This window comes from Lysinibacillus parviboronicapiens (assembly GCF_003049605.2).
GTDB lineage: Bacteria > Bacillota > Bacilli > Bacillales_A > Planococcaceae > Lysinibacillus > Lysinibacillus parviboronicapiens.
In genome coordinates this window covers 4,183,700-4,645,072 of sequence record NZ_CP073713.1, presented here as the reverse complement: position 1 = coordinate 4,645,072, position 461,373 = coordinate 4,183,700, and the positions used below count along the sequence as shown (strand labels likewise).

Below are 461,373 nucleotides of genomic sequence, written 5' to 3'. Positions count from 1 at the left end.
TGTAATGTTATAAAGTTCTGGTGCAATTAAATCATTTGTTAGCATATGAACAGTCCTCCCCAAAACGAATTTAATTGAAAATTCTTTAAACTATTTATATTTTAACAATTGAAATAATATACAGCAAGAATAATTAGTACATAAAATAGAAATATTAGATTTAATAGAGAACTATCAGGTCTTTATGAAGTAGAAAACAAAAACTATAAATATAATATGAAAATTTTCATAAAAAGTTATTGCATAATTTACAATCCTTGCTATAATAATAAATGTGCTTAAGAGGTTGTTAAAAACAACTCAATTGAATAGTATTGTTCCGAAGTAGCTCAGTTGGTAGTAGCACCTGACTGTTAATCAGGTTGTCGCAGGTTCGAGTCCTGCCTTCGGAGCCATTTTTTTGCCCAATTTTAAGAAAAAATAAGTTTTTAAAATAAAATATTAAAAAAGGGTTGCGTCACAAAAGAAAAGATGTTAATATAAATCTTGTCTTGTTTGAGACATTAATAAAAGGGCCCCTTGGTCAAGCGGTTAAGACACCGCCCTTTCACGGCGGTAACACGGGTTCGAATCCCGTAGGGGTCACCATTTCCTTAGCGTTGTAGTAAAATGCCGAGGCTTAAAAAGAATAAATAAACTGTGAAGAAATTACACCTGTTTTTATGGAGGATTAGCTCAGCTGGGAGAGCATCTGCCTTACAAGCAGAGGGTCGGCGGTTCGAGCCCGTCATCCTCCACCATATAGTGTTTATTTCGGAGGGGTAGCGAAGTGGCTAAACGCGGCGGACTGTAAATCCGCTCCTTAGGGTTCGGCGGTTCGAATCCGTCCCCCTCCACCAGTTTTATTTTGAATGTTTGGGGTATAGCCAAGCGGTAAGGCAACGGATTTTGATTCCGTCATGCCCTGGTTCGAATCCAGGTACCCCAGCCATTTTCTTTTATGAGCCATTAGCTCAGTTGGTAGAGCATCTGACTTTTAATCAGAGGGTCGAAGGTTCGAGTCCTTCATGGCTCACTTTTCTATAATAAATATTTAAAAGTGTAACATTAACTACATATACTAATCTCTTACTGAAAACAGTAGGAGATTTTTTTTTGCCTTTTAAATTGTATAAAAATACATAAATATGTTGGGTTGAGCCAAAGGTATTGTAGGATTTACAATAGTTATATAACACATAGGGGGTATAAAATAATGAATAAACTTAGTGTTTCAATTATTGGAGTTCCGACAGATTATGGACAAACACGTAGAGGGGTAGATATGGGGCCAAGTGCCATTCGCTATGCGGGCATTGTTGATCGTTTAGAGGCAATCGGTCATGAGGTACAGGATCAGGGAGATATCCGCGTTAATCAAAAGCAAGAAAATGCAATTGTTGATAAACAATTATTGAATTTAGAAGAAGTTGTCGATATAAGTACTACTTTGGCAAATAGAGTATATGAAGCCGTAGAGCTGAAAAAGTTTCCACTTGTATTTGGTGGTGATCACAGCATTGCAATCGGCACACTGGCAGGACTTGGTGAACATTATAAAAACTTAGGTGTTATTTGGTTTGATGCACATGCAGATTTAAACACACCAGATATAACGCCTTCAGGTAATATTCATGGGATGCCACTAGCTGTTAGTATTGGACTAGGACATGAACGACTTGTACAAATTCGAAACTATGCACCAAAAATTAAACCTGAGAATGTTATTATTATCGGAGCTCGTTCAGTAGATCCTGGAGAACGTGAACTGATTCGTCAACAAGGTATAAAAGTTTATACAATGCATGAGGTAGACCGATTAGGTATGACTCGTGTTATGGAGGATGCACTTTCCTATTTAAAGGAACGTAAGGTAGATGGTTTACATTTATCGCTCGATTTAGATGGTCTAGATCCGCTTTATACTCCAGGAGTAGGAACGCCAGTACCTGGTGGGATAACATATCGTGAAAGTCATTTAGCGATGGAGATGTTACAGGAATCAGGTATGCTTACATCGGCGGAGTTTGTAGAGGTTAACCCGATATTAGATGAAAAGAACAAAACTGCAGATGTTGCAGTAGCATTAATGGGTTCATTATTTGGTGAGACCCTAGTATAATTAAAATTGTCAAAAAAATGCCTATTGTCGCATCGAATAAAAATCTTTTGTTATAATTAATTAAAATGAAACTTTTCTTATCGATGGGTCGTATAGTATAAGACAGTTGTAAAGGTGGAGAAATTAACACAATGGATGCGTTAGTAAATAAGAGAATAAAACAAGTGCTTAAAGGCGATCAAAACGCATTTGCCGATATTGTGAGTCTCTATCAGCACAAACTGTACCAAGTATGCTACCGGATGTTAGGCAATAAACAAGAATCAGAGGACATTGCACAAGAAGCGTTCGTACGTGCCTACATGAACCTGCATACATTTGATCAGAAAAGAAAATTTTCGACGTGGCTTTATCGCATAGCTACCAACCTCTGTATAGACCGTATTCGCAAGAAAAAGCCGGATTATTACTTAGATGCGGAGGTAGCTGGTACTGAAGGGCTTGATATGTATTCCCAAATCGCAGCAGATGACCAGTTACCAGAAGAACAGCTAGAGCAGATGGAGTTACAAGATCGTATTCAATATGAGATTGGACGTTTGCCGGATAAATATCGTTCAGTTATAGTGTTGAAATATATTGAAGAATTATCGTTACAGGAAATTAGTGATATTTTGGATATGCCTCTTGGAACGGTGAAAACGAGAATTCACCGCGGACGTGAAGCATTACGAAAGCAATTAAACAATCTGTAGGAGGGGGAGCATCATGAATATTTGTCCAGAGCATATTATAGACTATATGCATGATTATTTAGACGGTGACATTAGTCGTGAGCATGAGCAAGAGTTGAAGCAACATTTGCATTCGTGTGGTGATTGCAAGCAACTGATGCAGGAATTGAGTGAGACGATCGCCTTTGTGAAGAGTGCTTCCCATATTACAGCACCTCCGCATTTTGAAGCTGCAGTGATGGCTCGTTTACCCAAACCTAAAAGTCGTATGGGCATGCAAAAATGGATTCGCCGTCACCCGTTCTTTGTGGCTGCAGCGGTTTTTTGCCTATTTATGAGTGCTACTTTACTTGGAAGTTTCATGGATGACCAACATTTTTCTGTTACTAAACAGCCGAATCTAGTTGTTGAAGGGCAAACAGTCATCGTACCGAAAGGTGAAGTTGTAAATGGGGATATCGTTGTAAAAAATGGTGATTTAATTGTTGAGGGGCAAGTAGATGGTAATGTTACTGTAATTAATGGACAGTACATGGCATCCTCGGCAGTGGTTACAGGCCAAATTGAAGAAATTGACCAAGCATTTGAATGGCTTTGGTATACTATAAAAAATTCATTCAAAGATGCTATGGCATTTGAAGATAAAGAAACTAAATAACACTCTATACGTCCTACATGATAGTGCACGTGAGAGGCTGAAAAGTCTACTCTTATGAGTAGACTTTTTATTTGAAAAAAGTTACATTTGATAAGAATGTGCTATACTTAAATGTGTATGGATTCGCAATGAAAAGTGGGGGATGCCACGTGCAAATTATCGAACAATTCACGGATTTGACGCCAGTGAACATTGTTATTAACTTCATAGATGTACTGCTCGTTTGGTACGTTGTTTATAAAATTTTAACCCTCATTAAAGGAACGAAGGCTGTCCAATTAGTAAAGGGAATTTTCGTAATTATTATTGCGCGCATCGCAACGGACTTTTTAGGGTTAGAAACATTGGGTTGGATGCTAAAACAAGTGATTGAATTTGGTTTCTTGGCGATTATTATCATTTTCCAACCTGAAATCCGACGTGGACTTGAACAAATTGGACGAGGGAAGTTATTCCAACGTTCGACAAGTCAAGAAGAAGAAGAGCAGACAAGGCTCATTGAAGCGATGAAGAAATCCGTAAGTTATATGGCTAAACGTCGTATTGGGGCATTGGTTTCTATTGAAAAAGAAACAGGCTTGAATGAATATATTGAAACTGGAATAGGCCTAAATGCTGAAATTTCATCTGAATTACTTATCAACATTTTTATACCGAATACACCACTTCACGATGGAGCGGTTATTATGCAAAAGGATAAGGTAACGGCAGCCGCATGTTATTTACCTCTTTCTGAAAGCCCATTTATTTCAAAAGAACTTGGAACACGACACCGTGCTGCGCTTGGCTTAAGTGAAGTAACAGACGCCATTACGATAGTCGTATCGGAAGAAACAGGAGCAATTAGTATTACATTAAACGGTAATCTACATCGCAACCTTTCTCTAGAGGAATTCGAAACACTGTTACGTAAAATGTGGTTCGGATCAGTACAAGAATCGAATACAGCCTCTAAGTTGACTTGGAGGGGGAAAAAGAATGGATAAAATGATGGATAGTCCTTGGGTGTTACGAATCATTGCGCTTTTTCTTGCATGTCTACTGTTTTTCTCCGTTCGCACAGAGCTTTCTTCAACGAATAAAACGACGACGAACGAACAGATGGAAGTGATTCGTGATGTACCTGTAGACGTTTTTTATGATGATGATAGTCTTATTGTTACGGGTATACCAAAAACGGTTAATGTCACAATTAAGGGACCGATGCAAATCGTTTTACGAACAAAAGCAGTAAAGGATTTCTCTATATTTGTGGACTTAAACCATTTATTAATGGGTGAGCACAACGTTAAGTTGCAATATGAAAATATATCTGATAAGCTGCAGGTTACTTTAGACCCAGCAACAATCGATGTGAATATCGAGGAAAAAGTGACGCAGGAATTCCGTGTTGATCCGGAAATGAATAATCGTTTGATTGATGAAGGCTATATACTGAAGGGCATGACTGCGAACCCAGCAACAGTGTATGTTACAGGGGCAAAGAGTGCCATAGAGAGCATCAGCTATGTAAAAGCAACTGTAACGGGTGAGCAAGGCTTGAAGCAACCTTTCTCTCAAGAAGCTGCAGTGAAAGTATTAGACCGTGATTTAAATAAACTGGACGTGACCATTGAGCCAGAAAGTGTTAAGGTACATGTGGATATCGGAGAATTCAGTAAAGAACTACCTATTACGATGAATGAGACAGGTAAAGTACAAGATGGTATTACAATCAATAAATTGACGCTTGATACTACAGCATTAAGAGTATATGGTAGAAAATCAATTATTGATGTCTTAACTGAAATATTGGTAGATGTTGATCTGTCAAAAATTACTGAATCAAAAACATATGAATTTGATGTGAAATTACCCGAAGGAGCGACAAAAGTATCTGAACAAAAAATAAAAGTTAAAGCAGATATTACGAAGGTAGAAGAGCAAACTACAACGACTCCAGAGGATACATCGAAGACTCCAGAGGAAACTACGACGACTCCAGAGGAGACCGAACCGACAACGATTACAGAAGAAGATGTTGATTCTTAAACAAGAACTGACTATAATTTTAACTTGATTCAGTACAACCTTGAGCAATCAGTTCCATGTTGGCCGAGTCCCTAGGGCAATGTTAGGGTTTGTTCAAAATGCACAAAGTGTTCTACGCACGAAAGCTCAGGTACAATTACGTAGGAGTGTAAATAATAGTTACTAAAATGAACGAAAATAGACTTTTCCAAAAGTAAGCAGACGAGCCGTCCAATTGTCTACAAGAGACAAGCATGATTTAGGTCGTCTTGCATTGAAGGAGAGAACAATTAGAATGGGTAAATATTTTGGAACAGATGGCGTCCGTGGCGTCGCGAATAGTGAATTAACACCGGAATTTGCATTTAAACTAGGTCGCGTAGGTGGCTATGTTTTAACGAAAGATGCAACACAACGTCCAAAGGTATTAATTGGTCGTGACACACGTATTTCAGGTGAGATGCTTGAAGGTGCACTTGTTGCTGGTCTTTTATCGATTGGTGTAGAGGTGATGCGTCTTGGTGTTATTTCGACACCGGGTGTCGCTTATCTTACTCGTATTATGAGTGCAGATGCAGGCGTCATGATTTCAGCTTCACATAACCCAGTTGCCGACAATGGCATTAAATTTTTCGGTCCTGATGGCTTTAAGCTAACAGATGCGCAAGAAGCCGAAATCGAAGCAATTCTTGATGCTGAAGTGGATACATTGCCACGTCCAATAGGGGCAGACTTGGGCTCTGTAAGTGACTACTTCGAAGGCGGACAAAAATATATCCAATACTTAAAACAAACGGTAGATGAAGAATTTGATGGTATTCATGTGGCATTAGACTGTGCGCATGGTGCAACATCTTCACTTGCAACACACTTGTTTGCAGATTTAGAAGCAGACATTTCAACAATGGGTGCTTCACCAACGGGCTTAAATATAAATGAAGGCGTGGGTTCAACACATCCAGAAGGCTTAGCTGCATTTGTCACTGAAAAGGGTGCTGATGTTGGATTAGCCTTTGATGGTGACGGTGACCGTTTAATTGCAGTCGATGAAAACGGTCATATCGTAGATGGTGACCAAATTATGTTCATCATCGGTAAGCATTTAAATGCAGTAGGTCGCCTTAAAAAGCAAACAATTGTGTCAACGGTTATGAGTAATATGGGCTTCTATAAAGCGGTTGATGAAAATGGCATGCAAAGTGTACAAACAGCTGTAGGAGACCGTTATGTCGTAGAAGAAATGCGTGCTAATGATTATAATTTAGGTGGCGAACAATCAGGTCATATTGTTTTCCTAGACTTTAATACAACTGGTGATGGCTTATTAACAGGCATTCAACTCGTGAATATTATGAAAGCTACTGGTAAAAAGCTTTCTGAGCTTGCATCTGAAATGACCATTTTCCCACAACGTTTAGTAAACGTGCGTGTAACAGACAAGCATGCTGTTACTGACAACGCTAAAGTTGCTACCATTATTGCTGAAGTTGAAGCTGAAATGGCAGGCAACGGTCGAATTTTAGTACGTCCTTCTGGTACAGAACCACTTGTTCGTGTAATGGTGGAAGCTGCTACAGAAGCAGATTGCGAGCGTTATGTAGAGCGCATTGCAGATGTTGTACGCGCTGAAATGGGTTTAACAGAATAAATTAAACATAGAGGCTCGATTTCCGTTAATAGGAAATCGAGTTTTTTCTAATAAATGCTGGAACAGCTCCATGATGCAATTCCAATTTAACAATAACAACGTTTGAAATACAGGACAAAGGGAACAGTAGTAAGGAGTCACAATAACAAGGAGTGTTGTATTGATATGGCTAAAATTGCTACAGTAATTACGGATATGTTCGAAGATAGTGAATATACGAGCCCTAAAGCGGCATTAGAAGCGGCAGGTCATGAGCTCATAACGATTGATATGGAAGCCGGTAAAGAAGTTAAAGGCAAGCACGGAGAAAAGGTGAAAATTGACAAAGGAATTGATGAGGCAAAAGCCTCTGAATTCGATGCATTGTTCATCCCAGGTGGTTTTTCACCTGATATATTACGAGCAGATGATCGCATAGTGGCATTTGTTAAGGAGTTTATGGATGACATGAAGCCAACCTTTGCCATTTGTCATGGACCGCAGTTACTTATTACGGCTAAAACATTAAATGGCCGTGACGCAACAGGCTATAAGTCCATTCGAGTGGATTTAGAAAATGCAGGTGCAATCTTCCACGATGAAGAAGTATTTGTTTGCCAAAAGCAATTAGTAACAAGCCGTACACCAGATGATTTACCTGCCTTTAATCGAGAAATTGTAAAATTACTTGCCAGTAAAGAAAACTAAGTTAAACGAGGTACAAGCAATTTGCTTGTGCCTTTTTCTTGTGGCTGAGAACGAAAGTTATAGAGTTCATTTCTAGCACCGCTTTAGGAAATGCTATTTCTTACTAGATTGCTAAGTGGGCATAGTGGCTTATCTAAAGGAAATCATTGACCAAGTACAGATTTTCAGCGATATATTTTTAATGAGCGTATATAATAATTTCTTTATAGCATAGGGTTTGTCTACATTTTTGTCACGAAAAAAGAACGTGAGTAGGAATTTTTTATAACGAAAATTTGACTGATAGCATATGATTGAGTATTATGGAGAAGTTGAAGATGAGGTCCGACCTTATCATTTAACGAGCGTATAAGGAGGGAAGGAAGCGCAAAATCGGAAAACAATTATAGCGCCTGAGCTGAAGAAATTGGACGGATGCAACTTCAGCAGACGAGGTGGAGGTTTATCGAAAATTCGGCGGATGCCTCCCAATCGACATACCCGATTGTCATTTTTCATTTTGAAAGCATTTGAGTGATTGAATGTACAGAGAATGGAGAAGGTATAGTTAGAGCAGTAGATAAATAGGAAAACTTCACATATCGGAATGGAGCACTATTCAGTTGGCTGAAATAGTACCATAACGTGCACATAGTTGTATGCTTATTTTATAGAAAATTAAGTATAACATTTACGTCCACTAAAAAATCGATAGGTTGAGGTCTAGTTTGTCATTGCGTTAAATTGACAATATCGGAGGAATAATGAATTATGTGTGGAATTGTAGGATATATTGGTGAGACAGATGCAAAGGAAATTTTATTAAAAGGCTTAGAGAAACTAGAATACCGTGGTTATGACTCAGCAGGTATTGCTGTACGCAATGAAGAGGGCGTTACAATCTTCAAGGAAAAAGGACGTATCGCAGACTTGCGTGAAGCAGTAGACGAAGATGTGGCTGCTAAAATTGGTATTGGCCATACACGTTGGGCAACACATGGTGTACCAAATCGTTTAAATGCACACCCTCATCAAAGTGCATCAGGTCGCTTTACACTTGTGCATAACGGCGTAATTGAAAACTATCATCTATTACAAAAAACGTATTTAAAAGGCATTCCGATGAAATCTGATACAGATACAGAGGTTATCGTGCAATTAGTAGAGTTATTTGTGAAAGATGGGCTGGAAACGGCTGAAGCATTCCGTAAAACATTATCTCTATTACACGGCTCTTATGCACTTGCGCTACTAGATGCAGAAGCGGCTGACACAATTTTTGTAGCGAAAAACAAATCACCACTTCTTGTAGGTGTGGGCGAGGGCTTCAATGTTGTGGCATCAGATGCTATGGCAATGCTACAAGTAACGGATCAGTACGTAGAATTACACGATAAAGAAGTCGTGATTGTACACAAAGAAAGTGTTCAAATTACGACTCTAGATGGCACAGTAATAGAGCGTGCACCCTATACAGCAGAGCTTGATATGAGTGATATTGAAAAAGGTACGTATCCTCACTACATGCTAAAGGAAATGGATGAGCAACCAACTGTCATTCGTAAAATCATTCAAGCGTATGAAAGCGAAACTGGGGACTTAACAATTGATGCAGATATTTTACAAGCATTACAAGACGCGGATCGCTTATACATTATTGCAGCTGGCACAAGCTATCATGCAGGATTAATTGGTAAACAATATTTCGAAAAAATGGCAGGCATTCCAGTCGAAGTTCACATTTCAAGTGAATTTGGCTACAATATGCCTTTACTTTCTGAGAAACCATTGTTTATCTTCATTACCCAATCAGGTGAAACAGCAGACAGCCGTCAAGTGCTTGTGAAGATTAAAGAGCTTGGCTACCCAACGTTAACAGTTACCAATGTACCGGGTTCAACATTATCACGTGAAGCAGATCACACTTTGCTACTACACGCAGGCCCAGAAATTGCGGTCGCTTCAACAAAAGCTTACGTAGCACAGGTCGCTGTACTTGCTGTAGCAGCATATGTCACTGCGAAGGCGAATGGCCAAGGAGTAGAATTTGATTTAAAACAAGAGCTTGCGATTGCAGCAAACGGTATCCAAACAATTATTGATTCGAAAGATGTGTTAGAGGATATTGCAGAAGATTACTTAAAAATTGCACGTAATGCTTTCTTCATCGGCCGTAACATTGACTTCTGTGTTAGTCTTGAAGGTGCTTTGAAACTAAAAGAAATCTCCTATATCCAAGCGGAAGGTTTTGCAGGTGGCGAGCTAAAACATGGTACAATTGCTTTGATTGAAGAAGGCACGCCAGTGTTTGCTCTTGTAACGCAAGAAGCGGTATCGCTAAACATTCGTGGGAATGTCAAAGAGGTAGCGGCACGTGGAGCATATCCATGTATTATCGCTATGGCTGGGGTAGCCGAAGACGGTGACCGTTTAGTCATTCCTCAAGTAAATGAATTATTAACACCGCTTGTATCGGTAGTGCCTTTACAACTAATTAGCTATTATGCAGCTTTACACCGTCGTTGTGACGTTGATAAACCTCGTAACTTAGCTAAATCAGTGACTGTGGAATAAGCTTGTAGTGATTAAATAAGCTATGTGTAGGTTTGAAATAAAGTCACGACGTTTATAATAAAGTTTGATTAAAAACCCTGTGTTGATATGCAGGGTTTTTTTGTTCAACAAACGGGCCATTTAATTGAATAAAAATACAAGAATTAAATTGGACGTGGAGATTGTGAAGAAAAGTACTTAAACTAAAGGCGCAGTTTAGTTCAATAAGAAAATAGCTATACAAAAATTTAAAGCGTATTTTAATATCCATATTTAGCAATGTATTTTTTTGGAATTTGAAGATGTTGTTTTAGATTAAAGTTTTATCAAATTAATATTAATAACCTTGATAAATGAACAAACAGAAAGAGGATGCTTTGAAAAAAGATTGATCAAAACACCCTCTTATTTAATACGACCGATGAACTTTTTTATAAAAAATAAGCAGCACCATTAATTAAAAACATTATGCATTATTCGAACTTAACTTCTTTCTCCTTTTAATTCCTTTATATTTCTATTTCTTTTCTTTCATAAATAATTCTCCCTCAATATCTAAATTTGGTAGTAATTTATCTAACCACTTTGGCAAGTACCAAGAAGCTTTTCCCATTAAGATCATTACTGCTGGTACAATAGCCATTCTTACTACAAAAGCATCAAATATAACGCCAAATGTGAGTGAAAAGCCCATTGCTTTAATTATAGGATCTGGAGCTAACATGAATCCAGTAAATACTGAAATCATAATCAACCCAGCAGCTGTTACTACTCCACCACTATCTTTCATTCCGGCTAAAACAGCTTTACGTGCATCACCGGTATGTGTAAATACTTCACGCATTCTACTAACTATAAAAACCTCATAGTCCATTGCTAACCCAAATAAAATCCCTATCACAATGACTGGTAAGAAGCTTAATATAGGATAGGCAATGGGGAATCCAAATAAATCAATTAAATTTCCATCTTGTATAACAAATACAGTGAATCCTAATGTTGCACCTAAAGACAGTACAAATCCTAGTACTGCTTTTAATGGAACTAGAATAGACCTGAATACTAGTACTAATAAGATGAATGAAAATCCAATAATTAACAAGGCGAATATTGGTAATGCATCATTCAGTTTTTGTGATATATCAATGTTTACCGCCGTAGTACCTGTAACCATTAATTTTATATGATTGGATTTTTCCAAGGTCTTTGCCTTTTCTCTAATATCGTTTACAAGATCTTTTGTTTCTGAATCGGCAGCTCCTGTATCTGGAGTTATAGTAATAAGATACAATTCTCCTGAAGATCCAGGAATTGCTGGACTAACATTTTTTACATTTGATAACCCACTTAACTCTTCTATAGTATCACTTAATGCTACTTGTGGATTGGTTGTTTCGCTTGAGGTTTTAGCAGCTACAATTAATGTTGAAAGATGGCCAGGGCCATAAGCTTTGGTAAGTAAGTCATATGCTCTTCTTTCTGTTGTCTCTTCACTTTTCGAACCGTTATCTGGTAATGCGAGTTCCATATGGGAAATAGGGATAGCAATTATAGATAGAAGTGTAATTCCAATAATTGCCACCTTCCATGGGCGTTTTGCTACGAAATTTCCCCATCTACCGGAAGTAGTTTGTTTTTTATCACGTTTAATAATTTTGCTTAAAAAACTATTCTTTCTATCTGGTCCCACTTTATGTCCCATCAGACCTAAAAAAGCTGGAACCACAATTATTGCAATAAATATTGCGAATAATACGCAAAGGGCAGCAGATAGACCCATCATTGTTAAAAATGGTATTTTTGCAACAGATAAACCTAAGAGCGCAATGATGACTGTTATACCAGCAAACACTACAGCACTACCGGCTGTTCCATTTGCAATTGCTACAGACTCTTGGACAGAATATCCTTCTTTCCTTTGTTGTCTAAAACGAGTCATAATAAAGAGAGCATAATCAATGCCTACTGCCAGTCCCAACATTGCTGCTAACGTTATTGAAACTGAGGTAATATCCAAATAATTTGTTCCAATCATAATTAAAAAAATTCCTGTAGCTAGTCCAATAACCGCCGTAATAATTGGCAACCCAGCCGCTAATAAGGAAATAAAAGTAATTGCCAATATAACGAAAGCAACAATTACCCCAATTACTTCTGTTATTCCTCCAATTTCCATTTCAGAAAATGAAACATCACCAGAAAGTTCTGTTTGAATGCCAGCATCACGTATATTTTCGATGTTTTCTATAATATTTTTCTTTGATTTTTCCGATACCTTGTCTGCTGCCACATTATAAGTAACAATTGCATAACCAATATTCTTATCTTTATTTATATTCCCTAACTCTAATGGACTTGCTACAGAAATAATATAACTATCTTTTTCTTTTATCACTTTTAATGTATCCGTAATTACATTATTAATCTCTTCAGAATCTAGGGTTTTATTTTCAGGTGCATTAAATACTAACTGTACTTGACTTGTATTAGAGGGGAATTCCTTTTTAATGAGGTGAAGGGCTTTTTCTGATTCTGATCCAGGTATAGACATGTCCTCAGAGAAATTTGACCCCAGGTTCATTGCAATAGTTGCTATCACAAGGAGAATTAATATTGAGCCTCCAATTATTTTTTTACTATTGTTTGCCGCCAATTTTCCTAATTTATAAAGATACTTTGCCATTAACAGCTTCCTTTCATCCTAATTTTACATACAACACATTAAAACAACTAGTTATTGCTTAAACAAAAAGTTATTAATTGAACACCTTGTTGATTTAATGGCATAGACATAGTATATTAAGGCTAATTGAAGGTAACAATAAGCAAAATAAAAACAGGTGTTATTAAATAATCATTTATTAATGTTTTGTCCATTTAAAAACATATTAAAGTGAATTGGTTACTAAGGGAGGGGAAAAACGTGGTTGGTACACCAGGAAACCGAAGAACACTGTATAGTAAAAAGGTAATTATAGAGGCTTTTTTACTGCTGCTACAAGAAAAAAACTTAAATAAAATTACTGTTACGAATATTTGTAAAGTAGCAGATATTAATCGCGGAACTTTTTATTCTTATTATAATGATCCCTTTGATTTAATGAGAAGTATTGAAGAAGAATTGATAGAGAAAATGATGAGTACTATTAATATTTCGGGAGAAGAAAATATACTAAATGAACTTTTAAAATTGATACTTATAAATAAGGATCTCTGTAAAATCATTTTTAATGAAAAAAATAGCTCTCATGTACTAAATACAGTTTTGAATTCTGCTCATGATATAACAATTGCAGAAATTAAAAAAAAGTTACCAAATGCTAATGAGACTCATTTAGAATATTTTTTCACTTATTCGACAGGTGGGATCATTAAAGTAATTCGAAAATGGATAAATGATGATATGAATATTCCAACTGAAGAAGTTGTACAAATCTTAGAAAGTATGAACGTCATGTCATCTCAATAAACGATTTGTTATTTTGAATAATTATCATTAATATGTTCAGAGGTTTTCTATAAAAAAGTTATAATTTGCGTAAAATTATTCTATATCGAGTTAGCTTAAGAGATGGTAAACTTTTTAAGGGAATGTGAAGAGTTTCACTTAAACTAAACCAGCTAATAGATTGTCAATAAAAATCTTTTAAATTAAAAAACACTTCATGCTATACTAAAAAGCGCAACCCAAATAACCCTCCGAATTCGATTTGGAAGGTTTTTGTTGTATTTGAAAATGCTGTCACTACATGGTTTCTTGGAATGGTGTTTTCGTTTTTAAAATCGCATAAATCCAATGTAAAAGCTTATTTGCACAAGCAATAATGGCTACTTTATATGGCTTTCCTTCCTCACGTTTTAAATCGTAGAAGGCTCGTAATCGCTTATTTCGTGCGATAGTTTCAGGTGTTGTTTTCTTTTTCCGACTATCTCGAATAGAACAACGAACAGCTGTATAAAGCATGTGGCGAAGCATAGCCGAGCCGCGTTTAGTAATGTGATTTTTCGTGCCTTTAAAGCGACCTGATTCAAACACACTGGGATCTAGTCCTGCAAAGGCTACTAACTTTTTCGGATGATTAAACCGATCAATTTCTCCGATTTCTGAAATAATCGTTGCAGCGATTTTTTCACCAATACCGGGAATTGATTGGAGTAATTCATATTCTTCAAGTTGTGCCGCTAACTCATCAATCTCACGCTCCAACGTAGAAAGTTGTTGGTGGTACACTTGAAGTAAATCAATATACATATTCAAACTGACTAGAAGACTTTGATAAAGAGTTGATTGAAATGGATTGCGTTCTGCAGCTCCGATTAATTTTTCCGATCTTTCAAGCGCCCAATTAAACGAACGTGCTTTGCAATGTGTATCAATGAATTGTGCGATCTCTTCTACCCCTGCTTCTTTAACTGATTCAGAAGTAGGGTAAGCTTGTAAAGTTTTTATGGAAATCTCAGCGTATAAATCGCCAAAAACTCCTTTGTACTCAGGGAATATTTGATCTAATACGGCTTGAAATTGAAGCTTTGTTTGAATCATAATTCCCGTCATATTTTCATGTTGCCTTGTTAGATGCCGAAGGTTTAATAACTGTACACCACGCTTTTTCTGAGGCGCTAAATCCTCTTTGTAATACAGTTCGCCTAAGTGATAAGCATCAATGGCATCTGTTTTGGTTTTTCGCAAGCTAGAACTTTTTGCTCGGTAAGATACCAGTGGATTTACGATAATGACAATGTATTCTCTTGCTTCTAAAAACTGTACAACTGGGGCATGATAGTGACCTGTTGATTCCAAAACAACAGGTGGCTTCATTCCTGTTTGACGCTCTAAATCTAATAAATAAGAGTGTAACTCTTCCAATCCATCCACCGTATGATCAACTTTCACGCTGCTTTTATAGGGCATTTTTTTATCCAAGAACATTTGAACCTGACTTTCACCTTTTGCGACATCCAGACCAACTACTGGATTCATAGTTTATCTCCTCCTAAGGTAGTGTATTGACCGGTAACCTCTATCTAGCTTGTTATTCATATCTTCGCTTGTTATACGAGATCGTAATGTCCCAACCAGCCTAATCATGTGTTAACAAGTAGAGGGCGAACAGTTTAGTTGTCGGGATCTAGTCCCACGGGTGCTTCCGTTCGACCCCGGCTACTATCAATCTATAAATTGAATAAAAAATAGTCAACCAGATTACTCTGGCTGACCTTATAATACGAACGGGGTGCTATAGTTCAAAAAGCTAAAGGCAGTAATTATAATCATTATTTTGTTCTTCCGCAATCGGGCGCTTTTCCGCAATCGGGCGCTTTTCCGTAATAGGGAAAGCGTCTTTATTCATGGAAAGGGCCATATTATTGAATAACAACCTTTTATGAACTATTACCAAACGAAGTTTTGGGTACATTTACAAAAAATAAAATGCATCAATTTTTATTTTTCAATTTGTTTTCAATACTTTTAAACAAATAAATTAATACATTAACAGAAAAAATAGTCATCATAAAACCGGTAATTGCTCGCATTAAATATGTATCATTTGGATATCCAAAGACAATGTACCCTAAAGAATATATTGCTGCTATCCATTTAATTATAGTAAAAATGTTTTTCTTCATAAGTTTCTCAACACCTCTTTATTCTTACTACTTAATCTTTCTGAATTTATAAACTTACTTATATCATAAATTATTTTTTTACAAATGAAATTGTTTTAGATAGAAAATATCTAGATAGGTTTATGTGAAGAAATCGAACAACATCCAATTATTGACTTTATTCTATAATGTCATTATAATTTTATTGGTCAACCAACCAAAAAGGAGGAAATGTATGAGTACACAGGACAAAAGAAAACGATTAATCGATGCGGCTTACAAAGTATTTGTAAAAAAAGGATATGTCAACGCTTCAATCAAAGATATCGCAAACGAAGCCGATATGACATCGGGACTTGTTCATTATTATTTTAAAAATAAAGAAGAACTGTTGCTTTCCGTACAAGATGAAATTCAAAAGCATTACCAAAGGCAATATAACGGACAGCCTGATGACTCTGTAAATACAGAGGCAGTTCTACTTGAAATCAAATCCAGAGCGGTAGACAATCCCGACTGGTATCGTTGGCGATATGAAATTTATTCTTTAGGGATAAAAAGCGAAAGTGGTCATCTTGAACAGCAAGTAGCGTCTATTCTCAAGAATGGGAGGGATAGTCTTTCTATACCGTTGCAGCATTTAGTTGGCAATTCCCATAATGCTTCTGCGCTTGCCAGTATACTATTGGCTTGCTTCGACGGGCTAGCACTTCAGAAAATTATTGACGATAAATTTGATATCGACCACTCGTATAGACTATTGATTGAGCTCCTTGAGCTTTATTTATGCAAGTCTCATTCTGTTTAACAGTTTATATGTTCACCTGGATATACAAGTAAATTAACATGAAAGGTAATAATATGAAAAGATTAGTAATATGTTTGTTCGTCTTTCTGCTCATTGCCCCTTCACTTTCTCTAGCTGCTGAAGGTGGTGATACCGCTCAACAAATCGAAACATTTATGAACGAAGCACTAGAAAAATATAATATTCCTGGGGCTTCGCTGGAAGTCGTACATAACGGTCAGACCATCTTTCAGGATAGCTGGGGGACAATGAGTGACGGGTCAGCCGTAACGGAAGACTCGACTTTTCTTATAGGCTCAGTAAGCAAGCCTTTGACTTCACTTGCTATTATGATGTTGGTAGAAGATGGAGAAATCAAATTAGATGAACCGATAGAAACTTACATCCCTTGGTTTACTTATCAAACAGATGGCACAAAATCAATAACCGTACGCCATCTATTAGAACAAACAAGCGGTATTAGCGCTTATGATGGAATGAAAGTAACAGATCAACAAGGTCGTGATAAAGAGAATGGTATAACTCAAGCTGTTAAAGAACTGAACGGAGTACAGTTAAGCCGTATTCCGGGTGAGGCATATGAATATAATTCAGCTAACTATTTGCTCTTAGGAGCTATTATTGAGGCGGTGTCCAACCAGTCATTCTCAGCATTTATGGAAACTCATATTTTCTCTCCTCTTGGCATGAACAATACTACTGTCGATTATGAAAGTGCGGTAGAAAGAGGGTTTGTGCCCGGCTTTCATTCCTGGTTTGGCAAACCTGTTAAAGGTGATGGATTGTATGATCAATCGGGAGCGCCTTATGGTTATATGTCATCAACCGTCAGTGACCTGACTAAATTTATAAAATTCATGCTAAACGGCGGAGAATTATTATCAGAACAAAGTTTGAAACAACTACAAACACCACCAGAAAATGGTGGACGTTATGGTTTGGGTTGGCACTTCCCAAGATCGGGAAATAAGTATCCTTACCATACGGGTGCAACGCCTGAATATAAATCGGAAATATTCTTTATTCCCGAACGAGGTCTAGGTGCCGTTCTTTTAATGAATAAATACCATGAATTAGAAGCTGTTTCGTATTTAAGTATAATGGAGGGAATTCGATCCATTATGAATGGTAAAAATCCGGATTTAGTACAACTAAACGTTAGCACGCAATGGATTACGCTTGGTGTTGTATTACTGCTGGCTTTTATATCTTTAATTAGTTTAATCCGGTTAAAACGTAGAACTACAATAAATAAAAAAGTATGGGTGTCTACGGGAATCCTATCCGCCATTTTGGCTGTTGGACTGATTCCTTTATTCACATATAGTATGGGTATCTCATGGAGGACGGTTGGTCTTTTCCTTCCAGACGTCGAATTTCTTATTCAATGTCTGATCGCAATATTGGCAGTTAACAGTCTCTTAACCTTCCTCTTTATTGCAATGAAACGAAAAAACAATACCTGAATATCGGCCGATGAATGCGCTAAAGGGCAAGTATTGAGAGCAGAACCTTATGAAAGTAGAGCAAGTCATCCACGATCTTCAACAATCGGGCGCGATTGTGGAACAACATAGCTGGAAAATGAACAAACTTTTTTGTAAAAATCTCATAACTCCATTTTGAACAATCTTTTTTCAAAAGGGAGTTTTTGAAGTTACTATTAGATAAGGATAGAGGGATATTTTTTAATCAACCTTTATTCCAAAGCTACAATAAGAACGGTCACTACTGCCTTTTCATTTGAATCACTTTTTATTGTGTATACAAGATTTTATACATCGTTGATTTGACAGCGTTTTAAGGCAGTCTTACTACCTGGAACTTGTATAAAATATTGCATACTATGATACTTGCTCAACTTTATTTACAGTCTGAGCAAACGGACAGGGAGATACAAAATCGCTGTCCGTCAGACTTCATGGAACCGCCGTATACGGAACCGTACGTACGGTGGTCGGGAGTTAATCACTCCCTCCTACTCGAAACTCCTCTTACATATACAGTTCCTGAAACCGTTTGACGACTTTGAGATTCGACAAATATTCGATAAGTTGAATTGGATACCTTAGTGTTCTTTTTGATCCATCTGCAATATCTACAAAAGACGTTTAGCCTCCCTGAGTTGCCATCTGGTCCAATTATGCCAATACGATGAAGATGGCCTAGTAGTAATCATTTCCATTTCATAACTTAGAATATGGTGTAACTGCCAAGTAGAAATGAACACTTTCTTACCTGAAAATGCTGAATAAGACTGAACACTATTTTTCAGTAAAGTGTTCAAAGTTACCTGACGGTTATATATGGTTTATAAAAAAGAAAAAAGGAAGTGACTTTGATGACTTGGCAATATGGTTCTTTTCCTGATGATATAGGCCCATGTCAACAAGAAGGGTCCACAACTTGTGTTGGTGATATGTATTTTGTATGTAGAAATGGTCGTTGGATACCTACCTACGAATATTGTCAGAGTACACCAACATGGCCACAATATGGTTATAGTCCACAGCTATGGCCACAATATGGTTCAGATATGGGCCCATGTCAACGAGAAGGGTCCACAACTTGTATTGGTGATAGAAGGCATTATTGTAGAAATGGTCGTTGGATACCTACCTCCCAATATTGTCAGAGTGATAATACACCAACATGGCCACAATATGGTTCAGATATGGGCCCATGTCAACGAGAAGGGTCCACAACTTGTATTGGTGATATGAGGCATTATTGTAGAAATGGTCGTTGGATACCTACCTACGAATATTGTCAGAGTGATATATATCCCTATGACTAAATGTATATACTTTATTTAAGGAAAAAGTGCCCCCAAAATGGTGTGGGGTTAGGCAGAGCCTAACTTTTTCGTGATATCATGAAAATGAGGAAATATATACAAAATATATACGTATAACTTCTCAGATAAAGAGAAAAACCAACCGTCTAAATCTCTCAATCTGCTTTACAGTAACTCTACCTTAAAAGGTAAATATTTTTCGATTATTACTAACGAGATGCGTTGATCCTAGCAAGGGTCAGCGCTTATTTCCATTTTAGTTATAGGAGAAGCCCTTGAAGTTTAAGGGTTTACTGAAGTGAATAGCTATATGTTTGGTGAGCTAATAGATATCTTCAACAATTGGGCGCTTTCCTTGAATAAGAAGGAGTTTTTTTATGCCCCTCCTCAGAGTGTTTAAGTTTTGTTAAGAAAGAGATTTGAGAGTATTAAACTTAAACAAAAAGGGTCGTAAGATGAAGATTTGCTCTCTGAAATAATCAATCTTTATTAAAAGATAAATAGCAATAAACATAGAAGGTACGTATTTTGATCAAAATTCGAGCTTTTGTTTTTAACCAGAAATTCACTATTGATATTGAAATAAACTTTTTTATAAAAATTAAACAATACTTCACAGAGGAAGAATCCGTTTTGATCAAACTTTTTTCAAAACGGGTTCTATTAATTTAACGTAAGATGTGGATTTAAGAGGTGTTTTTGATCAAACTTTATTTTAAACCTACAGCAGATATAAAAAGAGGTTGATATTACATCAACCTCTTTTTAATGATTTTTAGGATGGAGCGATTACTTCGCAAGATATATCAAAAAAACGAATGAAGAACCTTGATATCATATTTAAAGGAGGTGCCTTCGTTGTATAACCATGAAATTATAATTAAGAAAATTATTTTGTATGTGGAAGAAAACCTACATGAACCACTTAATTTGGAAAATATTGCAGCACAATCAAATTTTTCAAAGTATCACTTTCATCGAATATTCCAATCCACGGTTGGCATGACGGTAACTGAATATATTCGGTTAAGAAGATTGGCTAATGCTTCTTCCGCCTTGCTTTACACAAGTGAACGCATTCTTGATATCGCTTTATATTATCAGTTTGAATCACAAGAATCATTTACAAGAGCATTTAAAGAGATTTATAAGCTACCACCTGGCAAATATCGCAGAATGATGTCAGACGTGAATAAAATTAAGGAGGAAACAAATATGGATACAAAGGTGAAAGGTTGGTTTTTAAGTGGATCAAATCCATTTAATTACGAAATGGGAATTGACCATGAAGTTGTTCATCAGGGGAAAGCATCAGGTTATTTAAAATCCAAAACAGTGTTAGATTCAACTGAATTCGCTACCATGATGCAAACATTTAAGGCTAATCAGTTTGTTGGAAAGCGCATTAGACTCTCTTGTTTCATCCGTACGGAAGAGGTAGATAAGTTCGCTGGGATGTGGATGCGAGTAGACGACACAATGGAAGATGTTCTTCAATTTGATAATATGAGTAATCGCCCCATTAAAGGAACAACAAACTGGAACCATTATTCTATTATTTTAGATGTTCCAACCCAAAGTGCTGTTATTTCGTTTGGTATCATTCTGTCTGGACAAGGAACTGTATGGGCAGATCAATTCACTTTTGAAGAAGTGAATGAAAGTATTCCAACAACTAATTTAGAGGTGCATGGTGAACTGCTGGACGAGCCAGTAAATTTATCGTTTGATGAATGATTTAAGGAAGGGTGATAACATGGCTAATTCCGGTAAAAAGGCTACTGGGGTAGTATTAAGTATTATAGTTATAATTGCAATTATGGCTGTAAAGTTTGTAGGAATTAACACGCTTGTTCATTACTTAAAGTTTTGGTGAAAATATTGCTTAACTATACCGCAATCGGGCGCTTTTCCTAATAAGGAAAGCGTCTTTATTCATGGAAAGGGCCATATAATTGAATAACAATTTTTTAAGATATGTTACCAAACGACGGTTTTGGGACGTTTTTTTCAACTAACTCAATAAAAAAAGTATTTAATAAGGACTTATTAATTTGAATACGTCTTTTTTATTTTAGAAAAGTGCATCTTTTTTTGATGGTTGGCTCTCTAATAGATAGGGTGGTGAAAAGGATGGCGGTTAACGAAAAGAAAATAAAACAATCAATCAGAGGGGACCGAGAAGCACTGCTGTTTTTGCTGAATCAAGAAAAAGAGAAGCTTTACAGGACTGCTTATAGCTATGTTCGAAATGAGGCGGATGCTTTGGATGTTTTCCAGCAAACGGTGTTGCTGGCAATTGAGTCGGTTCATCAGCTACGAGAGCCAAAGTATTTCACGACATGGCTGATGAAAATTTGTATCAATGCATCACTAAGTGTACTCCAAAAACAAAAGAACGTAATTTTAATTGATGAATTTAAATTTAACACTCTCTCCACTGAAATCGCAACATCTGATGAAAAGCTGGATTTATTGGATGCCATTTATGGATTAGATGAAAAATATAAAACAGTCCTACTCTTAAAATATTATGAGGATTTAACTTTCGAACAAATAGCAGAGGTACTTGGCGAACCGATTGGTACAGTCAAATCGAACGGCAAGAGAGCGTTAGCGAAAATCAAAAAGACATTGAAGGGAGCGTACATAGATGAACGAACAAGACCGATTTAAGGAGGCAATGAATGAAATTTCTGTTCCTTCTAAAGAATTAGATGCTATTTTGGCTGACGCTTTTAAGCAGGAGAAGAAGCAACGGAAATTCCCCTTTATACGAATAGTTAAATATACGGCTGCTGTGGGAATTTTATCGATGGGTCTCATTTCATCTGCTTACGTATCACCTGCATTTGCTAACTTTGTAACGAAAATCCCGATTATTGGTCAGGCATTCGACTATTTTATCCAACTGGAAGACTACTATCAAGCATATGAAGAGGTTAGTACAGATATTGGTTTAGTCCAAGAAAGCAACGGAATTGAAATAATTATTGAAAAAGCATTTTACGACGGCAATACAGTAACCCTTTCATATGTTATACGAGCTGAAGAAGATTTAGGCTCATCCCCGACTTTTGAGAATCTGCCAACGAATATAGTGAATGGAGGCTATGAAGGAGGGTATGTGAATGGTGTTGGCTATGTAGGCATGATGACGTTGTCTATGCGTGATAAAACACAAGATAGAGTGAATATAGAATGGAGTCCTCAAGCAATTTATTCGGGGGAAAAAGTAATGAAAGGCGACTGGTATTTTGAATTTTCTTTAAGCAAGCTAGAAGGAAAACAGATCGTAATTAATGAGCAAGTAAACAAAGAGGGTGTAACGGTCGAGCTAATCGATGCAATCAAAACAGATGTTAATTTAACGATTAACTACTTACAAGATATCGATCCTGCTGTTCATGAAAGATGGAATTATGTTGAGGCTGAGTTGAGTGCGATTGATAATTTAGGCAATAAGTATGGAGTTCCATATAACGGTGGATCTGGCACGGTGGATGGCGATTCGAGTGAAGATATTACATGGAATGCAACAATTCATGGACTAGATCCCGAGGCAACATCGATTACATTTTATCCATTCGCTCATGTAAGTAATAGTCAAAGTGATAATAAACGAATTGATTTCGAACCTATTACGATTGAATTAAATTAACTATTTATCCTTATTACATTAACAGGTGCTTTATTGTAACAAGAACTAATATAGTATACAAAATCATATAAAAAAAACGTTCCCAAATGAAAGTTAGGGTAGGCACAAGAACCCAAAATATGTTGTTTTCATAGCAATTTTTGGGTTTTACTTTGAATACTATCTTCAACAATCGGGCGCTTTTCCGTAATAGGGAAAGCGTCTTTATTCATGGAAAGGGCCAGATTGTTGAGGAACATTTTCAATAAAATTGGATATTATTGTTGAATTATAGAGTAATAGGTTGTGAAGTTTCTCGCTTAAACTCCCATGAAAGAACTTAATCATCTTTCATTTTCTGTGGTGAAGTGCTGATTTTTGCGCTTCATGGATGGCTAACGGTGCAGTTTAGTTGAACAAACTAAAGAAATGCAATTAACCTCGGTTAAAAAGGTTTTGTTAAAATTAGAATGTTTTATAAAATTTTTCGCGATTTAAAACTATTCAAACCGTACATTTTCTGAGATTTCTTTAATCTTGTCCCATTCTAAAATTTGAATTTCTTTCTCTTCTCGTTTAATAATCCCTTTCTCTGTCCAGTCCTTTAGTATTCTATTTAGATGTCTTTTTGTAGTACCAATCAATGAGGCAACATCATCTAAAGAATTTGTTTTTATATATTGATTTACATGTGAAGGGGATTCAACCGAGCATAAATAAGCAGCTAGACGTACGCCTACTGGTGAGAGTGCATTTACTTTTGATGAAATGGTGCAAGTTAAAAGCTTATAGGCTAGCTCTTTCAACAATAGTTGATTAAATTTACTATCAAATTTTAAATTTGTTTCATACACTTCTATAGGAATAAATAATACTTCACACGGCTCTGTTGCAATACAGTTTGATGCAACTAAGCAATCTGCAAAGATTTCGATATCGCCCATAATCGCTGGTTGTTGACAGTAGCGTAGTAGTAATTCTTTTCCAGTCACTTCTAAGCTAGACACCATATATCTACCTGAAAGTAAAAAATATAAGCCATCTATCTTGTCCCCTGCTTTTAAAATAATTTCATTAGGTTGAAAAGTACGTACAAAAATGGACGATATTAGTTCTTTTGATATAGTATAGTCATATATAGATTGAAATAGATTTTGACTCATTTTTCCCTCCAGGACATCTGTCCTTTATTGTTTGTTTTTGTTTATTTTAATATAGTTATAGTCAATTAATAAAGAGGTAGGGATTCAAATGAACTTTGTATTCGATTTAGATGGAACACTTTGTTTTAATGGCAAGAGTATTGATAAAGAAATAATTGATGCACTTCAAGAATTACAGTTTGCAGGACATCAAGTGATTTTTGCCTCAGCTAGGCCGATTCGTGATTTATTACCTGTTATACCTAAAAGCTTTCATAAAGGTTTATTAGTTGGAGGAAATGGTACATTTACTTATGATCATGGGCATATTCAAGTGATACATTTCGAACAACAAATATTAAACAAACTCATTGAACTCATTCATCTACATCAATTAGAATTTTTAGCAGATGGTCAGTGGAATTACGCCTTTTCAGGTAATGTTGCACATCCTATTTATCAAAATATCGATAAAACTAATTCAACGAACATTCCATTGGAACAATTACTGCCAGTTTGCAAATTAGTTTTATTCCAACCGAATGAGGAAGTATTAGAAGCTCTTCAAGTAATTCCTGTAACAGTCACACACTATAAAACAGAGCATGCCATCGATATTAGTCCTCTAGGTATTAATAAAGTTAGAGGACTTCATATGTTGGATATTCAACAGTTTATTGCTTTTGGAAACGATAGTAACGATCAATGCTTGTTTGAACATGCAGTACATAGTGTATGCGTAGGCAATAATGACGTGAAACGTTATGCGAAAGAAAACATTGAACGAGCAGATGTAGCAGGAAAAATTCGAGCATTAATTGGAAAGTATTATGTAGATGAAGGAGATACAGATACATCTAAACTTGTTAGAAATTAATAACGCTATAAATAAGGTTTAAACTTTGTAAATACAGTTAGCCAAAAACTTCGAGGTAACTAGGATATATTTTATTGGAAAGGGATAATTGCCGTTAATAGATATTAGTAGCTAACGGCTTTTGGTTACCTAGAATAAAAGTTTGTTATTCAACTAACGGGGGGCTTTACTTTAACAAGCAAAAGACTAATCACCGACTTGATATTCAGCAATCGGGCGCTTTTCCGTAATAGGGAAAGCGTCTTTATTCATGGAAAGGGCCAGATTGTGGAATAACGAATTTAAATAATTTGAGGGAATTATGTTAAAATAGGGGTCATTGTGTTCAACCAATTAATACCTACATAAGAAGGAGTAAGATAATGCGTTCTACGAAATTAATGTTATTTGGTATCTCAATAATGATAATCTCATTATTTATTCAAAATGAAGAAGGAATTAGATTTTATGGTAACGAGATTTTTATATTAGCTTTTGGTTTTATCTTGACACTAATTGGATTCTTTATTAAAGGGAAAAGTAATAACAGTTAAAGTATATATCCTAAAACGAGAATTAAATAATGAACTTCCACAATCGGGCGCGATTGTGGAATAAGCGTTTCTTTTCTTATTCAACTAACAGGGGCTTTAGTAAATAAAAAATTGATTCACGAGATATAAAAACCAAAAAGACAGAAATTAATCTACACGTTTTGTAGATTAAATCTGCTTTTTTCTTTTTTGAGATATCAGCTAGTTTTGTCCCAGCCTCTCGTTTAAACTCTCTTAAATATTTTATTTTCCTCTTAGTTTTTTCTGATTTTCTACGCTTTGATGATTTACAGGGAATTCCATAATAACTTTTAGACCACTATGATTTACACCATTTTCAAGAATAAGGCGACCATGATGTGCCTTCACAATCCTTGCCACCATCGGAAGTCCCAGACCGTGACCTTGCTTGATAGTTCCCGTTCTCTTTGGTGAATAAGGTAACTCAGTAATATCCTTTAATTGTTCTTGTGGAATACCTTTACCATTATCTTTTACGATAAAGCGATACTTGGAGCCGTCCTTAGATAAATTGGTTTCCAGTATAATTTCGCACCCCTCAGAGTTGTGATGTATACTGTTTTGGATAAGATTGTTAACTGCTCTAAATAGCAATTTCTCATCGCCCATGATTTGTGCTACTTCAGTGCCTAGTTTTAAATTAATAGAATAGCGCTCATCTATTCCGCTATTAAAAAAATCAGTGGCAACCTGTCTCGCCAAAACTGATAGTCGGATGTTCTTCAAATGTAAAGGTTGCATTTCATACTCAAGCATCGAGACCAAATTCAGATCACTTACAAGTGAACGTAGCTTCTCGCCTTGACGCCGGATAATGCCAGCTTGATGTCTCTGCACCTCTGGTAAGTCTGAATTTTCCTCCATGTCACTTGCATAGCCGAGAACTAGGGAGAGTGGCGTCCGAATATCATGAGAAATTCCAGCAATCCAGTTGGAGCGTGCTTCATCGCGTACCTTCAAAGCATCCGTGTTATGTTGAAGCATAGTAGACGTAGAATTAATACTCTGTGCCAAATCACCAAAGATTCCTTTAGAGTCCAGCTGAACCGTTTCTTCCTTAGCAAGACTATGAACCCCGTCCACAAGAGGACGCACCTTTCTTATAAGTCTCGTCCCAATCATGATAGAAATTAGCAAAGCAAGTACTACATTAGAAATCAGCAACAGTATAAGCCTCAAAGGGAGAGACTCTACCCATTCTGAAAGATAATCAAATTGATACCTCCAGTGACTTTTCTTTGGATATCCTATCACAATAAGACCATCTTGATGCTCCCAAGTATAAACAGGATAGTCCATAAGATAATAACGTGAAAGCTTGGCTACTTCGACTAGACTATACGATTGCGGAACATCATTAGGTAGATGATAGTCCCATTGCACACGGCCATCTTCACCGATTAACATAGCCCAGGCATTATTTTTTTGTAGAAGCTCAGCGGTATGCGCGTTTAATTGATAGTTCTCGCCCTGCTTATTTATACCTTGACCCACTTGCTTCACAATGTCTTCTGGGGACGGATCTTGATTATTTTCTGTGAACACTAGCCCCCATAACATGACGAAGTTAAAAATAAGCAGAAATATTGAGATTAAAATAGTGGCAGCAACAAATCGTCGTAATATGCGACTAACTCCTTCCACTTATCTTGTCTCCTTCACTAACAGTTTATATCCCAGTCCCCTAACAGTGAGAAGATAAATTGGTTTGGAAGGATCCGTCTCAATTTTTTCACGAACTCTCCTGATATGTACCATCAATGTATTTTCATAACCGTAGCTGTCATCTCCCCAAACTGCCTGGCATAGGGCATCACTTGTAACAATTCTCCCCTGATTTTCATACAATTTCACAAGAATAGCATGCTCCTTTGCAGTCAATGGTAGCTCCTTTTGATTCTTATTTACGACTGCACTTTCTAGATTAATTGTCTGTTCTCCAAGTTGGAAAACAGACAATTTCTCCGAAACAGGAGAGGAGTATACTCTTTTCAGAATTGCCGTAAGCCGTAATACTAGTTCCCGCGGTAAAAACGGCTTCACAATATAATCATCTGCTCCTAGACCTAGTCCTAGTAAACGGTCTTCATCCTCTCCCCGTGCCGAAAGAAAAAGGATTGGCATTTCGGAGAATTGTCTGATGGATGACAAAAGTGAAAATCCGTCGCCATCAGGTAACATGACATCAAGAATTGCTATATCCGGCTTATCTGTTTGGCAGATTGACAGGGCGGAGCTGCAATCAGTTGCGCTATAAATACGAAAAAAACCATCTTTTCTCAAAAAACCTTCAATCATTTTGCTTATCTCCGGTTCATCATCTACAATTAATATTTTTTTGTCTTTTAAATTTCCCACGCTACATCACCTGACTTTTATTATACATGAATAGGAGGATTATCAGCATTTTCCCAATTCCATCCGTTATTCTTTTTATTTATTTTTCATACTTCTGTTGAACTATCACTGGCAATTCCTCATAGGGAACTTCTGCCCAATAAGTAACACCTCGAATACGTGTGTAATACAGCTGAACATAAGCTCCTTTTCTTAATTGTTTTCCTGCTGAAAACTCAAGCTTTTTTTCCTTCCCTTTCTTACTATAAGCAGTCACCTCATAGTCGTAGCGTTTATTATTATCTTGAACACCTGAATCGTTTATCAATGCATAATAGATAGTCTTCCCAGCAGGATTTTCAGGTGTCAACTTCTCTGGGGTAAAAAAGAACAACAACAAGCATGCCCCAAGCACAATGATAAGTCCCAGTATCAGCAATATTTTTCTCACCTAAAATTCCTCCAAATAATTAGGATGAAACAATATCTTTATTCTTCAAGCGGCGAATGGATATCGATGCAAAAATAATGATGAAAGATAAATTCGTCACCCCAAAAAAAATATTCTGTATAGTAGTCAGCTGATCTTGATTCAAGACACTCATGCCAATCGTGAGAAGTGAATACGGAAAAAATATACCTAGATTAGCAGTATACATACCCAAACCGATAAAGACTGCACAAAGACAAATGCCGATTGGTGTTGCAAAGCTACGTATTCGTAACGATATTGCCAATTGTAGAGCACTAATGGATAAAGTGGCATACCAACCACGTACGGACCAGCCAATCGTCTCTACAGGAAAATTGCCAGGTAAGGAGAACAAGGTACCCGCTAACCAGTACAACCCTAGGAAAAATGCTTGTGTGAACAGAATTAATATGCTAACAACAAGCAATTTGGCAAGAAATATACTGGCAACCGATACAGGAGAGGTCAAAATCATATTCCAATTTCGGTTCAAATGCTCCAGTCTACATACATAGGAACAGCAGATGGCAATCAAAATAGGCAGGAAAAACTCCCCGTAAAATATGCAAACTTGATTCCATAAACTGTACCATCCATTTTCTAGAACTCCTTGATTAAGATAAAAATTTGCACATCCAATCATCAGACTTATGCTAGGAAGTACAGCTAGTACAAGACCTATACGAGAATGTCGCAACTTGAGTAATTCAGCAGAAATACTTTGTTTTATCATCTTCTCACCTCAGATTTCCTGCCGGGATACATGGATGCTTCCGGCAATATAAAATAGAACGGTCATCGCTAGTGCAAGCAATATAATACCTGTCCCTACAGACTGTGTTATATAGAGACTCGTAGACTCCGTGTAATGAAAAGTTACCGGGCTGAGGTCCAAATAATACGCCCATATAAAAATATGTCTTATTCCAGCCGGGAATAGTCCCGCTGTCATCCCGATGAAACCTCCTAACATACCTAAGCACAGCGCAAAGGTTTGGTTTTTAATGGCTAGAGAAATCCACTGCTGAAGTGCCGTAATAGCGAGAGTCGTCAGCAAGTTACTCACAATAAACTGAAGTAGAATCTCTATAGGAGGTGTGCCAGGGAAACCTTTCATCAATCCGAATACAATCATCATTACTGCCTGTGTAAGAATGCCAAACAAGAGCAAACTATTCGCGCAAATATACTTCGCTGCGTAGAGATTGCCGCGTCTTACATTAGTGGCAGCAAGCAATTTCCAGGTTGCCCCTTTATGTTCCATATCACAAATACGAGAGACAACAATGGCCGAAATAATTGGCATAAAAAGCCCATTCATAGAGGTTATATTGAAAATGATAGATTCCCACACTGCGTGGTCCGGATTTTTAGCTATGGATCGGGTGATAGACATGAATGCCCATAGCATCTCCACGCCAAGAAATAGTGTAATCATGATCCATATTTTTTTGCGGCGTATTTTGTAATATTCTAGTCCTATTGTTTTAATCACAAGCTTCGCTCCTTCCCTGTAAGCTCCAGGAAAATGTCCTCCAAACTTTTCTTTTGCTCTTCAATTCTAGTGACAGGAATGTAATGTTCTACAAGTAGTCTATTTATTTCTGCAACCTCTCTGTCCGCAAGATTGTCGAATTCAAGACGGCTATCACTTTTTGTTAGACTATAGCCTTGCGTGAGGAGTAACTCCTCTGCTTTAGTGTTGTCTCCGGTTTTAAGAAGGATTGCGCTTCTGCCTTTTTTTCGTAAACTTTCCATACTCCCTTGAAACAGTAGATTCCCATCGCTGATAATGCCTACTGAAGTAGCAATTTGATCAATCTCTGAGAGCATGTGGCTAGAGAGCAATACAGTTATCCCATAGCGTACGGGCAATGATTTAATGAGTTCTCGGATTTCATTAATACCTGCGGGATCAAGACCGTTCGTTGGTTCATCTAGAATCAATAGTTTCGGGAAGGCGAGCAAGGCCATTGCAATACCTAATCGTTGCTTCATGCCTAGCGAATATTGTTCAGCTTTTTTGTCTTTCTGATTTTCCAGACGTACGATACGAAGTGCCTCATGTATGTTTTTATCTGGTACATTTCTAAGTCGTTGCATGACTCTCATATTCTCGAGTCCTGTCAGATGCCCATAATAAGAAGGTGATTCAATTAGGGATCCCGTACGTTGTAAAATGGATGACCGACGTTTGTTTAAACTTTCCCCAAATATATTGATTGTCCCTTCAGAAGGTTTAATGAGTCCTAGCAGCATTTTTAGCGTAGTTGTTTTTCCAGCACCATTCGGGCCCAAAAACCCATAAATCTCTCCTTCCTCAACATAAAGATCAACTTTATTTACTGAATTAATAGATCCATACTTTTTGGTAAGATTTTGTGTTTGCACAATAGCCGATGTATTCATATGAAAAAATCATCTCCGTTCAAGTCTTTTAATTTTTGTTCAACTCAAACATTAATGAATTTACCTTTCTCATATCTAAAGTGAGCCTTACGACAGCCTTAAATTAAAGATTCAATGGCTCTTAAATATGAACTTTTACTTGCCCTATCTCGAATCTTGATTTAAGATTTACAATTTTATAAAATAAGCCAATTCGACCAAAGTGGCTGAGGATTCTTATTGTACTAACGGGGCAGAATAGTTCATCAAGCGTTTGGATTATTTTGGTATAATCTGATTAAATGAGAGTGAGGGGATTGAATAAATGAAAAAAACTTTAGTTGGAATATTTATAGCAGGAATTTTAGGCATTGGGAGTTATTTTCTATTTGGACAAAGTGGAAGTGATGAAAAGCTCACTTATGAAGGGGAAAATGAAAATTGGAAAGTTGAATATACACTCAATAATATAGGTAAAGAAGAAGTGCAACGTTCTATTAACTTAAAATATCAGGGGTCAGATTTAAGCAGTATTGGAGAATTTCAATTCGCGGTACAAACTAAACTTGGTAAATGGGGCCAAAGTACAATTGAATTAGATGAAAACGGGCTGTATACAAGCTCCAGTTCTGTAATACGGAAAGGAACTTTGACTGAAAAGGATAAACCAGTCTTCACAATTAGTTGGAATGATAATGAAGAAGAGATTATCTTAGAAAGTAAATAATGAATAGTTATCTTATAAAAATACCTCAAAATAATTAATATCATATGTAGTTTGAAGAACTTATTAAACTCCCATGAAAGAACTTAATCATCTTTCATTTTCTGTGGTGAAGTGCTGATTTTTGCGCTTCATGGATGGCTAACGGGGGCGTTTATCCAACAAGGATTTACGCTTTTTTGTTGAATTTTATTTACTAAAGGAGCAGTTTAGTTGAATAGAGGATTGATGTAAAGGAGGATAAAATGAATATATATTGTAAGAGCGCATTACATCAAATTAAAGTCGCTGTAACGACAATTGTTGAAATGATAGAAAAGTTAACAGAAAATGACTTGCAAAAAAGGCCCACACCTAATAAGCAGTCCATAGGAGAGCTGTTAGAACATATTGCTATTATTTGTGAAGCGGATTCGCTTATTTCGGACGGGGCATCTCAAGACAAGATGAACAAATTTTATTCAAGTGTTTCATATAAAAGTCTAAATGAGATTAAAGAAGCATTGATAAAAAATCATCAATTTTTAGAAGATAAATTTACGAATTTCACAGAAGTCGAACTTCAAGAGGAAGTTACTTCTTTTTGGGGTGTTACATACTCACGATATGAATGGTTGTTAGAGATTGTAGCTCATATTTATCATCACAGAGGGCAATTACACTCTATGCTTATTCATTGTTATGGAATATACCCAAAAGTTCCATTGTTTGAATAGAACTTTACTATTGCAACTAACTATGCAGTTTAGTTCAAGAATGACAGTAGAAGGTTTCAAGTAAGTTAATGGAGAATATTATTGATATGAGAGTTTAGAAAGGGGAATTTAATAAATGGTTGAAATTAAAGACTCATGGTTTACAGTAAATCAAATAGATAATACAACTTTCGCTATTAGTGAGTATGGACATTGGGAACAAGTTCACTCTTATTTATTAATTGGCGAGGAGAAAGCTGCATTAATTGATACGGGTCTTGGGATTGATAACATAAAGAGGATTACAGACCAGCTTACAAATTTACCGATTATTGTTTTAACAACACACGTCCATTGAGATCATATTGGAAGTCATGGTGAATTTAAGAATATTTATGTACATAAGGATGAAGAAGACTGGCTAGTCAATGGTATTAAGAAACTTTCTATCGAACAAATCAGAAAAGATGTAAGTCGTGATATTACAATACCTACGCCAGAAACGTTTAATCCAGACACCTATAAACCCTTTCAGGGTAATCCTACAGGTTTGTTAAATGATGGTGATGAAATAGAGATAGGCAATAGAAAGTTGACTATCTACCATACTCCAGGACATTCTCCGGGACATATTTCAATTTTAGATAATAGTAAAGGTTATTTATTTACAGGTGATTTGCTTTATGATGGGACTCCAGTGTATGCTTTTTTCCCAACGACCAACCCTGTGGATTTAACGCAATCGTTAAAGAAAATATCCAACATTACCAATGTAACGAAGATTTATGGAGGACATAATACAATAGGTCTTGATGCAAGCCTTTTACAAGAAGTGGGAAATGCAGTTGAAGAACTTAAAGAAAAAGATCAAGTAAGATTCGGAACTGGAATTCATAAATTCAAAGGATTTAGTGTGCAATTTTAATTATGCTTATTAAACTAAACCAGCTAATAGTTTGTCAATAATTTTCTGTTAAAAGTTTAATAGCCACGTGCTATACTAAAAAATGCATGACAAATAACCTTCCTAAAGTTTGCTTTTGGAAGGTTTTGTTTGATTTAGTTGCATCTACTTATCAAGCTAAATCTTGGTACGTAGTTCTGTTTTTTAATAAGGCAAAAATCCAATGTAATAGTTTATTAATACAAGCTATCATCGCTACTTTAAAAGGTTTTCCTTCGTCACGTTTTTTATCATAAAACTCACGTAATTTCTTGTTTCGAGGAATGATTTTATCGTCTGTTCTAGTTTTCCTGCAATCTCGTATTGCGCAACGAACAGCCATGAACAAGGCATGACGAAGTCTACTTGAACCTCGTTTTGTAATTTGATTTTTGGTCGCTGAAAACTTACCTGATTCGAAAACACTTGGGTCAACTCCAGCGAAAGCTACAAGCTTTTTAGGGTTGTTAAATCGATCTATTTCACCAATCTCAGAAATAATCGTTGCAGCGATTTTTTCACCGATACCTGGGATAGATTTGATAATACTATATTCTTCAATTTCTTTAGCGAGGGCATCTATTTCTGACTCTAACTTTGATAGATGCTCTTTGTATTGAAGAAGGATCTTTATATACATATCAAGACTTAAAATATGACTCTGGTAAATTATTTTTTCGAAAGGATTACGAGCTGCAGCGTCTTTAAGCTGTAAAGCTTTTTCATTTGCCCATCTAATGGATCTACTCTTACATAGTTCGTAAATTTTGTCTGTAATGGATTCCTCACTTGCTTTCAAAATATCTTCTGAAGAAGGGAACTCTGAAAGAGTTAATAGTGAAACATTAGAATATAAATCTCCGAAGACCCCTTTATATTCAGGAAATACCTGTTCAAGGACTGCCTGAAATTGTAACTTAGTTTGAATCATTACACCAGTAATATTTTCATGTTGTCTTGTAAGATTACGAAGATTTAATAACTGCACACCACGCTTTTTATATGGCTCTAATTCCTCTTTATAGAACAATTCACAAAGAAGATAGGCATCGATGGCATCCGTTTTTACTTTTCTCAAACTCGTTCCTCTTGCCTTATATGAAATTAACGGATTAATAATAATCAATAAATATCCTCGTTCTTCTAAATAATGTATGACAGGAGCTCCATAATGTCCTGTAGCTTCTAAAATGATTGTAGGCTTCATACAGGCCTCGTTTTTTACATCCTCTAAAAATATAACAAGGTCATTCAGACCTTCTAAAGTATGTGTTACCTTAAAACTTTTACAATATGGTTTGCCTTTATCTAAGAATGCTTGAACCTGGCTTTCTCCTTTGAAATATCCAGACCAACGACTGGATTCATTATTAATCTCCTCCTAGAATCATAGTTTGCCAGTTACCCCTAATCCTCCATGCAGTGTCATAGCTTCGCTTGTTATACGAGATCTAAGTCCCAACCAGCCTCAATCATGTTTCTGCAAGTAGGGGGCGAACGGTTTAGTTGACGGGGTCAAGCCCCACGAGCAGATACGTTCTACCCTGGCTACTGCTATAATAAAATCATATAAAAAATGGTCAACCAGAAATATCTGGCTGACCTTATAATACGAACGAAGCAGATTATGGAGAATATCTCCATTTCGTAGTATTGTGGAGAGATAACTTAATTAATACAATTTAAGGTAAAGAAGGGGATTATGATGAAAATAAATTTAATGATTTTTATATCATCCATAAAAGAACAAAAAGAAAACAATATCGGAGAAATAGTTATAAAAACATTTGAATCTAACATTCGTCCTGTAAAGGGGGACATTTTAGATGATCCAGGATTCCATCCAGGATTTCATAATGGATATGAAGTTGTTAAGGTTACAATGAATTATGCTTTAAATGAATGCTGGGTTTCACTATGTCCCCTTGAGTTAGAAAGGGAAGAAATTGAGATAGAGAACTATATAGAGAGACTTAAAGTAAACGGTTGGCGTGTTGTCTCAAAAGAAGAGATTAGAAAAAAGAATTAAAAATTTAGAAAAGAGTGTGTGAAGATTTGCACTTTAACTAACTTGGGCTTTAGTTGAATAACGATCTTCAACAATCGGGCGCAATTGTGGAACAACATAGCTGGAAAATGATCAAACTTTTTTATAAAAATCTCATTCTTACCTAAAAAGAGTAACTCCATTTTGACCAATCTTTTTTCAAAATGGAGTTGTTGAAGTTGCTATTAGATAAGGATTGAGGGATATTTTTTAATAATCTTTATTCCAAAGCTACACCAGCTTGGCCAGATCAAAGAAGGAATAGACCAAACCCAGCACCTTTTGTGTGTCCGGAATCTTGACTTAGATCCACATAGCACTTTTTACCCCTCATAAGTTCATATTTGATTTGCCACGCCCCATTTGCACATTTCCTCTAATATTGGCATTAAACTCTTTCCTTTTGGTGATAAGGAGTATTCCACTTTTGGAGGGATTTGTGGGTATTCTTTTCTGTGAACAATTCCAGAGTTCTCTAGTTCTCTTAACTGAGAACTTAACATTTTGTGAGTGATAGCTGGAATTTTCCGCTTTAACTCTCCATAACGTAAAATCGTATCGGAAGATAATTCATACATTATTTTCATCTTCCACTTGCCACCGATTAACGATAATGTGAAGTCAAAGGGTCTTTGTTTGTTGTGTCTCATCAAATTATTACTTAATTCTGACAATAACTTCACTCTCCTTTAAGTAGGTACCTAACAAAAAAGTGCATACTAGTTTTATTTGTATTCGAGTTTATAATTTGGGATGGAATTATAAGTATTTCAGAAGTCTATAATAATTCTATTATAGAATCGACATATTACTTAATCAAATATAGTTGAAGGAGAATGAATAGATGTCTAAAGAACAGAAACTCATATTTAATTCAATTGATTTGAGCGAGCATGAGATGTATAAATTGTTAATTGGCTCTGTAATACCAAGACCGATTGCGTGGGTTTCATCAAAAAGTAAGGATGGCATTTTAAATTTAGCGCCATTCAGCTTTTTTACTGTAGCTTCTCGAAATCCACCAACACTTTTGATCTCAATAGGACCGGGCGTTCATGAACGAATGGGAAGCATTAAGGATACGTTAACGAACATTCGTGAAGTAAAGGAATATATAATTAATATGGTACCTGAGCAGCTTGGGGAAGCGATGTATCGTTCATCGGCTAGTGTAGAGCCAGAAAAAAATGAGTTTGAGCTTGCAGGAGTGACTGTCCAGAATGGTAAAGTTTTGAATGTGCCGGCAGTGCTAGAAGCGCCAATCTCAATAGAACTTAAGTTAGACCAGATTATTCCTGTCGGTGGAGATTATCTAGTGCTTGGAAAAGTTGAATGTGTCCAAGTAGATGAAGCAATCTATGCAGGAAACTATAAAATAGCTATCGATAAGTTTAAGCCGCTTGCTAGTTTGGCAGGAGACTTTGCCGGACTGATGCCTTCATTTTCATATGGACAAAAAGGTACATAAATTATTTTGTTAGCTGAGATGGTTGCGAGAATACCATGAGCTGAAGGCCCCGCAGGAGTGTAGCGAAGAGGAGATTGAAGCCATGCCCACGAAAAGCGTCCGCCGTAGCGGAAAGTAACAAAAAGGACTGTAAACAAACCCTATTTTTGGGGTTGTTCACAGTCGGAATCACCTTCGATATTACGAAGGTGATTCTTGCTTTTATTATTTCTCTAAAACAAAATCAGCAATTTCGTCTAAAATCATTTCTTTACCAAGAGGGAAGTATCCTTTATTTACTGCATCATTGTTAATGATAAATACGTGGTTGTTCTTAACAGCATTCATGTTTTTCCAAATTGTTTCTTCTTGGAATTCTTTTAAGCGTTCAGAACCGTCACCTGTTGTAAATACGAATAGGTAATCAGGATTGTAGTCAATTAAAGCTTCTTTTTGTACTTGTACTAATGGTTCATCCATTGGTGTACCTGGGACAGCTGGTAATTTTAAATCTTTGAAGATTACGCTACCGTAACCATAGTCACCGTATACACGGAATGCATTTGGATATGCAGCCATTTTCATGAACGTCGCATCACCAGTTTTAGCAACAATTTTATCGTGTAACTTGCTTGCTTTGTCATCATACTTTTTGAACCATTCTTCTGTTTCTTTTTCTTTATCGAAGATTTTACCTAATTCTTCAAACTTCGGACGCCATTGATCTAATGGTGTCTCTAACATAACGGTAGGTGCAATTTTAGATAGTTGATCATAAATTTTTTCTTGACGATTATTTATAAGAATTAAATCTGGCTTTGCAGCAGCCACTGCTTCGATGTTAATGTTGTCACCCCAAGCAGAGCCGACAGGTTTAACATCTTTTAATTTATCTGCAATATGTGGATCAATTTCTTCTTGAGATGTATTTGCAGTAATGATTGGTTTCATTCCAAAGATTAATAATTCTTCTGTCGAACCACTAAGGTCAGCAATTTTCTTTGGGTTTGCAGGGATTTTAATTTCCCCTTTAGCATGCACGACAGTACGCTCTTCAGCTTTTGCGTCTGCTTTTTCTGTTTGTTCTTTCTTATCTGAAGAACAAGCTGCAAATAGTATAGATGTAACAACTAATACCATTGCTAGTAACGATAGTTTAAATTTCTTCATATTTTTGTTCCTCCCGGATAAATTGTATGTGACCCATTTCATTCTAATGGGTGTTCAACATCTCAGGCTAAAATGAGAAGCTCAACGCCCATTAGAAGGCTCCCTCTCTATCTATTTAACTTCTTTCAGTAAATATTTTTGTACCGAAAGCGTAGTGACGGGTACAGAAGTCTCCTACCTCTATAGGTGGTGAGATTGCAATTATGCAGAGGCATAGTTGCTGAGAGGAAGCTCCTCCCCATATGGTTTTTTCTGTGATTAATTATGAATCATCGTTAAATCGTAAGTTAAACAGATCGGTTTACTGTTTACAGGACATGAAACAATTAGTGCCTCAATTTCAAATACATTGCGAAGCGTCTCACTTGTCATTACTTCGTCTGGCGTTCCTTGGTGAATCAGTTTGCCAGCTTTTAAAGCAACCATATGATCAGAAAAACGAGAGGCATGATTTAAATCATGAATAACCATGACGATTGTTCGGCCTTCTTCCTGATTTAACTTCTTCAATAACTTTAATATTTCTAACTGGTGAGCCATATCTAAGTAAGTTGTCGGCTCGTCTAATACAAGTAAGTCTGTGCCTTGAGCAAGTGCCATTGCAATCCATACTCGTTGACGTTGACCACCTGATAAAGCTTCTGCTGGACGCTTTGCAAACTCTGTCATCCCTGTCACTTCAAGTGCCCAATGAATATAGCGATAATCTTCTTCTTTCAGTGTTCCAAATCCATTTTGGTGTGGAAAACGACCATATGAAACAAGCTCAAACACAGTAAGACCAGTCGGTAATTCTGCAGTCTGGGGTAAAATCGCCATTTTCTTTGCAATTTCTTTTGTTGACTGTTTCTCAATTGCTTTTCCATCAAGATAAACAGTCCCTCGTTTTGCCTTTAGAATACGAGATGCTGTTTTTAACAAGGTAGATTTCCCACAACCATTTGGTCCAATAATTGTTGTAATCTTTCCTTCGGGGATATCCACTGATAATCCATCTATTATTAATCCTTCATTATAGCCAACAGATACCGAATCAACTGCTAAAGTTACCATCAAAAATGACTCCTTTTATTTTGTCTTCATAAGTAAATAAATAAAATATGGTGCACCAATAATAGAAATAACGAAACCGACTGGTATTTCTGAAGTCGTTAGTACACTTCTTGAAATTAAATCTGCAAATAGTAATAGCAAAGTGCCAATTAATGCTGCTGTTGGTAACATAATTTGATGTTTTCCTCCAACAAGGCGTCTTGCCAGATGAGGTGCCATTAAACCGATAAATCCAATACCACCAGCAACAGCTACCGATGCACCTGCCAAGCAAACGGCAATAAATAATAATTTGCGTCTTTCCTTCTCCACATCTACACCAAGGCCAACCGCTGCTGCATCTCCTAAATTCATTACATTCAATACATGTGCTTTGCGAAATGCAATTGGTATAAATATGAGCATCCATGGAAGTGCACTTAATACAAATTTCCAATCTGTTCCCCATAAACTCCCTGCTAACCAAATGGTTGCAAAACGAAAATCATTAGAAGTCATTTTCATCGAGAAAATTAAACTGACAGCACCAAACCCTGCAGCAACTGCAATACCAACAAGAATTAAACGAGTTGATGAAACACCGTTTTTCCAAGCTAGTGTATAAATAATAACTGCCGCCAACAAAGCACCAACTAAAGCGAAAAATGGAAGAATGAATACTGATATTAGCGTACCGGTCCCAACTTTTCCGAAGAAGAAGTAGACGAAAATAACAACCGTCAATCCAGCACCAGCATTAATACCGATAATTCCAGGGTCAGCTAGTGGATTTCGAGATAAACCTTGCATGATTGCCCCTGATATCGCTAGCGCTGAACCAACTAGAATAGCAATAACCATTCGAGGCATACGAAACTCGAATAAGATGACAGATTGCTCTTCAGCGCCTAGCCCAATTAACGATTTCAATACATCTATTGGCGGTATTTTATACGTTCCTGTATTTAAGCTAATTAGGAGTATAAACACAATTAAGCAAACTAAAATGGCTAATACTGACATACTCTTTTTTGTTAAGATATCTTGCCTCATATTTTCCCTCTCCCCTCTTTACGAGCTAAGTAAAGGAAGAATGGAACCCCGATTAAAGCTGTAATTGCACCAATTGGCGTTTCAAATGGAGGATTGATAACGCGAGATAACATATCTGCACATTCAATTAACAATCCACCTAATACCGCTGAACATGGAATAACCCATCTATAATCAGATCCAACGAGAAAACGTGTCATATGTGGGATAACAAGTCCAACAAATCCGACAGAACCTGCCATAGAGACAGCTGAGCCTGTTAAAACAAGCACAAGTACGGTTCCAATAAATTTAATTAAAGTTGTATTTTGCCCAAGCCCAATCGCAATTTCTTCTCCGAAACTTAAGATGGTAATGTATCTCGACATGATAATTGCTATAACAAGACAGAGTAGTCCAATTGGTAGCAACATCTCAATACTTACCCATTTCACACTTGAAACGCCTCCTGCATTCCACATGCTCACTTCTTGAGCAAGATTAAAATAAAGTGCGATACTAGATGAGATGGCCCCAAGTAAAGCACTGATAGCTGCACCAGCTAACGCTAACTTCACGGGGGTCAGCCCTCCTGGTGAGGACGCACCCACACCATATACAATACTTGCACCAAATGCTGCACCCATAAATGAAGCGATAACAAACATTATGTATGGGGAATTAGGGAAAAATGCATAAGTAATGGCAATTCCAAATACCGCACCATCCGTAATCCCCATTAAAGATGGAGAGGCGAGAGGATTTCGTGTCATCCCTTGCATAATTGCTCCGGATACCGCTAGAAATGCACCAGCGACAACTCCTCCAATTGCTCTTGGAATACGAAGTTCCCAAATGACACTATGATATGTAAGTGAATCATCGAATTGAAAAACAGCTTGCCAGACAGTCTTTAAGCTAATATCCGCTGCCCCAAATGAAATGGACATTCCCATACTTAAAGCTAATAAAATCGTACCTGCTATTAAAATAATCGAAGCAATAAGCGGTCTGCTCTTAATCTTTTTCATATTCGTTTCTTGTTGTTCCATACTCTTCGCGCTTGCTTCCATTCGTTAATCATCCTAACTAACAACATATGTTTAATGAAATGAGAGTCATTCTCAATTGATAATAAAAAAATAAGGCTCTGCACCTTAGTTGATAATGATTCTCATAATCACTCGTCCTATTCTACATACCACCCTAAATAGTTGTCAATATTATTTTTTAAAATATATTAATTTTGTTCTTTATTATTTTCTTAAACTTGCAAAAAATGCTTATATCAAGCGATGTTCTAGGAGATAGGGTATGGTGTTTAAATTATTCGAAAATACTAAATTTGAATAGAAGTGGTATAGTTTTATAAAAAAACAGATTTTATAAGAACAGGAAAAATGGATAAATTTTAAATTCGAAAAAAGTGGATTGATATGCTGTGAGAAAGCAATTGTGCTTGTAAAATTGCTTCGATAAAAGAAGTTAAGAATATGAAACACGTTGAAGAGGAACAAGCAGTTGAATTTGTTGGTGAAATGATGAAGGAATTATTTTAGTTATTTATCGATTATACGATAAGACTTTATAAGATTTAGTAAACCGCTAAAGTTATTTCTTCCTCAAATTTTGCTGATTACACTTCTCGTAATTAAACTATAACCAATTTTAAAAGACCATACAGTTTATGACAGTGTATATTAATACGTGTAATTGTAAGAGGTGTTATTATAAAAAGTGACACCAAGATCTTATAAATCGCTTTAAAATACTTATAAATTTATGACAACACTAAATGTAATTCACATTGTAGTTTTAGAAAAAAGATTGATTATTTGAAATAAAGTTTGATAAAAAGATAGCGATTGAAGGGGGCAAGGCCCCCCTTTTTTATGGGTTACCAACTGCGACATACATAATCCAACTTTTTTCTTTTGTACTTTCTGCTCCGATAATTTCCGTATCAAAAATATCGAGGAAATTATAAATTTTAACGATAAGATGTATTTGTAAAGGAGGGAAATGAATGTTACAAGAATTCAATAATTTAATGGATTACATCGAAACACATTTAACGGAAGAAATCTCTGGCAAAGATATATCTAAAATTGTAGGTGTATCTGATTATCATTTTAAAAGAATGTTTTCCTATATGGCTGGTATGTCATTGAATGAGTATATCAAGAATAGGAGATTATCAGTTGCGAATGTTGAATTAATAAATGGAGCAAAGGTAACCGATATTGCCTATAAATATGGTTATCAATCTATAGAAGGATTTTCAAGAGCCTTTCGTGAATGGAGTGGTTTTTTACCATCAGAAGTAAGTAAAAACAAAATTCAAAAATCATTTCCTAAATTTTCATTCTTTATTGATATAAGAGGAGGAATATCCATGGAATTCAAAATTGAAAAAAAAGAGAAGTTTAATATAGTAGGTGTATCAAAAAGGGTGCCAATTCAATTCGAAGGGGTAAATAATGCTATCTTAGAACTAGCCCAGTCAATTACCGAACAACAAAGAAATGAAATGCATCAACTAGCTGATTTATATCCTCATCAAGTCTTGAATGTATCTTATGATTTTGACGATGGGTTCTTGGAAGAAAAAGGATGCTTAACGCATATAATTGGTTTTGCAACTACAAAAGAAAATCCATTTGATGATTTAGAGCAAATTTCTATAGAAGAGAGTTTGTGGGCAATTTTCCCTAATCAAGGACCATTTCCTGCTACAATTCAAGAAACTACGGCAAAAATTTATTCTGTATGGTTGCCTTCTTCAGATTATGAAGTAGTAGATATACCCGGAATTTCTTTTACAAAGCACAATGGTACATCGGAAAATGTATATAGCGAAATTTGGATGCCAGTAAAGAAAAAAAGTTAGCGATAAACTGGATGATTATGATATTTACAGAAGTGTTATTTCGTTAAATCTTCACTTTCCATTTTTGACTAGTCAGTAGATATTGACTGGTCTTTTTGAATTTAACGACTCAACACTTATCGCTAATCCTACTGCGAAATTCAACTTCATTCTTTGTAAGGCTTTACTTTTGCCTGCACACAACTGAATCGTAATGTAAAAAACATATGAAAAAAGAGGTTTTTATTAACGGTAACTCTACAGCAGTAAACCTATTTATTTACATGGGAGAGAAGAAAGTAAGGTGCAAAGCCATGTATAGACTCCTAGGCTCTTTCAATTGCTTAAAACTTTGATTCGGAGACGTAGGAATGTGGAAAATATATTTACACAAATTTAAATAGCATAAAAAATACTAAACATTGTTTTAGTATAATAACTCCTCATTAATTTTATAGTCCACAAATACTACTACTTACCTAGGTGAATTCTCCCGAATACAAATTTCTCATGATATTATCAAACAAAATATAGTACCTTATTCGGTTTATATATAGGAGAAACGCCATCTAAAGATAATTATTAGCATCTATACAGCGTTTGGAGGTTGACTGTTATTTCAGTTCGGCATGTGGCTGGTTTAGAGGTTTCATGAGGTATTAGAAAATTATAGCATTATATTTTTGATCTTATGAAAAGTGACGACAAAATTCCTTAATTTATATTTTATTCAATTAACAAGTAACTTTAGTACTATTTTACATTAAACATTATTAAAGAGTTGTCGATATAAATTTGATGAATCAGTAATTTACATAAAATGGGAAGTGATAGGGTGTTGTAAATAGTATGAAAAGTAGCATGTTATTGTGAGTGAATGGGGCTGTTGTTAAGAAGTAAATAAATATGTATACTCGCACCTTTGATAAAGTAGAAATTATTGTCTTTCATCAAAAGTGCACAAATAATTGAATTTGAAAGGGAGAGTATTAACCTTGCTTCGTAATCTATCCATATTTAAGAAGTTAGTCCTATTAATGTCTATAGCAATTTTAACGATTGCTCTTATCCAAGTAAGTGGATATATCACTATGAAAAAATTGGAGAATAATACAGAGAATATTTTTAAAAATCGTCTAGAACCAAGTATTATTTTGTCAGATTATAGACTTAATAATCGGATTATTGTTTCAGATATGTATCGTTCTTTTCTTTTTACAGATGAAACAACTATTACTCAAATTAAAAATGAAGTAACTGATGCGTTTAAAGATAATGAAAAGTATCTTAAAATACTTGAAGCAGCCAAAATGCAATCGGATGAGGATAAAATAATAAGTGAATTGATTCAGCTATATCCAAATTTTAAAGAAAGCATGGAGCAAGTCTTTCAGTTAAGTCTTGCTAATAAGAATGAGGAAGCAATAAACCTCTTTAATTCAAGTGCCGAGCCTGTGCTTGACGAAATTATTTCAAAAGGTATAGAGCTGACAGAATTGAATAAAAAAAATGCAAGTACTTTGAATATGGAAAGTAAGGCCGAGGCAAGTAAAGGTATCACAAATTCTCTAATTATATCAATTGTATTAGGAATTTTGTTTGTGGCAATCGGTTTTATCGGTGTACGAAAATATCTAATTTCTCCAATTGAAAAGTTAAAAATTGCTGTCCAACGAGCCGAAGCTGGAGAATTTAATTTTAGTGTAGCGTATGATTCAAAGGATGAACTAGGGGTCTTAACGTCCACTTTCAGCCACATGATTGCTCAATTACGAGATCTAATTGGTCAGGTGAAACAATCATCCGAACAGATGGCAGCATTTTCGGTTGAGCTTTCGGCAAGTGCGGAACAAACGAGTGAGGCAAGTGAACATATTGCCTCTGTTACAGTAGAGGTGGCAAACGGCTCCGACGATCAAGTTAGAACGATTGAAGAAACATTAGACGTTGTTAATCATATGGTACAAGATGTCCAAACAATAGCTAGAAATTCTACGAACGTTTCAGGGGCTGCTACACAAGCAAAACAACTTTCTGTAGATGGAAATGATATTATACAAAATGCAGTTCTACAAATGAACTCGATTCAAACATCTATTGGTAGTCTAAGTGATGTTATTAGTGGTTTAGGTGAGCGTTCAGCTGAGATTGGAGATATCGTTGAAGTTATAACAAGTATTGCTACCCAAACCAACCTACTTGCGTTAAATGCAGCGATAGAAGCAGCAAGAGCAGGCGAACATGGGAAAGGTTTTGCGGTCGTTTCGGAAGAAGTGCGAAAATTGGCAGAAGAATCATCTGCATCGGCGCTGAGAATTTCTGAGCTAATTATAAGAATTCAAGGCGAAACGAATAAAGCGGTAGACTCCATGCAGTTCACTACGAATGAAGTGAAAACGGGTATTAATAATGTGAACAGCGCAGGTGAATCATTTGAGAAAATTCAACATGCCATTAACGAGGTATCAGTTCAAATTCATGAAGTGTCTACTTCTGTAGAGCAGATGGTTGGAGGTGCAGATCAAATGTCCAAATCCATGGAACAAATTAATGGAATCGCCCAAAGCTCCGCAGAAGGGACACAAAATATTTCAGCGGCTACGGAAGAACAATTAGCCTCTATGCAGGAAATTTCTGCATCTACTTCGGCACTTTCTAAAATGGCAGAAGACTTACAAGAAAAAACGAATATGTTTAAAGTATAAAGATGACGAATTATATGATTTTAAGAGTAATACTTGGTCAATAAAAAGCAGGCGTACCAGTTATTACTACGCCCATTGCATGAAACTTTCGAGAGAAGCAGGGATAAATAAGCGAGAGAATACGTATAGAAGCTTTGTTATCTTAAAATGGTGGGTTTCAAACTTGGGTAGTGGGTCATCGAACGATATTATGAAAGAAGTACTACTTGATTGGTTCGTCTAGGATATAAAAAAGTTAGTAATTTATCGAGAGACTATTCTTTTAAACGGTAGCCATATCATATTAAAACTACTGTAAATAGAAAAGATAAGGTTCCTACAAGGATAAAAGAATATTTACTTATTGTGCAAAAAGGCAAATAAATTTATTTAATCAATCTTTTTTATAAAATTAATTTTATACTTAAAGACAAACCCACATATTTTGATTAATCTTTGTTCAAAATGTGTGGGTCTTATAGCCGTAAGAGGTTATGTTTTATTTTTCGGTAAACGGAGAGATAGAAATTGAATGACTTTGAATGGTTATATTCAAAGTATAAAAGTGAAGCAAGTGATATTTTTGTCTACAGTCAGAAGCACTCAAAAGAGTGTTTTTTAATTTTTAAAATGTGAACTAACTCTATTACTTTGGAACAAATGTAACTTGAACGTTTTATGAACAATTCATAAAAATCTATACTCTTTTAAATAGTAAATCACCTAATGATAAGATAATTGTTATGTTTAGACTTATTTATTGACATCTTTCGCGAATAAACATAGTCATTTAATACAGCTATTACCATATTAATACATAGTTTGCTTAATTTTATATTCATAGCTATCATACTAGTGTAATTATAATTTCATACTACAAAAAGGTGAGGAGACTACTTATATGAACACTACATTCACAAAATTAAGTAAAAAGGGAATAACTGCTGCCCTATTAGCAGCTGGAATCGTGGGGGTTTCAATGGCACCCAATGCATCTGCCCATGGATTTGTTGAGAAACCAGCTAGCCGTGCTGCTTTATGTAGCCAAAGTTATGGCGCGCTTAACTTGAGTTGTGGAAGGGTTATGTATGAGCCACAGAGCTTAGAGGCCAAAAAAGGATTTCCACAAGGTGGACCAGTTGATGGTAAAATTGCCTCTGCAGGAGGTCAGTTTGATGGCATCCTCGATCAACAAACCGCAAATCGCTGGTTTAAGAATACGATTACAGGGGGATCAAATACCTTTACCTGGAAGTACACTCAGTCGCATTTAACAAGTAAATGGCACTATTATATTACGAAAAAGGGATGGGATTCTAATAAGCCATTAACCCGTGCTGATCTTGAGCTAATTGGAACTGTAGAACATAATGGTACTGAAGCCTCAGCTAATCTAACGCATACAATTAACGTACCAACTGATCGTAGTGGCTACCACGTTATTTTAGCTGTTTGGGATGTAGCAAATACTGCAAATGCTTTCTACAATGTCATTGATGTTAATTTGGTGAATAATGTGGATGTAGATAAGGAAGCTCCATCTCAACCAAATGGATTACAAGCAACGAAAGTTACTTCTAATAGTGCTGAGCTAACATGGAATTCTTCTACAGACAATGTAGGTGTAAAAGAATATCAAGTATTCCGTGATGGTAAGGCAATTGGAACGGTACCGGGAACAACATTCACAGATAAAAATTTACAAGCGAATACAAAATATACATATACAGTAAAGGCAGTGGATGCAGCTGGAAATGTTTCTAAAGAAAGTGAGTCTATAGCTGTAGAGACAATGATTGCAGTTCCAGATACAGAAGCACCAACGCAACCAACTGCACTACACACGATGGGCGTAACATCCTCAAGTGTAGACTTAATGTGGAGTGCATCAGAGGATAATGTAGCAGTTGACCATTATGTTATCTATCGAGGGACATCAGTAGGACAAATGACTGTAGTTGGAACATCGAAAACTACGTCCTTTATGGACAAGAATCTTCAATCAAATACAACTTATAAGTATGCGGTCACTGCCGTTGATGCAGCTGGAAATGAATCTATTAAAAGTTCGATTTTCACTGTAACTACAAAAGAGCAAGGGTCGTCTTATGAGCAATGGAGCCCAATTAAGGCGTACACAAAAGGTGATAAAGTAGAGCACCAAGGTAAAGTATATGAAGCGGTTCAAAGCTATCAAGGATATGGAGATCCAAATTGGATTTTCGCATTGTCATTATGGAAAGAAGTTAAATAAAATAGAGTCTTAAAAAAACCTTATTGTAAGGTTTCAGACTGTCGACAAAAGGCATCAAGAAGCAAACTCTTGATGCCTTTTGTCCTTTTTTATGTTCAGCAAAGGGGATTCTCCTACCAAAGAGCTTGCCATGTCCAAGCTTTAAGAAATGAATACTGTGCATATACCACTCCCGATTTTTCTAGAAGACTTCATTTACTTGTTGCTATCGTATATGATGGGTACTATATCATTTTTCCCAAATGAAAACGTTACAATCATGCAAACCCGTGATGATAGCATGCTGTGCCCTAACATAAAAAAAAATCCATGCTATATAAATTGGAAAATAATAAGTAAGCCAAATTTGTACAGTCATATTTATATGATTTAAAATCGTAATTAGAGCAGTAATTGAGAAACCTAACATAAGTAGGTTAAATTATTTAGTGAAAATAGGATTTTTATGGAATTAATAGAGGGTTAAGTCATCAAAACATTGTGAGTAAAAACAATAAGGAGGGAACGAATATGACAGAGAGCAATAAGGAGTTGTCACTAGAACAACGTGAGGAGCTACTCAGAACTTTAAAAGCCCGTTTTGAGAAAAACATGAACCGCCATAAAGGTCTTGAATGGGCTGAAGTGCAAGCTAAGCTTGAAGCTAATACTGAAAAACTGTGGTCGCTCAATGAAATGGAAGGAACTGGGGGTGAACCGGATGTTGTCGGACATGATGAACAAACGGGCGAATATATTTTTTATGATTGTTCAGCGGAAAGCCCTAAAGGTCGTAGAAGTGTTTGTTATGACCGTGAAGCACTGGAGTCAAGGAAAAAACACAAACCAGAAAATAACGCTATAGATATGGCAATTGCCATGGGCATTGAACTTTTAACGGAAGAACAATACCGGGAGCTGCAGAAATTTGAAAATTTCGATATGAAAACGTCGAGCTGGGTGCAAACCCCTGCAAATATTAGAAATCTCGGCGGGGCCATCTTTTGTGATTGTCGCTACGACACTGTCTTTATGTACCACAATGGAGCAGATTCTTACTATGCTGCAAGAGGCTTCCGTGGCTCGCTAAGGGTTTAAACTTTGCATATAGACAGCTTGGTCAATCTAATTGATGTCGTCCATTTTTTATATTTCTCGTCACCATAAATACATCTATTTGAAAAGAAGGGCTTAAGAATGATTCCTAAGCCCTTTTATTATCAATAAGTGTTTAATTTTATTCTCTCTATTTTTTCCTTAAAGGGCAATTTCCACAATACGGAATTTCTTCTTTTGTATTTACTTGATAGTATCGGCAGCATGTTTTTCGAACCGGTACTTCACTCCATTTTTCTTTGCGCTGAAGAAAAGTTTGAAAAGGATTTTGTTCAATACCTAACCAATTCGTTTCAGTACTAGTAAGTTTATTAAAATTTTCATTTAATTCAGTTACTGCACATGATTTTTCATTTTTGCGAAGAGTTGCATGCAGCCTTACAGCGATGTTTTCCCATAAGGTATTTGGATAAATTTTACATTAATTTGTAATAATATTAATCATTGGCGTTAAATGGCGAGCAAAAATGCGTGTTTTCCAACAGTCTTGAAAAATATTTGTGGGATTTTCTTCAATTTGCAATGTAAATGACGTTACATCCAATCGAGCTGTAGACCACCAATCAACTCTCTCCTTTTGCAGCCCATAATAATCCAGATTCGAAGCTGCCACTAAAATTGCATAACGTTTAATAAATAAAGAACCCGCTATAGCTAAAGAAGAAGTATCTAAATGACTTGCATACTGTTTAATGATTGGGAATAAAGTATCTTTATTCAATAAGTCATGTAAAGGAATACCTTGAGGTGAGGGTTGCTTTTCAACGCATAAGGCTCTAAATTCACTTTACATACCTCCCTTTGCCTTTCGGGATACATAATGGGGTTCCAAAAAAAGGATCTTCCGATACAGCTACTTCCATACCAAATACTTCTTGAACCATTTCTACGGTTACAATATCCTCTGGAGGACCTTGTACAGCCACTGTTTGGTCATGGATTGCAACTAAATGGTCTGCATAGCGACAAGCGAGATTTAAGTCATGTAGAACCATAACGATTGTTCGTTGGTCAGAGCGATTTAATTCAAATAAAAAATCTAATACTTCAATTTGATGAGTCATGTCCAAATAAGTAGTTGGTTCATCTAATAACATAATGGGTGTTTATTATATCTGTTGTACAATAACAACAAAAAAATTTATTTTTATGACAATTCTTTTCATAGACTTTAAATTTAAAAGGTAAAATATATATGCGGGTGCACCGAACCGCTTCGGGGCTATGAAATAAATTCATCTAACTCAGTTATTGTAATAAAACCGATATTATTATTTTTTCCGTACTAAATCATGAACAATATGTAGTTAATGATAAAGGAGAATAGTATGTACACAATTGGACAAGTAGCTAAATTTTTAGGTGTATCTAGAGATACTTTGAAATTTTATGAAGAAAAGGAATTAGTAAAACCTAAGCAAAACATTGAGAATGGGTATAGAAAATATAATCGTTTTGATATATATGACATAACCACAGTAAATTTTTATCGAGAAATGGATATTGAAATAAAAAAAATCCAGGAATTAAGAAAAAGCAAGAGTATAGAGGGGATAAAATCATTAGTAGATGAGAAAGAGCAAGAGGTATTAAAGGAAATAGAATATAAAAAGCTTATTTTAAAAAAGCTTCAGATTGTAAAAGAAGATTGCGAAAAAATTAAACAATTTTTAGGGAAATACACAGTAAAAGAAATGAAACCCTTAGAAATAAGAGGAGAAATAGAGCATTACACTGCATATGAAGAATATGAAACGCTTAAAGAGAACAAGGACAGTCTGAAAAAAGCAGTTACTCTAACTTCTTTAAGAAGGGTCATAAGATTCAATGACGAAGGTATGCTAGAAGATAAGTTTATCATCGTAAGAAAAGTAGAAGACTTTGATAAAGATATTGAAGGAGAAATTGTATCTCATCCAAAATGTATGTATACCGTTATTGAAGATGGAAGGTGGTCAACTGGTGGAAAAAATACTGATCATAACGTGGAAGCTAGTTTAAGAAAAGCAGCAATAGAAAATGGGTATAAACTGTTAGGGCTAGTTTATATAAATCTATTACTTACCACTTATGAAGATGGACTTGAACGTGTATTCTTAGAAATGTATGTACCTATAAAATAATACAGACATATATTGACCTGTGGGTAACCCCTAGGTTTAAGCTGAATGTATTCGTAAATATGAGCGTATGATGTTTACGAAATACTTCGTTTGAAGAGGGGATTATACATGGATAATGAAAAGAAACTAAAAAAACCAGTAGCAAGTTTTATTGTGCTAACCAATATCATTTTTTTTCCACTTTTTTGTCTTGTAGGAGTCATAAAAATGTTAGGGTTTCCTGAATGGGTCTTTCATGTAATGCTCTGTATATCAGCTTGGTCCTCAACCTTTGCTTTTGCAGTGTTATTTAAGAAAATCTATCCTGGGCAGAGTTTTATACAATTTGTAAAAGATAAATTCAAGAATAAACTTAAAGTTTCTGTGATTCTTACTGTAATTATGATTCAAGTCTTCATATTTTTGATGGTAATGTTTTTCGTAGCTACTAACAGTGAAGCAGACACAATTTTTAAGATATCTTCGTGGGGAATGCTGATTTATTTCTTTTTGAAAAATCTTCTGTCGGGGCCACTAGGAGAAGAAATAGGGTGGAGAGGTTTTGCTCTAATGGAGCTCCAAAAGAAACATTCGCCATTAAAAGCTTCGATTATCATCGGATTTTGGTGGGGGATGTGGCATCTACCCATATGGTTTACTACAGGATATGTGGGCATTGATTTAATCAAATATATGCTATTCTTTATGTTTGCAATCCTAGCCACTACAATTATTATGACCACATTTTATAACTTAAATCAAAATTTAATTATTCCAATTACCATCCACCAATTTTTTAATTTTTTTATTGGCATTATAAACGGAAACTTAGTGGATTTAATCATGTATAACGCAATTGTTTATTTAGCAGTAGCAGTCTTAATCATCATTATAAATCCAAAGAAAATATTTTATGGCAAGGAAGCTCCTATTAATGCCAAGCAATACATGATTTAGTGATCGCTAGTATAACTTTCTGTTTAAACTACTGGGAGCGATAAAGAGGCTGTCAAAAATAATTCAAACAATACAGTCCACCTTCCGATCTAGTAAAAATCCGCTTCCCTTTTCACGCGGGAAAGGCATGAGCCACACGAGCAGACGCTCTCTGCTGAAGCTCATGCTCTACTTCCTTCCGCTACGTTGCACACATGCTCTTTGAGCTATGTTCATGATAGAAGTTTATACACGGTATAACAACTTATTATTTTATATCCTTTGTCCAATCAGCAACTTTAGCTTCATTTTCTTTGATCCATTTTTTTGCTGCATCCCTAGGATCAGTGCCTTCCATAATATCATACATAACACTTTCTATATCTTCTGCAGTCCAGTGGAAGTTATCGAGAACACTGTATGCCCCCGGATTATCCTCTTTAAATCCTTTACGTGCAAATGTCCCAATATATTCTTCTGCTCCATATATTCCTTTAGGATCATCTAAGTATTTCAAATCAAATGCGTTAAATTTCCAATGAGGAGACCAACCTGTAACGATGATTTCTTCATTATTCTCAATCGCTTGCTTAAGGGCTGCTGTCATTGCTCCTGCAGATGAGGTAAGTACAGTCCAGCCTTCAAGGTTAGGATAAATCTTATACGCATTTTCTGTAGTAGCTGTCATATTGGCACCTGGCTCAATGCCTGTTATGGTTTTACCAGCTTCATTTGTTAAATCTTCGATAGAGTCTACATCCATATAACTTGGGACGACTAGGCCAATTTTGGCCCCTGTTAGATTTTCACCTAAATCTACTATTCTATCTTTGTACTTCTCAACTTGTGGAGCATGCGTTTGTGGTAGCCAAGCTGACACCATGCCATCAACTTCACCATTGGCAAGAGCCTCCCACATAATGCCATTATCAAGTGGTGTTAGAGTTACATCATATCCTAAATCCTCTAGAACTTGTCCTACTACATTAGTGGACGCTATTTCTGTATCCCATTCTACATACGCTAAATTGACTTTTTTATTTTGGGTGCTTGTATCATCTGAACCACAGGCCGCTAATAGTAAAAGTAATGCAAATGCTAAAACTAGCTTTGATAATCTATCGAATCTCATAAAATCCCCCTCCTTATTGCTTTCTCTATTTTATAAAACGAGCCAAATATACCTAAAAATTAGTAAGTAACAACTTAATGTTATCAAAGGGTTGTTACTTTTGTCAAAAGGCATTGAATAAAGAAGCCGTGCATTTGTTGAGGAAATACAGTTTAAAAAGTGGCATGAGAGTAAGAGAGAAGAAGTTTGCAGATGTTCTAATTTGAGACCTTTTCGTGTTCATATAACAAAACCCGATTTCATCACAAGGAAAAAAGTATAAGATAATATATGAAATGAGAGGCTAGAATTTTTGTAAAGACGTAGCAATATGCCTGTCCAATCATTTGTTAAACTTTCAATCAATAAAGATGAGGAATGGTGTAGCATGCGTATTTTTAGAAAAATTGACATTGAGCAGTTACAAAATGAGAAGAGTGAGCTATTTGACAAACACGTACTTAACATATTGAATGGTCAGGTTATGTATGAAGAGTTTAAAGATAAAAAATTAATGGGTAGTTGTGATTATGCACCATTTAATGAAACGATGTGTATAAACGCGAACTACTAAATTTCGTGTACTGTCGATATATGTATAGTAAGCTACTTTAAAAAGTCAAGGTTTGATGTCTTGAATTTCTTGACCAAGAAGGGTGATATGCGCTTTTGTAAATGCGTCCTGAAGCAAATCCTCAGCTAAAGTATGATTTTTGGTAAGTGAATATAAATAGCGATATATATCATTCATGTAGGTGATATATTGTTTCAAGTTCCATCTTTTCCCACCTTTCACTCTATTCTCGGACAAGGGCCAAAAAAGGTTGCAAAATAATTTAAAAATTATTATAAAGTGTTAAATCCAGGAACTGATGTTGGATTAAAAAACGGCTTAAGCCCAATGGAATAAAGGGCTCAAGCCGTTTTATTTATTTTACAAGAAGAAGGGTATAGAATTTTACTTTGACCGTTTAAAGACGATTTTCCAAAGTGCAAAATTAATGATGAATAGAGCGATTAAGTAAATCATAAATCCATAAGGAAGAGTTGCCATGAAATAGTGTAATCCTGCCAACATACCTAATGGAATGAATAATAGTAAAGATTTCCAACTTTGCGCATCGCCGATTTCATCATAGGGCTTTGTGAAAGGAATTTTACTGCCCAAACCGATATAACATATTACAGTGTATATACAGCTTGCTGCGAAAACTGACAATAAATCCGGGATGATTCTTGTGCCATAAATAAAGCAGAAGATTATGCTGAGAACAATATTTAAAGGAAAATACAATTTAATCAAAAATGCTTTTAAGCTGCCTTTTTGTAAGTCTGTATAGTCCTTGATAGGAAAGATTTTATATATCCAAGCTGCTTTAAACTTTCCTGAATGTCCTAGCATGAGCACAGCAGACGGAATAATAAGCATGCTAAAATATATATTCAAATAGCCCATGCTAACAGAATAATCAACCTCATCGGACCTCATCGTAAACATAAAAATAAATGGGATAATAAAAGAAAAGCCTAAGGAAGGATATACTTTCAATTTAAACTCTCGCTCTTGCTTCATCATCAGGGATGCGAAGCGGTAGAAAGCTCTTTCCTCATTTGTTCGGCAAATGAACTTTAATAAAAACTCCTTCAGCTGATTTTTCTTGGCCTTTTTGGACTTACTTGTGTTTAATAATTTTTGTAGATTGCGCTCAAAGGTCGGCACCAGCTTTACATAAAGTCCTATCGACACAATTGGTATGACAATAGCAAAAATACAGTATAGCACTGTAAATAAAGAGTTATCACCATTAAGCAGTAGCTCATAAGGAGCGGCAAACCACATGGGAATTAGGAAAATACTCCACCAATGAAACGCAACGACAACATCAAAATTGACAAATTCAAAGGACCTAATAAGAACTTGATAGCCAATCATCAACACCAATGACAAACCGATTTGTACATAATTGATGAGATCCTTCAGCTTTTCTCCATCAAAAAATCTCAAGATAACAATATATAAAATGGCAGTTAGAACAACAATGAAAATATTGATTAGAACGAGTTCGAATGCCGTTAAAATAAAAAATATAATGCCTTGTGTAAACAAGCCGACTAAAAGTGGAATGGTCGTTAAGGCTATAGTTAAATACGCCAAATAGATAAATATATGCATAAATTTGGCTGCATTCACCGTTTTAGTAGCGATGGGCTTAGTTGAGAGGATACTTCTATCACGTACATCCAAAAGTACTGAAGAAAAATCAGAAATCATCGACGTCATAATCAAAAAAATAATCATTGCATAAGCGATACTCATCTGGAAAAGATAGTTTTGGCCAAAGCCTATCAAAGGAATTAGCACAAGTCCGAATAACGTATAAATCCACAAAGATTTGATATAGCCATATTTTTTGTCTTGCTTTTTTTTATTTGCTGCTTGGTTAAATAATGTTGGTACCTTGCGTTCGTCCATTGTTAGTTTAATATGGAGAATTTTTCTCATGATGTCATAATCGATGCCCATTTTCACAAATATAAATTGAAATTTATCCAGTAGTTGTAGGGTTTTGAAATCGTTCATTACATGCCACCTTGTACAACTGAAACAAATTGCTCACCAATTTCTTTATGATCATGGAAGCCTGTCAATTGATTGAAAATCCCTTCCAAAGTTCCCATCGTATTGTCCGCTTGTAGCTGGGCAAATGTTCCATCTGCTGCGATTTTTCCATCGTTCAGCAAGATGATGCGGCTACTGATTTTTTCGACAACATCCATAATATGAGATGAATAGAAAATAGTTTTTCCTTGGGCAGCCAATTGAGTCAAAATCTCTTTAAAAATCATTACACTATTTGCGTCTAACCCATTGATTGGTTCATCTAAAAACAGTAAATCTGGATTATGTATAAGGCTAGCAATTATTAACAGCTTTTGTCGCATTCCTTTTGAATAAGAAGAGATTCTTGCATGATATGCTTCACCAACACCAAACAATTCCATTAAGGTTTTTGATTTATCAGCAGCAACCTCTAATGTTTGGCCATAAAGCTGGCCGATGAAGGTTAAATACTCATACCCTGTTAAATTATCATAAACATCAGCTATTTCAGGTACATAGCCAATTCTTCGTTTATATTCAATACGATCTTGTTCGATAGGCTCACCGAAGAGCTTAATTTCTCCACCATAATCGCCTTCAATCCCCAAAATGATTTTAACAGTTGTGCTTTTACCTGCCCCGTTTGGACCGATATAGCCAATAATTTCGCCTCTTGAGACGTGCAAGTCAATTCCTTTTAATATTTCCTTATTGCCATAGTTCTTCGTCAAATTCGTAATCGTCAAAATTTCTTGCTGATCCATTTTACCGCTCCTTTCGTTTTTTCTGTCTGTCTTATATACGGCTGAATACATAAATGGTTTCGGAAAAATTAACCATATATTGAAAAGCTAATAGTATCTGCAATTGCAATAAGAAAGCAAGAAATTCTACTGTCTGTTTTGTGTATGAGTATACAATTGGAATAAACTAAATGTACTTAAAATTTTGGGCAACCGCTGCTAAAGAAAAATACATATGGCGTGGACCTTTTGGGATAGCTATAGTTATGTAAAAATGATAGTAAGGAGGTCAGAGAGTGTTTAATGATTTTAAGCTTATGAATGATCGTCCAGTTTATATGCAAGTAAGAGATTATTTAAAAGAGATGATTAAAAAAGGCCATCTGTTGGAGCATCAGAAGCTACCTTCAACCCGTGAACTTAGTAAATTATTATCAGTCAGTAGAAATACTGTTCTTACGGCCTATGCAGATTTAGAACAATATGGTCTAATCTACGCAATTAAAGGAAGGGGAAATTTTATCGGAAAAGTCGAAACGTCCAAAATGCCATCCATTGAATTTCATTGGAAAGAGAGGCTCAATGAAGTGACATTACTAGCGGACGAATTGGACTTGATGAAGCAAGATGTCTTGTCGGAAAAAGGCATAATTTCATTCAACAGTATTGCACCAGAAGAAAAGCTTTTTGATGTCGAAAATTTTAAAAGGGCTTTTCTGACTCGAATGTCTATTGAGGGAGATATTGTGTTGAATTACGGCTATGCAAAAGGTTACAAACCCCTTATCGAATATCTTCTTCACTATATGCAATTGAAGGGTGTAGATATTTCCAATAAGGATATTCTTATCACGAACGGCTTTACAGAGGGTTTGGATATTTTATTATCTTCGATAGCTAAAAAATCCGGACGTGTTCTTTGCGAGAATCCTACGCATCATGCCGCTTTAAAGCTTTTTCGCTTACATGGATTTGATATTCACGGAATCGACATGATGGATGATGGCATTGACATCGAGAAGGTTGAGGAAAGCTTGTCACAAGGGACTTTTGATTTTGCCTATCTCATCCCGTCTTATCATAATCCAACGGGAATTGTTACCTCCTCTGAAAAGAGAGCAGAAATTATTAAACTATTTTCAAGCTATCAAATTCCTATTGTAGAGGATGGTTTTAATGAAGAATTACGTTATTCAGGCTCTCATCTAGCCCCGTTAATGACTTTTATTGGCCCTGGTAACCAGGTTATTTATATTAGCAGCTTTTCCAAAATTCTCTTTCCGGGCTTACGTGTTGGTTGGATTTTAGCAGATAAAGAACTAATCCACTGTTTAGAAAGTGTAAAAAGGGCACGTACTATTCATACATCTACACTGGATCAGGCTGTGCTTTATCAATATTTGCATGATGGCTATTTCGAAAGATACTTGAAAAAAGCTAGGTCAGTATATAAGAAAAAATATGAACTTGCTCGACAAGCATGTAATCAATATATACCTTTTAAAAGAATGACAGGGGATGGCGGTCTCCATCTCTTTATAGAATTAGAAGAAAGAATGAATGCTCGTGTACTTTTAAAAAAGTGCTATCAAAAGGGTGTTGTATTTTATCCTGGAGATGTTTTTTACAGCGATGGAGGAGGAAGTAACACATTTCGGTTAGGATTTTCCCGGTTAAAAGAAGAGGATATTGTCCAAGGCATTAAAATCATTGGTGAAACTTTGAAAAATGAAGTGGGGAGTTGAAAAAATGAAAGTTGGCGTTATTATGGGAGGTGTTTCTTCAGAAAGGCAAGTGTCTCTCATGACAGGTGAAGAAATGATTACCCATTTAGATAAGGATAAATACGAAGTTGTCGCTATTAAACTAAATGATAAAATAGAGCTGATTGACAAGGTGAGAGATATTGATATTGCTTTGATAGCGCTTCACGGCAAGTTTGGTGAAGATGGTTCAATTCAAGGTGTACTTGAAACCTTAGATGTACCATATACCGGAAGTGGCATGCTATCAAGCGGTATTTGTATGGATAAAAATATGTCAAAAAAAATTATTCGCTATGAGGGAATTCAAACACCAGATTGGCTTCATATTTCGGATATGAATGAGCTTCAGATGGATAAATTAGATAATATGGGCTATCCATTGGTGGTAAAACCGAATTCAGGCGGTTCCAGTGTAGGAGTAAAAATAGTATACGATAAAGATTCATTATTATCCTCAGTGGCAGACGTATTCAAATGGGATAGTGAAATCATTATTGAAAAGTATATAACAGGCGAAGAGATTACATGTTCTATTGTTGATGGAAAGCTGTTACCGATCATTTCGATTCGTCATACAGCCGCGTTTTTTGACTATCATGCAAAATATGATGATGCCGCTACAATTGAAGAGGTTGTAGAACTTCCAACAGCAATACATGAACGGGTCGCCGAGGCTGCAATGGCCTGCTATAGCGTCTTGAAATGCACGATTTATGCCAGAATTGATATGCTCATAAAGGATGGAATTCCTTACGTCATGGAGGTCAATACATTGCCGGGTATGACAAAAAATAGCTTACTGCCAAAAAGTGCTCTTGCAGCGGGAATCACCTATACTAAGCTGTTGGATAACATTATTGAAAGTTCCTTACAGGTTAGGACAAGTGAAGGATATACTATTGTATAGAACAATAAAAGGAGTTCCTTTTGCCAACAATGAAACTTAGTAGAACATGGATAATCAGAAAAACGCCATTTTGATGAAGATGTTTCAAAATGACGTTTTTTATTTTCTGTTAAATGAGGCTGGGACAAAAGAGAAAAAGTGTTAGATTGACTGATGTCGATCTAACACTTTTTGCTGTGAACGATGATGTCCACTACGGCGGACGCTTTCCGGGGGCGTGGCCTGAGCCTGTAGTCTCAGGCGTCACGCTAATCCCCCAGGAGTCGACGCCTTCGCTACTAGTGCTCTCTTCTAATTTTTATTTATGCCAAAGGAAGAACGTCTAAATTTTTCTTCATTTTAGATAGCAACAATTTAATAATATCTTTGCTCCTCTTTCTTAAAATTTAAAGTTTTGTCCCAGCCTCATCATTTCTTTTCTATTGGATGTTCACACAGAAAGGATAACTCTAATTAGTATTTCAGACAGCTTTGTGTCCTATTAGTTTAAGATTTAGATAATTCTATAAATCCATGTCCAAAGACATCTCTGACATCGTGAATGGCAATAAAGGCATCCTTGTCTATTTCTTTGACAATTTTCTTTAGCTTTACAACTTCCTGTTTACTAATGACAATATATAGGATTTCTTTTTGCTCCTTCGTATAATAGCCATGTCCTGATAGGACCGTCACGCCTCGATTCATAAACGCACTCACTTGACCGGCAATGGCCTCTGGTTTTTTTGAAATAATGGTAACTGCCTTTTTAGGATTCACACCTTCAATAACAAACTCCATTACCTTTGTTCCGACATATAGCATAATGATAGTTAACAACAACGCCTCTGTCCCGATAATAAAATAAGATGAGAAAGCAACAATTAAATCAAAAAATAATAAACCATAACTAATACTCCAGCCAAGATATTTGTTCGTGATTCTAGCTAAGATGGTAGAACCTGCTGTTGTTCCACCAACCCTGATAATTAAGCCAATGCCTACTCCAGCAAATACCCCACCGAAAATGGAATTCACAATGATTTCATTTGAAGAGATGGACCATGTTTCTGTCAAATGTAAAAAAAGTGAATGGAACGTTACGGCAATAATCGTATAAATGGTTGTTTGCCTATTTAAAAATTTATATCCAACCACTAATAAAGCTGCGTTTAGCACGAAGCTCACAATACTTGGCGACCAACCAAACAGATAATAGGCGATGATTGTTAAACCTGTTACGCCACCTTCACCTAAATCATTCGGAATGACAAATAAGTTAACTGCCAGCGCAAAAAGCAGCGACCCGATCATAATCATTAAAATATCCAAAACGTATTTCTTCACACACAACACCACCATAAATTTGATTTCTTCTTAAGTACATACTATATCAAGTTTTTTATATATTTTATACTTTTTGTAATGTTGCTGAAAGTCGAGAGGAGGAAATCATTCCGTCTCGGCTTTTTATAAATAATAAACAAATATGTTGACGTAATTCTCAACACCATGTTATTATTATCTCGAATTCAAGATATTTAAATTCAAGATAAATTAATTCGAAGCATTTACTGTCTAGAAAAATTTATCTTTTACAAAGAAGGAGCTAACAAAATGAATTTTTTAAATAAATTCTTTACTTCAAACAAAGAGGAGGAACATAGAATGGCAGAATTAAACATCGGAATCATTTTAGGATCAACGCGTGAAGGTCGTGTAAGTCCACAGGTAGCACAATGGGTGAAAGAAATCGCAAATCAACGAGGAGATGCTAATTATACAATTATTGATATTGCAGATTACAAATTACCTTTACTAGGTGAAACGGGGCAAGATGCTTCGGGAGCTCAAGCTTGGTCAGAGGCTGTTGCAAAACAAGATGGTTTTGTGTTCATCGTGCAAGAGTACAATCACTCGATTACAGGTGCTCTAAAAAATGCACTAGATTATTTACGTGAAGAATGGAATAACAAAGCTGCGGGTATTGTATCATATGGATCTGTAGGCGGTGCACGAGCAGCGGAGCATTTACGTGGCATTATGGGTGAGTTGTTAATTGCGGATGTACGTGTACACCCAGCACTATCATTATTCACAGATTTCGAAAATGGTACAGACTTTAAACCAAAAGCAGTTCAAGCGGATTCTGTTAACCAAATGTTAGACCAATTAATTCCATGGTCAAAAGCTTTATATACAATCCGTTAATATTGCAGATTGAGGGACAACATAACGGGGCAAAGTATGGGTGAGGAAAAACATTTAATCATGAAAGGGCTTGTTAATATGAAAAAACAGACAGCGGGTATTCACCATATCACAGCTATTGTAGGTCATCCACAAGAAAATATTGATTTTTATGCTGGCGTACTAGGTTTACGTTTAGTAAAACAAACGGTAAATTTTGATGATCCCGGCACCTATCATCTTTACTTTGGTAACAAAGGTGGGAAACCAGGTACCATCATTACGTTCTTCCCATGGACAAATGCTTATCAAGGACGAATTGGTGATGGCCAAGTTGGAGTAACGACTTATGTTGTACCAGAAGGAGCGCTACCATTTTGGATTAATCGTCTTGCGAAATTTGCTATTCCATTCAAAAAAGCTGAACGTTTTAGTGAACAAGTGATACAACTGGATGACCCACACGGACTTCATATTGAAATCGTTGCACGTGCGGAAGGTGAATTAAATGAATGGACTTTTGGTGAAGTAACTCCTGAGGTTGCCATTAAAGGATTTGGTGGTGCAACACTATATTCAAGTCATCCTGATGAAACAGCAAAAATACTAACAGGTGTTATGGGGCTTGAAAAAGTGGCGACAGAAGGCGAGTATACGCGCTATAAATCCAGTGCTGATATAGGGAATATCGTGGATTTAAAAGTAGTTCCTGGCCAACGCGGTCAAATGGGCGTAGGGACAGTACATCATATTGCATGGAGAGCACAAGATAATGAGGATCATTTAGATTGGCAACAGCAAGTAATGAGTCATGGACAACATGTAACAGAAGTAAAAGACCGTAATTACTTTAATGCTATTTATTTCCGTGAACCCGGGGAAATTCTATTTGAAATTGCGACAGATCCACCAGGATTCGCGCACGACGAAACACCTGAGACAATGGGGAGTCAATTAATGTTACCAACACAGTATGAGGAACATCGTGAACGGTTAGAAAGAACATTGATCCCAATCAGCGTTCGCTCAGTTGATTAAAAAGGGGGCAAATGTTTTGATATCGATTGAACCTAAGAACAATACAGAGCGTGAAAACTATAAATTATTAATTGGTAGCATTATTCCGAGACCTATTGCTTTTGTTACAACGAAGTCAGAGCAAGGGATTATCAATGGCGCACCTTTCAGTTATTTTAATATTGTGTCGTCAAACCCACCGATGATTTCTTTAGCCATTCAAAGACCAAATGGGCGCTTAAAAGATACAGCTCGTCATATTCATTATCAACAACAGTTTGTTGTGCATATTGTAGATGAGGATAATGTAAAACAGGTGAATGAAACTGCGGCTTCCTTGCCTGTAACTGAGAGTGAAATCGACAGAGCACAATTTACTCTTATTGACAGTCAGCGTATCAAGATACCAGGTATTCAAGAGGCAAAGGTCCGCATGGAGTGTCGTCTAGTACAAACGATTCCTTTGATGAATGGTGAGGAACAGACGGGTGATTTGTTTATTGGAGAAGTTGTTCAATTTCATATAGATGAGGCGATTTATCATGAAGGTCGCATTGATCCAAGGAAGCTACAAGCGGTTAGTAGGCTAGCGGGTTCTAATTACGCAAAAATTGGTGATATTTTTGCATTAGAGCGACCATAATTAAGCCATGTTGATGTGCAGTGTTCCAAGATAAAAGGCGGAAATGTTGATTTAACAGCATTTCCGCTTTTTTTGTTATAAAATTCTTGCTATATTCACGAAATCTTCAGTCGTTAGAAGGACATCAGTTGCTTCTACATTGGCAGCCACTTGACTTTTATGTTTTCCTCCAGGAATAACAGCATCAATACCTTCTTGCGCTAATAACCAAGCAAGCGCTAAATTTGATAATGTTGTTTGATGTTTCTGTGCAATTCCCTTTAATGCCTCTATTTTTGCTAATGTTTGTTCAAATAGCTCACCATGGAATAAAGGATTTGAAATTCGCCAGTCGCCTGCATCCAATCTGAAGTCTTTTGTATATTTACCACCAAGTAGCCCATATGCGAGTGGACCGTATGGAATAAATGAAATATCATGTTGAATACAGTAAGGCAATAAATCTTGCTCTGCTGAACGGTTTAACATATTGTAAGGAGATTGTAAAACTGAAATATCATTATGGCCATTGGCTTCTTTTAGTTGATCTACTGTTACATTGGAAATCCCTATTGCTCGGATTTTTCCTTCTTCTTTTAGACGTGATAATTCACCAATAGACTCAGCTAGTGGCGTATCGTTATCTGGAAAGTGTAAGTAATAAAGATCTACATAATCCATTTGAAGGCGCTGCAAGCTATTCTCAAGTGCTTGGCGTAAATATTGAGGATTATTATCTACTGTGACAGATCCATCTTCAAACCAATGTTTAGCACCCTTTGTCGCTAACACGAAATCGTCTCTTCGATAATTTTTCAGTACTTCCCCGACAATTTCCTCGGAACGCCCTTTGCCGTAAATGTCTGCTGTATCAATAAAAGTTATTCCTAAATCAAGTGCAGTGGAGACTAGTTCCTTACCATCTTGTTCATTTAAGTTTTCAAATAAGTTATGTCCACCTACAGCATTTGTACCAAGACCAATTTCTGAAATATTGATCGCTGTTTTCTTTAACGTATGAAATTTCATCATCCTACCTCCTCGTGTTTTCTATTATCAGCATAGGGCAAAAAGAATTTTTTACCAACACACCTACATATTGTTTCAAATATAGAAACAAAAGCATTTTAATTGTAACAGAAGGAAATTTGCAAATGGAAATATTAGTCTAATAGATAATTAATTTCTACCGTCATTTGTTGACTTGCCTCCACTAATTTTTTTACATACGAACGAATGGCGTTTTTTTTAATTTGTTCAGTCGTACCATGGAAAGCAATTGCTCCGATTGCTTCTTTATTCAGATAAATTGGAACGGCAATGCAGCATTTACCTAAATTGGTTTCCTCGTTATCAACCGCATATCCTTGTGCTTTAATGACCTGTAAATGAGGAATCAATAATCCATAATCATAAAAAGTTTCCGTTGTATATGTATGAAGCTCCATATTATTTAACATTGCTTGCTGTCTGTCAGGTGAGAGGTGAGCTAATACTACTTTGCCAAGGGCACTTGAATGCATAGGTGTTCGAGAATCGATGGCATGAAAAGCAGGCTGCTCAAAAGGCTCCCTAATGACATTTTTTATGACCATTTCGCAATCTTCTAAAATACCAATATAAGTTGTTATTTGTTCTTGCCTTGCTAGGTGATAGGGCGCTATGAGAGAAGCCCATTGGATATCATGATGCCAATATAAATGTTCATTCCTAAAAATATGGGAATTTAAGTGATAATACTTATTATGTTTCGTAACATAATTCATTTTTTCTAATGTATAAAGCATGCGAAAAACAGAAGTCTTATTCATTGATAATTCTTCCATAATTTCAGTTAAAGTAAGCGCATGCTTTTCACGTAGTAAATCCAAAATTAAAAAGCCCTTTTTTAAAGTTGATACCTCATAGGAATTCAATTCAACCTCTCCTTCACTAGTAAGTGAGTAATTCTATTGGTAGGTGTTTGTGTTAATTGTAATTGGGGGTATCTCTATTCTAATCATGCTTGGTCAAGGAATTATCGAAGGTATGCGTTGGCAAATGTTATTCGATGTCCTTGCATGCCCAAGCATCGATTTCAACTTTAAAGGATGGTGCAGCTAATGCCACTACATAAATCATTGTCGTACACGGTAGATGATCACCAAGAAAATCCTTTACGATCTGTCGTCTCCGATTAGCGTCATTTTCTCCGACAAAGTAAAAAACCAGTTTGGTCAAATCTTGAATCCCCATGTTCGCAGATGTAAGATTTTTTAGGATATTGTCTAGTGCGATTTCAAGTTGTTCTAAGGTATCTTCAGGTACTGTTCCATCTACGCTCATCCCTAATTGTCCAGATAATGTCAGCCATCTAGTTGGTCCAGTTACTTCAATTTGGTGGACATAAGGAGCCACTGGAGGGTGAATGTCCTTTGGATTTCTTGAGGTTTTCATAGAATCATCCTTTGCTGATTAGACTTTTTATAAAATATCATTCACATTCGAAGAAGAATAACGTCATTTCGATTAATCCTTTGTCAAACAGCGTTTTTAGCTATATAGTTAAAATAGGTCTGTTTTTACTTATTCTTTTGGATTATGTGAATATTCTTCTAATTATGGATTTTTTAGCTGTTAAGCTCAATGATTTATCATTTTTTGAAAGTGTATAGCATAAAAAATATTTGTTTAGATATCAAAATATATTTTCTACTTTCCTATTATATATGTTAATGTATCTCACGATAAATGAACAAATCAAACCGTAAAGGCAGAGAAGCCGTTTTTTTGAAGGGTGTGAATGCATGGTTGATTTTTTTCGAAGTAATGGATTTAAACGTTTTATTATTCTAATAGGGGTCGCAGTTGCACTATATCTGATGTGGAGTATGATCAATCTTATTCTGCTTACATTCATTATCACCTATCTGATGAATGAACTCTCTACTAGTGTGACGAAAAGGCTCAGACGAATCGCACCGATAAATGAGAAAGCTGTGATTGTTACGCTTTACCTTCTACTTGTAGCGGGTATTGTTGCCGTTATCTATAAGTATTTACCAGTCGTAAGTCAGCAAATTACACAATTGTTTAATCTAATTGCAGCATTTAACCTCAATCCGAATGATAATGAGATAGCGAGGTATTTGGCTCCAACTTTTGAGAAGATTGAGCTAGGTAAATATTTGGAGCAAGGTGTGGACCTCACACTTACAAATCTCACGAATATTGGTAAAGTTATCATGCATGTGTTCATCGCATTGATTTTAAGCTTGTTTATTCTTCTCGAAAAAAAACGCATTACGGAGTTTACAGCGAAATTCAAGGATAGCAAGATTGGTCCACTTTACGATGAACTAACGTATTTCTGCAAAATATTCGTGCGGTCGTTCGGTAAGGTCATCGAAGCACAATTTGTTATTGCAGCTGTGAACTGTGTTGTATCTGTTATTGCGTTGTACTTCATGGGCTTCCCACATTTGATTGCATTAGGAATCATGCTCTTCATACTTGGATTAATCCCTGTCGCAGGCGTTATCATTTCATTGATTCCACTCAGTATTATTGCCTATAGTATCGGTGGATTAATGCACATAGTCTATATTCTAATCATCGTTGTGGTGCTACATGCACTTGAGGCGTATTTCTTAAACCCGAAGCTGATGTCGGCAAAGACGAATCTTCCAATTTTCTATACCTTTATCGTGATCCTCTTCTCGGAACATTTCCTAGGTGTCTGGGGGCTAATCATCGGGATCCCACTGTTCATGTTCCTACTTGATATTCTTGGTGTTACGTCTGTACCAGAGGTAGATTTACAGAAAAAAGTTACAGTTCAAGATAACAAGGAGAAGCCAATTGACTAAGATTGTCTAATCTAATTAAAATGGAAGCATCGCTCTTAAGCGCATGCTTTCATTTTATTTATTTTATTGTGTAATCTTAATTTGCCTATTGATTTATATGAAATGACGCAAATAATACAATATATTGTAAAATTTGAGAATCCAAGTGTATAATAAATATAGAAATGACAATCTTGTCCTATTAATAGAAAGGGGTATTCAATTCATGAAGAAAAAATCACTGAAGCTTTTATCGTTTGGATATGGGTACTCTACTGCTGTTTTTTTCTAGAATCATTTTTTACGGGAGAAGTGTGCCCAAAAATGAGAAAAAGGAAATACAGTAGAAACTATTAAGAGGCGAGGTAAATAATATGAAAAACACTAAAATCATTAGAAAAAATCCACAGGGAATGCCTAATCCAGTAGGGAATTACACGCATATTACGAAAATTCCTAGAAATTCAGAGCTATATGTGACATCGGGGCAAATTGGATTAGATCAAAATGGTCGAATGCCACATAGTATGAATGATCAAATCACCAATACTTTTCATAATATTAAGGTAGTATTGGATTCGGAAGGTTTAACAGCTGAGAACATTATTAAAGTGAACATATGGGCAGTAGAAAAAATTGATTGGGACTACTTGTATGCTGAATGGGAAAAACTATTCGGCAATGACTATCCAGCAATGACGATTGGCTATATTTCGGAGTTAGGTTTACCAGAAATTCAAATAGAAATAGAGATTTGGGCAGCAAAAGCATAGTAACACACCTCATCCAATCCATGGGAACGTATTGTTTCCATGGATTGTTGTAGTTATCGGAGATTTACCAAACTCTAAAGAAAGATTTTAATGGAAGAACATTGTTTTCTTATGAAAAATAAGGAAAATATCTTTAGTATGTGATATATTACATATTACTAGAATGTGTATAAAATGTTTATGGGGGTCGGAAATGTTGGATCAATTACAGGTAAAGAAAACACTCAAGCGTACTTTTGTGCGTAAGGAAGCCTACACGGTTTTAAGAGATTGGATCGTTGATGGAACCCTAAAACCAGCGCAACAATTGCGCGACAAGGAATTAGCAGAATTATTAGGTGTGAGTCGTACGCCTATTAGAGAAGCATTATTACGGTTGGAGGATGAAGGATTTGTACAGACCAAGCCTAATCGTTCAACTACTGTTTCGCCTATTTATGCTCATGAAGTATTACACCTCTATTCGATTGGTTGGACGCTAGATCGATTGGCTATGGAACAGGCCTTTGAGAAAATTGGGGATGAGCATCTGCAAAGGATGGAGAAAATCAATCTTGAACTTAAAAAAGCAATAGAAGAGAAAAATCAATTAGTAGCGGTAGAGTGTGATAATGAATTCCACTCCACTTATATAGAAGTTTCTACAAATGAGGAATTGAAACGAATACTGGAAGGTATTAAGCAAAAGCTCAAACGAGTAGAATTATATTATTTTGATGAGGTAGAGGATGTTCATTTTTCTTACGAGGAACATAATCTGATTATAACTGCACTAAAACAAAGAAACTTACCTTTAGTTCTTGATGAAATAGAAAAGAATTGGAGACAAAGTTTTTCTAGAATTGAACAGCATATATTTTAATACAAGATAAAGAAGATAGATAAGCTCACAAAAGCTTTCAATCAATAATCATAGTTTATTTGGGCCATAGAAATGGAAATTCTGTAGAAAGAGAGCAAAAATTATTTAATGGACAAAATTAAGAGTTACTTAAAAGAATTTCATCCAATTGTTCATATATTAGTATTTGGAACTGTTTTAATTACTTTAACAAGCTCAATGAGTATGCCTTTTTTAGCAATTTTTCTAAGTCAGTCTGCAAATTTAGATTTTGCTACTATCGGGTTTATCATAGGTGTAGGTCCTTTAGCAGGTACTTTCTGTGGATTGATTGGAGGTGTCCTGTCAGATTTCATTGGAAGAAAGAAATTGATGATCCTCTCTTTGATAGGGTTAAGTATTGCTTTTATTGGTTTTATTTCTACCACGAATATTATTTTTTTATTGATTTTTAGTATAATCAGGGGAATTGCGCAAGCTTTCTTTGGAACGGTATCAAAGGCATTAATGGCCGATTTAACACCAGATAATAAAAGATATAAAATGTTCGCTAATCGATATTTAGCTTCTAATCTTGGCTACGCGTTAGGGCCTATGTTAGGTGCCTTTTTAGGAATTGGGGGCAGTACGATAGCATTTATCTTAACATCTTCAATTTATGTCATCTATGCAGTTGTTTTATACTTTATGCTTAGAGCTATCAAGGACTCTAAGCATAACAATGGAGCTGTATCGAAAGATAACATGAATGTGGCTCTCTTATGGCATACCTTACGTAGTGATGTACCCTTAATGTTATTTATTATAGGTGGCATCTTATTAACGACTGTACATGGTCAAATGTCAGTAACACTCTCTCAATACCTACAGGCAAATATTATTGATGGAGTAAAGTTATTTGCGATATTAATGAGTGTCAACGGATTTACCGTACTTATAGTGCAAATTCCGTTAACCAGATGGTCAGAGCGTTTTACTTTAATTCAAAGAATTGCTTATGGCTGCATGCTATTTGCAGTTGGAGAAATCGGATTTGCCTTTTCTACTATTTGGATTGCCTTTATTATTTCGATGTTTGTATTTACTTTAGGTGAAATACTGGTCATTCCTGCTGAATATGCTCAAGTAGATGAGATTACACCACAGCATTTAAGAGGTACTTATTATGGAGCTCAAAGTTTAGGGGAGTTTGGCAATTTCTTGGGTCCCTGGTTCGGAGGGATCTTGTTATCTACGTATGGCGGGACAACCATGTTTTTATTTATGGCTTTCATATCTTTATTAGGGATTTACTTCTTCTATGTAGGGAAGCGAAGCTTTAACAAAAAGATGCAGGTTTAACACGTAGAAAATTACTTTATAGGAATATTTAATATGTATAAAGACTGAAAATTTGATTTACAATGTAGGCAAACTTTGAAAGGAGGAGGTCATTATGACAAACAATACTATTTTTATCCATTTTAAATACTGGGGGATAACGTTTAATTAACAAAAGTATTAGCGTTTCCTCACATTCGAAAGGGGAAAATTTTTGAATAACAATAATGTGAAAATTGTAGAAGTAAATGCAGAAAATTGGTATGAATGTTGTGTACTAGAATTATCAAAAGAACAAACAGCTTTTATAGAACCAAATGCTATCTCAATAGCGCAGTCAAAGTTTGAACCGACATTAAAATCACCCAGAAAATAAGGGTGCCCATCGTTTATATTCTAGTTTAGGGTTTATTGATAATGGGGATAAATTCGGTAAAGAAATGGCAGTCATCAAATATATAAATAAGTAAAAAAGTATTGCAAGAAATAGTGAGGGGAAGGGGCCTGTTTTAGGTCCTTTTTCTACTTTGGAAAGATAGTGATCATTGAAATGCATAGCAGTGGAATATCTAATATGTTATCATTGCATAAGAACTAGTGTTCCTTAAAATGTTAGGTAAGGTGATAATATGTCAAAAATAAAAGTTGAAAAACCAAAACTTTCTCTTCATTTACCTGCTGCGAACTTTCAAGAAATACATGATATGGACGAGCCATATCTGACTAATTGCACAATTACTAATTGCACAATTGAAAGAGAAAATATAGATAAGATAGAATTTTCGCAAGTTACTTTTAAAAATGTGTTATTTAATGATGTGACATTTAGAAATATTGAGTTAACAGATGTTACTTTTGAAAATTGTGATTTATCCAATGCCGATTTTATGGGAGGGATTATACATAGAGTCGAATTTAAAGAATCAAAAATGTTAGGGATTAATCTGTCAGATGCTACTTTAGGCAATGTACTTTTTGAAAACTGTATTATGAATCTAAGTTCGTACGGTTATAGTAGTTTAAAACAAGTACAGTTTGCTAATTGTTCATTACAAAATGCTGATTACTATGAATGCAATTTTAAGAAAGTTGGATTCCAACAATGTGATATAAATGAAGTGAATTTTTCTGGAACATCTCTTAAAGGGATAGATATTAGTAGTTCAACATTTGAAAGGCTAAGTGTAACTTTAGAGGATTTAGATGGATGCGAGGTTTCTTCTGAACAAGCAATTGGTTTTGCTAGAATGTTGGGCTTAAAAGTAAAATAAGCTATTTATTTTGCGTAAAGTTTTACTCACTGTGTCTATCAACGAAAGGGCTGTCTAAAAAGTCCTAAACAATAACGCCTGTGCTCCTATTTGGTAAAAGTCGCTTCGCTTTTCCGCGGGCAAGGTATGAGCTGCATCGCTTGCTAAAGCTCCTTGTTGGTTCTCATACGCTTGCTTTTTACGCGGTCTTTTACCTTTGTATCAGAAAAATAGCCTAATAGGATACTTCTAAGTGTATTGTTTTTACTTTTGGGCCAGCCCTTTAATGTCTACTAGTGTAATCTAAGTTCTTATTTTAGAATTCCTTCATTAAATTATTATTAGTCGTTGAGAAGTTTGTTTTTTATTGATTGTCCCCTATTTCAGCTTCCCATTTGGCTATTTCCTTCCTTACTCGGGGTGCTACCTCAGTTCCTAACAACTCAATGGCTCTCATCACTTCTGCATGTGGCATAGAGCTTAACGGTACATACATCATAAAGCGTGTAATGCCAACATTTTTACGAAGGTGAATAATTTTCTGGGCAACAGTCTCCGGATCGCCAACATATAAAGCACCATCGAAGCTTCGAGCGGCATCGTAACTAGAGCGGTCATAATGTCTCCAGCCTCGCTCCTTGCCAAGCTTATTCATGCCTGCTTGAGTAGAAGGGAAAAAAGTTTCTGCTGCAAGTTCGGCATTATCGGCGACAAATCCGATCGAATGCGACCCAATCTTTAGCTTTGATACGTCGTGACCAGCGTGCGCTGCTGCTTGCTTATAAAGCTTAACTAGTGATTCAAACTGCATTGGATTCCCACCAATAATCGCCAGCATCAGTGGTAATCCTAACAAACCAGCTCGAATAGCAGATTGCTGGTTGCCTCCACTGCCAACCCATATTGGTAAAGGATTCTGAATGGGCCGAGGATATATGCCTAAATTATTAATGGCTGGTCGATGTCGGCCTTCCCAGGTTACTTTTTCGGACTCTCTTATTTTGAGCAGTAATTCCAAATGTTCTTCAAACAACTCATCATAGTCATTCAAATCATAGCCAAACAATGGAAAGGATTCGATAAAAGAACCCCGGCCGGCCATAATCTCTGCACGCCCATTTGAAAGACCATCCAGCATAGCAAAATCCTGAAAGACCCGTACGGGATCAGCTGAAGAAAGTACTGTCACGGCACTAGTCAGCCGAATATGTTTAGTCATGGGTGCAGCAGCAGCCAGCACAATTGCTGGGGAAGATGCTGCATAATCCTCCCTGTGATGCTCACCTACGCCAAACACATCAAGTCCCACCTGATCAGCAAGGACAATTTCTTCCACAACTTCACGCAATCGCTGTGCGTGACTAATCACTTCACCAGTCTTTACATCTGGCTTTGTTTCTACAAATGAAGTAATACCAATCTCCACGAATTATCTCTCCTTTTTTCATTAGCTTTCTCCGTAACTTGCTTTGAAAGCAAAAGTTTTCATATCTTGTTTTTTTATTTTATCTAAAACAAGTTCTTGTGATGTTCAGGCTCATTGTGTAGAAGAACCTGGCTATGATAGGACGTGGCTTATTTTATTGCAGGGGCGCGACTAGTCATTGCCCAAAATAGAAGGGCTACAGCACTAACTGAGGCACCGAGCAAGCATACGCCTTCCCAGCCAAAATGTGCGTATATTTGGGTCGAAGCAAGTGAACCGCTAGCACTGCCAATAGCATAAAACACCATGTACCCAGCGGTAAGACGACTACGCGCCTCCGTACGCAATGGAAGAATCATAGTTTGATTAGTGACGTGTACGGCCTGTACTGCTAAGTCAAGCAGAACGATACCTATAACTAATGCGAATAACGAATGCTCTGTATAACTAATGAACAACCATGAAATCAACAATAGAATTAAAGCAGTGCCAGTTGTTCTCTGACCGTGACCTTGATCAGCTAGCCTTCCTGCACGTGCAGCAGCTAATGCACCAGCTACGCCTACAAGACCAAAAGCTCCAATCGCACTGTGCGAAAGAGATAACGGCTGTGTACTAAGGGGCAATACAAGTGAAGTCCACAAAATACTGAAATCGGCAAAAATCAGTAGGGCTAAAACAGAGCGGATACGTAATATGCGCTCTTGTCTAAACAACATAAACACAGACTTTAGCAACTGGGAATACGACAGGGATTGTACCTTGCGTTCAACATTGGGCAACACCCTCAGAAACATACATACTATAACAAGCAGTAGCATAGCAGATACTAGATATACGGAACGCCAACCCGCAAGATCTGTTAGTACGCCTGCAATAGAACGCGCCAGAAGTATACCGATGACAATCCCGCTTGTTACAATGCCAACGATACGCCCGCGTTCAGCAGGAACAGCCATAGTTGCCGCGAATGCCACAAGTGTTTGAGTTACAACCGCAAGCAGTCCGACCAAAGCCATCCCTGCAAAAAGGACTGTGGTGGTAGATGAAGTTCCAACTATAACCAAAGCAATGATGGATAATGACATTTGACCAATGATCAAACGGCGCTGATTCAGTAAATCACCGAGGGGTACCAGCAGCAGTAATCCCAGACCATAAAAGATTTGTGTAATGGTAATAATAATGCCGATTGTGGCATGGTTAATCCCAAACTCACTAGAAAGCTGATCAAGCAGAGGCTGTGCGAAGTAGATATTCGCAACTGACATACCACATGCAACTGCAAACAATATGGTCACATAGTGTGGCATAGGTGAACGATGGTCAGAAGCTGAGTTAAGCGACCGTAATAGCGATATTCCGGTATTAAATGTTACTTTTTCTTTAACCTCCTTCATTTTGTACACACCTTTTCTATAGATTTAATTACTAAGTGCAATATCATACCGTTCGGTATGGTATTACGCCAAGTAAATATAACTTATAGAAACTGTCTCTGTCAATTAATTTTTGATGGAGCATGTAACGCCCGAAATAGTCATGTTTTATTAGGTTTGTGTAGCACGTGATTGACAATAGAATTAGTAAAATATAAAATTATATTATACTGTTTGGTACATAAATGTATTCACTTACATTGGTGTCATTGAACGAATGAGAAATAAATAAGCGTAACGTGAGGTATTGAGGATGGGACGAAACCGAGAATTTGACGAAGAACAAGCACTAGATGCAGCGATGCAACTATTTTGGGAGAAGGGATATGAGGCTACCTCATTAAGCGATTTAACGTCCAGAATGGGTATTCAACGCCCCAGTATATACTCAGCTTTTGGAGGCAAAAAAGAATTGTTTGAAGCGGCGCTACGTAAATATACGATGGCCCGTGCATCTGAAATACGAACAAAACTCCAAAACAATCCAACTGTAAAACAGGCATTTCGTACTTTTTTTGAAGACTTGGTTGATGAGGAATACACAGAAGGTTTCAGTCGAGGATGTTTTTCCATCAATACAATGGTCGAACTTGCACCTCATGATGAGAAGTTTGAAATTCTTACTCGGGAGCATCAAATGTACTTATCAGTTATATTTCAAGAGGCAATTGAGCGTGGTATGAAATCGGGGGAACTTGAGCAAGGGACAAATGCAAAGGCTTTATCTCAGGCTTTACTCGTATCATTAATAGGTCTAACTGTAATAATGAAATCTCGTCCTGAGCGTTCATTTGTTGATAATTCTGTGGAAGTGATGCTTGCATTGCTCAAGTAAATAACAGGAATCTGCTCGATTTCCGCGGGTAAGCCGTAGGCGTCTTGCAGATTCTTTAATTTAGAGCATCAATTTATGTAATGAGCAGACTCATTAGAATTTGTTCACCTATTTGACCCGTTTTTCGTATTCCTGTATCAACAAATCCAACTTTTTTATATAAATTTTGAGCAGGAATGTTTTTTTTATTTACAACTAGAACGACTTCGTTATATTTAGGAAAAAAATCCTTAATGAAATGTGATAAAGCGAGCATGCCTTCCTTCGCAAACCCCATACCTTGATGTTTGTGATCTACAGTTAATGCTGTTAAAAGGAGTGCTTTTGGGTTGCTAGAGTAGTCTTTCACTCTCTCTGTAGCATGTAAAAGAAAAAAACCTACTGCTTGTTCATCATGAGTTATGACAATACGATATTGCCCATCCGTTGTATTAAGAATTTCTTTTGGGAGTGCAGAAAATTGAATTTGCTGTTGAGGAAGATCAAAGTTCTCTAAATCATGTAGAAATTTTTCAGCAAAGTGCTGTAATTTAACCGAACTGCTACGATTCATGTACATCCCGCCTTTTAGATTTTTCTACGCTTATCATATCATAAAACAGAACGTTTGTACTCTTTTTTCTTTAGGGTAATTTCTGATGAGATAAGGGTCGCTGGGTCGTACCTATTACATAATGATATAAAATTATCCCCCTTCGACACAATACACTGTGAAAGGGGGATAACGTTTTTTCGCTTTTCATGAATTTAATATAGAAGGAATTTCTTTCGCTTTTTCTTTATATACAAGAAAATAAGGAATGCTGTGATGCCTTCAGAGACTGGGAATGTCCACCAAATAGCTTGCACGCCGAATAATTTTGGCAATAATACAAGAGATGGGATAAATAAAATAATACTGCGCAGTAACATAATAGCAGTAGCGAGACGAATTTTTTCAATGGATTGGAAGAATTCCGCAAACACCATATTTATGCCGAGAAATATATATCCAATTGCAAAATGGGCAAAGCCTTGTACGGCCATATTGCGAATTTCGAATGTACTGTCACCAAATAAAGCTATGAGTTGTGAAGGGAATAACGTGGCAACAACTGTCGTACTTAAACCGAAAATAAGAGCTGTCGCAATGCCAATTTTTAAAAGTACTATTAACCGCTTCATCAATCTGGCACCGTGATGGTAGCTGACTAGAGGCTGTAGTGCCATGCCGATGCCTAGGAAAACGGTTAACAGTACTGTATGAATATAGTTAACCATTGCGTAGGCAGTAACGCCATTAGCGCCTAAATAGTGTAAAAATGTTATATTGTATAAAATAATCATGATAGCCATTGAGGCTTCCACTATAAAGCTCGGTAGTCCAATCGCAAATACCTTTTTTAAATCTGACCAGTTAAAAAATTTAGATACGAATTTTAGTTCACATTGATCACGGAAGAAATGTAAACATAGCACCGACATTCCTAAAATAGTGGAAATCGCAGTAGCTAATGCACAGCCAGTTACACCGTAGCCTAAAACAAAAATAAAGAGATAGTTTAAGATTATATTTAAAATCGATGTTGTCATTAAGCCCAACATCGCAAGCTTTGGATTGCCATCATTCCGGATAAAAATACTCAATAAGTTTTCAATCGTATAAAAAACACCAAATAACAAAATAACATGTAAGTACTCTTTTACATAAGGATAGGTAGCATCGCTTGCGCCAAATATATAGGCAATGTCCTTTAAGTTAAATAAAAGAACCATAATCAATGTTACCACTACAGCAAGCATCGTCAAAAATGATAATGTGAAAAGCTGATGTGCACGTACTTTATTGCCCTCACCAAGAGAAATCGAGAACAAAGTGGCGCCACCCATACCGACCCACAGAGAAATCGATAACAAAATAGAAAAAATCGGCACTGCGATATTTACTCCTGCTAAAGCTGTCGGACCAACACCATGACTAACAAAAATACCGTCAACTAAAATATTGACCGACATCAGTAACATCCCAATCATAGCTGGAAATAAATATGATAAAAACAACGGCTTCAGAGGTCTTGTTTCAATAGGGTTAATTGTTGTCATGATTGTGTACCTCCTTTACCATCACTTTTTCACCTTGTTCATCTAGTTCACCATTGAAAACGAATCCGAATTTTTTATATAGCTGAATGGCAACTTTATTATCGTCATAGACACTTAAATATAATTTTTGGCAATGATATTTCCTTGTTAAAAAGTGAATAAGTTGCTGTAGAAAATACTTACCCAATCCTTTATGTTGGTAACGTTCATCGATAAGGTAGCGGTCTAACCAAACACGCTCCGTCTCATCCTCGTGTTGAAAAACGCCATACATTGCAAATCCAACCGCAACGTTTTCCTTATACAGACCAACAGGTATAAAACGTTGATCGTTTTCAGCTTCGTTCAAGCATTGTATTGTCGTTTCAATAAAATTCTGCTGATAGTCAGCGATACGTAAGGCTAAAATTTCTTCTTTGTTTAAAGTAGAGATGTCACGAATTTCCGTGAACATAATGTCAAAACCTTTCTATTTATATTGTGATTAGCTACAATTTAAGGTATATAGTAACTATATAGTCAAGGGAGGAAACTTAAAATGCTCAATAAAAATATAAAGTTTTTTACAACAGGGGAATTTGCTAAGCTATGTAAAGTTAATAAACAAACGTTGATTTACTACGATCAAATAGGGTTATTATCACCAATCATGAAAGACAATAAAGACTATCGCTATTATTCCATTGCACAATATGATTTCTTTAGTGTCATCGAATTATTAAAGGCACTCGGTATGTCGTTAAAGGAAATTCAGCAATATATGGCAGATAAATCACCCGAGAATTTCTTAGAATTGATGCGTCAGCAAAAGGAGATAGTTACAAAAAAACGCCGAGAGCTTGAAATGATTGAAACAATTATTGATGTAAAAATTGAGTCCACAGCGGAAGCCTTATATCTTGATTTTGATAGCATTTCAATTGAACATTTCCCTGAGGAAACATTGTATTTGAGTAAAAATATTGAAGACTCCACAGAGGAACAGTTTGTCAAGGCAGTCTCTGATTTTATCGATGAGTTAGATCGTTCACAATTAGATACAGGCTATCCGATTGGCGGTATTACTAAAAGAGAGCAAGTATTAGCCGGTAACTATGATAATTATTGTTTTCTATATATGGAGCAACCACAACCGCGGGAGGGTCACCCATACTTTAAAGCCATTGAAGGAGAATTTATTATTGGCTACCATGTGGGACCATCCACTACACTTGGGGAAACATACGAACGTTTATTTAATGTCATGCAAGACAAGGGTTACATGCTAGGGCAGTACGTTTATGAGGAATATATTTACGACGCAGTTATTAAAAATCGTGAAGAGGAGTATGTGACGAAAATAATGATGGAACTTGTAAAGATATAAAACCATAGGGAAGACTATAGGATAAATGTGTTAGAAAAAGATTGTTACTCATTCAAAGTTATTGCATTATTAGCTATAATGGTTGTTACTTTCACATAGGAGGAGAATATAAATGAATAAGGTAGATGAAACACGCAATCTTATTATTAAAACTTCCTTAGCCTTATTTAATAAAAAGGGTTATAGTCAAACTTCTATCCAAGATATTATGACAGCAACTGCACTACCTAAAGGTGCTATATATCGAAGATTTGAAAATAAAAACGATATTGCAATTGCTTCGTTCGAATATGCGGGCAGTATTATTTGGCAGTATTATTTTGAAGCAACGAAATTTATGGTTACTGCGACCGATAAATTAATAGCCATGTTTCATATCTATCAAGATGCTGTTAATAGCCCTCCAATCGAAGGTGGTTGTCCTCTACTTAATACAGCTATCGAATCAGATTTTGGTTTTCCTGAGCTGCGAGAGAAAGCTTCAGAGGCCTATAATCGAACTGTGTTTTTTATACAAGGCATCATTGATGAGGGAATTCAGGCCAAGGAATTTCGTCAAGAGATGGATTCCTATGCTGTAGCATCCTTTTTGCTTTCGACTATAGAGGGAGCGGTGATGGCAAGCCGTTTATCTTTAAATAATGAACATATGCAACATAGTGTTGAACAAATGAAAATACTTTTACAGCATTATACAGAAAAGAACCATAGTTAAATCTTAACGAAGGTTCTTTTTTTATTGTCACAATAGATTATTGTTTTGTATAGGAAAATGGAGGACTATCATATATAATGCAAATAAAGGACCGGACCGTCCGGTCCTTTATGATGAAGTGTGAAACTTTCATTCTTTATAAATAATGAAATAAGAAGGAGCGTTTAATATGAAAGTCGCAATTATGCTTTACGATGGAATTACAGCGTTAGATGCAATTGGTCCGTATGAAGTGTTCGCAACAGTAGAGGGCATACAAGTAGAGTTTGTCGCTAAAAAAAAGGGTTTAATAAAATTAGATTCTAAAATGGGCTATTTACATGCAGATTTAAGCTTTTCTGAAGTGCCATCAACCGATATTCTCATCGTTCCTGGTTGTCGTCCTCCTAATTTTAAAGCGCCAATGAATGATGAAGACACATTGCAGTGGATGCAGCAAATTCATGAAACGACTAAGTGGACCACTTCCGTATGCAACGGTTCTTTAATTCTGAGTGCCGCAGGTTTGCTAAAAGGAGCGAAGGCAACTAGTCATTGGGGCTCCTTCGACATTCTAAACTCACTTGGTGCCATTCCAACAGAAGAAAGGGTTGTGCGCCAAGGTAAAATGGTTACGGCAGCTGGTGTCTCATCAGGCATCGATATGGCTCTTCAGCTAGTAGCGTGGGAATGGGGAGAAGATATTAGTCAATCAGTCCAGCTATTGTTAGAATACGATCCTATGCCGCCTTTTGATGCAGGGTCGCCACAGAAAGCACCAGCTCCTATGGTAGAGCAAGTAAAAGTGATGCTGAAAGAACTTGCGAAACAAGAGCCGCATTTATAGCGCATTCAAGGGCAAGAAACTCCTGCTGGCATGAATGAAAGCATTGTCATGGAAAGACGTAGAGGATTATTCTGGATGATAGGTCATTGTTATGAAGGCTGGGATAATGTTTCGATGGATACTTAGAATCATAAAAGGCTAAGGATTCTTTCCTTAGCCTGCTTTTTTCAATAAATAGATGGAGAGACGGATAGAATTTTCAAATCCTTCTACTTTAGATAATTCGGCATACTAACCTTGTCAATCAGAAGGAGTCCATCGTATTGATCGCGTGGCACAAGGCTTTCCTGCATAATTCCCCAACTATAAGATAGACGCGGTTCAAACATCCACGAATTTCCACGTTCATTTTGACGGTTTCGTAAATCTATGAATGTGTAAGGCTTATGTGTCGTTGAAAGAATATCTTCAACTGATCCTTTTACTGGTGGCAAGACCTCCATAGGTTCACGCATATTGTTTGCCGTTTCTCCACCAGCCATATAAAGACCAAGCACATAGCTATATTTTTTATAGATATCGGGTAGGCGTTCACCCATTAATTTTACCGGATAAGGAGAACCCATGACTTCAGATTGGGCTTTGCGAATATGATCATTATGAGCCCAAACAATAAATTTTTCTGCCGGGTAAATTTCTGTTGATAACCAAAGCAAGTTTTCGAGCATTGCTTGATCACGCCATTCCATTGTTTTCAAAAACGGCTCAGGGTTATTTTTTTCGATTTCAATATTTGATTGAATTGTAAGTTCCACATATTCATTTGCTAAATGGATACGATCTGTTAACGTTCTCTCCATAAGTTTTACAATATGAGGTTCATTCGGATAAGCTGATTTTAATTCTGCCTCCTTAAGCTTCACTTGTGATTTTACCTGTGTGTAGATATCAATGATACTAGGCTTTGCTTTTTGGTAGCCTTGTAAATCCTTACTTGAACTCCACTGCGCTAATTGCTCCTCTACGTTACTGAACTGTTTAGCTAAGTCACTGTTTTTTAACCAGTCACCGTTTGTAAATGCTCCTTGTTGCTGAATATCAAATCCTGCTAACACTAGTGGTTTATCTGTTTGTTGAGTCTTTTTCGTATAGTCAAACAACGGTAGTGTTTCCTTTGTCCACCACACGCCAAAAATAGCATCCTTCATCGTTTGTTGTGCGGCTTGCTTGTCAATTTGTCCTTGGGCATTCATGACATTGCCCATACCGCTTTCAAATGCAAGAACGTTGTAGTCCATTTCTTGATGTAAAAATTGAATGATGCGGGTTTTGGCAAGGTTAAATTCAGCCACTCCATGCGAGCTCTCACCTAAAAAGACAATGCGTTTATCATGTAATAATGGCTTTAACATCGCTAAATCATCAAAATTACTAGATGGAATGTGCTGCTTTTCTAGTTTTTCTGGTTGAATGGACGTTAAACTATAGGCATGGTCATTGGTCCAACTTTTCCATTCTTGTAGTGTTTCATTTGATGTGCGAGCTTGCTTAACATCTACATTATTATTTTCCACTGCCGTGTGCTCTGTATGGGCAGGGACAGCAGCTGAGGCATTGGCAACATTGCTGAAGCTTAGTAAACTAGTAATGGCTACGCTTAGTGAAAGCAAAACTATTTTTTTCTTGTTGTTTTGCTGATACGGCTTAATCAAAATTCATCGGCCCCTTTCTTAGATGAGTCCCATTATAATGAATTAAGGTTAAAAATTTGGTGGAACTTGTTTAAATTTAGTTTAAATTCCTGATATTTCTTAGGGGCGGTGTATATTTAAAATATGGAGCGGACAAAAAACACCTCGAGATGGGTACATGAAAAATCAGTACGCATTTTGGAAGGTGTGTTTTTGTCTTACTTGTAATGATATGTGCCTACTCGTGGATTGTTACGCTGGATTTGATTAAACCATGCTTGATCTTTTTTCTCTTGATTTAACGTACTAACGATGGATGATGAACAATTAACACAGATTTTTGCTTGAGTTATATTCCCACATCGCTCACATGGCGCGCCGAGATTCGGGAATATCGACTTTTTTAATTTACCTGCTTTTACCCACTTATAAATCAACTCGGATGAAACACCTGTTAATGCAACAACTTCATCATTTGATAAAATGCGATTATTTTTTCTTAGTAAGAAATGATGTAATTCTGAAAAAACATCTTCTTCTCTCGCATCTATTTTTTTGCCAAATAGCTGCATGCTACTTCACTCCTCCATTACTTCATTTGAGGATTTCTCCTATACTTTCATTCATGCTGATGGAATGCTCATCATATTTATAATTTTCCCAACGATTACGCGCTAGCTTGCGATACTTGTTGGATATACTACGGTCAGAAATTAAGCGAGAGAATCCTTTTTTGGCTTCGGCAATATCACCGAGACGTAAGCTCAGTTCTGCATGTAAAAATTGGATACGTTCCTCGCCCTCTTGGTTGGAAGCAAAGGACTTACTGTAAAAGTCTCTAGCTGCAAAGAGATAGCGCATTTCTGATTCCTGTTCGCTTTTTAAGCGGTAAAGCCATGCTATTTTTAGCGCGAAATTGGCCATTAAAAGGGGCTCTTCCATAGATGCCCTCGATACGAGGTATGCTAATTTGTAGCTTACAATCGCGTCATCAATTGTCCGTTCCTGACAAATATTCATTGGTTTTTGCAGTTCTTTAATATACAATTCATCAATTAGCAGCATGAACGGACCATAAGTTCTCGTCATAGATTTGTGGTACGCATATCCACAATGTGGACAAACAGCTACTTCGTAAAACAGCGGATTTAAACCTTCATAAATGGGCATGAAGTCTGTTTGTTCCTCCATTACTTTATAGCGGTTTGGACGTACCTTATATGTAGTAAAATGTTTTTTGCAAAATTTGCAATCCACATTACTTTCATAGTAGTAAATGTTAAAAGCCATATGATTCAACTCCTTTACTGCGAATGCATAGTTATTTCTTTTGTTCTATTTATAGAATGTATATGTTCGTTCAATAGATTTAATTAATTTACTCTTATATTAACAATTCTATGTTTATTGGTATACTCCTTTAGAATTATTTACACAATATTTGTTCATATTTATGTTATTTTTATGTAAGTTTGAAGTTTCGTAAAATCTACTGGTAATAGCATTTATCGGTGTGTTTGACATAAAGTTAAATGGATTGTCAAATTACAATTCATAGTTGACTTGAAAAACTTTTTTTTGGTGGACAGTGCTGGCTGTTGTATGACTTTTTTTTATTGCTGGTTGTAGGTTAAATTAACTATTGTAGGTTTTCACAAAAAAATTCCTGTCATTGATACTAATTAGATGATATCAATGCAATTAGTATAAAAACGGGCAAGTTGTTTTTCTTTATAATTTAAAAGTACAATATAGTAATAATTGCTAATTAGCATCAAGCAATCAATCAATGAAGGAGCTAATATGAACTGTAAAATTATATTCTTTGATGTTGATGGAACGCTCATTAATTATGAGGATGGGAAGTATCGTAGACAGTACTAAGATAGCTCTACAGATATTGAAAAGCAAAGGGATTCGATTAGTGGCTGCTACTGGAAGACCACTATCAATGTGTCAGGATTTGATGGCTCTAGGTATCGAAACGTTTATTACAGCCAATGGTGCGTATGTGAAGCACCAAGATCAAGTTATTCAAAAAATACCGCTGGCGCAAGCGATAGTGCACACAGTAAAAGATTTTGCTGATGAAAATAACCAAAGTCTTACATTTTTTACAGAACAATTATCAATGAACAGTGTACATAATCCTATAACTTTAAAAGCAATGAGAGAAACTTTATCTTTAATGGATTTCCCGATAATCAATGAAGATATTTTAAATCAAGAGGTCTACTTAATGTGTTTATATGTGGACGAACAGATGGAGAAAAAGTACACGAGGCAATTTCCAAATTTAAAATTTGAAAGATGGCATCCAAATATCGTCAATGTCTTGCAAGACGATGTTTCAAAATCAATTGCAGTAAAAGCTGTGTTAAATTATTTCCAGTTAACTTCCCATGAAGCCATTGCTTTTGGTGATGGAGACAATGATATTGATATGTTGGAGCAAGTTGGATATGGTATTGCGATGGCAAATGGCAGTGAAGCATTAAAAAGAAATGCTGACTTTGTAACGAAGAAATCCAATGAGGGTGGCATTGATTATGCATTACGTAAACTGTGCCTCATCTAAATAGAGTAGCTATTTTATAGCCTGTGTAAGTAAATGCCGTAATTAGGTCTGTTCCAAGGTACCAATAAGTGACCTTGGAACAGGCCCTTTTTAGATGATGTTGAAAGATTTAAGGCAAAATTGCGAATGAACGCACGGGGAAGCCGGATGCTTTTTCAGGTTTTGGCACGATATTGAATATTATTGCTCCTTTAGGTGGTAGCTTGTCCAAATTTGTCATCAGCTCGATTTGGTATGTATCCTGATCGAGTACATAATATTCGCCATCTAACTTACCATTTTTACGAAAATCAGCAGCTGAATCAGTATCAAATGTTTCATGACCTACGGCACTCACTCTTCGTTCTTTAAATAAAAACTGTAATGCTGGTAAGCTCCAACCGGGAATATGATTATGGCCTTCTTCGTCCTTGTTATTAAAGGCATCTTTATCTGGCCAGCGTTTACTCCAATCTGTTCGCAGTGCAACAAATGTCCCTGCTTCTATTTCGCCAAACTCCGCTTCAAAGTCAAGAATATCCTGTACAGATAACGAGAAGTCATGATTTGTTGCAGATTCCTTAGCTTTGTTAATCACAATAAGTGGTAAAACAAGTTCTTTTAATTGTAATTCATCCAAATAGCGCGTGTCTCGGACGAAGTGAACCGGCGGATCGATATGTGTCCCATATTGCCCAGGAAACGTAAATTGTTGTGCAAAAAATCCTTCGTCATGCGAGAATAACGTGTCAAACTTCGCATCCTCAAACATAAAAAAGTGTGGTGAATTGGGACCAAATGTGTGTGTTAAATCAATCCATTCCTTAGATTTTAATAATTGAAGTGCCTGTAAAAGTTCGTTAGTCAATATGAACAGCTCCTTTAGTTAAAATAAAAAGAGAGCCATCTTTTAGAAGAGGGCCCTCGTGCATCACAACTGAAGTCAATCTTCTCATCTTTAAGGCGATATTCGCCATTGGAATTAGCACCATGCTAAGGCTGGTTGCTGAGACTTCATAGGGCCAATCCCTCCGTCTCTCGAGATAAGAAAAAAAGCGTATAAGAATTTTCAGAAAAATAATTATAAGTACTTTAACATATTCAACCATAGTTTACAAGTTTAAGAGATGTGTAATAAAAGCGATTTTATCTACTTCTGCCAATCACCAATTTAAAATTAATGTTAGGCCGCAACAACCGTTTTCAATAAAAAGTACTCGAAGATTATCAGGTGTATATTTAGTGTCGAATTTAATGCTGATGCCTGTGGACGCAATTAATTTATCGACTTCAGTTTTATTTGATAGTTGCGCGGCGTTCATGAGATCGTGTGCAAATTGCTCTGACCCATCAATTTTATCTGTAAGTAGTCGAGCTTGCTGCATAATCGTTTGTACCTGTTTTGCGGATGACTGCAGTTTATGTGTGTTAACTGGTGGGAAGGGGCTAGTGGTTGGTTGATTTGTCGGCATTGCCAAATGGCTAGGGAGTGGGCTAGGTGTGGTATGGTTGGACGTTGCCCATGGGGGATAATGATTGGCATAGACAAAATACGGATAAGGGTTGTAATACAACGGAATTCCTCCTATCCAATTTCTGATACCCTTATCTTATGTAAAATAAAGACGTTAGGTGTTAAAGGTGTCGATCTTCTAAAACCAACCATGAAGTTACTAGTTTATATATACAATCAAGCACATTATTCGGATGATTAGTCCTGCCTTTTAGATGTCTTACCCTAGAACATGTAAGACATCTTCTATTTTTTTGCTGTGGGAAAGTACGCCGTAATTCATCCACGTTAAAAAATCCACTTCATAGACGCAATGATTTTTAACCGCTGAAAGGGCAAGCCATATAGGTGAGGTTAAAATATTTCGTTCCTCTCCTTCAAAAGTAGAATGCTGTTTATCAAATGTTATGAACAGATGATGGGCATCAAGTTTACTAAGTTGATCGTTCGTCAATGCGCATCTTCTTGTGTGATGAGGCATATTCCAGACAAGCGGATGGGGCATCAAACCTAAATCTCGATATAAAATGGGCCCTGTGTAGCCGCATTCTGGGCCAGCATAAAGACTAATACTATTTGCTGAAATACGAAGAAAGGCAACGGTTTGTCCATAAACAGATTTACTTAAGATTGTTCTGGCATCATGGACAGTGTGCTCATATTGCCTAATGACATCTTTCATGATGGCGATTCGGCCTGTTAGATCTGCAATTTTATAGAGTGTTGAACGCCAGTCCTCACCAGGGTGCGAGAAATGACAAATTGGCGCTAACTGATTTAAATGGTGGCAAGTGTCCCAGCGCTCTACACCAGCATTTAACATGATTAAATTTGGCTTATATTGTAAAATCTGTTCCATGCGACCATCGGCTACATCAATATCCGGCACTTCTTGTAAGTCCAAGTATTCTTGTTTCCCCCATTTTGCATGGCTAAATTGGGCAATGGGTGTAATGCCTAATGCAACTAAAAAATCTTCTAAAAAAGGAGCAAAAATACGAATGCTGTTGCTGTGACTTTTACGATATTGTCCCGGAGAGACACCGACATGTTCTTTAAAGCGACGGTTAAAATAATATTCATTATTAAATCCAACGGTTTGACTGATCTCAAATATCCGATCATTAGTTGTGCTAAGTAATTGTTTTGCACGATCAATCCGAATATTGTTTAAATAGTGAAGAGGGATGTGGCCAGTGATTTCTTTAAAGAGACGAGAATAATTCCACCGAGGAACATCTGCAATATGTGATAATTGTTCGACAGTCCAATCCTTTTCATAGTGTTCGTGGATATAGTCAATGGAATGTTCAACAGATTGGCGGTCATTTTTTTGGTGCAATTTAGGGAGATTCTGTTGAAGAATAAATAGCATAAATTCTTGAAATCGAACATGCTGCTCAAATATCGAAAGTTCATCATTCATTAAGCGGTTGCGATAAATAATCTCTAGTTGATTGTTACATTGTGAAACGGGAAGGCAACGTAGTTCACCTATAATTGAAAAGATTTCATGCACTTTAGGTTGCTTTGAATCACCCAAACTTATAGTTGTAAACGACAATTGATAGAAACTAAAACACTCACTTTCAATGCTAATTTCAGTCATGTTATCTGGAGAAATAATAACGCATTTACCTTCAGCAAGTTTAATAGTTTCCCCAGCTACTACTAGTTTTCCATGGCCATTATTAATGATGAATAATGTATAGTCATTGTTATTATTTGTCTGCCATTGCCTTTCTGAGAATTGAGCAAAATACAATATTTCTTGTAATACGTACATAAACGGTTGCTTTCCCATTGCATCCTTCATCCTTTCCATATTTTTTTTGAAAACAACAGAAAGAAAGCCCTTAGAGAGCTTTCCATTTTTCAAGATGATTCAGTTATTTAACAAACCATTTTTCAAGATCATCATATTTTAATAAGTTTGCTGTAATAGCTCCTGTTTGCCAATATGTTCTACTTGCGATATACACATGACCATTTTTTACTGCGGGTACCGATTTCCATAGCGTGCTATCAAGCCATTGAACAGCCTCTTGATTTTCCTTCGATTCCCATGTTCCATCAGAAGGGAAGATGATAATATGGTCCGCATCCAAATTGGGAATAGCCTCTTCAGATAAAACTTCTTGGAATTCCTTCATATCACGCACTAAAGGATGTGGTGTTAAACCTGCTTCTTTGTAAACATTCCCTATGAATCGATTTTCGATGCCAAGTAAAGCTAAAGTTTTATCTGCAACGTTTAAACGTAAAACGGCTACTGTATCGTCACCGACAGAGGCATCTAATTCAGTTTTTAATAAAGTCACTCGCTCTTCATACTGTTTAACAACCTCATCCGCTTTTTCTGATACGTTTAAAACATCTGCAATTGTTTTTACAATTTCTCGAGGATTTTGGAGAATTTCTTCTTTTAATCGATAAGTTGGTGCAATTTTTGAGTACTTTTCATATTTCTCTGAATCGACTGCTCCGTCCACAATGATTAAATCTGGCTTTGCTTCCAATAGAGCCTCTATACTTCCTGTCACATCGAACTTAGGTACATCTAAATTTAAATACTCTTGTATACCCCATATTGGATGATACCACTGGATGACTGGCTTTATATCAAGAGCGCTTAAATAATCTTCTAAGTAGACGGCTGCGACTCTCTGTGGATGGGCAGGGATTTCGACTTTACCAAACTCATCCTCTACAATTCTAGTCTCTGCTGCTGATGTGTTTTCTTGCGATTCAACTTTTTGTTCGTTAGAACTACATGCTCCTAAAATGAACGTCAGCACCAATAAAAGTGCTAACGAAAAAAATGGCCCTCTACGCATAGCTATTCACTCCTATAGTTTTCGTACAGATACACTGTGAAAACATTTGTAATTTAGAATGATAATCATTCTCGTTTGATTCAAGTAAATTATAGGATACATTAATTAAACAAACAATACACATTCTCTAGATGTTTCTTATACAAACTTGAGAGAGTTTTATGGTAAAGAAGTGGGAGACACAAAAAATAGTAAGTGTCGTCTTTGAGTATTTTATATTTGGGACAGTTGATAAAGATAAAGGGGATTTCCGTGTAGAAATAGAATTAAGTAAAGAGACTGTAGAAAAGGGGATTACGAGATGAACCGTTTAAATTTAATAACGTTAGGTGTTAAAGATATGGTAGAGTCACTAACATTTTATCGTGATGGACTTGGGTTTGAAGTATTTGTATATGGAGATGAATCAAGCCCAGATGTAATTTTCTTTAATAATGCAGGCACAAAAATTTCACTGTTTCAAATTGATCGCTTAGTAAAAGATATTAACGAAGAAAACACACCGCAGTTAGGTCATGGCTTTGCAGGAATTACCCTTGCTTATAACGGGAAATCTAAAGAAGAAGTTGATGAAGTATTTTTATTAGCTGAAAGGGCTGGTGCAAAAATCATCAAGAAGCCGGAAACAGTATTTTGGGGTGGATATAGTGGTTATTTCCAAGACCCTAACGGCTATTATTGGGAAGTTGCATATGGCGATAGCTGGGAATTTGATGAAAATGATATGTTAATTATTAGCGAGAACTAGAATATTTCGGCGTGTATTGAAAAATATTTTTCAATACACGCCATTTTTAAAATTCTTGGATATATAGAATTATGATTTGAGTTAGCGTTTTTGTAAATGTATAATACAAAATATGGATTTTCGAGGATACACTTATTTCTATTAAGCCGAAGTCATATATTTGGAGGATATAAATTGTTTCGTATATTGTACATAGAAGATGAAAAAGAAATAGGTCAGTGGGTGACAAGAGATTTAACAGAAAGAGGCTACGAGGTAACTTGGCTAGAATCGGGAGAAGAGCTCGAGAAATACATTGTAGCCGCAGATATAGTTGTATTGGATGTTATGCTGCCCGGATTAGACGGATTTTCTATTGGCAAGAGAATAAAAAAGGAAAATAAGGAATTGCCGATTTTAATGCTGTCAGCACGTACAGCAGTAGAGGATAAAATAGAGGGCCTGAATTTTGCAGATGATTATTTAACAAAGCCATTTCATCCAGACGAGCTTGTCGCACGTCTTGAGGTATTGCTGAGGAGATATCAAAAGAATGATGATGTACTAGAACTTCAGCATCTAAAAATTCATACGAAAGAGATGCGTGTTATCAACCGACAAACTAATGACGAGATTCAATTAACAGGTAAACAGTTTTACTTACTGCAATTTTTTATACGTCATTTAAATCAAATATTAACGAAAGAACAGCTCTATGAAGGCGTTTGGGGTGAAAGCTACATAGAAGGTGATAAAACATTAATGGTCCATATTCGATACTTAAGAGAAAAAATAGAAATAAATCCCGCTAAGCCAATGATTATTGAAACGATACGTGGAATTGGCTACAGGGTGAAATTATGAAATTTTTGCGACCATTTTTTTTTCTGCGATCATTATTAGCTAAATACATGTTGATTATCCTGATTGCCATGTCAATTACTCAGGTGGCTTACTTTGTTATTGCCCTTTTTGCGTTAGAAATCACTAAAACCGGGCAGGATGAAAGTTTAAATGAAGTTAACCAAGAAAGCAATGTTGAGGAAAGATGGCACGATGAAGCGAAGCACATACAAAATTTTACGGATGAAACAATTACGCAACATTTTGAAAGTTGGAAGCAGCGATATCCGAAAGCAGCAATGTTTTGGATAAGCGAGGATGGCACACTACGCTCAAAAGTAAATGTACAGGAGCAGCTACCATCAACATGGACACCTTCCTTTACAACAAAATTTATTAAAGAGCGTTATGGAGGAAATCCCTTTACGGTTATTGCCTTTGTAGGGGAGGATGAAACAAATGGTTTTATTGTTTTAGAAATTCCTAGAGATGTATTTAATCCACCACTGAGGAATATTTATGAACAATATGGTTCCTTGGTGTTTTTGGGTGTTATTGTCATTATCTTATTTTTTATTTGCATATCCTTTTTGTTCTTTAGAGGGATTCGAAAACGCTTATTAAAACTACAGGATGCAATGGAAATTCGGGATGTAGATGGACTACCTATTGAGATACATGTGAAAAAGAAAGATGAAATCGGACAGCTCGAACAAACTTTTAATCACATGGTGGTCGAACTGAGGGAGAGTAAACATCGCGAGAGGAAGGAAGAACAGCTACGGCGACAACTAATCGCTAACCTGTCCCATGATTTACGCACGCCTTTAACAAAAATACGTGCGCAAGCTTACTCCATCAGTAAAGAGAATTTATCAGAAGAAGGCAAACAAGCGATTCAGGCAATGGAAACTTCCATTGTGAATATTGACGGACTAATTGAAAATTTAATGTCTTATACACTGCTTATGGCTAGTACATATATTTTTGAACCAAAGGAAATTAATGTGGTGCGATTTGCACGAGAACAAATGACTACATGGTATCCCGTTTTTGAAAAGGAAGGCTTTGACATTGATATTGAACTACAAGCATTTGACGACAATATGTGGCTGATCGACCCGCTTTGGTTAGGTCGCGTATTTGATAATATTTTTCAAAATGTACTACGACATGCGAATAGTGGGAAATATCTTGGCGTGAAAACAGAATCAACAGCACACTATGATGCATTTATCATTAAGGATTACGGGAAAGGCATGAAAAATGAATCAAATGCAAAAGGTGCCGGCATTGGTTTATCCATTGTGGACCTCATGGTGAAAGGCATGGAACTAGAGTGGGATATTACGTCAAGTGAATCTGGCACCATCATTAAAATAAAAAAACAAAAAGATTTGTCCAAATAACTGGGCAAATCTTTTTTTAAACAAATTTTAACCTTTGTCCTTACCTGCTTTTAAACTTCGTTTTTTATGCTTAATAAAGAGGTGAGGGAAATGGAATATATCGTACAAACAGAAAATCTATCGAAACGTTTTGGTAAAGAGCAAGCTGTAGCAGGTATGGATTTAAAAATACGCAAAGGTGAAATATATGGATTTTTAGGGCCGAATGGAGCAGGGAAAACAACGACGATTCGTATGCTTTTAGGATTGATGAGGCCATCATCCGGGACCATTAAAATCTTTCAGAAGGATATAACGAAAGAAAGAATTAATATTTTAGCGAAAGTCGGTTCATTGGTAGAGAATCCATCCTATTATCCACATCTAACGGCCTATGAAAATTTAGAAGCTTTAAGAAAAATATTAGGTGTTCCGAAATCGCGTATCGATGAAGTATTAGAAATTGTTCGATTAAAGGATGCCGCAAATAAAAAAGTAAAAGGGTTTTCTCTCGGCATGAAACAACGTTTAGGTATTGCTGCGGCCCTTTTACATAATCCAGAACTACTAATATTAGATGAACCAACAAATGGGCTTGATCCATCTGGCATTATTGAAATGCGGAATTTAATTAAACGACTGCCTTCGGAATACGGGATGACAATTATTATTTCAAGTCATTTGCTGTCAGAAATTGATCAAATGGCTACAACAGTGGGCATCGTCACAAAGGGAAAAATAATTTTCCAAGATTCGATCGAAGCCATGCGCACCTATGCACAGCCAAAGGTTTCATTCAAGGTAAGTAATAGCGAGCAAGCATGGCGTTCCCTCGTAGCGAATGGCATTAAGGCAGAATATAAAGAAGGGCAAATCTTAATGGATGAATGCTCGGATGAGAAAGTGGCAAAAATCGTGCAAATCCTTGTGCAAGATGGGGTTTCGATTTATCGAGTCGAAGAGGAAAAAAGATCTTTAGAGGATATTTTCCTTCAAATGACAACAGGAGAACAAGCGATATGATAGGAAAACTGTTGACGGCTGATTTTTTGAAGATTAAACGAAAAGGATTATGGTTTTTAACAGCTTTAGGTCCTATTGGTGTGGTTGCACTTCAGATGGTCAATTACGGGGTCAGGAAAGACTATTTGTTACAGCAAAGCGAAGATGATTGGGGCTATTATTTATTAAATGTCCATTCTTTTACACCGCTTGCCCTTGTACTAGGAATCGCAATTTTAACATCTTTTATAGCAAGCATCGAAAATGAGACAAATGCCTGGAAGCAATTAATAGCCTTACCTGTCTCTAAATTAACTGTGTATTTATCAAAATTTACGGTATTGGCAACATTGTTACTGCTGTCTTCCACGCTATTAATGGTATTTACATGTGCTTATGGCATGTTTTTAGATTTGGGTGAAAGTGTACCCTATACGGAGCTAGCTAAGTATAGTTATTATCCATACTTTGCAGCATTACCGATATTGGCATTACAGCTCTGGATTGCGAGTGTTAGTCATAACCAGGGAATTCCCATAACAGTAGGAATTTTTGGCGTGATTTTTGCATATTCTGCGTACGTTTTGCCAGATTGGATGATTTGGAAGTGGCCGTCATTAATGAATGAATGGGATGAGCCCATCATCAATGTACTGTTCGGTCTTGCTGTAGGAATTATTTTGTACATTATTGGGATGATTGATTTTGCAAGAAGGGACGTGAAATAATGCGCGCTTTACTGCAAGCTGAATGGTATAAATTACGAAAATCAAAAATGGTGCCAATTATTTTGGCGGGGCCGATAATCGGTCTTTTTATAGGATTAACTTCAAACCTTGAAGTTGATAGTCATATAAATGAGTGGTATCTCACTTTATTTTCAATGAATTTAACGTATGCATTATTATTTTTACCGTTGATTACAGGTGTTTTCGCTAGTGTTATATGTAGATATGAACATCAATCGGGCGGTTGGAAACAACTTTTAGCATTACCCGTAACAAGAGGGAAAGTATTCGTAGCAAAATATTTATTAATTATGATGCTGGTCATGGCAATGCAACTGCTATATTTATGTTCTATCTATGCAGTGGGCATGATGAAAGGTTTTACAGATCCTTTTCCAATGGAGATTGTTTGGAAGAGTATCCTTGGCGGATGGGTGGCTACATTACCTTTAGTTGCATTGCAGTTGTGGATGTCTATACTGTTTAAGAGTTTTGCCGCACCATTTGCTGTAAACGTTATTTTTACGTTGCCTGCCATATTTGCAATAAATTCTGAACGATTTGGACCTTACTATCCATGGGCGCAACCCTTTTCAATGATGTATATAGGTGGAAATACAGAGGATGTATTCTTTGTACCTTGGGATCAATTATTAACAATAGTAGGGGGAGGATTCATTGTATTTTTCCTTGGAGGTTATTTGTATTTCCAACGAAAAGCAGTATAACTTTTTCATATTGTAGAGGAGATTAAAATGCTATTTTCTAAAAAGAGTTTTATAGTTACAGCTATTTTTCTATCAGTTTTTTTAGCGGGATGTGATAACGGTGAAGCAATTAAGGATGCTTCACAATATGCTACGGCAATTGTAGATATTGATATTCCGGATGATGTAAAAGTAATTGGATTTGGTGAAGCAACCCATGGAAACATTGAATTTCAGACATTAAAGAAGGATGTATTACAAGCATTAATGGACAATGAAAATGTCCGTGTCTTTGTTTTAGAAGGCGATTTTGGTGGTGCGCAGCAAATAAACCAGTTTATTTTGAATGGTGCTGGAACAGCGGAAGAGGCTGTGAGAGCTCTTGATTATGGCATATATCAAACTGAACAAATGATTGAATTTGTTCAGTGGATGCATGACTATAACAAGACGGCGGATGAAAAAGATAAAGTATATTTTTACGGTAATGATATGCAACGTTATGACTACAGTAAGCAAGGTATTTTACAGTATTATGAAGTGGTTAACAACGATAGGGCAAAGCAATATGCAACACAGCTAGCTCACGTTACGAATGAGACCATGCGAGAGTTATCTAACAGTGAATTGAAGGAGCTAAATGCCATCATTGAGGCTATTATGATAGATTTACAGTCGAATAAGGCATCCTATATCAATCAATCATCTAATGATGCCTTTGCCTTTGCCTTACAATACGCACAAATCATGAAACAACGAACGCAATTGTTTTTAAATGATAGTGATTATATGGACCTGCGGGATGAATATTTAGCAAACAATTTGCAGTGGATTGTTGAATATGAAGCGAGTCGGGGTCATGATAAGGTTCTTATGTCGGCACATAACGGTCACATCGAGAAAACATCCGCATCAATGGCAGGTTACAAATCAATGGGACAGTACTTAAATGAGCTATACGAAAAGGCGTATTTTGCCATTGGTACTGACTTTGTTAACAATACGTTTCAGGCACAAAACGCAGGATCAGGTAAGCGTAAAAACTATACTGTAGAGCATCATAATGAATTAGTGGACGCATTTAGTGAGGTAAAGGACAATATTTTCTATGTAGACTTTGAAAAAGCTAGTGAAATTGCTGCATTATCGGATATTTTTAGGAAAGAACAAGGAATGGGCAATATAGGTGATGATTTCCGCCCTTGGTATAAGTTATCGAAGATGCTGTATACAATTAAAATGACACCATCAGAAGCCTACGATGGCATTATTCTTGTCAAAGAAGCAACAGCAACAACAGTGATGGAATAACAACAATAAGCACCAATTTAGCAAGCACTATCAAAAATTCTTTCACATCATCGATTATGATAATTTGTGAGGTGAGCAATATGGAGTATAGTCGTGCAACACAAAGGGCCATTGCCTATATGGAGGAGCATTTATCGGAGGAAATTCAGTTAGTGAGCCTTCCGAAAATTGTTGGCTATTCGAGGTTTCACTTAAGCCGCATTTTTAAACTCGAAACGGGCTTAACAATTGGCGAGTATATTCGAGTACGCCGATTAGCTACGGCTGCCTCCTATTTGTTGTACTCAGATGAATCTATTTTAACGATCGCATTTGAGCTCCAGTTTCAATCGCAGGAAGCATTCACAAGAGCTTTCAAAGATGTGTATAAGTTGCCACCGGGGAAATACCGCAAATTAATGCAATCATTAAGTATGATGGAGGAGGAACAAGCGATGAACGCACAACAACCAATTAAAGGTTGGCTATTAAGTGGAGCGAACCCTGAGCTATATGGATTTCAAGTGGATGAAGCGGTATTTCACGCAGGAACTAAATCAGGTGTTTTGTATGCTAAGGAAGTTACGAATAATAGAGAGCACTTTGCGACGATGATGCAAGGCTTTCAAGCACATGCGTACAAAGGAAAGCGACTAAAAATGTCGTGTTATTTAAAAACTGCACAAGTAACAAAATGCGGAGCATGGCTTCGTATTGATAACGGCACTGGAGATACCATTCAATTTGATAATATGGATAATCGGTCCATTCAAGGGACAACGGAGTGGAATCATTATTCCATCGTTTTAGATGTACCAGAAGAAAGTGCATCCATTTACTTCGGTGTACTGTTAATTGGTGCGGGAAAGGTATGGGCGGATGGCTTTCGATTTGAGGAAGTGGATAATAAAGTCCCAACGACAAATATGCTTACGCAAGAACAACTACCAAAACAACCTTTTAATCTAGACTTTAGCGAATAAGGTGTGGAAAAGGTTATCTTTGGAATTTCTTTTGTGGTGAAGTATTGATTACCTCTAATTTGTAAAAGATAACAACAGAGGAGGTGTGATACGATGGCACAACAGATTTTATGTGAAGTCAATAACTGCACGTATTGGGACTCTGGAAACAAATGTACCGCAGAAGCTATTTATGTAGTTAGTCAAAAAGGTCAACAGGCTTCCAATAGTGAGGATACAGATTGTAAAACATTTAAACCTGAAACGCATTAAATGGATGAGGGTAATCATTAATATGTTTACCCTCGAACTGTAGATAAACTCAAAAAATTGAGTTTGTTTACAGTTTTTTCTTTTATATAGGAACCCCGTGATTTCTGCTACAGCGGACGCTTTTCGTGGCATGGCTTCAGTTTCTACGTCGCTACGCTTGTGCGGGGCTTTTTAGCTCAGGCTATTCTTTGCAGGAAGCATTGCTCTGTAACGAAGGCGAATGCCGTCAGCTACACTCGCCGCCTGCGTTCCAATTGACTAGTGCACGTCTATAAATTATTGAGATGATACTGTAAAAGCCCGATTGGTTCAACTAACAATCAGTGACTGATTGAAGTTTCACTTTCTTGATGGACATCCACTTTATCTTTCTGGAATAACAAGTAATGAGCATTTTTTACTTTTTCCTCTACATAATCTAACGAATAATTGCCAACAGAATCTGTTAAATCCCCAATTGCGCGGGATAAATTATCGACCACTGGAATTAATGTATCAAAACGCGTCAATTCTTTCCCTGCATTCATCTCATCCATGATTTCATAAGCAAGATGTTGAATTCTTCGAAGGCGCATTTTTTCTTTTTGCATCATATCCTCCTTGTACACCGTTTTATCCTGCCCTAACAGTAGTAAGACGCCCACCTCAAGTTGAATGATGAGAACGAGATAACTAGATGGGTGAACAACTGACAGTAAAGGACCGATTGGTTCAACTAACAATCAGCGAAGGATGATGAAAACTCCCACTGATTGAAGTTTCACTTTTTCCTGTCTAAACATATGCCTAACAATAGGCGTTCATGAGTCGAACATGGTTCGTAAATTCTTACTATTTACAGTGGCAAGTAAGTGGCTATTAACTAAAATAATTATTGGAGTTTGTAAGGGCGAGAGCAATTTCTTTTATGCCCATGTCAATTTTTTGTTCTTCCATATTCGAAACATTTAGTTTTAAAATCCGTTCACGGTAAAATCCATCTAAATAATTGCGTTCAATGCTATCCAAAAAAATATGCTGCTGTGTCAATTGTTGAATTAATAACTTCAAATTGACTTGCTTTGGTAAAATGATATGGCTCTGCATGCAATTATCCGTAGCTGTTTTATACATCGGTAAATGCTTATTTAGGGAATGCTGAAGAGTATTGGCACGCTGCTTATAATCCTCAGCTACGGTTAATTGATAGCGATTGAACATGCCACTTTTCAAATAAAGCTCCAAGGCCGCTTGTGAAATCATGGAGCTATCAATATCGGTAGTATTTTTATATTGCTGAAAAGTGCTAATTAATGCAGGAGGCAGCACTGCCAGTCCAATACGTAAACCTGGAAACATAATTTTAGAAAAACTTTTTAAGTAAATTACACGCTCTTCCAGATCCTCAGTAAATAATGAATCTCTTTTCGAATTTTGCTCAAAGTCAGCCAAATAATCATCTTCCACAATATAAACATCATATTTAACAGCAAGTTTAAGAATACTATCTTTTTCTTTTTTGTTATAAGAACAACCGAGTGGATTATGGAAACGAGGCATTGTATAAAAAAATTTAATAGTATTAGTACTAAAAATTTGTTCTAATTCATCTAAGTCAATGCCTTGAGCCGTTCTTTTAATACCTATTACTGGCAGTCTATAGGTTTTCAAATAATCCATGTATAAATGATAACTTGGCTGTTCTACTAGCACGGTTGTGCGCTGATTTGGAAAAGGCATGATACTGAGCAAGGATAGGGATTGCTGAACACCTGAAGTAATGAAAATATTGTCTTCATGTGTGAATATTTGATATGTTTCTAATAACTTTTTTGCCTCGACAATTAATGATGGTAAGCCTTTGGGTGTGCCATAACGAAATAAGTCCGCTTGATATGTATCAATCGCTTTGTTAATGCAGTGCTGAAAATCTTTGTAAGGGAAAGCATGCCAAGTTGGAGATGATGTCGCAAAATCTATAAAATCATTTGCTGATGGTACATGTGGTAGCTGATGATCCACAACAAAATAGCCGCTTTTAGGGATTGCATAGATCAAATGTTGATTTTCTAGTTTCTTTAAAGCTGTTAGTACTGTACTTTTACTACAAGAAAATTGTTGGGATAAATTTCTAATAGAGGGCAGCTTTGCACCAGCCAAAAGGGTACCTGTTTGAATTTGTTGTATTAATTGATTGTAGATAAAGTCATATTTAAGCATGTTCAACCTCCCTACACATCTGTATCGGTACAGATGTGTTTTTTTGATATCGTGCAATTGTATATTTTTTAATACGATAGCTTTACCGGCCGGAAAGAATATAGAAGGAGTTTATCATATGGCAGAAAAAAGAAAGGCCTATACAGCAGCAATTATTTATGCATTCGTTATTGGGCTTTCGTTTATGTTCGTTAAAATGACACTAGCTGTCGCAAGTTCAATGGATTCACTTGCACATCGTTTTACGATTGCAATGATTGGGGTCAGCATCTTAGTTGTGCTTAAGCGAGAAAAAATGAAAATCGACAAATATGATTTATTGAAAATTTTACCTTTGGCATTATTATACCCAATCGCTTTTTTCACTTTCCAGGTGTTTGGATTGGCCCGTATATCTTCCTCAGAAGCGGGTGTTATTCATGCAACTGTTCCTATTTTTACAGTAGTATTTGCCAGTACGTTATTAAAGGAAAAAGCTACACGCAGACAGCTTATTTTTATTAGTTTATCGGTCATTGGTGTTATATATATGCTCTTTATGAATGGAGAGAGCACTAATACCGCGAATATAATTGGCAGTGGCTTCATTTTACTATCTGCGCTCGCTACATCGTTATATAACGTCTTTGCTAGAAAGTTAATACAACAATACACATTAGTGACATTAACATATGTTATGACATTATGTGGATTTCTTGTGTTTAACGCAATAGCAGTCGGTAATCATGTAGTAAACGGTACTATCAATCAATTCTTCCTACCCTTTATGCATATTGATTTTGTTCTAGCTATTTTATATTTAGGTATTTTATCGTCACTCGGTACATCCTATCTTTCAAACTATGCATTATCTAAAATAGAAGCATCAAAAATGAGTGTTTTTAGTAATTTTGCCACACTCATTACGATAGTTGCTGGCGTTATCTTTTTGCAAGAGGCATTCCATCTATATCATCTAATCGGAGCTATTGTCATTATTATTGGGGTTGTAGGCACTAACTATTTTGGAAATGAGAGAAAAAGCAACGAAAAAATATAGCCTTTTACTTGTTATAAGCTCATTGGGGGCTCCCAATGAGCTATAGACAGGGGAAGAATCGGCTATTGGTTAATATAGAAGATGCATATGATAACAATGCTTTTAAGCAGAAATTGTTAATACCTTTAGGTCCAAATGGCAATCTTTAGCAAAGTTAAACGAGCATAGACCTCAACAAAATGCACATATAGTAATTAATAATAATGAGGTTGAATACCCTTATTTCCAGTAGCGAAAAGGAGGTTTGCATGTGATTTATATTATTAGACATTGTGCAGCTCAGGGGCAATCTTCAGATTGTGAACTAACAGAAAATGGCTTAAAACAGGCTAAGTCTTTAGCTAATTTCTTCAACAATGTCAAAATAGACCGAATAATTTCAAGTCCTTTTTTACGTGCTATTCAATCTATAGAGCCTTTAAGTACAAGAAAGAATGTAAAGATTGAAATAGAGGAGCGACTCACAGAGCGTATTTTAAGTACAAGAGACTTACCTGACTGGTATGAAAAACTAAAAGCTACATTTTATGATATGGAATTAAAATATGACGGTGGAGAGTCTAGTCAAGAAGCAATGAATCGCATCGTACATGTTGTAAATGAAACCTTTACAAGTGGGACAGAAAATACAATTATCGTCAGCCACGGGAATATAATATCTTTACTGTTAAAACATTATCAACGTGATATTAATTTTCAGGTATGGGAAAACCTTCGTAATCCGGATGTTTTTCAATTAAGCAATATTCACAATGAAGTGACAATAAAACGTATTTGGGATGAAGAAAAAGCGTAGCTCCAAACAAGGAGCCTTGCTACATGAAATGTAGTAAGCCCTTGTTTCACTCAATATTTTGGCAAAATATTTAATATGGAAATTTGACTCTAACAGTTGCACTAACGGTCATTTGACCCTGTTCAATAGGAGTTGAAATCGAAGATTCTGCCATTGCCATCGTTTTATATAGGACAGGGCCACTTTCATGTTCTTCGACAATTTCGATTGGCTGAGGATGTAAAGGCAATTGCATCGTTTCGGCAATTGTTTTGGCCTTCATTTGGGCATTCTGAAGAGCTAAACTGAGCGCCTGTTGATAATATACATCAACATTGTCAATTTTAAATTGAATGGACGAGATACGATTTGCACCATTTTGCACAGCCGTATCAATGACCGCCCCAACCTGGTTTGTGTCCGGTATTTTAACCGTAATGGCATTTGACACCTCATAGCCTTTAAATACCTGTTTGCCGTCTACAAAATCATAGATAGGTGCAATATTATATGCCGCAGTTTGTACATTTTCTCTTGGGATATTAAGTGCCAAGATGGATTGAAGTACACGATACATAATATTAGCATTTTCTTGTTGTGCTTCCTGTACATTTTCTCCTTGTGTGCTAACCTCAATTTGAAGCTGGACATAACTAGCTGCAGCAAGGACCTTGCCATTCCCCGTTACGGTGATGATACGCAGTGCAGGTGTTGATTGCGGACTAAAATTTGCATAATACATCGAATACCACCTTCCAAATTGTTCATACTCATTATGCTATGCTCGTTATAGGAATGGTACTATGTTTAGCCGGTAATCTTCAGGTTCCCCTTGACTGCTTTTTTAATAATTTATCATGTAATTTGGTGAATAGGAGTAGTGTCAAGATTGTCCCGATTAGGGCTAAAAACATGTCCCATTGAGCATCCCATTTATCACCTTGCATCCCTAAAAAGTCCTTAGAAACATGTCCTCCCTTAGAAATTTTTGTACTAAGCCATTCTATAATTTCATATAAAGCTGCAATGGCAAGCATGATACTAATGGTAATGCCGGATAACCACGCACCTTTGGCTAATTGCGTTTTATGTAATAAAATTTCTCTTACCACAATTGCCATTAGTCCCTTAAGGAAATGTCCAAAACGATCGTAGTGATTACGTTGTAAATGGAATTCCTCCTTTAACCAGTTAAAAAGAGGGACTTCTGAATAAGTATAATGCCCACCAATGAATGTCAAAATAGATAAAAGAGCGATAATAAAATAGGAAAGTGTTGTGAAGCGGAACTTGTGGTAGATGGCAGTAACTGTAATAATTGCGATTACACCCGGGCTGACCTCTGCCAACCAATCCAAATAAGAAACGGGTTTGATAATAGACCATATAAAAACGCCAATAACAATAAATAATAAAGTTAAATGTATCTTCAAGTGTTTAGCTGTATTCATTATAATCACTCCCTTACTCTATAGTATTAGGTAAAAGTGATTAGCTTATTCAGCCGATGTAAAACACCAGCTGAATAAAATCCAATTTTTATGATTGACGTAATAAATGGTTCTAGTCATATCCGCTGTTGACTAGGTTAAATCATTTTTAATAATGCTTCTACCCCAGTCATTCCTGCAAATATGCCAAGCTGTTCCGCTTCATAGGTAACGGATTCAAGCGGAGCCGTCAATAACTCATCGATAGTTTTAACACCAACTGCTCGACCAGCAACAATTTTACGGTCCACTAAACGACTATTTAAAAGACCCACATCTAATGCACCACACATGATGTAGCCTGTATCATTTGAAATTGTCAGTAATGTTGTTTTTGGTAAATGAACAATTACAGCTGTGAAAAAATGCCCTTTAATCATAATAGGTTCAATTGTCACCATTTAATTCACCCCTTTTCTCTATATACATATGGCAATAGACAAAAAGGTGTTCAAGATATTTCAATTTAAAAAGTATGTAACAGCCGTTCGGTATCCCTATTAAATATCCATAACAACTGTAGGTGCGGAACTGTCCTTTCTTAATCTGAGAGCTTACAAATAAAAGCTGTAGCAGGATTTAGAAGGTTTACGAAAAGGAATTAAAATAAAAAAAGCTACTCCTTTGAGTAGCTTTGTCATTAAATTATTTTGTATAGGAAAGCATTGCAGTTTGCTTAAATTTTTCTAATGCAATTGTAGCCTCGTTTTTAGTGCTGTACTCGAACATACGGAAAGTATCTTTTTCAAAAACTGTAATAACCCACATTATAAAGTCCCCTTTGTCTACGGAATTTGTACTATAACAATCGGGTATTTTATGATATTCATCCTCGGTTGTTATATATCAGTTGTAATACCTATTTTACATCTATATTTTAAAAAAGAAAGTGTTATGTGATTGTTTTCACAAATCGTTCAAAAATAAGCAACCATTTGTGAATATTATATGAAGATCAGTATATGAACGGCCATAATGTGTTGAAATGAAAACATTTCTAACCATTTTATAGGTGTAGTTTTTGAGGGGATGTAGGTGAAATCAGCCAGTCATTCTGAAGTATAATTCATGGTATTACGCAAATAGTAAGTTAACGTAGTTAGGTGAAATTGTGCATGGGAGGTGATGCTATGATGCGTAAGCACATATTGATTTTAACGGCTGGCTTTTTAATCCTCTCGATATTTTATGCAGGCTTGAAAACCTTTGCTGATAAAGGTCGAAGCTATTATGAGGAGACAGGGGAAGTTGTGTGGGATATTAACACTAAAGATAAAATTGTTGCCCTGACCTTTGATGACGGCCCGCATCCCAAGTATACAGCAGGAGTGTTAGATTTATTAGCCAAGTATGAGGCAAAGGCGACCTTTTTTGTTGTTGGAGGAAATGCGGAAAAATATCCTGAGCTTGTTTTACGCACTTATACGGAAGGACATGAATTAGCCAACCATACGTATACGCATCCTTTTAAAATTTCAGTAACTGATTTACAGGAGGAACTGCGGCAGACGAACGAAATGATTTATAGTATTACGGGCTTCTATCCTGTTCTGTTTCGCCCTGTAGGTGGAAATTATAATGACAAAATGATTAACGCTGCGGTGAAGGATGGATACAAAGTAGTGATGTGGTCTTGGCATCAGGATACACAGGATTGGAAACAACCAGGTGTGAGTAAAATTGTTAAAAAAGTACTGAACGGTACAAAGCCAGGGGATGTTATTCTTTTTCATGACGGTGGTGGCAATCGTACACAAACGCTGAAAGCACTTGAAGAAATTTTGCCAACATTAAAGAAGGAAGGATATACTTTTGTTACCGTATCTGAGTTAATTGAAAGCAAGCAACAACAAGAGGCAGTGAAATAAAAAAATGAGCCATCTCGATATATAGTGTGAGATGGCTTATTTTAAATGCGATGGAAGCAGTAAAAACCATTTGCAATTTACTTTTTAGAAAAACAAAATTGGTGCTAGTGCTATGCCAAAAATAGTACCTAGTGCGATACCAAAACCAAATCCTGAACCTCTAAAGCCCCAAAAACCTAGTCCATAGCCACCATATCGTCTATCAGGTAGAATCCATACCTGTTTTCTGTCTACCCTTGTTATTTCCCCCACGTGGACTCTGCCAGATGTATCAGTAATTTTTACGCGTTTACCATGATATTTACAGCAAAGATTATAAGCATCAGCTGGATTCACAAATTTCCCTCCTTTCTATCTTCATTACAAGTTAATATATGCGGTTGTGCACATTCAGCATTAGCCGATTGTCTATCCAAGGCATAAGCTATGAAAAAAGGATGGGAAGATGTCAGTAAGACCTACAAATCAGTGGCTTAACAATTTCAATAATGTACGCAAAGGGCATAATGAAAAAAATTTGGAGGAGATACAGTGCACCTTACTTTGTCATCCCTTAAAGGATGTTTTTATAGATTTGTCACCTGAAGAAATTCAATATAATTTACAGCAAAACGGACTATTTCAAGCACATGAGGAAGTAGCTGTGGATGAATTAGAAAAAGAGCATGTTTGGGAGATTGTGCAGAAAGAATTTGAGCGACTAAAAAAGCAATGGAATGGCCCAGATGTCCCTATCTATATTTTCCCGATAACTCTGGAACAATCACAGACAAGAAAAAATGGTGTTGCTTATCCTAATGCCGTGTTTCTATTTATAGCTAGGGGTCTTGAAAAAGAGGAACTGAAAGCATTACTTGCTCATGAATATAATCATGTTTGTCGCCTGCAGTATGTCAATAAGACTTTAGATGAAATGACGTTGAGGGACTCTCTCATTTTAGAGGGGCTGGCAGAATGTGCGGTAGAAGAACTGTATGGTGACAAATGGTTGGCTCCGTGGTTGAAGCACTACTCAAAAAAAGAGGTATTGAAGATATGGCAGGTCAATTTTTTACCTGTTTTAGATATACAAGGTGTGCAAAATCATATTGAGTTCTTATATGGTGGCAAGCTACCTAAATGGATTGGTTATTGCATCGGCTATGAAATTGTACGAACTTATAAAAAGAATTTCCCTAAAGGTAAGCTCTATTTGAAATCAGCACAGGAAATAGTTGCAGGTTCTGATTTTCCGCTACAATAGAAGAAAGGAGTGATTCTGATGACACATGAACTAAAAAATGTTTTACCACCAGTAATTGATCCGTCAACAAAGGTGCTTATTGTCGGATCAATGCCGGGCAAGCAATCATTAGAGAAACAACAATACTATGGCAACCCACGCAATCATTTTTGGCCAATTATCGGAGAAATCTTAGGAGTAGAGATACCAGAGAATTACACCGAGAGACTTCAATTGTTACAGGAAAATCATATTGGTCTTTGGGATACAATAGAGTCTTGTGAGCGTGAAGGAAGCTTAGATGCCGCAATACGAAATGAAAAACCAAATAATTTTAACACACTTTTTGAGCGTTACCCTGATATTCAACTTGTACTTTTTAATGGTTCAAAAGCGTTCCAAGTATTTAAAAAGCATATTGGGTTCGAGATATTGACAGATAAAAAATATTTAAAAATGCCATCGACAAGTCCTATACCTGGCAAAAATATTAAATCTTTTGAGGAAAAGCTAACGGATTGGCGTGTAATGCAATCTTATTTGTCTTCATAAATGAATGCAGTACCTGAAGGGATTTCTTTATCTAGGTGCAACAACCTTCGGGTGAATAGATTTGCGACTACTTTTAAACCATTGGTAAAAAAGCAAAAAAACAAACCCAATCTCGATAGCATCTCCACCATAATACATAATCATTGCACCTAGTTCTGCTTGCTCGATAGAAACATTGCTAGGAGGATAAGCATATATACGTTTAGATAAAATGGAATGAGCTGCTAGCGCTAATAATAAAATAATAGAGCGATAAATATAGGATGATTGATGTGGAGTTGGATCTATATAAATAAATGCAATGGTAAACAAATAGCCTGCTAAAAAAATATGAATGTGTATAAAAATAAATAAAAATGTGCTTTCGTGCATCATCGTAAAAAGTGGTGTAGTATACAGCAACCATAGTCCACCTACATTAAGAATAGATGCAAAAATAGGGTCACGAAGAACGTTAAAAGGTTTTCTTCGCAGTAACAGCGAGAGGGAACGAGCCATTTTCACGGGAATGGATCTTAATAGTAGGGTCATAGGTGCCGCCAGAGCCATTAGGAGAGGCGCCAGCATTCCTAGTAATAGATGCCCAATCATATGGGCGGAAAAACTAATATGAGTACGCTCAGCAAATGGGCCGATTAAGGTTGCTATGGCACATAGATGTCCAACAATCCATAAAAAGGAGCGATATAAGGGCCATTGTTTCTTATGCCGGTTTGAAAGAAATACAGCAAATATATATATAAATAGTGAGATAATAAATGGTACGGCTAAAATAAGCTGAGCAATGATAGAGATACTATGCGTGTGATTATCATGTACATGCAATGGTCAAAGAACCTCCTTATTGTTTAACTGAATTTTTTGTTTGTAGAAGTAAGACAATGCCAATTAAAATCAGAATAGCAGCTAGTACATTCCAAACTACATCATAAGGAAGAATGTTGACATTATAGCGAATTTGATGAAGTTTCATCAGTTTATGCTGAATAATACCATCATATAGTTGAAAAGCACCTGCCCCTATGAATATTCCACTTAACCATCGTTTCACCCAAAATCCATGTTTTCGATGCAAATCCGCAAGTAAAAAAGCAGACCCGATTGTCGCAAAAAAACTAAAGGCATGAAATAAACCATCTGACACTAATCCAATATTAGCGGTGGATTTATCGTAAAAATGATGCCAATGTAATAATTGATGGAAGATTACCTCGTCTATAAAGGCTATTACACCTAGACCAAATAATAGGCCTGTCCAAAGATTACGTTGCCCATACTTATAACGATTTTCATGTTTAAGTGTTTTCTCTGCTGTGATATTTGAAATAGTCAATGTATTCACCTCATGTAGGAACAATTTTTTTCCGCATTAACGGTCAGTAAGATACCCTTCTCCTGTTGAAAGATGACAACGCGTACATTAGAAGGGCGATTAACTGACCGTAAAAGCCTGATTGGTTTAACTTACAATGAGTGGGGATCAAGGACCCCATTGATTGAAGTTGTACTTTATTAGTTTACCCATGGGATTTTTCATTAAACAATTAAGCAGAACAATATTATTCGAAGGTAATGTGGATGGCTCCTATAAAATGACCTCTGGAAACGATACGTAAAATTTAATCTATTTTCCAACTATTGTAATAAGAACCTGCAGGGTTATACAAGAATTTAAAGTGATGCTTTTCTGCTAACACACGACTCTGCGTTTCCTCGTTAAAGCCGATAGTCATGACTTGTGTACCGAACTTTTCTCGTAGTTGTTTCAATTTATTCATTTTATCTAGTGACCAGTCGTCCTCTCCAACTACATCATATGAAAAATTTTCCCACATGATAAAGTCGATATAGGGTGCTGTGTATTCTGCTAGTGTCTGAAAGCCCCAGTTTTGGGCAACTGACAAACCATTAAATTGCTGTTTAATTTTTTTGATGAAGGCAAGCATCGCTTGATTTTGTTGCCCTTGTTCTTTGGGAGGCAAAAAGGAATCTATATTGCCGACTGTATCTAAAAATACGCCATCTAAGCCTTTATGTACGATTTGTTTTTGAATCTCTTGTAGTAAGAGATTTTGGTAATGTGCGGAAGTCATATCCATTAAATAAGAATCCCACTCAGCAAAATACATCTTCTCGCCATATTCATCTTTGTAAAAATCGATTTCTTGTAATTGTTGATAAAAGGCCTCATTCCATTTGTCTGCCTCCATCGCATTAATATAACCAAAAATTAATGTACCTTTTTCTTGAGCCGCTTCGATATAGGGCTGTTGCATTTCAATTGGTTCGACAATAACCAAATCCATTTTCTGCATCTCTTGGCCAATTGTATTATTTCCTTTATCCAAATAATATTTATAGTCTTCAACCGCTGCTAGTTTTTCCTTAATAGTTGTGGATGGATTTGGTAGTTCGTTGACGTTGTTATTTAACAGTAAGCAGGTACTTATAAATAAGACAGTTAATATAATGATGTATATTTTGCGCATTAGATCTCCTTTATTAAGTAATTTGACTTTGATTGATTATACAGCAATTCTAGACTAGTGAGGGGTAGGCTATTGCTCAAACGGACTTTCGCCCTGTACATATATTGAAATATGTAAAAGGAGGGATTTGTATTGTATTTCAATCCAAATAATCAATTTGGAGACGATTTTAGACGTCCTGGTTGGGGTAGCCCTGATTATTTCGAATCATCACAGTTTGGACCACCGAATTTTGGAACGCCAGTGGGACAAATGCCAATGGGGTCACCCCCTGGATTTTCACCACCAATTCCTGCTTGGCGGGTAGGTTCTAGTGGTATACGTTCTTGCTTATTTACATTTACGTTTATATGGTTGAATAATGGAAGAAGTTTTTGGTTCTTCCCAACGGCCGTTGGGAGAGAATTTGTTGCAGGGTTCCGCTGGAGTAGAAGATATGGGTGGCAATTCCGTACCATTATAAGAAATAACATTCGATCATTTGAATGTTTTAGATAGTATAAAAAACGTCAAGAGCTGTGTATAGGTATAGATAAAAATACACAGCCCTTTTTATATGGATAAAAGAATATGGAGAAATATGCTTCAAGTGACTACTATTACGCTGAAATTTGGCTGCCGATTAAATAATGTTTCGTTTTTAGGAAGTGAATGTTACAATTATTGTAATTATAAATGAAGGGACGATGGGTGACTGATGATTAACTAATCTTATTTTTAGGCATGGAATTTAAAATGAATTTCATTGAATTAAAACATAGGATTAGTCTGCCCGTTTTCCATAAAATAACCTATAACCAGGTACTTTGCATGTCTATTCTTTCCTTTAATGTTGTGTGTATTTTTTGTGTGTTAAAGTAAGAATCTGAACGTGCTAAAGCACAGGTAAACAATGATAAGCTATGAAGTATAGTTTATTTGTGTACGGTTTTTTGCGACTAATCCTTCCAAAAAAATTGGAGGGTTTTTTTGTGCCTCCAAGTAGAGAGGAATGGTTTGATTGAAAGAACTTTTAAAATTACAAGATGTACGTTATGAAGTGATGGATACTCAGATTTTTGACAATGTAACAGCCTCAGTGAAGCAAGGTGAGGTGATTGGTATTATTGGCAGAAATGGAGCGGGTAAATCTACGTTATTACAACTGATACAAGGCTCGTTATTACCAACAACAGGGCAGCTACGATGGTTGCAGTCTGTGGAAATGGCCTATGTTGAACAGGAACGAGCTGAATTTGATACGCAGGAAGTAATACCCCATGAGGCAGATTTGTTAGCTAAATGGCATGTGCCTAACATAGCATTTTCAGCGTTAAGTGGTGGAGAGAAGCTTAAAATGCGATTGGCAAGGGGCTTTTCACAGGATGCGCAGCTTTTATTATTAGATGAACCGACGAACCATTTAGATGAAAAAAGTACAGCTATGCTAATTACTAAAGTGAAAAATTATGGCGGTACAATCGTTGTGGTGTCACATGATCGTTATTTTTTAGACGAGGTAGTAACAAAAATTTGGTCAATTGAAGAGTGCAAACTGATTGAACACAACGGGCATTACTCGAGCTATATGGCAGCGCGAGAACAGCAAAGATTAGCACAACAACGTGCCTATGATAAGCAACAAAAAAATATTGAGCGCATAGAAGCGCAGATGAAGGAGCTAACGTCTTGGTCGCAGAAGGCGCATACACAGTCTACAAAGCAAGAGGGCTTTAAGGAACATTACCGTGTCAAAGCAAAGCGCATGGATGCACAGGTAAAATCCAAGAAGAAGCGTCTTGAAAAAGAGTTGGCAAAGGCAAAGGTGAATCGCGTTGAACCGGATGACGAAATACAATTTGTATTAAAAACTAGTCAACGTGTTGGCAAACATTTTTTAGAGTTGAAACATGTAACTAAGTGTTTTGAAAATCGTCTATTGTTTAAAGATGTTAACCTGACGATTCAATATGGTGAAAAGATTGCGATTATTGGACCGAATGGTAGTGGGAAAACAACCTTGTTAAAGGTGCTATTAGCGCGAGAAAAGGCAGAAGGTGAAATTTGGATGTCGCCAGCTGCCAATATAGGCTACTTAACACAAGAGGTATTTGATTTACCACTCAACCAAACACCTGAGAAATTCTTTTATCGAGAAACCTTTGAAGAGCGAGGAAAAGTCCAAAATTTAATGAAGCATTTAGGGTTTACACCTACCCATTGGACGGCACCGATTGGTAATATGAGTATGGGGGAACGAGTGAAGTGTAAACTAATGGCCTATATTTTAGAGGAAAAGAATGTTCTGATTTTAGATGAACCGACCAATCATCTAGATTTACCTTCACGAGAGCAGCTTGAGCAAACATTAGCGCACTATAAGGGTACATTACTTGTGGTGTCACATGACCGTTATTTTCTTGAAAAAACTACAGATAGTGAGTGGGTAATTGACAATAAATACATCTACAAAAAGTGGAAAGATAGCGTTCCCGCAGCAGTAGATGATTTAAAAAGTCTTCGATTAAAGCTTGAAAATGAAAGACAAGAAATACTTGGCAAGTTGAGTTTCCTAACAGCGAAGGATAAGGATTATGCAACGCTCGATCGAAAATTTAATGCGCTTACAAAACGCATAAATGAACTGTAAACTTAACGTTTAAGAGATCATCAGTTAGGGAAAAAATAATTATACTAACTCTTATAAGAGGGGTGTCTTACATGACAAAGAGATTATTGTTACCGCTACTATTAATTAGTGCAAGCTTAGTGGGCGCATGTACTACGGACAACGATGACAATACAAAAATACAAAATAACCAGCAAGAAGAAAATCAACCAAATGATAAGCCAAACGACACATCTGAAACAAAACCTCAAGAAACGGTATCCACTGTAACCCAGGCAGAGGCTCTTAAAAATGTAAAGGAACAGCTAGAGACTGATTTAGCAGTTGTCTTACCAAAAGAGCTTCCTTTAACAGAGGGTACATTTTTAACTGCAACAACAAAGGTTGTAGATAAAGTGATGGAAATTGTATTTTTTGAAAGCGAAAAGTATATGCCAATTAATGATATAAAACTCAAAAATTCAACCGATGCGACTGTGATTGCAAAATTGCTTGTAACGCAATATGACAGCGTAGCCGAAGCAAGTGAGCAAATTGCCTTTGAGGATTACAGTCAAAATGGTGGGCAGCAAGTTGATCTTGGATTTGATATTACAGGCTATCAGGATGCTGGCGCTGGCTCGTTATGGACCGGTTGGAATGAGGGGAGATGGTCATTAGCAGCGCATACTCGGACGGATAATCCACAAGCAGGTGTAGCGTTAGCTAAACAAGCAGTTCAATATTTAGAAACGCATACGCTACCAATTCCAAACCAAAACGGCTTTGTCCATTTAGATGTTTATAAATCCGGTAATTTAATAGTCTGGCAAGATGAAAAGCTTGTTTATACGCTTGATTCAATCAAAGAACCAATGAATGCACTTGCCATTGCCACAGCATTTAGCCGTTAATAGTAAATCCCCGAGTATATTTTTTACTCGGGGATATTTTAATTGTTCTCTACATGTGCGATAAGTAATTCATACTCCGCAAACCATTTTCGCCATTGCTCCATCGGAAACTCATCGTGAACAATGCCATTTAGTAAATCACACAGAAGTTCTAAGCAGATATGCCAACCTGCCAAATCTTTAGGCGTATGATCCGTTAGCTCACTGATTGTTTCCTGCAACACCAATATTGAACCTTCGCGAGTCATAGAAAGTTCAAAGCGTACGGAATCTTTTCCCCAATCAAATTCGAGCGTTTGTTGTTTTGCATAATCTGTAATGGTGATTTCCTCAAAAGCATCTGTACCATCATTCCTATTAAAGTGCATTTTGCCGTTTTTTTGAAGATCAATCACTTCTAAATTGCTCATCCACTTCTGAAGCTTGTCATTTTCCGTCAGTACTGCCCAAACAGCATCAATTGAATGGGCAAGGGAGCGTGTGAATGTAACGACATAATTGTTCGGTTGCTTTTGAATAGTAGCAAGCATTAGTATCTACCTCTTTTTTTATAATCATTATAACTTATTTGTCACGCCTTCTTTCATATCTTCTTCTTTCGCTGTGAATCTAAAATAATTTGATTGAGTAAGTGTCTTTTTCTCTCTTGTTTCTCTCAAGGTACCCCCAATTAAAATAGTTCTCGGTTCAGCTATGGAGAAAAGGTGTTCCTATGAAATTTAAAATCAGCTAAAATAAGAATAAAAAAGGAGAGATGATTTTGTCATTTAAAAAAGCGTTAGACTGTTATATAGAAGCAACGAACACACATGATTTCAATAACGTTAAAGAATTATTACATCCCGAAGCGGTTTATTGGTTTACTGATAAAACATGCACATCCCTTGAAGAGATTGGAGCTTATTTCAACCATGCATGGGATCTTATAAAGGAAGAGGTTTATAGTGCTACGAATGTTCAATGGCTTACAGTTGATGAAACATCCGCTACCTGTATATATACATACCACTACGAAGGTTATTATAATGAAAAATTTATATCTGGTAGCGGAAGAGCAACAAATGTATTTACTAAAGTGAATAATGAATGGAAATTAGTTCACGAACATTTAAGCAGTTAGCAGGTGATAGTGCGTATGGAAAATTAGAGAGTATCGGAAAGCATCTAGTTACTTTTCTAGCTGAAAGGTTTGATTTTATGGAGTGTTTAAAAACTGAGGGTGGCTTAGCAGCATTAATAAGGGCAGATACCTGGATGATGGACATTTTAAAAACTGTGGAGAAATTACAGTTACCTGATTGTTGGATATGTGCAGGATTTATGCGCTCTAAGGTATGGGATACTCTTCATGAATATAGCAATAGAACCCCAATTGCCGATATTGATGTCATTTATTTCGATACATTGACGACCTCAGAGGCAATTGAAAAACAGTATGAACAACAATTGCGAAAATATTTACCAAATGAGCCTTGGTCTGTGAAAAATCAAGCAAGGATGCATTTGATAAATAATAGTAACCCTTATCAATGTTCTACAGATGGAATCGCACATTTTCCAGAAACGCCAACAGCAATTGGGGTGAGGTTAAATAATAATTTACTCGAAATTACTGCGCCCTATGGAATCAATCATTTAGTCTCTGGAATTGTTTCTCCTACACCATACTTTCAAAAAGATGAGCGACTGTATAAGATTTATCAACAAAGGATACAGAAGAAACAGTGGAAATCAATCTGGCCGAAGTTACAGATTTTTGACTGAAGTAGAGGAGTGGAAGAGCTTGAACCCAGATAAAAAGCAAATACTGGTACATTACGAAAAATCTATAGTGTGGGTAAAGAACTTGGTGAATGTTACAGAAGAACAGTGGCGAACACCAATAGCTCTTGGGAAATGGTCAGTTGCTGAGGTTATTGGACATCTTATTCCTTGGGATGAATTTGTGGTAAGTAAACGTATTCCGTTTTTATTTACGGAGGACAATCTGCCAAAGTCACCGAATGTCAAGGAAATGAACGCACATGCAGCGCATAGCAGCCGTTTACAAAGTAAAGAAGAAACGATTGAGAAGTTTGTGAATGGTAGACAGCAACTAACGAATGCGCTACATCATTTTACAGATAAACAATGGCAGCAAAGTTTACATATTGGTGGATCAAAACTGACACTTTATCGTTATTTTTCAGGCTTGATGGACCATGATCTGCAACATTTTTTACAGATTCAAAAGGTCCTAAAGTGAAGGTGTAGAATGGAAATTACCGTAAACCAAATAATTGATTATTATGCGCACGCATCTGTGACCTTTTTAGATGTTTTTACCAATAAAATAGAAGCAGGAAGAATGGATGCGGGCCGAACAACAGCTCCTGGAAAGTGTGGGTTAGTCATACCTCTTGCTGGCCGTGCTAACTTTAGTTTCAATGGCACTACTTATACGATGGAGCCAGGAATGGTAGTACATGCAGGCCCTCAAATGCCAATAGAAATCAACGTGATTGGTGATAAGGTGTGGGAATATGCAGTTGTGCATTATCACGTTTCGCCAGAAGTGGGCGCACTCTTCCCACTAACCCAGCAGCATTTCTTGATAAATACAGGTGACAACACAAAAATTATTAACTTTGTACAGCAACTTTTAGAAAGCTATTCAATGCCAGGTAGTATGGCAACATTCAAATCCAAGACGTTATTTATGAATCTAGTGGAAGCCATTCTAGTGTCGGCAAAAATGAAGGTTTTAGATACAACCAGTGAAATGATGGAGCAGGTTTTACAATATATACACGAAAACCATGCAAAGCCACTTTCAATCACAAAAATCGCACAGGAATTTGCTGTGGAGCGTCGTCGATTTGCCGATCTCTTTGAACAGCATACAGGGATGAATCCAAGTAGCTATTTAACCGAATACCGTATAAGAAGAGCAAAGGACTTGTTGCAATCTTGCGATAGTACAATTGCGGAAATAGCAGAATGTGTAGGTTATTTAGATTGCTTTTACTTTAGTCGGGTGTTTAAAAAATGTACTGGATTGTCACCAACCATGTATCGAAAAATGATGAATGAGGAAGCGAGATATGTATAAGTGAGTTGTTTCTTGTATAAAAGAAACAGCTCTTTTTTTAGTGAAAATCGGCAAAAATCCATGTGATAAAAAAATATGTCCATTCACAGCCATTTTTCTCTTTGTTAAAATAGCATCCATAAATGATAATCAATATCAATTAAATATATCCATACTATTGACTTATAATTGAAAATGATTATCATTATCGTTATAGATGTTGAAAATGATTAGGAGCGATTAAACATGAATAAATATTTCAAAATGTGTGCACCTGCACTTTTAGCTTTATCTTTAGCTGCATGTGGTGGCGAGAAAGCGGAAGAGTCTACAGTTGCAACGAGCTCGGCTGCGGAATCGAGTTCTACAGAAACTACGGAACAGTCGACAACTCAGAAAATTACCTATTTAGGGGAGACATATGAATTACCAGCGAAGGTAAATAATATCGTCGCGGCAAGCCTAGAGTCTATGGAAGACGCAGCAATGCTTGGTATTAAGCCTGTCGGTGTACTTGAAATTGCTGGGGAAGTCCCATCATACCTTGCTAAGGATTTTGCAGACGCTAAACTGGTAGGTAACAAAATGGAACCGAATGCAGAGGCTATTCTATCTCTGGATCCAGACGTAATTATAGGAACATCAAAATTCCCTGAAGAAACGGCTGAGAAGCTGAAAAAAATCCAAACAATGATTCCTTATTCACATATTTCAACAAACTGGAAGGATAACTTAACAGTACTTGCACAGCTTACTGGAAAAGAGAGTGAGGCAGAAAAAATCATTGCTGATTATGAAGCAAAAGTGGCTGAGTCACAAGTAAAATCAAAAGAGCAGTTAGCAGACAAGTCTGTGTTAATTATTCGTGTACGTGGCGGTGTGATGTATGTCTACCCTGCGGGAGTTTACTTAAACCCAGTGTTATATGAAGATTTAGGAGCGCCAGTACCAGAGATTGTGAATACTGCAAAAGCTCAGGCTGAACTGTCGCTAGAAACATTAGCAGAGGTAAATCCGGATGCTATCTTCCTACAATTTGAGCAATCTGAAAATACGGATGCACCGAAAGCATTAGAGGAACTTCAAAAGAATCCAATATTTGCCAGCTTAAAGGCATCACAAAATGATCAGATTTTTGTTAATGCGATTGAGCCTTTAGCTCAAGGTGGTACTGCCTGGTCTAAAGTAAAATTCTTAGATGTTGCAGCGGAAAAATTACTTAAATAGTTTAAACAGGCTGGTAGTAGATTTGGTGGTGTCACCGGGCTATTACCAGCCTTTTGTAAGAGAGAGTTCAAATAGAAAAAGGTGTGGAAGTTGAAAAAAACAAATATTGTGTCATTTGCTATATTAGCAGCTACCCCATTCTTGATTACAATTGTGGCGTTAATTTCAGTTATGTACGGTACAAAAGATATTAGTGCATTAACGGTGTGGCAGGCAATAATAGCATTTGACCCTTCGAATGTCGACCACCAGATTATTCGTACAGGCCGTATTCCTAGAATAGCGGCGGTATTACTAGTGGGTGCATTTTTGGCAGTAGCTGGCGCAGTTATGCAAGGTATTACACGAAATTATTTAGCATCACCCTCACTGATGGGTGTTAATGATGGTTCAGCATTTGTCATCACGTTAGCAATCGTATTCTTCCCAGGACTTCCTAATTATCAAATGATTTTACTTTCAATGCTTGGTTCGGCATTGGGAGCTGGGATAGTATTTGGCTTTGGCTCCCTCATTCGAAATGGACTATCACCAGTAAGGCTTGCCATTATAGGAACGGTAATAGGTACATTTTTGAGCAGTATAGCTACAGCAATTGCGATGTATTTCCAAGTGTCGCAAACAGTAAGTGTTTGGTATAACACAAAGGTACATACCGTAGATATTGATATGCTTTTGCTAGCCATTCCATTTGGACTCGTTGGTTTAGTTCTAGCTTTATTATCAGCAAGAGCTATCACCATAACTTCATTAGGTGAAGATATTGCCTTAGGTCTCGGTCAAAAAACGAAAGCAGTAAAAATTATTAGCATGTTAGCTGTTGTGTGCTTAACAGGGACGGCAGTGGCGCTTGTCGGAAAAATAGCCTTTGTAGGGCTAGTAATACCCCATATTACACGTTTCCTTGTCGGTGTAGATTATCGCTTTATAATTCCTTGCGCAGCAGCAATCGGTGCATTTTTCTTGGCGCTCTGTGATGTTCTCAGCCGTTATGTTAATTACCCAATGGAAACGCCAATCGGGGTTTTAACGGCAATAGTTGGTGTTCCGTTCTTCTTATACTTAATTCGTAAGCACGGAGGTGAAAAACGTGCATAAAAATACCTCACGTGTATTTGTCTTAACAATCTTTATACTCATGTTATTTATAGTAGGTGCTAGTTATCTACATATTACAAATGGTGTCTTTGATATGTCTGTCATCGATGTAGTAAAAACATTGTTACGTATTGAACCGAACCCTAAATTTGATTTAGTTATTTTTGAATTTCGCTTACCTCGTATCGTTATCGCAGCACTAGTTGGTATCGGACTAGGGATGGCAGGGGTAGTATTACAAGGCATTACCCGTAATGGTTTAGCAGATCCTGGGATTTTAGGTATTAATGCTGGGGCTGGTGCAGCCGTTGTCATTTTCATGTTTTTCTTCCAACTAAATCTCGTAACAGCGGATATGAGTAGCTGGGTATCCATTTTAATGATGCCTATGTTCGGCTTTGTCGGAGGTGCGATGGCAGCTGCACTCATTTTTTCGTTTGCACTTAAAAATGGTCATTTAGATATGCAACGACTGATATTAACAGGTATAGCCATTAACAGTGGCTTTGGGGCATTATCATTGTTTTTATCATTAAAAATGAATGCGCAGGATTATGAATCTGCTGCTGTTTGGATGGCTGGCTCTATTTATAATGCGAACTGGATTTTTGTTGCGGCTATGCTGCCATGGCTGATAATACTAGGTTTTTATGTCTATAGAAAATCGTATTTACTGGATTATTTTCAGCTAGAAGAAGATAGTATTACGAGCTTAGGCATTGCGGTGGAGAAAGAGAAAATCAAGCTGTTATTAGCGAGTGTCGGCTTAGTGAGTGCGTGTGTGTCCGTATCAGGTAGTATTGGCTTTATCGGTTTAATGGCTCCTCATATAGCGAAACAGCTTGTCGGTATTCAGCATCGCTATGTAATGCCAGCGAGTGCACTAATTGGCGCTTGCTTGCTTGTTATCGCAGACTTTATCGGAAAAACGGTATTTGCACCATCTGAGTTAGCGGTTGGTATTGTCGTATCCATTATCGGCATACCGTATTTCTTATATTTATTAGTGAAATCAAAGGCATAGGAGGAAGTAACATGCAAACTGCATTCCGTATGGAAAATTTATCGTCTGGCTATGAGCAGGTTCGTGTGTTTGAAGGCTTAAATTTATCGATTGAAGAAGGAAAAGTAACAACAATCATTGGGCCGAATGGTTGTGGTAAATCAACACTATTGAAAACAATTGGTCGGATTTTAAAGAAACAGCAAGGGACTGTTTATTTACAGGAGCAAAATATGCAAAATTTATCGTCCAAGGATATTGCTAAAAAGCTTGCTATTTTATCGCAAACGCCTGTTGCACCTGGACAGTTAAAAGTTGAGGAACTTGTTGCCTATGGCCGTTATCCACATCGTAACAATGTCAATCGCTTAACGAAGAAGGATGAAGAAATGATTGAGTGGTCACTATCTGTCACGAATACACTTGATTTTCGTAATCGTGAGCTAGCTCAGCTTTCAGGTGGTCAACGCCAGCGTGTGTGGTTAGCTATGGCATTAGCACAAGAGACAAGTATTTTGTTACTAGACGAGCCAACGACCTATTTAGATATGGCCCATCAATTAGAGGTGTTGGATATTGTCAATAGCTTGAATGAACAGCATGGTTGTACAATTGTAATGGTTTTACATGACATCAATCATGCCGCACGTTATTCAGATCATTTAATAGCAATGCGTCAGGGTGTTGTTATCGAAATGGGTACGCCTAACGAAATTTTATGTGCGGATGTGATGCGCAAGGTATTTCATATTAATGCACGTATCATGGAAGACCCAGCAACAAAAACTCCTGTGTGCTATGGTTATGACATATTGAAGGAGCCAACAGATGAGCATTGAGAAATTAGAAGGAACACTGGATTATTCGAGCTATCAAATTAGCTCGAAGTTCACTGATTATAAATATACAGTTTACATTCATGTGCCACAGGGACAGGCACCGGAAGAGGGCTTCCCTATCTATTATGTGTTAGATGGCTCATCTTATTTTCATTTAGTAAAAGAAGCGGTGCGCCTACAGAGTCGCAATGCACTTAAGACGGGTGTAAATCCGGCAATTGTTGTCGGAATTTGCCATGGAGAAGATATGCAAGAACGACGCTTTTATGACTTTACTGCACCCGCAAAAGAATATAGCTACCCAGCAAGATTTAAAGGGAAGGGCTATGATAAGCATGGTGGGGCAGCGGACTTTCACAGATTTTTAACAGAGGAGTTAAAGCCAAGTATTCAGGCTCAATTCCAGGTTGATGTACACCAACAAACACTTTTTGGTCATTCATTAGCAGGTTATTATGTGCTGTGGCAATTATTTCATGAAAGAACAAGCTTCCAGCGTTATATAGCAATCAGCCCATCGATTTGGTGGAATGATCATGAATTATTACCTTGCACTGCAAAGTTTGTGAAAGAGCAAGCAGCTGTCACGGAAAGATTATTTATTGGCGTCGGTGAACTGGAAACATTTATGGTAGATGATGCCCGACAAATTGTCGGTGATCTAGAGAATATAACGGATATCGCTTTTTATGAGGCATTGGATGAAAATCATGCATCAGTCGTGCCTACTGTCATGAGTAGAGCAATACGTTTTGTGAATAAAAATTAACAAGAATGACCGCATTATCTATTGATAATGCGGTTTAATTATGTTTAAATATACGATAAAATGAATATTTAATCTCAAAAGGGCTGTGCGTATCATGGACATAGTACTAGCAGATATAAAGGATGCTTCGATTATTCATAAGTAATGTTACAGGCGTTTAAAGAGTATGAACATGCAACACCGCCATCGAGTGCATTAAGTGAAACGGTGGCTTCTATTGAACAGGCGTTAAATTTGGGAGAACAAGCATTTATTAGCTATATAAAGGAACAGCTAGTTGCAACGGTGCGATTTAAAGAAAATGATGAGGGGGATGTATTTCTTTCCCTTATCTGTTATTCCAGAACAACAGGGTCAAAGATTAGCCAAAGCATTAATCGTAGAACTTGAAAGATATGCACGTACACAAGGGAAAAAATATGTGAATGTAAAGTTCGAGTGAGCGTACCTAGAAATATTGAATTATACTGTTCACTAGGCTATGTTATTACAAAAGAAGAAATTGTGGAAAATTGCAACAACATCGCTATGGCAAAGGAACTTTCCACTTAGGGGGATTTAACTTGAAGAAAAGATTAGCCTGTTTGCATGCCCATTATTCGAATATTGACTACATTGAGCAAGCATTTTGTAATTTTGAAGAGGTAGAGCTTGTACATTTTGTTGATCCTGGGCTTATGCAACGAGTGAGCCAGGGGGCTGAAGGGTTGTCTCCTAAGGTCAAAGAGCAATTGCAGTGGATAGCGGGTTGTGATGTTGATGGTATTTTAATAACGTGTACAAATTACATTGCGCTTATGAAGGATGAACAGTTATCACTATCAGTTCCCATTATTAAAATTGATGAGCCTTATTTTGAAACCATTTGTAATAACGACCAACATCAAACGATCCTCTTTACGAATCCTGCAACTGTAGAGGGCACGATGGCAAGACTTCAGCAGTTTGCCAAGCAACAAGAAAAGTCTATAAAAGTTGAGGCAAAAGTGATAGATCATACATTTGAGCTGATTATGCAGGGGCAAAAAGAAGCATATAATAAGGCGATCTTACGTTTTCTCCATGAAACTTTAAGGCAACCACAGTTAATTTCGGTTGCACAGCTATCTATGGTAGCGGCTGCACAGCAATTTGAAAAAGAAATGGCGATAGCCATTACGCATCCGCTACAAGCCCTTGTGAGCACTGTTTTAGATCAATTAAAAATCGGGTAAACACTCTGTAACAATTTGTACCAATCAATCGTTTCATAAAGAAAGAGGGATTGGGAGTGATGACATGAAGCAATTTCTTATTTTATGTGGCATCTTGTTAGTCGCTGTTGGGTGTGTCCAAAATGAAAAGACAATCGTTTTACCAGAAGATATTCCTGATTTTGTGCAACTAAGAGATGTTGAAAACATTGAGTGGGATAAGAAGGCAGTTGAATTTGGGGATAGGGGTATTATCGGTAATGAAAACAAATCGGGTGTCATTGGTGTTGGCTTAACAACCTATAAATGGATGTGGCATCTTTGGGGCATTGAAAATATTTATGATACAAAGTTAACGATCGTCGGCTTTCATAAGGAGTCTGCAACAGTACAGCCAATTTTAGTGGATGGTTGGACAATAGGAGTAGGAGGCCCCAATAACGGAGCAGATGCACATATGCCATCCGGAGTTATAATTCCCAAGCCAGGTGAATGGGCAATATTGCTTTATGTGAATGAAAAATTATTCGATACGTTGATTTATGAAATTAATGAGTAAATTGACAACAACATCAGATTAAATAAAATTAGTAAAGGTAATAAAAGTTTATGGCAAAAAACTTATGAATCGGTAATATATTGATTAAATAGAAACGAGGGAGAGCTAAATGAACGATTTACGATATCCAATTGGCATATTTCAATTTCCAGAAGTCATAACAGCACAGCAAGTAAGGGTGTGGATTGAGGATATTCGTCTATTGCCAAGACAACTAGCAGAGGCACTAAGTGGTGCAAGTGAACAATCATTAGCAAAATCCTACCGTGAGAAAGGTTGGACAGTATCGCAGCTAGTCCATCATATTGCGGATAGTCATATGAATAGCTATATCCGTTTTAAGCTAGCACTAACTGAAGATACACCGACCATTAAGCCCTACAATGAAGAACATTGGGCACAACTACCAGATTGTGAAATGCCCGTAGCGACATCCTATAAAATGGTTGAAAGTTTGCATGAGCGTTGGGTTTATTTACTGACAAGCTTAACAGAGGAACAATTACAACGCGCCTTTAATCATCCAGATTCAGGATTGATGACTCTTGAAAAAGCGACTGCCTTATATGCATGGCATGGAAAGCATCATCTTGCACATATTCACATTGCTTTAGCAAACTAGTATAGTATGAAATACTAAATAGGCGACTTCTTGTGAAAGAAGTCGCCTATTTTTTTGTTTTTAAATACAAAACTACATTTATAGGATTAGTTTTGTGTATAAGATTTTTCAATTATTAATGTAGTAGGATTTATCAGTTGTTATTCAATAGTAATACCTGCGCTTGCTGTTCCAGTTAATGTTTGGATAACAGTAACACCAGCAGTTGTAATTGAGAAAACCATTAATAAGCGGTCTCCTGTCACGACTGGAACTGGTGGTACAGTTGCAGAAGCGAATGCAGTTTGACCTACAGCGATTATACCAGTAAAGGCTGGTGCTAAGTTTACAGTTGCACTTGTAGCTGTGAACAGAGTGCTTCCAGCAGGAGCGCGGTAAACTGTTGCAGTTACAGTAGTTGTACCGACAAGCGTAACACCAAGTGTTGCTGTAAATGAAGCAGAAATAGCCGTAATATTACCAGGTCGTGGAACTGAAAAAGCTTCTGTTACAACACCCGATAAGTCAATAGTATTACCAAGAATTGTTGGACCAGGAATCGCAGTACCGAATCCAATTAAACTAGGTGCAGTAATTAAACCAGTAGCTAATGATGCCAAAATAACAGTTGTGATACCAGAAGAGAAAGGAATGATAGAGCCAGTTGCTTGAGGCGGAAGAATACATGCAGCATCAATCGCTACAAAAGGTCCAAGTGCACTACATTCATTATTACAACTAGATGAGCAACCACAACCACCATGATTCATAAAATTATTTGCACACATTTTTTTACACCCCCTTTCTTCATTATTCTATTCATTTAAGAATGGGGAGGGAGGGCAAATATCTTCATAGTGGCTACTATATTTGAAAACAGGCTTTATTTAAGAAGGCTCCTATCACTAGATTAGTTCCTTAAACAGCCATAAAAAGGTCCAATACGTATTTTTTGTACATATTGGACGGTTTAAAAAATTAGTGTTGATCTCATGTATTTATGCCCTATACCCCACAACTTATAGTTAACTCCATTTTCTAAAGAAATTGAAAAACGAATTCTTTTCTTTCTTATTTTCCTTATTTTCTTCTACAGTTGGCCCTGCTATAAGGTCAGGTTGCTTGTTTACCTCTTCAAGTGGCAGATGAATTTCGTCGACTTCCCCTGATGTAGCTTCAAAAACTTTAAAATCATGTGCTGCGGTTGCAGAAGAATTATCGGAATAGACAGGTTCATTTAGTTTTTCAAAATTTTTATGGTGACCCGGTTCGTGAACTTGCTGAGCAATGGCATCATTGCTAGAAGCATTCACCTGTTGAGCATTGACATAGTCGTCAGGTTCAATAGCTTGCTGAACACTTACATAGTCGTCAGGTTCAATAGCTTGCTGAACACTTACATAGTCGTCAGGTTCAATAGCTTGCTGAGCACTTACATGGTCGTCAGGTTCAATAGCTTGCTGAGCATTGACATAGTCGTCAGGTTCAATAGCTTGCTGAGCACTTACATGGTCGTCAGGTTCAATAGCTTGCTGAGCATTGACATAGTCGTCAGGTTCAATAGCTTGCTGAGCACTTACATGGTCGTCAGATTCAATAGCTTGCTGAGCACTTACATGGTCGTCAGATTCAATAGCTTGCTGAGCACTCACATGGTCGTCAGGTTCAATAACTTGCTGAGCACTTACATGGTCGCCAGGTTCAATAGCTTGCTGAGTACTCACATGGTCGTCGGGTTCATGTGTTTTTTCAGATGCTACATCATTGACAGATTCATTAACAATAGAAGAATTTAAGACGTTATTATCGATGGATTCGTTGTTAATAGCAGGCAAAACAGTTTTAGGATCGTAAATACTAACGGGTATTTCCTGTGCGTCAGTAGCCTTTTTAAAATGGAAGGTTGATTCTACAGTGGTATTTCTGTATAGGCCATTATAGATTTGGCTTGGGTGCGTATTTATCGATTGAAAGTATTGTTGATTAAAATGACGTTCTTCGGGCTTATTTCCCTGTATGTCATTTCCTGTAGAAGGTATTCCATTGTTTAAAGTTAATTGCATCGTTGTTGCTTTTCCTGCCAAACTCTGGAGCAATTTATAAGATGGCTGTTTTGATGTAATAGTGGATTGGTCTGGTGTCTGTGTGATTCTAGGATGCCTTTGTGAAGTGTTTGTCGTCGTAGGAGAATTTTTTTCAATGGTAGGTGCAGCTAATGTGGCTGGAGCTTCATTAACTTCAATTGTTAGTAATCGGTTTAACACTGTAAAAATTTCTTGATTCATTTCGTCAATGGTTTGATTCAAGGACTCAATTTGTGTCGATAGCAGCTTTATTTGATCCTCATATCCCCTGATGTGTGAATTTTGCTTATCATCTAATGTTTCTGTGAGCCCTTCCAAATGTGCCATTTGCGTTTTTAGTCCATCAAACTCGTTTTTCATAAATAGAAAATCTTCAATTGACGTCCCCATTTTTAATGAAGTTAATGTTTCCCTGTAGGAGTTGATTTTCTGTTTTAATTTTTCAATTTCTTGAGTGGAGTACAATTTAGAGTCTTCCATTGCATTTCACCCCTTTCAGTCCTTTAATATTTTATTAAAAATATTGTCTTTCTGTTACAAATACACCGGTCCTTTTCAACATTTAAGTTCCTCTTTAAAAGGAGTCCTTTGTAAGTAAACATGATGCATAACGATATGTGTGACTTTTAATAAATATCATGCAGAACTATTTATTAGCCCATGCACTTATAGCTAGAATACATATGCTACAAACGAAAGATAAAAAACTTATGGAGGTGTCAAAAGGATGCAAGATATTATGCCATCCCAGGCGCAGGAACTAATTTGTATAAATGTCGATAAGGTATATGACTGGATTGTAAAGGAAATGTCATTTGATATTTCTCCTACAGGACCAATTACTTTCCCAGGCGTAACACCAGGGACTATTTTGACGGGTGCAACAGTTACATGTAGAGTAATTCCAGCAGCTACAAATCCAATTGTTATCTTGAACCGTGAGAATCGCCAATTCTCTATTGATGGATCAACAGTTTGTCTACAGCATTTAAACATCCAAAAGAATTTCATTCTTACGATTGTTGTTACTTTACCTACTGGTACTGTTTTCACAAGCACAGAAATCCCGGTTTCACGCTGTGAGCAAGTTACATTATGTGCACCTAAAGGGACAGATGTAGAAATTTTATATACGGATTTAGATTGCTTCGTATGTACAACTGGAACACTTACAGCTGGAACAGGTACAATCACGTTTTCTGCGTTAACAATTACTGTAGCTGTTTGTCAAAGTATCCAATCTACTTTCCCAGTTACTGTAGAATTCTTAGCAACTTTCTGCGAACCAAGAGCAGATTTACCATTCTCATGCCCAACTGCAGTACGTCCAAAGCAATGCTCTATTATTTTCCCAACTGGCGGTTAATAGTGCTAACGCATAACAAAAAGTCATATCTTGAAGAGAGGGTAATCCTCTCTTTTTTTTCTGTTTAGGGCAGTGCTGGCGGATTAACTAGGGGCAGGCGCCTCGATAGTTGTACTTTAATGTATTTGGTTAAATATCCTATACAAAAAAAGGAGGCCGTAATTGTGAAAACTGGCAGAACGAATGTAGAAGAGAAAATTAATGAAATAAAAGAACAAACAGAATTATACGTCAATGAAATTAAAAAGATGGTTGAGGAACTCATTATTCCTGATACGGTAAACATTATTAGTTATTTCACTTCTTCGTTCAATATTTCTTATGATGCTGAACAGGAGAGCTTATGTTTGGGTTCGTTCCACATTCGAAACATTGGCAATCAGCCACTCACAAATCCATATTTGTGTATAAAATTACCCGAAGATTCTCCTTTTTCCTTCTCAGGACGCTATGTGTATGAACACTTCAAACAAAATTTAAAAGGGCCGACCAGTTGGGAACGAATAAATGATAAATCAAGTAATGAAGAATTTTGGCTTAAGCCATTAGAAAAAACATCTCTTGAGCCTAATGAAACCCTTTCATTTTCAAACTTTCAGATTAAATGGTCACATAATTTATCTTATTCAGGAACAATTATGGGGTTTACATATTGCGATCAGCTAAAAGAGGGGGTTGCTGTTTTAAATCCTATCAATCTCAATGGGATCAGTCGTGGACAGGAGGATGAAAATGAGTGAGTTAGATGACAAGGAGCAAGATGTTGTAATGGAACACATCATCCACCAATTTTTGAAAGAACAGCGTAATAAATCACCAGATAATGGCAAGGTGAATGATAATAGTTTTGCATTTCTAGAAAAAACTACACTGAATTTACTGTTAGCCTATCTGTTATCGGGAGAAAGCCGTGGTAAGAGTGAAATAGCAGATGAAGAATTTGAATTATTGATCTTAAAACAGCTTGACGACATCATGGACACTAACCAAAAGCAATTTGAAGAGATCATTGATTTACTTAGAGAAATTACGTGATAGGAGGTACCAATGTGGATAATGAGAGCGTTAGAAATAATGACCCTATTCAGCTACAACAAATGATTATTTTTTTAAGAGCAGAATTAGCCAAGTATAAGAATGAAGTGGAAAGACTTAGAGATAGCGATTATTATTCACTAGTACTTCGGCTAGAACGAGAGAATGTCCAATTAACAAACCGAGAAAAAGAGCTTACACTGGAGCTCATCAAGTTAAAGAGAGAATTAGAAAAAGAAGCAACGCAATATCAAGAAGATATTCAGATGAGAGAAATTCAACGAAAGAAGCATGTTTCTTCAATTGAGGCTCTCTTGAAGGATAAAAATGATTTGCGCATGGAAAATGACCAATTAATGGGAGCGCTAAAGGCCGCAGAGGACGAATTGATGTCATTTAAAAAGGAGAGGCAGGAAGTCATGGTGGCAGATTATAAAACTGCTATCGAAAATCTAGAAAATAAGCTAATTGATTTTACGGAAATAACAAACAAACAAATGGAAAATATTGTTGAAGAATTGGGAACGACTCGTAGAGAACTGAGTGGGTCCGATAATATCAATTACTATTTAGTAAAAGAGATAGAAGAAAAAAGAATAGAAAATGATAAACTTTTGAACGAAATAGCTGAATTAAATCATCATATTGAACTTCTTTCAAAGAGTAACCCTTCCCTTTTAAGTGGAAAAAACATTCTAAATTCTCAAGTTTTTTCTGACTTAGATGCCCAAGTAAAAAAGATACTAGATCAATCTGTAGGTTTCGAAGGACAGTTAGATGCTAAATTGCGTATTCTTGATGACTTAGAACAGAAGTTGAATCAGCTTGCTATTGAAATAGAAGTCAATAGAACAATGTAATTGGGAAATGTATTATGCTTAGAGAAAATTCTATTACTATAATTTTCATACAACGATTGGACTGTTGCAAAAGTTATGATGGACACTTTTGCAATAGTCCTTTTATATGCATATAATTATAAAATTTTTCCTTCAAAGAGCGGGTAGTAGAGTGATGAGGTGAGTTAACTACCCGTAAGTAACGGTGCAACTGATTTCGATGGGGCACATAATCTGTTTTACTTTATTTTGTTTCTCTGTGTAAGGTAACTTTTTTCAAACGAGGTGAATATTTTTTGAGTTCTAATCGTTCAGGGTTATTTCTTTTGTTTTTTGTAGTGATATAATTTCTATCTCCTGTTTCAGTACAGGCTAGTGTAACTTGTACACGCATAACAACGCCTCCTTTCAAATAGTAATAATTACGCTTTACAAGATATTATTTTTGCTTTTCTTTGTCAATAAAAAATAAAGAATGTTGCATATTAACATTCTTTGTGCTTTAATTACAAAATATAAATAGTAATGATTACGATTTGGGAGTGGTTAAAGAACATGACAAAGAAAATTCCAGTTACAGTTTTAAGTGGTTATTTAGGTTCAGGGAAGACTACCATGATGAACCATGTCCTACAAAATGAGCAAAATTTGCGTGTCGCAGTGATTGTCAATGATATGAGCGAAATCAATATTGACGCTGAGTTAATTGCGAATGGGAGTGGCATTTCACGAACTGAAGAAAAATTTGTAGAGCTATCAAATGGCTGTATTTGCTGTACATTACGTGAAGATTTACTGCAAGAGGTAGAGCGTCTCGCAAGGCTTGGAAATATAGATTATATTTTGATCGAATCGACAGGCATTAGTGAGCCAATTCCAGTTGCACAAACATTTAGCTATTTGGATGAGGAACTTGATATTGACCTCACAAAGTTTTGTCGGCTCGATACAATGGTGACTGTAGTTGATGCCAATCGTTTCTGGCATGATTTTCAATCAGGAGAGAGTCTGTTAGCACGTAAGGAAGCAGTAGGTGAATTAGATGAGCGGGATGTTGCGGATTTACTGATTGACCAAATTGAGTTTTGCGACGTCCTTGTCCTGAACAAATGTGACTTAGTGTCAGAGGTTGAGCTTGCAAGATTAGAAAGAATTCTACGTGCATTACAACCAGAAGCCAAATTAATTCGGACAAAAAATGGTGTTATAGAGCCAGCAGAAATTTTAAATACAGGACGTTTTAACTTCGAACGTGTATCTGAATCTGCTGGTTGGTTAAAAGAATTAGAGCTTGGGCATGAAAATCATACACCAGAGACGGAGGAGTATGGCATCACTTCGTTCACCTATCAGCGTAGAAAGCCATTTCACCCACTGCGCTTTGTGGAATGGTGTGACAATATGCCAGCATCTATTGTCCGTGCTAAAGGAATTATCTGGAGCGCAAAACATCAGGAAGTGGCATTATTACTGTCACAGGCTGGCTCCTCCGCAAAAATCGAGCCTGTTTCCTATTGGGTGGCAGCTTTACCTGAAGCACAACAGCAAGATGTCTTTTTACAAAGCCCGGAAGTATTAAAGGATTGGGATGCGCTATATGGTGATCGTTTGACACAACTCGTCATTATCGGTATTGATTTAGATAAAAAGGCAATTATACAAGAGCTCGACGCTTGTCTCTTGTCTGATAAAGAATTAAATGAACCATGGGAGAATTTAAAAGATCCATTCAATTGGGAATGGAGTTAGAGAAATTAATTAGGTTGTACCATTCCATATTACCATTACTCTTTCTTTTGATCGAAATGGTTATAGATAGGCTTCTACAATATAAAACTACCTCAAATTACTTTTGAGGTAGCTCCTTTTTAAATATCTTGTTATAGTTTGTTGCTTCACGCAAGGCCTTTTCCTCAATAGGTATACGTACGGAAAGCATTGTAATATTTAATAGTGTGAAGCAAAACGCTGTAAAGTAAGCTTGAAACATAATTGGTAGTAATAGAATTTCCAAACATACAACAGCATAATTAGGATGGCGCATAAATGTATATGGCCCCTTTTGTACAACTTCCGCACCGGCTAAAATAATAATTTTTGTATTCCAAAAAGGCCCTAGTGAATGGATGCACCAGATTCGTAATGCTTGCACGGCAATAAATAATAAAAAAAATAATGGGAATAAGGGCGAGAGTCCACTATTATTCGTGCTTACTTCGACAATTAAAAATAGAAAAAAACTGACATGCATGGCCACCATATAGGGATAATGCGATATCCCCACTTCATACGCACCTTGCGAAATCATCCGCTTTTCATTGCGTTTTGCTATAGAGACTTCTGTCAATCTTTGTAGAATGACAAGAATCAAGATAATATAAAAAAACATGCTACTCCCTCCATTTAAGTAATACAGCTTCCGCACAGAAGCCGGGACCGAGAGCGACGAGCAAACCAACATCATCTACTTGACCTTCGTTTAACATAAACTGCTCTAATACATACAACACGGTAGGAGATGACATATTCCCATGACAACGTAATATTTCCCGAGAAATGTCGGTTTTTTGTTCCGCAAGATACAGTGTGTCCTCGTAGGCTTTCAATACTTTTTTGCCACCTGGATGAGCGATGAAATGATTGAGTTGTTCACTGTATAGCTGTTGTTCTACTAAAAATTGTTCGATGAATGGGCCAAGCCATTTCGTAATAATAGAAGGAATACTCTTCTGAAAAATGACATGTAGACCGTTGTTTTTGATATTCCAGCCCATTACATTTTCAGAATCTGGCATCCATTTAGAACCAGTATTAAGTATAGAAGGTGTTGGCTTTTTTGTAGGTATTGTAACGTCATCCCCACAAACGAGAATACATGCGGCACCATCGGCAAATAGAGAGGCACCTATTAAATTACTTTTTGAAAAATCATTTGGCTGAAAGGTTAAGCTGCAAAGTTCGACACAAACAACAAGTACTTTTGCTTGGGGATGTGCCTGACAAAAATCATAGGCTCGACTGACACCCGCTGCTCCACCAGCGCAACCAAGACCCCAAAGTGGAATGCGCTTTAGTCTGTCTGAAAAGGACAGTTGATTCATAACGCGGGCATCAATACTTGGTGTTGAAATGCCCGTACTACTAACAAAAATAATCGCATCAATTTCCTCAGGAGAAATCGGTGTTTCTAAGAAAGCTTCATTTTGTAAACAGGCTTGTATAACTTCAACACTGTATGTTGTTGCCAGTTCAATATATAAGTTGTTACGTTCTTCAAAAGTATGCTCAGTACGATGCCATTCAGCTGGTACACAGAAATGGCGAGACTCAATACCACCGCTGTCAAATACTTTTAAATAACGTTCTAATTTTGGGATTTTTTTATAAAAAAGTTCCTTTGTTAGCTCTTCAGCATTTGCCTGATATAAAGTATAAGGTGGTTGATATGTACTGATGGAAACGATTTTCGACAATCCAACATCTCCTTTGCAAAGTGGTCTTAGTCATTGTATGCATGTGGGGAGTGGTTACATGCTTGATAATTTGGATTTGACAATTTCAAAAGATTTCGATATATTGGAAACAATTAATTGGAAAGTAGGTGATGTGACATGATGAATAGATCTGTTTTTAACGTACTGCAATTCGGTTTGTTCAATTTCACACGCCTAAAATTTACATGTTGACCTTGTTTTGTAGCTAGTTAGACTTCTACAAAAATAAGCATACTTGTACTTTCCCTTGAACGTGCCTGTGAAACCTTGTAACTGCTGAATTGCAGTTACAAGGTTTTTTATTGTTTCAGCGCTAGTAAGGTTTTTTAGACACTGGAAAAATAAAGCTTCGGTTGATGCATAGATGTTTTGTGCACAAATAGGCCGAAGTGTAAATAACATGCATATATCAGGAGGAAAACAAATTGAATTTAACAACTTTAGGATTTTTAACATATTTTGAAGAGCAAATGATTGCATTTAACGAGGAGTCAAAATTAGCTAATTGTGTTCCAGCAAGAGTGACTTTGGAGCATAAGCACGCTTATCGTGTGCTGGCTGAAGAAGGTGAATGGTTAGCAACGATTGCTGGTCATTTAGCTTATAATTCGCTAGCACGAGAAGATTTTCCAGCCGTTGGGGATTGGGTGTTGGTCGAGAAAATGGCAGGCGAGGAAAAAGCGATAATTCATAAACTATTTGAACGAAAGTCTGTCTTTTCGCGCAAGGTTGCAGGTCGAGAAATAACGGAGCAAATTGTAGCATCCAATGTCGATATTGTACTTCTTGTGATGAGCTTAAATGCAGATTTTAATATACGTCGTTTAGAACGTTATTTAATCGCTGCCTGGGATTCAGGTGCGAAGCCAATTATTGTACTGACAAAGGCCGATTTATGTGACGATGTTGAGAATATGTTGCGTGAGGTCGAGTCTGTCGCGTTTGGTGTAGACGTTGTTGTGACTAGTGCATTATCAGGTGAAGGCTTATCAGATATTCATGCCCTTTTTACTGAGGGAGTGACAGGTGCATTACTTGGCTCTTCCGGTGCTGGTAAATCTACATTAACGAATGCACTTTGTGGTAAGCAACTTATGAAGGTTTCGGGTATTCGAGAGGACGATGCAAAAGGTCGCCATACAACGACACATCGTGAGTTAATCGTATTACCTAGTGGCGGGTGTTTAATTGATACGCCTGGAATGCGCGAGCTGCAATTATGGGATCAAGGAGATAGTTTATCTTCAAGTTTTAAAGATATTGAAGAACTATCAGCAACATGTCGCTATCGAGATTGCACGCACCAAGAGGAGCCGCATTGCGCAGTTCAGCAAGCGATTATAGATGGAGTACTCGAAAATTCGCGTCTACGGAGCTACTTTAAATTGCAAAAGGAACTCGCATTTATGGAGCGTAAAACAAATACTCAGGCAAAATTAAATGAGCAGCGTAAATGGAAGCAAATTTCGAAGGGCTTGAAGAAAGGTAAAAAGAAATAATCATGAAGGAACATAGATATCAATGAAAATATCTGTGTTCTTATTTTTTTAAAACGCCTATAAGAAATAGGCGTATAGCATATGTTCATAGCCGCTAGAATGAATATATAGGAGTGACAGCAGGTGCAGATACAAAATATCAATCATTTATTATTTTCAATTTCTAATTTAGATAATTCCATAGCATTTTATAAACATATCTTTGATGCAAAATTATTAGTGAAAGGTAAAAACACAGCTTATTTTGATCTTAACGGGCTATGGCTTGCCCTAAATGTAGAGAAGGATATCCCGCGCAATGAAATTCATCAGTCGTATACACATATAGCATTTTCAATCCATGAACGTGATTTCGATAAAACGTATGATAAGCTTGTCAATTATGATGTCAATATTTTGCAAGGAAGACAGCGAGATGTACGAGATAAAAAATCCATTTACTTTACTGATCCAGATGGTCATAAGTTTGAATTTCATACAGGTACTTTGCAAGATAGATTAGAGTATTATAAAAATGAAAAACAGCATATGGAGTTTTTTGATGAATAATAAAAAATAAGTGTCTCTGACCATTAAGAGACGCTTTTGATTTATAACGAATTTGCGAAGTACAAAAGATTGATGACAACTATATTAAAATGTGGAAATATAAGAAACGAACCTTCCCTAAAATAACAACATTATATGGTTAGATTTATGTAAATACGAAGGAGTGACTTTATGAAAAAAGCAATTATTTTTGATATGGATGGTACTTTATTTCAAACGAATCTCATCTTGGAACCAGCACTTACAGCGACTTTTGATGTGCTTCGAGCAAAGAGCTTGTGGCAAGGTGATACACCAATCGAAACGTATCGTGAAATTATGGGTGTTCCTTTACCAGTTGTATGGGAAACATTATGTCCTGAGCATTCTTTGGAGGTTCGTGAAGAAAGTAATGCACTGTTCCATACAAAACTTATTGAACAGATACGGCAAGGTAAAGGTGCACTGTATCCTAATGCAGAGCAAATTCTTGCGACTTTGGTCGAAGACTATAATTTATACATAGCAAGTAATGGTCAAATCGAGTATTTACAAGCCATTGTTGAAACTTATCAGCTAGATCGTTTTATTAAAGGCACATATAGTATTCAATCCATTTCAAGTGGTCATAAATCACATTTGGTTCGTAAAGTAATCGAAGAAAATAACATTCAACACGGAGCAGTTGTTGGAGATCGTGCTTCGGATATTCAAGCGGCACAAGATAATTACCTTCTCGCAGTTGGTGTACGCTTTGATTTTGCACAGGAATGTGAATTGCAAAAAGCAAATGTGGTCATAGATGATTTAAAGGAACTGCCAACTGTACTAAACTGATTTTAAAAACCTTTAGCATTTATCGCGAACATTTTAAAATTTATCGAGAAATTTCGTCGGTTTATCGACATCTAGCATTTTTATCTTCAAATGTTTGCATTGCAAATTATGAGGGAAAAGAGTAAAATGGTGCCAATCTATAGAAAAGCGTTGAGAAGGAAAAGTAAATTGGATAAGCATTTAATAGAGAGCCTCTGCTGGTGGAAATGAGGTAAATGAACCCATTTGAAAATGACCTTTGAGCTTCGTACCGAAAGCTTTCGCAAGTAGGCTACGACGAGATGGGCACTCGTTACAACAGCAGCAGTATCTCTTATATGTGGATGTACTGATTGAGGCAAATAGTTTGAGCTATTTGTAAATATAGGTGGTAACACGGGTATACTCGTCCTAATCAGTAATGATTAGGGCGTTTTTTTTATCTTTATTTTGCGGCCGTGTCAGATGTTATTTGCGTCAGAGCAATGCACTAGATATGCCAAAGGGAAGTTTATACACAATTTTTGAGGGGAGCAACTTAGGATGACAATTATTATTGGCGGCGCTTGGCCATATGCAAATGGCTCTTTGCATTTAGGTCATATTGCTGCATTATTACCTGGTGATATTTTGGCTAGATATTACCGACAAAAAGGCGAGAAAGTTTTATATGTTTCTGGTAGTGACTGTAATGGTACGCCTATATCAATTCGGGCAGCGCAGGAAAACACCACGACACAGGCTATTGCCAATAGATATCATGATGAATTTACACAATGTTTTCAGGAGCTAGGGTTTACCTATGATCTGTATACAAGAACCGATGCTAAGCACCATCATGAATCCGTGCAGACAATTTTTCTACAATTATTAACGAATAATTATTTATATAAGAAGAAGATTGAGCAGGCATATTGTGACACGGATAAGCAGTTTTTGCCTGATCGTTTTGTAGAAGGAACTTGTCCAAATTGCGGTGCGAAGGCGCGGGGAGATCAGTGCGATAATTGTTCGGAAATTTTAGATCCGCTTGATTTAATCGATAAGCGCTGTAAAATTTGTGGGAATGAGCCAGTAATTCGAGAGACAGAGCATTTTTATTTTACCTTCAGTCAATTTCAGGGAAGGCTTGAGAGTTATTTAGCTGAGGCAAAGCTGGAGAAACGTTGGCGCGATAATGCGTTAGCTTTAACAGAGCGTTATTTGTCCGAAGGTGTACCTGATCGTGCAGTAACAAGGGATTTACCGAATGGAGTAAACGTACCAGTACCTGGTTTTGAAGGAAAGAAAATCTATGTGTGGATAGAAGCTGTGGCTGGTTATTTAACTGCAAGTATTGAATGGGCTCAACAGCACGATGTGGCCATCGAGGACTTATGGAATGAAGATACAATTTCGTACTATATACATGGCAAAGATAATATACCATTCCATACTGTTATTTGGCCCGCTATTTTAATGGGTATAGGGGCAAAGGCATTACCAACACATATTGTTTCGAATGAATATTTAACATTAGAGAAACGAAAACTATCGACCAGTCAAAATTGGGCTGTATGGGTTCCTTATATATTAAGCCGCTATGATGCAGATTCAATCCGCTATTTTTTAACAATGAATGCACCAGAAAATCGTGATACTGATTTTTCTTGGCGCGAATTTATCTATAGTCATAATGGTGAGCTACTTGGCGCATATGGTAATTTTGTCAATCGTACATTGAAATTTTTAGAAAAGTCCTTTAACAGTCAAGTCCCTCAGGCTGAGGTGGATGGAGCTGTAAGAAAGAAGACCATTCACTTGTTTAGTGAGGCCGCAATTGATATTGAAGCGGGGCATTTTAAGCAGGCTTTAGAGGCGATTTTTGAATACGTTCGCGCAGCAAATCGCTATTTTGATGAGCAACAACCGTGGTTGCAAGTCAACGAAGACGTGGAGGCAGGAAATAAAACACTTGCAACATGCGTCTACATTATTGCCAATCTTAGTCAGCTACTGCAACCATTTCTACCGTTTTCGGCTGGGAAAATTCGAGATGTGTTAGGCATACAGGAAGTAATGTGGCATGAGCAAGTGGAACTGCCAACTGACATTAGAGAGGTAACACCACTGTTTGACCGTCTTGATATTGGTTTAATTGAAGAGGAATATCAAAAATTAGTAAATGACAGTCAATAAATAAGAAAAGCAGTATGACCCTTCTCGTCGTACTGCTTTTCTATGTTTAATGATGTTTTCAGCTTTGTGAATAGTGGTTCACTCTTCAAGAGCTAATTCATAACAGGGGTTAATTTTGCCACAACGATACTGTTAATAGCATTGATATAGGCAAGGGCACTTGCTTTTAAAATATCTGTATCCGCTGCCTTGGCGATATACTTTTCACCTTCGTGTTCAATGGTGATTTTTACTTTACCAAGTGCTTCTTTACCACGAGACACACTATTAATATTGTACTCAACTAGCTTCACATCAATTTTTGTAATTTCCGCGATGGCAGAATACAATGCGTCAATTGGACCAGAACCGACTGCACTCGCCTGCAATACATCGCTACCCTTATGAATTTTCACGCTTGCAGATGGGAAGCTGGCATTGCTGACGACTTGCAGATCTGCGAAATCAAAGAATTGATCGCTATAATGAGTAGCATTGGCATGATTGGCATCGTGCTTTTCATAATAGCTTTCAACAATTACATATAAATCATGGTCATATACTTCTTTCTTGGCATCGGCTAATTTTAAGAAGCCTTCAAAGACTCCTTCAAACTCCTCTGCAGAAAGATTTGAGAATCCAAGTTTTTCAAGGGCATTTTTCACAGCATGACGACCTGAACGTGCAGTAAGAACTAGCTCCATGTCGTCTAATCCAACGTCTTCAGGGTGCACAATTTCGTAGGCATCACGAGATTTTAACAGGCCATCTTGGTGAATACCTGATGAATGGGCAAATGCATTGTCTCCAGTAATTGCTTTGTTTACCTGTACATCTAAGCCCATAAAGCTTGATACAAGGCGTGATGTATTCATAATCTCTTTTGTGTTGATGCGTGTTTGAGCATTGTAGACCGTACTGCGTGTTTTTAATGCCATTATTACCTCTTCTAGTGCGGCATTCCCAGCGCGTTCACCAATGCCGTTAATTGTACATTCCACTTTGTCAGCCCCATTTTTAATGGCAGCAAGTGTATTAGCAGTTGCCATACCAAGGTCATTGTGACAGTGGACACTTAGCAGAACACTGTCGTTTAGATTTTTCATGCGGTCATTTAGTTTATAAATCATCGCTCCAAATTCCTCGGGCTCTGCAAAACCAACTGTGTCAGGCACATTAATCATCGTTGCGCCAGCCTTCATGACCGCTTCTATCGTTTTCCACAGGTATTCAAAATCAGAGCGAGATGCATCCTCTGTTGAATATTGGACTTGCGGTAATAGTGTTTTTGCATATTTTACAGCGTCTATACCAATTTGAAGAATTTGCTCTTTGGATTTACTAAATTTCTTTTCAACATGAATGTCAGAAGTGCCAAGCACCATATGAATCATTGGATTTTCAGCGTATTTTACAGCATTATAAACAGCATCTATATCTGCCTGTATGGCACGCGCTAAAGCTGTAATCATAATATCATTTGTGTTACCGACTTTTTGCGCCACGGCTTTCACGGCATCAAAGTCACCTTGTGATGAAGCAGGGAAACCAGCTTCGATAATATCGACGCCTAATTTTTTGAGTTGCTGTGCAATCTCTACTTTCTCGTATAAGTTCAGTTTTGCTCCTGGTACTTGCTCGCCATCACGTAAAGTTGTATCAAACACCCAAATTTTTCTTCCCATTTTCAAACACTCCTTTTGTTTAATTAAAATATTTTAAGCTGAGCAGCCACATCTGAGAGGTTATTTTGATTGCCTCCACCGGTTTTCCTACCTGTCAGTGGCGATGAGATGAAGAAATTCCCACTGATAGAAGTTTCACTCTATCCCGCATTAACGGTCCGTAAGATGCCATACAAAGGCAATCAACTGACCGTAAAAGCCTGATTGGTTCAGCTAACAATTGGTTCAGCTAACAATCAGTGGGAATAAAGAAATTCCCACTGATAGAAGTTTCACTCTATGCCCAGAGGTAGTCGGATATTAATGTGCCTCTCTGCTTTAAAAATAAAAAAACCCGTCTCTATATAAAATATAGAGACGAGTTTTTGCTCGCGGTACCACTCTAATTGACCTTTTCTTTACAGAAAAAGTCCCCTTATCAACAGCTATCACTGTTTATCCCTATAACGGGGGAATCCGACATCCCTTACTTTAGCGACGTCCATTGACGAAGTTATAGTTCAGGGAGTAGCTCATGGACGAGTTCAAAATGTGTGCCTACCGGTTTACACCAACCACCGGCTCTCTACAAGTACACAGGCATTTCTACTATTTCCAATCTAGGCCTACAATGTGTTGTTGAAAGCAATAATACTTGGATATTGTTATTCTGTCAACAATATTCTAAAAATTTTTTGTTTTCTGTTTTAATGGGGTTTAACCAAAACAGTAGTAAGAAATTTAAATTATAATAATGTTTTTGCATGAATTTATATCCCTTGATTACTACCAATAAAGTAATTTTCTATGAGATAATAAAGCCAGATTTTATACATAGAAAGTAGGTGTAACAATGAAATTCGTATTTGATTTGGATGGCACAATTTGTTTTAAAGGACAGCCGTTGACACCAGGTATAACTACTGCGTTGGCGAATTGTATGGCGGATGGCCATGAGGTAATCTTTGCTTCAGCACGTCCAATTCGTGATTTATTGCCCGTATTACCGGAGTCGATGAGAAAACTTCCGATGGTTGGGGGAAATGGGGCATTTGTCGCTAGCAATGGGGATACCATTGAAGTAAGTGCTTTTTCAGTAGAAACCGTGGAGGCTATCTCAAAAATTATTACAGCATTTAAACTCCCATATTTAATCGATGGTGATTGGGATTACGCGTACACAGGTAGTGAAGATCATCCGATTTATCGAAATTTAGATCCACTGAAGCTGGCAAAAAAAGTATTATTTACTGAACTGAAGGACATTGTGAAAATTGTATTATTTCCTGGTGAACAGCAACAAGAAATATTGACAGAGCTCGAAAAACTACCGATTTCGTTATATGAGCATATGTCAGAGAATATTGTCGATATAAGTCCTAGTGGTATTGATAAATGGAATGGCTTAATAAAGTTAGGTGTTCTAGAAGGGGATTTTGTCGCGTTTGGTAATGATGCAAATGATAAAGCAATGTTTGTAAAGGCAAAGGAAAGTGTATGTGTAGGCATGCATGAAGTACGGAAATATGCTAATTTACAGGTTGCTAGCGAAGAAGTAGCAATTATTGCAATGCTACAAAGATTAAGCAAAAAGTATAAATGCTAATGTAGATATGTATAGATTGGAAAGTACTATTTTGAATAAAAGTACTCTGAGATTCCATCAAGAAAAAATCTGCAAATTTCTTAGAGAAAGGTAAACCAGTTTAGCCTCAGTCGTTGCATAAGTGTCGACTGAGGCTTACTTGGTTTTTTTTTGAAGTAGGTAAGATTCCAAAAAACTATTCAGAGTTTAAAAATCCTTATATGCTGGCCTCTTCTTTTTGCACTTTAAAGCGTGAAACTTGCGTTTGTAATTCTTCAGCCATTGTCGAGAGAGTAGCTGCAGAAGCGGCCACTTCTTCAATTGTCGCTAATTGCTCCTCCGAGGAAGAAGCCACATTTTGCAGGTTAGCGGAAGACATTTGTGCGATTGTAGCAATTTCATCGAATGATGCGTATATTTGTTCAGCACTCGATGACATCTCCTCGGAAACAGTAGTTGCTTCTTGGATTTGCATAGATACATGCTCAATGAGTTCCACGATTTTAGAAAAGCCTTCTTCTGCCTCTTTGACAACCTGTATACCAATTTGTACCTCTTGTGTTCCTGTATCCATCACTGTGACTGCACGGTTGGTGTCTTGTTGGATCTCTGAGATGAGCCCTGCAATTTGTTCAGCTGATTTTTTTGATTGTTCAGCTAATTTTTTAACTTCGTCTGCCACGACTGCAAACCCACGACCATGATCGCCAGCTCGTGCTGCTTCGATTGCTGCGTTCAATGCTAATAAGTTGGTCTGTTCTGCGATGTCGGTGATAATGCTAATAATATTTCCAATTTCCAACGAATGGCTCCCTAAATTTTTTACAACTGTCGCAGATTCAAGTACGGCGGTATTGATGGTATCCATCTGTGTAATAACGCGCTGTAAGGAATCATTGCCTTTGTTTGCCTCTGTATTTGTCTCCATTGCGAGTTCAGAAACAGCAGCAGTCGTTGCTGCTAATTGCTGGATACCCTTCGTCATTGTTTTCATTGCTTCAGAGCTCTCAGTAGCATTTTTCCCTTGTGCTTCAGAGCCACTCGCTACTTCTTGAATGGAAGATGTAATTTGCTCTGTTGCTTGAATCGTTTGGTCAGCGCTCGCTGTTAACTCTGCAGCAGAAGCACTAACTTGTACTGTATTTTGACGCACATTTGTAATTAAGTTCTTTAAATTTTGAGCCATTTGATTAAAGGCAAGGGCTAAATCGCCAACCTCATCACGATTCTTGATGCGGATTTGCTCAGCTGTTAAATCACCTTCTGCGATTTTCTTCGCAGCTTTTGCCATACCATTGATTGGTCGGGAAATAATGCTTCCCATTACCATGGCAATTATCAGACTAATGACAACGGCAAATGCCCCAAGTAAAATCATCTGAAACTTAATCGATTGAATTTCATTTGATGTAGCAGTAATTTTTGATTCTACAAATTCTTGTTGATAGTTTGAAAGATTTTCCACCCGTTCATCGAATTGTTTGATAATAAGGCGACCCTGTGTGCTATCCAATTTTTCGTATTGTTCGGTTTGTCCATCGTTTTTTAAAGAAAACATGCGATCTGAGAACTGCTGAACATTTTCTTCACTTTTAATAATGGCCTCTAATAATTCAATAGATTTTTGGGACTCGAGTGATGCCATTAAGTCATCAGATTTTTGTTTGAATTCAGCGCGGGATTCTTTATTACTTTGTAGATTTTGCTTATCTCCTAGTAGTAAATAGCCTCGCATACTTACAATCTCTTGCTTTGCGATAGCTCTGAGCTCTTGAATACTAATAGATTTAGTCGTTTGTTCTTCGAGTAATTCACGGTACGTATTATTTACTGAATTCAGCTGTTTAAAGTTTAAACCTATTGTGCCAACTAAAACGAAAATGACAATTAAAAAACCGAGTAATAATTTCTTATAGATAGTAAATCGCATGTTTGAAAAATCCTTTCTTAGTAGATTAGTAGAAATGTTACAAAAAAATGAAATATGTATATATACCATTTATATCAGATTATATGCAATTTACAAAGTATTATGAGTATTTTCATGTTGAATATTATATAAATAAGAGAAGTAAGTTGTAGAAAAATAGAATTTTAGGGAAAATGAATAAAGTGGATATGAAACTTATTAAGAGTGTGAAACGTAGAGTCAAATAAGGATAAAACAAGGATGTGGGATGATGCATAGACCGATTTTAAAATTACCTAAGACGAAATATGAAAAGATGTGGGACTATATTGGTGGTGGGGTATTTGTTGCGTCTATTTTATACATTGTTATAATGTGGGGACAAATACCTGATGAAATCCCAGCACATTTTAATGGTGCGGGAGAGGTCAATCGCTGGGGGTCTAAAATTGAATTACTTATCCTACCGTTTATGGGGATATTTTTGTGGGTGTTAATGGGGCTACTTGAAAAAGCGCCACATATGCATAACTATCCTGCTCGTTTAAACGATAGTAACGTGGAGGCGTTTTATTTAAATAGTCGTAAAATATTAAATGAAGTAAAGAACTTTTGCTTAATTTTATTCGCCTTCATCTCCTGCGTAATGGTGCTCATAGCTTTAGAGAAAGTGGAGACATTAGGCTGGTGGTTCCTGCCATTTGTGCTGATTGGAACAGCACTGCCGATTGTAAAAGGTTTAATAAATTCTTCAAAAATTAAATAGTAATGTTTTCATAGTGATTTATAATTTTGTGTATGATGTACAGCTTTAGTCACTGAGGTGAGGTGTTTCTATCTTTTGAGACACCTCCCTTTTTTTGTGATAAATTTAGGATACATGAAATCGAAAGAGGTGCGAAAGACATGCAAAAGAAATTTAAACTAAAGGATGGGCTCTCGCTTACTATTTTAAATCAACCGCAGGATATGATATTAGAGGGAATTTCACACTCAGGCGATGCCCCATATGACCGTATCATTTCCTTTGTGTTTTCTGTGGATGACATGGTAACTTATTTAGACAGTACGCTCAAGGCTAATATGCTAGCCGAGCAGGGATATTTATTTTTCGTTTATCCGAAAAAGGGTAATAAAAAATATCAACAGTTTATTCATCGTGATGAAATTTTCCCAGCGATTCAAGTAGATGAAGAAAAATATATTGTCGGTAGTGATATCAAATTTGTAAGTCTGATGTCACTCGATGAGACGTTTTCCATTTTAAGCATGAAGCGAGATAGTAAGGCGCGTGGTAAGAAAAAGACAGCAAATAGTCAATGTGTGAGTGACTATGAAAGCATGATTCCACAATTGCGGAAACAGCTTGCTGATAATACGAATGATTTAGCCTTTTATGATGGGCTAACACCGGGGTATCAAAAGGATTGGGCTCGCTATATTTATAGTGCAAAAAAGGAAGAAACACAGGTAGCCCGTGTGAATGAAATGCGGGAACTTACAAGACAAGGCTTTAAGACGAAGGAATTATACCGAAAAGCCAAAAGTGAAGAGAAAGCATAACTTGCTACAAACGAGCGAAAAAAACAATAATGTATGGGGTAATAGCGATTACTCCCATATTTACTTTTTATGTTGTATGGCAAAGTGTTCATAGCTCCTGAAGAAGTTTTAAAAGGTAAAATTGTATTGTCTAAGGGCTAACGATGCTGTCTGTTGTAGTGCCATGATGACTTTGGGTTTGCACTATAAATTGGTGTAGCCATGATGAAACTTCTGTTGCGAATATTTTGATCGACTCGTACTTCCACATTGTAAAAATAGCTAACAGTGAGTCCATGTTGATTTTAGTCATTCAGGATGTATCAAAACTGCTCAACAACGTTAAATGTTTTGCGCTAATGAATTTGATGTCTATGTTAAAAAGTGAGGGTAAAGTATGAGTACTTATATTGAACAAGTAGATGAAAAATGGCGTGATAGTTTGGCCAAGCTAGTGGAGGTAGTGGAATGTAATTTACCAGATGGCTTTGAACGAACAATGTACTATGACATGATAAGCTATGGTGTACCTTTATCGACATATCCGAAAGGTTATCACGTAACCCCAAATACACCACTCCCCTTTATTAGTCTAGCTGCTCAAAAGCGGCATATAGCTGTATATCATATGGGCATTTATGCAGATAAGGTATTGCTTTCTTGGTTTCAAGATGAATATGCAAAGCGTGTACCAACAAAACTGAATATGGGGAAAAGTTGTATTCGTTTTACGAGTACTAAAAATATTCCATATGATTTGATTGGAGAGCTTGTGTCAAAGATGACACCAGACGAGTGGATTTTGAAATATGAAGGAGAGTTGACCAAATGAAAAGCGCTACAACATTTTTAATGTTTCAAGGACAGGCAAACGATGCAATCGAGCAATATAAACAATGGTTTACGGATTTAACAGTGGAGAGCCTGACTTATATGGAAGATTCTCAGCAAGTTGCAATGGCTGTGCTCGATTTAAAAGGTCTGAAAATTATGGTGAATGATAGTGTCATTACGCACAATTTTACGTTTACACCCTCGACATCCATTTTTGTAGAATGTGAGACGCTAGAAGAAATCGGAAGTCTTGCAGCACAAGTATTGGAGGGTGGAAAAGCATTAATGCCACTTGACAATTATGGCTTTTCCAAACAATTTGCCTGGATTGAGGACCGTTTCGGTGTATCATGGCAATTTACGTATAATTAAATATAAGGAGGAGTATATTTGAATAAGTGGATGGAGCGTGCTATAGGGCTGGCGCTTGCAAACGTTGCACAGGGTGGACAACCATTTGGAGCTATATTAGTTAAAGATGGCGAAATCATTGGCGAAGGCGTCAATGAACTACACCTACGTCCAGATAGCACAGGGCATGCAGAATTATTAGCTTTACGATGTGCTCAGGAAAAACTAGGTACTATAGATTTGCGTGGTACGGTAATGTATGCAAGTGGTGCGCCCTGCCCCATGTGCTTTGGCGCAATGGCCATGGCAGGCGTAGATAAGGCCTATTTTGCCAATTCACTAGCAGATGCACTAGCTGTTGGTTTAGGCCGCTCAAGTGAGGTATATGCTGATTTACAAAAAGCGGAAGCAGAACGAGCATTTCAAATGATACATTTACCAGTAGAGGATGATGAGAAAAATCCGATGCATGTTTGGTATAAAAAAGCGTAATAACGTAAAAGGAGAATAAGGTATGGCAGTAACTTTAGTGAAACACGACATTAAATATGCAGAAGCGATGCATGCATTATCTTCAATGCCACAGGTGAGAGATGCACTTGGGTTACCTGCTGGCAAAGTAGAAGATACCATTAATTTTATTAAACGAGAATGTATAGATGAAGAAGAGGGAAAGACCGTCCCTCGTGTTGTATTGAATGAGGAAGGACAAGTTATTGGTGTGACAGCATTGATGTTTATAGATCATGCGAAAAAGAGCTGTCATATTGGTTCATGGCTTGGCTATGAATTTTGGGGTAAGGGCTATAATCTAGAGGCCAAAAAAGCAATACTAGAAATTGCGTTTTATGAATTAGGGCTAAAGCGTGTTTTTGCAGGAGCGAGAAAGGTCAATATTCGCTCACAAAAGGCGCAAGAAAAGTTACCGTTTATCCGTTTAGGTGTAGAGCAAGATTTTCCACATGAGCACAATTGGTTAGAGGTAAAGGAAAAACAACCATGTGTTCTAAATGTCTTTGAACGTGAGGATTTTGTTCGTTACAGTACTTCTTTAGAGTTAGTAGAAGGATCGCGAGAAAGCTATTTGCCACTGTTATTAATTGCGGATGAAAGTGAAGAAGCTGTTCGCCAATATATGAATGATGGTGATTTATATGAGATTAAATGCGGTGAAAAATTGGCTGGAGTTGCGTTGCTTCTTGCACAGTCAACCACAACGATTGAATTAAAAAATATCGCTATTAAACCAGAGTTTCAAGGTAGAGGTATTGGTAAGGTAGCGTTGCAAAAAATTAGTACTGTTAGTAAATCACAAGGTTATAAAAATGTAATAGTAGGGACTGCAAATTCTAGCATTGATAATATTGCTTTTTATCAAAAGTCTGGTTTTCGTATGGAAACAATTGAAAAGGATTTTTTCAGTAGTTATGCAGAGCCAATCTATGAAAATGGTATACGTGCCTTAGATATGATTATGTTTTCAAAGGCGCTATAGATCGAGATCGAGGCGAAACATTCCTCGATTTTTTATGTTGTCGTGCATACTAGTTCAAGCTGTGAAAAAGACGAGTAAAATCCACAGGGCAAAGGCTATAGTGCGACGATGTCCTAATAACCGTAAGTTAATATTAATAACAGTCAGCAACATAAAAAGAAATACCCGTCCAACTTTTGGTTGAGCGGGTATTTCTATTTGCCTAGCAGTAAAGCCATCAATTTTTCTTTAGAATGTAAAAAATCATCGAGTGAATAGCGATCTAGTACAGCTAAATAAGCTTGTAATGCTTCATATAGGACACCCTTTAACTGACATTCAGGAGCTATTTTACAGAGGTTATTTTCTTTATCGAAGCATTCCACCAAATGAAAATCTTCTTCTGTATGACGAACGATTTCACCGATTGTTAACGTCTTTGGATCGATTGCTAGACGTATACCGCCACCGCGTCCGCGGATTGTTTCAATGTAACCAAGCTGCCCAAGCTGGTGTGTCACCTTCATTAAATGATTTTTTGATATATTATAGGCATCGGAAATTTCTTGAATAGTTGATAGTTGACCGTCTTCCTTCGCTCCTAGATAAATGAGTGTCCGAAGAGAGTAATCTGTGTATAAAGTTAATCGCATTAGAACACCCTACTTTCTAAAGTTCATAAATAATTATAGCATTTTCATCTATTCCATAGTAATCCGAATGCTTGTTGAAAAGATGTATTTAAAATACATTAATTATGTCTATTTTGTTAAAGATGTATTTTATATATTGCTTTAAGAAAATGAAAGCGTTATATTGTAATCACGAAAGGATGGTATGCGATATGTTAAAACAAGAAACAGTACAAATTATTAAAGCGACAGTTCCGGTATTAGAAGTTCATGGTGTGGCAATTACAAAGACGTTTTACAAAAATATGTTTCAGGCTCATCCGGAATTATTAAATATTTTTAATCACACGAACCAAGAACAAGGGCGTCAACAAACAGCATTAGCAAACACGGTGTATGCGGCAGCTGTTCATATTGAAAATTTACAGGCGATTTTACCAGCAGTTATGTTAATTGCTCATAAACACCGTAGTTTAGGTATTCTACCTGAGCATTACCCAATTGTAGGGGAACATTTATTAAAAGCAATTAAAGAAGTCCTTGGAGATGCAGCAACAGACGATATTATTAATGCATGGGCTGAAGCGTACGGCATGATTGCAGATATATTCATTCAAGTTGAAGAAGAGTTATATCAAAAATCAGAAGTAAATGGTGGATGGCGTTTATTCAAACCATTAAAAGTAGCTAAAAAAGAAGTTGAAAGTGACCTAGTAACTTCTCTTTATTTTGTGAATGAGGATGGCTCACCACTACCAGCTTACGAGCCAGGTCAATACATTAGTATCCGAGTGAAAGTACCTGGCGAAGAATATTTAATGAACCGTCAATATACACTTTCACAAGCAACAGCAGAACAGGGTTATCGTATATCTGTAAAACGTGAAAGTGACCATACACCAAATGGCAAAGTATCAAACTTTATTCACGACGTTTTACAAGTGGGTGATTTAGTAGACGTAAGTGTTCCAGCAGGTCTATTTGTTCTAGAAGAAACATCTACACCAATCACATTCGTAAGTGGAGGTATTGGCGTTACACCACTAAATAGTATGCTTCAATCTCTAAAAGATGATGCGGCAAATGAAGTGAACTTTATTCAATGTGCGCGTAATGAGAACGTAATAGCATTTAGTGATGACATTCAAGAAAAAATAAATACCCTTCCTAATGCAACATATACAGCTTTATACTCTGATGAAGACAAGCTCATTACAAAAGAGTTATTGGCTGAAAGCATAGCGAATAATACGGACGTATATGTATGTGGCCCAACTGGATTTATGGAAGCGGTTATTAAAAACTTACATGAAATTGGCATAGCAGACGAAAAAATTCACTATGAATTCTTTGGTCCAGCAATGCAATTAGCAAAATAATAAGGATTTCCCTGTTACGAGCGTTTTTGACGCTTGTAACAGGTTTTTTTATTTTAAAGATCTGTGTTAGAAGCTGAGGCGGATAGAAGTAAGGAAATGACGGATAGAACTCACAAATTAACGGCTAGCTTATATATGCTTGACAATATACCTAATGGGGTATATTATGAATCGTGTAAGCAAGATGCGATTTTGATTTGGAAGGAGGCGTGCACAAGAATGGCGTATGATGCAAAAACAGCAAACCGAGTGAAGCGAATGGAAGGTCAATTGCGTGGGATTTTGCGGATGATGGAACATGGGCAACATTGTAAAGATGTTATTACACAGCTATCTGCCGTACGTTCAGCAGTTGATCGAACTATTGGAGTGATTGTTAGCGAGAATTTGTTGAATTGTGTAGCGACTGCTGAAGGAGATTCAGAAAAAATGAATACTGCTATTCAAGAGGCAATGGATTTAGTCGTGAAAAGTAGGTAAATAATATATACCCTTTATAGTATGTTGTTAGGAGGAATTATCACTTGGAAACATGGATTATCATTGCTATTGTTATTGCGTTTTTAGTATGGAGGATGAAGCCGACGAAAGGTGTTCAGTCAATATCAGCAGCACAATTAAAAAATATGTTGGATGATAAGGATAAAGTATTTGTGGATGTGCGAACGCCAGCTGAATACAAGCGAGGGAATATTCAGCAATTCAAAAATATCCCACTTGGCTCCAGCTTTGACAAACTACCACAAGACAAAGAAATTGTAGTCATATGTCAAAGTGGTATGCGTAGTAGTCAAGCGTGTAAACAACTAAAGAAACAAGGATTCGAGCGTGTAACAAATGTCCGTGGCGGCATGAACGTTTACTAGGAGGGCAATAGAGTGAAAGAAATTGCGGCGAAAGAAGTTCAACAAGCATTAGAGCAAGGGCAAGCTATCAAACTAATTGATGTACGTGAAGTAAATGAAGTGGCGTCTGGGCATATTCCGGGCATCATTCATATTCCTTTGGGTTTATTGGAATTTCGATTACACGAGTTAAAGAAAAATGAACCGTATATTATGGTTTGTCGTTCAAGTGCTCGGAGTGCTCAGGCCACACAATATTTAGCAGATCGAGGTTTTGATGTCACAAATATGCTTGGTGGCATGCTTGCCTGGGAAGGCGAAGTGCAGTAAGCGATTTTATTAGCCTCTGTCTATATTTTTTTACTAAAAATAATACCCTTATAGGTATAAGGAGGAAGTTATGAGTATTAAGGCAGATTTTCAGTTAGATGCTAAAGGGCTTTCGTGCCCCATGCCTATCGTAAAAACAAAAAAGGCAATGGCAGATTTAGTGGATGGTCAGATTCTAGAAGTGCTAGCAACGGATAAAGGTTCTAGGGCGGATATAGCTGCTTGGGCCGAAACTGTAGGTCATCAATACATTGGTACAACGGAAGAAGACGCTGTGTTAAAGCATTATATTCGTAAATGCGAAAATGACACAATAGTTGAAAAAGCGTTTGAACCGACAATTGAGTTGGTTGAAGTGGTTGGAAAAAATGGGCTTATCCTAGATGTGCGTGAAGAGGTGGAGTTCGCCTTCGGTCATATTGATGGTGCTCTGTCTATTCCGTTAGGTGATCTTGAGGCGCGCATCTCTGAGCTTGACAAGGAACAAGAGATATATGTGATTTGTCGTACAGGAAAGCGTAGCGATTTTGCAGCGCAAAGGCTTGTGGCAAATGGTTTTGCAAAGGTTTATAACGTACTTCCAGGTATGACAGTCTGGACGGGCGAACTCATAAAAACTATTTAATTGGAGGAATTTAATATGTCAAACAAAGTAGCAATTATTGCAAGTAATGGTGGTCTTTTCGACGCGTATAAAGTGTTCAATATCGCAACAGCAGCGGCAGCTTCTGACAAAGAGGTTGCAATCTTTTTCACATTCGAAGGGTTAAATTTAATACACAAACAAGGTATGCATGCGCTATCTATGCCTGCTGGAACTGAACATTTTGCTGAAGGCTTTGCAAAAGCAAATGTTCCTGCTATACCGCAATTAGTTGAAATGGCACAAGAGTTAGGTGTGAAGTTTATTGCATGTCAAATGACGATGGATGTAATGGGTTTGACAACAGATGCTTTCGTTGCGGGTATTGAAGTTGGCGGTGCAGTAACGTTCCTGGAATTTGCTAAAGATGCAGCGCCATCATTAACGTTTTAATGTTTAGTAGATAAAAGTAAGTGGAGAGGTTTGTCCTTTCCGCTAAAAAAATCGACGAAATAATACCTGAGGGGGTACTTTGAGTGTCAGTACAACAATGGAGCGCTGCAGATGTAGCGAAAAAAGTAATTAATAATGAGGAATTATTTATTTTAGATGTACGTAATGTGGATGCATTTGAGGATTGGAAAATTGATGGACATAAGTTCGAATACCTTAATATTCCGTATTTTGAGTTACTAGATGGCGTAGAAGGTATTTTAGCGAAAATCCCAACTGACAAAGAGGTCTTAGTCGTTTGTGCGAAAGAGGGCTCGTCAATGATGGTAGCTGATATGTTAGCGGAAGCAGGTCTTAAAGCAGCTTATTTAGCCGGCGGTATGAAAACATGGAGTGAATATTTAGAGCCGATTAAAGTAGGGAATTTAACAGGTGGCGGTGAGCTTTATCAATTCGTGCGTTTAGGAAAAGGCTGTCTGTCTTATATGGTAATTTCTGAGGGTGAGGCAGCAATTATTGACGCAGTTCGTTTTACAGAGGTATTTTTAAATTTTGCAAGTGAGAAAAACGTAAAAATTAAACATGTATTTGATACGCATTTACACGCCGATCATATTTCAGGAGGCCGTCATATAGCAGCTGCAACTGGTGCAACGTATTATCTACCCCCAAAAGATGCGGAGGAAGTTGTATATGATTATGAGCCATTAGTAGATGGTACTACGGTACAAATTGGTGCATCGAACATTGATGTAGGGGCCATTTATTCGCCAGGACATACAATCGGTTCAACATCATTTGTTGTAGATAGCAAATATTTGTTAACTGGGGACATTTTGTTTATCGATTCGATTGGACGTCCGGATTTAGCTGGTCTTGCAGAAGATTGGGTTGAAGATTTACGTGAAACACTTTATAAACGTTACCGCGAACTTTCAGATGATTTAGTTGTGTTACCGGCTCATTTTATGATTATTCATGAGTTAAATGAAGATGGCACTGTGGGCAAGCGTCTAGGTGAATTATTTGCTGAAAACCATGGCTTAAATATTGAAGATGAGGTAACGTTCCGAAGTATTGTAACTGATAATTTACCGCCGCAACCAAATGCCTACCAAGAAATTCGCCAAGTGAATATGGGCAAAATCACACCCGCACAAGATGAACAAACAGAGATGGAAATAGGACCAAATCGCTGTGCCGTAAGATAGTGCCTGGCACGCACGCAATTTGCACACAATTCGGACATGAGAGGAGATTAACATGAATTCAAACTTACAATTAGATGCAAAGGGTTTATCTTGCCCAATGCCCATCGTGAAAACGAAAAAGGCTATGGACACTCTAGTATCGGGTGAAATTTTAGAAGTGCAAGTAACGGATAAAGGTGCTTTAGCGGATATCCCGGCTTGGACTAAAGTAGGGGGCCACGCAATTCTTGGTCAATCCGAAAATGCTGGTGTTATTACATTCTTTATTCAAAAAGCGTAATGTGATTGGTGAGTGTTCGAGCTTGGACACTCACCTTTCTTCTTCGTATTGTAGTTACTGTTTACTGAAGCAATGGAGAATGTAAGTCTATGGCTAAATGAATTTTCTGACGAGGGTTTATTTCGCGAAAGACGTAATTGATAAGAAAGAAGGAAAAATGAATGGATATAACATGGATCATGACAATATTTGTAATCGGTTTTGTAGGTTCCTATGTGTCAGGAATGCTGGGGATTGGTGGCTCGATTATTAAATATCCTATGTTATTATATATACCCCCTTTACTTGGCTTTACAGCGTTTACAGCACATGAGGTATCGGGTATTAGTGCCGTACAAGTGTTTTTTGCTTCAATTGCAGGCGTATGGGCTTACCGTAAAGGTGGCTATTTAAATAAGTCTCTGATTGTCTATATGGGGGCTGCTATTTTAGTTGGGAGCTTTGTCGGTAGTTATGGTTCCCGGTTTTTATCGGAAACAGATGTTAATGTCGTATATGGTATATTAGCGCTAATTGCGGCGGTAATGATGTTTATCCCGAAAAAGCACATTGATGATAAGCCAATGCATGAGGTTAGTTTTAACAAAGGTTTAGCATCAATTTTAGCGTTCATCGTGGGGATTGGTTCAGGGATTGTTGGAGCGGCAGGTGGCTTCCTGCTCGTGCCGATTATGCTTGTTGTATTAGGGATTCCAACGCGTATGACCATTGCAACAAGTTTAGCGATTACTTTTATTTCATCCATCGGTGGTACAATAGGGAAGTTAATGACAGGTCAAGTTGATTATTATCCAGCAGCGATAATGATTGTGGCTAGTCTGATTGCTGCGCCATTAGGAGCGAAGGCAGGGAAAAATATGAATACAAAGGTATTGCAAGGTATTTTGGCGGTACTTATACTCGCAACTGCAGTAAAGATTTGGATGGATATTTTGTAGGAGGTATACAATGAAAATTGAAATATTTTCCGATTTCTCCTGCCCTTTTTGTTATATAGGGGAAAAGGAATTACAACGTGCCATTGAACAGGCTGGATATACTGGACAAGTAGAAATAGAATTTAAAGCGTTCCAAATAAATCCTAAGGCACCAAAAGAGATAGGACAGAACTTTTTGGAATATTTAATGGCCGATCATGGGATGACGATGGAAGAAGCGAAGCAAATGACAGTTGGTATTGAAAAGCGAGCAAGGGAAGTAGGGCTTGCTTATAATTATAATGACATGAAAATTGCGCATACAGAGAAGGCTCATCGCTTAGCAAAATGGACAAAACAATTTAGTAAAGAAGTGGCATATAATGAAGCTTTGATGGCTGCTTATTTTATAGAAGGTAAAGATTTAAATGATGAAGCTGTTTTACTAGCAGTTATCGAAGACTTAGGTTTAAATGTAGTTGATGCACAAGAAGTGCTTTTTTCAAGTGAAGCTTTTATAGAAGAATTGAACATGGATCGTTATGATGCACAGCAAATTGGTGTGAAAAGTGTACCATTCTTTGTATTCGAAAATCGTTATGGCATTAAAGGTGCAGAGCCAAATGAAGTATTTGTACGTACATTGCATCAAACTGCTGAAATGGTCGGTGTGAAGTCTTCGTTGAAGTGGGCTGGGGATGGTGAGTTTGCATGTGCTGACGGAGATTGTAAACTATAATAAAATGGAAGTGACCGAGTACAGTGATGTGCTGACGGAGATTGTAAACTATAATAAAATGGAAGTGACCGAGTACAGTGATGTGCTCGGTTTTTTTCTAGCATAAAATTAAATATACATAAAGGGGTATTAAGTCTAGGTTTTTCTGTTATAGCACAATATTAATTTCAATATTTATCCAACTTTGTTGTATATAAGGTTCAAATATTTAGTGGTGTGAGAAAAATCACATCCAAAAATACATTATTTTGCTAAAGTGAAATTAAAGATACAGAGGGGGGTATGGAAGATGAAAGCTATAGTAACGGGGATAGCAGGAACGGTATTATTAGCTGGTTCACTTTTTGTGGGAGCGGTCATCAGCGATAAAATCTTAGGTGATGCAAATGGAGAGACAGAAGATGCAACGGTACAAACGCAAGTACCGACAACAGCAGCTTCTCAGAAAGTTGTCTACGCACCACCAAGTATCGAAGAGGTACCAGATGGACCTATGAAAGAAGCTATTTTGTATGGCTATGAACTTGTGAATAATACACATGTTGCCGCAGATGAATACGTTGGCAATCAATTATCTTGCACAAGTTGTCATGCAGGAGCAGGTTATGATGAACAAGTTTCTTCTTTGGTAGGCGTTATGGCAAATTATCCGCAATACATTGGTCGTTCGGGAAGTATTGTAACGATAGAAGAACGCATTAATGGCTGTATGATACGAAGTATGAATGGTAAGAAATTCGAAATAAATAGTGACGAGTTGGAAGCGATGGTAGCGTACTTTGCCTATATTTCAGAAGGTGTTCCAATTGGGGCAGAACGTGAATGGGCTGGTGCAAGTAATATGAAGAGTGTACCAATACCGGATGTAGCAAATGGTGAGGAACTATATGCACAGTCTTGTATCGCTTGTCATGCTGCAGATGGCTCGGGTACTGGTGCCAATACAGGTCCAGCATTATGGGGTGAAAATTCCTTTAATGATGGTGCGGGAATGGCTCGTATGTCGAAAATGGCTGGTTACATTCAAAATAACATGCCAATTGGTGCGGATGGTACTTTAACAGATCAAGATGCTTCTGATTTAGCGGCATATATTTTATCGCAGGATCGACCAGAATGGGCAAATCATGATAAAGATTGGCCAAAAGGTGGCCGTCCGAACGATATTATGGACAAAGAGAAACGACAACAAGTAAAGAACAATACGATTGATTGGGAGCAAGTACTTTCTACAAATTAAACCAAAAGGGATGCTGTGATTTGACGGCATCCCTTTCATATTATTTGAAGTTATATGCTGTAACAATTTTTTCTTGATTTGTTGTCATGTCATTAAAGTATTCGTATAAGCAAATGCCTAGGAATGATCCTGCCACATTAAAGACATTGGAGTAGCCGTTATTTTGCAGAGCCATAACGGCATTATAACTGCGCTGACCCGAGCGGCAGTGTACATAAATTGGTACGTCCTTTGGAATTTCATTCATACGTTCACGAAGCTCACTTAATGGAATATTTATCGCATTAATTAAATGTCCAGCCTCATACTCGTTTTTCTCACGCACATCCAAAATATATGCCTTACGTTCAACTAGACCTCGAACCTCATCTACGTTAACTTGCTGGTAATGACCGAATAACTGATTCTGTGCTACTAGTGCTGCTAGATTAACCACATCCCGCGCTGTACTAAACATCGGAGAGTACGATAATTCAAGCTCTTTTAAGTCTGCTAATGTACCGTTCATTGTAATCATTGTCGCAATGACGTCGATTCGTTTGTCTGCATTGCCCTTTCCAATAGCCTGAGCACCAAGAATTTTCCCTGTTGGCACCTCGTAGACAAGTTTAAAATGTAGCGGATTACTATTTGGCATTAAGCCTACTTTGTCGGGTGCTATAATATATACACTTTTTGCTTGGAAGCCATTCGCATGTGCTGTTTTTTCATTTAACCCTGTAGCGGCGCACGTCAGATCAAAAATTTGTACGCTCGCAGATCCGATTACTCCTTTGTTCTGTTGAGGCATATTATACATGTGATTAGCTGCTGCGCGTGCTTGACGCTGTGCAGGACCCGCTAGCGCAAGGCGAGTTGGCTTATGAGTTTGGTGATGAAATACTTCGATTACATCACCAACAGCGTAAATAGATGGGTCGGAAGTGACATAGTTGCCATTTACCTGAATACCACCTAGTTCACCGATTGTAAGCCCTGCCTCTTTGGCTAGAGAAGTTTCTGGACGAACCCCAATCGCTAGTACGACAGCCTGCGCTTTCACTTGTTTCCCAGAATTCAGTTCTACATAGTCAGTCGTTACTTTGGCAAGGCCATCATTCACAATGACATGGACGCCTTTGTCCATCATTTCTTTGTGTAAAATTTGTGCCATATCGTAATCGAAGGGCATCATCATTTGATTACTAAATTCAACGAGTGAGACGTTGAAACCTGCAAGACGTAAATTTTCCGCCACTTCTACACCGATAAAGCCACCACCAATTACGGCAATATCTTCTACATCATCACTTTTAACATAATTGTTTAATCGTTCGATATCTACTACATTACGAACAGTGAATACATGAGGAGAATCGACTCCCTCTAAGTTTGGTACGATGGGGCTTGCGCCAGGAGATAACACCAACGTATCGTAGCTTTCTTCATAGCTAGTGTCGTTTATTAAATTCTTTACAGTTACGGTTTTTGCATCGCGGTTAATGGAAACTACTTCGTGACTAACTCGTGCTTCGATATTGTATTTTGATTGAAAAGTCTGTGGTGTAATTAAAATCAATTTGCTACTGTTTTCAACGATTCCGCTTAAATGAAACGGTAAAGAGCAATTTGAGAATGATACATTGGGTCCTTTTTCAAACATAATAACCTCGGCTTGCTCATCTAAGCGACGAATTCTTGCAGCTGTTGAGGCACCACCTGCGACACCACCAACTATTAAAAACTTTTTACTCATATATACACATCCTTTTCCAATATATACTTATAAGGGTATTGAGAAGGTTAAACGTTGAATTATTAACGATTTATTTGGCTTATAATCTTATAGAGCATTAATATAAATGAATTATATACCTGTATGGGTATATAATCAATGATAATTATTTATTCTTTTCAGCAAACTTGGCGTAATAATTTTATATTGAAATAAAGTATAAGGAACCGAGGGTGGTGAATGCTGCTTCTGTCGCTTTGTTTTCGTCGCAGAGCAAAGTACGAGCAATGAGGATGCTCAGCACAGGCCCGCGAAAAAGCGACCGTCCGCAATGACATGTGTAGTCAAGTACATATTTTGAAAAAGAGCCAAAAAATAACGAATAGGACTTCTAATATTGACAATGGTTGTACGAAATATTTGATGGGATGGTAAAAATAGCTATTAACTTCATTTACAACAGGGGGTTAGTAAAAGAAAGTACATGCATGAATTTGTTATACTAGCAGTATTAGGAAGAAACAATGGGGGCGGTACTGTTGATTTTTGTTAAATTTCTTATTCAAATTATAGTCGTTTCGGGGATCATTTACTTTGTCAGTGGTCGTTTAATAGGTTCGAGTATAAATTTTGTACGAAGAGTGTTATCAGTTGTGATTAGTGTGACACTGACGTCCTTTGTTTACTGGTATTCATACTTGCGTCATACAGATTTTTTATCGGAATCAATGGTGCAAACTATGACAGAGGTAAGTACGCTCATTTGGATAGGCAGTATGCTCCTAATATCCATGCTACTTTACCTCGTGTTTGAACTCTTTGATTCGAGTGGTATTGCTAGTGGAGATCGACGACACGGACAGAAATCTATACTGTTAAGGTTACGTAGTTACTGGCGTCAACAAAAGCGATTGCGCCAGGTATTAAAAATTGCAGTCACTAATGGTGTTGTACAAACAATTAAATATGCAAGACAGCGTGAAAATGAAAAGGAGCTTGCGATTGCACTAAGAAAGACATTAGAGCAGTGTGGTGGGATATTCATCAAATTTGGTCAAGTATTATCTACACGCAAGGAGTTGTTTTCACCCATATTCATAGATGAATTAGAGCGGCTCCAACAAAGTGTGAGGCCGTTGCAACCTGAGCAAGTAACAAAGATATTGGAACATGCCCTTCCTAAACCTGTAGATGAGGTATTCACTACTTTTCATATGGAGCCTTTAGCGGCTGCATCTATTGGACAAGTACATAAGGCACGACTGAAAAATTACGATGAAGTTGTGGTGAAATTACTCCGTCCAGAAGTGAAAGGTATAATGCGTGATGATCTGGATATATTAGAGGAATTTGCGAACTGGCTTACAAGCAAGTCAACGTGGGCAGAATCATTGGGATTTCGAGAGTTGGCTGGTGGATTTGCGGATGGTTTGCGTGAGGAAACTCATTTAGACATTGAGGTCCGTAATACATTGCAGGTGACGAATGCGCTTGCGAAAAGTGATTATAAGGTGCGCATTCCTAAAATTTATACGCAATATAGTGATGAAGATATTATTGTCATGGAGTACGTACGAGGGAAAAGCGTGGCAGAAGGTGCATCAGAGTTTAAACGACTATCAATAGATCGTAGGCAGTTTGCACAGACAATACTGTATTCTTTCTTTGAGCAAATGCTTTTTTCTGGTATATTTCACGCAGATCCGCACCCTGGCAATATTTATATCGATGAGACAGATGGTGCACCAATTTTGCTCGACTTCGGGGCTGTCGGACGTTTAGGAACTACCCAACAAGAAGGTTTAAAGCTATTTTTAATGGGCATTCAGCAAAATGATTCGAGCATCTTATACGACGGCTTAATGCTATTAGTAGAGAAAGCAAATCATGTAGAACGGGCACGAATGGAGCAAGCAATAGATCAAATTTTGTTAAAAATTTCTTATGTCGATCGTATTCCAACCGAAGAATTGATTCATTCGTTATTTACCGTTGTCCGTGATTTTGGCCTTGCATTTTATCCGTCGGTCGGTCTAGCGCTTCGATCGTTAGTGACGTTGGATGGTACGTTGCGAATTATTGAGCCGCAATTTGATATTTTCACAGAAGCAAAGGATTTTTCTTCCGCCTATATGCGCGCAGCATTTTTAAAACCTTTTAAAGAACCAATGGCTACAAAGGAACGTTTGCAAGAAGAACTATCGATGCTAATTCCAACGTTACGAAAGATGCCAAGAAGAGTTGATCAACTCATTCAACGTGTGGAAAGTGGAAAAATCATATTACATCATGATATTTTTTCAGATGAACATAATGCTCGTTTTATTACACAACTGTTTTCACGTTTTGTTCTGTTACTCGTGGGGATTACGTTTGGCATAATTTCAGTAGCTTTATTAGCTATCTCACAATTTATACATGATTCCTATGCCGTATACTTAAATACAGCAGCGTACTTAGGTTTATTCTTATGTGCCATCCTGTTAGTACGGTTATCGATTCAAGCTTTACGTTCAATGAAACAATAGGTAGGGGAAAAATGCCCTTACCTTTTTTAATTCCTGAGAAATATATAATTTGTATATTACAAAACCATTACAAATAATGATGAGTGGTTGGTGGAGTGAAGAGGTAAATAAGTATTAGTGTAGCGTATTATCGGTTATTGTAGAGTAATTGAGCAGTGTTGGTAATATTACAAAAATGTTTCGAGTTTTACTAAACTATTAAAACGACGATAAATAGTATAAAAGTTATGCTTTTAATGCTAAACTTTAAAAGGCTAATAAAAGTATAAAAAATTCGAATATATATAGAAATCGTTCAAGTGATTACATAGAACACCGAGAGCGAAATTGATGGATGAAGGGAAATGAAGTTTAGTGGGTAAGCGCAATAAATGGCGTAAGTCGATGGTGCTAACATTAGCACTTGCTGGCGGCTTATTATTTAATACAGTACAACCAACCGAAGTGCACGCAGAAGAAACTTCTCAACAAATGATTGAGAAAAAAGCTCAAATTGATGCAGAAGTTAAAAAATTAGAGGCAGAATTAACAAGTCTTCAAAACGATATTGATGAAAAAGTTAAAGTATTTAATCAAGTACAGGCAGATATTAAAGAAGTTGATGCTAGTATCGTGGAAACAGAAAAGCGTATCGAGCAACGTTCTGCTATTTTGAGTGAACGTATGGCTGCATACCAAGCGCAGGATAACACTGTGGGTGTTTATTTAAGCGTAGTGCTTGAAGCAAAAAGCTTTGCAGACTTAATGGATCGTGTCGTAGCGGTTAAAACATTAATGGACGCTGACCAAGAATTGGTTAACCAACAAGAGGCAGATAAAGCAAAATTAGAAGAACAAAAAGCAACTCTAGATGAAAAACAAAAAGAATTACAAAAGCAATTCCAAGCGCTTCAACAAAAAGAAAGCGAAATGGAAGTTAAAAAAGCTGAAAACGAAGCAAAATCACTTGCGTTAAAGGCTCAGATTGCCACTAAACAAGAAGAGGAACGCTTAGAGGCGGAGCGTAAAGCAGCTGAAGAAGAAGCGGCTCGTTTACGTGCACTACAATCTGCTACACCTGTAATGCAAGCAACTAGTAATGGCGGTGGGAAACCACAATCAATCGTAGTTGGTTCAGGTACAGGTACAGCTTCTTCAGGCGATGCTATTTCAACAGCTAAGCAATTTTTAGGCCGTGGTTATGTATGGGGCGGTAGCAATCCTTCAACAGGTTTTGACTGTTCTGGTCTTGTACAATGGTCATACAAGCAAGCGGGAGTTTCATTACCACGTACTGCATCTCAACAATATCTAGCAACACAACGCATTTCAGCAAGTGAAGCGCGTGTAGGTGACTTAGTATTCTTTAGTTATGGTTCAGGCGTAGCACATGTTGGTATTTACCTAGGCAACAACACGATGATTGATGCTCAAAACAAAGGTGTTGTCATTGAATCACTTGATTGGTGGAATCAATATTTAGTAGGCTTCGGTCGCATTCAATAATCCTACTATTTATATAGACGATTTAAATAGCAAAAAGGTCATCTTTGTAGAGCAAATTACAGAGATGGCCTTTTTTAAACGTTAAAGAAATATAAATTTTCTTATTCAATTTTAGGTATTCATGCAGCGATAAATTAATGACGCGGCGAAAGCCACTTTATGTGGCATGTGCGCTATACATTCTTTTTCAGCGCTTGTCGCAGCTATATGGCCGCGAGTGCGCTTTTCTTATAAGTTAGTTAAACTTTGAAATTCAACTTGATAATACCTGTTTCTTTTAAAGCAATGAATAAAATAATAAAAAATGGTCCTGTGAGTAAACCAATGATACCAAATAGCTGAAGTCCGATAAACATGGCTATTAATGTTGGCAAGGTAGATAATCCGATATGATCTCCCATCAACTTGGGCTCGACTACTCGACGAATTATGAGTAGAATAACTGCTAAGATGAATAATTGGACAGAAATGGATGTGTTTCCCATTAATAAATGATAAAGCCCCCAAGGTGCTAAAATAATAATTGATCCCAGAAATGGAACGATGTCAATTAGCCAAATGATTAAGGTCATTGTGACAGCATATTTGGGCTGAATAAGGAGAAGTCCAACAAGTGTGACACCTCCAATAATAAAGCTCACGAGTAGATGTGCCTTCATAAAACCAAAAAATGCGTCTTTTAAACGATTAGAAATTATTTTCATTTTTTTCGCAGTAGATGGCTTCAAATATTTGTAAGTAACTTGTTTTAATTTTGGTAAATCTAGCATAAATAGAAATAGAGCAATCATATATACGAGAAGACTAATAAAGAGGCTTGGAATTTCTGAAAAGAATGCAGTAACTTTGGTATAATTAAAGATGTTTAGAAAAGATTCTTCAATTTTCTTAATGAAATCCATTGTTGTACTTTGAAGTGAAGCACTCACTTCAGCGGGGAAGTCTTCCGTATATTTAGAAATGTTATCTTGCATGTTTAACCACATTTCCGATAGTTTAGAAATATAATAGGGGGCTTGCTTTGAAACTACTATAATTTGCGACATGAGCTGTGTAATAGTAAAGTAACAAATAATAGAAATAAAGATAACGCTCATTATGTAAATGAAGGCGACTGCAATTTTCCGAGACATTTTCCATTTTCGTTTAAAAAACATTACAATTGGTTCTAAGAAAAAAGCGGTAATCCCCGCCAATATAATAGGCACGGAGACTGGTATGATAAAATATGCCGCCACTATTAGACATATAATCACAAGCGTTCGTAAAATCAACTTTCGGGTAATAGATTTATTCATAAACTCTCCTTCTTTGTATAAATTAAGTTAAGTGTAACATAAAAAATTTAAAATTTTATAACGTTCTGACAGAATAAAGGTAGGGATGAATCATGGAAAAAGAGATTTTGCAACTTTTTAGTAATATAACAGAGCATGACCGTGAAATCCAATTCGAGTCTTATGAAGAATTGATAAAAATTATGCAAGAACCAGTTGACTGGACATACTCAGTCTGGGAGCATCTCGTTCAAGCCCTTACATATAAAGATGGACATGTACGTGCACGTGCAGTACAGTTTTTATGCGCATTGGCGGCTAAAAGTGATCCAGAAGAACGTGTACTAGAGGATTTTTTGAAAATTTGGGCAGTAACGTATGATGATAAAACTGTAACGGCAAGACATAGTCTACAAGCAATCTGGCAAATTGGGCTTGCTGGACAAGTGCAAAGAGATTTAATTGTTTCGTATTTAGCAAAAAGATTCCAAACGTGTATTGACGAAAAACACCCGACACTGATCCGATACGATATTATTGTATCCTTTAAAAAGTTGTTTGATGCCACGAATGACAGGAATCTATTAGAAATTGCAAAGAGATTAATTGATGAAGAACAAAACGTAAAATATAAAAAGAAATATCAGACAGCCATTCGTTAAACAAGCGTAATGGCTATTTTTTATGTTGAAACTCATTTGTTGGAGAAAATTTAGTTTATTGCTATAATCATGAAAAATATGAAAATGAGGTTTAAAAGTCAAATGGTGAAATTTTATCGATGGAAACATATCGTGGGAAGCCGATGCTTATTGTCAACACAGCAAACAAATGTCGTTTTACATATCAGTTTGAATATTTACAAAAAATGTATGAAAAATAGGGCAAGGATAATTTCCTTGTGTTAGGTTTTCTTTGTGACCAATTTGACAATCAAAATCCAGAAGATGGTGAAGAAACTACACAGCTATGTAAAGTAAATTATGGTGTGATATTTCCAATTTTTGAATTAGTGCAAGTAAATGGTGAGACTACACATCCATTATTCAATTATTTAAAGCATGAAGTGGATTTTCATGAATTTGGAAAGGCAAATATACAGGAGAAAATGTTAGCTCAAACGATAGTCCAAATAGCACCTAGCTTTTTAGATGGTCGCAATATTCGCTGGAACTTTACACAATTTTTAGTAGATGGTAATCGTAAAACAACTGCGCGCTTCGAACCAACGGATTCTCAACTTGATATTGAACAAGCTATCGAAAGAATTTTATAGTCATTATTGAATATAGAATTTTCAGGTGAGAACTACAAATAGCTAATCGTTATGTAGAAATAGTGCTAGGTTTTATATGTTTTTGACCGAGTTTTCCGCAATTTCGCAACTACTTTTTCATCACAATATATGATAAACTGCTTTACAAGTGAATAATTCTTGCAGAATAAGGGTGCTAGGCCATAGCATAATCGGGAATTCGGTGTAAAACCGAAGCTGTTTCCGCAACTGTAAGTACATAAATCATAAATTTAAGCCACTGTCTAAGATTAGATGGGAAGGTATTTATGACATCGCTACATCTAGGTAGTGAACTGTACAAGCCAGGAGACCGACCTTTATTTGAACGTATAAGTACTCTTCGGAAGTTAGGAGGATATGCGGCAAATACATAGGCAATGTCGTGTCAAAGCGACACTATTTATGCATTTTCGTCGTTACTCTATTAATCGGGAGTGGCGTTTTTTTTATGCACTTTAACCTTCATCCAGTAAGTAAGGAGAATTTCACGAAAGAAAGTGGGGGTCTTAGTTTTGAAAAAAGATGCGCGTTATTCATGTTATCCGTTTATGCGTGAAAAAGTATCAACGGTTGATTATGAAATTCGTACAGATAGTTTAACAACACATGTAGGTGTTGCCCTGGCGGCTGTAAAGAAAGAAACGGTGGAGGTTGTAGCAGGCGATTTGCTGGCAATTTTGCCGATGGCTTATCATGTCAATGGTTCAGTACGTGGCAAATTGGCAGTTACCGATGAAGATTTAGCATGGTTAAGTAATCGTTATGATTTTTACGTTGAGCATGTTAGGGAAGAGATTCAAAACTTTGTTTTACCACAAGGAACGGAGGCTGCTGTTGCCCTTCATTTATGTCGAAGTGAAGCGAAAAAATCATACCGTGTCTTGCACAAAGTGTCTGAAGAGCGAGAAGTACCAGCTATTCTCTTCGATTATTTAGGATTACTGGCGAATGTGTTTTTTGTCATGGCTGTATACATGAATCAACAAGCTGGAATTGCTGAAATTCCGTTTATAAGTAAATCATACCCAATGAAAAAGAAAAAAGGAGAATGAGATAAGTGAAGAAATTATTTAATTTCCAATGGCTATCAATTTTGATGTTAGCACTTGTCCTAGTGGGCTGCGGTACAACTGATGAAGAGAAGAATGGGGAAACATCTCAGGAACAAAAATCAACTGAAGCAACAGGCTATAAAGTGACTGATGATCGTGGTGTAGAAGTGACATTTGATGCTGTACCAAAAACTGTGGTGTCATTACAGCCAAGCAATACAGAAATTTTATTTGCATTAGGTGTTGGGGATAAAATCGTAGGCGCAACAGATTATGATACATATCCAGCAGAAGCACAAAACATTGAACGAGTATCAGATTCTATGACGTTTAATAGCGAGCGCATTTTAGCATTAAAGCCAGATGTAGTGATTGCTTATACTACTGGCCAGGATGACGCGTTAAAAGGACTTGAAGATGCAGGTGTAAAAGTATTTGTTATCCAGTCAGCAGCCTCATTTAAAGATGTTTATGGGGATATAGAACAAATTGCGACTGTCATGGGTGTTGAGGATAAAGGTGAGCAATTAAATAAAGACATTAGGGCTAAAATAGCTAATGTTCAAGCAAAAGTAAAAGATGTAGAAAAACAAAAAAATGTTTACTTGGAGATTAGTCCAAAGCCAGACATTTATACAACAGCAGCAGGTACATTCCAACAAGAAATTTTAAATGCTGCTAATGTGAGCAATGTATTTGCTGACCAAAAGGGTTGGGTAAAGGTTTCTGAGGAAGACGTCATTGCTAAAAACCCTGAAGTTATTCTAACAACTGTGAATTACGCTAAGGATCCTGCGGCAGAAATTATTGCCCGTAATGGTTGGAATACGATTACAGCGATTCAAAACAAAGCAGTATATTATGTAGATGCTGATATTTCCACTCGTCCTGGTCCACGTATTGGGGAAGCGGTTGAGTTAGTAGCCAAAGCTGTTTATCCTGAGCTGTTTCAATAATTAAAGACTTTTAAGAGCCGTTCTATTAGATTAGGACGGCTTTTTGTTAGGTATGACACCTTGCCGAAATTAGCTCGGAAAGAGGGAGAAGCGCTCAGGTGCCCTGGAAATGCGCTCTGGTAAGAAGGCAAGATTTATTTTAGATAGCGCTATACATCGCATGTCTTTTTGGTGAAAAGGCATTGCTATGTACAGAAAAGCCCTGGTGTGAAAATTGGTATTATCCTCAGTTGTTTTATAGAATAGAAAGTAAGGTGATTGCTAATATAAGGGAGGCGTTGTGGTTGACACAGTTTGACATGAAGGTTATTCCGTTTGAAGCAGTCTATAATTTCCGTGATATGGGTGGCTATCAGACGAAGGATGGACGTACTGTCAAAAAAGGCTTAATCTATCGTTCGGCAGCACTTGGAAAAATGACGATGGCGGATAAAGAACGCTTTGAGACACTAGGTGTGAAAACGATTTTTGATTATCGAGACAAACATGAAGCGCAAAATAATCCTAATCCGACATTTCTAAATGCTAGATATATACAAATCCCTGCAAAAGGGAACCATGCTTTTGAAATGCCTACGAATACTGGCGGGCAAAGTTTTTACAAAGTTGTAAGTCCAGAAATGTTCTGTGATTTTTATGCACAAATGCCCTTTAATAATGCTTCTTTTAAAGAATTAATGGCTACCATTCAAAACCCGGAAAATTTAGGGCTTGTTCATCATTGTGCAGTAGGGAAAGATCGAACAGGTATAGGTGGTGCACTGATTTTATTAGCGTTAGATGTCCCTGAGGAGATTATTATGCAAGATTATTTAGATACGAATGAACTTTTACGCCCGATGGTAGACCGAATGGCGCAGGCGATTCAAAAGGATTTTAATGATCGAGAATTACAGCAGTTCTATGCATTAATGTCTGCCAGAGAAGACTATTTACAAGCAGCGTTCGATGCAATGGAAGTTCGTTATGGCTCAAAAACCGCATTTTTAGAGCAAGAGTTTGGTCTAACTCAAGCCAAACGTGAACAATTACAGGCTAATTGTTTAAATGAATAAGAACCCTTTCACATGAGCCCTGTGAGAGGGTTTTTTTATGTTCTGCTTTTGTGAGATGCCGGGTTTTTTAGTGAGTTAGGCCACTGACGAACAGGACGACAGATTTTGTCACCCTTCTCACCGAATAAGTCTTTACAGCAGACAAATCTATGATAAGATACAATAGATTTTTATGTAATGTAGAGAGAGAAGTGGAAGTAATTGGCACATACGATTAGAGTGAAAAAAGCGGCCGAACATTTAAGTTTATTTCATTTAACGTGGCCGATTTTTTTAGAAGTTTTTTTATTTATGTTAATGGGGCTAGCTGATACATTTATGCTTAGTGCTTTATCTGATAATGCTGTTTCAGGGGTTGGTGCGGCTAATCAATATATTCATATTGCAATATTAATACTTGAAGTTGTCGGAAATGGTGCTTCGATTGTTGTTTCGCAGTATCTAGGCTCAAAGCGTTACTTCGAAGCAGCGAAAATTTCAGCATTGGCGGTTACCATGAATTTATGCGTAGGGCTCATTATGAGTGTTGTGTTCTTCTTTGGTGCAAGCCAATTAATGTCTATGATGAATTTAACGGGTGAAGTATTGCTTTATGCCCAAAGCTATTTAGTTATTATCGGTAGCTTTATTTTCCTTCAAGCAATTATCAATGCATTAGCAGCGGTAATTCGTGTACATGGTTGGACAAAGCAAACGATGTATGTTTCCCTTGGCATGAACGTGCTTCATGTTGTATTAAATTATGGCTTTATTTTTGGTAATTTAGGTTTACCAGAGTTAGGCGTAAAAGGGGCAGCTATTTCCTCTGTTATCAGCCGTGGACTGGCAGTAATTGTGTTTTTATGGCTGTTGTATCAAGTAATGGAAGTGCGGGTCAAACTAGAATATTATTTCACCTATTCAAAAGAATATGTCCGGAAAATATTAAATATCGGTTTACCGTCAGCTTTTGAGCAGGTATTATATCAGTTCTGCCAAATTATTTTCCTTTACTATGCCACGTACTTGGGAGCTGAAACGCTTGCGGCAAGACAATATGCTATGAATATTTCTATGTTTACGTACTTATTTGCTATTGCAATCGGTACAGGGACAGCGATTATCATAGGTCGCAATGTCGGTGCTGGTCAGAAGGATGAGGCATATCATCAACTGTGGTCGAGTGTACGTGCAGCATTTACGTTCACGATAATAATGGTGATAGTAGTGACGTTTTTCCGTACACCACTTATGGGCATTTTTACAGATAATCCAGAAGTTATTGCCATTGGGGCATCTGTCTTAGTGTTGAGTATTTTACTTGAAACTGGGCGTACAATGAATATTGTTATTATTAATTCACTACGTGCCTCAGGAGATGCAAGATTTCCTGTGAAAATTGGTTTCCTATCAATGGTCTGTATGAGTCTACCGCTTGGCTATTTGTTCGTATTCGTTTTAGATTGGGGATTAGTAGGAATTTGGCTAGCTATTTCAGCAGATGAATGGTTGCGTGCCATCATCGTATACTTTAGATGGAAAAGTAGGAAATGGGAGCGTTTTGCACTCGTTTCACCAACAGAGCAGAAGGAGGCGAATTAAATGAGCGCATTATCAAAACGAGCTGCAGGAGCGGTATTGATGAACAACAATATTACGCTATTTGCTTGTCCAATTTGTAAAGAGTCTATGCGGGTGCATGAACAAGGGCGACTTGAGTGTTCAATGCATCATTCTTTCGATATTGCCAAGCAAGGCTATATTAATATGCTGACACATAGTGCTGCGTCAAAATACAGTAAGGATCTTTTTGAATCTCGCAAAGCTATTATTGATAGTGGTATGTACGATGTACTGGAAGGGAAAATTATAGAACTAATGGCTGCTGCTAAAACAGTGCTGGATACAGGCTGTGGTGAGGGCTCACATTTAGCGCGCATAATGGCACATAGAGAGGGTATAGGCATTGGAATTGATATTGCAAAGGAAGGTATCCTTGCTGCAGCTCGCCATTATCCAGAGCAAATTTGGTGTGTCGGTGACTTAGCGAAGAGTCCATTTGCAAAAACTAGCTTTGAGGCAATATTAAATATTTTATCGCCAGCTAATTATGAGGAATTTAAGCGGCTACTAGTACCTGGCGGATGTGTGATCAAGGTTGTACCACAAAGTGGCTATTTACAAGAGCTTCGCGCGCAGCTGTATGCCGATTCAGCTAAGGAAATGTATTCCAATGAACAAACCGTAGAACGATTTAGGGAGAGTTTTGCTGAAGTGATGGTTGAACGTGTTACTTATAAGGTTCCACTTGCTTCAGAGCTTGTTCCTGCACTCCTTGAAATGACACCGATGGGTTGGCATAAGACAGAAGGAACAAGTATTACGCTACGTGAAATTACGATTGATGTTGATGTGTTAGTGGGAAAGGTCTAATTAGTGTATAGGTAATTGCAGTATACTAGTCTTTTCGATTACAATAGTGATAACTATTTAACAAGATAGGAATGAGACAGTGTATAAATTCATAGCAAGCGTCGTCAAGATAATATTAAAGTTAATGGGCTCAAAAGCTCGTGTGTATGAGGAGCAGAACCTACCGAAGGATGGTGGGTTTATTATTGCCTGTACACATACAGGGTATGTTGATATTTTAAACTTAGGTGTTTCGATGTATCCCCGAGAAATTCATTTCATGGCAAAAAAGCAGTTATTTGATATAAAAGGCCTTGGCTGGCTCATCGGGCATTTAAATGCCTTCCCAGTTGATCGTGATAATCCAGGACCGAGTGTCATTAAAATTCCTTCGCAGTTATTGAAAGAGGGGAAAATTGTAGGGATTTTCCCCTCTGGGACACGCAATACAGAAGGTGCTGATTTAAAGCAAGGTGCCATTACGATTGCACAGCTATCAAAAACACAAATCGTCCCAGCCGCTTACGTTGGTGCACGCAATGCTGGCGATGTATTTAAGCGTGGTAAGGGTTATCTAATTTATGGTGAACCATTTTATGTAACCGGTAAGGGTAAAGACGGACGTGAGGAATTTATGCACCATTTAGAGCATGAATTACTTACGCTGACAGAAGAGTTACACAAGCGAATTGCAGCAGAGAAAAAGTAAAAAGTAAGCACTCAAAATCATGTGATTTTGAGTGTTTTGTCATAGGGGGACATTGTAATGATTCGAGTTCTTTTCGTTTGTTTGGGTAATATATGTCGTTCGCCGATGGTTGAAGCAGTAATGCGTGATTTAGTAGAAAAACAACATGTAAGTGAGGTCATTGAAGTGGATTCTGCTGCGACAAGTGCGTGGCATATTGGTGAACCACCGCATCGAGGTACGCAAGATAAGCTTCGAGAGTATGGAATTTCGACACGCGGGATGAAAGGACGTCAATTACAAAAGACAGACTTCGAGCAATTTGATTATATTGTAGGGATGGATGATAGTAATATTCAAAATATCCACTCAATGTTAGGCAATCCACATTCACCAAAGATTTTCCGCTTTTTAGATTTAACAAGTCATCGAAAAGACGTACCAGACCCTTACTATACAGGAGATTTTCAAGAAACCTATGATTTAGCGGTAGAGGGATGTCAGGCATTATTAGAAAAAATTATACAAGAAAATAGATTGTGAAAATGCTATTATTTATTGTAATGTAGCATAAAAGAAGTCTCTGAATGATGAAAAAATTAGTAACTGAAGTTTCAAAAAGTAGTACCTTAAACATTGGTATATCTAGCTTTGTAAGCATCATTGTGTTATTATTTGCAGAGTAAAGATACGATAAGTATTTAATTACCATTTACAGATGTGCCGATGCGCATCTATGATTTTTATAAACTTTATTTTCGAAAGAGAGTGGAAACAATGGGTCGTAAGTGGAACAATATTAAAGAAAAGAAAGCGTCTAAAGACCAAAGCACAAGCCGTGTAAATGCAAAATTCGGTCGCGAAATTTATGTAGCAGCAAAGTCGGGCGAACCAGACCCTGAATCAAACCGCGCCCTTAAAGTTGTCCTTGAACGTGCAAAAACATATAGTGTCCCAAAACACATCATTGAAAAGGCTATTGAAAAAGCGAAAGGCGGGGGCGATGAAAACTTCGACGAATTACGCTATGAAGGTTTTGGCCCAGGCGGTACAATGCTAATCGTGGATGCCTTAACAAACAATGTTAATCGTACAGCTTCAGATGTGCGTGCAGCCTTCGGTAAAAATAACGGAAACATGGGTGTAAGTGGTTCTGTAGCTTATATGTTCGATTCAACAGCTGTTATTGGGTTAGAAGGTAAGTCAGCAGACGAAGTACTTGAGATTTTAATGGAAGCAGATATTGATGCACGTGACATTCTTGAGGAAGACGAAACAGTCATTATTTATGCAGAGCCAGATCAATTCTTTGCTGCTCAAGAAGCACTGAAAGAGGCAGGCGTAGAAGAATTCACAGTAGCTGAGCTTTCCATGTTACCACAAACAGAAGTTACATTAACTGGTGATGATGTAGCCAAATTTGAAAAATTAATTGATGCATTAGAAGATTTAGATGATGTACAAAATGTCTACCATAATGCAGATTTAGGCGAATAATCATTTAATAAATATGATAAACCAGTAGCGATAATGCTACTGGTTTTTAATTAGGGAGGAGAATTGTGCAGACTTTTTTAGCTGTTGTGATATTTTTAGGGACATTATTTTTAGTGATTGTGCAGCCACGTAAAATATCAATTGGTTGGTCTGCATGTATTGGAGCAGCAATTGCGCTTATCGTGGGTGTCGTTACATGGCATGATGTTATGGAGGTAACGGGCATTGTATGGAATGCAACATTAGCGTTTATAGGCATTATTATAATCTCACTTATTTTAGATGAAATTGGTTTTTTTGAATGGGCAGCACTTCATATGGCACGACTTGCGAAAGGTAGTGGGGTTCGCTTATTTATTTATATTGCCTGCCTAGGTGCAATCGTATCAGCTTTATTTGCAAATGACGGCGCTGCGCTCATTTTAACGCCGATTGTGTTGGCGATGGTGCGTAAGCTGAATATGACAGAGAAGATGGTTTTTCCATTTATTATAGCAAGTGGTTTTATTGCAGATACAACATCGCTACCCCTAGTAATTAGCAATTTAACAAATATTGTTTCGGCAGATTATTTTGGTATTGGTTTCATGGAATATGCAATACATATGATAGTGCCAAATTTTTTTTCGTTACTAGCTAGTGTAATCGTGCTTTATGTTTATTTTCGCAAATCGATACCAAAGCATTATTCGTTGGAAGCAGTAGAACAACCAGCAGCAGCCATCCGCGATAGAAAGTTATTTCGTTTCTCCTGGTATGTAATAGCAATTTTACTAATCGGCTTCCTATCGAGTGAGTTTTTAAAAATTCCAGTATCCTTTATTTTATGTGGCGTCGCGGCTATCTTTTTATGGCTGGCACAAAGCAGTCAACAGATAGATACGAAACGAGTTGTAAAAGGTGCACCGTGGAGTATTGTGTTTTTCTCTATTGGCATGTATGTAGTTGTGTATGGATTGAAAAATGTGGGAATGACAGGTTTATTAGCTGGATTACTAGAACATGCCGTTCAGCAGGGATTGGTTGTGGCAACTATAACGATGGGCTTTGTAGCAGCAGTACTGTCGGCAGTAATGAATAATTTACCTACAGTTATGATTGATGCATTAGCCATTGCCGAGACAAGTGCAACGGGTTCCATTAAAAAAGGGCTTATATATGCAAATGTTATTGGTACTAATCTAGGGCCAAAAATGACTCCCATTGGATCCCTTGCTACATTAATATGGCTTCATATATTAGCACAACGAGGCATTAGAATAAGTTGGGGGCAGTTTTTAAAGATAGGTATAATTCTAACTGTACCGACACTTTTGGCTACGTTACTAGCATTGATTGTTTGGTTAGTAATTATAGCGTAGCAGAGTATGCTGAATGTAGAATAGTCAATAGTAAGGCATAACAACTTAGAAAATTAAAACCTTAACCTTACTATTTTGGGCAAGTTTTTTTCAAATGTTCATAATGAAGTAAACGGTAGGCATTCATACATTTAAATTATGATAAACATCAAAAAACTATTTTTCTACAGACCATAACCCTGTAGAAAGATAGTTTTTTTCTAATATATAAAAATGCGCATAATAGCATATTTAGCCAATAAAGCAACTAATTTGCCTATTATTTGTGGTTTACCCATTGTGTAAACTTTGAAACCATACCATAATATAGATTAATACATTTTGTGAACGAAGAGAAAAGGGGTGTAAAGCATGAAATTTTTACGTTCAATACAGGGGAAATTAATTATCATTTCATTAGCACTACTAATAGTGCCAAGCTTAATTATAGGGGTAGTTAGTTATGGGAAAGCAAAAGATGGTATGGAGGGTATTGGAGAGCAAGTTATACAAAATAGCGTTGAATCTGCTTTGCAATTAATTGAACTGGCGAATGAAAGTGTAGAAAAAGGCGACATCCCTCTGGAAGTTGCACAAGAAAGAGTACGTGAAGCATTTCTTGGTCCAAAGGACAGTGAAGGAAAACGGCCGATTAATTACCCAGGTGATTTAGGTGAGTACGGTTATATTTATGTTTTAGATGATAAAGGAACATTAACAACCCATCCTACTCGTGAGGGAGACAATCTTTGGGAAGATCAGGATAGCAGTGGTAAGTATTTCATACGCGAAGTCACTGATAGAGCACTTGAAGGCGGCGGTTTTACACAATATGAGTTTGAATTGCCGGGACAAACAACTTTGGCTGATAAAATAATCTACTCCGAAAAAGATCCTCATTGGGGTTGGATTATTGCATCGGGTACATATATGCAAGATTTTAATAAAGAAGCGTATTCATTATTATTAGTGATTGGACTTACATTATTTGGGGCAGTTATTATTGGAAGTATCATTGTTATCTTAGTTTCTAGACATTTAGCTTTACCAATCGGTCGCTTGTCAAAACGTGTTCGTGAAGTAGCAAAGGGAAATCTAACTGTCGAAATCGAAAATTTACAACGTTCTGATGAAATTGGCCAATTAAATGAAGGCTTCAATGAAATGGTTAAGCAATTAAAAACATTAATTACAGATGTTGAAGAATCGATTGTAGAAATACAAGCAACTTCTTCTAATCTTACAGCGGTGGCAGAGGAAACAAATGCATATGGTGATGAAATCGTAAAAGCAATTAATGAGGTATCAAGTGGCGCGGTGCAGCAGGCCTCAGATGCTGAGGATACGAACCGCACAGCTCTTGAGTTTGCACAGCAAATCGTCGTTTTACATGATAAAAACACATCCATGTTAAATTCATCACAACTGATGAAGCAATCCAATGTGGATGGTTTAGCTAACTTAAATCGTTTGAAGGAAAAATCATTGGAATCGTCAGCACTAATAAGTAATGTACAAACTGTATTTGATAGCCTGATTGTAAAGGTAAGAGAAATTGAAGGTATTGTCGGAACAATAAATGAAATTTCTGATCAGACGAACCTTTTGGCGTTAAATGCATCGATTGAAGCGGCTCGTGCCGGTGAACATGGTAAGGGTTTTGCCGTAGTTGCAGAGGAAGTACGTAAACTTGCGGATCAAACATCTGTAGCGACAGAATTGGTGCGTACAACATTACGGGGGATTGAAAGTGAAACAAATCTAGTGACAGGCGAAATGCACAAAACCAATTCCATTGTTCAAGAACAAAATGATTCGGTGGCGATTACAGAATCATCATTCAAGGAAATTGAGTTAGCGGTTGAAAAAATTATTTCGGCCATAGAGGAAATGGCAACTGGCGTAGAATATTTGAATCATTCGAAGGATGAAATCATGCATTCCATTGAAAGCATTGCCCATATCAGTGAGAAAAACGCGGGCACATCAGAGGAAGTAACTGCCTCTGTTGACGAGCAACAGCGAGCAATTCAACTTGTGAGTGAATCCTCCAATGACTTAACTGATGAAATCTCGGCATTACAAGAATCTATTAAGCGCTTTATATTACGATAACTGAATTGGATGTTTGTACAGAAGTAAAACTTTGTACAAGCATCCTTTTTCATCGTAGCGCGTTGATAGAAGTAAGGGGTGATGCATATGAAGAAGAGGATAATAAGGATAGCGATTCTACTATTCTGCATTAGTGGTGGGATTTATATATGGCTGGGAGAGGACATAAAGCATGGTGCACAACCACTAGCAAATGGGACAGCTACATATATGATTGTGCTTGGCGCCAAGGTAAAACCAAATGGAGTTCCCTCACTAGCTTTAAGAAATAGATTAGAGGAATCAATCGACTATTTAACGAAGTATCCACATGTGAAGGTGATTGTTTCAGGTGGACAAGGATCTGATGAAGACAGAACAGAGGCCTCTGTTATGCTCGATTATTTAGTACAAAGGGGTATCCCCGCTGAACGTATTTTGGTAGAAGATCAATCGACATCAACATACGAAAATTTACTATTTTCAAAGGAGTTATTACCAGAGGCGACAAAGCAAATTACGATCGTTTCGAATGATTTTCATTTGCGACGGGCGAAATATCTAGCAAAATCTTTAGGCTTTGAGGTAGATGTTGTTGTCGCAAAAACACCTAAATCTGTTGAAACTAAGCTAAGAATACGAGAAAGAGCAGCGCTATTAAAAACATATATTTTGGGCTACTAAAGGTGAATTTTGTTTCTTAATACGATGTATTTGGCATATAATAGAAATATCACCGTGTATACGATAGAAAGAGGGGACTTCTATGACAACGTTTAAAGATTATGAATATCAACGTCCGAATGTGGAGGCATTAAAAGAGCAACAATTAGCTTTAATTAAGCAATTCAAAGATGCTCAAACTGTAGAGGAACAAAGTAATCTTATAGAGAAATTAAATAAGCTAAGTAAAGACTATGCGACCATGGCAAACTTAGTTTATATTCGCGCGTCCATTGATACGAATGATGAATTTTATCAGGCGGAACGCGATTATTTTGACGAGGTCGGCCCAGAGCTAGAAGAAGTCACTACAGAATATTATAAAGCGTTAGTTGCTTCACCATTCCGCGAACAATTAGAAGAAAAGTGGGGACAACAGCTATTCGATTTAGCTTCCTACCAAATTAAGGGCTTTTCTCCGAATGTCATCGATTTAATGCAAAAAGAAAATAAATTGGTTTCTGAATATAATAAGCTAGTTGCCTCAGCGCAAATTGAATTTAATGGTGAAACATTAACACTTGCACAGCTTGGTCCATACGCTGAATCGACTGATCGTGCCATGCGTAAAGCTGCAACAGATGCACGTTTTGGATTTTTTGCAGAGCATGAAGCGGAATTTGACCGCTTATATGATGAACTAGTAAAGGTACGTCACGAAATCGCTGTGAAGCTTGGCTATAAAAATTATGTTGAACTTGGCTATATACGCATGAACCGTATTGATTATGATGCGAATATGGTAAAGAAATTCCGAGATCAGGTGCGTGATTTAATCGTACCCGTTGCAACTAAACTTTTTGAACGCCAAGCAAAACGTATCGGCATCTCTGATTTTAAATTCTATGATGAAAATTTAAATTTCTTAACAGGTAATGCTACCCCGAAGGGTGATCCAGAGTGGATTGTTGCCAATGGCAAGAAAATGTACGAAGAATTATCAAGCGAAACAGGTGAATTCTTCAACTTTATGATTGATAATGATTTAATGGATTTAGTGGCAAAGAAGGGCAAAGAAAGTGGCGGTTATTGTACATTTATTGAAAATTATCATGCACCGTTTATCTTCTCGAATTTCAATGGAACATCTGGAGATATCGATGTATTAACACATGAGGCTGGACATGCCTTCCAGGTGTATTCAAGCCGTAATATTGGCATTCCTGAATATTTATGGCCTACATTTGAATCTTGTGAAATTCACTCTATGAGTATGGAATTCTTTACGTGGCCATGGATGGAATTATTCTTCAAGGAAGACACAGAGAAATACAAATTCACACATTTAAGCAGTGGTCTTTTATTCCTTCCTTATGGGGTTGCCGTTGATGAGTTCCAGCATGTTATTTACGAAAATCCTGAGATGACACCAGCTGAGCGTAAGGCAGCATGGAAAAGAATTGAGGAAACCTATTTACCGCATCGCGATTATGACGGCAATAGCTATTTAGAAGTAGGAGGTATCTGGCAGCGTCAAGCACATATTTATGCAAGTCCATTCTATTATATTGACTACACATTAGCGCAAATTTGTGCATTCCAATTCTGGAAACGCTCGCGTGAAGAATTTGCTGCGGCTTGGAAAGACTATATTCATTTATGTGGTTTAGGCGGTTCAATGTCCTTTACTAAGCTTGTGAAGGAAGCTGGATTGATCTCACCATTTGAGGATGGCTGTGTGGAATCGGTAATTGGTGATATTGAAGACTATTTAAATTCAGTCGACGATACAAAATTATAGTTTGGGATGGAGAATGTCCTAAATGGATGCAGTGCTCCCAAATAATGATTGAATATATATCTTGAAAGAATTTCGCGATATTCTTGCGGGACAACGTGTGAGACCCGCAGATGCTTTAGCATCTGTAGGGCCTTACGAATCCCCGCGGAAAGAAAGCGGAATTTTTTTTGTGAACACCTAATATGGTCAACTAGTAAAAGGGCTTGTCTTATACATAGTGACAGGAGCGAGGACAGTCATAGCTCATACTGTTTTTGATGATTAAAAAGTAAGGAATCTACGAAATTCCTGCGCATCGTATTTGCGTAGCAAGAATAAGTGTTATCATCTAGATGGAGTGGAAATCTGCTGTATAAAAACATATTATTTGGCGATATGAATTATTTGCTGAAAAAGTTAATACTAGGATACTTGCGAAATGGTTAATATATAAGTAGTATTTTCAGTAACTGTGATAAAAGGAAGTGACTTAGAGTGACGAGGAAAGTCTGGTTTCAGGTTGGAGTAGGAATTTTACTAGCTCTATTAATTGCGAAATATTTTATAGAAATACATTGGATTTTTTCACCGCTCGCTATTATTCTAAAAACTATTTTTATACCGTTGTTATTAGGTGGCGTTTTATTTTATGTGACAGAGCCAATACAGCGATTTTTAGAGAAGCGCAGATGGCCTAGGTGGGCAAGTATACTGACGATTGTCATTGGCCTCATTGCACTTGTTGGTGGTTTTGGCTTGATTATTGGGAGTCCGATTGCGACACAGGTAAATAATCTTGTGAAAAGTGCGCCTATGATTGGAGCAAGCATTCAAGATGCATCGGAATATGTATTACGAAACAAGGAAAATTTCCCCCCGCAATTAACATCCTTTATTAATCATGTGGCAAATTCTGTACAAGATATTGCCGTAGTGGCAAGTAAAGGGCTTGTTACGTTCTTACAATCGATTGTATCCGCTTCGTTATTGGCAATCTTAATTCCATTCTTCTTCATTTTTATGTTGAAGGATCATGAGAAACTTGCGCCTTCGATTTATAAGTATTTTAGTGGTGAACGTCGTGAATGGGTGAAAAAAACGTTAAGTGAAATTGACGATGTTTTACGTAGTTATATTCAAGGGCAACTACAAATTAGTTTTTTATTGGCTTTAATTATGTATGTTGGCTTTTTAATTATTGGTTTAGAGTATTCGTTACTACTCGTGATCTTTGCTTTCTTTATGAATATGATTCCGTTTATTGGACCTTGGATTGCATTGGCACCAGCAGTTGTTGTGGCAGTTATACAAGATCCAATGCTAGTTGTTTGGGTATGTGTAGTTACGCTTGTTGCACAGCAAATCGATAGCAATTTTATTACGCCAAATGTGATGGGGAAATCGCTTGATATACATCCATTAACAGTCATTACAATTATTTTAGCGGCAGGAAATATTGCAGGATTTATCGGGATTATTATTGCCGTACCGTTTTATGCGGTAATGAAGGTAATCGTGTCTAATATCTATGATGAACGAAATGCGATAAAGAAAAAGGCTACTAAGTCTGTATAGGGGTCGAAATAAAATGGAGCAAGAAATCGTTAAAGTTTTTAATGAACAGTACGAAGAAATTGGAACAGCTACGCGAGCAGAAGTACATGAAAAGGGTTTATGGCATGAGACGTTTCACTGCTGGCTTGTAAATAAGGATTATATTTATTTTCAAATTCGTAGCTCTCAAAAGAAAGATTACCCTGGATTGCTTGATATCACTGCGGCAGGACACCTATTAGCGCTTGAGACAGTTGAAGCAGGGATTCGCGAGGTAAAGGAAGAGCTAGGGCTTGATATTAATATTCAAGAAGTTGTGAGGATGGGCATGACGTCTTGTAGCATTGTATCTGAAAAGATGATTGACAATGAATTTTGTCATGTTTACCTGTATCCATTTGAACATGATTGGGAGTCCTTTGAGTTGCAATATGAGGAAGTGTCAGGTGTCGTAAGAGCGAGACTTGATGAGGCAGAATCATTCTTCTTGGGAGAAACCGTAACGCTTAATATCGAGGGCTATGAATACTTTCCTGATGGACAACGAGGTAGAGTTGTACGACCTGTCAGTACAGCGCAATTTGTACCGTACCGAGAGCTCTATGTTGCACAAGTTATTCAATTCGCTAAAAATGAGATGTTTAAATAGCGCTAAAAACCTTTACTAATAGTAGGGCAAGCCCATAACAAGGTTTGTGCTACTATTTTTTAAAACGTAGAAGTGGATGGGATGTTGGGGTTTCTAGTGTTTTAGCGCATATAAATTGCACGAAATAGCAAATACATTTAATGTCCATGGTAATTTAGTTTCTAGTCGTGCAGTAAGGAAACGTTAACACCATGTTTAAAAACAGCTATATGTTGACCATAACTTTTATAGTACGATATAACAGCTAAAATAAGTTATACTGTAAGGTAGATTGATAGAAAAGGAGCATTTTTATATGCTAACATTTGAACAAAAACAAGCAGTTATAGAAACATTTCCGGAACTAAAAAGGAAGGAAATTTCATTAAAGCGTGTAAATTATCATTTTAACGATAGCCTATACGAAAAGACGATTGTTGTAGAAAAACTACATCCAAACGGCAACGGCTTTGTCTTTGTAGGAGATTTACTGCGTTATGAAAACGAAGTAAATGACAAAGGTCTTGTGAATATTCGCGATTACGATGAGCAGCAGCTTCGAGAGATTATTGAAGACGCCATTCAATATTTAGCTGAGGAGCAAGAAGAGGAAAAGCCTACAATTGAACTATGGAGCAATCGTGAAGGTGATAAATTAGAGCTTGCTTTTGAGCAACGTTCTTGGAATATTTATCATGGTGAAAATTTAGAGGAAGCCTTTGGCACATATGATGCAGCGAAGGAATATTTACTGGAAGAGGGCTTTCGTAAAAAGAACTGAGTAAGACGGGGGAACTTTCGATGAATGGGAAAAAATTAGTGGGAATTGTTATTGTTGTTGTTTTAGTTGCATGTTTGTTTTCAGTTATTACAATCACCAATTTTTACAAAAACAATGAAGAACAGCCAAATAGTGAAAATCGTGAAATTAATAAGTCAAAGAGCTTGAATTTAATTTTGCCACAGGCTACAATTATCTCGAATTCAAGATAATTGAGAGGTGGTCTGTTTATGCAGCACGTTTTTCATAAAGGAACCGACGAAAAAAAACCAACGTTATTACTTTTACATGGTACAGGTGGTAACGAGCAAAGCTTAATTGGCCTTGCAAAGGAAATTGATGAGACAGCGAATATCTTAAGTGTCCGTGGAAATGTTCTGGAAAATGGAATGCCACGCTTTTTCCGCCGTCTAGCAGAAGGTGTTTTCGATATAGAGGATTTGATCTTCCGTACACAAGAATTACATGATTTTTTGGCTGAGGCTGCGGAACAGTATGGCTTTGATCGTAAACGAATAGTAGCTATTGGTTATTCAAATGGTGCGAATATCGCAGCGAGCTTGCTATTCCATTATGAGGATACATTAGCTGGTGCAATCTTGCATCATCCTATGGTACCTAGACGAGATATTGATTTGCCGGTATTACCTTTGACTCCCGTGTTTATTGCTGCGGGTACGAATGATCCGATGTGTACAGCGCAGGAATCTGAAGACTTGGAGACGTTGTTGTCTGCTGCCGGAGCCAATGTCATAACGAAATGGTTTAATTACGGCCACCAATTAACAATGCCTGAAGTAGAAGCGGCAAGGGAATGGTATGAAGTTAATTTTACTGAAGCCTAAAAGTGCTATTGATTATAGCTAGAAGTTATTAAAAAACCGAGGACATCTAAGTCCTCGGTTTTTTTATGCTTCACTTAGTCTTATTATTTATTTTTTTTAGCAAATGGTAGCCACCAATTCCAATCTCCAAATAGCTTCATGAGACTTGGCACTAGCATAAGACGAATGATTGTTGCATCTATGGCAACTGCTATTGCAATTCCGACCCCAATTTGTTTCACTGGCATAACATCTGTGAAAGCAAATGCACCGGTAATGACAATCATAATGAGCGCAGCAGAAGTAATAATACGGCTAGTAGATGTCAGCCCATCAATTGTTGCTCGGGTATTATCTGAGCCCTTCAGATACTCCTCTTGAATCCGTGATATTAAAAAGACTTCATAGTCCATACTCAAGCCAAACACAAGACAAAATACGATTACAGGAATAATAAGGACGATAGAAGCGGCCTCTAATCCAAAATGACCGTATTGGAAAATATACACGAGTATCCCGAATGCTGAAGATAACCCAATAATATTCATAATAATCGCTTTGATTGGAATTAAAATAGAACGGAAAGCGAGCATTAAGATAAAGAAAGTTGACACGATAATTATCGATACAGCTAAGAAGATTTTATTGGCTATTTCATCAAAAATTTCCTGGTTAAATTTCGCTTGTCCGCCAAGTGCAAAATCAACGCCTAAATCCTTATCCATCCACGTTCTAGCAAAATCTTGGGCAGCGGCTGATGAACCAGCAACATTTAATGTAATAGGGATAAACAATTGTGTATCCTTTGAAAAAGTATTAAGGATTGCAGTTAATTGTTGTGCTGCTTGCGGAATTTCTAGCGATGCGGATAATTCCTCTGGTGTTTTTATATTGGCAGTAGTATAAATCGTCGATACTTTATCGACAAGCGGATCATCGAGTAGCTTTTCTTGCATCGTGTATATAATGTTTTTCGCCTCGCCATCATCCCAGCCTTCCTTGCGCTCTGCAAGTAAGTATAAAGTGGAAGTGTCGCCAAGACCAAATGTATCATCCAACTTGTCATATGCTGCACGTGCATCGTATTTTGTTGGCAAGGAATCTACCTGTGGGATTGTCAATCGAATATCCTTTAGTGGGATCATACCAATCCCAAGTAAAAGTAAGGCCACAATAACGATAGTTACTGGACGTTTCATCACGAAGCCTGCAAAGCCACGCCAGCGATTCGTCCCCCCTGGCTTCACACGTAGTATACGCCATTTGTTTAAACGATCCCCTAATAACATCATTGTGGCTGGTAATAACGTTAGTCCGGAAATCACTGCAAGTAACACAACGATTGTGCCACCGAGTGCGATATTATGAAAAATTTCTACTTCAATGACAATCATTGCACCAAGCCCAATCATGACACAAACGGCTGAAAATATAATTGAACGGCCTGCAGTTTGAATAGCTGTTTGGATAGCTTGAGCATTGCTGGCATGTCCTCGTTCTTCGCGATAACGATTGATAAATAGTAACGCAAAATCAATGCTTAATGCGAGTCCTAACATTGGAACAATGTTTAATACGAAGATGGATAAATTAACATTACCACTTAGTAAAGTCAGAATGCCAAAAGCTGTGACCACGGTAACGACACCAATGAGTATTGGCAGTATTGCAGCTACAACAGTCCCAAAAGCAAGTAGTAGCACGACAATAGCAATCGGAAGACCAATGGCTTCAGCTGATGCTAAATCTTTTTGACTAGCCGCATTTATATCCTCCGAAATAACTGGGCCACCAGTTATACTGACTCCTTCATCCTCTATTAACGAACGAACTTCTTTTACGACTTCAGGTAGATTCTCAACATCATTGTTAAAATGGACCATCGCATAGGCAATGCCATCCTTTTGCAAAGTAACATCTTCTAATGGTGACTGAATAGAATGAATATCTTCAATCGCATCTAACTTGTGCAATGTATCTTGTATTTTTTTATCTTCTGCGGGATCAAAGACCACTAAAACTGTATCAGTAGGTAAATCAAATGTTTTTGCTAGCTCATTTGTTACATAGGTATGGTCAGCTTCGACAAAAAAACCATCCCCTTGGAGTTTACTTGGAAGCTGTATTGCAAACACTACCATTACAATGAAAAGAATAAGCCATATAGCAACGATGGCCTTCGCATGAGCGGTGATGAATTTTGAGAAAGTTTTCATATTGAATATGTATCCCCCTTTTTAAACTAGTGTAAAGGAAGTGTCACATTTTGTCGCGTGATCAAAAAAAGAAGAATTGAAGCTGTAAGGAAAACAAAAAAATGAAAACACTAGGCCAATTGCATTGGTCTAATGTTGGCCTCAAGTGTGATGTAAAAATCAGAAAAGATTAGTTGGAACGATACATTGGAGCATTAAGAAATTTCTCGGTAGTTGTCCTGTGATTGGAAAGGAGGAAAAATGTGTTAGAAGTTAAGACAAGGCAAAAAATAAAAAGCTCAACACGTTTTTGGATTGTAGGGTACTTAATCGCTTGTCTAATTGGGTGCATTGGAAGTTACCTGGTCTTTTTATGTTTATGGTCTTTATATGGTGTACCACACATGATGTTTGCTTTACTGGCTATAAGTAGTGGCGGGATCATGAGTTTTATTTTAACTATTTTTTCCATAGGAAGAATTCTTGAAAAATACTTAGACTGACCTAATGGTGAGTCTTTTTTATTTATAAGTGGAGTTTTCATGAATAAAGCCAATGGAAAATTAACAGAGCTTATACTTTCTGAATTTGCAGGCAAAGCACAAGCTGTAAGTACATCAAAAGAATAGAAATTGTCTCAGATATCTTTGAGACAATTCTTTACTTTTGGGTCGTATAATTTTAAATATCTGGTCAAATTCTATAAATCTTAAACAACTTGATGAAGTTCTGAATCCGAAATAAACAATAATAACCCTAAATAGATCTGGTAAGATTTGATATGCTCCCCTCTGACAGGCATTAAAATGTTTATCTAAGGGGAGTATTATTTGATGTAAGTAAAAACTCCTGCCCATGAAGGAACAGGAGTTTTAAAACATCCAATGGAGATTTTAATTTTATTGAGCAGGCGTTTAGACGCATATTCAATAAAATTAAAAGAATAGTGATAAGCAGAGATAAATAATAGCTGCCATCACAGCTGAAATTGGCATTGTGATAATCCATGTAGTCACAATTTTACGTGCCATGCCCCAGTTAACACCGCGAACTCGTTGTGCTGAACCAACACCCATGATAGATGAGGAAATCACGTGTGTTGTGGATACTGGTAAATGAATTAAAGTAGCGCCGAAAATAACTGTTGCGGAAGCTAAGTCTGCTGCCACACCGTTAACTGGACGGATTTTCATGATTTTACCGCCAACTGTTTTAATAATTTTATAACCACCAATAGAAGTACCAAGACCCATAGCGGTTGCAGCTGCAGCTCGAATCCAGAAAGGAATTTCGTCACCAGTGTGCAAGCCACCTGCGATTAACGCCATCGTCATAATACCCATCGCTTTTTGTGCATCGTTTGTACCGTGTGTAAACGATTGAATTGCGGCAGTAAAAATTTGCATTGTACGAAAACCTTTATTTGTACGGTACAAATTTAAGTTTTTAAACAGTAATTTAAACAGTGTCATCATAAGAAAACCAGCGCAAATGGCAATGAGTGGTGAAAGCACTAATGCCGTTATGATTTTTGTAAAGCCACCATAGTTAAGTACATTGAAGCCGGCAGATGCAATAGCAGCACCAGCAATTGAACCGATTAACGTATGAGAAGAGCTTGAAGGTATGCCAAAATACCATGTAAGTAAATTCCAAATAATAGCCGAGATTAACGCCGCTAAGATAACGACAGACCCTGTTGTGTCACCTTGAAAGGCATTTAAAGCAAACGGATCTACAATGTCTTTTGTAAGAGCCTTTGCTACACCTACGAAGGTAATAGCACCGATGAAGTTCATCGTAGCAGCCATAATAATTGCCACACGTGGTGGTAATGCTCTAGTGGAAACCGAAGTAGCGATAGCATTTGCTGTATCATGGAAACCATTGATAAAGTCAAATGTTAGGGCAAAGATGACGACCAGTACGGTTAGTATAATAATTGTGTCCATTGTAAGTGCCCAGCTCCTAATTACGCGTTACGCATGATAATTGTTTCCATTGTGTTGGCAACGTTTTGACAATAATCAGCGATATCTTCTAGTTGTTCATAAATATCTTTAAACTTAATAATTCGGATTGGATCTTTTTCATTTAAAAACAATTGCTTAATAGAAGTACGTTGCACTTCATCACATTCGCGCTCATAGTCTTTAATTAAAATGGCATGTGGGCGCATTCCAATAAGGTTCTTTTTCTTTAACTCTTCAGTTGCTTTAACAATTTCGTCGGCACTTTTAGAAATATAGCCTAGGAAAATACGCATAGATTCGTCAACTTCTGTCAATGAGAACATTTCAAAGTGAGCGATACAATGCTCCGTACCATCTAACACATCATCCATACGAATTGCAAACTCTAAAATATCCTCGCGTTCGATAGGTGTCATAAATGATTTGTTTAGCATCACGATGAGCTCATGAATGAGTTTATCGCCAGCTGTTTCGTAATTTTTCATTGTAATGCTAATCTCTTTCAAGTCAGCTACACTGTTAATCCGAAAATCATTTGCGTAATGTACGGCCTCTCTCATATTCTCAGCAATTTTATGCAGTGCAACAAAGAAAGGGTCTTGTTTTTTTGAGTTAAGCATGTAAATCGAATCCTCCTGGATGTATATAAAATAATCGACCTTTAAACTTTACTATCATAACAAAATCTTTAGTTTATCTACATAAAATTCATCTAATCTCCATAAAACTTTACATTCCCGTAATATACAATTTGTTCACATATTTGATCAATTTCTATTGTGTTCATTTTAATAGATACAGAAAAAAGGCTGTGAAATAACGTTTTATTTTAAAATATGTAGCTGTTTAGTACAGATAAAAGATGTGTGTTTCAGAGTTTTTCACACTTATTCGAGGTTCAATTGTAAAGGTATTGTAAATGCAGTCTGTTTATTATGAATGTTCCTGTTTTCTTAAGAATATCTTCATTTTTATCCTTCCCGATTATTAAGAATTTTTTTCTACAATGGAGAAAGAGTGAGGAAGGAGCGTTAAACGATAATGATTCAAGTCGAGAATTTACAACATACATTTTTAATAGGTAAGAAGGGCAAGGAAAAACGTGTGCCAGTTTTAAAAGGCGTAAACTTCGAAGTGAAGCAAGGTGAGATTGTTGCTATTGTTGGCAAAAGTGGCTCTGGTAAATCAACTTTGCTACAAGTTCTGGCAGGGTTTATGAAATCAGAACAAGGCTCCATAAAGGTTAATGGACAGGAAACCGCGAAGCTTACGGAAACGGAGAGTGCAGCATTTCGATTACAACAGTTCGGATTTATCTTTCAAAACTTTCAACTGATGCCAGGTTTAACTGCGTATGAAAATATCGAGTTACCATTGAAATTACAGGGTACTGGCAAGGCCGTACGAAAAGAAAAAGTAAAAAAAATAATGGGCAAGGTCGGACTAGCTGAGGTAGCAGACCATTACCCAAATGAATTATCAGGTGGTCAGCAACAGCGTGTGAGTATCGCAAGAGCTTTGATTACAAATCCACCTATCTTGCTAGCAGATGAGCCGACAGGGAGTCTAGATTCGGAAACAGAGCAGGATATTTTATTACTCATACAAAGCTTGAACCGTGAATATGGCTTAACCTTTGTCATTATTACGCACGATGAAGAAGTAGCGACAATTGCACATCGACGTTTCCGTATGTATGATGGCGAGCTTGTAAAGGAGGAGGTGTAACATGCTATTTAAGGACCAATTAGACTTTGTCACACAACATATTAAGAAAAATAAATTACGCGTTTTTATGACGGTGTTAGCTGCTACAATGGGTTGTGCATTTTTGATTGTATTAGCCTCCGTAGGTTTTGGCTTACAAGATTCCATTCGCAATGAAATACTATCAGATGAAAAGGTTACGAAAATTCAAGTATATGGTGACGGGCAATTTACAGACGAGCAAATTGCTGAGATTAAAGCATTCGAGCATGTTGAAACGGTACTTGAAACTGTTATGGTCAATGCGAGCGCACACTCATTTTTTAAGGATCGTGATACAAACTCCAATTTATTTATAACGGATATGCATGATTTTGAGAAAGTAACGGGCAAACTTGCAGAAGGAACGTATCCGACAAAGCCAAATGAAATCATTGTGGGGTATCACTTCGCCCAAACATTATTAAATGAAGCTGAACGTAATGTGATTCAAGAAAAAAATAAAAAAGCAGAAGCAGACGGAACATATTACGACGGCAATGAGGAAGGATATAAAGACTCTTTAATTGGTAAAGAGCTCGAAATGTCTTTATTGTCTCATACTTCTGAAGCGACTGAGACTGAAAAAATGAAATATACTATTGTCGGCGTGACTAAAAAACCTTCTTATGATTGGATGATTGATAATTCGGTTTATATGGATAGAGAACAACAAGCAGTATTAGCAGCGAATATGTCAGCAGCAGGTGATGTAAAAGACGATGAAATGTTCTCTTCTGAATTTAATATTTTTGCAGACAGTATGGAAAACGTAAAACCGATTTTAGAAAAGCTAAAGGACAAAGGCTATAGTGTTTTCTCTGTAACTGAACAATTAGAGCAGATGGACGTATTTTTCCTTGTATTGAAGATTGGGTTGATATTTGTTGGGACGATTGCGGTATTAATTGCTTCGATTGGTATTTTCAATACAATGACGATGGCTGTTACGGAGCGTACACGTGAAATTGGTGTATTAAAGGCAATCGGCGCTAGTCCAAAACTTATTCAACGTTTGTTCTTAATGGAGAGCACTTTTATCGGGATTTTTGGAACATTGATGGCTGTAGTGATTTCGTATGGCATCAGCTTCGCGGCAAATGCAGTATTACCATTAATTTTAAAAGCAGCAACAGGGGAAGAAGCATTTGGTACGAACGACATTACGTTTTCACTTATTCCGTGGCAGCTTGTTATTATTGCATCAGCTATCAGTATTGGTGTAGCAATGATTTCAGGCTACAGACCAGCACGTAAGGCTACGAAAATAGATGTCATTCAAGCATTGCGACAAGAACTATAATTTTTTAATGACGTGTTATTAATTTGGAATCTATCTATGTTAGCAAGTAAAAACCCGAGACAAATATCTTGTCTCGGGTTTTCTAGTTATAAGTAAGATTTTAGTTCATTAGCTAAAAATGGCTTCGCATTTAACATTGTTACAAAGGCCTCAAATTTGGCTCGTTGTTCTAGACTTGGACTTTTACCAGTGCGGTATGCTCGTATTAGAATATTTTTCGGTGTGTTCGCCATGTCTATAAACTCCAGTAATTGTGCTTCATAGCCTACGAGTGAAAGGATTTCTGCGCGAATTGCATCAGTTGCTAGAGCGGCAAAGCGTTCACGGACAAGTCCATGCTGTAGCATAATGTCGAGAGCCGGAGTATTCAGTTGACGATTTAGCTCATGCTGACAACAAGGTACACTTAAAATAACACTTGCTCCCCATTTAACAGCGCGCGCTAATGCCATATCTGTAGCAACATCGCAGGCATGTAATGTAACCACCATGTCCACTGTAGACTCATCATTATAGTCGTTAATATCCCCGACTAAAAATTCCAGTTGATCATAGCCTAAATCCTGTGCGATTTGGGAGCACTCCTCGATGACTTCTTTTTTTAAATCTAAACCAGTAACACGAATGTCCAAGCCCTTTTCAATTTTTAAATAATGATATAAAGCAAAGGTTAAATAGGATTTTCCTGAACCAAAATCTAAAATACGCACTTGACGATCCTTGGGTAGATAGGCTAAAGCATCGTCAATAAATTCAATGAAACGGTTAATCTGTTTAAATTTATCGTATTTTTGTTTTTTAACCTTTCCTTCAGTTGTTTGTACACCAAGACGGATTAGAAATGGGTAAGGTGTCGTATCATCAAGTAAGTAATTTTTCTTGCGATTATGCGAGAGGTTTACTTGTTTTGGTTCCGCTACATTATCGGACTTCCATAATACTTTGTTTTTTTTTGAAAGCTGTACTTGTACTTTTTCCCCAATAAAGTCTATATGTGCCTGACGAAAATCTTCGAAAAAAGCTTCTAGCTTAGTAGGGAACTGCGCTAGTTGAACGTTTTCATGTTTCAAGATGCGTTCATATTGGTATTCAATTTGTATATGATAAACGTCTTTTAACATAAGGGGCTTTAGTTTGATACGCTTTATTTCATGCGATTTCATGCGTGGCTGACTAATTGTGGCCGCTATGAGTTGCTGTTGTAAAATTTGCTCTTGAAGTTGAGCTTTCATTTCTTCAAATGTCATTTTTTTCGCCTTCTTCATTGTGTAATAGATGGCATTAGTGTAACACAATTTATGAAGTGCGATGCTACTTGAAAATGCAGAAATAACTTTATGAGTTTTCTGAATATTTATGGGTAAAACTGTATGGTTGTGGTATCTTTATTTATAGTAATGCTTGGTGAATACTAATGAAGAATTGGAGGAGAATTTATGTCAGATAATTTGTATCAATTACTCGCGATTATTATCTATATGGTCGCAATGCTTGCAATTGGATGGTACGCATTTGTTAAAACATCTAATCTAACGGATTATATGCTTGGCGGTCGTTCACTAGGCCCTGCGGTAACAGCACTTAGTGCGGGTGCGGCGGATATGTCTGGCTGGCTTTTAATGGGCTTACCCGGAGCAATTTTTTTATCAGGACTTGTTGAAGCTTGGATTGCTATTGGTTTAACAATCGGTGCCTATTTGAATTGGTTATTTGTTGCACCAAGGCTACGTGTTTATACACAAGTTACCAATGATTCCATTACCATTCCGAGCTATTTGGATAATCGTTTACGTGATCATACAAAACTTATAAGAATTGCTTCAGGTATTATAATTCTAATATTTTTTACATTTTATGTATCCTCAGGGATGGTAGCGGGAGGCAAGTTTTTTGATAGCTCATTCGGCTATGACTACCATACGGGTTTATTAATTGTATCAGGTGTAGTAGTTGCATATACACTATTTGGTGGATTTTTAGCGGTAAGTTATACGGACTTTTTACAGGGCCTAATTATGTTTTTAGCACTTATTGCAGTTCCGTTATTTGGGTTATTTTTAACAGGTGGATTAGGAGAGACAATTGCTTCCATTAAAGCGGTTAACCCACAACATTTAAATTTATTGCCAACAACAGCAACGGCGGCAGCTATTATTTCTTCATTAGCATGGGGATTAGGTTATTTTGGACAGCCACATATTATTGTTCGCTTTATGGCGATTAGCTCCGTAAAAGAGACCAAGCAAGCTCGCCGTATCGGTATTGGTTGGATGATGTTGAGTCTCTTTGGTGCAATTAGCACCGCATTGGTAGGTGTTGCATATTTTGAGCAAAATGCTGGGGAGTTAAAGGATGCTGAAACCGTATTTATTGTACTTGGACAGATTTTATTCCATCCATTTATTGCAGGCATTATGTTAGCAGCTATTTTAGCCGCAGTTATGAGTACGATTTCCTCACAATTAATTGTTACTTCTTCCGCTCTTGTTGAAGATATTTATAAAGCGCTATTTAATAAAACGGCTGATGATAAGCATTATGTCTTTATTGGTCGTATCGCTGTTTTAGTTGTGGCAATTATTGCGGCTATTTTAGCTTGGAATCCTGATAGTTCTATTTTAAGCTTAGTGGGCTTTGCTTGGGCTGGCTTCGGTGCGGCGTTTGGTCCGATTATATTACTGTCATTATATTGGAGAAAATTAACGAATTACGGTGCCCTTAGCGGGATGGTGGCAGGTGCTGCGACAGCCTTTATCTGGGGAAAAATAGATATTTTAGCTGATGCATTATACGAAATTGTACCAGGCTTCTTAGTATGTTTAATCATTGCCGTCTTTGTCAGCATTTTAACCTATAGACCAAATAAAGACATCGAGGATGAGTTTACTCAAACTGAAGTGATATTAAAAGAAGAACAATAAGTCCATGATATTCGCGTGAGGGAGCTTTTTAGATTTGGATGAAGGTTCAATCACTTTAATCTGCTCCTTTTCAATAACGTCTAAAAGACACAAATTGGGGTATTATATGGTAAGATGGAGAAAATTTGTCGTAGCGTCACCAAGGCGTTGGTGGGAGGTTTGTGAATGGATAGAATTAAAGAAGTAGATGTCTTGCAAGAAAAGGCAATTTTAGTGGGTGTAAATTTACGTAATGATGCGCATTTTGATTATTCCATGGAGGAGCTTACAAATTTAGCACAAGCTTTAAATGTGGAAGTCGTAGGCACCGTGACGCAAAATTTAGAGCGTGTCACACCTTCACATTATGTTGGAACTGGAAAAATCGAGGAAATTAAAAACTTTTATGATGAAGCACAAGCTAATCTTGTTATTTTTAATGATGAATTGTCCCCTTCACAAATCCGCAATTTAGAACGAGATTTAGAAACAAAGGTTATTGATCGGACAATGCTTATATTAGATATTTTTGGCCGTCGGGCTAAAACGCGTGAAGCCCAAATGCAAGTAGAATTGGCACAACTACAATATATGTTGCCTCGTTTAGTAGGCTTACATGCTTCTCTTAGCCGTCAAGGTGGAGGGACAGGTGGTGGTTTTAAAAACCGTGGTGCTGGTGAGACGAAGCTTGAACTAGATCGCCGTAAAATAGAAGACCAAATCTCGAAAATTAAAAAGGATTTAGAGCAAGTGAAGGAACAGCGGGAGACACAGCGTAAGCAGAGACGCAAAAATGCTATACCTGTTGTATCCATCGTCGGCTATACGAACGCTGGGAAATCAACTATTATGAATCAGCTTCTCGCAAAAATTGGACAAGATAATCATAAACAAGTATTTGAGAAGGATATGCTATTTGCTACACTTGAAACGTCTGTGCGTCAGATTGAATTATCTGATAACAAATCATTCTTATTAACAGATACAGTCGGTTTTGTAAGCAAATTGCCTCATCATTTAGTGAAGGCCTTTCGTTCGACATTAGAGGAGGCCCGTGATGCAGATTTACTTCTACATGTTGTAGATGTTTCCAATGAAGAACATGGTTTTATGATGGATGTTACAAATGAAACGTTAAAAGCAGTTGGTGTTGAAGGCATTCCAACAATTTATGTATATAATAAAGCAGATTTAGCAAATGTCCCCTACCCGATAATCAGTGGCGATAATATTTGGATTTCTGCAAAGCAGGATGTTGGCTTAGATGAATTATTGCAAATGATACGCCAGCATATTTTCTCTGATTATATAACATGTAAAATGCTTATTCCTTATGAGCAGGGAAATGTAGTATCTTATCTAAATGAAAGTGCAACCATTCATGAAACGGCATATGAAGAGGGTGGCACTTTACTAACGCTTGAAGCAAAAGAAGCTGATTATGCAAAATATCAGCAATATGTCATTAAATAGCAATGGCGGAATCAGCGACGAATATCGTCGTTGTTTTTTTTTATGGGCATAATAAGATTTACGAAAAATTCAGACTAGATATTATTTTGAAATATTTTATTAAGATAATTCTATGGACTTGTGTAAGAAGAGTAAGAAAACTTAGATATATCAATGAGTTTGACGGAAATAACTGTGATCAATCAGAATTTAAAGAAAAATGATAAATTTTCAACATTTTTAAAAACTGTTGATTAAGTGATGAAAACGCTTTAGTATGATGAAATATAGTTTTTTATCCTTGTTAATGGGTAATAATATTTTTAAGGGATAATGAAAATGGGAGAGGATATTGTTATGTCTACTAAAGATGAAATTGTAAAATCCGTCCCTCAAAAAGGCTTTGTCGGACACCCTAAAGGGCTCTTTACTTTATTTTTCACTGAATTTTGGGAACGTTTTTCATACTACGGTATGCGAGCAATTCTAATTTTCTTTATGTATTATGAATTGAATGAAGGCGGTTTAGGCTTAGATCGTGGTACAGCTAACTCAATTATGGCCATCTACGGATCACTTGTCTATATGTCAGGTATAATCGGTGGTTGGATTGCCGACAGACTTTTAGGTACACGTAGAACTATATTTTATGGTGGCGTGTTAATCATGATTGGTCATTTACTGTTAGCGCTTCCTGGAGGCGTGAGCATGGTGTTTGCCTCAATGGCCTTTATTGTTATTGGTACAGGGTTATTAAAACCAAATGTTTCAAGTGTTGTTGGTGATATCTATGCTGAAACAGATAGTCGTCGCGATGCAGGTTTTTCAATTTTTTATATGGGTATTAATATGGGTGCGTTTATTGCACCGTTTATTGTCGGAACAATTGGACAAAAGTATAGCTTCCATTTAGGTTTCGGTTTAGCAGGCATTGGCATGCTAATTGGTTTAATCGTTTATAAAGCAACAGAGAAAAAATATTTAGGTTTAGCAGGGTTACAGGTAAATAATCCGTTAAAGCCTGAAGAACGTAAAAAAGTATTTACGCAATTTGGCATAATTGCCTTACTTATTATAATTTTCGGTGCGATTGGCATTAAAACGGGCTTACTAACGATGAATGTCTTTAGTTTAATCATTACTGCTTTAGGTATTATCATTCCAACGGTGTTCTTTGTTTACATGTATCGTAGCGAAAAAACAACGAAGGATGAGAAATCTCGTTTGCTCGCCTATATACCATTATTTATATCGGCTGTAATGTTCTGGGCCATACAAGAACAAGGGGCAACTATTTTAGCAACATATGCAGATGATCGTACTCGTTTAAATATTGGTGGTTTTCAACTTCAATCGTCTTGGTTCCAATCTTTAAACCCATTATTCGTTATTACGATGGCTCCATTATTTGCGATGCTATGGCTAAAATGGGGCGATAAGCAACCGACGACACCACGTAAGTTCTCTTATTCATTATTCTTTGCGGGATTATCATTTTTAGTGATGATGATTCCAGCGCACCTTTCGGGTGGACATACATTAGTGAGCCCTTGGTGGTTAGTGTTGTCATTCTTCTTAGTGGTGGTAGGAGAATTATTGCTATCTCCGGTGGGTCTTTCAGCTACAACGAAATTAGCGCCACAGGCTTTCGCAGCACAGACAATGTCACTATGGTTTTTAACAAGTGCCGCAGCGCAAGCAATTAACGCACAGCTTGTAAAAGTATATGAAGTCGTAAGTGAATTCACATACTTTGGCTTTTTAGGTTTAATGTCAATTGCCATTGGTGTAATTTTATTATTGCTGTCACCTATTATTTCTAAAGCAATGCGAGGTATTAATTAGTAAAAGGATGTCAGGTAGTCTAGTGATGGACTGCTCTTGACATCTTTTTTTGTGTTGCGGATGGTTGCGTTGCTAAATATGGGTATAAGTTTCTGTATAGAAAAGAAATTTTTTTCGTTATAATAATCTTAATAGTGTGAAAATTAAAGGGGTTGGTTGTATGAAAGAAGCGTTGGATCGCTTGAGGCCGAGATTAATGGAGATTTTCACGTATTTACATGCCCATCCAGAAAAAAGCTGGTATGAGGTAGAAACAACGAATTATATTATTAATCTACTAACAGGGGAAGGGTTTTCACCAAAACGTTTTAAAAATTGTACGGGGCTCTATGTGGATGTAGGAGAAGGGAAGCCAAAAGTTGGTTTGCGTACGGATATGGATGCATTGTGGCAGGAGGTAGATGGTGAGTTTCGTGCCAACCACTCCTGTGGGCATGATGGACATATGACGATGGCTATAGGCGCTCTTTTATTATTGAAAGAACAGCCTCAAGCATTCAAGGGCACAATCCGTGTAATTTTCCAACCAGCAGAAGAAAAGGGGACAGGTGCGTTAGCTATTCTTCAAGAAGGAATAATTGATGATTTAGACTATCTATTTGGTGTTCATGTAAGACCTGTACATGAACTTGAGGATGGTGCATATTGTGCTGCATTGTACCATGGTGCTTCAAGGCTCCTTGAAGGAGAAATTATTGGCGAGGATGCCCATGCGGCAAGACCTCATCTTGGTGTCAATGCAATTGAGGTAGGGGCAACGATTATAGAAGATTTGCGTACAATTCATACAGACCCTATGATTCCCGTATCAATAAAAATGACAAAATTTCAAGCAGGGGGAGGGTCTGGCAATATAATTCCTGGAAGAGCATCTTTCACCATTGATATACGCGCACAACAAAATGATGTCATGGATACACTCGCTCAAGGTGTGAAACGTGTAGTAGATTCTTCAAAAATCTTGCATAAAGTTCACATTGAGTTAAGTACGGTTGCCAATATTGTGGCGGCAGAGGTAGATGCAACTGCACAATATATTATGGAGCAGGCGATTGTGCAGTCGACTGGTTTATCGAATTTAAGAAAGCCTATACGAACACCAGGTGGTGAGGATTTCCACCATTATGCCGTTCAACGACCACATTTGAAGACGACAATGCTAGGTTTAGGCTGTGGTTTAACACCGGGGCTACACCATCCGAAGATGAAATTTAAGCAGGCGAGGCTCGTGACGGGAGTTGAAATTCTTACAAATGCGGTATTACTGGCATTAAAAACATAGGATATAGGGGAGGCGTCAGTATAATGTTAGAAAAAGTTTGTATAAAAAATGTGATAACAGCTTCGGAAATTGTTAAAGTGCAGCACTTAAATGCAGAAATATGGGGAAGCCAGGCAATTCCCTCTCACCAGTTGCTTGCTGCTGTACAAAATGGGGGACTATTACTTGGTGCATATTTAGAAGAGCGACTGATTGGCTTTAATTATTGTTTTGTGGGCTATCAAGAGGGAAAAATGTACCTTCACTCGCACATGATTGGGGTGGAGAAAACATATCGTGAACAAGGTGTAGCGGAATTATTAAAACATGCACAGCAAGAATATGCAAAAGAAAATGGGTTTCAACTTGTACGCTGGTTATTTGAACCGTTAGAAGCGCGTATGGCGAATTTATCTTTCTTGAAATTAAATGCCATTAGCTATCAATATAAGTCGGATTACTATGGTCCACTACATGATGATTTTAATGATGGGCTACCCTCAGACCGACTTGCAGTTGAATGGTGGGTTGAGCGCAACCATGTAGATGATTGCTTAGACGAATTAGAAGAAAGTGCAGAAGAAATTGTGCCATGGTCATTGACAGTGGATGGACTGCCAATGCTGGATAGAGATGGCGAGTTTCAGCGCGACCAAGTATTTATGAGGGATGCTTACTTATTAGCGATTCCACAATATTTGCAAAAGATGAAGGTAGAGAGTCCGAAGCTTGCAGAGGACTGGCGCTATAAAGTACGTACAATTTTAACGACACTTTTTGAACAGCAATATGCGATTGTGCGCGTGAAAAAGCACAAGGAATATGTGGATTTTTACCTGTTAGTCAGACGCTCTTTATTAGCATTATAATAAGGATAAGGAGTGAATTCTTGTGAGAATAGAAGAAATTACAATTAGACATCTGAAAATGGCGATGAAAGCCCCGTTTAAAACAAGCTTTGGGACAGTTCATGAAAAAGAACTATTACTTCTAGAAGTAAAGGATGTTACAGGGACGATTGGATGGGGGGAAGCGGTTGCCTTTGTCGCACCGTGGTATACAGAGGAGACATTAAAAACGACATGGCATATGTTAGAGGACTTTTTAATGCCTATCTTGCTACATAAAGATATTGTGCATCCGGATGAGGTTAGTGCTATGTTCACCCCCATTCGACGTAATTGTATGGCAAAGGCCTCGATTGAAGGAGCTGTGTGGGATATATATGCACAGCAATCGAAGCAGTCACTTGCCCATGCTTTAGGTGGAAGTAAGGAAATGATTGAGGTTGGAATTAGCGTAGGTATTCAATCTTCCATCCAAAAATTATTAGATTTGATAAAAGGTTATGTAGGAATGGGTTATAAGCGTGTAAAAGTGAAAATAAAACCGGGTCAAGATATTGAAGTGATAAGTGCTGTTCGTGCTACATTTCCAGACTTGCCATTAATGGTGGATGCAAATTCTGCCTATACCCTACATGACATAGACGTGTTACAGCAACTTGATGCATACAATTTATTAATGATAGAGCAGCCACTTGCAGCCGACGATATCGTAGACCATGCCAAACTACAAAAGCAGTTAAAAACGCCCATTTGTTTAGATGAAAGTATTACATCTTTGGAGGATGTTCGCAAGGCGGTAGAACTGGGTAGCTGTGGTGTCATAAACATCAAAATTGGACGGGTAGGTGGCTTAACTGAAGCCAAGAGAATTCATGACTTTTGTAAAGAAAAGGATATTCCAGTTTGGTGCGGTGGTATGTTAGAGGCTGGAATCGGACGAGCGCATAATATTGCATTAACGTCACTCGCTAATTTTGTCTTGCCTGGCGATACAGCAGGTTCAAGTCATTATTGGTATGAGGATATTATTACACCTGAAGTGGTTGTAGAAGATGGCTATATACGTGTTCCACAGTCCATTGGTATTGGCTATACGCCTAAAATGGACGTAATAGAAAAATTGACTATTAGCAAAAAAGTTTATAGATAAAGATTTTAATAGGTGGGAATCATAGTGCCTGCGAGCATGGGATAAATTAACGGGGAGAGAATTGATTGAAAAAGAGTTTGCAAATCGGTGGTGCCTATGTAGGAATAATCGTCGGTGCGGGGTTTGCATCAGGACAGGAAATCGTACAGTACTTTACGAGCTATGGCTATAAGGGAGTTTATGGTGCACTTATTGCTACATTAGGGTTTGCCTTTGTAGGAATGTGTATTGCGCAAATTAGCTCAAGATTGCGTACAACATCACATAAGGATTTGATTTATCAAATTTCAGGTAATACTCTTGGTTTCGTGATGGATTATTTACTGTCACTCTTTTTATTTGGCGTGGCTGTAATTATGTTTGCTGGAGCGGGCGCTACTTTTGAGCAAATGTTTGGCCTGCCGGTCTGGATGGGGAGTATTTTTATGATAGCCCTAACAATTGTCACAGTGATGATGAATGTGAAAAGTATCATTAACATCATTGCTATTGCCACACCCTATTTGCTAGCAGTTGTAACAGTTATTGCTGTTTATTCATTAGGGACTATGGAATTATCCTTTGCAGAACAAGTGGTGATTGCTGAACAGCAATTACGAGTAGAAGCAAAAAGCTGGTGGCTCACGGCTTTACTATACATGTCTTTTAATATTGGTGTATGTTTTTCACTTCTGACCGTGGTGTGTGGATCGATTCGCAATGAAAGGGTGGCGGGAATGGGAGGCATTATCGGAGGAATTCTACTAGGAGCATTAATCTTACTTATTAATCTCTCACTACTAGCAAAGATGAATATCATTGGTGGACTAGATATCCCGATGCTGGCCTTAGCAAATGAAATACATCCGATCATTGGTCTATTAATGTCATTATCATTACTGGGGATGATTTATAATACAGCGGTTGGGATGTTTTACTCATTCATGGTACGGTTCTTTAAGCCAACAAAGCCAAGCTTTAAGGTTGCTGTGATTTTCATAGGTGTATTAGGTTTTTTAGCAAGTCTTGCGGGTTTCACAACACTTGTATCGAAATTATATGCTGTAATGGGGTATCTAGGTTTTATTTTAGTCGCGACTATTGTCTTTGCATGGCTAAGAGGAATACGTCGTTTAGCCTGATTAAGAAGGTGATTGAGAAAAGTAAAATACTTTATTCTCAATTACCTTTTTCATTTGGCTAAGAAAATGCAGAATATTAATTTATTATTGTCTTAAAAAGAAAGTCAGAAATGTCGATATATCTTTATTTATACTTAATTTTTAGTCAATATAAAATAAAGCGAGAATAATTCTCATTTGAAGGTTGACTGATAAAAGAAACACGCTTATAATGAGAATCGTGAGTAATGATAATCATTTTCACTAGAAGATGATTCACGAACAAAAATGAATCTACCGGGGATTATAATGAAAATAAGATATCTTTTAACAGCAACTGTAGTGTTGTCTATCGTGTCGTTGTTTATCGGTGTAGTAGATATTAAGCCGAGTGACCTATTAGACTTCGAATCAGAGGAAACTAGACTATTTTTAATTAGTCGTATACCGAGACTTGTGGCAATTTTGCTAGCGGGGGCAGGTATGAGTATTGCTGGTTTAATTATGCAAAGCTTAAGTAGGAATAAGTTCGTGTCGCCAACGACAGCAGGAACTTTAGACGCAACGAAATTAGGAGTATTAATTTCAATGATGTTTTTCACTAATGTCACGTACTTCCAAAAAATTTCCTTCGCTTTCATATTTGCTTTAGCCGGCACGTTTCTCTTTATGCAAATATTAAATCGAATAAAGTTCAAAGATGCGATTTTTATACCGCTTATTGGCTTAATGTTCGGGAATATTTTATCGTCGATTACGACATTCTTTGCGTATAAGGCAGATATTATCCAAAACATTTCTGCGTGGTTACAGGGAGATTTCTCATTATTGATGAAAGGTCGTTACGAACTTTTATACATAAGTGTACCCGTGCTGATAATAGCTTACATTTATGCGAACCGCTTCACAGTAGCTGGAATGGGTGAGGATTTTGCAAAAAATCTTGGTCTTTCCTATAAATTTGTTGTGAATTTAGGGTTAGTGTTGGTAGCACTTGTTTCAACAACAGTGGTATTGACGGTTGGGATGATTCCATTCCTTGGATTAATCATTCCTAATATTATTTCGCTATTCAAAGGGGACAATTTGGCGAAGACATTGCCGCATACAGCATTACTTGGTATGTCATTCTTATTATTCTGTGATATTTTAGGGCGTATTCTTATTTTCCCATATGAAATTCCGATTAGTATGACAGTTGGTGTCATCGGAAGTGCAATCTTCCTAATTATGTTATTTAGGGGGAGAGCATATGCGTAATAGTTCAAGAATGTTGGTTTTAGTAGCGCTAGCAATAGCTTCTGTATTGCTATATGTATTTTACGAGCTCAATGGCAACTACCATTATGCATTTCCACGTCGCCTAATCAAAGTAGCTGCGATGACGTTAACAGGAATTGCAATTGCTTATTCTACGGTTGTTTTCCAAACGATTACACATAACCGTATTTTAACGCCAAGTGTGATGGGTCTTGATGCTTTATATATGTTAGTTCAAACAATTATCTACTACTTCTTTGGCTCAATGTCGGTGTTTGTTATTAATGCACAATATAATTTCTTATTAGCTGTTTCAGCAATGATTATTTTTGCATTGATTTTCTATCGTGTGTTGTTCAAAGAAGGAAAACGTCCGATTTACTTCCTGCTGCTTGTCGGTATGATAGTCGGAACGTTTTTAGGAAGTGTTACAACGTTCTTCCAAGTATTAATTGATCCGAATGAGTTTTTAAGCTTACAAAGTAAAATGTTTGCGAGCTTCAATAATGTTAATTCGGATTTAGTATGGCTAGCAGGTATTGTTATTTTAATTACCTTTATTTATGGCTGGCGTCATATGAGCCAATTAGATGTTATGTCTCTTGGACGTGATACAGCAATTAACCTAGGGGTACCATATGACAAGCTTGTACAGCGCATGCTTATACTTTCTTCGATATTAATTGCCGTTTCTACAGCGTTAGTTGGGCCGATTACGTTCTTCGGTCTAATTGTGGCGAATTTGTCGTATCAGTTTTTCAAAACGTACAAGCACTCGGTGTTAATCGCAGGTTCTTGTGTAATGAGTATTGTTGCTTTAATCGGTGGTCAGTGGATGGTTGAGCGTGTCTTTAACTTCGATACAACACTTAGCGTTATTATAAACTTTGTAGGTGGCGTTTACTTCATCTACTTATTACTGAAGGAAAGTAGGTCAGCAGGATGATCCAAGTAAAAGAAATCTCTAAGTATTTTGGAAAAAAACCGGTCATTCAAGATGTCAGTGTAGAGGTTACACCAGGGAAAATCACATCCTTTATTGGACCTAATGGTGCTGGTAAATCAACACTGCTTTCAATGGTAAGCCGTTTACTTAATGCAGACACGGGGGAAGTATTACTCGATAAATCGGATGTACGTCGTTGGAAATCAGACGATTTTGCAAAGCGCGTATCGATTTTAAAGCAGTCAAACTATATGAATGTTCGTCTAACAATTCGTGAGCTTGTTTCTTTTGGTCGTTTCCCATATGCAAAAGGGAATCTAAAACCAGAGGATGAGCTAAAAGTAGATGAAGCACTTCAATATATGAATTTAGATGATCTCCAACATAATTATTTGGATGAATTATCAGGTGGTCAGCGTCAACGTGCCTTTATCGCAATGGTAATTGCACAAGACACAGATTATATCCTACTCGATGAGCCACTAAACAATTTAGACATGAAGCACTCTGTGCAAATCATGAAAATTTTGCGTAAACTGGTGGATGAACTTGGAAAAACGGTTGTCATTGTATTACACGATATTAACTTTGCATCGGTGTACTCCGATCATATCGTAGCATTAAAAAATGGGCGCGTTGTCAAAGACGGGCCAACGCATGACATCATTAATTCGGATGCGCTTAAGGAAATCTATGATATGGATATTCCTGTTCAAGAACAGAACGGTTGCCGCATTTGCGTATATTTCAACTCATAGTAACAAAGATGGTCTAGGTCATCTACAAAAAAATAAACAACAAAAAGGAGCAATTTTACAATGAAGAATTGGAAATTACTTACTGTATTAATGGCTATGATGCTATTAGTATTAGCTGCATGTGGTTCAAAAGAAGACACAAAAGAAGAAGATAAAGGTTCAACAACAGATAATAAGCCTGCTGAGGAACAAAAAGATGAAGCAACTGCTTACCCAATTACTATCCCAGGTAGCACAAGCGGTGAAGAAACATTTAAAGAAGTAACACTTGATAAAAAACCAGAAAATGTTGTTGTTTTTGACTATGGTTTCCTTGATACTTTAGACGCTTTAGGTGTTGAAGTTGCTGGTGTTGCACAAAAATCAGTTCCTGAATATTTAAGTAAATATACAGATACAACTTATGTAAATGTTGGTTCTTTAAAAGAGCCTGATTTTGAAGCATTATCATCTATGAATCCAGATATTATTTTCATCTCTGGTCGTCAAGCATCTGCTTACGAAGAATTATCTAAAATTGCGCCAACTGTATTCGTTGGTGTGGATAACGCTGATTTCGTAAACTCTTTCAAAACAAATACTGAATTAGCTGGTAAAATCTTTGGTAAAGAACAAGAAGCTGCTGATGCATTTGCTGCATATGAAGCAAAAGTAGAAGAAATCAAAGCTAAAACTGCTACATCTGAAGAAAAAGCATTAATCGTTTTAGGCTCTGAAGGTTCATTATCTGCATATGGTCCTGGTTCACGTTTTGGTGTGATTCACGATGTATTTGGCGTGAAAGCTGCTGATGATAAAATCGAAGCTTCTACACATGGTGCAAATGCATCATTCGAATATGTACGCGATACTAACCCAGATGTATTATTCGTAGTTGACCGTGATGCTGCTGTTAATCCTGAAGGCGAATCTGGTACGAAAGCTGCAATCGAAAATGAAATCGTTGGCGCAACTAACGCTGCGAAAAACGGTAAAATTTTCTACCTAGATCCACAATATTGGTACCTATCAGGTGGCGGTATTACATCTGAAACTGCAAAAGCTGACGATGTTTTAAAGGCATTTAAATAATATGTTTGTACAAATTAAACGTATGGTCGTAACAGAAGGTAATGCTGAAAAGATTGTTGCTCGTTTCGGTGCAAAAAAAGATAGCCCATCATTACTTGAACAACAACCAGGTTTTATTGACAAGCAAGTATTAGTAAAAAAAATTCGACGTGGTGACGAAGAAGTGCTAATTATGGTTCGCTGGGAATCAGAAGAGGCATGGAAGAACTGGGAAAAGAGCCCCGAGCATATTGCTGGTCATAAAGCAAATGCAGGTAAGCCAAAACCCGATTATATCGTTGAAAGCGGTCAAGAAGTGTATTACGTAAAAGGTTAAATAAAAACGCCCTGACAAATTGGTCAGGGCGTTTTTATTTTACTATTCGACCCTATTTACAAGTAAGTGACCAAGAAATCGACAAAAACCCTTTGCTTACTGTTGGAACGCCCTTATTTTCAAAGCATGTATTGGTCATATGCATAATTTCTTTATGAACAAAGTAGGTGTTAATGTATAAGCCCAACATCACACCGATAAAGGTTAATAAACCGATGATTAAAAAATTCTTCTTTAGATTTACAATCATTTGCTTTCCCTTTCCCTTCCCTATGAGTATTGTTATGCACATGTTTAATGGTGGAGTTTGTTAGAAGGTTGAGAAATGCTAATGCCTAGATTGAATTCCGTAATTATCTGAGCTGAAAAGAACCTTTCTTGAAATTCAATTAAAGCACAAATTTGTTCAGTCGTATAAAATCGGTTTGAAACAACAAGCTTGTCTTCAATATCATCCCTTCTTTTAATAACCGCTATTACTTTCCCTTCATAGGTCTCTAGCGGTTCAAATTCACCGAGGATATATGCATCTATCCCTCCTCCGTCTCGAGCAATAGTATTCGGGATAAAGCCGTAATTAACAAGGTAAACAAAGTTATATTTAGGATGTTTTGAACCTAAAGGTCTGTCTACCTTTACTTTTACCTGTGTATAAAGATAATTCATTATCATAGAAAACCTCCTTTAAGTAGTCTTATTAAGTGTAGAACTTGAGAAAGGCAAAGGGGATAAGTTGCTGTCAGTTTTAAAAACACTAAAGAAAAATTATTTACATACATATTTTATCTGTTTCTTTTAAAGCTTTTATTATCCAACACTTAAGATAAAAGGTATTTTTATCCTTTATTTATTTGATATAATAACATTATTTATCATATGAGTTAATTTAATCCTATCATTTTGAAGTTTGACATTTCAATGGTGAGTTTCCGCCACTTTTCTGGCGGACATGGGTGTTTTTGTGGCGCGAAATGGCGGGCACGAAGCTAATCCCGCCATTTTAATGAAAATGTATTGCGAAGATAAAAATAAGATTGAAAAGGCAACAGTTCAAATTAACCACCTGAAAAAAGAAAAGCATAAAAATTATCTAAAGATTCATAGTATTAATTGCCAATACTCTATATAATATTTATTAATACATTCGACGGAGGAGAGGACTATTGGAGTGGTTAGATAATCAAATTAATGAATCATTGGACATTCTTATTGAATCAGAGACGTTGATAGGCATGGAATTAAGGGCAATGCTAAAGAACTTTAAAGAAGAGAAAAAAATAGTTGGTTATACTTTTGGTAAACTATGTATTTTGCACTATGAAGCATTTACTGATTGTTTGAATGAGGACATTTACAAGGTTGCAGCAGCTATTGAGCTACTTATACTGTCTTATGATATTATCGATGACTTACAAGATAAGGATGCAGACTATAGTTGGAGCAATACACCTGAGCTATCGTTAAATATTGCAATAGCTATGCTTGTTATGGCTTCCAAAAATATCCGTGAGACTTCCTTTAGGCATAGAGGTTTAGCTGTAGAAACCCTTGAGAAGTATGCTTTGCTCAGTATAAATGGTCAACAGCTAGATTTACTCAATGGTTGCTGTGAAGAGCAATCGTATTTACAGATGATTGAGCAGAAATCAGGTTCATTGACGGGGATGAGTTGTTTAATTGGGGAAGCGCTTGCAAAAGGTATAGTGTCTACACAAGTTGAGGAATATGGCAAATATATAGGCATTATCCAGCAAATTAAGAACGATATTCAAAGTTTGAAAACATGGGGACGAAAAAATGATCTTTTAAATAAAAAGTATTCATTACCTATTATTTATCTTTTATCAAAGGAAAATAATGTTTCGAAATCAGTTAGGAACTATTATAATGGTGATATAGTTACAATTTTAGATAATAATGCTATAGAAAAAGAGCTGACAGCGGGTGGTGCTATCCGCTATGCAATGTCAATTAAAAATATATATAAACATAAGGCGTTATATGATCTCGAAAGTGTAGCTTTGAGTAATGCCAGTAAAGAGTACTTAAAAAAACTAATGAAATGAGGAGAGAATGTATGCTTAATGTTATTCAGTATCTAGAAAAAAACCCATCCCTAGTTGCGCTATTAATCGAACACAAAGCCTCATTAATCGGAATTTCTGCAATTGAACAAAAGGCAATTTTAGAGTCTTTTGAAGATGAATTATGTGTGGAAAACGGTCTTTGGAGTTAATAGATATTATAAAGAAATATTTTTGGCTTGTTATAAGTATTTATTTAGTATTGGGTTTTTATCTACTTTATGTTACTTATAGCACGCCTTATTTGGGTTTAGAGGTAAAAGAAGATAATGAACGTTGGATCATAGTAGACCCATACTATAAACAATGGGCCAATGGGAACGATATATCAACAGGGGATGTTATTTTAAAAGTAAATGATGTGCGAATAGATGATGTCCCAAATGTAAAATATGATAATATAGTCCGCGCTGCAAATGCATTAACGATTTTGAAGCCCAATGGTCAAATCATAGAAGTACAAATAAGTAATTTTGATATACCTGAGCAAATTTATTATTTATTAATAATTCCTTTATGCTATTTCCTTTTAACCTTAATTATCGCTTTTTATTTGCATTATAAACAAAAAAACACACCACTTTTAAGTTTGCTCATCTTATTTATGCTCTTCGTTTCTTTGGCTTATGTTAGTATTGGCGCATCTGGTGGTTTGAATAAAATAGGGATTATTGTTAATCGTAGTAGCATGATACTTTGTTTAGTAGTATTACTAAATTTCATGAAAAATTATTTTTCTTTTTTAAAGACTAATTGGCTGTTCGCTAATAACATTAAACTATTCTATATTGTACCCGTAATTGCTATATTATTTAGCATAATCGGCATTATCTATCCTTCTACTGGTATTTTACTTTCTAATATTGTATTAGCATGTTTCTTCATCTTACTCTTATTAATTCTTAGTATTTTATTACTAAGCTATATAAAATATAAAACACCACAATTAAAAATATTATTAATTAGTTTAATGATTCCGTTTTTACCATTTCTGTTTTTGTATGCATTGCCTAATCTCTTGTTTCATCAATTTATACTTTCAGCTGAGGTAAGTGCTTTATTTTTATTATTAATTCCATTTAGTTTTATTTTTTCGCAACTGACGGAGCGCCTTTTTGATATAGAATATCACATTTCACGGCTTCGCTATTATATTATCTTTTCGCTTATATTTACTCTTTGGTTTATTTTTGGGCTTTATTGGATTACGGATAAGTTATTATCTTTAACTGTTTTATCGGGGATTTTCTTCTTTACGTTCATATCGTTAATTATCCTGTTTTACATAAAAGAGAAAGTAGATTATCGAAAGCGTAAAATATTATTTTCAACAAAGGGAGATTATATTCATCAGTTGTACACAGCTGTAGATAAGATAGGTAAAACAATTAGAATAGAAGAACTTTTAGAGAAATTCGCTCAAGAGGTGTCATTACATCTCGAACTTGAGCAAGTATATGTATTAACCTATGAGTATGATACCAATCAAATTACTTCAATGGTTGAGGGGAAAATTCCTGTTAATCCAGACTTAATGGAAGATTTAAGGTTAGGAGAAATACGCAAAGTTGACACAGTTTATCTAGCCTTCCTCCACCAAGATGCTCATTGTAAAAGGGTCTTAGTTTTAGGACATAACAATTCAATTCATCTAAAAGATGAAGAACTTTTGTGGCTTGAATTGCTACTATTATATGTAAATAACTTTATTGAGAATACTAAGCTGGTGGAAGAACTGTTAGAGGAACTAAAACATATGAAGCAAGCAGATGATGGTCAACTACCTTGGCTAAACAAGCTTTTATGGTTAAGATTTGAAGAAGAAAAATATCAATTGGCTCAAGAATTACATGATACAAATCTACAAGAACAGCTTCATATTGCCCGAGAAGTTAATGTACTTATTCATGCGAAAGACACCAATGATATTCAACAAGAGCTTGCAAAGATTCATGAACAAATGGTAACATCCTTGCACGATTTAAGAGCATATTGTGAAAATTTGAAGCCACCATTATTGGATACATTAGGGCTGAATGCTGCACTAGAGAAGCTAATTCGTAAAGTAGCAGAAAGGTCCAATTATGATTTAATTTATACAATTGATCGCCTTTATCTAGAGGATGAACGTATGAATTTAATGATTTACCGACTTTTTCAGGAACTACTTAACAATGCGTTAAAGCACTCCTATGCAACGATAGTTGAAATTCACCTCCAAGAAATGACAGATGGGTTTGAAATTATCTACAATGATGATGGTGTGGGGTGTAATGTGGGAGACATTAGACAAACTGATTCCATGGGAATAAAGGGTATGCAGGAACGCGTAAAAGCCTTTAATGGTCATTTTTATATAACTTCAAATATCAATGAAGGGATGTCCATTCGGATAACAGTAAAAGAAGGAAGTGACACACTTGATTACGATGCTCATAGTGGATGATCACCCTATAGTTTTAGAGGGAACGAAAAATTTATTTAAAGAAGATGACGATATCGTCGTTGACACAGAAAGCGATGCTACATGTGTACTGCAGAGAATTAAAGTAATGCCTTATCATATCTATTTGATTGATATAAACATGCCACTAGAAAATGGCATTACCTTAGCACGAAATATTAAAGCGATACAATCAAATGCTTCAATTATTCTTTATACGGGAGACGACATAACCGATTACTATTCACTTATCTTAGAGCGGAAAATAGAAGGGATATTAGCTAAAACAGCTTCTAAGGATCAAATCTTGCGGACTGTACGTGCAATTGGCAATGGTGAAATTGTTCTTCCTATTAATTTCTTAGATTTCCTAGATAATCGATTTAAATTACAGGATGCAAAGCTTGATATTCATTTAAATGAAAAAGAAAAGAAAATATTAAGACTCATTGCAGAGGGACATACGAATAGAGCCATTGCGATAGAATTAAATATTCCGCAGCGTACAACTGAGAGATATTTAACACAATTGTTTACTTTATTAAATGTAGATTCTCGTACAGAAGCTGTAGACCTTGCAGAAAGAATGAATTTACTCTAGTATTTTAATATGCTACAATATTCGTAAATGGGATATTTTTCAAATAAATGTTCTTCAATTTATTACCAAATAAATAACTATATTTTCCTTTGGGTAAATAAAACAAATAAGCGTTACATAATACCTATAAATATTAAAAAACACCGCCAAATTTTGGCGGTGTTTTTCTTTGGCCCGCCAATTCACGCCAAAAAAACCTCCGATGTCCGCCAAAAAATTGGCGTAAACCCGACGTTGAAATGTCGGTATAAGTGCTGTTACGCTTAAGATAATCGTGGTTAAGTAAATTTGCTGTAGTGGGTAATAATACAAGATGAGATTTTCGTTTAAAATAAGCTGCCTGGCTATCTATGAATAAAGTAGACTATGTTAGATTACCTAAAAATGTTACTAGCTAGAAACATACTTCACGATAAAACTTTATATAAAGGTAGGCGTATATTTTGAAAGTAGAACTTGAAAATTTATTTTCTATAGATGAATCTAGTCAAGATCAGGTCATTAAAGTTTATAATCGCTATGGTATTTTTATAGGTGCGCCGGAAATAAGAAAAAGAAATTTAAAAGCATCCTTTAATCCAATATTTACATTAAATGAAGATGTAACGTATGAACAGGTGGCAGATTTATATAAATCTTTAGAACATGAATTAGGTATTGTTTCAATAGGGGAACGATTTTACTTCGACTTTTCAGATAGCGAATACGAGCAAGCATTATTATTTACGTTAAATTCGACAGGAAACTCACCAGAAATGTTTTTGGATGACAGAGGAACCTTATTTTCTATAAGCACATATTGTCAGCATTGTGGCCTAATGGAAAAAGAGCAACTTTCGCCATTAGTTATTGATACATCCAAAATAGAGGATCGTCATCTAGTACATGTAAGCGGTTATTGGGTAGCTTCAGAAAAATTGGTGACTTTAATGAAACAAGAGAACATAGAAGGTTACGATCTTCTGGAGGTAATCCATCAAGGACCACAACTAGGAAAGCAGCCTGCCTATCAAATAATACCAAAACAAATGCTTCCGACATGTAGCTCAGAAAGAGTTAAATTGTATTTTGCGACAGAACAACCACCATGTCGATGCGGATTGAGTGGTGTTATCAACGGCCCTGATAGTTATAATCGAAAAGATATAACGAACTTACAGGGAGATGTATTCTTTTCAGCTGAGTGGAGCCATGATGGCAGATATCTTTACAGAAAAACATTATTCAGTAGAAGGTTCAGAGAATTAATTATCAATAATAATATATCTCGAGAAGTGAAGGGAGAAAAGGACCGCAATTTCGGTCCAAAAGATTGGTTATTTGATCCTGTATTATTAAAGTAATCGACTATGGGCCAAAAAACTCTGTATGATAAGGAAGTGTTTATGTTGTTTAAAAAAATACTACCTATAATTGTGATTTTATTTATTGTTGCACTAGCACTATCAAATTATTTCCATAAACCGGATGAAGAAACAATTGTAATTGCACAAGTAAAGAGTGCAAACTGATGTTGTTATGTCAAGAAGCGCTTGAAGAATTTTGCTTATTACCTCTAATTGCACGTATATATGATATGATGTGAAAATATATAGAGTGTGTTTTGAGGTGAAAGCAATTATGAAAAAATGGGCATATCCATTGGCAGTTTTAACACTTTTTTTCTTTTTTGTTTTACATGCTAGTTATCAAAGTAAAACTATAGAAAACTTCGATGCCAAAATGGCAGATATTTTATTGGGCAATCGTTTAATTGAAGTTTTTCATTATATCGGTGAGCCTATATTTGTAGTTTGTGTAGCGATTGTGTTAATGGTGTATCTAGCTTGGCAGATGAAAAATTACCGTGGTTTGGTTTTTATTCTACTAACATTTGCAGCTGGAAATGTACTAAACCAATTATTGAAAAAGTGGGTGCAACGACCACGACCTGAAATTGAAGATCAATTAACTTCCTTTAGTTTTCCTTCTGGACATGCTATGACAGGCATCCTATATTTGTTTGCAACTGCTTATATATTAGCGGAAAATAATAGGAAGGTTCGTAAAGTACAATTGTGGATTGTGGCGATTGTGCTAACGATACTTATCGGTATGTCACGTGTAGCAGGAGCTCGTCATTTTGCGTCGGATGTACTGGCAGGATGGAGCGTCGGTTTTACGTGGTTCATCATTTGTGTTATTTGGTATGAACGACGTAAGCGAAGAATAGAAAAAGATAATGAGTAGCAAATAACTAGAAAGCAGTACTTTATTCGTAGGGAATAGAGTGCTGCTTTTTCGTCTAGAAATATAAGGTATGCTTAGTTGTTTAATATTAGCCTAGTAAAAAAGAATTGCACATAGGAAACTTCTACGTTAAGATGAGTACAATAACAAAAAGGGAAAAGGAAGAAGGGAATGGAAGGTAATGTATTATTGGCATTAGGGTTAACTCTTTTTGCCGGACTAGCAACAGGTGTAGGTAGTTTAATAGCGTTTTTCACATCAAGAACAAATACAAAATTTTTATCAGTAGCGCTTGGTTTTTCAGCAGGGGTTATGATTTACGTATCGCTTGTTGAAATTTTTGTGAAGGCCAAGGATGCTCTAACGAATGCATTAGGTACAACCAATGGTTATTGGATGACAATAGCAGGCTTTTTTGGTGGGATGTTATTTATTGCATTAATTGATAAGTTTATTCCGAAAGCTACAAATCCACATGAAGTGAAACTAGTTGAGGATGTAAATGCCATAAAACCTCAGGTCGACGAAGATCATTTAATGAAGATGGGGCTATTTACCGCACTTGCGATAGGGATTCATAACTTCCCAGAGGGCATTGCCACATTTATGTCTGCCATAAATGATCCTAATGTCGGAATTGCTATTGCGATAGCTGTAGCGATTCATAATATTCCTGAGGGAATCGCAGTATCAGTGCCGATTTTCTTTGCAACAGGAAACCGTAAAAAAGCATTTAAGCTATCTTTTTTATCAGGGTTGGCAGAGCCTGTAGGTGCTCTAGTGGCGTTCTTACTATTAATGCCTTTTTTAACTGATGTTATGTTTGGAATTGTATTTGCAGGAGTTGCAGGGATCATGGTATTTATATCACTGGATGAATTACTGCCCGCTGCACAAAGATACGATGAAACACATTTATCGATGTATGGCTTGGTAGCAGGAATGGCTGTAATGGCTGTTAGCTTAGTATTACTAGCATAAACCAATACTTGAAAATTAATGGGTGTTTACCGTTTAAGGATATAGTAAAAGTAAAAGGAATCTAGCCAATCCAGCTAGATTCCTTTTTTAAGCCTCTACAAGCTCTTTTATGGCTTCTAAGCAGTCATAAAAAGTTTCAAAGGGCTTGTGTGAAATATGTAAATCTTCACAACGCGTAATTAGATGATCCCGGGCAAGGACTAAATCAGCTTGTTTAGCTGCCTCAAAATCAGAGATGGAATCACCAATAACGATTTTGAAATGATCGTTATGCGCAACTTTCCGCATAACTGTTGGCTTACAACAACCACAGCCTTGACTCTCATACTTGGCACATTCCTCATCACAACTGTTTGGATAGATCAGTGTGATTTGCTTCTCTGAAAAATCGGCACTGTTACAATAAACACCTGAAAATGGACCGAACTTTTCTAGCATCGGCTCTATGAAAAAATCTACGCCGCCACTAACAACGTAAAATGGAATAGCATGTTCGTGTGCATAGTGAACAAATTCACCAAAGCCTTCACGAATGACAGCTGTATCTAATAAATATTGAATAACATCGTCTTTTTGAGTAGTGGATAGTAGCTCGAACATAGCTGTGACACCTTCTTTAAAGGTAATCGTCTGTGCCATCATTGCTTTAGCAATTTTTTCTGATTCTTCTGGAACAAAATGTGTCATAAGGGAGACGATATTATCAGTTGCTGTGATAGTACCATCAAAATCACAGAAAATAATTGGTTCCAAAATATTTCCTCCTTCAAGAAAAAACGCCTACTGCTAGGGAGTAGACGTTTTAAATCATATTACTTGTACACCATACTCATCGGCTTTAGTTAGGATAATATGGTGTTCAGGAAATTTTACGGCCATTGCTGTAACAAAGTCTTCGGCAATAGTCGTGGGAATGATAGAAATCAGGGTCGGACCTGCACCACTTAGCGCTGTACCGTATGCGCCATATACTTTGGCAGCCGCACGGATTTCTGCATATTGAGGTATTAATGTTGAGCGAAAAGGCTCATGGAATAAATCAGCTTCCATATAACGACCTGCACGTTCAAAATCGCGTGCCATTAATGAAGCTGCAAGCATATTTGCATTTGCCGATGCATGTACTGCATACGCTCGCTCAAATTGCTCTGGTAATACGGAGCGAGATTCGCTTGTCTTTAGTTCAACATTAGGCACAAATACGACGAACGAGGCCTCGATATCGCTTACATGGAATGTATCTACCATACCGTTTTCATCCATCGAAGAGATTGTTAAACCGCCCAATACAGAGGCGGTTGCATTATCTGGATGTCCTTCAATTTGAGAAGATAAATTCAATTTTTCTTGGACTGTTAACCCTAGTTCGCATATTTGGTTGGCAAGCTCGATACCTGCAACGATAACAGCAGCACTACTTCCCAAACCACGTGCTAATGGAAGTTCACTCGACAGTGCAACACGGCAAGAAGGAAGCTCCTTACCATATTGATCAGCAATCTTTTTTGCAATAACGTATAGTAAATGTTGTTCGAGCTCAAACTCACTAGGACCGTTATCATCAAGATGTATGATTTCCCAACTATCCTGTAGAGAAACATCTAGCTTTAAATAAAGAGACAAGCCAAGTCCGATTGAGTCAAAGCCAGGGCCTAAATTGGCTGTGCTCCCAGGAACTGAGATTTGCCACTTTTTTCTCATAGTACGCCCTCGATATATTTACGAATTTCTTCTTCATCATTTTTAAGAGATACAACATCCACTGTTGATACGTTCATGGCAGTGTCAGGATCTTTTAAGCCATTACCAGTAAAGACTGTGACAACTTTAGAGCCTTGTGCAATCTTGCCATTTTCAACTGATTTGATGACACCAGCTAATGATGCTGCTGATCCAGGCTCAACAAAGATTCCTTCAGTTCCAGCAATTAGTTTGTAAGCTGCTAAAATTTCTTCATCTGTTACAGAGTCAATAATGCCACCAGATTCATCACGTGCTGCTTCAGCATATTTCCAACTTGCAGGATTACCAATACGGATGGCTGTTGCTACTGTTTCTGGATTCGCAATAGGCTCTCCTTTTACAATCGCTGCAGCACCCTCAGCTTCGAATCCGTACATTTTTGGTAAGCCAGAGCTTTTCGCATCGTTATACTCTTTAAAGCCTTTCCAGTAAGCCGTAATATTCCCTGCGTTACCGACTGGAATGCATAGATAGTCTGGTGCAGCTCCTAAAGCGTCTACGATTTCAAATGAAGCCGTTTTTTGCCCTTCGATACGGTAAGGATTCACTGAATTTACTAGTGCGACTGGTGTAGTTTCACTCACTTGGCGCACAATATTTAATGCGTCGTCAAAGTTACCGTCGATTTCAATAATTTTTGCCCCGTACATTGTTGCTTGTGCTAATTTACCAAGCGCAACTTTTCCTTTTGGAATAACAACAATTGATTGGATACCGGCGCGCGTTGCATAAGCAGCAGCAGCGGCAGAAGTGTTACCAGTAGATGCGCAAATGACGCATTTGCTACCGTCTTCAATAGCTTTTGCTACTGCAAATACCATACCACGGTCTTTAAAAGAGCCAGTTGGATTTGCACCTTCAATTTTACCATAAAGCTCAATGCCAAGTTTTTTAGATAGATTGACTAAATGTATAAGAGGCGTATTGCCTTCGTTTAAAGTTAGTGCAGGTGTATTTTCTGTTACGGGTAAAAATTGTTTATATTCTTCAATAAGGCCTTTCCACATAACGGTACGATCTCCTTTTGTTCTTATAGGAAGAACAGTTGTTTTTGTATAAAAGACATTTTAACGCAAATCGCCCTATGTTTTCAATAGCAATTCAGAAATTGTCTAAACAATTCGGTCATTTGAATTTTACTTGTCACTTATTTGAAACAACTGTATAGTAAACTCATGATGTAAAGTCAATTGTAAAGACAGGTGATTAAAATGACAACAAATACAGTAACAACTAATAAGCCACAGCAGTCTATTTCGCGAAATAAGCTTTTGGGCGTAGCAGGTGTCGGTTGGCTTTTCGATGCAATGGACGTCGGGATATTATCATTCGTCATTGCAGCCTTAGCTGTAGATTGGGGTTTAAATTCTAGTCAAATGGGTTGGATTGGAAGTGTAAACTCCATTGGTATGGCTGTTGGTGCACTCGTTTTCGGTGTTTTTGCCGATAAAGTAGGGCGCAAGAAAATATTTATGTGGACCCTTGTGTTATTTTCGATTGCAAGTGGTTTGTCTGCATTTACAACAACACTTGTTGCTTTTATGGCTTTACGTTTCTTAGTAGGTATGGGGCTTGGTGGAGAATTACCAGTCGCATCGACACTTGTATCGGAGAGCGTAGAAGCGAAAGAACGTGGCAGAGTGGTCGTATTACTTGAAAGTTTCTGGGCTGCAGGATGGTTAATTGCTGCACTTATTTCTTATTTTGTCATACCTACATGGGGCTGGCGTGTAGCATTATTATTAACTGCAATACCTGCGGTGTATGCAATTTATCTTCGTTGGCATTTACCAGACTCACCACAGTTTACAGTAAAGGTTGAATCTAAGAAACGGAGCATTCTCCAAAATATTCGTGATGTCTGGTCGAAAAAATATGCACGCGCTACATTGATGTTATGGGTGTTATGGTTTACTGTTGTATTTTCATATTATGGAATGTTCTTATGGCTACCTAGCGTAATGGTTGGAAAAGGCTTTGACATGATTACAAGCTTTAAATATGTCCTCATTATGACACTAGCTCAACTACCAGGCTATTTTACAGCAGCGTGGTTCATAGAAAAATTTGGTCGAAAGTTTGTACTTGTTTCCTATTTAATTGGGACAGCTGTAAGTGCTTTCATTTTTGGTAATGCAGAAACAATGGCAGTGCTACTAACATCAGGCATGTTTTTATCATTCTTTAACTTAGGAGCATGGGGTGCGTTATATGCTTACACACCAGAACAGTATCCAGCTATTATTCGTGGCACAGGTGCTGGGATGGCCGCGGCAGTAGGACGAATTGGTGGTATTTTTGGTCCCCTATTAGTTGGTTCACTGTTAACTGCTGGTTATGACATTGGCTTTATCTTTGCTATTTTCTGTGGAGCAATTATTATTGGTGTTATTGGCGTAATCTTGTTAGGCACTGAAACAAAACAAACAGAATTAGAATAACAAAAATATAGTAATGTCTTGAATTCACTAAGAATTCAAGACATTTTTTATACATAATTTTCTTTATGAATACATAAAAATAAACTTTTATTAATTAATATACACCTTTGTTGTAAATCTGTTAAAATGAAAAATCAGTATAAACTTTCACCCTAGGAACTAAGTTGATAAAGTAACTATGGATAATGAAAATATAGCGAATTTATGTCATTTTATTACGAACTACTGTATTAGTGATTTAAAGCATTAAAGATTTTTCTGAAAAGTCATTGTATTCAAATAGCAATCATGATACTGTATTTTTAATCGAATTTAGAGTCAGTAGGGAACAATCTCCATTCGTGATAATTTCTTTGAAAGAAAGGTTGTTAGGAATGAGTATAAATGAACATATAAAAAGAAAGTTTGTAAGACTGTCAAAGGGGCAACGTAAGGTTGCACAGTTTGTAACAGATAATCCGACAGTCGTTATTGCCAATGGTGCGGCTGAAGTTGGTAGACAGGCTAATGTGAGTGAATCAACAGTGATCCGTTTTTGTTATGCCATGGATTTGTCAGGTTATGTGGAGCTGCAAGAGGAAATTAGAAGTTACTTAATGTCTCAAAATGAGGGAACTCATCTTACTGCTACATATCCTTCCAATAAACAAAAGAATTCAAGCTTTAGTAAGGTCATGCAACGTGATATACAAAATATTCAAGATACCATTCATCTTATTAACGATAATATGCTTCAGAAAAGTTCAAAATGGATGCATGAAGCTGATACTATTTACATACTGGGTGCGCGTCAATCTGCTTCCATTGCAAACTGGTTATCCTATACGTTGAAAACCTTACGACCGAATGTTAAACAACTACGTACAGATTCAGAAGATATTGTGCAACAAATTAACAGTATGGGTGAGTGCACGACGTTAATCGTCTTTTCGTGTGATAAGCATACGAATGATGTAAAAACAATTGTTGAAATTGCAAAAATGAAAAAAGTAAGAATTATTGTCATTACCGGATCAGCATTGTCACCAATAAGAGATTATGCAAGTGCACTATTTGCACTTGGCATGAAGAATCAATCTTCACTCGACGTTGTGCCAGTTCTGTTTTCGTTTATGCATGCATTGATAGAGGAAATGATTAGTCACGATAAAGAACAATATACGCAGCATCAGCAATCATATGAACAAGTGGAGAATAATTTATTATTCCTAGATGCTGCAAGAGAAAAGCAAGTGTTTTGATAGCGTATTACGCATAGTTTAAGTAGCATTTACTTTTCTGTGCGTTTTTTGCTTTTAAAATGTAGATTTATTAGAGGAGTTGGGCCTATGCTTAAGCAGTAATTTAGAGCATGTCTTTGCTATTTTTTAACGATAAAAGAAAAACAATATGTGATATTCCTAATCGTTATTCGCGACAGAAGCATATGTATGTGTAGCGTAAGTGAAATGATTTAAGCAAGACCCCGCCGGCACTTCAGACCTTTGGAGACTTGCGACAAAATGTTTATAACATCTTACTCATAATATGTTCATTGAAAAAAGTGTTGTTTAGTTTAATAGCATTTTGGCGGGTGCCTTCATGTTGAAAATTAAACTTCTTAAAAAGATTGATGGCAACGTCATTGTGTTCCATAACAGATAATTCTAAGCGTGATATATCTCTCTGTGTTGACCATTTTTCGACTGCTTTCATTAGTGATGCGCCGATGCCCTTTTGTTGATGCTCGTCCTTGACTGCCAGACGAACAGAAGCAACATGTTTGGCTTTAGAATGTTTACTGCCGTGAATAACGGCATAACCCGCAAAAAGACCATTTAAAACGCACAACAAAATAGTGCGGTTTTTTAGTTGCTTCCAATAAGCTAAATTTTTACGAAGCTGCTGTACTGTCAAATCTAACTCATTGTGCTCATTATACATAAAGTCAGTTTGCTGGAAGATTTCTTCTTGTAACAGAATAAATGCTCGAGCGTCAGATGCTTCAATTGTTCTGATTATGTATGCAGAAGGATTTTCATTATTTTCAGAAATATCGCTTGATGAGGCTTTCGCTTGATTGCGAGAGAAAGTGACACTTGTACCGAGCTTGACATCAATGACATAATATCCTGCATTTGTCCATGATAAATAATGAGTGAGGGGAGGCTTTGTTTTTTTCCACCAGCTCTTATTTAAATAAGCAGCATTCGGTAAGGCTTGCCCCATAATGTTTTCTAGTGCGTTAAAGGATAAAGTAATGTCCTGTTGCGAAGCTACTTCAAAATAGCTTGCTAAAGGAATATACTTTTTTTCCATCTTCTTCGTCATCGTAATCCCCATTTCCTGTATTTCCTAACATATAGACTACATGATGATAGCATAAAATTATGGTTTCTTGAATAATAAAACGCAACTATATATCTATTTGAGTGAAGTAATTTTAATATAAAATCAGTTTTCAATATTAAATGTTAAATAAAGGATGGTAAAAAATAGCTAATCAATTAAAAAGAGAGAAATACTAAAGTTTAGTATCTCTTCATAACGGATTAAGATAAGCTAATATACATATGGAAAAACACGATTAAAGTTCTACTTTATATAATTTTATTTTAAAAGGTATGATAGAATAAAAATAAAATTGGTATCGCCATTTAGGAGGAATATTTTCAATGAGTAAAGTTTTAGTTTTTGGCCATAAAAATCCAGATACAGACACAATTACATCTGCTATTGTATATGCATATTTAAAACAACAAATTGGTGAGAATGCTGAGGCTGTACGTCTTGGTGAATTGAACAACGAAACACAATTTGCATTAGACAAATTCGGCTTTGCAGCACCACGATTCATCACATCCGTAGTAGGAGAAGCGGAAAAGGTAATTCTTGTAGACCACAATGAGTTCCAACAATCAGCGGACGGTATTGATGAAGTACAAATTACAGAAGTCATTGACCACCATCGTATTGCAAACTTCCAAACAGCCGATCCCCTATATTACCGTGCAGAGCCAGTTGGTTGTACAGCAACAATCTTAAATAAAATTTTCAAAGAAAATGGCGTAGAGGTACCTGCAAACATTGCAGGCTTAATGCTTTCAGCAATTATTTCAGATACACTTTTATTCAAATCACCTACATGCACAGAGCAGGACGTGAAAGCTGGTGAAGAGTTAGCGAACATTGCAGGTGTAAATGTTGCAGAATATGGTTTAGCAATGCTTAAAGCGGGCGCAGACCTTTCAGATAAGTCATTAGAAGATCTTTTATCTCTAGACGCAAAAGAGTTCCAATTTGGTGAATATAAATCTGTAGTTGCGCAAGTAAACGCTGTTGATGTTGAGGATGTGCTTGGACGTCAAGAAGAGTTAGAAATTTTATTAAACAAGAATGTTGCTGAAAATGGTTTAGATTTATTCTTCTTTGTTGTGACGGATATTTTAAACAATGATTCAACAGCGGTAGCGATTGGGCAAGTGGCAGAAGCTGCAGCAAAAGGTTTTGGGGCAGAGCTTGTGAATAATCGTGTTATACTACCGGGTGTTGTATCCCGTAAAAAACAAATCGTGCCAGTATTAACGGACGCATTGAAATAATCAAAAAGGGTTGTCCGATAAGTCAAAAGTAAGAAATTTTGATAGTAATATTGATTGAAAACAAGCGATTTTAGCCAGCCGCTACGCTTTCGATACACGCTTTTGATACAGAAAAGTGCTGCTGTCGCTTCGTTATGCTTCGCTTTCGCGCAGAAAAGGGGTGTCTCAATTGACTTTTGAGACACCCCTTTTGGCTATTCTAGCTTTAATGGGAAGACAGCAGGCCCCTCAAGGACTTCCCCTTGGGCATTAAAGCGGGAGCCATGACAAGGGCAATCCCATGTTTCATCTGCGTCATTCCATTTTGTTTTACAGCCTAAATGTGTACAGGTTGGTGCGTTAGCGTGCTTGACATAACCTGTTACAAATTCCTTTGCTACGAAACCTCCAACTTTTAACATTTGCATAAACTGAGCACCGAATTTCGTACGTGTAGGTGCATAAAGTGCAGTTGCGCCATCTTCAGCCTTTGCTCCCGTAATAAGTGAAGATAATAAATCTCCCGCCACAAAGGAATTGGAGATTCCCCATTTTCTATAACCAGTCGCGATAAAGACATTTGGTGTGGAGTGCGAAATGTTGCCAACGTAAGGCACCATATCTGGCGTTTCAATATCCTGTGCTGACCATCTAAAAAGAGGTTCTTGTTCAAAATGCTCTTTCATTTCATTTTGTATAGCGTCGTAAAAAGGCTCGGTATTTGTTGTTTGGCCAGCGGTGTGATTAGCGCCTCCAAGCAATATATAGTGTTCATCGTTAATAGTTGTAGTGCGAATAGAACGTGAAGGAAAATCGACCGATAAATATTGACCATGGAAAGTGTCTGAAATTTTGCTAGCGACCATGTAAGAGCGACTATTTGAGAGCTTAAATAGTTGTAGACCTTTGAAGGCTTCAATTGGATAGTGCGTACCTAAAATAAGCTTATTATATTGAACCGACATTTTATTTTCGGTATGTAAATCATTTTGTGCTAGGCGTAATTGTTGGACGCGTGTGTTGGCATACAATCTTGCACCCATTGATAATGCCTTCTTTACTAAAAAGTTACAAACGGACACAGGATTTATTTGTGCTTGGTGCGACATGCTCAATGCTTTTGTAATAGCGAAGGGTAGCTCTGTTTCTGAGGTGATTTTAGCCTTAATGTTTAATACTTTATAGGCATTCCACTCATTTAATAATTGTTTATAGCCTTCCTTCGTTTGACAATAAAGCATTGAATCAACTTGTTGGATGGATTCCTTAGGGAGTAACTGTAATGCTTTTTCAACAGCAAGTTGATTAAGTTGATAATAGAGCCGCGCCTCTTCTACAGAAAGCTTTTCCATAATATTGGCGTATACTAAGCCATGCTGTGCTGTTAGTTTGCCTGTTGAATGGCCAGTCGTACCATGACTGATATGGGTGTTTGCTTCAAGCAGTACCACATCTACACCCGCTTTTGCTAAGACATAGGCAGTATATAGTCCAGTCAAACCTCCACCAATAATACAAACATCACACGTAGTAGAATCAGTAAGAGATGGCAGGGAAACAGACTCGCTCGTTGCAAGCCAAAGAGATTGTGTCATACATAACCCTCACATTGTTTTTACGCTCAGTATGGAGATTGATTTGAAAATTTATGCAATGAAGCAGAAAAATTGCTTAGAACTGTGCAGTGTCTATACAATGTTTACAAAAGGAGGAGGTATATTTATGAAAATTGAAATTTGGTCAGATTATGTTTGCCCATTTTGTTATATTGGTAAAAAACAATTAGAGAAAGCACTTCGGGACACAGGCTTAGCAGATCAGGTGGAGCTTGTTTATAAAAGTTATCAACTTGATCCAACAACACCAGTGGAGACGAATATTTCTACGTATGAATCGTTAGCAAAAAAATATGGTATGACAATAGAAAAAGCGAAGGAAATGACGCAAGGTGTAGCATCTCGTGCTAAGGAAGTAGGACTGGACTATAATTTTGACAAGCTTATGGAAGAAAATACGTTAAAGGCTCATCGACTTGTGAAATTTGCACAACAACAAGGTAAAGATTCAGCACTTGTTGAGGCCTTATTACAGGGCTACTTTATCGAAGCGAAACGTATTAGTCATGATGACGTATTAATGGAAATTGCTGAGCAAGTTGGCCTAAAACGTGAGGACGTAGACGATGTTCTTTCTAGCGATGATTTTACAACTGAGGTGGAGGAAGATATTCAAGAAGGTCTTCAACTTGGTGTACGTGGAGTTCCATTTTTCGTAGTGAATAGAAAATATGGCATTTCCGGTGCTCAACCACAGGAAGTTTTTGAAGATACTTTACGTAAAGTAGCAGAAGAAGAAGGCTTACAACCAGGATTGCAGATGAAGGGCTCTTCAAATGCTGGGGTTTGTACTGATGAAAGCTGCGAATTCTAAATTTTACTTAACGATGTAAAGCTATACTAGATACAGAAATACTTAGGCTCAAGTAACAGGAGTCTGAGTGTTTTTGCATGCGATAAAGTAAAAGAAGGCATTACTAATTTTACATTTCAGTCAAAAGTATGAGACTACTATCGTTGACTTTTTTGAAAAAATTTTTTAATATATTCATATATCTCGAATTCGAGATAAAAATGGTAGAAAACTAAGGGAGAATTTATATAATGAACGTATTAGTAGTAAAAGCAAACAACCGTCCAGACGGTATTTCAACAAAAATGTATGACACTTTCATGGAAAATGTACAAGGCGTAGATGTAACGACTTTCGACGTATTTGCTGAAGATATGCCATACTTCGGTCAAGATCTATTCAACGCTTTCGGTAAAGTCCAAAACGGCGAAGAATTAACGGATATTGAATCACGTATTTTAGCTGCTAAGCAAAAAGCAATGGACGCATTAACTGCTGCTGATGTAGTAGTATTTGCTTTCCCGCTTTGGAACTTAACAATTCCAGCTACTTTACAAACTTTCATTGATTATGTATATCAAGCTGGTTTCACATTCAAATATGGCGAAAACGGCCAACTAGTTAGCTTAATGACTGACAAGAAAGCAGTAATTCTAAATGCTCGCGGTGGTTATTATTCATCACCAGAAGCACAACCAATGGAAATGTCTGTGAACTACATTAAAAATGTAGTAGGTGGCGTATTTGGTATGGAAATAATTGAAGAAGTAATTATTGAAGGACATAATGCATCACAAGATAAAGCACAAGAAATCATTGCAAATGGTTTAGAAGCAGTGAAAAAAGTTGCACAATCTCTACAAACTGTAAACGCATAATCATTTGTTTTTTATTAAAAAGTTCTCTCAAATTTGAGGGGACTTTTTTGTTGAATCATTAGAGGTCTGGTGGGGACATAAAGGTCTGACGTATTGTCCCTAGTCAGTTAATTGAATTTTACATAAAATAACATCATGTAGCTGTGAATAGTTCATAGATGATAAATATATATTATATATTAGTAAAGTGTTGTGCTATTAGTTTAAAAGTACATACAATTAGGTCTAAATATTCAGTTAAATCACAGATTAGTATAATATAATAGAAACGTAGGAAAATATTAGATTTATAAGGGGGGCGTTACATGAATAAGAAATTAATTACTAATCTTTTAGCAATGTTACTAATTCTCTTCACAGTTTTCCCTGTGGGACTATCTGCCAATGCTACATCGAATGATGTGACACGTGGGGACTTCGTGAAAGAATTAGTAGAAAGCTTGAATGTCGAGCTTGGTGATGGTTCTACACTTACTTTTACTGATGTACCAAAGGACTTAGCTCCTTATGTAGAAAAAGCATTAGAATTAAAGCTTATCAAAGGTAAAACAACTACAATTTTTGATCCGAACGATAAATTAACACGTCAGCAAGCATTTGTTATATCTGCACGCGGTCTAGTCACTGAAAAAGCCTCGTTGACAGTGTTAAATAACTTCAAGGATGCAGATAAGATTGCTGAAACACATAGACAAGACCTTGCAAATGCAGTCGCAGCAAATATATTACAAGGTTTCGAAGACAATACGATTCGTCCACGTGACTATATACCAACTGAACAAATGCAAAGTATTGTAGAACGCTTTGTAGCAGCATACAAAGTGCCAGTGAAGGAAACGACAGTAGATCTTCAAATTTTAGGTACCACTGATATTCATACGAACTTAGCAAACTATAATTATTTTTTAGATGCCGATTCCGCTGATGTTGGGTTAGCAAACACTGCAACCTTAATAGAGCAAGCGCGAGCAGAAAACCTAAATACATTATTATTTGATAATGGTGATTTAATTCAAGGAACGCCACTTGGTTCATATAAAGCGTTAGAAAACGTCTTAAAACCAGGTGAGGTTCATCCAGCTATTGCAGCGCTAAATGCATTGCAATATGATGGTGGGACTTTAGGGAATCACGAATTCAACTATGGATTAGATTTCTTAAGTGAAGTATTAAATGATGCGAAATATCCAGTCGTTAATGCAAATGCGTATGACGCAAAAACAAAAGAGCATATGTACACACCATACGTAATTATGGATAAAGAAGTGTTAGATAACGCAGGTAAAAAACACACTATTAAAGTGGGCGTAACTGGAATCGTACCTACAAAAATTGTTGAGTGGGATGCCATTCATCTAGCAGGTAAGGTAGAGATGCAAGAACCTGTGGAGGCAATTAAAGAGGTAGTGCCAGAAATGCAAAAAGCAGGGGCAGATGTGATTGTCGTGCTTTCACACTCAGGTATTGGTGAAGATTCTTATGTAGCAGGTGCAGAAAATGTTGGGTACCAAATTGCTAATATTGAAGGCATCGATGCTTTAATAACAGGTCACTCACATCTAACATTCCCTGGTGATTATAAAGACCTTAAAAATGTTGATCAAGAAAAAGGAACGATTAACGGTGTTCCTACAGTAATGGCAGGAAGTTATGGTAGTCATCTTGGTGTTATTGACCTGAAATTAGAGCAAAAAGGCTCTGAATGGGTGGTAGTAGATGGACAAGGGACACTTCGTTCTATCAAGCAAGAAGGGTTACAACCATCTCAAACAGTGTTAAATGCTATTAAGGAAGCACACGAAGGTACGTTAACGTATATTCGCCAAGCTGTTGGTGAGACAACTGCACCAATCCACAGCTATTTCTCTATGGTTCAAGATGATCCTTCTATTCAAATCGTAACACAAGCACAAAAATGGTATATTGAAAAAGAATTAAAGGGTACAGCTGATGAAAACACACCAATCCTTTCTGCTGGTGCACCTTTCAAGGCGGGCTCTCGAAATAATCCTGCGGACTACACAAATATTCCTATAGGGCCACTTGCCATTAAGAACATGGCAGATATTTATCATTATGACAACACTGTAGCAACTATCAAAGTTACGGGTGCACAAGCAATAGAGTGGTTAGAAATGGCTGCGGGTATTTTCTCAACAATTGAACCGAATAAAACAGAAGAACAAAATATCATTGACGCAGAAGCACGTTCTTACAATTTCGACGTATTAGACGGTTTAACATATCAAATTGATGTGACATCGCCTGCAAAATACGATCGTCGTGGTAATTTAGTGGACGAAAAAGCGAATCGTATTAAAGATGTACAATACAACGGTAAACCAATTGATGTAAATCAAGAGTTTATCATCATTACGAACAACTATCGTGTAGGCGGCTCTTACGGAGCTACATTTAAAAATACCGACGGCTCCAATGTAACAAACTATGCCTATGAAAATCGTCAAGCAGTGATTGACTACATCATGACAAATAAAACAATTAATCCTGCTGCGGACAACAACTGGTCATTTGCACCATTCCCAGCGAATACAAAGGTTATTTACCTTTCTGCAAAGGATGCACAAAAGGTCATTCCAGCTGGTAGCAATATAGAATATCTTGGTGATACAGAGGATGCTGGATTTGGGAAATATTTAATTAAATAACGATGAAAGAGGAGAGTGCGATATTATTCGCTACTCTCCTTTTTGTGTCGCTCAAATATTTGAAAACGCGTGCCTTGAAATGTAAGTAAACCAAAGTCGCCGTCTGCCAACTGCCCATATTTACGCCCATTTAGCTGTAATTCTATACGGTCACCATTTTGAAATTCAAAAGTTACATAATAAGTTGTATGAGCTGCAGAATTGCCACTACCGCCCCTTGTATTTGTACGCTTTGTTACGATTTTTGCTGGCACGGTTAATACTGGGGCTGCGTTATTTTTAGCCCATTGTGTAATCCCATTAATCATGACAAATGCAAATGTACCGAAGACAATGATAAAGATTACAGAGATGAAAATCGATTCGAAATGAAAGCTATCAGCCCAAAACATTTATAACCTCCAAATCCATGATGTGATAGAGCAAATTGTTAAACTGGATTTATTTCAAGGTCTACTACTATTTCAATTTCATCGCTGATTAATACACCACCTGTTTCAAGGAGTGTATTATACACTAAGTTAAAATCTCTGCGGTCAATTTTTGATCTTGCCTGAAAACCATATACTTCTTGTGACCATGGGTTCATACCACGGCCAACATACATGATTGTGAATATGACGGGCTTCGTAATGTTTTTAATAGTTAAATCTCCATGAATAGCAAATATATTATTTTCGAGCTTTTCAATGTATGTAGACTCAAAATGAATTTTCGGATAGACATCAGCATCAAAGAAATCAGGTGATACAAGATGAACATCACGATCAAAATTTTTGGTTGAGACACTAGCAACAATTATCGAGAATGATATCTTTGCATCTTGCATTTGTTCGATATCTGACACGGTAAATTCAGCATGATAAGATTCAAAAGTTCCATGAATTTGTGATATCATCATATGTCGAACAGAAAAACCAATTGTTGAGTGACTATAATCAATCGCATATTTTTTCATTGGAAGGTCCTCCTAACAACAGCATCTTACACGAATGATAAATTAAATAATTTGTTAGTTCAATGAGTTTTTAGTAAATATTAGAAAAACTGTTGCTGAATATAGTGGGCTATGTGAATATTTATAATCATTACAAATACTAACGAATGTAAAAATTCATAGCATCCTGATTAAAATCTAAAACACATAAGCGACCATTTTCCAATGTATGTGGAACTTGATGTGCCTGTAGATTAGCTATAAGCTGTTGTAATTCTTCTTGTGAAGAAAGTGAAAGCGTGTAGCTCATTAAGCCTGTTGTTTGTTGTGGTGGTAGTGATAGTGATGCACCGACTCCTTGCCAGGTATTGACCGCAATATGGTGATGATAGCCGCCAGCGGAAAGGAATAGTGCACTATCATGAAAGTTAGTCATAATGTCTAAACCAAGTGCATCTATATAGAAGTAAGTTGTTGCATCATTTATAATGCTAACATTTAAGTGTATATGACCTAATGCAGTTCCTTTAGGGAAACCTGTCCATGGACGCAGATTGTCATATAGAGCCATTACACCTTCTATATCGACTGCCTCGGTTCCTGTAATTAGTCCACCCTTACCATCACTTAGCCATTCAGAACGAGGGCGATCACGATAGATTTCTATGCCGTTACCTTCTGGATCATTCAAATAAAAAGCTTCTGAATAAATATGATCACCAGCACCAGTTATAGGTATGGCTAAGTTTAATAAATTGCCAATCACATATGCTAAGTCTTCACGTGTTGGTACTAAAATGGCAAAGTGAAATAGACCTGTGGTATGTGGTGGACGAAGCGCCACTTTTTCATTAGATGACAATATTAAAATAGGTTTTGTATTGCCGGGAATAGCAAATTCCACTTGATTGGTAGTTCTATTAAGTATTTGTAAACCAAGTGTTTTATAAAAATCCGTCATTACCTCTAATGACTGTACAAGTAAGTGTAAATGCTCAAGCTCTAATGTATTAGCAATTTTGAATGCCATTTAAGAAAAATCCTCCAGATCATAAGTTACTTTTTGTAATTAAATATAAAATAGTAAACAAATTACGTCGAGTAAATAAGTTACTTAAAATTTACTTTTGCTTAAATAATCAGTACAATAGAATACATAAGAGGTGAAAAATATGAATGAGACAACTTTATGTCCTCGTTTAGCTAAGGCAATGGATTTAATCGGGAAACGCTGGACAGGGCTAATCTTATATCAATTATTAGACGGACCACAGCGCTTCAATGAAATTGAGTCTGCTTTACCTGTAAGTGGTCGTTTATTATCAGAACGTTTAAAGGAGCTTGAAAAGGAAGGGCTCGTTGAACGAAAAGTATATTCAGAGGTGCCTGTGCGTGTAGAATATTCATTAACAGAAAAAGGTCAAGCACTAGAAGGTGCTATCCGTAATATTGAAACTTGGGCAACAGGCTGGTTATAAAGTGAAACTTCCATCCTTGCTGGTTAGTTGAGGCTTGCAGGAAGCAGGTTACACTTACGTTCACCACAGGAAGTGATGAATTTTAGTAAGTGTTCCTTTACTCGGGCATTTAGAATGGCCGCGGATTTTTAGATAATATAAAACACTTTTGCAAAAGATTAGCGTACTGCCCGTTAATGCGGGAAAAATACCCTTCATTTTACTTGTCAAATCGAGGTTCTAAATCCATACTAGTGTAGAGTAAGAAGGACGTTAGAAAGGAATTAGCTCTCATGACTAAAGAACAATGGGCGAAGGATTTAGCGCAAAATATTAATCCAGCCAATATTAAGTTAGACGAATCGTTACAACAATATACAATGACAAAATTAGGTGGCAAGGCGGATGTTTTTGTTCTACCTGAAACGGAAGACGAAGCGGCAGCAGTTATTCGCTATGCGCATACAAATAAAATTCCATTATTAATGCTAGGTAATGGCTCCAATATGGTCGTTCGTGATGGCGGCTTACGAGGAATAGTTGTGACATTTGCACATCTAGATGAAATTCATATTAACGGTGATTATGTATATGCACAAAGTGGGGCACTCATTAAGGATGTATCGAAGCTGGCTGCCACGGCATGCCTAACAGGATTTGAATTTGCATGTGGTATTCCTGGCTCTATCGGTGGAGCTATGGCTATGAATGCTGGTGCATATGGTGGCGAGATAAAGGATATTATTATTTCTTCTAAAGTTTTAACAAAAGAAGGGGAGATTTTGATATTATCGAAAGAAGAGTTGGAGCTCGGCTATCGTCAAAGTATCATTGCGAAGAGGGGCTATTATGTTCTGTCATCGGAATTTCAGCTAACTCAAGGCGTACAGGAAGAAATTGATGCCAAAATTGCTGATTTAACGTACCAGCGGGAATCTAAACAACCGCTAGAATACCCATCTGCGGGTAGTGTCTTTAAACGTCCTCCTGGTCATTTTGCAGGCAAGCTAATACAGGATAGTGGCCTGCAAGGAAAAGGTGTAGGTGGAGCAGAAGTATCAACTAAGCATGCAGGCTTTATTGTTAATAAAGGCAATGCCACGGCCACCGATTACATTGCAACCATTCAAATGGTGCAGCGAGTTGTCAAAGAAAAGTATGGTATTGACTTAGAAACCGAAGTGAAAATAGTCGGCGATGAATTATAAGTAAATGACAAATGGCGCTCTTCGCTAATGGCGAGGAGCGTTTTTTAGGGGTGTGAAAAACTATGAAGTTTCTATCATGGAATGTCAATGGAATCCGCGCTTGCGTGAGTAAAGGCTTTTTAGATTTTTTTCATGAGGTAGATGCAGATTTTTTCTGTATTCAGGAATCGAAATGTCAAGCGGGACAAGTAGAGCTTTCACTTGAAGGTTATCAACAATATTGGAATTATGCTGTGAAGAAGGGCTATTCAGGTACAGCTGTCTTCACAAAACATACTCCTCTTTCAGTACATTATGGTGTCGGTGAAGAGACATCACAGGACGAGGGCCGCATTATTACGTTAGAATATGAAAACTTTTATTTAGTTAACGTCTATACACCAAATTCCCAGCGAGATTTAGCGAGATTGCCAATACGCCTAGATTGGGAGGATCGTTTAGCTTTGTATTTAAAAGAACTCGATGCGAAAAAGCCCATTGTGTACTGTGGGGATTTGAATGTTGCGCATACAGAGATAGATTTAAAAAATGCAAAATCGAATATTGGGAATTCTGGTTTTACATATGAAGAACGTACTAAAATGACTGAGCTTTTAGCAAGTGGGTTTATCGATACTTTCCGCCACAAGCATCCGGATGAGACAGACCATTACACATGGTGGTCCTATATGAATAAAGTACGTGAGCGAAATATTGGTTGGCGTATTGATTATTTTATTGTATCCGAGCGATTGAAAGAGCATGTTGACGTAGCGACAATTCATACCCATATTTTAGGTAGTGATCATTGTCCCATTGAATTACAACTCGACATTAAAAACTAAGCAGAAATCGTACCTCTCACTGGAGGGTACGATTTTTTACATAGTGCTATAGCACGAGGAATGATTTTTACTAATGGTTTGTGCACAACGAAATATTGAATTTCGATGAAAAAGTGATTTTTCGCTGATAAAACACCGAATTTCGCTAAAAATTTCAGTTATTATGTCTGCTAGGAAAGGGTTTGTAAAGCTAGATAAAGAATATATTGCTTAAGAGGGGGTTAGTAGTTGTGAAAAAAAAGAGATGGAAAAAGGGGCTCGTTGGGGTAGTTGGCTTTTTAGCAATTGCATTAATAGTAGTCTTTATTGGCTTTACTTGGTTTATGAATAAATCAAAGCCCGTTATTGATGGGGATCTTGCAGTAAGTGTGCTTGATCAGGATGTTACTGTTACTAGGGATGATAAAGGGGTTCCACATATATTAGCAGAGACAGATGCGGATTTATATCGTGCACAAGGTTACATTCAGGCTCAAGATCGACTGTTTCAAATGGATTTAGCACGCAGACAGGCAAGTGGTCGATTATCAGAAGTTATTGGTGAGGCAACCATTAGTACGGATAAACATTTTCTTACGTTTAGTTTACGCGATGCAGCAGAAAAATCGTTAGTTGCATATGATGCGGAAAGTAAGCAGGTACTTGAATGGTTTGCAGAAGGAGTAAATGCTTTTATTACGCAGGCAAAGGAACATAATACATTAAGCTATGAATTCGCATTACTAGGATATGAGCCGGAAGAGTGGTCTGTTGTAGACTCTCTGACGATTGGGAAATATATGGCATACGATTTAGGGGGCAATTGGAATACGTTGGCTTTCCGGCACTGGGCTTTACAAAATTTCGATGAAGAAAAGGCAAAGGAATTATTTATAAAATATCCTGACAACGCGTCTTCAATTATTGAGTCAAACATAGAGAATCCTGTAGCGGTAGCGGGTCAATTTAACGCAGACCTATTGCCAAATGAATTTAATGGCAGTAATAACTGGGTTGTATCGGGCGATAAAACAAAATCAGGCTTTCCAATTTTAGCTGATGATCCACACTTAGGTTTAAGCACGCCGTCTATTTGGTATCAAATGCATCTTCAGTCACCTGCACAAAATGTTAGCGGTGTTATATTTGCAGGCATTCCTGGCATTATTCTAGGTCATAACGATGATATCGCTTGGGGGGTTACCAATGTAGGACCAGATGTACAGGATTTGTATATTGAAATTCCAAATCCAGATAATCCTACACAGTTCCGATATGATGGTGAGTGGGAGCAGGCTGAAGTGAGAAATGAATCAATTAAAGTGAAGGATGGAAAAACAATTGATTTTGATGTAGTTGTAACTAGACACGGGCCAATTATGACTGATTTAGCGTTTAAGGATACTGAACCATCAGCACAGTTTTCGATGCAGTGGACAGCGCTTCAATCCACAGCAGAACTGCGAGCAATACTTGGCTTTAATAAGGCAAATTCATGGGGTGACTTTGAAAAGGCTTTAGAAGATTTTAAAGCACCGGCGCAAAACTTTGTCTTTGCATCCAAGGATGGCACGATTGCCTATAAAGCAAACGGCCAAATTCCGATTCGTAAGCAGGGAGAAGGGCAGTTACCAGTACCTGGAGATTCAAGTGACTATGGCTGGGAAGGTTTTATCCCATGGGATGAACTACCGACAGTCGTAAACCCAAAGGAAGGATTTATTGCGACTGCGAATAATGAGGTAATTGGCGAAGAATATCCGTATCATATAACGGATTTCTGGGCACAGCCATATCGCTACGAGCGTATTAAAGAAGTGTTAGAAGCCAATGATTCACTAACAGTAGAAGATATGATGCAGTTACAAATGGATCAGCATAATTTGTATGCACGCGAGTTTTTACCAAATTTATTATCTTCATTGAAAGCAAAGGATAAGGATGGAAAGTATGCAGAAGTCATCACCCTATTAGAGAATTGGGATATGGTGGATGCAAAAGATTCTGGCGCACCGCTTGTTTTTCATACGCTAATGGAACAATTGCAGGAAGTTCTCTTTAAAGATGAAATGCCTCTAGATATGTATAAGCTAATGGCTGGTAAATACAATATAACGGATCAGCTACTGCGAAAAGCATATGCAGGTGAGAGCAGCATTTGGATTGAACAACAGGGTGGTGTAGATGCAGCAGTATATGAAGCATTAGAGCGCTCTATCGCACTAATTGAGGATCGTTTTGGATCGGAGCCCTCTAAGTGGCAATGGGGAGATTTCCATCAACTCACTTTTAATCACACACTAGCAAGTGCATCACCAATACTGTCGGCATATTTTAATGCCAAAAAGGTACCCATTGGCGGTTCGAAAGTAACTGTACAAGCAGCCGACGATGATATGGATGGCTATGTAGATCATGGAGCATCCTGGCGATTTGTAGCAGATGTAGGTGATTTGAGCTCGGCCTATCATATTGTCGGGCCAGGACAGAGTGGCCATGTGAAATCGAAGTGGTATCAAGACCAAGTGGAGGACTGGGCTAACGGGAATTATCATGAAACTTTTGTCAAGAAAGATGAAATTAAAGGGAAGACATTATTATTAAAGGCACAATAATAAGGAAAAACAGCACACTATTTTGTGTGCTGTTTGTTGTTGTAAGAGTCCGAATATAAATTTAAATATAATTACGTGATAGCAATCATACTCATTCAAATGTCCATTTGAATAAGATGAAGTACTATGATATATTGAAAACAATCAAACGAACATTTGAATGAGGTGAGGAAATGCCGAAAGAAATATGTGAAGTAACGCATGTAAATGAGCAAGCGGTCATGAAGGTACAACAACAAATGCCAGATTTATCGGGTGTAGCAAAGTTTTTAAAGGCTTTGTCTGACGAAACTAGACTGAAAATTGCCTATGCTTTAACAGTAGAAGATGCATTATGTGTCTGTGATGTCGCCACAATTATCGGATCATCTGTCGCAACAGCATCGCATCATTTACGCTATTTGAAAGATAATAGTCTAGCGAAATCGCATCGAAAAGGAAAGCAAATGTATTACTCTTTAGCCGATGAACACGTATACCAAATTGTCACGATTGCTTATGAACATGCGAAAGAGGGGATTGACGATGACAACAGCGCCAACTAAGCAAGAGTATCGTTTGCAAAACTTATCCTGTGCCAGCTGTGCAGCAAAATTTGAGAAAAATGTGAAAGCTATTCCGGAGGTACAAGATGCACAAGTTAATTTTGGTGCCTCTAAAATAACAGTAATCGGTAAGGTAGATGTCAATCAAATTGAAGAAGCAGGTGCTTTTGACGGTATTAAAGTATCACAATCGCCAAAAAGCACAATTGAAAAATCAACACCATTTTATAAAAAAACAGAAAACATTTTAGCTGGAATTGCCTTGTTATTTGTAATTCTTGGCTATGTATTGGTGACAATGCGTGGAGAAACAGATCCTTTTGCAATTGGCATGTTTATCGTAGCAATTTTAGTAGGTGGAGTTGGAATTTTTAAAACAGGATTCCGTAATCTAGCACGCTTTGAATTTGATATGAAAACGCTGATGACGATTGCCGTAATAGGAGCTGCAATTATTGGTGAATGGGAAGAAGCGGCAGTTGTTGTCTTTTTATTCGCAGTGAGTGAAGCTCTTGAGGCATATTCAATGGATAAAGCACGTCAATCAATTCGACAACTTATGGATATTGCCCCTTCAACAGCAACTATTAAACGGGCTCACGGTGAGCATTTTCATGAAATGGAAGTGCCGACTGAAGAAATTGAAATTGGCGATATTTTAATTGTCAAACCTGGTCAGAAAATCGCTATGGACGGGATTGTAGTAAGTGGATTGTCGGTAGTTAATCAAGCCGCTATCACAGGTGAATCGATACCTGTTAATAAAACTATAGATGACGAAGTATTTGCGGGAACATTGAATGAGGAAGGTGCACTCGAAGTCCGAGTTACAAAACGTGTGGAGGATACAACTATTGCTAAAATCATCCACCTCGTAGAAGAAGCACAGGCAGAAAAAGCACCATCACAGCAATTTGTGGATCGTTTTGCCAAATACTATACACCTGCCATTATGATAGTTGCCTTACTTGTTGCAGTTATTCCACCATTGTTTATAGGAGATTGGCAGCATTGGATCTATCAAGGTTTAGCTGTATTGGTTGTTGGCTGCCCTTGTGCGCTTGTAGTCTCAACACCAGTTGCTATCGTTACAGCGATCGGCAATGCAGCAAGACAGGGTGTGCTCATTAAAGGTGGCATCCATTTAGAGCAATTAGGTCATATTGAAGCTGTGGCCTTTGATAAAACAGGTACGTTAACAAAGGGTAAACCAGAAGTAACAGATATATACACGCAGAGTAATATGTCAGAGGATACGGTGTTACAACTTGTGGCAGCCGTTGAAAAGCAATCACAGCATCCGCTAGCGAAAGCAATATTAACTGCATTACATGAAAAAGGTTTAGCTGAGTTTGAGCCGACCAATTTCCAATCAGTGACAGGAAAAGGGGCTTTTGCAACAGTTGAGGGCAAAAAGGTTTCTGTCGGAAGTTTAAAATGGATTTCCACTTTAACTTCAGTGGATGAAGTAATTAAAGAACAAGTCGATCAATTGCAGGCACAAGGAAAAACAGTTGTGGCAGCTGTAAGTGACACGCAATTAATCGGTATTATCGGAATTGCTGACCAATTACGTAAGGAAAGTAAAAGTGTACTGCAAAACCTAACAGCATTAAAAGTGAAGCATACTGTCATGTTAACAGGAGATGCCAAACTTACCGCAGAAGCTATTGCTACTTCCCTTAATATGAGTGATGTAAGAGCAGGGTTATTACCAGCGGAAAAATTAACAGCAATTAAAGAATTACGTATGCAGTATGGAGCCGTAGCTATGGTTGGGGATGGTGTGAATGATGCACCAGCCTTAGCATCAGCAAGTGTCGGGATTGCCATGGGTGGTGCGGGTACAGATGCAGCTTTGGAAACCGCGGATATTGCTTTAATGGGTGATGACTTAACGAAATTACCTTATACAATTGGTTTAAGTAGAAAAACATTACGCATTATACAAGAAAATATCATTTTTGCACTGGCATTAAAATTGATTGCTTTATTACTCGTTATCCCAGGTTGGTTAACATTATGGATCGCCATTTTTGCAGATATGGGTGCGACATTGCTTGTTGTTTTCAACTCATTAAGACTAATTACCACAAAAAAATACAGTTAAAAAGATTAAATTTAATGCTTTCTGGGAAAAAACTACCACTTTGAATTAGTAATTATTGTTGATATTCATGCTACTAGCGATTCTTGAAAAAGCCCTTATTTAGTGCTAATATATGTTGAGGACAATGTAACAATTAATTATAAATGAGGCGAAAGTTGTATATGTCAGAACCTATTTTAGTAAATGTTACAGAGGAAATTGTACGTGGCTTAGTAAGTTTTCTTTTACGAGGACCAGAATATCAAACATTTTGTAAATGTGAAATCTGTGAGTTAGACACAGTTGCAATTGCTTTAAATGCTATGCCTAGTAAGTATGTTACATCTATGGACGCACGCGATGAAGCTTTTAGAACAATGAATACACCTGAAAATATCGAGCTGGTCAACAGAGAGATTATTCGTGCATTACATGTAGTGAATAAGTATCCTCGGCATAAGTAGAGCCCACTTCTATAAGAGGTCGGCTCTTTTTATGCGTAATGACAATGATTGCTGTCGTTATGTATTTTCAGTTAACTTTTAAGGCAAGCTTGTAGTAAACTAGAGAGTAAGAAAACGAAAGAGAGGGAATAGGATATGCCAACACCAAGTATGGAGGACCATATCGAACAAATATATTTATTAATCGCTAATAAAGGTTATGCTCGTGTGTCTGACATAGCGGAAGCATTATCTGTTCTTCCTTCTTCTGTTACGAAAATGGTTCAAAAATTAGATAAAGATGGCTATTTAGTTTATGAAAAATATCGTGGCCTTACATTGACGCCAAAAGGTGAAAAGCTTGGAAAACGTCTTGTACAACGCCATGAACTGCTAGAGCAATTTTTACGAATCATTGGTGTAGATGAAGAACGTATTTACAATGATGTAGAAGGAATTGAGCACCATCTTAGTTGGAATTCAATCGATCGAATTGCTGATCTTGTGCAGGTAATGGAAGAAAATCCAGACATCGCAAAAAAATTAGAGGCATCTAGATCACAGCACAACCTATAGTGCTACATTACTGTGACACTATAGGTTGCGCGTACTAACTGTTGTATTAGAGTGAATGTCTGAGGACAATAGTAGTTCGGAGTACAATATTTTGCGAAAATGATGGTGTGAAGGAAAGGAAGACATTATGAACGAATTAAAATCAGGTGAAGTTGTAACATTAACTGTATTAGAGCAACAAGCATCGAAATGGATCTTAACGAATGGAGAAGCGGAACTACCATTAAATGCTTCAGAGGTCACAGAACCACTTGCTGTAGGTGATTGCCTTCAAGTATTTTTGTTCACGGATCGTCGTGGAGATTTAGCTGCTACAACTGCTATTCCAACGTTTGCACAAGGCGAGTATGGCTGGGCACGCGTATTACGCGTAGTGGAACGTGAAGGAGCTTTTGTTGATATTGGAACATCACGTGAAGTGCTTGTAAAAGCGGAGGATTTACCTGCCATTAAAGAAGTTTGGCCAGCAGTGGGCGACCATTTATTTATGACATTGCGCACAGATCGTAATGGAGATTTATTTGGACGTCTAGCAACGGAAGAAAAAATTCTGGAGCTATATGAAGGCGCATTTGAAGATATGCACAATAAAAATATTAAAGCGCGACCATATCGTTTATTGCCAGTAGGCTCATTTTTACTAGGTGTGGAAGCCCCGTATCGCATTTTCGTCCATGAATCTGAGCGTTATGCAGAACCTCGTCTTGGACAAGATATAGATGTACGTATTATTGACGTAAAAGAGGACGGCTCCATGAACGGTTCACTTTTACCACGTAAACATGAACGCATTACTGGAGATGCACAACAGATTTTAAGCTATTTACAAGATGTCGGTGGCAAAATGCCATTTGGTGATAAGTCTTCACCGGAAGAAATACAAGAAATGTTCCATATGAGTAAAGCGGCATTTAAACGAGCTCTAGGTACACTTATGAAAGCCGGTAAAATCAAACAACAAAACGGCTGGACAGAAGAAATTTAACTTCTTTCCTTGATTAGTTTGAGGTGGCAAAAGTGAGACGTCATCTAATAGTCCACAATGGATATCACACGAATGACGAGAGACTGCTTGAAACCTTCTCGTCATTTTTTCGTACTAATAGTTGTATAGTGACATACATTATACAGGCTAAATGATTTATCTAGTGAAAGGGGTCACACAATTTGAAAAAAACATGGGTGAAAGTACTAACTGCTACTATGTTAGTATTTGGTGTGATGGCACCAGCAACAGGATTTGCGGCCGATAATTCGACAACAAAAGCAATAGATGAAAAACTAGGCGTGCCAATTGTGGTATATGGTGCAAACTTATCAGAGACAGAAAAAGAATCTGTTAAAAAGTCTTTAAAAGTAAGTGAAGAACCTGAAATTGAAGAGATTACAGTATCTGGGGAAGACTTAACTAAATACATTAAAGATAGTAATTCAAGTTCACGCATGTATTCTTCTGCAAAAATTACTCGTAAGGATGCTGGGAAGGGCTTAGTGATAGAGATTGTTACACCTTCAAACATTACACAAGTAACATCTGAAATGTATGCAAATGCGATGCTGACAGCGGGTATCGAAGATGCTACGGTACAAGTAGCTGCGCCAAAGGCTGTAACTGGTCATTCAGCACTTGTAGGGATTTATAAAGCTTATGAAGTGAAAACGGGCGAGACATTAGATATTGAGCGCACAGACGTTGCCAATGAAGAACTTTCAGTAGCAACTTCTCTTGCCGAATCTTCGGGTGTCGATGATGCAAAGGTGGCAGAACTACTAACAGAAATAAAAAAACAAATCGCAGAATTAAAACCGGCAACACGTGAAGATGTTGAAAAAATCGTGCAAGAGCAGTTAAATAAGCTAGAAATAAATTTAAGCGAGAAGGATCGACAACTATTAATTGATTTGATGGACAAAATTAGTAAACTTGATATTGATTTTAGTAAATGGTCAGATCAATTAAATGATATTAGTAATACGTTACAAGAAAAATTCGGTGCACTAATGGAAGATGAAGGCTTCTGGACGAGTGTGAAAAATTTCTTCGCTAATTTAAAAGAATCTATTTCATCTTGGTTTAAATAAAAAATAGTAAAGCTCACTGTCAATGGCAGTTGAGCTTTTTTTGATGGGAGATGAACATATTCGGTAAAAACTTTCTTTGCCGTTATTTTTAGAAGATAGACGTGCGTGCCAAACGAATGTAAGCTATGTTCACTATCTTTGTAAAAAAACAAAAGGCTATGTTACTATGAAAATAAAGGAGTGGTGAGCAATGGAATTCCAATTACAGCATGTTACAGCAAACAAGCATGCTTTTGTGTATGAGCAGCAAGGGAAAAGGTTAGCAGAGATTACTTGGCAACAAAATGGGCAAGTGATGGTAATGGATCACACCTATGTTTCAGACAAACTCCGTGGTCAAGGGGTGGCGAAAAAATTGTTAGATCGTGCAGCAGATTATGCACGTGAGAACGACTATAAAATGGAAGCAGTTTGTTCCTATGTAGTAGCAGCATTTGAAAAATCTGATGCCTATGATGATGTTAAACAATAAAGAAAAGCTATCATAGCGCACTTGTCGATCACTATCTGACATGTTCGATCAAATTATAAAAAAATAGGGCAATCTGCTAGTAGCCTTGTGCTAGTAAGCGGATTGCCTTTTAAGCTTTTACAGAAATCATTTAATACGCTCCTTATAATAAAATTACACTATATATTAACAATGTTAAAAAACCGGCGCCCCCCAATAATGAAGCCATGTCTACCCAATCGTATAGTAAGTCTAAATCTTTCATGTAAATCACTCTCCTATTAATTGTAATAATTAATTAATTCCCTTAGTTTGTTATTTATAATCATAAAAAATTACAAAATAAAGTTAGTTAACGAAAAATAGTTAGAATTGTGCGATAATATCGAGTAGGAGAGTGATAGAAAATGTCTTGGAAAATACAGACGTATAATGAATTAACAACGGAAGAATTGTATAAAATTATTCAGCTACGAGTAAATGTTTTTGTTGTTGAACAACAGACATGCTATGAGGATTTAGATAATCATGATCAAAACTCTATACATATATCATATGTTAAAAATGGAGAATTATTCGCGTATGCACGTTTATTACCACCTGGTGAAAAATTTGATATGACATCGATAGGTCGTGTTATCACAAAGCAAGATGTACGTGGCACGGGGCTTGGTAAGGAGATGATACAGTTAGCTATAAATACAATCGAAAAAGAATGGCCAGGCTCAGAGATTTTTATTCAGGCGCAAGAATATTTAAAAGATTTTTATGGCTCATTTGGCTTCAAACAAGTCTCAGAGCCCTATATATATGATAGCTTGCCGCATCTTGATATGTTATATAAGGCGGAAAAATAAATGTTTAGACCTCTTAAAATAGGGAAAAGATATGTTATAAGGCCAGTTTCTATATTTTTAGGAGGGATTTATAATGGCAAAACGCAAAGGAACGGGTGTTGTACTTGCAGGATTAGCAGGATTAGCAGCATCTTATTTAAGTAAAAAAGAGAACCGTGATAAAGCATTGAATATGTTAAGTAGTGCCAAATCAAAATTTGAATCTTATTTGAATACATCAAATGTTAATATGGATGACAGAATCGCTGAACGTGTAGCTACTGAGGTAGCGACAGAAGCAGGGACATCTCCAACAAAATTAGCATCAAATGAAATGGTTGCTGAAGGTGGCGGACATACAGGTGTCCATTTTTACAACGAAGAAATTCAGGAAAAAGAAAAGTAAGAAAAAGCCTTCTCATTTAACTATGAGAAGGTTTTCTTTTGGGAATAAGTGTAATCACAGCAAAGCTTATTAACACTATTCCAGTGAAAATAAAGCCACTTACAATGCCGAGTGATAGCCAACCTAGCAATGAGGAGCCCAGCACAACGCCTAATGAGAAAAAGGCATAAAAATAACCATATGCTTTTCCTCGACTTTCAACTGTCGTGGAGTCAATTAATAGCGAATTTACAGAAGGAAATAAGAAGCCGAAGCCAACACCATAACAAGCCATCGCGATATAAAGTAAAGTACTCGAATCGGCCTGACTGATAAGTATTTGGCTTATACCCATTAAACTAATACCAAGTGATAACGTTTTAACAGGGGCGACTTTGTCAAAAATTCGATTAGTAGGAAGAATAAATACTAGAACAGCAATAATGCCGAAAGCACTCATAAGTGTCCCACTTAAGCGAGAATCAAATCCTAACGACTGTACTTTTAATGGCAGTAGGTAGGCAATAACGCCTTGTGAAAACATTAAAAAGAATGCTCCTGAAAAGGCTTTTAATGTTCCAATGTTATTAAAAAAAACACGAATGGGTATATGTGTGCTCGGTGCGGTTTTTTCTTTTTTTCCTATAGTTGCTTTTAAGAAAAAAACGGCGAGAATACCTAAAAGTAGCATACAGCTTGCTGAAATATTAAAAACGAAAGGTACGCTTGTTCGACTTGCTAAAATACCACTAAATGCAGGACCAATAATAGCGGCTATTCCAACGAAGGCACCTGAAATTGCACTGCCTTTACCACGTTTTTCTTGTTCTGTAGCATTAGCTAAGAATGTAAACGCCGCTGGGACGATAAATCCTGCTACTAACCCATGTACAAAACGTACAGCTAGTAGAGCAATAGGTTCTGCTACTAAATTATAAAGTGTTAACGAGAGTCCTGTAGTAAAAAGACCGATAACTAAAATCACAAACGGTCCTTTACGATCGGTTAAAAAACCAGAAATAATATTCCCGAATGTATTAGAAAGGGAATACATGCCCACTGCCAAACCCGTTAAAAAGGCAGAGGCACCTAAAGATTCTGCATATGTACTCATTACAGGAAGCTGAGTAAATAAGTCAAAAAATGAAAAGAATATAATTACATAGATAAATTTCTTCATAACTCCTCCTGTTACAAATTACGACCTGGTGGTTTATCCGTACAAAGGACACTAATATTTTCACTTCACAACGCAGTTGGAGGAAATTTTGTTCACGGTAAGTACTGGATAAAAGAACACACAAAAATTCACCACATCTTGTAGAGCTCAATAATAATCGGTGGGGAAAATATATCCCCACCGATGAAAGTTTCACTTCATTATACCATTTTCGACAAAAAAAGAACGCCTAATAGTCGAAATGACTTATTAGGCGTTACAATGTAAATTAAGCTTTTGCAACTTCTTTTTTCATAGTTTTGTTTTTAGTAAGATTTACGTGCCAAGAAAGTGCCTCTTCTAAAATATGAGGTGTTTGTTGGTTACCTGTTGCTTCAACAGCACGGTTGTAGTAATCCCATAATTGCTCTTTATAATCTGGATGAGCACAGTTTTTGATGATTAGTTGAACACGCTCTTTTGGAGCAAGACCACGTAGATCGGCAATACCTTGTTCAGTAACGATTACATCAACATCATGCTCAGTGTGATCTACGTGAGAAACCATAGGTACGATTGAAGAAATCGCTCCACCTTTAGCATATGATTTTGTTACGAAAATGCCAAGACGCGCATTACGTGCGAAGTCACCAGAACCACCAATACCGTTCATCATTTTTGTACCTGAAACATGTGTAGAGTTTACGTTACCATAGATATCTAATTCAAGGGCTGTGTTGATTGAGATTAAGCCCAAACGACGAATAAGCTCTGGGTGGTTAGAAATTTCTTGTGGGCGTAAGCAAATTTTATCAGCATATTTTTCTAAATTGCCGTAAACTTTTTTCTGTAATTCTTCCGTTAGTGTAATGGAAGTAGCTGCAGCAAATTTAACTTTACCAGCATCAATTAAGTTGAATACTGCATCTTGAAGTACTTCAGAAGCAACAACTAAATCTTCAAACTCTGAATCAGCAAAGCCATCAAGTACAGCGTTTGCTACAGAACCTACACCAGATTGTAACGGCATTAATTTGTTAGTTAGACGACCAGCTTTAATTTCATCGCGGAAGAAGTCTAATAAAATGTTCGCCATTGTTTGTGTTTCTTCATCTGGAGGAACAATTAATGAAGGAGCATCTGGCTCTTCAGAAATAACGATTGCTTTAATTTTTGCTGGATCTACTTTGATACCGATTTCGCCAATACGTTGTGTCGCATCAGTCATTGGGATTGCTTCACGTTGACCTTGCTCAGCAGGTACGTAGATATCATGTATACCGATTAAAGCTTCTGGGTGAGAGATGTTTAACTCGACAATAATATTTTCAGCATACTCAGCAAAAATAGGTGAGTTACCTACAGAGTTTGTAGGGATAATTAATCCGTCTTCTGTAATAGCAACAGCTTCAAGAATTAAATATTTAATTGGACCCATAATACCTTGACGAACTAATTCAGCGTTATGAGAAAGGTGGGCATCTACATATTGAATATCACCAGAGTTGATAAGGTTACGGATGCCTGCATCGCCTTGGAATGGTCCGCGTTTACGGATAACGCCAGCCTCAGCTAAATATTTATCTACTTCAGGGCCTAAAGAAGCGCCTGTATATACATCAATTTTGAATTTTTCGTTTTTAGCGCGCTCTACTAATGCCATTGGAACAACTTTAGCGTCCCCAGCACGAGTGAAACCACTCATACCTACTACATCACCGTCAGAAATAAGTGCTGCAGCTACATCAGCTGTAACGATTTTACTTTCAAGCTCTTTTAAACCTAAACGTTTTTGAACAATTGCATCCATTAAAAAAATCCTCCCCTAAAAGTTTTGATGGAAACCGATTACAAAACTAGAAAAAACTTATAAGAATTTTCTGTTTATTTAGTTGTAGTATAGCACCAACCGTTTGAATAATACTATCACCAAACTGTCACAATTACTTTAGAAACAGCATTAAACTGTTTAAAAAAAGGAAATTCGAGCATAAGAACGCTTTTTCGACAGAGAAAACGTTTTATTATAGCAGTAGCCATTTTGAGTTGATATTATATTCTTAATAAAAAGATAAAAAAACAGCAAGCATTTAATAAGGTAAAATGCTCGCTGTATTTATTAAGATTTTAGAACCCTAAAGATCGACGGAAGTAGCTCGCATAACGTTGGCTAACAGGGATGCGTGTGCCGTCTTTCATGATTAATAAGAAAGTGGAATGTGAATCTGGTTGAATTTCATCAATGTAGTCGATATTGACGATATATGAACGGTGGCATCGAATAAATGAATCAGGTGCTAAAAATAGCTCAAGATCACTTAAATTTAGTCGGTGATAACCTTCACGTCCCATTGTTTTAACAAATGTTTTTCGGAGCTGAGTTTCTAGATAAATGACTTGATCATGCTTGATTGGATACCAGCAATCATCAATTTTGATCGTGATGTAATTTGTTAAAAATGCTGATGGCTTTTGTGGGAAGATGGCAGTAATGGCACCCTTTGTTTCGCCTTCTTCCATTAAAGGGATACTCATGCCGAAATAGGCAACGCCAAATACATCTGGTTCGATGTAAGTGCTGATTTTTTGTCCATAGCTTAGAGCTTTATGGGCAGCTGAACCTTCTTTAATAGGGTCACCTGGCTTAATTTTTAAATCAACTTTTTTGCTTGGTTGGTAATACAAGTATTCGTTTGTGTCGGAGATTGCGATTGAAGTATTCTCTGGGAAGAACTCCTTAATAATCTCCATGATTTCTTCTATTTGTTTTGGATCCACTATTAACACCTCGTTTGAACTTTTAAAAATAGTATTATCATCTATTTTACTACATATTCCTATAAATTATATAGAGAAGATTTAGGAATAAAATAGAGAAATGTCGAATATGAAATAAAAAGGTGGAAATTCTATTACATAATATGTAACAAATTTTAATTAATTACTAATTTTTTTGTTATTGATATGGTAAAATTTAATTGGGTCTAAGTAAGTTTACTAGGTTTCTACTATGCCTATGTGATAAATAAGAACTAGAGAAGACAACAAAATGTGGTTGAAAGGAAATCGCAGAATATGGTAAAATCCTCTGTATAGTCTATTTTTATTACGACTGGTGTTTTAGTTGGATTATTTTTAAGTTATAGTCATTATATACTTGTGAAATAGGACTCAAATCATACCAGAAAAAGTAAATACTATTTTCTTATTTAACATTATGTAAAATGGTGTCAAATATTGTAAAGTAATTCGTGCACTCTGAGGAAAGATGGGGAAGATTATGCAACTACATCAACATTCAATGTCAGAAACGATATCAAAAAGATACTTCCAAGAAATCGATAATATTAATCAATACATCGGTGTGGAAGAATTTTTTAATATTGAGTCGAAATTAATATTTGAAATTTATCATTTAGAATCTGCAAAGGCTAAGAAATCTTTGCATGAGTTAATTGATATTCTTTCAATACGTTTTGGCAAGCAAGTCATTAAAATTGTTCGAAGTTATTTTTCCGTTTTGTCGTCGATTGTTGCTCGTAAATTACTTGACAATCAAGTACCTTCGAAGAAAGCTTTTGCCTTTAATATTGCCTGCAATGATATGATTGAAAATCAGATGAAAGACGCAGAGTTTTTACAATTTGCCGATGACTTAATTGATTTCTTTGTCTATTTTATCGCAGATCGCAAGCAACCGACTTTCCGTCACCAGACCGTCAATAAGGTGATAATGTATATAAACGATGAATTAGAGAATGACTTAACAGTAGAGAGCATCGCAAATAACTTCCATATAAGTACAAGCCATTTATCACGTATTTTTAGAGAACATGTGGGCATTACACTTGTTGAATATTTAAATGTTCGCCGTGTGGAGGAATCTCAATACTATTTACGTCATACAAATAAAAGTATTACTTCTATTTCAGATCAGTTCCACTTCTGTAACCAAAGCTATTTTACGCGTATTTTTAAAAAATACACAGGCGTAACGCCTAAGCATTTCCGCGACGAATTACATCACGAATTTTATCGTTTTGAAATGGCCGAGTCAGAGCTTCAAAATATATAATATTTAGAGTTATTGTCTTAAACCGTTGTAGGAAGCTTGTATGCAAAATTTGACAAACAGTAAGAGATGCGGCCTTGTTAGCGATGCTAAGCTCGCATCTTTTTTTAATAAGAACTGTAGTTGAAAGCTTATGTTGATGCTTAGAAGGAATTGAATTAGTAGCACTTGCTATTTGATAAAGATAGTCTTTATAAGGTATACTTCACATTAGTTGAAAAATAATAGTAGGTGGAAAAATGAAAAATTTAAAGCTATTATCAATGCTTGGTCTTGTAGTTTTTGTACTTAGTGGCTGTCAAGCAGTTCAGAACAAAGAAGGCTTTTTCTATAGTATTTTTGTGAAGCCTATGGAATTTTTACTTGAGTTTTTCGGGAATGATATATTTTCAGGTAGTTATGGTTTAGCGATTATTGCTATTACAGTGCTTATTCGTTTAGTCTTAATGCCGATTATGTTGAAAAACTACCGTCAGCAACAAATAATGAAATCTAAAATGGATGCCTTCAAGCCTGAAATGGAAGAAGTTCAGAAAAAGATGAAGGAAGCTAAGACAAAAGAAGAACAAATGCAGTACCAACAAGAGATGATGGCCTTGTATTCAAAACATGGTGTTAATCCGTTAAATATGGGTTGCTTACCGATGTTAATCCAAATGCCAATCATCATGGGTCTTTACTTTTCGATTTTATATTCAGCCGATGTGAAATCACATATGTTTTTATGGTTTAGCTTAGGTTCACCAGATATTATTATGACTATTATCGCAGGTATTGTTTATTTAGTTCAAGCACGTGTGTCACTATGGACGGTACCAGAGCAGCAAAAGGCACAGATGAAATTGTTTATTTATATTTCTCCAATTATGATTGTCTTTATCTCAATGTCATCAATGGCAGCTTTACCACTTTATTGGTCTGTAAGTGGTGCGTTACTGATTATTCAAACTTATATTGGACGAAAATATTATTCGGAGCATCCCGAAAAAGCAAAATCATAAAAAAATGTATGTCGAGGCGCTTATGTAGCCTCGATTTTTTTAGGGGGTCAACAGGATGAACACAAAGTGGTTATCATCTATTCTCGTCGCTGTTTTCAGTATTGCGGCTATTGTTTGTGTAATTATGGGTAATTTTAATTTTGCCGTACTTGCAATGACGATAATGTTTGCATTATCAAATGGTTTTCGAGCTAAGAGTTTTAAAGAGCGGGGTTACGTGAAAGAAGCAAAATGGATGAAGTATATGGCTATCTTTTTTACAATCGCAGCAATTGTTGTACTTTTCATCAATCTTACAAACTAAGCAAAGAAATATGACGAAAAGATATACCTAAAAATGTGATAAATGTTAAAATAAAACTATATAGATAAAGTAAAGCTTTAATCGAGTTACGGTGCTTGAGCTCCTACTTTAAATATCTATTTTAAAGTAGGGAGCCCTCACAACCCGTTCGTGTAGGATAAATGAAAGAGGGGCTAATACAGTGAAAAAAAATCGTCTACCACTCATCATTGGTGCTTTAATATCAGCGGCGTTAATCATATCTATTTTCGTAGTCGTTTACTATAAAAATAATCAAGTAAATGTAGCATCAGATGGGCAGCAATCAGTAACAGAGGCGAATAAAAAAGATACTCCAGTAACGGATAAACCAGCAACAGATGATGCAACAAAACCAATTGAACAATCAGAGCAACAACCTGACGAAAATGGTTATTTACCAAACCAAACCTTACCAACAGAGCCTACATATATTGACGGTATTCTATTAGCAAATAAAATCTATCCGCTTCCATCGACCTTTGCACCTGATGTAAACCCAGAGGCAAGTCAGGCACTAGAAAAAATGCTAGCTGCTGCAAAGCAACAAAAGGGCTTCGATTTAGTAGCGTTTAGTGGTTATCGTTCTTTTGAATATCAAACAACCTTATACAATAACTATGTCAATCGTGACGGACAAGCTGCTGCAGACCGTTATAGTGCGCGTCCTGGCTATTCAGAACATCAAACAGGCTTAGCTTTTGATATTGGTGAACGGGGTAAAGATGATTTATGGCTTACTGAAGAATTCGGTGAAACACCAGCAGGAAAATGGTTAGTGGAGAATGCTCAGGAATACGGCTTTATTTTACGATTCCCTCAAAATAAAGAAGACATTACCGGCTACATGTATGAATCGTGGCATTTCCGATATGTTGGCATCGACATTGCTAAAGAAATTAAGAAGAAAAATATAACATTAGAGGAATACTTAGGTGTGAAATAATAAAAAGAGGTTGTCTCGATAGAAATCGAGATAACCTCTTTTTAAATACGGGTAAAATTAGCTTTAAAGTATCGGTGTTAATAAACGTGAAATAGATTCTTTAAATTTGATTAAACTCGAACGATTTTTGTACATTTCCCATGTTAATTCAGTGCAATCGAAAATATCTTTTTCAAAGATCTCCGCTAATTGGTGGGAAATTTTAGAATCATAAATGAAGGCATTCACTTCGAAGTTTAGGCTGAAACTTCGAACATCTAGATTTGCGGTTCCTACTGTTGATGCTTCATCATCAATAATAATGGCTTTAGCATGTATAAATCCTTTTTCATAAATATAAACCTTTGCCCCCGCACGTAGTAATTGTCCTACGTAAGAGTATGTAGCCCAGTAAACAAACATGTGGTCAGGTTTGTTCGGTATCATGATACGGACATCAATGCCTGAAAGGGTGGCAATTTTTATGGCATCTAAAAAACTAACATCTGGAATAAAGTATGGTGTTTGAATATAGATGTATTTTTTTGCCATATTAATCAGTTTTAAATAACCAATTTTGATTTGTTCCCAATCGGAATCTGGTCCACTTGATACGATTTGTAAGCCAACGTCCCCTTTTTTGGGGATAGCCGGGAAATAGCGGTCTGAATAACCCATTTTTTGTTGTGCACATGCCTGGTTCCAGTCCAATAAGAAGCGTGTTTGTAAAGGATGCACGGCGCTACCCTCAATGCGTAAATGTGTATCGCGCCAATAGCCAAATTTCTTTTGTAAACCCAGATACTCATCTCCGACATTAAAACCACCAATGTAACCAATTCGACCATCGATGACTGCGATTTTACGGTGATTTCGGAAATTTAACCGCGGGTTAAGCAGAGGTAAAATAGATGGGAAAAACACTTCAACTTCTCCGCCTGCACTAAGTAAATTTTTAAAATGGCGCTTTTTCACATTACGTGAGCCCATTTCATCATATAAGAGTCGGACTTTCACGCCCTGTTTGGCCTTCTTTATAAGTGCATTAACAATACGAGTTCCTAAATCATCTAGACGGAAAATATAATATTGAATGTGAATATGATCTTTTGCTGCGTCAATATCCTTTAGCAGCATCTCGAACTTATCGGCACCGTCGTCCAAAATTGTAATGTCGTTATCCTGTGTAAGTACAGCATTATTTGTTTTTAAATGCATATAAATCATTTCTTTATAATTTTCTGCATTCTCGATACGAAACTCAAATGTATCGTCCCGGATCGTTTCTTTCTGATAATTTATAAGGGTATCTATCCCAATATCCTTGCGACCTTCCCAACGGAACAAATGCTTTTTTCGCAATTGCCGTCCCAACAATAAATATAAAACGAACCCAGCTAATGGCAGGAAAAATAATACTAGAATCCATGCCCAAGTAGAAGTAGCATCTTTACGCTCTAAAAAAATAATAGTCATTGCTGATAAAATATTAATGAATAAAATTAAAGGTACTAGATATTCTACATCTGTAAAAATGCTCATTCCTGCACCTGCCTTTACTATATTTCCGATATATTTAGTATAGCTTACTTCACAGGTGGAATGAAAGAAGATACATTAATAGTTTGTAATCATGTAAAAGGATTACCTCAAAATTTAGATTGAGGTAATCCAGGCCTAGCATTAATAATGTTCCCATTGAAATAATATATCTGAAAAATCTTCTTGAAGAAGTCTTTCGCGGTTAATAAAAAATTTCCCAACACCACTATCGTCCCACATAATACCAAATTCATCATTTGAATCGATTTGTAGCAACAAAACGTCATAGCGCTGAAGCAATTGTGATTCATGACGAATATCTTCCTCTAGAAAATATGCGTAGCCACCAATTTTTGCACCAGCCCCTAAAAAATGCTGTAAGTATATTTCATGCAAATTAACATCATCATGATGTGGTTTCAGGTTCGGTAAATAGTGGGTTGCACGATAATCTAATGCAGAAACAGGTTCTTGCTCAGATCTGAATTGTAGTGCTAGCTCTTGGTTAATAGGAAACCAATCATTTGATGCGTTCACAGTTGTCTCGTGTATAGGAGCAGCTATGTCAGTATTTACTGTTGGGTAAAATCGTATTTTATAAAACTGCTGGAAAATATCCTCATGGTAATGCGCCGCATTGGTAAATATATTAGATGATATAAAAAATTGAAGAATGCCCTGTGATGGAAAATCCTGAAGTGTTGGCATTTCTGCAAAATTAATTTGAGCTAATAAGCGCATCGGTTCACCAGTTATATCCTTAGGGTAGGTTTGATAATAAGGTAAGTAAGGTTCGCCAGCAAATTTACTTTCCGTTAACGAAGTAGAACGTTTGAATGGTGAGATAATCACCGCTGAAAGAAGTGTTTCTTCAATTTCAGAACGAAACGTTTCAAGTTCTTTAGGAAGTAAAAGATTCGTTGTTTTGTTCATGTAAAGCCCTCCGATTTTACACATAAAAGCATTCAATGTTCTTTACATATGCTCCATATACCTTATAACGTATTTGATCTAATATATAAAGTTGTGAATTATTATAGGTTACACCTTTTAACGGCTAAATTATTCAAGCCGTAAAGATTTATTTGATGATTTATAAATAAAAATTAAGGTAATCGATACAATAGCTATGCCTGCTGAAATGTAATAACCAAGATTCGATTCTACAGTGAACAACCATGTAAAGAATAGCGGGCCGAGAATACGGCCTAAATTATCCATAGAATAGGAAAGACCGGCCGCAGTGCCATATTGACCACCGGATTCTTTGGATGAAAGAGAGACGACACATGTTCTAGCAAGAGCGTTCCCGGCTGTAAAGACACAAAGTGCTAGCCCAGCCACCACTAAATTAGCCGTTAAAGTAAATAACAGCATACCAAGCGCAGTAATAACTTGAGCGCCAATTAACCAAGATGTTTCAGTACCATTTTTAATTCGTCGAACGACACCGCCTTGAATAGCTGCATCCACAAAACCGCTAAACATAAACAGATAACCAATCTGTAATGGGGTGATGTTAATGCGGTCAATTTGGAATAGTTGGAAAGTCGCTTCAACGCCCGCTAGCATAAATGTCACTAAAAAAGAGAATATAAATAAATATCGCACTCGATATTGCAGCATTTTGCCAGCACCTTTTGGCACAATTGCACGTTTTCTTGAATCTTTTCGTTTTTCAGGTTCTTTTAAGACGATACTTGCATAAATAAATAATAGTGCGATTAAAGCTGCAGAAGCGATAAAAGGTAATTGCAAGCTATAATGGCCAAGCACACCACCAATAGCTGGACCGAAGATAAAACCAAGACCGATGGACATGCCCATTAGACCCATGTATTTATTACGATCTTCCTCGCTAGACATATCACCGATAAAGCCCGTTACGGCTGTGTATAGTGCGCCTGAAAATAAACCACCTACAACACGTGATACGTAGAGAATGGTTAAATTATCTATAAATAACGAGAAAATAACGAAGCTTAAACTAAAGCCTATTAGACCCATTAAAATAAGTTGCTTGCGCCCTACCTTATCAGATAGCATTCCCCAAAGTGGTGCAGTAAAAAAACTTGCGAGTGAATACACAGTTAGTAAACCACCCACGTGTATATCATCCCAGCCCTGCTGGACAATAACCTCTGGTAACACAGGAATAATAATTCCGAAACCTAGGTAAACGAGAAATTGAACAGACATTAACAATAGAATAGCCTTTTTCATAAATACAGTTCCCTGCTTTCTTACGATATTTCAGTATGTATATTCTACCTCTCTTGTTCTTGCTATTACAAGGAATCATTAGACTGTTCAACTTTAATAAATACTGGGACTATGTCTTTGGCTAACGGTTACATTGGTCACACATTACAATGAAAATGATTGTTTGATGGAAGAAGAATTTTTTGAAGTGCGAATAGAAGTGACGTGATATGTAAATAATTTAGCTATAGATAACCGGGGAGCGAGCAATCGACACTTTGCCGCATTTTGATTTGAATCATTTGTCATATAGCACCTCCGAGTAATTCTACAGTATAATATTTACATACCAATGAGGGGTATGTGGATGGCATTAGTTGGTGGTAAATAAAATTTACATTGTAACAAAATTGAAAAACTATAAAGTCAAGTTAAATGGTATGATAGAAACAGATATACTTGTCAGACATCTTACACATATTAAATTGAAACTTTTTTGTAATTTAAACGTTATAAAATTCGAGGAAAGATTGAGGTGGAACGTATGACGAAGGAAGTAGATTTGAAAAAGATTGTTTCGAATTTATCGAAGTTGGGTGTGAAAGCTACTGTTACCAAGTCTCGACTTGAGCTTTTAAAAGTACTCACACCGCCAACGCAAACACCGCAAGTTCAAGCTTAACTCGTTTAAAATGAAAATGGGTAGTCTCCTAAAATTGAGACTACCCATTTCCTATATCTTTGGCATTCGTAAATTTTACTATTTAATCGTCCTCATCATGCGTTGTAAACATATAAGTACGATAATGGAAACGCATGCTAAAGACAAGTCCTATAGCAAGTGCATTCCCCATCAATGAACTCCCGCCATAACTAATGAATGGCAAAGGGATACCCGTAATCGGTAGTAGCTGTATGGTCATACCGATATTTTCAAAGACGTGGAACGTAATCATGGCAATAATGCCAGCACATACATAAGTTGAGAACGGATCTTTCAGTAAAAGTGTTGTTTTCGTTAAATGATAGATTAACAAGAAGAAAATACAAATAACGATACTTGCACCAATAAAGCCCCATTCCTCACCGATAACAGTGAAGATGAAATCGGTATGGTTTTCGGCCACGTAAACTTCACGGCCACGGAAACCCTTACCGAAAATTTCACCTGAACCAATGGCATTCAAAGAAGTAATTAAATGGTAGCCATCACTTGATGAATATGAATAAGGATCGAGCCATGAATAAATACGGGCGAACTGATAAGTCTTAAAGCCGAAAGTTTTCTCTAAGAAATCTTGCATATAAAGTGCCATCCATAGGAGAATACCACCAATTGCAGCACCCCCAACGAAAGTCGGTAAAATTATTTTCCAAGAGATACCTGCAACTATAACAAGTGCAGCGGTGATAGCAAAGAATACGAGTGCTGAACCAAGGTCGGGCTGCTTCATAATAATGCCTAATGGTATAATCAAAGTGACACCGATTTTAGCGAGTAAAATGAAATCAGTTTTTAATGATTTTAAAGAATAGACTTCGTGGTGCTTACTAATTAATCGTGCAAGTGCTAAAATGTAAAATGTTTTCATAAACTCAGAGGGCTGAATATTCCCCATAGGTGTATGAAACCAGCTTTTAGCACCGTTAACAGGTGCACCAATTTGTCCTTCTCCTTCAGGCATAAAGATAAGTAGTACTAAGAGAGCAATACCGGCTCCATACATATACCAAGCCATTTTTTTATATTGATCTGGTTCGAAAAACATGACAATACCAATAATAACTGCACCAATCACGTACCATTGAAGTTGCTTAGGTACATAGTTAATGCCATATTGTCCTGAAGTTTGCGCCGATGCAATAGCTAATAAACTAATGACAAGGAAAGTGATAAGTATAAAAGCGAGTGTCCAGTCGAAACGATTCGCGAAATTTCGTTTATTTTCCATAAAAGCCACCTAAAATAAAATATTTAAAAATATGTGCGCTAACGCGTGTAGAACATTAACATTATAACGCAAAAAACGTTTTTCCGCCTACGTATATTGTTGTGACGACAATTAGCATAAAATGTTTCAAAAAAATTCGGTTTAGTTTTATAATGATATGAAGAATGGGGTGATGGGTGTGGCTAAAAAATTGAAGTCAGCTGAAGATTTTATGTACCATATATATGTTCATATGAATGATGTCGATAAATTCGTCATTTTTAGTGGCCTTAAGCTCTCACAATTTGTAGCTTCATTAGATCCACTGCATCACTTACTATTATTGAAACATTCCTATGAAGATGGATCATTTAATATGCATACACAATTTGACTATGTACCAGATGAGGAAGTTCCTCATTTTGTGAAAAAAGCGACTGAGTCAAAAGAATTGTGTTGGGTAGATTTTATGGATGAAAAAAAATTAAATCAGTTGACGCCAATGGAGCAAGGGGAACTACTTTACCTAAGTCATAAAAAAGAACCAATTACTTCTCCATTTTTTAATAAATTGCAAAACCGGTTTGTCTATTATTCTTCCGATGTGGAAAAGATGACAAAAGTTTATTTTCGCCATTTAAGTGATTCAGATTTGCTGGTTGCCAATATTTTTAATAGTTTAATACGTGAAAAAGAACGTAGCACGGGTTTTTGGCGTCGAAAAGTGAAATCCAGTACGCCTTCACTCACACCAGAATTTTTAAGAGCATATCGTTCTTTCGCTAAAGACGGAGCGTTATTGTCACTTTATCGGATTGAAAAACCAAAAGCAGCATATGGCATTGAAATTCGCAACCTATCAGATTATTCTTTCCCTGACGAAGTATGGGATGATTTAAATGCGATTTTGAAAAACGAACACGATGAACTGATTCATATTATTTAAGCGAACTCACATTCACCTTTTAAGCGTGGATTGAATAGGATACTTAAATCTCACCGTCAAAATTACGGTGAGATTTTTATGTAATTTGTCAAGCCGTTTCGTGATAAACTAATAGTACTCAAGAAGTATGTGGAGGGCACAAAAATGAAAAAAAGAATCGGTTTATTATACGGCGGAAAGTCTGCAGAGCATGAAGTGTCATTGTCGACGGCATGCGCAGTCACTGGGGCTTTAAATTTCGAGGAGTATGAAGTATATCCGATTTTCATTACACTTGATGGGGAGTGGCGACAAGGTAAGCGCCTAGTAAAACCTGCAAGTACAATTGAAGAATTACAATTTGGTGATGATGCCATTATTTTAGAAAACAATATTACAAATTTCTTAATCGACGACAATGGTAAAGCTGTACAGTTCGATGTGATTTTCCCACTGCTACATGGTACAAATGGTGAGGATGGTACTGTACAGGGGTTACTGGAAGTTTTAAATCTTCCGTATGTTGGAAATGGTGTGTTAGCATCATCGGCAGGTATGGATAAAGTAATCATGAAGCAATTATTTGAAATTGCTGGCTTACCACAAGTGCCATATACGTATTTCATCCGCAGCGAGTGGGCAAATGAACAGCAAGCTATTTTAGCGCGCTGTGAACAAAAATTAACGTGGCCGATGTTCGTGAAACCAGCCAACTTAGGCTCAAGTGTTGGCATTAGCAAGGCATCAAACCGCGAAGAACTTACTAAGGCAATTGAAGTTGCATTACAATATGATCGAAAAATCGTAGTGGAGCAAGGTATTGTAGCACGTGAAATAGAGCTTGGTGTATTGGGCAATGATTTTCCAGAAGTTTCTGTACCAGGTGAGATTAAGCCAGTAACAGAGTTTTATGATTATGATTCCAAATATAAAGATGGTTCAACGGCGCTTATTATTCCTGCAGAATTGTCTACAGATGTGGTAGCAAACTTAACGGATTATGCGAAACGTGCCTTTAAAATCCTAGATGGAAGCGGTTTAGTACGTGCAGATTTCTTTGTTACAGCTAATAACGAGATTTATATCAATGAAGTAAATACAATGCCTGGATTTACACCTGTCAGTATGTATCCACTTCTATGGCAACATACAAATGTAAGTTATCCAGAGCTAATTAATCGATTAATTGAGCTAGCGATTGAGCGATACGAGGAAAAACAACAGCTTCACTATAAAAAAGACTGAGTGGGATTATTGTGAAAAAGACATTAAAGCAATTAGCAGCATGGTTAAATGAGGAAGTGCCAGCTTTCGGTGACACGCTAGTATCAGGGATCTCTATTGATACAAGAACAATTCAACAAGGAGACTTATTTGTGCCATTTCGTGGTGAGCAAGCAAATGGCCATAAATTTGTTTTGCAGGCTTTTGAAAAAGGAGCTGGAGCTTCGCTGTGGCAAAAGGACGAACCGAATCCGCCAGCAGGCGTTCCGTTACTGTTTGTCGATGATCCAGAAAAGGCATTACAGCATATGGCGCGCGCTTATCGCAGTGAACATAAAGCTAAGTTTATAGGGATTACTGGGTCGAATGGTAAAACATCAACGAAGGATATTCTAGCAGGAACATTGGCTCCATTTTTCAAGGTGCAAAAAACCATTGGGAACTTTAATAATCAGTTAGGCTTACCAATTACGCTATTACAACTTGATGAAGATACTGACGTCGCTGTGCTTGAAATGGGCATGAGTGGATTTGGTGAGATAGAATTTTTAACAAAGCTAGCCCGCCCGCATATAACAGTTATTACGAATATTGGTGAGGCGCATATGCAAGATCTAGGCTCACGTGCAGGGATTGCCAAGGCGAAGTTTGAAATTATTCAAGGTATGCAAGACGGCGGAGTACTTTTCTATGATGGTGATGAGCCGTTATTGCAGGAATTGGTTGACCAAGAAGAAAATTTAAATGCACAGGCATTTGGTTTAGAGCCTGGAGATTTATTATTTGCCGAAAATATAGAAGCGACTGCTAACGGAAGTAGTTTCACGACACACGGTGTAATCGAAGGGGATTTCTTTATTTCTGTACTCGGCAAGCATCAGGTGAAAAATACATTAGTTGCTATGCTAATTGCACAAAAGCTAGGTTTAAATAATGACCAAATACGGGAATCGTTAAAACAAGTGGCCTTAACTGATATGCGCATGCAACAAGTGTACGGTACAAATGGTGCATTGTTCATTAATGATGCTTACAATGCGGCACCAACTTCCGTAAAGGCTGCTATTCAGTTTGTAGCTACAACGACGATTCGACCAGAAAAATGGCTTGTGCTTGGTGATATGCTTGAGTTAGGCGTAAATGAACAAAGTTTCCACGAAGACTTATCACTAGATATTGATGTAGAAGAAATTGCATACGTCTGCTTATATGGACCGCGCATGGCTTGTTTGTATGAGGTGTTAAAAGAGCGTTTTGACAAGGAGCATTTACTATACGTAGAAGATGATTATGCACCGATTATTGAAAAGTTACAGCTGGCTAATGAGCAATCCATCGTGTTATTAAAAGGCTCACGAGGAATGAAGTTAGAAAATATTTTAAAAGCATTTACGCATTAAAATTTATCGATGGGGGCGAACCTCATCGATTTTTATGTTAAAGATAACTGAGCTTAAAATTGTTATTTTTGCTTCAGCACTACATTAACGGAGGTAAAGACTGGGGGATTTAGTTACATATTCATATATTATCATTACATAGATGGCTTCAAAGGGTGTTGTGAATGGAGTATATTAATTCTATTTAGGTACATAATGATGATGGGCCACTTTTGAATCATCTCGAATTCCCATCTTTTGAAGTAGATTTCCTAGTATTTAATTAGTGTGGGATTAATCAATAAGTGCTAGTTGCCAAACTAGTTTCTTTTCTAGGGGTGAGGTAATGACAGTAGGGGTGCTATGTATACATGGATTTTCAGGTGGACCTTACGAAGTAGAACCATTTACAGCTTATTTACGGGCGCAGACAGATTGGTTGATTGAGACGCCCACCTTATCTGGACATGGTGAAGAATTGCATATGCGAGGTTTTACAGCAAAACATTGGCTAATGGATACTGAACTAGCTTTTCGTGCACTTGCGAAAAAGGTGGATGAAGTAATAATAGTTGGCTTTTCGATGGGTGGTATTATCGCTTTATACTTGGCGCAACGTTATAAAGTGAAAAAGCTTGTGTTACTTAGTGCGGCCGCGAGGTACGTGAGTCCAAAGCAGCTTGTTAAGGATTTTAAAATGCTGGCGACAGAGGCTTACCATCGCAATCTTTCTAATAATGAACTGTTTTTACGTTATCGCAGTAAATTTAACAACGTGCCCTTATCAGCAACAATTGAATTTATGAAACTCGTTCAAGCGGTAGCGCCGTATTATAAAAATATAAAAAATCCAGTATTTATAATCCAGGGAAAATTAGACGGTATTGTACCATATCATACGGCACAATTTTTGTATGATCAACTTGCCTCGAAAGACAAACATTTGTATTTTTCTGATAATGGCAAGCATCATATTTGTTATGGCGAGGATTGCTCTGCTTGGTTTTTAAGGGTTCTTGAATTTTTAAAGGGTCAATAAGTAGTCAGATTATTACGACTCATGCGTTATCGTTGCATACGACTGATTCACGTGATAGACTAGTGTAAGCAATGGATACATTTTGTGCGAAGACTCTTCATGATTTGGTTGAAGAGTGCTTTTTTTTGAACATAACGGTTTTATTCTAAGTGAATAATTACGACAGAATTGAACCGCTCGGTAAAGACCGGGCTTTCCTTTTCATATAAGAGAGCTCTACACGATACATCCACGTAGAGAGAATTTTTAAGTAACGGAAACGTTCCACACCACAGGCTCGAATTTGCCGACAACTTCATCTGAAAATGTAACCATTTGTCAACTTATAAAGGAAAAAGGAGATTGAGAAGTTTGACAAATTTTTCAGAATTAAATATTAGCGAATCTTCATTACGTTCACTAAAGCGTATGGGATTTGAAGAAGCAACACCAATACAAGAAGGTACTATCAAGTTTGCAATGGAAGGCCGCGACGTTTTAGGTCAAGCGCAAACTGGTACTGGTAAAACAGCAGCATTCGGTATTCCACTTATTGAGAAAATCGATCCTAAAAACCCTGCAATCCAAGCTTTAATCATCGCTCCGACTCGTGAGTTAGCGATTCAAGTTTCAGAAGAACTATATAAATTAGGTTACGACAAACGTGTTAAATTATTATCAGTTTACGGTGGTCAAGAAATTGGTCGTCAAATCCGTGCACTGAAAAATAAGCCACAAATTATTGTTGGTACACCAGGGCGTATTTTAGACCATATTAATCGTCGTACGCTTAAATTAGAAGAAGTTCAAACACTTGTACTAGACGAAGCGGATGAAATGCTGAACATGGGCTTCATCGATGACATTAACACAATTTTAGAAAGCGTGCCATCTAGCCGTCAAACATTATTGTTCTCAGCTACTATGCCACCAGCTATTCGTAAAATTGCTGAAACTTTCATGAACAACCCAGAAGTAGTTAAAATTAAAGCAAAAGAAATGACAGTTGAAAATATCGAGCAGTTCTTCGTGAAAGCGACTGAACGTGAGAAATTTGATGCGTTATCTCGTTTATTAGATGTTCAAAAACCGGAACTTGCGATTATCTTTGGTCGTACAAAACGCCGTGTTGATGAATTATCACAAGCGCTAAGCGTACGTGGTTACCTTGCAGAAGGTATTCATGGTGATTTAAGCCAAGCGAAACGTATTTCAGTTTTACGTCAATTCAAAGAGGGTAAAATTGACATTTTAATTGCAACGGACGTAGCTGCTCGTGGTCTTGATATTTCAGGCGTAACGCATGTTTACAACTTCGATATTCCACAAGATCCAGAATCTTACGTTCACCGTATTGGACGTACTGGTCGTGCTGGTAAATCGGGTACAGCAATCACTTTCGTAACACCACGTGAAATGGGTTACCTACGTATCGTTGAAGATACTACGAAAAAACGCATGACGCCACTTCGTCCACCAACAACTGACGAAGCATTGGTTGGTCAACAACGTTTAGCTGTTGAGAAGCTTGAGGGTCTTGTTACTAACAATGACTTAGGTGAATACCGCACTCTTGCTGCAGAATTACTTGAAAACCATGATGCAACAGATGTAGTTGCTGCTGCATTACGCTCATTAACAAAAGAGCCTGATGATACACCTGTAACAATTACAGAAGAGCGTCCATTACCAATGCGTCGTGAACGTTCTGGCGGTGGCGGAGGCCGCAGTGGAGGCCGTGGAGGTCGTAACTTCAGCGGAGGCCGTCGAGAAGGCGGACGAAGCGGAGAACGCCGCGGTGGAGATCGTGGAGGTCGCCGAGATGGCGGACGTCGTGACGGAGGTCGCCGTGAAGGTGGACAAGGTCAAAGTCAAGGACAAGGCCAAGGACGTTCTAGAGCTCCTCGCCGCCATGAAGACTAATACTCATTTTGAACCTTACAGTCTAATTTGACTGTAAGGTTTTTTTCGTTTTTAATTGAAACAATATGGTGTTTAGGTACGTATACATAGTTGAATAAAAGAGGAGGAACAACTTTGAGAGCAGAACCAATTCATCAAATTTCTCGTAAAGGGCTAACGGTATGGCGACTATATGGTGTAATTCAGACCGTGGTACTCATAATTGTGGCAGCATTTGTATGTTATGGCGTATATTATTTTGAATGGCCAACATTCATTTATTTTATTGCAGGTGCTGTTGTTTTACTGAGTGTCATTCTGTCTGTCTATTTATTTCCGAAGATTCGTTGGGATCGTTGGCGTTATGAAGTACGTGAACAAGAAATCGAAGTGCAGCATGGCTTATTCGTTGTAAAACGTACACTGATTCCAATGGTGCGTGTTCAACACGTTGATACAACACAAGGGCCGATATTAAAAAGATATAATCTCGGTAATATTTCGATTTCTACTGCTGCTACTGTACATACAATTCCTGCACTTATCATGGATGAGGCAGATGGACTGCGTGCGCGTATTTCGGAATTAGCAAGGGTGGCGGAAGATGATGTCTAATGAAATTTATCGTTTGCACCCAGTGTCGGCCATTATCACGACTATAAAAGCATTGAAGAGTATGATTTTACCAGTTGCGATTATTATTATTAGTAATGGCTTTAATTTTTCATTTAACTTCCACAGTGAACATTTTTTTGAAACGATTTTATTGTTTGGTGTATGGGGTGGAGCGGCAGTACTTGCACTTGTAGGTGGTCTTATAAAATGGCGCACATTTGTCTATTGGTTTGAGGATGGTGAACTACGTGTAAAGTACGGATTGTTCGTAAAGAAGAAACGATATATTCCATTTGAACGCATTCAAAGCTTAAATTATAATGAGGGCATTTTTCATCGTTTATTTGGTTTAGTAAAGGTGCAAGTTGAAACCGCTGGTAGTAAGGGCGGTAAGCCAGAGGTAGAATTAACAGCAATACGCAAGGTGGCAGCAGATGTTATTGAACTTGAAATGCGTCGGGCGAAAAGTCAAGTAGATCAACACATTGAAGCAGGACAGTCGCTTGATTCTACGCATGTGGAAGAAGTGATAGTTCCGACAATTTATCATATGTCAATCCGTGATTTACTGGTGTTAGCAACAACCTCTGGTGGAATTGGCGTAGTGCTTTCGGGGCTTGTGGCAGTAGTCTCACAGTTTTCAGATATTATTCCGTATGAAGCAGTATTCCATGAGCTTTCCGACTTTGTAAAAGTTGGTGCGTTTTTAGTAGCATTGACAGTCATGCTAATTCTTATAGTCGCATGGTTTGTATCCGTCATGATTACACTTGTAAATTATTACGATTATACAGTTCGAATTGAAGACGAAAAGCTTATTATTACAAAGGGTTTGCTGGAAAAGAAGCGCATTACCTTACCTTTAAATCGAATTCAAGCTATTCGCATTGTTGAAAATCCTTTACGTCAGTTAACAGGCTTTGCAACAGTTGTTGTAGAAAGTGCTGGAGGAAACGGTGAAACAGGTGGAGATAAGAAAATTGCACTGTTTCCACTTATTAAAAAGTCGGATTGTCTACAAACATTAGCTGAACTTTTTCCGGATATGAACTGGCATCCTGAATTCACACGTTCACCAAAACGAGCTCGTCCATTTTTTTATCGCATTGATTTTATTTGGCTTATACCGATAATTGGTGCAGGCAGTTATTTCTTATATCCGTATGGTTTGCTATCGTTGCTCCTGATTCCATTAACGATATTACTTGGTGTATGGCAACATAAAACGGCAGGCTATATGATTGATGGTAAACAATTTACCATGCAATATCGTCTGTTTAGTCGTATAACATTTTGTATGGAGAAAAAGCGTATACAATCGGTGGAGTGTACACAAACATATTTCCAAAAGAGGAAAAATGTTATGTCTGTTAAGGCTACAGTAATGTCAGGTATGACAGGTATGACAGGTAATGTTCCTAGTTTGGAACAACGTGATGCTGAAACAATATTATCTTGGTATGAATATTGATGACAACTATAAAAGCTAATCTTACAGTAAAATGTGAAGATTAGCTTTTTTATCTATAAATTTACAAAAATGATGTATATAATAGAATAAATCAAACGTAAGGGGTGGTAATCGTGTTTAAATATGATATTTGTGAGAAAACATATTTGAAATTGTTAGATTTAAGTGATGTGGATGAATTATTTGCACTGACTGATCGTTCAAGGGACACGTTGCGAGAGTGGTTGCCATTTGTGGATGATGTGATAACGGTAAAAGATACTGAACAATTTGTGAGAAATGCAATGCAACAATATGCAAATAATAATGGAATACAAGCTGGGATTTACTATGAAGGTAAACTTGCGGGTGTAATTGGCTTTCATCAAGTGAATTGGCAACATAAATGGACGAGTATAGGTTATTGGTTAGGTAAAGATTTTGTCGGCAAAGGGTTAGTTACTAATTCGATGAAAGCCTTTATTGATTATGCTTTTAGCTATTTGAAGTTAAATCGCATTGAGGTACGTGTAGCAGTAGGGAATATTCGAAGTCGCACCATACCTAAAGTGTTAGGCTTTCATGAAGAAGGCCGTCTTAGAGATGCAGAATGGTTATATGATCATCATGTAGACCAGGTTGTATATGGGTTAACGGCCGCTGAGTGGAAAAAAATTAAATCAACTAAAGGAGAAACTGTTGCGTTATAATTTGATCAACAAAGAGCAAATGTGAAACGGAAAGAACAATAAAGCCTGAAAGTAGATAAACAACAAAAGAGTGAAGGTTAAATTAATGACCTCACTCTCTTTTTTCGCGTTATTTACCTGCCATCTTTTGCTTACGCCAACTTAAGATTCTTTTTGGATGTAGGTAGACAAGTCCGAGAATGAATCCGGTTACTAAACCACCTAAATGAGCATAGACATTCACATTGGGCTGTAAAAACGTCATAATAACACTAATGACGATAATCGGTAAAATAACCTTACGTAGCATAGGCATGGTACGACGAGTATAGTATACAAGTGCCCCAAAAGCACCAAAAATTCCAAAGATAGCGCCGCTTGCGCCAAGACTCGCATAGCTACTATCATTTAGCATAAAGGTTGCCATGTTACCGATAACACCTGATACTAAGTAAATCGTGATGAAACGTGCCTTACCTGCAATCTTTTCAAGCTCAGGCCCGAATAAATACAGTGAAAACATATTGAAGAGTACATGCATAAAGCCAGCATGTAAAAACATTGCTGAGAAAACACGCCACCATTCACCGTTTTGTACGAGGAAATTTGCTTGCACACCATAGTTCCACAAAAGCGTACCTATGCCAGGTAAAAGAGTTAATACATAAAGGATAAGATTGACTGCTATTAATGTTGAAACAACAGGATAATACTTTGTATATTGCTTAAAATTTTCTGTTCTACTAAACATTGCTCCACCTCAATTTACAATTATTATACATGGCTTTTTGGAAATAAGAAAAGGAGAAGTTCATATGATTAAAGGAATTGGTCTCGACATTGTAGAAATCGAACGCATTGCTAAGGTGATGGCACGTTCAAATAAATTTATGGAACGTATTTTATCTCAAAGGGAACAGACAATATTTGCAACACATTCAGAAACTCGCAAAATAGAATTTTTGGCAGGGCGATTTGCCGCCAAAGAAGCTTTTTCTAAAGCGTTAGGTACGGGTATAGGTAAAGAATGTGAGCTCCAAGATATCGAGATATTAAGAGGAGAAGCTGGTAATCCGGTTCTATATTTTAAAGGGGAACGAGTGGACGGATATGTCAGCATTACACATACTCAGCAATATGCAGCTGCACAAGTAATATTACTATTGTAGTAAATTGTGATTGGCACAATTCACTCCCAGAAAAATTGCGACATTTGCCAGTAGGTGTTTTCGTTTAGTTAGCCACAGTACAATCGTTCGTTAAAAAGCAATCGCGTTCATCTTGCTAGCTGTAGGGTAGGAGGGCTTATGGTTACTTCGATTCTGCCACAAAACATATGATGGATGAAGATAAATATATAGCCTACTCTCTTCAAAAGACATAACTGACAAATACAGTTCATATATTGTCGTAGTGGATTTGAAAGAAGAAAGGGTGAAAGCGTGGGCAACCGTTTAGTTACTTGGCTCGTTTTAATTTGTGCGATATTACTTCTGTCGGCATGTGGTACAGCCTCACAGGAAAAAGTGTTGAAGAAAGTTAATGGCAAGTGGTCAGAGACAAATGGTTATGAATTAGACGCTACGATGGAGATTAAATCGGGTGGTGAACCGAGAAAGTATGATGTAACTGTTTGGCATACTAAACCTGATTTTTACCGAGTAGAAGTAGTAGAAAGTGGGAAAGATGTTTCGCAAATGATTGTGCGCAATGCAGATGGCGTCTTTGTCGTTACACCAACATTGAACAAAATGTATAAGTTTCAAAGTGATTGGCCAAAGAAAAATAGTCAGGCCTATTTAATTGGAGCACTTGCAGAAGATTTAGCAGAAGATAAAAATTTAGTCATGAAAGAAGAGGACAAAGCATATATATTTGAAGCGGCTACTAGAAATAGCTATAAAAATAGTATGCCTCACCAGGTCATAACAGTTGATAAAAAATCAATGCTTCCTACATCGGTAGTAATTATGAATGATGTGAAGGAAGAGCAAATTCGTATTACATTTAAAAATATAAAATTAGGTGTACAACATGCTGCGAAAGAATATGCAGTAGAGCAATTTACTGAATCAGATGAAACGAAGGGCGAACAAGCCGCGCCAGCAGAAAAAGATGATAAAGAAGCAGTTGGTGCAGAAGTAGAGTATGAAGAATTCCAAACACATTACCCAGTTGTGAATTTTGAAAACACAACAATGGTTGATGAGCAAGCTATGAATGATGGTGGTATGGAGCGTGTCATCTTAACATTTGAAGGTGATAAGGCGTATACTGTGATGCAACAACCAGCTACGAAAGAGACTGCTATGTTGCCGGTAACTTCTCCGGGAGATCCTGTTGACTTAGGCTTTACAATTGGTGCTATCACAGATACATCTATTAGTTGGGAAAAAGATGGCGTTGCCTTCTTTGTAGCATCGAGTAAGCTGACGCGCGAAGAAATGATTGAAGTTGCTAGTTCGATGACGATAAGTAGTATGAAGTAGTTTTTTACTAGCTACAGCTTTCTAGGTGAAGAAAGCTGTAGCTAGTTAAGCAAAAGAGTACATTTATAATAAAAAAAGTTGTATATTAACACTATTCAGGTGCTTTAACACCCAGAGCAATACGAACCCAACTAGATTTTATTTCAAGGTATAATAAATAAAAAAGTATTTTGGTATTACATAATGGTTTAATAAAACATAAAGAGGGTATTCTAATGGAGACACAGCAGCATTTTAGACCAACCAAAGCAATTATAGACTTACAAGCGATTCAACAAAACGTGAGAAACTTAAAAGAGCTACTTCAACCAAATGTACAAGTTATCGCAGTAGTGAAGGCAAATGCATATGGACATGGCGATGTAGCCGTTGCAAAAGCGGCGCTGGAAGCAGGCGCAACAATGCTAGCCGTAGCTACACCGGACGAAGCATTACATATTCGAGCACATTTTGAAGAACCAGACATACTAGTATTAGGAGCTTCGCCAGTGTCGTTTGCACCATACGCAGCTCAGCAACGCATTATTCTTACTACATTTGCAAGAGAATGGCTACAACAAGTTTCGACACTTATTACTAATATAGTAAATCCTCTACGCCTACATATTAAAGTAGATAGTGGAATGGGAAGAATCGGCGTACGTACAGAGGAACAATTATTAGATTTATATCATACGATTCAACTAACGGATAATGTGGAGCTTGACGGAATCTTCACACACTTCGCAACAGCCGATGAGGAGGATACGCAATATTTCGATAGCCAAGTGCAGTGTTTTGAAAAACTTATATCCGTATTACCTGAAAAACCAAGACTTGTACATGCTTCAAATACAGCGACGTCTTTAGTGAAAGATGCGCATTTACAATTTGATGCAGTACGATATGGTATTTCCATGTATGGATTATCGCCATCGTCTTATGTTGAAGAGATTTTACCATTTCCCTTGAACCCAGCCTTTTCACTTGAAAGTGAGCTTGTACATGTAAAGCACTTAAAGGTAGGCGAATCAGTAGGCTATGGTGCAACATTTGTTGCTCCTATAGATATGTGGATAGGTACTATCCCAGTAGGCTATGCGGATGGCGTAATTCGTAAACTAGCTGGACAAGAAGTTATTATTGGTGGACAAAGAACGCCGATAGTTGGACGAATTTGCATGGACCAATGTATGGTTGCCCTCCCAAAAGCATATGCTATAGGAGAGAAAGTAACGCTCATTGGTCGTCAAGGGCAAGAAGTTATTTCAATGAATGAATGGGCAGCAAAGCTTGAAACTATAAATTATGAAGTACCGTGCATTATAACAGCAAGAGTCCCTAGAATATATATTTAAAACACATATTCCTTCGACAACCAACAAAGATTTCACAACTTATACTTCTAATTGTCAGATATTTTGTCATTTCGTGTCTTTTCAACAATATCTTTCAATGGTAGAATGAGTAGTAATGAAAAGTGATGGTTCCGTTGGAGGTGCTTGCTGTGTACGAGAAAAAGTTTAGAGAAGCTACAATTGCTGTTCAAGACAGATTATTTCTACAAACAAAGGAAGTAATTGAAGGTGAATCTTTTGTGCATATTTTGTCGCGCAAAAATTTAATGCAGGAGCAACCAAATCAAATACGGGAAGCTATGATGAAAGGATATGTTGAAATGTCTCATATTAATCTGATGATTGCAAGTGAATGCTTGCATGCAGAATATGAAGCACAACATACAGTGGAGCGTCTCGTTAGCGGGGGATGACACTTTGAATGTAAAACGTGGTGACGTTTTTTTTGCAGATTTATCGCCGGTAGTCGGTTCCGAGCAAGGTGGTACTAGGCCGGTGTTAATTATTCAAAATGATATTGGCAATCGATTTAGTCCGACTGTCATCATCGCAGCAATTACTGCACAGATACAAAAGGCAAAACTACCGACACACGTTGAAATCAATGCTGAAAAGTATGGTTTTGAACGTGATTCGGTCATTTTGCTCGAACAAGTACGTACAATCGATAAGTCTAGGCTGACAGATCGTATTACGCAACTTGATCATGCAGTGATGGAAAAGGTAGATGGTGCGTTAATGATAAGTTTAGGACTTGTCAAATTTTGATATACATATATGTATAGAGCATCTGGATGATTTATTCATCTGGATGCTTTTTTAATATTTCTATTCTCAAATTCTACATTACCATAAATTTAATTTACTATTCAAAAATGGTATAAATAGATTTAAAATAGACACAAGCATTATAATAAAAGTAGATTTTTGTGAAAAATTGTCGAAAGGTTTATGGAGATTTACATAGAAAATAACCTCCATTTTTTTGACATTCATAAAATATTAAAATGCAAGGTGAATAGAATATAACTCCGTAAGGAATTGGAGGGACAACAGTGACAGTAAAGTCTTCGGTTGAAATTATTACTGAGTGGGATATAGTTGCAGCAAGACAACTAGGGCGCAATGAGGCGAAGGCACTTGGATTTGGAACTGTTGATCAAGCTCGAATAACCACAGCAATTAGTGAATTAGCTAGAAATATATATTTATACGCAAATATTGGTTTTATAGAAGTAGAGAGAGTTGAAACAGAAGCTGAAAAGAAAATTGTTATTATTGCATCAGACAAAGGCCCAGGTATTAAGGATGTTCGAAAAGTAATGGAAGATGGCTATTCAACAACTGGTGGACTAGGTGCAGGCTTACCTGGTGTTAAGAGGTTAATGGATAGCATGGACATACAATCTATAGTAGGAGAAGGTACGATTATCCGAACAGAAAAACGGCTGTGTTAGGAGGTGGATAATTTGAAAGAATTAGAGAAGCAATATAAAAAAATTTTATCGGATTATATGATCGATAAAACTGAAAAAAATTTATATATTGGTCAAAATTTCACCCGTCAATTAATCCAAAAAAATGTATCACCAGAGGATGTTGTAAGCATTCATAAAAACGCAATAGCGCAGATTTTTCCAGATAGAATAAAAGAAGTGCAGTCTGCATATGATTTTCTCATTGAAGTAATGGTGCACTATGGGATGGCACATAGAGAACACCAAAGTTTATTGCAAAAGCAGGCTGAATTTGAAATAGAAATGAATATCGCAACCAATATTCAAAAAACATTACTTAAAACTGTCATACCACAATTGTCGAGCGTTGATATTGGTATGATTTCGATTCCGATTCGTAAGATGAACGGCGACTATGTACATTTTTTACAAGATCAAGAGGATTACCTCAGTGTGGCTGTGACTGATGTTGTGGGCAAAGGCGTTCCTGCCGCACTGTGTATGTCTATGGTCAAATTTGGACTTGAAACGTTAGAATATGCTTATAAAGATCCTTCCTATGTATTAGAGGTCATCAATCGCGTCATTGAAAAAGGTGTGGACGATAGTATGTTCGTTTCTATGTTTTACGGTTGCTTGGATATTCAAAATAACATTTTTTCCTACGCATCTGCAGGCCATGAACCAGCGCTGCATTATCGTGCCAACGAAAACACCTTTTATTCTTTAGAGGCGAAAGGTTTACTACTTGGTGTATTACCTGAAATTAAGTATTCATATAATAAAATTTCCTTAAAGGAACAAGATATAGTGATAATCATGACAGATGGTGTTACAGAATTTAGAGCGCATGATGACGTAAATTCACGTGAAATGATTACGTCATTGATTGCGGAGCATAAACACCAATCTGCACAACAACTATGTAATCTTCTTCATAAAGAAATAGAGAGAATTCAAGATTTTAAACTATCAGATGACTTTTCAGTGGTAATTATAAAAAAAAAGTAAAAAATATGTTTAGAATTTTATAGTAAGGGAATTAGAAGAAGAGTCTAACAAATAAGGTGGAGGTGGGCTGTATGGACGTGTTGATCCATTTTAAAGAAGACGGTGCAAAATTATGTGGATTTGTTGAAGGTGAAATCGATACATTTACAGCTTCAGGCCTACGTGAAGAACTAGAGGCTGTGAAGATTACTAAGGGATTAGAAATCGAACTGGATTTATCAAAAGTAAATTATATGGATAGTACAGGGCTAGGCATTTTCGTAGCTTTTTATAAAAGAGCCACGCGTGAGGGCGGTAAAGTTAAACTAGTCGGCTTATCAAATAGATTACAAAGGTTATTTGAAATAACAGGATTAAGTGAATTAATGGATATTGAAACTGATAAAAAGGTGGAATTTAGCTGATGAAGGAATTTGATTATATTGAAATAAGGGTTCCTGCAAAGCCGCAATTTGTCAGTGTGATTCGTTTAACTGTTTCTGGATTAGCTAGTCGTATAGGATTTAATTATGATGATATTGAGGATTTAAAAATCGCAGCAAGTGAAGCAGTTACGAATGTTGTTCACCATGCTTATAAAGAAGTTGAAGAAGGCGAAATCGTAATTGGATGTGCCTTATATGAAAATAAGATAGAAATAATGATTGCAGATTACGGCAATAGTTTCAATTTTGAGGAAGTAAAGTCGAAAATTGGACCCTATCTTCCTGGGGAAAGTATTGCGGGACTAAGAGAAGGCGGTTTAGGACTTTACTTAATGGAAACTTTGATGGATGAGGTGATGATTAATAACGATGGTGGCGTAACTGTTTTCATGACAAAGTATGTCGCTAGAGAGCAGGTGGAAAAAAATGTCGAAAGAATCACTACATAAATCTTCGTCAAAGGAAGATGTATTAAGGTGGATTGCACTGTACCAATCAACTGAGGATGATGAAGCACAAACAAATTTAGTCATTCATTACCGGTATTTGGTAGAGTCTATTGCTCGTAAATATTCACATGGTAAATCTTATTATGATGATATCGTCCAAGTAGGGATGCTTGGTTTATTAGGTGCTATTAGACGTTTTGATCCAGATTTTGGCCGAAGCTTTGAGGCATTTGCTGTTCCGACCATTGTAGGGGAAATTAAGCGCTTTTTACGTGATAAAACATGGGATGTTCACGTGCCAAGACGAATTAAAGAATTAGGACCCCGCATTAAATCAACTGTAGAAGCGCTGACAATTGAATTACAAAGATCACCTTCTATTAAAGAAATCGCAGATCGATTAGAAGTGCAAGAAGAGGAAGTTTTAGAGGCGATGGAGATGAGTCGCAGTTACCAGGCACTTTCTATGGACCATTCCATCGAATCTGATTCTGATGGAAGTACTGTAACGTTATTCGATATTATGGGTAAAGAAGATGTTGGTTATGAAATGACCAATAGAAGAATGATTGTATCCGATGCAATGGAAATTTTAAATGAACGAGAAAAACAAATTATACAGCTTACCTATTTAGACCAACTTAGTCAAAAAGAAGCTGGAGAACGATTGGGGATTTCTCAAATGCATGTATCAAGGATACAGCGGAAAGCCATTAAAAAATTGCAGGAGGTCATCCTGTCTAGTGGTAGTGTGTCGCTCTAAAAATCAGAAAGAGGCGTTTATTACTATGGGGTTCCTCTATCCTATAATAATAAGCGCCTTATATTATTTAAAAGAAGCTGTCTACTCTACTTAGGAGTAGGCTATTTTTTGCATTTATATTAGTATGTAATGGTAAAATGAAAAGAAAAAGGTAGTGATGATGTGGAACACAAGCAAATGTTACAGCTCATTGCAAAAGATGTAGCTGTTAAACCAGGCCAAGCAGAGGCGGTAATTAAATTATTGGATGAAGGAAATACCGTTCCGTTCATCGCGCGTTATCGAAAAGAAGCTACTGGTTCACTTGATGAGGTACAAATTAAATCTGTAGAGGATCGCTATCACTACATACAGCAGCTTGAGCAACGCAAAGAAGAAGTTATGCGTTTAATTCAGGAGCAGGACAAGCTTACACCTGAATTAGAAAAGGCAATTCAAACTTCGACTGTTTTACAACGTGTAGAAGATCTATATCGTCCTTATAAGCAAAAGCGACGTACGAAAGCGACAATTGCTAAGGAAAAAGGTCTAGAGCCGTTAGCAAATCTTTTATTAGAGTTTCGAAATGAAGATGTAATGCTATTAGCAAAAGACTTTGTAGATGAAGAAAATGTGCCAACAGCTGAAGAAGCATTAACAGGTGCACGTGATATTCTGGCAGAGCGCTTTGCTGATGACGCGGGTATCCGAGAAAAAATCCGTATGTTTTCTTGGAAAGAGGGCGTACTGGCAACAAGCGTGAAGAATGCGGAAGCAGACGAGAAAAATGTTTTCGAAATGTATTATGAGTATGAAGAGCCTGTCAACCGTATAGTCCCACATCGTATACTAGCTGTGAACCGTGGGGAGAAAGAAGAGATTTTAAAAGTTGCGATTCATGTTCCGATAGATCGAGTGCTCATGATTATGTGGAAGGAGTGGATTCCAGCGACAGGCTCTTCACCTGCAATTTCTGAAGTGAAATTAGCCATTGAAGACTCTTATAAGCGACTAATCCAACCATCTATTGAACGTGAATTACGAAACGAGTTAACAGAAAAGGCGGAAACTCAAGCCATTCATATATTCTCTGAAAATCTTCGTAATCTATTATTACAACCACCGATGAAGGGTAAGTATGTTTTAGGGGTAGACCCTGCTTACCGAACAGGCTGTAAATTAGCTGTTGTGGATGAAACAGGTAAAATGCTTGAAGTGACGGCCATTTACCCTCATCCGCCGAAACCAGATGTAGCAAAATCAACATCAGTCGTGAAGTCGATTTTAGCAAAATACCCAATTAGTATTATTGCTATTGGTAACGGTACAGCTTCTCGAGAAACGGAGCAATTCATTGCAGATGTATTGAATGAAGTTAATAATGATGTGGCATATGTCATTGTCAATGAAGCCGGTGCTTCAGTTTATTCTGCATCTGATGTAGCACGGGCTGAGTTTCCTGATTTACAAGTAGAGCAACGAAGTGCTGTATCGATTGCGCGTCGTCTGCAAGATCCTTTATCGGAATTAGTGAAAATTGAACCGAAAGCAGTCGGTGTTGGTCAGTACCAACATGATGTTTCGCAAAAGAAACTAACAGAGTCGTTAACGTTTATAGTAGAAACTGCAGTAAATCAGGTTGGAGTAGATGTTAATACAGCTTCGGCATCGCTACTTCAATATGTCTCTGGTCTGTCGAAAACAGTTGCAGAGAATATTGTTAAAGTGCGTGAAGAGAATGGACAATTTACTACACGAACACAGTTGAAAAAAATTCCACGACTCGGCGCAAAAACATACGAGCAAGCAATAGGTTTCTTACGTGTACCAGAAGCGAAAAACCCTTTTGACGGGACTGGTATCCATCCAGAAAGCTACAGTTTAGCAGAGCAAATTTTAGAAGCGGCACATATAACTAAAAAAGAAATAGGCTCTCAGAAAGCAGAAGAAGCAATTGCAACCCTAGATGTGCAAGTTTTAAGTGAAGATCTAGGAATTGGTGTTGTTACAATTCAAGATATAATGGATACTTTAATGAAGCCAAGTCGTGATCCACGTGATGCCTTTCCTCAGCCATTACTCAAAACAGATGTATTGAAAATGGAAGATTTAAAAGTAGGTATGGAGTTACAAGGGACAGTTAGAAACGTAGTTGATTTTGGCGCGTTTGTTGATATTGGTGTAAAACAGGATGGTCTTGTTCATATTTCTAAGTTGCAGAAGAAACGTATTAAGCATCCATTAGAAGTCGTAGCATTAGGTGATATTGTTACGGTATGGGTAGAGCAAATAGAAGTAAATAAAGGGCGCATTTCATTAACAATGCTACCACCAAGAGATCAAATGATTGAAAAGTAATAATTTTTAGCCACACTGTCTATACTACGCAGTGTGGTATTCTTGTTGTTAGAGGTGAATGTTATGACCAACGAGGAACTGCAACAACTTGTTAATCGAATTTCATTAGAAAACTTTCATAAACCATTTCTGCATCAAGCTTACTTCAACGCGAGGTTACGTTCCACAGGTGGCCGCTATCTATTACAATCACACCATATTGAAATAAACCCTAAGGCGTTTGAAATATATGGAGTGAGGGAAGTAGAAGGAATAGTTCGTCATGAACTATGCCACTATCATTTGCATTTAGAAGGGAAAGGCTATCAGCATCGTGACAAAGATTTCCGAGATTTATTAAAAAAAGTGGATGCACCTCGCTTTTGTTCTACTTTGCAAACGTCTACATCTACGGGGAAGAAAGAGCGACCTCTTCATACATATAGATGTGTAAAATGCCAGCAGCTATATCTTAGAAAGATTAGATTAAATGTGAAGAAGTACTGCTGTGGCAAGTGCTCAGGACCTTTAAAATTAATGCAATAAAAAAACTTTAAGAAAAAGGTTGACGTTTTCTTAAGATATCCCTATAATAGTAAAAGTCGACAAGATAACAATGACGACTTAACAATAAATTATTCCGAAGTAGCTCAGTTGGTAGTAGCACCTGACTGTTAATCAGGTTGTCGCAGGTTCGAGTCCTGCCTTCGGAGCCATGGCCCCTTGGTCAAGCGGTTAAGACACCGCCCTTTCACGGCGGTAACACGGGTTCGAATCCCGTAGGGGTCATTTTTTAAAAAAATAGTAATAACATTGGTCCCGTGGTGTAGCGGTTAACATGCCTGCCTGTCACGCAGGAGATCGCCGGTTCGATCCCGGTCGGGACCGCCATTTATTGGGGTATAGCCAAGCGGTAAGGCAACGGATTTTGATTCCGTCATGCCTAGGTTCGAATCCTAGTACCCCAGCCATTTATTTCTTATATTTGAGCCATTAGCTCAGTTGGTAGAGCATCTGACTTTTAATCAGAGGGTCGAAGGTTCGAGTCCTTCATGGCTCATCATTTCTAAGGAAAAGACTTGACATTTCAAAATATCGCAGTATAATAAGAAAGTTACTAATTGAATGCGGTCGTGGCGGAATGGCAGACGCGCTAGGTTGAGGGCCTAGTGGGGGCAACCCCGTGGAGGTTCAAGTCCTCTCGGCCGCACCAAGTCATCTAACTAATATATGCGCCCGTAGCTCAATTGGATAGAGCGTCTGACTACGGATCAGAAGGTTGTGGGTTCGACTCCTGCCGGGCGCGCCATAAAAAAAGAATCACCTATATAACGCGGGTGTAGTTTAATGGTAAAACCTCAGCCTTCCAAGCTGATGTCGTGAGTTCGATTCTCATCACCCGCTCCAAAAATACTTTTAAAAAACATATTGACATTTGATTTCACAAGAGTTATGATATAGAAGTTGTCTCTTGGAGATGGCGATATGAATGATATGAACCTTGAAAACTGAACATGCAAAACGTAATCAATAACGTTTTTAGTAACTAACTTCGGTTAGTGAATAAAACAAAATTTGGACATCAAAATTGATGCCAGCAAAACAATTTGAGCTAATCAAATTTCTTTTATGGAGAGTTTGATCCTGGCTCAGGACGAACGCTGGCGGCGTGCCTAATACATGCAAGTCGAGCGAATGATGAGGAAGCTTGCTTCCTCTGATTTAGCGGCGGACGGGTGAGTAACACGTGGGCAACCTACCTTATAGTTTGGGATAACTCCGGGAAACCGGGGCTAATACCAAATAATCTCTTTTACTTCATGGTGAAAGACTAAAAGACGGTTTCGGCTGTCGCTATAGGATGGGCCCGCGGCGCATTAGCTAGTTGGTGAGGTAACGGCTCACCAAGGCAACGATGCGTAGCCGACCTGAGAGGGTGATCGGCCACACTGGGACTGAGACACGGCCCAGACTCCTACGGGAGGCAGCAGTAGGGAATCTTCCACAATGGGCGAAAGCCTGATGGAGCAACGCCGCGTGAGTGAAGAAGGATTTCGGTTCGTAAAACTCTGTTGTAAGGGAAGAACAAGTACAGTAGTAACTGGCTGTACCTTGACGGTACCTTATTAGAAAGCCACGGCTAACTACGTGCCAGCAGCCGCGGTAATACGTAGGTGGCAAGCGTTGTCCGGAATTATTGGGCGTAAAGCGCGCGCAGGTGGTTTCTTAAGTCTGATGTGAAAGCCCACGGCTCAACCGTGGAGGGTCATTGGAAACTGGGAGACTTGAGTGCAGAAGAGGATAGTGGAATTCCAAGTGTAGCGGTGAAATGCGTAGAGATTTGGAGGAACACCAGTGGCGAAGGCGACTATCTGGTCTGTAACTGACACTGAGGCGCGAAAGCGTGGGGAGCAAACAGGATTAGATACCCTGGTAGTCCACGCCGTAAACGATGAGTGCTAAGTGTTAGGGGGTTTCCGCCCCTTAGTGCTGCAGCTAACGCATTAAGCACTCCGCCTGGGGAGTACGGTCGCAAGACTGAAACTCAAAGGAATTGACGGGGGCCCGCACAAGCGGTGGAGCATGTGGTTTAATTCGAAGCAACGCGAAGAACCTTACCAGGTCTTGACATCCCATTGACCACTGTAGAGATACAGTTTTCCCTTCGGGGACAACGGTGACAGGTGGTGCATGGTTGTCGTCAGCTCGTGTCGTGAGATGTTGGGTTAAGTCCCGCAACGAGCGCAACCCTTGATCTTAGTTGCCATCATTTAGTTGGGCACTCTAAGGTGACTGCCGGTGACAAACCGGAGGAAGGTGGGGATGACGTCAAATCATCATGCCCCTTATGACCTGGGCTACACACGTGCTACAATGGACGATACAAACGGTTGCCAACTCGCGAGAGGGAGCTAATCCGATAAAGTCGTTCTCAGTTCGGATTGTAGGCTGCAACTCGCCTACATGAAGCCGGAATCGCTAGTAATCGCGGATCAGCATGCCGCGGTGAATACGTTCCCGGGCCTTGTACACACCGCCCGTCACACCACGAGAGTTTGTAACACCCGAAGTCGGTGAGGTAACCTTTTGGAGCCAGCCGCCGAAGGTGGGATAGATGATTGGGGTGAAGTCGTAACAAGGTAGCCGTATCGGAAGGTGCGGCTGGATCACCTCCTTTCTAAGGATATTTTCGGAATACAAACCTTGGGTTTGTAAGATTACGTTTTGCGTTCAGTTTTGAAGGTTCATTCTTCTGAATGAATAACTTCAAAACTTGTTCTTTGAAAACTGGATAAAACGACATTGAAATAGTAACAAACACATTTATTTTTTAAGTTTTTTAGGCTTAATAACAGATAATGTAGGGTTTCAAGACACAAGTAGTTCTAGGAAGCAAGCGAGAGAGGAAAGGAGCGTACCTTAGTACGTGACTGACTGAACGAGTGAAGCTGACAACGAAATACGCAGTGTATTGGAAGCCGACGTAGGTTAAGTTATTAAGGGCGCACGGCGAATGCCTTGGCACTAGGAGCCGAAGAAGGACGGCACTAACACCGATATGCTTCGGGGAGCTGTAAGTGAGCTTTGATCCGGAGATTTCCGAATGGGGGAACCCACTACGTTTAATCGCGTAGTATCTTGACGTGAATACATAGCGTCTTGAAGGCAGACCCAGGGAACTGAAACATCTAAGTACCTGGAGGAAGAGAAAGAAAAATCGATTCCCTGAGTAGCGGCGAGCGAAACGGGAAGAGCCCAAACCAAGAGGCTTGCCTCTTGGGGTTGTAGGACACTCAATACGGAGTTACAAAAGAATGAGTTAGATGAAGCGACTTGGAAAGGTCCGCCAGAGCAGGTAAAAGCCCTGTAGTCGAAAGTTCATTCCCTCCTGAGTGGATCCTGAGTACGGCGGAACACGTGAAATTCCGTCGGAATCTGGGAGGACCATCTCCCAAGGCTAAATACTACCTAGTGACCGATAGTGAACCAGTACCGTGAGGGAAAGGTGAAAAGCACCCCGGAAGGGGAGTGAAAGAGATCCTGAAACCGTGTGCCTACAAGTAGTTAGAGCCCGTTAATGGGTGATAGCGTGCCTTTTGTAGAATGAACCGGCGAGTTACGATTACGTGCGAGGTTAAGTTTTAGAAGACGGAGCCGCAGCGAAAGCGAGTCTGAATAGGGCGAATTAGTACGTGGTCGTAGACCCGAAACCAGGTGATCTACCCATGTCCAGGGTGAAGGTAAGGTAACACTTACTGGAGGCCCGAACCCACGCACGTTGAAAAGTGCGGGGATGAGGTGTGGGTAGCGGAGAAATTCCAATCGAACCTGGAGATAGCTGGTTCTCTCCGAAATAGCTTTAGGGCTAGCCTCGTGATGAGAATACTGGAGGTAGAGCACTGTTTGGACTAGGGGGCCATCCCGGTTTACCGAATTCAGACAAACTCCGAATGCCAGATATTTATACACGGGAGTCAGACTGCGAGTGATAAGATCCGTAGTCAAAAGGGAAACAGCCCAGACCACCAGCTAAGGTCCCAAAGTAATCGTTAAGTGGAAAAGGATGTGGCGTTGCATAGACAACCAGGATGTTGGCTTAGAAGCAGCCATCATTTAAAGAGTGCGTAATAGCTCACTGGTCGAGTGACGCTGCGCCGAAAATGTATCGGGGCTAAACGATTCACCGAAGCTGTGGATTGACATCTACGATGTCAGTGGTAGGAGAGCGTTCTAAGTGCGTTGAAGTCAGACCGGAAGGACTGGTGGAGCGCTTAGAAGTGAGAATGCCGGTATGAGTAGCGAAAGACGGGTGAGAATCCCGTCCACCGTATGACTAAGGTTTCCTGAGGAAGGCTCGTCCGCTCAGGGTTAGTCGGGACCTAAGCCGAGGCCGATAGGCGTAGGCGATGGACAACAGGTTGATATTCCTGTACCACCTCCTCACCGTTTGAGAAATGGGGGGACGCAGTAGGATAGGGTAAGCGCGCCGTTGGTTGTGCGCGTCCAAGCAGTAAGGCGTGTGTGTAGGCAAATCCGCACACTGTAACGTTGAGCTGTGATGGCGAGTCCTTTAAGGACGAAGTTCCTGATTTCACACTGCCAAGAAAAGCCTCTATCGAGGTGAGAGGTGCCCGTACCGCAAACCGACACAGGTAGTCGAGGAGAGAATCCTAAGGTGTGCGAGAGAACTCTCGTTAAGGAACTCGGCAAAATGACCCCGTAACTTCGGGAGAAGGGGTGCTCTTGAGCGTGCAAGCGCATGAGAGCCGCAGTGAATAGGCCCAGGCGACTGTTTAGCAAAAACACAGGTCTCTGCAAAACCGTAAGGTGACGTATAGGGGCTGACGCCTGCCCGGTGCTGGAAGGTTAAGAGGAGTGGTTAGCGCAAGCGAAGCTGCGAATTGAAGCCCCAGTAAACGGCGGCCGTAACTATAACGGTCCTAAGGTAGCGAAATTCCTTGTCGGGTAAGTTCCGACCCGCACGAAAGGCGTAACGATCTGGGCACTGTCTCAACGAGAGACTCGGTGAAATTATAGTACCTGTGAAGATGCAGGTTACCCGCGACAGGACGGAAAGACCCCGTGGAGCTTTACTGTAGCCTGATATTGAATTTTGGTACAACTTGTACAGGATAGGTAGGAGCCAGAGATCTCGGAGCGCCAGCTTCGAAGGAGGCGTCGGTGGGATACTACCCTGGTTGTATTGAAATTCTAACCCATGCCCCTTAGCGGGGCAGGAGACAGTGTCAGGCGGACAGTTTGACTGGGGCGGTCGCCTCCTAAAAGGTAACGGAGGCGCCCAAAGGTTCCCTCAGAATGGTTGGAAATCATTCGTAGAGTGTAAAGGCACAAGGGAGCTTGACTGCGAGACCTACAAGTCGAGCAGGGTCGAAAGACGGGCTTAGTGATCCGGTGGTTCCGCATGGAAGGGCCATCGCTCAACGGATAAAAGCTACCCCGGGGATAACAGGCTTATCTCCCCCAAGAGTCCACATCGACGGGGAGGTTTGGCACCTCGATGTCGGCTCATCGCATCCTGGGGCTGTAGTCGGTCCCAAGGGTTGGGCTGTTCGCCCATTAAAGCGGTACGCGAGCTGGGTTCAGAACGTCGTGAGACAGTTCGGTCCCTATCCGTCGTGGGCGTAGGAAATTTGAGAGGAGCTGTCCTTAGTACGAGAGGACCGGGATGGACACACCGCTGGTGTACCAGTTGTCTTGCCAAAGGCATCGCTGGGTAGCTATGTGTGGACGGGATAAGTGCTGAAAGCATCTAAGCATGAAGCCCCCCTCAAGATGAGATTTCCCATTACGCAAGTAAGTAAGATCCCTCAAAGACGATGAGGTAGATAGGTTCGAGGTGGAAGTGTGGTGACACATGGAGCTGACGAATACTAATCGATCGAGGACTTAACCAAAATGTTTGAAACATTCAATGCACCGTTTATCCAGTTTTGAAAGAACAACAACTTTCTAAAAGAGGGTTTCAAGATACGAGTAGTTCGAGAAAGCGATTGAAGCTGACAAAGAAAGACGACGTATATTAAAAGCCAACAATAGTCTAGTGATGATGGCAAAGAGGTCACACCCGTTCCCATACCGAACACGGAAGTTAAGCTCTTTAGCGCCGATGGTAGTTGGGGGCTTCCCCCTGTGAGAGTAGGACGTCGCTAGGCATGTAAGACAGTCAGCATAGTGCTGACTGTTTTTTTGTACACTTTATTAGGTAGTTAGTAGCAACATGGATTAAAATTTTTTTGCTATATTTGTTGGAAATATGAAAAAAAACATTGTATAGCGAAAATATTTATGTTATATTTATTAATGTCTTAAAGAGGTCCCGTGGTGTAGCGGTTAACATGCCTGCCTGTCACGCAGGAGATCGCCGGTTCGATCCCGGTCGGGACCGCCATTTATTGATTATACAGCTCTTATGATATGAAAATATCATAAGGGCTTTTTTATTTATAGTGGCATAATAAGTTAGCTGAAAAGGAAACACCAAATTGAGAGAAGACCAGACACGGAAGTTATAGGAACTAAATTGTATATCATTACATATGTATAGTGAGACAGAAAGCATTTAATTCTTCCATATAAGCAAAAAGTTTTAAGTTTCTCAATCGACAGTGATGGGTACTGAGTTAGTAGTAGATTGAAAGTGTACGGAGGTGATTGTATGCGATATTACTATTTCTGGAGAATGATATATACAGGCATATTCATAGGATTATTAGTTATTTTGGGAGGGTGTATAGATCGAATTATTGAAATAGAAGAATCAAATACGTATCACTGGCAAAAAAATATGAATCAAACAGAATTTGAACAATTAAAAGAAGGGATGACATATTTAGAAGTCATCGAAATAGCAGGAGGCCATGGAGAAAAAGTAAGGGATAATCATTACCGCTGGGATGATGAAATACTGTTGACGCAAGCCTATATTGTTCAATTTAAGGATGAAAAATTGCTAAGTAAAGAGATTATTATAGTGAAAGGGCATTCCACTAGAAAGTAGACACGTCTAAAGAGGACGTGTTTATTTTTTTGAAAATTACTGGATGCTTTGAACATTTGCGCATGTTTCGGTAAACTAGAAGTAATGTAGCTAGGAGAGGACAAAAAGAAAATGTTTGAAATAATTATGAGGTCACTAGAAGATACGGAGAATTTTGCACTAAAGCTAGCGGAATTACTAGAAGCACAGGATACCATTACGTTAGAGGGGGATCTTGGCGCTGGTAAGACTACATTTACAAAGGCACTCGCAAAAGGGCTGGGTGTGACGAGAACAGTTAATAGCCCAACTTTTACAATTATCAAACAGTATGAGGGGCGTTTACCTTTTAATCATTTAGATGTATATCGTTTGGCGGAAAGCGATGAAGACCTTGGGTGGGACGAGTTATTTTACGGGGATGCCGTGTCAGTTGTTGAATGGGCCCATTTAATCGAACAGGATTTACCGCGGGAACGTTTAGCAATTGAAATTTACCGAATTGGGGACAATGAACGTCGTTTTGTGTTAACGCCCAATGGAGAGCGATATGAGGCATTATGTGAGGAGCTAATGAAATGATCTGGTTAGGAATTGAAACAGCGAATGCGCCGCTTTCTGTTGCTGTTGTAAAGGATGGTAAGGTAGTGGCAGAGGTTATCCAAAATATTAAATTAACACATTCTGCAGGAGCAATGCCTGCAATTGAAAATATTCTTGCAAACGCAGGAATAAAAACCAACGAATTAGATGCCATTGCTGTATCAGAGGGACCTGGTTCGTATACGGGTGTACGTATTGGTGTCACGCTTGCCAAAACACTAGCTTGGACACTACAAAAGCCATTAGTCGGTGTATCTAGTTTAAAGGCATTGGCAGCCAATGCTGCACTTTATGATGGACTAATTTGTCCTATCTTTGATGCGCGTCGTAATAATGTCTACACAGCTGTTTATAATGGAGCTGGATTCGATGTGGTTGTAGCAGATTATCACGATCATATAGACGGACTGTTAAACCGTTTGAAGGCTTTTGAATCGCCAATATTATTTATTGGAGCAGATGTCGATATCTTTTGGGATAAAATCATAGAGGTCCTTGGTGATTATGCGCTCCGAGCGCCATTTAGTGATGACTTACCTCGTGCTAGTGAGGTAATACGTTTAGCAAGTATGAGAGACTTGCCGAGCGTAGAGGCAATACATCATTTTATACCGCAATACAAGCGTATTGCTGAGGCTGAGGCAAACTGGTTAAAGGAACAAAAGGAGAAGGCACATGAGTAATGATGTAACGTATCGTAAAATGGTATCTGAAGATGTACCAGCAGTATATGCAATTGAGCTAGCATCATTTCCAGTGCCTTGGACACTTGATTCTTTTTACTATGAAATGCATGAAAATCAGTATGCTTATTACGTTCTAGCAGTGGATGAAAGCAATAATATTATAGGTTTTTGTGGTATGTGGATGGTCATAGATGCTGCACAAATTACGAATGTGGCAGTTATAGAGACTGCTCGTGGGCGTGGTATTGGCGAAGGTTTAATGCGAGAGGCGATACGCATTGCACGTGAACACGGCATGGATGTAATGAGTCTAGAGGTGCGTGAGAGCAATACAGTGGCACAAAATCTTTATCGTAAGCTTGCATTTCAAGATGGCGGTATACGTAAGGGTTATTATACAGATAACGGGGAGGATGCCCTTGTCATGTGGGTGAATTTATAATGGATAATCTAGTTATTTTAGCAATTGAATCAAGTTGTGATGAAACAGCAGCAGCCATTATTCGTAATGGTTCAGAGATTATTTCGAATGTTGTGGCTTCACAAATCGAAAGTCATAAACGATTTGGTGGGGTAGTACCAGAAATTGCATCACGTCACCATGTTGAGCAAATTACAGTTGTCATCGAAGAGGCATTAGCGAAGGCAAATATGAAACCAGCGGATTTAGATGCAGTTGCAGTAACAGAGGGCCCTGGTCTTGTAGGAGCGTTGTTAATCGGTATAAATGCGGCGAAGGCTTTTGCGTTTGCAAACAATTTGCCTATTTTAGGCGTACATCATATAGCAGGACATATTTATGCGAATGCCTTGGTACAACCGATGGAGTTTCCATTACTAGCTCTAGTGGTATCAGGTGGACACACGGAACTTGTTTATATGAAAGAGCATGGCTCATTTGAAGTAATTGGTGAAACACGAGATGATGCTGCAGGTGAGGCATACGATAAAGTTGCGCGCGTATTGGGCTTACCATATCCTGGGGGCCCACGTATTGATCAGTTGGCGCATGAAGGAGAGGAAGCTGTTGTTTTTCCTCGAGTTTGGCTGGAGGAAGATTCCTATGATTTCAGCTTTAGTGGCTTGAAATCTGCAGTCATTAACTATAAACACAATATGGATCAACGAGGAGAAGAAATTTCCCCAACAGCCGTTGCAAAAGGCTTTCAGGAAAGTGTAGTGGAAGTGTTAACGGCAAAAACATTACGCGCAGCACGTCAATATAATGTTAAGCAAGTGATTGCAGCTGGCGGTGTAGCAGCGAATAAAGGCTTACGTACATCACTTGAGGTAACTTTTGCGGACGAAGGTATCCCATTCTATGTACCACCATTGAAATTATGTACTGACAATGCTGCAATGATTGGAGCTGCAGCAGCACCGATGTTTGAAGCTGGTAAACGTGGTAATCTGACGATGAATGGTCGTCCAGGAATGGAGTTAAAATCTTGGGTGGAGTAGTGCTGTTAGTGGCTATAGGATGACTTTTAAGATAACAAGGTGTCTCAGAAATGATTCTGGGATACCTTTTTTTACTTTTTTGAAAAAATAATTAAGGGAAAGTAATTATAAAATATAAAGTAAATATATGCTTACGATAGTAAGTTATTAATTGACAAATTTTTCAGAAAATTATCCACAGGATTGTTGAAAAAACCTGTGAAAAAACTGCGAACATCCGTACTTATGCACAATTTGTTGATAACTTGTGTATAACTTGTGATTATTCTATATATAGTAGCTTATTTTTCACAAAAATATGTGGATTAAATAATTTGGAATTGTGGACAATGTGGAAAAGTCTGTTGATATGTTGATATTACTAGATTTATAGTGTGTATAAAACTGTGGGCATTTTTTGTCGAAAAATAGCACTTGACCAATATATATGAAAAATGAAGGCGAGTAAAGAAAAAAACCATGTGACAAGGCACATGGCTTTACAAAGTGTTATGCAATAATATTTTCCAACTCTTCATTTAATTCAAGCCATTCCATTTCCAATAGCTCATGTTGCTCTTTTGAGGTAGCTAATTCACTTTGCAATTGCGTAATTTTTTCATGATCTGTAAAGATTTCAGGATTACAAAGCGCTTCTTCTAAATGAGCGATTTCAGTATCTATTTCTTGCATCTTTCCTTCTAATTCTTCGATGGAGCGTCGAATTTGGCGCTCACGTTTTTTTACTTCTTTGTCTATTTTAGAGGTAGAAGTTTTTTCTAATGCTTCTGTATGGACTTGCGGTTGAGCAGCAGCTTTCATTTGTGCAATTTCTAAAAGTTCCTGTTTTTTCTCAAGGTAATAATCATAGTCACCTAGATACTCGAATGAGCCATCACCCGACAGCTCAACAACTTTTGTTGCAATTCGATTAATGAAATAGCGGTCGTGCGATACAAATAATAGGGTTCCAGGATAATCAATGAGCGCATTTTCCAACACTTCTTTACTGTCTAAATCTAAATGGTTGGTTGGCTCATCGAGAATAAGAAAGTTGGCCTTTTGCATCATCAACTTCGCTAATGCAAGTCGTGCCTTCTCACCACCAGATAGAGAAGTAACAGCTTTATCAACATCTTCTCCACTGAATAGGAAGCGGCCAAGAACAGTACGAATATCCTTTTCATTCATTAATGGCCATTCATCCCACAGCTCTTTTAAGACACTTTTATTGCTCGAAAGTTTCGCTTGTTCTTGATCATAATAGCTAATCTGTACATTCGTACCGTAGCGAATTTCCCCTGCGAGAGCTGGCAAATCCTTCACAATGGTTTTTAGTAAAGTCGATTTACCGACACCATTTGGACCTACGAGTGCAATCCGATCCTCCCGGAAAGTACGCAGTGAAATACCACTTGAAATTTGCTTCTCCCCGTAACCAACAGCTAATCCATCAATTGACAACACATCGTTTCCACTTTGGCGGTCAATCGTAAAGCCGAAGCTAGCAGATTTTTCATCGCCATCGGGAGAGTCCATCCATTCTGTACGTTCGAGCATTTTACGACGGCTTTGAGCCATTTTTGTCGTAGAGGCACGCGCTATATTTTTTTGGATAAAGTCCTCAAGCTTAGCCTTCTCATCCTGTTGACGCTCAAACATCTTCATGTCACGCTCATAGTTTTTCGCTTTTTCGTCTAAATAGGCACTATAGTTTCCAGGATACTTTGTCACACGATGACGAGAGACTTCATAGACAATCGAAACCACTTGGTCTAAGAAATAACGGTCATGAGAAACAATTAAAATCGCGCCTTCATAGCCTTTTAAATATGTCTCTAACCATGACAGTGTCTCAATATCTAAATGGTTAGTTGGCTCATCGAGAATTAATAAGTCAGGTTTGCTCAGAAGGAGTTTTGCAAGTGCTAAACGTGTACGCTGTCCCCCTGATAGCGAGCTAATAGCTTTATCATAGTCTTCAGGATAAAACTGCATACCGTGAAGTACAGAACGAGTATCTGATTCATATTGATAACCGCCTGCATCCTTAAAATCGTGCTGTAATTGGTCATACTCGGACATAACTTTGGCGTACATATCGGCATTTTCATAAACAGCTGGGTCAGCCATTTGTTGTTCTAGGGAACGTAAAGTCTTCTCTTGTGCATGAAGCGCTTCGAAAATTGTCATCATTTCGTCCCAAATAGATAATGTAGAGTTTAGCCCAGCATGTTGTTCTAAATATCCGATTTGTACACCCTTTGGAATAATGATATCACCAGAGTCATACGACATTTGACCAGCAATTATTTTTAGTAAAGTGGATTTACCAGCGCCGTTGCGCCCTACTAATGCTACGCGATCACGGTGTTGAACTTCTAGTTTTACGCCACTTAAAATTTCATCTGCAATGAAGGATTTATATAGTTGATTGACTTGTAATACAATCATTCTTGACACCTCAATTCCTTCTTAGTGTAATAGATGGGAGATTTGCTTGCAATGTCAGTGCTTTACTTATTCCGAGCTGTCATGTAAGATTGAAACGATTTCCCTTTAGTTAGTGGCGTAATAGACGCCACTAACTAAAGGGAAATCCCCCAGTGGATGTCAAAAATTTTAATCGTATAAGCATGTTTCAAAATCAGTATTCAAATCCGCTGAGGCGAATTTGATGTGTTTATAAGGAGGAAAAAGTTTGAAACAAGATGTGAAAATTCCACAAGCCACAACCAAAAGACTTCCTCTTTACTATCGATTTATCCAAAACTTTGCACAAGAGGGTATGGAACGTATCTCGTCGAAGGAACTGAGTGAAGCAATGAAAATTGACTCTGCAACTATTCGCCGTGACTTTTCTTATTTCGGAGCGCTGGGCAAAAAAGGATATGGCTATGATGTACAGCATTTATTAACGTTTTTTAGCCAAACACTTGATCAGCATGAAACAACAAAAGTGGCGTTAATTGGTGTAGGGAATTTAGGTAATGCGTTATTAAAGTATAATTTCCAGAAAAATCATAATACACATATTGTGGTTGCATTTGATTCAAAGGCACCAAAAGAGGGGAAAATGACAAGTAATATTCCTGTTTATCACCCTGATTTATTAGAAGAAAAGTATGCGGAATACGGCGCGGAACTTGCAATATTAACGGTATCACCACGCTCAGCACAAAAAATGGCTGACCGATTAGCGGCGATGAATGCCAAGGGTATATTAAATTTTACGCCAGAGCGCATTACGGTACCGGAGAAGATGCAACTGTTAACAATTGATTTGTCGGTAGAATTGCAGGCATTAATTTATTTAATACGTAATCAGGAAGAATAGAGATTACATAGAGGATTGGAATTTTTGTCAAATCACGGTGCTAGATTCAACGGTTTAAAGATATCTAGACGAAAAACTTTCACATATAATTAGTTAGCAAAATGACGAAATATGCGTTAAAATGGTGGATATAAAGAGGAGGTGGCTTTAGTGGGTGGTATTGGTCCTATGAGCCTCATTATTATCGGTGTTGTTGCTTTATTAATTTTTGGTCCTAAGAAGTTACCGGAGCTAGGTAAAGCATTCGGTTCAACTCTTCGTGAATTCAAAAATGCTACTAAAGGATTAGCAGACGATGAAGATGATGACAAGAAAAAGAAAGAACTAGATAAGTAAGTTAGGATGTTTGAGGAATGAATCCAAAAGATCTAACTGTCATTCAACATATAGAAGAATTAAGAAAACGGCTTTTCATTGTTGCCGTTTTCTTTGCGCTAGCGATGATTGGAAGCTTCTTTGTTGCAAAACCACTTGTAAAGTATATTCAAGATACAGGTAAATCATATAATTTAGAACTCCATGCATTTGATGTGACGACACCACTTGCTATATATTTTCAAGTGATTTTTTTACTTGCGTTTATTCTCTCTTCACCAGTGTTAATGTATCAATTATGGGCATTTATTAGCCCAGGTCTCCGTGAGGTAGAGCGTAAAGCAACACTAAGTTATATACCATATTCGTTTATTTTATTTATTGCCGGATTATCTTTTTCTTATTTTTTACTGTTCCCATATGTCATGAAGTTTATGATGAATTTATCTGGGGAACTTGAAATTACTCAGGTAATAGGTGTACATGAATATTTCTCATTTTTATTTAAACTTACAATACCTTTTGGTTTTCTGTTCCAACTGCCTATTGTGGTATTGTTCTTTTCACGTATAGGCTTATTAAGTCCTAATTTACTAATACGTATTCGAAAATATTCTTATTTTGCACTGTTTGTCTGTGCTGCATTGATAGCTCCACCTGAATTAGGATCACATTTAATGGTTTCAGTACCGTTATTTATGCTTTATGAAGTTAGTATCATGATTTCACGTGTTGGCTATAAGAAATATTTAAAATCAGAAGAAATTCGTTTGAAGGAAGAACAAGAGGCTGAGCAAAAGCGTCAGGTTGAAGAAGCTCTTGAGCAACAGCGCCGACAAATTGAAGAATTAAAATAATAGTTAACTCATGATAGCTCGTTGCATTCTAGATGCACCGGGCTTTTTGTTATTTAGGGGATGGTAGTTATTAAATAGGGCTCGGGTATTTCACACCGTTCTAATAATAGAATGCGCTGATAGTCTTTTATTGCTTAGCATACGTTATATTAGTACCCAGCAATAGAAAAACCGCTCGGATATTAGAAAAACCAGAGCGGTTAAAAAAATTATTGCATTTTTTCTAGTTCTTCAAGAAACTTTTGTAGTGGTTCTGCATAGAATTGTACGAGTGTCACAAATCCATTTAACATTACATGTGCGATGATTGATGTCCAGATTCTTTTTGTTTTGTGATATAAAAAAGCAAAGATCAAACCACAAATGGTATAGAGCAAGATATGTGAAAAATCGAAGTGAATGAGCGCGAAGAAAATGGCACTCACGATGGCCGCTACCCAGAAGTTCGTTGTTTGGACAAGCGAGCCAAAAATAACACGGCGGAAGACGAACTCCTCCAAAATAGGTCCAAATACAACAATAGCTAAAATAGCGATTGGGGCACCTTTGGCAATAGCAACAATATCAGCTGTGTTTTGTGAGCCGCCTTCGATGCCAAATATGGCCATTTCAATAGCTGCACCGATCATTTGTCCGAAAAATACAAGGAAGAAACCTAAAATACCCCACATAATTGTTAGTGGTATTGTTTCCTTTTTACCTTGATAGACATCCCAAAATGATTTGTCACGAGATGTTAAAATTAAACTTAGAATCAAAGCAATGGCAAAGCTAAGCGCGATATACCAACCTTGCGTTATTGGGGCCGCCTGCGCAGCAGGTAAACCCGTCGTACTCATCACAACTTTGTGGAACGGCAAAATGAGCCATCTGCCTGACAACTGCATGATAATGTAAATGATTAAAACATAAAGAGCCGTTTTTTTATGGTTAATACCTTTTAGAGAATTATTCACTGACAAAATCCTTTCCATTCATATGCTTCCTTTCTATTGTAGAGGAATATGGAAAGAAAACAAAATTTTTCGAAGTTCTGGCTTGCAAAAAAAGAAGTGATTGATTATCATAATAAATGTGTTAGCACTCATTGATATAGAGTGCTAATAAACTCTCAACAAATATTTTATTATTAGGAGGTTGTTTCACTTGTTAAGACCACTAGGAGATCGTATTGTAATCGAACTAATCGAGGTAGAAGAAAAGTCTGCATTTGGAATTGTACTACCAGATTCTGCGAAAGAAAAACCGCAAGAAGGTAAAGTAGTAGCAGTTGGGACAGGTCGTATTTTAGAAAACGGACAACGTGTAGAGCTTGACATTAAAGTTGACGACCACATTATATTCTCTAAATACTCGGGTACAGAAGTGAAATATGAAGGCAATGAATATTTAATTTTACGTGAAAGCGATGTTCTTGCAATTATTTAATAAAACACAACTATTTAAATTAAGCTTAACGAATATTCCATTCCAGGAGGTAAATTCAAATGGCAAAAGATATTAAATTCTCAGAAGAAGCTCGTTCATTAATGCTTCAAGGTGTAGATAAATTAGCAAACGCAGTGAAAGTGACATTAGGTCCTAAAGGTCGTAACGTCGTTTTAGAAAAAAAATTCGGTTCACCACTTATTACAAATGACGGTGTAACTATCGCAAAAGAAATAGAGCTTGAAAATGCCTATGAAAATATGGGCGCAAAATTAGTAGCAGAGGTTGCTTCTAAAACTAACGAAATCGCAGGGGATGGTACAACAACTGCAACGGTTCTTGCACAAGCAATCATCCGTGAAGGTTTGAAAAACGTAACAGCTGGTGCAAATCCAGTGGGTATCCGTAAAGGGATCGACAAAGCGGTAGCAGCAGCTCTAACAGAATTACATGCAATTTCTCGTCCAGTAAGTAACAAAGAAGAGATCGCACAAGTTGCGGCTATTTCTGCTGCTGACGAAGAAGTTGGTGAATTAATCGCAGAAGCTATGGAACGTGTTGGTAACGACGGTGTTATCACAATCGAAGAGTCTAAAGGCTTCACAACTGAACTTGATGTTGTAGAAGGTATGCAATTCGACCGTGGCTATGCATCTCACTATATGGTAACAGATACTGATAAAATGGAAGCGGTGCTTGATAACCCATACATTTTAATTACAGATAAAAAAATTACAAATATCCAAGAAGTTTTACCATTATTAGAACAAGTAGTACAACAAGGTCGTCCACTATTAATTATCGCTGAAGATGTTGAGGGTGAAGCTCTTGCAACACTTGTTGTAAACAAACTTCGTGGTACATTCAACGCTGTAGCGGTGAAAGCACCTGGTTTTGGTGATCGTCGTAAAGCGATGCTTGAAGACATTGCTATTTTGACAGGTGGTCAAGTTATTACTGAAGAATTAGGATTAGATCTAAAATCTGCGGATGTTACTTCACTTGGTCGAGCAGCGAAAGTGGTTGTCACAAAAGACAATACAACAATCGTAGAAGGCGTTGGCGGTACAGATGCAGTTGAAGGGCGTATTGGCCAAATTCGTGCGCAACTTGCTGACACAACTTCAGAATTTGATAAAGAGAAATTACAAGAACGCCTTGCTAAACTAGCTGGCGGTGTAGCAGTTATCAAAGTTGGTGCTGCCACAGAAACTGAACTAAAAGAACGTAAGCTTCGCATTGAAGATGCCCTTAACTCAACGCGTGCAGCTGTTGAAGAAGGTATCGTTTCAGGTGGTGGTACGGCACTCCTTAACGTATACGCAGCAGTTGAAAAAGCAGCGGACGTAGCAGACGGAGACGTAGCAACAGGCGTTAAAATCGTTCTTCGTGCATTAGAAGAGCCAGTTCGTCAAATTGCAAACAACGCAGGTCTTGAAGGTTCAATCATCGTTGATCGTTTAAAACGCGAAGAAATTGGTGTAGGCTTCAATGCTGCAACAGGCGAATGGGTAAATATGATGGAAGCAGGCGTAGTAGACCCAGCGAAAGTAACTCGTTCAGCTCTACAAAATGCAGCATCTGTCGCAGCTCTATTCTTAACAACTGAAGCGGTTGTTGCAGATATTCCAGAACCAGCAGGCGGAGGCATGGGTATGCCTGACATGGGCGGTATGGGCGGCATGATGTAATAAACTGCTACAACCCTTGATAGATAAGGGTTTGCATGTAAGCTAAAAGTGAAATGCTAACATTTTGCTAACATATAGAAATATAATCGAGGCTTCTCATGAGTTGTATAAACTTTTGAGAAGCTTCTTTTTTGATTTCTTTTGTAACGTGGAGCTAGGCATTCTTAGTGATTTAATCATCTGAGTGGTCAAGTCTATCCATGGTTTGTTCGAGTGCTAAACCTCTTCTACTAAAAGTGGAGTGTATGACAAAATGAGTGAGGTGTGAAGTCAGGTTTTAACTTTGTGATTGCAAGAAGTCTAGACATCCTGAGTTGTACTCTTTTGATGACGATAGGGTATCCGGTGATAAGAAACATCAAGTAGTCTAGCGCCAAACCTTGATTCTTAGCAGTTTTTAAGAACAGTGCAAGTGCTTTCTTTTTTATAATTAGGGACTTCTTTTTCCTCCAGTTGTTCAATGGAATCAGGAAAAACAGAATTGTCTATTGCCGTTTATAATGTACATAGGAAACAATAAGAAAATCTTAAGAATTGGTGTGTGAGTTTGTTAAGATTTAATTAGTATTATATCCTTATACGAATCCTATAGGGTGATCACATGAACCTAAAGAGATGGAGGAGTGACTGTAGTTGAACATTTTGATTTGTGATGATGATAAAGAAATTGTAAGAGCGATTAGCATTTATTTAGAAAATGAGGGGTATCAAGTATTCAAAGCTTACAATGGTATAGAGGCAATCGATGTTATTCGAGATCACGTTATTCACCTAATTATTATGGATATTATGATGCCAAAAATGGATGGCATTACGGCGACGATGAAGATTCGGCAAGATAATATGATTCCGTTAATTATGCTTTCTGCTAAGTCGGAGGATTATGACAAAATACTCGGATTAAATATCGGAGCTGATGATTATATGGCCAAGCCATTTAATCCTTTAGAACTTGTGGCTAGAGTGAAATCTCAGCTAAGAAGGTATACGACATTTGGCAGTCTTGAGGTGAGTAGTTATGTAATTCAAACGGGCGGGCTCATGATTAATGATGAACAGAAAGTCATTACGGTTGATAAACAAGAGGTTCATTTGACACCAGTGCAGTATAAAATTTTAAAGCTTCTTACAGCAAATGCTGGGAAAGTATTCACAATTGAAGAGATTTACGAAAAGGTATGGAATGAAAGGGCCATTAATCCAGAAAATACGGTTGCGGTTCATATTCGAAAGATTCGAGAAAAAATTGAAATAAATCCAAAAGAGCCGAAATATTTAAAAGTCGTATGGGGAGTTGGGTATAAAGTTGAGAAATATTAGTCATGCACTCATTACGAAAGTGGTTGTGTTTCTGATTGCCATCGTTTGTTTAACGGGTACAGCGAAGGCAATTATCAACATGGAATTTGATGAGGTTCATCTTAGTAGCATAAATCAAGATAATTATTTTGAAAGCCGAGCATTCGCTGATGAAAGTTACAGCCTTATTGCCTCCTTAGCGCAATTAATCAGAAAATACAAAAGTGAAGAACATATTTTAAGTGGTAAGACACTAACAGAAGAAGATATTAGACAAATCGAAGAAGATTTATATAATGACTTCCGTTATTCATACAGATATAATCCGAATTTGAGTGAAGCAGAAAATAAGCGCATGTATCAAGAAAAATATGCTGATGACATAAATAGTAAAAAAGACGAAAGCATGAAAGAACAGGTAAGAGAATTTTATCGGTTACTCAGCACATTAGAAGCATATGAGGGAATCATGTTTTATGCGAGTGACGGTGAACATGTATTCTCCAATAGTGAACTAAACAAGAAAGAGCAATTTGAATCATTTGGTGCTTATATGCTATTTGAGGATTATCAACAAAAACTTTATCCAAATGAAGTGAAAGAAAGCCAATACTTAGATTACTTTACACGCGAAGTTGAAATGTTGAATCCACAAACAGACATTATTTATGTGGCGTTTAAAGAATCTTTCTTACAACAAAAAATGCAGGAATGGGAAAAAGACAAAACGATTGCCAAAAGTTCTCTTAATGAATGCATAGTATTTCTAGCAGGGTTTATTTTATCTTTGGTTTATTTAATCATAGTTATTGGAAGAACGTCATTTAAAGATAAAGAAATTCATTTTCATGTCATTGACAAACTATATAATGATCTCAACATTGTGATAGTCGTTTGTTTAACAGCGATGTGGATAGCAGTGATTGTTGAAGTGTTGCATGATATGTCCATGCTCCTCACGGTACCTATTTTTATCATTGCCTTACTGATGATTTTATCGCTCGTAAAGCATATCAAAAATAGATCATTACTTCAGCATACACTCATATATCAAATTCTTAAAAAGGTTTTTCTTTTAGTAAAACATGTATTTGATAGTGGCAGTATGGGTGTGAAAGTCGTGCTGCTTGTCATTGGTTATCCATTAGTAGTTGCGGCAACGTTTTTCGTATTTCCCATTACCATGGGTCTAGCAGCCTGGTTTGCAATGAAAAAGGTGAAGTCGTTTAACCGCATTAAAGAGGGCGTAGAACAAATTAAGAATGGGGATCTTCTTCATCGCATTGAAGTAGACGGAAAAGGAGAGTTTAGCCGACTTGCATCGAATATTAATAGTATTACCGATGGGTTAAAAAAGTCGGTGGATAGTGAGATCAAGAGCGAGCGTTTAAAAACAGAGCTCATTACGAATGTTTCGCATGATATCAGGACGCCTTTAACGTCAATCATTACGTATGTCGATTTATTAAAAATAGAAAACGACCCTGAAATAATTGCTGAATATGTGGACGTGTTAGATCAAAAATCGAAAAGACTCAAGCTCTTAACAGATGATTTATTTGAAGCGGCTAAAGCATCAAGTGGAAGTATCCCTGTTCAGTTAGAACGGATTGACATCGTATCATTACTAAGGCAAGGAATAGGGGAAATGGGTGAAAAAATTGAAGCGTCGTCATTAGATTTTAAGTTGGCTAACCCAACAGAAAAGGTGTATGTGAAGGCTGATGGTAAACTCCTATGGCGCTCCATCGAAAATTTATTCTCGAATATTTTTAAATACGCACAGCCTGCATCAAGGGTTTATATTGATGTTGAAGATTTAGGGAATGAAATACTCGTGACATTTAAAAATATTTCAGCATATGAATTAAATATTTCAGTCGATGAGCTAATGGAACGTTTTAAACGAGGGGATGAATCTAGATCAAGTCAAGGTAGCGGATTAGGATTGTCGATTGCTGAAAGCCTTATTCACATCCAGCACGGAAAGTTCTTAGTTCAAGTAGATGGCGATTTATTTAAGGCAATGATTTATCTACCAAAATTTCCAAATGAATAATGTAGCAACGGAAGATTAGAAGAACTGCTGTAAGTATTTCGTTAGTCGATTAGTTAAACAAAAGGGCAGTGAGTAAAGTGTAGACTAATCGTATTATTAAGGGCACTACTATTTATCGCGGGACACCTCTCAAAAATATTTTTGAGAGGTGTTTTTGTGTGTTGATGATTCTTAAGATCCGTGTTCTCTGGTAGCAATAGAATGGATTATCAAATTCTACTCTATGTTTCGTAAATCATGGGATTTTTTTTTATGAATATTTTCTGTTGTAATTGCCATAAAAGAAACCATGCTTAAATGAATGTTATTGTCATATTGCACTAGCAAACTATTTGTTCTCAATTCAGTAAAACAATGAATAATAAAATTTCTTGTTGTTTTTCAACTAATTATATCTTACAATACAAAAGAAAATGATAATGATAATCGTTATCATTCAAAATGAGTAATGTAGATAGAGGTGAAATCTTGGATAAACAAGATATAAACAGAATCGGGATGGGCAATATTTATTATGCGATTATTGTTCTTTTAGTAGCCTTAATATTGTTATCCGCCGTTTTTTCTGTATCGATAGGACAAGTCAATATACCGTTCAAGCAATCTATGGATATATTATTGCATGCTATGACCAATGGGCGGCTTGGCTCGCTCGATAATGTCCAAAGTGAATCCTACTTGAATATTATTTTACAGGTGAGGATGCCCCGCGTTATTTTGGCATTGCTGATTGGCATAGGTCTTTCATTGTGTGGAACCGTCATGCAAGCAGTTGTGCAAAATCCGCTTGCTGACCCCTATATACTGGGCATTTCGTCAGGTGCTTCTTTAGGTGCAACATTTGCCATTCTAGTGGGCTTTGGTAGTAGTGCGCTTTTGGCTCAATTTGGTGTAGCGTTCGGTGCCTTTGTTGGTGCGATGTTTACGTCAATGGCAGTACTTATTTTATCGAGTATAGGCGGTAAAGCGACATCCGTAAAACTCGTTCTTTCAGGGGTTGTGATTGGCGCATTATGTAGTTCTTTCTCAAGCTTAATTATCTTTTTTGCTAATGATGCCGAAGGAATTAAAACTGTTACATTTTGGTCTATGGGAAGCTTGGCCTCTGCAAGCTGGGAGAAAACGCCTATCATGGCAGTAGTAATTTTACTTGGTGGTGGACTGTTCCTGTTCCAACATCGCGTATTAAATACGATGCTTCTAGGTGATGAATCAGCTATTACCCTTGGTATTAATTTAAGCATCTACCGTAAATTTTATATGATTGTCACTGCACTCATTACAGGAACAATGGTCGCATACGCAGGAATGATTGGTTTTGTAGGCTTGATTATCCCACATATCACAAGGGGGATTTTTGGAGCGGATCATAAACGATTAATGTTAGGGACTTTACTTTTAGGCGGACTGTTTATGATTTGGGCAGACATCTTGTCAAGAACATTAATACATAATGTGGAATTGCCTATTGGTATCATCACATCAGTTATAGGATCGCCATTATTTATCTATATGATTGTGAAAAAAGGCTACAACTTCGGAGGGTAGAAAATGGAATTGACTGCAAAGGATATGGAAATAAGGATAGGGAAGAAAGAAATTATTAAAAATGTTTCAATCCACGTAAAAAGACAACAATTTGTTGGCCTTATCGGACCAAATGGATGTGGGAAATCAACGCTATTAAAAAGTATTTATAAAAGCTTGGTTCCACAACAGGGCATGGTTTTTTTAGATGATTTAGATGTCTTAAAAACTTCCGAGAAAAAAATTTCTCAGCGATTGGGTGTCGTAGGGCAGTTTAATGAAATGCATTTTGATTTGTCAGTACAACAAATGGTGATGTTGGGCAGGACACCGCATAAAAAAATGCTAGAGTCCGATAAACAAGAAGATTTTGAGATTGTCGAGGAAGCCTTAACAACTACAAATTTACTTGAATACAAAAATCGTGGTTTCTTATCGTTATCTGGTGGGGAAAAACAAAGGGTTATTCTTGCGAGAACTATCGCGCAACAACCTAAATTTATGATTTTAGATGAACCAACGAACCACTTAGATATCCGCTATCAGATTGAAATTTTATCATGTGTAAAAAGTTTGAACATAGGTGTTCTTGCAGCGCTTCATGACTTAGAAATGGCAGCGCATTACTGCGATTATCTGTACGCAATAAAAGAGGGAGAGGTCTATGCTCACGGTACACCAGAAGAAGTTTTAACATCAGATACAATTCAAGCATTATATCAAATAAAATGCCAAACATATACGAATCCTGTTACAAATGGATTGAGTTTTGCGTATGGAATATAGGAGGATCACAGTGAAAAAGAAATTATTACTTGGAATTGGTTTAGCAGCGGTGTTAACATTAACAGCTTGTGGAGGAACAACTAAAAATACCTCAACGGAAAAAGAAACGCAAGAGCATTACCCATTGACGATTCAAAATTTTTCGAAAGCTGAAGGCGGAACAACATGGGCTAACAAAGATCAAGTGTTTGATAAAGCACCTGAAAGAATTATGGCTAATACTCGTCCAGCAGCAGAGCTATTATTGCATTTAGGTTTAGGCGATAAAATTGTAGGGGTAGGGGCCAACTTTGGAGAACCCGACAAATCAGTAGAGGAAGATTACTCGAAATTAAATATTCTAAGTGATGAATATGTTGGTAAAGAAGTAACTTTAGGAACTAACCCAGACTTAGTCTTTGGACGAGGCGGTTTATTTGATAATGCAGATTGGGGTGTAGGTACTGTAGATACACTCAATGATATGAATATTAAAACCTATGTACTAGAGTCATCAGTTACAGATGGAACGTATGCTTCTATTTATAAAGACATAGAAAACATCGGTAAAATTTTTAGTGTTCAAGATAAAGCAGATAATTTTATAAAAGAGCTTAAAGATCGACAAGAAACAATTACTTCAAAATTAGAAAGTATTAAAGAGCACAAAACATTTGCTTATTTGCATACTAACGATCCAAAGGAGCTTTTTGTCTATCCAGCACATGGTGAAACATTCTTCAATGATGCTTTTAATATGATTAAGTTAGATAATATTTTTAAGGATGAAGTAGGAGATGTAAGTGTTGAAACACTTATTGAGGCTGATCCAGATGTCTTAATTATACCTAATTGGGATGGCTCAGACCTTGGAAAAGTGCGTGAAGCCATCTATGCCAATCCAAAATTATCAAGCATGAAGGCAATCAAAAATAAACAGATGTATATAGTAGATTACAATTATTTGTTTGGCTATGGGTATAATACGATAGACGGAATGGAACTTTTAGCAAAAGAAATGTATCAAGACTTGTTTAAATAGAATTAATGTTGCTGCGCATGCTGAAAATATGCTTGCTTCCGAGCATTCTAAAATAAGTAAAAAATGAAGCCCCCTTGCAGTTCAAATTAGCTGCATTAGGGGCTTTTTGTATGACTAGATTCGATTAATAGTGGTTGCATTGAAAAGCTGGCTCCTGTTCAATGTAGTTTGCTTAACAAGGAGCAGCTCGCGGTCCCAACAAACTGTAACAGGATGTTTTTGATCTACATATAACAATTGTGTATAAATGTCATTACACTTGTTTTTTAATACAACCGTATCCAGTAGCGTTGGCGTTGCATTCGAAAATAGTCGATTGCTTCCTTCATTGTCCAGAGCTCAAAAAATAACTTTGCTCGATTCACTTTAGAACAGTGATTAATCATATATATATCTGCCTCTGACAGGGCATATGGCATTATATCTTCATTGAAACGATCTATCTTTTCAACATCGACGCCAACACGACCTTGATGGGTTAGCGCAGCGACAATCCAATCGCCAGAGTGTGACAGATTAAAGTCGCCTTGCCAACGATTGTTGTTGGCAATATACGGGCGGCCAATGCAATTACGAGTAATTTTTGCATGTTGTAAATCTGTAAATTCGCGAATCATCCATCTAATGTGAGCGGTCTCAAGTAATGCCTTCTGCCGATCCAGCCAGTGCTTATACCTTAATGTTCTTATACAATCTTCATCTGGAAGGTTCAATAACAATGCTTCAGATTCCCATTGTAATAATTGTGGGCCAAGAGGTAGCATGAATAAGTGTACGCCATTTTTCACCCTACTTGAACAAGACATTATTTGACTCCCACAGAGAGTGGCTTTGGAAAATAGCCCATTTGGATACCGTAATTTATCATTGTTTTGATAAAGGTTGGATTTGGCTCAGCACAAGCGACATCCGTATTCATTAGAAATTCCTGCGTTTTTTTTGTATTAAAGATAAATGGGGAATCGCTTGCTCCATCACCCTCAAGCTGAGCAATGGCTAATGCTAAATATTCCTGCAATGCTTGTGGATGGTCTGCGTGTAATAACCAGTATTCATACTCGTCTGCCGCTATCACTTCCAAGTCATAGCCCAGTCCCTTCAGACCTTCAATGAAATTGAGATATGATAGGGGTACAGGGTTACATATGTGGAATGTATGGCCGTTTGAATTCGGCTGGCATGCTAATGCAACAAGTGCTTGGCTCGCGTAATTTATCGGTGTAAAATCAACATGCCAGTTAGCTTCTGGTGTTTTCCCTAAACAAAGCATTGATTTAATCATTCGATAAAAAGCATTATCATCCATATTGCGCTGAAACTTACCTGTTTCGGAATGACAAGTTAAATTTCCTACACGGTAAATAGAAGCTGGAATCCCATCTTCAACAGCATTTCTAACGAGCTTCTCAGCCTCTAATTTACTTTGGTTATAAACATTTTCAAGTGAAACATCATAGTTAAAATCTCCATGAACTTGATTTGGTACCCATTGCTTTGCCGCGAGCTCCTCTGGAATCCCAATTGTTGAAACATAATGGAAATGAACTCCAGCTTTGCGTTTCGCAAGATTAAGCAAGTACCTCGTACCCTCAATATTGACATCGCGAAATTGTGCAACCGCTCCAAAATGTCTGACATCGGCACCACAATGAATAATCGCATCGATGTTATCAGTAAGTGTACGCTCATCGTCCGTTGATAATTGGAGTGCTGGTTTTGCTAAATCTCCTTGAATGATTGTTACACGCTGATCCAACATAGCGATAATTGAATCATCGAAATAAAATTGCATACTATCTGTTAATTTTTCATCGAGCGTTGCATGTGCATTTTCTCTAATGAGACAGTAAATATGAGCAGTCGTTTTAGTCAATAGCTCATGTAAAACATGACTTCCTAAGAAGCCTGTCGCTCCTGTTAATAAGACATTATTCATTGGCAATGGTTTCGTAGTTTGAGTGACTGGTAGAACACTTGGCTCCATCAAGTTCTTCAGAACAAAGTCAGCCGAATAATCAGTTGTAGCATTATCCTCAGGTTGATAGCTGCTCATATAGTTATCTAATTCTGCAATTGTTTGATACTGGAAGAAATCTTGGATTTTTAAAAAAGGCGCATGTTTTTTTACTTGAACAAGAATTTCCAATATTTTTAGTGAATGTCCACCAATATGAAAGAAATTATCATGAATCCCTACACGATCAATCCCGAGTACATGTTCCCAAGCATGTGCTAGCATTTGCTGTATTGCATTTTCTGGCGCATCATAGTGGCTTGTTAAAGGTATTGCAACATCTATCTCAGCTAATTGTTTGCGGTCGATTTTACCAGTAGGGGACAAAGGCATTTCTTGAACTTCGATTAAGCGTTCAGGTAGCATATATTCAGGTAAATTACGTGCTAAATGGTCTCTGATTTCTGCCTGATTTACCTGCATCCCACTGGATACAGTATAGTAAGCAAATAGGCTATTATTTCCATCCGCCATTTTCTTCGCGAGAATCACTGCTTCTTGTATGCAAGGTTGGTTGGCCATTACGACTTCAATTTCCCCAATCTCAATTCGAAACCCTCTTACTTTGATTTGCGAATCTTTGCGACCGACAAATTCAATGACACCACTCGGCAATAAGCGCACTAAATCACCTGTTCGATACATCAATTTCTCAGGGTTATCCGAAAACAAATGAGGGACAAATGCTTCGGCGGTTTTTTCAGGTTGATTTAAATAACCAGCAGCTAAACCTGTACCTGCGATATACAATTCCCCAGGTTCATTAATCGGACAAAGTTGCCCATCCTTATTGACAATATACATTTCATAATTTGCAATCGGTTTACCGATAGGGATACTTGATTGGTTGTCCTTTATGGCTTTGTTTACTTTGTAATAAGAAGATAGAACTGTACATTCTGTTGGGCCATAGACATTAATAATTTCCGTAGTTGTGCCAAATTTTTCTTGCCACTTTTGTAAAACGGCAGACATAAGTGCTTCTCCACCGACTGACAAATATTTGAGTGATGTCAGTGCATCTTTGTACTCTATAGGGAGATAAGTCGCGAGTTGAGTAAAGAAAGCATTTGGTACAGTAGCCGTTGTCACTCTTTCACGCTTAATCATATCTGCAAATGCCTCAATCGACACCCGTTCTATAGTTGTTAACATATGCAATCTAGCACCGGAGAAGAAAGCTGTAAATGTTTCTGTAATAGATGGATCAAAACTATAGGAGATAAATTGAGAATAGACATCTCGCTCCGAGGATTTATAAATTCTTTGATTATCCGTTATTAAATTGACAACAGAATAATGTCTAAGCATCGTCCCTTTTGGCTTGCCCGTAGATCCCGATGTATAAATGATATAGGCTAAATCAGCAGGGGCTAAATCAATGTTGATATTGTGTTTTGAAAAGGTCTCTTCCATCTGATTTAGGATAAATATTGTGCGAGTGTGAAAATCACTATGTAGTAAATCATTAAGTAATAAAGTATGTTCATCTTTGGTTAGTATGAAGGGTGCACCTGTATCGTTCAATAGATAGTGACAACGTTCCTTTGGGTAGCTTGGATCAATAGGAACATATACGCCACCGGCTTTCAAAATGCCTAGCAAACTGACGACAGTTTCCTTACAACGTTCCATGACAATTGCCACATAATCACCTTTTTGTAGTCCATTAGCTACTAGCATATGGGCAATTTGATTGGAGCGTTCGTTTAGCTGACGATAAGTCATCGTGCCACCATCAAACGACAAGGCAATTCTATCTGCAAACAATGCAGCTGATTGATAAAAAATTTCTGGTATAGTTTTATCTTTTTCATAAGAGGAATTCGTTTGATTTAGCGCCAGGTATAATAACTTTTCCTTATTCGTTAATAATTGCGTACGATTAGTAGGTAGAAACTTTAGCTCATTCGTTTCCGTATTAACATCTGGTGTAATTAAGTCAAGTCCATGTTTTATATTCAATCATGTCAACTCCTATTTGTAAAAAAGTATTCAATGGAAAAGTCATTCCCATTGAATACATTTTCATTATGATTTCACTATAAATGAATTAACAACAGTTGATAGTTCAGTAGATAGCTCATTTAACACCTGTGCTTCATCTGATACTTTGTGCACAGCATCCAGCTGAGATACAGAAGCCACAGCTACTGCTCGTGTATTATCTCTAGAATTTACCGAAAATTCCTCTGTATCCTGAACAGATGATGTTACCTCTTCCATACCAGCGGCCATTTCTTCAATTGTTGCTGATAACTCTTGAATCTGACCTGAAACTTGATGAATCGAAGTTAGAATTTGGCCAAATGATTTCTCGGAATCATTAATCATCACCAAGCCATTGTCTACTTCCTCTACAGCACGCATCATCACATTTACAGATTCATTTGTATCATGTTGGATATGAGATATAAGTGTAGAAATTTCCCTTGCCGATGCCTCTGATTGCTCAGCAAGTTTGCGTACTTCATCTGCAACTACCGCAAAGCCACTTCCAGCCTCTCCTGCACGAGCCGCTTCAATCGCAGCATTCAACGCCAGTAAATTCGTTTGAGATGCAATGCCTGTAATAATACCGACGATTTCTTCAATTTTACCTGAATGTGCACCTAACATTTTGACGGATGCTGCCGATTGATTTACCGCATTACTGATTGCATTCATCTGCGCCACAGATTTGTTGGTAGAATCATTTCCTTTTTCAGCTTCCTCTGATGCGAGAATAGAGGATTCAGATATTTGATTTGACGTCATTGCAATACGTTGGATTCCGATACTCATTTCCTCAATTGTAATTGAACTTTCTTGTGCCTTTTGTACTTGTAAATCCGCACCACCAGCAATTTCTTGCATAGATGAAGCTACACTATTATAAGAATCTGTTGCCACTTGCATATGTGTAGATAAAACTTGTGCCGAATTCGAGACACGTGACGAAACATTCGTTGCACTTTGAATGACTGTTCTCAAATTGTCAATCATTAAATTGAAGTTATTAGTCAGCAAGCCAATTTCATCGTTTGATTTAACAGGCAAAGCTTCAAGCTCCAAATTCCCTTCAGCAACTTTTTTTGATTGTTGTGAAAGTTGTTGAATTGGTGTTAGTTTCTTTCTTAATAAGGAATAAACTACGATTGAAGAACCTATTAAGAAAATAACGGTAACTAATAATGTCCATAATGCTTCTGACATCGCTTTAGCTGTTACCATAGAAACATCATAGTCAATTGCATAAGCGGCTAAGACAGAGCCATCTTCAGCCAGTATAGGTGTTAATCCCGTTTTATAGCTGCCAAACTCATCGCTATATATATCGGTTGCAGTTGCCTCTTCTGTTTCAAATACCTCTTTGATTCTTGCAAGAAAATCTGTGGATAGGCCCATTGCAATCATGTCTTGGTTATATTCTGCACCTAAATCTAGAATGCTAGATGAAAGAACAGGAGCATTTATATTTTCGCCATTTACTGTAATAAGATATAGATTTGTGATAATGTCAGAAGCGTCGTTGATTTTATCCATTTCGTTTGTCAAACGGCGAGCATCTGGATTATCAGCGCTTGGCTGTTCCAATATAGAATTTAGTGTATCAAGATCTATTGTCTGAGATAAAATCATCCCTTTATCATAGAGGGATTGATCCATATCTTTTAAATTGCTATTTTTTACAATATAATAGGAAAGTCCCATAGTGACTAATCCGAATAACAATAAAATACTTACCATTATAACTGTCAATTTCTTACTGATTGACAAGTTTTGTTTCTTGCTTTTTTTCATACTCTCTCTCTTCCTCCTAAAATTACTATAAGACATATTTCTAGCGAAAAATGGATAACCGATGATGTTCATGGCAAAAAGTAAATGAAATAGTACATATAGTTGTAAGTAGCTAGACTGAATTAATCACATATGGTATCAAATTTACTTTTATGTCAATTTATTTATTATAAAATAGTAAAGTAATCCATTCATTTCCTAATCATAATCAACTATACTGCCAAAAAATCTGATTCACAACCCAAAAAACTAACTATTTACACAGTAAAACTTTGATACGCCAATGAAAATAATGGTATTTTTTTACCATTTATTTTAGGTATCTGTGCATATTGTTATTTAAAAAATATACTATAATAGTACGAATCTAAAATAGAGTGAGGATGTCTATTTTAGTGGAAGTTCTAACCTTAAGCGTATAGTACACACAAAAATATATAACGACATCACCATTTTCAGACAGTCACTCTTTGGATTCTTAAGCTATTATTACGTAAAATAATTATGGCTAACATTTGCCTTGTAGTATGATTTGTAAATAAAATTTTCTTAAATTAAATAAAAGGCTTCCCATAGTTCATACTGAACAGTAGGGAAGTCTTTTATTTGTATACTTACTTATCTTGGGCGTACTCATGGATTGATTTGTCCTAGACTAAAGGATAGGGAAATATCTTAAAAACGAAATTGTTATAAAATATAACAAAATTAATTATAATAGAAGAAAATACTGTTAAGGATGTTAAAAATCATGGCGATTATAAAAATCAAGAAAATAAAAGTCCGAAATTTAAGAAATGTACGCAGTGGTGAAATTACATTAGTGGTAGATTTTGAGACATTCTTTAAGGCAAATGTTGTGGGTCTATACGGACAAAATGGTTCAGGGAAAACGACAATTGTTGATGCATTTGCTTTACTGAAGACACTCATTTCTGGTTGGATTGCTGATGTGAAATTGCCTGCTCGAGAAAAACGAATGATTCTTGCAGGAGAGGATAAGGCAAACATCGAAATAGAATTTCTTGTAGAAAATCAATTTGGTACTTTTTATGTCAATTATTTTGTAGAGTTACAGGAAGATGAAAAAAGACTATACACAACCGCCGAGCGTGTGACATATCGAGAAAATGAGAAAGGCAAGCGCTCGAAGGTACTTTTGTATGCAACAGAAGAGGATGTGCAGATACGCAATGCATCCCTTGCAGATATGAATGAAAAATTGCGCGTCCAAATGCTTGTCATCAATCAATTGGCGAGAAAACAATATATGTCATTTATCTTCCACAAAGATTTAAAGCCTATATTACAGGAGAAATTAACGGAATTAGAAATGCAGCTGCTTCATAATTTGGCAATCGATTTTAATCGCGATTTGCATGTCGTGAATAACCAAAACATTGCTCCTTTATTTGAAGAACGCATTATGCCATTTAGCGTCCATTTAGAAAGAACACGTGGTTCAATTCCATATGATTTGAAGGGACCAGCATTATTACCAGAGGATGCCTTTTATATATTGTGCGAAGTAATTGAACAAAGTAATCGAGTATTATCAACGATTATTCCAGAGTTAACAATTAAGATTAATGTTATTACAGAGCAAACATTAGATAGCGGTGAAAAGGGAATACGTTTTGAATTTTTATCGCAACGGGGTGACTGTGAATTACCCTTACGTACTGAATCAGAAGGAATATTAAAAATTATTTCCGTACTTAGTGTACTAATAGCAGTCTATAATAACCCGAATGCTTGTGTGATAATCGATGAATTAGATTCAGGTGTTTTTGAATATTTATTAGGTGAGTTGTTAACAGTGATTGATGAGGGCGGGAAAGGACAGCTAATTTTTACTTCCCACAATTTACGTGTGTTAGAGGTGCTTGCCATTAAAAATTTATGGTTTACGACGACAAATGAAAATACCCGCTATATGCAACTTAAAGGGATTAAAGAAGTGAATAATGCGAGAGATGTCTATTTACGTGCAATTCAATTAGGTGGACAGGACGAAGAAGTTTATAGGGAAACAAAAACATTTAAAATCAAGCGTGCTTTTAGAAAAGCAGGTGTGCAACATGACTAAAAAGGTATTATTAATTATTGTAGAAGGACAAACAGAGCAAATTGTATTAGAAGATTATCTAGATGAGCATTTTGGTAATTCGACAATTCGTTTTGATGTGCAACGAGAGGATATTTTAACGAAATGGGATGCTAAAAAAAATATACCTAATATTAAAAATAGTGTGGGGCGAGTTATTCACAACTATTTACAGAAGTATAAGTTTTTAGCGCAGGATTTAACTGCTGTCGTTCATATTACTGATGCGGATGGGTGTTTTATAGCGCCAGAATTTGTTCAAGTAAAGTCAGATATTGAACAAAATTTATACTACACAGAGGATGCCATATTCGTAAAAACAGAGAAACGTAAAGAGCAGATTGAACAACGTAATGAGATGAAAGCAAATAATGCCAAAATTCTAATGGCCCATGATCACTTTAGCATTAATCGCTTAAAAGTACCTTATCAACTTTTTTATTTTTCAACTAATTTAGAGCATGTTTTGTGGAATGAGCGCAATGAAGTTGCGACAGAAAAGATTCATAAAGCAGATACCTTTATTGACAATTTATCGGGTTCCATTGAAGAATTTCTCGGGGAGTTTCTTCCTGTGAATCCCGCGCTTTCTTATAGGGAAAAAATGAAGAAAAGCTGGACGTTTTTAATGGAAGGCTGTAATTCTCTACAGCGTGGAACGAATGTGCCCTTATTGTTTGAAATGATTAAGTCTAATGTGCAAAAATAATTTATGAAATGAAGAAGGTCTATTCGCTACAAGGGACTGACCCCTGTATATAAGACAGAGATCAAAAAAGCATTTACCCAACCAGTTGTCGATATTGTACCGGCGACTGGTTGTTTAGTTTCGCTTGTATTCGGATATAGTTATAATACTTTACATAGTCTTTGACAGTTTGTTCTACGATTGCCGTCGTAGTACGCCTTAAATTGTCTAAGTAAAATGTTTCAGACTTTAATGCAGAATGAAATGATTCAATTGGGGCATTGTCAGCGGGCGTACCTTTACGGGACATGCTCATGATAATGCCTTTCCCTTTTACGGCCTGTTGATATCGATAAGACGTGTACACCGAACCTTGGTCACTGTGTAGTGTACACCCATCGGGTAAAGTACCTAGTTGGGATAAGGTATTCAACACAAAATCAGTATCTTGGCAATCACCAATCGAGTAGGCGATAATCTCGCCATTATATAAATCTTGAATACTTGAAAGATACAATTGTTTCTGACCAAATGGCAAGTAAGTAATATCGGTAACGAGCTTTTGTAAAGGTGCAGTTGCCTCAAAATTACGGTTCAATAAATTATCTGCGATATAGTAGGGTTGTCCAGTTTGTTTCCGTTTTTTTACTTTTACTCGACACTGCCAACCATATTTTTGCATGATACGTTGCACGACTTTATGATTCACGCGTATTTCTTGGCGTAAGAGTGCAGTAATTTTCCGATAACCATATCGGAATTTATGCGCACGACAGAGTTCTCCAATATGTCGTTCAATCGCCTGACGAGACCTTGCATCCGCAGATGCCTGTTTCCAACGATAGTAGGTAGATCGTGCAATTCCTAAATGTGCACATATATCCTTCACGCACAACGTTTCTTTTAGCGTCTCTACTAACTGTACAGCTACTTCTCCAACCACTTCCTCTCCAACTCTGCGTACTTTTTTAAAACCTCAATTTGTTGCTTTAAATAACGGTTCTCCATTACTAATTTTGTTTGTTCATTCTCATATTCAGGACCTTTACCAAAGGTATATTGTTTACCTACAGGTTGTTCAAATCGGTGTATTTCTCCGTTTCTATACCAACGCATCCATGTTTCCACTTGTGTTTTATGCCTTATATTTAATTCAATTAAAACCTGCTTCGTTGGTATACCAGCCAATCGCATCTCAATAGCCTTCATTTTTACTTCGTATGGATAACTCACTCTTGTTCCCATAGAAAAAACACCTCCTAATTGAAGTTTAGGTATCTAAACCCGAATTCAATCGAAGATGCTTTTTTTATTTGTCTATACTTTTGGGGTCAGTTCCAATAAGCGTTGGACCTTTTTTATATGGCTAACTATGTGTGTTTTACAATGACATGTTTTCCTTTACCATTTCATAAGCTTTATAGGTATGATTTCACCACACTAAGAAGGAGGCAAGCACATTCAAATACATGTTGTACGGGCAGGAGAGTCCATATGGGGTATTGCGCAAGCATATGGGACAACGGTTCAGAGTATTGTAGACGCCAATCAAATCCCTGAACCTAACAGATTAGTCATTGGGCAAGCACTTGTGATTCCAATTGTGGGGAGTTTTTATTATGTGCAGCCTGGAGATAGTTTATGGACAATTGGCCAACGCTTTGGCATCAATTATTTAACGCTAGCACAGGTAAACGGCATTAGTGCAAATCAGCCTTTATCAATTGGTATGCGACTTTATATTCCGCCAGCTCCGAAAACGAGGGCTGAAACATTAGCATATTTAGAGCCTAGAGGTACATCTGTAAGTGAAGCACTATTGAGTCAAGCTAGGGAAGCGGGCCCTTATTTAACGTACCTTGCATTATTTAGTTATGAGGTAAGGAGAGACGGGTCACTAAAGGTGCCACCAAGCCAAGGTGTGACAGAGATTACCCATGATACAGGGGCATCTTTGGCGATGGTTATCTCTAACCTAGAAGATTTCCGGTTTAGTGGCGAGTTAGCAAAGGATATTTTCCAAAGCACAGCAGTACAAGATTTACTTTTTGATAACATTATAAAAGAAGCACAGCGGGTAGGTAGCATTAAGGATATTCATTTTGATTTCGAAAATTTACCAGGTGACCAACGAGAAGCATACAACAATTTTTTAAGAAGAGCAGTGGAGCGGTTCCATGCAGAGGGCTATACGGTTTCTACAGCACTTGCTCCGAAAACGAGTGCCGCTCAGCAGGGTCCATGGGGTGTTGCGCATGACTACAAAGCACATGGCGAAATTGTGGACTTTGTCTTGCTCATGACGTATGAATGGGGCTATTCTGCGGGACCTCCAATGGCTGTATCACCACTTCCGGAGGTAGAGGCAGTCGTAAAATATGCAGTAAGCGAGATACCCGCAAATAAAGTATTGCTCGGGCAGAACTTATATGGTTATGACTGGACATTGCCTTTTGTACAAGGAGGTCCAATTGCAGAGGCAGTTAGCCCACAAAGGGCCATTGAAATAGCAAAAAAATATAATGCAGCCATACAATTTGATTGGAGGGCGCAAGCGCCTTTCTTTGAATATTACGATGAACAGGGGAGAGCACATATTGTGTGGTTTGAAGATGCAAGATCTATACAAGCAAAGTTCAATTTAATCAAACAGTACAAGCTTCGTGGGATTGGTTATTGGAAACTAGGCCTACCTTTCCCACAAAACTGGTTATTAATTGGCTCAAATTTTGACGTGGTGAAGAAATGAGGAATTATAGATATCACTTTTACTCGATAGATACCCAATCTATTTTCTTCAATGTGGAAATAATCTGTAAATAACATTCCCAATTTTGGTAATGTAGTATATAATTATGGTAAATAGTATTTTAGGAGGGATATTTTGGGTAAATTTAAAAAGTTAGGAATTATTCTAACGTCTACTGCATTTTCTGTTGGTGTGCTTTCACCAATTGCACAAGCTTCTGCAAATGGAAAGGAATCACCAGAGAGAATTGAGATTCAAGTAGCTTCAACGGAGACAAATGTTACAAAAAGCACGCTTATTAAGCAATTGCGTACAATATTTCCCGATAAGTTTAATTTCGTAACAGATAATGATTTTCAAACGGGACGTGGACATTTCTTTAGAGATGATACGACAATTCGTTACGAATTAAGCTTCTACAAAACAATCAATGGTAAAGATGTTTATGGTAGTTTTACCTTTAAGGGAGACGATTTAGAATTAGAAAATTTCCATTATCAACCTGCTAATATAGCGGATGCTGTGTACCCTGCAAAGTATTCAGAGGCTGAGGCACAAAAAATTGCACAGGATTTCCTAAACAAATTCCCGAATACGGCGAGCTACAAACTGAGAGATGATGGCTTCGGTTTTGGCTATGATATTAATATAAATAGACCGTTATCACAGCCCATTTCTTACTCGTTCGTTTATTCGCCAACACATAGTGGTGTGCCGATTAGCGATCAGCAAGTCTCTATTGATGTGCTAGGTAATGGAGAAATTACTGGTATGTATCGTAATACAGAGTCTATTACTAAGGCCACATTCGATGGTTTAGAACAGAAAAAAAATGAGGCAGATATACTGGCACAAGTTCGTGATAATTTGGCAGTAGAACTACGTTACTTTATTGATTATAACTATCAAACAGGCGACCGTAATGTAAAACTTGTCTATATGCCAGCTTCAGGTTTCAACGGCGTACATGCTTTAACAGGTCAGTGGCAAACAGCAAATGGCTTCTCTTCAAATGTGCCAAAGACGAAAAGCGTAGAAAAGCTTTCATCACAACCACTTGCACCGAGAAAGAGTGGCATGACGATTGCAGAAGTTGAAGAATTTGCAAAATCTTTCTTGAAAATCGATCCTGACAAAGCAAAGCTACAGATTGAAATGGTTGATGAAAGAGAAAATGAAAATGGCGAGACTATTTACTCTGTAGGTTATTCGTACATGTATGATAATGGTGGTTCAGGTTCATCATTTGAAATTAATAAAGCAACAGGTGAAATTTTACAGTACCATGATATACGTAGAGAATTCACAAAGACAGATGATAAAGAAACTACTATTTCTAAGGATGCAGCATTGGCGAAGGCTATCGAATACTTAAAGGAATGGGCGCCATCCTATGTGCATGAATATTCGAAACCAATTGATGATGTTGTATTAGATCAATATAGTAAACAATATCACTTCTCCTTCCCACGTGTTGTAAATGGTATTGCAGTTGTTGGCGATGAATTGTATGTAACGATTGGTGCAGATGGTTCATTAGGTTCTTTATCGATTAATCAGCAAAAGATTGAGAATTGGCCAACTGCAAGCAAGGCTATTGCAGCTGATAAAGCCAAAGCTTCCTATAGTGAGGCACTTAAGTTACAGCTCCAATATGCTAAGCAAGATAGTGAGGATAAACAGCACTTTAATTTAGTGTATTCCCCAACTTTTGGTGGTAATTTATTCAATCAAATTGATGCCATTACTGGAGAATGGCTAAATAGTATAGAAGAATCAAAAGAACAACCAGTAATTTCTCACCCAACTGCTGCTGATGAGTTGAATTACTTATTGAACCAAAATGTGTTAGAAGTTAAAGATCCAGCGAGCTTTAATGCGGATACAGCCGTGACAAAGGGAGAGGCATTGAAAATTATGCTGAAATCTATGACATATGGCTACTTTGGTTCATATGGTGAAGAGGGAGGTAAGCAATCCTTCAATAACATAGATAGTAAACATCCATTGTATGCAATAGTTGAACAAGCTGTAACTATGGGCATTTTACAACCAGCTGAGCAATTTGCAGTTGATGCAACATTGACTCGTCAAGAGCTTGCAGAATGGTATATCCGTGCATTACGTTTAGAAAATGCTGCAAAGCATAGCGATATTTATAAGTTAAACTTTGCTGATGCAGGCACTATCGATCCAAAGTACGCTGGCTTTGTAGCTTTAACAAGTGCAATGGGGTTAATTGATGCGCAGCAAAATAACTTTAATGCTACTGAAAAAGTGACATATGCTGATTTAGCAGTTTCTACAATTCGCTTAGCACGTGCACTGCACGACAACAATAGTAGTCGTAATTACTATTATTAATGTAACTTTATGCACTAGATGAATACGGTTTAGCTGAAAGGGCGTCCCCTCATTTGAGGAGATGCTCTTTTAGGTTTGTTTGCTCTCTATTTGGGAATAATAATGATAGAAAGGAGTGTGTGTGATGGGAAGTTTTAAGTTTTTATTAGCAGCGCTATTACTAGCAGGAGTGCTGTATGGTTGTAATAAGGATGAGGTGAAAAATGTACCAGCTAATGCTCCTACTGAGCAAAATACTACGCAACAAGTGAATGAAAATGCCACTGAGCTAACGGAGTTTAACTTTCTAGAGTTTTCATTGGATGTTGATTATTCTGCAACAGAGTCTTATGAAGTAGAATTCGAAAATAAAAAATCGGGCATCGAAGCAAAGTTAAAGGATGATCGAAACAATGAAAAGCTTCAAGGTGATGAGGCTTATACAAAGTTAGAGCCATTATTTAAACAGTTAACATTTGATTCGACAACACCCAATGATAAAGTGATTGAACAGGTAATTTCAGTGTTTGGCATTGCAGACGATTTTCAATCCATTGAAGTCGAAGTGGAGTTTGCTGATGGCACAGAAAAGGAATTTAAACAAATAAAGTAAATAAAGAAAATGTTCCTTATGCATAAATCTGTATAGGGGACTTTTTCTTTTTTTACTTTTTTAAAGGATACGTAAAGTAAGAGCCAGCCACCGCTTACTTGCGGGTAACTGGCTCTCTGTTTATTAACGAACCCAATGACGATGCTTTGCTAATGCTTGCATAAAGGACTCTGGTGAATTCGTAACACCGTTTTTATTCGCTATTGCTTGCAAATATGAGACATTTTCGGTATAGCCTATTGTTTTAGAATGATCAAAGGCTTCTTGTATAAAATGTAGTGCTTTATTTTGATCATTAGCATCTGCAAAAGGTGTAGTAACATAAACACCGTCATATAACACGGAAGTCGCCGTAGCAAATGTTTGGTTAATTTCGTGATGTTGATACATCCCTTGTTTCGTACTTATAAGTTCAACAATAATATGTTCTTTCGTTAAAGAAGTCAATATTTCATCTAAATTGTGGGCGGAGTTTTCAGATACGAGAATCGCGACCTTACGTGTTTTCACACTATCTACAGAATTTAGCTCTTGGCTAACTGCTGGAGATGTTTGCTGAATGTTGGGTACTTCTACTTTTTGCGGAAGAGCCAAACCAACATTTTCTGCTAGATTAGTGGCAAGTGTGTGACTTACATGGGCAAACATATCAACTACCTGTCTACGTATAGTTTTATTTTTTACTTTACCTACTTCAAAGCTAAAGGCATCTATAATATGTTTTTTCTCAATATCGGTCATACTGAGCCAGAAAAGTCTTGCTTGTGAAAAATGGTCTTTAAAGCTGTCGCTACGGGCACGTACTTTATGTCCATCCACCTTTTCTTCATAATGGGCATAACCACCTTCTTCTACTGGGACAGGCCGAGGCGTGTTATTAGCTAACGAATTTTTATGATAGCTAACTTGTCCAACGTTTATGGTTTGGCGACCATAGCCATCACGCTGATTATTATGGAAAGGGCAGGTAGGTTTATTTATAGGGATTTCATGGAAGTTTGGACCACCAAGTCTTATCAACTGTGTGTCTGTATAAGAGAATAAACGACCTTGTAGCAAAGGATCATTTGAGAAATCAATACCTGGTACTACATGGCCAACATGAAATGCTGCTTGTTCTGTTTCAGCGAAGAAATTATCAACGTTTTTGTTGAGCGTCATTTTTCCAAGAATACGCACAGGTACTTCTTCTTCTGGCCATAACTTTGTAGCATCAAGTATATCGAAACTAAAGTTAAATTCATCTTCCTCAGGGATAAGCTGTACACCTAGCTCGTATTCCGGATAGTCCCCTCGTTCTATTGCTTCCCATAAATCTCGACGGTGAAAATCAGGATCTTTACCTGCAATAATTTGTGCTTCATCCCACACAAGAGATTTAATGCCTAATAGCGGTTTCCAATGAAATTTTACAAAATGGGCTTTGCCTTCTTTATTGATAAATCGATACGTATTAACACCGAAGCCCTCCATCATGCGGTAACTTCGTGGTATTGAACGATCTGACATATGCCACATGACCATATGCGCAGACTCTTGATTATTAGCGATAAAATCCCAGAATGTATCATGGGCACTTTGCGCTTGTGGAATTTCATTATTTGGTTCTGGCTTTACTGCGTGAATAAAATCAGGGAATTTAATGGCATCTTGGATGAAAAATACGGGAATATTATTACCGACTAAATCATAATTGCCTTCTTGCGTATAAAATTTTGTTGCAAAACCACGTGCATCACGTACAGTATCTGCAGAACCCCTAGAGCCTGCCACTGTTGAAAAACGAACAAATACAGGTGTTTTTGTGCCTTTGCCATTTAAAAACTGTGCTTTGGTAATATCACTCGCACATTCATATGTTTCAAAAGTGCCATGTGCAGCTGAGCCACGAGCATGGACTACTCTTTCAGGAATACGTTCATGATCAAAATGGGTCATTTTTTCACGGAAATGAAAATCTTCCAGTAGGGTAGGACCACGATCCCCTGCTTTCAGGGAATGTTCGTCTTCTGCCATTTTTAATCCTTGATTGGTTGTTAAAGCTTGTCCTTCATCACTTACTCGGAATGCTTCTAACTGCTGTTGTTTGTTATTCATTTCTTTTACCAATGTAGAATCCTCCTTTATAAGTTTCAATTATCTTCTACCCGCGAGGAAATTTAGCAAACATATTGTAGAAAGTATAAGAGAAGGTAAATTGGTTGATGTTTGGTAATTTATATGTTATTATTATCTCGAATTAAAGATATTAAAATTCGAGATAAATGAAGAGAGGGAGTCGTATGAAGGAAGACAATCGTAATCTAAAAGCATTTACGGTCATGTTCCGAGCTTATCAAGCAGTGCAAGATGCGACAAAGAAGGATTTACTTCAATATGACTTAAATCAAACAGAGTTTGGGGTGCTTGAGTTTTTGTACCATTATGGCGAACAGCCGATTCAAGTCATTGGCAAGAAAATATTAATAGCTAGCAGTAGTATTACCTATGTTATTGATAAACTTGAGCAGAAAGGCTTTGTTGCTCGTCGTGCATGTCCAAGGGATCGTCGCGTCACCTATGCATTATTAACATATGAAGGACAGATATTGATAGATAGAATTTTTCCGCAGCATGAGCAGATTATAAATGAAATTTTTGAAGTATTAGATCAACATGAAGTGGAAACAATGACCCTGTTACTAAAAAAAGTTGGCCTTAACGCCGCTAAAAAATAAATTTTTTTACACACATATCTCGAAATCGAGATAAATAGGAGGAGTTAATAGTATGAATCATTTAAAAGGTATTCACCATGTTACAGCAATTACAAGTAGTGCCGAAGAAAATTACAAATTTTTTACGTATGTATTAGGTATGCGTTTAGTAAAGAAAACTGTCAATCAGGATGATATTCAAACGTATCATTTATTTTTTGCAGATGATAAAGGTAGTGCAGGTACAGATATGACATTATTTGACTTCCCAAATATTCCAAAAGGTGTCCATGGAACAAATGAAATATCAAAAACATCTTTCCGAGTGCCAACTGATGTAGCATTAGATTATTGGCTAAAACGATTCGATAGACTGAAAGTTAAGCATACAGGCATTAAAGAGCAATTTGGTAAGCGAACATTATCTTTTGTTGATTTTGATGACCAACAATACCAACTTATTTCTGATGAAAACAACACAGGTGTAGTATCAGGCACACCGTGGCAAGCTGGTCCGATTCCACTTGAATATGCCATTACAGGCTTAGGTCCAGTATTTGTGCGTGTTGCTGATTTTAAATATTTTAAAGAAATGCTTGAAAAAGTAATGCTCTTCACAGAGATTGCAGAAGAAGGTGACTACCACTTGTTCGAGGTTGGCGAGGGCGGTAACGGTGCGCAAATTGTTGTAGAATATAACACTGTATTACCAGAAGCACGTCAAGGCTTTGGGACAGTACACCATGCTGCCTTCCGTGTCGCAGATCGTGCCGTTTTAGATGAATGGACAGAACGTCTAGAGGGTTTTGGCTTCCATACATCTGGTTATGTAAACCGTCACTTCTTTGAATCTCTTTATGCGCGCGTTGCACCACAAATCTTATTTGAATGGGCAACAGATGGACCAGGTTTTATGGGCGACGAGCCATACGAAACACTAGGTGAAAAATTGTCATTGCCACCTTTCTTAGAACCTAAACGTGCACAAATTGAAGGGCTAGTACGTCCAATTGATACTGTAAGAAGCACGATTTCATTCGATAAAGAATATGAATGAAGATTTTATATTTGGGGGTCGTATAAGTGGAATTTACAAAGCTAATTGACAAACGTCGTTCGGCAAACAATTTTATCCAAGGGGTTCACATGACCGAGGATGATATTCGTCCAATTTTAGAGGATGTAAAGCTTGCGCCATCAGCATTTAATTTACAGCATGCAGAATATATCATTGTATTGGATGAGGAAATGAAAGAAAAAGTACGCGAGGCGGCATTTGGTCAATATAAGGTGCATTCAGCTTCAGGCGTCATTTTAGTATTAGGAGATAAAGAAGCCTATAAACAAACGGCCCATATTAGCCAAGGGATGGTTGATTTAGGTATTATTACTGATTATGAACTAGAAAGTCTCATTAATGATAATACGAATTTTTATGAGGAACGTGGCGATGATTTTATGAAGGAGGATGCGATTCGAAATGCGTCTCTTTCAGCTATGTTATTCATGTTGGCTGCAAAAAATCGTGGCTGGGATACATGTCCGATGATTGGTTTTGATCAAGAAAAAATGCGTGCTTTGTTCAATGTGCCTGAAACACATGAAATTGCCCTAATGATTACAATCGGCAAAGAAAAAGAAAGTAGTCGTCGCTTACGTGGCTATCGTAAACCAGTGGAAGAATTTGCAACTTATTATTAGTGCGGTATAAAATAAAATAGCTTAACAAATAATAAAAGTAATGTAAATATAGGAGGAACATCATGAAAGTAGTAGCAATCGTAGGTAGTATCCGTAAAGAATCATATAATATGCAATTAGCAAAATTTATTCAGAAACGTTATACAGAAAAACTAGAGCTTGAAGTATTAAGCTTACGTGATTTACCTATGTACGACCAAGATATTGAAAACGAAGCACCACAAACTGTTTTAGATTTTAAAGCAAAAGTAAAAGCGGCAGATGCAGTCCTTTGGGTAACACCGGAATATAACGGTACAGTACCGGGTGTTATGGTGAATGCGATTGACTGGTTATCTCGTGTAGACAAAGTAATGATTGGCAAACCATCCTTCATAATGGGTGCTTCTATGGGTAACTTAGGTACTGTCAAAGCACAATTACATTTACGTGATATTTTATTCTCACCAGGCATAAACTCACCATTATTTGGTGGTAATGATGTATATATTGGGGCTGTACACACAAAATTTGATGCCGAAGGCAATTTAACAGATGCAGGTACTGTTCAATTCCTTGACCAAGTTATCGAAAACTTCTTAAACTGGATGCCAAAATACGTTTAAAATAAAAGGATGATTTCTCTTAATGAGAATCATCTTTTTTATTTAAATAAAGACTATGTAATTGTTTCTGCATGAAATCTTCAAACTTTAACGTTATAATTTTATGAAATTCAAACTATGGCGGTAAGCGATGAGTAAACTTTCACTAAAGCTTGGTATTATTTTTTTTGTCACATTATTTTGCATTGAGTCGTTCATGATGTTTTTTTTACATGTTTCTCTAACCAATTCAAGGGTTGAGGAAGAACTAGATAGTTTACAAGCAAGAGGGAATTCACATAGAGCAATATTAGAACAAAATTTCGATTTGGAAACACTTTCTCATGTAGCATTAATGGAATCAGAAGCAAGGACGGATGTAGTTATAACTGATAAGGATGGGAAAGTACTGGCCAATTCGCAATTCCACCCTGAAACGGAAGATTACTTCACGAATTTAAAGAAATCGATTCCTTACATGGGACTTATTTTAGAAGATAATTGGGAAAGAGAGGCCTTCATAGCCACAATCAGCCCGATTCAAAAAGACCAAACAACGATTGGTTATGTCTTTATGTTTCAAAACACTGAGTCAATCCACGCTTTAATGGAGCGACTAAATAAGCATTTTTTAATAGTTGGGATTGTCTCTGGATTGGTAACCATCATTATCATTATTATATTATCTAGGAAACTTGCTTATCCGTTAATTCAAATGAAAGAAGCTACCCTGAAACTGAGTAAAGGTGACTTTACAGTAGCTCTAAATACAAACGGCCAAGACGAGCTCAGTGATTTATCCAATGCGATTCAGAAATTATCAGAGGAATTAAATCACTTGAGACAGGAAAGAAAAGATTTTCTATCCAGTATAGCGCATGAGCTAAGAACGCCTTTAACATTCATTAAGGGCTATACCGACATCCTCTATAAACGTGATTTAACGGAAGAAGCTCAACATCAGTATTTAGCAATCATTATAGAAGAAACCAATCGGCTTGCTCGTTTAATACGAGACTTATTCGATTTAGCAAAGATGGATGAAAACTCCTTTATCGTAACGAAGGAACCTCTTGATATGACCGAGTTTTTCGCAAATATTGAGGTGAAACTTAGTCCAGCTTTTCAGGAAAAACAGATACATTTTACAGTGCAATGTGAAGAAAGGTTAACTTTAATGGCCGATTCTTCAAGGCTTGAACAAATTATTATGAATTTACTAAATAATGCTTTGGCCTATTGTGCTGCTGGTGATACAACAACCGTAACTGTTAAACGACTCAACCAAACATTACGAATACAAATTGAAGATACGGGAAGAGGCATTCCTAAGATAGACCTTCCATTTATTTTTGATCGTTTTTATAGGGTAGAAAAATCACGTACCCGTGCGTTAGGAGGTTCAGGTATCGGCCTTGCTATTGTTAAAGAGCTCGTACATGCACACGGTGGAGAAGTCACAGTTCATAGTGTAGAAACCAAGGGAACTACTTTTGAATTATTGTTTAAGGGAGTAGGAACGAATGACAACAATCTTATTAATCGATGATGAACCGAGAATGCTGGACTTATTAGCACTCTATCTAGAGCCTAGCTTTCATTGTATTACAATGTCTGCTGTCCACCAGGCGTTATGCTATTTAGAAGAACAACATGTGGATTTAGTATTGCTGGATATCATGATGCCAGAAATGGACGGCTGGCAAGTATGTCAGGAAATTAGGAAGTATTGGGATGTACCGATTATTATGCTAACAGCAAAAGGGGAACAGGCTGATGTTGTAAAAGGTTTAAATCTTGGGGCAGATGACTACATTCTAAAACCTTTCGACGAGGAAGAATTACTTGCACGTATACATGCAGTATTAAGAAGAACTAAACCTGTGGGTCATGAAATAATATTTGAGGGATTACGGTTAAATAAAGAGTCCTTTGAAGTGCATTTTCAACAGGAAGAAATTTCTTTAACACCAAAAGAGTTTTCTATGATAGCATTATTTCTTGAATACCAAAATAAGGTATTTTCTAGAGAGCATCTAATAAATACCGTGTGGGGATTTAATGTCTCGATTGAAGATCGAACAATTGATTCGCATGTGCGTAATTTGCGTGAGAAATTAAGAAAAAACGGTTTTCCAGCCGATAATTACTTGCAAACCGTGTGGGGAATCGGCTACAAATGGCAAAAATCCATTGATTCAGACGGTTGAGGACAAATAAGGCAGACTGAAACCACTAAATAAAAGTATGTTTGCTTTCATGACTACAGAAAATCTTAGAATCATAGCTAAAAGTAAAAATAATATGTTTAAAGTATCCATTTTTTGATGAAAGCTAAAAAACGCGTAGACTCCTAACGAATCGTATTTGCAACAGGAGCAGTCATTTGCGACGATAGCATGAGTGAACGTAGCGACAGGAGTAAGAAAAGCAAGAGCATGAGACAAGTGCAGGGAGCGACAAGTGGCACGAAGACTAAAGTCGTCACGTTCTATGACAACGCCTTCGTGACCAACATCCTATTGTTGACGTTCCACTTTCGCACATAAAACACATTTGTGGCTGACGTTTCACTTTCGCACATAAAACACATTTGTTGCCCCGGTGCAGCTCATGCCTTGCCCACGGAAAGCGAAGCGAATTTTTACCATATAGAAAAGGGGATTTTATTGTTTGAAGGACTTTTTAGACAGCCCCTACATCTTTTTATTTTTTTGTGAGTTCCTCTTCAGTAACCCATTTGTGATTTTTTACTACATCATTATTGGTTGTTGAAACATAATCAATCATATAAACCGTTGTTTGCTGTGCCTCATCGATACGTACTGTTGCATTTTCCATGCCCTCCATATGGGATGCATCCGTTTTTACTTCTGTTCCAGGTGCTAATGGTGCGCTCCCGGGATTGAATAATTCCTCATGAATGACCCATTTGTGATTCTCCACGCGTTGGCCGCCTGTAGTAGGTTCATACGAAATAATGTAAGCAGTTGTATCATAAGCACCAACAATCGTTGCTTCTGCTCCTTTCATACCTTCCATATGTCCATCCTTAATAATAGCCGTGCTACCAACCGGATACATTGGGTTTTCTGCATTTTTCAAAGTTGCTGGTACTTCACCAGAACTGGAATGATTCATCGAAGAATGATCCATTTCAGTATGCTGTTCAGCAGGGGCGTCTTTTTCTGTATCTGCTACTTCTTTAGAGCATGCGGATAATGCCAAAACAGCAACTACCGTTAGTAAGCCTCCATGCCAAATTCTTGGTCTTTTCATATCCAATTCCTCCTTCTTCATTTGCTATAAATGTAGCAAATAAATGTGCAGAAACTATGGATGAAGGCAGTTGCCTTTACAGACATAAGATACCCATGGTCATATCTATACTAAAAAAAAACTCCGCTCATAAGCTAAAGAAGCGGCGTTTTTATCGATATAGGCTTCGGATTATTTTACAGGAAAAATCCGAAGCACTTTTTGTACACGATATGCGAAAATACCAGCGAATACTGCTAAGATCATATCCTTTGGTAACGGAGGCATCATCCAAAGCCAGGCTATTTTGTAAGTGAAACCTTCAGGTGCACTAGCCCATAGCTTGTAAGCAAAATACATCCAATTTGTACCCAGAAAATAATTAATACATGTAGCAATTAGAGCAGCTATGACATAGCTCTTCTTCGTAGCGCTTTTTTCAATTATAAGCCCTGCTATAAAGGCTACTAAAATAAAGGTTAGGATAAAGCCAAATGTAGGGCTTAAGATTTGTCCAAAGCCTCCACCGAAACGGGCAAATACAGGTGCCCCGGCTAAACCAATCAACATATAGACGGTACAGGCAAGTGCCCCTTTTCTACTACCGAGAATAAGTCCTGCTAAAATAGCAAAAAACGTTTGTAAAGTGATAGGTAAGCTACCAACTACCATGAAAGGTGCAAAGGAAGTAATATTGGCACCAACCATCATTAATGTGGAAAATAAGCCGATGTACGCAAGATCGAATGTTGTTAATTTGTGTTGTGAATGTTGTGCTACTGTTGTCATAATTTCACCCCAATTTAGTAAAGTTGATAGTGATATTTTAAGAAAATAAAAACTTTGTGTCAACTTTATATTTTATTAAGTTAACACAACTGCTGTTAATAAGTTAGAAAATTCATAGCCTAAATATGTCAAAAAGAAAAAATATGTATAGACTACAATAATTATGTATGTTAGAATCGTCATAATTTTAATATTTCAGATACTATTGGTGTGATGCCCCTAAAGCATCACTTAAAAGGGAAGTCGGTGGAAATCCGACGCTGTCCCGCAACTGTAACGAGGAGTTCTATGATATATAAGCCACTGTTCAACATGGGAAGGCTATCATAGCAACGATGAATCGAAGCCAGGAGACCTGCCAATTAGTTTTTACCTGTAATGCCCACGAGGATGCAAGCAATTACGGACAATTGAAGGATACATTTCTTACTTTTGTTTATTCCAGGGTATTTCTATGCAAATTTTTTGCGTAGAATACCCTTTTTTATTGCTTCCCATCTATCATTTTTTGACTAGGAGTTAATAAACAGATGAATAAACAGACAGTACGCCCAAATAAAAAATTTATCTTGCTTTCTATGCTGCTCCTTCTATTGCTCATCATCTCCATTACATTCGCCATCATGATAGGTTCTGTTTCTATTACACCGTTGTACGTATGGAAAGTTATCTTTTCAAAAATACCATTCGTCCAAAATTGGATAGAGCAAGATTGGAGTCGCTCTCAAGAAATTATCATTTGGCAAATTCGTGTGCCACGTGTTTTACTCGCCGCAATCGTTGGCGGAGGATTAGCCATAGCAGGTGCTGCCATTCAGGCACTTGTTCGTAATTCTATTGCAGATCCGTATATTTTAGGAGTTTCATCAGGTGCAACTGTTGGTGCGACAGCCGTTATAATTTTAGGCGCTTTTTCATTTTTTGGCATATACGCTCTATCTATCTCAGCTTTTTTAGGCTCATTAATCGCGATTGTATTAGTGTTTTTCTTGTCGCGTGTTGGCGGGCGTATTTCTATTTTTCGTTTATTACTGGCAGGAATGGCGGTATCCTTTATTTTATCTGCCACTTCGAACTTTATATTAATGATGTCGAAGCAAGAGGGGGGCATGAAGGCAGTCATGTATTGGATGCTAGGCAGCCTTGCAGGAGCGAAATGGAGTAACCTTCTCATCCCGATGGTTATTTTTGTCATTGTATTTGTCTTGCTTTGGCTCCATTATCGAAATTTAAATTTGTTACTACTTGGAGAAGAAGCAGCAGTAACCTTAGGGGTTAATTTACAACAATTCCGAATACAACTTGTTCTTCTAGTTTCTTTACTTACCGGCGTACTAGTTGCAGTAAGCGGCGCAATTGGCTTTGTTGGTTTGATTATTCCGCATATCGTACGGTTAATCGTAGGCTCAAATTATAAATACGTTATCCCGATTAGTGCTTTATTGGGAGCAATTTTCTTGGTTTGGGCAGATGCACTTGCTCGAATACTAATTGCACCAGAGGAAATGCCAATTGGTATTATTACTGCATTTTGTGGAGGACCTTTTTTCATTTGGTTACTGCGTCGTAACAATTATTCTTTCGGTGAAGGAGATTAGAAAATATGACATTAGAAGCAAAACAAGTATCGTTCTCCATGCATGATCAGCGAATTTTACATGAAGTGAGTATCCGAATAAAGGAGAAGCAGTTTGTCGGCTTAATTGGTCCGAATGGAAGTGGGAAATCCACACTCTTAAAAAATATGTATCGTCTATTAAAGCCAGAAAGCGGGACGGTTTTACTGAACGAGAAAGATATTTTAAAGCAGTCGAGTAAATCCATTGCTAAAAATTTAGCTGTAGTTAGTCAGGAAACACCAGTATTATTCGATTTTCAAGTACGAGATTTGGTTAGTATGGGAAGAACTCCACACAAAAAATTATTTGAACTTGACCATGAAGATGACTTTAAAATTGTTAGAGAAGCCTTATTCCAAACGGGCATTGACCATTTAGAAACGCGTAGCTTTAGCTCTCTTTCAGGAGGTGAAAAAAAACGAGTGATGGTTGCACGTGCTCTTGCTCAGCAAGCACAAGTGATTATCCTAGATGAACCAACGAATCATTTAGACATTCAGCATCAATTACAACTAATGGATTTAATTCAAACTTTACATTTGACTGTAGTGGCTGCGCTACACGATTTAAACATCGCCGCAATGTATTGTGATTATATTTATGTTTTACAGCAGGGTAGAATTGTTTGTCACGGAACTCCAGAAGAAGTGCTCACACCAGCTTTACTACGGGAAGTATTTGGTGTATATGCAGATATTCAAATCCACCATTTGACGGGCAAACCTTATTTAACATATGTGTCTGAACAATTCACAAAAAAAACTTTGAAAGAACCTTCTATTTAAAATACTTGAAGCGAAATTATGTTAGCATGTACATAGGAACATGTTATAAAAGCAAGATGCATGACGTCAAAAAAATGAAAAATGGACATTTCCCAATTTATTTGAGAAACGTCCATTTTTACTTTTTATTTTTGAATTGGACCGTGGTTAATTGTAGATAATGTTTCATTAACTTCAAAAATTTTGCCACGAATATTAGTAATGCCGAAGCTAGTTAAACGAGCAGAATGCATAGTTAAATATTTTTCAGCACTTTCCTTCGAATCGAATAAGTAGACGCCACCAGCTTGTTTGGTCGTTGCATCCTCGGTCCATATTTTCCAGATGAAACCTTCTTCATCATTAATACTTCTTGCTAAATTTTGCAAACCCTCAGCCATCTCTACGCCAAAAGGTCCGTCCATTGTAAAGTCAACCTGTAATAAATAAGCCATACCTTCAGTCCTTTTATAATGCTACCTTCTATCACATACAAAACTAGTGGGTAACTGACATCCTCAATGTGTAATGTGTTTATTTTTCCCCCATAGTTAACAACATAATGGACTGAAGCTGATGCCATTGAAATATGAAAAAGTAATAATGTCTATTATAGCTTTATGCTACTGCTTTTAAACCAGCTACACCAATGATAATGGCAATAATGCTAATGATTCGGGTAAAGTTTTTAGATTCCCCGAAAAAAATAATATTAACAACTACTGCACCAACCGTACCAATGCCAATCCAGACAACATAGGCAATACTTAACTGTAAATAGTTAAAGGAGGCATATAAAAGAGCGAATGACAGACCAAAACCGCCAATATATAATAAGAAATCACGTACAGTTTTTTTCTGACTATAGAAACGTAAACCTATGACACCAACAATTTCTGCAATAGATGCTAATAAAACTAGTAACCAACCCATTATGCTTTTGCCCCTTTCTTTGTATCCTTATCTGTTGGTGAATTATCGGCCAACTTAAGCCCAATAACACCAAGAACTAAAATAAACATAAAGATTGCCTTTATAGAATTAAATTCACCATCAAAAATAAAAACGTCCATAAGAGTCGTACCGATTGTCCCTGCTCCAGCAAAAATTGCATAGACAGTGCCGGTAGGGAGGTTTTCACAAGCCTTGGAGAGAAAATGAAAATCAAGAGCAATCAGGGATACAATAATAATCCAATGCCACCAAGAACTTGCTATATTAAAGCCAAATATCCAAAATAATTCAAATAAACTCGTTAACCCAACATAAACCCAATCTTTTTGCATAATTAAATTCCTTTCTTATGTGAATTCCATGACTGACAATCAGTCAATTATATTGTAAAAGAGAACGTCACTATTTGTGACGTAAGCCGAGAGCATGGTGTAAAAAATCAAGAAGTTCAAGCTTTTGGAGTCTAATGGTTGCATCCTCACTGTCATCATACAAGTATATCTGTTCAGCTGCCGATTCTACTAAACCAATAATAAGCTTCGTGGAGCGTGTTGTATTTAAAGAATCACGTATAATACCCTGTTTTTGTGCCGATGATAAGAAATTGTTCATCCATGCATAATACGGTGCATAGATATTTTCCCATTCTTTCATATGCTCGGTCTGCGTAATACCCGCATAAATTAGAGCAAAGACATCTCGATATTCTTCCGTTAACGAAAAGACAATATTTATTACCTTTTCAAGTTGTTGTTCAAATGATTCTTGCCCATGAACACCTTGTTCAATTGCAGCAATAATTTTTTCGACCATGACTTTTGCAATAGCTGGCATTACGGATAGACGTGATGGAAAGTAAAGATAGAATGTACCTTGTGCAATCCCAGCAGCTTTTACGATATCGGATACTTTCGCTTTTTCAATCCCTTTTTCACGAAATACTTCAATAGCGGCTTGAATAATTTTTTCTTCTTTTGACATATGAAACCCCTCGCTTTTGCAATGCTTATTTAATATGTTACGGAATAGAGGCTATGAAGTCAAAGGAAATGACTGATAATCAGTCATTTGTTTTTTAGTATAGATCAAAACTTTTCCGGGAACTTTACTTTTGAAAGGATAAGTGATGAAATATGGAAGAGGTTAAGTTTGCTCAATTAGATCAACAGCAGCTCGATAAAATAAATGAGCTAGAGAAGAAGATAGGTGTAACTTTAGTTGCGTATGATTCTGCAACAATGCCACCACAGGGTTCGGGTGCTTATCAGGCTTCTAATAGCACTGATAATAATCATCCATCATAATTATGAAAAATGCCTTGCAGCTATGTAAGGTTTTTTCATTTTATTAAAAAGTATTACTAAAGGAGAGGTTTGCAGTGTTTAAAGAGTATTATGCAGATTTACATATTCATATTGGGCGTACGCTAAGTGGGCGTGCAGTAAAGATAACTGGTAGTAGAAATTTAACATTTGCGCGTATTCTAGAGACAGCAAGTGCTAGAAAAGGGTTAGACATAATTGGGATTATTGATTGTCAATCACCTGATGTAATAGAGGAAATGTCGAATATGATTGAACAAGGTGAATTGGAGGAATTAGCTGAAGGGGGACTGCGTTTTCAAAAGACCATTGTTATCCCAGGCTCAGAAATTGAAATATATGATAGTAACTGTCAAGGTCCCATTCATGTACTGGCCTATTTTCCAACACTTATGAAAATGAAGGAGTTTTCTGATTGGATGCATAAACATATGAAAAATATCCATTTGAGCTCTCAACGTATTTATTGTGATGGTCGAACATTGCAACAAAAAGTGTATGAAATAGGAGGACTTTTTATTCCTGCACACGTATTTACACCTTTTAAAAGCTTATTTGGTAAAGGCGTACATCGCAGTATGATGGAAGTATTTGATCCACAGCTAATTGATGCGATTGAACTTGGCTTAAGCTCAGATACTGAAATGGTGAGTGGTATAAGGGAACTTCAACAATATACATTCGTGACAAATTCTGATGCACATTCACTCGGGAAAATAGCACGTGAATATCAAAAACTACGATTAAAGCAGCCAAACTTCTCAGAACTAAAAAAAGCGCTTCATGAATGGGAAGGTCGTACCATTGTTGCCAATTATGGATTAAATCCCTTGCTTGGTAAATACCATCAAACAGTATGTGCAAAATGTGGTGAACAGCTAAAAACAGATGCAACGAGCTGTACAGTTTGTGACAGTAAGCAAATTATAAAAGGGGTTGCGACGCGTATCAAGGAATTATCAGAGCCGATAGTACATGGACGTGAGAGACCTCCTTATATTCATCAAGTACCTCTTGAATTTATTCCGGGGTTAGGGCCTAAAACGATGGAACGCTTAATCGAAGCTTTTGGTACAGAGATGGCTATCTTGCATCGAGTTACAGTAGAACAACTTGAACAAATCGTGCCACATAAAATTGCGAAAATGATTGATTTGGCACGAACAGGTCAATTAGGTATTGCTGTTGGTGGCGGCGGTGTTTATGGCAAAGTTGAAATCGAGCAGAACAACAACTAACAATACAACGATAAATTGCAAAATCTTGTAATTATTTAACCTATTTTTATCCTTTATCTAGTAAACTAGTTACTATTAGATTGTTAGGAGGAGTAGGAATATGCAATTTTCAAAAAAAATCCGTTTTTTAGCTGCTAGTGTACTAGCGTTGCAATTAACAATTCCGGTAGTTGCGAGTGCACAGGAAACGAATGATACGATAGCACCGAGTTGGATTGAACAAGTAGATTACGTAGCGCTTGGTGATTCCTTGGCACATGGTATGAATGAGGTCGGTGTCATTGGATTGGGCTATACAGATTTTGTAGCGCAAGTTTTGCAACAAGAGGGATTGATAACATCCTATAACAAAGGATTTGCCTATTCAGGCTATACAACAAAAAATGTGTTGATGGACTTACAAAGCGATGTGGAAAAACCAGTGACCGGCTTTGGTTACACAAGTGAGCAGGTAAAACTTCGAGCGTCTATTAAAGAAGCAGAGTTAATAACGCTAACAGCTGGTGCTAATGATTTATTGCCAATTTTAAACGAGTCAATTGCAACAGGCGTGAACGCAGCACAAATTTTAAAAGCTTCTCATGAAGCAATGAAAAATATTGCGGCTATTTTAGAAGAAATTAGTAGCTTAAATCCACAGGCGCAAGTTTACGTCATGGGTTACTATAATTCTTTCCCTTACTTCAACGAAGATTTACAGTCACAATTTAAAGTGCTACTAGCAGTCATGAATACGTCAATTAAAACAACCGCAGAGAAAGCGGGTGCAGTATTTGTCCCTACTTTTGAGGTTGTTGCAAAAGATGTAGCAAACTATCTACCAAACCCAGAAAATATTCATTTAAGTGAAGCTGGATACTTAGCAGTTGCCAACGAAGCATTTTTACCAATTATTAAAACAAGTAAATTATGGGATGCATCTACTGCAATACGAGTAAATGTCGAAAATAGTACCACAGTACAGGTGAAATGGCTGGCAGCAACTGATAATATAGGGGTTACAAATTATAATATCTATGTAAATGGACAGCTAACTTCATCACAGAGTGCTGATAAAACGACTATTAAGCTTGAAAACCTAGCACATAATACGGCTTATACTGTTGCGGTAAAAGCAGTAGATGCAGCGGGCAATGAAAGTGTACAAAGTCCAACAGTAAAGTTTACGACTGAGGGTACATTAGGCTTTACAGATACAGAAAACCATTGGGCCAAGAATTTTATTCAAAAGGCAGCACAGGAGGGTATAATGAAGGGCTACTCTGATGGTACGTTTAAACCAGAGCAAAATGTAACACGCGCTCAAATGGCGACGATGTTAGTAAGAAGCCTTGGTTTAACAACAAAAGAAAAAGCGCCATTTAAAGATATCGCAAGCTATGATGCAGAGACGCAACAAGAAATTTCAGCTGCATATGCTTATGGTCTTATAAAGGGTAATAATGGACAATTTAACCCAGGCCAACCCGTTAGTCGTGCACAATTAGCGTTAATGATTAGTCGTGCCTATGAACAACAATTGAAGCAAGCTTATGTTCCAAAAAATGATGTGCCATTTACGGATATCGCCACATATAACGTGGAGACACAACGTGCAATCGCTATGCTATATGAGTTTGGAATGGTAACAGGTAGTAATGGTGAATTCTTACCAGCTGCTTCGACAAAACGAAGTCATGCAGCGAAAATACTTGTGAATTTTAGTGAGCTATTGAAATAAAAACTATGCCCCTACTAGATATCTGCTGTTACAGTATCTAGTAGGGGCATAACAAAAGGTAGAGGTTTCAAATCGGGAACTCTACCTTTTGACGTTTAACTTAAAAATCAAGTATATTTTTAATAAGCTGTTAGTTGTAAAGGAGAATGAAATGCTGTCTTTTATTTTATCTACAAAAAGATTATTGCGGGGATTATGGAGGGCATTTAAACGACCACAATTTATATCATTGTTTACGACGCTGTCTTTAATCATTTTTTCGGGTACCATGTTTTATAAGGGGATAGAAGGTTGGGAGTGGCTGGATGCCTTATTTTTTGCAGTAGTCAGTCTAATTCCAACAGGTGTTGAGACGGGACTTTATCCAACAAGTGATTTTTCAAAGGTATTTACCATGATTTATCTAGTGATTGGTACAGGGGTTATGTTTATTATGCTTTTAATGCTAGGTCGAACGATGATTAATTTTTCAAGTGAAGAAGGGGAACAAGAAAAATTAAAAAAATTTAGTAAAAATTAAAAAGGGGTTCAATAAATCTAGTTTACAGATTTATTGAACCTCTTTTATTTTGATAACTATGAAAGTTTAGCAATAATGCCTTCTTCATTGTCTAACACAAGCTCAATACCCGTTGAGAATGGATCGCCATGTAGCACGTCTTTAATCCATACACGTAATGCACCAATCATTGTAGCAGTATTTAAAATTTCTGTTTGTCCAGCAATTTCAACCTCTGCCCCAAAGCCTGTTTCATCATCATACATAAGCTCCACCATTACTTCATTTGGTTGAATTTTTTTGTGATATGCTTGTGATAAGCAGATGGCATTTATGATATCTTGCTCATTAATTATTTGTGCCATTGTGTAGCTTCCTGTTCTTTGCGTTTTTTATCTTTGAACATATTGAAGATTTTTACGACTAGCATCACAATAACTGCAATCGCTGCAAAGTTAATTAATAATCCTAAAATATTTCCAAGTATACCCATTCCGCTAAATAAACTACCGAATAGTAGACCTGCTAATCCACCGAGCATTAAACCTTTCATAAGACCGCCGGAGAAGAAGCCACCCTTTTTAGCAGTTGCCGAATCTGTTTTCTTTGTAGAAGTCGTATTTTTATTTGTTGTTGCATTATTTTGATCTTTAGATGTATCCTGATTTTTTTGGATATTTGAGCTATTGTTATTGTTTGAAAAGCCTTTTTTACCTGATTTGTACGATTTTGCTTCTGCAGTAGGTGTATCTGAAACTAAAAGTGTCGCACCAACAGACGCAAACATGAGTGTCGCTGCAAAAAGAGCAGCAAGAATTTTTTTCATTACTTACATTCCTCCAACATAATCTTTTGTTTTGTCATAAAATAGTTCTTAATAGGAATTTTACATGAATGAACGGGAAAAACAAAATAATCGCTTCCGTAAATTAAGGAATAACAAAATATATGAACAAGAAGTGTCTCTATAAAAGTTAGAAAAACACTAAAGTATGGGGTGAACATAATGATTCAATCATTAATAGGATTTATAGCACTGTTTTTACTATTGTATTTAACAGAGAAAAGGCGTTTTATCAACGCGGTTGTACTAGGCTTACTCGGGTTGTTTATAGTGAGAGAAATAATCATGCATTACCCTTTATTGCTCCCAAATGAGCAGGGAATCGTGTCTGAGATGGGGATAGTAATTCTTCTAGGGAGCTTTCCTAGTGTTATGTTTATATTGTCGATTGCAATGTTTTTTAATAGTAAAGTTTTGCTGGAAAAAGAAGGGCGTAAATTTCGGAATTTATTATTGGCGATTGTTGGTCTAAGCTTTTTTATCATGATGATATGGTATGTATTTATTATTTTTATTAATATCCAACATCCTATATGGCATATTCTTTTCTTCTATGCTTTTTTAATATTTGGCTATACAATGTTTTTATATACGAGTGTGCTGGCCTATGCAACTGTGTATCATTTTACACCTCTAACTTATGAGCCTAATTATATTATTGCGCTTGGTTCTGGGTTAATTGGTGACAGAGTGCCACCTCTTTTAGCTAGTCGTTTAGACGAAGCCGTGAAGCAATATAAAAAAAACGGTGCACGACCTGTTATTATTGTTTCAGGTGGGCAAGGGAATGATGAAAGAGTATCTGAGGCCTACGCTATGAAAAAATATATTGTTGATGTGCATCATTTACCAGAACAAAAAGTACTCATGGAAGATAAATCGACAAATACTGAACAGAACATGGCTTTCTCCAAAGCAATAATGGATGCACATGCCCAAGGAAGAAAATATCGTTCTTTGTTTGTCACAAATAATTTCCATGTATTTCGCGCAAGTATTTATGCAAAAAGGGCGAAACTCGATGCAGAAGGCGTTGGCTCAAAAACAGCTTTTTATTATTTACCTAATGCTTTTACTCGCGAATTTATAGGTTTATTAGAAATGTATAAATGGGTTCATGTGACAGTCTTTTTATTCATTACATTATTTGTAGGAATAATACTGAGAGCATATGTGTAACCATTCTTGAACTGCCTTCCATATAATGATGATAAGGCAGTTTTTTTTACATAGCGCGCAGGGGAGGGAAAAACAATGTATGGACAATTTTTAGCAAAGCAAAATAAGGAACGAATTGCATCCTTACAACAGCTAACACATACACAAAATACATGGTTTGCACAAAACATCGCACTACTGACTTTTGAGGAAGTGCAACTAACGACCTTGCAAAAAATGCTGTATCAAGTTGTACAGGGGCTTTTAAGGAAAAATCAGCAACGTCATTTACAAATTGTACATCCAGAGCAAACACAAACGATACAGGAAAATGTTTTAACGCTTTTAGCAGAATATGATGATTTATTACGTGAAGCAATCCCTCTCCCTATTTATATTTTAATTTGGCAAATTACTTCACTAGAGAAATTAGCGTATACAACGGAGGTTGTTGACGATGTACTAGATGTAGTGGAATGGTATTTTATCCATCAAGACAGAGAAGTAGATGTATTGGATGAGGAAGATTTAGATCATGAAGAAATAATTGACTTATATAAAGAGGCCATTGAAGAAAAAGATGCTGAAGCTCAATTTGAGCTTGGGGAATATTATAGTACAAATGATAGCATATCCTTCCAGCCTGAAAAATCGATTAAATGGTTTGAACTAGCAGTATTACAGGGCAATGCAGAAGCTCAATATGTGTTGGGTAACTATTATTTTGAGGGTATTGGTGTGACGGAAAGCTATAAACGCGCTTTCTCGCTATATGAAGCGGCAGCTATGCAAGGGCATGCAGATGCTGCAAATAACTTAGCGGATATGTATTTTAATGGTGAAGGTGTGCCAGAAAATATGGCACTTGCAAAGCAGTGGTTCGACTTCGCCGCAACACAAGGTGTAGCAGAGGCTATGTTTACATTAGGTATAATACATGAGCAAGGTTTGGCTGTGACAGTTGATGAAGAGCAAGCATTTCTTTTTTATAAAAAATCAGCCGAATCAAGCTATGTAGAGGCACAATACAGACTTGGTGGAATATATCTTGAAGGGCAATTAGGGCAAACAAGAGATGTGAACCGCGGTTTATATTGGTATGAAAAAGCTGCGGAGCAATATCATGTGGATGCCTTTTACGATTTAGGTTTTATTTGGAGTAAAGGTTTAACAGGAATTCGTAATATAGAAAAAGGTATTCATTGGTTCAAACAAGCAGCTCTTCAAGGGGACCCGGAGGCAAAATTACAACTTGGGCATATATATAACAAAGCGGAAGGCATTCCAAGAAATATTAAAGAGGCTAAAAAATGGTATGCGCTTGCAGCTGAAGCGGGTATCGAAGAAGCCACTACTTTACTTGAAGAATTAGAAAAATTGTAAAGTTAGTATTAAAATCATATAGGTGCTTATATTCATTTATGACATCGGCTGTTAATGATTATAAATACCTGTATTTAGGTCCTTTTATAGGATAGTAAGCATAGGGTATGGATAACAGTATTTATGTTAGCTAAAATAACAGCTTATTATTATGAAAATTGTAATGGTTAAAACACGTAAAGACGTGAAGCGTGAATAAAAAGCATTAAATGATGAAGGCTGCTCAAAAAAATTGGAGTAGCTTTTTTATTATTTATGCATTATTTTGGTAAGTAAAGAAAATTCCCTAACCAAAATAATAAAATAAATGGTATATAATGGGTATCATTAAATTGACAATCAGGGATAAAATGTATAATGTATATGAGAGATTTTGAAAGTGTGAATTAATAAATTTATGATTATTTTTGTGGAATTATATGATGTTATTTTATTGTAATATTATTTAAGCTATTGGAATCTTTTTGAATATTTATAAATATATATTGGTAAACGGATATAGGATATGGCTCAGCTTTTCAAAAGTAATCGTTAATGAAAGTGGGAAAATGTGTGATTTTTCAGAAGCAAAAAAAGGCAACGGCATTAGATTTGCAACAATACACCGTTAAAATGGATATTTCTAATCACCAGCCAATGCTAAAGCAGATTGAAATGCTCAATTTAACAAAGCAAGATTTACAATATTTAAAAGCGTTCAAACCATTTGTTGAGGGCAATATTAATCACATTGTTGACCGATTTTATGACATGATTGTTACTGAGCAAAGTTTAGTTGACATCATTAATAGACACAGTTCTGTGGAAAAGTTGAAAGTCACACTCCGTCGTCATATCGTTGAAATGTTTAATGGAAATATAGATGAAGACTTTTATAAAAGGCGAGTTAATATTGCAAAAGTACATGTACATATTGGACTTAGAACACAATGGTATATTTGTGCTTTCCAAGATTTATGCATATCATTTACAGACTTAGTAGAAAAACATGTAGCTCATCCGATGGACCAATTCAACACGATTCGTGCTATCTCTAAGATTTCAAATTTTGAACAGCAGCTAGTATTAGAGTCTTTTGAGAATACAGTTGTGCAACTCAAGGAAAACGTTGAACGTGGAAAAGAAGAAGTCGAAAAAAAAATTGTAGAATCCTCAGAGTGTCTTGCTGCGATTTCTCAAGAAACAAATGCCTCCTTTCATCTATTAAATATGCAATCTGATGAAATTAAACAATTGGCAAAAAAATCTCTTCATGTGTCCACTTTAGCCGAAAGTCAGGCACTAGAAGGTCGAGAACGATTACAACACCAATCTATAAATATGAATAATATTATTCACTCACTCGATCACATTACAGATAACATTGAACAATTGTCAGATATGTCAAAGGAAATGGAATCGATTATGAATGTTGTAACAAATATTGCGAACCAAACAAACCTACTAGCATTAAATGCTGCAATTGAAGCTGCTCGTGCTGGAGATGCTGGAAAAGGCTTTAGTGTTGTAGCAGATGAAGTACGGAAATTGTCAGGCCAAACGAAAGAATCAGTCACCGCAGTGGCGAGATTATTGCAGAAAACGAATGAGCGGACAGACAAACTCGTTTATTCACTTAGTAATATTCAAGAAGAGGTAGCATCTGGTGAGGAAAATATGGTACAAACGAAAGGTCAATTCAATAAAATATTGGAAGCTATGACAGAAGCAAAATGTCAAAATGACCGTATGGAAAAAGAAGTACAGGCTGTTACAGAAATTTTAAGTGAGCTTGGACTATCTTTTAACGAAGTAACAAATTCAGCAGACAAGTTAGCAAACTTCGCACAAAATTTAACTTAGACTAGAGACCTGACTGTGCTTTTGACATAGAAACTGGAGCTATCTATAAGATGATAAAAGCATGCTACTTCACTTTGATCTGCCCCGTAAAAGTTAGACACCAATCTAACTTTTACGGGGATTTTTTATGGCAAAGGTAAGTGTTGAACAACGTATTCAAGCAGTTCAACGATACTTAAATGGAGATGAATCCATGAGTGAAATTGCGAAAGATATCGGAGTGACAGATCGAGTTGTCAGTGATTGGATTCGCCGTTATCAAAAAAATGGTGTAGAGGCTTTCTTAAAATCCTATACAAAATATTCAGCTGACTATAAAATTAATGTACTTAATTTTATGAACTAAAGAGAATCTATGAAGTGGTGGAATTCATCAAAGTCGCTGATATTCCACGTAGTACGTATTATTACTGGGAAAAGCGTTTGAATCGTACTGATAAATACACGGATGTGAAAGCCGCAATTCAGTCCATTTATCATGAACACAAAGGACGTTATGGTTATCGTCGGATTACCAAAGAACTAAAAAAATACGGCATTCATCATGATCCTAAAACGATTAATTGTTTGATGAATGCCATTGGCATAAAATGTGAAGTCCGTATGAAGAAGTATCTTTCGTATAAAGGAAAAGTCGGAAAAATTGCCCCAAACATATTACAACGTGATTTTACAGCGGAAAATATGAACGAGAAATGGGTAACAGACGTGACAGAGTTCCATCTATTTGGTGAGAAACGCTATTTATCACCTGTCCTTGATTTATGTAATGGCGAAATTATTGCATACACAGTAATGAATCGTCCAGTGTATAATCTCGTCCATGATATGCTAGAGGCTAAGGGTTGTCACACCCTATGACAATTTATCTGCGATAGCAAAAGAATAAAGTGAAGAAGCGATAGGAGCACACATCGTGGTGACCAATATTCAGTTGGCCACATACGTCTTTTATCTTGTTCACGAAAAACATAGCACATTACTTAGATAAAGCAGACCCCTGATATGTTTGGAAGCTATGTTGAAAAATCCATTTTTGCTAAATTTGTAAAGGGTTTAACGTAATTCTTTGCGAAAAGCGTTTATACTGAATGGAGAGAAATAAAGAAATAGGGGCGGTTAAGATGAAAACAGTGGTTGTATTAGGTAGCGGAATTACAGGGTTGTGTACGATGCATTATTTACAACGCCAGGTGAGGGAAAAAAACTTGGATGTAAAACTTGTGCTCATTGAAAAAAATGCCTATTTAGGAGGCAAGCTACATTCCGCTTATGAACAAGGCTTTATAATGGAAACAGGAGCAGATTCTATAGTGGCACGACATAAAGGGGTCATGGAGCTAGTACAGGAGCTTGAGTTTGAAGAAGAACTTGTATTCAACGAAACGGGTATATCTTATATCTATACTAATAATGAGTTACATGCAATTCCAACAGACACGACATTTGGTATTCCAATGAGTCTAGCATCTCTTGAAGCAAGTACACTTGTTTCAGAAGCAGGAAAACAGGAGGCATTAAAAGATTTAACAATGCCCAATGTTGACTTTACAAAAGAAAGCTCCATTGGTGAGTTTTTAACATACTATTTAGGTGATGAACTTGTTCAAAATCAAATAGCACCAGTACTAGCTGGTGTATACTCTGGTGACTTAAATCAACTATCGATTGGCTCAACGTTACCGTATTTAATTGATTATAAAAATGATTATGGTAGTGTGATCAAGGGTTTTGATGCGAACCGTGAGCAATTTGTGAAAGCTGCAAATAAAAAATTTATTTCATTTAAAAAAGGTTTATCATCACTTATTGACCGACTTGAAGAAACATTAACGGATGTAGAAATTCTCAAAGGGATAGCCGCAACACAGGTAACGAAACATGAAAATCACTATGTAATTACGTTAGCAAATAGTGTGAACATGGAAGCAGATCATGTTGTATTAGCATTACCTAACGAAGCGGTACAATATTTATTGCAGGACACGTCATTAAATAATTATTTTGAACGATTTAATACAGCATCAGCGATTACGATTTATTTAGGCTTTGATGTACCAGATGCTGTCCTACCTGCAGACGGGACGGGCTTTATCGTGTCACACAATGCTAATTTACAATGCAATGCGGCAACGTGGACGAGCCGAAAATGGAAGCATACTTCAGCAGACAGTAAATTACTTGTGCGATTATTTTATAAGAGCATTAACCCTGCGTATGAGGAATTACGAGCAATGACAGAGGAGGAACTGGCTGCAGTAGCACTAGATGATGTGCGAAAAAGCTTAGGTATTGAGGAGAAACCAACAGTTGTGAATGTTTCAAAATGGATTAATCAAATGCCTAAATATGATTTGGCTCATCAGGAAGCTTTAAAGGGGCTAACAGCTGAACTTTCAGAAAGATATCCTAATTTATCAATTGCAGGTTGTTCTTATTTCGGCGTAGGCATCGGTGCTTGTATTCAAAATGGTAAAAAAATTGGTGAAGAGCTAGCAGAAAAATTATCTTGATTTTTTAGGAAAAACTCAAAAAACATATATTTCGTGTGAAAAATCCTTTGTTACGTGAAATAGTCTTGACTCTATCGTTTGTAAACGATATGATTCTTTTAATTATTTAAAAAATTCATAATACATTCTTATCAAGAGAAGCTGAGGGACTGGCCCTGTGACGCTTCAGCAACCAACTTCGTGTCAGGTGCTAAATCCAGAAGACCTTGTTGGTCCGAAGATGAGAAGGAAAAAACAATTACGATTCGTTAAAGCCTTCTTTTTTGTAAAAGAAGGCTTTTTATATTTTATGTTGAAAACAAGGGAAGCGAGGTTATGTTTTATGGGATTGCTTGAAAAGTTAAAAACACACGTCTTAACAGCAGATGGTGCAATAGGCACAGTGTTATATGGTTATGGCTTGGAATACTGCCATGAGGAAATGAATGTACAACGACCAGAATTAATTGAAAAAATTCATCGTGAATATATTGCTGCGGGCGCTGATATTATCCAAACCAATACATATGGTGCCAACGCGGTTAAATTAGCGCGCTACGGCTTAGAAACGCGTGTGCAACAGTTCAATGAAGCGGCCATTACGATTGCCAAGCGTGCAGCGGCAGATGGTGGACAATTTGTACTTGGCACAATTGGAGGAATTCGTGGTATTCGTAAAAGTGATGCAACTTTAGAAGAAATCTTAGTGACTGTTGAAGAGCAGGCAACTGTGTTACTTGCAGGCAATCCAGACGGCCTTTTACTAGAAACATATTATGATTTTGAAGAGTTAACAGCAACGTTGTCCATGCTACGTACGAAAACAAATTTACCGATTATTGCACAAGTATCCATGCATGAACCTGGTGTATTGCAAAACGGGATGACATTAAATCATGCCTTACATGAGTTAGAGACACTCGGTGCGGATGTAGTTGGTGTTAACTGTCGACTAGGCCCACATCATACTATTCAAGCGTTTGAAGGCGTAGAGCTTCCTGACAAGGCATTTATGTCAGCCTATCCGAATGCTTCTCTGTTAGATGTGGAGGACGGACGTGTGGTATATGAGTCAGAGGCAGATTACTTTGGTCGAGCTGCAGTAGCTTTACGCGATCAAGGCGTACGTTTAATCGGGGGCTGTTGTGGAACGACACCCAAGCATATTGCGGCGGCTAAAAAATACTTAGAAGAGCTAGCACCTGTGGAAGAAAAGTATGCAAAGCCAGAAAAGATTGAAATTGTTCGTGAGGCAGAACCAACAACGTATGAGCCGTTACATGAAAAGGTCAAGCGAGAGCGGTCGATCATTGTAGAACTAGATACACCAAGACATTTAGAAATTGATGGTTTTATGAAAGGTGCCAAAAAGCTCTACGATGCAGGGGCCGATGTGGTGATGATGGCGGATAATTCTTTAGCCTCCCCGCGCATTAGCAATGTAGCAATGGGCGCTTTGCTGAAGGGAACGCAAGGAATACGACCACTGACGCATATAACATGCCGTGACCGTAACTTGATTGGTCTACAATCGCATTTGATGGGCTTAAATGCACTTGGGATTCATGATATTTTAGCTGTTACTGGGGATCCCACGAAGGTAGGCGACTTCCCCGGCGCGACAAGTGTTTATGATGTATCTTCAATGGAGCTTATTCAACTTATTAAACAGTTAAATGAAGGGGTATCATTTTCCGGAAAACCACTTCGTAAAAAGGCAAACTTTTCAGTAGCGGCAGCATTCAATCCGAATGTACGTGTATTGGAACGTGCTGTAGCACGATTAGAGAAGAAGATTGAACATGGTGCAGATTATTTTATTTCACAGCCTGTGTATACGAAGGAAAAAATTGTAGAAATTTATGAGGCAACCAAACATTTAGATGCACCGATTTATATAGGAATTATGCCTGTTACGAGCTATAAGAGTGCAGAGTTTTTACACCATGAAGTGCCGGGCATCAAATTATCGGAGGATGCATTAGCACGTATGAAGGCTTGTGGTGAAGATAAGGACCGTGCAACATTGGAAGGAATTGCGATTGCAAAAGAATTAGTTGAAGTAGCTTCAGAATATTTCAATGGTATTTACTTAATCACACCATTTTTACGCTATGACATGACACTAGAGTTGATGAAATATATTGAGCAATTGGATGAACAGAAAAAAGGGGTACGTATAAATGGCTAAGCACTTAATTGAAGAGCAACTTGAGAAAAGAATTTTAATTCTTGATGGCGCAATGGGTACAATGCTACAAAATGAAAACTTATCAGCAGAGGATTTTGGCGGTGAAGATCTTGACGGTTGTAATGAAAATCTTGTGCTCACAAGACCAGATGTACTTGAAAAGGTTCACAGAAAATATTTAGAAGCGGGTGCAGATATTATTTGTACAAATACGTTTGGTGGTACACCACTCGTCTTAAACGAATATAATCTTGGCGCCAAGGCAGAAGACATTAATAAACGTGCGGTGGAGATTGCTCGTAAGGTTGTAGATCAGTTTTCTACACAAGAATGGCCACGTTTTGTAGCGGGGGCCATGGGACCGACAACCAAAACCTTATCGGTAACCGGTGGTATTACATTTGATGAGCTAGAGGAAAACTTCTATGTGCAAGCGAAAGCTTTAATAGAAGCAGGTGCAGATGTTCTGCTACTGGAAACGAGTCAGGATATGCTGAACGTAAAGGCGGGAACACTGGGAGTATCACGTGCCTTTGAAACTACGGGACAAGAAATTCCGGTAATGATTTCAGGTACCATTGAACCAATGGGTACAACACTTGCAGGTCAAACAATTGATGCATTTTATATTTCAATTGAGCACATTAAGCCGTTATCAGTTGGCTTAAACTGTGCTACAGGCCCGGAATTTATGACAGACCATATTCGTTCGCTTGCAGAGCTTTCTACTGGCTATATTAGCTGTTATCCAAATGCAGGTTTACCGGACGAAGAAGGCTGCTATCATGAATCACCAGAGTCACTTTCACAGAAATTAAAAGGCTTTGCTGATAAAGGGTGGCTAAATATTGTTGGCGGCTGTTGTGGGACTACACCAGCACATATTGCAGCTATCCGTGAAGCGATAAAAGATGAAAAACCCCGTCAATTACCTGAAGCTACACATGGACATGTTGTATCTGGGATTGAGCCATTAGTCTATGATGATTCTATGCGACCACTATTTATCGGGGAACGAACAAATGTTATCGGATCACGTAAATTTAAAAACTTAATTATAGATGGTAAGTTTGAAGAAGCAGCAGAAATTGCTCGCGCGCAGGTGAAAAATGGAGCGCATGTCATTGATATTTGTTTAGCAAACCCTGACCGTGATGAATTGGAAGATATGCGTGGTTTCATGCAAGAGGTAGTGAAAAAGGTAAAAGTGCCACTTGTAATCGACTCTACAGATGAAAAAGTCATCGAGGAAGCATTAAAATTTTCTCAAGGTAAGGCCATCATCAACTCCATTAACCTTGAGGACGGCGAGGAACGTTTTGATGCGGTTATGCCTCTTGTGAAAAAATATGGTGGCTCGTTAGTTGTTGGTACAATTGATGAGCAGGGTATGGCGGTGGATCGTCAGCGCAAATTAGAAATTGCTGAACGTTCTTATAAATTACTAACGGAAAAATGGGGTCTAGCACCAGAAGATATTATTTTTGATCCGTTAATGTTCCCGGTAGGTACAGGAGATGAGCAATATATTGGCTCAGCACTTGAAACAATTGAAGGAATTCGACTTATCAAAGAAAAAATGCCACGAGCATTAACCGTGCTAGGTGTAAGTAATATTTCATTCGGTTTACCACCAGTTGGTCGAGAGGTATTGAATGCTGTTTATCTATATCACTGTACACTCGCTGGTTTAGATTATGCGATTGTCAATACGGAGAAGCTAGAGCGCTATGCATCTATTCCAGAAGAGGAAATTAAGCTAGCCAATGATTTATTATTCAATACGAATGATGAAACACTTGCCGTATTCACTGATTTTTATCGTGATAAGAAGAAGGAAAAGACTGAAGCAGATATTCCAAAAACAGTGGAAGGTCGTTTAGCTTACTATATTTTAGAGGGTACAAAGGAAGGCTTAATTGAAGATTTAGACGCTGCTCGAAAAATTTATGATGCACCACTTGATATTATTAACGGACCATTAATGGAAGGAATGGCTGAGGTAGGACGCTTATTTAACGATAATCAGCTAATAGTAGCGGAAGTCCTACAATCAGCAGGTGTTATGAAGGCTGCAGTAGCGCACCTTGAGCAATTCATGGAGAAAAATGAAGAAAGCGCAGGCAAAGGGAAAATGGTGCTTGCGACTGTAAAAGGCGATGTACACGATATCGGGAAAAATTTAGTTGATATTATTTTAAGTAACAATGGCTTTAAGGTAGTTGACCTTGGTATCAAAGTAACACCAGCACAGTTAATCGAGGCTATTCGCAAGGAGAAGCCTGATTTCATCGGACTGTCTGGCTTACTTGTAAAATCTGCTCAACAAATGGTGATTACCGCACAGGACTTTAAGGAAGCAGGGATTGATGTACCAATTTTAGTCGGTGGTGCAGCATTGTCTCGTCGTTTTACAGAAACGAAAATTGCTAATGAATACGATGGTCCTGTTATTTATTCTAAAGATGCAATGCAAGGTTTAGAACAGGCCAACCTATTAATGGGTACGGAGACGCGCAGGAACTTCTTGGCTGAAGTTGCAGACTCGCGTCAAAAGCGATTAGAGGCCGATGAAAAAAGAGCGGCGCGACCTGTGAAAGAACCAACGCTTAAGCCTGCACGTACAGTTAAGGATGCAACTGTTTTCTTACCGGCAGATGTTCGTCGCCATGTGAAAAAAGAGTATTCCGTATCACATTTATATCCATACGTGAATATGCGTACATTACTTGGTCATCATTTAGGCTTAAAAGGGCAAGTGCAACAATTACTAGAAGCTGGGGATTTGCGTGCAACCGAACTCAAAGATTTAGTGGATGGCTATCTACGAAGCGACTTATTGAAACCATCCGGCATGTATCAGTTTTTCCCAGCACAAGCAGATGGTGATGATGTAATAGTTTATGACCCAGCAGATAGTAAAACAGAAATTGAGCGTTTTACATTCCCGCGTCAACAGGTTGAGCCTTTTATGTGTTTAGCAGATTTCTTGAAAACAGTAGAAAGCGGAGAAATGGATTATATTGCACTCATGGTTGTCACAGCTGGACAAGGTGTGATGGCGACGGCGCGCCAGTTAAAAGAAGAGGGGAAATTCTTGGAGAGTCATGCGCTACAATCCACGGCACTAGAATTAGCAGAGGGTTTTGCTGAGCGTATGCATCAAGAAATTCGTGATCAATGGGGCTTCTCGGATGCTACGGACTTCACGATGCGTGATCGTTTTGCTGCGAAATATCAGGGTCAACGTTTTTCATTTGGCTACCCAGCGTGTCCAAACTTAGAAGATCAAGAGAAATTATTTGGCTTATTAAAGCCAAAGGATATTGGTGTTCATCTAACGGAGGGCTTTATGATGGAGCCGGAAGCGTCTGTGTCAGCGATTGTGTTTGCCCATCCAGATGCACGATATTTCAACGTGTAATTTTAAGGCAGATGGTTTAACTTTATGTAGTAGCATCAGAGGTACACTTCGGTGGATGTCACGGATATTGACTTGTATTTGTACATATTCAATATCTCCAGACATCCATTACCTTAAGGCGTAAAGAGGTGTATTTTTCTCGAAATAGGGACGTGGATATAATGATTCGATTAATGGAAGTAAAAGATTTACCCGAGGTTTTAGACATCTACAATGACATCATTTTAACGAGCACAGCTGTCTACCGTTATGAAATACAAACATTAAATGAGAAGAGACAGTGGTTTGATGAGCAAAAGCAATCTGATAATCCGCTGTTAGTCTTTGAGGAAGATGGAGAAGTGGCTGGCTTTGCTACTTATAGCCAGTTCCGACCATATCCTGGTTACAAGCATACGATGGAGCATTCGGTGTATGTGCATAAGGAGCATTATCAGAAAGGTATTGCGACTAAGCTGATGCGTGAATTAATACGTATAGCAGAGGAGAATGGGGTCAAAACACTTGTAGCGGGTATTGATGCTGAAAATTCAGGTAGCATGAAGGCGCATGAAAAGCTGGGTTTTGAATATGCGGGAACGATAAAAAATGCAGGCTATAAATTTGAAAAATGGCTGAATTTAGTGTTTTATCAACTACATTTAAGCGGACCGAAAGACTAAAAAGATCTGTCATTGCGGAACGGATGTTCCATCATTTTTACAGTAGAGAAATGAGAGACCTTTGTAAGAAAGCCAAATTCTAAAAACCAATGATAGGGCCATATCGTTTCAACTACTTTGATAGTTTGACACATTGAACGGATACGTGGATGCCCTAAGGTGAATATAGGTCTTTTACTAATGGATAGCTAAACAAAAAATCAATCGCAGCCTGTAGTTGTAGACTAAGTGTTCTTGCGTTACTACTTCAAGTATGGTTTAGCAGGTTAGAGCAGAATAATCAGTAGGCAATACAAGTTGATTGGCGTGGAAAGCGTGATACTCCTGCACGAACAGCACTTGTGGAAAATCCAATTTTTGCGGCGATTCGTCGCAAAAATTAGTTGGAGCCGTGCATGCGGAAAGGGAGCGCCTGGAACGGAAAGCAACGTTTTCTTACTATTTATTCTAAAAAGGAAAAAGACTGTAGACAAACTCATATTTTTTTAGAGTTGGTCTACAATTAGAAAGGATATGACATTTGTCATATCCTTTTTATGATGTTTGCGTCTGTTGCGCATTATAATCTTATTTTATGATGAGGTCATAAGCAAAAGGAAACGAGGGAAAACGAAATGGCTACAGATAAAGAAAAAACAAAAAAACTGCGCCAAGATGTAGCACCATTTGCGAAATCAGATACTGGTAAAAGTGTTTTTCAAATGGTGAATACAATTGTACCGTTAATTGTTCTATGGGTCGCTGGATATATGTTAGTTGATGTCTCACCTTGGTTAACTGCAGGTTTAAGTGTAATTTCAGCTGGATTTGTCGTACGAGCATTCATTATTTTCCATGATTGTACACACGGTTCATTTTTCAAAAGTAAAAAAGCAAACGACTGGGTTGGCTTATTTACTGGGGTAATAACTTCATTTCCGTATGAAAAATGGAAGCGCGAGCATACAATTCACCACGCAACAAGTTCGAACTTAGATAAGCGTGGTATCGGTGATATCGATATGATGACAGTGGAAGAATATTTAGAAGCTTCTAAAGGGCAACGTTTATGGTATCGTTTTTATCGTAATCCATTAGTAATGTTTGGCTTAGGTCCACTATATATGGTGTTAGTGTTAAATCGTTTTAACCGTAAAGATGCAAAACCAAAGGAACGCATGAATACACATATTACCAATGTTATTATTGCAGGTGTTTGTGTAGCGTTAATTTATTTCTTGGGCTGGCAGTCATTCTTGTTAGTGCAAGGTGTCACATTATTCATCGCAGGTTCACTAGGAATTTGGTTATTCTACATCCAACATACGTATGAGGATTCTTACTTTGAACATGACACAGATTGGGATTATGTAAAAGCAGCTGTTGAAGGTAGTTCGTACTATAAACTACCGAAGTTATTACAATGGGCAACTGGTAACATCGGTTTCCACCATGTTCACCATTTGGCACCTCGTGTTCCTAACTATAACCTTGAAAAAGCGCATAATGAAACACCACCTTTACAAACAGCTACAACAATTACATTGCGCACAAGTTTAGAATCATTACGCTACAAATTATATGATGAAGAACACGGGAAATTTGTATCATTTAAAGATGTTAATGAAATTATTAAGCGAAAAGCGAAAGGCAGTATAGCTGCTTAGTTGATCAGCCATCTCTTCTGGGGATGGCTGTTTTATATAAGAGGATTTTATGGACACGATGAAGCGATAGCAATGAAAGATTTGACTATGCGAAAGCCAAGCGACAGCTATGAAAGGGGCACATATGCGCTTTTCTTGTTATAATAAAGGGAAAAGCAGGAAAGATTGTGAGGTTATGATGAGAAAGTGGCATAGTATTATTCCGAATAGTCCCATGCTAAGTATTTATTTATGGATTATTTTTTGTTTTCTACCGTTTTTCTTTATTTTTAAAAAATCTTCTTATCTTGAAATATCGATAGGCATTACTTTTTTGATGCTGTATTTTATTTTTTATCGCTTTTCCGTAAATTCGAGAAATGGGCTTGTTTATATGTGGATTAGCTTCGAAATGGTCATTAATATTATTTTGACCATATTATATGGTTATGTGTATTTATCCATATTTACAGCGTTTTTCATCGGTAATATTCGTAGACCTGTAGGCTTTTATATTATGTACGGCTTGCATATCGGCTTTACTGTTATTTCAACTGGGATTGGTTTCTTCGTGGAATTACATTTATTTTTATCGCAACTTCCATTTGTAGTACTAACGATTTTAGCGGTTGTACTTTTACCACTTACCATTTATTCGAAGAATAAACGGGAAAATCTAGAAGGACAATTGGAAACTGCGAATGAACGAATTGCAGAATTGATTATTTTTGAAGAACGTCAACGCATTGCACGTGATTTACACGATACATTGGGTCAAAAATTATCGATGATAGGATTAAAAAGTGACCTGGCCTCAAGACTCATTGCACGTGATCCACAGCAGGCATTAGTCGAGATTAGAGATATTCGCCAAACGGCGAGTATTGCCTTAAAAGAGGTTCGAGAATTAGTTTCAGATATGCGTACAGCAAAATTTGAAGATGAGCTTATGCGTATTTCTCAAATCCTTAAAGCTGCCGAAATGGAATTTGTTTTTGATGGTGATAAGGATACGCTACAGGTTCCGCCCCTTGTGGAAAATGTTTTATCCATGTGTTTGAAAGAGGCGGTAACGAATGTAGTCAAGCATAGTGGGGCGACGAAGTGTGAAATTGCTTTCCATCAAAATTTTAAAGAGGTTTACCTAGTTGTTCGTGATAATGGACAGGGTATTTCGAAAAAGCAGATTTTGAAAAGTGGTAATGGATTAAAGGGGATGCGAGAGCGTTTAGAATTTATCAATGGTTCCTTTAAGATAGAGGGTGACGAGGGCACAACATTAACCGTGTCCATTCCTGTGACCATCACACATCAAAAAGTTAAAGAAAATTTGCAGAACATATAGAGGAAAAGAGGATTGTGACATGATTCGAATTGTTATTGCTGAAGATCAAGGTATGCTGTTAGGGGCGCTTCGTTCGTTACTCAGTATGGAGGATGATATGGAGGTCGTTGGGTTAGCAAAAAATGGTGAGGAAGCATTGGCACTTGTAGAAGAGCATCAGCCAGATATTTGTATTATGGATATCGAAATGCCAGTGAAAACTGGACTAGATGCTGCTGAAGAATTGCATGGTTCGGATTGTAAAGTCATTATTTTAACAACGTTTGCTAGACCAGGTTATTTTGAACGGGCAAGGAAAGCGGGGGTTCGTGGTTATTTACTGAAGGATAGTCCAATTGAGGAATTGGTAAGTGCTATTCGTACGATTATGGACGGTAAACGAATTTATGCTCCTGAACTTGTTGATTTTGTCTATGAAGATGATAGTGAAAACCCTTTAACAGAGCGTGAAAGTCAAGTGCTGACATTGGTTGCAGAAGGTAAGACAACAAAGGAAATTGCAGCAGAGTTATTTTTATCAGCGGGCACTGTACGGAACTATATTTCGACTATTTTAGAAAAATTACATGTTGGCAATCGAATTGAGGCTATTGCACGCTTTAAGGAAAAAGGTTGGAATAAGTAAGACTTCTGAATGTACTTTTGACAGACGAATAGGTATGCTAAAAAATGGAGAATTACGCTATAAACTATTCAAAAGGGAGTAAGAGGTATGCAAACTATTTCTGGAAAAACTGCTTTAATTACTGGTGCGGGCCGAGGGATTGGACGTGCGACAGCAATCGCCTTCGCAAAAGAGGGCATAAACGTTGGACTTGTAGGACGTACAAAAGAGAATTTACAACATGTTGCTGAAGAATTGAAAGCTTACAATGTGAAAGTAGCGATTGCGGCAGCTAATGTAGCTGATTTAGAATCGATCTCATTGGCTGTTGAAAGCATCCGTGCAGAGCTAGGTCCGATAGATATTTTAGTAAATAACGCAGGTATTTCAAAATTCGGTAAGTTTTTAGAACTTTCACCGGAGGACTGGACTAATATCGTAGATGTAAATGTAAAAGGTGTGTATTACACAACACGCGCCGTATTACCAGAAATGATTGAACGACAGTCAGGAGATATTATTAATATTTCATCGACAGCGGGTCAAAAAGGTGCACCAATCACAAGTGCATACAGTGCATCGAAAGCAGCGGTGATTGGTATGAGTGAATCATTAATGTTAGAGGTTCGTAAGCATAATATCCGTGTTGTAACGTTAACACCAAGTACGGTCGCAACAGATATGGCTGTTGAGTTACAATTAACAGACGGTAATCCAGAAAAAGTTATGCAGGCGGAGGACCTGGCTGACTTAATGGTGGCGCAATTAAAATTACATCCGCGTGTTGTGTTAAAACATGCTGGTTTATGGTCAACAAATCCTTAAAAATGTGGCGGGAAGCAATTCTCGCCGCTTTTTTTCTTTTATAGGCGATTATCAATAAAAGACCTTATCGCCATCATGACGATAAGGTTCGGTGGTTATTTATTGCGCTTTGTTAAGCGTCCAAGCACGAATGCACCTGCTGCAACAGCAAGGACTGTATTCGTTTTTTTCGTAAATACTTGCTTCGTTACAAGATTAATGTTTTGTGGGCGCTCCGCCAAACGACGCATAAAGTAACCATACCAATCTTCGCCAAATGGTACGTATACGCAGAAGTTATAGCCTTCTTTCGCCAGCTCTTTTTGCATGTCTGTGCGGAAGCCGTAAAGCATTTGGAATTCGAATTTATCAAGCGGAATATTATTATCAGCGACAAAGCGTTTTACGTGTGCGATGACGTTATGGTCATGTGTTGCAATTGATGTAAATTTACCGTGAAGTAAATGGTATTCAATCAACTCGATAAAGTTTAAATCGATATCTAATTTATCCTGGAAAGCTACTTCCACAGGTTCTTTATATGCACCTTTTACAATTCGTAAACGATAGTTTTGGAATTTCTCAATATCGTCCTTGGCACGATAAAAGTATGATTGAATAACTGTACCGACATTATTAAATGTTTTTGAAAGTTCTTCAACCATATCGAAAGACGTTTGGAGACGACCGTAATCTTCCATATCAAAGTTAACAAAAATATCGTAGGCAGCTGCCTTTTCAACAATCTCATATAAATTGTCATAGCAAAAATCAACGTCAATATCTAAGCCCAATTGAGATGGTTTTAGTGAAATATGGGCATTGACACCGTTTTCATGAATCGCTTCAATAACAGCAAGGATTTGTTCTTTAGCCGCAGATGCTTCTTCTTCACTAGAAACAAATTCCCCTAAATTATCTACTGTACAAGAGATATTATGGGCATTTAGCTCTTTGATGCTTGCAATCGTTTCTTCTATATTTGTACCAGCTACTACATTTTGGGCGCCTAGTTTTAAGCCGTATTTTTTAGCAGTACTGTTTAATAGTTGGTTCTCAGATAATTGGATGAAAAAATCGCGTAATAACATGGTCATTCTCCTCACAGCATTTTTCTTTCTAGTATAACATATTTGGAAACCATGTAATGGATTCCTTGAAACAATTATTTGTTTTCTATTATTTGCATACGTTCATTAAAAAGTACAGGATAGCTTAAAAAACCAATCATTATGCTCGATAATGTTGCAGTTGTTAGAAGTGCGAAAATAATTAAAAGTTGAAATTGTACCGCTTGAATGGGGTCTGCTCCGCCGATAATTTGTCCGCTCATCATGCCAGGTAATTGCACAAGTCCAATTGTTTTTTGGCTTTCAATTGTTGGAATCATACTTGCTTTAATAGCGCTAATTAGTTGACGATGAATCGCCTGTTTGGGGGTACCGCCGAGTGATAAAATGAGCTCAATTTCATCCTGATGACTCGTGATTTCTGCTGTAAAACGATTTAAAAATAATATAGATAATACCATGGAATTACCAATTAACATACCACTAATCGGTATGATATATTGTGCTGTTGCAGGTATAATGCCAAAACCTAATAATACGCCTTGTGTCACAACTTCAACAACAACTAGGGTACTAGCTATTTTCCATGTAATCCCTCTTATTCCTGCTCCTTTTTTACGGGCATTTAGAGTTGCTGTAAAAATCATCAATGCAACCATCAACAAAATATAGATAATGCTGCCTGTTTCGAAGACAAATTTTAAAATGTAGCCAACTGCTAATAATTGGATAATAGAGCGTATAGTCGCAATCATCGTGTCTTTTTCAAGGCCAAGCTTTAAAACTTTTGATAATAACAATGGAATTAATACAAAAATCAATGTTAGGGAAAGGGCAGTATATGTCATGCGTTTACCCCCTGTACAAATTCTGCAACACGAGGATTATTTGGAGCATCCAGTAGGGAGCTTTGCCCAGTTTCGATAAGCTCTCCATCCATCATAACCCAAGTATAATGTCCAATCGTTAGTGCTTGCTGTAAATTATGTGTAATCCAAATCATCGTGACATTATATTTTTTGTTTAATGTCACAATGAGTGCCTCGATGTCCTGTACTGATTGACGATCAAGAGCAGATGTAATTTCATCTAATAATAGGATAGAAGAGTGGTTGATAAGGGTACGTGCGATGGATACCTTTTGGCGTTGTCCACCGGATAATTCAGTTATTGAGCGTTGTAAAAAGCTGTCATCGAGTCCGACGTCCTTTAAGAATTGGCTGGCTTCTTGTTGCGTGAGTGCTTTTCCCTGTAGTGAACGGGGAAGGGCTAAATTATCAAAAACTGTACCGGCAATCATTGGCGCAGATTGAAGAGCAATACCTACTTGTCTACGTAAAGTAGTAGGTTCGTACGTGGCAATTGGCTGATCATCAATAAAAATATGCCCGTTCGTCGGTGTGAGTAGCCCATTGCACATTTTCAGTAGCGTTGTTTTACCTGCACCAGATGGGCCAACAAGTGTTGTAATTTTGCCCTTTGGGATTGAACCAGTGATTGTTTTTAAAATTGCTTTGTTATTTACTGAAAAGCTGACCTGTTGAAAGTGAATTGCGGGCTCGTATAGCGTTTTCATATAGTAGAAACTCCTTTATATTAGTAGGTAATATTAATGTAGCATAGAAATGAATGGTTGCTACAGGTATTTTCCATTTTTATAGTAAGAGTACTAGCAATACGATATGTAAGGAGAACAGGGAAAATGGATATTTTATATGTAGATACGCTAACATATGCCCAGGGAACTATGTACATCGTTGCATCGGAAGAAGGCCTTGTTTATATCGGAACACCCAATGCGCCATTTGATGAAGTAGAAGAGTGGGCAAAAAAGCCATTTAAAGGCTATACCTTTGAAGTGAGTAAAGAAAAATTAATACCATATGTTGAACAGTTAACAGCTTATTTGAACGGTCAACTTACTGAATTTGATCTACCAATTCATGTGAAGGGGACAGCTTTTCAGCTCGCTGTCTGGGATGCGTTAAAAACCCTGCCTTATGGTGCGACAACATCATATTCAGCGATTGCAGAACGTATTGGCAAGCCAAAAGCGGTAAGGGCTGTTGGAAGTGCTATCGGCGCCAACCCCATATTGGCAATTATTCCATGTCATCGTGTCATCGGGAAAAATGGCAAACTAACAGGTTTTCGTAGTGGTTTAGCAATGAAAGAGTTTTTACTTCAATTAGAGAATGAGTAAAAAAAGAATCGTCCGCAAAGTACTGTGAGACGACTCTTTTTCAGATAGTATTTTTATATATGTTCTTCTTGGACGTTTGCTGGAGATTTTCCAAAATGTGTTAGTCGTTGAGCAAATGTTTCCCCCTGTACAGCAGTGCTTTTGAAAATATCTTGATATTCGTAAGCCGGCGTACCGTGTTCGATAACATCTAGTCCAGCGACCTCTTCCTCCGCTGTTACACGTAATGGGACAAATGCTTTTATAATGAATAAACCAGCTGATACAGAGACACCAACCCAAGCAATCGTTGCGATGACACCAATTGTTTGAACACCAAGTAAAGCAAAACCACCACCGTAGAACAGACCTTGACCACCAACATCAAATAATCCAACGGCTAGAGTTCCCCAAACACCACAAATACCATGAACAGCTATCGCTCCTACAGGATCGTCAACTTTCAACTTCCATTCAATGAAGCGGACACCTTCGACTAATAAAGGGGCTGCAATGACACCGATTATCAGTGAACCGATAATAGTGACGTTTGCTGCACCAGCTGTAATACCTACAAGGCCTGCTAACGCGCCGTTTAGTGTTAGCGAGCCATCGATATGGCCATAGCGGAATTTAGTATAGAATGCAGTCGCTACTACACCAGCGGCAGCGGCGAAAAATGTGTTAGCGATAACACTAGGTACAAGTGTGGGATCGGCCGCTAAAGTAGATGCACCGTTAAAACCGAACCAACCGAACCAAAGTAAGAACACACCTAATGCGCCTAAAGGAATGCTATGGCCAGTAATAACATTAACGCGCCCATTTTCATATTTACCTAGTCGAGGACCAATGATTGCTGCTGCTACAAAGGCTGCTACAGCACCAGTTAAATGAACAACAGTTGATCCAGCGAAATCTACGAACCCTAAATCTGTTAGCCAGCCTTGACCGCTCCAAACCCAATGTCCTACTACAGGATAAACAAATAATGTCATTAAAACGATAACGCCAATATAGGCAAAAATATTAGTGCGTTCTGCTACAGCACCAGAAAGAATAGTGGCACCAGTTGCTGCAAACATTGTTTGGAAGATAAAGAACGAAAGATCATCTACACCATTTAAAGCGAAACCACTTGTTCCGATGAGACCACCAGCAGTGTCGCCAAACATAATGGCATAACCACATAAGAAATAAATGATACCGCCAAGTGAAATGGTTAGAAAGTTTTTCATAATAATATTGACGGCGTTTTTCGATCGAGTAAATCCTGCCTCAACCATGGCAAATCCTGCATGCATAAAAAATACTAAAACTGTTCCAAGCATAACCCATACTAAATTTACAGATAACATCACTTCATCCATTTATATCGCCCCCTTAATCTACTGCAACTAATCCGACTTCTTTAGTACGGATACGAATTGCTTGTTCCACTGGATAAATAAATATCTTACCGTCTCCAACTTTACCGGTTGCGGCATCACGTAATAGAACTTCAACTATGGCATCAACTTTTGCGGCATCGACAATCATTTCCAACTTTAATTTTGGTAAGAATTCAATTTCATATGCGTTTCCACGAAATAAACCCGTCCGGCCTAATTGGCGACCACAGCCAGCGATTTCTGAAATACTTAGACCCGCAATTCCTTCCTTTGCAAGCCCATCCCTAACAAGGCCAAAAACTTCGGGACGAATAATTGCTTCTATTTTTTTCATCAAAACCAGCTCCTTGCGTTAAGTTAATTTACATGTTAAAACGTAAAGGTCAACAACGCAATTATTTTTTTGTTATTCATGTAACGTTATGTAACATGAAATATTTCGTGTGTCGTAATAAATTGTAAAAAAGCTAATTATTTAAGGAATGAAAGCGGTGTTACGATTTGTGTCTAAAATGTGTACAGTTCGAAATTTTCTGATTATTAATGTGAAGAAATCTAACATCGGTGCTAAGGAATGTTAAACGCAAGAAATTGGGTATATAGTGTATACTAGGACTAATTATCAAAGCGGAAGAAGGTTTTTCTTATGAGATCAAACTATGTTGACGATAGTTTAGCGTTGCACACAGATTTATATCAAATCAATATGGCAGAGTCCTATTGGGCTGATGGCATACATAATAGAAAAGCAATTTTTGAATTATATTTTAGAAAATTACCGTTTGGCAATGGCTATGCCATATTTGCGGGGTTAGAGCGTATGCTTGATTATTTACGAGATTTTCGCTTTAGTGAATCGGATATTGCGTATTTACGTGAAGTGGTTGGTTATAAAGAAGACTTTATCGACTATTTAAAAAATATTCGATTTACAGGGGATATGTACTCAATGGTGGAAGGAGAGCTTGTTTTCGCGAATGAACCAATTGTTCGCATTGAAGCACCGCTAGTGGAGGCGCAATTGATTGAAACTGCGCTATTGAACATTGTGAACTATCAAACACTTATAGCTACAAAGGCAAGTCGTATTAAGCAAATCGTGAAAAATGAAACGGCCATGGAGTTTGGAACGCGGCGTGCGCAAGAAATGGATGCAGCTATCTGGGGTACTCGTGCGGCCTTTATCGGTGGCTTTGCTTCTACTAGTAACGTTCGTGCGGGTAAATTATTTAACATTCCTGTATCGGGGACACATGCACATGCCCTTGTACAGGCGTACAAAAATGATTATGACGCATTTCATGCCTATGCTAAACGTCATCGTGATTGTGTGTTTTTAGTAGATACTTACAATACATTGAAATCTGGTGTGCCAACAGCGATTAAAGTAGCAAAGGAACTTGGAGATAAAATTAATTTTATCGGTATTCGCTTAGATAGTGGTGATATTGCCTTCTTATCAAAGGAAGCACGCAAAATGTTAGATGAAGCTGGCTTCCATGACGCAAAAATTGTAGTTTCCAATGACCTTGATGAATACACAATTTTGAACTTAAAGGCGCAAAATGCCCGTGTAGATGTATGGGGAATTGGGACAAAGCTTATTACAGCTTACGACCAACCTGCTCTGGGGGCTGTTTATAAAATGGTTGCAATTGAAAATGAAGAAGGTCAATTAGAAGATACTATTAAAATTTCTGCGAATGCTGAAAAGGTATCGACACCGGGTCTCAAAAATTTATATCGCATTATTGATCGTAAGAATGGCAAAGCAGAGGGAGACTATATTACGATGCATGACGAAGACCCTCAATCTGAAGAGCGTATTAAAATGTTCCATCCTGTGCACACATTCGTATCGAAATTTGTGACGAACTTTGAAGCAAAAAATTTACATCAACACGTTATTCAAAGTGGGCATGTTGGCTATCAAAATCCTACTTTAGAAGAAATGCGTAATTATGCTGCAGATAATTTAGAATTGCTATGGGATGAATATAAGCGTTCCATGAACCCGGAGGAGTATCCAGTCGATTTAAGTCAAAAGTGCTGGGATAATAAAATGCGTAATATTGAAGAAGTTCGGGAAATGGTTAATAGAATTGTGAAAGAATAAGGAGTGAAGTGATATGACTTTACAGCAACAAATCATTCAGGAATTACGAGTATTATCGTCAATTGATGCGCAAGAAGAAATTCGAAAATCCGTTGATTTTTTGAAAGCATATGCACGGAAATATAACTTTTTAAAAGGTTTTGTACTGGGTATCTCAGGTGGGCAGGACTCTACTTTGACAGGAAAGCTAACACAACTTGCGGTTGATGAATTAAATGCAGAGGTAGGGGAACAGAGATATTCATTTTGGGCAGTTCGTTTACCATATGGTGTACAAGCAGATGAACAAGATTGTCAGGATGCAATTGATTATATTAAACCTACGAAAACTTATTCAGTGAACATTAAAGAGGCAGTAGATGCCAGTGTCCAAGCATTAGCACATGTGGGAGTGGAGCTAAGTGATTTTGCGAAAGGTAATGAAAAAGCACGTGAACGTATGAAAGTTCAGTTTTCCATTGCCGCGATGAACAATGCTGTTGTTTTAGGAACCGATCATGCTGCGGAGGCAATCACTGGCTTCTATACGAAATTCGGTGATGGTGGAGCGGATTTAATGCCAATTTATCGTCTTAATAAACGTCAAGGTAAACAGTTATTGGTAACATTAGATTGTCCAGAGCACCTGTATTTAAAAGTGCCAACAGCTGATTTAGAAGAAAATCGCCCATCGTTACCAGACGAAGTGGCATTAGGTCTAACTTATGACCAAATTGATGATTATTTAGAAGGTAAGGAAATTCCTAGCGAGGCTCGCGAAATATTAGAAGGGCATTATTTACGGTCACAGCATAAACGCCATATGCCTATCACAATTTTTGATGATTTTTGGAAGTAAAATAAATTCTTGGTAAAAGAGCTGATCTAAAGTGTGAGTTACGCATTTTCGGAACTGCTCTTTTCTACTTTTTTATGTAATTGGTTCTGAAAGCTTGATTTCGAGCATATAATGTCGATATAAATACCTATAAAGTTGATGAAAAGTAAAGGGGGGTAATTATTATGAGGACTTCTAGAGTAAGTGCGACGACAAACAGTACTTTTCGTAATGAACAACAGTATTTGCATGCGGGTGATATAAGTCATAATTTTGGACAGCACCCGAAACAAAAGTTTAAACAGAGTATGCATAAAAATAAGGACAATAAACAGACAATCGGTAAAAAACAAATGAAGCAAAACAGTCTCAATAAATTAGAGACAGCTCCTGTTGACAGCGTAAGCAATCTGCAAATACGTAACGAACTATCTGAAACTGCTGTAAAACTTAGTCGATTAAGCAAACAAAAGAAGCGTCTCAATAGTTACCGTACTTCAATATAATTGTAAAAATGACCCTCTCCACTATTTTATGGTGGAGGGGGTTTTTGTTGTCATAAAAGCATATGTGTTGCACTTTGATTGGGTTTCGCAACGCTCGGGTAGCCTATGTATCACGCGTCGGGCTGCAAACACTCAGATCTCTCACATGAAAATTGTTCAGATGAAGCGCCATATTCAGATATTCTAAACAAATGTCCATGCGCTAAATAATCTAATAAAACCTTGATTTCGAGACGTTCAATAATTAGTCAATAGGATTTTTCCAATTCTTCACAGGGATTTTCATCTTATTTCACAACTCATCTGTAATGTAATAGGTAGCAAGAAAAATAAAAATTGGAGGAATCAATTGTGAAAAAATTATGGATACCTGTACTCGCTGTTTTACTATTATTAGGAGCTTGTAGTATGGAAAAAAGTCAGGTCAAAGAAGATGAAGCTCAGCAAGAGGTAACGGCAAAAGCTTCACAAACTAAAGATAGTTCTGTGCAAGTTGCGTCACTGGTTGATTCACGTTTACAAGAGCCAAAGGAAGATACTGTATGTGAAATGTGTAATATGAAAGTGTATATGAAGGATCATGACATGGGTGTATTTTCTACACAAGCGATTAAAAAGGATGGGACGGTCGCTTTTTATGATGATATTGGATGTTTATTAAATGCAGAGGTAGCGAATGAAGAAACAAATGAAAAATTTGTTCGTGATTACAAGACAAAGGAATGGGCAAAGGTTGAGGATGTCACAATTGTCAAAACAGAGCTTAAATCTCCGATGAACTGGGGCTATATTTACTTCAGCGATAAAGCAGATGCAGATAAATATATTGTTGAAAACCCTAAAGCGTATGTAGAAGAATTACATAAAATTAAAGATGATGCTCTTGAGCGTCGTAAAAAGAAAATGCAAGAAAAAGCATCAAATGGTGATGCGGAATCAATGCATATGGAGGAAATGACGCAAGAAAAAGGACATGACCATAATCATTAATACGGGAAGGCTAGGGGGTTCCTCTAGTCTTCTTATGCTGAACTGGGAGGAAGCAGTATGATGAAGAAAGTAGGTAGTGTCTTATTGTTCCTACTATTTATGAGCCAGACAGTCTATGCAGATTTTGATATACAAAAGGCTATTGATAGAGCAAAGCCAGGAGCTACAATTACCATTCCTGCTGGACAATACAAAGGTAACTTTGTATTAACGAAAAAAATAACACTACGAGGTATACAGGGGACTGAACTTGTCGCACTAGGTAACGAGCCGGTTTTTCGTATTGACGGTGGCTCTACAGTGACGATTGAGAATATGGCATTATCGGGAAATAAACAAGCAATTGTCGCAAGTGATGTAGACGGTTTAGAGCTACGAAATCTAAACATTAAGGATAGCCATACAGGTGTGTATATTCAACGTTCCAAAAATGTGCATATACAACACATTGAAATGACTGGAAATAACTCGCACTTTTCGAAAAAGGGTAATGGACTAGCAATTTTTAAGAGTGAGGTTGTTGTGGTAGAGGACACGAACATAAAACTTGTACAGGATGGGATTTACGTGGAAGAGGTGAAGAATATACTTGTACAAAATAATAGAGTAACGAATAGCCGTTATGGGACACATTTTATGTATTCGAGTAATGTACAAGCGTTTCATAATACGTATCGAAATAATGTCACGGGCTTCATGGTTATGATGACAAATGACATTTATGTCAAGGACAATCATCTAGAAAATCATAATGGTCTAAATAGCTACGGTATGTTGTTATATGATGTACAGCAAGCAGTTTTGGAACTGAACACAATTATGAACAATCGAACGGGTGTCGCATTACAAAAAAGTGTAGGTATTACAATAGCGAGTAATGATTTCCGCATGAATCAAACGGCACTTGAGGGAATCATGGTAAAGGGTAACTCGGTAGCGACGAATAATCAATTTACCGGTAATATCTTAACGGCACGCGCGGATCGCCAAGGCTTGTTACTTACCAATAATTATTATGATGATTACTCGGGCATCGATTTAAAGAATGACGGGATTGGGGACGTTCCCTATGTGGCAGTGTCAAGTTTTGGGCAGTGGATGGTACGACAGCCTGTTTATCAATATTTTGTAGCTTCGCCAAGTGTAGTTTTACTAACTTCCCTTGATCAGCAAATAAATAAAACGGAGAAGACGGTGTTGGTCGATGTTACGCCAAAATTAATGACGCACCAAATAACAAAAAAGAACGAAACAAATTTTCAACAGTTATTAATCGGATTGCTTATTGTAACCACTAGTATGTGGTTATGGAAAAGAGGGGTGTCGTGATGAAAAGATGGATAGTGATGGTCGTTATAAGTTGTGTATTACTTGTAGGCTGTGGTGACAAAACATATGTACCGCGTGAAATTGTTGGTGAAACAGATGTTTGCAAAATTTGCAATATGAGTATAGTCCACAATGAGTATGTAGGACAAATTGCTTTAAAGAATGGTGATTTTGAAATGTTCGATGATCTAGGTTGTCTGATGGAATATATTAAGGCAAATGGCGAAAATGAAATTGGTGCTGCATTTATTAAAGATGCAAATAACGACGAGTGGATAGATGTTTTTAAGGCGACGTTTATTTACAACAAGGAGTATTGGACACCGATGAATTATGGCGTACTGGCCTTTAAAACAAAGGATGCAGCAGTTGATTGGATGGCATTGAAGGGTGAGGGACAGGTTCTTGTTTATCAGGATTTACAAAATTTTAATTGGGGGATTCACCAATGAACAGTATGCTCTTAAAGCTTGAATTGAAGCAGATGTTGAGAAGTCGGTGGATGCAACTTGTAGGCATGTTATTTACATTTATTTTTACCGCTATTATAGTCATCCAACAAATGGCACTGCCTGATGTTGAAGGCTTCACGCGTCAAACAGCTTCATTTTTAAATGTATTATTATTTTTATTACCACTATTTATTTTAACTATTGGAAGTATGAGTGTTGCTGGTGATATAGAATCGGGTTGGTTTTCTTTATTAAAGACATATCCTATGACAAGAGCACAATACATTGTCGGCAAGTATATGGCAACTGTTTGTGCGTTTATATTAGTTGTTGTAGTAGCGTTTGGCACTGTGCTAGCACTAGGAGGGTTTCTTGGTGGCGTACGTTTGCCATTAGTTTTTATAACCCTGACGTTATTATGTGTTGTGATATTCGCATCACTAGCCATTGCCATTGGAGCGTTTGCACAAACAAGATTATTTGCGCTGTCGCAATCACTTGTATTATGGTCATTTTTTTTATTGCTGTTATCATACGCGTTAATGGCTATTGGTACAGTAGTTGCAGGACATATTTTACAAAAACTGACGGTTATCGTCATACATATTAATCCAGCGGAATGGCTACGCTTTGGTTACTTCATTTTTTCTGACCAAGCGAGTGTGCTTGGGCCTGCGTTTTATGGTGTCACGCGATTTTACTCTTCATATATAGGCTATGTGGTCTATGGGATAGTGACATTTCTTTGGATAACGTTACCACTGCTAAGTGCAAATAAGCTACTGCAGAAAAGAGGGGTATGTTAATGTTGCTAGTGGCGAGCAATTTATCGAATGTATATGCAAACAATAGAGGCCTTAAAAACGCATCCTTTTCTGTGCGAAGTGGACGTATTTTGGCGCTTGCTGGTGGGAATGGCGCTGGTAAAAGCACGCTTCTTCGCCTATTAACTGGACAGGAAAAGCCATTATCAGGAGAGCTCATTTGGCAGGAGCGGCAGGCTATTCGTTTTATGCCTGATGATATAGATTTTCCATCGATGCTAACGGCAACGGAAGTTATACAGTTACTTGCTTCATTAAAAAGCGTTGGATCAAATGAACAGGAAAAGGTCTTAAAACGTGTTGGGTTATGGGATGTGAAAAAACAAAAAGTTCAGCAATTTTCAAAGGGTATGCGTCAACGTCTTAATCTAGCACAAAGTTTACTTGGGAATGGGTCATTGCTTATTTTAGATGAGCCAACAAATGGTCTTGATCCCTACTGGATTGCTGAGCTAAAAAAAATAATATTACAAGAAAAAGCAAAAGGGTGTACGGTAGTTTTTTCCACGCATTTATTAGCCTTTGCAGAGGAGATCGCGGATGATATATTGGTTTTACATGATGGGGAAATATTAATGTCTGGTGACTTGAAAGAAATTCTTGCGGAAGAAAATTACACTACTTTAGAAAATTTATGGTTAAAAAAATTAAATTTGTAACTTTTTGATAGGTAATATCGTTATATACTATTAACCGGGCTTGTTTGATAAAATCAGACAAGCCCTCTTTTAGCGTGCTTTTAAGGAGAGAAGTTCTCTTCATTCAGGAAAACGCACATAATGTCCAACTGATATAGCTAAATATCGACAATCCGAATGTTGGCAGTTTCACATAATTGTGTTACTAAGCAGTTTTCGTTATGCTTTAATTAAGTTATCATGCAATTCACACAATTTTTTGGTGGAATAAGGAGGTATTTTTTATGAATTCACAAATACAAACTGTACTAGAAAATATAGAAAAAGTAATGATTGGTAAAAGGGAAGTGGCAGAGCTTAGTATAGTGGCCTTGCTCGCGAAGGGGCATGTGTTATTAGAAGATGTGCCGGGTGTCGGTAAGACCATGATGGTGCGTGCCCTCGCTAAATCTTTTGATGCTCAGTTTAAACGTATTCAGTTCACGCCGGATTTATTGCCGTCTGATGTTGTAGGTGTATCTATCTATAATCCTAAAACACTGGAATTTGAATTTCGACCAGGTCCAATTATGGGAGATGTCGTATTAGCAGATGAAATAAATCGAACATCCCCGAAAACACAATCAGCTTTATTGGAGGCGATGGAAGAAGCTTCAGTTACTATTGATGGCAATACACTTAAAATAGCTCAGCCATTTTTTGTGATGGCCACTCAAAATCCTATTGAACATGAAGGAACCTATCCACTGCCAGAGGCACAGTTAGACCGATTTTTACTAAAAATAAAAATGGGTTATCCTTCAAGAGGACAAGAGGTGGAAATACTACGTCGAGCAGAAAATGGTAAGCCAATTGAAAAGATTGATGCTGTACTATCATTGGCACAATTAATTGAATTACAGGTGCTTGTCCAAGGTGTTTACGTTGAAGATTCCGTGAAAAATTATATGGTTGAGCTAGCTACACAAACGAGAGAGAATAGTTATGTTCATTTAGGGGTTAGCCCGCGTGCGACAATTGCCCTAATGAAAGCTTCACAGGCCTATGCGTTTATAAAAGGGCGTAGTTTTGTGACGCCGGATGATGTACAGTATTTAGTTCCTTTCGTCTTTAGCCATCGTATAACACTGAAGCCTGATGCGCGCTATGATAATGTGACAGCCGAGGAAATTATTGAACGTATTATTGCAAAAACGCCAGTGCCTACAAAGAGGTTTGCAGAGCAATGAAAAAATGGCGAGCTCTTTTTGAGAAAAGTAAGCATTTCTTATTAGTGACCTTGCTGATACTAATAACGTTCTGTTATGCCATGTTCCAGGGGGGCTTTGTTAGTTGGTTTGTATTTTTTACTGTTAGTCCTTTTTTGCTGTATGCTTTTATTTTTTTATTAGTAAAAGAAGCGATAGTAGGGGTAGAACGCAAGATTGAACCTTCACATGTAGAAAGTGGGCAATCAGTTAAAGTAACAATAAGCTTAGAGCGAAAGACGCGTTTTCCATTTGCTTATATGCTGATGGAGGAGCTTGTTAATAGCGAACCACTGATTCAATCAAAGGTACAAGGCACTAGTGTCATTAAATTTGTTGGCTTTAGGAAAAAGTTTACTTGGAATTATACATTGGACAGTTTGCCACGTGGGGAGCATCGTTATTTAGGTGTAGCCATTGTCTTCAGTGATTTTTTTGGTTGGGCAAAGAAGCGTACAGTGATGGAAAGTGAACAAATAGTTTTAGTGTACCCAAGGGTAAGAGAAATGGTATATGCTACGCTGCAAACAAAATTCGATATGGGCTCAATGATGTCACCGTACTCGGTTGTGAAAGATACATCGATGGCTGTAGGTTTACGTGAATACGTGCCTGGTGACCGTTTTTCATGGATTCATTGGAAATCCTTTGCGAAAACGCAAACACTTCAGTCAAAAGAATTTGAAGATCGTCAGTCTCAGGAATTATTGTTAGTGCTTCATACAGGGGCTTCGCCGCTATTTGAAGAGAAAGTTGAGCTTGCTGCTTCCATGTTACAAACAATTGTGCAAGGACGTGGAGATATTTCTTTTGTGTCATCAGGAGCAAAGACGAAGGTATTTCCACTCATTCAGAGTGAAAAGCAACTAGATCAGGTGATGCATCATTTAGCTGCCATAAAGCCTACCGAAAATGTTGAATTTCAATTACGAAATCAGCAAAGCTTTAAGCAGGTTGCTTCACTTTTACTCGTTACGACCGATGTTTCAGACCAATTACTACATAGTCTCGCTAATTTGGCGAAATACTGTATTTGTTTTGTAATTGCAGAACGGCCGCCATCGCAGACAGAGGTAGCGAAACGTTATAAGCAAATCCAATTTGTACATGTGGATCCAACAGATTATTATCACTTATTCACGGAGGTGATGAAGCCGTGAAAAAATCACTAGGAAATTTTGTAGAATTAGCAATTGCATACGTCATTATTTTCTTTATTTTACGTGAATGGCTTGTTCCAGTTATGGAGTTAACGAATACAAGTCTAATCCATTTATTTTTAGTATTTATCGGCTTAGCTCTTGTACTTAGCTTATTCAATGTTCATCCGCTGTTATCGGGGCTTGTGAAACTTGGTTTTATTACATGGTTTATTGTCTTTGTTTATAGCGAAAGTGCTGTGTTATCCGGAGAGACCGTCTCATTTTTAATGAATGAATTGAAAATGAATATGGCAGCCATTCTTTCTGGGAATTTTGGACAAGTTTCAGATTCTTTTAGAACTGTGCTATTTCTTGCGCTTATTTGGATGCTGATATATCTCATTCACCATTGGATTACGGTGCATAAGAATATCTTCTATTTCTTTGTACTGACCGTTTTTTTCATCGCTACACTCGATACATTTAGTGAATATGACGGGAAAGTGGCAATTGTCAAAGTTGTTGTCCTTGGTCTTTTGATGACAGGTGTACTGTTTGTGAAGCGTTTATGGCTTCAAACAGGTGCATCAAATGAAACAGCATTGGAGTGGAAAATTGTTGTACCGATGCTAGTATCAGTAATGCTTGTGAGTACAGTAGCCTTCTTTTTACCAAAAGAAGGACCCACCTGGGCGGACCCAGTTCCATTTATCCAAAGTGTTACGGGACAAGGGGAATCAGGAATAGGTAAGAAATCTGTTGGCTATAGTGAGGATGATAGTCAGCTAGGAGGACCATTTAAAGGCGATGATACACTGATTTTTACCGCTAGTTCTCGTGACCGACATTATTGGCGTATTGATACAAAGGATACCTATACTTCGAAGGGGTGGATTCATTCTAACGGAAATTTTGGAGAAGAGGTTTATCAGGATAATAGTGTCATTCCTACTATGCTTCAAGTAGGCTCACCTGAAAATGAACGTGAAATTCAGATGGATATTAAGGTTCCTATGCCATTTTTAATTCAAACATACGGCATGCGATATATTGCAACAGAAGAACCTACAATATTTATTCAAAATATGCAAACGGAAAAGATACTAACAAAGCAACAAAATGGGGATACTAAATTATTATCTCATTATACGCTTGCTTATAGTGAGCCAATCTATAGTATGCAACAACTTCGTTTGTCGGAGCCATCAATGCTCGAGACGTTAGATCCTTCTCTAGATCGCTTTTTACAACTGCCGAATACGCTTCCACAACGTGTTAGGGATTTAGCGGAGGACTTGATTCAAGATAAAGCTACGGTGTATGAACAAGTAAAAGCAGTAGAAAGTTATTTTTCAAGAGGTGGCTATAGCTACAATAAAACAGCTGCGGCTATACCAGCAGAAGGTCAAGATTATGTAGATCAGTTTTTATTTGATACTAAAATTGGCTATTGTGATAACTTCTCTACTTCAATGGTTGTTCTGTTGCGATCAGTGGGCATACCAGCGCGATGGGTGAAGGGTTTTGCGCCAGGAGATTTAGGACCCATCTCAAATGGTTTACGTGAGAATCGAGTAACAAATAATAATGCACATTCGTGGGTAGAGGCATATATTCCTGGGACTGGTTGGATTGAATTTGAACCTACAATTGGATTTTCGGGAACGGTCAATATCGATTATGATTTACAACGTGAGTCACCACAGCAAGAAGAAGTGTTACAGCCAGAAGAACAGCAAGAGCAACCACAAAAGCAAAAAACGGAACCCCAAAAAGCGACGTCTAGTTCGTCATTTAGCTTAAATGACGTTTGGACATGGTTGAAGAAACATAAATACGCATGGTTAGCTGTTGCTGTGTTAGTGGCTATTGTGAGCTTAACGCTCTTTATGCAGCGGAAAACATGGATTCCTAAAATGCAGGTGCGTGCTTTTCGTAAAAAAGAAGCAGATTGGACAAATTTTGATGCTTCTTATCAAGTGCTAACAAAGCAATTAGCACGCATTGGTCTTCGTCGAAAAGATGGAGAGACATTACGGGCATTCGCGAAGCGGGTAGATGCGTCGTTAGAGACTGATGAGATGCAAAAACTAACGGCAGTCTATGAACAGCGTATTTATAGCAATGATGCTAAAGACGTTGATTTCATAAAACTGAAAGAAAGTTGGGAATATTTAATCAATAGCACAATCGGTTGATTTTAGTGGGTACAAAGAGTAAAATGAAAAAAATTATATATGATTAGGATTGCTTTCATATAAGTTCGAAAATAGGGTTCGGATGTTTCTACGAAATCACCGTAAATGATTTCTCTATGAAGGTGAATGTTTTGGTTAGGTGAGAAGTTTAGAGAATCACTTTTCTTTGCTACGCATTCGCCTTTATAAATCAAGAACTTATGGACGCGTAGGAAGTTTTTACTTTCGTACGCGTTTTTCTTTGAACGTATGAAAAAATCCTTTAAAAATAGAAGAAGAGGTGGAAATATTGTCAGCAAGCCCTTTATTAAAAGAGCAAGAAAAAATCGTTGTTTTAGACTTCGGTAGTCAATTTAACCAATTAATTACGCGTCGTATCCGTGAATTCGGTGTGTTTAGTGAATTGCATCCTCATACAATTACGGCAGAAGAGATTAAAGACATGAACGCAGCGGGTATCATCTTTTCAGGTGGTCCAAACTCTGTTTACGATGAAAAAGCCTTCCATGTAGATCCAGCTATTTTTGAACTAGGATTACCAATATTAGGAATTTGCTATGGTATGCAATTAATGGCTCATACGCAAGGTGGTAAAGTTGAAGGTGCTGAAACACGTGAATATGGTAAAGCAGAGGTACAAGTAACAGCTGCTAACAAATTATTCGGTGATTTACCATCTGAACAAATCGTATGGATGAGCCATGGCGACCATGTAACGGAAGTACCTGCAGGCTTTGAAGTTATTGCCACAAGTGCTGCTTGTCCGATCGCTGCAATGGCAAACGTAGAACGCAAACTATATGCCGTACAATTCCACCCAGAAGTTCGTCACTCTGTATATGGCAATGACTTACTACGTCAATTCGTGTTCGATATTTGCGAAGCTAAAGGTGATTGGTCAATGGCGAATTTTATCGAGCTTGAAATTGCTAAAATTCGTGAAACAGTTGGCGACAAAAAAGTATTATGTGCCCTATCTGGTGGTGTAGATTCTTCTGTTGTTGCGGTACTCATTCATAGAGCAATCGGTGATCAACTTACTTGTATGTTCGTAGACCATAACTTAAACCGTAAAGGTGAAGTTGAACAGGTTATGAAAACTTTCACGGAAGATTTCGATATGAACCTAATTAAAATCGATGCACGTCAACGTTTTATGGACAAACTTGCGGGTGTGTCTGATCCAGAGAAAAAACGTAAAATTATCGGTAACGAATTTATTTACGTATTCGATGAAGAAGCATCGAAACTTGAAGGAATGGACTTCCTAGCACAAGGTACGTTATATACAGACATCATTGAATCGGGTACAACAACTGCCCAAACAATTAAATCTCACCATAATGTAGGCGGTCTTCCAGAAGACATGCAGTTCAAACTAATTGAACCACTAAAAACATTATTTAAAGACGAAGTACGTGCTTTAGGTTTAGAGCTTGGTCTCGATGAAAAAATCGTATGGCGTCAACCATTCCCAGGCCCTGGTCTAGGTATTCGCGTACTTGGTGAAGTAACAGAAGAAAAACTTGAAATCGTGCGTGAATCTGATTTCATCTTACGTGAGGAGATCGCTAAAGCAGGTCTAGATCGCGATATATGGCAATACTTCACGGTATTACCTGATATCCGTTCAGTAGGCGTAATGGGCGATGCTCGTACGTATGACTACGCAATCGGTATCCGTGCAGTAACGTCTATCGACGGTATGACTTCTGACTGGGCACGTATCCCTTGGGATGTATTAGAAAAAATCTCTGTACGCCTAGTAAACGAAGTAAAACACGTTAACCGCGTGCTGTATGATATTACATCTAAGCCACCAGCAACGATTGAGTGGGAATAATAATAGGAATACTTTTTAAAATGTTCTTGAAGCCTCAATTGTCCTTGCTATAATGGCGTACAAATACTCTCTTTTATTTGCATGATTTGCAAATGAAAGGGAGTTTTTTTATGACCACTAAATTGGATGACGTGGTTTGCGATGCTGTCAATTTGTAATAAAGCTGCATCAAATAGCGAGAAGGTTATGACAACCTTTCTTGCTTACTATTCATATTAACAATTACCAGATTATGATTAACTGAATAGCTAAGATAGAGAGTGCCTGTCTTTATCAAACAGTACTCTACGATGCTCTTTGTTACTAAGATTACGACCTTGAAATCGCTAACTTAATGCTAAATACGAGACCTTGACTACAATAAAACGAGCATTGGAGATGCGAATGTGAGGAAAAATGAAAATTTGTGAATGTGGATTTTTCTCCGTTTTTCGGCTATTTATATAAATCATGAACATTAAATTAGTATTTTACACGAACTTTCGTATTTTATTTTTATGAAATGTTCGGAAATAGGCTTGAAATCTAAAAAATGAAATGATATATTACGAATGTAAATTAAATAAGTCGTCGTATAATGTCGGGGATAAGGCCCGTGAGTTTCTACCAAGTTACCGTAAATAACTTGACTACGATTTAGTTTTATACGAATGTATAGACACTAAAAACTTTCACACAATAGATGTGATGAAATGTATCGTAGACATGCGACTAGTAGATTAGTCAGTGTGTCTTTTTTGTTTTCGATATTGAAGACGACAATACGGAGGATTTTTTTAAAATGAAAAAGTATTTCATGTTCGATGAATTAGGGACTAATTATCGCCGCGAAATTATTGGTGGTATTACAACTTTCCTTGCTATGGCTTATATCTTGGCTGTTAACCCAGGAATTCTTGGTGATGCGGGAATGGATAAAGGTGCTGTATTTGTAGCAACAGCATTAGCGGCAGCGGTCGGCTCTTTGATAATGGGTATTTTTGCAAAATTCCCTATCTCTTTGGCTCCAGGTATGGGACTGAACGCGTTCTTTGCTTATACAGTAGTATTAACATATGGTATTCCATGGCAAACTGGTTTAACTGGAGTATTCTTTTCAGGGATTATTTTCATTATCCTATCATTGACGGGTATCCGTGAAACAGTTATTAATGCAATTCCAGCACAACTTAAATATGCAGTATCAGCTGGTATTGGTTTATTTATTACATTTGTAGGTTTACAAGGCGCTGGCATAATTGTAGATAGTCCAGCTACATTATTAACATTAGGTTCGTTTACAGGTTCAACTTTACTTGCGGTATTTGGTATTATTCTTTCTGTCATCCTCATTTTAAAATTCCGTAGTATCGGAATTTTCTTAGGGATGGTTATTACAGCAATCGTGGGTATGGTTACAGGTGTAATTGCACCACCGGAAGCAGTTGTGTCTGCAATTCCAAGTGTAGATTCAACATTTATGGTTGCTCTTGATCCGATTTTTGGTGATTTCAGTTCTTTACTAAATGTTAAATTTTTAGTGGTTGTCTTAACATTTTTATTCGTTGACTTCTTCGATACAGCAGGTACATTAATGGCGGTTGCAACACAAGCAGGTTTGGTAAAAGACGATAAATTACCACGCGCAAGCCGTGCCTTAATGGCTGATGCACTTGCAACAACAATTGGTTCTTTGTTTGGTACTTCAACTACTACTGCTTATGTAGAATCAACTTCAGGTGTGGCTGCAGGGGCTCGTTCAGGTTTTGCTGCAGTTGTAACGGCTGTATTATTCCTAGTAGCATTATTTTTCTCACCATTACTGGCGGTTGTGACTCCAGCAGTAACAGCCCCAGCACTTGTTATCGTAGGTGTTCTAATGGTATCGTCTTTACGTTTAATTGATTGGGATAAATTCGAAATTGCAGTACCGGCATTCTTTACAGTATTAATGATGCCTCTAGGTTATTCAATTGCAACTGGTATCGCAATTGGTTTCGTATTCTATCCAGTAACAATGCTTTTAGCTGGTCGTAAAAAAGAAATTCACCCTATGATGTACGGATTATTCTTTGTCTTCCTTGCATACTTTATCTGGGTTCGCTAATATTAATGACAGAAGTGCTACTAAACTTTCGGTTTAGTGGCGCTTTTTCGTTTACTCGATCATTTATATTTATATAGAAGAAACTCGGTTTTTTATAAACTGAATAGTTTAACTTTAAGAAAACACTTGCAAACTATATTTTGCAATGGTATATTTAATCACGTTGTTACGATAACAAACGAACAACAAAACAAAAACTAAACAAAGTGTTGACAATAAGTTAACAACATGTTAAAGTATAAAAAGTTACTTAAACAGCAACTAACAATATGAACCTTGAAAACTGAACAAGCAAAACGTAATCAATAACGTTTTTAGTAACTAACTTCAGTTAGTGAACAAAACAAAATTTTGGACATCAAAATTGATGCCAGCAAAACAATTTGAGCTAATCAAATTTCTTTTATGGAGAGTTTGATCCTGGCTCAGGACGAACGCTGGCGGCGTGCCTAATACATGCAAGTCGAGCGAATGATGAGGAAGCTTGCTTCCTCTGATTTAGCGGCGGACGGGTGAGTAACACGTGGGCAACCTACCTTATAGTTTGGGATAACTCCGGGAAACCGGGGCTAATACCAAATAATCTCTTTTACTTCATGGTGAAAGACTAAAAGACGGTTTCGGCTGTCGCTATAGGATGGGCCCGCGGCGCATTAGCTAGTTGGTGAGGTAACGGCTCACCAAGGCAACGATGCGTAGCCGACCTGAGAGGGTGATCGGCCACACTGGGACTGAGACACGGCCCAGACTCCTACGGGAGGCAGCAGTAGGGAATCTTCCACAATGGGCGAAAGCCTGATGGAGCAACGCCGCGTGAGTGAAGAAGGATTTCGGTTCGTAAAACTCTGTTGTAAGGGAAGAACAAGTACAGTAGTAACTGGCTGTACCTTGACGGTACCTTATTAGAAAGCCACGGCTAACTACGTGCCAGCAGCCGCGGTAATACGTAGGTGGCAAGCGTTGTCCGGAATTATTGGGCGTAAAGCGCGCGCAGGTGGTTTCTTAAGTCTGATGTGAAAGCCCACGGCTCAACCGTGGAGGGTCATTGGAAACTGGGAGACTTGAGTGCAGAAGAGGATAGTGGAATTCCAAGTGTAGCGGTGAAATGCGTAGAGATTTGGAGGAACACCAGTGGCGAAGGCGACTATCTGGTCTGTAACTGACACTGAGGCGCGAAAGCGTGGGGAGCAAACAGGATTAGATACCCTGGTAGTCCACGCCGTAAACGATGAGTGCTAAGTGTTAGGGGGTTTCCGCCCCTTAGTGCTGCAGCTAACGCATTAAGCACTCCGCCTGGGGAGTACGGTCGCAAGACTGAAACTCAAAGGAATTGACGGGGGCCCGCACAAGCGGTGGAGCATGTGGTTTAATTCGAAGCAACGCGAAGAACCTTACCAGGTCTTGACATCCCATTGACCACTGTAGAGATACAGTTTTCCCTTCGGGGACAACGGTGACAGGTGGTGCATGGTTGTCGTCAGCTCGTGTCGTGAGATGTTGGGTTAAGTCCCGCAACGAGCGCAACCCTTGATCTTAGTTGCCATCATTTAGTTGGGCACTCTAAGGTGACTGCCGGTGACAAACCGGAGGAAGGTGGGGATGACGTCAAATCATCATGCCCCTTATGACCTGGGCTACACACGTGCTACAATGGACGATACAAACGGTTGCCAACTCGCGAGAGGGAGCTAATCCGATAAAGTCGTTCTCAGTTCGGATTGTAGGCTGCAACTCGCCTACATGAAGCCGGAATCGCTAGTAATCGCGGATCAGCATGCCGCGGTGAATACGTTCCCGGGCCTTGTACACACCGCCCGTCACACCACGAGAGTTTGTAACACCCGAAGTCGGTGAGGTAACCTTTTGGAGCCAGCCGCCGAAGGTGGGATAGATGATTGGGGTGAAGTCGTAACAAGGTAGCCGTATCGGAAGGTGCGGCTGGATCACCTCCTTTCTAAGGATATTTTCGGAATACAAACCTTGGGTTTGTAAGATTACGTTTTGCGTTCAGTTTTGAAGGTTCATTCTTCTGAATGAATAACTTCAAAACTTGTTCTTTGAAAACTGGATAAAACGACATTGAAATAGTAACAAACACATTTATTTTTTAAGTTTTTTAGGCTTAATAACAGATAATGTAGGGTTTCAAGACACAAGTAGTTCTAGGAAGCAAGCGAGAGAGGAAAGGAGCGTACCTTAGTACGTGACTGACTGAACGAGTGAAGCTGACAACGAAATACGCAGTGTATTGGAAGCCGACGTAGGTTAAGTTATTAAGGGCGCACGGCGAATGCCTTGGCACTAGGAGCCGAAGAAGGACGGCACTAACACCGATATGCTTCGGGGAGCTGTAAGTGAGCTTTGATCCGGAGATTTCCGAATGGGGGAACCCACTACGTTTAATCGCGTAGTATCTTGACGTGAATACATAGCGTCTTGAAGGCAGACCCAGGGAACTGAAACATCTAAGTACCTGGAGGAAGAGAAAGAAAAATCGATTCCCTGAGTAGCGGCGAGCGAAACGGGAAGAGCCCAAACCAAGAGGCTTGCCTCTTGGGGTTGTAGGACACTCAATACGGAGTTACAAAAGAATGAGTTAGATGAAGCGACTTGGAAAGGTCCGCCAGAGCAGGTAAAAGCCCTGTAGTCGAAAGTTCATTCCCTCCTGAGTGGATCCTGAGTACGGCGGAACACGTGAAATTCCGTCGGAATCTGGGAGGACCATCTCCCAAGGCTAAATACTACCTAGTGACCGATAGTGAACCAGTACCGTGAGGGAAAGGTGAAAAGCACCCCGGAAGGGGAGTGAAAGAGATCCTGAAACCGTGTGCCTACAAGTAGTTAGAGCCCGTTAATGGGTGATAGCGTGCCTTTTGTAGAATGAACCGGCGAGTTACGATTACGTGCGAGGTTAAGTTTTAGAAGACGGAGCCGCAGCGAAAGCGAGTCTGAATAGGGCGAATTAGTACGTGGTCGTAGACCCGAAACCAGGTGATCTACCCATGTCCAGGGTGAAGGTAAGGTAACACTTACTGGAGGCCCGAACCCACGCACGTTGAAAAGTGCGGGGATGAGGTGTGGGTAGCGGAGAAATTCCAATCGAACCTGGAGATAGCTGGTTCTCTCCGAAATAGCTTTAGGGCTAGCCTCGTGATGAGAATACTGGAGGTAGAGCACTGTTTGGACTAGGGGGCCATCCCGGTTTACCGAATTCAGACAAACTCCGAATGCCAGATATTTATACACGGGAGTCAGACTGCGAGTGATAAGATCCGTAGTCAAAAGGGAAACAGCCCAGACCACCAGCTAAGGTCCCAAAGTAATCGTTAAGTGGAAAAGGATGTGGCGTTGCATAGACAACCAGGATGTTGGCTTAGAAGCAGCCATCATTTAAAGAGTGCGTAATAGCTCACTGGTCGAGTGACGCTGCGCCGAAAATGTATCGGGGCTAAACGATTCACCGAAGCTGTGGATTGACATCTACGATGTCAGTGGTAGGAGAGCGTTCTAAGTGCGTTGAAGTCAGACCGGAAGGACTGGTGGAGCGCTTAGAAGTGAGAATGCCGGTATGAGTAGCGAAAGACGGGTGAGAATCCCGTCCACCGTATGACTAAGGTTTCCTGAGGAAGGCTCGTCCGCTCAGGGTTAGTCGGGACCTAAGCCGAGGCCGATAGGCGTAGGCGATGGACAACAGGTTGATATTCCTGTACCACCTCCTCACCGTTTGAGAAATGGGGGGACGCAGTAGGATAGGGTAAGCGCGCCGTTGGTTGTGCGCGTCCAAGCAGTAAGGCGTGTGTGTAGGCAAATCCGCACACTGTAACGTTGAGCTGTGATGGCGAGTCCTTTAAGGACGAAGTTCCTGATTTCACACTGCCAAGAAAAGCCTCTATCGAGGTGAGAGGTGCCCGTACCGCAAACCGACACAGGTAGTCGAGGAGAGAATCCTAAGGTGTGCGAGAGAACTCTCGTTAAGGAACTCGGCAAAATGACCCCGTAACTTCGGGAGAAGGGGTGCTCTTGAGCGTGCAAGCGCATGAGAGCCGCAGTGAATAGGCCCAGGCGACTGTTTAGCAAAAACACAGGTCTCTGCAAAACCGTAAGGTGACGTATAGGGGCTGACGCCTGCCCGGTGCTGGAAGGTTAAGAGGAGTGGTTAGCGCAAGCGAAGCTGCGAATTGAAGCCCCAGTAAACGGCGGCCGTAACTATAACGGTCCTAAGGTAGCGAAATTCCTTGTCGGGTAAGTTCCGACCCGCACGAAAGGCGTAACGATCTGGGCACTGTCTCAACGAGAGACTCGGTGAAATTATAGTACCTGTGAAGATGCAGGTTACCCGCGACAGGACGGAAAGACCCCGTGGAGCTTTACTGTAGCCTGATATTGAATTTTGGTACAACTTGTACAGGATAGGTAGGAGCCAGAGATCTCGGAGCGCCAGCTTCGAAGGAGGCGTCGGTGGGATACTACCCTGGTTGTATTGAAATTCTAACCCATGCCCCTTAGCGGGGCAGGAGACAGTGTCAGGCGGACAGTTTGACTGGGGCGGTCGCCTCCTAAAAGGTAACGGAGGCGCCCAAAGGTTCCCTCAGAATGGTTGGAAATCATTCGTAGAGTGTAAAGGCACAAGGGAGCTTGACTGCGAGACCTACAAGTCGAGCAGGGTCGAAAGACGGGCTTAGTGATCCGGTGGTTCCGCATGGAAGGGCCATCGCTCAACGGATAAAAGCTACCCCGGGGATAACAGGCTTATCTCCCCCAAGAGTCCACATCGACGGGGAGGTTTGGCACCTCGATGTCGGCTCATCGCATCCTGGGGCTGTAGTCGGTCCCAAGGGTTGGGCTGTTCGCCCATTAAAGCGGTACGCGAGCTGGGTTCAGAACGTCGTGAGACAGTTCGGTCCCTATCCGTCGTGGGCGTAGGAAATTTGAGAGGAGCTGTCCTTAGTACGAGAGGACCGGGATGGACACACCGCTGGTGTACCAGTTGTCTTGCCAAAGGCATCGCTGGGTAGCTATGTGTGGACGGGATAAGTGCTGAAAGCATCTAAGCATGAAGCCCCCCTCAAGATGAGATTTCCCATTACGCAAGTAAGTAAGATCCCTCAAAGACGATGAGGTAGATAGGTTCGAGGTGGAAGTGTGGTGACACATGGAGCTGACGAATACTAATCGATCGAGGACTTAACCAAAATGTTTGAAACATTCAATGTACCGTTTATCCAGTTTTGAAAGAACAACATCTTTCTAAAAGAGGGTTTCAAGATACGAGTAGTTCAAGGAAGCAATTGAGAGAAGAAAGGAGCGTACCTAAGTACGTGACTGACTGAACGAATGAAGCTGACAAAGAAAGACGACGTATATTGGAAGCTGACAATAGTCTAGTGATGATGGCAAAGAGGTCACACCCGTTCCCATACCGAACACGGAAGTTAAGCTCTTTAGCGCCGATGGTAGTTGGGGGCTTCCCCCTGTGAGAGTAGGACGTCGCTAGGCACATTATAAAAGTCGAGGATTTATTCCTCGGCTTTTTTTGTTATATACTTTTCTTTTTATTAATAATTTACGGTACAGTCGGTAAACCCATTCATTTATTTTGTGAGATTAGATTAAAGGTAAAAGAAACCCTTTTATAAATCTATAAAAATGATATTGCTAGATAAGTTTCCATAAATAAAGGACATGTATTCGTTGTTCCGAAAACATATTATCCGATCAGTGAGGTTGACCCAAAAAATCCAGAAGTTATGCTGACCACGCAAAAAATCCAATAATATTAGAAAAAACATTCACTGCAGACGGTATTACAATAATACAAAATAATGGGCTCTTCAAAGATGTTGTACACTACCATTTGCATATCATTTCATGTTTTAATGGTGATGGTTTTCGTGGCATGAACCAGAAATAATTGTGGGAGAGGATGAAGTTGAACTTTGGAAAATAACATTGCAAAGTTTATTGTAGATAGGGGAAATCGCAAAGGGTTTTTTCTAGTTTATCTTTCTTATCTTACATTTGATATTTTTTAATAAAAAACTAGACTTTTTTTCTGCAATTCGTAGTTCTTTGTGGGCGTTTTTTTGTCCGACTTATTGCGTCATTACTAATTGTTACAAAATCGTGTATTCTAGAAATGTACTATCAGGGTATAATGGGTTTCAGGCGCGGAAGAATAATTAAAGACTAGTGATTGGAAGGAAGAGCAATGTGGGAAAAAAGCAAATTTGGTATGAAGTAGAAGAAAATGAGACGATTGACGAATGCTTGACGAGAATGCGTCAAGATGGTTATCTAGCGGTAGGACGAAAAGAGGAACCGGTTTTTCATATAGTAGATGGAGAACCCGCGTATTTGCGTCAAAAAATACAATTTAAAGCGATGTTGTGTCAAGATTTTGAATAAATTTGACTTAAAACCGAACAATTCTAATTAGTGAAAATAAAACGTTCGCATTTTTGCATTGACGATAGTGTTTTCAATTGTTAAAATGTGATAAGGAAAAACAATTAAATCCCTCATATATGCTAGAGAATTGGCTCTAGTGTCTCTACCCGGCACCGTAAATGCTGGACTATGCGGGAAAGCAACTTTTGGCATGTTAAGGGAAGGTGTGTGTACAGATGTGTAAATCTGCATATTCTTTTCATAATAAGTCCTCAAGTAAGCTGCTTTCACGTGTATTATAGAGAGTAGTTTATTTGGGGATTTTCTATGTAGACAAAAGTAAAGAAATGCAGTGGCTATTGAATAATAATAGAGGCTTGCACAATAATCAATCATTTTTCTATCGTGTAAAAGGAGCGACAATTCATGAATCCGAAAATCGGTGTCATTATGGGTAGTTCAAGTGACTGGGAAACAATGAAGCATGCATGTGATATTTTAGATGAATTACAAGTACCGTACGAGAAAAAGGTAGTATCCGCACATCGTACTCCTGATTTAATGTTTGAATACGCAGAAGCAGCACGTGAGCGAGGTATTCAAGTAATTATAGCAGGTGCTGGCGGTGCGGCACATTTACCAGGGATGGTAGCAGCAAAAACGACGTTACCAGTTATTGGTGTACCCGTGCAATCTCGTGCGCTTAACGGGTTGGATTCACTATTATCAATTGTCCAAATGCCAGGTGGTGTTCCTGTAGCGACTGTTGCGATTGGTAAAGCAGGAGCAACGAACGCAGGACTGCTTGCAGCGCAAATTTTGTCGACAACTGATACGGAACTTGCTAACAAACTAGATGCTAGACGCGAGGCGACGAAGCAACAGGTATTGGAAAGCACAGGTGACTTAGTGTGATAAAAATTATTTATCCCGGACAAACAATAGGTATAATTGGTGGGGGACAACTTGGTCGTATGATGGCACTTGCGGCAAAGGAAGCTGGCTTTAAAGTTGCGGTGCTAGAACCTACAATGGATTCACCTTGTGGACAGGTTGCGGATATTCGTATTGTGGCACCTTACGATGATGAGTCGGCATTAGAGGAACTGGCAGAAGTAAGTGATGTTATAACATATGAGTTTGAAAATATTGATTATGACGGCTTAAAGCGGTTAACTCAAATGGCCTATGTACCACAAGGTGCAGAATTAGTTCGCATTACACAAAATCGTGTAACGGAGAAGGCTGCGATAATGAACGCGGGTTGTCCAGTAGCACCTTATGTAGTGGCGGGAACATATGAAGAGCTAGTAGCCAATATCGATACCATAGGATATCCTTGCATTGTGAAAACAGCAAGAGGTGGATATGACGGCAAAGGACAGCAACTTCTAGAATCTGCAGTTGATCTACCATTAGTGGAAGGGCTTTTCGCCCACTCACAATGTATTGCTGAGGGGTTTGTACCATTCGTGAAAGAGGTATCTGTCATTGTACAACGGAATGGTAATGGAGAGTCTTATTGTCAGCCTGTTGGTGAAAATATTCATGTTCATCATATTTTGCATGAAACCATTGTACCTGCGCGTATCAAAGATGAAACAGCGTTAGTAGCTGAACAGGAGGCTTTGAAAATTGCAGATTACCTAGACTTAGTAGGCACACTAGCGGTAGAAATGTTCGTATTAGAAAATGGCGGCATTATTATTAATGAATTAGCACCAAGACCTCATAATTCAGGTCACTATTCAATAGAAGCATGTAATGTATCACAATTCCATCAGCATATTCGTGCTGTTTGTGGTTGGCCGCTGCGCAAACCACAACTATGGGCACCATCAATTATGGTGAATGTTTTAGGGCAACATGTGGTGCCACTAAGTAACTCGATTGCAAAATATCCTGATTGGTCATTGCATCTTTATGGGAAAGCTGAAGCTAAGGTGAACCGTAAGATGGGCCACGTAACGATTATGACAAAAGATTTGGACCATACTTTAAAAGAAATCGAGCATTCTGGCATTTGGTCAGAATAGAAGGAGATACGCAATGATTGAACGTTACACAAGACCCGAAATGGGCGCAATTTGGACAGAACAAAATAAATACCAAGCTTGGCTAGAGGTCGAAATTTTAGCATGTGAGGCTTGGGCAGAAATTGGCGATATTCCAAAGGAAGATGTAGCTAAAATTCGTGATAATGCTTCATTTGATGTAGATCGTATATTGGAAATTGAGAAAGAAACACGCCATGACGTAGTAGCCTTTACGCGTGCAGTTTCTGAAACGCTAGGTGAGGAACGTAAATGGGTACACTATGGCTTAACTTCGACGGATGTAGTTGACACAGCACTTTCTTATATTATTAAACAGGCGAATGATATTTTACGACGTGATATTGTGAATTTTATTGATATTATTGCAGTGAAAGCAAAAGAGCATAAACATACGGTTATGATGGGACGCACACATGGTGTTCATGCAGAACCAACAACTTTTGGCTTAAAGCTAGGCTTGTGGTATGAAGAAATGAAACGTAACCTAGAACGTTTTGACGCAGCAGCACAAGTAATTGAAACTGGGAAAATGTCTGGAGCAGTTGGCACTTATGCAAATATCGACCCACGTGTTGAACAATATGTATGTGACAAATTAGGGTTGGCTGCATCACCGATTTCAACACAAACACTACAACGTGACCGCCATGCACAATATTTAGGTGCATTAGCATTAATTGCGACATCAATTGAAAAATTCGCAACTGAGATTCGCGGGTTGCAAAAATCCGAAACACGAGAAGTAGAAGAAGCTTTTGCAAAAGGACAAAAGGGCTCATCAGCAATGCCACATAAGCGCAATCCAATCGGTTCTGAAAATATGGTTGGTATGTCACGCTTAATGCGTGGTTATATGGTAACTGCTTATGAAAATGTAGCACTATGGCATGAACGTGATATTTCACATTCATCCGCAGAGCGTGTGATTTTACCGGATGCAACAATCACACTGAACTATATGTTAAACCGCTTTGGTAACATCGTGAAAAATTTAACAGTATTCCCTGAAAACATGAAACGTAATATGGGCCGCACATTTGGACTAATTTACTCTCAACGCATTTTATTAGCACTAATCGATAAAGGCTTAGTGCGTGAAGAAGCGTATGATACAGTACAGCCATTAGCAATGCAGGCGTGGGACGAGCAAGTTCAATTCCGTACGTTAGTCGATGCAAGTGAAAAAATCACAGCGTATTTAACGAAAGAAGAATTGGACGAGTGCTTTGACTACAACTATCACTTACAGCATGTAGACATGATTTTTGATCGTCTTGGACTAAACTAACTTTTATTCAATCATTCGACGAAATAAAGTTAGTGCCGTTGACGGATGTTACGGATTTTGAATTGCTTGTACGATTCAAAATCCGAACATCACAATGTTGAGGCGTATTTCATAATAATCTGGGGGAATGACGAAATGAATAAAGATCAACTTTTGTATGAAGGTAAAGCAAAAAAATTGTATGCAACTGAGGAACCTAATGTACTCCTAGTAGAATACAAGAATAGTGCAACAGCATTTAATGGTGAGAAAAAAGAAGAAATTGAAGGAAAAGCTGTTCTAAATAACCGCATTACTTCCTTAATATTCGAAAAATTACAAGCAAACGGAATTGCGTCACATTTCGTACAACGATTATCTGATACAGAACAACTTGTGAAAAAGGTCGACATTATTCCAATTGAGGTCGTAGTACGTAACGTTGCGGCTGGTAGCTTAGCTAACCGCCTTGACCTTGAAGAGGGCACACCATTAAAGCGTCCAATCGTTGAATTCTATTATAAAGACGACGAACTGGGCGATCCGTTCATTACTACGGAGCATATTGATGTACTAGAACTTGCAGCACCAGAAGAAGTAGCAGCAATGTATGAAGGTGCATTGGCTGTTAACAAAGTACTGCAACCAATATTCGCAGATGTAAACGTTACTTTAATTGATTTTAAATTAGAGTTTGGACGTGATACAAATGGCGATGTACTGCTAGCTGATGAAATCTCACCAGATACATGTAGATTATGGGATGCAGAAACAAAACAAAAGTTGGACAAAGACGTCTTTCGTCGAGACCTTGGTAATTTAACTGAAGTATATACTATTATTCTTTCTAGACTCGGAGGCAAATAACAATGAAAAAAGTTAAAATTTTCGTAACATTACGTGAGAGTATTCTAGATCCACAAGGTTCAGCAGTACAAGGTTCTTTAGCTAAAATGGGTTATGGTGAAGTAGAAGAATTACGTATTGGTAAATATCTAGAGCTTACAATCAGTGATTCAGCGCGTGATATCGACACTTTAGTAAAAGAAATGTGTGAAAAAGTTTTAACGAATGTAGTAATTGAAGACTACCGTTACGAAGTCGAGGAGGCTAACTAATCATGAAATTCGCAGTACTCGTATTCCCTGGGTCAAACTGTGACATCGATATGTATCATGCAATTAAAGATGAACTAGGTGAAGAAGTAGAATATGTATGGCACACAGAAACCGATTTAAGTAGCTTTGATGGCATTTTAGTTCCAGGAGGTTTCTCTTATGGTGACTATTTACGTTGTGGTGCAATGGCAAACCAGTCAAACATTATGGCGGAGGTTAAAAAGGCAGCAGATGCTGGTAAACCTGTGCTAGGTGTATGTAATGGATTCCAGATTCTAACAGAAGCAGGCTTATTACCTGGTGCATTACTTCGTAACAAAAACTTAAAATTCATGTGTCGTACAATACAGCTTAAGGTTGAAAACAACAATACATTATTCACAAATCAATATGAGCAAGGTCAAGTAATCAATATTCCAATCGCCCACGGTGAAGGTAACTACTACTGTGACGGGGAAACATTACAAAAACTAAAAGATAACAATCAAATCGTGTTCACATACTCAGGAGAAAATCCAAACGGTTCTTTAGCAGACATCGCAGGGATTATTAACGAGCGCGGCAATGTATTAGGTATGATGCCTCACCCAGAACGAGCTGTTGATGCACTTGTGGGCGGAGCAGACGGTCTAGCAGTATTTAAATCAATTGTGAAGCAGTGGAGGGAAAATCATGTCAACAACTAAGTTTGAGCCAACAGCACAGCAAATTAAAGATGAAAAGCTATACGCTGGTATGGGGATGTCAGACGAAGAATTTGCAATGGTAGAAGGTATTTTAGGCCGCCTGCCAAACTGGACAGAGACAGGTCTTTTCTCAGTAATGTGGTCTGAACACTGCTCATACAAAAATTCAAAACCAGTATTACGAAAATTCCCAACACAAGGTCCTCAAGTATTACAAGGGCCTGGTGAAGGTGCGGGTATCGTAGACATTGGTGATGAACAAGCAGTTGTATTTAAAATGGAATCCCATAACCATCCATCTGCAATTGAACCTTATCAAGGTGCAGCAACTGGTGTTGGTGGTATTATCCGTGACGTCTTTTCAATGGGGGCACGCCCTATTGCAATGTTGAACTCTTTACGTTTTGGAGAGTTGAAGTCAGCACGTGGTAAATACTTATTTGAAGAAGTTGTTGCTGGTATCGCAGGTTACGGTAACTGTATTGGTATTCCAACGGTAGGGGGCGAAATTCAATTTGATCCTTGCTATGAAGGAAATCCGCTTGTGAACGCGATGTGTGTTGGTTTAATCGACCATAAAGATATTCAACGCGGTATTGCAGCAGGTGTCGGCAATACAGTCATGTATGTAGGCGCAAAAACTGGTCGTGATGGTATCCACGGTGCGACATTTGCATCAGAAGAATTAACGGAAGACTCAGAAGATAAACGCCCTGCAGTTCAAGTAGGCGATCCATTTATGGAGAAGCTTTTACTGGAAGCATGTTTAGAAGTTGTGAAATCTGATGCATTAGTCGGTATTCAAGATATGGGTGCAGCTGGTCTTACGTCATCATCTGCTGAAATGGCTTCAAAAGCTGGCTCAGGTGTTGAAATGAATCTAGACTTAGTGCCGCAACGTGAAACGGGTATGACAGCTTACGAAATGATGTTATCCGAATCTCAGGAACGCATGTTATTAGTTGTGAAAAAAGGTCGCGAAGATGAAATTAAAGCAATTTTCGATAAATATGATTTAGATGCGGTGGCTATTGGTGTTGTTACAGATGACAAAATGCTTCGTTTACTTCATAACGGTGAGGTAGTAGCGAATGTGCCGGCTGATGCCCTTGCAGAAGATGCACCAGTCTATCATAAGCCATCTGTTGAGCCTGCTTACTATGCAGAATTCCAGGCAATTAAAAATGTCGAACCAGCCGTAACAGATTACAAAGAGACGTTAAATGCACTGTTAAAAGCACCGACTGTTGCTTCTAAAGAGTGGGTTTACGATCAATATGATTACCAAGTACGTACGTCAACAGTTGTTGCACCAGGCTCAGATGCTGCAGTTATTCGTGTACGTGGAACAAACAAAGGGCTTGCAATGACAACAGACTGTAACTCTCGCTACATTTACCTTGATCCAGAAGTGGGCGGTGCTATTGCAGTAGCAGAAGCGGCTCGTAATATTGTAGCAACTGGTGGTACACCACTTGCAATTACAGACTGCTTAAATTTCGGTAACCCAGAGAAACCAGAAATCTTCTGGCAAATTGAAAAATCAGCGGATGGTATCTCAGCAGCTTGTACAGCACTGAATGCTCCGGTAATCGGTGGTAACGTATCTCTTTATAATGAGCGTTCAGGGGAAGCTGTTTACCCAACACCAACAATCGGGATGGTAGGTCTAATCGAAGACTTAGCACATGTGACTACACAAGAAGTGAAAGCTGCGGACGATGTTGTATTTGTTATCGGTGATACAAACACAGAATTTGGCGGCTCAGAACTTCAAAAATTATTAAATAATGGTGTGATTTCAGGAAAAGCACCAGCTATCGACTTAGAGGTTGAGGCAACTCGTCAACAAGCATTACTAAAAGCAATTAAAGCCGGACTTGTACAATCTGCACATGATGTAGCAGAGGGAGGTCTTGCGGTAGCACTTGCTGAAACAACGTTTGGAGCTAAAGGTTTAGGTGTTGATGTGACATTAACTGGTTCTGCAACAACAGTATTATTCAGTGAAACACAATCTCGTTTTGTAGTAACAGTCAAAGCAGAAAATGTTGCTGCATTTGTCGAGACTGTCAAAGATGCACAAAAAATCGGTGTCGTAACAAACAATGCGCTGGTTAAAATCAACGGGGACAACGGTGTGCTTGTAGAAGGTACAGTGGAGGAATTCCGTTCTAATTGGAAAGGAGCAATCCCATGCTTGCTGAACTCAGAGGCTTAAACGAAGAATGTGGGGTGTTTGGTATTTGGGGGAATCCGAATCCAGCACATCTTAGTTATTACGGGCTACACGCTCTTCAACACCGTGGACAAGAAGGAGCTGGTATCGTCGTTTCTGACGGTCAGCACCTTCGCGCGGTGAAAGGCGAAGGACTAGTTAATGATGTATTTAATGAAGATAAATTAAAAGCAGTCGATGGAAAAGCGGCAATTGCCCACGTTCGATACACAACTGCTGGTGGTGGCGGTATCGAAAATGTCCAGCCATTACTATTCCATTCATCAACTGGTAGCCTTTCAATTGCTCATAACGGTAACTTAGTCAATGCGACTCACTTAAAACAATATTTAGAGCGTCAAGGTAGTATTTTTCATTCTAGCTCTGATACAGAAGTGCTGGCGCATCTTATTAAGAAAAGCTCTCATTCACCATTCCGTGCAAAGGTGAAAAATGCCCTATCATTATTAAAGGGTGCGTATTCATTCTTAATCATGACAAAAGATGAAATGCTTGTTGCACGTGATCCACATGGTTTACGTCCACTTTCTCTAGGAAAGCTTGGAGATGGTTGGGTCGTTGCTTCTGAAACTTGTGCATTCGATTTAATCGGCGCAGAGTTTGTTCGTTCGGTAGAACCAGGTGAATTGTTAATTATTAACGATGAGGGCGTAAAGTCTGATCGTTTCGCTGATATGGAAAATCGTGCAATGTGTGCAATGGAATATGTGTACTTAGCACGTCCTGACTCGGATATTGATGGCATTAATGTGCATATGGCACGTAAGCGTATGGGGAAACAACTTGCACGAGAATGTGCTCATATCGAAGCTGATGTCGTAACAGGTGTTCCAGATTCTAGTATTTCTGCAGCAATTGGTTTTGCTGAAGAAAGTGGAATTCCATATGAGTTAGGTTTGATTAAAAACCGTTATGTAGGTCGAACATTCATTCAGCCGACTCAAGAATTACGTGAACGCGGTGTGAAAATGAAGCTTTCACCTGTTGTGCAAGTAGTAAAAGGTAAACGAGTAGTGATGGTCGATGATTCTATCGTTCGAGGCACAACATCACGTCGTATCGTAAAAATGTTAAAAGATGCTGGTGCATCAGAAGTACATGTTGTGATTTCTTCACCTCCGATGACTGATCCTTGTTATTATGGCATTGACACTTCCACACATGAGGAATTAATTGCATCTAGTCATAATGTAGATGAAATTCGTGAAGCGATTGGTGCAGATTCGCTTACATTTCTTTCTGTTGAAGGAATGGTGGAGACTATTGCACGACCATATGAAGATGAAAATCGTGGCCTTTGCTTAGCATGCTTTACAAGCAAATATCCAACTGAAATTTTTCCTGATACAATCTTACCGCATGAAAAAGAACTACTTCGTTAAGGTTATGCACAAGCAATCTTAGCGTGCCTTTAGCAGATGTCACAGTTGACTTTTGCATGAAAGCGAAGCAACAGTACAAATGCTTCAGCGAAGGCGAATTCGATTAAAAGGAGGATCTCTGCATGTCTAAAGCATATGAACAAGCAGGTGTAAATATTGAAGCAGGCTATGAAGCCGTTAAACGAATGAAGTCTCATGTTGAGCGTACGAACCGTCTAGGGGTAATGGGTACGTTCGGTGGCTTTGGTGGTATGTTTGACTTGTCAGAACTAAAGCTAAAAGAACCTGTTCTTATTTCAGGTACTGATGGTGTTGGGACAAAATTAAAATTAGCGTTTATGGTAGACAAGCACGATACGATTGGTGTGGACTGTGTCGCAATGTGTGTAAATGATATCGTCGCACAAGGTGCTGAACCACTGTATTTCTTAGATTATGTGGCGCTTGGTAAGGCAGAGCCAGCGAAAATCGAACAAATTGTTAAAGGGGTAGCGGATGGCTGTGTTCAATCAGGTGCAGCATTAATCGGCGGGGAAACTGCTGAGATGCCAGGCCTATACGAGGAAGACGAATATGATTTAGCAGGATTTGCTGTAGGCGCTTGCGAAAAATCAGCCATTATAACAGGTGAAAAAATCGTTGAAGGTGACGTACTTGTAGGCCTTGCTTCAAGTGGTGTGCATTCAAATGGTTATTCATTAGTTCGTAAAATTGTCTTTGCTGATAATGATTTAGCAGTGGATGCAGTTGTAGCAGGCTACGAAGACCTTGGTCCTATCGGTGAGGCGTTATTAGTGCCAACAAAATTATATGCAAAACCAGTACTTGCAGCCTTAAAGGCAGCGGATGTACACGGTTGTGCGCATGTAACAGGTGGTGGCTTTTATGAAAACTTACCACGTATGATGCCAGCAGGTTTAGCAACAGAAATTGACTTAGGTTCTTGGCCAGTGCTTCGTATTTTTGAATTCTTAAAAGAAAAAGGTCAACTAGAGGACAAAGATTTATATAATGTCTTCAACATGGGGATTGGTTTCGTATTAGCAGTGCCGGCACAAGAGGCTGATAACGTAATTGCTACAGCACAAGCAAATGGTGAAAAAGCATACAAAATCGGTCGCGTTGTGAAAGGCGAAGGTGTTGTATTTAATGGCACTCATGATGGGAGTTTAGTGTGATGGCTGCACCTACCAAAATTGCCGTGTTTGCTTCAGGCAGCGGTAGTAATTTTCAAGCTATTCAAGAAGCGATTGAACATGGCGAATTAAATGCCAAAATCGAGCTAGTCGTCACAGATAAGCCCGGCGCATTTGTTATAACCCGTGCTAAAAAATCTGATATTCCTGTGCTTGCTTTGAATCCGAGAGAGTTTGCATCGAAGGCAGATTACGAGACTGCGATTATCGAAACTTTACATGAAAGGGAAGTCGAATGGATTGTGCTTGCAGGTTACATGCGCTTAATAAGCGGAGTATTACTGGCTGCATACTCGCAACGAATCGTCAATATTCATCCATCATTGTTGCCTTCTTTCCCTGGGAAGGATGCCATTGGGCAAGCGATTGCGCATGGTGTCAAAATAACCGGTGTGACTGTGCATTTCGTAGATGAAGGCATGGACACAGGGCCTATAATTGCACAAGCTGCTGTAGCGGTGGTCGAGGGTGATCGAGAGGCGACAGAAACAGCTATTCATAAAGAAGAACATTTGTTATATACAAAGGCATTACAACAATTATTTAAGTGAAAAAACGGTTGCTATGGGTAGTTAAGTCGCTTAATAAATGCGGAGTATTGGCTCCATTCTCCGCAGGCTTTACTTTAAGTGGTAGATAATCTACCGGTAATGTTGTTATTCCATAACGATTTAACTGTGTACAATCAAGGTAAGCGAGACATTTTCGTGGCTAAACACGAGATAAAATTAGGAGGATTTCGTTGTGACAAAACGTGCATTAATCAGTGTTTCCAATAAAGATGGTATTTTAGAGTTTGCTAAGGAATTAGTGGCATTAGGTTATGAAATTTTATCAACTGGTGGTACGAAAAAAATGTTACAAGACAATAATGTTGCAGTAACAGCAGTAGATGAGGTAACAAAATTCCCGGAAATTTTAGATGGCCGTGTGAAAACTTTAAACCCAATGATTCACGGTGGTTTATTAGGAAAATTTGACGATGCTTCTCATCAAGCACAAATGAATGAGCATGGCATTGAACCGATTGAGATTGTATGTGTCAATCTTTACCCGTTCGTTGAAACAATTTCAAAGCCTAATGTAACATGGGATGATGCCATTGAAAATATTGATATCGGTGGTCCAACAATGCTACGATCTGCAGCGAAAAACCATCAATATGTTACAGTAATTGTGGATAGCAATGACTATGCAACCGTATTAGAGGAATTACAAGCAAATGGTGCAACAACTATTGAAACACGCCGTAAGCTAGCTGCTAAAGTTTTCCGTCACACAGCAGCCTATGATTCATATATCTCTAATCACTTAACGGAAGAAGAATTCCCAGAAAGCTTAACGATGACATATGAATTAAAACAAAATTTACGCTATGGTGAAAATCCTCATCAAAAAGCGGCATTCTATCAAAAACGTCTTGGTTCTGATTTCTCTTTAGCTTATGCAACGCAAATACATGGCAAGGAATTATCATACAATAATATTCAAGACGGCAATGCAGCCCTTCAAATTGTAAAAGAATTCGAAAAACCTGCTGCAGTAGCGGTTAAGCATATGAATCCGTGTGGTGTGGGTACTGGCAAAACTTTAGAAGAAGCTTTTGATAAAGCATATGAAGCAGATTCAACATCTATTTTTGGTGGCATTATTGCTTTAAACAGGGAAGTAGATGTAGCGACTGCTGAAAAACTTAGTCATATTTTCTTAGAGATTATTATTGCACCATCATTTTCTCAAGAAGCGCTTGCTATTTTAACGCAAAAGAAAAATATCCGTTTATTAACGATTCCATTCGAGCAAGTGAAGCAAGATAAATTGAATGTGGTATCTGTTGAAGGTGGCCTACTTGTACAAGAGCCAGATCGTTATGGTTTTGCCAACGCAGATATCAAAGTTGTCACAGATCGTGAACCAACTGATCAAGAATGGGAAGCGCTACAACTTGGCTGGGCGGTTGTGAAACATGTAAAATCCAATGCAATCGTAGTCACAGATGCACAAATGACACTAGGTGTCGGAGCAGGGCAAATGAATCGCGTTGGTGCAGCAAAAATTGCCTTTGAGCAAGCCGGTGAAAAAGCAAAAGGTGCAGCATTAGCATCGGATGCATTCTTCCCAATGAGCGATACAGTAGAAGAAGCGGCTGCAGCTGGTATCACAGCGATTATTCAACCAGGCGGCTCTATTAAAGACCAGGATTCAATTGATAAAGCGAATGAGTTCGGTATTACCATGGTATTTACGGGCGTACGTCATTTCAAGCATTAATTAAGATTAAATACCCGAAGTAACATAAAAACCTTCATAAAAAATATACAGACACTTAGACCGAGATGGTGGTTCATCTCGGTCTTACTCACAAAAGGAGGATTTCCTAATAATGAATGTATTGGTAATTGGAAGTGGCGGTCGTGAACATGCGATTGCTAAGCAGTTTAGTATTTCTCCATCTGTAAATAAAGTTTTTGTAGCTCCAGGAAATGATGGGATGCATGGTGACGCCGAAGTTGTTGCAATTGATACAATGGATTTCGCGGGCCTTGCACAATTTGCAAAGGAAAATGCAGTAGATTTAACTTTTGTAGGTCCTGAGCAGCCACTCGCTGAAGGGATTGTAGACTTCTTTACTGATCGCAGCTTACGAGTATTTGGCCCAACAAAGGCTGCAGCACAAATTGAAAGTAGTAAATCATATGCAAAAGATATCATGAATAAATATAATATCCCAACTTCTGCACATGAAACGTTTACAGAAGCAGAAAAGGCTATTGCATACATTAAACAACAAGGTGCACCAATCGTTATTAAGGCGGATGGTTTAGCGGCTGGTAAAGGTGTAGTTGTAGCCATGACTGAAGAAGAGGCTATTGAAGCAGTGCAAGACATGATTGGCAATCAGCGCTTTGGTGAGTCATCATCTCGCGTGGTCATCGAAGAATTCCTTGATGGGGAAGAATTTTCATTTATGTCATTTGTCCATAAGGGACAAATATATCCGATGGTTATTGCACAAGACCATAAACGTGTATATGACGGCGATAAAGGACCGAATACAGGTGGCATGGGTGCCTATTCACCAGTACCTCAAATTTCACAAGAGGTAGTGGATGTAGCGTACAAAACAGTCGTTGAACCAACTGTTAAAGGAATGGATGCAGATGGTGTATCGTTCACTGGTATTTTATATGCGGGTCTTATTTTAACGAAAAAAGGTCCAAAAGTGATTGAATTTAATGCCCGTTTTGGTGACCCGGAAACACAGGTAGTGCTACCGCGTATGACTTCTGACTTTGGTGCGTTCATGACAGCATTAATGGATGAAAAACCTTTTGATTTACAGTGGTCAAATGATGCCATGTTAGGTGTTGTAATTGCAGCTGATGGTTATCCTGGTGATGTAGAGAAAGGAAATATATTACCGAACTTAGAGACATTATCGACTTCACATGCTGTATACCATGCTGGCACGAAGCGAGTAAATGGAAAGTTTGTTGGGAATGGCGGTCGTGTATTACTTATTGGTGCAAAAGCTCCTACTTTAAAAGAAGCACAAGAAAAAGTATATGCAGGAATCACAACAGAGAAATGGGATAACTTTTTCTATCGCCAAGATATCGGATGGCGTACTTTTAAATAATTGTATCTAAGTTGTTCGTTGTTCTAACACTAAATATGGCTGAGCTATAGTCACCCTACAGTAAAAACCGTCTCAACATGTGGTTGAGACGGTTTTTTTGACTAAGAAGGATTTTGTGCGTTACTTGTGGTGCTATTACTGTTTGAGGAATTTTGCTTTTGAGAAGCACTGTTGTCAGCGGGCTTAGAAGCCGAATTAGTTTGTGACGTATTACCAGAAATAGCAGAGGAGAAATCTTGCATCAGCTTATTGATTTGGTCTGAGGACATAGAATTTTGTCCACTGAGCATACTTTGCATAGAGGTGCTCATGGCACTTTGCATATTGGAGCTCAGCAAGGCTTTAGTCGGACAATATTTAAAGACCCCCTCAGCCATTTTCATGGCACCTAATGCGATCATCAATCGACCTTTTGTACAGTCAGGATTTCTAGACACTTTGGCAATGCCAAATGCCGTCATACTTGTGCCAAGAACAAAGCGTGAAAACGCATTTTTATCACTTAAATTTGCTTGGTGCATCATTAAAATCCTCCCTTAGTCATAGTGGAAAAAAGCGGGGTGTTACGATTGAAACAAGAACATTGCACAAAGCATTATTGTATGCGTTTATGCAACAGTAGTATGTGTACCATATGAATAACTAAACCTGAATATATATGCTCCGTATGGCAATAAAATCCTGTTCAAAACAACAAGGAAATATATTGCCCGTCTTAACAAACAGTATATGTAGTTTTCATGAGAACCCATGTCCAATCTGTCTAGAAAAAAGGTGGAAAGTAGTGTGAAAGCAATGGAAGTATTCGCTTGGTTAAGCTATATGAAAATATTGATAAGAACAAACTCTTAGTTAAATTTTATGTGGGGGGTGTATTATTTTGTTAAAATATAGTAAATTATAAAATAATAAAACTTGCTTTGGCAAAGTGAAATGTTACGATATAGATATCAAAACTCTTTAAGAGAGGAGTATAGAAAAATGGATTACCATTGGAAAATAAAAGATGTTAGAAATCATATTAATATTATTAATGGCGAAAATAATCCAGATATTGTTTTTAAAAATGCTCGCTATTTACATAGTATGCTTAAACAGTGGGTTAAAGGTAATATATGGGTGAGTGGAGATAGGATTGTTTATACTGGGCAAGAAATGCCAAAAAATGTGAATGGGACAGAAATAATTGATGTAGAAAATAAAGTAATTGTGCCTGGATATATTGAACCCCATGTACATCCAACTCAGCTATATAATCCACAGTCTTTTGCTGACCACGCTGCACAAGGAGGCACCACTACTTTTATTGCAGATAATTTAACACTCTTATTAATGTTAAAAGAAAAGAAAGCGTTTTCACTGATAGGGAAATTAAATACACTGCCATTCATTTTCTATTGGTGGGTGCGATTTGATGCCCAAACTGAAATTTATAATGAAGAAGAAATTTTTACAACATCCTCGGTAAATCAGTGGCTAGATAGATCAGACGTATTATTAGGTGGCGAATTAACAGGATGGCCACGTTTACTACAGGGTGATAATCAAATGCTACATTGGATTTTACAAGCAAAGCACATGAATAAAAAGATTGAAGGCCATTTCCCAGGCGCCTCTTCAAACACATTGGCGAAGATGAAGCTGATTGGTGCAGATGGTGATCATGAAGCAATGACTATTGAAGATGTGGAAAAAAGAATCTTACATGGATATGCAGTGACATTACGCCATTCTTCTATTAGGCAGGATTTAGGGAGCATGTTAAAAGGTGTGCTAGATAAACAGCTTCCTATTTTTGATCATCTAATGATGACCACTGATGGTTCAACGCCGAGTTTTTATCGTAAGGGCGTTATGGATCAGTGTATTCAGCTTGCTTTGGATGCAGGGGTATCACCAATTGATGCCTATCAAATGGCATCCTATAATATTGCTCGTTACTATGATTTAACACATTATCAAGGTATCATCGCGACAGGTCGAATAGCGACGTTCAATATTTTGAAAAATGAATTTACACCGACACCTGAAAGTGTGTTATCCAAGGGAGTTTGGCTGAAGCGTGATGGTATAAAGAGTTATACTTTCGATGTAGTTGATTGGCAAGAAGAGAAAAACTTTGAAGTAAACTTTGATATGGAAGAGTATGATTTCCAATTTTCTACGCCGTTGGGCATAAAACTTGAGAACGATGTTATTACGAAGCCCTATAATGTTACGGCTCAAGTAGTAGACGGTCAAATTATTGGAGACAAAGATGAATGTTTTTTAATGCTTGTGGATCGCAACGGCAAATGGCGTGTTAATACTTTTATCAAGGGCTTTGCTTCAAATATTGACGGATTGATTTCTTCGTATTCCAATACAGGAGACTTCATTTTAATCGGAAAAAATATACATGCTATGCAAAAAGCTTTTGTTGCATTTAAAAAGATGAAAGGTGGAATTGTCTTAGTTGACAAGGAAGGAGCAATTGCTTCAATTCCGTTGGCCATTAACGGCCTATTGTCAGAAAGCAACTTTGAGGAATTAATGGAACAGGAACGTGTTTTAAAGCAAACGCTTAAGGACCGAGGCTATCACCTAGGTGATGCAATTTATACTCTATTATTTTTACAATCCACCCACTTGCCTTATATTCGCATTACGCCAAAAGGTATTTTTGATGTAATGAAGAATAAGATATTATTACCAGCAGTGATGCGTTAATCGAGGAAGGGGAATAGTTGTGTTTAAATCCAAGAAGTTATTTATGGCATTAGCATTTAGCGCTTTGTTCATCGGAGGATGTTCAAAAGATGCATCAGAAGCGGAAGAAGAGGTTGCGACACCTGAAAAAGAATCAGTAATTGATGAGCCTGTGAAGGAAGCAGTAGAAATTGCTCCATTAACAGGTGAAGCTGTCGCTGAAGAAGTAACACAACGTCCAATTATTGTGACGATTAATAATCACCCTGCTGCTCGTCCGCAATCGGGTTTAGCAGCAGCAGATATGTTTTATGAAATGTTAGCAGAAGGTAATGTTACTCGCTTATTAGCAGTCTATCAAAGTAAGTTACCAGAAAATGTGGGACCAGTACGTAGTGCACGTTCTTACTTTGTTGATATGGCGAAGGGCTTTGGTGCATTTTATGTTGCACACGGTTATAGTCCAGAGGCAAAATCCATGCTTAGCAATAATGTAGTTGACAATATAAATGGCATGAATTATGATGGCACACTGTTCAAACGTTCAAAAGAGCGTGTTGCACCTCATAATTCATATATTACTGCAGAAAATATATTAAATGGTGCAGAAAAAGTTGGCGCTTCAATGAATTACAGTGAAAAAGTACGTCAGGCTTTTTATGAAGCCGAAGAACGTGGTAAAATAGGCATTGAAACAAGTCAAGTTGACATTTACTATGGAAATAATGAGTATTTCCACAATTCGTATGTGTATGATCATCAAAACAATCGTTATGGACGACAATCGGCTGGCGTTGACACAAAGGATATGTTAACAGGCGAAGCAATAACATTAGCAAATGTTTTATTTTTTGAGATGAAACATCAAACAATTGATAATGTAGGTCGCCAAGATATTGATTTAACATCTGGTGGAAATGCGTATGTTTTTCAAAATGGCTATATGAGAGAAGTCAAATGGGCTAATATTGATGGACTACCAATGGCTGTTGAAGAGTCTGGTGAGCTAGTAAAGTTAGTACCAGGAAAGTCTTGGATTCATTTCGTACCATCTTCACCGGGGTTACAAGCAATGGTGAAAACGCAGCCTTAAAGGGAGGGAAATTGCATGCAAATCGAAAAAATTCGAGGGCATCAAACAGATCAGTTATTTAAAGCAGTGTTAGAGCTAAAAGACATCGAAGAATGCTATAAATTTTTTGATGACTTATGTACGATTAGTGAAATTCAATCGCTAGCACAACGTTTTGAGGTTGCACATTTATTACGTTTAAAGAAAACCTACGAATCCATTAAAAAGGAAACGGGTGCAAGTACAGCTACCATTTCACGTGTACGTCGTTGCTTTGATTATGGGAATGATACATATGATGAAATGTTAGGTCGTTTGTATCCAGACGAAAAGCCATTCCAAGCACCAAAAGAATAGTAGGTAACAGGCTGAGTAGAATTTCTGCTCAGTCTTTTTCATTTTTTTGTCGACAGTCATAAGCTATACTTGTAAACGAATAGATAGAAAGTGATAGGTGGTAAAATAGATGGATTATTTAGCGTGGAGACATGTGTTCAAGCTAGATCCGGCTAAGGAAATTTCGGATGAGGCACTCGAAAAAATTTGCGAATCAGGAACAGACGTAATTTTAGTTGGCGGCACAGATGGCGTAACTTTAGATGGTGTATTAGACTTGCTAGTGCGTGTTCGTCGCTTTGAAGTACCAATAGCACTTGAAATTTCAACGGTAGAATCAGTGACACCGGGTTATGACTATTATTTCATTCCAACGGTGTTAAATAGTGATGATCCGAAGTGGATTAAAAATTTACATCATGAAGCCATTAAAGAATACGGCGATATTATGGTTTGGGAAGAGCTCGTTGCGGAAGGATATTGTATTTTAAACCCAAACTGCAAGGTAGCTGAAGTAACAGGAGCGAAAACAGATTTATCGATAGATGATGTTGTTGCTTATGCACGAATGGCGGAAAACTTCTTTAAACTACCTGTATTTTATGTAGAATACAGTGGGATGTATGGTGATATTGAAATTGTACGTGCCGTTAAAAATGAATTGCAAAATACAAAGCTATTTTATGGCGGTGGCATTACCACTACGAAGCAGGCTGAGGAAATGGCAAAATATGCGGATACGGTAGTTGTTGGCAATATAATTTATGAGGATTTAAAAGCTGCACTTGCGACTGTTAAGGTAGTTAAAAATACGCTATAATTAAGAACAAACGTTTGAGTAATTTTATTCAGTGGCAATTTCAACACTATGTTAATGAAATGACAGTCTCCGGCGAGTGTCTTGGATACACTACGCGTGAATTTATAGCGACATGTAGTTAGTGTAAAAAGCTTATCCTACTAACATCGCTTCGACGATTAGGCTCATAACATTGCATCATTAAAGCGCCGTTCTAAAGCATTGCGGTAAAACGAACATTGTGTCCAAGCCTTTTTGTACGACTAAGCATAATTCGAAATTTTGTAGAAAGCTCGCCATGGGGAATTTGATTGGAGGTGCAATATGGAGCATTTAACTAAAAACTTATTAGCAGGAATGAATCCTGAGCAAGAAAGAGCAGTAAAAACAACAGAAGGCCCACTACTAATTATGGCAGGTGCCGGTTCTGGGAAAACAAGAGTATTAACGCATCGTATTGCGTATTTGATGATTGAAAAGGAAGTATATCCATCAAAAATTCTAGCAATCACGTTCACAAATAAAGCTGCACGTGAAATGCGAGAACGTATTGATGGAATCCTGGGTAATGGCACGGGCGACAGCATGTGGGTATCGACATTCCACTCGATGTGTGTGCGAATTTTACGTCGTAATATCGATCAGCTTGGTTTGTCACGTAATTTTTCAATTTTAGATTCTACTGATCAGTTATCGGTCGTGAAAAATGTCTTAAAGGATGAAAATATCGATCCTAAGCGATTTGAACCCCGTGCTATTTTAAATGCAATAAGCTCGGCCAAAAATGAATGTATCACTGCTGATGAATATACAGCTAATATGAATGAACATAATCCCTATGAGAAAACAATTGCGCTTGTATACAAAGGCTATGAAAAACGTTTGCGTCGTAACCAATCACTTGATTTTGATGATTTGATTATGACGACAATTACATTATTTAAACGGGTACCAGAAGTACTCGAATATTATCAAAATAAATTTCAATATATTCATGTGGATGAATACCAAGATACCAATAAGTCCCAATATTTACTCGTGCAACTACTTGCAAAGAAATTTCAAAATATCTGTGTCGTAGGGGATTCTGACCAATCGATTTATCGTTGGCGTGGCGCAGATATCGGAAATATTCTTTCGTTTGAAAAAGATTATCCAAACGCTAAGGTAATCATGTTAGAGCAAAATTATCGCTCCACGAAACGCATCCTGAAAGCAGCGAATGACGTCATTCAAAATAATACGACGCGTTATCCAAAAGAACTACGCACAGAAAACTTAGAGGGTGAAAAAATCGCCCTATACAAAGCCTATAACGAACAAGAAGAAGCACAGTTCGTCATCCAAACAATCCAACAGCTTATGAAAAATGAAAATCGTACGTTTGATGATTTTGCCATTTTATATCGAACAAATGCACAGTCTCGTGTTATGGAGGAAATGCTTGTTAAATCTAATATGACTTATCAAATCGTTGGGGGCACAAAATTCTATGATCGTAAAGAGATTAAAGATTTACTAGCGTATTTACGACTCATTGCCAACAATGATGACGATTTATCGCTTGCTCGAATTATTAATGAGCCAAAGCGTAGTATTGGCGCTACTTCATTTGAAAAAATGGCACGCTATGCGATTGATCAAGATCGATCTATTTTCGATGCGATGAATGATCTCGTTTTCATGGGGTTAACGGGTAAAGCGGCAGCTTCAGCAGAGCACTTTTATGCGATGATTAAAGGCTTTACAGAAATGCAAGAATATTTATCTGTGACAGAGATTGTGGAGCAGGTTATAGAGAAATCTGGTTATCGTGCAATGCTTCAACATGAAAAGACGATTGAAGCAGAAAGTCGTTTAGAAAATATTGAAGAATTTTTATCTGTAACAAAAGCATTTGAGGAGCGTAGTGATGATAATAGCTTAATTGCCTTCTTAACGGATTTAGCACTGATTGCAGATATTGATTCACTCGATAAAGACGATACATCAAAGGGAAGCATTATTTTAATGACGATGCATGCCGCAAAAGGCTTAGAATTCCCTGTAGTCTTCATTATTGGAATGGAGGAAAATATCTTCCCGCACTCTCGATCACTAGATGATCAGGATGAAATGGAAGAAGAACGACGTCTTGCTTATGTAGGTATAACACGTGCGGAGGAACGTTTGTATTTAACTTGTGCACAATCTCGTACGATTTTTGGACGTTCGAGCTTTAACAACGCTTCTCGCTTCTTACGTGAAATTTCAGAGGATATTACGCAATCAATATCCAAAGGTGGTGCCAAACCGGAAGTACCATTCGCAACTGGTAATCGTTCATCTGGCAGCTATCAAAAACGTACACTAGGTACCGTACAACAAACACAACCAGCTACTGCCCGTTTACAATCAACAGGGGGCGACCAGTTTGGTTGGAAAGCTGGCGATAAGGCTGTTCACAAAAAATGGGGAACAGGTATGGTTGTGAGCGTAAAAGGTGAGGGTGATAGTACAGAGCTTGATATCGCATTCCCACAGCCAGTTGGGATTAAGCGATTATTAGCTCAATTTGCACCTATTGAAAAAGCGTAAGCGGAGGAACTTAAATGAACGAAATTGAACAGCGCATTGCGGAGTTAAACAAATTATTGCATGAATATGGGCATGCGTATTACGTGCTGGATAACCCTATCGTTGCAGATAGCGTATATGACCAATTATTATATGAACTCATTGCATTAGAAGAAGCGAATCCATCGCTAATCTATCCTGATTCACCGACACAGCGAGTTGGTGGTGCAGTCGTGGCAGGATTTAAAAAGGTAACACACGATTATCCGATGTTAAGCTTATCAAATGCTTTTAATGAAGCAGACATACGTGAGTTTGACCGAAAAATTCGTCAAGCAATCGGTGACCAATTCTCATATGTATGCGAGCTGAAGATTGATGGTCTTGCCATCTCTTTAAAATATGACAATGGTGTTTTTGTGCAGGGAGCGACACGTGGTGATGGTGTTATTGGTGAGGATATAACAGCAAATTTAAAAACAATTCGTGCGGTGCCACTACGTTTGAAAGAGCCAATTACAATTGAAGTACGTGGTGAGGCGTATATGCCGAAAAGATCGTTCGAAAAGCTCAATTCACTGCGAGCTGACAATGGGGAAGAATTATTTGCAAACCCACGTAATGCTGCTGCTGGTTCCTTACGTCAACTGGACCCTAAAATAGCAGCGAGTCGCCAATTATCAACCTTTATCTATTCAATAGGTGGAGACGGCGAGGCATATGGTATTGATGGGCATGGGGAGATGCTTGATTATTTAGAGGGTCTTGGTTTCCCTTCCAATAAAGAGCGAAAGCATTGTACATCGATTGAAGAAGTGCTAGCCTTTATCGAAAAGTGGACTGACAATCGTCCACATTTAGCCTATGAAATTGATGGGATTGTTATAAAGGTGGATCGCTATGCACAACAGGATGAACTTGGCTATACGGCAAAAAGTCCACGTTGGGCTATCGCTTATAAATTCCCAGCGGAAGAAGTTGTGACAACATTACTTGATATTGATTTAACTGTAGGGCGTACAGGCGTTGTCACACCGACTGCGATTTTAACGCCTGTACAGGTGGCTGGTACGACAGTACAACGCGCTTCGCTACACAATGAAGATTTAATCCGTGACAAGGACATTCGTATTGGGGATACGGTCATCATTCGAAAAGCTGGCGATATTATTCCACAAGTTGTCGGTGTATTATTAGAGCAACGGCCAGAGCATTCTGTACCTTATGAAATGCCTGCAAATTGCCCAGTGTGTGATAGTGAGCTGATTCGTATAGAAGGTGAAGTGGCCTTACGTTGTGTGAATCCGGCATGTTTTGCACAAATTGCAGAGAGCATTAAATACTTTGTGTCACGGAACGCCATGAATATTGATGGTCTTGGTGAGAAGGTTGTTGAGCAATTATTGCGAGCCGATTTCATTCATGATGTAGCTGATTTATATCACTTAACAGTAGAGCAGCTTGTGGGGCTTGAGCGTATGGGGGAAAAATCAGCAACAAATTTAGTAAACGCCATTCAAACATCTAAGGATAATTCGATGGAACGCCTATTAATCGGTTTAGGTATACGACATGTTGGTGAAAAGGCTGCAAAAATTGTCTCAGAGGAATTTGAGACAATGGAAGCGGTTATGGCTGCTTCTGAGGAACAACTCGTAGCAATTCATGAAATTGGGGATAAAATGGCGTCCTCACTCGTTGAGTATTTTGCGAACGAAGATGCACGGGCAGTAATTGCTCGTTTAGCTGAAGTCGGCGTTAATATGACCTATAAAGGTAAAAAAGTGGAAGTCGCAGTAGGTGACAATCCATTTGCGGGGAAAACAATTGTCTTAACTGGTAAACTTGAGCAATTGACACGGAATGAAGCAAAGGCGAAAATAGAAGAGTTAGGTGGAATTGTCACAGGAAGTGTCAGCAAAAAAACTGACCTTGTTATTGCTGGGACAGATGCAGGTTCTAAACTGACAAAGGCTGAGCAATTAGGTATTGAAGTTTGGAATGAAGAACGCCTAGTCGAACAACTTAGCTTTATTCAGTAGGGAAAGATATTTCCTTCTTCAGGAGTTAAAATCTAATGTAACTGAACAAAAAATCTTCGTACAAAATTGATTATTAGTAAAGGGGTACTAAAATAATGAAGTCATTTCGACTCATTCCAGCAATAGTAGCTGCTGCAATGCTAGTCGGCTGTGTGCCTTCTAATAAGAAGGAGACAGAGCTTACACAGGAGACGCAACAGGAAAAGGCGGAAACAACGATTATTCCAAGCTTAAAGATTGATGAATCTTTTTATAGAACGCTAATTCCTTACAAAGAAAGTGCAAGCCGAGGATTAGTCGTTTCAAATATTTACACGAAGTATGATATGAAGGAAGTTGAAACAGGTTTAATGCGACTTTCTCAAAATGAATTTGATACAGAAAACTACTACTTCCAAGAAGGTCAATATTTAGCTGAAAGTACAGTGAGTTCTTGGCTAGCACGTAGTTCGCAAACGGAAGATGGTTTAAATCCTCCAACAACTGATGCTATGACACCAGAGGAACGTGCAACCAAAGCACCTGTCTATTTAGCCCATATTGTTGAGCAAAATTATTTAACAAAAACAGATGATAATAAAGTAAGGCTGGGTGGTATTTCGATAGGGCTTGCCTTGAACTCTATTTATTATTATCAAAAAGAGCAATATGGTGAATATTATGAAGAACCAATTCCAGAAGCTGCCTTGGTAGAGCAAGGAAAAAAGATGGCTGCAGAAATTGTTTCACGTATGCGTTCACGTGAAGAACTAAAGGATGTGCCAATTGTTGTAGGGTTGTTTAAGCAACAAGCACGCAATGAAATAATTCCAGGCGCCTATTTCACTTATGGTGTAGCGAAAGAAGGACAAAATGATTTAAGCGATTGGAAAGCCATTGATGAAGAATATGTCATGTTCCCAACAGATGATTCACAGGATATCTATCGCGATGTGAGCAATAACTTCAAGAATTTCAAGCAAGACGTGGATAAATATTTTGCCAATTACACTAGCGTTATTGGAACGGGCTTCTATCAAAATAAGAAAATACAAAAACTAACGGTTGAAATTCCAATCCAATTTTTTGGTGCGGCTGAAGTTAGAGGTTTTACACAATATTTGACTGGTGTACTTATCAATCAATTTGATAATATAAACGTAGAAGTGAGTGTTACATCGATGAATGGTCCAGAGGCATTAATTATGAAAGATGCTAATGATAAAGACCCTTATGTGCATATTTATGATTAAAATATAGTCAGCCCTTGTGCTGGCTATATTTTTATGAGCAAGTATGATATTTTCGGCTTTGGGTCAAGCAACGCTCGTGTCCGGGCTAGCAACGCTCAGCTCTGTGTCAGCAACGCTCAGGCTCGCAACAGGATTAACCAAACCACATGAGGTAATATTCAATTTTAATGAATCATTGCCTGAGTTGGCTAAAAATTAGTTTTCACTAGGAGTTTTTGCTTTGTTCTTCCATACTGTGACATCTGTTGACAACACTTTGTCACAGTAGTGAAAGTTTCTATATTTTTGGTGAAAGTTGTGATTTTTAATACGAAAAATGTTATGATAATGGGCATGGTTAACTTTATTCAGCCCTATTGTTATCAATAAAAACAATGAATCTGATTACTATTCGGAGGTGTGAAAAATGGCAAAATTAACAAAAGAAGAGGTTAAGCACGTTGCGAATTTAGCACGTCTTGCAATTACTGAAGAAGAAGCGGAAAAATTTGCTGAGCAACTTGGGAAAATTACAGACTTCGCAGAGCAATTAAATGAGCTAGACACAACAAATGTTGAACCAACAACTCATGTATTACCACTAGTAAACGTAATGCGTGAAGACGTGGCAACAAAAGGTTTAGACCGTGAAGTAATGATGTTAAACGTAAAAGAACAAGAAGATGGTCAAGTAAAAGTACCAGCTATCATGTAATACTAAAACATAGGAGGATTCCTCATGACGTTATTTGAACGTTCAGCAAAGGAGCTACAAGCTGATATAAAAGCAGGTAACTTAACAATCGCTGACTTAACAAAAGAAGCATATAAACGTGTTGCAAAGCTGGATGGCGATGTTCAAGCATTCCTAGCTTCAAACGAAGAAAAAGCAACTGCACAAGCAGCTGAAATGGACAAAGTACCATTTGAAGAGCGCGGACCACTTTTTGGCCTTCCGATTGGTGTTAAAGATAACATCGTAACAGAAGGTTTAGAAACAACATGTGCTTCTAAAATACTAGAAGGTTTCATGCCAATTTATGATGCAACAGTCGTAAAAAAATTACGTGAAGCCGGTATGATTACAATCGGTAAATTAAACATGGACGAATTCGCGATGGGTTCTTCAAATGAGAACTCAGCGTATAAAACAACGAAAAATCCATGGAACTTAAACCACGTACCAGGCGGTTCTTCAGGCGCATCTGCAGCAGCGGTAGCAGCTGGTGAAGTACCATTTTCACTTGGTTCAGACACAGGTGGTTCAATCCGTCAACCAGCAGCTTATTGTGGTGTTGTAGGGATGAAACCTACATATGGTCGTGTATCTCGATTTGGTCTTGTGGCATTTGCATCTTCTTTAGATCAAATTGGGCCAATTACTCGTAACGTTGAAGACAATGCACTTTTACTTGAAGCAATTTCAGGTTTAGATGCAAACGATTCAACTTCAGCAAACGTAGAAGTACCAAACTTTGCAGCAGCGCTTACAGGCGATGTAAAAGGCTTACGTATCGCTGTGCCGAAGGAATTCCTTGGTGAAGGTGTTGGTGAGGCAGCTCGTCAATCTGTTCTGGATGCATTAGAAGTACTTAAAGGCTTAGGTGCAACAGTAGAAGAAGTTTCTCTTCCTCACTCAAAATATGCACTTGCTGCTTACTATATCTTATCTTCTTCTGAAGCGTCTTCTAACCTTTCACGTTTTGACGGTATCCGTTACGGCTTCCGTGCTGAAAACGTTGAAAACTTAATGGACCTTTACAAAGAAACTCGTGCACAAGGCTTCGGTGATGAAGTAAAACGTCGTATCATGCTTGGTACTTATTCTCTAAGCGCAGGTACTTACGATGCTTATTACAAAAAAGCACAGCAAGCACGTACACTTATCAAAGCAGACTACGACAAAGTTTTCGAAGACTTTGATGTAATTATTGGACCAACTTCACCTACACCAGCATTTAAAATTGGTGAAAATGTAGATGATCCAATGACAATGTACGCGAACGATATTTTAACAATTCCTATTAACTTAGCAGGTGTACCAGCGATTTCAATTCCTTGCGGCTCTGAAAATGGTCTACCTCTAGGCTTACAAATTATCGGTAAACACTTCGATGAAGCTACTATTTACCGCACAGCTCATGCTTTTGAACAAGCAACGGAGTTCCATAAACAAGTTCCTCAAATTTGGGAGGGAAAATAACATGAACTTTGAAACAGTAATAGGTTTAGAAATTCACGTTGAGTTGAAAACTGAATCGAAAATTTTCTCTGCGTCACCAAACCATTTTGGTGCGGAGCCAAATACAAACACATCTGTAATTGACCTTGGTTACCCTGGGGTATTACCAGTGTTAAATAAAAATGTTGTTGACTATGCAATGCGCGCTGCACTGGCGTTAAACATGGAAATCGAACAAGAAACGAAGTTCGACCGTAAAAACTACTTCTATCCAGATAATCCGAAAGCTTACCAAATTTCACAATTTGATAAGCCAATCGGTAAAAATGGTTGGGTTGATATTGACGTAGATGGTTACACAAAACGCATCGGTATCACACGCCTTCATATGGAAGAAGATGCTGGTAAACTGTCTCACGCAGGCGATCATTCATTAGTTGACTTCAACCGTCAAGGTACACCGCTTGTGGAAATCGTTTCTGAGCCGGACATTCGTACACCAAACGAAGCCTATGCATACCTTGAAAAAGTAAAATCAATCATTCAATATACAGGTGTTTCTGACGTTCGTATGGAGGAAGGTTCACTACGTTGTGATGCCAACATTTCAATTCGTCCTTATGGTCAAGAAGAGTTTGGTACAAAAACTGAACTTAAAAACCTGAACTCATTCAACTACGTTCGCCGTGGTCTTGAGCATGAAGAATTACGTCAGGCGGATGTATTATTGTCAGGCGGTGTGATTGAGCAAGAAACACGTCGCTTCGATGAGAAAACAGGTAAAACAATTCTTATGCGTGTCAAAGAAGGAACAGATGATTACCGTTACTTCCCTGAGCCAGACTTAGTACGTCTGTCAATCGATGACGAATGGTTAGAGCGTGTGAAATCAGAAATTCCTGAACTTCCTGATGCGCGTAAAGCACGCTATGAATCAGAATTAGGCTTAACTGCTTATGATGCCGGTGTCCTTGTTATTTCAAAAGAAATATCAGACTTCTTTGAAGCAATGGTGGCGGGTGGAGCAGATGCGAAGCTTTCTGCAAACTGGTTAATGGGTGATGTTTCTGCCTACTTAAATGCAGAACAGAAGGAACTTAAAGATACTGCGCTAACACCAGAAAACCTGGCAGGCATGGTGAAATTAATTACTGATGGTACGATTTCTTCTAAAATCGGTAAAAAAGTATTTGCCGAATTAGTAGAAAACGGTGGCTCTGCGGAAGAAATCGTTAAAGCTAAAGGATTAGTGCAAATTTCTGATGAAGGTGCATTATTAGCTATTGTGTCAGAAGTGTTAGATAACAATGCACAATCAATCGAGGACTTTAAAAATGGTAAAGACCGTGCTATTGGTTTCTTAGTTGGTCAAATTATGAAAGCAACTAAAGGTCAAGCGAACCCACCAATGGTAAATAAATTATTACAACAAGAAATCGCAAAACGTTAATTACTTGTTGTTACACTGAGCCAAGAGAGTATAATAGCTTTCTTGGCTTTTTATATGCAAAAAATGTACATACTAATAAAAGTAGCACTTAATAGTTGTCTAAAAAGAGTATTCATAGCAAAATATAGAATAGATTAACATTACAATTATTAGGGGGACTTAAATCCATGAAAACTGAACAGCAGTATTTCAATGAAGCAATAACAATTCAACAATATATGGACAATATGGATACACTAAAAGATGATAGCTTCCGCATTTATGATAATTTTGAGGTGCCGCCTAATGATGGATTTATCGAACTACTGAAGGACAAGCAACCAAAGATATTAACAATTACAGAAGATTGGTGCGGGGACGCCATGTTAAATAATCCAATTATTCGCCGTATAGCTGAGGCAGCAGGATTAGACATGCGTGCGGTATTACGTGATGCAGATACAGATTTAATTGACCGTTATTTAACAAATGGTGGACGTGCGATTCCAATGTATGTATTATTAAACGATGCTGGTCAAGTTATTGGCAAATGGGGACCACGTGCGCCTGAATTACAGGACAATGTTGTCAACAAACGCGCTAGCTTACCAGACAAAGAAGATCCTACATTTGAGGAAGCTCAAAAAGCGCTATATGCTGAAATTCGTGAAGAAAGTATGACAAACAAGGCGTTTTGGTCATTTGTTTACGAAGATTTTAAAAAACAGGTTACAGCAGCATTGCAATAAAGAGTAACTAAAATCGTAGCTTACAATAGCTTCATCTAGAGTGATGGAAGGTATTTTAACAGCCGTTATTTCTAGAAGAAGCAATGCAACATTTCAACAAATAATACGTTGAATGAAATAGAATCTAATGAAGCAGGAAGGTATGTTATGAAACGAGCAAGAATCATTTATAATCCTACATCTGGACGTGAAGCGTTTAAAAAGCATCTACCAGAAGTATTAGAAAAACTTGAGGTAGCTGGCTATGAGACATCATGTCACGCAACAACATGCGAAGGTGATGCAACACATGCAGCAAGAAACGCAGTAGAACGCGGCTTTGACATTATTGTAGCTGTTGGTGGAGATGGTACGCTAAATGAAGTTGTTTCTGGTGTGAGTCAATTTGAAAAACGCCCAAAAGTTGGTCTCATTCCAATGGGCACAACCAATGATTTTGCGCGTGCCGTGCATATTCCAAGAAATATTGATGAAGCCGTTGAAATCATTATTAAAGGCGATACGTTACCGGTTGATGTTGGATTACTAAATGGAGAACGCTATTTCATCAATATTGCTGCAGGTGGGCGTATTACAGAGCTAACCTATGAAGTGCCAAGCAAAATGAAAACGATGCTAGGGCAACTAGCTTATTATTTAAAAGCAGTTGAAATGATTCCATCTATTAAAGCATCACATATGCGCATCGAATATGATGGTGAGGTATTTGATGGAGATGCAATGATGTTTTTATGTGGCTTAACAAATTCAGTAGGTGGCTTTGAAAAATTAGCACCTGATGCGAGCATTAATGATGGATATTTCACATTACTTGTATTGAAAAAGGTGAGTTTACCTGAATTTATTCAGCTCGCCGCAATGGCATTAAGAGGCGAACATTTAAATGATGATCGTGTTATTTACAAAAAGGCAAGTGTCGTTAAGGTAACTACTGAAAATGAAGTTCATTTAAACCTAGATGGGGAATATGGTGGAGATGCGCCTGCAACTTTTGAAAATTTAAAGCGCCATATTGAAATATTTGTACCTATAGAAGATATTCGTGAGGAAGACCGTATTTAATTTATCAGTGGGGCTGCCTAAAAAGTCCTTTAAACCATAATATCTGGTTCATTGTTTATCAATGCAAAGTACCGAACGACAGGTAAAGATACAGCAAGACATCATCAATTCTCTATAAATTGGGGATTGTGAACGAATTAAGAAAAATGTTTGGCGAATGTGCGTATATTACATGAACAATATTTGAAACCTTTATAATAGGCCGAAATTTCGGTCCATTATAAAGGTTTTTTTCGTTGCAATAGTGGAAAATGTGGGTAAGGGAAAGGGAAAGGAAGTGTTGCCTTTGTATAAGTCACAAGAAAAAAAGCTTATGTGGTTAAGTTTTGGCGTTGCAATTATAATGCTACTTTCTATACTTGGCAAAGTATTTGGAAGTTAGGAGGGCAAAGAAATGGTGAATGAATCAGCAGTCTTTTGGAGTAGGGCATTAACGGAACTAACCTTATCGTTCCATATTATTTACGCAACGATAGGTGTAGGAGTACCGTTAATGATCATGATTGCGCAATGGACTGGATATAAAAAGAATGATGAGCATTACATTTTACTGGCGAGACGTTGGGCGAGAGGCTTCGTTATTACAGTTGCAGTAGGAGTCGTAACAGGAACTGCGATTGGCTTGCAATTATCATTACTATGGCCGAATTTTATGCAACTAGCAGGCCAAACAATTGCTTTACCTCTATTTTTGGAAACGTTCGCATTTTTCTTTGAAGCTATTTTCTTAGGCATATACTTATACACTTGGGATCGCTTCGACAGTCAGAAAAAGCATATGCTGTTACTGATTCCAGTTGCAGTTGGTGCTTCCATGTCGGCAGTATTTATTACCATTGTGAATGCGTTTATGAACGCACCACAAGGTTTTGACATTGTTGACGGGCAGCTTGTTAATATTCAACCCTTTATAGCGATGTTTAACCCAGCTATGCCAACAAAGGTAGCCCATGTACTTGTTACAGCATATATGACAGCAGCATTTGTTTTAGCTGCCATTGCAGGTTATCGTATGTTAAAAGGTTCGAATCATATATATCATAAAAAAGCATTGTTATTACTTATGAAAGTTGGTTTAGTTTTCTCAATAGCAGCAGCCATTATCGGTGACTTCTCAGGAAAGTATTTAGCAGAATACCAACCAGAAAAATTAGCGGCAGCTGAGTGGCATTTTGAAACTGAAGATAAAGCATCACTTATCTTACTTGGAATAATGCAGGATGGGGAAGTTAAATATGCCATTAAAGTACCTTATGCTTTAAGTATTTTAGCGCATAATAATCCAATGGCAGAAGTTATCGGCTTAGATCAATTTGCAGAAGAGGATCGCCCTCCGCTGTATATTCACTATTTATTTAATATCATGGTCTTTATTGGCATGTTTATGATGTTAGTATCACTACTTTATGTGTTAGGGAAAGCACGTGGTTGGCAATTCATCCATGCACGATGGTATCGCTGGATTATCGTTGCTGGCGGTCCGCTGTCAATTATTGCGATTGAAGCGGGTTGGTGGCTTGCGGAAGTTGGGCGTCAACCATGGATTTTATACGGATTGATGCGTACACCAGAAGGCGCTACAACAAGCGATCATGTGGATCTAATGATGCTCTTGTTCTCAGGCGTATATGCTGTCTTAGGCATCGGGAGTATCGTCGTATTGATTCGTATGTTTAAAAAGAACCCAATCGAACGTGAGATTGAAGATCGCCATTCTGAAAAAGGCGGTGATATTCTATGACACTAGAGATACTAGGAATTTCGGTATTGTGGATTTTCTTATTTGGCTATGTGATTGTTGCATCAATAGATTTTGGCGCAGGATTTTTTAATGCATATAGTTTACTCATCGGGAAAAATCACATTTTGACGAATATTATTAAACGGTATTTATCGCCGGTGTGGGAAGTTACAAATGTCTTTTTAGTATTCTTCTTTGTTGGGATCGTCGGATTTTTCCCACAAACAGCCTTCTATTATGGAACAATATTACTTATACCCGTTAGTATTTCGTTGGTTTTGTTAGCAATTCGAGGCTCCTACTATGCGTTTGAGGCATATGGTTCACGTGGACATATCGGTTACACACTAACGTATGGTGTGGCAGGTTTACTCATTCCCGCCTCACTTTCTGTTGTCTTTGCGATTGCAGGGGGTGGCTATGTGGATATTGTCAATGAACAACCAGTGCTGAATTATTTTACATTGTATACTAGTACATTTGCTTGGAGCATCGTTGTCCTGAGTATTGCCGCGGTATTGTATATATCAGCCGTGTTCTTAACGTGGTACGCCCATAAGGCAAATGATAAGGAAGCAACAAATTTAATGCGAAAATATGCCCTTATTTGGGCCCTTCCTTTAATGATTAGTGCACTTGGAATCATGTATGAAATGAAATCCATCAATCCAGAAAGTTATAGCCATATGGTAAATTTATGGTGGATGTTCGCTATTTCAGCGATACTATTTATCATTACGGTGGGATTATTATGGATGCGTAAAAATTACGGGCTTGCTGTAGGGCTTTTAATTGCACAATTTGCAGTGGCCTTCTTTGCGTACGGTATTGCTCAATATCCTTATTTACTGTATCCATACTTAACAATTTATGATGGCTTTACGAGCACACAAATGGCGATTGCATTAATCATTGCCTTTATTTTAGGATTATGTCTGCTCATTCCATCCTTGTATTTATTGTTGAAACTATTCTTGTTCAACAAAAATTATGTAACAGGAAAAGAAGACAATCACGCATAGGAGGTTGTGGTTATGGATAAGTTTATTATTTTTTATGCTCCGTTTATAGTCGTTATTATCGGCATTGTAGTTGCTTTTTGGTGGGCACCAAAAGACCGCCATGCCACGAAAAACGTGGGAGAGAGTCGCGAATAGCGGCTCTTTTTTAGCTCTAGTTATGTAAATGAACGTATAGCTTATTCACTGCTCGGATGATGGTGGGGACCGCTCGGGTAGAGCTTCATAACGCTCAGGTCGTTAGATTTACTTTCCAGCTATACCTAAGAAATTCAAGTCTTGTTCTTTTTTCATCCGCCACTGCATGCTACAATAAGGAGATTGAAATGGAGGATGTTCGAATGTCAGCACCCGTAAAAAAGAATGATCGACTCACAGTTTATATAGAAGATTTAACACATGATGGTAATGGCGTGGCTAAAGTCGATGGCTATCCGTTATTTATTCAAGGCGCTCTTCCCAACGAAACGACAGAGGTGCATGTGTTAAAAACATTAAAAAACTATGGCTTTGCCAAAGTCATAGAAATTTTAAAGCCCTCAGCAGACCGTGTAGACGCACCTTGTGAATATTTCGCCCAATGTGGCGGTTGTCAATTGCAACATTTATCCTATGAGGGACAGCTGAAGTGGAAAGAAAATATGGTACGAAATGTCATGCAACGTATTGGCAAAATTAATGCACCAGTTTTACCGGTTAAGGGGATGGAAGAACCTTGGCACTATCGTAATAAAGCGCAGATTCCTTTGTCGATAAATGAAGCAGGACAAGCCATTGCAGGCTTCTATAAAACGAAAACGCATAGCATTGTAGATATGGAGCGTTGTTTAATTCAAACGGGAGAAGCCGACGCCGTTCTCGCTGGATTGAAAAAGGAATTGGCAGCGAGTGGTATTCAACCATATAATGAGCTAACTCATGAAGGCATGCTACGTCATGTAGTTATTCGTAAAGCACGAGCGACTGGTGAAGTCATGGTTGTCCTCATTACGAAAAAGAAAAAGTTCCCTCAAAAAGAAACAGCTGTAGCCATCATAAAAAAACTTGTACCCAACATCACATCGATTATGCAGAATATTAACAGTGCTAAAACCAATGTTATTTTTGGTGATGAAACTGTAAATCTATGGGGCAAAGACGTTATTATTGATACAATTGGCGATGTTCGCTTTGAAATTTCAGCTCGTTCATTTTATCAGGTTAACCCTGAGCAAACGGAAGTGCTATACAAACAAGCACTAGACTACGCTGACTTACAGGGGGATGAACGAGTAATTGATGCTTACTGTGGTATCGGTACCATTTCCTTATTCCTTGCACAAAAAGCACAAGCTGTTATGGGTGTTGAAATTGTACCGCAAGCTATTGAAGATGCAAAACGCAACGCTGCATTAAATGGCTTTACCAATACGTATTTCGAAGCTGGACCTGCAGAGGAAGTCATCCCAAGTTGGTATAAGGAAGGCAAGGAAGCAGATGTGCTTGTAGTGGATCCACCACGCAAAGGGTGCGATGAAGCACTTCTCAATACGATTTTAGAACAACGTCCAAAACGTGTTGTTTATGTATCCTGTAACCCAGCTACATTAGCACGTGACCTCCGTATTTTGGAGGATGGGGGCTATCAAACACAGGAGATTCAACCTGTGGATATGTTCCCGCATTCGACGCATTGCGAAGCGGTTGCGTGGTTAAACTTAACTTAGATATAAGAGCAAGAGTTATGGCTTGAAATACCCCGTAAATGTTAGTTAAAAAACTAACGTTTGCGGGGTGTTTTTATGACAATATTTACAAATAAAAGAAACTATACAAATATCTTTCTTGTATTTAACAACTTGACAGAAGTCTAAATGGGGAGTAAGCTACATTAGCTGCGAAAAAAGCTATTGTGAAAGTACATTTATTTTTTCGAATTTAATACTTATAATCTAAATTAATATAAATCTAGATTTAAATTTAAGTAAGTAAAAGGAAGGTGCAAAAATGAAAAATCTAGTAAGTAAAAAAGATGACCTATTAAACAACTTTTTAGGGATATATTTAATTGCTGTTTTGATGTTATGGTTTAAAACATACATCACGCAAAAAGCACAATTTGAATTAGGTGTAGAAGGATTCCTTCAACAATTCCTTTTAATAATAAATCCACTAGGTTCAGCAATGCTATTTCTAGGATTTTCATTTTTATTTAGAGGAAAGAGAAAATATACATCACTCGTTGTAGTTTACACTCTTATGTCTATTCTTTTATACGCTAATGTTGTTTATTACCGATTTTTTAGTGATTTCATCACATTGCCCACGATTTTCCAAACGCAGAACTTCGGAGATTTAGGTGGTAGTGTTCTTTCTTTATTAAAACCTTATGATATTTTGTTCTTTGTGGATGTATTTGTAATGTTTTACCTACGATTCTCAAGAAAAATACAAAAAGAAACCAATCGTTTTGGCAATAAAAAAGCAATGGCAATTATTGCTTTTGCATTAGTAGTATCAATCCTAAATTTAGGACTAGCTGAATCTAGTCGTCCGCAACTATTAACTCGAGGTTTTGATAGAAACTATATTGTCAAATATCTAGGAATGTATAACTATACGATTTATGACTCAGTAGAAACTATGAAAGCATCATCACAGAGAGCATTGGCGGATAGTAGTGATATTACAGAAGTGATTAACTATACAAAATCTAACTATGCCAACCCTAATGCAAAATATTTTGGTGCAGCAAAAGGAATGAACGTCATCTATTTACATTTAGAATCATTCCAAAACTTTATTATTGACTATAAATTAAACGGTGAAGAAGTTACACCATTTTTAAATTCATTAACAAAAGATGACAATACAGCGTATTTTGATAATTTCTTCCATCAAACAGGTCAAGGTAAAACTTCCGATGCGGAATTTATGCTAGAAAATTCTTTATTTGGGTTACCACAAGGGTCTGCATTTATTACAAAAGCACAAAATATGTACCAAGCAGCTCCTAGTATTTTAAAAGATTATGGTTATACATCAGCTGTCTTTCATGGTAATAACGGAAGCTTTTGGAATCGAAATGTAATTTATAAATCATTTGGCTACGATAACTTCTTTGATGCTAGTTATTATGACACGAGCTCTTCAGAAGACATGGCTGAATATGGTTTGTTAGATAAACCATTCTTTGAACAATCTGAAAGTCTTTTAAGTTCGTTACCGCAACCTTTTTATACGAAATTTATTACGGTAGGGAACCACTATCCATATAAAATGAATCAAGATTTAGTAACAATTGATAAAGCCGATACTGGAGATGCAAGTGTTGATAATTATTTCCAAACAGCACGTTATGCGGATGAAGCAATCGAACAGTTCTTCAATCAATTAAAAGAATTAGGCTTATATGATAATACGATGATTGTTCTTTATGGTGACCATTATGGTATATCAGACAATCATAATAAAGCGATGGAACAAGTCATTGGAAAAGACATTACGCCATATGAAAGTACTAATTTACAACGTGTGCCATTACTAATACATGTTCCAGGAATGCAAGGTGAAACTAACCATACTTATGGTGGCCAAATAGACCTTCTTCCAACGGTATTACATTTACTGGGAATTGATACGCAAAACTTTATACAATCAGGTTCAGATTTATTATCAGAAGAGCATAATGAAATTGTGCCATTTAGAAATGGCGATTTTGTCAGTCCTACAATTTATTCAATTAATGAAAAACTTTATGATAATAAAACAGGTTTACCACTAGATGATAGTCAATTAGAGTTGGCAAATGCTATCAAAAATGAAGTAGAACATAAATTAGGATTTTCTGACAAAGTTGTGAATGGTGACTTATTGAGATTCTATACGCCACCACAATATACGCCAGTTGATCCTTCCCAGTACAATTACTTTAAAGATACGCATGTAGAATCTAATTAATTGTTGAAATTTGGTGGGCAGTTCAAGAAAATGTGTTTGAAATCAAAGAGTGTATGATCCGATTGCTTGATGATGTCTTACCGTTATCTTGAACTGCCTTTTTTATATGTTATTTGGATAGGAACTAAAGAAGTAAACCCACCAACACCCATGTGCTGCCACATACACTCTGAACATTGTGAAGCGGTAACTCGGTTGGAGTTGGACTAATAATAAGCAGTTGATATAGAAAAAATCTATACATCTGCTTTTTTGTTTATAAATTACCATTCAGGACCGATTTTCGTTAATATAAACATTGCTGATTTTCACAATAGTTTTTCACATTTGATAATAAGTTATTAAGCATGATATAAGTGTAAAAGAAGTGGAACATTTGGCTTTATGTTTTTTGACCGAGAGTTTAAAGTTGTATCCATAGTGAGAGGATTTGAGTTTGACATGATAGATAATTTTTGGCGTGATTTACCACGACCATTTTTTGTACTGGCACCAATGGAAGATGTGACGGATGTTGTTTTTCGTCACGTAGTAAGTGAAGCCGGTCGACCGGATGTATTTTTCACAGAGTTTACAAACTCGGATAGCTATTGTCATCCAGAGGGCATGAAAAGTGTGCGTGGCCGTTTAATATTTACAGAAGATGAACAGCCAATGGTGGCACATATTTGGGGCGATAATCCCGAATATTTCCGTCAAATGAGCATTGGTATGGCAGAGCTTGGATTTAAAGGCATCGATATTAATATGGGCTGCCCTGTACCGAATGTGGCATCGAGAGGGAAAGGTAGTGGCCTTATTCTACGTCCAGATGTTGCGGCAGAACTTATTCAAGCGGCAAAAGCAGGCGGACTGCCTGTCAGCGTGAAAACACGACTTGGCTATGACGATGTAAATGAGTGGCAGGAGTGGCTAACGCATATTTTAAAACAGGATATTGCAAACCTTTCTATACATTTACGTACAAGAAAGGAAATGAGCCAAGTAGATGCGCATTGGGAGCTAATTCCGGACATCAAAAAATTACGTGACCGTATCGCGCCAAATACGCTACTAACCATCAATGGAGATATTCCTGACCGTCAAACTGGGCAGGAGCTTGCTGAGAAATATGGTATTGATGGGGTTATGATTGGACGCGGTATTTTTAAAAATCCGTTTGCCTTTGAAAAAGAGCCAAAGGAGCACAGCAGTAAGGAGTACCTGGATCTTTTAAGACTGCAGCTTGATCTTCAAGATCAATATGCGGAAGCACTACCACGTTCAATCACAGGGCTTCATCGCTTTTTCAAAATTTATGTTAAAGGTTTCCGTGGAGCAGGTGAATTAAGAAATCAATTGATGAACACGAAATCAACAGATGAAGTGCGTGCATTGCTTGATAACTTTGAATCAAACAATGTTGATTGACGATAGACGGTAGACTGATGTAACCGCAAAAAAGTTAGAGCTTATTAAGCCATAAATTGGCAGCAATGCATGCGGTATTGAATCCACTAACACCCTTGTGTTGCCACATACACTCTGCACATGTAAAGCTGTTTTAAGAGGCTGAAAGAAATGAAAGCCTTATAATAAGAGTAGCAGATAATTAAATTAAAACAGGATTAGCTTAATGGTTATTGATTTTAATATTAAGTTTAAGAAGCGCTTGCTTTAGTTTTTTAATGGTACGGAAATATCTTCCGTACCATTTTCTTTTGTAATTTGCTTAGTTATTTACCGTCCTCTGATTTTATCCTGCATGAACTTACCGTAGAAGCTCGATTTTTGAAGACTAATAATCAGTGAGGGTTCCTGCGACTAAAGTCTCATATTATAACAGGCAGTAAGACTCCCACCCAAGGTTCAATGAAAGCAATGAACTGAGTAAAGTTTTACGTTATCCCGCATTAACCGCCCATAAAAGTAAGATAGCCCCCACTAAAAAAGTTTCACTTTATCCTTCTTTCACACTGTATATTTAACCACTAAAAATCTAATTTTTCCGACCTATAGGAATACTTTTTGTCTATTCTCATTAATATTGAAGATTGATGTTGACTTTTTAACTATGGTTTATTAGCATGTTTACAGATAAAAATAACCAATTGATTAGTTAATTACCATATATGTAATTAAATTTATCCTGGTGGTAAAAAAGGTAAATTATTAACAAAGGCATCAATTTATTAGGTTATGAGATAGAACGAATACATAGAAATGAAATAAAGGAGCGTGAACAAATGGATTTCATGGATGAAGAAGTGATTGAAATGACGAAACATGCAAGGCAGAAGAAACGAATGGAGAACATCGAAAACCAATTATTACATACTGATATTGTTAAAGCGATTAAAGATGGTGAGCTAATGATCGAAGATGAAACGATTGCCTTTACAGAAATTAGTTTTTATGAGGATCAAATCCGGATGTGCGTGCCTACATCATTTGACGTGATGGAACCTGAATTAATGGATATTAAATATCCATCAAGTCGTAGACCAGATTATATCTATACAAGCGAAAGTACGTCAATCAACGTCACGATGAAAATCATGGAACAACAGATAAAAGCAGAGGAATTGGAAGATTTCACACAGACCATGATGAATATACTTCAAAAAACGCAGCCAACTGCAAAAATGTTGGATATCGACATGGAAGAAGTTAACGGTGTACAAATTGGTTACTTTGATTTCATCATGCCAGCTCTAGATAACAAGATTTATAATTTAATGTTTTTGTTTAGAGTAGGCGAGAATGTGACGATGGGCTCGATTAATTGTTTGCAGAAAGAGATGAATATTTGGAAACCCATTGCTTACGGCATGATGGAATCTATCTCGGTTGAAAACAAATTATTAGATGGAGAAGGTGTTGTTTGATGGATCTGATGAAAAAGGAAACAGCCTTAACGTATAAAGATATGATTGTGATGCCCTATAATATTCGCGTCAATCAAATCGAAATAACGCAACAAATGAATGAGCATGCTACATTGCATTTAACGGGCGTGATTCCAGATGAGCTCGAAGATTCTTATGTATATATGACAGATGCAGAAACGGCTATTGAAGTATTGCAAATCGGTAGTGATGGACAAACTATTCCTATTTTTAATGGGCTAGCGTTAGATGTGCAAGTGAAATCAGTTATGGGCACATATTATTTGGAAGTTAAAGCCGTTTCGCATACGTATGTGTTAGATGTTAAGAAGAAAAACCAAACCTATCAAAATGCGAGTATGCCCTATAGTGAATTAATAGATGTCTGTATTGCCGATCAAAAAGGTGCAGATTTCATGGATTATGTCACAAATGGCGCTGGTCTTGGTAGCTTCACGATGCAATATTTAGAGACAGATTGGGAGTTTCTTAAACGAATGGCATCACGATTTCATACAGGCTTGGTGCCAGACACTGTTCACTCAGCCGCAAAGTTTTACTTCGGTGTTCCATTTCAAGCCGGCAACACGCAGAAAATGGATGCCATTAATTATCGCGTCAAAAAAGCGATTGGCAACTTCCTTGTCTCCAGTAAAAATCACCTCGACAGTATTACCGATAGTGACTATATGTACTATGAAGTAGAATCGATTCAACTATTCAAAATAGGCAATGAAGTTACTTTCCAATCAAAAAAATTGTATGTCTATAACATCATCTCGACACTAAAAGATGGTTTATTCAAGCATATCTATACGTTAACACCTCAGAACGGTTTCAGTGTCCACACTACTTATAATCAAGCCATTATTGGTGCTTCTATTCAAGGAAAAGTAATTGATGTTGCAGGCGACAAAATTCGCATTCATGTCGATTTCGATGAGGGTCAAGAAAAAGATAAGGCCTATTGGTTTCCATATTCAACGATCTATGCATCAGCAGATAATACGGGATGGTATTTTATGCCAGAATTATCTGATAATGTTAGAATCTACTTCCCAAGCAATCGTGAGGATGCAGGGATTGCGATTAGTTCCGTATCAAAAGCGCCTCCACAATCTGGTGCGATGTTAGCAAAAAGTAATCCAGCCAGTCAAGGTGGTGGCGGTCAATCAAGTGCTGCACCATCAGAGGATGGTCGCCAAGATCCAGCGCGGATGGCCGACCCAGATGTAAAAACACTCAGAACCAAGCATGGTAAACAAATTCTACTTGCACCTGATCGGATTGTCATATCTGGTGGAGGGTTAATGATTTCGCTGATGGATGATAATGGAATTTCAATAATAAGTGATAAAAATATTAACTTACAAGCAGCAGAGAAAGTCGTCATCAATGCAAAACAAATAATGATTAATGCGACTGAGAAAATTGAGATGACTTGTAAAGACAATTCAATCAAGATGGAAGACAAAATGGAGATTAAAGGAACAGAAGTACGAGCAAATTAGTGAGGATGTGGATGCATGAAACGAGAAGAAGCATTACAGCATTTTATGGATGAATGCGTGTCAGTTCATGTCAGCCGGTTGCAGGAGAAGGTTGATCGACAGTTTCGCCAAGAGAAGGAAAAATTGCTACAACCAATCATTGACGCACTTGAACAGCTGTTTGCGAATATTAGAGATCAGCAAGATCAGGAAAAGCTAGCGCCAGTTGGCTTTATACATTTCTCATTATTGCGAACATCATTACTAGAAAACAAGTGTACATATTTGCTAGAAGCATATGGAGAAACATGGTACTACGATTGGGTAGAATGCACGGCACAGTATGAAGCAGAATGGCTTAGTGAGGCGATTATAGATTTACAAAAAACGCTTGAAAAAGAAAGAAAGCCATATCTCTCCATCCAAGCAGCTGATATTCGAGGGATCATTCAACAGACAGTGGCCCTGTTTCATCAGTATATCATTCAATTGGTACGCTACCTTTTTCGCTATCAACAAGAATGCGTGCCTGAAATAGATTTTCAACGAACAGCGTGCTTACGATTTCGTGTCGGTGAATATAAAGGGTTTAGTGAAGATGTTGCGATCATTGATGAACGGGAACGGGTAGAAAAAAATCTTCTCGCATGGTTAGAGAAAGAAGAGACGGACAAATCGTATACGTTTGAAAATTTCTCAAACCTTCAATTACAGCAGAAGCATTTCAACCAAATAGACTTTTCCTATGCGAATTTCAATGGCAGTGACTTAGAAGGTGCTTCATTGAAACGAAGTGTTTGCATGGGTACTAGTTTTGTAGATTGTAGGTTAGTGCAAGTTGATTTTTCTTATGCAGTCATTCAAGATGCTGATTTTCGAAATGCCAATTTAGCAGGCGCTGATTTTACGCATGCACAGGGAAAAACGCTGATGCTTTCCGATGATGAAGTTGCGTGTTACCTAGGTACTGATTTCAGTAATGCAAATTTGGAAAATGCAAGGTTTGAGTTTGCGCAGATCGCAGGTGCCAATTTTACAGGTGCCAATTTAAAAGGTGCCACCTTTTTTAAACGCGATCAAGAGAAATGTTTATTTAGCCCAGACCAGATAGAAGACATTCATTGGATTTATTAACTTTGGTGTCATGTGCAAAAGTTATGAGATACAGCAATGATGGTTACAGGAGGAAAAGATGGAGTATTTTATTGTTCGGCAAGATCAAAGTATTACAAATCCAATCATTCCGTTGAAGACAGACCTCGATGATAACTTTGTCTGTTCATCTGTATTCGGGGAAGTGGTAGAGAAAGAGAATGCGCTATATCTGGATTATTTGGACAAGCCTCGAAGAATTGTGTCTGATGATTTGAAAGCATTGTTAGCGAAATACGAGGATAACTTAGATTTTACTGCCATAGTGTTTACGGATATGAAGAAAGGGACACAGCGCGTATATTGGCTTATGGACATTGTGAAGAAGAACTGTATTTCCCATGAGACAACTTATTATCCAGACGGACAAATGAAGGAGCTCGTGATCGACCCTAAGAAAGTGGAACTGGATTGTATTTTTCAAGTCGATAGCAAAAAGCAATCTTTCACCATAGTCAATTTAGATGTGGCAGAAAGTATGTTGCGCAGACCCTTTCTCGGGATCCAGTTGCAGCGAGTAAGACTAGAAAGACGATAAATAAATTCCAAAGCACTGTTGCATGTAGTGTTGGACAGTGTTGAAGCGATATTTAACCACAAACGAATACGAAAGGAAGTATGTCTAATGGCTCAAGTTGTGGAAAATTTGGAGACAGAAAGTACGGAACAGGAGCAATTTAGTTATGTGGTACATGGGGCAATTATTTCCTGTGAGCATGGTAGCCATCTTAATTATTTAAACTTACCGCAAGATCATGGCGTATATATCAAAGGGAAGGCCGTGATGAATGTAGGGGATCGAAACCCTGAAAATATTCCAACCTTTGGTGTGTGCTTACAGTTGAAAAAACCTTGTACGCCAGTATGTTCCATTGATTGGTTGGAAGGGATGGAAAATGTCAATGTCGAAGGGAAGCAAGCGTTATTAAACCGCTGTCATACTCAATGCTCAGCAGGTGGAGGCAAAATCGATATTGTTCATGACGGGCAAGAGGAATTAGAAATACCGATACAAGGTTTTTAAAAGAAGTGGTTCATTGAAAGGAGGCAAGTAATGAAATCGCTAGAAGAAAATAAAGTACATATGATTAGTACGTATGAAGATCTTGTGCTCGAATGGCCTTATCCACTTATACATTTAGATAAACTAACAATCAAACATAAGGGCAATGACCATGCGAAATTGTACTTCACAGGAATGATTGCTGAGGAGCAAGCGCAAAAATATATTCAGCGGGTCAGTCATACAGATGAAGTTGTAGTGAGATTTGGGCGAGAGAGGGACATATTATTCTCAGGAAGAATTGAAAATGCGGAGTTGCAGGCATCACAAGGCGTGCATTATGTCTCAGTTGAGGCTGTATCGTTTACGGCAAATATGGATATTGAGAAGCGCTCACGTTCTTTTCAAGATGTGAGCATGACGTATGTACAGTTAATCAATAACATTGTGAGCGCCTATCCTAATGGGGATTACATCGACCAGGCTTCTAACGGTCAAGCCATGGATAGTATTTCGATTCAATACTTAGAAACAGATTGGGCATTTATTAAAAGAATGGCCTCCCGTTTGCACGCGGTTGTTTTTCCTGATTTAAAAGGAAAGGGTGCTCGATTCTGGCTTGGTACACCTCAAAGTAGGAAAAGTGTAACCATCGACCATCTACCTTCTGTCTTACGTATGGATGTCGATGCGTACCGGTTGATTACTGAAAACGATGGTACGGATGTGAGCGAAGCCGATTATACTTTTTGTGAGTTTGAAAGTACGGAAGCTCATGAATTGGGCACGTTGGTGCAATTCAAGGGAAGATCCTATGTCGTAACGGCTAGGGAAACCCATCTTGATGGGGGTGTGTTGAAGTTTCAATATACTGCCCAACCAGAGAAAAGTATTCGTCAGCGATTGGTACGCAATTTAGATCTCATTGGTGCAGCATTTACAGGAAAGATTATTGATGTCACGCAGAACACAGTCAAAATTCATTTAGATATAGATAAAAACCAGGGTAAAGAAAAAGCACATTGGTTTGCTTATTCCGCAGATGCCAATGGCGTTATGTATTTAATGCCACAAATAGGTGCACGTGCTCAATTGCATTTTCCGAGTGCAGTTGAAGAAGAGGCCATCGTCATCAGCTCGGTGCGTGTTGACCCAGTCACACCAGAGGGTGGACAAAAGGCAACGAAGAAAATGGCTGATTCTACCGTTAAGTCATTAGCGACCAATGCTGGGAAAGACATGACATTAGGTGTTGGAGATATTACCTTTAGTGCAGTAGATGGGGTATTGGATTTAAAAATGGATGATGGAGAAGGCATAACATTTCTTAGCAACAGTACCATCATGCTAGCGGCAGATGAAACACTCGAAATTAGTGGAATGAAAGAGCTAGCTGTGGAGGCGGAAGAATGGATTGCTGTATCAGCGCAGGAGCAAAGTCATGTGATTCTTGCAGCTGACACACAGTTAATTAGTACGCTCATTGAGCAAGAAGGTACGGAGAAGCAAAGTCAACCACCGAAGTTAAATGAAGAAGCAATCGAAGCTACGTCGAAAGTCGACTTAATTTTCCCGCAAAAGGCAGAAGAGAAGAAAGAGAAGAAAGGCTGGTTTAGTAGTTTAGTAGATGGCGTAAGTTTAGCACTGGATGTCGCTGGGTTTATTCCTGTCATCGGTACATTTGCAGATATTGCGAATGCAGGAATTAGCTTGGCAAGAGGAGATTACATGGGGGCAGCTATGAACATAGTAGGTGCAGTCCCAGTAGTTGGAGATGCAGCAAAAACAGCCTATAAGGCCGGTAAAGCGGCAAAAATTGGAGATGCAGCCATTACAACCGCAAAAGCTGCGGATAAGGTAGTGGATGCATCAAAAGCAGTAAAAGGGATGAAAGCAGCTTATACGAAAGTTTCTAAAACGCTAGATACAGTAACGGGGCTAGCCAACAAAGGATCTAAGAGCATGAAGACAGCAGCAGATAAAGTCATCTCCTCGATGGATGAAGTGCTAGCTGTTTCGAAGGCAGTAGACGGAATGAAGGCTATGGCGAAAACGGAGCTAACGAAATTTAATCATGGGGTATTAAAGAAATTTAATTGTACAAAAGGGTTAAGTGATAAATTCTGTAAAAAAGGTTTTGAACCCGTTGATTTAATCACAGGGCGTATGATATATGAAGGTGTCGACTTCGAACTACCTGGACCGATCCCCCTAGCATGGGAACGTGCTTGGTACAGTGATAGTAGTCGGGTTGGCTTGTCAGGTCATGGTATGCACTTTACATACGATCTAGCCTTAGAGATATTTGAAGAAGAAGACCTGATTGGGATTGTGGTGACAGATGGTCGCGCAGTTGGCTTTCCAATTTTACCAATAAATTTGTCATATTTTAATAAAAAAGATAGAATGACCCTGACAAATACAGGTGAGGAGTATCATTTGTTTGAGCATGATACACGATTGATCTATGTATTTGAACAAACAACAGAGACAAAATACCGTTTAAAAGAAGTAAGAAATGAGCAAGACCATCATATTCAATTTGCGTATAACCTTAAAGGCTTTTTATCCCAAGTAACCGACAGTGTGGGTAGAGTGCTCGAGGTTACTACTAATGAGGCAGGCAGAATGACAGAAGTCGCCTTACGTAATCAGATGAGTCGTGAAGTTTTGGTCCGATATATTTACAATGATGGACAAGATTTAGTTGAAATCCAAGATGCATTAGGGCAAAGTACGCATATAAAATATAACAATCACTTAATGATGCAAAAAACGGATCGAAATAAAAATACCTTCTTCTGGCGCTATGATGGGCCAACTACAGGTGCACGAGTCATCAAAACATGGGGAGATGGCAATGTCCTTGCAGGTGAGCTTGTGTATCATGAAGGCTATAACGAAATTACGAATAGCTTAGGCCATAAGAGTACTTACTATTTTAACGAAGATAACCTCTGTACGAAAATCGTTCATCCAGATGGTAGTGAAGTCAGCTATGAATATAATGAGGACTTTGAATTACTCCAAGCAGTAGATGAAGATGGTCGTGTGACGACATTTAGCTATGATGAGTGGGCAAATCCAGTGACGATTACGCGTGCAGATGGCAGTACCTTATCCTCACAGTATGATGACAAGGATAGGCTGATTCAAGCTGTTAGCGCAGAGGGTGGAAGTAATCAGTGGATTTATAATGAAGATGGGACATTACAGGAAAATATTTTAGAAGATGGCACGAAAACGGAATTCTCGTATAATGAGCATCATTTAATTGAAACGGTAACGAATGCGCAAGGCCATATGGTAAGCTTAGCTTATGATGCTGATCTGAACCTGAGTCAAGTGACATTGCCAGACGGGACAAGTTCGACATGGGCGTATGACCGTCGTGGTAACTGCACAACAACGACCAATCCGCTAGGGGCCACAGAGAAATTCCGTTATGATAACTTGAATCGCCTTGTACGGGCGAACCTATCAGATGGTAACGATGTGCAATTACAGTACAATGCCTATGACGATATTGTTTTTGCGAAAGATAACCATACGCAAGTAGCCTTTGATTACACCATTCTCGGCAGCTTGAAAGCTCGAGAACAAGGTGGCAAGAACGTCAAATTCAACTATGATACAGAGGAGCAGTTAACCGCTGTCATCAATGAAAAAGGCGAAACGTACCAGTTTGAACGTGATACGAAAGGAAATATCATCAAGGAAATCGGCTTTGATGAGATGGAAAAAACGTATGAGCGAAGTCTAGCAGGATTGGTTCAGAGGATTCAACGTCCTGGTGATCGTTGGACAGCGTATCAACATGACAATTTAGGAAATGTCATTCGCTCAGATTATTATGATGACACTTGGGAAACGTTTGGCTATGACAAAAATGGTTCGTTAATAGAGACTGTCAATGAACATGTAACCGTTAAACTGGAGCGAGATCCATCTGGACAAGTAATCAAAGAGTGGCAAAATGACCATTGGATTGCAAGTAGCTATGATGAATTAGGCAACCGTTCCCAAATTACAAGTAGCTTAGGTGCAAAAATCGATGTCGCTCGTAATGAAATGGGCAATGTGTCGCAAATCACAGCTTCTCGCTCAGAGCAAGAACAGTGGACAGCAGCGATGCAATACAATGAACTTGGTCAAGAGATTGAGCGAATCTTACCAGGGGATGTTATCAGCAAATGGCAATATGATATAACTGGTAGACCAACACACCATCGAATAAGTAGTCAAAACCGTGATACACGAAGACGAGCTTATAATTGGGATGTGAATCACCGATTACGAAGTATGGTCAACGAGTTAACAGGTGTTCGAGTGACCTATGGTTACGATGAATTTAGTAACCTCGTGTGGGCTAATCAAGATAGTCGTCAATTTGACTTCTTATATCGCAGTGTTGATGACGTCGGGAATTTGTATGAAACGAAAGAAAAGACAGATCGTGTCTATGGTGCCGGCAGCAGATTGCTTGAAACGAGAGATGCCAAATTCTTTTATGATGAGGAAGGGAATCTCGTTGAGAAAGTCGAAAAGAATGGTGATACGTGGAAGTACGAATATAACGGCAATGGCATGATGTCGAAGGTCATCAAACCAGATAAGACAGAAGTTACTTTCAAGTATGACTCACTAGGTAGACGAATAGAGAAGTGTTCTCACGAGAGAACTATGAGATTCGTGTGGGATGGGAATACTATTCTACATGAGTATTCAGAGAATGATTCAGTTGAACTAGAAAATGATAATCTAGTCACATGGGTATTTAATGATGGGTTCGTACCTTCAGCTAAAATTACGAGTGAAGGTAACTACAGTATTATTAGTGATTATTTAGGAACGCCTGTAGAAGCCTATGATCAAGAAGGTAATCAAGTTTGGTTAGCAGAACTTGATGTTTACGGCAGAGTGAAAGAGTTTATAGGTGAGAAAGAATTTATTCCATTCCGTTATCAAGGGCAATATGAAGACGAGGAAATAGGTCTCTATTACAATCGATTCCGTTATTACTCGCCTGATATGGGTATGTATACGCAGGTTGACCCGATAGGCTTGGCAGGCGGGAATCCGACTTTGTACGCGTATGTGGGTGATCCAAACATCTGTATAGACATCTTTGGTCTGAATATAAATTATGGATCATTGGATCATTTAAATCGACCAACAGGAGTGTCAGCAACAATCACATCTAATATGCTAAATACTGGTACTGCAGCAAGCAGCTCCATTCATCCACCAGGTTGGGATACAACACCTGGACATGGAAATGCCAGAGGTCATTTATTAGCAAAAGTTTTAGGTGGTTCAGGTACTGATGTCAGAAATCTTGTGACAATAACACATATCCCTGTTAATTCACCAGTAATGAGAGGATTCGAAATGAGTGTTAGGGATGCAGTTAAGTCTGGAGAAACTGTATTTTACAAAGTAACACCTATATATGATGGAAATAAGCCTAAGCCTATAGGAATAACGATGCATGCTAGAGGGAGCGGTGGATTCTCTTTAGATGTCAGCGTTGTACACAAATGCAAACAGTAAAATATTAGGAGGAAACAATGTCTTTAGAAAAATTAAAATCAATTCTACCAGTACCTAATTTAGCAATTTCTTCAGATAACTCTTCAAATTGGAGTGAAGTTGAAAATAAATTAGGGGTAGTATTACCTTCAGACTATAAAGATTTTATCACTTTATATGGTTCAGGTATTATTGGAAACTTTATAATGATATACTCTCCTTTTACAGAAAATGAAAATATGAATTTTTTTATTCAACAAAATTTGAATAAAGATGCATATCTAACTTTAAAGGTGAGTTTCCCTGAGGACTATCCATATGAAGTATTCCCAACAAATGGGGGAATACTGCCTTGGGGACGAACTGAAAATGGAGATACATTAAATTGGATTGTGGATACTAATCAAGGTGATTGGGCTATTTTGATAGATGATGGATCAGGTGATTACTTTGAATATAAAGGCTCTATGACTGGATTTCTACATGATGTTTTAAGTGAAAGTATTGTTTGCCCTATATTTCCAAATGATTTTCCTGATAAAAATAGTAAAAATACCTTTGTTGGTTTAAAGGATTAATTATCATATAGTTTGTTTGGTGATCTTCTTCTGTTATTTGGTTGAGCTGGCTGGGGCGATATTTATAAAATCTATAACTTATATTCCAGATGCACTTAATGCATACCATATCGTAAGGATGAAAGAAGCAGAATCTTGGTGATAATAAAATTTAATTCATAGTATTTTTCTGATGATAAAGTTCAACCATAGGTAAGAAGACGCTATAAGCCCTTCTTACCTATTTTTTTTGTATTAGAACCAGAATCGTCTTATCCGTTTATATTTACTTCCCACTATCGATAATCTAGTCACATTTATAACACACTTACGAAGTATGGCAAAACAATTGAAAGTTTAAATCAAAAATACAATTGTTTAGAGGTTCTCAATTTCTATAATGTGACTTTAATTAGTCCAGTAAAAAATTAGGAAAATAGCCTTCTTAAGATTTTGAATTATGTTCAAAGAGCCGACGTAAGAGCTCCTTCCTTACATATTTTTTTGCGTTAGAACTGGTTTTTGTATTTAGAACTATTTGAATAGGGATAGGATTCGAAGACAGGATGTTAAATTTGAGGAGTCTATTCCATGGTCTCAAATTAGTCCGTCAACTGTATCTGAGTCCTTAAAAAGCTTTTCTAGTAAAGGGAATGGCACATTAAAGGTTAGTTCTATAGGGTAAAGGTTTGGAGCTGATTGTCCTGGATAAAGAAGAAAATAGCCACTGCTTTGACTATTATTTAGATGATGAAAAGGGATATGATGCTTTAGAAAGATATTGGAATTTTTTATGTGGCTAGATACAGAAAATATTAATAATAGCGATTGGTTAAGCCCATTTTATAAAACCACGTTCAGTAATGGGAAAAAAGTGATGGATGGGAACCCAATATTTTCAGTGAGATCAAAAAAAGATGGAAGGATAATAAGGGTTATTCAAGAAAATCCAATTGATGGGGACGTATTTACCTCATGGAGAAATAGTACTGTTGATGCCAAAGGTACTCTGAATGAATTAGTAATAGTTTGTACATTAAATAGTGATAATTTGAAAAAGCAAAAAAGATAATAATTAGCTGGATTGTGGGATGACTTTAATATTTTGATGAAAGCTAATTACATAATTCTAAAACATATGTAAAGAAAAGTCATAATCTCTTTCTTTACATATGTTTTTTTGTTTAGATCCTTTGTTTAGATTTTAAAACATCAGAGTATAACCCTTTAGTTCAATCAATGCGTAAAATCTATTATTTAAATTCCGGGTGCATTTAATAGATACCGTATTGCAAGGATGAAAGAAGCATAAGAAATCTCCCTTCGTTTAATGATACTAATTCAGTAATACACCTTATATATTATAAAATCGCATTAAATGGTATTATATGTTATAAGAGATTTAATGTTCCAAAGAATAATTATTATTAGACGTTGGGCAGCAGGGAGACGATTGGCTATGACAAAAGTAGTTTGTTAATTGTGACTGAAAAGGAGTATGTGGCCATAAAGCTTTAGCGATACTGGACAAGTAAACAAGGAATGGCAGAATGACCATTGGATTGCGAGTACTTATGGTGAATTAGGCAATCGTTTACAGATTAAAAGTAGCTTAGGTGCAAAAATCGATGTCGCTCGTAATGTGATGGGAAATGTATCGCAAATCACAGCTTCTCATTCAGAGCAAGAACAGTGGACAGCAGCGATGCAATACAATGAACTTGGTCAAGAGATTGAGCGAATCTTACCAGGAGATGTTATCAGCAAATGGCAATATGATGTGACCGGTAGACCAACACAGCATCGAGAAAGTAGACAAAACCGCGATACACGAAGACGCGTCTATAATTGGGACGTCAATCATCGATTACGAAGCATGGTCAACGAGTTAACGGGTGTTCGGGTTACCTATGGTTACGATGAATTCAGTAACCTCGTGTGGGCCAATCAAGACAGTCGTCAATTTGACTTCTTATATCGCAGTGTTGATGACGTCGGGAATTTGTATGAAACAAAAGAAAAGACAGATCGTGTCTATGGTGTCGGCAGTAGATTGCTTGAAACGAAAGATGCAACATTCTCTTATGATGAGGAAGGTAATCTGATTCAGAAAGTTGAGAAGAATGGCGATACGTGGAAGTACGAATATACCGGCAATGGCATGATGGCAAAGGTCATCAAACCAGATAAGACAGAAGTTACTTTCAAGTATGACTCACTAGGTAGACGAATAGAGAAGCGTTCTGACGAGAGAACTATGAGATTCGTGTGGGATGGGAATACTATTCTACATGAGTATTGTTCGGAGAATGATTCAGTTGAACTAGAAAATGATAATCTAGTCACATGGGTATTTAATGATGGATTTGTACCTTCAGCTAAAATTACGAGTGAACGTAACTACAGTATTATTAGTGATTATCTTGGAACGCCTGTAGGTAGAAGCCTATGATCAAGAAGGTAAAAAGGTTTGGTCGGCTGAGCTTGATGTTTATGGCAGAGTAAAAGAATTTACAGGTGAACAAGATTTCATCATTCCGTTATCAAGGGCAGTATGAACTGTATTATAATCGATTCCGATACTACGACCCAGAACAAGGGAATTATACTCAAATAGACCCGATTTGGGCTTGCGGGTGGGAATCCTACTTTGTATGGGTATGTGAGTGATCCGAGTATATGGATAGATCCGCTAGGTTTAAGTTGTAAAAGACCAGGCGGATACAAAACTAATGACGTTGATGAACATAAAAATCTTTCTCCTCAGAAAAATAGAGCCCCAGGGCATGCTAACAAATCGGCTGATAATTTGGTTCAATCACATCATTTTATCCAGCAGGAATGGGTAAGACAAAATTTAAAAGGTGCTAGTAAAATAAATAGAAATTCACCAGCAATATTAGTAAGGTCATCTAGTGGACAACCACACGCACAAATTAGTAGATTGCAAAATCTAAGGAGAGCTAATTCAGGGTATAATAATTCATTAAAATCAGAATTTAATATTGCTTATAGAGAAATGGTACAAGCGGGTGTACCCAAAAAGCATATTCAAAGGCTTGCAAAAGAAGCTTATAAATACTTTAATGGACTAGGTCACATTTAATTGGAGGAAATCAATGATTTTAAATTTTAAGTCGTTACCTTTAATCGCTAGAACAGAAAGAAACATTGATGCAAATGAGATCAATATCAGTTTTCAAACTAATACGCCTTCGAGACTGATTGAATTTTGGAAATATTTCGAGGAAGTTACATTTGAAAACGGAATTAATATTTATGGTTTTGACATTGCAGTGGAAAGGAACAGGTTGTATGAAGTAAGTGCTTACGCACCTGATTATATTTTGATAGGGGATGACGGTGGGGGACAAGGAGTGTTTCTAAAAAAGAATAGCGACCAACTAAACGTATTCTATCAAGATTTGGGTGCATTGTCGTCGCCTTTTTATTCTTTAGATATTGATTTATTTAGTTGGCTTGAAAATAATCCAGTTATAGATGAAGAAGATTTTCCCTCAGACGAACTTGATTTGATAGATGAGGTAAAAGTGAATGTTGTCAGAATACCAAATGATGCAAACAAGTTTATTATGGAAATAAGAAAATGTTTTAATTTAAAACTTTCTATTATCGATATTAGAGAAAAACTGAATAGTTTACCTTTTTTGGTTATCCAAGATATCACACTTATGAAGTATGGCAAAACAATTGAAAGTTTAAATCAAAAATACAATTGTTTAGAGGTTCTCAATTCAAAGAATGTGATTTTAATTAGTCCAGTAAAAAATTAGGTAAATATCCTTCCTAAAGTTTTTGAGTTATGTTTAGAGAGCCGACGTAATAAAAAGATTAAAAAGTAGTTAATCAAAAAATTATGTTATTAAAATAAATACTTTAATTTCAGTAAATTTATTGCAAAACATTTGTAAGGAACGAACGATAAGCCCCTTCCTTCAAAAAAATATCCAGCTTGTAAACGATTGGGGTAATTTTATGAAATATTTTATGTTAGTCAATGATAGTGCAAATTCCCCCATCTATTTAGCAATGTTTTATTATTTCGATTCGAAAATTGAAATTATTGATGTAAACAAGCTTTAAAACGGTCTGCATTATATTGAATTAGTCGATACCGATTTTTAGTTGAGTAAGCAAAGCAAAAGAATAGTAAATTTCCCCTTGGTAATGAAGTGACCCCGAAATGTTAGACAGAGTTATTTCATTAGGCAGAGGTTTGGGCATGAGTTCGATATTGTATCGGACTCATGTCTTTTAACGTGGGCCTTAATTCGTTTTGTATTCTAATACGTTATGTATTTTTATAATTCAATTTTAAAATGCGCTACACTTTTAAACTCTTAAAAGTATAGAAATTATAACTTTAAAATGCCAAAGAAATTCCCCATAAGGAAATTGTCGTAACAATTTCCTTTACGAGACATACTTTGTTAAATAACTCTCGATTGAAGCGAATGGCGTTATTGTTTCATTTGATAGTGTCAACCTTGATCTGAATGTATCAGTAGCTGGTGCTCTTCTGGTAGGCGCTCTATTTGCATCAAGTAACATTGCCAGACGGGACGAGTTCGACATGGGCGTATGACCGTTGTGGTAACTGCACAACAACGACAAATCCGCTAGGGGCCACAGAGAAATTCCGTTATGATAACTTGAATCGCCTTGTACGGGCCAATCTTTCAGATGGTAACGACGTTCAATTAAAGTATAATGCCTATGACGATATTGTTTTTGCGAAAGATAACCATACGCAAGTAGCCTTTGATTACACCATTCTTGGCAGCTTGATGGCTCGAGAACAAGGTGGCAAGAACGTCAAATTCAACTATGATACAGAGGAGCAGTTAACCGCTGTCATCAATGAAAAAGGTGAAACGTATCAGTTTGAACGTGATACGAAAGGCAATATCATCAAGGAAATCAGCTTTGATGAGCTAACCAAAACGTATGAACGAAGTCAGGCAGGATTAGTGCAGAGGATTGTTCGTTCAGATAATCGTTGGACAGCGTATCAGCATGATGGTCTAGGGAATGTCATTCGAGCTGATTATTATGATGATACCTGGGAGACGTTTGACTATGACAAAAATGGTTTGTTAATTGAGACTAAGAATGAGCAAATGACCGTAAAGCTAGAATGAGACTCATCTGGACAAGTGGTCAAGGAGTGGCAGTATGACCATTGGATTGCAAGTAGTTATGATGAATTAGGCAATCGTTCACAAATATGGTTGTTTCTCCAATTTTTCTCCTCATGCGGTATAGAAATCCCCTTTAAGTATGATGCTAGCTACAGCGTACTGTAGTTTTTTTAACATTATCTACTTAAAGGGGTTAGTATTCGTTTTTTACTTTAAAACCTTTTATATTTAAAATTTGCCTTTTGATTGTCTTTCAGCCATTTCAACAAGTCGTTTCGTAATTTCTCCACCTACTGAACCGTTTGCGCGAGAAGAAGCTTCTGGCCCAAGCTGTACGCCGAATTCTTGTGCGATTTCATATTTCATTTGATTAACAGCTTCTTGTACACCTGGAACTTGAAGTTTATTTGAGCTTCGATTATTTGTAGCCATATTTCTCACCTCCTTGTGATATTAGAATGGTCGATTGTTTGTTTTTCATACATTTAAAAAAGAGATAGATGCGCAAGCTAAATACGAAAGCTAGGTAATATCTAATTGCGTGAATTTAAAATAGTTAGTTAGCTTAAAAATGCAATTACCTCTGTTATAATTAAGCCAAGTATTCATTTCACATAGAGTGAAATTGCGGTTTCAATGGAAAAATCAGGAGGGTTTTAGATGACGGATAATGATATGTTGATTCGTTTAAGATACGCATTAGATATAAAAAATACAGAGATGGTAGAAATTTTTGAACTAGGCGGTATGAGCTTTACAAAAGAGGATGTATTGAACATGCTCATTAAAGTGAAGGATGAGGAAGAAGCACCCGAACATTTCATTAAATGTAATAATAAGATGTTCGAAGCATTTTTAAACGGTTTTATTATTTTTAAAAGAGGACCTCAACAACCAAAACCTGGTCAAGCAGAAAGTCCAACGGTACCTGTTAAGACTACAGAGAGCCCTAATAATATGCTATTAAAGAAAGTCAAAATTGCACTAGCACTAACAAGTGAAGATATGCTTGAGATTTTATATGAAGGTGGCGTCACGGTATCTAAAGGTGAATTAGGCGCTATTTTAAGAAATCCAAGTCATCGCAACTACAAAGAGTGTGGCGATCGCTTTGTGAGAAACTTCTTAAAAGGTTTAACGATGAAATATAGAGGTTAAAAAGACCCTCAGCCGGATGTATCAACTCAGTTGAGCGGGAAATTTATTGTATATTCAATTTAGAAAGGAGCTATCTCATCCATTGAGACAGCTCCTTTTGCGTGGTTATAAATAGGAAGTTAACGACAACTATAACGTTGAATAATAGAAATTAACTCTTCACCAAATGCATTTACCTTGTTATCACCTATACCGTGAATCGCTTTTAACTCGGCTAAGGTAATGGGTCTGTGTTGAAGTAATTGTTCTAATGTTTGATTAGAAAAAATATGAAAAGCTTTGAGATTGGCTTTGTTGGCTTGTTGTTTACGATAAGAACGTAAAGCCTCTTCTAACTCAGAATGATTTAATGTCCTCACAGGAGCTTGCACATCTTTAATGTCTGTTTCTAATGTTTCCTCTAATAATTTGTGATCGATGGTATCGTCTTTATGTAAAAAAGTCTTTTCTTGATGGTGGGATAGTATGCCGTTACTAATTTCTTGCATTTTATTGTCAAGAAAATGAACAGGAGATTTTTGCTTTAATTCTTTAGTGATGTAGGAAACTAATTGATCTGCACGAAGTACAATTTGACGTACTTCAGTACTCGCTTCCTTCATATCTAAGATTGTTTTTGGATTAGTAAATACGACGACATGTTTAATAGGTGTCTTATTAATTATTTCATGTTGTTTTAACACATTCTCTAAAATAATAGCCTGTCTTTGTACTTGACGAATAGGGCTATAAAAGCCTTCCTCGAATTGTAAGTGTTTATTTCTATAGACTTTGCGAATAAATTCATCTTTATCATTTATTTTGATGTTACCATAGTAATTTTTCACTTCGATTACTAATATAAATTTTCTTGTTAAAACTACAAAGTCTAATTGTGCTTTGTTTTCCTCAGATGCAATTTTTATATCATGTAGAATATGTAAAGGTAAATAAGAATTTTTCAGTTCGAATAAAACATTGTTTTCGCCCTTAGCACCTAACTGCCAAAGTTGTATATCCTTCGAAATGTTATGTTGAATACGATCATCCTTTGTTGCATAAAGTTTATTTTGTAAATCCCGTAGTTTGATGTCAGAAGCTTGTTTTACGACAATGGGTTTCTTTAATTTTTCAGTATCTTTTAGTGTAAATGTGATTCTTTCAAAAAAATTTCGTTTTATCAAACTGTATCACCTGCTTAGACTTATTTAGTATATTATAACCATCATATGGTAAATGTGGATATCTTATATTCTATAAGAACGTAAGTAGAGAAGTCGTAAAGACAGAGTAATCCATTTGAATGTCGTTTTAAGAACAATGAAATTAAAAAAAATTGTGTTTTAGACCGTTGACAAATTGTGACGGAATTGTGTACAATTAATTTGACACAAAATTGTCACAAAAGGGAAAGTAAAATGTTCACGAATAGAGGGGTGCTTTATGATCTATTTTGATATTTTCTTAATTGCTATTGCATGTGTAAGTACACCATTAATTGTTGCGGTTATATTGGATATTTTCTATGCTGAAAAAAAACAGGTTCGTTTTTCATTACGGCGAACTTCGTTATGGTATGTATCTGTTTTTGCATTATCCTTCATACCATCCGTCTTACTAGTCATGCAAAATGTCTAAATTTATGAAACAAGATTCATCACTTAGGGGTAAGTGAAATGTAAAAATAAATAGGGTAGCTGGAACGATTGTAAAAAGCGTTTTAGCTACTCTTTTTTTGTTTTGATTAGTCAAGGCCGAATGATTCAATAGTAATGTTCTCATAGTTTGTAAAGTTGTAGTAAAATAGTGATAAAATATGTGCACTTTTACATAGTAATATTGACTGATTTTACCCATTGTGTTAATTTGAGGGTGTAAAGATAGGCAAATCTACTGAAAAGTAGAGACGCAAAGCTACAGGTCTAAGGCATTAATGCTATGGCGGCTGGGTTGCCGAAGATTGCTAGTTATAGAAGTTATTGCTAGTGTATATTCTTTAGTAACCTATTTCTTTTGAAATAGGTTTTTTTGCACTTAAACATTGGAGGAGGAAATAATCATGGGCTTTTTAAAAAATGCATCCTTAAAGAACAAACTGTTACTTACTGTTTCGATTATTGTATTAGTTCTCATTTCCATTATTACTACGCAAAGTATTACTGAATTAAACAACCGAATGAACGTTGATCTTGAACAAGAATTGACAAGCGTTGGCTTATTAACAGCCATGAATCTTGATAGTGATGACATTAAAGAATTATTATCAAAAAAAGGGGAAAATAATGCAGAATTCAAGAAAATTCAAGAGAAGTTAGACCTGATACAAGAACAGCAAGGTACTATGAGTTGGAGTTATATTTGGGATGTGCAAGATGAAGGTGGTGTTAATCCGATAGGTTATACATCGAATCTGAATGAGGTATATGAAGCAGGTGAAATCTTTAAAGATTTAGCGGATGAACATGTTGAAACAGCTAAACTAGCGATTGAAAATAATCAGACAGAAGTAACAGATATTTTCGAGGATCCTTTTGGCTCATGGAGAACTGTTTTTAGTCCTATTAAAGATGATAGTGGCAATTTGATTGCATTACTTGGGATTGATTATTCTGCAGATTATATTAATACAATTATTAAATCAAGTGTTATTAAACAAATTGCTATAGCGGCAATTGGACTTGTTATTTTATTAATTTTACTTTACATAATTATTGATCGACTACTAAAACCTTTGAAGAAAGTAGTAAATGTTGCAAACCAAGTAGCCAATGGTGAATTGAAAGATGTGGATTTAGAAATTACAAAAGATGAAATTGGTAATCTATCTCAATCAATTAAAACAATGGTTACAAATTTACAACATATCATTCTGAATATAAGAAATACATCAGATCATGTTTCTTCTGCAGCCAATCAACTGACTGTCAATGCAGGTGAAACGTTAAATAGTTCAACTAATATCGCTAAAGATATGAGCGAGATAACGCTAAATGCCGAAGCGTCTATGGTTATGACGGAAGAAACCGCTGCTGCAATGGAAGAAACCGCAACAGGTATTCAGCAAATTGCTGATTCAGCAAATACTGCTGCCGAATCGTCTATTGCAGCTTCCCTTGCTTCAGAACGTGGCGATCATGTTGTTCAGCAAGTGATTGCGCAAATGCAATTAATTAATAATTCAGTTGAACAAATTGGTACGACTATAAACGGCTTACATGTCAATACGAAAAAGATTAGTGATATTGTGAGTATTATTACGGCAATAGCAGATCAAACGAACTTGCTAGCACTCAATGCAGCTATTGAAGCAGCAAGAGCTGGAGAGCATGGCAAAGGCTTCGCAGTAGTTGCAGATGAAGTAAGACGATTAGCTGAACAATCATCACAATCGGCAACGGAGATTTACAATCTGATTAGTACCATTCAATCAGATTCGAACGCATCTATTACGGTGATGGAAAAAGGAAAAGCAGATGTTAAAGTCGGTATGGAATTCACAAATGAAGTAGGGAAGATATTTAATGAAATTCTTACTTCAGCAGAAGAAGTTGCAAACCAGATACGAGAAATCTCTGCAGCATCTCAACAAATCTCTGCATCCTCAGAGGAAGTTTCGGCATCTGTCAATAACATTAAGCAATCGGCAGAACAATCATCAGAGTTCTCGTCAAATGTATCGAAAGCCACACAAGAACAATTGGCAACAATGCAAGATGTTAAAGAAGCATCTACTTCTTTAGGACAGACTGCACAAGAATTGCAGGCACTGGTAGCCAAATTTAAATTGGAGAATGATCATGATGGAAATTAATTTCAAAGGAAAAAATGTGCTAATTACCGGTTCCAGCAAAGGCATAGGGAAAGCCATTGCCTTAGCATTTGCGAAGCAAGGAGCCAATGTATTGATTAACTATATCGGTGATGATAATGAGGCTGAAGCAGTCCGTATGCAGGCGGAAAAATATGGTGTTCATGCATTAAAGTACACTGCGGATGTCTCTAATTCTCAGCAGGTACAAGATATGTTCCTTTACATGGACAATCACCTAGGAGCTATTGATATTCTCGTCAATAATGCAGGGTTTGCACAGTCTTCTAGTATCACAGATTTAACAGATGAACAATGGGACAGAATGATTAAAGTTCATCTATATGGATGTTTTTACAATTGCCGAGAAGCCGCAAAAAGAATGAAAGAACGCAACAACGGAAAAATTATTAATATTTCCTCGGATATTGGTAGTTTAGGCTGTGAAGAGTTTACGCATTATTCGGCAGCAAAAGGTGCTATCAATGCTTTCACAAAAGCTTTGGCAAGAGAGTTAGCACCCAATATATTGGTCAATGCAGTAGCTCCAAGTGGAACGCTGACTGACATTCTACAAGAATTTGGTGAAAATTATATTGAAGAAGAGTCTGCGAAATATCCATTAAAGCGATTGGCACATCCGGAGGAAATTGCAAAAAGTGTATTGTTCTTAGCCTCTGATCATGCTGAATTTTATACAGGTCAAGTACTCACACCTAATGGTGGAGTCGTGATGAATGGATAATGTAATAACTGAGGAGCAATAAAATGTTAAATATAATCGTCTTTAGCTTGTACTTAATTTTTATTTATTATATTGGATATAAAGGCTACAAACGTGTAAAAACAGCAGAAGATTTGATAGTGGCCGGTTGGAGTATGCCACTATCGGTGGTCACAGGAAGTTTAATTGCTGCATTATTAGCAGCCCCATTCTTTTTTGCCGCTGTAGGTTCGGGGTATACAAGTGGTGGCTTTGAAGGTTCTGCAACAATGGGTGGCTTAGGAACTTGTATGATTCTAGGGGCGTTGATTTGGACAAAACCACTGAGAAGATTAAAGGGCTGGACTTTAGCGGACTACTACGGTTTAAGATATGGTAGTAAAAAGTTAGGTGCATACACCGGAATCGTCATGGCAATTGCATTTGGTGTTTTTAATGCTGCTGCCTTAACTGTTGGCGGAACATACATTATACAGCAACTATTGCAAATTGAATTTCTTCCGGCAGCACTGCTATTTGTTTCCTTAACGGCTCTTTATTCAGTAATTGGTGGTTTATGGGCCGTAGCATATACTGAAATTGTACAAGGGGCACTTGCAGTAGCCGGCATTTTAGGGATTACTATCTTTATTCTATTCTATTATCCTGACGTTACATTTAACCCAGAGTGGTGGAATATCAGTGAGTTATTCAATAAGGCTGGTGCAGAATTTTGGACACTTTATCTTGTACTTGCACTTGGTGACATTCCAGCAGTGGACTTAGGACAAAGGGTTGCAGCTGCCAAAAGTCCAAGGGTAGCACAGCGTAGTATGATTATTGCAGGTTCAGTCATCATTGCGATTAGCTGGATACCAGGTATGTTAGGTGAAGCTTTCAAAACGATTTACCCTAATAGTACAAATCCAGAAACGCTAATGCTTACTTTTGCCCAAGGGTACTTCCCACCGTTATTGGCGGCTATCTTTTTAACTGCCATGGCAGCGATGGGGATGTCTACTGTAGCAGCATGTTATGTTGCAACTTCTGGTATTGTGACAAAGAATATCTACCTAGATTTCATTAATCGTAATCCTGACCCTAAAAACCTATTAAGATTTTCGAGGTTAGTGATTCTATGTAGTGCTTTACTCGGTTTAGTACTAGCGATTAGCTTTCAAAAAGTCATTGATTTAGCTTATTTAGCATGGGATGTTATATTTGTAACGATTTTCTGGCCAATCGTTTTAGGACCGTTTTGGAAACGTGTAAGCACGCCAGCAGTATGGGCTAGTATCTCAGTAGGACTAGTCTATTATATAATTACGACACTAACGTTTGTGCCTGGGTTTAATGTACAATCAGAAGGTTTCCTAGGTTTATTAAGTGAGTTATGGTTAGCACCTGTTTTCTCTGGTGTAGTTATATCAGGTATAACAATTATTGTTGTGAGCCTTCTTATCCCTCCTACACAACATGTGCTTGATATGCATAAAATTGAAAAAGATAAAACGTTAGATGATGTGGGGAGTAAAGATGAACTAATGGAACAATCAAATTAATTGACGATAGTCTATTAGGACACACTGATAATTTATGTAACGCAACAACATTGCAGTATGTGATGTTGTTGTGTTGTTTTATTTTATCCTTTAATCTCCAGATAAATTAAGCATGAAAAGTGTTTCTCTTGAATAAGATTTCTAGTAAATAGATATTTTCCTATCTATTATTTTTCTGAAGGTGGGATTTTTGTGAAAACCTTTTTTCTACTGTTATTAGGTATTATCTATTTGATGCTAGCAAATGCAATGGAAGTAGCTATAGTAAGAGGTATATATTTTTATATTGGATTAGGATTATTGACGGTAGGGATTTTCCGTTATGTTAAGGGGAAATACAGATCTTTCAGCAGAAACGCAGCATTGAAAAGACAAAGCGAAGAGGAACTAATGAATATTCCACATACCCAATGTACAATTTCTAGTGACTGCTTACATGCATTGTTATTAAATGAACCGACTAATACGCTGTTGCTTGCTAATAGAGCAGATTGGGAAGCTGAAGTGACAAAGAAAGAAATACAGTTTCAAAAAATATACGAAGTATCTATAGTAGAAGATGACAATATTATAATTGCTAGTACTAGAAATGGTTTGTTAAGCGGATCATTAATCGATGGAGAGCAAGACCCTTTACCAGATGCTAATGATTTACAAGAAGAAACAGATGATACAGTATCACAAATAGCTTTAAAAATAGTCGTTGATAATTTATCTACACCCATCTTAGAATATGTATTTATGGCAAATAACAAACCGATTTCCAGAGAAGAGGACGCATATAGTGAAGCATTAGAGTTATGTGAGCAATGGTATCGAAAGATAAGTATCATTATTAAGCGATATGAACTTGAGAGAGTCCCAATTCGAAATTGGCATTGACTATTATTGCGTGAAAAAATAAAACGAGGCTGGGACAAAACTTTAAATTTTAACAAAGAGAAGCAAAGGTATTATTAAATTTTTACTATCTAAAATGAAGAAAAATTTAGACGTTCTTCCTTTTGGCATAAATAAAATTTAGAAGAGAGCACTAGTTGATGGTATCGAAGGCCACGCCCCTGGAAAGCGTCCGCCGTAGTGGACATCAACGTTTACAGCAAAAAAGTGTTAGATCGACATCAGTCAATCTAACACTTTTTCTCTTTTGACCCAGCCTCGTTTCTAAATTTTAAACTTCTGTAGTTGTATGTTTAGCTCTTCAGCCATATCAGCCAGTTGGTTTGCACTTTTTGAAATTTCATCCATGGTAGCTGCTGTTTGTTCTACGGTAGCTGTTGTTTCTTCCACACCAGCAGCAGATTCCTGTGAAATAGAGGCCATTTCATCAATAGAAACATTTATGGATTCGGAATTTTGCACAACTTCGTTTAGATTGCCTGAAATGACAGTAATGTTATTAATCATCTCTGTCACAGCATCAGAAATATGATCGAATGTTTCGTTTGTTTGATTCAGTTGGGAGGTTCCTTTTTTTACTTCCTCGTAGCCTAATTGCAGAGAATTTGTCACATTACTTGTTTCACTCTGGATACGATTGACGATTGTTGATATATCCGTTACAGAGAACTGCACCTGTTCTGCTAGCTTACGCACTTCATCGGCTACAACGGCAAAGCCTTTTCCGTGTTCTCCTGCACGTGCTGCTTCAATTGCCGCGTTTAGTGCAAGTAAATTTGTTTGGTTTGAGATCTCATCAATGACTGAAATAAGCTTTGAAATTTCAGCAGATTGCTCATTTAAGCCTTCTACCTTCTTCACTGAATCTAATACAATCTCATTAATCGTAGCCATTTGCTGTGTTGAACGTACCATTAAGTCCTTACCTGTTGTTGTTAAACTTTGTACTTGACCTGAATGCTCTTTTAATTCCATGCCTTCTTGTGTTGTATCCTGAATGCGGCGTCGGAAAGTTGTCATTGTTTCTGCTAAATCGCTAGCAGTCGATGCTTGTGTCTCTGTCCCTGTAGCTAGCTCTTGCATTGTAACGCTAATTTGCTCTGTCCCTGTTTGCACTTCATTTGAAGATTGAGCTAGCTCTTCACTACTAGCTGCTACATTTTCTGAGACAGCATGAATCGTGCTAATCGTTTGGTTTAGTTGCTCACTCATGTCATTTGCCGAAAGCATTAATTGGCCAATTTCATCTCGATGAGTAATTGGCAGTGGTTCGTTTCGGAGGTTTCCGTCAGCTAATTCTTTCATGCGTTGTGAGACGATTTTTATAGGTTTTGAAATTTGGCTTGCTGTACTAATGGCTATTAGGATTCCTACTATTGTCAATAGTATACTGACAATTACGCCAATTGTTTTATTGTTTGAGCTTGTCGAGACAACTTCATTGCCGATGGCTGTAATATCCTCAGCGCGTTTAGTTGATAATCCTTCATAGCCTTTTCGTACTTCAGTTACAAGATTATTAATAGCAGTTAAATTATCTAATGCTAATTGTTTATTGCCACTTTTATAGACATCAAATACTTCACTATTTACTCGATTGCTCCATTCGCGTGACATTTCTACAATTTTTGCACGCTCAGTGCTATTGTCGTACTGTTCAACAATGCTGTTGTTCTCTTCAGCAATTTGACGATACTCATTAAAAGTATCTATGTATTGTTCCTCTCCTGTTACAACATAGCTTAAAGCCGCAGATAGTCGAACGCTTGTAGACATGGCTAAATTTTTACTGGCAGTTAATACAGCTAGATCTTCTTCAACAAGTCCCTTAGCTTGTTGTTCCATCTTAGTATTAGAAATATAGGTATAGGCTGTAAAACAAATAACTAAACCTAGCAAGACGATAAATGCACTTAAAATACGAGCTTTAAGTGTTTTAAATTGAAATAAACCTTTCATTTTTCCCATCCTTTAATTGACCCATAAATGAGCAGCCCTCTAATGTTAATTGTTATAGTACAATTATTATTTTATATCTATTTTAAAAGAAAAATAAGACTTTTTTATCGGAATTTTAAAAATAGTTTTATTAGTATAAGGCTGTAGAAAGTTAAGGCCGCTAACCTCCACCATCTAGTTAAATGTATGTACGTATATTTTAATTTTAATTTTCAAAAAGAAACGAATGTGAAATTTATCACTTCCAATTGTAGATGAATGGACAGGATTTAATGACTACTTTCTCAATAAAAATGCTGTCCAAAGTTTATTGGACAGCACCTCTAGTGATAGAAAGGGAAAAAAATATATTTAGTTGTTGCATAAGCTACGACTGCTATAGCACTATAAGTTAGTTCGAATGTTCAATGAAGTTTTGTGCAAATTCATATATTTTATCGGCAGGTACTGCTAGATTTAGGTTTTGCCCTTTATCAAAACCGCCAGTTATTAGACCTACTAGTCTTCCGAACATATCTAACAGTGCACCACCAGAGCTACCATTGGAAATAGGGGCAGTAAATTGTATCATCGGAATATTATCAATGTCTCTGAATCCTGATACGATGCCATCGGAAAAGGAATTAAATAACCCTAATGGACTTCCTATAGCAACAATCTTTTGACCTCTAACTAAATTGTCATCAGTTTTTAGCGTGAGTGGTGCGCAGTTTTTATCCACTTTAATAATTGCCAAGTCATACAGCTGATGATACTTAATGAATTTATCTGTAAGATATTCTTGCGTATCGTTTTCATATATAACCGAGTAGTAATGCCCTCCTCCAACTACATGTAGATTCGTTAAAATATAACCACTACTATGGATAATAACGCCTGAACCACCGCACATAATTTTATTTTCTTCATCGTACACTTTGATCATGACAACGGCGTTCGATAGCCCCGCTAACTGCTCATAGCTTAATTCGCCAGCATTAACCGGACTTTGCTTTCGGTTGGCAGTATTAGACGGCGGGGATTGAAAGATCATATGTGGTTTGGAAGGCGATATGGCTTGCTCTTTTTCTGTTGCAGCTATAAATTCAGGAATGCTGACTTCAGCTGAATATAAGGTTGTGCATTTATATAATGTTGAGTATGTGGCTATGTCAGGAAACAAATTGGCAATGTCCTCTTTCGGGTTCATATAGCATATATCACAGCCAAGACTAGATAAGAAATACAAAAATAAAAATTCATGATGTTTAATATCTCCGATAAAAATAACTTTTGGAGACATATTGATAGGCTTAAAAAGCTTTGGTAAATAGATTTCTATCCAGTGTAAAAATTTCACGACAAAATTTTTTAATAATGTCGCATTTGAATTAGGGTAGGTTTTTGTATATATTTCAAGGATTTTAATAAAGTTGATTTTTTTAGTCCATTCAAGAGTATCGTTATCTAATTGACAGCAAAGAGGTGTTTGATAGAGTGAATAAGCATCAATAATCGGATTATCGACGATCGTCTGCCAATGATGCCAAACAGTTGATAATCAATTAATATCATTTTTATCTGTTATTGCTTCGAGTCCATTCAAACGTAAGTAGTTTGTAGTTGATATGCTTGAAGTAAAATATTGGTCTATGCTAATGATATTTTCAACGTAATGTTCGATGGTATTCGGAAGGCCAATATATCTTACGAAAAGAATTTCTTTGCTAACAGAATCAAGATTATTTTTATTGATGAGCATAAAATCTTCGAGAGGATTTTGTGTTTGTTTAAGTTGGATTTTTAAAGGTTTTGTTTTCACTATCATATCCATTCTCCAGTTAAAATTATTTATTTATTACAAGTATAGAGAAATTTCAAATCGTTGCATAGTTAAATTTTTACATTTTAGTTGTTGATAAACAATCCATGATTTTTTATGTAAATAGAAAAGGCTATTCAATAAGCAGAACATGCTTATTGAACAACCTTAAAAAAGTTTTCCTTATTACTTTGCTTTTTTTGCTTGTCGTTCCCATTGAAGTAATGAAGGATATGGATCAAATGCCCATTCCGTGCGTCCGTTAAACTTGTAAATGCCATAATGAAGATGTGGTGGGAATTTTCCGGATGTCCCTTCTTTGCCGTAGCCGGAGCTTCCAACATAACCGACAACTGTTCCAGGCTTTACAATGTCTCCAATCTCAATATCCTTATGAAAGCTACCTAGGTGGGCATAATAATGATATGAATTATGATTATCCCGAATGCCAATTCGCCAGCCACCAAATTGATTCCAGCCTTTTACTTCGACTACACCATAGGAAGTAGATAGCACAGGCGTACCATAGCCGGCAAAAATATCGGTTCCTTCATGTATTCGTCGTCCGCCCCAGCCTCTATTATCGCCCCAAGTTCCTCTAAAGCTGTAATTGTTACGGACAGGGATTGGGAAGGTATGTGCATCAAGGTCTGTTGTTTTAAAATGCCTATACAAGGTGGATATTGTTGTGATTTGATTGACGGCTTCTTCACTTCTGTAGTATTCCCATAACGCTAATTTAAAATCTTCATCCGTCGAACCAAACTTACTTAAATAGCTGGCCATGGAAAATATTACATCCTCATCATCTTTCGGACTTGCAATACCATCACCATCGCCATCAAGCCCCATCCCTCCGAAATAACTAATGGTTTCGGGGGTTGTATCTTCCTTTACAGGATTCAATGCACCTGACCAATATTCGTCAGAAAATTGAATAGCAATATAACTTTCACGCTTTGGTATGTCTGAGCGGACCGACTGTAAATTTCGTTCGTATTGGTCGATGGCAGCTAAGAAGTGCCATGGAATCAATAATTCATCAAATTGTACATAATAAGACATTCGTTGTTGTAAAATCTCCTCTTTAGAGTGCTCTTCATTTGCAAATGTAACAATAGGTAGAGTAAAACTCCATATGAACAACAATGTTAAAAGGAAAATAACATGACGACGACTCAATAAATGAACCTCCTTTCTACAGTTAGAATAACCGAATTTAACTATTTCATAAGTATAGTTTGTCCAACGAAGTACGATCATCTAGTGATTCACTTGTTACAACAGTTTGAAGGCAAACTAAAAAGCAAGGTGGATTTTTTAGCAGAAGTGTTCTTGGAACTAACCTAGGTATGGAGTGTAGTTTGGCTATCATTCAAACACTATGCATCGGATTATTTAAAGAATGCAAAAAAGTAATGGGTATCATAATGTCTCTTATTTCATACTATGTTATAAATCAAGCCCTGAATGGAGGGAAGGCTATCAACATTTTAAACAAAGTGATGAGCTATCGCGAAGAAGAAAATCGACTGAAGTGGGAAGGTACATTTGCAGATTATTTAAGCATTATTAAGGAAAGACCTGAAGTTGCTCAAACTGCCCATTCACGCGTCTACAATATGATCAAAAGTGCAGGTTTAGAGGAACGCGACGGGCAAAAGATGTATCAGTTTTTTGGTCAAGAAATTTTTGGGCTTGAAACAGCAATTGAAAGATTGGTGGAGGAGTATTTCCATCCTGCAGCACGAAGATTGGATGTAAGGAAACGAATTTTGCTACTAATGGGGCCAGTAAGTGGTGGTAAATCAACGATTGTAACCTTGCTGAAACGTGGACTTGAGCAATATTCGCGAACGGATGAGGGAGCGGTCTTTGCAATTAAGGGATGTCCAATGCATGAAGACCCTTTACATTTGATTCCTCATCATTTACGCAAAGATTTTTATGAGGAGTATGGTATACGGATAGAGGGTAGTTTATCGCCTTTAAATACGATGCGTCTTGAAAAGGAATACGATGGACGTATTGAGAATGTCATCATTGAGCGTATTACTTTTTCGGAAGACAAACGAGTAGGGATCGGAACTTTTACACCTTCTGATCCAAAATCGCAGGATATCGCGGATTTGACGGGCAGCATTGATTTCTCGACAATTGGTGTGTTTGGGTCAGAATCAGACCCCCGCGCTTATCGCTTTGATGGGGAACTGAACAAGGCCAATCGAGGAATGATGGAATTCCAAGAAATGCTGAAATTAGACGAGAAATTCTTATGGAATTTATTGTCACTAACTCAGGAAGGTAATTTTAAAGCGGGGAGATTTGCATTAATTAGTGCTGATGAGTTAATTGTGGCACATACAAACGAAACCGAATATCGTTCATTCATTTCTAATAAGAAGAACGAAGCATTACATTCTCGAATTATTGTCATGCCGATTCCTTATAATTTGAAAGTAAGCCAGGAAGAACTGATTTATGAAAAGATGATTAAGGAAAGCGATATAGCTCATGTTCATATTGCACCACATGCATTGAAGGCCGCAGCAATCTTTTCGGTCCTAACAAGACTGGAAGTTCCGAAAAAACAAGGTGTGGATCTTATTAAAAAAATGCGCTTGTACGACGGAGAAAATGTGGAGGGATTTAATTCCGTTGACTTAGAGGAGCTTAAAAAAGAGTTTCCAAACGAAGGCATGAACGGTATTGATCCACGGTATATTATTAATCGGATTTCTTCAGCCATTATTCGCAAAGAAATACCATCTATAAATGCGTTAGATGTTCTGCGTTCACTGAAGGATGGGTTGGATCAGCATGCTTCCATCTCGCAGGAAGACCGAGAGAAATACATGAATTATATTGCAGTTGCTAGAAGAGAGTACGATGACATTGCGAAAAATGAAGTGCAAAAAGCATTTGTTTATTCGTATGAAGAGTCTGCAAAAACATTAATGAATAATTACCTCGATAATGTTGAGGCATTTTGTAATAAAAACAAAATTTTTGATCGTTTGACTGGTGAAGAAATGAATCCTGACGAAAAATTGATGCGTTCAATTGAAGAACAAATCGGCATTTCGGAAAATGCGAAAAAGGCATTCCGTGAGGAAATTTTAATCCGTATATCTGCGTATGCGAGAAATGGCAAACGATTTGATTATAATTCTCATGAAAGATTACGAGAAGCGATTCAGAAGAAACTATTTGCAGACTTAAAAGATGTTGTGAAAATTACAACGTCTTCTAAAATGCCAGATGAATCGCAGTTGAAGAAAATTAATGAAGTTGTGGCAAGACTTGTTGACGAACATGGTTATAATACAACATCCGCAAATGAATTATTGCAATATGTAGGTAGTCTATTGAATCGATAAAGGCTGAATAGGAGTGTCCCATTTTTAGGGCACTCTTTTTATCTTCATTCATTTTTGAGGAAGCCAAATGAAGTAGCGGAGCATAGGCTAAACTTGCCGCGCCCTGAGTCTTTAGCGACCGGACCGACATCATGAGGGACTTCCTTCGAGCAGCTGAGCATCATTTGAAAAACAGACGCATTGTTTATGTGTGCGAAAATGAAGTGCCAGCAAAAATTTCAATAAGGTGTAATGTGTAATTGATTTTTAAAAAAAGTGCAATATAGCTGATTACAAGCATAGTATAGAAAAAGTAAATTTGATAGATGGGTGAGGATGAAAATGACTGAAAATCAGAATAAACGATATGTCATCTCTCAGGAAAATTGGTCCCTCCATCGTAAAGGGCACCAAGATCAACAACGGCATATGGAAAAAGTTAAAGATGCCATTAAAAATAATTTACCAGATTTAGTAAGCGAAGAAAGTATTGTGATGTCCAATGGCCGCGAGGTTATTAAAATACCTATACGTTCTCTGGATGAATATAAGATTCGATATAACTACGATAACTCGAAACATGTAGGCCAAGGACAAGGGGACAGTAATGTAGGTGATGTTGTCGCACGTGAACCAGGTAGAGGAAATCAAGGTAATGGCCAAGGCAAAGAAGCAGGTGATAAGCCTGGTAATGATTACTATGAGGCAGAGGTAACCATAGAAGAAATACAAAATGTGTTATTTAAAGAGTTAGAGCTACCAAATTTACAGCAAAAAGAAAAACAAGATATTAAAACCGAAAAAATTGAATTTAATGATATAAGAAAAAAAGGGCTTATGGGCAATGTCGATAAGAAGCGTACTATCCTAAATGCACTGAAACGGAATGCAATGCAGGGGAAAGCAGAAATTACGCCGATTCATAATGATGATTTGCGCTTTAAAACATGGGATGAGGTAGAAAAGCCAGAATCGAAGGCAGTAGTCCTAGCTATGATGGATACCAGTGGTTCGATGGGTTCCTTTGAAAAATATTGTGCCAGAAGCTTTTTCTTTTGGATGACGAGATTTTTACGCTCAAAGTATGGATCAGTGGAAATTGAATTTATTGCACACCATACGGAGGCCAAAGTGGTGACCGAGGAGGAGTTTTTTACTAAGGGAGAGAGTGGGGGAACTATTTGTTCATCTGCCTATATAAAAGCCCTAGAACTAATACAAGAAAAGTATAATCCTTCTCGCTACAATATTTACCCGGTACATTTTTCGGACGGTGAAAACATTTCGATGGATAATGAGAAGTGCTTGAAGTTAGTTGGAGAGCTAATGGATGTTTCAAGTATGTTTGGATACGGTGAAGTAAATCAACATAACCGTTTTTCTACACTAATGTATACTTACAAAAAAATCGAAGATGAGAAATTTAGGTATCATATTTTGAAAAAAAAGGGCGATGTCTATGATGCCCTAAAAAGTTTTTTCCAGAAAAGTGAGTCTTAATTTATAGATTAGTGATGGAGGGTACTGAGTATTATTCCAAAGGAGGGAGCGGAAAATGGAGAATGAGCTTCACCGAGCGATTGATGAAATAACAGAAATTGCGACAGGTTTCGGTTTAGATTTTTACCCGATGCGATACGAAATATGTCCAGCAGATATTATTTATACATTTGGCGCATATGGTATGCCTACACGTTTTTCGCATTGGAGCTTCGGGAAACAATTCCATAAAATGAAATTGCAATATGATTTAGGGTTAAGTCAAATTTATGAATTGGTCATTAACTCGGATCCATGCTATGCATTTTTACTTGATACAAATTCATTAACACAAAATAAGCTAATCATTGCCCATGTATTGGCCCACTGCGATTTTTTCAAAAATAATGTGCGCTTTTCCAACACAAGACGAGATATGGTCGAGAGCATGACAGCAACAGCTGAACGAATAGCAAGCTATGAAAGTGAGTACGGTAAGGAAGAGGTTGAACAGTTTTTAGATGCAGTGTTAGCTATTCAAGAGCATATCGATCCATCCATAGTACGACCTAAGCTGTTTAAGGATGATGAGGATGAGTACGAAGAAGAAATGATTACGTCAAAGTCACCATATGATGATCTTTGGAGCTTGGATGAAAAGGAAAAAGAGCATAGGCCGATTCGAAGAAAGATAAAGCCATTTCCGTCAAAACCAGAAAAAGATATATTGCTATTTATTGAGGAACATAGTCGAGAGCTGGAGGAGTGGCAGCGCGATATTTTAACAATGATGCGTGAGGAAATGCTGTACTTCTGGCCGCAATTAGAAACAAAAATAATGAATGAAGGCTGGGCATCTTATTGGCACCAACGAATTATGCGTGAGCTCAAGCTCACTACAACAGAAACGATTGAATATGCTAAATTAAATGCAGGCGTTGTGCAACCATCAAAAACGTCTATTAACCCTTACTATCTGGGACTGAAGATTTTTGAGGATATTGAACAACGCTATAATAATCCAACAGAAGAAATGACAAAGCTGGGTGTACTACCGAACTCTGGTCGTGAGAAAATGTTTGAGGTGCGAGAGATTGAATCGGATATTTCTTTTATTCGTAATTACTTAACGAAGGATTTAGCAAAACAAGAGGATCTTTATCTGTTCCAGAAAAAAGGCAATGAATACCGCATTACAGATAAAGACCATGAAATGGTGCGCGATCAGCTCGTATCCATACGAGTAAATGGTGGATTTCCATATATCGTCGTAAAAAATGGCGACTACTTACGGAATGGTGAATTATATTTGGTGCATGGCTACGAAGGGATGGAGCTTGATCCACACTATTTAGAGAATGTATTACCCTACATTTATCAACTATGGGGGCGCCCAGTACACTTGGAAACGTGTGTTGATGCGAAGCCTGTACTATATTCATATGATGGGACTAAAAATTATAAGCGTTCTGTATAATTGTAAAACTTCTATCGGTTGGAGAGATAAGTTAAATCCCGCAGATAGAAGTTTTACTAGTTAGATTCAATGGGGTGAACGCTTATTCTTTTTTCTTGGTGTTTCTTTTTAAATGATCTTGGTTTTCTTCTTGATTTTGATTGGAACTTGAATGTATGTCGCTATCGATTACTGAGCTATCACGTACTTTTATTCCTTGTTATCCACCGGTTTCGTCATTGTCATTACCTGCTATGCCACTTCTACCATTCCCATCAGCGAATTGAGAATTATGGTTTCTTGTTTGGCTACCGTTTAAAGCGTTTTGCCCACCTCGGTTGGCATTTGTCCCCACATCTTTATTAATCTGTCCACCACCCTCAGCTCTTTGTTCAAAATGGATATCCGTATTTCCAATATTAAACGTGAGATGAATCGTGATATTATCTTTTGCGTGATTTTTTGAATGTTCTCTTTCCGGTTCTTCTGATGAATTATTTCTCCTCGAGAAATCTTTATATCCCATCGTTTGCTTACTCCTTTCATCCAGGTATATTACTAACGTATTAACTTAACTTGAACTTACTTGTACGTGTAGCCTTGTACTGACATAGAAATATTTCAAAGTAAGTGTCATATTAAAACCTAGCCTACGAGAAATAAATGATGAATAACTGCTCGCTATCGTGAAAATTTGTTAAAATGAATAAGATTATTTGAATAACATAGAACTGGAACGGTGAAAAACGGTGAGAACATTTAAAAAGGTTTATATAGAAATTACGAGTGTCTGTAACTTAGCCTGTAGTTTCTGCCCGCCGACTGCACGTGCAAAAGGGCTGATTAAGGTAGAGCAATTTAATAAAATCCTTGATGAAATACGACCACATACTAAATATATTTACTTGCATGTCAAAGGGGAACCACTGTTGCATCCCCGCATTGATCAGTTATTAGATGCTGCACATGCCAAGGGCTTTAAGGTCAATATTACAACCAATGGGACATTGATTAAAAAGAATCGTGAAAAATTATTAGGAAAACCTGCGCTACGCCAAATCAATTTCTCATTACATAGCTTTGATGGTCATGAGGGCTCAGAGAATCGTGAGAAATATTTAGGTGACATATTAGATTTTGTTCGTGATGCAAAAGACTTTAATACCATCATTTCATATCGTCTCTGGAATTTACAAAAGGAACATGTAACGGATATTGCGGCGAGACGCAATCGTGAGACGTTGGAAATCTTAGAAAATGAATATGAACTTGATTATCGTATTGAGGAAGAGGTTCAACCGGGGAAAGGCGTGAAAATTGCCAACAATATTTATTTGAATCAGGATCATGAGTTTAGATGGCCTAGTCTACTTGCGCCTGAGGATGAGGGCAAAGGTTTTTGTCATGCATTACGTAGCCAAGCTGCGATTCTTGTGGATGGTACTGTTGTGCCGTGTTGCCTTGATGGAGAGGGTATTATCAATTTAGGTAATGTCAATCAGACATCATTTACAGATATCGTCGAGGGTGAACGTGCGACTAATATTGTTGATGGTTTTTCAAGACGAGAAGCGGTCGAAGAACTATGTAGAAAATGCGGCTATCGTCAAAAATTTGGCATGGAATAACTAACTCTATCGACATAAGCCGATACATCTCATGAGCAGTGTTGCCATAAAAAGCATTATGAATATTTATATAAAACGAAAAACAGCTCAAATGGAATTGTTATCCATTCGGGCTGTTTTTCTTTGATTGTGCATCGACAGTATCTAAAAAATCCTTTGTTATGCGTACAACATATTTTACTTCATCTAAATTACGCTCTCTTAGTAATGAGCGATGAATGTCGAGCATAAGATTTTTCTCTTCAATATCGGTAGCACCAGATAATTTTTGAAAATTAAAAAGTTCTTCAGGTGCAATATCTAATGCTTTCATAAGCATTTCTAATGTGCTTAATGTGATATTAGATTGACCATGCTCAATATTTGAGATTCGACCTTTACTAAAACCTAACTTCCCCGTTCTTTCTGCAACTTCTTCTTGACTAAGACCCTTAGATAATCTGATGATACGGAGTTGTTCGCCTACTAGCTTTAAAAAGTCTGACATATCATTCACCTCTATGTAAAAAGCTAGAGAAAAACATTTAAAATGCATATACCATTATATTTGTATAATAGAGAAAAAGTTTCATTAAAGTGGTACAATTGAGAGGGGGAATAATTTATCCGTGTGAGATTTAACAATTATACATAAAAATATGTAAAAAAATTCAAAAAATATGTTGTAGACTAGGCAAATAAAAGTGAGGGATACAAACATGATAAAACGTTATAGATTAAACGAAATAGTTTTAATTGTTGCCGGATTATCAGCACCAAATATGCATTATTTCTCAAATATAAAGCGTTTTAAGTATGTAAAAGTACCAGCTAAGACAATCATTCTTGCTAAAAATGGCATGAGTAGCACAGAAAAAAATATCTACCAATGTGAAACAGAAGTTTGCATTAAAAATGATATCGTAGCAATCATCCCAGATGAAAGCATCATTTTGAGTGATTACCTACTGTATTTTCTCAAATGGTACCAGTTAAGTAACGATTGGCAACATTTGTATTATGCAACCGTAGATCTCCCTGAAATTGAAGTGCAAACGGAAATCGTGCAGTTTTTAAATGCCCTGCAGCTTTTAATGAAAAATAAGGAAGCCTTAATAACAGCGGTAGAAGGTTTACCCCAGCATTTTAGCAATATTTCATTACAGGTAGAAAACCATACTAGCGACTTACATCGAGGATTTAATCAAGCTCAAAATTGTTATAATTCTTTGCTTCATAAAGTTTTTAAAGGTGATTTTTTTAAAGAAATCCAAGAAACACACTTTTCGATTGAAAGGCTGTGTGAAATGAAGTAACAAAAGATTTGTCGGTGCAAGAGGTGACAAGTAGCTCCTACACCGACTGTTTGTTTTAGCTATATTTGAGCGATAATAAACAAATACTCTTGCATGTGAAATGTCTTGTGGATCTTTATGCAAACGAAAAGCCTCTTCTTATCTCAAATCAGATTTCAATAATAATTGGCAATATCATTGGTTTTCGCTTCGTTTGAGAAAAGAGATATTGGCCCACTACTTTCTTAATTTCTTTTTTTAAGACGAATATTTGCTGTTTATTTTCTTCCTGCAATTCATTAACTGTTGTTTTTACGAGAACATCTACTTTGCTTAACAGTGTTTCCGAATCTTTTGCATAAACAAACCCACGTGAAATCTTGTCAGGTTCTGAAATAATCGTGCCATCTACCTTACTTAGCGTTAACACAATAACGAGCATTCCATCTTCAGACAGCTGTTTACGGTCACGTAATACAATACCTTCCACTTCACCTATACCAATGCCATCAACATAAGTATCACCGGATGGAATTTTGCGAGTTTGCCGAGCCTGTGCATTTTCTATATCAACGACATCCCCATTTTTCATGATAAAGGTATGACCTCTTTTGACGCCTACCGCTTCTGCTAACAACCGATGCTGGTGTAACATACGAAATTCCCCGTGAATGGGTATGAAAAATTTTGGCTTCATAAAGGTCAGCATTAACTTTAAATCTTCTTGATAACCATGTCCAGAAACATGCATCCCCGTATTACTAGCAGAACCATAAATTACCTTTGCTCCTAGCTGAAATAAATTATTGACAATACGTGATACGCCTTTCTCATTTCCAGGAATAGGAGAAGCGGCCAAAATAACCGTATCATCAGGTAACACTTTAACCTCGCGATGATTTCCGCTAGCTAAGCGAGAAAGCGCTGCTAAAGGTTCCCCTTGACTACCCGTACATAAAACAACCACTTCTTCTGGTGGGAGATACTTTACTTCGCGTGCATCGATTAGCATATTGTCTGGTATTGTTAAATATCCTCGTTGTAAAGCAACGTCTACCACATTCACCATACTACGCCCAAGCAAGGCTAATTTTCTGTTTGTGGAAATTGCTGCGTCGACAATCTGTTGAATACGATTTACGTTAGAGGCAAATGTAGAGATAATGACTTTACGTTCTGCATGTAAAAAAGCTTCTTCAATATGACCACCGACAAGTTTTTCTGATGGTGTTAATCCAGGTCGTTCGGCATTTGTACTTTCAGATATCAGAACAAGCACACCCTGTGTACCAATTTCGGCCATTTTATGAATATCTGCATATTGATTGTTCACAGGTGTTAGATCGAATTTGAAGTCGCCAGTGTGTACAACATTACCTCCAGGCGTATGAAAAACGATGCCTAAGCAATCAGGTATACTATGGTTCGTCCTGAAAAAACTAACATCAACTTGTCCGAAGTTTAACGTGGAATCGGAATGTATTTCTATTAAGTCTGTCTCTCGCAAAAGCTTATGTTCTTTTAGCTTTAGCTCAATTAATCCGAGTGTAAAACGAGTTGCATAAATAGGAACATTTAATTTTTTTAAGAGATAAGGAATGCCACCAATGTGATCCTCATGTCCATGTGTCACAATCAGTGCTTTTACCTTATCTTTATTTTCCTGCAAATAAGTAATGTCGGGAATAATCAAATCAATGCCCAATAAGCTCTCATCTGGAAACTTAGCACCACAGTCGATAATCACCATGTCATTTCCGTATTGTACAACATACATATTTTTACCGATTTCATTGATGCCTCCTAAGGCAAAAATGGATAATGTATTGTCTGTCATAGCCAATGTTATGTCCTCCTATTTTTAACTTACTACAATACTTTTTAGTATTGCTTCGGGTGATGTATCCTATACTTTTGATGCATAATCAAAGAAAAAAGAAAACAACTATGCTTATAAAAAAATTGCATAGTTGTTTCATGTGGTTGAAAACACTATAAAATTGATTGGAGTAATCGTGACCAATCAACGACCATTTAAAGCGTACAACATTTACGAAGATTCCTTAGACCATGTTGTTTCTTAACACTATATAAAGACTGTGGCTATAAAATAATTTGCATAGGCGTTTACTTTCGGTTTGATGATAATTATTCTGCCAATTCTAAGACAGACAAAGCATTTAGATGTAATGGATGTTATGGATGGATAGAAACTGCTGTACCAATAGGCACGATGCTAGCAAGCTCTTCTACATCATGATTATGCATACGTATACAGCCACGTGAAACGGCATGACCAATAGAACGAGGATCATTGGTACCATGAATACCATAGTGTTCTTTAGATAAACTCATCCACATTGATCCAAAAGGTCCACCTGGATTAGGTGCCTTATTAATAATAATAAAACTGCCTACAGGTGTATCATGTAACATTCTACCGACGGCAATAGGATATTGTTTTTGAAGAATTCCATCTTTGAATAATCGTAACCAACGATTCTCAGTGGAAATATCGATTTGATAAGGGATTGTATTTGGATCTGGAAAACCCGGTATGACAATTTGTTGTCCGATATAAAGAACATTTGGATTAATGCCTAGATTAGCCCCGATTATTGAAGACAAGGGTGTCCGATAATCTCTAGCAATTTGAGATAATGTTTCGCCTGCTTTGACTGTGTGAATCACTGTAATCACCTCCTGATTTTTAGTTGTTATAGTGTATTTTATGCATGTTAGAGAGAAAGTGCCGAAAGTGATTTTGCAAAGGATGAAATGAAGAAATAGCGGTTAAGTTAAGCGCAAAGAATATCTGATATTAGGGGAGCATGTCATCATGAGGGAATTTAAAATAACTTATTTTTTTGACGAAATGCATTATGTCCGGAGATTTATTCATATGGAATCGCAAGAAAAAGCTGAGCAATTAGTTCAAAGTGAGCGAGATCAATATATTTCATTTACAGATAGTAGAGGAATTTATCATGAACTGCATACAAGGCATGTCCGAGTCATTCAAATCTCGGAATACCATCGTGTAGATAAAAAGAAGCTTTAATCGGTAAGTCTTACGGAATAAAAGTAAAACGCTGTAGACACATAATATATTCACCTTTACACACATTATAGGTAAAGGAGAGTGAAATGATGGACAAAGAAAATGTACCCCATGACAAAAAAATGTTTATGAATTTAGCGAGCAAAGATAAACCCGACATGGTTGATTCGGATACAATTAGTATTTTTGATTTGCACGAAGACATGCAAACAGTGGATAGTATACCAATTGAAGAGCTCAATAAAAGGGTAAAAAGAGAAGGCGATGAACTGATTGAAATGCAACCTGATGAATTATAGGAATGGAGGTATTAGTATGAACAATCATCATGAAGCTCAGTTCACTTCTTCCGGTACGAATATTAATGAAGTAAAAAGACAAAATGCTGCGTCTAGGTTATCGTACAATGAAGTAAAAGAGCTGTTAGCTAAAAATGGCGGACAGGGTACAGCAATCTATAGTGATACGAACGTCCAAGAAGTGAAAAAGGAAAATCAAACATATAAGCATAAATAATAATGGCTCAAGAGGAGTGCGAAATCTATCTTATTTCGTGCTTCTCTGATTGTCCAGTACAATCATTAGTAGAAAGGAGTGGAAGTAATTGTCTACCGATGAAAAATGTTGCCCATTATGTGGAGAAAAAAACGGTTGTGAGCTTGTTGCAGGTCAAAATACTTGTTGGTGCATGAAGGAAAGTTTTCCAGAAGGCATATTCGAAGCAGTAACTGAGGAACCTCATAAATGTATCTGTCAAACGTGCTTAAATACATATAAAGGTGTGTAGTTTTTAGAATCTGTTGGTACAAATGTCTATTGCACAACAACCTATAGGGCATACATTACTCTGAAAGGAGTGTGTCTAATGTCTAAACCAATTGAACTTAGTAATGTAACGCAGGCATATTTAGAGGAATATCAAAAAATCCTCAATAAAATGATGCAGGGTATGACCTATGTTACGATTACATGTAGCATTTCAGAGAACTTCATTAAACAAATAATTCCACATCAAATAGCTGCTATTAAAATGTCAGAAAATGTTTTACGTTATACAACCAATATACCTGTTCAAAACTTCGCATTAGAAATTATAAAAACTCATTCTGAAATAGTGGAAAATTTAGAAGCAATACAAAATAGATGTTGTATCGTGCAAAATTCAGAATATGAATTATATGAATATATGTGTGCATTTAAAGAAATAACAGAAGCCATGTTCCAGGCAATGTGTTCGCCGCCAATTTCAAATAGTATCAATGTAAATTATATTCAAGAAATGATTGTCCATCATCAAGGTGGCGTACGATTGGCACAAAATGTTTTAAGATTCTGCATTTGCCAAGAGCTAATACCAATTCTCCAATGCATGATTCAAACAATGTGTCGTCAAATCGATGAGATGGAAAAATTACTGGAAGGCTTGCAGGATTGTTAAGAACCAGACGCTAAAATCGGTGGTGATTTTAGCGTTTTTTGTTATCTAGAAAACAATTTGCAAAAAATTGATGTCTATTGCGTGTACAAAAAAATAATATTATCTAAAGAGTTAACGTCCATGCTATGCGTGTTTTCGTATTTGTCTTTTTTCATTTACAGTAAATATAGATGGATGAGGCCGTGGATTCCCACTACTGGCGAACGCTTTCTGCGGTGCATCTTCCTTCGCTACGCTCAGTTCGAACGCGAAAGTACAGAGTAGATTGCTAATTTCGGTTACCCAATACCATTGAAAGTCGTGATTCTTCCTGAGATGAAGTGAATGTTGCGCACATAAACGTTACTGTACGCTGTTCACTGTCATAGAGACACCATTCACGATGGTCGACAACAGAACCAACATTAATGCCATATTGTTTTTCTTGTAAAGTAATTGGTTGACCAAAATGAATCCGAATGGGTAACTTTTTATTACGACGATAAAGACCTGACTCATGACTATGTCCGAAAAACAGAAGCTGTTTTTCGATTGTCGGAAAAGTAGGTTGCCATGTAACACTCCATTTAAATTGATGACCATGCATAAGTGTTGCTCCATCAATTTCCATTGTTTCAGGTAGTTCGATAAAACGCTTGATGCCGGTCACTTGTGTAATACGTTCTTCTTGATTGCCTCGGATAGAGGGGAACGTTAGTAAATTTTCAAAATCTTTTTCTATAATAACGGCTTTTTGCAACGGCAAGTCAGACACTGCTTTCGCCCTTTTTTTACTAACGATACATTCATATAAATCACCTAATCCAATTATTTGAGCATCATTTGCTGTTTGTTTTATATGGGTCAATACTGCTTTTGTATCTTCTATACTAGAATGTAAATCTCCTAAAAGTGCGTACAGCATGTTAATCAGGCCTTTCCTCAAAAAATGATTGTACAAGTATCATACACCTAACAGAAATTGATAGAAAAGTAAAATGTATAAGTATATTTTATGACACATCATTGCTATTTTCGAATGTTTAGAAAAATTGCCATCTTATTGATAGCTTGTTAAAATATAAAATGTAGTCAAAATTTTCTGAATTCAGATACTAGAATAGTATTTTATCGGCAGTCATAAAATTTAAACTACACGATGTTGGTGTAATAATCGTAAACCATTAGGAGGGCCTATAATGACAATGTTAATGACGGATATTTTACAGAACTATGCAGAGCAACAACCAGAGGCAATTGCAACAATGTATGGCAGCGACAATGTGACCTATGGTGAATTTTATAAGCGTGCAAGTAAATTTGCAGCATATTTACAAGCGCAAGGTTATGAAAAAGATGATGTTATTGCATTGTACACGCTCAATTCAGATTTATTTTTAATTGCTTATATCGGAGTTCAAATAGCAGGCTTTGTTGTCATGCCGATTAATACAAAATTGGCTACACCAGAGGTTGAATTTATTTTTAATCATTCACAAGTAAAAGGTCTTATTTATGATGAACGAATCGAGGATACTATTGCAGAAATTCCCTATGCATTCCAACATGTAATAGGTTTAAAAGACATGGCAGAAATTATTCAAAGTTTTGAAGGGCAAAGCAAGACTGTCTCACTAGAACCAAATGATACAGCTGTGGTGATGTATACTTCCGGTACAACAGGTAAGCCCAAAGGAGTGATGCTGACCCATCAAAATATTGTTGCGACAGCAGACATTTGGTCAACATCTATGAACATGAAGAAACAGGATAACATGTTTATATGTACACCCCTATTTCATTGTGCAGGACTCCATGTATTTGCTATGCCGATGTTTTATAAGGGAGGGACTGTCATTATAGAGGAAGGATTTTCTCCAACAAATACGCTTGTACAGCTTGCAGACTTACAAGCGACTATTTTCTTTGGCGTGCCGTCCATGTATACAATTATTTTAAATACACCGGCATTTAAGGAACATACATTTAAGAATTTACGTTTACTTTGTTACGGAGCCGCACCGATGCCTTATGAGCTTGTTAAACAGGTCAAAGAGGCATTTCCACAGGTGAAGGTTCAAAATTTATATGGTCAAACAGAAAATTCACCAGCGGCTACTTCTCTACTAGATGCTGATGCATTGACGAAAATTGGCTCGGTTGGGCAACCGTTAGCACAAACCAAGGTACGCGTAGTTGATAGCTATGGCGAATCAGTGCCAGCAGGTGAGGTTGGAGAGATTTGTGTGAAAGGGCCGCAGGTGATGAAAGGTTATTTACGAAATGATGAGGAAACTGCTCGAACGATTCGAGATGGCTGGCTTTATTCAGGAGATTTAGGGCGCTTTGATGAAGAAGGTTATTTATATATTGTAGACCGTAAAAAAGATATGATTATTCGTGGCGGTGAAAATATTTATCCAATCGAAGTGGAAGAAGTTTTATACCAATTGCCAGATATTTTAGAAGCCGCAGTTGTAGGTTTACCGCATGAAGTTTATGGTGAGGTACCAAAGGCGTTTGTTGTTTTGAAGGAAGGGAAATCTTTAAATGAAGAGACAATTCTAGCATATTGCCGTACACAACTTGCGAAATATAAAATGCCTCATGAAATTGAATTTTTAGTAGAGTTACCACGTAATGCATCTGGCAAGGTGCTGAAACATACATTACGCCCTACTGTGAAAACAACTTAATATATTGTGAGAACAAGAGTGAGTTCATTAAAAAGTAGCATGATAGAATAGGAACACCTATAAAATTAGCGTATAATAGAGACTACAATTAATTGTAATAATAGAATTGAAGATAGCCTCATTGTCTTCGAACAAGATAGGAGCGGAATTTTGCCTTGAGGACGGGGTATAAACGCCTTTTTATAATAGGTCTGATGATAATAATGCTACTTTCAGGTTGTAATCAGCTTGTGCAGCAAGATAAATCTAAAAATCAATTAACCGTGTTAACGGTGGAATTTAATAGTGGAGCACCTATTCCAAATCTCTATATAAAAGTGACAGATTTGGAGACTGGTGAAGAAATTGAGGATGCACTTGGTTCTGAAGAGGGCGAGGCGACATTCTCCAAACTTGTAGAGGGTAAAACATATACAATTGCTGCAACCACACTTGAAAATAGTATGGGGGGCGATGGCTATACAACAATTGATACGTTTATCTACGATACGTCAAAGCCCTATTATCGACTGCAAACTCATTTTTCAAGGGATGAACAAGAGTTAGATGTGCCTGTTGTTATGCAAAATCCTGAACTACCACATGGCTGTGAAATTACATCGTTGACAGCTGTACTAAATTATTATGGTATGAATGTTACGAAGCTTGAAATGGCTGATACGTATTTACCGAAGCAAAATTTTAAAACAATCGGTGGGCAAAGATTTGGACCAGATCCAGCATATGCATTTGCTGGAAATCCGCGTGACAAAGCGGAAGGTATGTATGTCTTTGCAGCTCCGATTGTAAAAGCGGCGGAATTAGTAATAGCAGATAAACAAGCAGATTTACGTGTCAAAAATATGAGTGGTGCTTCACAGGATGACATTTTACAGCTTGTCCGTGAAGGTGTACCAGTTGTGACATGGGTTACATTGGATTTATCAACTCCTAAAACAAATAATGATAGGGGCTGGATCTATGAAGGTGAGGCAGCCTCGCGTGCCGCGTATATGAACTTGCATGCTGTTGTTTTAACTGGGCATTTAGGCGATAAAGTAGTTGTAATGGACCCATTAAAAGGCTTTGTTACATATAATGTCGATCAATTTTTTAAAAGCTATCAAGAGTTAGGGTCACAAGCAGTAGCAGTTCATAAATGAGTTTTAGAGCGTAAAGCTATCCCAAAAGGATATAATTGCACCATATAAAGGCCTATCCAAGAAAAAAGATGAAGTATGTTACACTACTATAAATAGCTAAAGGGAGCTGAGTAGAATGGCCATTGAGCACACTTTTTTACCGATTTTATTGGGCGACGAAATGAATGCTTACGGCATGGCAAGAGCATTTTACGAGTCCTATGGCGTGAAACCACTCGCTGTAAATCATACGAACACAGCCAAAATTCAACAGAGTGATTTACTTACGTTTCGTGAAGTACCAAGACTACATATCGAAGAACGTTTTGTTGTTGCTTTACAAGCGATAGCGGAGGAATTCCCGGAAAAAAAACTGCTATTGCTTGCCTGCGATGAATTTTATGTGAAGAAGATTGTGAATCATCAAGAAGAACTGTCCAAATTTTTCATAATCCCGTATGTTGATGCTACACTTGCAGATCAGCTTCTGACACGTGAAAGTATGTACCAGCTTTGTGCGGAATATGGCTTCGATTTTCCAGCTATGCATATATGCACAGTGAATGACTATGAGCAATTTGATATACCCTTTGAATATCCAGTTGTGATAAAGCCCATGAATATGATGAAATACGCTACATGTATTTTTCCAGGTAAGAAAAAAGTATATATTGCACATGATAATGAAGAAAAGGATGCAATTTTCCACGCAATTTATAAAGAGTCTGCATATCGTGATGATTTAATGATTCAGCAGTATATTCCAGGCGAGGATGCCAATATGCGTGTAGTAAATGCTTATGTTGGACAAGATCATGAAGTTAAATTACTATCTGTAGGAAACCCTATTTTAGAAGAACATTCTCCCGATGGTATCGGTCGCTATGTTGCCATTATAACAGCCTATGACAAAGCATTGATGGATCTTGTGAAGGTATTTCTGGAAACAATACAATTCCAAGGCTTTGCGACGTTCGATATGAAATATGATGAACGCGATGGTCAATACAAGTTATTAAGTATTGAATTACATAATGAACTTTCAAATTATTATGTGACAGCAAGTGGCTATAATTTAATGCAATATGTAGCGGATGATTTCATTCGTGGCAGTAAACAACAGCTAACATACGTTCAAAATAAGCATCTATGGACGATTGTGCCAAACGGTGTATTATTTAAATACGTATTAAATGAACAACTAGTGATGGAAGCAAAGAGTCTTATTCGCCAAGGCTTTGCGACAGATTCTATTTTTAATTATAAAGATATGAATGCAAAACGCTGGTTGAATGTGACGCTCGAAAATTTAAACTTTTATCGAAAGTATAAGAAATATTTTAACAACAAAGGTCTGTCGAACTCATGAAAAAACAAACTTTAGGTATTATTGGTGGCGTTGGTCCACTTGCAACAATGTTTATCGGTGAAATGATTGTAAGACGTACGAAGGCTATAAAAGATCAGGAGCATGTACATACAATTATTGATAATGATACAAATATTCCTGATCGAACTGCATTTATTTTAGATAATACAAAGAAAAATCCTGTGCCAATTTTAATTGAAGATGCGAAAAAACTAGCTTCTGTTGGTGCAGACATGATTGCCATCCCATGCAATACAGCGCATACTTTTTATGATGAATTAGCTGAAGGCTCTCCAGTGCCCGTGCTACATATGATTCGTGAAACGGCCAAGCGTGCGCATGATTTAGGGGCGAAGCGTGTTGGTATTTTAGCGACAACAGGTACGTTAACATCGCATATGTATCAGGATGCGTTAGAGAACTATGGCATTACACCCGTTGTACCAGATGAAGCTATGAAGGAAAAAGTCATGGCGATTATTTACGATTATGTAAAGGCTGGTAAGGATGTCACGCAAGAAGAGTGGCAGCCAATAGAAGAAGCGATGCTTGCACTTGATTGCGATCGAATTGTTTTAGGGTGTACAGAGCTATCTATCGTCAATCGAGATTTAAAATTAAAAGACAAATATATCGATTCACTAATTGTTTTAGCTGAGTGTGCTATATTAGCATGTGGCTATGAATTAGTGGAGTAACTTTTGGCTCACCTGTTTGCAATAGGTGAGCCTTTCACATCGACACTGCGACTCGTAAGGTGTGTAAATTGTGTCAGCGAAGGTCGTTTTAAGCTACAAAAGTGGAACGGCAACAATGTATTGAATGTTGTACACGCTTAGCGTCAGGTACAATGATATCGAGCAATAATTGATAGACAGAAGGAAAATGCTTGTCCAGAGCTAGTATGTTAAACTAGTGTCAAGCAGGATAAAAGGTGGGAATTGACATGTCAGTAATAAATTTATTAAATGAAGGTCTACAAGAAAAATGGAATTTCGAAGAGCCAATGAAAATTCAAGATGAAATGATTCCAGCAATGCTTGAGGGCAAAGATATTGTAGCAGAATCGCCAACAGGCTCAGGGAAAACATTAGCCTATGTATTACCTTTATTGAACAAAGTAAATGGATCGAAAAAACAAACACAAGGACTCATTGTTGCCCCATCTCAGGAATTAGCAATGCAAATCGTGGAGGTTATTCGCGAATGGACAGCTGGTACTGATATTACTGTTCAGCAACTAATAGGTGGTGCAAACTCTGCACGTCAAATCGAGAAATTAAAGAAAAAGCCGACAATTGTTGTAGGGACACCAGGTCGTCTAAATGAATTAGCACGTTCGGGCAAATTAAAACTGAAAGAAATTGAAACAGTTATTTTAGACGAATGTGATCAGTTATTAAGCCGAGAATATCGCGTCGTAGTAAAATCCTTTATCGAAAGCTCAGCCTACGGTCGTCAAGTAGTGGTCGTTTCTGCCACAATTACCGAAGAAATTGAACTAGTGGCAAGTCGTATGATGTTTGAGCCATTACGTTTCAAAATTAAACCTGAGGATATGGTGAAGTTTGGCAAAGTTGTACATTCCTTTGTAAAAGTAGAAGAACGTGATAAAACGGATTTCCTGCGCCGCTTATCACATACGGATGGCTTACGTGCACTAGCCTTTGTCAACAATATTGACCAGTTACTTATGAAGGAAACGAAATTGCAATATCGTGCTGCACCGATTGTAACCCTACATTCTGACATGAAAAAAGAGGAACGTAAAAAGGCATTAGATGCATTCCGTAAAGGTGATGCCCGTATTTTAATTGCCACTGATATTGCGGCACGCGGTTTAGATATCGCAGGTTTAACACATGTTATTCATGTTGACGTACCGCGCACGATTGAGCAATATTTACATCGTTCAGGTCGTACAGGACGTGCAGGTGCAGATGGTGAAGTCTTAACATTATTATCGTACCACGATGAAAAAACCTATAAAAAATGGACACGCGAAATTGCTGGCAAGCCAGTTCAAAAAGTATGGCATGACGGAGAACTAGTAGAAGGTAATTCAAAAACAATTGGACAAAAGCGAGGGAAATAATATGACTTTTGAAGAGAAATTACAAGCATATGCAGAGCTTGCTGTAAAAGTTGGCGTCAATATTCAGCCTGGTCAATATCTGTTAGTAAACACGTCTGTGGATGCATTAGACTTTGCTCGTTTGGTAGTAAAAGAAGCCTATAAAGCTGGAGCAGGCCGTGTGCATGTTAATTTTTCGGATGGTGAAATGGAGCGTGCCTATTTCGAACATGCTTCTGATGAAGAGTTCAATCGTTATCCAGAGTGGATTGTCAAAATGCGCGATGAGCTAATCGAGCGTAAAGGCGCACTTTTATGGATAGACGCAGCTGATCCAGATCTTTTAACTGGTGTTCCAACAGATCGCTTGGCAACACATCAAAAAGTCGCGGGTGCTGCACTGAAAAATTATCGAAATGCTGTGATGAAAGATTTAATCGCATGGTCTATCGTAGCAGTACCATCTCCAAAATGGGCAGCAAAGGTATTCCCAAATTTAGTTGTAGAAGAGCAAGTCCCTGCACTGTGGGAAGCTATTTTTAAAACAGTGCACATCGGAGAAGGCAACGCAGTTGAAAATTGGCATTCACATGTGGCGAATTTAGAGTCCCGAGCAACTTTATTGAACAGTAAAAAATATGCAAAGCTTCATTATACAGCACCGGGTACAGATTTAACGATTGCGTTAGCACCTCAGCATAAATGGCTTACTGGTGGAAGTAAAACACCTGATGGTACTGTATTCATTGCCAATATGCCGACAGAAGAGGTATATACATTACCAATGAAGCAAGGTGTTAGTGGGGTTGTCAGCAATACTAAGCCATTGGTCTATCAGGGTAATATAATTGATGGCTTTAAGCTTACTTTTGAAGATGGAAAAATTATTAAGGCGGAAGCACAAATGGGCCATGATTTATTGCAAGAGCTCATTACAGTGGATGAAGGTTCCTGCTATTTAGGTGAAGTAGCACTTGTACCACATGGTTCACCGATTTCAGCATCAGAGATTTTATATTTCAATACGTTGTTCGATGAGAATGCCTCAAACCATCTAGCGATTGGTGAAGCATACCCAACTTGCCTAGAGGGCGGTAGAGATTTAGAAAACGGTCAACTTGAAGCGCTTGGTGCCAATATTTCAGTGACACATGAGGACTTTATGATTGGTAGCGGTGACATGGATATTGATGGTATTTTACCTGATGGGACTGTAGAGCCGATTTTCCGTAAAGGTAACTGGGCGTTTTAAGCTAATTAGCATTTTACCTATAATTTATATACGATAGTCAATGAGTGGAAGGTGAGCGGATGAAACGACTATTGAACTTAATAAGTGTAACGGTACTGACAGCCACAATAGGTGTTTCATCTGCGTTTGCACAGACTGAGAATTATGTGGCTATCGGAGATTCTTTAGCAGCGGGTCAAACGCCCTATCAGGAAATTGATACAGGCTACAGTGATTTAATTGCCATGAGGCTTGGATTGATTGGTCAAATAGGTCATTATACAAAAGAGCTTGCGTTCCCAGGCTTTACAACAATTGATGTATTGCAGCGCGTAAAGTCAACCGAGGCAAGTGAGTTATTAGCAAATGCAACGCTTATTACCATTTCAGCAGGTGCCAATGACTTACTACGTCTTGTGCAAGTGAATCCAAGCGCAGGCACATTAACATTTTCTCAGCTACAGACAGATTACGCATTAAATGTTGCTCGGATAAATATGGGGGAGATTTTGGCTGAGTTGAAAACACGTGCACCACATGCAAAAGTCTATGTGATGGGTTACTATTTTGCCTATCCGAATGTGCATGCCTCTCAAAAAGAAGGAACGAATGAACAACTGGTAAAATTAAATACCATTTTACAGCAGCAAGCACAGCGGGCTGGAGCGACTTATATTAATGTGTATGATGCTTTTGGATTACAGGCAATGAATTACTTGCCAAATAGCTCAGACGTACATCCGAATTTCGAAGGTTATCGTCAAATGGCGAATGCTTTTTTGAAAGCTTATAGTGGCAGTGATGCTTTAGCGATATCATCTGTAGAACTACCCAAGCCTAACCCAATGACCTTTGAGGAAATCGTAAAAAAGCAAGCAAAAGCCAAACAGAGTCCAGTTGTACCAACGCAAGAGTCAGTTGCCATCGTACACCGTATTCAAGGCTTTAACGGATATGTAGCATTTCTCTCGAACAAGCAAGAGAGATTCAGTATAACTAAGGGGTTCACTTTACGTTAGAGAAAATATCGTTGGAAAAGGAGTTGTCTCACCATTGAGACAACTCCTTTCTGCGCAATGGCCCACAACAGGGGAAAAGAATACTTCGCGTGCACCGAGCAGGTGAAGAAGAAGTATCCCTCAGGTAGAGAAGCGAACTGCTCGCAACCTGCGGACTTCCTACTAAAACAAGAATGTACGTTCCACTAAAAGGCATGATAGAATAAAAAGCAGACAGGAGGCGCAACGAATGAAACTATTCCATACAGCAGATTGGCATTTAGGGAAGCTTGTACAAGGTGTGTACATGACGGAGGACCAACGCTATATTTTACAGCAATTTATGCAGGCTATTGATGAAGAAAAGCCTGATGCAATCATTATAGCGGGTGATTTATATGACCGTTCTATGCCACCTGTAGAGGCCGTTAATTTGCTAAATGATGTTTTTGCA

At 37.6% G+C, this 461,373-nt stretch carries 424 protein-coding genes, 15 tRNA genes, 6 rRNA genes, 9 pseudogenes, 8 riboswitches and 2 other annotated features (2 of these 464 only partly in view); of the genes and pseudogenes, 339 read left to right on the top strand and 115 right to left on the bottom strand.

Translation table 11 applies throughout. The features are described from left to right. On the bottom strand, positions 1-45 hold the start of the coding sequence (mbcS, locus tag C9J31_RS22535; protein WP_054768621.1) for an acyl-CoA synthetase MbcS. It extends 1,530 nt beyond the left edge of the window; the window shows 45 of its 1,575 coding nt (coding positions 1-45); it begins with the start codon at positions 43-45; the stop codon falls past the left edge of the window. Between the two features lie 273 nt (positions 46-318). Between mbcS and C9J31_RS22530 the strand changes: the two genes are divergently transcribed. The 14 genes from C9J31_RS22530 to glmS all read left to right on the top strand — a co-directional run bounded on the left by C9J31_RS22530 (position 319) and on the right by glmS (position 10,331). Continuing rightward, positions 319-395: transfer RNA gene (locus tag C9J31_RS22530), tRNA-Asn, on the top strand. A gap of 118 nt (positions 396-513) precedes the next feature. Next, positions 514-588 (top strand) — tRNA-Glu (locus C9J31_RS22525). Positions 589-664: 76 nt separating this feature from the next. Then, positions 665-740, top strand: a tRNA-Val gene (locus C9J31_RS22520). A 15-nt stretch (positions 741-755) separates the two neighbouring features. After that, positions 756-839 (top strand) — tRNA-Tyr (locus C9J31_RS22515). 17 nt (positions 840-856) lie between these two features. Next, a tRNA-Gln gene (locus C9J31_RS22510) sits at positions 857-931 on the top strand. Positions 932-942: 11 nt separating this feature from the next. Further along, positions 943-1,015: transfer RNA gene (locus tag C9J31_RS22505), tRNA-Lys, on the top strand. Positions 1,016-1,195: 180 nt separating this feature from the next. Continuing rightward, the gene (gene rocF / locus C9J31_RS22500) at positions 1,196-2,101 is read left to right on the top strand and encodes an arginase (RefSeq protein WP_107951672.1); all 906 of its coding nucleotides are present in this window, start codon (positions 1,196-1,198) and stop codon (positions 2,099-2,101) included. 131 nt (positions 2,102-2,232) lie between these two features. After that, positions 2,233-2,796, top strand: coding sequence for an RNA polymerase sigma factor SigW (sigW, locus tag C9J31_RS22495; RefSeq protein WP_054768623.1), 564 nt, complete (start codon positions 2,233-2,235; stop codon positions 2,794-2,796). A gap of 13 nt (positions 2,797-2,809) precedes the next feature. After that, positions 2,810-3,433, top strand: coding sequence for an anti-sigma factor family protein (locus C9J31_RS22490; protein ID WP_107926334.1), 624 nt, complete (start codon positions 2,810-2,812; stop codon positions 3,431-3,433). A gap of 149 nt (positions 3,434-3,582) precedes the next feature. Further along, entirely contained in the window at positions 3,583-4,419 is an 837-nt protein-coding gene (gene cdaA, locus C9J31_RS22485; protein WP_107951671.1) for a diadenylate cyclase CdaA, read from the top strand. Continuing rightward, positions 4,412-5,464 carry a CdaR family protein gene (locus C9J31_RS22480; protein ID WP_107926338.1) on the top strand — a complete coding sequence of 351 codons (1,053 nt, stop codon included), beginning with the start codon at positions 4,412-4,414 and terminating at the stop codon, positions 5,462-5,464. The genes cdaA and C9J31_RS22480 overlap by 8 nt, the downstream gene beginning before the upstream one ends. A gap of 274 nt (positions 5,465-5,738) precedes the next feature. Next, the gene (gene glmM / locus C9J31_RS22475; RefSeq protein ID WP_107951670.1) at positions 5,739-7,091 is read left to right on the top strand and encodes a phosphoglucosamine mutase; all 1,353 of its coding nucleotides are present in this window, start codon (positions 5,739-5,741) and stop codon (positions 7,089-7,091) included. Between the two features lie 165 nt (positions 7,092-7,256). After that, positions 7,257-7,778 (top strand): type 1 glutamine amidotransferase domain-containing protein, encoded by a 522-nt coding sequence (locus C9J31_RS22470; protein ID WP_107926342.1) that lies wholly within the window; start codon positions 7,257-7,259, stop codon positions 7,776-7,778. A gap of 750 nt (positions 7,779-8,528) precedes the next feature. Continuing rightward, the gene (glmS, locus tag C9J31_RS22465) at positions 8,529-10,331 is read left to right on the top strand and encodes a glutamine--fructose-6-phosphate transaminase (isomerizing) (protein ID WP_107951669.1); all 1,803 of its coding nucleotides are present in this window, start codon (positions 8,529-8,531) and stop codon (positions 10,329-10,331) included. Positions 10,332-10,827: 496 nt separating this feature from the next. On the opposite strand, the gene C9J31_RS22460 is transcribed toward glmS, so the two are convergent. Next, positions 10,828-12,993: an MMPL family transporter gene (locus C9J31_RS22460; protein WP_107951668.1), complete on the bottom strand. Its 2,166-nt coding sequence runs from the start codon at positions 12,991-12,993 to the stop codon at positions 10,828-10,830. A gap of 240 nt (positions 12,994-13,233) precedes the next feature. Here C9J31_RS22460 and C9J31_RS22455 point away from each other — a divergent pair, with 240 nt between their 5' ends. Then, complete coding sequence (locus tag C9J31_RS22455) at positions 13,234-13,779, top strand: TetR/AcrR family transcriptional regulator (protein WP_107951667.1); 546 nt, start codon at positions 13,234-13,236, stop codon at positions 13,777-13,779. A 276-nt stretch (positions 13,780-14,055) separates the two neighbouring features. Here the strand turns inward: C9J31_RS22455 and C9J31_RS22450 are convergent, their stop codons facing one another. Both C9J31_RS22450 and C9J31_RS22445 read right to left on the bottom strand, forming a co-directional pair. Beyond that, positions 14,056-15,291, bottom strand: a complete 1,236-nt coding sequence (locus C9J31_RS22450; protein WP_107951746.1) for an IS110 family RNA-guided transposase — start codon at positions 15,289-15,291, stop codon at positions 14,056-14,058. A gap of 455 nt (positions 15,292-15,746) precedes the next feature. Beyond that, a complete protein-coding gene (locus C9J31_RS22445) occupies positions 15,747-15,938 on the bottom strand; it encodes a hypothetical protein (protein WP_107951650.1) in 192 nt (63 codons plus the stop codon). Positions 15,939-16,152: 214 nt separating this feature from the next. On the opposite strand from C9J31_RS22445, the gene C9J31_RS22440 reads away from it, so the two are divergent. From C9J31_RS22440 to C9J31_RS22415, 6 genes are all read left to right on the top strand, one after another. Further along, positions 16,153-16,725, top strand: coding sequence for a TetR/AcrR family transcriptional regulator (locus tag C9J31_RS22440; protein WP_107951651.1), 573 nt, complete (start codon positions 16,153-16,155; stop codon positions 16,723-16,725). Between the two features lie 53 nt (positions 16,726-16,778). Next, the gene (locus C9J31_RS22435) at positions 16,779-18,191 is read left to right on the top strand and encodes a serine hydrolase domain-containing protein (protein ID WP_238602232.1); all 1,413 of its coding nucleotides are present in this window, start codon (positions 16,779-16,781) and stop codon (positions 18,189-18,191) included. Between the two features lie 875 nt (positions 18,192-19,066). Next, positions 19,067-19,522, top strand: a complete 456-nt coding sequence (locus tag C9J31_RS22430; RefSeq protein WP_153062552.1) for a hypothetical protein — start codon at positions 19,067-19,069, stop codon at positions 19,520-19,522. Between the two features lie 858 nt (positions 19,523-20,380). Beyond that, positions 20,381-21,259 carry a helix-turn-helix domain-containing protein gene (locus C9J31_RS22425; protein WP_107927112.1) on the top strand — a complete coding sequence of 293 codons (879 nt, stop codon included), beginning with the start codon at positions 20,381-20,383 and terminating at the stop codon, positions 21,257-21,259. A gap of 396 nt (positions 21,260-21,655) precedes the next feature. Further along, positions 21,656-22,198: a sigma-70 family RNA polymerase sigma factor gene (locus tag C9J31_RS22420; protein ID WP_193767209.1), complete on the top strand. Its 543-nt coding sequence runs from the start codon at positions 21,656-21,658 to the stop codon at positions 22,196-22,198. Further along, entirely contained in the window at positions 22,176-23,183 is a 1,008-nt protein-coding gene (locus C9J31_RS22415; RefSeq protein WP_107951655.1) for a DUF4179 domain-containing protein, read from the top strand. Before C9J31_RS22420 ends, C9J31_RS22415 begins: the two co-directional genes overlap by 23 nt. Positions 23,184-23,662: 479 nt before the next feature. Here C9J31_RS22415 and C9J31_RS22410 read toward each other — a convergent pair whose 3' ends face one another. Next, positions 23,663-24,325: a Crp/Fnr family transcriptional regulator gene (locus C9J31_RS22410; RefSeq protein ID WP_107951656.1), complete on the bottom strand. Its 663-nt coding sequence runs from the start codon at positions 24,323-24,325 to the stop codon at positions 23,663-23,665. Positions 24,326-24,413: 88 nt separating this feature from the next. Here C9J31_RS22410 and C9J31_RS22405 point away from each other — a divergent pair, with 88 nt between their 5' ends. Next, on the top strand, positions 24,414-25,181 hold the full coding sequence (locus C9J31_RS22405) for an HAD-IIB family hydrolase (protein ID WP_107951657.1): 768 nt from the start codon (positions 24,414-24,416) through the stop codon (positions 25,179-25,181). A gap of 776 nt (positions 25,182-25,957) precedes the next feature. Here C9J31_RS22405 and C9J31_RS22400 read toward each other — a convergent pair. From C9J31_RS22400 to C9J31_RS22375, 6 genes are all read right to left on the bottom strand, one after another. Continuing rightward, the gene (locus C9J31_RS22400; RefSeq protein ID WP_107951658.1) at positions 25,958-27,379 is read right to left on the bottom strand and encodes a sensor histidine kinase; all 1,422 of its coding nucleotides are present in this window, start codon (positions 27,377-27,379) and stop codon (positions 25,958-25,960) included. Then, positions 27,380-28,093, bottom strand: coding sequence for a response regulator transcription factor (locus C9J31_RS22395; protein ID WP_107951659.1), 714 nt, complete (start codon positions 28,091-28,093; stop codon positions 27,380-27,382). A 79-nt stretch (positions 28,094-28,172) separates the two neighbouring features. Then, positions 28,173-28,523, bottom strand: coding sequence for a YxeA family protein (locus tag C9J31_RS22390; protein ID WP_107951660.1), 351 nt, complete (start codon positions 28,521-28,523; stop codon positions 28,173-28,175). 19 nt (positions 28,524-28,542) lie between these two features. Beyond that, positions 28,543-29,274 carry an ABC transporter permease gene (locus C9J31_RS22385; RefSeq protein WP_107951666.1) on the bottom strand — a complete coding sequence of 244 codons (732 nt, stop codon included), beginning with the start codon at positions 29,272-29,274 and terminating at the stop codon, positions 28,543-28,545. A gap of 12 nt (positions 29,275-29,286) precedes the next feature. Continuing rightward, a complete protein-coding gene (locus C9J31_RS22380) occupies positions 29,287-30,039 on the bottom strand; it encodes an ABC transporter permease (RefSeq protein ID WP_107951661.1) in 753 nt (250 codons plus the stop codon). Further along, the gene (locus tag C9J31_RS22375) at positions 30,036-30,953 is read right to left on the bottom strand and encodes an ABC transporter ATP-binding protein (RefSeq protein ID WP_107951662.1); all 918 of its coding nucleotides are present in this window, start codon (positions 30,951-30,953) and stop codon (positions 30,036-30,038) included. The genes C9J31_RS22380 and C9J31_RS22375 overlap by 4 nt, the downstream gene beginning before the upstream one ends. Before the next feature lie 304 nt (positions 30,954-31,257). Between C9J31_RS22375 and C9J31_RS22370 the strand changes: the two genes are divergently transcribed. The 3 genes and pseudogenes from C9J31_RS22370 to C9J31_RS22360 all read left to right on the top strand — a co-directional run bounded on the left by C9J31_RS22370 (position 31,258) and on the right by C9J31_RS22360 (position 33,276). Further along, positions 31,258-31,659, top strand: coding sequence for a hypothetical protein (locus tag C9J31_RS22370; protein ID WP_107951663.1), 402 nt, complete (start codon positions 31,258-31,260; stop codon positions 31,657-31,659). A gap of 242 nt (positions 31,660-31,901) precedes the next feature. Next, positions 31,902-32,372 (top strand): DinB family protein, encoded by a 471-nt coding sequence (locus C9J31_RS22365; protein ID WP_107951664.1) that lies wholly within the window; start codon positions 31,902-31,904, stop codon positions 32,370-32,372. Between the two features lie 115 nt (positions 32,373-32,487). After that, positions 32,488-33,276 (top strand): annotated as a pseudogene (locus C9J31_RS22360) (MBL fold metallo-hydrolase). 151 nt (positions 33,277-33,427) lie between these two features. Here C9J31_RS22360 and C9J31_RS22355 read toward each other — a convergent pair. Then, positions 33,428-34,662 (bottom strand): annotated as a pseudogene (locus C9J31_RS22355) (IS110 family RNA-guided transposase). Positions 34,663-34,996: 334 nt separating this feature from the next. On the opposite strand from C9J31_RS22355, the gene C9J31_RS22350 reads away from it, so the two are divergent. Beyond that, positions 34,997-35,323, top strand: a complete 327-nt coding sequence (locus tag C9J31_RS22350; protein ID WP_244854846.1) for a hypothetical protein — start codon at positions 34,997-34,999, stop codon at positions 35,321-35,323. A gap of 356 nt (positions 35,324-35,679) precedes the next feature. Here C9J31_RS22350 and C9J31_RS22345 read toward each other — a convergent pair whose 3' ends face one another. After that, positions 35,680-35,991, bottom strand: coding sequence for a winged helix-turn-helix transcriptional regulator (locus C9J31_RS22345; protein WP_054768285.1), 312 nt, complete (start codon positions 35,989-35,991; stop codon positions 35,680-35,682). 194 nt (positions 35,992-36,185) lie between these two features. Here C9J31_RS22345 and C9J31_RS22340 point away from each other — a divergent pair, with 194 nt between their 5' ends. Beyond that, complete coding sequence (locus C9J31_RS22340) at positions 36,186-36,809, top strand: flavin reductase family protein (protein ID WP_211634926.1); 624 nt, start codon at positions 36,186-36,188, stop codon at positions 36,807-36,809. A 204-nt stretch (positions 36,810-37,013) separates the two neighbouring features. Here C9J31_RS22340 and C9J31_RS22335 read toward each other — a convergent pair whose 3' ends face one another. The 4 genes from C9J31_RS22335 to C9J31_RS22320 form a co-directional block, all read right to left on the bottom strand. After that, positions 37,014-37,958 (bottom strand): ABC transporter substrate-binding protein, encoded by a 945-nt coding sequence (locus C9J31_RS22335; RefSeq protein WP_107948587.1) that lies wholly within the window; start codon positions 37,956-37,958, stop codon positions 37,014-37,016. Positions 37,959-38,216: 258 nt separating this feature from the next. After that, entirely contained in the window at positions 38,217-39,011 is a 795-nt protein-coding gene (locus tag C9J31_RS22330; RefSeq protein ID WP_107948589.1) for an ABC transporter ATP-binding protein, read from the bottom strand. A 15-nt stretch (positions 39,012-39,026) separates the two neighbouring features. Then, positions 39,027-40,043, bottom strand: coding sequence for a FecCD family ABC transporter permease (locus tag C9J31_RS22325; protein WP_107948591.1), 1,017 nt, complete (start codon positions 40,041-40,043; stop codon positions 39,027-39,029). After that, positions 40,040-41,095, bottom strand: a complete 1,056-nt coding sequence (locus C9J31_RS22320; RefSeq protein ID WP_107948593.1) for a FecCD family ABC transporter permease — start codon at positions 41,093-41,095, stop codon at positions 40,040-40,042. The genes C9J31_RS22325 and C9J31_RS22320 overlap by 4 nt, the downstream gene beginning before the upstream one ends. A gap of 953 nt (positions 41,096-42,048) precedes the next feature. Here C9J31_RS22320 and C9J31_RS22315 point away from each other — a divergent pair. The 4 genes from C9J31_RS22315 to C9J31_RS22300 all read left to right on the top strand — a co-directional run bounded on the left by C9J31_RS22315 (position 42,049) and on the right by C9J31_RS22300 (position 48,906). After that, entirely contained in the window at positions 42,049-42,912 is an 864-nt protein-coding gene (locus C9J31_RS22315) for an AraC family transcriptional regulator (RefSeq protein WP_107948595.1), read from the top strand. Positions 42,913-43,859: 947 nt separating this feature from the next. Next, the gene (locus C9J31_RS22310; protein ID WP_342345569.1) at positions 43,860-45,596 is read left to right on the top strand and encodes a methyl-accepting chemotaxis protein; all 1,737 of its coding nucleotides are present in this window, start codon (positions 43,860-43,862) and stop codon (positions 45,594-45,596) included. A gap of 880 nt (positions 45,597-46,476) precedes the next feature. Next, positions 46,477-47,829: a lytic polysaccharide monooxygenase gene (locus tag C9J31_RS22305; protein WP_107948598.1), complete on the top strand. Its 1,353-nt coding sequence runs from the start codon at positions 46,477-46,479 to the stop codon at positions 47,827-47,829. 510 nt (positions 47,830-48,339) lie between these two features. Beyond that, a complete protein-coding gene (locus C9J31_RS22300; protein ID WP_107923995.1) occupies positions 48,340-48,906 on the top strand; it encodes a DUF4256 domain-containing protein in 567 nt (188 codons plus the stop codon). A 439-nt stretch (positions 48,907-49,345) separates the two neighbouring features. Here C9J31_RS22300 and C9J31_RS22290 read toward each other — a convergent pair whose 3' ends face one another. Next, positions 49,346-49,645 (bottom strand): hypothetical protein, encoded by a 300-nt coding sequence (locus tag C9J31_RS22290; protein ID WP_107948600.1) that lies wholly within the window; start codon positions 49,643-49,645, stop codon positions 49,346-49,348. A gap of 61 nt (positions 49,646-49,706) precedes the next feature. Next, positions 49,707-50,030 (bottom strand): annotated as a pseudogene (locus C9J31_RS22285) (ABC transporter ATP-binding protein); the annotation flags it as partial. A gap of 222 nt (positions 50,031-50,252) precedes the next feature. Here C9J31_RS22285 and C9J31_RS22280 point away from each other — a divergent pair. Together C9J31_RS22280 and C9J31_RS22275 are read left to right on the top strand one after the other, a co-directional pair. Continuing rightward, positions 50,253-51,047 (top strand): MerR family transcriptional regulator, encoded by a 795-nt coding sequence (locus C9J31_RS22280; RefSeq protein WP_107948602.1) that lies wholly within the window; start codon positions 50,253-50,255, stop codon positions 51,045-51,047. A 108-nt stretch (positions 51,048-51,155) separates the two neighbouring features. Further along, positions 51,156-51,983, top strand: a complete 828-nt coding sequence (locus tag C9J31_RS22275) for a CPBP family intramembrane glutamic endopeptidase (protein WP_107948604.1) — start codon at positions 51,156-51,158, stop codon at positions 51,981-51,983. A gap of 247 nt (positions 51,984-52,230) precedes the next feature. On the opposite strand, the gene C9J31_RS22270 is transcribed toward C9J31_RS22275, so the two are convergent. After that, the gene (locus tag C9J31_RS22270; RefSeq protein ID WP_107948606.1) at positions 52,231-53,094 is read right to left on the bottom strand and encodes a glycine betaine ABC transporter substrate-binding protein; all 864 of its coding nucleotides are present in this window, start codon (positions 53,092-53,094) and stop codon (positions 52,231-52,233) included. Positions 53,095-53,404: 310 nt separating this feature from the next. Between C9J31_RS22270 and C9J31_RS22265 the strand changes: the two are divergent. Then, a pseudogene (locus tag C9J31_RS22265) lies at positions 53,405-53,638 on the top strand (AraC family transcriptional regulator); the annotation flags it as partial. 54 nt (positions 53,639-53,692) lie between these two features. Here the strand turns inward: C9J31_RS22265 and C9J31_RS24375 are convergent. From C9J31_RS24375 to C9J31_RS22250, 3 genes are all read right to left on the bottom strand, one after another. After that, positions 53,693-53,824: a sigma factor gene (locus C9J31_RS24375; RefSeq protein WP_107948608.1), complete on the bottom strand. Its 132-nt coding sequence runs from the start codon at positions 53,822-53,824 to the stop codon at positions 53,693-53,695. Between the two features lie 207 nt (positions 53,825-54,031). After that, positions 54,032-55,654: a hypothetical protein gene (locus C9J31_RS22255; protein WP_107948610.1), complete on the bottom strand. Its 1,623-nt coding sequence runs from the start codon at positions 55,652-55,654 to the stop codon at positions 54,032-54,034. Further along, complete coding sequence (locus tag C9J31_RS22250) at positions 55,654-56,439, bottom strand: ABC transporter ATP-binding protein (RefSeq protein WP_107948612.1); 786 nt, start codon at positions 56,437-56,439, stop codon at positions 55,654-55,656. The genes C9J31_RS22255 and C9J31_RS22250 overlap by 1 nt, the downstream gene beginning before the upstream one ends. A 275-nt stretch (positions 56,440-56,714) precedes the next feature. On the opposite strand from C9J31_RS22250, the gene pdxR reads away from it, so the two are divergent. Beyond that, positions 56,715-58,163 (top strand): MocR-like pyridoxine biosynthesis transcription factor PdxR, encoded by a 1,449-nt coding sequence (pdxR, locus tag C9J31_RS22245; protein WP_107948614.1) that lies wholly within the window; start codon positions 56,715-56,717, stop codon positions 58,161-58,163. A gap of 4 nt (positions 58,164-58,167) precedes the next feature. Beyond that, positions 58,168-59,091 carry a D-alanine--D-alanine ligase gene (locus tag C9J31_RS22240; RefSeq protein WP_107948615.1) on the top strand — a complete coding sequence of 308 codons (924 nt, stop codon included), beginning with the start codon at positions 58,168-58,170 and terminating at the stop codon, positions 59,089-59,091. A gap of 486 nt (positions 59,092-59,577) precedes the next feature. On the opposite strand, the gene C9J31_RS22235 is transcribed toward C9J31_RS22240, so the two are convergent. Continuing rightward, positions 59,578-60,417, bottom strand: a complete 840-nt coding sequence (locus tag C9J31_RS22235) for a YitT family protein (RefSeq protein WP_107924005.1) — start codon at positions 60,415-60,417, stop codon at positions 59,578-59,580. A 270-nt stretch (positions 60,418-60,687) separates the two neighbouring features. On the opposite strand from C9J31_RS22235, the gene C9J31_RS22230 reads away from it, so the two are divergent. The 3 genes from C9J31_RS22230 to C9J31_RS22220 all read left to right on the top strand — a co-directional run bounded on the left by C9J31_RS22230 (position 60,688) and on the right by C9J31_RS22220 (position 62,920). Beyond that, on the top strand, positions 60,688-61,281 hold the full coding sequence (locus C9J31_RS22230; protein ID WP_107948617.1) for an NADPH-dependent FMN reductase: 594 nt from the start codon (positions 60,688-60,690) through the stop codon (positions 61,279-61,281). Positions 61,282-61,359: 78 nt separating this feature from the next. Continuing rightward, positions 61,360-62,298, top strand: a complete 939-nt coding sequence (locus C9J31_RS22225; protein ID WP_193767036.1) for a ring-cleaving dioxygenase — start codon at positions 61,360-61,362, stop codon at positions 62,296-62,298. A 16-nt stretch (positions 62,299-62,314) separates the two neighbouring features. Further along, positions 62,315-62,920 (top strand): flavin reductase family protein, encoded by a 606-nt coding sequence (locus C9J31_RS22220; protein WP_107948619.1) that lies wholly within the window; start codon positions 62,315-62,317, stop codon positions 62,918-62,920. 75 nt (positions 62,921-62,995) lie between these two features. Here the strand turns inward: C9J31_RS22220 and C9J31_RS22215 are convergent, their stop codons facing one another. From C9J31_RS22215 to C9J31_RS22205, 3 genes are all read right to left on the bottom strand, one after another. Then, positions 62,996-63,928: an aldo/keto reductase gene (locus C9J31_RS22215; RefSeq protein WP_107948621.1), complete on the bottom strand. Its 933-nt coding sequence runs from the start codon at positions 63,926-63,928 to the stop codon at positions 62,996-62,998. Between the two features lie 134 nt (positions 63,929-64,062). After that, on the bottom strand, positions 64,063-64,815 hold the full coding sequence (locus C9J31_RS22210) for an IclR family transcriptional regulator (RefSeq protein ID WP_107948623.1): 753 nt from the start codon (positions 64,813-64,815) through the stop codon (positions 64,063-64,065). A gap of 127 nt (positions 64,816-64,942) precedes the next feature. Then, the gene (locus C9J31_RS22205; RefSeq protein ID WP_107924013.1) at positions 64,943-65,335 is read right to left on the bottom strand and encodes a RidA family protein; all 393 of its coding nucleotides are present in this window, start codon (positions 65,333-65,335) and stop codon (positions 64,943-64,945) included. A 350-nt stretch (positions 65,336-65,685) separates the two neighbouring features. Between C9J31_RS22205 and C9J31_RS22200 the strand changes: the two genes are divergently transcribed. From C9J31_RS22200 to C9J31_RS22175, 6 genes and pseudogenes are all read left to right on the top strand, one after another. Next, positions 65,686-66,747 carry an AI-2E family transporter gene (locus tag C9J31_RS22200; RefSeq protein WP_107924014.1) on the top strand — a complete coding sequence of 354 codons (1,062 nt, stop codon included), beginning with the start codon at positions 65,686-65,688 and terminating at the stop codon, positions 66,745-66,747. 353 nt (positions 66,748-67,100) lie between these two features. After that, entirely contained in the window at positions 67,101-67,499 is a 399-nt protein-coding gene (locus C9J31_RS22195) for a RidA family protein (protein ID WP_107948625.1), read from the top strand. A 193-nt stretch (positions 67,500-67,692) separates the two neighbouring features. Next, complete coding sequence (locus tag C9J31_RS22190) at positions 67,693-68,361, top strand: GntR family transcriptional regulator (RefSeq protein ID WP_193767031.1); 669 nt, start codon at positions 67,693-67,695, stop codon at positions 68,359-68,361. A gap of 108 nt (positions 68,362-68,469) precedes the next feature. Beyond that, positions 68,470-69,681, top strand: coding sequence for an MDR family MFS transporter (locus tag C9J31_RS22185; protein ID WP_107948628.1), 1,212 nt, complete (start codon positions 68,470-68,472; stop codon positions 69,679-69,681). Positions 69,682-69,874: 193 nt separating this feature from the next. Further along, a pseudogene (locus tag C9J31_RS22180) lies at positions 69,875-70,130 on the top strand (hypothetical protein). 159 nt (positions 70,131-70,289) lie between these two features. Then, positions 70,290-70,931, top strand: coding sequence for a pentapeptide repeat-containing protein (locus C9J31_RS22175; protein WP_107948630.1), 642 nt, complete (start codon positions 70,290-70,292; stop codon positions 70,929-70,931). A 343-nt stretch (positions 70,932-71,274) separates the two neighbouring features. On the opposite strand, the gene C9J31_RS22170 is transcribed toward C9J31_RS22175, so the two are convergent. Together C9J31_RS22170 and C9J31_RS22165 are read right to left on the bottom strand one after the other, a co-directional pair. Continuing rightward, a complete protein-coding gene (locus C9J31_RS22170; protein WP_107948632.1) occupies positions 71,275-72,336 on the bottom strand; it encodes an LLM class flavin-dependent oxidoreductase in 1,062 nt (353 codons plus the stop codon). A 149-nt stretch (positions 72,337-72,485) separates the two neighbouring features. Continuing rightward, positions 72,486-73,736, bottom strand: coding sequence for an MFS transporter (locus C9J31_RS22165; protein WP_107948633.1), 1,251 nt, complete (start codon positions 73,734-73,736; stop codon positions 72,486-72,488). Between the two features lie 292 nt (positions 73,737-74,028). Between C9J31_RS22165 and C9J31_RS22160 the strand changes: the two genes are divergently transcribed. Further along, on the top strand, positions 74,029-74,610 hold the full coding sequence (locus tag C9J31_RS22160) for a TetR/AcrR family transcriptional regulator (protein ID WP_107948635.1): 582 nt from the start codon (positions 74,029-74,031) through the stop codon (positions 74,608-74,610). 73 nt (positions 74,611-74,683) lie between these two features. Here C9J31_RS22160 and C9J31_RS22155 read toward each other — a convergent pair whose 3' ends face one another. From C9J31_RS22155 to C9J31_RS22145, 3 genes are all read right to left on the bottom strand, one after another. Beyond that, positions 74,684-75,163: a GNAT family N-acetyltransferase gene (locus tag C9J31_RS22155; RefSeq protein WP_107924021.1), complete on the bottom strand. Its 480-nt coding sequence runs from the start codon at positions 75,161-75,163 to the stop codon at positions 74,684-74,686. Positions 75,164-75,357: 194 nt separating this feature from the next. Beyond that, complete coding sequence (locus tag C9J31_RS22150; RefSeq protein ID WP_107948636.1) at positions 75,358-76,692, bottom strand: MATE family efflux transporter; 1,335 nt, start codon at positions 76,690-76,692, stop codon at positions 75,358-75,360. Further along, positions 76,679-77,146 (bottom strand): GNAT family N-acetyltransferase, encoded by a 468-nt coding sequence (locus tag C9J31_RS22145; protein ID WP_107924023.1) that lies wholly within the window; start codon positions 77,144-77,146, stop codon positions 76,679-76,681. Before C9J31_RS22145 ends, C9J31_RS22150 begins: the two co-directional genes overlap by 14 nt. 84 nt (positions 77,147-77,230) lie before the next feature. Between C9J31_RS22145 and C9J31_RS22140 the strand changes: the two genes are divergently transcribed. From C9J31_RS22140 to C9J31_RS22125, 4 genes and pseudogenes are all read left to right on the top strand, one after another. Beyond that, positions 77,231-78,058, top strand: a complete 828-nt coding sequence (locus C9J31_RS22140) for a MerR family transcriptional regulator (protein WP_107948638.1) — start codon at positions 77,231-77,233, stop codon at positions 78,056-78,058. 112 nt (positions 78,059-78,170) lie between these two features. After that, on the top strand, positions 78,171-78,773 hold the full coding sequence (locus C9J31_RS22135) for a TetR/AcrR family transcriptional regulator (RefSeq protein ID WP_107948640.1): 603 nt from the start codon (positions 78,171-78,173) through the stop codon (positions 78,771-78,773). A 169-nt stretch (positions 78,774-78,942) separates the two neighbouring features. Further along, the gene (locus C9J31_RS22130) at positions 78,943-79,599 is read left to right on the top strand and encodes a DJ-1/PfpI family protein (protein ID WP_107948642.1); all 657 of its coding nucleotides are present in this window, start codon (positions 78,943-78,945) and stop codon (positions 79,597-79,599) included. Next, positions 79,600-79,725: pseudogene (locus tag C9J31_RS22125) on the top strand (DUF4272 domain-containing protein); the annotation flags it as partial. It lies immediately after the preceding gene. Positions 79,726-79,808: 83 nt separating this feature from the next. On the opposite strand, the gene C9J31_RS22120 reads toward C9J31_RS22125, so the two are convergent. From C9J31_RS22120 to C9J31_RS22110, 3 genes are all read right to left on the bottom strand, one after another. Continuing rightward, positions 79,809-81,251 (bottom strand): erythromycin esterase family protein, encoded by a 1,443-nt coding sequence (locus C9J31_RS22120; RefSeq protein ID WP_238602063.1) that lies wholly within the window; start codon positions 81,249-81,251, stop codon positions 79,809-79,811. A 197-nt stretch (positions 81,252-81,448) separates the two neighbouring features. Further along, positions 81,449-81,802: a hypothetical protein gene (locus C9J31_RS22115; RefSeq protein ID WP_107924027.1), complete on the bottom strand. Its 354-nt coding sequence runs from the start codon at positions 81,800-81,802 to the stop codon at positions 81,449-81,451. Positions 81,803-81,824: 22 nt separating this feature from the next. Continuing rightward, complete coding sequence (locus C9J31_RS22110; protein ID WP_107948646.1) at positions 81,825-82,520, bottom strand: DUF2225 domain-containing protein; 696 nt, start codon at positions 82,518-82,520, stop codon at positions 81,825-81,827. A gap of 513 nt (positions 82,521-83,033) precedes the next feature. Between C9J31_RS22110 and C9J31_RS22105 the strand changes: the two are divergent. Continuing rightward, positions 83,034-83,808, top strand: a pseudogene (locus C9J31_RS22105) (Cof-type HAD-IIB family hydrolase). Positions 83,809-83,917: 109 nt separating this feature from the next. Here the strand turns inward: C9J31_RS22105 and C9J31_RS22100 are convergent. The 4 genes from C9J31_RS22100 to C9J31_RS22085 all read right to left on the bottom strand — a co-directional run bounded on the left by C9J31_RS22100 (position 83,918) and on the right by C9J31_RS22085 (position 88,137). Beyond that, positions 83,918-84,655: a cyclase family protein gene (locus tag C9J31_RS22100; protein WP_107948648.1), complete on the bottom strand. Its 738-nt coding sequence runs from the start codon at positions 84,653-84,655 to the stop codon at positions 83,918-83,920. A gap of 81 nt (positions 84,656-84,736) precedes the next feature. Continuing rightward, positions 84,737-84,837: riboswitch (SAM riboswitch) on the bottom strand. A 113-nt stretch (positions 84,838-84,950) separates the two neighbouring features. Continuing rightward, entirely contained in the window at positions 84,951-85,361 is a 411-nt protein-coding gene (locus C9J31_RS22095; protein WP_107948650.1) for a YuzC family spore coat inner layer protein, read from the bottom strand. 159 nt (positions 85,362-85,520) lie between these two features. Next, entirely contained in the window at positions 85,521-87,104 is a 1,584-nt protein-coding gene (locus C9J31_RS22090) for a helix-turn-helix domain-containing protein (protein WP_107948652.1), read from the bottom strand. Between the two features lie 85 nt (positions 87,105-87,189). Then, the gene (locus tag C9J31_RS22085; RefSeq protein ID WP_107948654.1) at positions 87,190-88,137 is read right to left on the bottom strand and encodes an ABC transporter substrate-binding protein; all 948 of its coding nucleotides are present in this window, start codon (positions 88,135-88,137) and stop codon (positions 87,190-87,192) included. Between the two features lie 161 nt (positions 88,138-88,298). Here C9J31_RS22085 and C9J31_RS22080 point away from each other — a divergent pair, with 161 nt between their 5' ends. The 10 genes from C9J31_RS22080 to C9J31_RS22035 all read left to right on the top strand — a co-directional run bounded on the left by C9J31_RS22080 (position 88,299) and on the right by C9J31_RS22035 (position 96,057). Next, positions 88,299-88,442, top strand: coding sequence for a hypothetical protein (locus C9J31_RS22080; protein ID WP_193767032.1), 144 nt, complete (start codon positions 88,299-88,301; stop codon positions 88,440-88,442). Then, positions 88,439-88,885 carry a VOC family protein gene (locus C9J31_RS22075; protein ID WP_107924032.1) on the top strand — a complete coding sequence of 149 codons (447 nt, stop codon included), beginning with the start codon at positions 88,439-88,441 and terminating at the stop codon, positions 88,883-88,885. Before C9J31_RS22080 ends, C9J31_RS22075 begins: the two co-directional genes overlap by 4 nt. A 174-nt stretch (positions 88,886-89,059) precedes the next feature. Beyond that, the gene (locus C9J31_RS22070; RefSeq protein ID WP_107924033.1) at positions 89,060-89,728 is read left to right on the top strand and encodes a response regulator transcription factor; all 669 of its coding nucleotides are present in this window, start codon (positions 89,060-89,062) and stop codon (positions 89,726-89,728) included. Then, positions 89,725-91,116, top strand: a complete 1,392-nt coding sequence (locus C9J31_RS22065) for a HAMP domain-containing sensor histidine kinase (protein ID WP_107948655.1) — start codon at positions 89,725-89,727, stop codon at positions 91,114-91,116. The genes C9J31_RS22070 and C9J31_RS22065 overlap by 4 nt, the downstream gene beginning before the upstream one ends. A 90-nt stretch (positions 91,117-91,206) precedes the next feature. Then, complete coding sequence (locus C9J31_RS22060) at positions 91,207-92,118, top strand: ABC transporter ATP-binding protein (protein WP_107948657.1); 912 nt, start codon at positions 91,207-91,209, stop codon at positions 92,116-92,118. After that, a complete protein-coding gene (locus tag C9J31_RS22055; RefSeq protein WP_107948659.1) occupies positions 92,115-92,825 on the top strand; it encodes an ABC transporter permease in 711 nt (236 codons plus the stop codon). Before C9J31_RS22060 ends, C9J31_RS22055 begins: the two co-directional genes overlap by 4 nt. Beyond that, positions 92,825-93,553 carry an ABC transporter permease gene (locus tag C9J31_RS22050; RefSeq protein WP_107948661.1) on the top strand — a complete coding sequence of 243 codons (729 nt, stop codon included), beginning with the start codon at positions 92,825-92,827 and terminating at the stop codon, positions 93,551-93,553. Before C9J31_RS22055 ends, C9J31_RS22050 begins: the two co-directional genes overlap by 1 nt. Positions 93,554-93,580: 27 nt before the next feature. After that, the gene (locus C9J31_RS22045; protein WP_107948663.1) at positions 93,581-94,843 is read left to right on the top strand and encodes an erythromycin esterase family protein; all 1,263 of its coding nucleotides are present in this window, start codon (positions 93,581-93,583) and stop codon (positions 94,841-94,843) included. Positions 94,844-94,923: 80 nt separating this feature from the next. Next, on the top strand, positions 94,924-95,805 hold the full coding sequence (locus C9J31_RS22040; protein ID WP_107948665.1) for a helix-turn-helix domain-containing protein: 882 nt from the start codon (positions 94,924-94,926) through the stop codon (positions 95,803-95,805). Between the two features lie 93 nt (positions 95,806-95,898). Further along, a complete protein-coding gene (locus C9J31_RS22035; RefSeq protein ID WP_107924037.1) occupies positions 95,899-96,057 on the top strand; it encodes a DUF1540 domain-containing protein in 159 nt (52 codons plus the stop codon). Between the two features lie 320 nt (positions 96,058-96,377). Here C9J31_RS22035 and C9J31_RS22030 read toward each other — a convergent pair whose 3' ends face one another. Both C9J31_RS22030 and C9J31_RS22025 read right to left on the bottom strand, forming a co-directional pair. Continuing rightward, positions 96,378-96,647: a group-specific protein gene (locus C9J31_RS22030; RefSeq protein WP_107924039.1), complete on the bottom strand. Its 270-nt coding sequence runs from the start codon at positions 96,645-96,647 to the stop codon at positions 96,378-96,380. Positions 96,648-96,915: 268 nt separating this feature from the next. Continuing rightward, a complete protein-coding gene (locus C9J31_RS22025) occupies positions 96,916-98,256 on the bottom strand; it encodes an aminotransferase-like domain-containing protein (protein ID WP_107948666.1) in 1,341 nt (446 codons plus the stop codon). A gap of 118 nt (positions 98,257-98,374) precedes the next feature. On the opposite strand from C9J31_RS22025, the gene C9J31_RS22020 reads away from it, so the two are divergent. Next, the gene (locus tag C9J31_RS22020; protein ID WP_107948668.1) at positions 98,375-99,295 is read left to right on the top strand and encodes a DMT family transporter; all 921 of its coding nucleotides are present in this window, start codon (positions 98,375-98,377) and stop codon (positions 99,293-99,295) included. A 244-nt stretch (positions 99,296-99,539) separates the two neighbouring features. Next, positions 99,540-100,091, top strand: coding sequence for a histidine phosphatase family protein (locus C9J31_RS22015; RefSeq protein WP_107948670.1), 552 nt, complete (start codon positions 99,540-99,542; stop codon positions 100,089-100,091). A 70-nt stretch (positions 100,092-100,161) separates the two neighbouring features. Here the strand turns inward: C9J31_RS22015 and C9J31_RS22010 are convergent, their stop codons facing one another. The 4 genes from C9J31_RS22010 to C9J31_RS24095 form a co-directional block, all read right to left on the bottom strand. Next, positions 100,162-100,812: an SIMPL domain-containing protein gene (locus C9J31_RS22010; RefSeq protein WP_107948672.1), complete on the bottom strand. Its 651-nt coding sequence runs from the start codon at positions 100,810-100,812 to the stop codon at positions 100,162-100,164. 79 nt (positions 100,813-100,891) lie between these two features. Then, a complete protein-coding gene (locus C9J31_RS22005) occupies positions 100,892-101,521 on the bottom strand; it encodes a DUF2238 domain-containing protein (RefSeq protein ID WP_107948674.1) in 630 nt (209 codons plus the stop codon). Between the two features lie 137 nt (positions 101,522-101,658). Next, positions 101,659-101,961, bottom strand: a complete 303-nt coding sequence (locus tag C9J31_RS22000; RefSeq protein WP_010860472.1) for a YunC family protein — start codon at positions 101,959-101,961, stop codon at positions 101,659-101,661. 244 nt (positions 101,962-102,205) lie between these two features. Further along, a complete protein-coding gene (locus C9J31_RS24095; RefSeq protein ID WP_010860471.1) occupies positions 102,206-102,328 on the bottom strand; it encodes a hypothetical protein in 123 nt (40 codons plus the stop codon). A gap of 365 nt (positions 102,329-102,693) precedes the next feature. Here C9J31_RS24095 and C9J31_RS21995 point away from each other — a divergent pair, with 365 nt between their 5' ends. Continuing rightward, positions 102,694-103,428 carry a polysaccharide deacetylase family protein gene (locus C9J31_RS21995; RefSeq protein WP_107924097.1) on the top strand — a complete coding sequence of 245 codons (735 nt, stop codon included), beginning with the start codon at positions 102,694-102,696 and terminating at the stop codon, positions 103,426-103,428. An 84-nt stretch (positions 103,429-103,512) separates the two neighbouring features. Here C9J31_RS21995 and C9J31_RS21990 read toward each other — a convergent pair whose 3' ends face one another. Beyond that, positions 103,513-103,764 carry a hypothetical protein gene (locus C9J31_RS21990; RefSeq protein ID WP_054768660.1) on the bottom strand — a complete coding sequence of 84 codons (252 nt, stop codon included), beginning with the start codon at positions 103,762-103,764 and terminating at the stop codon, positions 103,513-103,515. Between the two features lie 307 nt (positions 103,765-104,071). On the opposite strand from C9J31_RS21990, the gene C9J31_RS21985 reads away from it, so the two are divergent. Both C9J31_RS21985 and C9J31_RS21980 read left to right on the top strand, forming a co-directional pair. Next, positions 104,072-104,671: a DUF2268 domain-containing putative Zn-dependent protease gene (locus tag C9J31_RS21985; protein WP_244854844.1), complete on the top strand. Its 600-nt coding sequence runs from the start codon at positions 104,072-104,074 to the stop codon at positions 104,669-104,671. Positions 104,672-104,689: 18 nt separating this feature from the next. Further along, a complete protein-coding gene (locus C9J31_RS21980; RefSeq protein ID WP_107924044.1) occupies positions 104,690-105,202 on the top strand; it encodes a DNA-deoxyinosine glycosylase in 513 nt (170 codons plus the stop codon). A 27-nt stretch (positions 105,203-105,229) separates the two neighbouring features. Here C9J31_RS21980 and C9J31_RS21975 read toward each other — a convergent pair whose 3' ends face one another. The 3 genes from C9J31_RS21975 to C9J31_RS21965 all read right to left on the bottom strand — a co-directional run bounded on the left by C9J31_RS21975 (position 105,230) and on the right by C9J31_RS21965 (position 107,691). Beyond that, the gene (locus C9J31_RS21975; RefSeq protein ID WP_107948678.1) at positions 105,230-106,027 is read right to left on the bottom strand and encodes a cytochrome c oxidase assembly protein; all 798 of its coding nucleotides are present in this window, start codon (positions 106,025-106,027) and stop codon (positions 105,230-105,232) included. A gap of 16 nt (positions 106,028-106,043) precedes the next feature. After that, the gene (locus C9J31_RS21970; RefSeq protein WP_054768665.1) at positions 106,044-106,535 is read right to left on the bottom strand and encodes a DUF2243 domain-containing protein; all 492 of its coding nucleotides are present in this window, start codon (positions 106,533-106,535) and stop codon (positions 106,044-106,046) included. Positions 106,536-106,821: 286 nt separating this feature from the next. Next, a complete protein-coding gene (locus C9J31_RS21965; RefSeq protein WP_107948680.1) occupies positions 106,822-107,691 on the bottom strand; it encodes an endo alpha-1,4 polygalactosaminidase in 870 nt (289 codons plus the stop codon). Positions 107,692-107,823: 132 nt separating this feature from the next. On the opposite strand from C9J31_RS21965, the gene C9J31_RS21960 reads away from it, so the two are divergent. The 3 genes from C9J31_RS21960 to C9J31_RS21950 all read left to right on the top strand — a co-directional run bounded on the left by C9J31_RS21960 (position 107,824) and on the right by C9J31_RS21950 (position 111,192). Then, positions 107,824-108,189 (top strand): hypothetical protein, encoded by a 366-nt coding sequence (locus tag C9J31_RS21960; protein WP_054768659.1) that lies wholly within the window; start codon positions 107,824-107,826, stop codon positions 108,187-108,189. Between the two features lie 502 nt (positions 108,190-108,691). Next, a complete protein-coding gene (abc-f, locus tag C9J31_RS21955; RefSeq protein WP_107948682.1) occupies positions 108,692-110,320 on the top strand; it encodes a ribosomal protection-like ABC-F family protein in 1,629 nt (542 codons plus the stop codon). Positions 110,321-110,391: 71 nt separating this feature from the next. Beyond that, positions 110,392-111,192, top strand: coding sequence for a hypothetical protein (locus C9J31_RS21950; RefSeq protein WP_107948684.1), 801 nt, complete (start codon positions 110,392-110,394; stop codon positions 111,190-111,192). 38 nt (positions 111,193-111,230) lie between these two features. Here the strand turns inward: C9J31_RS21950 and C9J31_RS21945 are convergent, their stop codons facing one another. Continuing rightward, positions 111,231-111,722, bottom strand: coding sequence for an SRPBCC family protein (locus C9J31_RS21945; RefSeq protein ID WP_107948686.1), 492 nt, complete (start codon positions 111,720-111,722; stop codon positions 111,231-111,233). A 224-nt stretch (positions 111,723-111,946) separates the two neighbouring features. On the opposite strand from C9J31_RS21945, the gene C9J31_RS21940 reads away from it, so the two are divergent. From C9J31_RS21940 to C9J31_RS21880, 13 genes are all read left to right on the top strand, one after another. Further along, entirely contained in the window at positions 111,947-112,312 is a 366-nt protein-coding gene (locus C9J31_RS21940; RefSeq protein WP_425312808.1) for a YybH family protein, read from the top strand. Beyond that, positions 112,279-112,956, top strand: a complete 678-nt coding sequence (locus C9J31_RS21935) for a nucleotidyltransferase family protein (RefSeq protein ID WP_338016343.1) — start codon at positions 112,279-112,281, stop codon at positions 112,954-112,956. Before C9J31_RS21940 ends, C9J31_RS21935 begins: the two co-directional genes overlap by 34 nt. Positions 112,957-112,975: 19 nt before the next feature. Continuing rightward, positions 112,976-113,437 carry a DinB family protein gene (locus tag C9J31_RS21930; protein WP_107948690.1) on the top strand — a complete coding sequence of 154 codons (462 nt, stop codon included), beginning with the start codon at positions 112,976-112,978 and terminating at the stop codon, positions 113,435-113,437. A 9-nt stretch (positions 113,438-113,446) separates the two neighbouring features. Then, on the top strand, positions 113,447-114,283 hold the full coding sequence (locus tag C9J31_RS21925) for a helix-turn-helix domain-containing protein (RefSeq protein ID WP_235616227.1): 837 nt from the start codon (positions 113,447-113,449) through the stop codon (positions 114,281-114,283). Between the two features lie 225 nt (positions 114,284-114,508). Then, positions 114,509-115,489 (top strand): ABC transporter substrate-binding protein, encoded by a 981-nt coding sequence (locus tag C9J31_RS21920; RefSeq protein WP_107948692.1) that lies wholly within the window; start codon positions 114,509-114,511, stop codon positions 115,487-115,489. 90 nt (positions 115,490-115,579) lie between these two features. After that, positions 115,580-116,587, top strand: a complete 1,008-nt coding sequence (locus C9J31_RS21915; RefSeq protein ID WP_107948694.1) for a FecCD family ABC transporter permease — start codon at positions 115,580-115,582, stop codon at positions 116,585-116,587. Next, complete coding sequence (locus tag C9J31_RS21910) at positions 116,580-117,611, top strand: FecCD family ABC transporter permease (protein WP_274520161.1); 1,032 nt, start codon at positions 116,580-116,582, stop codon at positions 117,609-117,611. Before C9J31_RS21915 ends, C9J31_RS21910 begins: the two co-directional genes overlap by 8 nt. An 11-nt stretch (positions 117,612-117,622) precedes the next feature. Further along, positions 117,623-118,429, top strand: coding sequence for an ABC transporter ATP-binding protein (locus C9J31_RS21905; protein ID WP_054768657.1), 807 nt, complete (start codon positions 117,623-117,625; stop codon positions 118,427-118,429). Further along, entirely contained in the window at positions 118,419-119,198 is a 780-nt protein-coding gene (locus C9J31_RS21900; RefSeq protein WP_107948695.1) for an alpha/beta hydrolase, read from the top strand. The genes C9J31_RS21905 and C9J31_RS21900 overlap by 11 nt, the downstream gene beginning before the upstream one ends. A 144-nt stretch (positions 119,199-119,342) precedes the next feature. Further along, a complete protein-coding gene (locus C9J31_RS23880) occupies positions 119,343-119,588 on the top strand; it encodes a hypothetical protein (RefSeq protein ID WP_238602066.1) in 246 nt (81 codons plus the stop codon). 173 nt (positions 119,589-119,761) lie between these two features. Next, entirely contained in the window at positions 119,762-120,412 is a 651-nt protein-coding gene (locus C9J31_RS21890; protein WP_107924054.1) for a hypothetical protein, read from the top strand. 64 nt (positions 120,413-120,476) lie between these two features. Next, positions 120,477-120,950: a DUF4871 domain-containing protein gene (locus tag C9J31_RS21885; protein ID WP_107948697.1), complete on the top strand. Its 474-nt coding sequence runs from the start codon at positions 120,477-120,479 to the stop codon at positions 120,948-120,950. 109 nt (positions 120,951-121,059) lie between these two features. Next, the gene (locus tag C9J31_RS21880) at positions 121,060-121,572 is read left to right on the top strand and encodes a YfiT family bacillithiol transferase (protein WP_107924055.1); all 513 of its coding nucleotides are present in this window, start codon (positions 121,060-121,062) and stop codon (positions 121,570-121,572) included. 140 nt (positions 121,573-121,712) lie between these two features. Here the strand turns inward: C9J31_RS21880 and C9J31_RS21875 are convergent, their stop codons facing one another. Together C9J31_RS21875 and C9J31_RS24405 are read right to left on the bottom strand one after the other, a co-directional pair. Then, positions 121,713-122,339, bottom strand: coding sequence for an exosporium glycoprotein BclB-related protein (locus C9J31_RS21875; protein WP_054768654.1), 627 nt, complete (start codon positions 122,337-122,339; stop codon positions 121,713-121,715). 237 nt (positions 122,340-122,576) lie between these two features. Beyond that, entirely contained in the window at positions 122,577-124,115 is a 1,539-nt protein-coding gene (locus C9J31_RS24405; protein ID WP_107948699.1) for a hypothetical protein, read from the bottom strand. Between the two features lie 247 nt (positions 124,116-124,362). Here C9J31_RS24405 and C9J31_RS21865 point away from each other — a divergent pair, with 247 nt between their 5' ends. The 4 genes from C9J31_RS21865 (at position 124,363) to C9J31_RS21850 (ending at position 126,896) form a co-directional block, all read left to right on the top strand. Further along, complete coding sequence (locus tag C9J31_RS21865; protein ID WP_054768311.1) at positions 124,363-125,001, top strand: BMQ_0737 family morphogenetic spore coat protein; 639 nt, start codon at positions 124,363-124,365, stop codon at positions 124,999-125,001. Positions 125,002-125,165: 164 nt separating this feature from the next. Continuing rightward, a complete protein-coding gene (locus tag C9J31_RS21860; protein WP_107948701.1) occupies positions 125,166-125,741 on the top strand; it encodes a hypothetical protein in 576 nt (191 codons plus the stop codon). Next, on the top strand, positions 125,734-126,036 hold the full coding sequence (locus C9J31_RS21855) for a hypothetical protein (protein WP_107948703.1): 303 nt from the start codon (positions 125,734-125,736) through the stop codon (positions 126,034-126,036). The genes C9J31_RS21860 and C9J31_RS21855 overlap by 8 nt, the downstream gene beginning before the upstream one ends. 14 nt (positions 126,037-126,050) lie before the next feature. Further along, complete coding sequence (locus C9J31_RS21850; RefSeq protein ID WP_107948705.1) at positions 126,051-126,896, top strand: coiled-coil domain-containing protein; 846 nt, start codon at positions 126,051-126,053, stop codon at positions 126,894-126,896. 223 nt (positions 126,897-127,119) lie between these two features. Here C9J31_RS21850 and rpmG read toward each other — a convergent pair whose 3' ends face one another. Continuing rightward, complete coding sequence (gene rpmG / locus C9J31_RS21845; RefSeq protein WP_107924060.1) at positions 127,120-127,269, bottom strand: 50S ribosomal protein L33; 150 nt, start codon at positions 127,267-127,269, stop codon at positions 127,120-127,122. A 161-nt stretch (positions 127,270-127,430) separates the two neighbouring features. Between rpmG and C9J31_RS21840 the strand changes: the two genes are divergently transcribed. Next, positions 127,431-128,624, top strand: coding sequence for a GTP-binding protein (locus C9J31_RS21840; protein ID WP_107924061.1), 1,194 nt, complete (start codon positions 127,431-127,433; stop codon positions 128,622-128,624). A gap of 97 nt (positions 128,625-128,721) precedes the next feature. Here C9J31_RS21840 and C9J31_RS21835 read toward each other — a convergent pair whose 3' ends face one another. Both C9J31_RS21835 and C9J31_RS21830 read right to left on the bottom strand, forming a co-directional pair. Then, entirely contained in the window at positions 128,722-129,264 is a 543-nt protein-coding gene (locus C9J31_RS21835) for an isoprenylcysteine carboxyl methyltransferase family protein (RefSeq protein ID WP_107948707.1), read from the bottom strand. 1 nt (position 129,265) lies between these two features. Continuing rightward, positions 129,266-130,348, bottom strand: coding sequence for a type III polyketide synthase (locus tag C9J31_RS21830; RefSeq protein WP_107924063.1), 1,083 nt, complete (start codon positions 130,346-130,348; stop codon positions 129,266-129,268). Here C9J31_RS21830 and C9J31_RS21825 point away from each other — a divergent pair. From C9J31_RS21825 to metG, 5 genes are all read left to right on the top strand, one after another. Next, entirely contained in the window at positions 130,329-130,490 is a 162-nt protein-coding gene (locus C9J31_RS21825) for a hypothetical protein (protein WP_167395935.1), read from the top strand. The two genes, C9J31_RS21830 and C9J31_RS21825, sit on opposite strands and share 20 nt — an antisense overlap. A gap of 304 nt (positions 130,491-130,794) precedes the next feature. Then, on the top strand, positions 130,795-131,868 hold the full coding sequence (rsgA, locus tag C9J31_RS21820) for a ribosome small subunit-dependent GTPase A (protein WP_107948709.1): 1,074 nt from the start codon (positions 130,795-130,797) through the stop codon (positions 131,866-131,868). 123 nt (positions 131,869-131,991) lie between these two features. Then, a complete protein-coding gene (gene fosM, locus C9J31_RS21815) occupies positions 131,992-132,417 on the top strand; it encodes a FosM family fosfomycin resistance protein (RefSeq protein WP_107948711.1) in 426 nt (141 codons plus the stop codon). Positions 132,418-132,588: 171 nt separating this feature from the next. Then, positions 132,589-133,233, top strand: a complete 645-nt coding sequence (locus tag C9J31_RS21810) for an HAD hydrolase-like protein (protein ID WP_107948713.1) — start codon at positions 132,589-132,591, stop codon at positions 133,231-133,233. Between the two features lie 141 nt (positions 133,234-133,374). Continuing rightward, positions 133,375-133,629: a binding site (T-box leader), on the top strand. A gap of 126 nt (positions 133,630-133,755) precedes the next feature. Beyond that, positions 133,756-135,390, top strand: coding sequence for a methionine--tRNA ligase (gene metG / locus C9J31_RS21805; protein WP_107948714.1), 1,635 nt, complete (start codon positions 133,756-133,758; stop codon positions 135,388-135,390). 92 nt (positions 135,391-135,482) lie between these two features. Here the strand turns inward: metG and C9J31_RS21800 are convergent, their stop codons facing one another. After that, positions 135,483-137,054, bottom strand: coding sequence for a 2-isopropylmalate synthase (locus C9J31_RS21800; RefSeq protein WP_107948716.1), 1,572 nt, complete (start codon positions 137,052-137,054; stop codon positions 135,483-135,485). A 69-nt stretch (positions 137,055-137,123) separates the two neighbouring features. Between C9J31_RS21800 and C9J31_RS24090 the strand changes: the two genes are divergently transcribed. Both C9J31_RS24090 and C9J31_RS21795 read left to right on the top strand, forming a co-directional pair. Then, positions 137,124-137,258: a hypothetical protein gene (locus C9J31_RS24090; protein WP_274520164.1), complete on the top strand. Its 135-nt coding sequence runs from the start codon at positions 137,124-137,126 to the stop codon at positions 137,256-137,258. Between the two features lie 146 nt (positions 137,259-137,404). Next, positions 137,405-137,665: a binding site (T-box leader), on the bottom strand. Between the two features lie 221 nt (positions 137,666-137,886). Next, positions 137,887-138,639 (top strand): HAD-IIB family hydrolase, encoded by a 753-nt coding sequence (locus C9J31_RS21795; RefSeq protein WP_107948718.1) that lies wholly within the window; start codon positions 137,887-137,889, stop codon positions 138,637-138,639. A gap of 196 nt (positions 138,640-138,835) precedes the next feature. Here C9J31_RS21795 and C9J31_RS21790 read toward each other — a convergent pair whose 3' ends face one another. Then, positions 138,836-140,548: a methyl-accepting chemotaxis protein gene (locus tag C9J31_RS21790; RefSeq protein ID WP_107948719.1), complete on the bottom strand. Its 1,713-nt coding sequence runs from the start codon at positions 140,546-140,548 to the stop codon at positions 138,836-138,838. A 250-nt stretch (positions 140,549-140,798) separates the two neighbouring features. Here C9J31_RS21790 and C9J31_RS21785 point away from each other — a divergent pair, with 250 nt between their 5' ends. From C9J31_RS21785 to C9J31_RS24180, 6 genes are all read left to right on the top strand, one after another. Then, a complete protein-coding gene (locus C9J31_RS21785; RefSeq protein WP_107924069.1) occupies positions 140,799-141,293 on the top strand; it encodes a DUF1648 domain-containing protein in 495 nt (164 codons plus the stop codon). A gap of 140 nt (positions 141,294-141,433) precedes the next feature. Next, entirely contained in the window at positions 141,434-142,090 is a 657-nt protein-coding gene (locus C9J31_RS21780) for a YdeI/OmpD-associated family protein (RefSeq protein WP_107948721.1), read from the top strand. Between the two features lie 376 nt (positions 142,091-142,466). Continuing rightward, the gene (locus C9J31_RS21775) at positions 142,467-142,901 is read left to right on the top strand and encodes a DUF1801 domain-containing protein (protein WP_107948723.1); all 435 of its coding nucleotides are present in this window, start codon (positions 142,467-142,469) and stop codon (positions 142,899-142,901) included. Further along, positions 142,898-143,275: a VOC family protein gene (locus tag C9J31_RS21770; RefSeq protein WP_107948725.1), complete on the top strand. Its 378-nt coding sequence runs from the start codon at positions 142,898-142,900 to the stop codon at positions 143,273-143,275. Before C9J31_RS21775 ends, C9J31_RS21770 begins: the two co-directional genes overlap by 4 nt. A gap of 18 nt (positions 143,276-143,293) precedes the next feature. Further along, complete coding sequence (locus tag C9J31_RS21765; protein WP_107948726.1) at positions 143,294-143,746, top strand: nucleoside deaminase; 453 nt, start codon at positions 143,294-143,296, stop codon at positions 143,744-143,746. Positions 143,747-143,768: 22 nt separating this feature from the next. Continuing rightward, on the top strand, positions 143,769-144,749 hold the full coding sequence (locus tag C9J31_RS24180; protein WP_107948728.1) for a GNAT family N-acetyltransferase: 981 nt from the start codon (positions 143,769-143,771) through the stop codon (positions 144,747-144,749). A 194-nt stretch (positions 144,750-144,943) separates the two neighbouring features. Here the strand turns inward: C9J31_RS24180 and C9J31_RS21755 are convergent, their stop codons facing one another. Continuing rightward, entirely contained in the window at positions 144,944-145,381 is a 438-nt protein-coding gene (locus C9J31_RS21755) for an Rrf2 family transcriptional regulator (RefSeq protein ID WP_107924073.1), read from the bottom strand. A 191-nt stretch (positions 145,382-145,572) separates the two neighbouring features. Between C9J31_RS21755 and hmpA the strand changes: the two genes are divergently transcribed. The 11 genes from hmpA (at position 145,573) to C9J31_RS21700 (ending at position 153,337) form a co-directional block, all read left to right on the top strand. Beyond that, positions 145,573-146,739: an NO-inducible flavohemoprotein gene (gene hmpA, locus C9J31_RS21750; protein WP_107948730.1), complete on the top strand. Its 1,167-nt coding sequence runs from the start codon at positions 145,573-145,575 to the stop codon at positions 146,737-146,739. A gap of 219 nt (positions 146,740-146,958) precedes the next feature. Next, entirely contained in the window at positions 146,959-147,219 is a 261-nt protein-coding gene (locus C9J31_RS21745) for a metal-sensitive transcriptional regulator (RefSeq protein ID WP_107948732.1), read from the top strand. Between the two features lie 44 nt (positions 147,220-147,263). Then, positions 147,264-147,605 carry a rhodanese-like domain-containing protein gene (locus C9J31_RS21740; RefSeq protein WP_107948733.1) on the top strand — a complete coding sequence of 114 codons (342 nt, stop codon included), beginning with the start codon at positions 147,264-147,266 and terminating at the stop codon, positions 147,603-147,605. A gap of 12 nt (positions 147,606-147,617) precedes the next feature. Further along, the gene (locus C9J31_RS21735; RefSeq protein WP_054768325.1) at positions 147,618-147,914 is read left to right on the top strand and encodes a rhodanese-like domain-containing protein; all 297 of its coding nucleotides are present in this window, start codon (positions 147,618-147,620) and stop codon (positions 147,912-147,914) included. Positions 147,915-147,984: 70 nt separating this feature from the next. After that, positions 147,985-148,539 carry a sulfurtransferase TusA family protein gene (locus C9J31_RS21730; protein WP_107948735.1) on the top strand — a complete coding sequence of 185 codons (555 nt, stop codon included), beginning with the start codon at positions 147,985-147,987 and terminating at the stop codon, positions 148,537-148,539. A 15-nt stretch (positions 148,540-148,554) separates the two neighbouring features. Next, entirely contained in the window at positions 148,555-148,950 is a 396-nt protein-coding gene (locus C9J31_RS21725; RefSeq protein ID WP_107948737.1) for a DsrE/DsrF/DrsH-like family protein, read from the top strand. Positions 148,951-149,033: 83 nt separating this feature from the next. Further along, positions 149,034-150,161 carry an MBL fold metallo-hydrolase gene (locus C9J31_RS21720; RefSeq protein WP_107948739.1) on the top strand — a complete coding sequence of 376 codons (1,128 nt, stop codon included), beginning with the start codon at positions 149,034-149,036 and terminating at the stop codon, positions 150,159-150,161. 52 nt (positions 150,162-150,213) lie between these two features. Continuing rightward, a complete protein-coding gene (locus C9J31_RS21715; protein ID WP_054768327.1) occupies positions 150,214-150,441 on the top strand; it encodes a sulfurtransferase TusA family protein in 228 nt (75 codons plus the stop codon). A gap of 161 nt (positions 150,442-150,602) precedes the next feature. Next, positions 150,603-151,379: a sulfite exporter TauE/SafE family protein gene (locus C9J31_RS21710; protein ID WP_107948741.1), complete on the top strand. Its 777-nt coding sequence runs from the start codon at positions 150,603-150,605 to the stop codon at positions 151,377-151,379. A gap of 10 nt (positions 151,380-151,389) precedes the next feature. Beyond that, the gene (locus C9J31_RS21705) at positions 151,390-152,097 is read left to right on the top strand and encodes a DsbA family oxidoreductase (RefSeq protein WP_107948743.1); all 708 of its coding nucleotides are present in this window, start codon (positions 151,390-151,392) and stop codon (positions 152,095-152,097) included. A 289-nt stretch (positions 152,098-152,386) separates the two neighbouring features. Next, the gene (locus C9J31_RS21700; protein ID WP_107948745.1) at positions 152,387-153,337 is read left to right on the top strand and encodes a c-type cytochrome; all 951 of its coding nucleotides are present in this window, start codon (positions 152,387-152,389) and stop codon (positions 153,335-153,337) included. 40 nt (positions 153,338-153,377) lie between these two features. On the opposite strand, the gene C9J31_RS21695 is transcribed toward C9J31_RS21700, so the two are convergent. Further along, positions 153,378-155,072: an FAD-dependent oxidoreductase gene (locus C9J31_RS21695; RefSeq protein ID WP_107948747.1), complete on the bottom strand. Its 1,695-nt coding sequence runs from the start codon at positions 155,070-155,072 to the stop codon at positions 153,378-153,380. A 518-nt stretch (positions 155,073-155,590) separates the two neighbouring features. On the opposite strand from C9J31_RS21695, the gene C9J31_RS21690 reads away from it, so the two are divergent. After that, positions 155,591-157,579 (top strand): ABC1 kinase family protein, encoded by a 1,989-nt coding sequence (locus tag C9J31_RS21690; protein ID WP_107948870.1) that lies wholly within the window; start codon positions 155,591-155,593, stop codon positions 157,577-157,579. Between the two features lie 354 nt (positions 157,580-157,933). Next, entirely contained in the window at positions 157,934-159,064 is a 1,131-nt protein-coding gene (locus tag C9J31_RS21685; protein ID WP_274520165.1) for a C40 family peptidase, read from the top strand. A 239-nt stretch (positions 159,065-159,303) separates the two neighbouring features. On the opposite strand, the gene ytvI is transcribed toward C9J31_RS21685, so the two are convergent. Continuing rightward, positions 159,304-160,362, bottom strand: coding sequence for a sporulation integral membrane protein YtvI (gene ytvI / locus C9J31_RS21680; RefSeq protein ID WP_107924080.1), 1,059 nt, complete (start codon positions 160,360-160,362; stop codon positions 159,304-159,306). 92 nt (positions 160,363-160,454) lie between these two features. Here ytvI and C9J31_RS21675 point away from each other — a divergent pair, with 92 nt between their 5' ends. The 19 genes and pseudogenes from C9J31_RS21675 (at position 160,455) to C9J31_RS21585 (ending at position 178,962) form a co-directional block, all read left to right on the top strand. Further along, entirely contained in the window at positions 160,455-161,003 is a 549-nt protein-coding gene (locus C9J31_RS21675; protein WP_107924081.1) for a hypothetical protein, read from the top strand. 110 nt (positions 161,004-161,113) lie between these two features. After that, positions 161,114-161,617 (top strand): annotated as a pseudogene (locus tag C9J31_RS21670) (glutathione peroxidase). Positions 161,618-161,770: 153 nt separating this feature from the next. After that, positions 161,771-161,971: riboswitch (cobalamin riboswitch) on the top strand. A gap of 179 nt (positions 161,972-162,150) precedes the next feature. Then, complete coding sequence (locus C9J31_RS21665) at positions 162,151-162,690, top strand: hypothetical protein (protein WP_107948749.1); 540 nt, start codon at positions 162,151-162,153, stop codon at positions 162,688-162,690. A gap of 5 nt (positions 162,691-162,695) precedes the next feature. Continuing rightward, complete coding sequence (locus tag C9J31_RS21660) at positions 162,696-163,646, top strand: ABC transporter substrate-binding protein (RefSeq protein ID WP_107948751.1); 951 nt, start codon at positions 162,696-162,698, stop codon at positions 163,644-163,646. A gap of 299 nt (positions 163,647-163,945) precedes the next feature. Then, positions 163,946-164,701, top strand: a complete 756-nt coding sequence (locus C9J31_RS21655) for a tyrosine-protein phosphatase (protein WP_193767038.1) — start codon at positions 163,946-163,948, stop codon at positions 164,699-164,701. 201 nt (positions 164,702-164,902) lie between these two features. Continuing rightward, the gene (locus C9J31_RS21650; protein WP_193767033.1) at positions 164,903-166,282 is read left to right on the top strand and encodes an MATE family efflux transporter; all 1,380 of its coding nucleotides are present in this window, start codon (positions 164,903-164,905) and stop codon (positions 166,280-166,282) included. Continuing rightward, on the top strand, positions 166,283-167,113 hold the full coding sequence (locus C9J31_RS21645) for a putative RNA methyltransferase (protein WP_107948753.1): 831 nt from the start codon (positions 166,283-166,285) through the stop codon (positions 167,111-167,113). Between the two features lie 79 nt (positions 167,114-167,192). After that, a complete protein-coding gene (locus C9J31_RS21640) occupies positions 167,193-167,801 on the top strand; it encodes a lysophospholipid acyltransferase family protein (RefSeq protein WP_107924085.1) in 609 nt (202 codons plus the stop codon). Positions 167,802-167,858: 57 nt separating this feature from the next. Continuing rightward, entirely contained in the window at positions 167,859-168,323 is a 465-nt protein-coding gene (locus tag C9J31_RS21635) for a low molecular weight protein-tyrosine-phosphatase (RefSeq protein WP_107948755.1), read from the top strand. Between the two features lie 234 nt (positions 168,324-168,557). Then, complete coding sequence (locus C9J31_RS21630) at positions 168,558-169,277, top strand: YebC/PmpR family DNA-binding transcriptional regulator (protein WP_107948756.1); 720 nt, start codon at positions 168,558-168,560, stop codon at positions 169,275-169,277. Between the two features lie 65 nt (positions 169,278-169,342). Continuing rightward, entirely contained in the window at positions 169,343-170,638 is a 1,296-nt protein-coding gene (locus C9J31_RS21625; RefSeq protein ID WP_107924087.1) for an arsenic transporter, read from the top strand. A gap of 351 nt (positions 170,639-170,989) precedes the next feature. Further along, on the top strand, positions 170,990-172,732 hold the full coding sequence (locus C9J31_RS21620; protein WP_107948758.1) for a methyl-accepting chemotaxis protein: 1,743 nt from the start codon (positions 170,990-170,992) through the stop codon (positions 172,730-172,732). 87 nt (positions 172,733-172,819) lie between these two features. Next, positions 172,820-173,395 carry a YdcF family protein gene (locus C9J31_RS21615; protein WP_107948760.1) on the top strand — a complete coding sequence of 192 codons (576 nt, stop codon included), beginning with the start codon at positions 172,820-172,822 and terminating at the stop codon, positions 173,393-173,395. Positions 173,396-173,477: 82 nt separating this feature from the next. After that, positions 173,478-175,175 carry a M3 family oligoendopeptidase gene (locus C9J31_RS21610; RefSeq protein WP_107948761.1) on the top strand — a complete coding sequence of 566 codons (1,698 nt, stop codon included), beginning with the start codon at positions 173,478-173,480 and terminating at the stop codon, positions 175,173-175,175. Between the two features lie 474 nt (positions 175,176-175,649). Continuing rightward, positions 175,650-176,729, top strand: a complete 1,080-nt coding sequence (locus C9J31_RS21605; RefSeq protein WP_107948763.1) for an AI-2E family transporter — start codon at positions 175,650-175,652, stop codon at positions 176,727-176,729. Positions 176,730-176,742: 13 nt separating this feature from the next. Beyond that, positions 176,743-177,357: an NUDIX hydrolase gene (locus tag C9J31_RS21600; protein WP_054768334.1), complete on the top strand. Its 615-nt coding sequence runs from the start codon at positions 176,743-176,745 to the stop codon at positions 177,355-177,357. Between the two features lie 295 nt (positions 177,358-177,652). Continuing rightward, positions 177,653-178,117 carry a hypothetical protein gene (locus C9J31_RS21595; RefSeq protein WP_054768335.1) on the top strand — a complete coding sequence of 155 codons (465 nt, stop codon included), beginning with the start codon at positions 177,653-177,655 and terminating at the stop codon, positions 178,115-178,117. A 20-nt stretch (positions 178,118-178,137) separates the two neighbouring features. Continuing rightward, the gene (locus tag C9J31_RS21590; protein ID WP_107948765.1) at positions 178,138-178,329 is read left to right on the top strand and encodes a hypothetical protein; all 192 of its coding nucleotides are present in this window, start codon (positions 178,138-178,140) and stop codon (positions 178,327-178,329) included. 18 nt (positions 178,330-178,347) lie between these two features. Further along, positions 178,348-178,962 carry an alpha/beta hydrolase gene (locus C9J31_RS21585; protein WP_107948767.1) on the top strand — a complete coding sequence of 205 codons (615 nt, stop codon included), beginning with the start codon at positions 178,348-178,350 and terminating at the stop codon, positions 178,960-178,962. Positions 178,963-179,045: 83 nt separating this feature from the next. On the opposite strand, the gene C9J31_RS21580 is transcribed toward C9J31_RS21585, so the two are convergent. Continuing rightward, positions 179,046-181,157, bottom strand: coding sequence for an MMPL family transporter (locus tag C9J31_RS21580; protein WP_107948769.1), 2,112 nt, complete (start codon positions 181,155-181,157; stop codon positions 179,046-179,048). Positions 181,158-181,399: 242 nt separating this feature from the next. Between C9J31_RS21580 and C9J31_RS21575 the strand changes: the two genes are divergently transcribed. Further along, positions 181,400-181,639 (top strand): hypothetical protein, encoded by a 240-nt coding sequence (locus C9J31_RS21575; protein ID WP_107924094.1) that lies wholly within the window; start codon positions 181,400-181,402, stop codon positions 181,637-181,639. A gap of 432 nt (positions 181,640-182,071) precedes the next feature. Here C9J31_RS21575 and C9J31_RS21570 read toward each other — a convergent pair whose 3' ends face one another. After that, positions 182,072-183,088: an inorganic phosphate transporter gene (locus C9J31_RS21570; protein WP_107948771.1), complete on the bottom strand. Its 1,017-nt coding sequence runs from the start codon at positions 183,086-183,088 to the stop codon at positions 182,072-182,074. Positions 183,089-183,108: 20 nt separating this feature from the next. Beyond that, the gene (locus C9J31_RS21565; protein WP_010860388.1) at positions 183,109-183,729 is read right to left on the bottom strand and encodes a DUF47 domain-containing protein; all 621 of its coding nucleotides are present in this window, start codon (positions 183,727-183,729) and stop codon (positions 183,109-183,111) included. Positions 183,730-184,150: 421 nt separating this feature from the next. On the opposite strand from C9J31_RS21565, the gene C9J31_RS21560 reads away from it, so the two are divergent. Both C9J31_RS21560 and C9J31_RS21555 read left to right on the top strand, forming a co-directional pair. Next, positions 184,151-184,837 (top strand): ABC transporter ATP-binding protein, encoded by a 687-nt coding sequence (locus C9J31_RS21560; RefSeq protein WP_054768339.1) that lies wholly within the window; start codon positions 184,151-184,153, stop codon positions 184,835-184,837. Between the two features lies 1 nt (position 184,838). Further along, positions 184,839-186,158, top strand: coding sequence for an ABC transporter permease (locus tag C9J31_RS21555; protein WP_107948773.1), 1,320 nt, complete (start codon positions 184,839-184,841; stop codon positions 186,156-186,158). Positions 186,159-186,244: 86 nt separating this feature from the next. Here the strand turns inward: C9J31_RS21555 and C9J31_RS21550 are convergent, their stop codons facing one another. Then, positions 186,245-187,405 (bottom strand): class I SAM-dependent methyltransferase, encoded by a 1,161-nt coding sequence (locus C9J31_RS21550; protein ID WP_107948775.1) that lies wholly within the window; start codon positions 187,403-187,405, stop codon positions 186,245-186,247. A 189-nt stretch (positions 187,406-187,594) separates the two neighbouring features. Between C9J31_RS21550 and putP the strand changes: the two genes are divergently transcribed. The 12 genes from putP to C9J31_RS21490 all read left to right on the top strand — a co-directional run bounded on the left by putP (position 187,595) and on the right by C9J31_RS21490 (position 201,065). Next, positions 187,595-189,079, top strand: coding sequence for a sodium/proline symporter PutP (gene putP / locus C9J31_RS21545; protein ID WP_107948777.1), 1,485 nt, complete (start codon positions 187,595-187,597; stop codon positions 189,077-189,079). 165 nt (positions 189,080-189,244) lie between these two features. After that, positions 189,245-190,531, top strand: coding sequence for a GTPase HflX (hflX, locus tag C9J31_RS21540; RefSeq protein WP_054769967.1), 1,287 nt, complete (start codon positions 189,245-189,247; stop codon positions 190,529-190,531). 336 nt (positions 190,532-190,867) lie between these two features. Next, positions 190,868-192,355 carry a peptide MFS transporter gene (locus C9J31_RS21535; RefSeq protein WP_107926925.1) on the top strand — a complete coding sequence of 496 codons (1,488 nt, stop codon included), beginning with the start codon at positions 190,868-190,870 and terminating at the stop codon, positions 192,353-192,355. A 160-nt stretch (positions 192,356-192,515) separates the two neighbouring features. Further along, on the top strand, positions 192,516-193,637 hold the full coding sequence (locus C9J31_RS21530) for a M20 peptidase aminoacylase family protein (protein ID WP_107948779.1): 1,122 nt from the start codon (positions 192,516-192,518) through the stop codon (positions 193,635-193,637). A 23-nt stretch (positions 193,638-193,660) separates the two neighbouring features. Continuing rightward, positions 193,661-194,485 carry a GNAT family N-acetyltransferase gene (locus C9J31_RS21525; RefSeq protein WP_107948781.1) on the top strand — a complete coding sequence of 275 codons (825 nt, stop codon included), beginning with the start codon at positions 193,661-193,663 and terminating at the stop codon, positions 194,483-194,485. Between the two features lie 22 nt (positions 194,486-194,507). Next, entirely contained in the window at positions 194,508-195,614 is a 1,107-nt protein-coding gene (menC, locus tag C9J31_RS21520; RefSeq protein ID WP_107948783.1) for an o-succinylbenzoate synthase, read from the top strand. A gap of 65 nt (positions 195,615-195,679) precedes the next feature. After that, positions 195,680-196,735 carry a YkvI family membrane protein gene (locus C9J31_RS21515; protein WP_107948785.1) on the top strand — a complete coding sequence of 352 codons (1,056 nt, stop codon included), beginning with the start codon at positions 195,680-195,682 and terminating at the stop codon, positions 196,733-196,735. Between the two features lie 288 nt (positions 196,736-197,023). Next, entirely contained in the window at positions 197,024-197,974 is a 951-nt protein-coding gene (locus tag C9J31_RS21510) for an ABC transporter permease (protein WP_107926911.1), read from the top strand. Further along, entirely contained in the window at positions 197,967-198,920 is a 954-nt protein-coding gene (locus C9J31_RS21505; protein ID WP_107948787.1) for an iron chelate uptake ABC transporter family permease subunit, read from the top strand. The genes C9J31_RS21510 and C9J31_RS21505 overlap by 8 nt, the downstream gene beginning before the upstream one ends. Next, entirely contained in the window at positions 198,917-199,678 is a 762-nt protein-coding gene (locus C9J31_RS21500) for an iron ABC transporter ATP-binding protein (RefSeq protein WP_107926907.1), read from the top strand. The genes C9J31_RS21505 and C9J31_RS21500 overlap by 4 nt, the downstream gene beginning before the upstream one ends. A 60-nt stretch (positions 199,679-199,738) precedes the next feature. Continuing rightward, positions 199,739-200,749, top strand: coding sequence for a siderophore ABC transporter substrate-binding protein (locus C9J31_RS21495; protein ID WP_054769969.1), 1,011 nt, complete (start codon positions 199,739-199,741; stop codon positions 200,747-200,749). A 1-nt stretch (position 200,750) separates the two neighbouring features. Further along, entirely contained in the window at positions 200,751-201,065 is a 315-nt protein-coding gene (locus C9J31_RS21490) for an antibiotic biosynthesis monooxygenase family protein (RefSeq protein WP_107926905.1), read from the top strand. A 52-nt stretch (positions 201,066-201,117) separates the two neighbouring features. On the opposite strand, the gene C9J31_RS21485 is transcribed toward C9J31_RS21490, so the two are convergent. Continuing rightward, positions 201,118-201,315: a hypothetical protein gene (locus tag C9J31_RS21485; protein WP_107925387.1), complete on the bottom strand. Its 198-nt coding sequence runs from the start codon at positions 201,313-201,315 to the stop codon at positions 201,118-201,120. Positions 201,316-201,359: 44 nt separating this feature from the next. Next, positions 201,360-201,737, bottom strand: coding sequence for an inorganic diphosphatase (locus C9J31_RS21480; protein WP_054768229.1), 378 nt, complete (start codon positions 201,735-201,737; stop codon positions 201,360-201,362). A gap of 491 nt (positions 201,738-202,228) precedes the next feature. Between C9J31_RS21480 and C9J31_RS21475 the strand changes: the two genes are divergently transcribed. The 7 genes from C9J31_RS21475 (at position 202,229) to zupT (ending at position 209,403) form a co-directional block, all read left to right on the top strand. Continuing rightward, complete coding sequence (locus C9J31_RS21475; RefSeq protein WP_107948791.1) at positions 202,229-203,131, top strand: polyprenyl synthetase family protein; 903 nt, start codon at positions 202,229-202,231, stop codon at positions 203,129-203,131. Between the two features lie 11 nt (positions 203,132-203,142). Continuing rightward, positions 203,143-203,301 carry a competence pheromone ComX gene (comX, locus tag C9J31_RS21470; protein ID WP_054768231.1) on the top strand — a complete coding sequence of 53 codons (159 nt, stop codon included), beginning with the start codon at positions 203,143-203,145 and terminating at the stop codon, positions 203,299-203,301. Beyond that, positions 203,292-205,595, top strand: a complete 2,304-nt coding sequence (locus C9J31_RS21465; RefSeq protein WP_235616343.1) for an ATP-binding protein — start codon at positions 203,292-203,294, stop codon at positions 205,593-205,595. Before comX ends, C9J31_RS21465 begins: the two co-directional genes overlap by 10 nt. Beyond that, entirely contained in the window at positions 205,579-206,193 is a 615-nt protein-coding gene (locus C9J31_RS21460; protein WP_235616347.1) for a response regulator transcription factor, read from the top strand. Before C9J31_RS21465 ends, C9J31_RS21460 begins: the two co-directional genes overlap by 17 nt. A 443-nt stretch (positions 206,194-206,636) precedes the next feature. Beyond that, positions 206,637-207,536, top strand: a complete 900-nt coding sequence (locus tag C9J31_RS21455) for a hypothetical protein (RefSeq protein ID WP_107925393.1) — start codon at positions 206,637-206,639, stop codon at positions 207,534-207,536. Between the two features lie 277 nt (positions 207,537-207,813). Next, positions 207,814-208,422, top strand: a complete 609-nt coding sequence (locus C9J31_RS21450) for a phosphatase PAP2 family protein (protein ID WP_107948793.1) — start codon at positions 207,814-207,816, stop codon at positions 208,420-208,422. Positions 208,423-208,593: 171 nt separating this feature from the next. After that, a complete protein-coding gene (zupT, locus tag C9J31_RS21445; RefSeq protein WP_107925397.1) occupies positions 208,594-209,403 on the top strand; it encodes a zinc transporter ZupT in 810 nt (269 codons plus the stop codon). 87 nt (positions 209,404-209,490) lie between these two features. On the opposite strand, the gene C9J31_RS21440 is transcribed toward zupT, so the two are convergent. The 3 genes from C9J31_RS21440 to thrC are packed head-to-tail and all read right to left on the bottom strand — an operon-like array spanning position 209,491 to position 212,153. After that, positions 209,491-210,156, bottom strand: coding sequence for a 2-hydroxy-3-keto-5-methylthiopentenyl-1-phosphate phosphatase (locus tag C9J31_RS21440; protein ID WP_107948795.1), 666 nt, complete (start codon positions 210,154-210,156; stop codon positions 209,491-209,493). 54 nt (positions 210,157-210,210) lie between these two features. Continuing rightward, positions 210,211-211,104: a homoserine kinase gene (gene thrB, locus C9J31_RS21435; protein WP_107948797.1), complete on the bottom strand. Its 894-nt coding sequence runs from the start codon at positions 211,102-211,104 to the stop codon at positions 210,211-210,213. Further along, entirely contained in the window at positions 211,101-212,153 is a 1,053-nt protein-coding gene (gene thrC / locus C9J31_RS21430; RefSeq protein WP_107925403.1) for a threonine synthase, read from the bottom strand. The genes thrB and thrC overlap by 4 nt, the downstream gene beginning before the upstream one ends. Positions 212,154-212,357: 204 nt before the next feature. Here thrC and C9J31_RS21425 point away from each other — a divergent pair, with 204 nt between their 5' ends. Next, on the top strand, positions 212,358-213,587 hold the full coding sequence (locus C9J31_RS21425; RefSeq protein WP_107948799.1) for an MFS transporter: 1,230 nt from the start codon (positions 212,358-212,360) through the stop codon (positions 213,585-213,587). A gap of 374 nt (positions 213,588-213,961) precedes the next feature. Then, a complete protein-coding gene (locus tag C9J31_RS21420) occupies positions 213,962-214,828 on the top strand; it encodes a MurR/RpiR family transcriptional regulator (protein WP_107925407.1) in 867 nt (288 codons plus the stop codon). Between the two features lie 265 nt (positions 214,829-215,093). On the opposite strand, the gene C9J31_RS21415 is transcribed toward C9J31_RS21420, so the two are convergent. Further along, positions 215,094-215,885 carry a GNAT family N-acetyltransferase gene (locus tag C9J31_RS21415; RefSeq protein ID WP_238602067.1) on the bottom strand — a complete coding sequence of 264 codons (792 nt, stop codon included), beginning with the start codon at positions 215,883-215,885 and terminating at the stop codon, positions 215,094-215,096. A gap of 356 nt (positions 215,886-216,241) precedes the next feature. On the opposite strand from C9J31_RS21415, the gene C9J31_RS21410 reads away from it, so the two are divergent. Then, positions 216,242-217,168, top strand: a complete 927-nt coding sequence (locus C9J31_RS21410) for a manganese-dependent inorganic pyrophosphatase (protein ID WP_107948803.1) — start codon at positions 216,242-216,244, stop codon at positions 217,166-217,168. A 194-nt stretch (positions 217,169-217,362) separates the two neighbouring features. On the opposite strand, the gene C9J31_RS21405 is transcribed toward C9J31_RS21410, so the two are convergent. After that, on the bottom strand, positions 217,363-218,742 hold the full coding sequence (locus C9J31_RS21405) for an FAD-dependent oxidoreductase (protein ID WP_107948805.1): 1,380 nt from the start codon (positions 218,740-218,742) through the stop codon (positions 217,363-217,365). A 127-nt stretch (positions 218,743-218,869) separates the two neighbouring features. Here C9J31_RS21405 and C9J31_RS21400 point away from each other — a divergent pair, with 127 nt between their 5' ends. The 3 genes from C9J31_RS21400 (at position 218,870) to C9J31_RS21390 (ending at position 223,103) form a co-directional block, all read left to right on the top strand. Continuing rightward, positions 218,870-219,577 (top strand): DsbA family oxidoreductase, encoded by a 708-nt coding sequence (locus C9J31_RS21400; protein ID WP_107948807.1) that lies wholly within the window; start codon positions 218,870-218,872, stop codon positions 219,575-219,577. 230 nt (positions 219,578-219,807) lie between these two features. Then, complete coding sequence (locus C9J31_RS21395; protein WP_107925417.1) at positions 219,808-220,434, top strand: FMN-dependent NADH-azoreductase; 627 nt, start codon at positions 219,808-219,810, stop codon at positions 220,432-220,434. 305 nt (positions 220,435-220,739) lie between these two features. Next, the gene (locus C9J31_RS21390; RefSeq protein WP_107948809.1) at positions 220,740-223,103 is read left to right on the top strand and encodes a bifunctional 2',3'-cyclic-nucleotide 2'-phosphodiesterase/3'-nucleotidase; all 2,364 of its coding nucleotides are present in this window, start codon (positions 220,740-220,742) and stop codon (positions 223,101-223,103) included. Between the two features lie 23 nt (positions 223,104-223,126). Here the strand turns inward: C9J31_RS21390 and C9J31_RS21385 are convergent, their stop codons facing one another. The 3 genes from C9J31_RS21385 to C9J31_RS21375 form a co-directional block, all read right to left on the bottom strand. After that, positions 223,127-223,495, bottom strand: a complete 369-nt coding sequence (locus tag C9J31_RS21385) for a DUF2500 domain-containing protein (protein ID WP_107948811.1) — start codon at positions 223,493-223,495, stop codon at positions 223,127-223,129. Between the two features lie 38 nt (positions 223,496-223,533). Beyond that, entirely contained in the window at positions 223,534-224,061 is a 528-nt protein-coding gene (locus tag C9J31_RS21380; RefSeq protein WP_107948813.1) for a YceI family protein, read from the bottom strand. A gap of 139 nt (positions 224,062-224,200) precedes the next feature. Next, a complete protein-coding gene (locus C9J31_RS21375) occupies positions 224,201-225,070 on the bottom strand; it encodes a VOC family protein (RefSeq protein WP_107948815.1) in 870 nt (289 codons plus the stop codon). Between the two features lie 142 nt (positions 225,071-225,212). Here C9J31_RS21375 and C9J31_RS21370 point away from each other — a divergent pair, with 142 nt between their 5' ends. The 13 genes from C9J31_RS21370 (at position 225,213) to C9J31_RS21310 (ending at position 237,551) form a co-directional block, all read left to right on the top strand. Further along, positions 225,213-225,518: a winged helix-turn-helix transcriptional regulator gene (locus tag C9J31_RS21370; protein WP_054768236.1), complete on the top strand. Its 306-nt coding sequence runs from the start codon at positions 225,213-225,215 to the stop codon at positions 225,516-225,518. Between the two features lie 272 nt (positions 225,519-225,790). Then, positions 225,791-226,705 carry a UDP-N-acetylmuramate dehydrogenase gene (murB, locus tag C9J31_RS21365; RefSeq protein ID WP_107948817.1) on the top strand — a complete coding sequence of 305 codons (915 nt, stop codon included), beginning with the start codon at positions 225,791-225,793 and terminating at the stop codon, positions 226,703-226,705. A 62-nt stretch (positions 226,706-226,767) separates the two neighbouring features. Then, complete coding sequence (locus C9J31_RS21360) at positions 226,768-227,529, top strand: exodeoxyribonuclease III (protein WP_107925421.1); 762 nt, start codon at positions 226,768-226,770, stop codon at positions 227,527-227,529. Positions 227,530-227,759: 230 nt separating this feature from the next. After that, on the top strand, positions 227,760-230,123 hold the full coding sequence (locus C9J31_RS21355) for a penicillin acylase family protein (RefSeq protein ID WP_238602068.1): 2,364 nt from the start codon (positions 227,760-227,762) through the stop codon (positions 230,121-230,123). 173 nt (positions 230,124-230,296) lie between these two features. Then, positions 230,297-230,668, top strand: coding sequence for an ArsR/SmtB family transcription factor (locus C9J31_RS21350; protein WP_054768238.1), 372 nt, complete (start codon positions 230,297-230,299; stop codon positions 230,666-230,668). After that, entirely contained in the window at positions 230,649-232,778 is a 2,130-nt protein-coding gene (locus C9J31_RS21345; RefSeq protein ID WP_107948821.1) for a heavy metal translocating P-type ATPase, read from the top strand. Before C9J31_RS21350 ends, C9J31_RS21345 begins: the two co-directional genes overlap by 20 nt. 161 nt (positions 232,779-232,939) lie before the next feature. Beyond that, positions 232,940-233,221, top strand: coding sequence for a late competence development ComFB family protein (locus C9J31_RS21340; protein WP_354471951.1), 282 nt, complete (start codon positions 232,940-232,942; stop codon positions 233,219-233,221). Between the two features lie 135 nt (positions 233,222-233,356). Next, entirely contained in the window at positions 233,357-233,776 is a 420-nt protein-coding gene (mntR, locus tag C9J31_RS21335) for a transcriptional regulator MntR (RefSeq protein WP_010860342.1), read from the top strand. Between the two features lie 127 nt (positions 233,777-233,903). Then, entirely contained in the window at positions 233,904-234,761 is an 858-nt protein-coding gene (locus C9J31_RS21330; protein WP_107925427.1) for a CvfB family protein, read from the top strand. Between the two features lie 182 nt (positions 234,762-234,943). Next, positions 234,944-235,858 carry a DUF1002 domain-containing protein gene (locus C9J31_RS21325; protein WP_107925429.1) on the top strand — a complete coding sequence of 305 codons (915 nt, stop codon included), beginning with the start codon at positions 234,944-234,946 and terminating at the stop codon, positions 235,856-235,858. Between the two features lie 190 nt (positions 235,859-236,048). Then, a complete protein-coding gene (locus C9J31_RS21320; RefSeq protein WP_107948824.1) occupies positions 236,049-236,330 on the top strand; it encodes a GNAT family N-acetyltransferase in 282 nt (93 codons plus the stop codon). Between the two features lie 386 nt (positions 236,331-236,716). Then, complete coding sequence (locus C9J31_RS21315; RefSeq protein ID WP_054768241.1) at positions 236,717-237,166, top strand: GNAT family N-acetyltransferase; 450 nt, start codon at positions 236,717-236,719, stop codon at positions 237,164-237,166. Positions 237,167-237,239: 73 nt separating this feature from the next. Beyond that, positions 237,240-237,551, top strand: a complete 312-nt coding sequence (locus C9J31_RS21310; RefSeq protein WP_107925432.1) for a hypothetical protein — start codon at positions 237,240-237,242, stop codon at positions 237,549-237,551. 16 nt (positions 237,552-237,567) lie between these two features. Here the strand turns inward: C9J31_RS21310 and C9J31_RS21305 are convergent, their stop codons facing one another. From C9J31_RS21305 to C9J31_RS21295, 3 genes are all read right to left on the bottom strand, one after another. After that, positions 237,568-238,710 (bottom strand): MFS transporter, encoded by a 1,143-nt coding sequence (locus C9J31_RS21305; RefSeq protein ID WP_107948826.1) that lies wholly within the window; start codon positions 238,708-238,710, stop codon positions 237,568-237,570. 268 nt (positions 238,711-238,978) lie between these two features. Next, positions 238,979-240,499 (bottom strand): succinyl-CoA:acetate CoA-transferase ScpC, encoded by a 1,521-nt coding sequence (locus tag C9J31_RS21300; RefSeq protein ID WP_107925436.1) that lies wholly within the window; start codon positions 240,497-240,499, stop codon positions 238,979-238,981. 317 nt (positions 240,500-240,816) lie between these two features. Continuing rightward, positions 240,817-241,467 (bottom strand): LytTR family DNA-binding domain-containing protein, encoded by a 651-nt coding sequence (locus C9J31_RS21295; RefSeq protein ID WP_107925438.1) that lies wholly within the window; start codon positions 241,465-241,467, stop codon positions 240,817-240,819. 502 nt (positions 241,468-241,969) lie between these two features. Between C9J31_RS21295 and C9J31_RS21290 the strand changes: the two genes are divergently transcribed. The 4 genes from C9J31_RS21290 (at position 241,970) to C9J31_RS21275 (ending at position 245,030) form a co-directional block, all read left to right on the top strand. Next, positions 241,970-242,764 carry a helix-turn-helix transcriptional regulator gene (locus C9J31_RS21290; RefSeq protein WP_107925440.1) on the top strand — a complete coding sequence of 265 codons (795 nt, stop codon included), beginning with the start codon at positions 241,970-241,972 and terminating at the stop codon, positions 242,762-242,764. A gap of 236 nt (positions 242,765-243,000) precedes the next feature. Then, positions 243,001-243,762, top strand: coding sequence for a membrane protein insertase YidC (gene yidC / locus C9J31_RS21285; RefSeq protein WP_054768242.1), 762 nt, complete (start codon positions 243,001-243,003; stop codon positions 243,760-243,762). 55 nt (positions 243,763-243,817) lie between these two features. Next, the gene (locus C9J31_RS21280; RefSeq protein WP_107948828.1) at positions 243,818-244,066 is read left to right on the top strand and encodes a hypothetical protein; all 249 of its coding nucleotides are present in this window, start codon (positions 243,818-243,820) and stop codon (positions 244,064-244,066) included. Positions 244,067-244,247: 181 nt separating this feature from the next. After that, entirely contained in the window at positions 244,248-245,030 is a 783-nt protein-coding gene (locus C9J31_RS21275; protein ID WP_107948830.1) for a M15 family metallopeptidase, read from the top strand. A gap of 63 nt (positions 245,031-245,093) precedes the next feature. Here C9J31_RS21275 and cls read toward each other — a convergent pair whose 3' ends face one another. The 3 genes from cls to C9J31_RS21260 all read right to left on the bottom strand — a co-directional run bounded on the left by cls (position 245,094) and on the right by C9J31_RS21260 (position 248,774). After that, positions 245,094-246,551, bottom strand: a complete 1,458-nt coding sequence (cls, locus tag C9J31_RS21270; protein WP_107925446.1) for a cardiolipin synthase — start codon at positions 246,549-246,551, stop codon at positions 245,094-245,096. 141 nt (positions 246,552-246,692) lie between these two features. After that, complete coding sequence (locus C9J31_RS21265; protein ID WP_167395996.1) at positions 246,693-247,484, bottom strand: YwqG family protein; 792 nt, start codon at positions 247,482-247,484, stop codon at positions 246,693-246,695. A 129-nt stretch (positions 247,485-247,613) separates the two neighbouring features. Beyond that, positions 247,614-248,774 carry an MFS transporter gene (locus tag C9J31_RS21260; RefSeq protein ID WP_107948832.1) on the bottom strand — a complete coding sequence of 387 codons (1,161 nt, stop codon included), beginning with the start codon at positions 248,772-248,774 and terminating at the stop codon, positions 247,614-247,616. A gap of 523 nt (positions 248,775-249,297) precedes the next feature. On the opposite strand from C9J31_RS21260, the gene C9J31_RS21255 reads away from it, so the two are divergent. Then, complete coding sequence (locus C9J31_RS21255) at positions 249,298-249,435, top strand: Lmo0850 family protein (protein ID WP_167395997.1); 138 nt, start codon at positions 249,298-249,300, stop codon at positions 249,433-249,435. Between the two features lie 82 nt (positions 249,436-249,517). On the opposite strand, the gene C9J31_RS21250 is transcribed toward C9J31_RS21255, so the two are convergent. Further along, the gene (locus C9J31_RS21250; protein ID WP_107948834.1) at positions 249,518-250,705 is read right to left on the bottom strand and encodes an FtsW/RodA/SpoVE family cell cycle protein; all 1,188 of its coding nucleotides are present in this window, start codon (positions 250,703-250,705) and stop codon (positions 249,518-249,520) included. A gap of 172 nt (positions 250,706-250,877) precedes the next feature. Between C9J31_RS21250 and C9J31_RS21245 the strand changes: the two genes are divergently transcribed. The 8 genes from C9J31_RS21245 to C9J31_RS21210 all read left to right on the top strand — a co-directional run bounded on the left by C9J31_RS21245 (position 250,878) and on the right by C9J31_RS21210 (position 259,907). Then, complete coding sequence (locus C9J31_RS21245) at positions 250,878-251,630, top strand: hypothetical protein (protein ID WP_107925456.1); 753 nt, start codon at positions 250,878-250,880, stop codon at positions 251,628-251,630. A gap of 144 nt (positions 251,631-251,774) precedes the next feature. Further along, positions 251,775-252,854, top strand: a complete 1,080-nt coding sequence (locus C9J31_RS21240; RefSeq protein WP_107948836.1) for a D-alanine--D-alanine ligase — start codon at positions 251,775-251,777, stop codon at positions 252,852-252,854. Between the two features lie 11 nt (positions 252,855-252,865). Further along, on the top strand, positions 252,866-254,233 hold the full coding sequence (locus C9J31_RS21235; RefSeq protein ID WP_107948838.1) for a UDP-N-acetylmuramoyl-tripeptide--D-alanyl-D-alanine ligase: 1,368 nt from the start codon (positions 252,866-252,868) through the stop codon (positions 254,231-254,233). Between the two features lie 325 nt (positions 254,234-254,558). Then, positions 254,559-255,251: an alpha/beta hydrolase gene (locus tag C9J31_RS21230; protein WP_107948840.1), complete on the top strand. Its 693-nt coding sequence runs from the start codon at positions 254,559-254,561 to the stop codon at positions 255,249-255,251. Between the two features lie 351 nt (positions 255,252-255,602). Continuing rightward, positions 255,603-257,153 (top strand): degradosome RNA helicase CshA, encoded by a 1,551-nt coding sequence (cshA, locus tag C9J31_RS21225; RefSeq protein WP_107948842.1) that lies wholly within the window; start codon positions 255,603-255,605, stop codon positions 257,151-257,153. A 114-nt stretch (positions 257,154-257,267) separates the two neighbouring features. Continuing rightward, a complete protein-coding gene (locus tag C9J31_RS21220) occupies positions 257,268-257,747 on the top strand; it encodes a PH domain-containing protein (protein WP_107948844.1) in 480 nt (159 codons plus the stop codon). After that, positions 257,740-259,218, top strand: a complete 1,479-nt coding sequence (locus tag C9J31_RS21215) for a PH domain-containing protein (protein ID WP_107925466.1) — start codon at positions 257,740-257,742, stop codon at positions 259,216-259,218. Before C9J31_RS21220 ends, C9J31_RS21215 begins: the two co-directional genes overlap by 8 nt. Before the next feature lie 113 nt (positions 259,219-259,331). Next, entirely contained in the window at positions 259,332-259,907 is a 576-nt protein-coding gene (locus C9J31_RS21210; RefSeq protein ID WP_107925468.1) for a GNAT family N-acetyltransferase, read from the top strand. Between the two features lie 109 nt (positions 259,908-260,016). Here the strand turns inward: C9J31_RS21210 and C9J31_RS21205 are convergent, their stop codons facing one another. After that, positions 260,017-260,637 carry a rhomboid family intramembrane serine protease gene (locus C9J31_RS21205; RefSeq protein WP_054768246.1) on the bottom strand — a complete coding sequence of 207 codons (621 nt, stop codon included), beginning with the start codon at positions 260,635-260,637 and terminating at the stop codon, positions 260,017-260,019. Positions 260,638-260,701: 64 nt separating this feature from the next. Here C9J31_RS21205 and acpS point away from each other — a divergent pair, with 64 nt between their 5' ends. From acpS to tsaD, 29 genes are all read left to right on the top strand, one after another. Next, positions 260,702-261,055, top strand: a complete 354-nt coding sequence (acpS, locus tag C9J31_RS21200) for a holo-ACP synthase (RefSeq protein ID WP_107948846.1) — start codon at positions 260,702-260,704, stop codon at positions 261,053-261,055. A gap of 273 nt (positions 261,056-261,328) precedes the next feature. Beyond that, positions 261,329-262,375: a LolA family protein gene (locus C9J31_RS21195; RefSeq protein ID WP_107948848.1), complete on the top strand. Its 1,047-nt coding sequence runs from the start codon at positions 261,329-261,331 to the stop codon at positions 262,373-262,375. Between the two features lie 215 nt (positions 262,376-262,590). Continuing rightward, a complete protein-coding gene (gene alr, locus C9J31_RS21190; protein ID WP_107948850.1) occupies positions 262,591-263,712 on the top strand; it encodes an alanine racemase in 1,122 nt (373 codons plus the stop codon). A gap of 149 nt (positions 263,713-263,861) precedes the next feature. Then, positions 263,862-264,125 carry a hypothetical protein gene (locus C9J31_RS21185; protein ID WP_054768249.1) on the top strand — a complete coding sequence of 88 codons (264 nt, stop codon included), beginning with the start codon at positions 263,862-263,864 and terminating at the stop codon, positions 264,123-264,125. Positions 264,126-264,129: 4 nt separating this feature from the next. Then, a complete protein-coding gene (locus C9J31_RS21180; protein ID WP_008177055.1) occupies positions 264,130-264,480 on the top strand; it encodes a type II toxin-antitoxin system PemK/MazF family toxin in 351 nt (116 codons plus the stop codon). A 287-nt stretch (positions 264,481-264,767) separates the two neighbouring features. After that, positions 264,768-265,169, top strand: coding sequence for an anti-sigma regulatory factor (locus C9J31_RS21175; RefSeq protein WP_054768250.1), 402 nt, complete (start codon positions 264,768-264,770; stop codon positions 265,167-265,169). Positions 265,170-265,181: 12 nt separating this feature from the next. Beyond that, the gene (locus tag C9J31_RS21170; RefSeq protein WP_107948852.1) at positions 265,182-266,180 is read left to right on the top strand and encodes a PP2C family protein-serine/threonine phosphatase; all 999 of its coding nucleotides are present in this window, start codon (positions 265,182-265,184) and stop codon (positions 266,178-266,180) included. Between the two features lie 71 nt (positions 266,181-266,251). Then, positions 266,252-266,584 carry an STAS domain-containing protein gene (locus C9J31_RS21165; protein WP_054768251.1) on the top strand — a complete coding sequence of 111 codons (333 nt, stop codon included), beginning with the start codon at positions 266,252-266,254 and terminating at the stop codon, positions 266,582-266,584. Beyond that, entirely contained in the window at positions 266,584-267,054 is a 471-nt protein-coding gene (gene rsbW / locus C9J31_RS21160) for an anti-sigma B factor RsbW (RefSeq protein ID WP_107925474.1), read from the top strand. The genes C9J31_RS21165 and rsbW overlap by 1 nt, the downstream gene beginning before the upstream one ends. After that, positions 267,032-267,817 (top strand): RNA polymerase sigma factor SigB, encoded by a 786-nt coding sequence (sigB, locus tag C9J31_RS21155; RefSeq protein ID WP_107948854.1) that lies wholly within the window; start codon positions 267,032-267,034, stop codon positions 267,815-267,817. Before rsbW ends, sigB begins: the two co-directional genes overlap by 23 nt. Positions 267,818-267,979: 162 nt before the next feature. Then, positions 267,980-270,154 carry a Tex family protein gene (locus C9J31_RS21150; protein WP_107948856.1) on the top strand — a complete coding sequence of 725 codons (2,175 nt, stop codon included), beginning with the start codon at positions 267,980-267,982 and terminating at the stop codon, positions 270,152-270,154. 63 nt (positions 270,155-270,217) lie between these two features. Continuing rightward, entirely contained in the window at positions 270,218-270,679 is a 462-nt protein-coding gene (locus tag C9J31_RS21145) for a SprT family protein (protein ID WP_107948858.1), read from the top strand. A 93-nt stretch (positions 270,680-270,772) separates the two neighbouring features. Then, a tRNA-Asn gene (locus C9J31_RS21140) sits at positions 270,773-270,849 on the top strand. Position 270,850: 1 nt separating this feature from the next. After that, positions 270,851-270,922: transfer RNA gene (locus C9J31_RS21135), tRNA-Glu, on the top strand. A 26-nt stretch (positions 270,923-270,948) separates the two neighbouring features. After that, positions 270,949-271,024, top strand: a tRNA-Asp gene (locus C9J31_RS21130). A gap of 5 nt (positions 271,025-271,029) precedes the next feature. Next, positions 271,030-271,104: transfer RNA gene (locus C9J31_RS21125), tRNA-Gln, on the top strand. 16 nt (positions 271,105-271,120) lie between these two features. Then, positions 271,121-271,193: transfer RNA gene (locus C9J31_RS21120), tRNA-Lys, on the top strand. A gap of 67 nt (positions 271,194-271,260) precedes the next feature. Then, a tRNA-Leu gene (locus tag C9J31_RS21115) sits at positions 271,261-271,346 on the top strand. A gap of 19 nt (positions 271,347-271,365) precedes the next feature. Beyond that, positions 271,366-271,442, top strand: a tRNA-Arg gene (locus C9J31_RS21110). A 24-nt stretch (positions 271,443-271,466) separates the two neighbouring features. Next, positions 271,467-271,540 (top strand) — tRNA-Gly (locus C9J31_RS21105). A 219-nt stretch (positions 271,541-271,759) separates the two neighbouring features. Further along, a 16S ribosomal RNA gene (locus C9J31_RS21100) occupies positions 271,760-273,311 on the top strand. 309 nt (positions 273,312-273,620) lie between these two features. Then, positions 273,621-276,549, top strand: a 23S ribosomal RNA gene (locus tag C9J31_RS21095). Positions 276,550-276,691: 142 nt separating this feature from the next. Next, positions 276,692-276,807 (top strand): 5S ribosomal RNA (gene rrf / locus C9J31_RS21090). The 16S, 23S and 5S rRNA genes sit together here with 9 tRNA genes alongside, the layout of an rRNA operon. A 160-nt stretch (positions 276,808-276,967) precedes the next feature. Next, a tRNA-Asp gene (locus tag C9J31_RS21085) sits at positions 276,968-277,043 on the top strand. Between the two features lie 267 nt (positions 277,044-277,310). Further along, entirely contained in the window at positions 277,311-277,652 is a 342-nt protein-coding gene (locus C9J31_RS21080; RefSeq protein ID WP_107951636.1) for a hypothetical protein, read from the top strand. A gap of 111 nt (positions 277,653-277,763) precedes the next feature. Continuing rightward, positions 277,764-278,213, top strand: coding sequence for a tRNA (adenosine(37)-N6)-threonylcarbamoyltransferase complex ATPase subunit type 1 TsaE (tsaE, locus tag C9J31_RS21075; RefSeq protein ID WP_054768341.1), 450 nt, complete (start codon positions 277,764-277,766; stop codon positions 278,211-278,213). After that, positions 278,210-278,917 (top strand): tRNA (adenosine(37)-N6)-threonylcarbamoyltransferase complex dimerization subunit type 1 TsaB, encoded by a 708-nt coding sequence (gene tsaB, locus C9J31_RS21070; protein WP_054768342.1) that lies wholly within the window; start codon positions 278,210-278,212, stop codon positions 278,915-278,917. The genes tsaE and tsaB overlap by 4 nt, the downstream gene beginning before the upstream one ends. Then, positions 278,910-279,362, top strand: a complete 453-nt coding sequence (gene rimI / locus C9J31_RS21065) for a ribosomal protein S18-alanine N-acetyltransferase (RefSeq protein ID WP_107951637.1) — start codon at positions 278,910-278,912, stop codon at positions 279,360-279,362. The genes tsaB and rimI overlap by 8 nt, the downstream gene beginning before the upstream one ends. Beyond that, positions 279,362-280,381: a tRNA (adenosine(37)-N6)-threonylcarbamoyltransferase complex transferase subunit TsaD gene (gene tsaD, locus C9J31_RS21060; RefSeq protein ID WP_107925483.1), complete on the top strand. Its 1,020-nt coding sequence runs from the start codon at positions 279,362-279,364 to the stop codon at positions 280,379-280,381. The genes rimI and tsaD overlap by 1 nt, the downstream gene beginning before the upstream one ends. Before the next feature lie 489 nt (positions 280,382-280,870). Here the strand turns inward: tsaD and C9J31_RS21055 are convergent, their stop codons facing one another. After that, complete coding sequence (locus tag C9J31_RS21055) at positions 280,871-282,814, bottom strand: ABC transporter ATP-binding protein (RefSeq protein WP_107951638.1); 1,944 nt, start codon at positions 282,812-282,814, stop codon at positions 280,871-280,873. Positions 282,815-283,061: 247 nt separating this feature from the next. On the opposite strand from C9J31_RS21055, the gene C9J31_RS21050 reads away from it, so the two are divergent. The 3 genes from C9J31_RS21050 to tatC all read left to right on the top strand — a co-directional run bounded on the left by C9J31_RS21050 (position 283,062) and on the right by tatC (position 284,869). After that, the gene (locus C9J31_RS21050) at positions 283,062-283,697 is read left to right on the top strand and encodes a redox-sensing transcriptional repressor Rex (RefSeq protein ID WP_107925487.1); all 636 of its coding nucleotides are present in this window, start codon (positions 283,062-283,064) and stop codon (positions 283,695-283,697) included. Positions 283,698-283,847: 150 nt separating this feature from the next. Next, positions 283,848-284,033: a twin-arginine translocase TatA/TatE family subunit gene (locus C9J31_RS21045; protein WP_268807934.1), complete on the top strand. Its 186-nt coding sequence runs from the start codon at positions 283,848-283,850 to the stop codon at positions 284,031-284,033. Positions 284,034-284,050: 17 nt separating this feature from the next. Then, positions 284,051-284,869, top strand: a complete 819-nt coding sequence (tatC, locus tag C9J31_RS21040; RefSeq protein WP_107951639.1) for a twin-arginine translocase subunit TatC — start codon at positions 284,051-284,053, stop codon at positions 284,867-284,869. A gap of 209 nt (positions 284,870-285,078) precedes the next feature. Here the strand turns inward: tatC and C9J31_RS21035 are convergent, their stop codons facing one another. Further along, entirely contained in the window at positions 285,079-285,843 is a 765-nt protein-coding gene (locus C9J31_RS21035) for a CPBP family intramembrane glutamic endopeptidase (RefSeq protein WP_107925489.1), read from the bottom strand. Positions 285,844-286,015: 172 nt separating this feature from the next. On the opposite strand from C9J31_RS21035, the gene groES reads away from it, so the two are divergent. The 7 genes from groES to C9J31_RS21000 all read left to right on the top strand — a co-directional run bounded on the left by groES (position 286,016) and on the right by C9J31_RS21000 (position 294,680). Further along, positions 286,016-286,297 carry a co-chaperone GroES gene (gene groES / locus C9J31_RS21030; protein WP_107951640.1) on the top strand — a complete coding sequence of 94 codons (282 nt, stop codon included), beginning with the start codon at positions 286,016-286,018 and terminating at the stop codon, positions 286,295-286,297. A 59-nt stretch (positions 286,298-286,356) separates the two neighbouring features. Beyond that, complete coding sequence (groL, locus tag C9J31_RS21025) at positions 286,357-287,988, top strand: chaperonin GroEL (protein WP_107951641.1); 1,632 nt, start codon at positions 286,357-286,359, stop codon at positions 287,986-287,988. 633 nt (positions 287,989-288,621) lie between these two features. Then, positions 288,622-289,308, top strand: coding sequence for a response regulator transcription factor (locus tag C9J31_RS21020; protein ID WP_054768346.1), 687 nt, complete (start codon positions 288,622-288,624; stop codon positions 289,306-289,308). Continuing rightward, complete coding sequence (locus C9J31_RS21015) at positions 289,295-291,346, top strand: HAMP domain-containing sensor histidine kinase (protein ID WP_202973823.1); 2,052 nt, start codon at positions 289,295-289,297, stop codon at positions 291,344-291,346. The genes C9J31_RS21020 and C9J31_RS21015 overlap by 14 nt, the downstream gene beginning before the upstream one ends. Positions 291,347-291,844: 498 nt before the next feature. Then, positions 291,845-292,894, top strand: a complete 1,050-nt coding sequence (locus C9J31_RS21010; protein WP_425312821.1) for a FecCD family ABC transporter permease — start codon at positions 291,845-291,847, stop codon at positions 292,892-292,894. 3 nt (positions 292,895-292,897) lie between these two features. After that, positions 292,898-293,659, top strand: a complete 762-nt coding sequence (locus C9J31_RS21005; protein ID WP_107951643.1) for an ABC transporter ATP-binding protein — start codon at positions 292,898-292,900, stop codon at positions 293,657-293,659. Positions 293,660-293,669: 10 nt separating this feature from the next. Then, complete coding sequence (locus C9J31_RS21000; protein WP_107951644.1) at positions 293,670-294,680, top strand: ABC transporter substrate-binding protein; 1,011 nt, start codon at positions 293,670-293,672, stop codon at positions 294,678-294,680. A 266-nt stretch (positions 294,681-294,946) separates the two neighbouring features. Here C9J31_RS21000 and C9J31_RS20995 read toward each other — a convergent pair whose 3' ends face one another. From C9J31_RS20995 to C9J31_RS20985, 3 genes are all read right to left on the bottom strand, one after another. Continuing rightward, positions 294,947-295,486 carry a 4'-phosphopantetheinyl transferase family protein gene (locus tag C9J31_RS20995; protein ID WP_107951645.1) on the bottom strand — a complete coding sequence of 180 codons (540 nt, stop codon included), beginning with the start codon at positions 295,484-295,486 and terminating at the stop codon, positions 294,947-294,949. Continuing rightward, positions 295,486-298,659: a non-ribosomal peptide synthetase family protein gene (locus C9J31_RS20990; RefSeq protein WP_107951646.1), complete on the bottom strand. Its 3,174-nt coding sequence runs from the start codon at positions 298,657-298,659 to the stop codon at positions 295,486-295,488. The genes C9J31_RS20995 and C9J31_RS20990 overlap by 1 nt, the downstream gene beginning before the upstream one ends. A 66-nt stretch (positions 298,660-298,725) precedes the next feature. Continuing rightward, complete coding sequence (locus C9J31_RS20985; RefSeq protein ID WP_107951647.1) at positions 298,726-300,477, bottom strand: methyl-accepting chemotaxis protein; 1,752 nt, start codon at positions 300,475-300,477, stop codon at positions 298,726-298,728. A 751-nt stretch (positions 300,478-301,228) separates the two neighbouring features. Here C9J31_RS20985 and C9J31_RS20980 point away from each other — a divergent pair. Together C9J31_RS20980 and C9J31_RS20975 are read left to right on the top strand one after the other, a co-directional pair. Beyond that, positions 301,229-302,566 carry an AAA family ATPase gene (locus C9J31_RS20980; RefSeq protein WP_107951648.1) on the top strand — a complete coding sequence of 446 codons (1,338 nt, stop codon included), beginning with the start codon at positions 301,229-301,231 and terminating at the stop codon, positions 302,564-302,566. Continuing rightward, on the top strand, positions 302,559-303,293 hold the full coding sequence (locus tag C9J31_RS20975) for a hypothetical protein (protein WP_107951649.1): 735 nt from the start codon (positions 302,559-302,561) through the stop codon (positions 303,291-303,293). Before C9J31_RS20980 ends, C9J31_RS20975 begins: the two co-directional genes overlap by 8 nt. Before the next feature lie 73 nt (positions 303,294-303,366). Here the strand turns inward: C9J31_RS20975 and C9J31_RS20970 are convergent. Beyond that, positions 303,367-304,517, bottom strand: a protein-coding gene (locus C9J31_RS20970; protein ID WP_211634924.1) for an IS3 family transposase whose coding sequence is annotated in 2 segments (ribosomal slippage) — positions 303,367-304,244 and positions 304,244-304,517 — 1,152 coding nt in all. Because the reading frame shifts where the segments join, the coding sequence is not laid out codon by codon here. A gap of 214 nt (positions 304,518-304,731) precedes the next feature. Between C9J31_RS20970 and C9J31_RS20965 the strand changes: the two genes are divergently transcribed. The 3 genes from C9J31_RS20965 to C9J31_RS20955 all read left to right on the top strand — a co-directional run bounded on the left by C9J31_RS20965 (position 304,732) and on the right by C9J31_RS20955 (position 308,977). Next, positions 304,732-306,021: a glycoside hydrolase family 18 protein gene (locus C9J31_RS20965; RefSeq protein WP_107951388.1), complete on the top strand. Its 1,290-nt coding sequence runs from the start codon at positions 304,732-304,734 to the stop codon at positions 306,019-306,021. Positions 306,022-306,156: 135 nt separating this feature from the next. After that, complete coding sequence (locus C9J31_RS20960) at positions 306,157-308,385, top strand: YcdB/YcdC domain-containing protein (RefSeq protein WP_107951389.1); 2,229 nt, start codon at positions 306,157-306,159, stop codon at positions 308,383-308,385. Between the two features lie 124 nt (positions 308,386-308,509). After that, the gene (locus tag C9J31_RS20955) at positions 308,510-308,977 is read left to right on the top strand and encodes a YusW family protein (RefSeq protein ID WP_107925516.1); all 468 of its coding nucleotides are present in this window, start codon (positions 308,510-308,512) and stop codon (positions 308,975-308,977) included. Between the two features lie 123 nt (positions 308,978-309,100). Here the strand turns inward: C9J31_RS20955 and C9J31_RS20950 are convergent, their stop codons facing one another. Beyond that, positions 309,101-311,074 carry a catalase gene (locus C9J31_RS20950; RefSeq protein WP_420798452.1) on the bottom strand — a complete coding sequence of 658 codons (1,974 nt, stop codon included), beginning with the start codon at positions 311,072-311,074 and terminating at the stop codon, positions 309,101-309,103. 185 nt (positions 311,075-311,259) lie between these two features. On the opposite strand from C9J31_RS20950, the gene C9J31_RS20945 reads away from it, so the two are divergent. The 6 genes from C9J31_RS20945 to C9J31_RS20920 all read left to right on the top strand — a co-directional run bounded on the left by C9J31_RS20945 (position 311,260) and on the right by C9J31_RS20920 (position 316,168). After that, on the top strand, positions 311,260-311,694 hold the full coding sequence (locus tag C9J31_RS20945) for a MarR family winged helix-turn-helix transcriptional regulator (RefSeq protein WP_107925520.1): 435 nt from the start codon (positions 311,260-311,262) through the stop codon (positions 311,692-311,694). A gap of 52 nt (positions 311,695-311,746) precedes the next feature. Continuing rightward, positions 311,747-312,730, top strand: coding sequence for a ring-cleaving dioxygenase (locus C9J31_RS20940; RefSeq protein ID WP_107951391.1), 984 nt, complete (start codon positions 311,747-311,749; stop codon positions 312,728-312,730). A 26-nt stretch (positions 312,731-312,756) separates the two neighbouring features. Beyond that, positions 312,757-313,374 (top strand): nitroreductase family protein, encoded by a 618-nt coding sequence (locus tag C9J31_RS20935; protein WP_107951392.1) that lies wholly within the window; start codon positions 312,757-312,759, stop codon positions 313,372-313,374. A 62-nt stretch (positions 313,375-313,436) separates the two neighbouring features. Further along, positions 313,437-313,979, top strand: a complete 543-nt coding sequence (locus C9J31_RS20930; protein ID WP_054768351.1) for an NADPH-dependent FMN reductase — start codon at positions 313,437-313,439, stop codon at positions 313,977-313,979. Positions 313,980-314,109: 130 nt separating this feature from the next. Next, on the top strand, positions 314,110-315,507 hold the full coding sequence (locus C9J31_RS20925) for a HAMP domain-containing sensor histidine kinase (RefSeq protein ID WP_107951393.1): 1,398 nt from the start codon (positions 314,110-314,112) through the stop codon (positions 315,505-315,507). Next, positions 315,482-316,168, top strand: a complete 687-nt coding sequence (locus C9J31_RS20920) for a response regulator transcription factor (RefSeq protein ID WP_107951394.1) — start codon at positions 315,482-315,484, stop codon at positions 316,166-316,168. Before C9J31_RS20925 ends, C9J31_RS20920 begins: the two co-directional genes overlap by 26 nt. Positions 316,169-316,664: 496 nt before the next feature. On the opposite strand, the gene C9J31_RS20915 is transcribed toward C9J31_RS20920, so the two are convergent. Both C9J31_RS20915 and C9J31_RS20910 read right to left on the bottom strand, forming a co-directional pair. Next, complete coding sequence (locus C9J31_RS20915) at positions 316,665-317,237, bottom strand: YdhK family protein (protein WP_107951395.1); 573 nt, start codon at positions 317,235-317,237, stop codon at positions 316,665-316,667. 171 nt (positions 317,238-317,408) lie between these two features. After that, a complete protein-coding gene (locus C9J31_RS20910; protein ID WP_107951396.1) occupies positions 317,409-318,005 on the bottom strand; it encodes a biotin transporter BioY in 597 nt (198 codons plus the stop codon). Between the two features lie 189 nt (positions 318,006-318,194). After that, positions 318,195-318,382, top strand: a riboswitch (cobalamin riboswitch). A gap of 153 nt (positions 318,383-318,535) precedes the next feature. On the opposite strand from C9J31_RS20910, the gene C9J31_RS20905 reads away from it, so the two are divergent. Both C9J31_RS20905 and C9J31_RS20900 read left to right on the top strand, forming a co-directional pair. After that, positions 318,536-319,603: a FecCD family ABC transporter permease gene (locus C9J31_RS20905; protein WP_107951397.1), complete on the top strand. Its 1,068-nt coding sequence runs from the start codon at positions 318,536-318,538 to the stop codon at positions 319,601-319,603. 5 nt (positions 319,604-319,608) lie between these two features. Next, positions 319,609-320,409, top strand: a complete 801-nt coding sequence (locus C9J31_RS20900; protein ID WP_107951398.1) for an ABC transporter ATP-binding protein — start codon at positions 319,609-319,611, stop codon at positions 320,407-320,409. A gap of 125 nt (positions 320,410-320,534) precedes the next feature. Here the strand turns inward: C9J31_RS20900 and C9J31_RS20895 are convergent, their stop codons facing one another. The 4 genes from C9J31_RS20895 to C9J31_RS20880 all read right to left on the bottom strand — a co-directional run bounded on the left by C9J31_RS20895 (position 320,535) and on the right by C9J31_RS20880 (position 322,323). After that, positions 320,535-320,843: a monooxygenase gene (locus C9J31_RS20895; RefSeq protein WP_107951399.1), complete on the bottom strand. Its 309-nt coding sequence runs from the start codon at positions 320,841-320,843 to the stop codon at positions 320,535-320,537. Between the two features lie 163 nt (positions 320,844-321,006). Further along, positions 321,007-321,321, bottom strand: coding sequence for a DMT family transporter (locus C9J31_RS20890; protein ID WP_107925534.1), 315 nt, complete (start codon positions 321,319-321,321; stop codon positions 321,007-321,009). Continuing rightward, positions 321,321-321,674: a DMT family transporter gene (locus C9J31_RS20885; RefSeq protein WP_107951400.1), complete on the bottom strand. Its 354-nt coding sequence runs from the start codon at positions 321,672-321,674 to the stop codon at positions 321,321-321,323. Before C9J31_RS20885 ends, C9J31_RS20890 begins: the two co-directional genes overlap by 1 nt. Before the next feature lie 70 nt (positions 321,675-321,744). Continuing rightward, a complete protein-coding gene (locus tag C9J31_RS20880) occupies positions 321,745-322,323 on the bottom strand; it encodes a TetR/AcrR family transcriptional regulator (protein WP_107951401.1) in 579 nt (192 codons plus the stop codon). Between the two features lie 152 nt (positions 322,324-322,475). Between C9J31_RS20880 and C9J31_RS20875 the strand changes: the two genes are divergently transcribed. The 4 genes from C9J31_RS20875 to C9J31_RS20860 all read left to right on the top strand — a co-directional run bounded on the left by C9J31_RS20875 (position 322,476) and on the right by C9J31_RS20860 (position 326,142). Further along, entirely contained in the window at positions 322,476-322,646 is a 171-nt protein-coding gene (locus C9J31_RS20875; protein ID WP_193767177.1) for a hypothetical protein, read from the top strand. A gap of 74 nt (positions 322,647-322,720) precedes the next feature. Beyond that, positions 322,721-323,902 carry an endonuclease Q family protein gene (locus tag C9J31_RS20870; protein WP_107951402.1) on the top strand — a complete coding sequence of 394 codons (1,182 nt, stop codon included), beginning with the start codon at positions 322,721-322,723 and terminating at the stop codon, positions 323,900-323,902. Between the two features lie 100 nt (positions 323,903-324,002). Further along, a complete protein-coding gene (locus C9J31_RS20865; RefSeq protein WP_107951403.1) occupies positions 324,003-325,622 on the top strand; it encodes an S-layer homology domain-containing protein in 1,620 nt (539 codons plus the stop codon). Positions 325,623-325,773: 151 nt separating this feature from the next. Continuing rightward, positions 325,774-326,142 carry an ion channel gene (locus C9J31_RS20860; RefSeq protein ID WP_107951404.1) on the top strand — a complete coding sequence of 123 codons (369 nt, stop codon included), beginning with the start codon at positions 325,774-325,776 and terminating at the stop codon, positions 326,140-326,142. Positions 326,143-326,198: 56 nt separating this feature from the next. Here the strand turns inward: C9J31_RS20860 and C9J31_RS20855 are convergent, their stop codons facing one another. Beyond that, positions 326,199-326,486, bottom strand: a complete 288-nt coding sequence (locus C9J31_RS20855; RefSeq protein WP_107925546.1) for a DUF2653 family protein — start codon at positions 326,484-326,486, stop codon at positions 326,199-326,201. Further along, the gene (locus C9J31_RS20850) at positions 326,474-326,947 is read right to left on the bottom strand and encodes a hypothetical protein (protein ID WP_107951405.1); all 474 of its coding nucleotides are present in this window, start codon (positions 326,945-326,947) and stop codon (positions 326,474-326,476) included. Before C9J31_RS20850 ends, C9J31_RS20855 begins: the two co-directional genes overlap by 13 nt. A 180-nt stretch (positions 326,948-327,127) precedes the next feature. Here C9J31_RS20850 and C9J31_RS20845 point away from each other — a divergent pair, with 180 nt between their 5' ends. The 13 genes from C9J31_RS20845 (at position 327,128) to C9J31_RS20785 (ending at position 344,516) form a co-directional block, all read left to right on the top strand. Beyond that, on the top strand, positions 327,128-328,144 hold the full coding sequence (locus tag C9J31_RS20845; protein ID WP_107925550.1) for a YdcF family protein: 1,017 nt from the start codon (positions 327,128-327,130) through the stop codon (positions 328,142-328,144). A 75-nt stretch (positions 328,145-328,219) separates the two neighbouring features. Continuing rightward, positions 328,220-329,506 carry an SEL1-like repeat protein gene (locus tag C9J31_RS20840; protein ID WP_107951406.1) on the top strand — a complete coding sequence of 429 codons (1,287 nt, stop codon included), beginning with the start codon at positions 328,220-328,222 and terminating at the stop codon, positions 329,504-329,506. 552 nt (positions 329,507-330,058) lie between these two features. Further along, positions 330,059-331,348 carry a globin-coupled sensor protein gene (locus tag C9J31_RS20835; protein ID WP_107951407.1) on the top strand — a complete coding sequence of 430 codons (1,290 nt, stop codon included), beginning with the start codon at positions 330,059-330,061 and terminating at the stop codon, positions 331,346-331,348. Positions 331,349-331,475: 127 nt separating this feature from the next. Beyond that, the gene (locus C9J31_RS20830) at positions 331,476-331,694 is read left to right on the top strand and encodes a helix-turn-helix domain-containing protein (RefSeq protein WP_107951408.1); all 219 of its coding nucleotides are present in this window, start codon (positions 331,476-331,478) and stop codon (positions 331,692-331,694) included. A gap of 14 nt (positions 331,695-331,708) precedes the next feature. Continuing rightward, the gene (locus C9J31_RS20825; protein WP_193767178.1) at positions 331,709-332,209 is read left to right on the top strand and encodes an IS3 family transposase; all 501 of its coding nucleotides are present in this window, start codon (positions 331,709-331,711) and stop codon (positions 332,207-332,209) included. Positions 332,210-332,472: 263 nt separating this feature from the next. Further along, on the top strand, positions 332,473-333,861 hold the full coding sequence (hemG, locus tag C9J31_RS20820) for a protoporphyrinogen oxidase (protein WP_107951410.1): 1,389 nt from the start codon (positions 332,473-332,475) through the stop codon (positions 333,859-333,861). A gap of 125 nt (positions 333,862-333,986) precedes the next feature. Beyond that, positions 333,987-334,088, top strand: a riboswitch (SAM riboswitch). Between the two features lie 95 nt (positions 334,089-334,183). After that, positions 334,184-336,031 (top strand): bifunctional homocysteine S-methyltransferase/methylenetetrahydrofolate reductase, encoded by a 1,848-nt coding sequence (locus C9J31_RS20815; RefSeq protein ID WP_107951428.1) that lies wholly within the window; start codon positions 334,184-334,186, stop codon positions 336,029-336,031. Further along, positions 336,024-339,455, top strand: a complete 3,432-nt coding sequence (metH, locus tag C9J31_RS20810) for a methionine synthase (RefSeq protein ID WP_107951411.1) — start codon at positions 336,024-336,026, stop codon at positions 339,453-339,455. Before C9J31_RS20815 ends, metH begins: the two co-directional genes overlap by 8 nt. Positions 339,456-339,616: 161 nt before the next feature. Further along, positions 339,617-340,117 carry a GNAT family N-acetyltransferase gene (locus tag C9J31_RS20805; protein WP_107951412.1) on the top strand — a complete coding sequence of 167 codons (501 nt, stop codon included), beginning with the start codon at positions 339,617-339,619 and terminating at the stop codon, positions 340,115-340,117. A 614-nt stretch (positions 340,118-340,731) separates the two neighbouring features. After that, positions 340,732-341,763, top strand: a complete 1,032-nt coding sequence (gene desA, locus C9J31_RS20800) for a Delta(5) desaturase DesA (protein ID WP_107926647.1) — start codon at positions 340,732-340,734, stop codon at positions 341,761-341,763. Between the two features lie 178 nt (positions 341,764-341,941). Then, on the top strand, positions 341,942-343,087 hold the full coding sequence (locus C9J31_RS20795) for a sensor histidine kinase (protein ID WP_420798451.1): 1,146 nt from the start codon (positions 341,942-341,944) through the stop codon (positions 343,085-343,087). Between the two features lie 19 nt (positions 343,088-343,106). Then, positions 343,107-343,712 carry a response regulator transcription factor gene (locus tag C9J31_RS20790; RefSeq protein ID WP_107926645.1) on the top strand — a complete coding sequence of 202 codons (606 nt, stop codon included), beginning with the start codon at positions 343,107-343,109 and terminating at the stop codon, positions 343,710-343,712. A gap of 87 nt (positions 343,713-343,799) precedes the next feature. After that, on the top strand, positions 343,800-344,516 hold the full coding sequence (locus tag C9J31_RS20785) for a 3-ketoacyl-ACP reductase (protein WP_107951414.1): 717 nt from the start codon (positions 343,800-343,802) through the stop codon (positions 344,514-344,516). 95 nt (positions 344,517-344,611) lie between these two features. On the opposite strand, the gene C9J31_RS20780 is transcribed toward C9J31_RS20785, so the two are convergent. The 3 genes from C9J31_RS20780 to C9J31_RS20770 all read right to left on the bottom strand — a co-directional run bounded on the left by C9J31_RS20780 (position 344,612) and on the right by C9J31_RS20770 (position 347,141). Beyond that, entirely contained in the window at positions 344,612-345,586 is a 975-nt protein-coding gene (locus tag C9J31_RS20780) for a proline dehydrogenase family protein (protein WP_107926643.1), read from the bottom strand. 74 nt (positions 345,587-345,660) lie between these two features. Continuing rightward, the gene (locus C9J31_RS20775) at positions 345,661-346,413 is read right to left on the bottom strand and encodes an ABC transporter permease (protein WP_107926641.1); all 753 of its coding nucleotides are present in this window, start codon (positions 346,411-346,413) and stop codon (positions 345,661-345,663) included. Then, positions 346,410-347,141 (bottom strand): ABC transporter ATP-binding protein, encoded by a 732-nt coding sequence (locus tag C9J31_RS20770; protein ID WP_107951415.1) that lies wholly within the window; start codon positions 347,139-347,141, stop codon positions 346,410-346,412. The genes C9J31_RS20775 and C9J31_RS20770 overlap by 4 nt, the downstream gene beginning before the upstream one ends. A gap of 126 nt (positions 347,142-347,267) precedes the next feature. On the opposite strand from C9J31_RS20770, the gene C9J31_RS20765 reads away from it, so the two are divergent. Continuing rightward, positions 347,268-347,768 carry a methylated-DNA--[protein]-cysteine S-methyltransferase gene (locus tag C9J31_RS20765; protein WP_107951416.1) on the top strand — a complete coding sequence of 167 codons (501 nt, stop codon included), beginning with the start codon at positions 347,268-347,270 and terminating at the stop codon, positions 347,766-347,768. A 53-nt stretch (positions 347,769-347,821) separates the two neighbouring features. Here C9J31_RS20765 and C9J31_RS20760 read toward each other — a convergent pair whose 3' ends face one another. Continuing rightward, positions 347,822-349,117: an ammonium transporter gene (locus C9J31_RS20760; RefSeq protein ID WP_107951417.1), complete on the bottom strand. Its 1,296-nt coding sequence runs from the start codon at positions 349,115-349,117 to the stop codon at positions 347,822-347,824. A 13-nt stretch (positions 349,118-349,130) separates the two neighbouring features. Then, complete coding sequence (locus C9J31_RS20755; RefSeq protein WP_107951418.1) at positions 349,131-349,472, bottom strand: P-II family nitrogen regulator; 342 nt, start codon at positions 349,470-349,472, stop codon at positions 349,131-349,133. 312 nt (positions 349,473-349,784) lie between these two features. Here C9J31_RS20755 and C9J31_RS20750 point away from each other — a divergent pair, with 312 nt between their 5' ends. The 29 genes from C9J31_RS20750 (at position 349,785) to purD (ending at position 385,298) form a co-directional block, all read left to right on the top strand. Next, a complete protein-coding gene (locus tag C9J31_RS20750) occupies positions 349,785-351,254 on the top strand; it encodes a nicotinate phosphoribosyltransferase (RefSeq protein ID WP_107926631.1) in 1,470 nt (489 codons plus the stop codon). 13 nt (positions 351,255-351,267) lie between these two features. Then, on the top strand, positions 351,268-352,092 hold the full coding sequence (gene nadE / locus C9J31_RS20745) for an NAD(+) synthase (protein ID WP_107951419.1): 825 nt from the start codon (positions 351,268-351,270) through the stop codon (positions 352,090-352,092). Between the two features lie 164 nt (positions 352,093-352,256). Beyond that, positions 352,257-352,577, top strand: a complete 321-nt coding sequence (locus tag C9J31_RS20740) for an NAD synthetase (protein WP_107951420.1) — start codon at positions 352,257-352,259, stop codon at positions 352,575-352,577. Positions 352,578-352,928: 351 nt separating this feature from the next. Beyond that, on the top strand, positions 352,929-353,567 hold the full coding sequence (locus C9J31_RS20735; protein ID WP_107951421.1) for a nitrous oxide reductase accessory protein NosL: 639 nt from the start codon (positions 352,929-352,931) through the stop codon (positions 353,565-353,567). Between the two features lie 57 nt (positions 353,568-353,624). Further along, positions 353,625-354,896, top strand: coding sequence for a right-handed parallel beta-helix repeat-containing protein (locus tag C9J31_RS20730; protein WP_107951422.1), 1,272 nt, complete (start codon positions 353,625-353,627; stop codon positions 354,894-354,896). Then, complete coding sequence (locus tag C9J31_RS20725) at positions 354,896-355,348, top strand: nitrous oxide reductase accessory protein NosL (protein ID WP_107951423.1); 453 nt, start codon at positions 354,896-354,898, stop codon at positions 355,346-355,348. The genes C9J31_RS20730 and C9J31_RS20725 overlap by 1 nt, the downstream gene beginning before the upstream one ends. Continuing rightward, positions 355,345-356,154, top strand: a complete 810-nt coding sequence (locus tag C9J31_RS20720; protein ID WP_238602207.1) for an ABC transporter permease — start codon at positions 355,345-355,347, stop codon at positions 356,152-356,154. Before C9J31_RS20725 ends, C9J31_RS20720 begins: the two co-directional genes overlap by 4 nt. Continuing rightward, a complete protein-coding gene (locus C9J31_RS20715) occupies positions 356,154-356,831 on the top strand; it encodes an ABC transporter ATP-binding protein (RefSeq protein WP_238602208.1) in 678 nt (225 codons plus the stop codon). Before C9J31_RS20720 ends, C9J31_RS20715 begins: the two co-directional genes overlap by 1 nt. A 263-nt stretch (positions 356,832-357,094) precedes the next feature. Further along, complete coding sequence (locus C9J31_RS20710; RefSeq protein WP_107926618.1) at positions 357,095-358,039, top strand: AAA family ATPase; 945 nt, start codon at positions 357,095-357,097, stop codon at positions 358,037-358,039. Then, positions 358,036-359,217, top strand: a complete 1,182-nt coding sequence (locus C9J31_RS20705) for a DUF58 domain-containing protein (RefSeq protein ID WP_107951425.1) — start codon at positions 358,036-358,038, stop codon at positions 359,215-359,217. Before C9J31_RS20710 ends, C9J31_RS20705 begins: the two co-directional genes overlap by 4 nt. Then, positions 359,214-361,397 (top strand): DUF4129 domain-containing transglutaminase family protein, encoded by a 2,184-nt coding sequence (locus C9J31_RS20700; RefSeq protein WP_107951426.1) that lies wholly within the window; start codon positions 359,214-359,216, stop codon positions 361,395-361,397. Before C9J31_RS20705 ends, C9J31_RS20700 begins: the two co-directional genes overlap by 4 nt. Before the next feature lie 35 nt (positions 361,398-361,432). Then, a riboswitch (purine riboswitch) is annotated at positions 361,433-361,534 on the top strand. Between the two features lie 152 nt (positions 361,535-361,686). Continuing rightward, positions 361,687-363,240 carry a glutamine-hydrolyzing GMP synthase gene (gene guaA / locus C9J31_RS20695; RefSeq protein ID WP_107926612.1) on the top strand — a complete coding sequence of 518 codons (1,554 nt, stop codon included), beginning with the start codon at positions 361,687-361,689 and terminating at the stop codon, positions 363,238-363,240. 550 nt (positions 363,241-363,790) lie between these two features. After that, positions 363,791-363,892, top strand: a riboswitch (purine riboswitch). Between the two features lie 129 nt (positions 363,893-364,021). Next, entirely contained in the window at positions 364,022-365,326 is a 1,305-nt protein-coding gene (locus C9J31_RS20690) for an NCS2 family permease (RefSeq protein WP_107951427.1), read from the top strand. Between the two features lie 402 nt (positions 365,327-365,728). After that, positions 365,729-367,280 (top strand): 16S ribosomal RNA (locus tag C9J31_RS20685). Between the two features lie 309 nt (positions 367,281-367,589). Beyond that, positions 367,590-370,518 (top strand): 23S ribosomal RNA (locus tag C9J31_RS20680). Between the two features lie 188 nt (positions 370,519-370,706). After that, positions 370,707-370,822: ribosomal RNA gene (gene rrf / locus C9J31_RS20675) — 5S ribosomal RNA — on the top strand. Positions 370,823-371,536: 714 nt separating this feature from the next. Then, positions 371,537-371,731, top strand: coding sequence for an NETI motif-containing protein (locus C9J31_RS20670; RefSeq protein ID WP_107924741.1), 195 nt, complete (start codon positions 371,537-371,539; stop codon positions 371,729-371,731). Positions 371,732-371,824: 93 nt separating this feature from the next. After that, positions 371,825-371,923, top strand: a riboswitch (purine riboswitch). Between the two features lie 216 nt (positions 371,924-372,139). Continuing rightward, positions 372,140-372,628, top strand: a complete 489-nt coding sequence (gene purE / locus C9J31_RS20665) for a 5-(carboxyamino)imidazole ribonucleotide mutase (RefSeq protein WP_107924740.1) — start codon at positions 372,140-372,142, stop codon at positions 372,626-372,628. Continuing rightward, the gene (gene purK, locus C9J31_RS20660) at positions 372,625-373,749 is read left to right on the top strand and encodes a 5-(carboxyamino)imidazole ribonucleotide synthase (RefSeq protein ID WP_054767631.1); all 1,125 of its coding nucleotides are present in this window, start codon (positions 372,625-372,627) and stop codon (positions 373,747-373,749) included. The genes purE and purK overlap by 4 nt, the downstream gene beginning before the upstream one ends. 13 nt (positions 373,750-373,762) lie before the next feature. Beyond that, a complete protein-coding gene (gene purB, locus C9J31_RS20655; protein WP_054767632.1) occupies positions 373,763-375,058 on the top strand; it encodes an adenylosuccinate lyase in 1,296 nt (431 codons plus the stop codon). Between the two features lie 135 nt (positions 375,059-375,193). Further along, entirely contained in the window at positions 375,194-375,904 is a 711-nt protein-coding gene (gene purC, locus C9J31_RS20650) for a phosphoribosylaminoimidazolesuccinocarboxamide synthase (RefSeq protein ID WP_107949996.1), read from the top strand. A 2-nt stretch (positions 375,905-375,906) separates the two neighbouring features. Continuing rightward, entirely contained in the window at positions 375,907-376,155 is a 249-nt protein-coding gene (purS, locus tag C9J31_RS20645) for a phosphoribosylformylglycinamidine synthase subunit PurS (RefSeq protein ID WP_010857136.1), read from the top strand. A gap of 2 nt (positions 376,156-376,157) precedes the next feature. Next, positions 376,158-376,841: a phosphoribosylformylglycinamidine synthase subunit PurQ gene (gene purQ, locus C9J31_RS20640; RefSeq protein ID WP_054767634.1), complete on the top strand. Its 684-nt coding sequence runs from the start codon at positions 376,158-376,160 to the stop codon at positions 376,839-376,841. After that, positions 376,828-379,062: a phosphoribosylformylglycinamidine synthase subunit PurL gene (gene purL, locus C9J31_RS20635; protein ID WP_107949997.1), complete on the top strand. Its 2,235-nt coding sequence runs from the start codon at positions 376,828-376,830 to the stop codon at positions 379,060-379,062. Before purQ ends, purL begins: the two co-directional genes overlap by 14 nt. Beyond that, positions 379,038-380,462 carry an amidophosphoribosyltransferase gene (purF, locus tag C9J31_RS20630; protein WP_054767635.1) on the top strand — a complete coding sequence of 475 codons (1,425 nt, stop codon included), beginning with the start codon at positions 379,038-379,040 and terminating at the stop codon, positions 380,460-380,462. Before purL ends, purF begins: the two co-directional genes overlap by 25 nt. Before the next feature lie 122 nt (positions 380,463-380,584). Next, positions 380,585-381,640 (top strand): phosphoribosylformylglycinamidine cyclo-ligase, encoded by a 1,056-nt coding sequence (purM, locus tag C9J31_RS20625; protein ID WP_054767636.1) that lies wholly within the window; start codon positions 380,585-380,587, stop codon positions 381,638-381,640. Further along, positions 381,640-382,209: a phosphoribosylglycinamide formyltransferase gene (purN, locus tag C9J31_RS20620; RefSeq protein WP_107949999.1), complete on the top strand. Its 570-nt coding sequence runs from the start codon at positions 381,640-381,642 to the stop codon at positions 382,207-382,209. The genes purM and purN overlap by 1 nt, the downstream gene beginning before the upstream one ends. Positions 382,210-382,402: 193 nt before the next feature. Further along, positions 382,403-383,929 (top strand): bifunctional phosphoribosylaminoimidazolecarboxamide formyltransferase/IMP cyclohydrolase, encoded by a 1,527-nt coding sequence (gene purH, locus C9J31_RS20615; protein WP_107950001.1) that lies wholly within the window; start codon positions 382,403-382,405, stop codon positions 383,927-383,929. Between the two features lie 112 nt (positions 383,930-384,041). Beyond that, entirely contained in the window at positions 384,042-385,298 is a 1,257-nt protein-coding gene (gene purD / locus C9J31_RS20610) for a phosphoribosylamine--glycine ligase (RefSeq protein ID WP_107950003.1), read from the top strand. 101 nt (positions 385,299-385,399) lie between these two features. Here purD and C9J31_RS20605 read toward each other — a convergent pair whose 3' ends face one another. Further along, positions 385,400-385,822, bottom strand: coding sequence for a DUF2892 domain-containing protein (locus tag C9J31_RS20605; RefSeq protein WP_054767637.1), 423 nt, complete (start codon positions 385,820-385,822; stop codon positions 385,400-385,402). A 457-nt stretch (positions 385,823-386,279) separates the two neighbouring features. On the opposite strand from C9J31_RS20605, the gene C9J31_RS20600 reads away from it, so the two are divergent. The 29 genes from C9J31_RS20600 to C9J31_RS20465 all read left to right on the top strand — a co-directional run bounded on the left by C9J31_RS20600 (position 386,280) and on the right by C9J31_RS20465 (position 424,518). Further along, a complete protein-coding gene (locus tag C9J31_RS20600) occupies positions 386,280-388,007 on the top strand; it encodes an adenine deaminase C-terminal domain-containing protein (protein ID WP_107950005.1) in 1,728 nt (575 codons plus the stop codon). Between the two features lie 19 nt (positions 388,008-388,026). Beyond that, the gene (locus C9J31_RS20595) at positions 388,027-389,079 is read left to right on the top strand and encodes a DUF3048 domain-containing protein (RefSeq protein ID WP_107950006.1); all 1,053 of its coding nucleotides are present in this window, start codon (positions 388,027-388,029) and stop codon (positions 389,077-389,079) included. A gap of 15 nt (positions 389,080-389,094) precedes the next feature. Then, complete coding sequence (locus C9J31_RS20590; RefSeq protein ID WP_004225717.1) at positions 389,095-389,415, top strand: YerC/YecD family TrpR-related protein; 321 nt, start codon at positions 389,095-389,097, stop codon at positions 389,413-389,415. A 109-nt stretch (positions 389,416-389,524) separates the two neighbouring features. Beyond that, on the top strand, positions 389,525-390,214 hold the full coding sequence (gene pcrB, locus C9J31_RS20585) for a heptaprenylglyceryl phosphate synthase (protein ID WP_107950008.1): 690 nt from the start codon (positions 389,525-389,527) through the stop codon (positions 390,212-390,214). A gap of 303 nt (positions 390,215-390,517) precedes the next feature. Then, complete coding sequence (pcrA, locus tag C9J31_RS20580; RefSeq protein ID WP_107924732.1) at positions 390,518-392,770, top strand: DNA helicase PcrA; 2,253 nt, start codon at positions 390,518-390,520, stop codon at positions 392,768-392,770. Positions 392,771-392,784: 14 nt separating this feature from the next. Beyond that, positions 392,785-394,791, top strand: coding sequence for an NAD-dependent DNA ligase LigA (gene ligA, locus C9J31_RS20575; RefSeq protein WP_107950010.1), 2,007 nt, complete (start codon positions 392,785-392,787; stop codon positions 394,789-394,791). Positions 394,792-394,886: 95 nt separating this feature from the next. Beyond that, positions 394,887-396,023 (top strand): CamS family sex pheromone protein, encoded by a 1,137-nt coding sequence (locus C9J31_RS20570; RefSeq protein ID WP_107924730.1) that lies wholly within the window; start codon positions 394,887-394,889, stop codon positions 396,021-396,023. Between the two features lie 406 nt (positions 396,024-396,429). After that, on the top strand, positions 396,430-396,717 hold the full coding sequence (gene gatC / locus C9J31_RS20565) for an Asp-tRNA(Asn)/Glu-tRNA(Gln) amidotransferase subunit GatC (RefSeq protein WP_010857153.1): 288 nt from the start codon (positions 396,430-396,432) through the stop codon (positions 396,715-396,717). A 24-nt stretch (positions 396,718-396,741) separates the two neighbouring features. Next, positions 396,742-398,205 (top strand): Asp-tRNA(Asn)/Glu-tRNA(Gln) amidotransferase subunit GatA, encoded by a 1,464-nt coding sequence (gene gatA / locus C9J31_RS20560; protein ID WP_107950012.1) that lies wholly within the window; start codon positions 396,742-396,744, stop codon positions 398,203-398,205. Position 398,206: 1 nt separating this feature from the next. Beyond that, complete coding sequence (gene gatB, locus C9J31_RS20555) at positions 398,207-399,634, top strand: Asp-tRNA(Asn)/Glu-tRNA(Gln) amidotransferase subunit GatB (RefSeq protein ID WP_107950013.1); 1,428 nt, start codon at positions 398,207-398,209, stop codon at positions 399,632-399,634. Positions 399,635-399,801: 167 nt separating this feature from the next. Further along, positions 399,802-400,362, top strand: coding sequence for a thioredoxin family protein (locus C9J31_RS20550; RefSeq protein ID WP_107950015.1), 561 nt, complete (start codon positions 399,802-399,804; stop codon positions 400,360-400,362). Between the two features lie 147 nt (positions 400,363-400,509). Further along, on the top strand, positions 400,510-401,424 hold the full coding sequence (locus tag C9J31_RS20545) for a diacylglycerol kinase (protein WP_054767641.1): 915 nt from the start codon (positions 400,510-400,512) through the stop codon (positions 401,422-401,424). A 394-nt stretch (positions 401,425-401,818) separates the two neighbouring features. Then, a complete protein-coding gene (locus C9J31_RS20540) occupies positions 401,819-403,165 on the top strand; it encodes a cytochrome ubiquinol oxidase subunit I (protein ID WP_107950017.1) in 1,347 nt (448 codons plus the stop codon). Then, a complete protein-coding gene (locus C9J31_RS20535) occupies positions 403,162-404,187 on the top strand; it encodes a cytochrome d ubiquinol oxidase subunit II (protein WP_107924727.1) in 1,026 nt (341 codons plus the stop codon). The genes C9J31_RS20540 and C9J31_RS20535 overlap by 4 nt, the downstream gene beginning before the upstream one ends. A gap of 12 nt (positions 404,188-404,199) precedes the next feature. After that, on the top strand, positions 404,200-404,322 hold the full coding sequence (cydS, locus tag C9J31_RS24085) for a cytochrome bd oxidase small subunit CydS family protein (RefSeq protein ID WP_274520181.1): 123 nt from the start codon (positions 404,200-404,202) through the stop codon (positions 404,320-404,322). Positions 404,323-404,525: 203 nt separating this feature from the next. Continuing rightward, the gene (gene rlmD / locus C9J31_RS20530) at positions 404,526-405,890 is read left to right on the top strand and encodes a 23S rRNA (uracil(1939)-C(5))-methyltransferase RlmD (protein ID WP_107950123.1); all 1,365 of its coding nucleotides are present in this window, start codon (positions 404,526-404,528) and stop codon (positions 405,888-405,890) included. A 280-nt stretch (positions 405,891-406,170) separates the two neighbouring features. Beyond that, positions 406,171-408,123 (top strand): lipoteichoic acid synthase, encoded by a 1,953-nt coding sequence (gene ltaS / locus C9J31_RS20525; protein WP_107924725.1) that lies wholly within the window; start codon positions 406,171-406,173, stop codon positions 408,121-408,123. Between the two features lie 441 nt (positions 408,124-408,564). Next, positions 408,565-409,533 (top strand): tRNA dihydrouridine synthase, encoded by a 969-nt coding sequence (locus C9J31_RS20520; RefSeq protein WP_193767089.1) that lies wholly within the window; start codon positions 408,565-408,567, stop codon positions 409,531-409,533. Positions 409,534-410,348: 815 nt separating this feature from the next. Then, positions 410,349-410,990, top strand: a complete 642-nt coding sequence (locus tag C9J31_RS20515; protein ID WP_107950019.1) for a hypothetical protein — start codon at positions 410,349-410,351, stop codon at positions 410,988-410,990. Further along, positions 410,990-412,501, top strand: a complete 1,512-nt coding sequence (locus tag C9J31_RS20510) for a phage baseplate assembly protein V (protein ID WP_107950021.1) — start codon at positions 410,990-410,992, stop codon at positions 412,499-412,501. Before C9J31_RS20515 ends, C9J31_RS20510 begins: the two co-directional genes overlap by 1 nt. A gap of 15 nt (positions 412,502-412,516) precedes the next feature. Then, the gene (locus C9J31_RS20505) at positions 412,517-413,614 is read left to right on the top strand and encodes a pentapeptide repeat-containing protein (RefSeq protein WP_107950023.1); all 1,098 of its coding nucleotides are present in this window, start codon (positions 412,517-412,519) and stop codon (positions 413,612-413,614) included. 58 nt (positions 413,615-413,672) lie between these two features. Continuing rightward, a complete protein-coding gene (locus C9J31_RS20500) occupies positions 413,673-414,170 on the top strand; it encodes a hypothetical protein (RefSeq protein ID WP_107924721.1) in 498 nt (165 codons plus the stop codon). Between the two features lie 87 nt (positions 414,171-414,257). After that, positions 414,258-414,656, top strand: coding sequence for a DUF4280 domain-containing protein (locus C9J31_RS20495; protein ID WP_010857170.1), 399 nt, complete (start codon positions 414,258-414,260; stop codon positions 414,654-414,656). A 30-nt stretch (positions 414,657-414,686) separates the two neighbouring features. Next, positions 414,687-420,188, top strand: a complete 5,502-nt coding sequence (locus C9J31_RS20490; protein ID WP_107950025.1) for a DNA/RNA non-specific endonuclease — start codon at positions 414,687-414,689, stop codon at positions 420,186-420,188. A gap of 17 nt (positions 420,189-420,205) precedes the next feature. Then, the gene (locus C9J31_RS20485; protein ID WP_107950027.1) at positions 420,206-420,745 is read left to right on the top strand and encodes an SMI1/KNR4 family protein; all 540 of its coding nucleotides are present in this window, start codon (positions 420,206-420,208) and stop codon (positions 420,743-420,745) included. Between the two features lie 772 nt (positions 420,746-421,517). Continuing rightward, positions 421,518-421,796 (top strand): hypothetical protein, encoded by a 279-nt coding sequence (locus tag C9J31_RS20480; RefSeq protein WP_107950029.1) that lies wholly within the window; start codon positions 421,518-421,520, stop codon positions 421,794-421,796. A gap of 573 nt (positions 421,797-422,369) precedes the next feature. Next, positions 422,370-423,176 carry an RHS repeat domain-containing protein gene (locus tag C9J31_RS20475; protein WP_107950031.1) on the top strand — a complete coding sequence of 269 codons (807 nt, stop codon included), beginning with the start codon at positions 422,370-422,372 and terminating at the stop codon, positions 423,174-423,176. 198 nt (positions 423,177-423,374) lie between these two features. Continuing rightward, on the top strand, positions 423,375-423,830 hold the full coding sequence (locus C9J31_RS20470) for a hypothetical protein (RefSeq protein WP_202974690.1): 456 nt from the start codon (positions 423,375-423,377) through the stop codon (positions 423,828-423,830). 13 nt (positions 423,831-423,843) lie between these two features. Further along, positions 423,844-424,518 (top strand): hypothetical protein, encoded by a 675-nt coding sequence (locus C9J31_RS20465; protein WP_107950033.1) that lies wholly within the window; start codon positions 423,844-423,846, stop codon positions 424,516-424,518. A gap of 431 nt (positions 424,519-424,949) precedes the next feature. Here C9J31_RS20465 and C9J31_RS20460 read toward each other — a convergent pair. Next, positions 424,950-425,280: pseudogene (locus tag C9J31_RS20460) on the bottom strand (IS3 family transposase); the annotation flags it as partial. Here C9J31_RS20460 and C9J31_RS20455 point away from each other — a divergent pair. Then, positions 425,281-425,886, top strand: coding sequence for an RHS repeat protein (locus C9J31_RS20455; RefSeq protein WP_107950035.1), 606 nt, complete (start codon positions 425,281-425,283; stop codon positions 425,884-425,886). A gap of 228 nt (positions 425,887-426,114) precedes the next feature. Here the strand turns inward: C9J31_RS20455 and C9J31_RS20450 are convergent, their stop codons facing one another. Beyond that, positions 426,115-426,318 carry an alpha/beta-type small acid-soluble spore protein gene (locus C9J31_RS20450; RefSeq protein WP_010857183.1) on the bottom strand — a complete coding sequence of 68 codons (204 nt, stop codon included), beginning with the start codon at positions 426,316-426,318 and terminating at the stop codon, positions 426,115-426,117. 228 nt (positions 426,319-426,546) lie between these two features. Here C9J31_RS20450 and C9J31_RS20445 point away from each other — a divergent pair, with 228 nt between their 5' ends. After that, positions 426,547-427,044 carry a YehS family protein gene (locus C9J31_RS20445; protein WP_107950037.1) on the top strand — a complete coding sequence of 166 codons (498 nt, stop codon included), beginning with the start codon at positions 426,547-426,549 and terminating at the stop codon, positions 427,042-427,044. A 119-nt stretch (positions 427,045-427,163) separates the two neighbouring features. On the opposite strand, the gene C9J31_RS20440 is transcribed toward C9J31_RS20445, so the two are convergent. After that, positions 427,164-428,207 (bottom strand): NERD domain-containing protein, encoded by a 1,044-nt coding sequence (locus C9J31_RS20440; RefSeq protein ID WP_107950039.1) that lies wholly within the window; start codon positions 428,205-428,207, stop codon positions 427,164-427,166. A gap of 259 nt (positions 428,208-428,466) precedes the next feature. Here C9J31_RS20440 and C9J31_RS20435 point away from each other — a divergent pair, with 259 nt between their 5' ends. The 5 genes from C9J31_RS20435 (at position 428,467) to C9J31_RS20415 (ending at position 433,978) form a co-directional block, all read left to right on the top strand. After that, on the top strand, positions 428,467-428,661 hold the full coding sequence (locus tag C9J31_RS20435) for a hypothetical protein (protein ID WP_054767662.1): 195 nt from the start codon (positions 428,467-428,469) through the stop codon (positions 428,659-428,661). Positions 428,662-428,896: 235 nt separating this feature from the next. Continuing rightward, a riboswitch (cyclic di-GMP riboswitch) is annotated at positions 428,897-428,981 on the top strand. A 101-nt stretch (positions 428,982-429,082) separates the two neighbouring features. Beyond that, a complete protein-coding gene (locus C9J31_RS20430; RefSeq protein ID WP_107950041.1) occupies positions 429,083-430,834 on the top strand; it encodes a methyl-accepting chemotaxis protein in 1,752 nt (583 codons plus the stop codon). Next, positions 430,821-431,576: an SDR family NAD(P)-dependent oxidoreductase gene (locus C9J31_RS20425; RefSeq protein ID WP_235616291.1), complete on the top strand. Its 756-nt coding sequence runs from the start codon at positions 430,821-430,823 to the stop codon at positions 431,574-431,576. Before C9J31_RS20430 ends, C9J31_RS20425 begins: the two co-directional genes overlap by 14 nt. A gap of 23 nt (positions 431,577-431,599) precedes the next feature. After that, positions 431,600-433,096: a sodium:solute symporter family protein gene (locus C9J31_RS20420; protein ID WP_107950043.1), complete on the top strand. Its 1,497-nt coding sequence runs from the start codon at positions 431,600-431,602 to the stop codon at positions 433,094-433,096. A gap of 192 nt (positions 433,097-433,288) precedes the next feature. Next, positions 433,289-433,978, top strand: a complete 690-nt coding sequence (locus C9J31_RS20415; RefSeq protein ID WP_107950045.1) for a hypothetical protein — start codon at positions 433,289-433,291, stop codon at positions 433,976-433,978. Positions 433,979-434,260: 282 nt separating this feature from the next. Here the strand turns inward: C9J31_RS20415 and C9J31_RS20410 are convergent, their stop codons facing one another. The 4 genes from C9J31_RS20410 to C9J31_RS20400 all read right to left on the bottom strand — a co-directional run bounded on the left by C9J31_RS20410 (position 434,261) and on the right by C9J31_RS20400 (position 438,938). Then, the gene (locus C9J31_RS20410) at positions 434,261-435,955 is read right to left on the bottom strand and encodes a methyl-accepting chemotaxis protein (protein WP_107950047.1); all 1,695 of its coding nucleotides are present in this window, start codon (positions 435,953-435,955) and stop codon (positions 434,261-434,263) included. 391 nt (positions 435,956-436,346) lie between these two features. Further along, positions 436,347-437,357, bottom strand: a complete 1,011-nt coding sequence (locus C9J31_RS20405; RefSeq protein ID WP_342345595.1) for a trypsin-like peptidase domain-containing protein — start codon at positions 437,355-437,357, stop codon at positions 436,347-436,349. A 138-nt stretch (positions 437,358-437,495) separates the two neighbouring features. Next, complete coding sequence (locus C9J31_RS23860) at positions 437,496-437,762, bottom strand: hypothetical protein (protein ID WP_238602117.1); 267 nt, start codon at positions 437,760-437,762, stop codon at positions 437,496-437,498. A gap of 180 nt (positions 437,763-437,942) precedes the next feature. Beyond that, positions 437,943-438,938: a M23 family metallopeptidase gene (locus tag C9J31_RS20400; protein ID WP_238602118.1), complete on the bottom strand. Its 996-nt coding sequence runs from the start codon at positions 438,936-438,938 to the stop codon at positions 437,943-437,945. A gap of 302 nt (positions 438,939-439,240) precedes the next feature. Between C9J31_RS20400 and C9J31_RS20395 the strand changes: the two genes are divergently transcribed. The 3 genes from C9J31_RS20395 to C9J31_RS20385 all read left to right on the top strand — a co-directional run bounded on the left by C9J31_RS20395 (position 439,241) and on the right by C9J31_RS20385 (position 444,071). After that, positions 439,241-441,136: a PrkA family serine protein kinase gene (locus tag C9J31_RS20395; RefSeq protein WP_107924745.1), complete on the top strand. Its 1,896-nt coding sequence runs from the start codon at positions 439,241-439,243 to the stop codon at positions 441,134-441,136. Positions 441,137-441,457: 321 nt separating this feature from the next. Then, positions 441,458-442,615, top strand: coding sequence for a sporulation protein YhbH (yhbH, locus tag C9J31_RS20390; RefSeq protein WP_107950051.1), 1,158 nt, complete (start codon positions 441,458-441,460; stop codon positions 442,613-442,615). Between the two features lie 55 nt (positions 442,616-442,670). Further along, complete coding sequence (locus C9J31_RS20385) at positions 442,671-444,071, top strand: SpoVR family protein (protein WP_107924702.1); 1,401 nt, start codon at positions 442,671-442,673, stop codon at positions 444,069-444,071. A 199-nt stretch (positions 444,072-444,270) separates the two neighbouring features. Here C9J31_RS20385 and C9J31_RS20380 read toward each other — a convergent pair whose 3' ends face one another. After that, positions 444,271-444,576, bottom strand: a complete 306-nt coding sequence (locus tag C9J31_RS20380) for a hypothetical protein (RefSeq protein WP_235616289.1) — start codon at positions 444,574-444,576, stop codon at positions 444,271-444,273. A gap of 223 nt (positions 444,577-444,799) precedes the next feature. Between C9J31_RS20380 and C9J31_RS20375 the strand changes: the two genes are divergently transcribed. Next, positions 444,800-445,678: a radical SAM/SPASM domain-containing protein gene (locus tag C9J31_RS20375; protein WP_107950053.1), complete on the top strand. Its 879-nt coding sequence runs from the start codon at positions 444,800-444,802 to the stop codon at positions 445,676-445,678. Between the two features lie 100 nt (positions 445,679-445,778). Here the strand turns inward: C9J31_RS20375 and C9J31_RS20370 are convergent, their stop codons facing one another. Continuing rightward, positions 445,779-446,165 carry a helix-turn-helix domain-containing protein gene (locus C9J31_RS20370; RefSeq protein ID WP_107924701.1) on the bottom strand — a complete coding sequence of 129 codons (387 nt, stop codon included), beginning with the start codon at positions 446,163-446,165 and terminating at the stop codon, positions 445,779-445,781. Positions 446,166-446,376: 211 nt separating this feature from the next. Between C9J31_RS20370 and C9J31_RS20365 the strand changes: the two genes are divergently transcribed. Further along, positions 446,377-446,973, top strand: a complete 597-nt coding sequence (locus C9J31_RS20365) for a restriction endonuclease subunit S domain-containing protein (protein ID WP_107950055.1) — start codon at positions 446,377-446,379, stop codon at positions 446,971-446,973. A 148-nt stretch (positions 446,974-447,121) separates the two neighbouring features. On the opposite strand, the gene C9J31_RS20360 is transcribed toward C9J31_RS20365, so the two are convergent. Both C9J31_RS20360 and C9J31_RS20355 read right to left on the bottom strand, forming a co-directional pair. Then, on the bottom strand, positions 447,122-448,789 hold the full coding sequence (locus C9J31_RS20360; RefSeq protein ID WP_107924744.1) for a ribonuclease J: 1,668 nt from the start codon (positions 448,787-448,789) through the stop codon (positions 447,122-447,124). Between the two features lie 359 nt (positions 448,790-449,148). Then, a complete protein-coding gene (locus C9J31_RS20355; RefSeq protein ID WP_107950057.1) occupies positions 449,149-449,643 on the bottom strand; it encodes a L,D-transpeptidase family protein in 495 nt (164 codons plus the stop codon). Positions 449,644-449,854: 211 nt separating this feature from the next. On the opposite strand from C9J31_RS20355, the gene C9J31_RS20350 reads away from it, so the two are divergent. From C9J31_RS20350 to C9J31_RS20330, 5 genes are all read left to right on the top strand, one after another. After that, on the top strand, positions 449,855-450,013 hold the full coding sequence (locus C9J31_RS20350; RefSeq protein ID WP_235616288.1) for a hypothetical protein: 159 nt from the start codon (positions 449,855-449,857) through the stop codon (positions 450,011-450,013). An 89-nt stretch (positions 450,014-450,102) separates the two neighbouring features. Beyond that, positions 450,103-450,312, top strand: coding sequence for a hypothetical protein (locus C9J31_RS20345; protein ID WP_107924698.1), 210 nt, complete (start codon positions 450,103-450,105; stop codon positions 450,310-450,312). Positions 450,313-450,328: 16 nt separating this feature from the next. After that, positions 450,329-450,529 (top strand): gamma-type small acid-soluble spore protein, encoded by a 201-nt coding sequence (locus tag C9J31_RS20340; protein WP_238602119.1) that lies wholly within the window; start codon positions 450,329-450,331, stop codon positions 450,527-450,529. 88 nt (positions 450,530-450,617) lie between these two features. Beyond that, positions 450,618-450,800 (top strand): cysteine-rich CWC family protein, encoded by a 183-nt coding sequence (locus C9J31_RS20335; protein WP_107950060.1) that lies wholly within the window; start codon positions 450,618-450,620, stop codon positions 450,798-450,800. A 78-nt stretch (positions 450,801-450,878) separates the two neighbouring features. Then, entirely contained in the window at positions 450,879-451,451 is a 573-nt protein-coding gene (locus tag C9J31_RS20330) for a DUF305 domain-containing protein (RefSeq protein WP_107924695.1), read from the top strand. Between the two features lie 268 nt (positions 451,452-451,719). Here C9J31_RS20330 and C9J31_RS20325 read toward each other — a convergent pair whose 3' ends face one another. Further along, entirely contained in the window at positions 451,720-452,355 is a 636-nt protein-coding gene (locus C9J31_RS20325; RefSeq protein WP_107950062.1) for a metallophosphoesterase family protein, read from the bottom strand. Between the two features lie 274 nt (positions 452,356-452,629). On the opposite strand from C9J31_RS20325, the gene C9J31_RS20320 reads away from it, so the two are divergent. From C9J31_RS20320 to C9J31_RS20285, 8 genes are all read left to right on the top strand, one after another. Next, positions 452,630-454,126, top strand: a complete 1,497-nt coding sequence (locus C9J31_RS20320; protein WP_107950064.1) for a class I adenylate-forming enzyme family protein — start codon at positions 452,630-452,632, stop codon at positions 454,124-454,126. A gap of 194 nt (positions 454,127-454,320) precedes the next feature. Continuing rightward, positions 454,321-455,268, top strand: a complete 948-nt coding sequence (locus C9J31_RS20315; RefSeq protein ID WP_238602120.1) for a C39 family peptidase — start codon at positions 454,321-454,323, stop codon at positions 455,266-455,268. Between the two features lie 115 nt (positions 455,269-455,383). Beyond that, complete coding sequence (locus tag C9J31_RS20310) at positions 455,384-456,616, top strand: carboxylate--amine ligase (RefSeq protein ID WP_107950068.1); 1,233 nt, start codon at positions 455,384-455,386, stop codon at positions 456,614-456,616. Next, a complete protein-coding gene (cuyB, locus tag C9J31_RS20305) occupies positions 456,613-457,314 on the top strand; it encodes a cysteate racemase (protein WP_107924691.1) in 702 nt (233 codons plus the stop codon). Before C9J31_RS20310 ends, cuyB begins: the two co-directional genes overlap by 4 nt. A gap of 248 nt (positions 457,315-457,562) precedes the next feature. Beyond that, a complete protein-coding gene (locus C9J31_RS20300; RefSeq protein WP_107924690.1) occupies positions 457,563-458,711 on the top strand; it encodes a DEAD/DEAH box helicase in 1,149 nt (382 codons plus the stop codon). A gap of 1 nt (position 458,712) precedes the next feature. After that, the gene (locus C9J31_RS20295; protein ID WP_107950070.1) at positions 458,713-459,942 is read left to right on the top strand and encodes an aminopeptidase; all 1,230 of its coding nucleotides are present in this window, start codon (positions 458,713-458,715) and stop codon (positions 459,940-459,942) included. 59 nt (positions 459,943-460,001) lie between these two features. After that, positions 460,002-460,940 (top strand): SGNH/GDSL hydrolase family protein, encoded by a 939-nt coding sequence (locus tag C9J31_RS20290; RefSeq protein ID WP_107950072.1) that lies wholly within the window; start codon positions 460,002-460,004, stop codon positions 460,938-460,940. Between the two features lie 229 nt (positions 460,941-461,169). Further along, a protein-coding gene (locus tag C9J31_RS20285) for an exonuclease SbcCD subunit D (RefSeq protein ID WP_107950074.1) crosses the window boundary here: on the top strand, positions 461,170-461,373 show its 5' end (the start). It continues 954 nt past the right edge of the window; only the first 204 of its 1,158 coding nucleotides appear in the window; the start codon lies at positions 461,170-461,172; the stop codon falls past the right edge of the window.

Bases quoted from the DNA above. Each gene is read 5' to 3' on its own strand.
- rocF (WP_107951672.1), top strand. From the start codon at position 1,196: ATGAATAAACTTAGTGTTTCAATTATTGGAGTTCCGACAGATTATGGA.
- sigW (WP_054768623.1), top strand. From the start codon at position 2,233: ATGGATGCGTTAGTAAATAAGAGAATAAAACAAGTGCTTAAAGGCGAT.
- C9J31_RS22490 (WP_107926334.1), top strand. From the start codon at position 2,810: ATGAATATTTGTCCAGAGCATATTATAGACTATATGCATGATTATTTA.
- C9J31_RS22480 (WP_107926338.1), top strand. From the start codon at position 4,412: ATGGATAAAATGATGGATAGTCCTTGGGTGTTACGAATCATTGCGCTT.
- glmM (WP_107951670.1), top strand. From the start codon at position 5,739: ATGGGTAAATATTTTGGAACAGATGGCGTCCGTGGCGTCGCGAATAGT.
- C9J31_RS22470 (WP_107926342.1), top strand. From the start codon at position 7,257: ATGGCTAAAATTGCTACAGTAATTACGGATATGTTCGAAGATAGTGAA.
- glmS (WP_107951669.1), top strand. From the start codon at position 8,529: ATGTGTGGAATTGTAGGATATATTGGTGAGACAGATGCAAAGGAAATT.
- C9J31_RS22460 (WP_107951668.1), bottom strand. From the start codon at position 12,993: ATGGCAAAGTATCTTTATAAATTAGGAAAATTGGCGGCAAACAATAGT.
- C9J31_RS22450 (WP_107951746.1), bottom strand. From the start codon at position 15,291: ATGAATCCAGTAGTTGGTCTGGATGTCGCAAAAGGTGAAAGTCAGGTT.
- C9J31_RS22445 (WP_107951650.1), bottom strand. From the start codon at position 15,938: ATGAAGAAAAACATTTTTACTATAATTAAATGGATAGCAGCAATATAT.
- C9J31_RS22440 (WP_107951651.1), top strand. From the start codon at position 16,153: ATGAGTACACAGGACAAAAGAAAACGATTAATCGATGCGGCTTACAAA.
- C9J31_RS22435 (WP_238602232.1), top strand. From the start codon at position 16,779: ATGAAAAGATTAGTAATATGTTTGTTCGTCTTTCTGCTCATTGCCCCT.
- C9J31_RS22430 (WP_153062552.1), top strand. From the start codon at position 19,067: ATGACTTGGCAATATGGTTCTTTTCCTGATGATATAGGCCCATGTCAA.
- C9J31_RS22420 (WP_193767209.1), top strand. From the start codon at position 21,656: ATGGCGGTTAACGAAAAGAAAATAAAACAATCAATCAGAGGGGACCGA.
- C9J31_RS22415 (WP_107951655.1), top strand. From the start codon at position 22,176: ATGAACGAACAAGACCGATTTAAGGAGGCAATGAATGAAATTTCTGTT.
- C9J31_RS22410 (WP_107951656.1), bottom strand. From the start codon at position 24,325: ATGAGTCAAAATCTATTTCAATCTATATATGACTATACTATATCAAAA.
- C9J31_RS22405 (WP_107951657.1), top strand. From the start codon at position 24,414: ATGAACTTTGTATTCGATTTAGATGGAACACTTTGTTTTAATGGCAAG.
- C9J31_RS22375 (WP_107951662.1), bottom strand. From the start codon at position 30,953: ATGAATACATCGGCTATTGTGCAAACACAAAATCTTACCAAAAAGTAT.
- C9J31_RS22370 (WP_107951663.1), top strand. From the start codon at position 31,258: ATGAAAAAAACTTTAGTTGGAATATTTATAGCAGGAATTTTAGGCATT.
- C9J31_RS22365 (WP_107951664.1), top strand. From the start codon at position 31,902: ATGAATATATATTGTAAGAGCGCATTACATCAAATTAAAGTCGCTGTA.
- C9J31_RS22350 (WP_244854846.1), top strand. From the start codon at position 34,997: ATGATGAAAATAAATTTAATGATTTTTATATCATCCATAAAAGAACAA.
- C9J31_RS22345 (WP_054768285.1), bottom strand. From the start codon at position 35,991: ATGAGACACAACAAACAAAGACCCTTTGACTTCACATTATCGTTAATC.
- C9J31_RS22340 (WP_211634926.1), top strand. From the start codon at position 36,186: ATGTCTAAAGAACAGAAACTCATATTTAATTCAATTGATTTGAGCGAG.
- C9J31_RS22335 (WP_107948587.1), bottom strand. From the start codon at position 37,958: ATGAAGAAATTTAAACTATCGTTACTAGCAATGGTATTAGTTGTTACA.
- C9J31_RS22330 (WP_107948589.1), bottom strand. From the start codon at position 39,011: ATGGTAACTTTAGCAGTTGATTCGGTATCTGTTGGCTATAATGAAGGA.
- C9J31_RS22325 (WP_107948591.1), bottom strand. From the start codon at position 40,043: ATGAGGCAAGATATCTTAACAAAAAAGAGTATGTCAGTATTAGCCATT.
- C9J31_RS22320 (WP_107948593.1), bottom strand. From the start codon at position 41,095: ATGGAAGCAAGCGCGAAGAGTATGGAACAACAAGAAACGAATATGAAA.
- C9J31_RS22315 (WP_107948595.1), top strand. From the start codon at position 42,049: ATGTTACAAGAATTCAATAATTTAATGGATTACATCGAAACACATTTA.
- C9J31_RS22305 (WP_107948598.1), top strand. From the start codon at position 46,477: ATGAACACTACATTCACAAAATTAAGTAAAAAGGGAATAACTGCTGCC.
- C9J31_RS22300 (WP_107923995.1), top strand. From the start codon at position 48,340: ATGACAGAGAGCAATAAGGAGTTGTCACTAGAACAACGTGAGGAGCTA.
- C9J31_RS22280 (WP_107948602.1), top strand. From the start codon at position 50,253: ATGTACACAATTGGACAAGTAGCTAAATTTTTAGGTGTATCTAGAGAT.
- C9J31_RS22275 (WP_107948604.1), top strand. From the start codon at position 51,156: ATGGATAATGAAAAGAAACTAAAAAAACCAGTAGCAAGTTTTATTGTG.
- C9J31_RS22270 (WP_107948606.1), bottom strand. From the start codon at position 53,094: ATGAGATTCGATAGATTATCAAAGCTAGTTTTAGCATTTGCATTACTT.
- C9J31_RS24375 (WP_107948608.1), bottom strand. From the start codon at position 53,824: ATGAATGATATATATCGCTATTTATATTCACTTACCAAAAATCATACT.
- C9J31_RS22255 (WP_107948610.1), bottom strand. From the start codon at position 55,654: ATGAACGATTTCAAAACCCTACAACTACTGGATAAATTTCAATTTATA.
- C9J31_RS22250 (WP_107948612.1), bottom strand. From the start codon at position 56,439: ATGGATCAGCAAGAAATTTTGACGATTACGAATTTGACGAAGAACTAT.
- C9J31_RS22240 (WP_107948615.1), top strand. From the start codon at position 58,168: ATGAAAGTTGGCGTTATTATGGGAGGTGTTTCTTCAGAAAGGCAAGTG.
- C9J31_RS22230 (WP_107948617.1), top strand. From the start codon at position 60,688: ATGAATTTTTTAAATAAATTCTTTACTTCAAACAAAGAGGAGGAACAT.
- C9J31_RS22225 (WP_193767036.1), top strand. From the start codon at position 61,360: ATGAAAAAACAGACAGCGGGTATTCACCATATCACAGCTATTGTAGGT.
- C9J31_RS22215 (WP_107948621.1), bottom strand. From the start codon at position 63,928: ATGAAATTTCATACGTTAAAGAAAACAGCGATCAATATTTCAGAAATT.
- C9J31_RS22205 (WP_107924013.1), bottom strand. From the start codon at position 65,335: ATGAAAACCTCAAGAAATCCAAAGGACATTCACCCTCCAGTGGCTCCT.
- C9J31_RS22200 (WP_107924014.1), top strand. From the start codon at position 65,686: ATGGTTGATTTTTTTCGAAGTAATGGATTTAAACGTTTTATTATTCTA.
- C9J31_RS22195 (WP_107948625.1), top strand. From the start codon at position 67,101: ATGAAAAACACTAAAATCATTAGAAAAAATCCACAGGGAATGCCTAAT.
- C9J31_RS22190 (WP_193767031.1), top strand. From the start codon at position 67,693: ATGTTGGATCAATTACAGGTAAAGAAAACACTCAAGCGTACTTTTGTG.
- C9J31_RS22185 (WP_107948628.1), top strand. From the start codon at position 68,470: ATGGACAAAATTAAGAGTTACTTAAAAGAATTTCATCCAATTGTTCAT.
- C9J31_RS22175 (WP_107948630.1), top strand. From the start codon at position 70,290: ATGTCAAAAATAAAAGTTGAAAAACCAAAACTTTCTCTTCATTTACCT.
- C9J31_RS22165 (WP_107948633.1), bottom strand. From the start codon at position 73,736: ATGAAGGAGGTTAAAGAAAAAGTAACATTTAATACCGGAATATCGCTA.
- C9J31_RS22160 (WP_107948635.1), top strand. From the start codon at position 74,029: ATGGGACGAAACCGAGAATTTGACGAAGAACAAGCACTAGATGCAGCG.
- C9J31_RS22155 (WP_107924021.1), bottom strand. From the start codon at position 75,163: ATGAATCGTAGCAGTTCGGTTAAATTACAGCACTTTGCTGAAAAATTT.
- C9J31_RS22150 (WP_107948636.1), bottom strand. From the start codon at position 76,692: ATGACAACAATTAACCCTATTGAAACAAGACCTCTGAAGCCGTTGTTT.
- C9J31_RS22145 (WP_107924023.1), bottom strand. From the start codon at position 77,146: ATGTTCACGGAAATTCGTGACATCTCTACTTTAAACAAAGAAGAAATT.
- C9J31_RS22140 (WP_107948638.1), top strand. From the start codon at position 77,231: ATGCTCAATAAAAATATAAAGTTTTTTACAACAGGGGAATTTGCTAAG.
- C9J31_RS22135 (WP_107948640.1), top strand. From the start codon at position 78,171: ATGAATAAGGTAGATGAAACACGCAATCTTATTATTAAAACTTCCTTA.
- C9J31_RS22130 (WP_107948642.1), top strand. From the start codon at position 78,943: ATGAAAGTCGCAATTATGCTTTACGATGGAATTACAGCGTTAGATGCA.
- C9J31_RS22115 (WP_107924027.1), bottom strand. From the start codon at position 81,802: ATGCAGCTATTTGGCAAAAAAATAGATGCGAGAGAAGAAGATGTTTTT.
- C9J31_RS22110 (WP_107948646.1), bottom strand. From the start codon at position 82,520: ATGGCTTTTAACATTTACTACTATGAAAGTAATGTGGATTGCAAATTT.
- C9J31_RS22090 (WP_107948652.1), bottom strand. From the start codon at position 87,104: ATGGGAAAGCAACCGTTTATGTACGTATTACAAGAAATATTGTATTTT.
- C9J31_RS22085 (WP_107948654.1), bottom strand. From the start codon at position 88,137: ATGCGTAGAGGGCCATTTTTTTCGTTAGCACTTTTATTGGTGCTGACG.
- C9J31_RS22080 (WP_193767032.1), top strand. From the start codon at position 88,299: ATGGTAAAGAAGTGGGAGACACAAAAAATAGTAAGTGTCGTCTTTGAG.
- C9J31_RS22075 (WP_107924032.1), top strand. From the start codon at position 88,439: ATGAACCGTTTAAATTTAATAACGTTAGGTGTTAAAGATATGGTAGAG.
- C9J31_RS22065 (WP_107948655.1), top strand. From the start codon at position 89,725: ATGAAATTTTTGCGACCATTTTTTTTTCTGCGATCATTATTAGCTAAA.
- C9J31_RS22060 (WP_107948657.1), top strand. From the start codon at position 91,207: ATGGAATATATCGTACAAACAGAAAATCTATCGAAACGTTTTGGTAAA.
- C9J31_RS22055 (WP_107948659.1), top strand. From the start codon at position 92,115: ATGATAGGAAAACTGTTGACGGCTGATTTTTTGAAGATTAAACGAAAA.
- C9J31_RS22050 (WP_107948661.1), top strand. From the start codon at position 92,825: ATGCGCGCTTTACTGCAAGCTGAATGGTATAAATTACGAAAATCAAAA.
- C9J31_RS22045 (WP_107948663.1), top strand. From the start codon at position 93,581: ATGCTATTTTCTAAAAAGAGTTTTATAGTTACAGCTATTTTTCTATCA.
- C9J31_RS22040 (WP_107948665.1), top strand. From the start codon at position 94,924: ATGGAGTATAGTCGTGCAACACAAAGGGCCATTGCCTATATGGAGGAG.
- C9J31_RS22035 (WP_107924037.1), top strand. From the start codon at position 95,899: ATGGCACAACAGATTTTATGTGAAGTCAATAACTGCACGTATTGGGAC.
- C9J31_RS22030 (WP_107924039.1), bottom strand. From the start codon at position 96,647: ATGCAAAAAGAAAAAATGCGCCTTCGAAGAATTCAACATCTTGCTTAT.
- C9J31_RS22025 (WP_107948666.1), bottom strand. From the start codon at position 98,256: ATGCTTAAATATGACTTTATCTACAATCAATTAATACAACAAATTCAA.
- C9J31_RS22020 (WP_107948668.1), top strand. From the start codon at position 98,375: ATGGCAGAAAAAAGAAAGGCCTATACAGCAGCAATTATTTATGCATTC.
- C9J31_RS22010 (WP_107948672.1), bottom strand. From the start codon at position 100,812: ATGTATTATGCAAATTTTAGTCCGCAATCAACACCTGCACTGCGTATC.
- C9J31_RS22005 (WP_107948674.1), bottom strand. From the start codon at position 101,521: ATGAATACAGCTAAACACTTGAAGATACATTTAACTTTATTATTTATT.
- C9J31_RS22000 (WP_010860472.1), bottom strand. From the start codon at position 101,961: ATGGTGACAATTGAACCTATTATGATTAAAGGGCATTTTTTCACAGCT.
- C9J31_RS24095 (WP_010860471.1), bottom strand. From the start codon at position 102,328: ATGTGGGTTATTACAGTTTTTGAAAAAGATACTTTCCGTATGTTCGAG.
- C9J31_RS21995 (WP_107924097.1), top strand. From the start codon at position 102,694: ATGCGTAAGCACATATTGATTTTAACGGCTGGCTTTTTAATCCTCTCG.
- C9J31_RS21980 (WP_107924044.1), top strand. From the start codon at position 104,690: ATGACACATGAACTAAAAAATGTTTTACCACCAGTAATTGATCCGTCA.
- C9J31_RS21965 (WP_107948680.1), bottom strand. From the start codon at position 107,691: ATGCGCAAAATATACATCATTATATTAACTGTCTTATTTATAAGTACC.
- C9J31_RS21950 (WP_107948684.1), top strand. From the start codon at position 110,392: ATGACAAAGAGATTATTGTTACCGCTACTATTAATTAGTGCAAGCTTA.
- C9J31_RS21945 (WP_107948686.1), bottom strand. From the start codon at position 111,722: ATGCTTGCTACTATTCAAAAGCAACCGAACAATTATGTCGTTACATTC.
- C9J31_RS21940 (WP_425312808.1), top strand. From the start codon at position 111,947: ATGATTTTGTCATTTAAAAAAGCGTTAGACTGTTATATAGAAGCAACG.
- C9J31_RS21935 (WP_338016343.1), top strand. From the start codon at position 112,279: ATGGAAATTAGTTCACGAACATTTAAGCAGTTAGCAGGTGATAGTGCG.
- C9J31_RS21925 (WP_235616227.1), top strand. From the start codon at position 113,447: ATGGAAATTACCGTAAACCAAATAATTGATTATTATGCGCACGCATCT.
- C9J31_RS21920 (WP_107948692.1), top strand. From the start codon at position 114,509: ATGAATAAATATTTCAAAATGTGTGCACCTGCACTTTTAGCTTTATCT.
- C9J31_RS21905 (WP_054768657.1), top strand. From the start codon at position 117,623: ATGCAAACTGCATTCCGTATGGAAAATTTATCGTCTGGCTATGAGCAG.
- C9J31_RS21900 (WP_107948695.1), top strand. From the start codon at position 118,419: ATGAGCATTGAGAAATTAGAAGGAACACTGGATTATTCGAGCTATCAA.
- C9J31_RS23880 (WP_238602066.1), top strand. From the start codon at position 119,343: ATGTTACAGGCGTTTAAAGAGTATGAACATGCAACACCGCCATCGAGT.
- C9J31_RS21885 (WP_107948697.1), top strand. From the start codon at position 120,477: ATGAAGCAATTTCTTATTTTATGTGGCATCTTGTTAGTCGCTGTTGGG.
- C9J31_RS21880 (WP_107924055.1), top strand. From the start codon at position 121,060: ATGAACGATTTACGATATCCAATTGGCATATTTCAATTTCCAGAAGTC.
- C9J31_RS21875 (WP_054768654.1), bottom strand. From the start codon at position 122,339: ATGTGTGCAAATAATTTTATGAATCATGGTGGTTGTGGTTGCTCATCT.
- C9J31_RS24405 (WP_107948699.1), bottom strand. From the start codon at position 124,115: ATGGAAGACTCTAAATTGTACTCCACTCAAGAAATTGAAAAATTAAAA.
- C9J31_RS21865 (WP_054768311.1), top strand. From the start codon at position 124,363: ATGCAAGATATTATGCCATCCCAGGCGCAGGAACTAATTTGTATAAAT.
- C9J31_RS21855 (WP_107948703.1), top strand. From the start codon at position 125,734: ATGAGTGAGTTAGATGACAAGGAGCAAGATGTTGTAATGGAACACATC.
- rpmG (WP_107924060.1), bottom strand. From the start codon at position 127,269: ATGCGTGTACAAGTTACACTAGCCTGTACTGAAACAGGAGATAGAAAT.
- C9J31_RS21840 (WP_107924061.1), top strand. From the start codon at position 127,431: ATGACAAAGAAAATTCCAGTTACAGTTTTAAGTGGTTATTTAGGTTCA.
- C9J31_RS21835 (WP_107948707.1), bottom strand. From the start codon at position 129,264: ATGTTTTTTTATATTATCTTGATTCTTGTCATTCTACAAAGATTGACA.
- C9J31_RS21825 (WP_167395935.1), top strand. From the start codon at position 130,329: ATGGAAACGATTTTCGACAATCCAACATCTCCTTTGCAAAGTGGTCTT.
- C9J31_RS21810 (WP_107948713.1), top strand. From the start codon at position 132,589: ATGAAAAAAGCAATTATTTTTGATATGGATGGTACTTTATTTCAAACG.
- metG (WP_107948714.1), top strand. From the start codon at position 133,756: ATGACAATTATTATTGGCGGCGCTTGGCCATATGCAAATGGCTCTTTG.
- C9J31_RS21800 (WP_107948716.1), bottom strand. From the start codon at position 137,054: ATGGGAAGAAAAATTTGGGTGTTTGATACAACTTTACGTGATGGCGAG.
- C9J31_RS21795 (WP_107948718.1), top strand. From the start codon at position 137,887: ATGAAATTCGTATTTGATTTGGATGGCACAATTTGTTTTAAAGGACAG.
- C9J31_RS21790 (WP_107948719.1), bottom strand. From the start codon at position 140,548: ATGCGATTTACTATCTATAAGAAATTATTACTCGGTTTTTTAATTGTC.
- C9J31_RS21785 (WP_107924069.1), top strand. From the start codon at position 140,799: ATGCATAGACCGATTTTAAAATTACCTAAGACGAAATATGAAAAGATG.
- C9J31_RS21780 (WP_107948721.1), top strand. From the start codon at position 141,434: ATGCAAAAGAAATTTAAACTAAAGGATGGGCTCTCGCTTACTATTTTA.
- C9J31_RS21775 (WP_107948723.1), top strand. From the start codon at position 142,467: ATGAGTACTTATATTGAACAAGTAGATGAAAAATGGCGTGATAGTTTG.
- C9J31_RS21770 (WP_107948725.1), top strand. From the start codon at position 142,898: ATGAAAAGCGCTACAACATTTTTAATGTTTCAAGGACAGGCAAACGAT.
- C9J31_RS24180 (WP_107948728.1), top strand. From the start codon at position 143,769: ATGGCAGTAACTTTAGTGAAACACGACATTAAATATGCAGAAGCGATG.
- C9J31_RS21755 (WP_107924073.1), bottom strand. From the start codon at position 145,381: ATGCGATTAACTTTATACACAGATTACTCTCTTCGGACACTCATTTAT.
- hmpA (WP_107948730.1), top strand. From the start codon at position 145,573: ATGTTAAAACAAGAAACAGTACAAATTATTAAAGCGACAGTTCCGGTA.
- C9J31_RS21745 (WP_107948732.1), top strand. From the start codon at position 146,959: ATGGCGTATGATGCAAAAACAGCAAACCGAGTGAAGCGAATGGAAGGT.
- C9J31_RS21730 (WP_107948735.1), top strand. From the start codon at position 147,985: ATGAGTATTAAGGCAGATTTTCAGTTAGATGCTAAAGGGCTTTCGTGC.
- C9J31_RS21725 (WP_107948737.1), top strand. From the start codon at position 148,555: ATGTCAAACAAAGTAGCAATTATTGCAAGTAATGGTGGTCTTTTCGAC.
- C9J31_RS21715 (WP_054768327.1), top strand. From the start codon at position 150,214: ATGAATTCAAACTTACAATTAGATGCAAAGGGTTTATCTTGCCCAATG.
- C9J31_RS21710 (WP_107948741.1), top strand. From the start codon at position 150,603: ATGGATATAACATGGATCATGACAATATTTGTAATCGGTTTTGTAGGT.
- C9J31_RS21705 (WP_107948743.1), top strand. From the start codon at position 151,390: ATGAAAATTGAAATATTTTCCGATTTCTCCTGCCCTTTTTGTTATATA.
- C9J31_RS21700 (WP_107948745.1), top strand. From the start codon at position 152,387: ATGAAAGCTATAGTAACGGGGATAGCAGGAACGGTATTATTAGCTGGT.
- C9J31_RS21695 (WP_107948747.1), bottom strand. From the start codon at position 155,072: ATGAGTAAAAAGTTTTTAATAGTTGGTGGTGTCGCAGGTGGTGCCTCA.
- ytvI (WP_107924080.1), bottom strand. From the start codon at position 160,362: ATGAATAAATCTATTACCCGAAAGTTGATTTTACGAACGCTTGTGATT.
- C9J31_RS21675 (WP_107924081.1), top strand. From the start codon at position 160,455: ATGGAAAAAGAGATTTTGCAACTTTTTAGTAATATAACAGAGCATGAC.
- C9J31_RS21655 (WP_193767038.1), top strand. From the start codon at position 163,946: ATGAAGGTTATTCCGTTTGAAGCAGTCTATAATTTCCGTGATATGGGT.
- C9J31_RS21645 (WP_107948753.1), top strand. From the start codon at position 166,283: ATGAGCGCATTATCAAAACGAGCTGCAGGAGCGGTATTGATGAACAAC.
- C9J31_RS21635 (WP_107948755.1), top strand. From the start codon at position 167,859: ATGATTCGAGTTCTTTTCGTTTGTTTGGGTAATATATGTCGTTCGCCG.
- C9J31_RS21630 (WP_107948756.1), top strand. From the start codon at position 168,558: ATGGGTCGTAAGTGGAACAATATTAAAGAAAAGAAAGCGTCTAAAGAC.
- C9J31_RS21620 (WP_107948758.1), top strand. From the start codon at position 170,990: ATGAAATTTTTACGTTCAATACAGGGGAAATTAATTATCATTTCATTA.
- C9J31_RS21615 (WP_107948760.1), top strand. From the start codon at position 172,820: ATGAAGAAGAGGATAATAAGGATAGCGATTCTACTATTCTGCATTAGT.
- C9J31_RS21610 (WP_107948761.1), top strand. From the start codon at position 173,478: ATGACAACGTTTAAAGATTATGAATATCAACGTCCGAATGTGGAGGCA.
- C9J31_RS21600 (WP_054768334.1), top strand. From the start codon at position 176,743: ATGGAGCAAGAAATCGTTAAAGTTTTTAATGAACAGTACGAAGAAATT.
- C9J31_RS21595 (WP_054768335.1), top strand. From the start codon at position 177,653: ATGCTAACATTTGAACAAAAACAAGCAGTTATAGAAACATTTCCGGAA.
- C9J31_RS21590 (WP_107948765.1), top strand. From the start codon at position 178,138: ATGAATGGGAAAAAATTAGTGGGAATTGTTATTGTTGTTGTTTTAGTT.
- C9J31_RS21585 (WP_107948767.1), top strand. From the start codon at position 178,348: ATGCAGCACGTTTTTCATAAAGGAACCGACGAAAAAAAACCAACGTTA.
- C9J31_RS21580 (WP_107948769.1), bottom strand. From the start codon at position 181,157: ATGAAAACTTTCTCAAAATTCATCACCGCTCATGCGAAGGCCATCGTT.
- C9J31_RS21570 (WP_107948771.1), bottom strand. From the start codon at position 183,088: ATGGACACAATTATTATACTAACCGTACTGGTCGTCATCTTTGCCCTA.
- C9J31_RS21565 (WP_010860388.1), bottom strand. From the start codon at position 183,729: ATGCTTAACTCAAAAAAACAAGACCCTTTCTTTGTTGCACTGCATAAA.
- C9J31_RS21560 (WP_054768339.1), top strand. From the start codon at position 184,151: ATGATTCAAGTCGAGAATTTACAACATACATTTTTAATAGGTAAGAAG.
- C9J31_RS21555 (WP_107948773.1), top strand. From the start codon at position 184,839: ATGCTATTTAAGGACCAATTAGACTTTGTCACACAACATATTAAGAAA.
- C9J31_RS21550 (WP_107948775.1), bottom strand. From the start codon at position 187,405: ATGACATTTGAAGAAATGAAAGCTCAACTTCAAGAGCAAATTTTACAA.
- putP (WP_107948777.1), top strand. From the start codon at position 187,595: ATGTCAGATAATTTGTATCAATTACTCGCGATTATTATCTATATGGTC.
- hflX (WP_054769967.1), top strand. From the start codon at position 189,245: ATGGATAGAATTAAAGAAGTAGATGTCTTGCAAGAAAAGGCAATTTTA.
- C9J31_RS21535 (WP_107926925.1), top strand. From the start codon at position 190,868: ATGTCTACTAAAGATGAAATTGTAAAATCCGTCCCTCAAAAAGGCTTT.
- C9J31_RS21530 (WP_107948779.1), top strand. From the start codon at position 192,516: ATGAAAGAAGCGTTGGATCGCTTGAGGCCGAGATTAATGGAGATTTTC.
- C9J31_RS21525 (WP_107948781.1), top strand. From the start codon at position 193,661: ATGTTAGAAAAAGTTTGTATAAAAAATGTGATAACAGCTTCGGAAATT.
- C9J31_RS21510 (WP_107926911.1), top strand. From the start codon at position 197,024: ATGAAAATAAGATATCTTTTAACAGCAACTGTAGTGTTGTCTATCGTG.
- C9J31_RS21505 (WP_107948787.1), top strand. From the start codon at position 197,967: ATGCGTAATAGTTCAAGAATGTTGGTTTTAGTAGCGCTAGCAATAGCT.
- C9J31_RS21500 (WP_107926907.1), top strand. From the start codon at position 198,917: ATGATCCAAGTAAAAGAAATCTCTAAGTATTTTGGAAAAAAACCGGTC.
- C9J31_RS21495 (WP_054769969.1), top strand. From the start codon at position 199,739: ATGAAGAATTGGAAATTACTTACTGTATTAATGGCTATGATGCTATTA.
- C9J31_RS21490 (WP_107926905.1), top strand. From the start codon at position 200,751: ATGTTTGTACAAATTAAACGTATGGTCGTAACAGAAGGTAATGCTGAA.
- C9J31_RS21485 (WP_107925387.1), bottom strand. From the start codon at position 201,315: ATGATTGTAAATCTAAAGAAGAATTTTTTAATCATCGGTTTATTAACC.
- C9J31_RS21480 (WP_054768229.1), bottom strand. From the start codon at position 201,737: ATGATAATGAATTATCTTTATACACAGGTAAAAGTAAAGGTAGACAGA.
- comX (WP_054768231.1), top strand. From the start codon at position 203,143: ATGCTTAATGTTATTCAGTATCTAGAAAAAAACCCATCCCTAGTTGCG.
- C9J31_RS21460 (WP_235616347.1), top strand. From the start codon at position 205,579: ATGCTCATAGTGGATGATCACCCTATAGTTTTAGAGGGAACGAAAAAT.
- C9J31_RS21450 (WP_107948793.1), top strand. From the start codon at position 207,814: ATGAAAAAATGGGCATATCCATTGGCAGTTTTAACACTTTTTTTCTTT.
- zupT (WP_107925397.1), top strand. From the start codon at position 208,594: ATGGAAGGTAATGTATTATTGGCATTAGGGTTAACTCTTTTTGCCGGA.
- thrB (WP_107948797.1), bottom strand. From the start codon at position 211,104: ATGAGAAAAAAGTGGCAAATCTCAGTTCCTGGGAGCACAGCCAATTTA.
- thrC (WP_107925403.1), bottom strand. From the start codon at position 212,153: ATGTGGAAAGGCCTTATTGAAGAATATAAACAATTTTTACCCGTAACA.
- C9J31_RS21425 (WP_107948799.1), top strand. From the start codon at position 212,358: ATGACAACAAATACAGTAACAACTAATAAGCCACAGCAGTCTATTTCG.
- C9J31_RS21420 (WP_107925407.1), top strand. From the start codon at position 213,962: ATGAGTATAAATGAACATATAAAAAGAAAGTTTGTAAGACTGTCAAAG.
- C9J31_RS21415 (WP_238602067.1), bottom strand. From the start codon at position 215,885: ATGGAAAAAAAGTATATTCCTTTAGCAAGCTATTTTGAAGTAGCTTCG.
- C9J31_RS21410 (WP_107948803.1), top strand. From the start codon at position 216,242: ATGAGTAAAGTTTTAGTTTTTGGCCATAAAAATCCAGATACAGACACA.
- C9J31_RS21405 (WP_107948805.1), bottom strand. From the start codon at position 218,742: ATGACACAATCTCTTTGGCTTGCAACGAGCGAGTCTGTTTCCCTGCCA.
- C9J31_RS21400 (WP_107948807.1), top strand. From the start codon at position 218,870: ATGAAAATTGAAATTTGGTCAGATTATGTTTGCCCATTTTGTTATATT.
- C9J31_RS21395 (WP_107925417.1), top strand. From the start codon at position 219,808: ATGAACGTATTAGTAGTAAAAGCAAACAACCGTCCAGACGGTATTTCA.
- C9J31_RS21390 (WP_107948809.1), top strand. From the start codon at position 220,740: ATGAATAAGAAATTAATTACTAATCTTTTAGCAATGTTACTAATTCTC.
- C9J31_RS21385 (WP_107948811.1), bottom strand. From the start codon at position 223,495: ATGTTTTGGGCTGATAGCTTTCATTTCGAATCGATTTTCATCTCTGTA.
- C9J31_RS21380 (WP_107948813.1), bottom strand. From the start codon at position 224,061: ATGAAAAAATATGCGATTGATTATAGTCACTCAACAATTGGTTTTTCT.
- C9J31_RS21375 (WP_107948815.1), bottom strand. From the start codon at position 225,070: ATGGCATTCAAAATTGCTAATACATTAGAGCTTGAGCATTTACACTTA.
- C9J31_RS21370 (WP_054768236.1), top strand. From the start codon at position 225,213: ATGAATGAGACAACTTTATGTCCTCGTTTAGCTAAGGCAATGGATTTA.
- murB (WP_107948817.1), top strand. From the start codon at position 225,791: ATGACTAAAGAACAATGGGCGAAGGATTTAGCGCAAAATATTAATCCA.
- C9J31_RS21360 (WP_107925421.1), top strand. From the start codon at position 226,768: ATGAAGTTTCTATCATGGAATGTCAATGGAATCCGCGCTTGCGTGAGT.
- C9J31_RS21350 (WP_054768238.1), top strand. From the start codon at position 230,297: ATGCCGAAAGAAATATGTGAAGTAACGCATGTAAATGAGCAAGCGGTC.
- C9J31_RS21345 (WP_107948821.1), top strand. From the start codon at position 230,649: ATGACAACAGCGCCAACTAAGCAAGAGTATCGTTTGCAAAACTTATCC.
- C9J31_RS21340 (WP_354471951.1), top strand. From the start codon at position 232,940: ATGTCAGAACCTATTTTAGTAAATGTTACAGAGGAAATTGTACGTGGC.
- mntR (WP_010860342.1), top strand. From the start codon at position 233,357: ATGCCAACACCAAGTATGGAGGACCATATCGAACAAATATATTTATTA.
- C9J31_RS21330 (WP_107925427.1), top strand. From the start codon at position 233,904: ATGAACGAATTAAAATCAGGTGAAGTTGTAACATTAACTGTATTAGAG.
- C9J31_RS21320 (WP_107948824.1), top strand. From the start codon at position 236,049: ATGGAATTCCAATTACAGCATGTTACAGCAAACAAGCATGCTTTTGTG.
- C9J31_RS21315 (WP_054768241.1), top strand. From the start codon at position 236,717: ATGTCTTGGAAAATACAGACGTATAATGAATTAACAACGGAAGAATTG.
- C9J31_RS21310 (WP_107925432.1), top strand. From the start codon at position 237,240: ATGGCAAAACGCAAAGGAACGGGTGTTGTACTTGCAGGATTAGCAGGA.
- C9J31_RS21305 (WP_107948826.1), bottom strand. From the start codon at position 238,710: ATGAAGAAATTTATCTATGTAATTATATTCTTTTCATTTTTTGACTTA.
- C9J31_RS21300 (WP_107925436.1), bottom strand. From the start codon at position 240,499: ATGGATGCAATTGTTCAAAAACGTTTAGGTTTAAAAGAGCTTGAAAGT.
- C9J31_RS21290 (WP_107925440.1), top strand. From the start codon at position 241,970: ATGCAACTACATCAACATTCAATGTCAGAAACGATATCAAAAAGATAC.
- yidC (WP_054768242.1), top strand. From the start codon at position 243,001: ATGAAAAATTTAAAGCTATTATCAATGCTTGGTCTTGTAGTTTTTGTA.
- C9J31_RS21280 (WP_107948828.1), top strand. From the start codon at position 243,818: ATGAACACAAAGTGGTTATCATCTATTCTCGTCGCTGTTTTCAGTATT.
- cls (WP_107925446.1), bottom strand. From the start codon at position 246,551: ATGAGCATTTTTACAGATGTAGAATATCTAGTACCTTTAATTTTATTC.
- C9J31_RS21265 (WP_167395996.1), bottom strand. From the start codon at position 247,484: ATGAACAAAACAACGAATCTTTTACTTCCTAAAGAACTTGAAACGTTT.
- C9J31_RS21260 (WP_107948832.1), bottom strand. From the start codon at position 248,774: ATGAAAAAGGCTATTCTATTGTTAATGTCTGTTCAATTTCTCGTTTAC.
- C9J31_RS21255 (WP_167395997.1), top strand. From the start codon at position 249,298: ATGACGAAGGAAGTAGATTTGAAAAAGATTGTTTCGAATTTATCGAAG.
- C9J31_RS21250 (WP_107948834.1), bottom strand. From the start codon at position 250,705: ATGGAAAATAAACGAAATTTCGCGAATCGTTTCGACTGGACACTCGCT.
- C9J31_RS21245 (WP_107925456.1), top strand. From the start codon at position 250,878: ATGGGTGTGGCTAAAAAATTGAAGTCAGCTGAAGATTTTATGTACCAT.
- C9J31_RS21240 (WP_107948836.1), top strand. From the start codon at position 251,775: ATGAAAAAAAGAATCGGTTTATTATACGGCGGAAAGTCTGCAGAGCAT.
- C9J31_RS21230 (WP_107948840.1), top strand. From the start codon at position 254,559: ATGACAGTAGGGGTGCTATGTATACATGGATTTTCAGGTGGACCTTAC.
- C9J31_RS21215 (WP_107925466.1), top strand. From the start codon at position 257,740: ATGTCTAATGAAATTTATCGTTTGCACCCAGTGTCGGCCATTATCACG.
- C9J31_RS21205 (WP_054768246.1), bottom strand. From the start codon at position 260,637: ATGTTTAGTAGAACAGAAAATTTTAAGCAATATACAAAGTATTATCCT.
- acpS (WP_107948846.1), top strand. From the start codon at position 260,702: ATGATTAAAGGAATTGGTCTCGACATTGTAGAAATCGAACGCATTGCT.
- alr (WP_107948850.1), top strand. From the start codon at position 262,591: ATGGAGACACAGCAGCATTTTAGACCAACCAAAGCAATTATAGACTTA.
- C9J31_RS21165 (WP_054768251.1), top strand. From the start codon at position 266,252: ATGGACGTGTTGATCCATTTTAAAGAAGACGGTGCAAAATTATGTGGA.
- rsbW (WP_107925474.1), top strand. From the start codon at position 266,584: ATGAAGGAATTTGATTATATTGAAATAAGGGTTCCTGCAAAGCCGCAA.
- sigB (WP_107948854.1), top strand. From the start codon at position 267,032: ATGTCGAAAGAATCACTACATAAATCTTCGTCAAAGGAAGATGTATTA.
- C9J31_RS21145 (WP_107948858.1), top strand. From the start codon at position 270,218: ATGACCAACGAGGAACTGCAACAACTTGTTAATCGAATTTCATTAGAA.
- C9J31_RS21080 (WP_107951636.1), top strand. From the start codon at position 277,311: ATGCGATATTACTATTTCTGGAGAATGATATATACAGGCATATTCATA.
- tsaE (WP_054768341.1), top strand. From the start codon at position 277,764: ATGTTTGAAATAATTATGAGGTCACTAGAAGATACGGAGAATTTTGCA.
- tsaB (WP_054768342.1), top strand. From the start codon at position 278,210: ATGATCTGGTTAGGAATTGAAACAGCGAATGCGCCGCTTTCTGTTGCT.
- rimI (WP_107951637.1), top strand. From the start codon at position 278,910: ATGAGTAATGATGTAACGTATCGTAAAATGGTATCTGAAGATGTACCA.
- tsaD (WP_107925483.1), top strand. From the start codon at position 279,362: ATGGATAATCTAGTTATTTTAGCAATTGAATCAAGTTGTGATGAAACA.
- C9J31_RS21055 (WP_107951638.1), bottom strand. From the start codon at position 282,814: ATGATTGTATTACAAGTCAATCAACTATATAAATCCTTCATTGCAGAT.
- tatC (WP_107951639.1), top strand. From the start codon at position 284,051: ATGAATCCAAAAGATCTAACTGTCATTCAACATATAGAAGAATTAAGA.
- C9J31_RS21035 (WP_107925489.1), bottom strand. From the start codon at position 285,843: ATGGAAAGGATTTTGTCAGTGAATAATTCTCTAAAAGGTATTAACCAT.
- groL (WP_107951641.1), top strand. From the start codon at position 286,357: ATGGCAAAAGATATTAAATTCTCAGAAGAAGCTCGTTCATTAATGCTT.
- C9J31_RS21010 (WP_425312821.1), top strand. From the start codon at position 291,845: ATGGGCAATATTTATTATGCGATTATTGTTCTTTTAGTAGCCTTAATA.
- C9J31_RS21005 (WP_107951643.1), top strand. From the start codon at position 292,898: ATGGAATTGACTGCAAAGGATATGGAAATAAGGATAGGGAAGAAAGAA.
- C9J31_RS20995 (WP_107951645.1), bottom strand. From the start codon at position 295,486: ATGTCTTGTTCAAGTAGGGTGAAAAATGGCGTACACTTATTCATGCTA.
- C9J31_RS20985 (WP_107951647.1), bottom strand. From the start codon at position 300,477: ATGAAAAAAAGCAAGAAACAAAACTTGTCAATCAGTAAGAAATTGACA.
- C9J31_RS20980 (WP_107951648.1), top strand. From the start codon at position 301,229: ATGGCGATTATAAAAATCAAGAAAATAAAAGTCCGAAATTTAAGAAAT.
- C9J31_RS20975 (WP_107951649.1), top strand. From the start codon at position 302,559: ATGACTAAAAAGGTATTATTAATTATTGTAGAAGGACAAACAGAGCAA.
- C9J31_RS20955 (WP_107925516.1), top strand. From the start codon at position 308,510: ATGGGAAGTTTTAAGTTTTTATTAGCAGCGCTATTACTAGCAGGAGTG.
- C9J31_RS20950 (WP_420798452.1), bottom strand. From the start codon at position 311,074: ATGAATAACAAACAACAGCAGTTAGAAGCATTCCGAGTAAGTGATGAA.
- C9J31_RS20945 (WP_107925520.1), top strand. From the start codon at position 311,260: ATGAAGGAAGACAATCGTAATCTAAAAGCATTTACGGTCATGTTCCGA.
- C9J31_RS20940 (WP_107951391.1), top strand. From the start codon at position 311,747: ATGAATCATTTAAAAGGTATTCACCATGTTACAGCAATTACAAGTAGT.
- C9J31_RS20930 (WP_054768351.1), top strand. From the start codon at position 313,437: ATGAAAGTAGTAGCAATCGTAGGTAGTATCCGTAAAGAATCATATAAT.
- C9J31_RS20925 (WP_107951393.1), top strand. From the start codon at position 314,110: ATGAGTAAACTTTCACTAAAGCTTGGTATTATTTTTTTTGTCACATTA.
- C9J31_RS20920 (WP_107951394.1), top strand. From the start codon at position 315,482: ATGACAACAATCTTATTAATCGATGATGAACCGAGAATGCTGGACTTA.
- C9J31_RS20915 (WP_107951395.1), bottom strand. From the start codon at position 317,237: ATGAAAAGACCAAGAATTTGGCATGGAGGCTTACTAACGGTAGTTGCT.
- C9J31_RS20910 (WP_107951396.1), bottom strand. From the start codon at position 318,005: ATGACAACAGTAGCACAACATTCACAACACAAATTAACAACATTCGAT.
- C9J31_RS20905 (WP_107951397.1), top strand. From the start codon at position 318,536: ATGAATAAACAGACAGTACGCCCAAATAAAAAATTTATCTTGCTTTCT.
- C9J31_RS20900 (WP_107951398.1), top strand. From the start codon at position 319,609: ATGACATTAGAAGCAAAACAAGTATCGTTCTCCATGCATGATCAGCGA.
- C9J31_RS20895 (WP_107951399.1), bottom strand. From the start codon at position 320,843: ATGGCTTATTTATTACAGGTTGACTTTACAATGGACGGACCTTTTGGC.
- C9J31_RS20890 (WP_107925534.1), bottom strand. From the start codon at position 321,321: ATGGGTTGGTTACTAGTTTTATTAGCATCTATTGCAGAAATTGTTGGT.
- C9J31_RS20885 (WP_107951400.1), bottom strand. From the start codon at position 321,674: ATGCAAAAAGATTGGGTTTATGTTGGGTTAACGAGTTTATTTGAATTA.
- C9J31_RS20880 (WP_107951401.1), bottom strand. From the start codon at position 322,323: ATGTCAAAAGAAGAAAAAATTATTCAAGCCGCTATTGAAGTATTTCGT.
- C9J31_RS20875 (WP_193767177.1), top strand. From the start codon at position 322,476: ATGGAAGAGGTTAAGTTTGCTCAATTAGATCAACAGCAGCTCGATAAA.
- C9J31_RS20865 (WP_107951403.1), top strand. From the start codon at position 324,003: ATGCAATTTTCAAAAAAAATCCGTTTTTTAGCTGCTAGTGTACTAGCG.
- C9J31_RS20860 (WP_107951404.1), top strand. From the start codon at position 325,774: ATGCTGTCTTTTATTTTATCTACAAAAAGATTATTGCGGGGATTATGG.
- C9J31_RS20855 (WP_107925546.1), bottom strand. From the start codon at position 326,486: ATGGCACAAATAATTAATGAGCAAGATATCATAAATGCCATCTGCTTA.
- C9J31_RS20850 (WP_107951405.1), bottom strand. From the start codon at position 326,947: ATGAAAAAAATTCTTGCTGCTCTTTTTGCAGCGACACTCATGTTTGCG.
- C9J31_RS20845 (WP_107925550.1), top strand. From the start codon at position 327,128: ATGATTCAATCATTAATAGGATTTATAGCACTGTTTTTACTATTGTAT.
- C9J31_RS20840 (WP_107951406.1), top strand. From the start codon at position 328,220: ATGTATGGACAATTTTTAGCAAAGCAAAATAAGGAACGAATTGCATCC.
- C9J31_RS20830 (WP_107951408.1), top strand. From the start codon at position 331,476: ATGGCAAAGGTAAGTGTTGAACAACGTATTCAAGCAGTTCAACGATAC.
- hemG (WP_107951410.1), top strand. From the start codon at position 332,473: ATGAAAACAGTGGTTGTATTAGGTAGCGGAATTACAGGGTTGTGTACG.
- C9J31_RS20815 (WP_107951428.1), top strand. From the start codon at position 334,184: ATGGGATTGCTTGAAAAGTTAAAAACACACGTCTTAACAGCAGATGGT.
- metH (WP_107951411.1), top strand. From the start codon at position 336,024: ATGGCTAAGCACTTAATTGAAGAGCAACTTGAGAAAAGAATTTTAATT.
- C9J31_RS20805 (WP_107951412.1), top strand. From the start codon at position 339,617: ATGATTCGATTAATGGAAGTAAAAGATTTACCCGAGGTTTTAGACATC.
- desA (WP_107926647.1), top strand. From the start codon at position 340,732: ATGGCTACAGATAAAGAAAAAACAAAAAAACTGCGCCAAGATGTAGCA.
- C9J31_RS20795 (WP_420798451.1), top strand. From the start codon at position 341,942: ATGAGAAAGTGGCATAGTATTATTCCGAATAGTCCCATGCTAAGTATT.
- C9J31_RS20790 (WP_107926645.1), top strand. From the start codon at position 343,107: ATGATTCGAATTGTTATTGCTGAAGATCAAGGTATGCTGTTAGGGGCG.
- C9J31_RS20785 (WP_107951414.1), top strand. From the start codon at position 343,800: ATGCAAACTATTTCTGGAAAAACTGCTTTAATTACTGGTGCGGGCCGA.
- C9J31_RS20780 (WP_107926643.1), bottom strand. From the start codon at position 345,586: ATGTTATTACGCGATTTTTTCATCCAATTATCTGAGAACCAACTATTA.
- C9J31_RS20775 (WP_107926641.1), bottom strand. From the start codon at position 346,413: ATGACATATACTGCCCTTTCCCTAACATTGATTTTTGTATTAATTCCA.
- C9J31_RS20770 (WP_107951415.1), bottom strand. From the start codon at position 347,141: ATGAAAACGCTATACGAGCCCGCAATTCACTTTCAACAGGTCAGCTTT.
- C9J31_RS20765 (WP_107951416.1), top strand. From the start codon at position 347,268: ATGGATATTTTATATGTAGATACGCTAACATATGCCCAGGGAACTATG.
- C9J31_RS20760 (WP_107951417.1), bottom strand. From the start codon at position 349,117: ATGGATGAAGTGATGTTATCTGTAAATTTAGTATGGGTTATGCTTGGA.
- C9J31_RS20755 (WP_107951418.1), bottom strand. From the start codon at position 349,472: ATGAAAAAAATAGAAGCAATTATTCGTCCCGAAGTTTTTGGCCTTGTT.
- C9J31_RS20750 (WP_107926631.1), top strand. From the start codon at position 349,785: ATGAGATCAAACTATGTTGACGATAGTTTAGCGTTGCACACAGATTTA.
- nadE (WP_107951419.1), top strand. From the start codon at position 351,268: ATGACTTTACAGCAACAAATCATTCAGGAATTACGAGTATTATCGTCA.
- C9J31_RS20740 (WP_107951420.1), top strand. From the start codon at position 352,257: ATGAGGACTTCTAGAGTAAGTGCGACGACAAACAGTACTTTTCGTAAT.
- C9J31_RS20730 (WP_107951422.1), top strand. From the start codon at position 353,625: ATGATGAAGAAAGTAGGTAGTGTCTTATTGTTCCTACTATTTATGAGC.
- C9J31_RS20725 (WP_107951423.1), top strand. From the start codon at position 354,896: ATGAAAAGATGGATAGTGATGGTCGTTATAAGTTGTGTATTACTTGTA.
- C9J31_RS20720 (WP_238602207.1), top strand. From the start codon at position 355,345: ATGAACAGTATGCTCTTAAAGCTTGAATTGAAGCAGATGTTGAGAAGT.
- C9J31_RS20715 (WP_238602208.1), top strand. From the start codon at position 356,154: ATGTTGCTAGTGGCGAGCAATTTATCGAATGTATATGCAAACAATAGA.
- C9J31_RS20710 (WP_107926618.1), top strand. From the start codon at position 357,095: ATGAATTCACAAATACAAACTGTACTAGAAAATATAGAAAAAGTAATG.
- C9J31_RS20705 (WP_107951425.1), top strand. From the start codon at position 358,036: ATGAAAAAATGGCGAGCTCTTTTTGAGAAAAGTAAGCATTTCTTATTA.
- C9J31_RS20690 (WP_107951427.1), top strand. From the start codon at position 364,022: ATGAAAAAGTATTTCATGTTCGATGAATTAGGGACTAATTATCGCCGC.
- purE (WP_107924740.1), top strand. From the start codon at position 372,140: ATGAATCCGAAAATCGGTGTCATTATGGGTAGTTCAAGTGACTGGGAA.
- purB (WP_054767632.1), top strand. From the start codon at position 373,763: ATGATTGAACGTTACACAAGACCCGAAATGGGCGCAATTTGGACAGAA.
- purC (WP_107949996.1), top strand. From the start codon at position 375,194: ATGAATAAAGATCAACTTTTGTATGAAGGTAAAGCAAAAAAATTGTAT.
- purS (WP_010857136.1), top strand. From the start codon at position 375,907: ATGAAAAAAGTTAAAATTTTCGTAACATTACGTGAGAGTATTCTAGAT.
- purQ (WP_054767634.1), top strand. From the start codon at position 376,158: ATGAAATTCGCAGTACTCGTATTCCCTGGGTCAAACTGTGACATCGAT.
- purL (WP_107949997.1), top strand. From the start codon at position 376,828: ATGTCAACAACTAAGTTTGAGCCAACAGCACAGCAAATTAAAGATGAA.
- purF (WP_054767635.1), top strand. From the start codon at position 379,038: ATGCTTGCTGAACTCAGAGGCTTAAACGAAGAATGTGGGGTGTTTGGT.
- purM (WP_054767636.1), top strand. From the start codon at position 380,585: ATGTCTAAAGCATATGAACAAGCAGGTGTAAATATTGAAGCAGGCTAT.
- purN (WP_107949999.1), top strand. From the start codon at position 381,640: ATGGCTGCACCTACCAAAATTGCCGTGTTTGCTTCAGGCAGCGGTAGT.
- purD (WP_107950003.1), top strand. From the start codon at position 384,042: ATGAATGTATTGGTAATTGGAAGTGGCGGTCGTGAACATGCGATTGCT.
- C9J31_RS20605 (WP_054767637.1), bottom strand. From the start codon at position 385,822: ATGATGCACCAAGCAAATTTAAGTGATAAAAATGCGTTTTCACGCTTT.
- C9J31_RS20600 (WP_107950005.1), top strand. From the start codon at position 386,280: ATGGATTACCATTGGAAAATAAAAGATGTTAGAAATCATATTAATATT.
- C9J31_RS20590 (WP_004225717.1), top strand. From the start codon at position 389,095: ATGCAAATCGAAAAAATTCGAGGGCATCAAACAGATCAGTTATTTAAA.
- pcrB (WP_107950008.1), top strand. From the start codon at position 389,525: ATGGATTATTTAGCGTGGAGACATGTGTTCAAGCTAGATCCGGCTAAG.
- pcrA (WP_107924732.1), top strand. From the start codon at position 390,518: ATGGAGCATTTAACTAAAAACTTATTAGCAGGAATGAATCCTGAGCAA.
- ligA (WP_107950010.1), top strand. From the start codon at position 392,785: ATGAACGAAATTGAACAGCGCATTGCGGAGTTAAACAAATTATTGCAT.
- C9J31_RS20570 (WP_107924730.1), top strand. From the start codon at position 394,887: ATGAAGTCATTTCGACTCATTCCAGCAATAGTAGCTGCTGCAATGCTA.
- gatC (WP_010857153.1), top strand. From the start codon at position 396,430: ATGGCAAAATTAACAAAAGAAGAGGTTAAGCACGTTGCGAATTTAGCA.
- gatA (WP_107950012.1), top strand. From the start codon at position 396,742: ATGACGTTATTTGAACGTTCAGCAAAGGAGCTACAAGCTGATATAAAA.
- gatB (WP_107950013.1), top strand. From the start codon at position 398,207: ATGAACTTTGAAACAGTAATAGGTTTAGAAATTCACGTTGAGTTGAAA.
- C9J31_RS20550 (WP_107950015.1), top strand. From the start codon at position 399,802: ATGAAAACTGAACAGCAGTATTTCAATGAAGCAATAACAATTCAACAA.
- C9J31_RS20545 (WP_054767641.1), top strand. From the start codon at position 400,510: ATGAAACGAGCAAGAATCATTTATAATCCTACATCTGGACGTGAAGCG.
- C9J31_RS20540 (WP_107950017.1), top strand. From the start codon at position 401,819: ATGGTGAATGAATCAGCAGTCTTTTGGAGTAGGGCATTAACGGAACTA.
- C9J31_RS20535 (WP_107924727.1), top strand. From the start codon at position 403,162: ATGACACTAGAGATACTAGGAATTTCGGTATTGTGGATTTTCTTATTT.
- cydS (WP_274520181.1), top strand. From the start codon at position 404,200: ATGGATAAGTTTATTATTTTTTATGCTCCGTTTATAGTCGTTATTATC.
- rlmD (WP_107950123.1), top strand. From the start codon at position 404,526: ATGTCAGCACCCGTAAAAAAGAATGATCGACTCACAGTTTATATAGAA.
- ltaS (WP_107924725.1), top strand. From the start codon at position 406,171: ATGAAAAATCTAGTAAGTAAAAAAGATGACCTATTAAACAACTTTTTA.
- C9J31_RS20520 (WP_193767089.1), top strand. From the start codon at position 408,565: ATGATAGATAATTTTTGGCGTGATTTACCACGACCATTTTTTGTACTG.
- C9J31_RS20515 (WP_107950019.1), top strand. From the start codon at position 410,349: ATGGATTTCATGGATGAAGAAGTGATTGAAATGACGAAACATGCAAGG.
- C9J31_RS20510 (WP_107950021.1), top strand. From the start codon at position 410,990: ATGGATCTGATGAAAAAGGAAACAGCCTTAACGTATAAAGATATGATT.
- C9J31_RS20505 (WP_107950023.1), top strand. From the start codon at position 412,517: ATGAAACGAGAAGAAGCATTACAGCATTTTATGGATGAATGCGTGTCA.
- C9J31_RS20500 (WP_107924721.1), top strand. From the start codon at position 413,673: ATGGAGTATTTTATTGTTCGGCAAGATCAAAGTATTACAAATCCAATC.
- C9J31_RS20495 (WP_010857170.1), top strand. From the start codon at position 414,258: ATGGCTCAAGTTGTGGAAAATTTGGAGACAGAAAGTACGGAACAGGAG.
- C9J31_RS20490 (WP_107950025.1), top strand. From the start codon at position 414,687: ATGAAATCGCTAGAAGAAAATAAAGTACATATGATTAGTACGTATGAA.
- C9J31_RS20485 (WP_107950027.1), top strand. From the start codon at position 420,206: ATGTCTTTAGAAAAATTAAAATCAATTCTACCAGTACCTAATTTAGCA.
- C9J31_RS20480 (WP_107950029.1), top strand. From the start codon at position 421,518: ATGTGGCTAGATACAGAAAATATTAATAATAGCGATTGGTTAAGCCCA.
- C9J31_RS20475 (WP_107950031.1), top strand. From the start codon at position 422,370: ATGGGAAATGTATCGCAAATCACAGCTTCTCATTCAGAGCAAGAACAG.
- C9J31_RS20465 (WP_107950033.1), top strand. From the start codon at position 423,844: ATGATTTTAAATTTTAAGTCGTTACCTTTAATCGCTAGAACAGAAAGA.
- C9J31_RS20450 (WP_010857183.1), bottom strand. From the start codon at position 426,318: ATGGCTACAAATAATCGAAGCTCAAATAAACTTCAAGTTCCAGGTGTA.
- C9J31_RS20445 (WP_107950037.1), top strand. From the start codon at position 426,547: ATGACGGATAATGATATGTTGATTCGTTTAAGATACGCATTAGATATA.
- C9J31_RS20435 (WP_054767662.1), top strand. From the start codon at position 428,467: ATGATCTATTTTGATATTTTCTTAATTGCTATTGCATGTGTAAGTACA.
- C9J31_RS20430 (WP_107950041.1), top strand. From the start codon at position 429,083: ATGGGCTTTTTAAAAAATGCATCCTTAAAGAACAAACTGTTACTTACT.
- C9J31_RS20425 (WP_235616291.1), top strand. From the start codon at position 430,821: ATGATGGAAATTAATTTCAAAGGAAAAAATGTGCTAATTACCGGTTCC.
- C9J31_RS20420 (WP_107950043.1), top strand. From the start codon at position 431,600: ATGTTAAATATAATCGTCTTTAGCTTGTACTTAATTTTTATTTATTAT.
- C9J31_RS20410 (WP_107950047.1), bottom strand. From the start codon at position 435,955: ATGAAAGGTTTATTTCAATTTAAAACACTTAAAGCTCGTATTTTAAGT.
- C9J31_RS23860 (WP_238602117.1), bottom strand. From the start codon at position 437,762: ATGATAGTGAAAACAAAACCTTTAAAAATCCAACTTAAACAAACACAA.
- yhbH (WP_107950051.1), top strand. From the start codon at position 441,458: ATGACTGAAAATCAGAATAAACGATATGTCATCTCTCAGGAAAATTGG.
- C9J31_RS20385 (WP_107924702.1), top strand. From the start codon at position 442,671: ATGGAGAATGAGCTTCACCGAGCGATTGATGAAATAACAGAAATTGCG.
- C9J31_RS20380 (WP_235616289.1), bottom strand. From the start codon at position 444,576: ATGGGATATAAAGATTTCTCGAGGAGAAATAATTCATCAGAAGAACCG.
- C9J31_RS20370 (WP_107924701.1), bottom strand. From the start codon at position 446,165: ATGTCAGACTTTTTAAAGCTAGTAGGCGAACAACTCCGTATCATCAGA.
- C9J31_RS20365 (WP_107950055.1), top strand. From the start codon at position 446,377: ATGATAAAACGTTATAGATTAAACGAAATAGTTTTAATTGTTGCCGGA.
- C9J31_RS20360 (WP_107924744.1), bottom strand. From the start codon at position 448,789: ATGACAGACAATACATTATCCATTTTTGCCTTAGGAGGCATCAATGAA.
- C9J31_RS20350 (WP_235616288.1), top strand. From the start codon at position 449,855: ATGGAATCGCAAGAAAAAGCTGAGCAATTAGTTCAAAGTGAGCGAGAT.
- C9J31_RS20345 (WP_107924698.1), top strand. From the start codon at position 450,103: ATGGACAAAGAAAATGTACCCCATGACAAAAAAATGTTTATGAATTTA.
- C9J31_RS20340 (WP_238602119.1), top strand. From the start codon at position 450,329: ATGAACAATCATCATGAAGCTCAGTTCACTTCTTCCGGTACGAATATT.
- C9J31_RS20330 (WP_107924695.1), top strand. From the start codon at position 450,879: ATGTCTAAACCAATTGAACTTAGTAATGTAACGCAGGCATATTTAGAG.
- C9J31_RS20325 (WP_107950062.1), bottom strand. From the start codon at position 452,355: ATGCTGTACGCACTTTTAGGAGATTTACATTCTAGTATAGAAGATACA.
- C9J31_RS20320 (WP_107950064.1), top strand. From the start codon at position 452,630: ATGACAATGTTAATGACGGATATTTTACAGAACTATGCAGAGCAACAA.
- C9J31_RS20315 (WP_238602120.1), top strand. From the start codon at position 454,321: ATGATAATAATGCTACTTTCAGGTTGTAATCAGCTTGTGCAGCAAGAT.
- C9J31_RS20310 (WP_107950068.1), top strand. From the start codon at position 455,384: ATGGCCATTGAGCACACTTTTTTACCGATTTTATTGGGCGACGAAATG.
- cuyB (WP_107924691.1), top strand. From the start codon at position 456,613: ATGAAAAAACAAACTTTAGGTATTATTGGTGGCGTTGGTCCACTTGCA.
- C9J31_RS20300 (WP_107924690.1), top strand. From the start codon at position 457,563: ATGTCAGTAATAAATTTATTAAATGAAGGTCTACAAGAAAAATGGAAT.
- C9J31_RS20295 (WP_107950070.1), top strand. From the start codon at position 458,713: ATGACTTTTGAAGAGAAATTACAAGCATATGCAGAGCTTGCTGTAAAA.
- C9J31_RS20290 (WP_107950072.1), top strand. From the start codon at position 460,002: ATGAAACGACTATTGAACTTAATAAGTGTAACGGTACTGACAGCCACA.